This window comes from Gramella sp. MAR_2010_147 (assembly GCF_900105135.1).
Classification (GTDB): Bacteria; Bacteroidota; Bacteroidia; order Flavobacteriales; family Flavobacteriaceae; genus Christiangramia.
Genome location: NZ_LT629741.1, coordinates 2,133,841 through 2,595,213, shown reverse-complemented (window position 1 = coordinate 2,595,213; position 461,373 = coordinate 2,133,841). Strand labels below are relative to the sequence as shown.

Here is a 461,373-nt window from a genome sequence, read left to right as displayed (position 1 = left end):
AGATGCTGCCAAGGGAAATTTCAATACTTCGGTTCGTCACATTATTCAAAAACATCTTATCGTGAGAAACCAGCATTACCGATCCCGGATAATTATTCAGAAAACTTTCCAGCCAGATGATACTTTCAATATCAAGGTGATTGGTAGGCTCATCGAGCAGAAGAATATCGTTATTCTGAAGTAATAATTTTGCGAGCTCAATCCTCATTCTCCATCCCCCGGAAAATGTTTCAGTAAGCCTGTCAAAATCTTCCCTTTCAAATCCAAGTCCCTGAAGAACCTTTTCTGTTTCCCCCTCGTAATTATACCCTCCAATGATCTCATACTGGTGGGTGATCTCGCTGAGATCCTGGATTAGATCATTATATGATTCGCTTTCATAATCTGTTCTGGTGGCAAGCTGCTCATTGATCACCGCCATTTTAGCCTCGAGTTTTTTAATTTCCTCAAAAGCTTGATGGGCTTCATCAATAACCGTTCTCCCCTTCTCAAAATCCAGATCTTGCTTTAAAAAGCCAATTTTCAGCTCTTTATCTTTTGCAATTTGACCGGTGTCATACTCCTGTTCTCCAGAAATAATTTTTAGCAAAGTAGACTTTCCTGCCCCATTTTTCCCAATAAGACCAACTCTGTCCCCAGCTCCCAGCCTAAAACTAATTTCCTTAAAAAGATATTCCCCCTGAAAGGATATAGAAAGATTATGAATATTAAGCATTAACGCATATTTTTTGCAAAGATGCTTAAATTTGCATTGCAAAAAAAATAAGATGAGTCTTCTTAAAGGAACTAAAATTTACAGCATTTTTACAGGTACATGTCCTGTATGTCAGGAAGAAAGCATGTACGAAGAAAAGAACCCTTACAAGCTGCACAGGGTTTTTAAAATGCATGAACGTTGCAGTAATTGTGAAACAAAATATAAGATAGAGCCGTCTTTTTTTTATGGAGCTATGTATGTTAGCTATGCGGTAGGCATTGCCTTTTCTGTAGCTGCATTTATTATTTCATATATATTTCTAAATGCATCATTACTAACTTCATTTTTCGCAATTGTTGGGACATTAATAATTTTTATGCCAGTGATCATGAGGCTTTCCAGGAATATATGGATCAATCTATTTTTTAGTTATAAGAAAAATACCGGGCAGGTCTAATTTATTTTAAAATGCTTTTTCGTGAATCGTTGCAGGTCAATTTCGGGATGCAGTGAATTATCGCTCTCTATATTTTTTAATAAAGCTTCTGCCATATTTGGAGCTATAAGAACTCCTCTGCTGCCAAAACCATTGCAGCAATACATATTGCTAATTTCGGGGTGAGTACCCACCAGTGGCTTCCTATCTGAGACAGCTGGCCTTATTCCTGCTACCTGATCTACAACTCTAAAATCACAACGAATTAATTTCTGTAATTCTTTTACCAGTTTTTCCCTGGAACCGGCAGTTACGCCCGGTGTTTTATCCTTATTATCGTAGGTCGCTCCAACTTTATAGAGATCATTTCCCAGAGGCATTATAAAAACAGAAGCCTTAACAGCAAAATCAAGCTGAAGCTCTTCAGAATGTATCACAATATATTCCCCTTTATTTCCTCTTAGTGGTAAATAATTAAAAAATGGATTCTTCTTAAGACCAAAACCTTCACAGAAAATAATATTTTTGGCCTGAATATCGCCATACTGTATGTACCCTTGATTTAACTCTAATGTAGAATAATCAAAATGTTCATTCTCAAAATGCCCTTTCTCATTCAAATAATCCCTGTAGTTATCTAATAATTTTACAGTGTCCACATTGCCGGTTTTAAGAACCTTACCTAGAGAATATTCAGCCTTTAAGTTGGGGTTGGTATTCTTTTGAATTTCAGGATCCAGGAATGAAGATAGTTTTGGTTTATCCAAAGCAATGAACCAATCATTTTGTTCTTCCACCGAATGAAACCTGCGATAGATATTCCATTCATGAACTAGTTTTACACGTAGTTTCTGCTCCAGATTACGATAGAATGGCAGCGCAGTTTCCATTTGTTCCGCAGCATTCCATGCTGGAGTGAAACGTTTTAGGATCACCGGGTTAAAGATTCCACCGGCAACATAGGAAGAACTCTGAGAATTATCTTCAAAAACAAGAAAGCTCTTTTTCCTGTTTATTAAACCTTCTGAAATAGCGAGGCCACTAAGCCCCAATCCAACAACTATATAATCCAACATGGGATAAAGATATTAAGGCTCAAAATGAATATCAACTAAGCAGATAAAAAAAGGCGCTCCAGGAGCGCCTTGATATTTTTAAATATATTTATGGAATTAGTAACTCCACATATCCTGTTCAAAATTTCTGATCTGTTCTTTGATGCGCTGAGACTCCAGCAGCTGCATAAATGCATTGTCTGCTATATATTCGTCTATCTCACGATCTCCCTGAACGTTATCTTCTTTGTAGATAACCCCATCAAAACGCCTTGAATTCAGTAAATGATCAAAAGAAATTACCTGGGATGTATTCCCCCCAGTAAACACTTTTGCATCATGTAAAACTTCTCTTGCATCGGGGTACCAAACCCAGAATAATTCTACCAGATCTGTTTGGCCTGAATCAATAAAGTTAACATCTGGCGCTACGGGAGCAATTCCCAATAGTCGATATTTTAATTCGGCCAGACGCTTATCAAAATACCACATTCCACGAACATGATACTCGGCTATATCAGCCGCTCCAAGATCACGACGATCAATAAACTGACCATCTACCTCTTCACCAGCATTGTATTGCTCAATACCTAGATCTGTTGTATCTACCTTCGATAAAGTAGCACTGATATCTTTTAATGTACGTTTTTCAGTAAAATAAGAGTCAGCATATACGTTTTGAATCTTACCCTGTTTAATAGCACCTACAAGTACATCGTAAAGCGATCTTCTGTCTGAACCAATATTATTAGTGTCTATTGGATAATAAAGTGGAAAATTCACTCTTTCATCAAGATCTATAATCTCCCAGGTTCCTTTAGACCACAGGATATCGCGATCTCCGACATACCCATATTCCAGTGGTTTATCCTCTTCATCTACCATTGCCTGAGCTTCCGATTTTTTCCCAATATCATCGGGCTTATTGGCGTTCAGGATATTTGCCTGACCGAAAGAAGAGACACCCATCATCATCACAAAACCATATACAAAAATTTCTTTCACGCTCATTTTATTAAAATTTTAGTTCGTCAGCTCAATTAATACAGCTGCCACTTTCTTAAGCTTATAACTTGAGTTTCCTGCAAGTGAAGCATTAATATCATAGATCTGAACTGTTTCACCTCTACCTGCACGTCTTAGCGCCGCTTTAGCTCTATCGTCCAGCCTGCTTCCATTTACAATAATAGTTGGTTGTCCAGGCACCTTAAATTTAAAGCTCGAAACATTAAGATTAAGATCGAAATCGAAATCTGGAAGGTTCGCACCCACAGTTGCGATCTCAAGACTATTTCTTTGCATAGATACAGATCCGTCTTCACCACGGATTGTTCCAACCGGTCTAGGGATATCTTTTACTCTAAAGGTTTTCTTATCTGAAACAGATTTACCTCCAGGTAATGTTCCACTTACACTAATGGTTACTTCTCTAGCCTGTAGTGTGGTTACATCCATCAAGTAACTTCCTGCTCCACCAGACTGCCTTAAACCGGGAGCGTTTGCACTAACACTGCTTACTCCTGGAATAGAAATGGTCATCGGGTTCTGAACCCCGCGATAAACCACATTCATTTTATCTGCAGAAATTACCGCTGAATTAGGTAACGGGATTACGTTATAAGAATCAGATATCTCTATACTTTTTAAAGTATCGTTCTCCATATACTGCAGTTCACCAGTGATCTTTTGCTCCCCAACATTTCCTGCTGGAAAATCTAAAACTACCTGGCCTGCTTCTAGATTATCTACCTTCTTTCCGTTAATAACAACGTTCTCAAATTGCAGTGTATTATCAAAACGACCAAGAACTACCTTACCCTGGAAGTTTTCCCCGCTAAAAAAAGCTGGCTTACTTGGAATTACAATAGCCTCATAATTCTTAAGGGATACATCACTTTGAAGCTGACCTGAAAGCATAGAAGATAGAATCTCACTTTCTGTGCTCTTAATATCGGCCTGCATTTGAGTTAGCTGAGTGATAGATGCAACTAAAGGAAATCCTTCAAAGCGGTATTTCAACCACGGTACTTTAGCACCTTCCACATTCTCCTCTTCTGTTGCAAATTCTTTCTGAACATTTACTTTTTGAGCAATGGTGTTATATTCATTATCCAAAATTTCAGAAACACCATTTCTATAGGTTTCAATTTGTGCAAGGAATTCTTCTCCCTTAGGTGAAATTCTACCACTCTGAAAGAACATTTCATCCATTGCACTGGATTGATCCATCGTTTCATAATCATTAGGATCATCTACTGAAGTTTCCAATTCTTCTTTAATTCCTTCTATATACTGAGTGAAATTTGAAGATAATTCATGAATCTTATCAGCGTCTGCTTTAATGCTGGTATATTTTGCAGGTTGCTCTTCTACCTTCGTAGCAAGTCCCGCCATTAAAGCATTATTTCTTTCTTCGTAATTTGCTGTAGAAGCCGTAAGCTTCTCATTCATTAATCCAAAAGCGGTAAGAACCTCTTTGGACATATTTAGTGCCATCATAGCGATGAAAACCAGATACATTAGGTTTATCATCTTCTGCCTTGGCGATTGTTTTCCGGATGCCATGTCTAATTTGTTATTTTAAAATTAATAAAACAGCTTAATTGAAAATTCAATTAGACTCTTGGTTTTCCGTTCATTGCAGTCAACATTCCACCATAAACATTGTTTAATGACGCCATATTATTCGCAAGTGAATCCATTTGTGTTTTTAGTTTCCCGGCATTATCAGCAACCTCCTGATTAACTTCAGCTTGTTTAGCTGCAGATTCTACCTGGGCTTTATAAATATTATTCAAAGTTTCCATTTGAGCAGCGGCAACACTTAATTCTTCACTGTATTTCTTCTGAGAAGCCATAGAATCTACAGTTGGGGCTATACCTTTGGCGGCTCCTTCAAAATTTCTAATACTATCTCCTAAAGAAGACATTAGATTCGCATCTAATTTGGCCTCTTTTAGCATTGCATCCAGTTTTTTAGAAAGCATTCCTTCTGCTTCTTTCTCTTCAGCAACCACTGCGCTCCTATTTCTTCCTGGTCCTCCAGCAAGTTCAGGGTAAACCAGTGACCAGTCCAGGTCATCATCTACAGGTTCAAATGCAGAGTAAGCAAATACCAATGCTTCTACTACAAGTCCTAATATTAACATTGGGTTTCCACCAGGCCAGTGCATGATTTTAAACAGGGCACCCAGAATAACTACAGATGCTCCCAGACCATACACCATATTGGTCACTTTTTTTGTTGATCTTGAATTTGCCATAACTCTAATGTTTAGATTTTCTTAGTTGATTTATTGATAGGTTTAAGTTCAAAATTTAAATTATGGATTCTTCTGGTTAAGAGTTACGTCTGTTCCAAGATAATCCTGAACAGTTCTAAAACCTATATAACTTCTAGCTGAATCCATATACTCATAATCTCTGGAGCTTACCTGAAGGAAGTAGGCCACATCTTTCCAGGAACCTCCACGCACTACTTTTCTTCGATCTTCCGGGTTATTAACGGTAGGGTTCATTGTAGACATATATTCATACGACCCCGGATCGTAAGATGAATCCACCCATTCTGCCACATTACCTGCCATGTTATAAAGTCCATAATCATTAGGATCGTAGGACTTTGCCTCGACGGTATACAATGCCTGATCTGCTGCATAATCTCCTCGTAAAGGTTTGAAATTAGCCATAAAACATCCACGATCGTTCAGCGTATAAGGACCACCCCATGGGTAAGAAGCTCCCTGAAGGCCACCTCTGGCTGCATATTCCCACTCCCCTTCTGTCGGCAATCTATAAGTTGGAACATTCGCATCTCCCTTTTCACGTCTAAAATCATTATGATATTTTGTCCTCCACTGTGTAAAAGCCCTGGCCTGTTTCCAGGAAACCCCTACAACTGGATAATCATCAAAAGCGCTATGCCAGAAATAATCATTATGCATAGGTTCGTTATATGAATAATTGAAATCTTTGATCCAAACGGTGGTATCGGGATAGATCGCAACCTCTTCTTTTTTTATGAAATTACTTCTTTTACCCTGGGTTTTTGCTGCAGACTGAATATCCATATATGAATACATGAACTTCAGTTTTTTAACGTCTATGGTACGCTGGCCATTGTACACCTCGTCCATTGGGATATACATAGAATCCATCACCTCGGCATAATACACATCAGGATAATCCTGAGTGTCCCAGACTATATCAATATCCTTATTTAGTCTTCTGTTCGCGTAATCATCTGTAGGCCCACCCTGACCATATGTATTCAACATATATTCTTCATAAGGTGTCATTTCTCCTTCTTCAGCATCAGCAAATGCATATTCACCAATGGCATCATCACCTGGTGTAGCACCCTGCAGTTCTGCCATAATCGCAAGATTAACCCTAACTATAGAGTCTCTTACATAATCTACAAATTGTCTGTATTCAGAATTGGTTATTTCAGTTTCATCCATATAAAATGAACGTACTGTAACCGTTTTTGGTGGTGCATTTTTCTGGCCGGCTATATCATCATCAGATTTACCCATAATGAACGCTCCGCCAGGAATTAATGTCATACCATAAGGCTTTTCCGGATTCCACTTCTTTCCCTCCGCACCTACAAGCTGTCCACGATCGCCACCGCCACAGCTCGAAAGCAAGGCTAGAACAGCAATGAGCGAAATATACTTCTTCATAATTATCTTAGGTTAAGACATTTTAATTTACGGCAGTAAACCTATCTAATTATTTTTTAAAAAACAATATTTCAGATAAAAATACAGTAAATCAGAATAATGTCTGAATATAATTTTTAGACTTCGTTTTTTCTTTTGGCTTTATACCAGCGTTCCGGAATTACCTGATTGCACGCCTCAAGGTAATCTTCTTCGCTGCAAGGTAATAACGTATGCCTTTTTAATTTAGTATTTACATTTGATAAAAATGGAATTTCGATCCACCAACGCCCACTTAGAGGGCTTTTGAAAAATACCAGAACTTCATCATCGATCGGCACTTGATACTTTGTAAACTCTTTTTTTGCCGAAATAGTATTTTCATTAGTACGATAATTTGCACCTTCAATGAAATACCATATAATTTGGGAAACAAGCATATTTGCAAGATCTCCCAAATGATTTTGATATTCGTAAACTCCAAAGGAAGACACTTTATCACTAATCCCCGCATATCTGGATAGCGCACAGATTTCCCTACCGTTAAAACCGTTAGGAGAATTAAAATATTCCGAATTCATAGACGCCGAATCTATCGCTCCCAGGTCCAGCCCCACCAGGTTTGCATTTCTAAAAACAGGTTCCATCAAAGAAATATCTGATGTTACTTCACCCAACCTGTATGCTTCAAAAAACAGGCGCTCCATCAATTCAATTTCTTCCTGAGAATTAAAGTAAGTTTGATAACCTAAAGCTGAATAATTAAATAAATTATAAGGCTTATTGACTACGATTTTTCCTACATAAGAATGGTTAGAAATTGTTTTTTCGGCATCTCCCAAATCAAATTTACCATCAATATTTACAAGGTTAACCATTTGATCCAGTTTGTCATAGGCTCTATATTGAGCATAAATAAGATCCTGACTCCCACCTATGATCACAGGCACTATATCCTGTTTAATCAAACCTTCAACGAGCGTTTGCACGGCAAAGTAGGTATCTTCCACGGTATCCCCCGGTTCAATATCCCCCATATCTGCCAGTTTAAGCCTCCAGTTTCCCGGGTATAAACTATAAAACTGACTCCTTATTCCATAAAAATCGGGAGACTCTGTCTTCTTTACTGCCATTCTATTCTCCCGAACACCAAATAGTGCAATGTTCACATTTTCTAAATCAGGAACACCCGATCTTTCGGAATGCACCTTAATTTGAGCACCTATGGATTGCTGATTTAAATGGCTAATCTTGTCCAGAAGGTCTTCATGCACCGGACTAAGAAAATCGAACTCCATACTTTATTTCTTTTTGGTAGTTTTTTTTGTGGTCTTTTTTGAAGTACTTTTTTTAGCCGTACTTTTCTTTTTAGCAGGCTTCTTTTTCTTAGTATTCTTCTCAATAATTTCTTTTACCTCCTCCAGCGTCAATTCATCTGCTTTTGTAGTTTTAGGCAACTCAACCTTAGTTTTACCTTTGATCACATTGAACCTTCCCCATCTGGCTTTTTCTACCCGAATTCCTTCTTCTTCCCAGTGTTGTATCAATTTATCACGCTCTTTCTGGAGCTTATCTTCTATAAGCTGCTCAATATCATTGTCTGAAAGATTATCAAAGTCATACTTCTTGTTCACATTAATGAACATATTGTTCCATTTCAAATAAGGACCAAATCTCCCAACACCTTTCTGAACAGGCATTTCTTTATACTCATAAATTGGAGCATCTGCCTTTTCCTTCTCCTTAACCAGCTCCATCGCTCTTTCAAAATCAACATTCAGGGGATCTTCGCCTTTTTCTAGTGAAACGAATTTCTTCCCAAATCTCACATAAGGACCATATCTACCATTGTTTACTTCTACCGCCTCTCCTTTATACTCGCCTAATTTCTTTGGAAGCTGAAATAGATCCATCGCTTCTTCATAAGTTAGGGTTTCCATATTCTGGTCTGGACTTAAGCTGGCAAACCTTGGCTTCTCTTCATCTTCTACGCTACCGATTTGAACCATTGGTCCAAATTTTCCTAATCTTACACTAACCGGCTTCCCGCTTTCAGGATCCTCCCCAAGAATTCTTTCTCCAACTTCTCTTTCGGCATTTTTGGCAACGTCCTGTACATGAGGATGGAAATCTTTATAAAACTCCTTCATCATTGCCGTCCACTCCTTATTTCCTTCAGCAATATCATCAAAGCTTTCTTCAACGTTTGCCGTGAAATTATAATCGAGAATGTTCGAAAAGTGATTTACAAGAAAGTCGTTCACTACCATTCCTGTAGCAGTGGGAACCAGCTTTCCTTTATCGCTACCAACGGTTTCGGTTAATTTTTTCTCAGAAAGCTTATCATTTTTCAGTTCATATTGCACATAATCCCTCTCTGTACCATCTACTGAACCTTTTTCGATATAATTTCTACTCTGAACAGTAGAAATCGTTGGTGCATAGGTAGAAGGTCTACCAATACCCAGTTCTTCCAGTTTCTTAACCAAAGAAGCTTCAGTATATCTATAAGGTGGTCTTGTAAATCTTTCGGTTGCGGTAATATAATCGCTATTTAGCTCCTGCTGAACTTTTAGTGCGGGCAACATTCCGCTTTGCTCTTCATCTTCATCATCGCTTCCTTCCAGATACACTTTTAAGAAGCCATCAAATTTCAAAACCTCCCCATTTGCAGTAAATTGATTGTCATGCTTATCTGCTTCAATCTTAACATTGGTTCTTTCCAACTGCGCATCACTCATTTGAGAAGCAATCGCTCGTTTCCAGATAAGATCGTACAAACGTTGCTGATCCCGCTCTCCTGAAATAGAGTGCTTTTGAAATCCGGTAGGCCGTATCGCTTCGTGAGCCTCCTGGGCACCTTTAGATTTCCCTTTAAACTGACGTGTTTTTGAATACTTTTCACCGTAAGCCTTAAGAATTTCTTCTTTAGCTCCCTTTCTAGCATCTTCGGAAAGGTTAACACTATCGGTTCTCATATAGGTAATATGACCAGCTTCATATAAACGCTGCGCCAGGGTCATGGTTTTTCCTACTGAAAAATATAATTTTCTCGCTGCTTCCTGTTGAAGCGTTGATGTGGTAAATGGAGGTGCCGGATTTTTCTTTGCCGGTTTAGTGGTAAGATCGGCAACCTTAAAATTAGCACCAATATTATCTTTTAGAAACTTTTCAGCTTCTTCTTTTGTTTCAAAATTCTTAGGGATCTTAGCCTTAAAAGACTTCCCCTCTTCTGTAGAAAATTCGGCATCTATTCTATAAGAGGCCTGCGGATTAAAATCTGTAATTTCGCGTTCTCTCTCCACAATAAGCCTTACAGCTACCGATTGAACACGACCTGCTGAAAGCCCGCCTTTCACTTTTCTCCATAAAACCGGCGAAAGTTCATACCCCACCAATCTATCAAGAACTCGTCTTGCTTGCTGAGCGTTTACCAAATTATAATCTATACTCCTAGGATTTTCAATTGCACGAAGAATTGCAGATTTGGTGATCTCATGAAAAACAATACGTTTCGTCTTTTCCTTCTTTAGCTTTAGCTCCTCTGCCAAATGCCAGGCAATCGCTTCTCCCTCACGGTCTTCATCACTTGCCAGCCATACCATTTCCGCATCCTTGGCAAGTCCTTTAAGCTTCCTAACTACGTCCTTCTTATCTTTGGACACAACATATTTAGGCGTAAAATCCCCTTCGGTATCTACCCCAATTTCCTTGGTTGGTAAATCGGCTATATGTCCAAAGCTGGAAGCAACTTTATAGTCGGTTCCTAGAAATTTTTCAATAGTTTTAGCCTTCGCAGGAGACTCAACAATCACTAAATTCTTAGCCATAAATCTGTTGGTTTGTAATTGCAAAAGTATATCAAATTTTTCTTCTGCCCGTTAAACTTGAACTAAAACCGGAAGATCCAAGCTTCAAACAGCTGAAATTGATACAAGTCTGGTGAGATTTTTTTTCAAAATACGTTCAGGAACAAACCATTTATTCAGTAAAATAAAATACCGAAGAGGCTCCGGCAAGATCATATTTTAAATCTGGCGCAATATTTCCTGAAATTGAAGTAGCGTCATTAAAGGCAAGAACGCGACCTCCATTATTTAAGACCTCTGCTACAAAAATTACGTTATAAGCCGCATTGTAAACAATATTTACGGGATTTCCCAATAATGTATTTTCACCGGAAATCCTTAATTGATCTTCGGTTTTAATGAATCCACCATTGGTGGCACTGGCAAATTTAGCATCAAAATCCTGAATAATATGCAACCCGCCATCTGATGCAGATTCTGCTTCGCCTATATCAGAGAGGACCATAGTTCCATTGTCATAATCCAGCCCGTGGGTTCTGATTAATCCCTGGACACCTACAATTTTATCGGCCGTGACTATTCTGTTGCTGGGGTTTGATTCTATAAAACTCCTGTAAACCGCTACTTTATTTGTTTCATCAACTACGGCATAAAGATCTGAACCAACAAATTCGATCCCCCAGACCTTAAATTTTGTGATCAGTACATTTCTTAGCACAAATCCTGTTTCAGTTTTAGTATAAACAAAAAGTCTCCCCTCAGGTGTAGTTTCATCCTCATCAAGATCTGTATTATCTGAAACCACATAAAACTGTCCATTTACGGCAAGATCCCTGGGACTCTCGAGATCTGAGGTTCCTACAATTCCCATTTCAGGGTTTTTGATTCCGCCAGAACCAAGTGAGTCAATATCGTTATAATTTTCAAGCCGATTTGAAGATCTGGAAACAATACTGATCGCATCTACTTCCGGAGAATAATAAAAACCCTCAATATCTGTAGATGCGCTATTATATCTCGTTACAACCCCGTCATTAATATCATATCGCCTGAGCTCCCCGTTATGGGTCGTAGCATAAAGGTGTGCTGTTTCGGAAGTTTCCACACCATTATTGAGATCGTCATTGTTATTACAACCTAACAACAAACAAGCAAGTATGCCTAAGTAAAAAAATCGCGGTGCCATGAAAATGAAATTTTTTACGAATATATAACGAAGAAAACTTCATGATCGTGTAGCGGCGTTAAATATCTGTTATTTGAAACTATTTTAACGCTGATTAATGCCAATAATGATCATCTTAAAAAAGAAAAAGAATTATGATAGAAGAGAAAGTTACAGTAATTACAGGAGGATAAAATTACGATATCGAGTAGGAGAAACTAGAACCGAAAATATTGCCGATGCAGTATTTTATACAGTTTCGCAACCCGATTCTTTGAATGTAACTGAACTATTAGTAAAACCGACAGGAAAATCCTGAATTGGAAACAAGTAATTTTAAAATAGAAAATATGGGAATTGGACATATAATGAAATTAGGAAGTAAATTTTTAATAAGAGGAGTTATTTACAAATCTGGCAAGAAAGCTGCGATCAAAGGCGGGAAAGTAGGAATAGGAATATTTTCTGTTCTTTATGCCGGTTATTTAGCGTACACTCTTTATAGCCTTCGAAAAGAAAGTATAAATGAACAAAAGCAACTAGGTGTAGACAGAGGTTGGGATCGTGAAACTGTAAAAGAAAACTAATTGCGATTCACATTAAATAATGGTACATGCATATCAATTTTAAATATCTCAGTATTCAATTCACTATATTGAGAATTGAAATCCAACTGAAATGGCACTAAGACTACTGCTTTTAATTATAATAATACCTGTTTTCGGTTTCACTCAGAATACGGAGTGTGCCTGTTGCAGCACTGAATATAAAGCTTTTGATTTTTGGGTTGGCAACTGGGAGGTTTTTGATCCTGAAGGCCAAAAGATTGGCGAAAATCTCGTGAAAAAATTAGAAGACAATTGTATCCTTAATGAGAACTGGATAAGTGAAAAAGGAGGCTCAGGAAAGAGTTATAATTATTATGATCCATCAGATGATACATGGAATCAACTATGGATAAGCAACACCGGAAACATTTTGAAATTAAAAGGTCGCCCACAACCCGATAAAATGGTATTGAAAAGCGAACCCAAAGAAGGAAAAAACGGGAAATACTATAACCAGATCACCTGGACTAAAAACCCCGATGGTAATGTAACTCAAAACTGGGAGATCTACGACCTGGAAGGGAATCTTACCAGCAATGCCTTTATTGGAATTTACAAAAAGAAAGCAAACGATTAGTCGCTGTTAAAAATACTACCGGAATCCCCACCTATACTTTGCACTGAAGTGGGACTGTCATTTTTAAAACTTTCAATTCCTTTTTTTAACCAACTATAATATTCTTCTGCATCTGGCTCATAGGCTGAAGGCGCAATAAGCATCTCTTCATTATGATCAATAAGAACATAATAAGGCTGCGCATTGGCTTTATATCTGGTGATCTGAAAATCACTCCATTTATTACCAATACTTTCAATCTCTTTACCAGTAGTTTCTGAAACATACTGCTCATTTTCTGGTAATTTCCTTTTATCATCTACATACAATGAAACCAGTACAATATCATTTTTCAAGGCCTCGAGCACCTGAGGTTCACTCCAAACCCGCTCTTCCATCTTTCTACAGTTCACACATGCGTGGCCCGTAAAATCGATTAAAACAGGCATCCCTTTTTCTTTTGCATACGCCAGGCCAACTTCATAATCGTGGAATGATATAATATCGTGTGGCCCATATTCAGCTCCATCAGGTAAACCTTCAGCATTAGCTTTAAAACCAGATTTCGAGCTTCCAATTCCATCTGGTGATTCGCTATATTGAAGCGGAGGGGGAAATCCACTAATCAATTTTAGGGGTGCACCCCATAGTCCCGGAATTAAATAAATCGTAAAAATTAATGCTATAAGCCCTGTAATTAATCTACCTACAGATATATGATCTTCTTTTGAATCGTGTGGTAATCTAATTTTCCCGAAGAGATAAAGTGCCAACATCCCAAATATCGCGATCCAGATTGCCAGGAATATCTCTCTTTCTATAATATGAAGTTGTAAAACAAGATCTGCATTAGATAAAAACTTGAATGCAAGCGCCAGTTCCAGAAAACCTAAAGTTACTTTTACCGTATTTAACCAGCCACCAGATCTTGGCAATGTATTTAACCAGCCAGGGAATGCGGCAAACAGCGCAAATGGCAAAGCAATAGCCAGAGAAAAACCTAGCATCCCAACAATTGGGGCAATCCCACCTTTTGAAGCTGCTTCCACCAGTAAAGTACCTACAATAGGCCCGGTACATGAAAATGAGACAATAGCAAGTGCTAGGGCCATAAAAAATATACCAATAAGACCGCCTTTATCTGCTTTAGAGTCAATTTTTGTTCCCCAACTACTAGGCAAAACAATCTCAAAAGCTCCCATAAATGAAATGGCAAAGATCACAAGAAGCACAAAAAACAACACATTGAACCAAACATTTGTAGATAATGCATTTAACGCATCTGCTCCAAAAATCACGGTTACCAAAATACCCAACAACACATAAATTACAATAATGGAAATTCCATAAAAAATGGCATTTCTTATCCCTGCGGCTCTTGACTTACTTTGTTTGGTAAAGAAACTAACCGTCATTGGGATCATAGGAAAAACACAAGGGGTTAACAGGGCTGCAAAACCAGAAAGAAAAGCAACAATGAATATTCCCCAAAATGAGCGTTTCTCGTTAGGGTTCGCCAGTGCAATTTCTCCCTTATTATTTTCAGATTTATCACTTAGAGTGCTCGCATCCTCAAGGCCGGCAGCATTTTCATTGATAATAAATTCAAATTCTTCGGTTTTAAAAATACAGGCTTTATCATCGCAGGCCTGATATTCTACTTTCGCATTTATTTTTCCAAGACTACTGTCTTTAACCTTTATATTCTGAACAAAGTTTGCACTATTCTTAAAGTAGGTGAGATCCATCTCAAAAACACTGTCATACTCGGTAATAGATTCACTCTCCTTGGTTTTACCCAACAACTCAAATTGTTCGCCGGCACTTTTAAAAATAAATACGGTTGGCAAAGCGCCTCCTTCAGGAAGATCTTGGGAGTATAAATGCCATTTATCTTCTATAAAGGCATTCACAACAAGTTGATATTCATCTTCAGAAATCTGCTTTACTTCAGTATCCCACTGAACAGGGTCATGAATCTGAGCCTGAGTGAAAAATCCCGTGAATAATATTATAAAGAGAAGGCTTTTTTTAAGCAAATTTTCTATCATATCATTGAAATCCTGATGATCCTTAATTCCTGGATTGCGCTCAAATTTAAGGAATTTAAAGAGAAATATAATTCAAGTTATTTCTAAATTAAAGCTACTTCAGAGGAAGGCTTAGCTTAATGGTTGTACCTATATCTTTTCCAGAAATGATATCAATTTCCCCAGCCAGGTCATGTACCAATTCTACAACCAGCCTAAGCCCCAAACCAAAGCCTTTTTCGCCAGATGTACCAAGGGATGATTTTAGCTTTTTCTCACGAAAATCCTCCAGAATATCTTCTGAAACTCCCATCCCACTATCTACGATGCAAAATATAAGATGTTTTTTTCCTTCTAGATCAGCAATGTCCAGGCTAATCTTGATCCAGCCATTAGACGGTGTAAATTTTATCGCATTAGAAATAAGATTACCGAAGATTGAAAATAGCTTTCTCCTGGAAAATGTGTAATCCCTATTGTGTGGATTAGTTTTAACCTGAAGATCAATATTTTTAGATTCGGCAGGCAACCTGTATAATTCCATTAATCTATCTGCTAATTGCTTTGAATTAATGTAACTCGTTTTTACCTCATCTATTGACTTTGCATTTTGAAGAATATCGTTAGTAAGCTCAAGAATACTATTTCCAGATTCTTTAATAAGCTTAAAATACTGAAGCTTTTCTATGTCACTGGAGTCTTCAGTTTCCGCAAGTTCTGCAAGACCGGTAATACCATTTATAGGCCCCCGTACATCGTGAGCAAGCTGATTTTTAGTCTTTACCGCTTCATTTAATGAAAATATCTTTCTATCCAGCTCTTTCCTAAGTTCCAGTTTCTTTACAATTTCCGAGGCCACAAGACCAAGCATGATCTTGCTTTTCTCACTAATAGTTTTAGGCGTTTTGTCCAGCACACACAATGCTCCTATAACATCTCCAGAATCAACAATTAAAGGAATTCCAAGATAGTAACTAAAACCAGATTTTCCCTTAGAAAACTCCTGATGCTTAAATTGTTCATCTTTATCCAGGTTTAAAATTTCAAGGGGTTTGCGAGATCTTATCGTCCTGTCACAAACTGAATCTTCTCTAGGCATTTGCAATAGTTTAATGGACTTGGAAGCCACCGTCCATTGAAAATAATTGTCAATTAAATTGATAACTGAAATCTGGGTACCTGCGATCATTGCAGCCAGTTCAACAAGCGGTTCAAATTCATCCTCCAATTCACCATAATCAAGATCAAAGTCGCTAAGGCTTTTAATCCTGTGATACTCAGTCTCAATATTTTCATTTATTCCATCAGACATAGACGATTTTTAAAATTGTAAAAGTAAGTTCGACGTATATAAAATGAATATTATGAACTTTTAGAAGATGCTCCGTAACATCAAAATTCATTTTCGTTCTTATAGAGTCTGAAATTGGTCTCGAAACTAACAGGTATCATTAAGTTAGTTCGATAAAACTGAGGATCTTATTAACAAAATGTAGTTTTCTGGTGACATCTCATAGAAACCAATGAGAGGCCAACCTGATTTTATAGAAAATGCGGTATTGACTTTAAAGCTTAGCCTCTAAATTTTCGACGAGACTTAAAATGCACAATTAAAAGGTAAATTGAAATTGGAATCCCGAGAATAGCCAGAGCAACGGAAGCGAAAAGAAGAAATGCAGTCATATTATCTGTATTCAGAATAGTCTACATAGGCACCGTTTCAGATGAAAATGTTTTCCATTTATTAGAAAACAAAACTATATAATATACAGGTAGATGACTATAACAATAAATTATATTATTACCGTTTTCCCCATATCAAAACTTTAAAAAAACAAAAAAGCCTCTTCCCGTTTATACGGAAAAAAGTTTTTCATTGGTTAACCAAAATCTTCACAACATAGGGTTATAAATCGGTTAACTACACATCCCTGCTTCCAGGGATAAACAACACAACTAATCATTAGTGCCAAAAAAAGCCCCCCGTTTAGAGGAGCTTTCTGCAACTTTGCGGTCTGAAGATCCCCTCATATATTATTGAATAAAGATTATATACAGGGGCAAAAAAGGTGTATCTATACTAGTATAATAATTAGAGTTATTACAATTGCTGAAAAAGCTATGATGGTCATGCTAATTGCTAATATACTTTCCTTGGTAGCTAAGTATTCCTCTCTGAAGCCTTCGTCTTGTTTAACTAATTCTTTCATTTACATATTTGTACTATCAAATATACCCCACATCTTCTTCTTTTAAAATACCTTTTTAAAGGTATTTTGATAATTCTTAATATAGATTAATTATAGCTGGCTAAGTAAGAAAGGGAAGTAAAGCCTTCATAAGACCTAAATTTTATTGATTAATAAAATGGCTCACCTCAAAAATATTTTAGCTCACCTTTTTTCGTCAGAAAAGTCTTTAAAGGATGTAAAGTGAAGAATATATAAAAACAAAAAAGCCTCTTCCCGTTTATACGGAAAAAAGCTTTTCATTGGTTAACCAAAATCCTCACAACATAGGATTATAACTCGGTTAACTACACATCCCTGCTTCCAGGGACAAACAACACAACTAATCATTAGTGCCAAAAAAAGCCCCCCGTTTAGAGGAGCTTTTTTGCAACTTTGCGGTCTGGACGAGACTCGAACTCGCGACCCCCTGCGTGACAGGCAGGTATTCTAACCAACTGAACTACCAGACCGTTGCGTTATTGCGAGGGCAAATATACGCCCCTTTTTAGATTCACCAAACCTTTTTTTAAAAATTTTCAAACTAAAAAATAAGACGCTATCCAAACTTTTGTTTTTCAAGTAAATAAGCTGTCAGAATAGTATCAAAATTTTTATTGATATCTGCCTCTACATACTTTATACGGTACTTAGCACATTGCATTTTAAGATCAGAAAGATATTTTTGCACCTCTTTTATATAATTTTCTCTAATATTATCTGAATAAAGATCTACCTCAGCTCCTGTTTCTACATCGGTAAATCTTCTAGGAGTGTTTTCAAAATTAAAATCCAATTCTCTTTTTTCGTCCATTACATGAAAAAGAATTACTTCGTGCCTGTTATATTTTAAATGCCTCAAGGCTTCAAAAAGTCTTTCTTCATCTGCGTCTGCCTGGAACATATCGGTAAAAAGAAAAATGAGTGATCGTCGTTTTAACTTTTCCGCTATCTGGTGCAAATACGTATAAGTATCTGTATTTTTTCTCGGTACCGAAGCACTTAAAATCTCATCTAGCCTACTCAAAAGCATGTGATGATGCCGCTCACTCGACTTCTCTGGAGCATAAAACTCAAATTCATCACTATACACACTTATACCCACTGCGTCTCTCTGTCGTTTTAAGATCTCCATTAAGCAGGCTGAAGCTAAAACTGAAAATCCAATTTTATTCAGAGAATTCAAACTCTGATCTTTCAGCGCTGGATAATGCATGGAAGCGGAATTATCTAATATAAGGTGACATCTTAGATTCGTCTCTTCTTCATAGCGTCTCGTATAGAGCTTTTCTGTCTTGGCAAACAGTTTCCAGTCTATATGCCGGGTACTCTCCCCGGTATTATAGATCTTATGCTCAGCAAATTCTGCAGAGAAACCGTGAAATGGACTTTTATGAATACCCGAAATATAACCTTCTACCACCTGCTTTGCTAATAGGTCAAGATTTAAAAATCCGCCGGTATTATGAAGTTCTTTTTCAATGTTCATAAGAAATATGAAAGTACCTGTATTTTATGAATAAAAAAAGCCCCGCACATGGCGAGGCTTTAAATTATATAGATTCAGTTATTACAATAACTGATCAATTGCATCAGCATAAGTTTGTTTTGGAGCAACTCCAACCTGACGTCCTACAACTTCTCCGTTTTGAAAAACCAGCACCGTAGGAATATTTCTAACTCCATATTTAGCAGCAAATTCCTGGTTTGCATCAACATCTAACTTTCCTACAACAGCTTTCCCGTCATACTCAGTACTAATTTCATCGATAATCGGTCCAACCATTCTACAAGGTCCACACCATGCAGCCCAAAAATCTACCATTACAGGCTTATCACTTTTAAGTACCTGTTCTTCAAAATTTGCGTCAGTTATTTCAACAGCCATAATATCTTATTTTTTATGTTTCTAATTTGATTCGTAAAAGTAGTCAATAAAATAAATATTCCTTACACCTCCAATATTGCATTTGACTATGAGCATATTGGTTACTTTTATTTGGGGTCCTCCCCTCGCCCCCGCTCGGGGTCGGGCTTTCGGCGCTACACGGTAGCTTGCCTCAATCCCTGGCCCAAGCCCTGATGAGTATCCGTCAAGCTGAACTTGTTTCAGCTTCTCATTTTTAAGATCCTGAATCAAGTTCAGGATGACAACTTAAGAAGGATTTTAGTTCAACTTATACATAAATTGCTCCTTCTCTAATGCTTCTATCAATTCCTGAGAAATCCTGATCTTATGTTTCCTGCTCGGCATTCTTAATTTTACCTGCTCCTCCATTTCATAAACCACAAAATTTAAATGGCAGTCTCCCTTATGAGACATAAAAGTATCCTTTAGCCATTCGATCTTCTCATTCTTAAGATCATTGATATTCAACTGGATCGTCAACTTTTTTGCATTCTTATCCATTACATCATGTAATAGGCCAATTTCCCTGAATTGAATTCTGGGTTCGCCTTTCTTACCTGTATCTTTATTCGTCCACCCCTCTTTTACGAATATCTTCATATGAATAAAATTATTCGGAACAAAGAAATGCTTCATCCTCAAATACTCTTCCCCGAATATTTTGAACTCATAAGATTCATCATAATCTTCCACTGTAAAGATGGCCCAGCCTTTTCCATTTTTAGAAACTCTATGCTGAACATCAACCACCACGCAACCCATAGTCAACTCTCTGTTCACTACCGACTCAAGGTCTCTGCAATCTGATAATTTCCCATTACAGAAATAGCTCATCTCTATCTTAAAATCATCCAATGGATGACCAGAAATATAGATTCCCACCACTTCTTTCTCCCGGCGTAGCTTTTCCATGGTTCCCCATTCTTCACATCCCGGAACTTCCGGTTCTGGAATTTGAACATCACTCGCTTCACCAAATAAGCTTACCTGAGAAGAGTTTTGATTCTCTTGAAACTTCTGAGCATACTTCACCACTTTTTCCAGGAAGCTCATTCCGCTGCCGTCATCATGAAAATATTGTGCTCTATGAGTTTTACCAAATCCGTCAAAACCTCCTGCTAAAGCAAGATTCTCAAATGCCTTTTTATTCGCAGATCTCAAGTCTATTCTTTTAGCCATATCGAAAATAGATCGATAAGGACCTTCTTTTGTTTTTCTGTTTTCTACTATTGTTGCAACCGCTCCTGAGCCCACTCCTTTGATTGCACCCATTCCAAAACGAACGGCATTATCTTTATTTACAGAGAACTTATAGTACGATTCATTTACATCTGGCCCAAGCACATTCAATTTCATACGCTTACATTCCTCCATAAAGAAAGTAACCAATTTAATATCGTTCATATTATTAGAAAGCACTGCCGCCATATATTCTGCAGGATAATGGGCTTTTAGATAGGCAGTCTGGTAAGCGATCCAGGCATAACAGGTAGAGTGCGACTTGTTAAAAGCATAAGAAGCAAAGGCTTCCCAGTCTTTCCAGATTTTCTCCAGCACCTCTGCAGGATGTCCTTTTTCGTTTCCACCATCTATAAATTTAGGTTTTAATTGTGCCAGTAGCGCCACAAGCTTTTTACCCATCGCTTTACGAAGCATGTCGGCTTCACCCTTGCTAAAACCGGCAAGTTTCTGCGACAAAAGCATCACCTGCTCCTGGTAGACTGTAATTCCGTAGGTTTCTTCCAGGTATTCCTCCATTTCCGGTAGGTCATAAGATATCTCTTCGTCTCCGTGTTTTCGGGCGATGAAACTTGGAATATACTCCATAGGTCCCGGGCGATATAAAGCATTCATGGCAATAAGATCATCAAAAACCGTTGGTTTTAATGCCTGCATGTGCTTTTGCATCCCCGGAGATTCATATTGGAATATCCCAACTGTTTCTCCTCTCTGGAACAACTTATACGTCTCTTCATCATCCAGCGGAAAGCTATCTGGATCCAGATCTATATCATGCCTTCCTTTTACGATTTTTACGGTATCCTTAATTAAGGTCAGTGTCTTAAGACCCAGGAAATCCATTTTTAGCAGACCCGCACTTTCAACGACCGAGTTATCAAACTGGGTTACATACAAATCGGAGTCTTTTGCTACCGATACCGGCACATAATTGGTAATATCACCGGGAGTGATGATCACTCCACAGGCATGAATACCGGTATTTCGTACTGAACCTTCCAGAATTCGTGCCTGGTTCACCGTTTGAGCTTCCAGGTCATCTCCTTCAGAAATATTAAAGAGTTCATTTATTTTCTCAATTTCATCCCCACGGAATTTAGACTTTATGGTCTTATCATCCATGGCGAAAAGCTTTCCGAGTTTGGTATTTGGAATAAGCTTCGCTATCCTGTCAGAATCCATTAAGGGCAAATCCAGCACTCTTGCAGTATCACGAATGGAAGATTTTGCCGCCATCGTACCGTACGTAATGATCTGCGCCACCTGGTTGGCACCATATTTTTTGATCACATAATCCATCACCCGGCTTCGACCTTCATCATCAAAGTCGATATCAATATCGGGCATACTCACACGATCCGGATTCAGGAAACGCTCAAAAAGCAGATCGTACTTCATAGGATCGATATTCGTGATCCAGAGACAATAGGCTACCACAGATCCTGCGGCAGAACCACGCCCCGGCCCAACCGAAACTCCCATTTCCCGGGCAGCACGAATAAAATCTTCTACAATAAGGAAGTAACCGGGATATCCGGTGTTTTCAATTACCGACAATTCGAAATTAAGCCGTTCCTCAATTTCAGAAGTAATTTCAGGATATCGTTTTTTAGCGCCTTCAAAAGTGATATGTTTTAAAAAAGCATTTTCTCCTCTTTTCCCCCCATCTTTTTGATCCTCTTCGCTTAAAAATTCCTCCGGAATTTCGAAAGCCGGAAGCAATACATCCCGGGCTAGCTCAAAAGGTTCTATCTTATCTACAATCTCCTGAATATTACTAATAGCATTAGGCAAATCTTTGAAAAGCTTTTTCATCTCGCTGCCCGACTTGAAATAATATTCTTCGTTAGGAAGTCCGTAACGGTAACCTCGCCCACGACCTATTGGCGTTGCCTGTTTTTCCCCGTCTTTCACACAGAGTAGAATATCATGCGCATTGGCATCTTCCTGCTTCCAGTAATAAGTATTATTAGTAGCAATTAATTTTACGTCATGCTTTTTGGAAAATTCAACTAAAACCGGGTTCACCCTATTCTCATCTTCCTGCTCATGACGCATCATTTCAATATAAAGATCGTCACCAAATTCCTCTTTCCACCAAACCAAAGCTTCTTCGGCCTGCTTCTCCCCTAGATTTAATATTTTACTTGGAACTTCTCCATAAAGATTTCCGGTTAAGACAATGATATCTTCTTTATACTGTTTTATCACTTCCTTATCTATACGTGGCACATAATAAAAGCCTTCTGTATAAGCCTTGGAAGACATTTTAGCCAGATTGTGATAGCCATTTTTATTTTTGGCAAGCATCACTATCTGATAGCCATTGTCTTTTCGGCTTTTATCAGTATGATTCTCACAAACAAAGAATTCGCAACCAACAATTCCCTTTAATGGTTTTTTGAGGTCTTCACCATTCTCTTCGGCAGTGGCATTATGTTCTTTTACACTTTTATTATAAGTCCCAATTTCTTTTACGAAATGGAAAGCTCCCATCATATTCGCATGATCGGTAAGCGCTACCGCATTCATATCTTCTTCAGCCGCAGCGGCTACAAGATCGGGAATACTTATCGTTGATTGTAAAACTGAGAATTGTGAATGATTATGAAGATGAGCAAATGGAACCTCATCCAGTTTCTCCAGGTTCTCCTGGATCTCTTCATTGGAAATATCATCTGAAGGCTGTTGCTTTTCCAGTCTTTTTCTGATCTTATCTGAAGCTTTCTTTAAATTGATATGCTTCAGGCCGATCAGCTCAATTTTCTGTGGATTCTTTTCAGAAAAGTTTTCAAAATAATCTGAAGGAACATCCAGCTCCTCGATGGTATAGATTCTTTGCCTGATTAATTCAAGAAAGCAACGTGTAGTTGCTTCCACATCGGCGGTCGCATTATGCGCTTCCGCAAATGCTTCATCAAATAAAAATTCGTGTAATTCGGTAAGTGTGGGTAATTTAAATTTCCCTCCGCGACCACCGGGAATTTTACACAATTCGGCAGTAGTTTCGGTACAGGTATCCAAAACAGGCATTTCCTGAAGTGTATTTTCAAAATCTCTTCTGATGAATTCTGCCCCCATAATATTGAGATCAAAACCAACATTCTGCCCCACCACAAATTTTGATTTTTGCAGCGCTGTATTGAATTTCTCAAGAACTTCATCTAAAGGGATTCCCTGTTCTTGGGCGAGATCTGTAGAAATGCCATGAATACGTTCAGAATCATAGGGAATATCAAAACCTTCCGGTTTAACCAGGTAATCCTGGTTTTCAATAAGATTTCCCATCTCATCATGCACCTGCCAGGCTATCTGTATACATCGTGGCCAGTTATCAGAATCGGTTAAAGGTGCATCCCAACGCTTAGGAAGTCCGGTAGTTTCAGTATCAAAAATGAGGTACATTCAGTAATATTTTATGCCTTTTCAGAAGAAAATTAAATGATTCAGCAGACTAAATCATCCTGGCTAAAATAAGGAACTTTGTGACTGAAATAAAACATAGTTTTCAGGAATTATCAACTATAAAAATATCCTTTTCGAATACCCCATTTTTGCTAAGCTGAATTTGTTTTGGACTACTAACTATGTGAAAAATTCTTTTAAAACAGCAAATGGATTTAGAATGATAGGCTCCTGAATTCCAGAATAAATTCAAATAAAAAAGCCTCACAAAAATCTGAAAACTCAGATGATCTGTGAGGCCTGATACGAACACTAAAAACTACTACTTCAATCAAACATTGCTCGCATCTATTTTAATGTTTCAGATTAGAATTTTCAGAAAATCCTTAACATCTGAATTAGTTGGTTACGCCTGTTTTTCAAGGGTCTTTACTTCGTTTAACGAAGCCACGATCGCATTTTTCTGCTTCATCAATATGTTCTGAGTAGAAGCAGGCATTTCTTTTTCTTTCATAACATTTTCGTATTCTTCTACAGCAGATTTTTCTCCGCGGATCGCTTCTTCCAGTACAGATTCGTCTTTGTCATTAGAAAGACTTGCTTTCAGGTTCATCCAGGATCTATGAACATCTCCTTTTAAACTTGAACCTTTATCTGGATTTTCTCCAAAATTTCTAATCTCAGATTTTAACTCATGTCCAAAATCATATCTTTCCTGTGCTCTTTGAGTAAAAAAGCTTTTTAGATCCTGTCTTTTTACTTTTTCCGCTGCCAATTTGTATCCTTTCTCAGCATCATAATTCTTTTCCAATAATTCATTTAACTTATTAGAAACTTCTTTTGAATAACTCATAGCTTTAATTTTTTTGTTTTTCCTTGAGTAAATATAACACCACGAATCCTTCTCAACAACCTATTTAACAGGGTTTAGCACTAATTAACCTCTTTTAACAGCAAGCTAAATTTTTAACTAAAAATCTTCCCAACTATATAATCAACACTTAATTTCTTACACGAAAAGACACCTCTAAATAAAACCTGCAAAAACTTGAAAATTAGAAAAATGTAGTATCTTTGCACACTTATTAATAATCGGGGTCGAGAACCCCAAAATTTAATTTTTATGCCAGTAAAAATAAGATTACAAAGACACGGTAAAAAAGGAAAACCTTTTTTCTGGATTGTTGCTGCGGATACCCGCGCAAAAAGAGACGGTAAATTTTTGGACAAATTGGGAATCTACAACCCTAACACGAATCCTGCTACTATTGAATTAGATGTAGACGGAGCTGTTAAGTGGTTACAAAACGGTGCTCAACCAACAGATACCGCTCGTGCTATCCTTTCTTATAAAGGAGCACTTCTTAAGAAACACCTTGCTGTAGGAGTTTCTAAAGGAGCTTTAACTGAAGAGCAGGCTGAAGAGAAATTCAACGCCTGGATGGAAGAAAAAGAAGGAAAAGTAGATGCTAAGAAAGATTCTTTAGGAAAAGCTAAAGAAGCTGAAAAAGCAAAAGCTCTTGAAGCTGAGAAAGAAGCGAACGCTAAGCGTGAAGCTGAATTCAAAGAAGCTGAGGAAGCTGAAGCGAAAGCTGCTGCTGAGGCTGAAGCTGCTGCAACTGCAGAAGCTACAGATGAGGCTACAGTAGAAGCTGCTGAAGAAGAGGTGGAAGCTGCAACTGCAGAAGAAGCTAAAACTGAAGACAAAAAAGACGCTTAAATAGCAGCCAGCGATGACTAAGGAAGAATGTTTCTACCTCGGAAAAATCGTTGCGAAATTTAGCTTTAAGGGAGAGGTGCTCATTAAACTGGACACCGATGAACCCGAAACTTACACAGAAATGGAATCAGTGCTCGTTGAATACAACGATAATCTGGTTCCATTTTTTATTGAAAGATCTTACCTGCATAAAAGCACCTTACTCCGTGCTAAATTTGAGGACATAGAAACAGAAGAAGACGCCGAAGATATGATTGGCGCCCATGTTTACCTCCCTCTTTCCTTTCTACCTGAACTTCCGGAAGATAAATTCTACTTTCACGAAATTATTGGCTTTGATGTAGAAGATGCTACTCATGGAAACATAGGCAAAGTAGTTTCCATTAACGATTCTACTGCCCAGGCTCTTTTCGAAATTGAAAAAGACGGAAAGCAGATCCTTATCCCAATGAATGATGAATTTATTGAAAAAGTGGATAAGAAGAATAAGGTGGTAAAGGTTAAAACCCCGGAAGGCTTGGTTGATCTTTATTTAGGTTAAATCTCACTTATTTTTTCCTTTATAGTTTTCAGTATTTAAGACATGCTGAAACAAGTTCAGCATGACGACAACGATTTCCAAGACCCATATCGTCACCCTAACGCAATCAATGGTCTATCTATTCTAGGTATAATAAAAAACCGCCTCCTTTCGAAAGCGGTCATTATCAGTTTATGTAGTTCATTGGTTTACCCTACAATATTTACAATTTTACCCGGCACCACGATCACTTTCTTAGGGGTTCGACCATCCAGTTGTTTTTGAGTTCGCTCATCTGCCATCACCGTCTTTTCAATTTCATCTTTACCCATATCTAATGGAAGTTCCATAGTAAATCTCATCTTTCCATTAAAAGAAACAGGATAGTTCTTCATACTTTCTACCAGGTACTTATCTTCGAATTCGGGATATTTAGCCGTGGTAACAGATTCTGAATAACCTAACTTCTCCCAAAGTTCTTCCGCTATATGCGGAGCGTAAGGTGCGATAAGAACAGCCAAAGGTTCTAGAATTTCGCGAGAATTACATTTTTGAGCAGTTAACTCATTCACACAGATCATAAAAGTAGAGACTGATGTATTAAAGCTGAAATCTTCAATATCTTCCGTTACTTTTTTGATCGTCTTATGAAAAGTCTTTAAAGAATCTGCAGAAGCTTTATCATCGGAGACAGAGAATTCTTCTCCATTATGATATAATTTCCAAAGCTTTTTCAGAAAATTATGTACTCCGGTAATCCCGGCAGTGTTCCAGGGTTTTGCCTGTTCCAGTGGTCCGAGAAACATTTCATACATCCTCAAAGTATCTGCTCCATAATCTTCGCAGATCTCATCTGGATTTACCACATTATATTTGGATTTAGACATTTTTTCCACTTCCCTACCAACAACGTATTTACCATCTTCCGTCAGGAATTTCGCATCAGCAAATTCTGGCCTCCATTTTTTAAAACCTTCAATATCCAACTCATCAGAAGAGTTAACCAGAGATACATCAGCATGTATCGGCTGAACATTATTTCCTTTGATCTGGTTTTTGGAAACAAAAACATTCTCCCCTTCAAGTCTATAAACAAAGGCACTTGTTCCAAGGATCATCCCCTGGTTAATCAATTTTTTGAATGGCTCCTCAACCGTCAACCATCCGCGGTCATGTAAGAATTTGGTCCAGAATCTCGAATATAACAGGTGCCCGGTAGCATGCTCGCTACCACCTATATACAAGTCAACATTTTTCCAGTATTGCTGAGCTTCTTCAGAAACAAATCGATCTGGATTCCCGGCATCCATATACCTGAAAAGATACCAGCTACTTCCTGCCCAACCCGGCATGGTATTCAGCTCTAATGGAAAGACGGTTTTATCATCGATTTTATCATTCGACACAACATCATTCTTTTCAACATCCCAGGCCCAATCTGTTGCATTTCCTAATGGCGGTTCGCCGGTTTCTGTTGGAAGATATTTCTCCACTTCAGGCAACCTTAATGGAAGATGCTTCAGGTCTATCATTTTAGGCAAACCATTCACGTAATACACCGGGAACGGCTCTCCCCAATATCTTTGGCGGCTAAACACCGCATCTCTAAGTCTGTAATTTGTTTTTCCGTAACCCTGGCCAGTTTTTTCAAGTTCCAGGATCACTTTATTCAGCGCTTCTTTATATTCGAGTCCGCTTAGGAAATCTGAATTTGCGATCACCGTTCCTTCCTTCCCCGCATATGCTTTCTGGGAAACATCCACATTTTCGAAGATATTCGGAATTGGCAACTCAAAATGTCTTGCAAAATCATGATCACGCTGGTCTCCGCACGGAACGGCCATTACCGCGCCGGTTCCGTAACCTGCAAGTACATAATCTCCGATCCAGATTGGTATAGATTCTTTAGTGAAAGGATGTTCAGCATAAGCACCCGTAAATACACCACTAATGGTCTTCACATCGGCCATACGCTCACGCTCACTCCTTTTGGCACTGGCCTGAATATAAGCGTCCACTTCTTCTTTTTGTGCTGAAGTAGTTATCTCTTTTACCAGGTCATGTTCTGGTGCAAGGGTCATAAAACTAACTCCGAAAATAGTATCGGGACGGGTAGTGAAAACACCAACTTTGTGATCTGTATCTTTTATATTAAAATCCACATGAGCTCCAACAGATTTCCCGATCCAGTTACGCTGACTTTCCTTTAAACTTTCAGTCCAGTCGATATTATTAAGATCCTGAAGTAGTCTTTCCGCAAAAGCAGAAATTCTCATACTCCATTGTGTCATTTTCTTTCTAACTACGGGGTATCCTCCACGTTCAGAAACACCGTTTACGATCTCATCATTCGCAAGAACGGTTCCAAGTTGCGGACACCAGTTCACTTCGGTTTCTGCCAGATAAGTTAATCGGTATTTTAATAGAATATGCTCCTTTTCATCCTGAGAATATTTATTCCATTCTTCAGCTGAAAATTCTGATACATCATCATCACATGCGGCATTTATTCTCGAGTTACCTTCAGAAGAAAAAATGTCTTCAAGCTCAGAGATCGGGCGGGACTTTTCCGATTCCCTATCATACCAGCTTTCAAAAAGCTGAATAAAGATCCATTGCGTCCACTTATAATAATCTGGCTCGCTGGTTCTCACTTCCCGACTCCAATCGAATGAAAATCCTATTTTATCTAATTGTTCACGATAGCGAGCAATATTATTCTCTGTAGTTACCGCAGGATGCTGACCGGTTTGAATGGCGTATTGCTCCGCCGGAAGACCAAAACTATCATATCCCTGAGGATGCAATACATTAAAACCTTTATGCCTCTTAAAGCGCGCATAAATATCACTGGCTATATATCCCAGCGGATGCCCAACATGTAAACCAGCTCCCGAAGGATAAGGGAACATGTCCAGCACATAATATTTTGGTTTTTCAGAATCGTTTGAGGCTTTAAAAGTCTGGTTTTCTGCCCAGTATTTCTGCCATTTTTCCTCGATCTTATTAAAGTGGTAACTCATTTTCTGTCGCTTTCTTTTACATTTCGTCATACTGAACCTGATTCAGCATCTAAAAATAAGACCCTGAATCAAGTTCAGGGTGACGGTTTTAACCTGCCTGCAAAAATACAATTTTCAAGGACTTATGCGGAAAGTTTGGAAGTTCTATTCTTTCGATTTTCTGGCTACTGCCTCCATAGGTTTCAGGCACTCATAGATATACCTGTTAACTGGAGTCTTGACACCCAGTTTTTCCCCTTCTTTTACTATAAAGCCATTGAAATTTTCCAGTTCTGAAGGTTTACCATTCATGATATCTCTCTGAGTAGAGGAAGTAGTTCCTTCCGGTTGAGCACTGATAGTTTCAAAGACCTTTTCTAAATGCTTCTCGGAAAGTGGGATTCCTTTTGCATTTGCAACTTCTATGATCTCCTTTGCTGTATTCTGCATCATGTCATGTAAATAATCACTCTCCCGAATCTTATCGATGGAAACACGCGTCAACCCTCCAATACCGCTTACCGTAGAGATAAAAAGAAATTTCTTCCAGACCTCTAATTGAATATTTTCAGGGATTGAATTCGCAATTCCAGCTTCTTCAAATACATTTTTAAGCTTCAAAATTCTATCTGACTTTGAATTATCGATTTCTCCAAAAGTGATCTTTGGATCAAAAGCCGCATGTTTAATTTTTCCCGGTTTTTCAATATAACTAACCACAAAACAAAGTCCGGCAAGCACGTTTTTCTTCGGAAGAATTTCCTGTAATTTCTCTACATTATCTGCTCCGTTCTGCAATGGAAGCACCATGGTATCTTCACCTATGATCGGTTTTAATTCTGCAGCTACGGAAGGAATTTGCCAGGATTTGATTCCCAGCATAATAAGATCTGGTTTTGGGATTTCTGAAATATCAGAAGTGGCAACTTTAGGCTTTACCTTAAAATTCCCTTTAATGCTTTCAACCTCAAGTCCGTTTTTCTGAATTTGCTTTAAATGCTCTCCTCTGGCGATCATACTTACATTGAAACCTGCATTGGCAAGTTTTCCACCAAAATAACCTCCAACACCACCTATCCCATAAACCAGTATTTCCATAATTCGATTTTTATCAAATTTAGGAAAGATTCTATGAACGTCACCCTGAACTTGATTCAGGGTCTTTAGATGAGATGCTGAATCAAGTTCAGCATGACATCCCTGTGTTGCACTGAGCTTGTCGAAGTGCATTTCTTCAAACGCATACTTCGACAGGCTCAGCATGCCATTATGAGATAAAAAAGAAGGATTCCCAATATTTTTAAAAGTTTAAACGTTTTAAAGATTGAGAAAGCTGAACTTTCTTATTTTTACAAAAAATCTGGAGTGACTCTATGACCACATCTTTTGAAAGGTATCAGAAACGCCGACTTATATCTTCCTATTTTTCAGTAGTTATCAGTATTTCTCTGGTATTATTCCTGTTAGGAATGCTGGGCCTCTTGGTATTGAATACAAAAAAGGTTGCCGATCATTTTAAAGAGCAGATCGCACTGACGGTTTACCTGAAAGATAACGCCAAGGAAGTTGAAATCGAGCAATTAAAGAAAAGCCTGGCCATGGCCGACTATACCAAGTCTACCACGTATGTTTCCAAGGAAGATGCAGCCGAGGCACATAGTGAAGAAATTGGCGAAGATTTTATGGAATTCCTGGGGTATAATCCGCTTCAGAATTCTATAGATGTATATATGAACGCCGATTTTGTCTCTTCAGAACAGGTAGACCAGATCGCAGGAGCTCTTACTTCAAAGAATTTTGTAGACGAGGTAGTTTATGACAAACCGCTTATCGCTTTATTAAACGATAATGTGAAAAAGATCAGTTTCTGGGTTCTAGTAGCCAGCTCCGTTTTCACATTTATTGCAGTATTACTAATCAACAGTAGCATTAGATTGGCGGTATATTCAAAAAGATTTATTATTAAAACCATGCAAATGGTTGGCGCCACCAAAGGTTTTATTAGAAGACCATTTATATGGCAAAGTGTAAAACTTGGATTGATCGGGGCTATTTTAGCATTGATAGGAATGGCTGCTGTATTATATTACCTGAACAATAGTTTTACTGAACTTAATCTTTTGGGGGACGTAAAAATGCTCGTGATCCTGTTTTCAGGGATTTTCCTGATGGGAATTGTAATTACATGGATAAGTACGTATTTTGCGACCTCGCGTTTTCTAAACCTGAAAACCGACGAACTTTATTATTAGAAGATGAAAAAGGATAAAGAGATACACGATGGAGGTAGTTTTAATACCGGGTTTGTTTTCGGAAAGAAGAACTATACTTTTATGTTCATAGGTATGGCGGTGATCGCTTTAGGCTTTATTTTAATGTCTGGCGGCGGTAGCGAAGATCCTAATGAATTTAATGACGCGATCTATAATTTTCAAAGAATTCGACTTGCACCGGCTATGGTGCTGATTGGTTTTGCCATTGAGGTTTATGCCATTCTATTGAATCCCGATAAAAAATAAGAAATTTGGACGTATTAGACGCCGTGATCCTTGGGATCATCCAGGGACTTACCGAATTTTTGCCTGTATCTTCCAGTGGACATTTAGAATTAGGGAAAGCTATTTTAGGAGATACCAGTGTACCAGAAGAATCACTATTATTTACGGTAGTACTTCACTTCGCAACTGCATTAAGTACGATTGTGGTCTTCAGAAAAGATATTTTAGAAATTATAGGTGGTCTACTGAGCTTTAAATGGAATGAGGAAACTCAATTCTCTTTGAAGATCATAGTTTCCATGATCCCTGCAGTTCTCGTTGGGCTTTTGTTCGAAGAACAATTAGAGGCGCTATTTGGAGGAAATATCCTGTTTGTAGGATTTATGCTATTGATCACCGCATTACTTCTCTGGCTGGCAGATAAGGCGAAGAACACCGGAAAAAAAGTTAGCTATAGCAATGCATTCGTAATCGGTGTTTCACAGGCTATCGCCATGTTACCCGGAATCTCCCGAAGTGGAGCTACTATTTCAACTTCCGTATTACTCGGAAATGATAAAACGAAAGCAGCAAGATTCTCATTTTTAATGGTGGTGCCACTAATATTCGGAAAGATCGCAAAAGATCTTTTAAGCGGTGAATTGATGGAAAGCAATGCCGATTTCACCATTCTGGCAGTTGGATTCGTGGCAGCATTCCTGGCCGGGCTTGTTGCGTGTACCTGGATGATCGCACTGGTTAAGAAAAGTAAACTTTCATGGTTTGCCGCGTATTGTTTTGTAGTGGGACTGGCGGCTATTATTTTTGCGTATGCACAATAAGGAAATTACTCCCGAAGAATTCAAAACAGGACAGGTATTACTTTTTGATAAACCTCTTAACTGGACCTCATTTCAGCTCGTAAATAAGGTGAGATGGCTAATCAGGAAAAGTTGCAATATTAAAAAAATTAAAGTTGGTCACGCCGGAACTTTAGATCCGCTAGCCACGGGATTACTAATTATCTGCACCGGGAAATTCACCAAAACGATCCCAGAACTTCAGGGGCAAATCAAGGAATATACAGGAACATTTACTTTGGGAGCCACTACTCCATCTTTCGATTTAGAAACTGAAATTGACGAAAATTTCCCCACAGATCATATTACAGAAGAATTACTTCAGGAAACCACCAAAAAATTTATCGGCGAAATTGACCAAACTCCGCCTGTTTTCTCCGCTTTAAAGAAAGACGGAAAAAGACTTTACGAATATGCCCGGGAAGGCAAGGAAGTTGAAGTAAAATCCAGGAAGGTAGAGATTTCGGAATTTGAGATCGACTCAAAAGAATTTCCGAAGGTTCATTTCAGGGTGATTTGCAGCAAAGGAACTTACATTAGAAGTCTGGCGCACGAATTTGGTCAGGCTCTAAATAGTGGCGCACACTTATCGGAATTACGGAGAACTGCAATTGGCGATTATTCCGTAGAAAATGCCATGAATATAGAGTCTTTCGAAAAATTGCTACCTTCACGAGAGAATAATTAAGTCTACTGACTGTTAACTGTATATGAAACGTTTCGAGGATTTTTTCGATAAGCATAAAGCACTTATCCTGACTACACTTTCTTTTGCTGTCCTGATGCTGGCGCTGTATAATTTCAAGCTTGCCAATAGCAATCAAGCTACGGCTGAAATGCTGGTAGATCTCGAACAATTCAAAGTAGAAGAAAAACAAGAAACAGAACCTGACGAACAGAAAGAAACCCCACAGAAAAATCGAAGGGACGTTCAAACCCACCAGGCCTATAACCAGGATAAAGAAACTCGTGAAACCGATTTTAAGAATCAACTGGATAAGATCTTCGAAAAGAATAGTGCCGAGCAGGAACAGAATGAGAACGAAAATAATGAAGGTTCTAACGGAAATTATTCAGTAAACAGAAAAAATTCTGAAGAGAAGAATAAACGTTCAGATGGAGATGACTCTTCAGAAGAAGCTACTCAAAAATCAGCCGCTTACGATTACAGTTCCATTTCGTTTTCTTTGAAAGGAAGAAGGGCTGTGAAAATTCCAAACCCCGTGTATACATGTGATACTGCAGGAAAAGTTGTTATTAATATTACGGTAGATGCCAATGGTTATGTGTTAGATTCTTCTTTTAATAAAGGTAGTTCAACAACTTCTAATGAATGTCTAATTGATCGTGCTTTGGAATATTCGGCCGGAGCAAGATTTAGTAAGCTGGCAGGTAGAAATGCACAACCGGGAACTATCACTTATCATTTTAGATCTTAATAATTATGGCAGAAATTAAACGTTGCGGCTGGTGTGTGGGCGACCCATTATACGAGGCTTATCACGATCATGAATGGGGAGTTCCCGTTCTAGATGACGATACTTTATTTGAATTTCTGACCCTGGAAACTTTTCAGGCCGGACTAAGCTGGATCACCGTACTCCGAAAACGAAATAATTTCAGGGAAGCTTTTGATAATTTCGATTACCGGAAAATTGCTCAATATAAAGATGCTAAGGTCACTGAATTGATGCAGAATGCGGGTATTATCAGAAATCAGATGAAAATAAGGGCAGCGGTGACGAATGCCAGAGAATTTATAAAGATCCAGGATGAATTTGGCAGTTTTAGCAAATATATCTGGCAATTTGTAGAAAACCAGCCTATTCAAAATAATGTTGAAGATTATAAAGCGGCTCCGGCTACTACTGAAATTAGCGATAAACTGAGCAAAGATCTTAAAAAAAGAGGTTTCAAATTTGTTGGTTCCACGGTGATCTATGCTCATATGCAAGCAACTGGAATGGTGAATGATCATCAAACAGATTGTTTCCGTTATAAAGAAGTGAAAAAATTGGGAGAGAAAATGTAGTGACTATCAAAGCAAAAGTTATTTATTCCTTTCATATTTAAATTTTCAGTAAAAGGTAAGAGAACAATAATTAATCCCCTTCACTTAAAGATAAACTACCATCCCCATTAAATGACGTGAGAATAATGGTTACTGACCAAATTCCAGAAGTGCCGTTTTCCGTAACACCAGAAAAAGAATCTGGCTCAGTTCCACCTCTTATAGATCTATCTAAAACAAGATTATCGTTGGCATCCCTTACTTCTATTTCAAATAAACCCGTGGCTGAAGTAGTAACATCAGCATTATAATCTGCAGTATTTAATGAATTTTGCCAGAAAAAGGTTCTAGTTGCACTACCACCATTCCCGGTAAAGTCACCATCTATATCTCCATTAAAGTCATCCCCCTCATCAAAAAGTACAGTTCCATTTACAGTCACTTCAACCATTTCTGTTGGGTTATCATCGCTACTACAGCTACTTACAGCAAAACAAAATATGATTAATAGAGTGAAATTTATATTCTTTATTAAGCGTGGTTTCAACATACCAATAGATTTAGAATTAAAAGAAACTTATTTAAAAATACTATAAAAAATAAAACCGTAGAAGTTAAAATGCCTTTCCTTTACATAACTCTATATATCACCTAATAAAGAGGTGATAATTATTCTAAGTATTTAATAAACTCTTCTCTGGATATCTCTTCTGCCCCCAAACTTTCCAGATGACTTGTATAGCTCTGGCAATCTATTAACTTCACTCCTTCTTTCTCCAGTTCTTGAACCAACTTTATAAATCCAAATTTTGAAGCGTTGCTAGCCTTAGCGAACATACTTTCTCCGCAGAATACATGCTTATCTTTTAGATAAATTCCATAAAGTCCACCGACTAAATTTTCATTATCCCAAACTTCAATAGAATGTGCCAAACCTTCTTTATGAAGCTGAAGATAATTCTCTTTAATTTCCGGAGTTATCCAGGTTCCATCCTGGCCTTTTCTATCTATCTCCCCGCAATTCTCAATAACTTTTTCAAACTCCTGATTAAAAGTGACCTGAAACTTATCCTGATTTAAAAATGGTCTCATGCTTCTGGCTATTTTCAAATTCTCAGGAAAAAGAACCATTCTTGGATCTGGTGACCACCAAAGTACCGGCTGCCCTTCGCTATACCATGGGAAGATTCCTTTATAATAAGCCTCTTTTAATCTTTCAGGACTTAGATCTCTACTCACAGCAAGTAAGCCATCGCTGTCCGCGAAAGTCACCGGTGGCAATTCCTGATCTGGATAAATAAAGTACAATTGGTTTTCTTTTAGAAAATGAAAATAAAAAAGTCCGGCGAAATCTCTAACCGGACTTTGATTTTATTAGGTCAGCCTGAAGTTGATTCAGGGTCTCCACAGGTAAATTTTTATTTGTGATATTAGAACGAGATGCTGAAACAAGTTCAGCATGACCAAAATACGGTTTATCACAGACTAAAAATATTCATCTTTTTTATACCTCGAACTTCGACAAGCTCAGTTCAACAATTATTCTAGAAAGGAAGATCGTCATAATCTTCTTCATTCAAATCACTGGCAGGCTCGAACTGATCTGGTGGTGGTACATTAGAACCTCCTGACGGCTGCTGCGCCGCAAGGTTTTCAATTCTCCATCCCTGGATAGAATTAAAATACTTAGTCTCACCCTGTGGGCTTACCCATTCACGGCCTCTTAGGTTCACTCCAATTTTCACTGGCTGACCAACCTGAAATGCATCTAAAAGACTGCACTTATCCTGAACAAATTCAATCATGATATGTTGTGGATACTGCTCTTCGGTAGTTACCACCATCTCTCTTTTCTGAAATCCGTTACTACCAAATGTCTTGGTTTCTCCAATAAGTTTAATTTTTCCCTGTACTTCCATTGTCTCGTTTATTTTGCTAATAATATTTTCCAGGCATTTTCCGGCTGATCTTTCTCAAGATAAACCTGAGCCTGTTTATGAATTTTTTCTTTATTGCCGGTTCTTACAATTTCGGCTTCTTCAGTATTCGTTTTTAGAAATGCTTCAATTTCACCATTTTCAGGTAATGCCTCTACATTTCCTAATTTCCCAAGATCATTTCCGGTAAGAATAGCACTTGTTCTAATGTCTTCTGGCATGGCATCTACACCAATTCCCAAAGTTGTAAGAGGTTTTGGAACCTCAAACATCCCTGCTTTTGCACGTGTATACCAGTTACCGCCCATACGAGCCACCTGATCTATTTTATACTGATCTATAAATCCAGTGTCATCAAGTATATCTTCATTTATATGCATTTTTACCACATGACAGATCACCAGATTTCCTGCGCCTCCTTCAGTACCCGTTTCCACAACCTCCTTGATCTTGCACTCCATTTGAACCGGAGATTCAGCCACACGAAAAGGTTTTACCAGATCTGATTTCAGCATAGTTAATCCGGATTTTTCGAATTCATTCACCCCTTCGTCATATTCTGTACTGGAAAGTGACATTTGCTGAACAATATCATAATTGACAATATTGATCACCACCTCATCAACTTTTTTAGCATTCTCAAAGGTATGTTTCGTGGTATTATCTCTTCCTCTTCTTGCAGGTGAAAAGATCAATACCGGTGGATTAGCACCAAAAACATTGAAAAAACTAAAAGGCGAAAGATTTGGCTTTCCGTCTTCATCAATAGTACTTGCAAATGCAATAGGCCTTGGACCTATGGCACCCAGAAGGTATTGATGTAATTTACCAACACTTACATCTTTAGGTTCTATACTGAACATATCTCAATTTTTGCCAAAGATAAAGAAACGAACAGGGAATGAAAAGCAATGCATAAACAATAAAAATAGTTTTAAAACGCTTATATTTATTTTTGATTTAAAGCCGGAAGCATACATGAATCTACCCGACGAACGCAGCTTTAATCGCTGGTTTATCATTATTTCCTGCCTTGTGGTCATCATCCTGGTGCTCTGGAATACAAGTATATTTTTTCAGCGACTAAAAGAGGATGAACGGGCGAAAATGAATATCTGGGCACAGGCACAGGAAGAACTTAGCAATGCTCCTGAGAATGCCGATCTTAGCCTTATTCTCAAGATATTAAATAATAATACCACCATCCCGATTATTCATACAGATGAGAATGGGGAAATTGCATATACTACTAATCTTGATCCTAGCATTCTTGAAGATCCTGAAACTACAGAGGATTATCTCAGTGATCTAAAAGAAGAAAATGATCCCATTATTATTGATCTTGGAGAAGGGCAGGTACAATATCTGTATTACGGTAACTCTCCAGCACTTACTAAATTAAAATATTACCCTATAGGATTAACTTTGATAGGCTTTCTTTTTATTGGAGTGGTTTATTTCTTTTATACCACCACAAAATCCAGCGAACAGAACAAACTCTGGGCGGGAATGGCCAAGGAAACTGCGCATCAAATTGGAACTCCGTTAAGTTCTCTTATAGGTTGGACAGAAATTCTGAAAACCGAAGATATCAATCCATCTTATGTGGAAGAAATGGAAAAAGATATCGATCGCTTAAGAACCATCACTGAAAGATTCTCAAAAATTGGATCACTACCAAATTTAAAGCAAACCGACATCGTCGCGTCTACCAAAGAAAGCTTTGAGTACTTAAAAACCAGAAGTTCCAAGCTTATTGATTTCAGCATAAAAACACCGCGACAACCCATTAATGTAATGCTGAACGAGCAACTTTACAGTTGGACCATAGAGAATCTTGTTAAAAATGCGATCGATGCCATGCGCGGTAAAGGCGAATTGCTCATAGAGATCAAGCAGGATATAAAACAGGCGCATATTTATATAACCGATACCGGAAAAGGGATCGATAAAAATAAATTCAAATCTATCTTTGAACCCGGGCAAACCACAAAGAAAAGAGGCTGGGGTCTGGGCCTATCTTTAGCCAAGCGAATTATTGAAGAATATCATAAAGGAAAGATCAAGGTTGCAAAAAGCGAAATAAATAAAGGAACTACCTTTCTAATAAGTTTAAAGAAGGTTTAAAGTGCAGAGATTCTTTTTCGTAACCAGTCTGGTACAGGAAAGGTTTCATTCTTATCAAAGTCGAAACATACCACCACATCATTCCCTTCCGCACAAATTTCATCATTTTCATTCAAGATAATATGTTTCAAACCAAAACTGGTATTACCAATAAAATCAAGTTTGGTCTTAATAATTGCTCTCCCCGGGTAGTAGAGAGATTTATTAAAATCGCATTTAGTAGAAACCAACATCGTTCCCTGATTAGAGTTCTGGTAAAATTCATGAATACCAGAAGCCTCCCAGAAATTAACCCTGCCGCTTTGAAGATATCGCATATAAGAAACGTTATTCACGTGTTCATACATGTCCAGATCGCTCCAGTCTATTCTTATCTCCAGACTTAATTTAAACTCAGAAAAATTGGTCACAATTCTACATTCGCATTAATAGCCGCAGCAATATCTGTAAATTCCTGGTCGCTCATTTCCACATGATTAGAAAAATCCATTTCCTTCATGCTATTGAGCGGTATAAGATGAACATGTGTATGCGGAACTTCCAGGCCAACCACGGCCATTCCTACTCTCTTACAGGAAACTGTTTTTTCCAGAGCGACAGCGACATGTCGTGAAAAACGCATTAACTCCTGATACATATCTTCTTCCAGGTCCCAGATCTTATCAATCTCTTTTTTCGGAATACACAACACATGACCTTTCGCATTGGGCCTGATATCTAAAAAAGCTAAAAACTGGCTGTTTTCGGCTACTTTATAAGCTGGCACTTCTCCTTTAACTATCCTCGTAAACAGTGTCGACATAATTAGGTTGGTTTTTTTATTAAAATTAAAGAATCCTTTTCTCAAATCCGAAATTGCAGATGAAAGAAAAGGATTTAATTTTAACTGATTTGGGTAGAATTATTCTCTCCAGATCTCGATCACTTCGAACTTTACAGTACCGTTTGGAACTTCAATTTCTGCCGTGTCTCCTACTTCCTTGCCTAAGAGACCTTTTCCTATAGGAGAATCTACAGATATTTTCCCAGATTTAAGATCGGCCTCACTTTGGGCCACCAGCTTATATGTCATTTCAGCTCCGTTCGTTTGATTCTTGATCTTCACATGAGAATGTACCAGAACTTTAGATGTATCTAACTGCGATTCGTCAATTACTCTGGCGTTCGCCACCACTTCTTCCAGTTTAGATATCTTCATTTCCAGAAGTCCCTGAGCTTCTTTTGCCGCATCATATTCAGCATTCTCACTCAAATCTCCTTTATCTCTAGCCTCTCCTATTGCCTGAGATGCTTTTGGTCTCTCTACGTCTTTAAGATGATTAAGTTCATCTCTAAGCTTTTTTAACCCTTCAGGGGTGTAATAAGATACTTTACTCATAACTTTATCGTTTTAATATTTCGTAGCCAGTGGGGTAAACCCTCCAGAGCCGAAAAAATACCTTATAATGATTTTATTAATAATTGAATCCCAGGATGCGGGATTGCCCGGATCTATAAAGTTTTAGCTCTCCGGGTTTAAACTATTGCATCATTAACTGAAAAAATCCCATTTCTAACGGGATTTCTTTAAACAAATGTAAGAAATTTAATCTTTCGGAACAATTATATTATTTTCGTTGCAATTTAAAACTACATGAAAAAAATCTTCAGCATAATAGCAGTTTTTATAGTACTTACGGCATGTTCAGGATCTGATGATGAAATTAGAAATAACCCGAATCTTCCAGATCTGAATTTCAGATTCCAGCTTGATCTAAGCTTTCCAGAATATAATGATCTTCAATTTCCCGGGAACTCGTTTGCTACTTATAATCATGGGGTGAGAGGTGTAGTGATCTATAACATCAATAACTCTCAATATGTAGCTTTTGAGTTAAGTGATCCTAACCATCCGCCAAGCAGTTGTTCAGCAATGACGATAAACGGGGTAATTGCTACCTGTGACTGTGAAGGCAATCAATACAACGTGATCACGGGTGAAATTGTGGAGGGAGATGGCCAGTATACCATGAAACCTTATCGGGTTCAAAAATCTGGTAACAGAATAGAGGTTTTTAATTAAAAAAAGCCTCCCCTCCAAAACCCTACATTTTGAAAAGGAGGCAGCTAAAACACCTGAAGTGTTTAGAACTTCAGGGTTAATCCCAACAAAAAGTTAGTAGTGGCTTGTGGGTAATACCCGGCTCCATCTAAAGTTTGTACTCCAGAAGGGATATCTTCATTGGGTACATCAAAGGTGAAATAATAGCCATTGGACACATACTTCTCATTAAAGATGTTATTTACCAAACCTGTAAGTACAATTTCTTTAAAGACCCATGGTTGATCCCAACTATACTGAACATTAAAGTCGTTAACAAAATAGCTGTCCAGCTTCGAGTTTTCAGCTTCAATGTTACTCATAAACTGTTCTCCCACATATTTTGAAAGCAGTTTAAGCTCCAGTCCGTTTACAGGTTCATAATTGATGATATTTCCTGCAACGATCTCTGGTGAATACGAAATATCGGTATTACCATAATCTCTAAGCTCCCCGTTGAAAGTAGAAACGAAATCAACATTTTTATTCTGGCTTAAGGCAATATTAGGTCTAATTGAAACCTTATCTGAAAGTATAACTGTTGCATCTATCTCCAATCCTAATCTGTAACTATTTCCACTATTCTGGCGAATAAAAGCGCCCACATCATCAATCCCACCGGTAAGTACTAATTGATTTTGATAATCCATATAATAAAGATTCGTATTCACCTGAAGGTTTTTGGAGTTATGTCTCCATCCAAGCTCAAAATCGTTTAGTTCTTCAGGCTCAGGATCTCCATTTTCATAATCATTCCTACTGGGCTCCCTGTGAGCTCTCGCATAAGAAAAATAGAACTGATTAAACGGATTTAGCTCATAGGTTAGACCAGCTTTTGGATTAAAAAAGCTGAAATTATCATCATTTAAGAACCTTGATTGATCGTCCAGTAAACCATCGGTTTCATAATTCACGGTTCTTAGCTGAAGATCTGCGTAACCACCAAGTTTCTCTGTAATCGCAAAATTTGCCTTTGCGTAAATATTAAAATCGGTTTTATCTGCCTCATTGAAGTAATAAGGTTCGTAAGGATCGTTATTTCTGGCAAATCTCGTATACACGACTTCTCCAAAGTGATCGCCGTCATATTTATTCCAGCCTCCACCAAGGGTAGCATCCCAATTAGCATTCTGATAATTTAAACTGAAAACTGTTCCGTAGAAATGATTATCCAGCCATTTTGTACCAACAATATCAGAAGTGGTCACTTCTTCCCCTTCGGCAACAAAGTTTGGTAATCCAAATTCAGCCAGATCGGCATCCTCATTATATTCTTCATAATAACCCCTTCCGTAGGTATAATGAAAAGCAATATTAGAAGACCAGTTGGTATTATAATCCTGATTCCACAGCAGTTGATAATGATCCTGTTTGTAATTATCTGTTTGATTATCATAAAACTTTGTATTCCCGTTTTCATCGGTATAAATACCGGCAGGGTTAAAGGTACGATCGTTCTGCAATGTTTCCTTATCTATCCCATACCATGCCTGGTATGTCCTTTCACTTCCGCCAAAAGTCAATGCTTTAATAAGCGTATTATCATCTACGTAGGCTCCCTGAAGAAAATAAGATTTTAGATCACTACTTGCTCTATCTATATAACCATCACTTCTAATTTTTGAAGCTCTTCCGGTAAAAGAAAAGTGATCATTGATCAATCCTGTGCTAAATTTCACCGTATGTTTAAAAGTGTTGTAAGAACCTATACTATTGGCTATTTCTCCCTGAGCTTCTTCTTTATAAGCATCGGTTAAAATATTAAGGCTGGCACCAAAGGCCCCTGCTCCATTTGTTGAAGTTCCAACACCTCTTTGCAGCTGAAGATTTTCTACAGAAGATGCAAAATCCCCAAGATTTACCCAGAATGTTCCCTGACTTTCTGCATCGTTATAAGGAATACCGTTGATAGTAACATTTACTCTGGTAGCATCGCTTCCACGCACCCTAATTCCTGTATACCCCACACCGGCTCCGGCATCTGTAGTTGTAACTACATTGGGCATATAGCTCATCAAAACGGGGATATCCTGCCCAAGATTACGATCTTCGATTTCCTCGTTACTCAAATTACTATAAGTAATGGGTGATTTATCTCCCACCCTTACTGCTGAAAGAAAAACCTCATCCAGACTCTCTTCAGCACCAGATAGATCCACGTTCAGCACCTTATCTGAATCGATAACCACTCTTTTACTTTTTTGATTTCCAAAAACGAAAATGATAGTATACGTCCCCTCTTCCAGGTTCAGCGTATAGTTTCCTTTTTGATTGGTAAGTGTTCCTGAGCCCGAGTCCTTCACATAGACTGAAGCTTCGTTTAACGGGACTCCGTTTTCGGTTACGGTTCCCGAAAGTTTAAATTCCTGTGCATAGGCCTGTATGGAAAGCGCCAGAAGACCTACAAAAAATAATACATGTTTCATCCGTAATAAAATTTTACGAATAAAAGGGGCGATTACTCTTTCTGTTTTAAAGTTTATAAATAAAAAATCCTGAAACTGCCACTTGGCAACATCAGGAGTACATACACTGCACTTTCGTGCAATTCCCTTGGCAGCATTACCTGCCCAGGTTCATTGGGTATGATCTCAGCCCATTTGGGCACCCCTTTTGAGATTGTGGTGCAAATGTAATATGCTTTTTTAGAAATACAATACATTTGGAGAAAATTGCCATATTTGGCTTAATTTTAGATTTAAACCTGAGTTATGTTTAGTGCCAAACGCTCCATCACCGCAAAAGTAGTAACCGGATATGTAATCGTGGCCATTCTGGCCGGGCTTGCTGTTTGGTACGTTTACAACCAGGTAATCGCTTATTCTGAGATTGCGCAATCCAATACTGAAAATAACCAGCAACTTATCCTGGTTAGTGAAATAAGTACCAATCTTAATGAATCTGAAAATACCAGTAGGCGACTTATTCAAACAGGAGCTGAAGAAGAGTTAATGCTCTATAATTCCCAAATTGACACCATAAAGTCTAAAATTAACAGACTGAGCCAGTCCTATGAAAAGATTGACCTGGAAAATGAGACTGACAGTATCAATAAGCTTCTAGAGCAAAAGACTGAAAACTTAAAGGAACTCGTCGCTTTAAGGGATACCGATAGAAATACCAATTATTACTCAAAGGCCCTGAGGGAACTAAGAAATATAGATGCTTCTTTTAAAGATTATAGCTACGAGAACAGGTTTAGAAACCTTAAACCTTACCAAAAGGATATCCTTGTTAAATGGCTTGAATATTCAAAAGAAGATAATGCAGAGCGCATTACCACACAGCGGCTTGATTCGGTTGTAAAATCTGTAAAACGGGTTTTAACAGATCTTGAGTTTGCAAACAGACAATTTCAGAACGAAGTAATTCAAAAGGAGAATGAATTGCTGAATAATGACCTGATTCTTAACCAACAGCTTCAAAGCTTATTATCTGAGCTTGAATTGAAAGAACGGGAGAATGCGGTAGAACGAGCTGAAGTTTTTCAAAATATGCTCAATAAAACCTCTAATATCATCTTTCTTGGAGGCTGTATTATTTTGCTGATCATTCTCTATTTTATCATCAATATTATTGGAGATGTTACCCGTAGCCAGCGGTACAGGGTTGAGCTGGAAGAAGCTAAGGAATTTGCAGAATCACTACTTGCCAGCCGGGAACAATTTATGGCGGCGATCACGCATGACCTTCGGAGTCCGCTTACCACCGTGATGGGTTATACCGATCTTATTCAAAAAACGGAGCTGAATGAGAAACAGAAACATTACCTCACCCAAATTAAAAAATCTTCAGAATTTATCTTAAGACTGGTAAATGACCTGCTGGATCTTTCAAAATTGGAAGCCGGGAAAATGCTGGTGGAAAAACTCTCCTTCAATCCAAAAAAACTAATTAAGGATACCGTAAACAATGTGATTCCTGCTGAAAAGAAAAAAGATGTAAAAATCATTATTGAAGTTTCAGAAGAAACCAATGTTCAAATACAAAGTGACCCTTTCAGGATCAAGCAGATACTTGCAAACCTTATTTCAAACGCCTGGAAATTTACTGAAAAAGGAAGTATTCTAATTGCTGCCGAACTCCAGGAACAATCTAATAAAGACCACATTCTTGAGATCAGGGTTAAAGATTCAGGGATAGGCATTTCAAAAGAAATGCAGGCCAGTGTCTTTGAAGAATTCTCACAGGAGAACAGCAATATTGAAAAACAGTTTGGAGGTTCTGGCCTTGGTCTTGCGATCACCAAAAGACTCACCGAATTGCTCGAAGGGGAAATAAAGGTTAAAAGCGAACAGGGAGAAGGAAGTGAATTTATTATCGCTATTCCAGTAGTTAAACTTTCAGAAACCAGAGAAGAGCCGGAAAAAGAAGGGAAAAATAATGAAGTAATTGAAAAAAGCTTAAATACTGCGGGGATGAAAGCTTTGGTAGTGGATGATGAACCGGGGCAATTATCGCTTACTGTTGAAGTAGTAAGATCTATGGGTTTTGAAATCGAAACTGCAGAAAACGGGAAAGAGGCGCTGGAAAAACTAAATAAGATTAATTTCAATATCGTCCTTACAGATATACAAATGCCCATACTAGATGGCTTCCAGCTGATCAAATATATTCGGAAAGATGAAAAACTTAAAGATATGCCTGTAATTGCCCTGTCAGGAAGAACAGATCTCAAGAAAAATGTTTACACACAGGTGGGCTTTGACAACAAGTTATTAAAACCTTATAAGCCAGACGATCTAAAACAACATATCGCCCGGCTTCTAAAATTAAAGTACGAAAAAAGTGAAGCTCCAGTAGATACTGAAAATGGTAAATTGACATCTGAAGCTTACGATCTTAGCGATATTTATGAATTCTCAGGCCATGATGACGATGCGATGCAAACCATATTAAAAGCATTTCTCCAGGGCGCCGACAATAGCACACAGGAACTCGCAGTAGCCTTCGAAAACAATGATACCGACAGGATGGGGAAATTAGCTCATAGAATGCTTCCCATGCTTAGACAGATGAAAGCAAATGAAGTGATCGCAGTGTTGGTTAAAATGGAGGCTAGAGACAATGTAAGCTCTTCTGAGTTCTCTTATTTTCAGAAAAAAATAAAAGAATTAATGGCAAGCCTGGAAGAAGATATTACAGTTTAATACCGTATTGCTTAAGTTTATTATATAAGGTTTTCCTATCTATAGACAACATCCTGGCGGCTTTACTCTTGTTTCCTCCAGTCTTTTCCAAAGCATCAAGAATTAATTGCTCCTCATTCTTATTTTTAAATAACCCGTAGTCATTTTCAGTAGAACGTGAAGATGTTGCTATCTCATGTGGCAATACTTTTAAAGGTATTAGATCGTCCTTGGTTAATAGAACAGCACGCTTTACCATATTCTTTAACTCTCTAAGATTCCCAGGCCAGTTATAATTTCTAAAAGCATGAATAGCCTCGTCTGTAAATCCAAGGATATTCTTTTCAAGATCTGCATTGGCCTCATCTAGAAATTGATTTGCAAACAACATTAGATCTTCCTTTCTTTCCCTTAACGCAGGGACTTTGATAGAAAACTCATTCAATCTATGATAAAGATCCTCTCTAAAATCACCTTCTTTTACAGCTTCAGAAAGGTCTTCATTAGTCGCCGTCACCACACGAATATCAACCTGGACTTCGTTATTACTACCTACCGGCTTAATTCTACGTTCCTGCAAGGCTCTTAATAATTGCACCTGTAGCTCATAGGTAAGGTTTCCAATTTCATCCAGAAAAAGTGTTCCTCCATTGGCAGCCTCAAAGTGACCAGTTTTATCGTTTATTGCTCCTGTAAAAGAACCTTTGAGATGGCCAAAAAATTCACTGGAAGCGATCTCTTTTGGAATAGCCCCGCAATCTACCGCAATGAATGGTGCTGCATGCCTCTTACTTTGCAAATGGATACTTTTCGCTATTTGCTCTTTTCCGGTACCGCTTTCCCCTGTGATAAGAACAGACATATTTGTAGGTGCTACCAATTCTACATAGTCACTTAATCTCCTTGAGGGTTCACTTACTCCTTTAACCAGATCCAGATTCTCCGTAAGAGGTCCCCTGCTTTTCTTAACCGGTTTTGGTTTTTCGGCTGGGGGAGCAACCTCATTCGTATGAAGTGCATTTTCTATAGTTTGTAAAATAGATTCTGGTCTGAAGGGTTTTGAAACATAATCAAAAGCCCCTTCTTTCATTGCGTTCACAGCCATACTTATTTCAGCATAACTGGTCATAACAATCACCTGGGTAGAAGGATTTTCAGCCTTCACATTCTTAAGGATCTCCAAACCATCGGTATCTGGAAGCCTTACATCTGTAAGCACTAGATCAAATTTACCTGAAGATATCTTTTTAAATGCTTCCGTAGCTGAATAAACAAGGCTCACCTTATAATCCCTTTTCTCTAAAAAGGTTTTTAACATCGTACCAAATGCAACATCGTCTTCAACGACCAGAACTTTAGACATAAATCAATTTTAAAAAAGCTTAGCAAAGGTAATAATCTTTAAATCATTAGGTTTTAAAAGAAAGCATAAAAAAAAGAGAGGTTGATTACAACCTCTCTTTCCTGGCAATTTTGTGGTTATATAAATTGCCTAAACTAATTCCCATTTCACAGATTTCTCATCGTCTCGTAATGTAAACAAGCAAAAAAATGACATTTATAGTGTTAGTCTTCTGGTTGTTAGCATTCAGGTTTAAAACCTAAACACAGTCATTTTTTTGCGAGCTTACCGGGGTAGATTTACTACTTAACTTTTCATTGATCTGTGGTCCTGGAGTTGGTCTCTCCAATAAATGGACCTCTATTTATCGGTTTCTTTTAAATCATCTTTTTCAAGCCATTTTCCATCCTGATCTATATAAACTTTTTCAGTCTCGCCTGCTACATCCAGTTTGAGTTTATAAACTTTCATATCTCCTTTAACTTTCACCCAGGCTTCAGAAGCAACAGCTCCATTATAATCTGTAATTAGAGCATCTTTCACGGCTTGCGGTAGCTCCATAACATCAACTGAAGCAAATTCTTCCTGCTCCACTTCTATCTCCATTTCATCTTCGATCTCTTCCACCTCTTCTACCTGTGCCTGTAAATTTTGAGTAGCAAAGAACATTGCTCCAATGGTCATCATACTTAATGCAAACTTTTTCATAATTTATAGTTTTATTGATCTAATTGGTTTTTTGATCATATTGTTATACTAAATAGGTATAGAATAATTATGCCATTTTCATCAATTAACCCTAAACATCACTAAAACAGAGGAATATTAAGTTTTGAAATATGTTTTTCACAAAATATTATGTAGAAAAATAAGCATCGAGCAACAATGATTGTGGAATTTAATCATCACTTGAATTGATCAATTGGAATAAATGGTCTACTTGTTTGAGGCTTTAAAATAGAAAAGGCTCCATAAGGAGCCTTTTCAATCCGAAAATCTAAATTATAAAACAGAATAAATTAGTTAGTTGTCAATTTATTCTATTCCCAATACTAACCTATTTATTACATTGTAATAATCGTACCATTTATAAAAAGCTGCATAAACATAAGCTTAAATACTGAAAAACATAGATTTAACCCAAATACTTAAATAACCAGTTACAAATTTCCTCAAAATTTATGTGGATTTCTACTCACAATTGGGGATAAATTCCCCAGTATTTTACTTTAAAGGATCTTTTCTCTGAGCTTTGATTTCAGATTGTTTTTTCTTGGCTTTTAGACGTTTAATTTTTGAAGCTTTGGTGGGTTTGGTTTTCTTCCTGGGTTTTGGTCTTTTAAGAGCTTCTTTAATTTCAAAAATAAAATTCCCGGTTACAATATCTTTATTAGTATGCTGGCTTCTGGAATCTTCACTATTCATCTTTAGAATTCCTTCTTTATTAATTCTTCCTGAAAGTTTTCTTGAGATCCTCTTTTTCTCCTTATCGCTAAGAGCTTGTGAACTAGATACATTAAAACTTAGTTCAACCTTAGTAGCTGTTTTATTCGCATGCTGCCCACCTGGACCAGAGCTTCTTACTGCTTTATAGTCCAGTTCAGTTAAAATAAGCTCTTCATCCATATTATCCTGGTTGGTGCGATTCCTTAAGCAGGTCTGAAACCGTTTTCACCGGATTAAAGGTTTCAACAGGAACTTCCACAAAGACCGTATTCCATTTTGCCATGCCTCCGTTCCATAACCCCGGACGCTCCAATGCTTTTAGCGGTTTGCCATCTTTTGTTTTATCGGCAATAAAACTCATGTCTTCATCAACATAATCATGAAGATCAAAACTTTCCCCATTATGATCTTTAAGACCACACACAATATCTACAGGATTAAAATGGGTAGCTTCCCGAGCCGTTTTTGCCTGTTCAGGATTATCATTATCAATCTGAGCACCTTCAATAATTTGAAGTGAGATCACGCCATTCTTATCTTTTACCAGAAAAGGTCCTCCTCCGGGTTCTCCCTCGTTTTTAACCATCCCGCAAACTCTGAGCGGACGATGCAATTTTTCCTTCAGGTTTTCAATAAATAACTCTTGATTAGATGAACTTTTAACAAACAGTTCTTTTCTTAAAAAGTCCTGAATTTCATCTAATTTTTCTGAAGGAACATTACCCTTATCTAATATTTCTAAATAACCGAAAACTTTTTTCTGAACCTGGAAAAGTTTACCTCCAAGCATTTTTTTATGGTCTATTACATTCTGAACTTTATCTTCTGTAACCACATTATCAATATTCTTCACAAAAACAATATCTTCATCTAGTTGATTCATATTCTCGATAAGAGCGCCATGGCCACCAGGCCTGAAGAAAAGATCGTTTTCCTCCGTTTTAAACGGCTCAAAATCGTTGTCAACTGCTATAGTATCGGTTTTAGGGTTTTGGTAAGAATATTCAATTTCAAACTTCACTTTCGTTTTATCTTCCAGTCGCTCCTGAATTTCTTTCCATTCACCTTTAAATTTATCTTTATCGCCTTTAGCCACCGTAAAATGGAGTTTTGCAACATCATCAACCTCAGCATATTCAGCTGCTTCAAAAAGATGTTCTTCAAAAGCAGTAGCGGTATGCTGGTTATATTTATGAAAAGGCACCAGACCTTTTGGAAGATTGCTTAGATATAATCCGTCTGATTCCAGAATCGTTTGGACCAGAATTTTCGTCTGGGAGTCATGAGATAGATCTTCGTAATTAGATTGATTTTTTTTAGCTTTCTCAATAGCCTTATCATAAAAAGGAAGCTTCTCTATATGGTTGAAAAATCGCTGAAGATCGGCATCTCCAGAGGCATCTAAATATTCCCTTAATCCATGTCTTTCCGGATCAAAATCATCTATAAAGTTATGCAGGGCTTTGAACATTCTCGAAGCCGCCCCAGAGGCCGGAACGAATTTTAAAATACTATATTCGTCTTTTTCGGCATCATATAAATCTATTAGCTCCCTTTTTTCAGCAGAATCAATTTTGCTGATTCCGTTGCCTACCGTGGCCGCTTCAGTAATATTCACCTTAATATTTCCTCTTTTGAAAATCTCAATTTGCTCTTCTACTTCTTTCGTTGAAAGCCCTTTTTCTTCAATTTGCAGAATATCCCTTTCTCTAAATTTCACGATTCTTGCTTTTTTATTAGTTCGTCAATTTTTTTCACTGCATTTTTAAAACGCACTTCCCTGTTGCCTCTTAAAATGAAATAAGGTTTTTGATATTTCTCCAATGTATTTTGAAATTTTTGGAACATTTTCTCACGGTCGTGAGGTTTATCCCTTAAATCATCTGGTTTCCAGGGAACATCAATATACGTTAAAAAGTAGAGATCATAATTGTTGTTTAACGCATGTTTAAGAAGTTGAGGATCGCAATAGTTGTTATAATATGCTTCGGAATATACCTTCAACTCTAAAAGATTAGTATCACAAATAAGAAGGTTCTCAGCTTGTTTTGAAAGCCTGTTTTCAGCTTCCATCTGCCCCTTAGCTATTGAAATAATGTCTTTAGGTTCACAAACACGCTTTTCAGAATCCCATACCTGCTGAAGGTATTCACGCATATATTCTTTTACCAGAGGTTCATTATAATAATTGGCGAGATCTTCTGAAAGAGTCGTCTTTCCGGTAGATTCAGGTCCAAACAGGACGATTTTTATGCAGGACGCAGGTCGTTGCGCAAGTGTTTCTTCCATGCTTTATAACCATAAATTGCAATGATGGTAAATACTAAATATTGCAAACTTGTAAAAATAAGGCCTTTATAAAAATAAAGTGGTACAGAAATAATATCTCCTATAATCCAGTAGATCCAGTTCTCGATCTTACGTTTTGCCATTAGCCACATTCCAACAAAGAAAATAGCAGTGGTAATCGTATCTACATAGGCCGTCCAGTTATTCCATTTTTCAAAATATTCATAAACGCTGAATACAAAAAGAAGAGTCCCGATAAATATAAAGACCGATTGAAATTGTTCTCTTCTGGTAGTACTTGTAATGGGTGTAAAATGGTCCGGATCTATTTTTCTTGTCCAGATGTACCAGCCGTAGATACTCATTGAAAAATAGTAAGCATTGATCATCATATCCCCTAGAAGCTGCCATTGCCAAAGCAGATATACAAAAATTACGGTACTTATAATACCGGTTGGATATACCAGAATATTATTCTGCTTGGAATACCATACAGATAAAAACCCGAAGATCACGGCAATGATCTCTAGAATTATAAATAGTGTTGGGTATCCGGAATATTGATCAAAGAAAAAATCAAAAATCGGCTGCATACTCGCTACGGTCGGATTTTACGAACTTTACATACAGGAGTCCACGTTCTATAGCCTCAAAAGCATTTTTGATCTCCTTATTTAATAATGCCATGACCTCATCATAATCTCCGTAAACCTGGGTACTTAAAGGATTCTCTTTTACTGTGAGTCCAGATTCACGCATCTTTTTAATAAAATTGATGATCGCCGGTTCGTAATCATCCTGAATTGGTGTTAGGGTAAGTTCTACTGAAATGTTCATTGAAATTGATTTTTCCACCCAAAGTTAGCCAAAACAAAATGAAAATTTAGATTTAGAGGTATGAAGGTGGAAATAACGGAATATTTAAAATAGCTATTCTTTTTCAGGTCATCTTAGTGAGGAAGTGAAACTCTTTACTTAATAAATAAATTTTTACTACGTAGTAGCAACGAGTAACTCCAAAAACATCCTGGTGAAATTTTTTCAGCAGCTAGACAAACTCTATAAATGAAAGGAAAAATGATAATCATTTATGACAAAACAGCCGAGGTAATTTCATCATTTCCAGAAAGCAAAGCCTACGAAATATCTTTTTTAAATCTAATTTAGTTGAGCTTGAACAAAATGGTTTTTCTGAAAAGCGAATTACTGCATAGAATGGATCCCGATCATATTGCCTTCGGTGTCTTTTGCAAGACTTATAAAACCATATTCGCCAATAGACATTTTAGGTCTTAACAGCTCACCGCCGGCATCTTTAACTCGGGCCTCCTCTATACTACAATCTTCACTCCCAAAATAAACAATGGTGCTATTCCCACCCGCCGTCATTTCTTTCATATATACTAATGCCCCGGAAGCTTTTCCTTTAGATTCCATATCTCCGGGAAATGATAACATTTTCACGGTATCATCAGACGGATCCCCAATTTCTGTCAATTCAGTTTTAAATACTTTTTGATAAAAAGACTGGGCTCGGTTTAAGTCGTTTACATAGATTTCAAACCATACGACTGGATTCTCTATTTTCATAATTGATTGATTTACAGTTACACACCATTAAATTTAAGCTTTTTGAGCAGCTTCGGGAAAATTTTTTTCATAAACAGTTTCGCAATAAAAGTGAGATCCTGAAACCAATAATGTTCACAATTTCTAAAGACAGTGTAACAAATTAAAAAGGGTTACAGTCATTATTAAAAATAATAATGAAATTTTACATCCTGCTATTTAGCCTGTTATTTACGCTTCAAATTAATGCCCAGGAGAATAAGACAAAAGTTCTAACACTAGGCACTTTTCACTTCAATTTCCCTAATAAGGATTTTGTTCAAACCGAAGAATCAAATCAAATTGATGTACTAGAGCCTGAACATCAAGAAGAAATAATGCTAATTGTTGAAAAGCTAAAAAATTTCAATCCGTCAATTATCGTAATTGAACACCCTTCTTCAAAACAGCAGGAAGTTGATTCGTTATTTAATTCCTATTTAGCTGATGAATATGATCTGAAAAGAAATGAAAGAGATCAAATAGGGTTTAGATTAGCCAAACAAATTGGGATAAAAAAACTTTATTGTGTAGATGAATGGGGTACTTTTAACCAACAAGTTGAAAACGTACTATTTGGCAACGATAGCATAGAAAAGAAGAAATTCACTAAATACTATCAAAGCGATCTTGATTCTTCCAGGAAATATAATCCAAAAAAGATATTTAAAGAAAAAGGGATTTTGACGGAGTTGAAAAGATTAAATGATCCTGAAAACATTAAAAAAAGCCTCGGAAATTATTTAATTGGTCCATTTACCTATGAAAGTGAAACCGGAGACTTTTTTGGAGTAAACTTTGAAACCGGACGCTGGTTCAACAGGAACTTAAAGATCTTTAGGAATATTCAGAGAATTAAAGTGAGGCCTGAAGATAAGATCTTAGTTATTTACGGTGCGGGACATATGAATGTTCTCAATTTACTTTTTGAAAGTTCACCAGAATATCAATTAGTTGAAAGCAATGATTTTTTATAATGACACTGTAGGTTTAATTAAGCAATATTTGAGTTTATTCAGGATGAAAATTAGTGCTTAAAGGAATCATTTTCAAAAGCAGTTCCTATTACCACCAAATCTGCTCCCGCATTATAAGCCAAATGAAGTTGTTCTATGCTGCGAATGCCTCCACCAACGATAACTGGTATTTCCAGAACCTTTTTTACTGAACGGATAATTGCTGCAGAGACAGGAAATTGAGCACCACTGCCAGCCTCCAGATAGATCAGTTTTTTTCCGGAATATTGCCCCGCAAGTGCCGTATTCACAATTTGCTGAATATCGCTTTGAACTAATGGAACCGTATTGCTTACTTTTTGCACTGAAGTTTTTTTACCGCCTTCAATTAATATATAACCGGTTGGAATAATTTCAAGATTCGTATTCCTGATTTTTTCTACAGAACGCACCTGCTGCTCGATAAGAAATTCAGGATTTCTTCCAGAGATAAGACTCAAAAAAAGCAAGGCATCAGCGTGAGAAGAAATCTGGCTATGATCTCCCGGAAACAGGATAACTGGTAATTCACAAACATTTTTAATGGCTTTTACCACTGTAGATGTTCTGCCCTCTTCTACTTCACTTCCGCCAACAAGAACATGAGTCGTGTCTTTCGGTAATTTTTGAAAGAATTCTGAGGTTCTGGATTCATCAAATTTATCGGGATCCACAAGTACAGCCATCTGCTTTCGATTCTCATAGACCGCCTCCTGAATTTCTTCCAGATAACTTTGAATATCGATCATCAGGCGTTTGGCTTAGTATTAGAAGGCGTACCAAAAACGCAGGTAAAATTTTCAAATTCCAGGAAGTTGATATCAAACCAATCGTCAATCCCGTTAAACCTCACATGAGTGGTGGTTTTAAAATCATCAAAGTCAAAATCGGTCACATTGATATGCTGTAAAAAACCAATTCCCGGTTGGGCCAGCATTTTATAAACCGATTCTTTAGCACCCCAGACAATGGTTAATTTCCGTATCAAAGCTTCTTCGTTTGCCAGCGTATGATACTCATCCAGCGGAGTAAATTTATTGGCAATGGTAAGGATCTTGTTTCGTTGCTTTTCAATATCTATCCCAACATCCCTATTGCTAATTATGATCGCAGTAAAGTTGAAGGAATGCGTAATGGAAATATACTTATCATCTTTAAGATGGGGTTTTCCATGATCATCATAATAAAGATCGTGATCTGTATAGCCAGCTTCAGCCATCAAATGCCTGATGCTCATAAAACCCCGTCTATGAATTTCAGACTTCATTCCATCAACTCTCTTCTGGCAATGATCTGTTAATTCAACACCTTCAGATAACCACTCAAAAGATTCTTCCACCTTCCAAATGAAGACTTTAGTACGTTCATCAACTGTTATTGTTTTATAAAGAGGCATAAAATTTCTAAGCTTTTCCTTATTTTTGCATTCACAAAATTGCTAATATTCAAATATAATAATATGTCAACTAAAACAGTACCGTATACCGCCTATAAAGTAAAAGATATTGAACTTGCTGAATATGGTCGCCGTGAAATAGAACTTGCTGAAGCAGAAATGCCAGGTCTTATGGCCCTTCGTAGAGAGTATGGTGAATCTAAGCCTTTAAAAGGAGCAAGAATTGCGGGATGTTTACATATGACCATCCAGACAGCAGTATTAATCGAGACTCTTGTGGAGCTTGGTGCTGATGTTACCTGGAGCTCATGTAATATTTTCTCTACCCAGGATCACGCCGCTGCGGCAATTGCTGCTGCCGGAATCCCTGTGTATGCATGGAAAGGAATGACGGAAGAGGAATTTAACTGGTGTATCGAGCAAACACTTTTCTTTGGAGAAGAGCGTACACCTTTAAATATGATTCTTGATGATGGTGGAGATCTTACCAATATGGTGCTGGATGAATATCCTGAACTTGGTAAAGGTATCAAAGGACTTTCTGAAGAAACTACCACAGGAGTTCACAGATTATATGAGCGTATGAAAAAAGGAACACTTCCTATGCCTGCGATCAATGTAAACGATTCTGTGACCAAATCGAAATTTGACAATAAATACGGATGTCGTGAGAGTGCTGTAGATGCGATTCGTCGTGCTACCGATGTAATGCTTGCCGGGAAACGTGTAGTTGTTTGTGGATATGGAGATGTTGGTAAAGGAACCGCTCAATCTTTTAAAGGTGCCGGTTCTATTGTAACTGTTACTGAAATTGATCCTATTTGTGCGCTACAGGCCGCGATGGACGGTTTTGAAGTAAAGAAACTGGAAACAGTACTTCCAAAAGCCGATATCGTGATCACCACTACAGGAAATAAAGACATTGTTCGAGGAGAACATTTTGAAGCGATGAAAGACAAAACTATTGTTGCTAATATTGGTCACTTTGATAATGAGATCGCAGTTGCCTGGTTGAACGAAAACCACGGAAACACGAAAGTAGAGATCAAGCCTCAGGTTGATAAATATACTATCGACGGAAAGGATATTATACTTCTAGCTGAAGGTCGTTTGGTAAATCTTGGATGTGCCACTGGCCACCCAAGTTTTGTAATGAGTAACTCATTTACCAACCAAACCTTAGCACAGATAGAACTTTGGAAAAATACAGATCAGTATAAAAACGAAGTTTATATGCTTCCTAAGCATTTAGATGAAAAAGTAGCAAAACTTCACCTGGAAAGAATTGGAGTGGAGCTTACCGAGCTTAAGCAGGACCAGGCTGAATATATTGGTGTTGAAGTTGAAGGTCCATACAAACCTGAGTATTACAGATACTAAGAATAGATCTTAGACTTTAGATTTAAGATATTAGAAGAAAGCCTCGCAAATAGCGGGGCTTTTTTATTGCTGAAAATCTATTTCCGTTTTCCTTATCTTTGAGAGATCCTTTTAAAATTTAAAGATGTACAAGAAAATTTTTCTCCTTTTTATAATTGCGGGCTTGTTAAGTTGTAAAAATGATACAGCTAAAACTTCGGAACAAAATAATGAAGCTGAAGTGAGTGCTAAATTTGACTCTATTCTGAATAATTACTATGAAGATGGGTTGAAGCTGAATCCAATTTCAGCAACCACCTCAGGAGATATGCGCTATAACGATCAATTTCCTAATATGCTCTCTCAGGAATATGAAGATAGCCTGAGAAATTATTATACAAAATATCAGGAGAAAGCCAATTCTATAAGCGATGAAGATCTTACTGAGACCGAAAAAATGAGCAAGGAAATTCTGCTTTGGGAATGCGAGATGAACCTTGCCTCTATGGAATTTAAAAAATCTAAATACATGCCTATAGACCAGATGTGGTCTGTAAATCTTTTTATGGGACAACTCGCAAGTGGCGCTGGAGCCCAACCATTTAAAACTGTGGAAGATTATGAAAACTGGCTAAAACGTGTGGATGGTTTTCTTAGCTGGATGGAATCTGCTGAAAATAATATGCGGGAAGGAATGCAGCAAGGTTATGTTTTACCTGCATCGCTAATCAAAAAAGTGATCCCTCAAATGGAATCCATGACCAATGCTGATGTTGAAAACCACTTATTCTATGGACCGCTAAATAATTTACCTGATAATTTTTCTGAAGAAGAGAAACAGCGAATTACAGAAGAATATACGGCAATGATCACTGAGAAAGTGATTCCGCAGTATAAAAAGATGCATTCTTTCCTTGAGAACGAGTATTTACCAGAGGGACGAAAATCAAGCGGAATCGCAGATATTCCTGAGGGTGATACATATTACAAACACCAGATAAAGCTTTATACCACTACCAATATGACTGCAGAAGAAATTCATCAGCTAGGCCTGGACGAAGTAGCTCGAATTTCAAAAGAAATGGAAAAGGTAAAGAAAGAAGTGGGTTATGAAGGTGACCTTAAATCTTTCTTTAATCATGTACGGGAGAATAAAGATCTAATGCCTTTTGATAAGCCTGAAAAAGTGATCGCTAATTTTGAAGAAATTCATGAAACCATGAAACCACACATTAGCAAATTGTTCAGCGTTACCCCAAAAACAGCTTTTGAAGTAAGAAGAACAGAAGAATTTCGCGAAAATTCTGCCAGCGCCGAATATAATCCTGGCTCGCTGGATGGGACACGACCCGGAATTTTCTATGTTCCTATTCCAGATGCTTCTGCCTACAATATTTATAGTGATGAATCTTTATTTTTGCATGAAGCGATACCAGGACATCATTACCAGATTTCTTTAACCCAGGAAAATGAAGATTTACCAGATTTCAGAAAAACATTGTGGTATAGTGGTTACGGTGAAGGCTGGGCTTTATATTCTGAATCTTTAGGAAAGGAATTGGGATTATATACAGACCCTTATCAGTATTTCGGGACACTTGGTGCCGAAATGCATCGTGCTGTACGTCTGGTTGTGGACACTGGTCTGCATAGTAAAGGCTGGACACGCGAAGAAGCCATTCAGTATTCTTTAGAAAATGAAGCTGAACCGGAAGCTAGTGTTATATCAGAAATTGAAAGATATATGGCAAATCCAGGACAGGCACTATCTTATAAAATTGGACAGCTAAAGATCCAGGAATTAAGAAAAAAAGCAAAAACAGAGCTGGGTGACAATTTTGATATTAGAGAATATCACAAAGAAGTTCTGGAAACCGGTTGTGTACCACTTCAGTTACTGGAAAATAAAATCGATAACTGGATCGCTAAAACCAAATAAAGTTAAATAGCTGAATAAATAAACTGCAATTCAATTGCATATTAAGCATTTAGAGGATGATGAAAAGATCCTCATTTCCTTCCTGAAAACAGGTTATAAAAAATACAAAAACATCAGACTATGAAAAAAATCCTGATCATTCTGCTTTTCAAAATTTCCATATTTTCATATGCTCAGAATGACGGCTGGAATATTACCGTTGATGATAATTCTGAATATACGGGAATAGCACTGGCAAACGGAAGAATTGGAATGTTATCCTCAAAAAATCCGCTGGAGATTCAGCATGTCGTACTCAATAATGTATATGATGTTGATCCCAACTTAGAGGTGAGCCAGGTTTTACATGGAATGAATTTCGGAAATCTCGATATGTATATTGATGGAGAGAAAATCGATTCCTCAAATATTTCGAATTGGAAGCAGACCTTAAATCTCAAAGAAGCCGTTCTAACAACTTATTTTTCATTCAAAAATAAGGCTGATATATCCTATTCGGTTTATGCCCTGAGAAATCTACCATATAGCGGATATTTAGATGTAAAGGTGAATGCTAAAGAAAATATCAGCCTTAAAGTTTCAGGTAAGATCCTCACTCCGGAAGAATATCAAAAACCTAAAAACTCCTATGAAGTTCTGCGCGATGTGGAAACTACCATGCCTATATTACAATCTGTAGCAGATAGTCCCTTTGGAAAACATACTGTAAGTACTTCTGCAACTTTCATCTGGCACGATATAAATTCTTCTCGCGAGCATCAAAGACCTGAGTTGATACATGAGGTTAAATCTGATCATGAAAACACCTTAAGCTTTGAAAAAAAAATCAGCAAAGGAGAGAGTTCAGAATTTGCCTGGGCAGGCTCTATTTGCACCACGAAGAATTTTTCAGATCCGGTTTCAGAATCTGAAAGAATGGCCATATACAATCTCCTGAACTCAAAAGAAGTTTTAATAGGTCAACACACCTCAGCCTGGGAAGATCTCTGGAAAGGCGATATTATAATTGAAGGTGACCTTAAAAGTCAGCAGGATGTAAGACTGGCTTTATACCATCTTTATGCATTTGCCCGTGGAGATTCTAATTTAAGTATTGCGCCAATGGGGTTATCCTTGCAAACTCCATACAACGGGCATATTTTCTGGGATACAGAACTCTGGATGTTCCCTCCTCTTCTGCTCTTAAATCAGGATATTGCGAGGTCACTGGTTAATTACCGTTCAGACAGATTGGAACCGGCTATAAAGAGGGCAATAAATTATGGATATGATGGTGCAATGTTTCCCTGGGAAAGTGATGATACCGGAGAGGAAGCTACACCGCCATTTGCATTAACCGGCCCGTTTGAACATCATATTACTGCTGATATAGGGATTGCCTTCTGGAATTATTACCGCGTAACTCAAAATAAAGAATGGTTAAGAGAAAAAGGCTATCCTCTTATGAAGGAGGTTGCCGATTTCTGGGTAAGTAGGGTTTCGCCATATGATGACGGCTCCTATTCTATCAATAATGTTGTTGGAGCCAATGAATTCGCTCCCAATGTAAACGATAACGCTTTTACCAACGGTGCCGCCAAAACAGTGCTTGAATACGCCCGTTTGGCTGCTGAGGAACTCGATATTACTCCAAATCCAAAATGGCAGGAAGTTTCATCCGGGATAAAAATCCTGAAATTTGAAAATGGTGTAACCCGTGAGCACGCTGATTATGATGGAGAAATTATAAAACAAGCTGATGTAAATCTTCTATCTTACCCATTGAATGTGGTGAATAATAAAGAAGAGATTATAAAAGACCTGGAGTATTATGAACCAAAGCTCTCTCCTGAGGGGCCTGCTATGGGAAAGGCTATCTTTGCCATACTATATGCCCGTTTAGGAGATTCTGAAAATGCATACCGTCTTTTTAAAGAGAGTTATATTCCAAACCAGCAAGCTCCTTTTGGAGCATTATCTGAAGTGGCTACCAGTAATTTCTCTTATTTCGCCACAGGTGCCGGTGGAATGTTACAAACGGTATTATTCGGTTTTGGCGGGCTTGAAATTACTAAAAATGGAATCGAACAGAAAAATCCTATACTTCCGGAAGAATGGAAGTCTTTAACCCTGAAAGGAATCGGTCCCGATAATAAGACTTTTAAAATCGATCCATAAATAAAGGGATTATTTATTCATAACCCGGAATTCCCTTACCTAAAATAAAATCCCTTTGAATTAAGGACATATCTCCTTTCTTCTGAAGTTGGACTATACCATTACTTCCCCTGGGAGGATCTTTTTGATGATCATTGGTAAGCAATGGATCACCTTCAAAGAAATAAGCAGACAGATAGTAATATCTGCCATCAGGTTCCAGTATAAATGGATGAATATGTGCTGGATTTCGACCATCGGGATAACTGCCCGGCACCTGGGTATAGAAAGTATAATGACCGGTTTTATCAGTTTTTACCCACCCCCTTAAATAGCCATGTCGACTTGCCCAGTCCTTTTCATCACCTTTAGTTGGGTAAATTCCCTCCACATTGGTATGGTGGATATATAGAATAATATTTTCTGCAGGTGTTTTAGCATCTGATTCATAAATAGTTCCGGTGATTTTTAGCTTATTTTCTGCGGAAGCGAATTCAGGCAGTGTATCTACAGCATTAAGATCTTCATCTCCATATTCCTGTACGGCCTCGCAACCTTCACAAGGGCCGCCAACGAGCCTGAATGAACTATTCTCCTGTGATCTCATACAGGAAAACAGCAATAATGAAATACTGAAAATGACTATTCTAATCTTCATTACGAAACAGGCTTTTCTAAATTTAATAAAAATATGAATAGAATTCAAGGGTTTACATAAACTTAAAATCCATTTCCTTAATTTAAGAACAAAAGAATCAAACAGACTTACTCACTGTTTTTAAGTAAATTAGAGTATAAATTTTAAACCCACCAATATGAAATTATTAAAGATTTTACCACTTTTCGCACTGCTGTTCATTTACAGCTGTAATGATGCTGAAAAGAAAGAAACTGACGACATGGACGATATGGCAGAGCAGGCTGAAGTTCGTGATGCTACCGAAATGAATAGACAATGGATAGACTCCTGGAATAATAATGACGCCGCAAGTCTGGACAGTCTTACCTCCTCTTCTGCAGTGCTCTATATGGAAGGAAGCAGTATGACAGCTGATAGTATTCGCGCATGGTACAAAACTTCTGCTCCTATGATGAAAGGACTTAAAACACAGCCTGAGGCAAATTATTCTGGAAAAAATATCGCGTATGAGGCCGGTACGTATAGCTATCAGGTGAAGGGAGACAGTTTGAATAACACTTATAATGGCGCCTATACTCTAATTTGGAAAAAAGCCAATAAAGACTGGAAACTGGAGGTAATGAATATTACCAGTAAAGTATTAGATTCAACCACTACAGAAATGGAAGAAGAATAAGATTAAAATTATTCATTAAAAGCAAGGCTCTTTCATACTGAAGGAGCTTTTTTAGTATTTAGTTCAATGATGACTGAAAATTACGCATCATCTTATAGATACATTTAAAAACGTATTTCCGTTTTTTCATAGAAGGGTTTTTCTCAAACCGGAATTTGATAAATTTCCCTCCAGGCTCATCGCTGGAAAATTGATAATTTGTACCATCAAGAACAAATCGCGTCTTTTCAGAAAAGATAAAATCAGATACATATTTCTTTACCAACCTACGTTTACCGGAAGAGCCTTTCATATTAATTGGTTTTTGGTTAGAGCTATTAAGGTACGAAAAAATTAAGTTTGATTTGATCGACTCATATAAATTTCAAAATCTAAGGCTTTTTTTCTCAACTTTTACTTCCGAAATTTTCTCAAATTCGCGACATCTTTGTAGATAAGCAATGTAATTTAAATATTACTCGGAATCTTGATCTCTCAATTTATAAGTTTATGAAAAAATTCATCGATAAACTCGCCTATATCCACATTCAGGATAAAAAGATCCTGATGAGCCTGAGCAAAGGAAAATCTACATGGTATATTCCCGGCGGAAAACGAGAAAATAACGAATCTGATCTTACAGCTTTATCAAGAGAAGTAAAAGAAGAACTTTCTGTAGAACTTTTACCGGAAAGTATCGAGAAGTTTGGTGTTTTTGAGGCTCAGGCTCACGGCCATCCCGAGGGAACCATTGTTAGAATGACTTGTTATACCGCTAAATTTACCGGCACTCTTTCCGCTGCTTCTGAAATTAAAGAACTGGTCTTTTTCCCATACTCCAGAAAATCTGAAAGCTCATTTGTTGATCATATTATTTTTGATGATCTTAAAAATAAAGACCTGCTCTAGGTTTCAGAGATATTCTAAAAACACCTATTACTTTTTAACGTTCTCTCCACATCCCAAACCAGATTAATTTTATAATTTTGGAATATTTCCAATTAAAAGGAATTATTCCTATTTATGAAAAATACAAAGTCTATAATTCACCTGGATCTGGACACTTTTTTTGTTTCAGCAGAACGAAGAGAGCACCCGGAATTAATTGAAAAACCTGTTATTGTTGGCGGCCTGGGAGATCGAGGTGTGGTAGCAGCCTGTAGTTATGAGACCAGAACATTTGGAGTGCACTCGGGGATGCCTATGAAAGTAGCGAGGCACTTATGTCCCTCAGCCATTGTAATTAAAGGAAATGCCTCCATTTACACCAAACTCTCCCATGAAGTAACTGAAATTATTCAAAATAAAGTCCCTTCTTTTGAAAAGGCCAGTGTAGATGAATTCTATGCAGACCTTACCGGAATGGATCGCTTTTTCGGGATCCACCAGTTTGCAAAAGAACTCCAGCAAAGCATTCTTAAAGAGACAAAATTGCCTATTTCTTTCGGGCTTTCTCAAAACAAGGTGGTTTCTAAGATCGCGACCGGCGAAGGAAAACCCTACGCGCAAAAGATCATCGAACCCGGTACCGAAAGATCTTTTCTGGCTCCTCTTACGGTAAATAAAATTCCAATGGTAGGAAATAAAACTTTTCAAAAATTACTGAATCTTGGAGTTCGAAAAATAGAGACTATCCAAAAAATGCCGGTAGAAGTGCTGGAAAGTGTTCTTGGGAAGAATGGCCGTACCATTTGGAAAAGAGCTCACGGAATCGATAATCCGCCAATCATTCCTTTTCATGAGCGAAAATCTATCTCGACAGAACGCACCTTTAACCGGGATACCATCGATCTGGTTCGGCTTCATGCAACCCTGGTCGCCATGGCTGAAAGTCTTGCCTACCAGCTAAGACGTGGTAACAAGCTCACCTCTAATGTAAGTGTAAGGATTCGCTATTCAGATTTTCAAACCTACAGTAAACAGGCTAAGATCTCCTACACCAGCGCTGATCATATTCTTATTCCGAAGGTGGAAGAACTTTTCAAACAGCTTTATTCAAGACGAATGCTTATAAGACTAATTGGGGTTCGTTTTAGCGGACTCGTAGGCGGGCATTATCAGATCAATCTTTTTGATGATTCTCAAGAGATGCTCAATCTCTATAATTCGTTAGATAAAATAAAAAAACGCTTTGGAGAACATAGTGTGATGCGTGCCGTAAGTATGGATGTAAAAACCATTGGGAGAATGGGAAATCCTTTTAATGGGGAACCACCGATTGTACTTGCGCATAGGAAGCAATAATTAGACAGTAGATTTTAGACGTTAGACTTTAGATTCTGAGATTTCTCCCACTGGTCGAAATGACGAAAACAGAACGTCACCCTGAACTCGTTGCAGGGTCTCAAATAGAATACAACGTCCTCAGTTTCGACTTCGGGACCCGTAGGTGAGGGAAGCGTTAAAAAAGAATTGCTGTTTGACCGAAGGAAGTTCCATTCTTTTAGCTTCCGAGCCATAACGGGTGAACAAGAAAATGAAGACTAGATTTTTTTGTTTCTTTTTCATCAATGGAAAAAGAAAAGATAGAGAACCTACTCTCCAAGGTGGAAGTAACACACAATAGATGCTGAGATGAGGCTAGCATGACAAAAAAAAAGATGATAACTGATAATTGTTGATTGATCATTGTACTTAAACTGCCATACATATTATTCTTTACGCTACGGCACAATGCCTACAGAAGAGCTATGTGAGCTCGCTCAAAAAAATGGAATCAAACAATTTGCTGTTACCGATATTAACAATACATCAGCCTGTCTTGAGTTTTTAAAAATCGCAAAAGAGGCAAATTTTAAAGCGCTGGCAGGGATCGATTTTAGAAATGGAGCACAGCAACAATATGTGGGCATTGCTAAAAACAATGAAGGTTACAGGCAGTTAAATGAGCATCTTTCAAATTACATCCATGCTCAGAAAGATTTTCCAGCTGAAGCTCCTTTCCTGCCCGACTGCTTTATTATTTATCCGCTGGAAAAAGTGATCAGCAAGCAGAAGAACGATTATCAAAAGAATGAGTTTATTGGAGTTTCTACAGAGAGTCTTCGAAAATTAAAGTTTTCAGCATACAGAAAACTAAATGATAAACTGGTAGTTCTTCAAACCGTGAGTTTCAGGAACAAAAGAGATTATAATGCTCACCGACTACTTCGGGCAATAGATAATAACACCTTGTTGAGTAAGCTTCCGGAAAGTGAACAGGGTTCTTTTTATCATCAAATGATTCCGCCAGAAGACATTGAAAAAGAATTTGAAGATTTTTCACATATTCTTGAAAACACTCAAATTTTGATGGATGCCTGTCATGTAAATTTTGAATTTGGAAAATCCCAGAATAGAAATTTACAGGTTGCCGGAAATTCTGCCGAAGAGGATAAAGAAAGACTCATTAATCTATGCTATGAAAAACTTTCTGACAGATATCCAGAAGCGAAAGAGGAGGTACATGCAAGGCTGGAAAAAGAGCTGAGAGTAATTATAGAACTTGGGTTTGTGTCCTATTTCCTTATCAATCTCAGTATTATCGAATATGCCAAAAAGATGGATTATCCGTTTGTGGGGCGTGGTAGTGGCGCAAATTCTATCGTCGCTTATATTCTGGGAATTACCAACGTAGACCCTATTGAACTGAAACTTTATTTTGAGCGCTTTATTAATCCCAACAGAAGTTCTCCACCCGATTTTGATATCGATTTTTCCTGGAAAGACAGAAATGATGTAACCCGCTATATTTTTGAAAAGTATGAAAATACTGCCCTTATGGGAACCTATGTCACTTTTAAACGTCGTGCCGTGGCTAGAGAACTCGGCAAAGTCTTTGGACTCCCAAAAGAGAATATTGATAAGCTCTCTCAGGGATTTTTCAATTTTAAAGAATTGGATCACCTCGAAAAACTTGTGCTTAGATACAGCAGGTTAATCGATGGTTTCCCAAATTATCTAAGCGTGCATTCAGGTGGAATTCTTATACTAAATGATTCTGTTCATAATTATGCAGGAACTTTTCTCCCTCCCAAAGGTTTCAGGACTATCCAGATAGACATGAATATTGCTGAAGAAGTGGGTATTCATAAATTCGATATTCTTGCCCAGCGCGGACTCTCCAAGATCACCGATGCCATTGAAATTATAAAGCAAAATCAACCCACCGCGAAAATTGAAGATATGGAGAATATAGATGCGTTCAAGAAAGACCCGGCGATTAATGATCTACTGAAAGTTGGTGATTGTATAGGAGTTTTCTATGTAGAGTCTCCGGCAATGCGCGGACTGCTTACTAAACTCCAAACCGATAATTATAACAATCTGGTAGCCGCCAGTTCAGTAATAAGACCGGGAATTTCAAGTGCCGGAATGAAAGAGGAGTTTATTCGCAGGCATCGTGATCCCGAACGTAGAAAACAAGCTCATCCTGTGATGTTTAAAATCATGGAAGAGACTTATGGGGTAATGGTCTACCAGGAAGATGTAATGAAGGTCGCTTTTGAATTTGCCGGACTGGATTTAGATGATGCTGATGTGCTTCGTCGCGGAATGAGCGGAAAAAAGACTTCCAAAGGTCAGATGGAAAAGATTGAACAGACGTTTCGTGTGAATTGTAAGAAACGAGGACACAAAGATCAACTAGCCAATGAAGTCTGGGAACAGATCTCTTCTTTTGCCGGTTATGCTTTTCCAAAAGGTCATTCCGCTTCCTATGCGGTAGAAAGTTATCAGAGCTTATATCTCAAAAAATACTTTCCGCTGGAATTTATGGTAGCAGCAATCAATAACGGGGGAGGTTTCTATGACCTTCAAACCTATATTCAGGAAATTAGAAGATGCGGAGGTGAGATACATCCTCCCTGTATTAATAAAAGCGACCATCCCAACACAATTTATGGTAAAGACATTTACCTGGGGCTGGGGTATATTAAAGAGCTTGAAGATAAAACTATTAGACAGATCCTTGAGAACAGGCAGTTTTTTGGCATATTTAAATCTCTGGACGATTTTATAGATCGCGTACATATTTCAATAGAACAGATAAGCCTGCTACTTAAAATTAACGCATTCAGATTTACAAATTTTGACAAGCATCACCTATTATGGAAAGCCTATTTTAAACTTCAAAACAGTAAACCCACAAGCAATCAGGCATTACTTTTTAAACCAAAACACAGAGATTTCGAGCTTCCGGAATTTGAATTCTCAAAACTTATAGAAGCTTATGATCAAATGGAGCTATTAGGTTTTCCGCTATGCAGCCAGTTTGATCTCTTGAAAGAACCTGTAAGAAATTCAATAACTGCTAAAGACCTCAAAGTTCTTACTGGCAAAAATGTAGAGATCTATGGGAATCTTGTGAACTCAAAAAAAACCGGCACCTCTAATGGGAAGTATATGTATTTTGGAACTTTCTACGATATAGAAGGTAATATTTTTGACATAGTTCTCTTCCCTGCAGTTGCAATAAAACACCCGCATATTCATAAAGGTATTTATTTATGCCATGGAACAGCAACAGAAGATCTTGGGTACATCTCAATCAATGTAAAATGGATTTCCAGACAGGCAGTCCAAACAGATCCAAGACTAGTGGAATCGGGTTTTAAATTTGTTTAAAATAAAAAACGACACTTTTAAGTATCGTTTTTTATTTTAAACAAATTTTATACTATGGAGTAATGGTAATAGTCAATAAGGTAGAATCTGTGCAAAATTCACCATTTAATTCATTTGTGACAGTATAAGTTGTAGAGTGTTCTCCATATCTATTAGCTTCATTCGCATATATAAAATTAAGAATTTGTGTGATCGTAGGATCAAAAGTGCCTTCACGGCTAACACCATCTTCTAATAAATCTAAATACATCTCTTTAACGTCAGCAGATACTAACCCAAGTGTAAGTAATTGTCTATAAGAATGAGTTACCGAATTATCTGAACCTGCATCAACCTCACACACCGGCTCCTGTTGAGGTATGCAAATTGGATATTCTAAAAATTTACTGTTGTTTTTTCCAGCCATTTTATTTCCAACCCAAACTGCATAGGTTTCTCCAGATTCATCCATATATTGAATTCTAGCTGCTACAACTAAAAAAGCAGGAATTGTCTCTCCGAAACTATCCAGAGAAAAACTATCTCCCAAATAATCAATAGCAGGTGAAAACTTTTCAGAATGCTCTAACTGACTAACAATAATACCTCCGTTATTGATAGGTAAGTCATCTTCACTCACCGCTACCTCATAATTAATTTTAGAAATTTTATAGCCTTCAACAGAGGTGAAATTTAAGTATAGCTCATCCAAATCATTGGTAATAATGAATGTTCCTAATTTTTCTTCAGAATTACTATTTAAATCATAGGTTTCTGATACACATCCCTCAACATCTAATATCGAATTTGCAATTAAAAGTTGATCTTCTTCTAAATTCATTTCGCCATTATCTACGGAGCACCCCATGAATAATAACCCCAGCATAGCGTTAATAAAAAAATACTTCTTCATAATAAATGATTATCAATGTTTTCATGATAAAAGTAATTATAAGAAAATCGAAATTATTGGTATCATTAGAATACTCGATATCTTTCAAAAATATCCGTCCAAAACACTTATTATATTGATTTATAACACAATAGAATGTAAGAAACCTTTGAAAATTCCTATTTATGCATTGTTAATTTTATTATTAAAATTTGCCAAAAACACTGTGCAACCTTTAAGACTAAAAAAAAATAAATTAAATCTAACTATATGTTTTACTCTATATAAAAGATCTATTTTATATATTTCTGGATATAAAGAGGATCTCGAAACAGCCCACCTAAACAGATCCAAGACTGGTGGAATCGGGCTTTAAAATAAGAGTTGGGAATTAAACTCACAATTCAACTGTGCTCAACGTAACTCATATTTCTTTACAATCGCATCTACACAATTAATCCCATCTATTGCTGCGGAAACAATTCCTCCGGCATAACCAGCGCCCTCTCCACATGGATAGAGTCCTTTTACTTCTACATGTTCTAAAGTTTCAGCATTACGCGGAATTAATATAGGAGAGGAAGTCCTGCTTTCCGGGGCATGTAATACGGCATCATTAGTATAATAGCCTTTCAGTTTTTTACCGAATTTCATAAATGCTTTTCTTAATCGGCGCGCTATAAGATCTGGAAGAACCTTATTAAGATCCACGCTTACTATACCCGGTTGATAAGAGGTTTTCGGAAAATCTTTCGAAACCTTCCTTTCTACAAAATCTTTCATACGCTGTGCCGGAACCCTTTGAGTTCTCCCCGCAGCTTCCCAGCATTTTTTTTCCACTAATTTCTGAAAATCAAGACATACAAAAGGATCATTCGGCTTAAAGTTCGGGAGATCGGCTGGCTCAATACTTACCACTATACCTGAATTAGAATATGGATTATTGCGCTTACTTGGACTCCAGCCATTCGTTACTACCTCTTCCTGTTGTGTAGCACAGGGAGCGATAATACCTCCCGGGCACATACAAAATGAATAAACCCCCATCCCATCTACCTGCTCTACCAAAGTATAAGAAGCAGGCGGCAAATAAGGATTTTCATCATCCCCATGATATTGAATATGATCAATTAATTTTTGTTGATGTTCAATACGAACACCTAAAGCGAAAGGCTTAGCTTCTATTTTAATTTTTTTGTCATGTAACAGGTGAAATATATCTCTGGCTGAATGGCCTGTTGCCAGAATAACATCATCAAAAGAATGCCATTTCTCTGCATTGATCTCAATCGCCTCAATACTATCTTCTTTCAATTTAAGATCGGTAAGTTTGGAGTTAAAGTGTACTTCTCCTCCAACCTTTATAATGGCTTCACGCATGGCTGTAATAATCCTGGGTAATTTATTAGTGCCAATATGAGGATGCGCATCTACCAGAATATCAGGATCTGCCCCAAATTCTACGAACCACTCTAAAGCTTTTAAAACGTTACCCCGCTTTTTGGATCGTGTATACAATTTCCCATCTGAATATGTTCCAGCACCACCTTCTCCAAAACAATAATTTGATTCCGGATTTACAATTTGTTCTTTATTGATCTTAGCCAGATCGTGCCTTCTGGATCTTACATCTTTTCCCCTTTCAAAAACTATTGGTTTTAGCCCCGCTTCCACAGCGCGCAATGCTGCGTATAAACCTGCAGGTCCTGCACCAACAATAGCTATTTTTTTAGCTTCTGAAACATTTTGATACACGAATGGTGTAATCGCAGACTTTTCTTCACCATTTCTCCAAATTTCTATTTGAAGATTAAGTCTTACAGGGTTTTTACGGGCATCTATAGAACGTTTTCTAATTCGCCAGTCTCCAATATCATCTTTTCGAATATTTGATTTCCGAATCGCTCTATTTAACAATAGGTGATGATCATCCTGTTCATGTGGCAATGCCGTAATTTGTACCATTGTGCTCATAAGGCGCAAAGATAGTACGGATTTATGCTAAAATTGAAATTTAACTGCTTTCAGAAAAGTAAATCATTATTTACCTATCCCCTATAATCATATATTTGCAATAAAAAGAATGTCTCTAAAAAAGCTGCTAGAAGAAAAAGGTTACCACCGCATAAAACTAAAATATACTAAAACAAATCATCTGGAATTAGTTGCTAAGATCAACGATATTGAAGGAAATTTTATTCTGGATACTGGTGCTTCCAGTACTTGTGTGGGCATCGATGCAGTTGAACATTTTGATCTGCTGTCAGAAGATAGTGATATAAAAGCTGCAGGAGCCGGAGCTACCAATATGCTTACTCAGGTGTCTCAAAAAAATCGAATAGAAATAAAAACCTGGAAAAAGAAGAAAATAGATCTTGTTTTATTCGATCTTAAACATGTAAACGAAGCCCTTATAAATCATAAAGCTGAAAAAGTACAGGGTATTATAGGTGCAGATATTCTCAAAAAAGGAAAAGCCGTGATTGATTATAAAAACAAGGCTTTATATTTAAAATAAAGGGAAAAATCCCCTTTGACCCGAGCAGCTTAAAATTTTAAATTTGAATGATTACAATTTAAATTTTAAGACGTATCAAAACTAAAGTTTCCACACATCTAATTTTTCTTATCCTGGCCATTTCAGTTGTGGGGATCTTAGCATTGAATGTACTTCGTTTGTTAGTTTTGTTTTAATTTTTGTTAGAATAAAAAAGGGTCAGCTCCTGCTAACCCTTTTTTTATTTCCTTTCACCAAAAACTCTACAATTCCAGAGCTCTTTTTATATCATTATCCATTAATAATTCCTCTGGATTTTCTAAAGCCTCTTTAATAGCAACAAGAAATCCAACAGATTCTTTACCGTCAATGATCCTATGATCGTAAGACAAGGCAACGTACATAATAGGCCTAATCTCTACATGCCCATCGATCGCCACCGGTCTCTCAACGATATTATGCATTCCTAAAATTGCACTTTGTGGAGGGTTGATAATTGGTGTTGAAAGCATAGATCCAAAAACACCACCATTGGTAATTGTAAAGGTCCCTCCAGTCATTTCATCTACTGTGATCTTTCCATCACGAGCTCTTAAAGCAAGGCGTTTCACTTCAGCTTCCACTCCGCGGAAACTTAAGTTTTCAGCATTTCTAATTACCGGCACTGTAAGACCTTTAGGACCGGAAACCGCTATACTAATATCTTTATAATCATAACTTACCTGATAATCCCCATCTATCATGGAGTTTACTGCAGGATATTCATCTAAAGCACGAATAACCGCCAAAGTAAAGAAAGACATAAACCCTAAGCTCACCCCGTGTTTATCTTTAAATTCTTCCTTATATTTCTTTCTAAGCTCAAAAATTGGAGACATATCTACTTCGTTAAAAGTAGTTAGCATCGCCGTATCGTTTTTAGCACTTACCAGACGTTCTGCCAGTTTACGACGAAACATAGACATTTTTTTCTTCTCTTCTCCTCGCGAACCAGTTCCCGGAGATCCCATAGAAGCTTTAGCTTCAACTGCATCCTGTTTAGTAACACGACCGTCTTTACCCGAACCTTTTACCTCTTTTGGATCCATTCCTTTTTCATCCAATATCTTCTTGGCTGCAGGAGATGGACTTCCTGTAGCATAGGTATCCTGCTTCTGATTTGGAGTACTGGATTTTGAAGGAGTTTCAGTTTTAGCCTCTGCTTTATCACTATCTTTCTTGTCTTCCGTCTTTTCCTGGCGTTCTTTCTCCTCCTTTTCAGCTGATTTATCACCTGAGTCATCCTTCTTATCTCCGCCTGATTTTTCTGCTTCGGTATCAATTAGGCAAACAACCTCGCCAACCTCTACCACATCACCTTCTTCAGCCTTTAATGTAATAACACCACTCGCCTCCGCAGGAAGTTCAAGGGTTGCTTTATCACTATCTACTTCGGCAACTGCCTGATCTTTTTCAACGTAATCCCCGTCTTCTACCAGCCACTGGGCTATTTCAACTTCAGTGATGGATTCCCCGGGTGAAGGAACTTTCATTTCTAAGGCCATGATTGTTATCTATTTTGGTTCCTGAAATTCAGGAAATTGATTCTTAATTATTCTCTTCTTCGTTTAAATTCTTATCAAACACGCTGTTAATTACACGTTCGTGACGCTTTTTAAAACGAACCGAACTACCAGCTGCTGGAGATCCATAAAATTTACGGCTGCAAACCCTGAATTTTCTAGCTTCTTCAAAATGAAGTAGTAAATGGCCATAAGCCCCCATATTTCTTGGTTCTTCCTGAGCCCATACTACATCATCAGCATTCTTGTACTTCTCCATCATCTCTTTCATCTTAGAAATTGGTAATGGGAAAAGTTGTTCTATCCTTACCAGTGCCACATCATCTCTTTCATTCTCTTCTCTATGCTTCAAAAGATCGTAATAAAACTTTCCTGTACAAAATACCAGTGTTTTGATCTTCTCCACTTTAGCCTCATCATCATCTATAAGAGTCTGAAAACTTCCAGTTGCAAATTCTTCTTTAATAGAAATTACTCTTGAATGACGCAATAAACTTTTTGGCGTAAAGATGATCAATGGCTTTCTGAACTTCGCCTTCATTTGTCTTCTTAAAATATGGAACATGTTCGCAGGAGTAGAAACATCTGCCACATACATATTATCTTTTGCACAAAGCTGAAGAAAACGCTCCATTCTACCTGAAGAGTGTTCTGCTCCCTGGCCTTCATAACCATGCGGCAGTAACATTACCAGTCCGTTTTGAAGTTTCCATTTATCTTCTGCTGCAGAGATATATTGATCTATCATGATCTGCGCACCATTCACAAAATCTCCAAATTGTGCTTCCCATATGGCAAGCGTGGTTGGGCTTGCCATAGCATAACCATAATCGAAACCTACCACTCCATATTCTGATAGCAGAGAGTTATAAATGAAAAAATCTCCGTCCCTGTCTTTTATATTATTATGAAGAATGATCTCTTCTTCACTGTCTTCTACTTTCACCACGGCATGACGATGAGAGAACGTTCCACGCTCGCTATCCTGGCCGCTTATTCTAATATTATAACCTTCTGCCATCAAAGATCCATACGCCAAATGTTCAGCCATAGACCAGTCCAGCTTATTATCTTCAAAATACATTTTCTTTCTGCCGTCTATGATCTTTTTGATCTTTCTCATAAACTTTTTGCCTTCCGGCAATTCAGAGATAGCTTCAGCTACTTTATCAAGTTTCTCAAGATCGAATGTGGTATCCACATTCTTCATCATTTCATCTTCCTGAACATTTTCAAAGCCTTCCCATTCATCTTCCATAAATGGAGTGATCCTGGTAGTTTTCTCCTTTCTGGAGTCTTCCAGTTCCTCTTCCAGAGAAGCTTTATATTCTTCTTCCAGCTTTTGAAGATAGCTGTCATCTATGATATTGCTCTTTTTAAGCTTCTCTGCATAAATATCCCTGGCATTTTCATGCTTGGATATAGCTTTATACAACTTAGGCTGGGTAAACCTTGGTTCATCTCCTTCGTTATGACCGTATTTTCTATAACCTAAAAGATCAATAAATACGTCCCTCTTAAATTTCATTCTGAAATCCAGTGCAAAGAGTATTGCGTGCACTACAGCCTCAGCATCATCTGCATTTACATGCAATACCGGTGACAGCGTGACTTTCCCAACATCTGTACAGTAAGTTGAGCTTCTCGCATCAAGATAATTCGTTGTAAATCCAATCTGGTTATTTACCACAATATGAATGGTCCCGCCGGTTTCATAACCTTCCAGCTGAGCCATCTGTACAAGTTCGTAAACTATTCCCTGACCTGCAATGGCTGCATCACCATGTACAAGAATAGGAAGTACCTTAGAATTATCGCCTTCGTAACGACGATCCTGCTTTGCACGCGTAATTCCTTCTACTACGGCCCCTACGGTTTCAAGGTGTGAAGGATTTGGCGCAATATTTATATTGATCTCTTTTCCGTTATCAGTAGTTCTGCAGGAAGTCCAGCCAAGATGATATTTTACATCTCCATCAAAAATATCCTGCTCGTAGTCTTTCCCGTCAAACTCACTAAAAATGTCTTTAGCACTTTTTCCGAAGATATTGGTAAGGGTATTAAGCCTTCCACGGTGAGCCATTCCCATTACAAATTCTTTGACTCCAATTTCAGCTGCTTTCTCAACAAGCGCATCAAGCGCAGGAATCAAACTTTCCCCACCTTCCAGCGAAAAACGTTTTTGACCAACATATTTTGTGTGAAGGAAAGATTCAAAAGAAACTGCTTCGTTGAGTTTCTTTAATATCTGTTTCTTTTGGGAATCATCAAATTTTGGATGATTTTCATTAACATTCAATTTGCTTTGAATCCATTCTATCTCCTCAGGTTTTCGAATATACATATATTCAATCCCAATAGATTCACAATAGATCCTTTCAAGATGTCTAATGATCTCTTTTAAAGATGTAGGCCCAATACCCAGAATATCTCCTGCATTAAAAGTGGTATTTAGATCATTTTCATCCAGACCAAAATTGGAAATATCCAGTGTTGGCGTATACTTTCTTCGTTCTCTTACGGGGTTTGTTTTGGTAAATAAATGTCCCCTGGTTCTGTAACCGTCAATTAATCGAATTACCTGAAATTCTTTAATTACATGAGTTGGTATTTCTCCTTCGGCAAAATCTACAGGAGCCTCTCCCAATATATCTTCAGAAACGCCATCCTGTTGCATTCCAAAGTCAAATCCCTGAAAAAAAGCCCTCCAACTGGGCTCAACACTATCAGGATGTTTTAAATATTGATCGTAAAGTTCTGCGAAATATGCAGTGTGAGCAGCGTTTAGAAATGAAAATCTATCCATAAAATTGAAACAAATGTTTCTTTTGTTTTTAAAAACATCACAAAAATACAATTTTTAAAAAAAACAGCTTGCAGGCATTATGATAATTCTCTATTGGATTATAGGAATTTTAACAGTGCCTGAAAATGGATAAATTATTGCTAAGAATTTAAAGGAGCTTAGAAGAAGAATTAGACCTGTCTCTCCATCAACATTTCACCAAACTTTTGCAGTGGCTCCTTCTTATCTTCAGGCAACTGGATTTTTTCAAGAATCTTAAAAGCTTTATCTGTATATTTTTCAATCTCTTTTCTGGTAAGTTCTGCAGCGCCGCTACTTTCAAACAATGCTTTTACCGCTTCAATTTTGCCAGTGTTCTCCACAGGATTTATAGTGTACAAATGCTCAAGTTGAAGCGCCTCACTTCTATTTGCAAGCTCCAGTGTCTTAAGATATAAAAATGTCTTTTTATTTTCTATAATATCACCTCCGGGTTGCTTCCCAAAAGTTTTGGGATCACCAAAAGCATCCAGATAATCGTCCTGAAGCTGAAAAGCAATTCCCAGTAATCTGCCATATTGATAGATCGCTTCCTTGCATTCTTTAGAAGTTTGAGCTACGATAGCCCCCATTTGTAGTGAAGCACCAACCAGAACCGCCGTTTTATACTCAATCATTTTAAGGTAATCGTCAATACTTACATTATCACGAGTCTCAAAATCAATATCATATTGCTGCCCTTCACAAACCTCTATCGCTGTTTTCGTAAAAAGTTTTGAAAGCTCCTTAAAAGTATCGCCTTCATAATTTTCGAATAGCTGATATGCGTTTATAAGCATAGCATCCCCTGAAAGAATTCCGGTATTAACATCCCATTTCTCGTGAACGGTCTCTTTTCCTCTTCTAATTGGGGCATCGTCCATGATATCATCATGAACCAAAGAAAAATTATGAAAAACCTCTATAGCCAACGCTGCATCCAGAGCCTTTCTATAATCACAGTCAAAAATTTCTGAAGCCATTAGAACCAGAACAGGACGAAGTCTTTTCCCTCCCTGTTCCAATATATAAACCATTGGCTCATACAGGTTCGCAGGTTCTTTCACCTTAATTCTTTCCTGCAAATAATTGGTTATGGCTTCTCTATACTCAGAAATGGCAAGCATGCGGTCACAAATTTTTCCGCTAAAATACCATAATTGAATATAATTCAAATTTTAAGCGCATGTTAAAAAATAGTAAACTTTGGAAACTTTTATTGTTTTTAAAGTTTCCTTGTTTTATTTTTGCGCCAAATTTTAATGAAGGTGAGAGATAAAATTTTAAATACAGCCGCAGATATGTTTCTAACATATGGCTTTAAAAGTGTTACCATGGATGATATTGCTGAAGCCATGGGAATATCTAAAAAGACCATTTACACGCATTTTTCCACAAAGAACAAACTTGTATTAGCTACCAGTTTTCATGTGGTCGAAAAAATAAATTGCGGTATTGAAGAAATTAGAGAAAAAAAACAAAACCCCATAAAAGAGAATTTCGACATTAAACACTTTGTGTCGCATCATCTAAAAGGGGAAAAAACCTCCCCACATTATCAACTTCAAAAATATTACCCAAAAGCATACGAAAGCTTAAAGAGCAAACAGTTTGAACTGCTTGAAAATTGTATGGTGGGAAATATTGAAAGAGGTATTGAGGATGGTTTTTATAGAAAAGGAATCCCCGTAGATTTTATCACCAGAATTCACTTTGTTGGAATGATGGGGATTAAAGACACTGAACTTTTCCCGATTGAAGAGTATACCCATCCAAAGCTCATGGAATATTTTCTGGAATATCACCTGAGAGCTATTTGCACCTTAAAAGGAATTAAAACTCTGGAAGAACTAATAGATAGTAATGAGAAATAAGACCCTAAAAATTTTAAGCTTCCTTATACTGGCATCAACCGGAATATTCGCTCAGGAAGATAGCCTAAAAACCTATCGCTTTTCTTTACAGAAGGCGATAGAATTTGGAATAACCAATAATTATCAGTCACAAATTGCTCAAAAAGATGTTGACATTGCCCTAAAACAAAAATGGGAAATCATATCTCAGGGGCTTCCGCAAATAAGTGGATCTGTAGACTATCAAAATTATCTACAGCAACCGGTCACATTGCTTCCTGCCGAAATCACGGGTGGTGAACCAGGCACCTTTACCCCGGTTACCTTTGGAACACAGCAAAGCATGAACGCTACAGGAACATGGAATCAGCTAATTTTTGATGGTTCTTATATAGTAGGTATTCAATCTGTAAAAACTTTATTACAGATCTCCAAAAATGCCAAAACAAAGACCGATCTCGAAATTAAGAAGGCAGTGATTAGCGCTTATGGAAATGTGCTTCTGGCAGAAGAAAGCGTGGATATCCTGGAAAAGAATGTGGAAACACTTCAGAAGAATTATAACGACACCCAAAAGATCTATGAAAATGGATTAACAGAACAGGAAGATGTAGAGCAGTTAGAAATTACACTTCTTGGTCTAAAGAACAATTTAAGCCGCAATGAAAGGATGCGAGATATCGCTTATGAGATGCTGAACCTTAGCCTGGGAATCCCAGTGGATAATAATGTGACTCTAACTGATGATCTGGATGAGCTGGCGATGAAATATTATGATATTTCGCTTTTAAGGGAAGAAATTCCAGTTGAAGAAAATATCGACTATCGTATCGCGAAGAATTCAGCAGAATCAGCTCAAATTCAGGTAAGACTACAAAAGGCAAAAGCACTGCCAACACTGTCTGGGTTTGTAAACTATGGGTACCAGGGATTTAGTGAGAAATTCACATTCTTAAACAATGATCAGGAATATTTTGGTCAGTCAATTTTAGGAGTAAGTCTAAATATTCCAATTTTCAGCAGTGGGATGAGAAGTTCCAGAACCCAACAAAGAGAACTTGAATACGAGCAGGCGATGCTGGATCTTGAGCGTACCGAAAATGAAGTAAAGCGCCAGATAAATATGGCAAAGAGCGAATACGAATTCAGTCTTGAGAATTATCAAAACGCTATTCGAAATTTAGAACTGGCTGAAAGGATTGAAAATAAAAACCAGATAAAATTCTTTGAAGGTATCGCCAGCAGTTTTGAACTAAGCGAAGCTCAGCGACAGCTTTACTCCTCCCAGCAGGATTATCTACAATCTATGCTGAATGTAATTACAGCCAAGGCTGAACTTGACAATTTACTGGACACAAGAACTTACAATGATGAACAATAATTTCCCATTTATAATTAAGAATATGAAGAAGTTAATCCTAATAATTGGACTGCCTTTAATATTGATCTCCTGCGGTGAAGCAAAGAAAGATTCTACCGAAGCCATTTTAGAAAGCAATGATGTTGAAAAGATTCAGCAGAAGAGAGATGAATTAACCTCTCAGCAAGTTGAACTGGAAGCTGAAATAAAACAATTGGATGCGAAATTGAAGGAAATTAATCCGGAAAGAAACATCCCGCTGGTAACCTCCTTTGAAGTAGAATCTGAAAAATTTGATCATTTTCTTGAGCTACAGGGAAGTGTTGAGACCAAGAAAAATGTAGTATTAAATGCTGAAATGAGCGGTGTTCTTGAAAGGGTTTATGTAGAAGAAGGGCAGAAAGTTTCCAGGGGACAAAGACTTGCTTCTATTAATGATGGCGGACTAAGTCAGCAATTAGCTCAAATGCAAACTCAATTAGACCTTGCAAAAACCACTTTTGAACGTCAAAAGCGTTTATGGGATCAGAAAATTGGTAGCGAGATGCAATACCTGCAGGCAAAATCAAGCTACGAAGGTCAGGTAAATGCCGTGAACCAAATGAAAAGCCAGGTTGCTAAATCTGTAGTTACGGCTCCATTTTCAGGAGTAATAGATGATATTATTACTGAACAGGGAAATGTGGTATCACCAGGTCAAACCCCAATTCTTAGACTGGTAAACCTTGACGACATGTATATAAAGACAGACGTACCTGAAAGCTATATTTCTAATGTTACCGAAGGAAAAGCTGTAGAGGTAAGCTTTCCTGTATTAGGAGAAACCGTGGATACTAAGATAAAACAAACCGGCACCTACATTAATCCTAACAACAGGACTTTTAATGCAGAGATTGAAGTTCCAAACAAGAACAAAAATATCAAACCAAATCTTACGGCCCGTGTAAAGATCAATGATTACACAAATGAAAAGGCGATTTTGGTGCCTCAAAATATCATTTCTGAAAACGCAGAAGGACAGCAATATTTATACGTTCTTACCGAGACTAAAGGAGATACTGCTGTCGCAAAAAGAGTGATCATAGAGACAGGAAAATCTCAGGGCGACAAAATAGAGATCCTTAAGGGATTAAAAAATGGAGATATGATCATTCAGGAAGGCGCACGTAGTGTGAAGGAAGGACAAACCGTCAAACTAATTAATTACTAAGGGCAACATGGCGAAAAAGAAAACATATCTGGAAAAAGAGTTTGGGCTCTCTTCCTGGGCTATAAAGAACAAGACCACGATCTATGTGAGTATGATTCTTATTCTCTTCTTTGGTATCTCTGCATATTTTAGCATGCCAAGGGAAAGTTTCCCGGAAGTGAAAGAAACAAAGATCTATGTAAGCTCTCTTTACCCCGGAAATACTGCCGAGGATATTGAGAAGCTCCTAACCAATCCGTTGGAAGATAAACTAAAGACGGTAAGCAATGTTGTGGAGATCACTTCTACTTCTCAGGAAGATTACTCCATGATCGTAATAGAGTTTGACGAGGATATTACTGTTGAACTTGCCAAACAAAAGGTAAAGGACGAAATAGATTCAGAGACTTCAGGAGAAGATTGGCCAACCTTTAATGGCGCCAAAGTAGAACCTAATGTTTTTGAACTTAGCCTTTCTGAAGAAATGCCTATTCTTAACATCAATATCTCGGGAGACTATCCTGTTATGAAATTGAAAGAATTTGGAGAATATCTTCAGGATGAGATAGAAAATCTACCAGAGATCAAAAAGGTGGATATTCGAGGGGCTCAGGATAAAGAAATTGAAGTAGCCGTAGATATTTATAAAATGATGGCTTCCTCTGTTAGCTTTAACGACATCACCAGTGCCATAGGGAATGGAAATATGACCATGTCTGCCGGGAATTATGTCGCCAGTGGACAACGAAGGACCATTAGAATCTTAGGAGAAATTGAAAGTCCTTCAGATCTGGAAAATTTTGTTGTAAAGTCTGAAGATGGTGATAATGTATATTTAAAAGATATTGCAGATATCACTTTCAAAGCGAAGGAAAAAACCACTTACGCCAGGGAGTTTGGACATCAGGTTGTGATGCTTGATGTAAAGAAACGCTCAGGTAAAAACATGGTGGCCGCTGCCGAGAAGATCGATGAAATAGTTGAAAAAGCACAGGCAGATGTTTTTCCTTCTAATCTTGATATTTCTATTACCAACGATCAATCTTCTAAAACTATTGGTCAGGTAGATGACCTTGTAAACAACATTATTTTCGGGATTATCCTGGTGGTAACCGTATTGATGTTCTTCTTAGGATTTAAAAATGCATTGTTTGTGGGATTCGCGATCCCAATGTCCATGTTCATGTCACTGATGATCCTGAACCAATTAGGCTATACCATGAATACGATGATCCTTTTTGGTCTGATCATGGGGCTGGGAATGCTGGTGGATAACGGAATTGTGGTTGTGGAAAATGTATACCGACTCATGGACGAGGAAGGTTATTCAAGAATCGAAGCCGCCAAAGAAGGGATTGGTGAAATTGCATTTCCAATCATTATCTCAACAGCAACCACGGTTGCTGCATTTATCCCCCTTGGTTTATGGCCTGGACTCATGGGACAGTTTATGATCTACTTCCCAATCACACTATCGGTAGTGCTGGGATCATCCCTTTTTGTGGCAATTTTCTTTAACTCGGTACTGGTCTCCCAGTTCATGAGAACAGAAGATCGAAATATGCCATTAAGGACTATTATTCGAACCTCTTCGATCATTGCCGGGATTGGACTCTTAATCTTAATTTTTGGTGGAGAATATCGCGCACTTGGAACTTTAATGATTTTCACCGCGATCATGCTATGGGTTTATAGATTGTTTCTTAGAAAAATGGCCAATAAATTCCAGACCAGTGCATTGGTAAGACTTGAAAACTGGTATGAGCGAAAACTCACCTCTTCTTTCAAGAAAAAACGACCATACTGGATCGTTGGAAGTACTTTTCTGCTGCTTATCGTAGCGTTTATGGCATTTGGAGCTTCCCTTGCTTCCCAGAGAACGAAAGTTGAATTTTTTCCGGATAATAAACCTAACCAGATCATTGTCTACATTGAATATCCTGAAGGAACCGATATTGAAAAGACCAACGCGATCACCAAAGAGATTGAACAAAGAGTCTATAAGGTTCTGAACAGCGATGAATATATGGACGATGGCTATAATTTCATGGTAGAAAGTGCTGTTTCCCAGGTAGGGGAAGGTGCCGGAAACCCACAAACCGATGGAGGTTCTGCTGCGGAGATGCCTCACAAAGGTAAGATTACGGCATCCATGAGAGAGTATAAATACCGAAGAGGAAAAGACAGTGAGATTTTACGCCAGAAAGTTCAGGAAGATCTGGCTGGGATCTATCCGGGAGTTCTTATTTCAGTAGAAAAAGATCAAAATGGCCCGCCTGCAGGTTCCCCAATTAATATTGAACTGGAGGGTGAAGATTATGATGAATTGATCGCGACTGCCGAGCAGATGCGTGAATATATCAACACGAAAAATATACCTGCGATTGATGAATTAAAGATCGATGTTAATAAAGACAAACCCTCTATGCAGGTGGAAGTTGATCGTCAAAAGGCTGGAGAACTTGGAGTAAGTGCAGGACAGGTTGGTACGCAGCTTAGAAATTCAATTTTTGGTACTAAAGCGGGAGTATATAAAGAAGGCGGAGAAGATTATGATATCTATGTTCGATTTGATGAAGAAAGCCGCTACGATAATAGTGCGCTTTTTAATCAAACAATTACATTCAGAAATAATCAGGGGCGACTAAGAGAGATTCCGGTTGCAGCAGTGACTTCTAAAAGCAATAAATCTGGATTTAGCGCTATTAAGCATAGAGATACGAGAAGAGTAGTTACTATCTACTCAGCTTTATCCCCAGGTTATACCGACGCAGGAGCTGCGGTTAGCCAGATCCAGAATGAAATGCGAAATTTTCATGGGGTTCCTGAGGATATCAAGATAGATTATACCGGCCAGATAGAAGAACAGAATAAACAACAGGCTTTTCTAATGGGAGCTTTCTTCAGCGGACTTGGACTGATATTTTTAATACTAATCTTCCAGTTTAATTCAGTTTCAAAACCTTTGATTATTATGATCGCAATTTTCCTGAGTTTAATAGGAGTATTTGGAGGTATCGTAATTACGGGATCTGCTTTCGTAATTATGATGACCATGATGGGAATTATCTCCCTGGCAGGTATTGTGGTGAATAACGGGGTGGTGCTATTAGATTATGCCCAACTACTCATAGATAGAAAGAAACTAAGGCTTGGAATTCCTGAAAATGAATTTCTCTCAAAAGATGAACTTTTACTTACGATTATTAGAGCAGGTAAAGCACGTCTAAGACCGGTATTGCTAACCGCGATAACCACGATCTTAGGATTGATACCTTTAGCCATTGGTCTTAACCTTGATTTCTTCTCGTTGTTCAGCGAGTTTGATGCAAACATCTATTTTGGAGGAGATAACGTGATCTTCTGGGGTCCACTAGCATGGACAGTAATTTACGGATTAATGGTTGCAACCTTTCTTACGTTGATCATCGTTCCGATATTATTTTACATCGCGATAAGGATTAAAATGTGGGTTCATTCTATGAGAAGTAGTACAGAAGCTTCCACCAGTAAAGATCCTGAAGTGGTGGAATATGCGGAGTAACTTCGCATATGAGAAATAAAAAAAGCCCGAAGCATTGCTTCGGGCTTTTTATTTATATAATTTTTCTCTATAAGTTATTAACCAGAGAACTTTCGCTTTTCCAACTATTAATAGAGGCGATTACGCTATTTTGATAGTCAACTTCGGTAAGTTTATCTTCAGTCCAAAAAAACCATTTCCCGTCTTTCTTTCCATGCTTGTAATTCGCGATGGCTGTCTTTTCACCATCTTGGTTGTAAGAAATCCATTCTCCGTGGAGTCTACCGTCCTTGTACGTACCTTCCTGTCTAACACTTCCATCTTCATAATAAAACGTTCCTTTAATTAGATCTCCCTGCTTTTCAAATGCAGGTTCAGAGTCTTTTTCCTGTGCCATTGCAACTCCTCCTACTAGGAATACAGTTGCCATAAGTATGTTTTTTATTGTCTTCATGAGTCCTTGTCTGTTAACATTTATATCACAAATATACCAAAAGTTTACAAATTAGCAATAATCAGGTAACATTAAGTTAACATTAGAAATTTTTTTAACTGTTTTTCAGCGTATTACATTATTAATGTTTGGTAACACTGAAATAATAATCAATAATATTTAAGTACTAAAGGTTCAGTAAAAGTGTTTAACTTCTTACTTTTGTGCCCATTCTAAATTTGAAGGACAACATGTACAGAAGTCACACCTGCGGGGAACTAAACGCAGAACAAATTGGTAACAAAGTAATCCTATCTGGATGGGTTCAAAAGGTAAGAAATAAAGGATTCATGATTTGGGTAGATCTTCGTGATCGCTACGGTTTAACTCAACTAATATTTGATGAGGAACGTTCTTCAAAGAATTTAATGGATAGGGCTGGTAGTCTTGCCCGCGAATTTGTGATTCAGGTTGAAGGAACGGTGATTGAGAGGGAGTCCAAAAATCCAAATATTGCTACCGGGGAGATCGAAGTTCTTGTAGAGGATTTTAAAATTCTCAATTCTTCAAAAACTCCTCCTTTTACTATTGAAGACGAGACCGACGGCGGAGAAGATCTTAGAATGAAATATCGTTACCTGGATATTCGTAGAAATCCTGTAAAGAATAAATTGATGTTTCGCCACCAGGTAGGAATGAAAGTGAGAAATTATCTTTCCAATGAAGGTTTTATCGAAATTGAAACCCCATATTTGATAAAATCTACTCCCGAAGGTGCTCGTGATTTTGTAGTGCCAAGCAGAATGAATGAAGGCCAGTTTTATGCACTTCCGCAATCTCCTCAAACATTCAAACAACTACTGATGGTTGGTGGAATGGATAAGTACTTCCAGATCGTAAAGTGTTTTAGGGATGAAGATCTAAGAGCCGACAGACAACCTGAATTCACCCAGATAGACTGTGAAATGGCCTTTGTTGAGCAGGAAGATATTCTGAATATATTTGAAGGCCTTACCAGACATTTATTGAAAGATATTAAAGGAGTTGAAGTAGCAGAATTCCCAAGAATGACCTACGATGAGGCCATGAAAAAATATGGAAATGACAAACCGGATATCAGATTCGGGATGGAGTTTGCAGAACTCAATGACCTTGCAAAAAATAAAGGTTTTAATGTATTCGATCAGCAGGAACTCGTTGTGGGAATTGCTGTTCCGGGAGCTGCCAGCTTTACCAGAAAAGAGATAGACAAACTTATTTCCTGGGTGAAAAGACCTCAGGTGGGTGCAAACGGACTGGTTTGGGCCAAATATAACGAAGACGGAACTTTAAAGTCTTCTGTAGATAAATTCTACTCTCAGGATGATTTAAAAAACTGGGCAGAGGCAACCGAAGCAAACCCAGGTGATCTTATTTTAGTTATGGCCGGCGATGCTACCAAAACTAGAACTCAGCTAAGCGCTCTTAGAATGCATTTAGGAAATGAACTCGGTTTGAGAAAAGCTGATGAATTTGCTCCTTTATGGGTGGTAGATTTCCCTCTTTTAGAATGGGATGAAGAAACAAAAAGGTTCCATGCGATGCATCATCCTTTTACCTCTCCAAAGAAGGAAGACTTTGCACTTCTTGAAACCGAGCCGGGCAGAGTAAGAGCTAATGCATATGATCTTGTTTTAAACGGAAACGAAATTGGCGGTGGTTCCATAAGGATCCATGATAAGGAAACGCAGTCACAAATGTTCAAATATCTAGGATTTACTCCTGAAGAAGCAAAAGAGCAATTCGGGTTTTTAATGGACGCCTTTCAGTATGGAGCACCCCCACACGGTGGAATTGCTTTTGGATTTGACAGGCTGGTTGCTATTCTTGGAGGTCAGGAAAGCATCAGGGACTTCATTGCATTTCCTAAAAACAATGCGGGACGGGATGTGATGATTGATGCTCCGGCAAAAATTGATGAACAACAACTTAGCGATTTACATCTTCGTTTGAAATTATAAAAAATTGATCCCGCATATTGCGGGATTTTTTATATTCACAGACTAATCATTAAAGAGTGGCAAAATTTGGGAAATCTTTGTTGCATACGTTCCTAAACTGGAAATCCAGAAACCTTTCCCATCGCCAGTTTTTAATGATCATCAGTGCCTTGATTGGGTTTATAGCCGGTATTTGCGCTGTTACCATCAAGAACCTCACCCACTTTATTCAGGTGCTTTTAAAAGGTGAAACTGTAATAAGTTATCACAATGCCTTTTATTTTATTTTTCCGGTGATAGGACTCTTAATAGTCTATTTGATCTTTAAGTTTATCCTGCGCAAAAAAGTTGGGCAGGGCATCCCGGCTACTCTCTATGCAATCTCCCGGCAAAAAGGGATCATGAAAAAATTTCAGATGTATTCCTCTTTGATCACAGCCCCTATAACCGTAGGTTTTGGTGGTTCCGTAGGATTAGAAGCACCTACAGTAGCCACGGGTGCTTCCATTGGTTCAAACCTTTCCAGGATGTTTTTATTGAACCAAACCACAAGAACACTTCTTATTGGTTGTGCAGCCGCAGGCGCCATGTCCTCCATTTTTAATGCACCAATTGCCGCAATTATTTTTGCCATCGAAGTTTTTAGCCTGGACCTAACCCTTACCTCACTTTTACCATTGCTTATAGCATCTGTTTCAGCAGTACTTACCTCCTATTTTTTCTACGGAAGTGAGATCATCCTCCCTTTCAATCTGGAAGATGCCTTTACCATTTCTGAAGTTCCTTATTACATATTACTTGGTATTCTTGCTGCAGGTTGCTCCATCTATTTTACCAGGGTACACTTTAAGCTGATGCAATTAATGGTGAAAATCAGGTCTAAAATTGTTCGGCTTTTAACTTCCGGGCTCCTTTTAGGTCTAATCATATACTTTATTCCCCCTCTTTATGGAGAAGGCTACAGCGTGGTTAATAATCTGCTTCAGGAAAATTATCTGGAAGCACTGGGCACCAATTTATTTAATGCCTACCTCGAGAATATCTGGGTGGTGATCTTATTATTAACGGGTCTGGTATTGTTTAAGATCGTTGCAACCTCCTTAACCTTAAGTGCAGGAGGTGTTGGAGGTATTTTTGCTCCTGTAATGTTTATGGGCAGTGCCATGGGTCATGGATTTGCGCTATTACTTAATAATCTTGGAATTTTTAAACATCAAATTTCCGTGAGTAATTTTACGCTGGTTGGTATGGCCGGCCTCATGGCTGGAGTTCTACATGCCCCCTTAACCGCAATTTTCCTTATTGCTGAACTTACCCACGGCTATGAACTATTCATCCCATTAATGATCACTGCCGCCATCTCTTTTATGGTCACCACCAAATTTCAGCCACATTCAGTGTACACTATGGAGCTTGCGCAGCGTGGTGACCTGCTAACTCATGATAAAGACCAAACGGTACTTACGTTGATGAATATTTCGCAGGTAGTAGAAAAGAATTTTATTCCGCTGGAAATAGATATGAATCTGGGCGATGTAATTCATCAGGGTGTTGTAAAATCATCCAGGAATATTTTTCCGGTTATTGATGAAAATCGTAAATTCATGGGGATCATTCTGCTGGACGACATTAGGTCTATTATGTTCAATGAAAAACTGTATGTTGAAGTGAAAGTTAGGGATATCATGCAGCAGGCTCCGGAAATCATTGACCTTGAAAATGACAGGATGAAAGCCATTATGAAAAAATTCCAGGATAGTAATGCCTGGAACCTTCCGGTAGTAAAGAAAGGAAAATATGTTGGCTTTATTTCAAAATCCAAGCTTCTTACAGCTTATCGACAGAAGTTAATAGAAGTAACCGTTTAAACACCTTATAATATCTTTTTGTGATGAAATTATTTATGAAATTACTCGGAATTGCAATTTTAATAGCCATAGGCGTTGGGTTCTATTTTAGATTGACCGATAGAGTTTTAACGGGTGACAGGATCATCGGAATTTCAGTTCTTGCCAGTGCATTTATATTAATGCCGATCTTCTTAGTGATACGCTGGAGAGGAAAAAAATTGAAAGATTATACTCTCTCTGACGAGAATATGAAAAAAATGAAGGATAGGGGAATTGACTAAACCTCAACAAAAAAAATCATAAAAAATTCTGATTTTCAATCAATTCTAAAATTTTATCTATTATGTTTGTGCTTTATTAATTATTATTTTTTATGCAAGGCACAGTAAAATTTTTCAATGAATCTAAAGGTTATGGATTCATTACCAACGACGACACCAAAAGAGACATTTTTGTACACATCACCGGTTTAAACGGTGAAACTCTCCAGGAAGGGGATAGAGTTGAGTACGAAGAAACAGAAGGAAAAAAGGGAGTGAACGCTACAGAAGTACGCGTGATCGAATAATATATTTTTTTCTGATTACCAAAATGTAAAAGCCGCTTTTCAGCGGCTTTTCTTATTTTTAGTCTTGTGCTTTCAGGGTCTTCCCTACTCCTTCCAGCATGGTTGTGGTAAGTTTATCAAGATCAAACTCATGTTCCCAACCCCAATCATCTCTTGCAGTAGTATCGTCTATACTAGATGGCCAGGATTCAGCAATACTCTGTCTGAAATCTGGATCGTAAGAGATCTTAAAATCTTTGATATGCTTTTTTATCTCATTAGCCAGGACTTCCGGAGTAAAGCTCATAGCCGCAAGATTATAAGAAGATCTCACTTTAATTTTTTCTGAAGGAGCCTGCATGACGTCAACGGTTGCTTTTATAGCATCGTCCATATACATCATTGGTAATGCGACATCTTCTGCCAGAAAGCTGGTATACGTCGAGTTTTTCAAAGCTTCATGAAAGATCTCAATGGCATAATCTGTAGTTCCTCCACCAGGCAAAGTTTTATAACTTATAATTCCAGGGTATCTTATACTTCTAACATCCACACCAAATTTACGGTGGTAATATTCGCACCAGCGCTCCCCGGTTTGTTTGCTAATCCCATAAACCGTAGTTGGCTCCATCACCGTTGTTTGAGGAGTATCAACTTTTGGTGTTGTGGGACCAAATACCGCTATACTTGAAGGCCAGAATACTTTCTTTATGGTTCCTTCTTTTGCTATATTTAGAATATGAAATAAAGAATCCATGTTCAAATCCCAGGCTTTCATTGGAGCTTTTTCAGCAGTGGCGCTAAGCATGGCTGCCATAAGGTAAACCTCCTTTACATCATAATCTTTAATTACCTGCCTAATATGTGCATCATCTGTGGCATTCAAAAGTTCAAATGGGCCCGATTCCATCAATTCTTCTGCTCCCTCCCTTATATCACTGGCGACCACCTGGTCGTTCCCATGAATTTCTCTTAACTTCAGCGTAAGCTCAGTACCAATTTGTCCGCAGGCACCAATAATCAATATCCTTTCGGCCATAAATTATATTTTTTGCAAATATATTTATTTAAACAGAGGAAATCCTAATCTTAGTATTTTCTTGACGTTCTTTATTATGAATCTTTCAATGATATTTTAATAAATGTATATCGGCGAATAATGAATAACTTTGTAGTACTTTGAATTCTTTTTTTATGAAAAAACTCATCTGCTTTATATCCATTCTGGCTTTAATTTCCTGCAAAGGCGAGCAGGATGCCGAAAACGCCGGTGAAAATAAACTGGACACTACGGCATTTCAGAAAAAATTAGAAATTGCAGAATCCCAATTTACACTGGAACCCGAAGCAAAAAAGTTTGCACTTAACTGGGTTGAATATATTACGGCCCAGAATGAAATAAACCGACTTGAAAATTCAACTGTAAAAGAGGTCATGAATAGCGCCCCTGCTATTGCACAAATAATGGAATCTTTAAAAAGTTCATTGCCCGATAGTTTGAAGTCGGTAGCCGTTGAATCCAGGCTGAATGTTGTTAATACCAAGGCACAACTTTTAAAACAATATTCAGGCAAGCAGGAGCCAGATGCTGAAGATATTGCTCAAACTACACAGGAACTTCATCTGGAATTCAATAATCTAAAACTCCAGATGAACGAGATTTTCTTAAAATCACTGGAAGACTTTGAAAAGGAACTGGATGAATTTGAGCAATTAGAAAGAGAGCAAGACTCAATTTCAGCAGATTTAGATACCCTCGAAAGTTAATACTGAAAAACTTAGATCATGAAAAAATCAATTCTTATTACTTTAATACTGGCATTATTCTTTTCAGTAAATAGTGTAAACTCACAGGTTAAGAATACCGAAGAGAATATTAATGCCGTGAAAAGGCAGATCAATAAAACAATTGGCAATTGGCATAAGGCAGCAGCGGCGGCTAATTTTGAAAACTACTTTGATTTAATGACCAAGGATGCTGTATTTATTGGCACCGATGCTACAGAGAACTGGACCTTACCTAAGTTCAAAAAATTCTCAAAACCTTATTTTGATTCCGGAAAAGCCTGGAGTTTTTCCAGCCTTGAAAGAAATGTGTATGTTCACGAGAACATCATGGTGGCCTGGTTTGATGAGCTCCTGGATACACAAATGGGTATTTGTCGCGGTTCGGGGGTATTGATGAAAGAGGATGGAATATGGAAAATTCATCATTATGTACTTTCTATCGCGATTCCTAATGAAAATGTAGATGAAATCACAGCCATGAAAAAAGAATTTGACAATAAGCTGATCTCCAAACTAAAGAAGAATTGATTTCAACCTGCCAGCTTTCGAGAAATATTTTTTTACTTCACAATATGAGCTATTCTTAATTTTTCAGATCACCAGGAACTAAAATTAATAATCTGATAATAAATTCTTTATTTCTTTAGTGGATTTTTTATTTTAGCCTGCATATTCATAATTATCAATGAAAACAATGAAAAAAATAAACAGATTTCTGCTTTTGTCATTAGTAGGAGCCGGATTATTTACGGCTTGCAATGATGACGATAAAAAAGCAGAGGAAAAAGATGATGAGATCCATGGCATTAATCTTGCCTATATGGATACTACTACAACTCCAAAAGAAGATTTCTTTCGTTATGTGAATGGAACCTGGCTGGATAGCACAGAAATTCCAGATGATCGTACCCGTTGGGGAAGTTTTGATGAATTACGCCAAAGAACCGATGAGGACGCATTGGCGCTGCTTAAAAATCAAGCAGAAAGCGATAGCCTGGATGGAACTACAGATCCCGGCAAAGCTGTTTTTCTGTACAAAAGCATCATGGATACTGTAAGCAGAAATGAGCAGGGTATTGAGCCCGTAAAGCCATATTTGGCAAAAATCGATGCTATTCAATCTAAAGAAGATCTTCAGGATTTTCTGATTGAAATGAGTGAGTATGGAAGTGCTGGTTTCTTTTCATTTGGTGTTGGCGCCGATAGTAAGAATTCAGATATGAACGCTGCCTATCTTAATCCATCTGGTTTAGGTTTGCCTGAAAGGGATTATTATCTAACCCAGGATTCAGACTCTAAAGATAAAAGAGAAAAGTACAAGGCCTATATCACAGACATGCTACAGTATATAGATTATTCTGAAGAAGAAGCTTCTAAAGCTGCTGAAACCATTCTTGCTTTTGAAACCAAACTGGCAGAACCCCGTTTAGATAAAGTAGAGCGTCGTGATGCAAGAAAAACCTATAATCCAATGACTATTGCCGAGCTTCAGAAAACAGTTCCAGCAATGCAGTGGAATGCCTATTTTGAAGGTATTGGGGCTAAAGAGCTTGATACAATAATTGTATCTCAACCAAAGTACATGAAAGCGCTTCAGGGAATTCTTGCTGCAAATTCAGTTGAAGAATGGAAAACTTATTTAAAGTGGGATCTTTTCAATAGCGCTGCACCTTCTTTAACTACAGATCTTGAGCGCGAGTCGTGGGAATTCTACAGCAAAACATTAGGCGGCGCTAAAGAACAAAGACCTAGAGATGAAAGAGCCCTTGGTAGAGTAAATGGAGTTCTAGGTGAAGCCCTTGGTAAATTATATGTTGAAAAGCATTTCCCTCCTCAGGCTAAAGAAACAGCTAAGGAGATGGTAGCAAATATTATTAAAGCTTACGAAACCAGAATCAACAATCTTAGCTGGATGAGCGAGGACACGAAAAAGAAAGCTCTGGAAAAACTAAGTACTTTCAATGTTAAGATTGGCTATCCAGATGAATGGAAAGATTACAGCAAACTGGAGATCATAAGTCCTGCAGATGGCGGCTCTTATTTCCAGAATATGCTAAATGCTCAAAAATGGAGAGTTGCCGAAAATATGGCAGATCTTGGACAGCCGGTAGATAAAAGCGAGTGGTTTATGTCACCACAAACCGTAAATGCATATTACAATCCACGTTATAATGAAATTGTTTTTCCTGCTGCTATTCTTCAACCCCCATTCTATGATTATAAAGCTGACGCGGCCGTAAATTATGGTGGAATTGGAGCTGTAATTGGTCATGAAATCTCTCATGGGTTTGATGACAGTGGTGCTCGTTTTGATGCCGAAGGAAACCTGAACAACTGGTGGACTGATAAAGATCTTGAGCAGTTTGAAGGTCTTGGAAATGATCTTGCTGAACAATACAGCGCTATTGAAGTAATGGATAGTGTTTATATTAACGGTAAATTTACGCTTGGTGAGAACATTGGTGATCTTGGTGGTGTGAATGCTGCTTACGACGGACTAAAACTTCATCTTGAAGAAAATGGAGATCCTGGAAAAATTGATGGATTTTCTCCGGAGCAACGTTTCTTCCTTTCATGGGCTACCGTATGGCGTACTAAAATGCGCGAAGAGGCTTTGAGAAATAGAATAAAGACCGATTCTCATTCTCCTGGAATGTACAGAGCTTATGTGCCACTTCAGAATATTGATGCATGGTATGATGCATTTGCGATTGAAGAAGGCGATGCGATGTATGTAAAACCAGAAGACAGGGTTAGAATCTGGTAATTCTTCGAATATATTTTAAAGAAAGGCTGGTCTGTGACCGGCCTTTTTTATTTTATTAGCTTTAATTCACTAATTTTAATCATACTCTGAATAAATAAAAATGTCATGTTGAACTTGATTCAGCATCGATTACATGCCTGAAACGAGCTCAGGCTGACGCACCTAAACAGATTATTAAAATTTAATAATGAAATTATATATAATCTTTATTCTCTTCATGGTTTTTCCATTAGACTCGAATACTATAGAAATGGATTTTAGGCAAAATCCAGAAACTTTTGACTGGATAATTGGTGACTGGATCAGGACGAATGGTATGCATAAATTAACCACTACTGAACACTGGAAAAAGATTTCCTCTAATTTGTATGAAGGCACTGGTGTTACAAAAAAGAACAATGAGACCGTTTTCAGGGAAAACCTAAGAATTATCAAAAAAGAAGAAAAGTGGATTTATGAAGTTACCGGTGTTAATAAGGAAACTACTAATTTTTTGCTGACCTCAATTTCTGACAACACTTTTACCGCGGTAAATCCCGAAAATGAATTCCCTAAAAAAATAAGCTACCGTACAGAAGATAAAAAACTCATCGCGGAAATTTCAGATGACCGTAAAAAAGAAATTTTTGAATTTAGTAAAGCAAATCAGAAATAAAGAAATGCATCCTGAATATGCTCAATCCGGGTACCCGTTTTGTTCTTAATAATCGCTATAATATCAAACCTTACCTCAACATCCAGATTTCGATCTTCCACGTAAAAATTCATCGCCTTTACTAATTGCTGAATTTGCTTCCGCTTTACAAAATCCTGTGGATTTCCAAATTCCGGAGTGCTACGAGTTTTTACTTCCGCGGCGATAAGGGTATTTCCTCTTTGGGCAATGATATCAATCTCAGCCTTTTGATGACGATAGTTTAATTCAAGAATCTCGTATTCCTTTAATCGTAGATATTCCACGGCAAGCTCTTCCCCTTTTTTCCCAAGTTCGTTATGCTCTGCCATGAATTAAGTTTTTAGATAGCGTAATTAATCATTATAGAACCTACTTTAAGGTCCAGGGCTTCAATTTCTTCAGGCGTTGCTTCTATAATCTTATCACCATAAAATTTATTTAAAAGCTCATTTCCCGGTTTAAGAAAAACTCTAAGTCCGCTTTTTTCCAGTTTTCCTCCATTCCAGTCTACTGCTCCACTGTAATCCCAGCCAAAACCGTAAAAAGAAATTTTCTTTCCGTTCATTTTATTAAGATCTTCATACGTTGTTCCTATGTTTACTCCAGTTTCAGATTTCCATCTGCCATTTTGAGCATATCTTAAATCATGAATTTTAGTTCTTTCCTTATCCTGCCAGGTTATATGAAGTTCATCTGTAGTTCCGGGATATAAAATAGTAAAAGGTCTTTCCTCAGTCTCTTCTTCAAACATATCGGCACCTTCTTTCACGTTAGCATCAGGATAATTTCTTTTAATATCTTCAGCAGCCAAATCACCCAGGTTTTCTACGGTAAATTTTGAAGTATTTCCTGAAGTCCTCTTTTTTGTACTATTACATGCAGTTATTACAAGTACTGCAAGGATCATTGCTATTTTACGCATTCTAGTTTCGATTTTAGGTAAAATTAGAAAGTTATTCTTCATGGCTTTTGCCTTTTACAAGAATTTAACGCGTATTCAAACACCTTTATGTAACTTTGCTCCTCTTAAAAAGGAATTAGAATAATGAACAAAAATCCTAAGAGATTTACGATTACAGCGGCCTTACCTTATACCAACGGGCCTATTCATATTGGACATTTAGCCGGCGTTTATGTACCGGCAGATATTTATTCCCGTTTTTTGCGAATGCAGGGCCACGATGTTGCCTTTGTTTGCGGTAGTGATGAGCATGGGGTGCCTATTACCATCAAAGCAAAAAAAGAAGGGGTGACTCCACAGGATGTAGTTGATAAATACGATGGAATCATTAAAAAATCCTTTGAGGAATTTGGGGTAAGTTTTGACAATTATTCCAGAACTTCAGGAAAAACGCATCATGACACAGCTTCGTCATTTTTCAAAAAAATGTATGAAGATGGAAAATTCATTGAAGAAACTACCGAGCAATTATACGATGAAGAAGCAGGACAATTCTTAGCTGACAGATTTGTCACCGGAACCTGCCCAAAATGTGGAAATGAAGAAGCTTACGGCGATCAATGTGAAAGCTGTGGATCTTCGCTGAATGCAACAGATCTTATCAATCCAAAATCGGCAATCACAGGCGCTGTTCCTACTTTAAAGGAAACAAGACACTGGTTTCTTCCGTTAGATCAATATGAAGATTTCTTAAAAGAATGGATCCTTAAAGGTCATAAAGCCGACTGGAAATCTAATGTTTACGGTCAGGTAAAATCATGGATAGATGATGGCCTTCGTGCACGTGCAGTAACCCGTGACCTGGACTGGGGAATCCCGGTTCCTGTTGAAGGTGGTGACGGTAAAGTTCTATATGTGTGGTTTGATGCACCTATTGGATATATTTCATCTACCAAAGAATGGGCTGAGCGTGAAGGAAAAGATTGGGAACCGTACTGGAAAGATGACAATACTAAGTTGGTTCACTTTATTGGAAAGGATAACATTGTATTTCACTGTATTATTTTTCCGGTTATGTTAAAAGCACATGGAGATTATATACTTCCTGAAAATGTTCCTGCCAATGAGTTTTTAAATCTGGAAGGAAAGAAACTATCTACTTCTAAGAACTGGGCGGTTTGGTTGCATGAATATCTGGAAGATTTTCCAGATCAGCAGGATGTCTTGAGATACGTTTTAACCGCCAACGCTCCAGAAACAAAAGATAATGACTTTACCTGGAAAGATTTTCAGGCTAGAAATAATAATGAACTGGTGGCTATCTTCGGAAACTTTATTAACCGGGTGGTAGTGCTTACCAATAAATATTATGACGGAATTGTTCCTGAACCAGAAGCCTATTCAGAAGTTGACGAGAAAACGATCGCTGAGCTAAAAGCCTATCCATCTGTAATTGCAAGTTCTATCGAGAGATATCGATTTAGAGAAGCACAGGGAGAATTGATGAACCTGGCCAGAATGGGTAATAAGTACCTGGCTGATGAAGAGCCGTGGAAACTGATCAAAACTGATGAAGAAAGAGTAAAAACCATTATGTATGTAGCACTACAGATCGCTTCAGCACTATCAATTATCTCAGAACCATTTTTACCATTTACCTCAGCAAAACTTAAGAAAATGCTGAATCATGTGGATGAAAATTCAGATAACACCCCAGATTGGGATATTATAGGAACCAAAGAAGCGCTTCTTCCGGCAGGTCATCAAATTGGCAAGGCTGAATTGCTTTTCAGCAAGATCGAAGATGAACAAATGGAAAAGCAACTGGAAAAATTAGAAGCTACTAAAACTGCAAACGCCATGGAAGATCAGAAAGCCGAACCTCAGAAAGAGATCGCCACTTTTGAAGATTTCACAAAAATGGATCTTCGCGTTGGAACGATTATCGAAGCTGAAAAAATGCCTAAAACCAAAAAACTGATGGTTTTAAAAGTTGATACCGGATTAGACCAAAGAACAGTAGTTTCTGGAATTGCTGAACATTTTAAAGCCGAAGATATCATTGGCAAAAAAGTGACTGTTTTAGTGAATCTTGCTCCAAGAAAGTTACGCGGAGTAGAAAGCGAAGGCATGATCCTAATGACCGAAAATGCTGAAGGAAAACTGGTTTTTGTGAATCCTGATGAAGACGGAGTAACAAGTGGTACTACAATAAACTAATTTAGTTTTTATCATATGGAGCACAGTCAAAATATGTTGAAAAATCTTATTACTAAAATCTGTTTTAAATTATGTTCGTCAAGCTGAACTTGTTTCAGCTTCTCTTTTATACTATGAACTTCCAACAGATCCTAAAACAAGTTTAGGATGACGGTTATTGGACTTCATTTTAAATCGGTATTTCCAAATCATGCTCAAAATCGCCTTCCATCCTATATATAAGCATCCGTTGCCCGAAGGTCACCGGTTTCCAATGGAGAAGTATGATTTGCTGCCCAAGCAATTGCTTCATGAAGGGACTTGTGAGGAGAACAATTTTTTTGAGCCAGAATTTCCCGATGAATCCCATATTTTAAAAGTTCATGATCCAGATTATGTACAGCGGCTGAAAAACCTGAATTTAACAAAAAAAGAAATCAGGGTTTCCGGATTTCCTCTTTCAAAAGAATTGGTGAACAGGGAGCAAATTATCGCTGATGGAACCATAAGAGCCTGTGATTATGCTTTGGAAAATGGAATTTCCATGAATATCGCCGGGGGAACCCATCATGCTTTTTCTAACAGGGCTGAAGCCTTTTGTTTGTTCAATGATCAGGCGATTGGAGCCAGATATCTTCAGAAAAAAGAGCTTGCACATAAGATTCTTATCATAGACCTGGATGTTCACCAGGGCAACGGAACAGCAGAGATCTTTCAAAATGATGATTCCGTATTCACTTTTTCGATGCATGGAAAAGGGAATTATCCTTTCCGAAAAGAAAAGTCAGATCTGGATATAGAATTGGAAGACGGTTCCAAAGACGAAGCATATCTTAAAAAGCTAAAATCTATACTACCAGATCTTATTGAAAAAACGAGCCCAGACTTTATTTTCTATCTGTGCGGGGTGGATATTTTAGACACTGATAAACTTGGTAGGCTTTCCTGTTCTATCAGTGGTTGTAAAGAAAGAGACAGGTTCGTTCTACAAACCTGTCACGATCTTAATATCCCAGTGGAATGTAGTATGGGAGGCGGCTATTCTAAGGAGATTAAACTCATTATTGAAGCTCACGCCAACACATATCGATTAGCTCAGGAAATCTACTTTTAGAAGTTTATTTACCAAGAAGCAAAAGTTCATGACAAACCACTTCAGTGATATACCTTTTAATACCATCTTTATCTTCATAACTCCTGCTGGTTAGCTTTCCCTCTATGCCAATTTCCTTTCCTTTAGGAACATAATTCTCTACTAGCTCAGCGGTTTTTCCCCAGGCTACAATATTGTGCCATTGAGTATCTGTGATCTTTTCACCTTTCGCATTTTTATAACTTTCGTTAGTTGCTACTGAAAATTTTGCCAACTTCTTCCCCGATTCAAGGTTTACGATCTCAGGATCATTCCCTACATGCCCAATCAATTGTACTGTGTTTCTTAAAGTGCTCATAACTATAGAATTTATTGCAGCTGAAAATCATTCGTTCATTTCAACAGGACAAATATGCGATGAGCTTAAAAGCATAATCGTCTAAAAAGTATTTGTATCTGTTTACTTTCGTTTGTAAACGTTTAAAAATGATTTAAGAAAAACCTACAATGCAATTACAGACCTGATACTAAATGCAATACTTTTTTATGTTTTTATCAGATAAATCCATAAATAATTATAAACTTTAAGGTGTTTAATGTCTAGAAATATATTTTACTAACTTCTAACCATGAAAATAAAGAAAGTTTTAGTTGCTAATAGAGGAGAAATTGCAATACGTGTTTTTAGAGCCTGTGTAGAAATTGGTGTTAGAACCGTAGGAATTTATACATACGAAGACCGTTATTCATTACACCGTTATAAAGCTGACGAATCTTATCAGATCGGGGAAGATCATGAACCTTTAAAACCATATTTAAACATAGATGCCATTATTCAGGTTGCGTTAGACAATAATATTGACGCGATTCATCCTGGTTATGGATTTCTTTCTGAAAATGCTGAATTCGCTCAAAAATGTGAAGATAACGGCATTATTTTTATCGGCCCTAAAGTTTCAGTATTAAAAGCACTTGGAGATAAAATTACGGCTAAAACTGTCGCTGTAAATAATGATATTCCCATTATTCAAAGTAGCGAAAAAGATCTTGTAGATATTGATATTGCATTATCTGAAGCTAAGAAAATAGGATATCCTGTGATGCTTAAGGCCGCTTCTGGTGGCGGTGGGCGTGGGATGCGTGTTATTCGTTCTAAAGAGGAGCTCAAAAATGCTTTTAACGAATCCAGACGGGAATCGCTTAATGCTTTTGGAGACGACACTGTTTTTCTTGAAAAATATGTGGAAAACCCTAAACATATAGAAATCCAGATTGTCGCAGATGCCTATGGTGACATTGTGCATTTGTTTGAACGTGATTGCTCAGTACAGAGACGTTATCAAAAAGTTATTGAATACGCACCGTCCTTTGGACTGGAACAGAACGTAAAAGATAAACTCTATGCCTACGCTATCAAAATATGTAAGGCTGTAGATTATAATAATATTGGGACGGTAGAATTCTTACTGGATGAAGATGGTAGTATTTATTTTATAGAAGTAAACCCCAGAATCCAGGTAGAACATACAGTTACCGAAATTGTAACCAATATAGATCTGGTAAAAACCCAGATTTTTATAGCGGGTGGATACAAACTTTCTGATAAGCAGATTAAAATTCCAAATCAGGAAGCAGTTAAGGTTACCGGTTTTGCTTTACAATGTCGTATTACCACTGAAGACCCAACAAACGATTTTAAACCAGATTACGGAATAATATCAACCTATAGAAGTGCTTCAGGTTTTGGTATTCGCTTAGATGCGGGTAGTTTGTACCAGGGTGTGAATGTTTCTCCCTTTTTCGATTCCATGCTGGTAAAAGTTTCGGCCAGTAGCAGAACTTTAGATGGCGCCTGTAGAAAAATGCGTAGGGCTTTAGCCGAATTTCGTATTAGAGGAGTTAAAACAAATATCTACTTTTTAGATAATATTTTAAATCACCCTACTTTTCGTAAAGGAGAAGTGACGGTAAATTTCATCAAGAATGAGCCTTCTCTTTTCGAATTTGCAGAACCGCGAAATCGCGCCACTAAGCTGGTAGGATATTTAGCTGAAGTTATTGTAAACGGAAACCCGGATATAAAAAACAAAGAGCCAAATAAAGAATTTCTAAAACCCATAGTTCCAGCTTTTGATAAAGCTGCTAAATATCCAAAAGGCACCAAAGATCTATTAACAGAACTTGGTCCCGAAAAATTTTCAACCTGGTTAAAGGAAGAAAAGAAAATTCATTTTACCGATACGACCATGCGGGATGCGCATCAAAGCCTTTTGGCTACTCGTATGCGGACTACAGATATGCTTAAGGTCGCAGAGGGTTTTGCAAAAAATCATCCGGAAGTATTTAGTATGGAAGTTTGGGGAGGCGCCACTTTTGACGTGTGCCTTCGGTTTTTAAATGAGAATCCCTGGGAGCGATTAAGATTGCTACGAAAAGCGATGCCAAATATGTTGTTGCAAATGCTTATAAGGGGTTCCAACGGAGTAGGCTACACTGCCTATCCAGATAATTTAATTGAAAAATTTGTAGAACAATCCTGGGAAAATGGGGTCGACATCTTTAGAATATTTGATTCCTTAAACTGGATGAAATCCATAGCGCCCTGTATAGAACATGTACGAACTAAAACCGGTGGCCTGGCGGAAGGATCGATTTGTTATACCGGAGATATTTCAGACCCTAAGAAAACAAAATATGATCTGAAATACTATGTGCAATTAGCTAAAGATATAGAAAATGCAGGAGCCCATATTTTAGGTATAAAAGATATGGCAGGCCTATTAAAGCCCAATGCTGCCTTTGAACTGATTTCAGCATTAAAATCTGAAATAGATATCCCTATTCACCTCCATACACATGATACTTCATCTGTACAAGCCGCAATGTATTTAAAAGCTGCAGAGGCCGGAGTAGATGTAATAGATGTGGCTCTTGGCGGACTCTCTGGACTCACCTCACAGCCCAACTTTAATTCCATCCTTGAAATATTTCAATTTCACGAAAGAGCCAACAAAATAGACAGCAAAAAGCTTGAAGAATATTCAGATTACTGGGAACTGGTTAGAAACTATTACTATCCATTTGAATCTGGTTTAAAAGCCGGTACCGGGGCCGTTTATACCCATGAAATCCCGGGAGGCCAATATTCTAACTTAAAAGGCCAGGCAATTGCTTTAGGACTGGAAGATAAATTCCCGGAGGTTACCAAAATGTATGGCGAGGTCAATCAGCTTTTTGGAGATATTGTAAAAGTTACGCCTAGTTCTAAAGTGGTTGGTGACATGGCTCAGTACCTTATTTCCAACAACCTAAGTATACAGGATGTAATGGATAAAGGAGATACTATGTCTTTTCCGCAATCTGTAATTAGCTTTTTCAAAGGCGATCTGGGGAAACCGGTGGGAGGCTTCCCGAAAAAAATTCAGGAATTGGTATTAAAAGGAGAAAAACCATACACCGAAAAGCCTAATGCCCATTTAGAGCCTATAGATTTTGATGCAGAATTTGAAAATTTTAATCGCATTTTCTCTAAAGGTATGGGCAGAGATCTGGATATTACCGAATTTTTATCATACAATTTATACCCAAAAGTATTTACAGAATCATATAACCACCATGTGAAATACGGGAATGTGATGAATATTCCCACCAAAAATTTCTTTTATGGAATGGAAATTGGCGAAGAAATTATGGTAGAACTGGATAAAGGAAAGAATGTTTTAATATCCTTTGTTTCTATTACAGATCCTGATGATGAAGGAAATGTGGATGTTTTATTCAAGGTTAACGGGCAGCTAAGAAATGTTGTTGTAAAAGATAAGACCGTAAAGGTGGTCAAAGTTGAAAATGTTAAAGCAGAAGCCGGGAACCCAAAACAAATTGGAGCTCCCCTTCAGGGACTATTGTCCAGTGTACTTGTAAAGAAAGGACAGAAAATTAAAACGAACCAGCCCCTATTCGTAATCGAAGCTATGAAAATGGAAACCACTGTTGTGGCACCCGTTAATGGAATTATAGATAAAATTCAGCTTCAAGAAGGAGCCCTGGTAAAATCTGAAGATCTCGTTGTGAAAATGGAGTAAGAATATAAACTTTTGATTCTGGTTTTGTTCAGAAGCTTATTTTAAATGCTAATCCCAGCTAAAAATAACTGGGATTAGCTATTTTAGAAAACTGAAGTAAATATGAACCTAGGTCATTTCTTGGCTGATTATTTTTCCAGAATTTCACCTCCATTTTACTTTATCTGCTTCTGGATATAAGTACATTCTAGAAAATTTTTAAAAAAAGTGTATTTTTCGCCATCTATGGAGTTATCCTAAGCCTTATTTTACTTTTTATTTCAAGATGAGTATAGAAAAAGCATACAACCAATGGTCTTCGCAGTATGACACCAATAAAAATCGCACCCGGGACATGGATAAAAAAGTTACGCGTCATGTTCTAACAGATTTAGAATTCAATTCTGTTCTGGAACTTGGTTGCGGTACGGGAAAAAATACTGAATGGTTACAATCCAGAGCATCTAATATTTTGGCAGTAGATTTTTCAGAGGAAATGCTGAATCTCGCAAAAAGTAAGATCAGTCATTCAAAAGTAATTTTTCAGAAAGCAGATATTACGAAAATTTGGGACTGGACCTTAGAGAAATATGACCTTATTACCTGCAATTTAATTCTGGAGCATATTAAAGATCTTGAATTCATCTTTAATCAGGCATTTTCAAAATTAGAATCTGGCGGATATTTTTTTATTTCAGAATTACATCCATTTAAGCAATATAATGGCACAAAAGCCAGATTTGAGTCGGGAGATGGGTTAATTGAACTTGAAACCTTTACGCATCATATTTCAGAATATCTCAATGCCGCCCATGCCGCCGGTTTTCAACTAAAAAGATTGAACGAGTGGTTCGACGAAAATAGAAACACCTCTCCAAGATTATTAAACCTTCTTTTCCTGAAACCATGATAGCCAGTACACCAAAACCACCTTATTACGCAATAATTTTTATTTCTGAAATGAGAAATGATCATGAAGGATATTCTGAAATGGCTGAAAAAATGGAAGCTTTAGCTAAGTTACAACCGGGATATCTTGGATTTGAATCGGCCAGATCTGAAATTGGCATTAGTATATCTTACTGGCAAGACCTGGAAAGCATTAGAAAATGGAAGGAAAATACAGATCATATCATGGCGCAAAAACTAGGAAAAGATCAATGGTATAGATCATATAAAATCAGGATTTCAAAAGTAGAAAGAGATTATGATTTTAATGTTTAATGAACATAAGGACGCAACCTTTCCGGCTTAAACTCATCTACTTAGAGAAAGAGAAAATTTCATCATGAAAAATATAGTTTTATTATTACTAATATCGGTCTTCTTAATCTCCTGTAGTAAATCTGATGATCATCCCCGCAATAATCCAGATGATGCAAATTATATTGTCTACCCCGACTCTTCACTTGTATTTACCAATACCGAAAATGGTACATTTATAGAAGTTCAAAGCGGAAACAAACTCGTTTTTGAGTATCGATATTCTACAGAAGGAAGACCAGAAATTGCCGATGACGAATTTACGGAAGTGGTGTATTTTGAACTTGATCCAGCCACGGAAAATTTCACCATAAACCAGGATAGTTTTGAAAGTACCCAATCTTATCTGGGAAAATTCTGTTTTTGCGGACGAACAGGGTATTTCCCGATAACCTCAGGAGAAATTAACGGAGAAAAGACAGGCAGTTTGCAATGGAGGGTCTCGCTGGACGTAAATGCACTGATTGAAGCTGAAAATAATATTCCTGAAATGACTTTTGAGGCTAATGCTTCAGGTACCTTTAAGCCCACCAATTAGAATGTTCTCCTTAATTCGCATCTCCGCTTTTTTTAGTTATATTTCAATATGGAAAAATCTTGCCCGGAGTGCGGAGAGAAAATTATAGGCCGAACCGATAAAAAGTTTTGCAGCGACTACTGTCGAAATGCTTTCCATAATAATGCAAATAAGGATTCTAGCAAACTCATAAGAAACACCAATAACCTGCTTCGTAAAAATTACCGTATTCTGGAAGAATTAAATCCCAATGGGAAAACATCGGTTTCCAGAAACAAATTACTTACAAGGGGCTTTAATTTTGAATTTTTTACCAGTATCTATACTACAAAAACCGGGAATCAATATTTCTTTATTTATGACCAGGGTTACCTAAAATTAGAAAATGATTTTTATGCGCTGGTAAAAAGGAAATAGTAATTTTTCAGACTGCCATATGTGATTTACCTGAGATCAAGACAACATAAAACCTATTAAACCATAAATTATTTATTTTATAGCTCCTGTTGTTATTCGACCGGAAACAATACTCAAATTCTTCAATAATTCCAGGTATGACCTTTTAATTTTAAAGCTGCATTTAAAACATCCCTTTGGCTAATTTGCCCTACAAGTTTTCCATTCTCAATAATTGGAAACCTCCTAAATTTAAGTTCTGTAAATTTTCGTGCTGCCTCCAGCACATTCATATTACCATCTATCGTTTCCACAGTCGTTATCATTCTTTTACCAACAGTTAAATCTGTCATAGGCATATTGTAGTAACGGCTATCTGAAATCTCTTTCATACAGTCCCCTTCAGAAATCATTCCCAGTAATTCCATTTTTTCGTTGACCACGCAACCACCAGAAATACCATGCTTGATTAGTTTTTCCATCACATCCATGATATTTTCATTTTCTGTAAAAGTGACAAGATTTTGAGTCATATAATCCTTTACAGAAATAGGTGTTTCTGCAGGTTTTTCTGGCGCTGCCCGCCTTCCCATAAAACTTTTTATACCCATAGCATTAAGTTTTTGATTACTAATTACTTAAATATAAGGATTTTTAGTTTAGTGGCACAGGAGTTATTTTCTTGTCTAATTATAAAACTTATTTAACTTTAAGACTTCTGAACCTAAATTCATGACTAACCGATTTACTGGCTTAATCGCCTTTCTCCTGATCATCTTCACGGTATGGTTAAGTTTTAATTTTGACCAACCTGATTTTGATCCTGATACAAATGGTAATTTAACCAACTTTTCTACCTCCCGTGCTTTTGAGCATGTAGAAGCGATAGCAAAAGAACCTCATTACGTGGGTAGTCCTGCTCACAGTAAGGCGAGAAACTATATCGTAGATCAACTTCAAAAAATGGGTCTCGAAGTCCAAACCCAGGAGGCTTATCATCTTAATAAACACGGAGTCCTTGTTAAACCACAAAATATACTTGCCAGAATTGACGGCTCCAGGAATGGTGATGCACTTGTATTAATGACGCATTATGATTCTGCGATGCATTCTTCATATGGCGCAAGTGATGCCGGAAGTGGGGTAGCAACCATACTGGAAGGCATAAGAGCTTTTCTTGAAAAGAACCCAGAACATCAAAATGATATTATTCTCCTTTTTACAGATGCTGAAGAGCTGGGATTAAATGGTGCCGGACTTTTTATTAAAGATCATCCATGGGCTAAAGACGCAAAGCTTGCTTTAAATTTTGAAGCACGCGGCAGTGGAGGAAATCCTTTTATGCTCCTGGAAACTAATGGGAAAAACGCAAAATTAATTGAAGCCTTTAAAGAGGCTGATGTTGATTTCCCGGTCACTAACTCCCTGGCATATAGCATTTACAAAATGCTTCCTAACGATACAGATCTCACGGTTTTAAGGGAAGAGGGAGATATCAATGGATATAATTTTGCTTTTATAGATGACCATTTTGATTATCATACGGCAAATGATCTTCCAAAAAACCTTGATAAGGAAACGCTCGCGCACCAGGGAAGCTACCTGATGCCTCTTCTTGATTATTTTAGCAATAGGGATATAGAAAATCTTTCCAGTGACAGGGATCTTATCTATTTCAGCCTGCCTTTTGGGGAATTTGTAACCTATCCATTTAACTGGATCTCTCCAATGCTTATATTGGCAATTATCCTGTTTATAGCGCTTGTGATCTATGGCATAAGAAGAGAAAGCCTTAATATAATTGGGATCTTTAAAGGTTTTATTCCAGTAATATTAAGTTTGATCGTTTCTGGTTTACTTGTTTGGGGTTTCTGGCAATTCTGCCTTTTTATCTATCCAGAATATTCTGAAATGGAACATGGATTTACCTACAATGGCTACTGGTATATTTCTTCTTGCATATTTCTGGCACTGGCCGTTTGTTTTATGATCTATCATTTACTCAGGAGAAGTCTAAGAACAGCTTCTGTGTTTATAGCTCCATTAACTTTATGGTTAATAATATGCGGATTGATCTCTGTGTACCTTAAAGGTGCTGCTTACTTTATAATCCCGGTTTATTTTGGATTATTACAGCTTTTTGTAATGATACGCCAGGAAAAACCAAACCGAATTCTAATGGTCGTGCTCTCCAGCCCTGCGATATTTATCTTATTACCTTTTATATGGAGTCTTCCCGTTGCATTAGGACTAAAAATGTTGTTCGTTACTGCGATACTTGTAAGCCTGTTATTTTTTCTATTCCTGCCTTTATTTGGATATTTTAGACGTTTAAAATCTTTTGCGGTGCTATGTTTCCTAATATTTAATGTTCTTATTTTCGTGGCGCATTATTATTCAGATTTCAGTATAGACAAGCCAAAACCTAACAGTTTGGTATATTTGCAGGATCTGGATGAAAACACCTCTACCTGGTATTCCTATGACAGTATGGTAGATGACTGGACTTCAGAATATTTTGGGGAAAACCCTGTTAAAACCTCTCATACAGAATCTAATTTTAGCAGTAAATATGGAAGCGGTTTCACCTTTAAGGCAGAAGCTCCATATATAAATATTCCAGAACCCAAAATTATTATTGAAAACAGGGGACTGGATAGTTTGAGCAACCAGAACTATTCTTTGAAAATAGCGCCAAACAGGGTGATTAACAGGATGGAGATCTATGAGACAAAAGATGTAGATTTCAAAGAATTTAAAGTAAACGGGCTTGAAGCCGGTGAAGTATATTTAGGAGAGAATGCCTTTCATATGTTCAAGAGACGCTGGAAAGAGCGGTTATTGACATATTACGCATCCAATCAGGATACATTAAGAATAGACTTTAGCGTGGAGAAAGGAGATCTTCCGGAATTTGTGATCTATGAATCTGCTTACGATCTTATAGGGAATAAGGATCTAAATGTAAAAGAAAGACCTGAGGGCATGATCCCTAGACCTTTTATATTGAATGATGTCACCATTTTAAAGAAAACAATTAGAATTAAAAATTAAGATGAAAATAGCAATATTGGGGTGCGGATGGCTTGGAATGGAACTTGGAAAAAGACTTCGGAAAGAAAACCACGAAGTTAGAGGATCGGTTACCAGCATGGATAAAATGAGTGAAGTACGCTCTGCAGGTATTGTTCCCTACTCCATTAAACTTTTTGAAAAAGGAATTCAGGGAGATATAAGATCTTTTCTTTCCGGAACGAATCTTCTAATTGTTGATGTCCCTCCGGGATTAAGAAAAAATCCTGAAATCGATTTTGTAAAGAAAATAAGAAACCTTATTCCATATATCGAAAAATCATATCTTCAAAAAGTGATCTTTACCAGCTCCACTTCGGTCTATGAAGACACCAATGAATATACTGTTTACGATGAAACTTCAGATACAAATCAAAATGACGACACCTCTATACAACTACGTAACGTAGAATTGTTATTCCTGAACAATAAAAGTTTTAACGCTTCCATTTTAAGGTTTGGTGGTCTAATTGGAGAAAAAAGACATCCCATTAATCACTTATCAGGAAAAGATGGAGTGAAAAATCCTGATGCGCCTATTAATCTGGTTCATCAGGAAGACTGTATTTCTGCAATTTTTAAGCTAATAGATAAACCAAAAGATAATTCGATCTGGAATGTAGTGTATCCCGAACATCCTCCAAAAAAAGAATATTATACAAAAATAGCTTTAGATCGCGGAATGCCGGCACCCGAATTTGAAGATTCAGGAAACTCCAAAGGAAAAAAAATAAGCTCCGAAAAAATAAAAAGTAAGCTCAAATTTGAGTTCTCAAAATCTATCTGGTAATCTATTTTGAATAGGCTTCCGAATAAGGCGACCAAATTTCATAAATAGGATCCCCTTTGGAGCTTTTTCCCGAGTGATGCCACTCTCCATCTTTTAGTTCGTAATTAAAATCAAGACTGGCTCCTACCCGGTTACTATCCCTTGAAAAGAATTCTATATTCTCAATATATTTTCCGTTTTCTGCGGAATAGGTTCCCCCACCGGTTCCGGAAAATTCTTTGGTGGCCGAATTAAACGCTACCCATTGAAATCGTCCACCGCCCAGCATTTTGATGGTACGCCGATCTCCAGGAGTCATAGTGCTCATTTCTCCGCCTCTTTTTCTGCCGGTAATTACCCAATTCCCGTCAAGATCTTTCTTTTTGCTTGAAACTCGCTTCCAGACCTGGACAGAATTTGGTCCTTCGATTTTTATGGTTTGATCATCCACCCATGTTAAATCAAACTCTGTGGTTTGCCCGATTAATTCTGGAGATGTAGTATGAAAATCTAAAGTTACAGAGTGATCTTCGTTTGAATATTCACCTCCTTGAGCCCAGAGAAATTCATTAGAACCTGTTTTCTTAGCACCTTCAGTAAAATAATTGTCCTGATAGATCCTGATAATTTCTTTATCAGTTAACTTTTTACCATTTTCTTCTGTGAGTTTCCAGGAACCTTCGAGAGATTGTGCCGTAACGCCAAAGCTCATCGCTAAGACAACTAAAAGTATATATAACTTTTTCATAATTTATAAGTTTTTGATCCTCATAAATTTAAAAAGATACTTTCAAAATTCAGTCAAAGCTTTATTAAGCTATTCCTTTTCTTCTCCGTATTTATCATACTCAGGATATAGAAAATTGTTATAAGGAAACCTTGTTATATGAATATCTCTTACTGCCTCGTATACTTTCTTGCGGAAATCTTCCATATTTTCCTTATTTAACGCCGAAATAAAAAGGGCATTATCACCTACACGATTCATCCATGTCCTTTTCCACTCCTTTAAGGAATAATGTGCTGAAGTCTTTTCGGTAATAAGGTCGTCCTCTTCAATCTTTTCAGGTTGATAAGAGTCTATTTTATTAAAGACCATGATCGTTGGTTTTCCCAGCGTTTCAATTTCAGTGAGGATTTTATTTACTGAATCTATATGATCTTCAAAGTTAGGGTGTGAAATATCTACGACATGAAGTAAAAGATCGGCCTCCCTCACCTCATCAAGAGTCGATTTAAAGGACTCTACAAGCTGTGTAGGTAACTTCCTAATGAATCCCACCGTATCACTTAACAAGAAGGGTAAATTGCGTATAACCACTTTTCTAACGGTTGTATCCAGAGTAGCGAAAAGTTTGTTCTCTGCAAAAACATCACTTTTACTTATTACATTCATCAATGTGGATTTTCCAACATTGGTATATCCCACAAGTGCCACTCGTACTAATTGCCCCCTGTTACCCCGCTGAACCTCCATTTGTTTATCTATGGTCTTCAGTTGTTTTTTAAGAAGGGAAATTTTATCGCGAACTATCCTACGGTCGGTCTCGATCTCTGTTTCTCCGGGACCACGCATTCCAATACCTCCACGCTGTCTTTCAAGGTGTGTCCACATTCCCGCTAATCTTGGTAACAGGTACTCATATTGCGCAAGTTCTACCTGGGTTCTTGCATAGCTTGTTTTAGCTCTCTGCGCGAAAATATCAAGGATAAGACCGGTCCTGTCCAGAATTTTACACTTTAATAGCTTTTCAATATTTTTCTGTTGTGCCGGTGAAAGTTCATCATCAAAAATAACCGCCCCAATATCGTTCTCTGCGGCAAATTCTTTCACATCATTCATCTTTCCAGAACCAATAAAAGTTTTTGGATCTGGTCTATCCATTCGTTGCGAAAATCTTTTAATCACTTCCCCACCGGCGGTATAAGTAAGAAACTCTAATTCGTCCAGATACTCCTCCAGTTTTTCCTGATCCTGATCTCTGGTAACTATACCAATTAGAACAGTTCTTTCATAAGATAAATCGGTCTTTTCAATCATAAGCACAAAGGTAATCAATAGAAAGCTATCAGTTTAAAACTGAAAATACTTCAACAAAATTTTAACTGAAAAAAGCCTGTGTATTTAAAATACACAGGCCTCTTATTATTTTAAGGCTTGATTTAATTAAAATCCAAAATTGACTCCTAATCCAAAAACTTCTCTAATCTGGAACGCAGCAACAGCATTGTCATCATAAATCGCCTGGAATATTAAATTAGCCGATAGATAATCGTTAATACCCATCTCAAGATTTAGTAAATAATCTATATCTACATTTCCTGGTTTATCGAGATAATTTGAATATAATGAAAGTGAATGCTCCATATTCACATTTTCAAGTACTTCATAACTCAAAAATGCACTAAGGGCCGCACCTAATTCAAATCGCATAGATTTACCCTGATCTACTCCAAAATACTGACCATCTTCATAACCTTCAACGCTAGTAAAATCTTTATCTACAAAAATGAATCTTGCCGTGGCAGGTGCAAGGTTCAATACAAAATTGTCACCTTTTTTATACATGATACCCGGGCCTGATTGTAAATATGCAGGAGACATAAAATGAGTGGTTTCGGTACGAATAGTTTCTCCTGTTTCCGGATCCTCACCAAATTCATATCCTTTTGCAAACTGGGTTCTGAAATTCAGGAACCACGAATAATAAAAATCGGTTTCTTCAATTTGTTTACCTGCAATAGAGTTTAACTCCAGCCTGTCACTGGTCTTTCTTGCAAATTCATCTCCCTTTACCTTTGTTAGCCCGTAATTCGCAATAATTTTATTATCCCAGGTAAACTCATTCATTCTATAATTGAACTCATAGTCTACGGTTAGATTTCCGGCAACGCTGGAAGTTCCACCACCGGTCCACTCTTTATTAAATGCCGATTGATTAAAAAGCAGCTGGACATTTCCTTCTTTTTTCCAGCCATTTGGAATGGTATCGTTCTCTTCTTCTTGTGCGTAGGAAATCGTTATACTGAGCATTAATGAAAATGCAAAGAGCAAAGTTTTCTTCATTTCTATTTTTTTGATTTTTTATATAAAGGAACTGATGAGCATGCCTCACCGTACATGAGACTTTTTACAACAGGTTGTAATTTTTGTATTAGGAAAATATAGGCGTTTTTGGGTACTGGTTTATTTGAACATCCTTTCACAATCACAGCTTTATCCTTTAAATCTGCGACATCAATATTTTCTATAACCTCCTGATAAAGATGACTTTCCAGCATTTCAAGATCACCAACCACTACCTTTTTAGCATATGGCTCTAAATATGAACTTATAAGCATATAAGCCCAGGCGGGCACTATAGCATCTGTAGAACAATTTAAAGCTATGAATTGATCTTTATGCTTTGACCAATCATACTCCTTTGCCTGATTTCTAAACTCCTTTTCTCTCAATACAAAGCCCTCATACAACCACTGGCTAATATCAAAAACCAACCTTTGACCTTTTGGATAATGATCCTCAAGATTAAAGGTTATTAGTTTACTTTGAGCGACCCGATTTAATATCTCTTCCGCCATAATTCTGAATTATAAAAGTCCGAGTTCCAGCTTGGCACCTTCACTCATCAAATCCTGACTCCACGGTGGATCAAAAGTGATCTCCACTTCAGCATCTTTTACCATATCCAGAGATTTCACCTTTTCTTCCACTTCCAGGGGAAGCGTTTCAGCTACGGGACAATTTGGAGTGGTAAGCGTCATTAAGATCTTCACATCATAATCTGTACTTACCATCACATCATAAATAAGCCCAAGCTCATATATATCTACAGGGATCTCAGGATCATATATTGTTTTTAGAACAGTTACGATCTTCTCCCCTAATTCCTGTGTATTTATTTCCTGTTCCATCTTAATTTAATTGTGTTTGATATGCTATCGCATACATTTTTAATTGTTTGATCATACTTACCAGTCCGTTGGCTCTGGTTGGAGACAAATGCTCTTTTAAACCAATTTCATCAATAAATTCAGTATCGGCATCGATAATTTCTGAAGGATGTTGGTCTGAAAATACTCTAATAAGAATGGCTACAATTCCCTTTGTTATAATAGCATCACTATCTGCAGTAAAAGCCAGTTTATCACCTTCAAGTTCAGCATGAACCCATACCTTGCTCTGACAACCTTTTATGAGGTTCTCATCGATCTTATATTTCTCGTCAATAAGAGGTAATGACTTGCCCAGCTCTATCATATACTCATAGCGCTGCATCCAGTCATCAAACATTGAAAACTCATCAACTACTTCCTGTTGTTTTTCCTGAATCGTCATATTTCAATTTTATGCAAAAGTACAATAAGCAGCAGTGCTATTCAACATTTTCTGCCAATCTTAGAATAGCCTCAACTAATGGTTTCACATCTTCCGGTGGATTCCCATGATCAAAGGAATTAGTCTTATAAATAGTATCATTCTTACGCACACTCAAAATTGCATGTAAAGCAGCATCTGAAGCTCTTGAATCTGAAGGGGCTTTTAACTGACTCATCTTTGAAACATCTATAGTATTAGTAATTTCTATTAAAGCTGACCAGTCATCTGCAGCAATATTATTAGAATTTTCATCAGCATTTAAACCTGTACTTTTCACGGTAACCTTTTTCGGTGTAACAGTATACATGGTAGATGAGCCTCTTGTAAAAGTTTCATAGCTAAAAGATGCTATCAGGTCTCCTTCCTGATTAGAACAATCATTAGTAGAGAAAAACATAAGTATAATGGCTAAAAAGGAAATTTTCATATCTCTATTCTTTTTGTATTTATAGCATATTACAAAAAAAGGCACCACAAGGGTGCCTCTTTTAAATTTTATTAACTGAAAGATTAGTCAGCCATTGTCTCACGGAAACCTCCGTTAGCAAATACACTAAGCATTCTAGACTTTTGACCTTCAGTAAACATGTTCAAACATGGATCGTCAGAATAGTCCATGAAATTCATGGTCATATCTGCAGTTCCACAGTTTACAGTTGGATACGTAGGGCATCCTCTTGAAGCAGCATCAGAATCTGGAGTATCAGCTACAAAATCTGTAGCACCACATCCACCGTCACCCCAAATGTGACGTAAATTTAACCAGTGACCTACTTCGTGAGTTGCAGTTCTCCCGGTTGAATACTGAGTTGTTCCCGTAAACCTGTGGTCCATAACTACACCATCTGTAGCCCAGCTTCCTCCAGGAAATTGAGCATAACCGAGGATATTACCTCCACGGTATGGCATATTACTTACCACCCAGATGTTAAGGAATTCTTGTGGATTTACAACGTCAGACCCGTCACTGGAAGCAAATTTCATACTATCATCTGGTCTCCATTGACGTTTTTTGGTTTTAACACGAATAACGTCTTCCAGAACGAAACGAACACCTATGTTTGCTTCTACGCTCTGAAATTCTGCCGGAATAGAATTTCTTCCAGGGTTGTTCAGGCTAAAATCTTCGTTTAAGGCAGTAACCTGATCCTGAAGTTGAGAAAGTGGAATATTCTCACTTGCATCTTTATAAAGTACATGGAAAACGATTGGAATTTCAATTTTTCCATCAGCCGCAAGACGCTTTGTCCAACCGTTGCTAACAGCTTTTTGAGTATGCTCTTCTACAGCAGCCATTTTTGCAACAAGACCTGGATTCTCAGCGATCTTCTCGTCAAGAACTCCCATAGTTCCACATTGCTCTTTTGCAATTGCAAGGGTTTCCTGTGGTGCTGCCATAGATTCTTCAACACTTTCTTCTGAAGATTTCTGGCAGGATGTGAATACCAGGGTCAGGGCCGAAGCCAGTAAATAAATTCTTTTCATGTAGTAATAAGTTTTTGGTTAAAAAATTATTTCCCGTCGGTAGTTTTAAATTGTATTGGCCAAAAATGTGAAAAATACCGACTTGTTAATTGTTTGGTTCAAGTTTGATATTTTTGACACTATTTCATAGGTTTTTATGAAAAATACGAGCCGAATATAGCCAAAGTCTTAAGCAATCATTAACGGAAAGGAAAGATTCTGTTAACACAACAAGTTGTTTCGACGGTGAAACAAGGCTATTCGTCGAACGAGAAGAGATGTTAAAATTTAAAAAATCTTAGAATTTTTGGAAATAAGTTACTATTCCAGCATCGTTTTAGCTTTTTTTACCGCATCGATAAAAAGATCTATTTCATGAAATGTATTATAGAAAGAGAAAGATGCTCTTACAGTTCCAGGAATTTTAAAGAAGTCCATCACGGGTTGTGCGCAATGATGACCGGTACGAACTGCTATACCCATTTTATCCAGCAAAGTTCCTATATCGTAAGGGTGAAGGCCTTCAACATTAAATGAAATCACCGCTGTTTTCTCAGAAGCTTCCCCATAGATCTTCATTCCCTCTATTTCCTTTAGCTTCTTTGTTCCGTAGGCGAGTAATTCATGCTCATAGGCAGCGATCTCATCAAAACCTAGTGCATTCATATAATCTATAGCCGCCCCAAAAGCGATTCCACCGCAAATATTTGGCGTTCCAGCTTCAAATTTATGTGGAAGACCGGCGTAGGTAGTTTTCTCAAAAGAAACCGTGGCGATCATTTCACCACCACCCTGGTAGGGGGGAAGTTTTTCCAACCACTTCTCTTTTCCGTAAAGCACTCCTACTCCCGTTGGACCACACATTTTATGGGCAGAAACTACATAAAAGTCAACATCTAATTCCTGAACATCAGCTTTAATATGCGGTGCAGCCTGTGCTCCATCAATTAAAACCGCGGCACCCTTTTCGTGGGCTTTTTCAATAATACTTTTTATTGGATTTACGGTACCAAGCGCATTAGAAACATGATTTAAAAACACCAGTTTTGTATTGGCATTTATTAGGTTTTCAAATTCTGAATAAACAAGTTCTCCCTTAAGATCCATTGGAATCACCTTCAGTTTGGCTCCCGTCTTTTCACACAGCATTTGCCACGGAACGATATTAGAATGATGTTCCATTGCCGAAACCAGTATCTCATCTCCTTCCTTCAAAATTGAAGAAAATCCGTTAGCTACCAGGTTAATCCCGTGGGTAGTACCTGAAGTAAAAATGATCTCGTGAGCCTTTTCAGCATTAAAATGCTTCTGGATCTTAATCCTTGCTTCCTCATATTTATCGGTGGCTTCCTGAGATAAGGAGTGTACACCTCTATGAATATTGGCGTTGTAATTTGAATAATAATCAACGATCGCGTCCATAACCTGCTTAGGTGTTTGGGCAGTCGCTGCATTATCAAAATAAACCAAAGGATAGCCATTCACCTCACGGTTAAGAATTGGAAAATCCTTGCGGATCTTTTCAACCTCAAATGTCTTTGCCTGAGTTTGCTGACTCATCCTTTATAATTTTAAATAATTTCTTATTTATCTGGCGCTACTTTGTGTCTCGCCCATAGCCTTTGATATGCTCAGGCTGAAAAAAACACATTTATATTACCAGGATATTTTAACTGACTACAGGTTAAAACCTAATTCTACTTCCAGTTTAGAAGCGATCAGTTTATTGATTCTTTTCTTTACTTCCGGGATCTTTACACTCTCCAATACGTTGTTGGCGAAAGCATACATCATCAATCCACGAGCTTCCTTCCTAGGAATCCCACGAGATTGTAAATAAAATAAAGCATCTTCATCTAACTGACCAATGGTACAACCGTGACTACAGGCCACATCATCTGCAAAGATCTCTAATTGAGGTTTAGAGTTGATCGTCGCTTTATCATCTGCCAGAATATTATTGTTAGACTGGTACGCATTTGTCTTTTGAGCTTCTTTCTCTACCAGCACTTTTCCATTGAAAACACCGGTTGAACTATCACCAAAAATTCCTTTATAATCCTGGTGACTCTCACAATTTGGTTCTATATGATGAACTAGTGTATTATGATCTACGTGCTGCTTACCTTCAATGATCGTCACCCCTTTCATGGTAGAATCTATACGCTCGCCTTTCTGATAGAAATTCAGATTATTACGGGTAAGTTTTCCGCCAAATGAAAATGTATGGACTGAAACATTGCTTTCATCTTTTTGTTCTATAAAAGTATTGTCTATCAAAGAAGCAGAAGCTTTATCATTCTGGATCTTATAATAATCAACCATCGCGCGTCTATCGGCAAAGATCTCTGTTACAGAATTGGTAAGTACTGGATGATCTGTAAGACTTTGGTGCCTCTCAATAATTTGAACGTACGAATTCTCTTCTACAACTACTAAATTTCTTGGCTGAAGTAAAAGGGAAGACTCGTTTCCAGTTGCAAAATTAATGATCTGGATGGGCTTATCTGCCTGCTTGTTCTTATGAATATGAATAAATGCACCTTCTTTTGCAAATGCAGTATTCAATGAATTTAAACCAGATTTTGGCGCTACCTTACTAAAGTAGTTATCTATCACCGGCCTATATTTATCCTTAGTTAATGCAGATGACATCAAGCAAACATCGATCTTCTCATGAGTAGTTTGGGAAAGATGAGAAGAATAAATTCCATCAATAAAAACCAGGTCATAAGTATCTATATCATGAATCAAATATTTCTTGATATCACGATAATCTATCGCATCTTCTTTCTTAGGAAATACGCTATAATCATGTTTTAAAACAGCATTAAGCGAAGTATATTTCCAGTCCTCATCTTTTTTATTAGGAAAACCAAGGTTTTCGAAATCCTTGATCGCCTGATTTCTTATGGTATCCATTCCCCTATCAGGTTCCAGGCCTTCTTCAAAGGCTAAAAATGATGAGATAAGTTTATCTTTTAATTCCATTTTGTTCAATTTCAGGTTTAAAATTTAAAATTCAGAGTTTTCTTTTTCAGAAACATTGAATATTAAATCCTAAACTGTTTCCTTTTTTACCCAATCGTACCCTCTTTCTTCTAATTCGTGCGCAAGTTCCTTTCCTCCAGATTTTACGATTTTTCCGTCTACCATCACATGCACTACATCTGGGACAATATAATTCAACAATCTCTGATAGTGAGTAATAAGCAATACCGCGTTATCTTCTCTTCTCAATTTATTCACCCCATCAGCAACCACTTTTAAGGCATCGATATCCAGGCCTGAATCTGTTTCATCAAGAATAGATAATTTTGGGTCCAAAACCGCCATTTGGAAGATTTCATTACGCTTCTTCTCACCACCTGAAAATCCCTGATTAAGAGAACGTGATAAAAATTTACGGTCTATTTCCAGCATTTCAGATTTCTCACGAATCATTTTCAGCATTTCATTGGCTGGCATATCCTCTTTTCCATGAGCTTTTCTCTGGGCATTGATGGCCGTTTTAATAAAGTTGGTCACCGACACCCCCGGAATTTCCACCGGATATTGAAAAGAAAGGAAAATACCTTTGTGAGCTCTTTCTTCAGGATCCATTTCGCGAAGATCTGCTCCTTCAAAAATCATTTCTCCATCAGTCATTTCATATTCTTCCCTTCCTGCAATCACTGAAGATAACGTACTTTTTCCTGAACCGTTTGGCCCCATGATCGCATGGACCTCCCCCGGATTGATCTCAAGATTAATTCCCTTTAAGATCTCTTTATCTTCTATGCTGGCGTGTAAATTCTTTATTTTAAGCATGTCTATCAATTCTGAATCTGCCTAAGCAGATGGATTTAATTTTTTCTATTTATTAATTTATAGTGTCTAACACTTTTGCTCCTTCAGGAACTTTAATAATCTCTAAAATTTCAATTACCTCTTCCCAGCCTTCCTGCGCTGGATTAGGCTTTATTTTCGCTTTTACCGTCACAGGGATCATTTGAAAATCGTCCGATTTTAAAGGAGCTATTTTATCTGAAAGAAGCTGGGACAATGAATCCAGGGTAACTCCATAAACAAAGTTCTCACCTCTCATTACCGCAGCATCTGCGCCATATACAAATTCCCCTTTTAGAACCTGAATACTGTCTGGCACTTTTTCAACTTCCGGTTGATCCATAAGTTCCCTACGTTCTTCATCCTGACAGGAAAAAAGAAGAGAACTCAATATCAATAATCCAAATAACTTCTTCATAGCAATTATAGCGCTGGTATTATCCAACTGAACCTTCAAGTGAAATTTCGAGTAGTTTTTGCGCTTCTACTGCAAATTCCATTGGTAACTTGTTTAAGACTTCTTTACTAAAACCATTCACGATCAATGCGATCGCTTTCTCAGTATCTATACCTCTTTGGTTACAGTAAAAAATCTGATCTTCCCCAATTTTACTGGTGGTAGCTTCGTGCTCTACCTGGGCAGATTTATTTTTAACCTCGATATAAGGAAAAGTATGCGCTCCGCATTTATTACCCATTAAAAGGGAATCACACTGCGAGAAATTCCTTGCATTATGAGCTCTTCCATTGATTTGGACAAGTCCACGATACGAATTCTGAGACTGTCCTGCCGATATACCTTTTGAAATGATCGTACTCTTAGTATTCTTCCCAAGATGGATCATCTTAGTTCCGGTATCGGCTTGCTGCCAGTTATTAGTTACAGCAATAGAATAAAATTCTCCAACCGAATTATCTCCTTTCAAAATACAACTAGGATATTTCCAGGTAACAGCAGATCCTGTTTCCACCTGAGTCCAAGAGATCTTCGCGTTATTCTCACAAAGCCCTCTTTTAGTAACAAAATTGAAAACTCCTCCTTTTCCTTCCTTATTTCCAGGAAACCAGTTTTGAACTGTACTGTATTTAATTTCAGAACCATCCAGTGCTACAAGCTCTACAACAGCCGCATGCAATTGATTTTCATCACGGGAAGGAGCAGTACAACCTTCCAGGTAACTTACATAACTATCTTCATCTGCTACTACAAGTGTTCTCTCAAACTGCCCGGTTCCTGCCTGGTTGATTCTAAAGTAGGTTGAAAGTTCCATAGGACAACGAACACCCTTTGGAATATAACAGAAAGAACCATCACTAAATACTGCAGAATTCAAAGCAGCATAAAAATTGTCTTTTTTAGGCACCACGGTACCCAAATATTTCTTCACCAATTCCGGATGTTCCTTGATCGCTTCAGAAATGGAACAGAAAATAATTCCTTTCTCAGCAAGGGTCTTTTTAAAAGTGGTAGTCACAGAAACAGAGTCCATCACTACATCTACCGCAACACCTGCAAGTTTCTTCTGCTCATCCAAGGAAATACCAAGTTTTTTAAAGGTATCCAGCAATTCAGGATCTACCTCATCTAAACTTTCGTATTTAGGTTTTTTATTTGGTGCTGAATAATAAGAGATATTTTGAAAATCCGGTTTTGGGTATTTTACATTCGCCCATTCCGGTTCGATCATATCTTCCCAGGCGCGATAAGCTTCCAGGCGCCATTCAGTCATCCATTCTGGTTCTTCTTTCTTCTTAGAAATCGCTCGCACGATGTCTTCGTTCAAGCCCACAGGAAAAGTATCAGATTCTATATCTGTATAAAATCCATACTCATACTCTTTTGTTTCGAGCTCTTTCTTTAAATCGTCTTCAGTATATGCCATTATTGCTAATTCTAATTTAGATTGACGTCAACCTCGGTTAACGTTAAAAGTTTTATAGTGAAAAACTCTCACCACACCCACAGGTTCGCTGCGCATTTGGGTTATTAAAAACAAAACCCTTTCCATTTAAACCACCTGAATACTCCAGAATGGTTCCTGCCAAATACAGAACACTGCGTTTATCAACAACAATTTTCACATCATTGTCTTCAAAAATTTTATCGCCATCCACCTGACTCTTATCAAAATTCAATTCATAAGACAAGCCAGAGCAGCCACCACTCTTCACACCAACACGAACATAATCGGCTTCGGGATTGAAACCGCCTTCGGTCATCAGAGCAGAAATTTTTGTTTTTGCTTCTTCGCTAACTTTAATCATAACCTATAAAGATTAATTCTAAATTGGGCACAAATATACTACAAAGCATGTGTTTTACCATAGACTAAGCATATGTTTTAAGAATTGAATTATAGAGCCCATCAATCAAAATATCAAATTCTTAAAATACTTATTCTTAAACACTTTTTGCTCATTTTAAAGCTTTTGCTTCATTCTTCCTCAATGAATTTTATAATCGTACTTTTGCACTTTAAAATTCAATTGCATGTTTGATAATAGTCAGGAAAGCAAAACAAACCTTTCAGAATTAGGTGAATTTGGTTTAATAGATCATCTTACCGGGAACTTCAGTCCTAAGCTAGAATCAACAATTAAGGCTATTGGTGATGATGCCGCAGTACTTAATTTTGAGAATAAACAAACCATTGTTAGTACAGACCTTCTGGTGGAAGGAGTCCATTTTGACCTGGCTTACATGCCTTTAAAACATCTTGGATATAAAGCGGTAATGGTAAACCTCTCAGACATTTATGCAATGAATGCCACGGCTACCCACATCACTGTTTCTATCGCTGTTTCAAACCGTTTTCCAGTAGAAGCACTGGAAGAATTATATGCAGGAATTCAATTAGCATCAAAAATATATAATGTAGATGTCGTTGGTGGAGACACCACTTCCTCCACTTCCGGATTACTGATAAGTGTCACGGCACTTGGGGTTGCAGAAAAAGAGGATATTGTTTACCGTGATGGCGCAAAAACAAACGATCTTCTGGTAGTAACCGGGGATCTTGGAGCTGCATATATGGGATTACAAATTCTGGAACGTGAAAAAGAGGTTTTTAAAGCCAATCCAAATTCTCAACCAGATCTGGATCAATACACTTATTTAATTGAAAGACAATTGAAACCGGAAGCGAGAAAAGATATCGCCCCACTACTTAAAGATCTTGAGGTAAAACCAACTTCCATGATAGATGTTAGTGACGGACTTTCATCTGAAGTGATTCATCTTTGTAAGAATTCTAAATTGGGTGCTAATCTTTTTGAGGAAAAAATCCCGTTAGATCCAGCGGTGATATCTGTTTGTGAAGAATTTGAAATAGACAGCACTATGATCGCATTAAGCGGTGGAGAAGATTACGAGTTGCTTTTTACGATTTCTCAGGATGATTATGTTAAAATTAAAGGAAACCCGCATTTGACAGTTATAGGCCATATGACCGAGCAAAATGAAGGAATGCACCTAGTCACCCGAGCTAACCAGAAACTGCCATTAATAGCCAGAGGCTGGAATTCGATGGGAAGCAAAGAAGATTAAGAAGCCTTTGCAATAAATACCCGTCTGCGTTTTTTATGAATTTTTGCCAGATACGCATTAGTCTCCTTAAATTTGGGGGTTAGTCTTGCCAAAAGCCCATCTGCAGTGTCAGTCATCTCCATACCACAATTTTTACATTGGTACTCATGTACATGATTCGTAATGTTTTTAGACACTCTTAATTTGTGTCCGAAAATACTGCAACAAACCTTTGCAAATGAAAATGAAGTAGGGTTTGCTTTTTTCATATAAGGTTAATTTTCTGGTTTCTAGATTACTAAAGTATAAAAAAAAGTTAATGGTTCGACAAAATGCACAAATTAATCGATTAAGTGTATTATTGTTCTTAAATTGTTGATATCTTCAACCGGGGAATTATGACCGTTTTCCATGCTATAAAATTCACAATTACATTCTCCGGATATATTTTTTAAATCATTCATATCTAAAATTGAATCCTCTTTTGCGGCTGCGATGATCTTTTGTCCAGGAAAGCCTTTAAGTTCATGTAAATAATTTGTACGAATTTTCATTCCTTTTAACGAAGCCTGTATATTTTCAATCTCCATTTTCATTGCCCGGGACTTCAAATCTTCAATTTCTGAAGCAAATTTTAATCTACTTTTTTCAGAATAGAGATTCGAAATAGCCATACTTATATAAGCTTCTTTATTCTTACCTACTAATTGCACAAATCTTTCACGTATTTTTCGCTTTTCCACACTATCCTCAATAGGCGTTGAATTTATCAACACAATGCTTCTTAGTATCATAGGAAATTTTTTGAGGAATTCCAAACTCACATAACCACCCATGCTGTGTCCCGCTACGCTAATCTCTTCTATTTCAAGATGTTTCAAAACCTCCCGAACCACATCGGCCATCAGTGATATTGAATGTACCTCAGCGATTCCTTCAGATTTTCCATGACCTGGTAGATCTATGCAAATAATCTGCCGTTCCATTTGTAGCTCCTTAACAATTGGGGCCCATATTTTAGAATCTTCCAGAAATCCGTGTAAAAGCACTAAAGGAACTTTAGCTCCCTGCCCCCGACTTGTATAATGGATTTTTGCGCCTTTAAACTTTAATTCACTCATATCTTAAATTAAAAAACCGCAAATTCAAGAATGGATATTCAGGAATTTGCGGCAATTATTAACTTTTAAATTATCCTTAAGGATCTAAGAATTCATTATTTCCTCGATCTCCTCTACTTCAATAGGTATATTTCGCATTAAGTTAAAAGGCTCTCCTTTTGCCTGGATCACCACATCGTCTTCAAGCCTAATCCCGAAACCTTCATCTGGAAGATAAATTCCCGGCTCTACAGTAAATACCTGATTCGCCTGCATAGGTTCGGTTAGAATTCCATAATCATGAGTATCTAAACCAATATGATGAGAGGTGCCATGCATAAAATACTTTTTATAGGCAGGCCAGTCCGGGTCTTCATTTTGAACGTCAGCCTTATCAAGCAATCCAAGATCAAGCAATTCAGAAGTCATCATTTTTCCAACTTCTACATGATATTCTTTCCACATAGTTCCTGGAACCAGCATTTTCGTAGCGTTCTTTTTTACTTTATTTACCGCGTTGTAAACCTGCTTTTGCCTGTCTGTATACCTTCCTGACACTGGAATTGTTCTACTAAGGTCACTGGAATAATTCGCATATTCTGCTCCTGTATCCAGAAGAATAAGGTCTCCTTCCTTACACTGATGCCTGTTCTCTATATAATGTAGAACATTGGCGTTATTTCCACTTGCGATAATTGGTGTATAAGCAAAGCCTTTAGAGCGGTTTCTTATCATTTCGTGATAATATTCCGCTTCTATCTCATATTCCCACACTCCGGGTTTTACAAACTTTAATGTCCTGCGGAAAGCTTTTTCAGTAATATCACAAGCTTTCTGCATTAAATCCAGCTCAATAGGATCTTTTACGGAACGTAACCTCTGTAAAATTGGATTAGCCTTCGCCACCTGGTGCGCCGGGTACTTTTCCTTGCACCATTTTATAAAACGCTCATCTCTTGTTTCCGTTTCATGGTTCGCCCTGTAATGTTCATTTGTATTCAAATAAACAGTTTCACATTGCGTCATCACTTCAAAAAAGATCTTTTCAAAATCTTTCATCCAGTACACGGTTTTGACACCACTTACTTCAAAAGCATCATCTTTAGTAAGCTTCGCCCCTTCCCAAACTGCAATATGTTCATTGGTTTCAGTAAGAAAAAGAATTTCGCGGTGCTTTTCTTCAGGAGCATCCGGGAATAACACCAGAATACTTTCATCCTGATCTACACCACTTAGATAAAAAATATCACGGTTTTGCTGAAAAGGCATGGTACTATCGGCACCAATAGGATAAACGTCATTAGAATTAAAAACCGCCAGACTTTTTGGCTTCATCTTCTCCATGAAGTTTTTTCGGTTCTTTATAAAGAGTCTCCTATCTATTCTATCATATTTCATAAATAAATCGTTTCAATTTTTTCAAAATTAAAAGGAATTAAATGCAAAAGCTATAAAAGAGATTTAAAATTTTGTTTGAGCCTGTTTATAAGGAGATGTAAAATAGTCAGCAAGTATTTTATGGGTCCCATTTTATTCGTAAAGTCCCAATCTGTTTTTCAATTGAAGATTATCCTTTTGAAGTTTCTGTATTTGCTTTAGTAAATGATCAATAGCTTCAAGTCCCTCCAAATTGATATTTAATTCATTGTGCAGGCGCATCATTTTTTCAAAATTGGCCAGATGGTCACAGTGAACATACTCAGTCTCCTCTATTGTGATTACCTCTATGATCCCGCTATCGTACAGTGAGCTTACAAACTGACGCTCCACTTTATAGCGAACACAAATCTCTTCTGCAGGAATTAAGTCTTCTTTGTTCATATTCCCGTTTTTTTAAGTTCCTGAAATAATTCTTTCTGCCTATCGGTTAAACGCTCCGGGACTTTCACTTTATAGGTAATATAAAGATCTCCGAATTGGCCTTCTTTTTTATACTTCGGAAATCCTTTTCCTTTTAATTTAATCCTGCTATCATTTTGTGTTCCCGGCTTCACCTTCAGTTTGACCTTTCCGTTAAACGTATTTATAGCGATCTCCCCGCCCAGAACTGCAGTACTCAGATCAATTTCTTCAGTTGAGTATAAGTGTTCTTTTTCTCTGCGAAAGGAAGTATCATTCAGGATATTGAAGCTAAGAAAGAGATCGCCCCTTGGCCCACCCTGAACTCCGGGACCACCATGACCTTTAATTTTTATGGTTTGCCCATTCTCAACGCCCGCTGGTATGGAAAGCCGAATGTTTTTACCATTTACGGTAAGCGTATGTTTTTCACTTTTATAGATCTGACTAAGTCTTAACTGAAGCTCCGCATTAAAATCCTGACCTTTAAAATGTGCTCCGCGATGGGCTCCCTCTGCTCTTGCCCTACCTCCAAACATCTGTTCAAAAAAATCTGAAAAAGTATCATCATCAAAATTGCCTGAATACGAACGTGACTGACTACCTTCTCCAAAACCTCCGGAAAATCCTCCTGAAGCTGCCTGTTGTTTTCTTGCAGCTTCAAATTGATCTGCATGTTGCCAGTCTTTTCCGTATTCATCGTATTTCTTTCGTTTCTCGGGATCGCTCAACACCTCATGAGCCTCATTGATCTGCTGAAACCTTGCCTGAGCCTCTTTATCATTAGGATTGAGATCTGGATGATATTTACGAGCCAGTTTTCTATACGCTTTTTTAATATCTGCCTGGGAAGCCGATTTATTGATTTCTAAAAGTTTGTAGTAGTCTATAAAATCCATTTAAAAAACCTGCTTTTAAATTCTAAAAACACCTGAATCTATTTCTTTCTTTTTGAGCTGACTTTCGATCAAGCCAATTTGTCCAATATGATAAATATCGTGTTGAATGATCCCGTTTAATAAATGCTCAAAATTGTAATCTTTACCCTGAACTTTTTTATCCAGAAAAGAATCATCCTCTTTTTCATCTAAAAGTTCATAGATCTTACTCTGTGCTGCAACCAGTTTACGCTTTAGTTCCTCCCATTCTTTTGCAGAGTGCACTTCAATATGAGCCCAATCATCTTCAGAATCTATTTCAATGCTAAAATTTGCATTAGACTTCAACTTTTCTACGGCATAAATTTTCCAGGCAATGAGGTGCCCAACAATTTGAGCCACACTATGGGATTCTGGATTACAGGTTTTATACCCTATAACATAAGGCACGTTTTCAAGTTTTCTCATTACCGACTCGCCGTACCAGGGTAGTCCTTCAAAAATCTCTGAAAGTGATCTGACGATTTTTTTTGTTCTATTTTTCATTGTAGGGATAAATGAAATAGGAAATTACGAAAATTGCCTTTTTAGTGCAGTTAAGCTTTTGCCAAAACAATGATTATCATTCGGCATGATCACTTTAAGATTTGTTTAAAAGCCTAATCTGCAAGCCACTCTCATTCAAAGCTTCAACAAATAACAGGCTACTTTAAATTAGTTCTAAATAGTGAGTAAAAAGAACTCCAAAGTTTGTTAAAAATTAGAAGGAAGCTTATTTTTGCTCCACTTTATCTAAATAATTCAAAACATTTATGGCGAAATCTGCGCTTTTAAAGTCATCACTGGCGAAGAAATACTGGATGGCTTTCACAGGTCTTTTTTTATGCCTGTTTTTAGTAGGTCACCTTCTTGGAAATTTACAATTATTGTTACCGGTAAGCGAAGCGGCGAAAGACCAGTTTAATGAATATGCATTATTCATGACCACGAATCCTGCTGTTAAGGTATTATCCTATCTCACTTATCTAAGTATTATTTTTCACGCCATTGACGGGGTGATGCTAACAATCCATAACCGTAAAGCAAGACCTCAAGGATATGTAAGTTTTAAACCTTCTACTAACACCATGTGGTCTTCCAGAAATATGGGGATTCTTGGTACGATCATTTTAGCTTTTATTGTAATTCATATGACCATGTTCTGGGGAGAAATGAAATTTGGAGGTCTGGATGATACTGTTTATACTACAGAAAATGGAGCAAAGGTGAAAGACCTTTATACTCTTACCATTAAGACATTTCAGGATGCACAATACGGACTCATTTGGGCGATAGCTTATGGTTTAGCCATGCTTGCTATAGGTTTTCACCTGTCGCATGGTTTTGCCAGCGGATTTCAGTCACTCGGTGTTAATCATCCTAAGTACAATGGCTTTATCAGGAAATTTGGATATGCCTTTGCAGTTTTAGTTCCTCTGGCATTTGCTGTAATTCCATTTTATATTCACTTTGTACTAGAAAAAATTTAAGCTATGGGAATATTTGAATCTAATGCACCTAAAGGCCCATTGGCAGAAAAGTGGACCAATCATAAAAATTCTATAGACCTGGTTAATCCGGCCAACAAACGTAATATTGATGTTATCGTTGTTGGAACTGGACTTGCGGGAGGTAGTGCTGCGGCAACTCTTGCTGAGCTGGGTTATAACGTAAAAACATTTTGCTACCAGGATTCTCCTAGAAGAGCGCACTCTATTGCTGCTCAGGGAGGTATCAATGCAGCAAAGAACTACCAGGGAGATGGTGACTCTGTTTACCGTCTTTTCTATGACACTGTAAAAGGTGGTGATTATCGTTCCAGGGAATCCAACGTATATAGACTTGCACAGGTTTCCGGAAATATTATTGACCAATGTGTGGCTCAGGGAGTTCCATTTGCCCGAGAATACGGCGGACTTTTAGATAACCGTTCTTTTGGCGGAGTACTTGTTTCAAGAACTTTCTACGCCAAGGGACAAACGGGGCAACAGTTATTGCTTGGAGCCTATTCAGCAATGAACCGCCAGATAAACCGTGGAAAGATCAAATCTTACAACAGGCATGAAATGCTTGATATTGTAAAAGTTGACGGAAAAGCCCGTGGTATTATTGCTAGAAACCTGGTAACAGGAGAACTGGAAAGACACTCAGCACATGCTGTGGTTGTAGCTTCAGGAGGATATGGGAACGTATTTTTCCTATCTACCAATGCTATGGGAAGTAATGTAACTGCCAGCTGGAAAATACATAAAAAGGGAGCTTATTTTGCTAACCCATGTTTTACTCAAATTCACCCAACCTGTATTCCGGTTTCAGGAGATCATCAGTCTAAATTAACGCTGATGTCTGAATCACTTCGGAATGATGGTAGAATCTGGGTTCCGAAGAAGAAAGAAGATGCCGAGGCAATTAAAGCAGGCAAGAAAAAACCAACAGAGCTTTCCGAAGAAGAAAGAGATTACTACCTGGAAAGAAGATACCCGGCTTTTGGAAACCTTGTACCTCGTGATGTTGCTTCCAGAGCAGCCAAAGAACGTTGTGACGCAGGTTTTGGAGTAAATAAGACCGGAGAAGCAGTCTATCTTGATTTTAGTTCAGCCATTATGCGTTATGGTAAAGAAGCTGCAACTACTCAGAAAATAGATAATCCTTCTGATGCTGAAATAAAGAAATTAGGGAAAGAGGTTGTAGAAGCCAAATATGGTAACCTTTTCCAGATGTACGAGAAAATCGTAGATCAAAACCCATACGAAACTCCTATGATGATCTATCCTGCGGTACATTATACCATGGGTGGTGTTTGGGTTGATTATAACCTTCAAACCACCATTCCGGGATGTTACGCGATTGGAGAAGCAAACTTCTCAGATCACGGAGCTAACAGGCTTGGTGCTTCTGCCTTGATGCAGGGACTTGCTGACGGATATTTCGTATTACCATATACTATAGGAAACTATTTATCTGATGATATTAGAACCGGTGCGATCCCTACAGATTCTGCCGAATTTGATGCTGCAGAAACTGAAGTGCGTGAAAGACTGGAAAAACTGGTAAATACCAAAGGATCTAAATCTGTAGATCACTTCCATAAGATTCTTGGTAAGATCATGTGGGACAAGGTTGGTATGGCTAGAAACGCTAAAGGCCTAAAAGAAGCTATTACCGAAATCAAAGAACTTCGGGAAGAATTCTGGAGAGATGTTCGCGTTCCTGGTAATACGATGGAAATGAATGCTGAGCTTGAAAAAGCTGGTCGTGTGGCAGATTTCCTTGAGCTTGGAGAATTATTCGCCAAAGATGCATTACATAGAGAAGAATCTTGTGGTGGTCACTTTAGAGAAGAATACCAGACAGAAGAAGGGGAAGCGATGCGTGATGACGAGAACTTTATGTATGTAGCTGCCTGGGAATACACTGGCAATCCTGCAGATGCTATTCTTCATAAAGAAGATTTAGATTATGAAAATATTCAGGTAAAAACAAGGAGTTATAAATAGAATTGAGATTTGAGATTTGAGAATTGAGACAACTGTCCCGATAATTCTAAAATCTCATTTCTAAATACTCAATACTTAAAGTATGAACCTTACATTAAAAATATGGCGTCAGAAGAACGCCGATACAAAAGGAAAAATGCAAACCTACCAGGTTTCTGATATTTCCACAGATATGTCTTTTCTTGAAATGATGGATGTTCTTAATGAGCAGCTCATCGCCAAGGGAGACGAACCTGTAGCTTTTGATCATGATTGTCGTGAAGGAATCTGCGGATCGTGTAATTTACAGATCAACGGAGAGCCTCATGGACCAGATCGCGGAATTACGACCTGCCAGTTACATATGAGAAAATTTAATGACGGTGATACTATCGTTATTGAGCCTTTTAGAGCTAAAGCTTTTCCTGTAATAAAAGATCTGGTAGTAGACCGCAGTTCTTTTGACAGGATTCAGCAGGCCGGTGGGTATATTTCTGTGAATACTTCAGGAAATACCCAGGATGCAAACTCTATCCCGGTAGATAAGGAAAGTGCAGATATGTCTTTTTATGCAGCTACCTGTATTGGTTGCGGAGCTTGTGTTGCGGCCTGTAAAAATGCCAGCGCCATGTTATTTACCTCAGCCAAAGTGAGCCAGTTTGCACTTCTTCCGCAAGGAGAAGTTGAAGCAGATCGTAGAGTATTACAAATGGTAGAGCAGATGGATAAAGAAGGTTTTGGTAATTGTACCAACACCGGAGCTTGCGAAATTGAATGTCCTAAAGGAATCTCTTTAGAGAACATCGCAAGAATGAACAGAGAATATTTGAAAGCCAGCGTAAAGTAAACCGCTTTTAAAATAAATATAGATCAACCCGGACTTTGTAGTCCGGGTTTTTTTATGCATTTTAATTAAAAAATGAACTATGGCTGGAATCACTGAATACGAATCAAAACTGCCCGGTACCAAAACCAGTATTTTTTCAGTAATGAGTAAGATGGCTAATGATCATAATGCCATAAATCTGTCCCAGGGATTTCCAAATTTTAAAACCGATCAAAAACTGAAAGACCTGGTTTCCGAGGCTATGAAAGATGGATATAATCAATATCCTCCAGATTCTGGTGTACAGGTTTTAAGAGAGCAAATCGTTAAAAAGATTAAATCTCTTTATGAAAAAGAATATAATGCTGATTCTGAAATTACAGTTACCTCAGGAGCTACTGAAGCTTTGTACTGCGCCATTACAGCTTTTGTGCAGAAAGGAGATGAAGTGATCGTACTCAAACCCGCATATGACACTTATGAGCCAACCATTAAACTAAACGGTGGCAAACCGGTTCAAATTCAATTAAAAGACGATAATTATCGTGTTGACTGGGACGAAGTAAAGGATGCGATTACTTCCAGAACTAAAATGATGATCATCAACACTCCGCATAATCCTACCGGCACAATCCTTTCTGAAGATGATATGCTGAAACTGCAAAGCATTCTTTCAGCAACCAATATCATCCTCTTGAGTGATGAAGTCTATGAGCATCTTATTTTTGACAAATTAAAGCACCAAAGTGCTTCAAAGTTTCCTGAATTAGCTGAAAGATCTATAGTATGTGCATCCTTCGGTAAAACTTTTCATAATACAGGCTGGAAAACAGGATACTGTGTTGCACCGGAAAAACTGATGAAAGAAATTCGAAAAATCCATGAGCTCACTGTTTTTTCTGTCAACCATCCTATGCAACGAGCATATGCAGAATATCTAACGAATCCGGAGAACTACTTAGAACTTTCTAAATTTTATCAGACTAAAAGAGATCTTTTTCTGAATTTGATAAAAGATTCTAATTTCACATATAGCCCATCTAGTGGGACTTACTATCAACTGTTAAATTTTTCCGGGATAACCGATGAAAATGATGTAAATTTCGCTGAGAGATTAGTGAAACAACATGGATTAGCCTCAATTCCAGTATCTGTTTTTAATATTAACAAGAAAGACAAAAGTCAGCTGCGATTTTGTTTTGCGAAAACCGATGAAACTCTGGAAAAGGCGGCAGAAATACTTTGCAAATTATAGATGAATTTTAACATCAGAATTCGAAATCAGGATTTCGTTTTGCATCCTTTTGGCGCAATCTACTGGCCGGAACAGGAAGCGCTACTCATTGCTGATGTTCATCTGGGCAAGGTTTCCCATTTCAGAAAACACGGGAGTGCAGTTCCCATGCAGGCTATCGCACAGAACTTTCACAAACTTGATGAACTTAGAAAAGAATTTGACCCTGAACATATCGTATTTCTTGGTGATCTCTTTCATAGCTCATTGAATATAGAGTGGAATATGTTTGAAGAATGGATTTCAGGCATAGATAACCAGGTACATTTGATTGCCGGCAACCACGATATTATTTCACCTATTAAATATCAGGATATTGGTATCAAGATTTTTTCAGATATAAAGATCGAAGGCTTTTATTTAACCCATCATCCTCAAATTCTCGAAAATCATTTCAACATCTGTGGACATATTCACCCAGGTTTTAAGATGAGAGGTAACGGAAAACAAATATTAAGATTATCTTGTTTCTTTAAAAGTCAAGATCAGATGATATTGCCAGCCTTTGGCGAATTCACAGGAAATTATTTTATGCAACCTGAAGAAGGGGATCGTATTTTTGCAATCACCGGAAAAGAAGTAATTCCCGCTAACTAAAATCACCCCCAATGATAAAAAAACTAGCAGTTTTAAATTTTGTTTCTGTAATTCTCAATATTGCAATCAATTTTTATGCACAAACAGGCAGGTTCAACAACACCACCATAGGTGAGATGAGCGACAAATATTCAAATCTTTTTACTCCGGCAGATTATGCTTTTTCTATTTGGGGTCTTATTTTTCTAAGTCTTCTGGTCTCCTCAATTTTTATGATTCATCAGGCTTTCACCGGTGGGAAGCATACCAGATTTATTAAGAATACTTCTATCTGGTTTATTGTAGCAAATATTGGCACCGGTCTCTGGGTAATTACCTGGCTTTACGAATTTACCGGAATGTCGGTAGTTTTGATGTTCTTTGTATTAGCTAAGCTTTTAAAGCTGATCATTAATAACGATATGGAAATATGGGATGCTCCATTTAAAGTTATAGCGTTTTACTGGTGGCCTGTTTGTTTATATTCCGGCTGGATCGCTGTAGCCAGCATTGCTAATATGGCAGCGTGGCTGACTGAGATTGGTTGGGACGGCGCACTTTTTTCTGAAGTTGAATGGACGGTAATTATGATAGGCGTAGCCGTCATTATAAATCTACTCATGATTTACATTAGAAATATGAGAGAATTTGCCGCAGTTGGAGTCTGGGCCTTAATAGCAATCTATATAAGACATCAGGGCACCGAAGAATTTATTGCAGGAACAGCACTAGCAGGATCAATTCTTTTATTTCTGAATATTGCCTACCATGGTTTCAAGAACAGAAAGCAAACGCCTTTTTACAGAATGATGCACCGTGAAAGCAGTTAAACCATTGCCTTAAGATCGCTACCCCAACTAGGATAAGAAAAGATCATTCCTTTTAAGGTTTCACAGGTTAATTTACCGCACATTGCCATTACAACCATGTTGATCATTTCACCGGCATCCGGCCCCACAAGATGAGCTCCCAGGACTAAACCGCTTTCTTTATCTACCAGTGTTTTATAAGCGTAATATTCTTCATTGATTCGTTTTGCATTGAACCACTCCGGGATTAGCTTTTGTTCCAACCTGAAATCATAACCTTGTTCCTTTGCCTGTTTTTCATTCAATCCCACAGATGCCAGATTAGGCAAGGTAAATACCACAGAAGGTTGTGGAGGATAGTCGACAGTTTTTTCACGATCTTTGTCCAGAATATTTCCCGCTACAAGCCGGGCTTCCTGAGAAGACAATGGTGTTAAAGGTAAACCTTCACTGGCAGAAACATCCCCGCAGGCATAGACGCTCTTATTGGAAGGACTTTGCAAGTGTTTATTTACGGTAATTCCTTTTTTGGAAAATTCCACATTCCCTTTTTCAAGATCAAGATCATCAATAGATGGAACTCTTCCTGCAGTATTTACCACCAGTTTCGCCTTCAATTCGATCTTCTTTCCTTTTTGGTTTGCAGTTACTCTATAGTTCGTCTGAAGTTTCTCTATTCCGGTTACTTCCGAATCAAAAATGAATTTAATTCCAATTTCTTCAGAAGCCTTTTGAAGATGTTTTACCATATCTTCATCAAAATTATTGAGCGATCTGGATTCCCCCTCAATTATAGTAACCTCCACTCCACATCTTGCTGCAATATGGGCAAATTCCATCCCAATATAACCGGCTCCAATAAATATCATGCTTTCAGGCAATTCTTCCAGCTCCAGGAAGTCATCACTTGTTATAGGAAGATCCCTTCCCGGAATTGGTAATTCCAGGGGTTTGTTCCCTGTTGCGATCACTATCTTCTTTGCTTTAACGGTTTTACCCTCCACTGAAAGTGTATTTTCATCTAAAAATTTTGGAGATTGATGATACATCTTGATCCCAAGTGCTTCCATATCTTTTTCTGTTGCTGCCGGAACGGCAACTGTAAAAGTTTTTTTGAACTGCATCAAATCTTTCCAGCTAAATTCAGGTAATTTGGTGATTCCGTAACCTTTCATTTTATCAGCCCTATCCAGAATTTCCGTTAATCCAACTAGAACCTTTTTGGGGTCACAGCCACGATTAGCACAAGTACCTCCATATTCACGATTATCGGCTATTGCTACTCGCAAGCCTTCTTCAACACATTCTTTAGCAACACTTTTCCCTGCTGTTCCTGTCCCTATTACAAAGACATCAAATTCTTCAATTCCCATAATTTCTTTAGATTGTTTTTACTACTCCCCCATCTACACGCAAGGATGCTCCGTTTGTGGCAGATGATAAGGGACTGGCTACATAGGCTATCATATTCGCTACTTCCTGAGGATCTGTAAAACGTTGAATTAACGATGTAGGCCTCGCTTTCTCAAAGAATTCCTCTTCTGCTTTTTCCCTTTCCTTACTATTTTCGGCCTCTACCATTTTTTGAACCCCATCTGAAAATGTAGGTCCCGGAAGCACACTGTTTACAGTAACATTTGTGCCCTTGGTCATTTCAGCAAGTCCTCTGGAAATGGCCAGTTGGGCTGTTTTGGTCATTCCGTAGTGAATCATTTCCACCGGAATATTCAAAGCACTTTCACTTGAAATAAAGATGATTCGTCCCCAATCCTGTTTTAACATCTTCGGTAAAAATGCACGGGATAGTCTTACCCCACTCATAACATTAACTTCGTAGAATTCCAGCCATTCCTCATCTGCAATTTCACCAAAATCCTTCGGTCCAAAAATGCCGACATTATTTATTAATATATCCAGATCGCCAAGTTCCTTTATAAGCTTATTGATCTCTTCCTTATTTGAAAAATCACAGGCAAAACCGGAGATCTTAGCATCTGAAATCTCATTCTTTAATTTTTCCAGTGCTTTATCAACCGAATCTTGTGATCGCCCATTAATAATCACCTCTGCTCCTTCTTTCGCCAGGACCTTTGCAGTTGCAAATCCAATTCCTTTGGTAGAACCTGATATAAAAACTCTTTTATCCTTTAATTCTAAATCCATTTCTAAACTTTTCTATTTTCTGAATAAATAGCCATGCGCTCATTCTCCTGATAAAATAACAGAAAGAAAATGTATAAAGCATATAGCATTTGTGTTCCCACTGCACCCCAGTCTTCTTTGAAAGCACTTCCGGCAATCAAAAAGATGATAAGGATGGCTGCACCCGTTAACGTTTTTTTGGTAACTAATCCTAAGATTAAAAAAAGTCCCAGAACTAATTCCACGATAGGTATGGCATAAGCAACTGGTAATACCAGAATCTCCGGAAGCATTGTATTTTCAAATCCTTTTGCTACATCATTGGCAAAAGATTCCATTTTAGGTAACCTTACCAGACCGTGAATAAAAAAGTTGATACCCAGCGTGAGCCTGGCAAGAAAATAAGCGAGCTGTTTATTGTTCATTTTCAATTTTACGGGAAGTTAGGTATTGATAAGCTGTTCTTGTGTTATGAAAGTTATAAAATGAGCAATGCTATTTAATAGTTAAAAATCAACGAACTGGTTGTAAGGCAATTTGGATGAAATTATATTTGCAGTAATGAGTACAAGTCTTATCGCCCAGAAATTTGCACAGTCCCCGCAACAGCAGGAACTGCGAAATGCTATTGCCGTTTCCCAAAAAAATCTGTCTAATATTCATCTTAAAGGCCTTGTTGGTTCTGCCCTGTCTTTTGTAGTGGCAGATGTTTTTAAGGAATCTGACCACCCTTTCCTGATGATCTTTAATGATAAAGAGGAAGCTGCCTATTATTTAAACGATCTTGAACAGTTGGTTGGTGAGAAAAATGTGCTTTTTTATCCTGGAAGTTACAGAAGACCTTACCAAATTGAGGAAACCGACAATGCCAACGTTTTGTTGCGTGCTGAAGTTTTAAACCGAATTAATTCCAGAAAGAAACCGGCACTCATAGTCACCTACCCTGATGCACTTTTTGAAAAAGTAGTTACCAGAAAGGAATTAGATAAAAGTACCTTGAAAATCGCCATTGGTGACGAACTTTCTATAGACTTTGTAAATGAGGTGCTGTTTGAATATCAATTTAAAAGAGTTGATTTTGTGACCGAGCCGGGAGAATTTTCTGTGCGTGGAGGGATCATCGATGTTTTTTCCTTTAGCCATGATGAACCTTACAGAATTGAATTTTTTGGTGATGAAATAGACAGCATCAGGACTTTTGATGTAGAAACACAACTTTCTACAGATAAAAAGAAGAAAATCTCTGTGATGCCCAATGTGGAAAACAAACATTTGGATGAAGTTAGAGAGAGTTTTCTAAAATATATTTCAGCAAAAACCATTGTTTTTATAAAAAATCTTGACCTGCTATCAGCCCAGGCAGATAAACTTTACAAAAAAGCAGAGGAAGCATTCGAAAAACTTTCCGAAGATATAAAACATAGTGAACCCAAAGAACTTTTTTGTAATGGTGAGCTTATTAAAAAACAATTACTGGAGTATACTTCAGTAGAATTAAGCAACCAATCTTTTTTACGTCATTCTGAACTTGTTTCAGAATCTGCCAATGAAAAGACCCTGAAACGAGTTCAGGCTGACGTGACCAAAATAGAATTCCACACCAAGCCGCAACCTTCCTTTAATAAGCAATTTGATTTACTAATTGAGAATTTAGTTGAAAATCAGGAGGCAGGATATACTAATTTCATTTGTTGCGTAAGTGAACAGCAGGCGAAACGATTTCACGATATTTTTGAAGATCAGGAGAAGGAAGTAAAATACCAGACACCTGTATTTTCCATGTTTCAGGGGTTCATTGATGAAGATTCAAAAACTGTTTGTTATACAGATCACCAGATTTTTGAGCGTTATCATAAATTCCATTTAAAAAATGGATACGCCAAAAAGCAGGCGATCACCCTGAAGGAATTAACCAATCTGGAAGTTGGCGACTATGTAACCCATATAGATCATGGAATTGGAAAGTTTGGCGGACTTCAGAAGATCGATGTAGAAGGTAAAAAGCAGGAAGCCATCAAACTGATCTATGGAGAAAGGGATATTTTATACCTGAGCATACACTCTCTACACAAGATCTCTAAATTCAACGGAAAAGATGGTAAACCTCCCAAGATCTATAAACTGGGAAGTAATGCCTGGAAAAATCTGAAGAAAAAAACAAAAGCACGGGTTAAGCATATTGCTTACGACCTTATAAAATTGTATGCAAAAAGAAGATTGGAAAAAGGATTTAAATTTGATCCCGACTCCTATCTTCAACACGAACTGGAAGCTTCGTTCATGTATGAAGATACACCAGATCAAAGTTCTTCTACAGCAGCTGTAAAAGCAGACATGGAAAATGAGCGTCCTATGGATCGCCTGGTTTGTGGGGATGTTGGTTTCGGAAAAACAGAAATTGCCATCAGGGCTGCTTTTAAAGCAGTAGACAACAATAAACAGGTAGCTATCCTAGTGCCTACCACCATTCTTGCTTTTCAGCATCATCAAACCTTTACGGAACGTTTAAAAGATTTTCCTGTGCGCATTGATTATTTAAATCGATTCAGAACTGCTAAAGAGCGTAAACAAACCCTTGCTGATCTGGAAGCTGGAAAGGTTGATATTATTATTGGAACCCATCAGCTAGTAAGTAAAGCGGTAAAATTTAAAGACCTTGGCCTATTGGTGGTTGACGAAGAACAAAAATTTGGTGTCGCCGTAAAAGATAAATTAAAGACGATTAAAGAGAATGTTGATACACTTACGCTAACAGCGACGCCAATTCCAAGAACCTTACAATTTAGCCTGATGGCGGCACGTGATCTTTCTACGATCACCACTCCGCCCCCTAACCGCTATCCTATAGAAAGTCACGTGATTCGATTTTCAGAAGAGACCATTCGTGATGCTATTTCTTATGAAATCCAGCGAGGGGGACAGGTCTTCTTTATCCATAACCGGGTTGAAAATATTAAAGAAGTTGCCGGGATGATCCAACGACTGGTTCCCGATGCCAAGATTGGCGTGGGACACGGCCAGATGGAAGGTAAAAAACTGGAGAAATTAATGCTGAGCTTCATCAATGGTGAATTTGACGTGCTGGTATCTACCACGATCGTAGAAAGTGGACTTGATGTTTCGGAAGCCAATACCATCTTTATAAATAATGCCAACAATTTTGGCTTGTCTGATCTTCACCAGATGCGTGGACGTGTAGGCCGTAGTAATAAAAAAGCATTTTGTTATTTTATAACTCCGCCATATTCCGCAATGACCGAAGATGCCAGAAAGCGTATTACTGCTCTCGAACAATTTTCAGAATTGGGAAGTGGATTCAATATTGCCATGAAAGACCTGGAGATTCGGGGAGCCGGAGATTTACTGGGAGGAGAACAAAGTGGATTTATCAATGATATAGGCTTTGATACCTATCAGAAAATTCTAAACGAAGCGATAGAGGAATTAAAGGAAAATGAATTCCGTGACCTGTATGCTGAAACTGAAGATGTGGAGCAAAAGGATTTTGTCAAGGATACGCAAATAGACACAGATTTCGAACTGCTATTTCCTGATGATTACATCAATAATATTACTGAAAGACTGAATCTATATACCAAATTGAATGAACTAAAAACTGAGGAAGAACTTCAAAAATTTGAAGCTGATCTGGTGGATAGATTTGGTGAATTACCCACACAGGCCGTGGATTTATTAAACTCAGTAAGAATTAAATGGATCGCTGCGAAAATTGGTCTGGAACGGGTGATCATGAAAAAGAACAAAATGGTAGGTTATTTTATTTCTGATCAAAAATCAAGATTCTATCAAACCAACAATTTCACCCGGGTTCTCCAGTATGTCCAAACCCATCGGCAGAACTGCACCATGAAGGAGAAGGAAACCCGCGGCGGTTTAAAGCTTTTACTAACTTTTGACAGGATCACCTCTGTTGAAAAAGCGCTGAAAGTTTTACAACCACTGGATTTTAGAGAGAAGAAGGAAGAGGTTGTCACCTGATCTTTTCTTTACGAAATTACCGGGAAAAGAACCTCCAAAATTTACAATCCATAATTAAGGAGGTATGTGAATTAAAAAGAATATTTAGTTCTATTTATTCCCCGGTTACTCTAATATTATCCAGATCATAAGTAGTAGTCTTGTCAAAAGTTGAGCCCAGATATCTAAAACCTACCCATACTTTATCTTCAAGACAAGAGATATTAATTTTAGAATTTTTAAAGATGCTGGAGTTTGAACTGGAAGGCCCCAAAGGAATGTTTGCATCTAATTCTATCCATTCTGTGGTTCGTGGATCTCCGGTAAAATCCTGAGTGATATAAACCTCCAATATCAGCCCTTTGTCATAAGATGAAAGAATATCAAAACTCAAAATCTCATCCATTGAATTATTTAAATCAATTTCAGGAGTAACCAGCCAGGCTTCTAACGGGCTTTCATTCGTATTGTACGCTGAAATTCTGAGTATTCTATTGCCTGCAGATAAAGTTGGTGTAAACTTCTTTTCTCCGCCGCTTACATTTATATTAGTCCAGCCTCTTGAATTTAAAGTGGTATTGGAAGTAACTCCGTCAAAATTCTCTTCGAATAAAATTTTTGAAGCTTCCTCCTGATTACCGCCGCAATCCAGATATTCAGTATCACAACGTTCGTCATTCATTTGTAAAGCATCTGGGGTATTTACAACAATTACATAATGTTCATCATAAAAATTACGGGTAAGAATCCCCTCAACACTTCCTGAACCTCCCGGAATAAGGAGCGATTTAAAATTAGAAAACGTACTCGTACTCATCAAAACGGTTTCGCCGGTTTCACAGTTTTCTAATTGTCGCTCTCCGTCGTATTGATCTGCAGGATTTGATGCAAAGGAAAATAACTGATTTTCTTTTACTAAATTTCTATCAAACTGAACGTCCTGAATCCTAACATATAGATTCTTTAATTCGGGATTAAAGTCTGAAATTTCTATAGGTAAAGCTTCAATCTCTTTGGTAATTTCAGACCTGATAATATGATCGTCTATCAAAGAATTTGGAATGGCCACAACGTCTCCTAAATTCTGAATTCCAAGCTGCAAAACTCCATTATTATACCATAGACTCAACCCATCTAATTTCACATAAATCTTCCTTCCCAGATTGTAAGTATCAAAAAGCGAATTATTATCCAACAATAAATGTATTCCAGAAGTTGGATTTGAAGCCTTATCCTGAACAATTAATTCCTTATAAAAGTTCCCTCCCGCATCACTGGAAATCACATAGGCTTCAAACCAGGTATCGGTTTCCCGAAATGTATAAATAGCTTCTGTTTCAAAATTGAAATTCCCTTTTACAGCCGCAATACTTGTAATATTTCCTTCAATCTCTATTTCCGAAATTTCAAGATCAGGCAATTCAAAATCGTCCGTCTTCACACAACCCAACATTGTAAAAATTGCCAGTACACCCAAAATTTTAATATTCTTCATTTTCTATCGATTAAAACCTTAAATAAACATTAGCAAAGAAGGTAGTTCCCTGCCCATACCAGTATTTGTTTGAGAAAAGAGGTAAATCACGATCAAGGTCTTCCTTCAAACTTCTGAAATTTGAATTTCTGGCCTGCTCGTAACCACCACTTTTGTAAAAAGTGTCGAAAATATTGTTCAGACTTATAAAAGTCCCGAGGTATTTATCTTTAATACGCCAGGACTTACCCCCTACCATATTTGTCAAAAAATAATCCTCAAACTCTTCTTGTCTTAAGAGCTCTGATGCTATTTCAGGATTATAGTCCAGTAAAGGAAGCCCGTCATAATCCTGTTGAAAATTCACGGTTCTGGTAAGCGGGTTTATATCTACAAATCCGTTTGCGAAATAATTGAGCGTGACCCCAAACCACCAGAAATCCGGATCTCGATATTCAAACCCGATCTGTGCTGCGGTTTGTGGGCCGCCGGATAAATGATAATTTTTGAGGTTAGCTCTGCCATAATCCAGATTCCCTTGAAAAGAGGCAGAATTTAAAGATAGTTTTGGATTATTGGAATAGATATATTCTCCCAGAGCCAAAGCAGATTTCAGTTTTATCGTAGAAGTAATCTGGGATTCTGCTCCTACTTCCAGACCATAATATTTTTTATCCATCTCACTAAGTACCTCCTGAACAAATGCCGTTGTATTTTCTCTTTCCAGTCCTGAGAGCCCGTCAGCATAATAATAGGAGACTTCTGTCACATCTTTTATTTCAGAAATATATCCGGTAAGCCGAAAATTGAGAAATGAAGCTCTGTATCTATAGGAAATATCTCCAGTAAGAATTTTTTCGCTAGTGATATCATTAACTAAAAAATTATTCTGTCTTGGATTTATAAAGGCATTTCTAAAACCGGGAGCTTTCGTAAAATAGCCGGTATTCATTTCAAGATTCTGCCGACCTGAAAGTTTATAGACCGCACCAGATTTTATTCCGAAATTAAAAAAGTCGGCAATCTCACTTGAACCAAGCGAATTCTCGGGAAAAATTCCATTCTGATATTTTCCAGTTCTCTGATAATTTACCTTTTCTAAATTCCCTGCCAGATAAAGTTCTATGTGCCTGGACGTCCATTGCAACTGACTAAAAAACTCGGTTTCTACCGCACCAATTTCATAATCGTATTTATACCTGTCTCCTTCCCCAACCAATCTATTTTGATTTAATAGATCGCTTTGAGCCGCTAATCCTGAAACTACTCCTATTTCATCCTGTACAAAAACATCGATATCCAGAAATTGTTCTCCTCCTAAAAGATCTTTGATCCTGGCAAAATTTTCAGATTTCAGATTTTGGTATCTTAAAGAAGCATTCAGTTTTAAATTATTCTGAAGCTCCCAACTTAGGTTTGAATTCACCGTAAACTGTCTATCCATATTTACATCTTCAGAAAGCGCATAAATAGAATTCTGGGAGTTTATTATATTTGCCTGATACAGAGATTTCCAATCTAGCTGTCCGTTAGTAATAATATCATTCCGGGATCTATAGGCAGCTTCATAATTCTGAGCATTCTCAAACCTTAGAAAATAAGAAGGTAATTTTTGATAATAAGATGGATCTGGATTTGCCCCACCTCCAACAAAACTAAGCTGTGCATTAGCCATATTTAAGCTCGTTCCTCCATAATCTATTCTGGAATTAGAAGTTTCTCCAAACTGATAGTAAATACTACTATTCAGTTTTATTTTTTCAGAAAAATCTCCAAAATGGTTCAGCATTAAAATTGGTTCTTTGACTTCCCGCAATCTGGAATTTCGAATTTCCTCATTTTGCAAACCCCAATAGGGATTATAAGTTCGGCCTTTTAAGTCAAGTACTTCTTCAGTAATCGCGGCTGAACGTCCACGTGTATTTGGAGTATAGATTCCGCTAAAATTTAGAAAATGCTTCTCTCCCAGTTTCTTTTCTACGGAAACAAAAAATGAATTTGCATCATAGACTGTCCCGTCTATATATCCTTCCTCCGCAAATCTTCTTCCCAAAGAAACTGCATAATACCAGCCATTTTTCTCTTCCCCGGATGCATAAGTAGCCATGACCCTTCCCGTATAACTTCGATTTGAGCCGGCCAACGAAATCCTCCCTCCTTTTTGATATTTGGAAGCTCGCATCATTATATTGGTAGTACCTCCTAGCCCACCAAATTGAAAATCATTCGCTGAAATTCCATTATTAAATACCTGATTGCGCTGTACATCATTCAAACCTCCCCAATTTGCCCATTGCGGTCTGCCATCAAACATTTTATTCATTTCAAGCCCGTTTATGAGCAGCTTTCCATATTCTGACCCAAGACCTCTCGGTCGGAAAAATGTCTGACTAAAATCAAAGGCAGCAGCATTGAGAAATACATCGCGAGTAGATTGTAGAATGCCCGCAATATTATCAAACTCACTTTCATCGGAAAGCAACTCTGCATCTGAAAGGCTGATGGTATTTTGATGAATCTGTTCAAAAGCGGGATCTGGTTGTAATAGAATAATTTCCATGAGTTTATCTTCAGAAGAAATACTAATAGGAATTCGTTTAAGAAGATAACCGGATTTATCAATTTTGAGAATATATTCTCCCGGAGCAATATTATTTAACTCCAGCCGGAATTCTCCGTTAGAATTTGAAACTGTTTCTGAAAAAAGACTTTCGATTGAAACTTTTACCTGTGGTAAGGGCACTTCGGTAAAGGCATCTGCAAACTTACCTTCTAAGGTGATTTGCTGGGAATTCATGGACATGCCTGCCAGCATCGCCAGAAAAACCAAAACAACCTTTATATACATTTAATTGCCCCAAAATAAATTGTAATTATTCTATCGGTTAAATATATAATAAACTTAAATTCAGTGGTTTAAAAAAAGTGATTAATTTTAAAGATTAGATAAAATAATTTTAAATGAGATATAAGGGTTTTCTTTTGTTGAGCATTTACTTACTCTGTCAAACAGCTTTTGGTCAAGAAAAAAAGGATTATGAAATTCAAACAATCGCCTTTTATAATGTAGAAAATCTATTTGATACTGAAGATGACCCTGAGACATTCGATGACGACCGGACGGCAGGCGGAAAAGATGCCTGGAGTATTGAAAAATACAAACTGAAAATTGATCATATTAGTCAGGTGCTTTCTGAAATTGGAAAAGAAGTTACAAAAACTCCCCCGGCTATTATTGGTCTTTGCGAGATTGAAAACAAATCGGTTCTGGAAGATCTGGTAGATCATCCAAATTTAAAAGATCTTCATTATGGAATTGTTCATTTTGATTCTCCAGACGAAAGAGGGATTGACGTCGCATTGCTTTATAGAAAAGAACACTTTCAGCCCATTAATAGCAAAGCCAGAAAATTGATTATTTACGAAAGTGATAACCCAGGTAAACGAGATTATACCAGAGATCAGCTAGTTGTATCAGGCCTTTTAAATAAGGAAGAAGTTCATTTTATTGTAAATCACTGGCCCTCCCGGGGCGGTGGCGAAGCCCGTAGTGCCTATAAAAGGGAGAAAGCTGCTTATTTGAATAAAATAATTATTGATTCATTGATCAAATTAAATCCAGAGGCAAAGATCATCTCCATGGGAGATTTTAATGATGATCCCACTAATAAAAGCTTTAAAAAAGTACTGAATACAAAGCCCTCGAAAAAAGGAATATTAGCTACTGAACTTTTTAATCCTATGGAGAATATGCTAAAACAGGGAAAGGGAAGTCTGGCTTATAGGGATTCCTGGAATTTGTTCGATCAAATTTTCATGACAGGAAATCTGGTTTCGGGATCTACTTCTGGTTATCAATTTTACCAGGCAGGAATATTCAACAAACCTTATCTAATTACTACTTCTGGCCAATTTAGAGGATATCCGGCAAGAACATACGGATATGCAGGGTATGAAGGTGGTTATAGTGATCATTTTCCGGTTTATATATACCTCATAAGAGCTATCACTAATCCATAAAAAAAGCCCGGAAAGAATCCAGGCCTTTTATATTATAATTCTAGAAATTTAGAACCAGGCACTCCATGGAATTCTGGTTAAAACTACTACAAATGCAAGACCATAGAAAATGGCCAGCATCTTAAATTTTGGCCTGGATGTAAGTTTCTTTTTATGCTTTGAATATCCTAAAGTAATTAGAACAATAGCCAGGATCATCATAAGCGGGTGTTCAACCAGGTACAATCTTAAAGTAGCACTCTTCATAACTTCGCTCATACCGCCATCAAACCGGGAAAGGTTTCCTGGTGTAAGGTATAATACGATCCCAATTAATAATTGTATATGAGAAACTATAAGGGTAAAAAGAGCTATTCTAAAGTTGGTGGCTGAATATTCTTTGTTGGCTGCAAAACCAATAATTCCATTGAAACTTGCAATTAAAAGCATAAATAACACCAAATAGGCCCAATAAGAGTGTATAAACTGAACGGTTTCGTACATGTAAATTTAATTTTTGGTCTTTGCTAAAATACTAAAAGCAATTGTATTATTCCCAACGATTTTCCGCAGCATCACCACCCCAGATAAGAGTAGCAAGGAAAGGATTATCGATAAATGGATTACGATTACCCTGAGCTGCTTCTATCACATCATTTCTCTGTAATTCGAATGCTGAAACCGGATCTTCACGATTCCATTTTAAAAATAATTGAAGATTTCCAACTTCATTGAAATCATCTCCGTAACTAAGATTTACATACATAACCATTCTAGCCACATCACCCTTCCATTCATCACCAGGATACCAGCTATCTCCACCTACAAGCTTATATTCTCCGCTACCATCAATAAATGGATAATTAAGTCTTTCTGAATTAATCTCTGCATCAGCCACTCTTAATAAATGAAGATCGCTTACAGATTCTTCAGTATTTAAACGAGACTGAGGATAGATATGTTCCGTATTAAAACTTTCATCACCGTCAAGATCTCCCAGCTGGAACTCATCGTCTGGTCTTAGTTCACCAGAATAAACAAGTACTACCATAGTTTCATCATCAAGTGCAGCATCCGCATCATATAAATAATCATGACGATCTGTATAAGTCAGGCGGTTCGTGTGTTGCGCGTTTGTAAAATCTGAAAGCTCTGAATACAACAGGTCTGGATCTACAGTAAAGCTGGCGTCTGAATAGTATGCCTTCAGATCATCCGGAACATTGAATTTAACCGCTTCGACGATATTTACAGTAACAGTAGCTGTAGAACAGCTAGCATCGGCATCATCATCACAAATGGTATAAGTAAAAGTATCCTCTCCCATAAAACCGGCTTGCGGGGTATAGGTTACTGTTCCATCATTATTCAAGACGATGGTCGCGTTACTTCCAGAATCATCTACAGAAGAAATTGTAGCATCATCAATTAGATCATCATTTTCCAGAAGTTTTGTGATCACTTCTTCGGAAGTACCAGCTTCAATTACAACGGTGTCATCTGAAGCGACCGGTGAACCTTCATCTTCCACGTTCATAGTGACAGTCGCAGTAGAACAGCTAGGTGTTTCATCATCGTCACATAACGTATAGGTGAACGTGTCCTGACCAGAAAAGAATGCGTTGGGTTCATAAAGTATGCTACCATCGTTCTGAATTGTTACAGTTGCGTTGCCACTCGTACTTTCCAGGGAAGTTACTGTAGCATTATCTACGACCTGGTCATTGTCTAGATGATTGTTGATGGTATAAGCTTTACCCTCCTGAGTGGTATAACTATCATCGGTGGCTACTGGTTCACCAGCATCTCCAACAATGATCGTGACTACTGCACTGGAACATCGATCTGAATCTCCAGGAACGCAAATGGTATAGGAGAAAGTATCATTTCCTGTAAAATCATCTGCAGGCTCGTAGGTATAAGTTTGATCGCGATTGTCTGTTATGCTTCCTCCAGTTTCAGTTTCTGAATCTATACTGGTAATGATCGCGTTATCCACGATGTCATCATTTTCCAGGAGCATAGATCTATTGAACGTATAAGCTTCATTTTGAACAGCAGATAATTCATCTGCCGTTGCTACAGGATTTTCTTCTTCAACTGGTGGTGTTGGAGTTGGGATAGAATCGTCTTCACCTGAGCAACCCAGCATGAGAGCTAACAAAAAGAGTCCGGTATATTTTTTCATAATTTGTGTATTGTGGCTGCAAATATCTGACATTTTAAGCCAAATAAAAACCTCTTACCGTGAAGATAAGAGGTTTATATAAATTGAGCTTTGAACTTACTCGTTAACTACCCACTCGCCACCTTGTCTAATAAGACTTAGGCTTTCAGTAGTATTTGATCCGTTATAGATATCGAACGTTAGAACGTACTTCTGTCCTTCTTCAGCATTAGGAGCAATCTCATTCAGTAAAGACTGCATTGCAAGAAGAATATTGTCATCATTCCAGTAAGCGCTAGCTCCTGGACGACGGTCGAAGTTATTGTAACGTGCAACACTTGCAAGTTGTGTTGAAAGATCTGCATTATCAGCAAGAGCATCAGAAATGATTGAATAGTCTGCAGAAGTCAACATATAGTTGATCGTGTTGTCTGGTACCCACATTCCATCTTCAAATCCAAACTGAAGTGCATCTGAAACTACAGATGGAATAGCCTTCCAGTCACCACCTTCAAATACGAAGTTAGCGTACTCAGTTACAGTAGCTTCCCCGTTGTAGAACTGGTAACCAACCGCTTTGTACTCACCTTCAGTGGCGTAAGGAAATTCTCTTCCTAAGAAAATAGCAATTTTGGAAAGTGCTTCTTCCTCATCTCCAAAGTTGCTGAAACGCTGACCGAATTCTTCAGTATAAGAGTTTTCAGGAAGCATATAAGGCGTATCCCAGTCTCCATTCGTGTAAGCAAACACCTTAGTTTCTTCAATAGTTGAAACTGAAGCATCTTCATCGATCTCAACAGCATCTCCATTAAGTAAAAGGTTTACTACGATCGTAGCAACAGACCCATTATATACTTTGTAAGTCAGTACAAATTGATCACCATCCTGAGCTGAAGGAAATTCATTAGTAATTACAAAAGCAAAAGCTTCTAAAAGCATGTCTTCGCTCCAGTAGTTATCGCTAGTTTCTCTTACATCAAAACTTCCAAACTGAGCTGCATTCCCAGCAGGTCCAGGATAAGTGGCTGCAAACTCATCACCAATGGCGTCATAATCTGCACTTGAGATCTCGTAAGCAGTACCACCGACAGAAATATAAGTGTTTCCGTCAAATTGAACAGACATACTTCTCTCTTCCACACTACCACTATATACAAGGTAAGTCACATTATATTTCTGTCCTGCTACTGTTCCAAAATTTTCAGAAATAATAGCACCTAAAGCTTCTACGATCATATCATCGCTCCAGTAATTAGAACTGGTCTCTCTTACATCAAAACTTCCAAACTGAGCTACATTTCCAGCCGGCCCAGGGTACTGAGTCTCAAACTCATCTCCAACGAAATCGTAATCATCATCATTTAATTCATAAGATTTCTCTTCCGCAAGAATATTATAAGTAAGTCTTACGTACTCACCTTCTTCGGCCTGTGGATATTTCGCATCAAGAAAGTCTACAATCTCTCCCATTCCAGTGAAATAGTCAGTAGAAAGATCGATCATTTCGTAATCTGAACTGGATACTGAGTAGTCCTGAACTCTAAGTGGATCGAAAAGATCAAATCCAACATTGATAATAGAACCCGCACCATAAGTTGGGTAAAGGTCTGAAAGTAAAGATGGTATTAAAGTTCTTGCATCTTCTACTGAACCGAAGTTTGGAAAACTCTGTCCAAGATCTTCATAATCATCTTCAGTCAGTACATAATCTCTCTCTGCGACTGCAAGCTGGCTATCCAGTTCATTGTCGATCTCATCATGAATGTCATCCATCGGCTCACAGCTAGTTAAAGCCAGACCTACGAAAGCCATTAGTACATAAAATGTCTTTTTCATCGTGTTGTGTTTAGAAGTTAAGTTTTGCCCCTACAGTGTAAGTTCTTCCGAAACCGTACCATACAAGTGCTGTACGTGCATTATTCTGAAGACCATTCTGTGCATTCGCAATGTATTCTGTATCTGTAATGTTATAAACGTTTGCGTTCAAAGTAGCGTCAAATCCAGCTACAGAGAAGTCGTAGGTAAGTCCTACATCAAGAGTTCCGAAATCTGGAAGTTTCCATGTCTCACCAGCATCAGGGTTCGTACGACTTACAGGATCAAAGTCTGACCAAAAATCTCCGAAGTAGTTATAGTTACCTCTAATTCTCATGTCTTTAAGGAATTCGTAATCTACTCCAAGACCAGCAGTAGTTTGTGGTGTACCACCTACTTTAGTATCCTCGATAAAAAGATTGATCTCATCAATAAGATTCTGCTCTTCGTCAAAGATTTGTACACCTGTTACATCACTCTCCCATCTATAGTCTCCAAAAGATGCGAAACCTGTGATAGAAAGTTCCTCGAAAGGACGGTATTCAAAATCCAGTTCAAGACCCTGGTGAACTGCATTTACGCCTAAAATGTTTGCTACACCAAGAGATCCATCAGGATTGTTGTAAGAATAGATTAAAGATCTGTCTCTCCAGTTTGTTCTGTACACGTTTACGTTTGCTCTTAACACAGAACTTCTGAAAGTATATCCAAGCTCAGTACTAAAGATCTTTTGATTTTCAGCATCCGGGTTAAGGTCGTTTACGAAGTTTAAGAATACTGCATCGAAGAACGGTGCTCTTTCAAAGTACCCAATGTTAGCGAATACACCACTAGTTCTAGTGAAGTTATAGTTCGCACCACCTTTGATCTGATAACCGAAGAAGTTTGCGTAATCTGATTCCTGATTAGGATCTGAATCAAGGTTGTTGAAGTAATCAACACGCTTGTAAGAAGTGTTCGAAGCTGCAAGGGAAACAAAGATATCAAGATCATCTTTAGAATATTCTCCCTGAAGGAATCCACCTTCCCAAAGAACGATACCGTCGTTGTAGTAGCTAATCTTATCTCCAACCTGTGCAAGGTTAACAGGATTGTTTACGTTGGAATCATCGAAGTAGTACTGTCCACCAAGAAGATCTGTAACTTCCTGAAAGTGTTCTCCTTTGTAGTATCTTAAATCGATACCTGCAAGAAGTTCAATATTATCAGTAATATCTGTAGATAAAGTTGAAAGTGCTCCAAACCAGTTGTGGTCGTTTCTTGAAGCTCTTAGAATAGTTTCAGAACCATCAGCACCTCTTGCGATGTTTTCGTCCACAATTAGATCAAGGTTTACGGGTTGTAAATAACCATCTCTGTATTTCGAATCAAGCCCAAACTTGTTAGTTCCGGCCCATCCGCCACCGCCTCCTGTTCCAAAGGAAGCATAAAGTGCAGTAGACAATTCAGTATTTTCATTTATATCCCAGTAGTGATTCAAAGACATTTGTGGTTTATGATAGAAGTTATCTTCAATATGAGTAACCTGACCGTTTAAATAACCCCAGTCTCCGTTAAATTTGATACCTCTTTCGCTTTCTCTATAAGTTTCGATAAGGTATCTATTTTGACGCTGTCCATGTCTTTGCGGAGCACCAAAAGCAGTGAAAGAAAGTTCGTGATCTTCACCAAGTTCTTTAGCTATGTTCACGAAATAATTGTAACCAATGAACTCCGTACCGTCTACATAACCATCTCCAACTGTTCTTGAAGCAGATACGGTAGCTGCAAGTCCGTTCTCAGTTCTACCAGTTGATACAGTAGCTCCAAATTTAGTATAACCATCATTACCAGTTGCCGCGTAAATATTTCCGCCTTTTTCAGCATCTGTTGTTTTAGTTACAATATTAACCGTACCAGCAATAGAAGGAACTGCAACTTTAGCCGCACCTAAACCTCTTTGAGTTTGCATAGTTCTGGTTACATCTGAAAGACCAGCCCAGTTACTCCAGTATACACGACCATTTTCCATGTCGTTTACAGGAACACCATTAATCATTACCGCAATGTTCTCACCTTCAAAACCTCTCATACGAAGCTCAGCATCACCAAAACCACCTCCGGCTTTGTTAGCATAAACTCCAGGAGTAGATTTCAGTACTTCAGGAAATTCCTGGTTACCAATCTTAGTTTCGATCTCTGCAGCACTAATTGTAGATACAGCTACCGGCGTTTTTCTGTCGATGGCAAGAGAGAAACTTGTTACAACGATCTCATCTAAAGCGTTGTCATCTGCACCCAATACGATTTGTCCAAGATCTTGAGTACCGCCTGTAATGTTGAATTTCACTTCCTTAGAAGTGTAGCCTACAAAAGTAACTTTAATTGTACCATTAGATTCGGCAACTTCCAATGTGAAGTTTCCATCAAAATCTGTCATTGTACCATTGTTAGTACCAACTACCATCACATTAGCTCCTGGAAGTGGTCCCGATGTTTGAGAATCCATTACCACACCAGTAATAGTTCCTTGAGCAAAAATCGTAGCAGACGTTAAGAACATCGCTAAGAGTAATAATTTCCTCATTTTTTTTGTGTTTGAGTTTGATTATAAAATTCGTGGCAAAAAAAGCTAATTCCTGAACATTAAACTTTATCAGAATGTTAAGATATTTAACTTTAACATTATGCCGTCGCAAATCTATATAAAAAAACAAAGTGCCTGATATCAGGCACTTTAAAACTACGAACAGGTTTTTAACAATTTGTTCTGTATTATCTTAAATAAAATTTTAATAATTTTTTAGTAGAAGAATCGTGGTTATCCACAGCATTTGTTGAGAATTCGGCAAGAATTTTGTTAGCAAGCTGCTTACCTAATTCCACACCCCATTGATCATAACTAAATATATTCCAGATTATTCCCTGTACAAAGATCTTATGCTCATATAAAGCAATAAGTTTTCCTAAACTCTCAGGGGTTAATTTATCAATCAATATAGTATTTGTAGGCTTGTTGCCTTTAAAAACCTTAAAGGCCTTTATCCTGTCTATTTCTTTCTGGCTAATGCCTTTTCCCTTTAACTCATCTTCTACCTCCTGCTCTGTTTTACCATTCAACAAGGCTTCTGTTTGAGCAAAATAATTTGCCATTAATTTATCCTGATGAGATTTATCACCAAAAAGCGAATGTTTAAATCCAATAAAATCGGTAGGAATCAATTTTGTACCCTGGTGAATTAACTGGAAAAATGCGTGTTGAGAATTAGTTCCCGGCTCTCCCCAAATTATGGTTCCGGTTTGATAATCCACCTTTTCACCATTTCTATCTACACTTTTTCCGTTGCTTTCCATGATAGCTTGCTGAAGATATGAAGGAAATTTATCTAAATATTGGGAATAAGGGATCACTGCCTCACTTTCGGCTTCAAAGAAATTATTATACCAGATGCTAATAAGAGCTAACTGAACAGGTAAATTTTCCTCGAAAGAGGTCTCCCTAAAATGATCGTCCATTTTACGGGCACCTTCCAGTAAATATTCAAAATTATCATATCCTATAGCCAGGCTTATTGAAAGACCTACAGCGCTCCATAAAGAGAAACGACCTCCAACCCAATCCCACATGGGGAAAATATTCTGAATATCAATTCCAAAATCTTCAACCTTTTGAAGATTGGTTGAAACTGCCACAAAATGTTTAGACACCTCTTTCTGCGGTACAGACTTTAAGAACCATTCTCTTGCCGTTGTCGCGTTACTAAGTGTTTCTATAGTAGTAAAGGTTTTAGACACCACTAAGAACAAGGTGGTTTCTGGATCCAGATCTTTTAATGCTTCATGAACATGATCACCATCTACATTAGAAATAAAATGAACATTCAGATGATTTTTATAGAACTTAAGACTTTCAGTAACCATTACCGGTCCAAGATCTGAACCACCAATGCCAATATTTACAATATCTGTGAAAGCTTTCCCGGTATACCCTTTTCGTGTTCCGTTAATGATCTCGTTACTAAAATCCCTGATTCTGGCTTTTACATCCTGAACTTCCGGAACTACATTTTCATCCCGTACCTTTATATCTGCATTTTTATCGGCTCTTAAGGCAGTATGTAAAACCGGACGATTTTCGGTTTTATTGATGGCATCTCCACCAAAATAACTATCAATAGCATCTTTTAAGTGGCATTCTTCAGCCATCTGAAGTAACAAGGATCGCGTATCTTCAGTAATTCTATTCTTACTATAATCTACATAGAAATCTTCCCACTGGATCGTGAATTTCTCTGCACGTTTCTCTTCATTCATGAACATATCTTTCATATGCTCATCCTTGATCTTTTTATAATGATCTTCTAATTCCTTCCAGGCTTTGGTTGTGGTTGGATTTATATTTTTCATTTAAATGTTTTTGTAGGGAATTTGTTCCAGTTCTTCCTGTAATGGTTTTATATATGCGAAATACTCATCTTTAAGCGCTTCTTCTATATGTTTGGCAGATGGGAGATTTTGACGATAAGGATCTACCTGTCTTCCATTTACCCAGAAACGATAGCACACATGAGGTCCTGTAGCAAGACCTGTGCTTCCCACGTAACCAATCACATCACCCTGTCTCACCGTTTGACCATTCCTCACGTTTCTCTTTGTCATGTGAAGGTACTGGGTGGTATATTTAGTATTATGTCTCACTTTCACATAATTTCCATTGCCCGAGGTATAACTGGAAGCGATCACCGTTCCATTGGCAGTACTTACAATTGGAGTACCGTAGGGAGCAGCATAATCTGTTCCAAGGTGAGCCTTCCATCTTTTCTGAACTGGATGAAATCTTCTTTTAGTATATCTTGAAGATATTCTTGAATAGTTGAGTGGTGCTTTTAAAAAGAAACTTTGTAATGCTTTAGCTTCTGAATCATAAAAACTTGGCTGACCAGAAATAGTATCGGTTAAATATCTAAATGCATAATATGGTTCTTCAGAATGTTTGAAAACTGCGGCATCTACCTTCTCTATTCCAGCAAAAATAGTATCATCGATATATTTCTCCTGGTAAACCATTTTAAACTGATCTCCCTTCTGAAGTTTAAAAAAGTCTATGCTCCACTGGTAGATATTAGACAGTTCATAAACAAGTAAATTGCTTAGACCCTGAGCCTGCATAGCTTCAGACAGTGAAGAGGTGATCACCCCTGAAACTTCTCTTCTTTTAATGGTAACCGGTCTTTTTTTCTTTTCAGCATAGATACTATCTCCCAGCGCAACTACCGTATAATTGATCTTATCATTTTCGTAAATAAAATACTGCGGCGTTTTTGCTGAATCTTTCGCTTTAAGGATCATATATCGCTTGCCAGCTGTAATTCGCGCAGGATTGAAAGTATCTTTTACCTTATTGGAAATCTCAAAGACCTTCCCGTGTCCAACCCCGTTCTTATCCATGATAAAACCAAAACTATCTCCAGACTCAATAGTATCTTTTACCACCTCAAAGTCATTAAGCACAAAGCCATACTCCTTTTCAACAGGAGGCAACTTTTCCTTTTTCACTTCTTTCACAGCCTGGTCTTTCTGGTCATCGTTGCAGGCAACCAGTGCCAGCATCATCACTAACAGTAAGCTTAATTTTTTCAATTTTTGTCCTTTTATTTTTCAGTATTAAAAGTATGGTTCACCCATTGTTTACCCCAGTTTTCCTGCTCTTCTTTTGTCCACAGATTTGGGAAAAATGAGATTCTTTGAAAGCTTGGCGGCAGAAATTTTTTCCAATTGGTTCCACCCGTAGCTTTTACGGTTGTTTTGTCTTTACTAAGGTAGCGATATGCAGCACCCATATGCATTAGCAACCAATTAATGTTCACATTAACATCCAGATTTCGCATCGCCTCAATAAGAGCGTCGTTATTTCTATCATCTTCATGCATCTGGAGATAACGGTGATATAAGGTTTTTTCATATACCCCATTTGCAATACGTAAAAACCGGGGGGTATATCTTTTTTCGAATTGTCTTAAGGTGAGCGTTTTCTCTCCCGTTTCCAGGTCTATACCACCTTTTTTCCAGTAGATATTCTCGTAGAGTTCTTCCGGACTATTTTCTGCTGAAAAATCCTCTCGAATTTCAGGAGAAACCAAATGTTCTAATGGAGTAGAATACAACTCTATCATCCTGAATTGTGCAGACTGAAATCCGCTGGCAGGCAATAGAGCCATTCTAAATTTTAGAAATTGTTCTCTTTCCATTCCTTTGATCATTACATCAAAAGAATCTATAAGTATTCTAAAATAACGATTTATTCTGTTAAGCTTTTCCACGAAGAAAGACGCGGTAAGCGTTGTACTATCTATGATCTGTTTTTGCTCATGGATAATGAGCTTAAAATACAATTCTGTTATTTGATGATAGGTGATAAAGATCGTTTCATCAGGGAAATGCGTATTTGTTTTTTGAAGACTTAATAATGTATCTACTTCAATATAATCCCAATAAGATAAGTAGCGGTCGTAAAGAAGACCATCTAAATAGGACCCCATATCCTGTCCCGAATTCTTAAACTTTTCTTCCAGTTTGATAATTCGTTCCGCGATTTCGGGCTTAATTTCCATATATTTAATTCAATATAATACTAAATTGATGCTTTAAACCTTTATATGCCTCAAGGTCTGCATCCAAAGACCCCACGGCAAGATCGGCTTCAATTTTTACAGGAATTTTATTCTTATCGTCACTTATCCAGAAAGTAAGGCTCTCTTTTTCCTTAAAAACCCTTCCAGCCAGCACATAAGGTCTGAACTTTAAGGTCGCTACTTTTCCAAATTTTGTTTTGATAACTTCTCTCCCCAGGAACACCAGTTTAAAATCAAGGTTTTCATCATCGATGAACATATTTACCTTCATTTCATCACCCGGTTTGAGCTCCTTACCGTTAATTTGGTTGCGAATATAATAAAATGATGATAACATATCGTGCACATTATTGGGCACAGAATAGGATTTTTTCTCCCGGTTCTTTTTATTTAAAACATGAGCCTTGTTATTGCTATGATCAAAATCTATCTCAAGGTTTTTAGTATATCCACCCTCATTGATATTCCTGATAAATTTGTAAGGTTTCCCCGTCCTTTTATCTATATAGGTTTGATAATCATCGTCTACTTTAAAAAAAAGACCTAAAAGCCCGGTGGATTTCCCACGACCTTTAATATGATAAACTGGGGTATTATTAATCGTAGCTTCATCAACCTCTAAGGTAGCGTAGCTGGCATTGAACATACCGTAATGAATTCGAAATTTAAACCATTCACCAGAACCGAACGCCTCCTGAGAAAATGATGGAGTGGTTATGGTTAGACAAAAGAGTATAGTAATTGCAAAAAGTCTTTTCATCATAATAGGTTTCCTTGGGTTCAGTATATAAGCTTAATACGCTGATTACAATTACTATTCCAAAAGTATTAAAACAAAAAACCCCATCAAATTAATGACGGGGAATTTTATCTTATTAACCAACTAAAACTTAAATTATGAAAAAAATTTAAATAATTTCTGGTAACCACTCCAGAAATGCGGTGCAAAAGTCTTCTATTTCTACCTTCCCCGCAAACCTAAAAAAAACTTTAACTTATAAATTATGTGATTATCAAAAATTAGTTTTTAACACTTAAGTTTTCGCAGTTTTTTAGTTCTAATTTAATGTACCTCTCAAATCCTGTTCCCTCTCAATTGCCTCAAAAAGAGCTTTAAAGTTCCCTTTTCCAAAAGATTGGGCTCCTTTTCGCTGAATAATCTCGAAGAACATCGTGGGCCTGTCTAAAACTGGTTTGGTAAAGATCTGAAGAAGATAACCTTCATCATCTCTATCTACCAAAACACCCAGTTCTTTAAGTGGCTCCAAATCTTCATCTATTTCACCAACGCGATCCAGAAGATCATCATAATATGTTTCAGGTACATATAAAAATTCAACTCCTCTATCTCTAAGTTGAGTTACAGTTTCGATGATATTATCTGTAGCTAAAGCAATATGCTGTACTCCGGCTCCATTATAGAAATCTATATACTCTTCTATCTGGGATTTCTTCTTCCCTTCAGCCGGTTCGTTGATTGGAAATTTAATCCGGCCATTCCCATTACTCATTACCTTACTCATAAGAGCGGTATAATCTGTAGAGATATCTTTATCGTCAAAAGAAACCAATTGCGCGAATCCCATAACCTTACCGTAGAATTCCACCCATTTGTTCATTTCATTCCAACCAACATTCCCCACCATATGATCAATAAATTTCAGGCCGGTATCAGGAGATTTCGCTTTCGTAGCATACGCTCTGTAACCTGGTAAAAACGGACCTTCATAAGCTCCTCTTTCGATAAAAAGGTGAATGGTTTCCCCATAGGTATGAATTCCAGAGATCACAGCTTTTCCATTATCATCTTCCACTTCATAAGGCTCTACGTAAGATTTAGCACCTCTTTTAGTGGTTTCTTCATAACTTTTCCTGGCATCATCTACCCATAAAGCAACGAATTTAACCCCGTCACCATGTTTATTTATGTGCTCATTAACGTCTCCCCCCTGTTCCAGTGGTGAGGTTAGAACGATCCTTATCTTTCCCTGTTGCATTACATAAGAAACTGTATCTTTTTTCCCGGTTTCCAAACCTGCATAAGCAACTGGCTGAAATCCCCAGGCATGCTGATAGTAATATGCAGCCTGTTTCGCATTTCCCACGTAAAGTTCTACGAAATCGGTTCCCAGGATTGGAAGAAAGTCTTCGGCGTGCTGAACCACTTTTTCTAAATGTAATGATGTATTATCTGTTGACATGTTATTTTGTTTTTAGGATGATTGTTATTGTAAAAAATTGAAGGTTAATTTCAAAATATTACCACATCGCTCTATCCTGTGCTGATAAATCTTCTTTCATGTTAATGATCGTGTCCATCTTCCAACCATGACTTATGGTAGGTTTCATCGGCAATTTCCATCGCATCTTCGGTAAGCTTTAATGGCTTAAATGTATCTACCATCACCGCAAGTTCTTCAGTTTCCACCTGGCCAATACTTCGCTCTACAGCTCCGGGATGCGGACCATGAGGAATACCCGCAGGATGCAATGAAATATGGCCTGCTTCAATATCATTTCTGCTCATAAAGTCGCCATCTACATAATATAACACCTCATCGCTATCAATATTACTATGACTATAAGGTGCCGGGATACTTTCCGGATGATAATCATATTTTCTGGGGCAAAAACTACAGACCACAAAAGCATCTGTCTCAAAAGTCTGGTGCACCGGTGGTGGCTGATGTATTCTACCCGTTATAGGCTCAAAATCATGAATGGAAAATGCATAAGGATAATTATACCCGTCATACCCCACTACATCAAATGGATGCGTAGCATAGACCATATCGAAAATCTTACCCTGCTTTTTGATCTTAATTAGGAAATCTCCTTTTTCATCATTTGTTTCCAACTCGTGTGGCTGCCTAAGGTCTCTCTCACAAAAAGGTGAATGCTCCAGCAACTGACCAAACCAGTTTCGATATCTTTTTGGAGTATAGATAGGTCTTCTGGATTCTACTATAAAAAGACGATTGTCTTCATCATCGAAATCCATTTTATAAATAGTTCCCCTGGGAATCAAAAGGTAATCGCCATATTTAAAATCGATATTACCTAAATGCGTTCTCAACTTTCCTTCTCCTTTGTGGATGAAGATCAATTCATCTGCATCTGAATTTTTATAGAAATAATCATCTGTAGAACCCTGAGGAGACGCTAAGATGATATCACAATCTGAATTTGTCAACACCGGCTTACGGCTTTGCAAATAATCTGGATGCGGTGTGATTTGAAAACCTTTAAATCTATAAGATTTTAAATTATTATCTACTGCAATTTTTGGAGTTACATCATAACTACCCTTGATCTCTTTTACCTGAGTTGGGCGGTGTTCATGATAAAGATTGGAAGACATTCCGTCAAAACCAATAGTCCCAAATAATTGCTCATAATAGAGGCTGCCATCAGGTTTTCTAAAAATCGTATGGCGCTTATGTGGAATTTTACCAAGTTTATGATAAAAAGGCATAATAAGTTGTTTTTAAATCGACCTAAAATTCACGAATCTTTAAAAGATTGAGATAAAATCGACTTTATTTTTCGATTTATACAAATATCATGAAAATTAACCGAAACAATCTTAAAACTAGTCTAAAAACTAGTGTTGAAAAGATAAAATATTATGGTTAAGAAAAATACCCTAAAACCAGAAACCGAGACTAAAAAACCAGAAACTCTCTCTAATTTCCGGAGAATATGAATATTTCACCTCCAATGGCCCCATAAAAGTATCAATCCCATAACCCAGGGCATAACCTGTATAATCTGGCGTGCTAAACCAATTCCCTGATGTATAAAGCCTGTCCTCTACATTCGCAATATTGGCACTGGCGATTACATGATTCTTTCGGAAGATCTGGTAGTCCACTTCCAGGAGCGCTTTTATATAGCTATCTCCAGAAATACTTAAGAAATCATATCCATAGAAAGGTTTTATGTTATTGATAAAGTCATTCCCATATCCCCCTAGAAAAAAATCCAGCACCTCGGTGCCATCATTCCCGATTTTAAATCCGGTTTCCGTAGAAATTCGGGTAGTTAAATTATTAAAAGGTGTTACTGCATAACCAATAGCGCCTTTAGCGATAGAAAATTCCGCGAAATTATCATTAAAGTCTGAAGAGTAAAGATATAAATGAAAATCTCCGGTAAAGCTTAGACCTTTGGTTGGAAAATACTTACTATCATAAGAATCGAACCTTAAATATCCAAAAGCACTGCCGTAATGACTATTGTCAAAAATTAATTCGTTATCAACATTACTTTGATCATTAAAAGTCCTGCTGCTTAGTTTAAGATATTTATGCTCAATTCCGGCTCCAATTGAAAATACCTGCTGAAAAAGGGTTTCAGCATAAAACTGATTGGTAAAATCTTTAAAATCTACCCCTAGTTCCCTGATAGATTCAAGCCCATCCAGCCCATCATCATTACCAATCCTGGTAAGATCTATATCTTTTTCAAATGTATTGTAACGCGAATTCACCCCTACACTCCAGTAATAGCCCTTATCCAGGTAATAATTAAAATTATACCTAAGATTGTCGCCCACAATAAAGTCTATTGAAGCAACATCGTTGGTAAATAGCAGACTCTTACGTGTTAGATTTACAAGGGCGCCACTTCTATAAAGCTCGTCATAATGCAAACCAAGCCTAAGCAGCATCTTATTTTGACTTTCCTCCATTTGCATAGCCAGAATATAATTCCCTTCATCATCGTCAGGAATTAACTGATAATTGATCCTTTCAAAATTCCCGGTTGCTGAAAGGTTGTTCAATCCAATATTAAGATCATCAAAATTATACGGCTCGTCATAATCCAGTTTTAATTTCCCCTGCACATAAGCCCTGGGATACGTATTGTTCCCTTCCAGTGTAAGCGCACTAATATTGAAGGTGTCAATTTTTTTAATGCCTTTTCTTACATATTTTTCAGTCTTATCATTAGAAAGTTTTCTCAGCTCAGGTAACTTCTCCAACGCAGCCACTCTTCCTGAATCTATAATAGCGTTTCCAGCTTCAAAAGACATTACCGAAAATGGACTAATATCAGGTTTGATATAAATATCAGTTAGCGGGATTTTATCTTTCATATCGTTTATCGTGCGGAAATTGCTTATTTGAGACATGATCTCAAATACATTTTTCAATTTTTCACGTTGTACCAAACTATCCTGCACATCTACACCTATCACAATATCTGCGCCCCTTCTTTTTAGTTCTTCCACCGGGAAATTGTTAGCCACACCACCATCAGTAAGTAATTGATCATTAATTTTAACAGGGCTAAGTAGTGTTGGAATCGCTCCACTTGCAGAAATTGCTTTCGCCAGTGAGCCTTCATCGAGAATCACAGCCTCTCCGGTTTCTACATTGGCGGCCACACAAAAAAAAGGAATTGGCAGTTTGCTGAAATCATCCACATCACTTACATGGATAGTAAGCCGGGACATCAAATTATAAATATTCTGGCCCTTGAAGAGACCGGAGGGAAAAGAAATATCAAAGTTATCGAAGGGTAAGGTGATCGCGTATTTTTCAGAATCTTCCTTTTCATAAAATGTTTTGGCCCTCCTGGGAAGGTTATCCTGAATAAGGATCTCAAAATTTGTCTTTCTAAAGATCGAGTCCAAATCTTTGGCAGAATAGCCCGATGCATACAAGCCCCCAATAATGGCACCCATACTGGTGCCGCCAATATAATCTATTTTAATCCCCTCGTCTTCCAGGATTTTCAGCACTCCAATGTGTGCCAAACCTTTTGCTCCTCCTCCGCTCAAGACCAGACCAATCTTAGGTTCGGTTGCTTCCTGGCTAAAGCCAGATAACGTGAAACTTAGAAATAAAAAGGCTAGAAGTCTTTTCATCTATTCTTTATTATAAAAATTATAAACAATTCCTGCTTTTGAAGTTCCCACCACATCTGCCAATTCATTTAAGGAAGCCTCTTTAACTCTTTTAAGTGATCTAAAATGCTTCAATAATTCAATTACCGTTTTTTCACCTATCCCCTGAATAGATTCCAACTCTGTATTAAGCGCTGTCTTGCTTCTTTTATTGCGGTGAAATGTGATCCCAAATCTATGAGCTTCATTTCTTAACTGCTGAATGATCTTTAAGGTTTCCGATTTTTTATCAAGGTACAAAGGAATTGAGTCTCCCGGATAAAATATTTCTTCCAGCCTTTTCGCAATTCCAATAATCGCGATCTTACCTCGAAGACCTAAATCTTCCAAAGCCTTTACCCCACTGGATAATTGTCCTTTACCACCATCCACAATGATCAACTCTGGCAGATCTTCACCTTCATTTAACAATCTGCGGTATCTTCTAAACACCACCTCTTCCATAGAAGCAAAATCATTTGGACCTTCAACGGTCTTGATATTGAATTTACGATAATCTTTCTTACTTGGTTTCCCGTTTTTAAAAACAACACATGCCGCAACGGGATTGCTCCCCTGTATATTAGAATTGTCAAAACATTCAATATGTCTTGGTTCTTTAGTCAGCCTCAGATCTTCTTTCATTTGAGCCATTACACGGTTCACATGCCTGTCTGGCTCTACGATCTTCATCTGTTTAAATCTTTCCTGGCGGAAGTATTTTGCGTTTCGCCGGGATAATTCCACGATCTTTTTCTTATCCCCTAGTTTAGGCACCGTAATTTTCAATTCTTCCCCAACATCTACCTTAAACGGAACGTATATTTCAGTTGAAGTTGAATTAAATCTCTGCCGAATCTCTACAATAGCCAATTCCAGAAGCTCAAGGTCACTCTCGTCCAGTTTCTTTTTCATTTCTATGGTATGGGATCGAATTATGGCACCGTGTGATAATTGCAAAAAATTCACGTAACCATATCCTTCATCGCTAACAACAGAAAAAACATCTACATTACTAATCTTTGGATTTACTACAGTAGACTTAGACTGGTAATTTTCTAATACATCTATTTTATTCTTTATTCGTTGAGCATCTTCAAATTCCATCTTTTCAGCATGTGTCTTCATCTGATTTCGAAAACGCTGCAAAGAATCTTTAAAATTCCCTTTTACAATCTGGCGTATCGCCTCAATATTGCTGTTGTATTCTTCTTCCGCCTGAAATCCTTCGCAAGGTCCCAGGCAATTTCCCAAGTGATATTCAAGACAAACTTTATACTTCCCGTTCCTTATCTTATCTTCAGCCAGATCATAATTGCAGGTTCTTAATTTATACAACCCCTTAATAAGATCCAGAAGGGTATTTACCGTTTTGAAGCTTGTAAATGGACCATAATATTCACTGCCGTCTTTAATTAATTTTCTGGTAGGAAAAACTCTTGGAAACCTTTCATTTTTGATACAGATCCACGGATAGGTCTTATCATCTTTAAGCATCACATTAAAGCGTGGCTGATGCTTTTTTATAAGGTTGTTTTCCAACAGGAGGGCATCTGTTTCAGAAGCCACCACGATATGCTTAATCTCATTAATCTTCTTAACCATGACACCTATACGATGGCTGTCATGCTTTTTATTAAAATAAGAGGTAACTCTTTTTTTAAGATTTTTTGCCTTTCCAACATAAAGAATCTTCCCGTTCTTATCAAAATACTGATATACTCCCGGGCTGTTGGGCAAAGTCTTTAATTGAACTTCCAAAGCAGGTTTTTCCATTACTTCAAATTTAAAACATAATTAAGAGCCAGATAAACTTTTTTAAAAATGCTATATAAAAAACCTGCTCAGGTATGGATGAATTTAAATAAATAGATAATCTTTGCTTTACTTTGCAAGGTCTTAGGTCTTACGCCTTTTTAGTATATTGCACTATGGAGAAAATCGTAATCGGCAGGTTTGATAAAGCAGACTTTCCTGGTTTACACCTCAAAGATATCGCCGTAAAAATCGATACCGGAGCATACACTTCATCCATACACTGTGAAAATATTGTCGAAAAAGACGATGTTCTTCATTGTACTTTTCTGGATGACGAACATCCTCACTATAACAATAGGGAATTCGTATTCAAAGATTATGATGTTGTATTTGTTCGAAGCAGTAATGGGATTATCCAGAAAAGATATATGGTTCAATCCACTATTAAATTGTTCCATAAGGTATTTAAAATTTCATTGTCTCTTTCAGACCGACAGGAAATGAGATACCCGGTATTGATCGGCAGAAAATTTTTAACCAAAAAATTTATAGTAGACACAGAGTTAATAGATGTGTCTTTTAATAAAAAATTAGATGAAGATAAGAATTCTATCAAGAAACCCTAGACTATATTCAACAAGTAGACTGGTTGAGGCAGCAAAGAAAAGAAATCACGATGTTGAAGTGATAGATCCAATAAAATGTGATCTTATCATAGAAAAGAAAAAGCCTACCATATATTATAAAAATCATTTTCTTGAAGAAACAGATGCTATTATTCCAAGAATTGGTGCCTCTGTCACTTTTTTTGGTACTGCCGTGGTTAGGCAGTTTGAAATGATGGGAACTTTTACCACTACTGAATCACAGGCGCTTGTACGAAGCAGGGATAAATTGAGGAGCCTCCAGATACTATCTAGGGCCAGGCTTGGCCTACCTAAGACGGTATTTACTAATTATTCTAAAGATGTTTCAGAAATACTGGAACATGTTGGTGGTGCGCCCGTAATAATTAAATTGCTGGAAGGTACTCAGGGTCTTGGTGTGGTACTGGCAGAAACTAAAAATGCGGCAGAATCTGTAATTGAAGCTTTTAACGGTTTGCAGGCCAGAGTAATTGTACAGGAATTTATCAAAGAAGCTGGAGGAGCCGATATTCGAGCCTTTGTAGTAGATGGCCAGGTGGTTGGCGCAATGAAAAGACAGGGAAAAGAGGGAGAATTCAGATCTAACCTGCATAGAGGTGGTTCAGCTTCTGTGATCCAGTTAACCGATGAAGAGGAAAATGCCGCAATAAAAGCTGCAAAAGCAATGGCTTTGGGAGTTGCCGGTGTAGACATGCTCCAAAGTAGTCGCGGGCCCTTGATTCTGGAAGTGAATAGTTCCCCAGGATTGGAAGGTATTGAAGAAGCCACGGGAAAAGATATTGCCAAAACCATTATTAGATATATAGAAAGAAACGTCTAGCCTATGCCCCGTATAGACAAGAACAATATTCTTGAAATTTTAGGTGAGAAAGTACTTCCTGGTAAGGGTGCGACAATTAATTTCAATATGGCCAAGCTCTATACTACCACTTCTGTGGAAGTCCCGGTAATTATTGAACGTTCTAAAAAACCAGGACCTGTGGTTCTTCTAACAGCAGGTATCCATGGTGATGAAATTAACGGAGTAGAGATCGTTAGGCAGCTTATCTCCAAAGGAGTGAACAAACCAAGCATTGGGACTATTATCTGCATCCCTATTGTGAATATTTTTGGCTTTTTGAATATGGCCAGGGAGTTTCCAGATGGCAGAGACCTAAACAGGGTTTTCCCGGGAACAAAGAACGGATCCCTGGCTAGCAGATTTGCCTATCAGTTCGTAAAGAAAATACTGCCCATCGCCGACTTTTGTTTAGATTTTCATACAGGTGGAGCTTCAAGATTCAATGCTCCACAAATAAGAGTAAAAAAAGGGGATGAACAGAGTATTAAATATGCTCGCATCTTCAATGCTCCATTTACTATACACTCCAAAACAATTACAAAATCTTACAGGGAAACCTGTTCAAAATTAGGAATTCCAGTATTGCTTTTTGAGGGTGGAAAATCTCAGGACAGCAACAAGGATATCGCAAGATATGGCGTTGAAGGGGCTATGAGAATTTTAAGTCATCTGGATATGCTCAATTCAAAATTCGAGTATCCTGATGTTAAAAAGGAAACAGTGCTTATTGGTAGCAGTTCGTGGTTACGGGCTAAATACAGCGGACTTTTACATGTAAAAATACCCTGCGGGAAACATGTTGAAAAAGGCGAATATATTGCTACAATAACAGACCCTTATGGAAAATTCAGACATAAAATTAGGTCGTCCAGCGAAGGTTATGTTATTAATGTAAATGAATCGCCCATCGTCTACCAGGGTGATGCCATTTTTCATATTTCTATGCAACCAAAAACAGAGGAGCATGCACAAGAGTGACCTCAGAAAAAAGTATAAAGATCTTCGGTTTAAATTAGAAGTTGAAGAAATTGAAAAATTAAGCCTGGAAATTGCAAATAGATCACTTGAACTACCTATCTGGAACTATAGATATTATCACATCTTTTTAAGCATCGCAGAGCAGAAAGAAGTGAATACTGAATATTTATTGCATATACTAAACGGGAAAGACAAGGAAGTGATTATTCCAAAAACTGATTTTGAGAAAGGGGAAATGATAAATTTCCTTTTAACAGATCAAACACTTATAAAAAAAAATAAGTGGAATATTCCAGAGCCGCAAGATGGTATTGAAATTGACCCCAAAAAGCTTGATATTATCTTTATTCCATTACTCGCATTTGACGAAAAAGGACACAGGGTTGGCTATGGAAAGGGATTTTATGATCGGTTTTTAGCCCAATGCAAACCAGATATTATGAAGATTGGACTCTCTTTTTTTGAACCCGTAAAAGATATAGAAGATGTATTTACCAGCGACATCCCGCTAAACTACTGTGTGACACCAGATAGTATTTATAACTTCAAGGCTAAATAATTTTTGTAATCAAACAGTTTATACGTTATTTTTAACCTGAACAAATCTATTAAATGTTAACCGATCTACAGTTAAACAGTATACTGGAAGATTTTGATATTGCCTATTGGAAAATAAACCTGTTTTCTAAAGAGATATCCTGGTCTGATCATTTCAACATCCTGGTAGGAAAGCCAGAGATTGAAGAAGATAGATTTGAGTTCTTCATTAACCATATACTGCATCCCGATTACCGTTACGATTTCAGAATTCATTTTGAAAAACTCATTAAAGAAGATGAGCCTTTTAGCTTTGAAATAAAACTGAAACTGGAAAATGGCAAATACCGGTGGTTTCAATGTAAAAACCAAAATAGTAGAGTTAACAAAGAGTTTAAAGAATCTTCTGTACTGCTTTTTGTAAATATTCATCAAAGCAAAAGAGATCAATACACAATAGAAGAAAATTTCTTTTACTACCGTGAGACTGCTGAAATGACCTCTACGGGTGGCTGGTATGTGGACACCCTGAATAAGAACATTTACTGGGATGATGTTTCTAAGAAAATTATTGACTGTCCCCGCGATTTTCAACCTGCTTATGAAGACCGCATGAACTTCTATGCCGCAGAGCATCATAACAGGATGCGTAATGCGTTTGATAAATGCGAGAATTTTGGTATTCCGTTCAAACTGGAACTTAAAATGATCTCTTTTCGGAATCGCGAATTCTGGGTGAGATTAACTGGAAAACCTGTTTATAATGATGAGCAGGTAGTGATTGGCATTCGTGGCGTGCTTCAGAATATTGATGAAAACAAAAACAATGAATTAAATTTACAGAATTCACTGGATATCATTGCCACACAAAATTCAAGACTTTTCAATTTTGCCCATATAGTATCCCACCATTTAAGATCTCATAGTAGCAATTTAAGCCTCATCGTTGAGCTGTTAAGAGAGTCTAAGACCGATAGGGACAAACTGGATCTTCTGGCTAATGTGGAAGATGTGGCCGGCAACCTGGACTCAGCCATTTCAAGGTTAAATGATATCGTTAGCATCCAGACTTCCCTGCGAAAAGAAAGAGTGAAAATTAAGTTCGAAGAGGCTCTGGAGATCGTTTTAGCATCTATTTCTTCCCTTATTAATCGAGAAAATGCAAAAATCGTCGCTGAATTTCAGGATTTAAAAGAAATTCGCTATATACCTGAGTATCTTGAAAGTATTTTACTAAATTTAATCACAAATGCTATCCGGTATAGACAACCGGGGCGTAAACCAGTCATTTTTATTCAAACCTATATCGAGAACGACCAGGAGTTTCTGGAAGTTAGTGACAACGGAATGGGAATTGACCTCGACGAGTATGGTGATAAGATGTTTGGTATGTACAAAACATTTCACCAGAGTAATTCAGAGGCAAAAGGAATTGGCTTGTTCATTACAAAAAATCAGGTAGATGCACTTGGAGGAAACATATCTGTAAGTAGCACTTTAAATATAGGGACAACATTTAAAATAAAATTCTAGATCTATTTACTATGGGGCAAAAAGTAGAACTAGCGTGTATCATTGATGATGATAAGATATACGTGAATTTAGTTAAGAAGATTATCGAGATCAAAAAGCTTTCAGAAAACTTACTTATTTACAAAAATGGTAAGGAAGCTTTGGATTATTTCAAGAATATCATGGAAACCGCTACCGACGAAGACAAGCTGCCAGATATTATTTTCCTTGATCTGAATATGCCGGTAATGGATGGCTGGGAATTCTTAAATGAATTTATTAAAATAAAGAACAGCTTAAATAAGAAAATCACCTTATACGTGGTTAGTTCTTCTATAGATCCCCGAGATTTGGAAAGAGCGAAGTCTTTCAATCTTGTCACCGATTATCTAATTAAACCCATTGAATTGAAAAAATTCGAAAAAATATTCGCTAAAACTGCCGCTTAAAAACTTAAAAAGGTTTTACTACTCGTCCTACTCGTCCTACTCGTCCTGATCGCTTTTAGGAAAAGCTCTCTTATTAAACACTAAAAGCATCGCTACTCCAATGCTTATTGCTGAATCTGCAATATTGAATACCGGCTCAAAAAAGGTAAAGTATTGTCCACCCCAGAATGGAACCCACTCAGGCAAATAGCCTTTCCACAGAGGGAAATACAGCATATCTACCACCTTCCCGTGAAAAAGGGAGCTATACCCCCCGGCTTCTGGTAAAAAGCTCGCTACATGCCCGTAACTATCATCAAAGATGATCCCATAGAAGACAGAGTCGATGATATTCCCAAAAGCACCCGCAAAAATAAGAGCAATAGAGGTAATTAAGATCTTTGATCCGTTTTTACGAACAGAATCCCATAACCAGTAGCCAATTCCAACAATGGCAACAATACGAAATAGAGTTAAAGCAAGCTTCCCGTACTCCCCAGGGATCTTAGTCCCCCAGGCCATCCCTTCATTTTCCACAAAAAGAATTCTAAACCAGTCAAAAACCTCAATTTCTTCACCTATGGCAAAATTAGTTTTGATATAAATCTTGGAAACCTGATCTATTAAGAGAATCAGTACAATAAGAAATCCGGCTTTTTTAAGGGACATGAATGTATTTTAATTGAAAACGGCTCAAAAATACTAATATTATTTAGTTTTTACGCACCTTAATATCACCGTCTATACTAGTAAGTCTTAGTGGATTTCTACCGGGCATAAAATCTGGAGTTTCAACCTCTCCATTTCTTGAACTTGCATCGATAAGGCCCGAGGTAGTTTCTATCAAAATATTACCCGAATATGTATTAATAGTCGCGGCTCCAGAAAATTCTGTTAGTTTACAATACCCCTGTTTAAGATCGGCATTCACCGATTTAAACTCACCTTTAGCCTCTAAAGAAGCTATATTAGATCTTATATTTATTTCTAAGCCTTCTGGAATTTCCAGGTGAACTTCTAGAGAAAATACTTTATGAGCGCTAAGTTTATCATAGCCACCGGCAAGTTGCTTCGGATAATTTGTATCGATTAGAAGTTCATCTCCGTTTATAGAAGACTCCAGCACTATTTGCCTGAAATATTCTCCTTCTGAATAGGTTTTTATCCTGATCTTAGAGGATTTTACCGAAATAATTCTTACAAGGAAAACCTCATCGGTATTTATCTGGATACTTTTAATATGATGTGCATCGATTATTTCCTGCGTTTCCTTTTGCGAAAAAGAGTTTACAGAAAATAAAAAGACAGCCACGAATATTAAAAATTTCATCTTCATTTTAATCCTGAAACAAAAAACGTCCAGAACCGGTTTTAGGTTTGGACGTTTAAATATATAAATTCTGTTTTTTAACGCTGCATATTCTTAGCTTCGATGCTTAGTGTTGCATGCGGCACTAAAAGCAATCTTTCCTTAGCGATCAACTTTCCGGTTACTCTGCAAACCCCATAGGTCTTATTCTCAATCCTCATCAAAGCATTTTTAAGGTCTCTAATGAACTTTTCCTGACGAATAGCCAATTGAGAATTTGCTTCTTTACTCATCGTTTCACTTCCCTCTTCAAAAGCTTTGAAGGTTGGAGAAGTATCGTCGGTACCGTTATTACCATCATTCTTGTAAGCATTTTGATAATTCTCAAGCTGTTCCTGAGCTTTTTCAATCTTACTTTTGATCAGAGCTTTGAACTCTGCCAAATCAGCGTCGCTGTAACGTTCTTTTACTTCTGTAGACATGGCTTTAATGTTTTTTAATAAACAATCTGGTGGCAATATCGTCAAATTCAACCTCAGCACCTTCATCTACCACCTCTGCAAATTCGAGTGTTGCAGTTAATGTTTCGTTCTTAATATACGTTATATTATCGTTGACGGCATCCTCGATAATACCGTCCTTTTGTAGGGTTACATCAATCGTATCAGTCACTTCGTAGCCCGAATCCTTTCGGAGATTCTGGATCCTGTTTACCAGTTCCCTGGCAACACCTTCCTTCTTTAACTCCGGACTGATACTAACGTCCAGGGCTACCGTTAAGTTACCACTACTGGCAACTAACCATCCTTCAATATCCTGAGAAGAGATCTCTACCTCTTCAAGAGACAATTTAATTAAATTTTCGTTAATCGCTACTTCAATCTCGCCTTCACGCTCGATTTCCGCAATATCTTCAGCACCAAAGTTATTTATCTTATTGACAATCAATTTTATATCCTTACCAAATCTTGGACCAAGAATCCTGAAATTTGGTTTTATTTGTTTTACCAGAAGACCTGAAGCGTCGTCAATTAACTCGATATTCTTCACGTTAACTTCAGATTTAATTAGATCTTCCACCGCCTGGATTTCCTGTTTCTGAGCTTCGTCAAGTACCGGAATCATTACCCTTTGTAAAGGTTGACGCACTTTTATCATTTCCTTCTTTCTCAATGAAAGCACTAAAGAAGAGATGGTTTGAGCTTTTCCCATCTTTCTCTCTAAAGATTTATCAACAAATGCTGGTTCATAAACCGGAAAATCAGCAATATGGACAGATTCAGACTTATCTTTTCCTGTGGCCGCATTCAGATCTTTAAAAAGTCTGTCCATAAAAAATGGTGCTACCGGTGCTCCCAGTTTTGCTATTGTTTCAAGACAGGTATAAAGCGTTTGATATGCTGAAATTTTATCCTGCTCATAATCGCCTTTCCAGAATCTTCTTCTGCTTAATCTTACAAACCAGTTACTCAGGTTCTCCTGAACAAATTCTGAAATTGCCCTGGTAGCTTTTGTAGGCTCATAATCGGCATAGAATTTATCTACTTTTTCAATAAGTGTATGTAATTCTGAAAGTATCCAGCGGTCTATTTCAGGCCTTTTCTCCAAAGCAATATCTGCCTCGGTGTAACTGAATTCATCGATATTCGCATAAAGCGTAAAGAATGAATACGTATTGTATAAAGTTCCGAAGAATTTACGCTGAACTTCCCCGATCCCTTCTATATCAAATTTTAGATTATCCCATGGATTTGCATTCGCAATCATATACCAACGTGTGGCATCTGGGCCATAAATAGAAATAGTTTCAAAAGGATCGGCGGCATTCCCAAGACGCTTGGACATCTTCTGGCCGTTTTTATCTAATACAAGACCGTTAGAAACCACATTTTTATACGCAACATCATCAAAGATCATGGTCGCGATGGCATGCAGGGTATAGAACCAACCTCGTGTCTGGTCTACTCCTTCTGCTATAAAGTCTGCCTTCCGCCACTTATCTTCTACTTTTTCTTTGTTTTCGAAAGGATAATGCCATTGTGAGTAAGGCATAGAACCAGAATCGAACCAAACATCTATAAGATCGGCCTCGCGTTTCATAGGTTTTCCAGATTCTGAAACAAGAGTGATCGTATCTACAACATTCTTGTGAAGATCTACTTTATCGTAGTTCTCTTCACTCATATTTCCAGGCTCAAAACCTTCAAAAATATCCTTTTCCAGAACACCAGCTTCTACCGCTTTTGCCATTTCTTTCTTCAGCTCAGCTACAGAGCCCATCACTTTAACCTCGGTACCGTCTTCAGTTCTCCAAATAGGAAGTGGAATTCCCCAATATCTACTACGACTTAGGTTCCAGTCATTCGCATTTGCAAGCCAGTTTCCAAATCTTCCTTCACCTGTAGATTTAGGCTTCCAGTTGATCGTCTGGTTAAGCTCGTGCATTCTGTCTTTGAATTCAGTCACTTTGATAAACCAGGAATCTAACGGATAATATAAGATAGGCTTATCTGTTCTCCAGCAATTAGGATAACTGTGAACATATTTTTCAACCTTAAACGCCCTGTTTTCTTCTTTTAGCTTGATCGCTAACTCGACATCTACAGATTTCTCGGGAGCCTGGCCATCATCATAGTACTCATTCTTCACATACTTCCCGGCAAATTCACCCATTTCAGGCCTGAATTTTCCCTGGAGATCTACTAACGGAACCAGATTTCCGTTTTGATCTTTTACCAATAAGGGTGGCACTTCCGGAGTTGCCTGCTTAGCAACCAGCGCATCATCTGCACCAAATGTTGGTGAAGTATGAACGATCCCGGTACCATCTTCTGTGGTTACGAAATCTCCAGAAATTATTCTGAACGCATTTTCTGGATTATCATTTGGCAGGGCATATGGTAGCAATTGCTCATACTTTATCCCTACAAGATCTTTTCCTGAAAAGCTCTCCCCTATTAAATATGGAATTTTTTTATCTTCTTTTGCATAAGAGTTCAAATCCTCTTCAGACTCCGCTTTTCTGAACTTCTTATCAAATTGTTTTTCAGCAAGATTTTTCGCGACAACGATTGTTATCGGTTCAAAAGTATACTGGTTATAGGTCTTTACTGTAACATACTCGATCTTAGGACCAACCGTTAGAGCGGTATTAGAGGGCAACGTCCAGGGTGTGGTTGTCCACGCAATAAAGAATAAATGACCGGCCTCATTTTTAAGCCCAGCCGGGAGGCTTTCATCCTTAGCTTTAAACATAGCAGTAACCGTAGTATCGGTCACATCCTGATACGTTCCCGGTTGGTTAAGTTCATGAGAACTTAAACCAGTACCTGCTTTTGGTGAATACGGCTGAATGGTATAGCCTTTATAAATAAGATCTTTTTTATAGATCTCAGATAGCAACCACCAGACCGTTTCCATATATTTGGATTTATAGGTGATGTACGGATCTTCCATATCTACCCAGTAACCCATCTTTTTGGTAAGATCGTTCCAAACATCGGTATAACGCATTACAGCATTCTTACAGGCCTCGTTATACTTTTCTACACTAATTTTAGTACCAATATCTTCTTTGGTAATTCCAAGCTCTTTCTCCACGCCAAGTTCTATTGGAAGACCGTGAGTATCCCAACCTGCTTTTCGTTTTACCTGGTAACCTTTTTGTGTTTTATAGCGGCAAAAAATATCTTTTATAGATCGTGCCATGACGTGATGAATTCCCGGCAATCCATTAGCTGAAGGCGGGCCTTCAAAAAATATGAATGGATCCTTACCTTCACGGGTAGACACGCTTTTTTCGAAAATATCATTTTCTTCCCAATAGTTTAGGATTTCCTCTGCCACCTTGGGCATGTCAAGACCTTTATATTCCGGGAACTTTCTGCTCATTTTCTCCTTTTTTCAAATGATGTGCGAAAATAAGGATTTTTGACAAAAGAAGATATTATTCTAAGGTAAAATGCATGTGTATTTATTCTTTGCTCAAAACTTAAAAAGCTGAAAACTAATCGCTTTTAGGGAAAAGAGATTCCTCGTTATAAACAGCAAACTCCAAAAAGAATAGCAGAGAAAATAAGGCTGCTTCAGCCTATACAGTTTTTTATAGAGCATTTTTAAAAGGTGTACGAAAGTGCAATGATCAAATTCCTGCCTGCAGCAGCGATACCCGATGAATAGGTTCGATAGCGCTGATCTGTAATATTCTCTACTGAAACGGTTGCCAGCCAGTTAGCATTCATCTCATACTGCCCGGTAAGATTCAATGTATACCAGGCCGGTGAATAGGGATTGCCATTATTATCCAAGGCATATAGATATGGTTTGTCCTGTTCTCCAGGAGCAAGATCTTCAAAATCGAACTGCCCGTTATATTCAGCGAAAAGATCGAATTTAAACCTTCTTTTATTCCAGATAAGATGGGTGTTTCCAAACATTGGTGCTGCATGTCTTAAAGGGACATACTCCCCACCTTCATTTTCTTCACCATGGGTATAACTAAATTGAGATTTTAACCTCAATGCCACTGAAAAATCTATCTCCAGGCCGGCCTCTACTCCGTAAACATAGGCATTTGCAGTATTCTGGATCGCCTGCACCCTGCTAGGTTCTCCCTGGTAATCTATCTCTGTCACCCCATCCAGATCAAAATCGCGGCGCACCATCGCATCATCCAGATATGTATAATAACCCGTAAGCCCTAACCGAATATTATTAGAGAATTTAAAATCGGCTCCAAGTTCTGCATTGTAGGCGTATTCTGGTTTTAATCCAGGATTTGGAACTACTACAGATCCTGGTTCAGAATCGAAGATCTTCCCGACATCATCAATATTTGGAGCTCTGAAAGCAGTTGAAAGGCCTAATCTCCATCCCACAAAACTATTTTGTCGCCAGTTCAATCCCAGACTCCCTGTTATCGCTCCGGTACTAATATCTGCCTTCTCAAAAGGAAAATCGTAAAAACGATCATCAAAATCAGCATCTACCAGAATATGATTATATCTCACTCCTGATTGTAATGAAAGATCTTCGTTCAATTTCCACTGATAACTGGAATACACAGCCATAGATTGCCATTTCGAACCATCGGGATATCTACTTGCGGTTTCTCCGGTTTCAGCATTTTCAATATTTCTAAAACTTCCTTGAGAACTGATGTTATTAAGCACATATTCAAATCCATAAAACAATTTGCTTTCAGAAAAGTCTTTTTCAAAATCAAGATTTGCCGAATAGGCGTTCACGTTTTCTTCAGTCGTAAAAAGTACAGGATCACCAAAATTCCTGTCATTCCTGCTTTCAGCAAAGAACTGATAAGCACCCGTGAACTGCATCTTATCATACAGGTTTGAGTTACTTCTATGATTAATATTCAGATTCCCCAAAAACCATGTTTGCGGACCATAGTACCACTCTGCCGAACGCAATACTCCATCTCTTTTTCTGTAAAGACGATCAAAACGTGGGAAATCTGAAGTACCAGAATACACCAGGCCGAGATTGAAATCCCAGTCTTTCGAGGGCATATATTTTATCTTCTGGAGCAGGTTAATTTGATCATAACCTGTTGGCCTTTGCACTAACGGATCGGGATTTAAAACCATTACATCAGTCCCGTTCTGTCTTTCCACATAATCCTGTCTCAAATAATCATCAGGGCCATGCTCACCCATTCTAAGATCTCCAAAGTCTGAATATGTAACACCGGTTCTAAAAGCCCAGTTTTCCCTACCAATATTCACATCTGCATGCACCGTATTTTCATTATTAGCAGTTGAAAAACGGGTATAAATATTCCCCGAAAAAGAGGTGCCTTCGGTAAAGCTAAATTTTGGTTTAAGGGTATAAAAGTTGATCACTCCGCCAATAGCATCGCTCCCATAGACCACTGATCCAGGGCCCAAAATAACCTCAGCACTTTCCACCATCATAGGATCTACAGAAATTACATTTTGAAGATTTCCGCTCCTGAAAATAGCCGAATTCATACGCACCCCATCAACCGTTAATAAAAGTCGGTTGGTTGCAAAACCACGAATCATGGGACTTCCTCCACCCAATTGACTTTTTTGCATATAAACCTGCCCCGTGCTTTCCAGGAGATCTGCCGAGGTTTGCGGACTTGCCATTTGAATTTCGGAAGGTGAAATGGAGACTATTTTCTGGGGAATTTCATCTTTTTTCAGTTTGAAACGAGCTACAGAAAGGGTTACCTGCTCCAATTGATTTTCCAGTGAATGGAGAAGCACGATGTTATTATTGCTTAATATTTCCCTTTTTCTACGATAAGCCTCTATATGTGAGACTACCTTGAAGATAATTACTTCAGTATCGGTAAAAGGAGAAATATCTGCAATTCCAGAATTGTTCGTGATTGTGGAAATAGACTTATCCTTATTATATATTGCCACATTCGCAATGGGCTCGCCAGAATCATTATCTAAAATTGTGACCTCCTGACCAGAGGTGATTGAAGAAAAAAATAAAAAAAGAGCTAAGAATCCTAATCGCATTTAACCGAAAATTTCATTTAATACACTAAGTGATTTTGGCTTACGAAAGCCTTCAATATGCAGCTCATAATACAGCAAAAGCATATTTGAAAAATCATTCCTGGAGGTTTGATTCATCTTTATGTATTGTAAAGCATCAAAATCAGTACCTAAAAGGCTTTTCAGCAAATCTACATTTTTACCTTCTATACAGTAATCGTTTGAAGAAAAATCCTGAAAAATACCATCCAGCATATTAAAGACTGGTAAATCCTGAATTCCCATATCTGGTTGAAAGCCTAAATATCTTGTTAGATTCAAAAGGAATAGCAAGTGAAAATTGGCAAATTTCTCTGAAGAGTCAAGCACCTGAAAACTATATTCCAGATAATGAAACAATGGTTTATTACTCTCTTCTTCCCGAATAGCATTACGAAGCATTTCTGCCAGAAACATTACCATGGCTAGTTTGACCGGATGAGTGTGCAAACTTTGATAATTGCCAATTACCTTAGCTTCTTTTAAGTATTCCATTTTACCTCCCCCGCGGTGGTTAGATATAATATCAAGCTGGGTTAAGCTTTGAAACATAGAAGCTTTAAACTTTCCTTTCTTAGATTTTAAAACACCCTTTAACATATAGGTGCAAAGGCCATTAGATAGTGTATAAGCTTTGACAATAAGATCGGCTTCCCCGTATTTAAGAGCACTAATCACTATGGCTTTTGTATGAACGAGCATTTGGGAATATTTGCCGTGAATTTATAAAAAAAGCCGCTTTTTCAAGCGGCTCGATATATTTAAATAGACCTTATTTTTAAACCACGCCTTGCGCAAGCATAGCATCGGCCACTTTTACGAAACCAGCAATATTTGCACCTTTAACGTAATCTATAAAACCATCTTCTGTTGTTCCATATTCTACACAAGCCTCATGAATATCATTCATGATCTCATGCAATTTTTTATCAACTTCTTCTGAAGTCCAGCTATATCTCATGGAATTTTGAGACATTTCCAATCCAGATGTAGCAACACCTCCCGCATTAGAAGCTTTTCCTGGAGAGAAAAGAATTTTCTCTTTATGGAAAACCTCAATAGCTTCTGGTGTACACGGCATATTAGCTCCTTCACCTACACATATACAACCATTCTTCACCAATATTTTCGCATCTTCTCCTTCCAATTCATTTTGAGTTGCACAAGGAAGCGCTATATCACATTTGACACCCCACGGAGTTTTACCTTCGTGATATTCAGCTGAAGAATATTCATCAACATATTCGCTGATTCTTCCTCTTTTCTCGTTCTTCAACTCCATAATGAACTGAAGTTTTTCCGCATCAATTCCATCTTTATCATATATAAATCCTCCGGAATCTGACATGGTCACTACTTTCGCTCCTAACTGAGTAGCTTTTTCCGCAGCATACTGAGCAACGTTACCAGCTCCTGAGATCACTATCGTTTTACCAACCAGCTTTTCTCCTTTGGTTTTTAGCATATTCTGGGCGAAATAAACATTCCCGTAACCAGTAGCTTCAGGTCTAATCAAGGAACCTCCGTAAGAACGACCTTTTCCGGTTAAAATACCGGTAAACTCATTCTGGATCCTTTTATACTGACCAAATAAAAACCCGATCTCACGACCACCAACACCTATATCACCTGCAGGCACATCGCAATCTGCCCCAATATGTCTTTGAAGCTCTGTCATAAAACTCTGGCAGAATTTCATTACCTCATTATCTGATTTTCCTTTAGGATCAAAGTCTGAACCTCCTTTACCACCGCCCATTGGCAATGTTGTAAGGCTATTTTTGAAAACCTGCTCGAAAGCGAGGAATTTAAGAATACTAAGATTTACAGAAGGGTGAAAACGCAAACCACCTTTATAAGGTCCAATTGCTGAATTCATCTGAATACGAAAACCACGATTCACTTGTATATCACCATTATCATCTAACCATGGCACTCGAAACATCACCACTCTCTCAGGCTCTACCATTCGCTCAAGAAGCATTTTATTCTGGTATTTTTTATTTTTTTCTATAAAAGGAATGACCGTTTCTGCCACTTCATGAACCGCTTGCATAAACTCTGGTTCATTCTGGTTTCTGGTTGACACCTTTTCCAGGAAATTTTTGATGTTTTTTTCCATAATGACGGGCGCTATTATTAAATTATAAATTTTATGTCTAAATAATGTGGCAAATATAAATATTCTTTAATGATTAAAAGTTTCATTCTAAGATTTCATATAAAATTAACTTTTAACTTTACAAGCCGCAGTAATACTAAGATTAAATAAATATTCGTTATTGTAGTTTTGCTATATTTGCCAATACTGCAAGCCAATAAACATGATTTACACCAGGGCAATCTTTATATTAAGTTTGGTTCTCTCGCTTTGGTCGGGGAAGGCCTTTGGTCAATTAAGTATCTCAAACGAATTAGGAGTTATTACCGGCCCGGCCGGTTTTTTTACCGACTATGGCGAACGTTACAACCTGCGAAACAACATAGATAATGGGGGCTTTGGAGTAGGACTAGTGCATTATATGAATTTTGCATTTAAACCCGAGTGTAGTTGCCGCCCCACTAAATTGTGGTTCACAAGACATTTTAGAATTCGAAATGAGATAGATTACTTACAATCAAAGCTCGATCATTACGGTCCTGTGGCACAGAAAAATGATGAAGGCGGACGCCAATTGCGGGCCATGCATGGTAAAACCCGGCTAATAGAAGCCGGAACCGCCCTGGAATACCACTTTTTTGGTATAAAAGATGCTCGTGATTTTGCTGTTTTATTCGCTCCCTATATTAGTCTTGGAGTTCATTACGTACACTTCTCTCCAGAGGCTTATTCTGAATTGGGACCTTTAGATAGTCCAAAAGTATTATTCAGGACTTTTGAAGATGGTCTGTTTCTGGAAGAAGGCAGTACTTTTGCTATTCTTGGTAGTGCGGGGCTACGTTACCGCGTTGGTAGATATAATGATTTACAAATAGAGGCAAGAGCAACCTATTATGACACCGATAAGCTGGAAGGTCTTGATGTTCAGGGACCTCAGAATAAATTTAATGATTTTGTATTGTGGTTTAACATTGGCTATATCTATTATCTGGATTTCTAAAAATTTAATTCTTTATAAGACATCATATTTCCTCCTTTATCTCTTATATCCTGCTTCGCTTTTTGAAAAGCATCTTCACTTAAAGCCCTTGTAACATCTTCTAATAAAATTGAATCAAAACCTTCATCGATAGCATCCAGTATTGAAAATTTCACGCAATATTCTGCAGCAAGACCAACAAAATAAAGCTTTGTAGCTCCTTTTTCTCTCAAATACCCCGCAAGTCCCGTGGATTTTTGTTTCGCATTATCATAGAAGCCACTGTAACTATCAATCTTAATATCGGTTCCCTTTCTAAAAATCGCTTCGATATTTGAAGTATTTAGCTTAGGATGAAAGCTGGCTCCATTAGAATTCTGAACGCAATGATCTGGCCATAGAACCTGATTAATACCATCCAGATCTATAACCTCAAATTCACGTGATCCCTTGTGTGAAGAGGCGAAACTTGCATGTTTTCTAGGGTGCCAGTCCTGAGTTGCAATCACCAGATCAAACTTTTCCTGCAATTCATTTATAACAGGCACTATTTTATCTCCATCAGGAACCGCTAAAGCTCCACCCGGCATAAAATCATTCTGTACGTCTATAATTACAAGAGTTCTCATTTTAATTTTTGCTTATTAGCTTTGATCAGTTTCTCCCGTTCTTCACGCAGCAACTCGCTCATCCCGATTTTATAGATATGCGGATTATTAAAACGTTTATATTCTATAGGAAATTCTGAAAGTCGGGTGAGACTATATTCTGAAATTTCTTTCAGGCTTCTCTTATCAACAACCACCTCCCCGTTCTCCATTACTTTATGAAGAATTGCCTCCTGATGATATTTTTCCAAATTCATAGATTTGTAGGGCTCAAAAGGATGAAACATTTCTCCTATCCTATTTTCATGATAGAGACCAATTGCATCTGCCCCAATGCATTTTCCATGATCATCTTTCATCCTGAAAACCTGCTTTTTATGCGGGAGCGTTACTTTGAAAATACTTTCAGAAATCTTTATTCTCGGTTTACCATTGGAAGAGGCTAATTTATAAACGCCATCTAAAGCACCATCCGGATCACCGGTAACCAGGTTAGTTCCCACACCAAAAATATCTATGGGTGCCTGTTGTTCCAACAAACTTTTTATCACGTATTCATCGAGTTGATTGGAAGCGGCGATCTTTACATAGTTTAGACCAGCATCATCAAGTAATTTCCGGCTTTCTTTTGCAAAATAAGAAAGGTCGCCACTATCCAGGCGTATGGCCAGCAGCTGCTCTCCTCGAGATTCCATTTCGTTTGCTACTTGAATGGCATTTGGAAGTCCGCTTTTTAGAGTATTATACGTATCCACTAAAAGTACACAATCTACCGGTCTGCCCTCTGCAAAATCTCTAAAGGCCTCCAGTTCGTCATCATAACTTTGCACAAATGAGTGAGCCATAGTTCCGGAAACGGGAATATCAAAATTCTTAGCCGCTACTACATTACTGGTTCCATTAAAACCACCAATCATTGCTGCACGGGTTGCGTAATAACCTCCTGTTGCCTGGGCTCTACGAAGACCAAAATCCAATAGCCTTGCATCTCCCGACACCAATCTAATCCTGCTGGCTTTAGTAGCTACGAGGGTCTGAAAATTAAGAAGGTTTAGAAGAATGGTTTCAATGATCTGGGCTTCGATAATGGTTGCTTCAACCTGTAAAATTGGCCGGGCTGGAAAAACAATATCTCCTTCACGGGCCGCATAGATCTTTCCGGTAAATCTAAATTCTTTTAGATATTTCAAGAAATCATCTTCAAATCCCTGAGATTTTAAAAATTTAATATCATCATCATTAAAATGAAGCTTTGAGATCACCTTCAGTAAATCTTCCAGACCGGCAAATATGGCGTACCCGCCTTCAAAAGGTAATTTCCTAAAGTAATAATCAAAAATTGCATGGTGATCTTTATGGCCTTTTTTGAAATATACCTGAGCCATCGCCAACTGATACTGGTCTGTATAAGTCGCAGAGAAATTATTCATGAAATCTAAATTTGGTTAGCCAGCACTAATCTTCTTCAATTTAATATGATATAACTGAAGATCTTCAGTATTGAATACCACAAATTTAATCTTTTTGAGATTTTTGATTCGGGGCAATTCTGCTAAAACTGTATTAAAAGCCACCTCTACAGCTAAGTTTGAAGGATAGCCAAATATTCCTGTAGATATTCCCGGAAAACCGATAGAGGTGATTCCGGCTTCTTCCGCTATTCTAATACTATTGCGGTAACAATTAGCCAGAAGTTCACTTTCGGGTTTATCCCGGCCATAAACAGGACCTAAACAATGAATCACGAATTTATTTGGTAAGTTATAAGCACTGGTTAGAACAGCCTCCCCCGGTTTTATGGGTTCCAGGTGTCTACATTCTTTATATAGAACTGGACCGGCTGCTGCATGAATTGCTCCCGCAACTCCTCCCCCGGGAGCGAGCTTGGCATTAGCGGCATTCACAATAGCTTCTAATTCTGGTTGATTCGCGATATCTCCTTTTGCTATTTCAATCTCAATACTCCCTAAATTAAGTTTCACTTTTTTTTTAAATGATAATTTACGGAATAATCAAGTCTGCCAAAAACTGGATAAAGAGATTTAATTATCCAGATCATCAGAAATAGATACCTGGTAGGCTCCATTTTCCAAAGGCAATAGTTTAGCGCTTTGCAGCTCTATAGTATTTCCATTCTGGATCCACGGAATTTCTTCAGATGGATTATCTGCATCGTACCCTGTGAACCAGGCAAAATCTATGTCCTTATAATAGGAAGTAACCTTCAGCTTATACACCTCTCCTTTTTTATTCCATTCTATCAAAAATTCACTATCATTTGGAATGGGTTCGGCGGTTTCAGGATCTCCACTATCTGAAATGTAGATAGTTTTCATATCTCCAGGCTTAAACCACAAATAGGTGTTATCCCATTTTTCTCCGTAACTATCAGGGTTTACCAGTGCAATTGGATTACAACTACTAAAACCGAAAACGATCATCGTCAGAAAAAACAGTTTAAATTTAGATGTTGAAATTAAGTTCTTACAGTGTGTTGGGGTCATTGCGTATTTAGAAAATACACCTTTAATAAATATCATATAAAATGTTTCGAAACAGTAGGCTGAATCGAAGTAGAGTTATGGGGCGCCGCGAAAATATATTTATTCATTAGACTATTGAAATGAACGTCTAATACTAACGAAACTTTAATATATTTTAGAACAGTTCATCTACAAAGTTCAAGTTTAAACGATTAACGGATTTTAAAAAGAAGTTTTCCGTAAGAAGGTTTGCCAAAACCAGGTATTTGATCCTGAATTGTCCCTTAAAAATAGAAGGTATAAGGGATTTGTAGCTCATTATAATCTTCAGACTTTATTATCTGATATCTAAAAAAAAGAAAGCCACTTGAATAAAGTGGCTTTCTTTTAACTCTCCTGAAAATGCCCTTATACTTTCTTATAACTAGAATTGTATTCTTCCATCAGGTTCATAATGGCATTCATCAAATCTTTTGTTTCCAGTAACAAATTGAAATACAAAGTAGTATTCTTTGGACTTGATTCTTCTGTTCTGGTTCTTCCAACCTGTTTTTCTATTTTTTCAGAAATATTGTTTAATATTTCATCTTTGGAAGCCACAATAGCACTGATCTCTTCAAACTTCTTCTCTGTAAAGATCCTGTCTATTTTACTTAGCAAGTCACTTAACGTATCATCTATTTCTTTTAGATCTGTGATTTGATTATATCTTAACGGCTTATGATTGTTATTCACATGCTTGTAACTCTTCTTTGAAATATATTCAAGAGATTGAGCAATATCTGTTAGGTATCCAAGAATAGTAATATAAAAACTACTACCCCTCACACTAGTCTCATCAAGACTTTTAATAAAGAAGAAAATATGATCTCTCAGTTCTTCAATTTCTCCTTCCAGCTTTGCAACTCCTTTTTTACTCTTTTTCAGCTTTTTCTTATCCTGCTTGGAAAGACCAGTGAAAACATCTGAGAAGATCTTATTTGATCTTGAAACCACATTTGAGATGTTATCTGCACTTTCAGAAATAATTCCCTGAACGGTATTACTTTCAGATTTTTTGAGTCCAGATTTATCAGCCTTTTCAATAGCTTTATTTTTATGAGAAATATAGTTTCTCACAAGAAGGCCAATCGCAACAAGCAGTAAGATCGCAATAGCCGGTCCTTTACCAAGGAAAATGATATAGGTTAAGATCCCTGCGGCACTAAATGCACTAAAGGCTGTAAAAAACCATCCACCAATAACGTTCAACACCCCGGCTACCCTGTAAACTGCACTTTCTCTTCCCCATGCTTTATCGGCAAGAGAAGTACCCATAGCAACCATAAAAGTCACATAGGTTGTAGATAAAGGTAATTTGTAAGAGGTTGCAATAGAAATAAGAACACCAGCCACAGTAAGGTTGATCGCCGCTCTAATCATATCAAAAGCTGGCTGCTCTTCTGCCTTATCACCAATGAGAATGTCATCTGGCTTTTCAAAACTTTTGCTTATCCTTCTTTTGGTTCCCGCTGGAAGAATATGTCTTAGTCCTTCAGCCAATTTGGTACTTCCGGCAACTACTGCTCTGGATAACATGTTAGGATCAAACTTTTCGGTTCCATGCCCCTGTCTGGAAAGTCCTATTTCAGTATCAGCAACACTTCTTGCTTTCTTAGAGAACCATAATGTGAGTACCATGATCCCTCCTGAAATAAACAAGAGTATTGGCTCTGCCGGTACTTTTTCCCGAAGAACTTCCATAGAGAAAGTTGAAGCTGCCTGCCCTGAAGCTGCCCATGCCTCATATGAGTGATATGCCGCCATTGGCACCCCAATGAAGTTTACCAGGTCATTTCCTGAGAATGCCAGTGCCAAACCAAAGGTTCCTATGGCAATAACGATTATAAGAATACTTCTTTTAAATATTTTCATGAACAACCATGAAAACAAGGTCCAGAATACAAAACTCACTCCAACAACAAGCATCCACTGGCTGGCAAGTACGTCTTTAAAATTATCGTAATAAGGTGTTCCTTTTAAACCTTTAAAGAAGATAAAGTAACCAATGGCGGTAAGACAAAATCCTCCAAACAATGCTCCAAAATTCTTGATCTTCTTTTCATATTCAAATGAAAATACCATTCTGGAAAGCCACTGTACCAGAGCTCCTATTGTAAATGCAATGATTACCGATAGAAATATACCCGAAATAATTTCGGTTGCTTTATCGGTATTTATATATCCCGCAAGATTTGCCAGAGTTTCTGTATCTGAAGCGCTTATTTTTATTAAAGCCATCACCACAGCAGCACCTAATAGTTCGAATACGATAGATACCGTTGTAGAAGTAGGCATCCCTAGTGTATTAAAAAAGTCCAGGAGAAGAATATCAGTGATCATGACGGCCATAAAAATGTACATGATCTCATCAAAATAGAATTGCCCCGGCATAAAAATCCCTTTTCGGGCAACCTCCATCATTCCACTGGAGAAAACTGCTCCAATAAAGATACCCAGACTGGCAACGATCATTATGGTTTTAAAAGAGATCGCTTTAGAACCAATGGCTGAGTTTAAAAAGTTAACAGCATCATTACTAACTCCAACCACCAAATCGGCGATGGCAAGAACCACTAAGGCCACTAACATCAACAAATAAATATTTTCCATTTTATTTAGTTTATAAGGCGGTGCAAGTATCCAATCAAAATACGGATTTACTGTTACCTAATTGTTAATTTTTAGAAATGAAAATCGAAACCAAATCTAAAGACAATTTCATCATTAAGGTTGTTCTCTTTTGCATAATTAAGATCAGCCTGAATTTTAAGCTTATGTCCTACTACATATTTTGAGGCTCCAAGGGTATATACTTCTGCATCCGGCCTGCTACTAATCTCTTCATAATCATTTGTAGTGTACCTTGCGGCAATCTCATAGTTATTCCCCAACATATAACCCGCCTGAAAATTAAAGGCATTTCCCTCTAATACTACAAAGCCAGCCGGATCTGATTCACCCGTCTGCATAGCTACAGGATCTTTTGCCGTTCTATTGGCATACTCTGTCATTATGGAGAGCCCCTTATACTTAAATACAGCATCTGCGAAAAAAGTAGTAATATCTGTTTGGTAAAAACTACCATCATCAAGTATCATATAAGAGCCCTGACTACTCCTTGTTTTTACCGCATCGTCATTAAAATCGTAAACGACACCCATCATTAATTTTGGTGATTCCTCATTTACAAGATCTGCCTGAGAATAATCTCCTCCTTTAGTAAACTCCCCCAGAGGTAAAAACTCAAGTCTTCCGGTATATTTTAATCCGCCAATATTTCCCGTGCTAATATTTCTTCCCTCACCTTGAGATAAAGCGAATTTCTCCTTGATCACAAAATTCTCTCCTAAATTGATTTTATGATGAAGTTGTAGTCCTATATCACGATCAAGATTGAAACGGCTGTTTAAAATAGAACGATCTATAAGCTGAAGGTTACCAGAAGAAATAACTCGTTCCACATTTCCGGGTAATTTTGTCTGACCTGCCCAAAGTTCAAAATTCTCATGAAAATTCCATTTTAATACAGCATCCAGAATATAGCGAGGCGCATTATTGGTAAATACATTGGCTCCTCCAATATCATTATTAGAAAGCCCAAGTTCAATTTTATATTCAAGTTTTGGAGTAAGTGCCCATCCATCAAATTTTAACCTTGCTCTTCTAATTAGAAAGGACTGTTCCGGACTCTCATAACTTTCACCGTCATAATTCCAGGAGGTGTAAGACCTAAATTGAATTCTAGGAGCGAATTTTACGCTGAAAGAACTATCTTTTGCAGTAAAATTGATAAGGCCTTTACCAAATTTGGTATCGCTTATCTCCTGAGAGTGTAAATTAAGAGTAAAAAGCAGGCACGCGATAAATGCGTAAATAGCATTTTTCATAGATATCGTTTATAAGTTTTTGTCGGCGACAAAGAAACAACACCTATGTTAACTTAATGTTTCCAAACAGTTAAGCCTCTAGTATTTTTTATGTAGATAAAAAAGGGCCACCAGAAAGGTAGCCCTGCACACATTTTTATAAATCTAGTCGACAAAAACTAAAACGATTTTTAGTGTGCTTCTTTATTGAAACAAATAAAGGGCATCAGTTTAACCAAATTGTCAAGGGTATATTAAATTAAAATTAAAAATGGATAGTAGAATTAAAACTAAATCGGATGGCAATTAGTAAAAACAAAAAAGCCGTTCAAATTGAACGGCTTTTGTTGCTCCTCCTCTTGGGCTCGAACCAAGGACCCTCTGATTAACAGTCAGATGCTCTAACCAACTGAGCTAAGGAGGAATGCTTTGCTTTGTAAGCGGTTGCAAATATAAATCAAATTTTAAATGCTGTCAAAAGATTTTTTCGATTTTTTTCGAAGAAATTTCCGTTGATTTTGAATCTTACGGATTGTCAATAATTTAGAGCCTTCATCACTCCGGATTTTTTTTATAAGCGACATAATTCCCAAGAACTAACATATCCATTTCTGTTTTTAAAAAGCATTCTACGGCATCCTGCGGAGAACAGACTATAGGTTCATCTTTGATATTAAAACTAGTATTGATCACAATCCCATGCCCGATTTGCTCTTTTAGTTCATTCAATAAATTCCAGAAACGAGTATTCATATTCTTTGAAACTGTCTGAATTCGTGCCGTATTATCCACATGAGTTACTGCAGGAATATTAGATCGTTTCTCATTCAGTCTTTGCATAAAACTTTTTGAATCTCCTGTAGATTCATATTTTTCAATGTCTTTCACTTCTTTTACCAGAAGCATATATGGAGAAGGCCTGTCCAGCCGAAAGTAATTTGAAACATCCTCCTCGATTACACTGGGAGCAAAAGGCCTGAAACTTTCCCTGAATTTAATTTTGAGATTAATCTTTCTTTGCATTTCCGGATTTCTGGCATCTCCGAGTATGCTCCTGTTTCCTAATGCGCGCGGACCAAATTCCATTCTTCCCTGAAACCACCCAACTACCAATCCAGACTTAATTGCTTTTGCAGTTTCTTTTATAAGCCACGAATCTTCAAAAAATTGGAAATTAAGATCGGTATATTTTCTGATCATAGAGAAAATTTGTTCGTTACTATATCCAGGACCCAAATAAGAACCCTGCATAGCATCCTCAGAAATTGCCCTTCTTTCTTTATTCAACGAAATATACCAGGTAGCTAAAGCAGCGCCAAGAGCTCCTCCTGAATCTCCAGCAGCAGGCTGTATCCACATTTCATCTAAACCGGAAACATCCATGATTTTGCCGTTAGCGACGCTATTAAGCGCAACACCACCAGCAAGCACCAGATTTTTAGCACCCGTTATATCAAGTGCTGCCCGGGCAAGCTTTAAAACGATTTTTTCAAGTACTTTTTGTGCAGCGAAAGCCAAATTCGCATGCACTTGTTTGAGATCATCCCCCTTTTTCCTTCTGGATAATTCAAAAAGTCGCTTCCATTTCTGATCATTTGTCATCGTTAAATGGGTCGCAAACTGAAAATACTCCATATTCAGAAGAAAAGACCCATCCTTTCTAATATCAGTAATATTATCAAGGATCTTATTCATAAAAGCTTTGGTCTCTTCAGCTTCAGGTTCAGCATATGCTGCGAGACCCATCACCTTATATTCTCCACTATTTACCTCAAAACCTAAATAATAGGTTATAGCTGAATAAAATAAGCCCAATGAATGTGGAAACTGCTGTTCTTTTATAATCTTGATCTTGTTCCCGGAGCCATAACCAATGGTTAAATTAGCCCACTCACCTACTCCATCTATGGTTAGAATTGCCGCTTCTTGAAAAGGCGAAGGATAAAATGCACTTGCTGCATGAGAAAGATGGTGTTCCGGAAAAAGTAATTTTAACCTGGGAAAACCAATTTTCTTCAATTCAGAATTAATCATTCTTCTGAAAAAAAGCTTGTCTTTCAGCCAAACCGGCATGGCCTTCATAAAGCTTTTCAAACCAATTGGAGCAAAAGCATGATAGGTTTCCAGAAGTCTTTCAAATTTTAGTAAAGGTTTTTCGTAGAAGGCGATCTGAGTGACCTCATCTGGCCCTACTCCAGCCTCTTGCAGAACATATTTCACAGCATTTGCAGGAAAGGAAGCATCGTTTTTAATCCTGCTGAAGCGCTCTTCCTGAGCCGCTGCAATAATTTTGCCGTCTATAACCAATGCTGCGGCACTGTCATGAAAAAAGGCTGAAATTCCCAGTATTACTTCAGCCATATTAAAACGGGTTGTTTAAATTTGAAGATGTATAGGTATGATCTCGCTCCTGCATTACAGAATCAGAAGATTTTTTGAAACCTTTTAATAGTAAAGAATCCCTGCCCAGCATTTTTCTGAAAATTCCAACCGGTGTAACCAAAAAAAAGAAAAGTAACGTTAGTATAATATGAGAGGTAATAAAGCTCAGGATTTTCGCCAGTCCAAACCACAAAAATGCGATTGGTTTGAAAAGAACTGGAATAATCAAAGAAACCAGTAAGACTCCGGCCGCGATCAGGCTAAATATCCATTCCTGAACATACCATGCGTAGACAACCATAACAATTGCCAGTAAAATGCCGGTTTCCAGATATTGGCGTCGAGTTAAATGGAGCATATTTAGTTAAAAAAGAGAATAAATAAAAGGTGCTAAAGCAGAACCTGCCGTTAAGACGATTAGAAAACTAACAAATAAGAGCATCAGCAGGATTGGGATCATCCAGTATTTCTTTCTGGATCTTAAAAATAGCCAAAATTCCTTTAAGGTTTCCATAGATTCAAATTACAATTTTTTAAGCAGATTTCTGGCTTCGGCATTTTCAGGATTTATTTTTAAAAATTCGTCCAACAGCTTTTTAGATCTTTCATTCATGCCTACCTGATAATAAACTTCGGCAAGTATTAGCTTTTTATTTGATACTGAATCGACGGAGATCGAAACTAAATCTGACCTCAATTTCTTACTTATGATATCACCAGGGTCTTTTTTTTCTATAAATTCAAGATATGAAATAGCTTCTAAAAATTGATCGCTCTTTATTAAATTTACCGTGATCTTTCTTGCCACAGTCACCGAAGGTTTCAGTTTAAAAGTCTTCTTATAGATGTTAAGCGCCTTTTCTGAATCATTTATTTTCGCTGCCAGATCTCCTGCTTTTATGTAGAATTCCGGTTCGTTTGGATATTCGAGAAGTATCGCTTCAGAAATCTTTAAAGCTGCTTCAAAATCCTGGATATTATAATAGTGTCCATACAAAGATTCCATAGCCTGTTCCCAGCTAATCTTCCTCAAAGCTAACTGGCCGGCAATTTTTTCAGGAATACTAAGATTAGAACTATCAAATCTTACCTGCTCGTAATAAGGCCAGCCTTGTTTAAGCATCATAACCTCATAAGCACCCTGTAAAGAATCAAGTTCAGTAACCGGCATTTTTGATCTGAATTCTTTTAAAGTCCAGGAACTTTTCCAATCCAGATCCAGAACATTGTTGTTTTTAAGAGCTTCATAAAAATTATATCCAATCAATGAATAACCCTGTAAATTGGGATGCACATGCTCTACCAGCAATTCATTTCCTATGCTTAAATGAGGTGAATTTTCAGTAAAAATCACTTCTGAATCTACCAGATATACATTCTCATTTGTTTCAAAAGACCTTATGATCTCGTTAATTTCAGAAGGTGCCCTGAATCGCAGCATATCCAGGTTTTTTGCTTTTATAAAATTTTGTTTTGCCTGCTGGTAATTCGCTTTCTCGTAATCATCTTTAGCCGTTAAAAAATAATCATTTGCGGATTTTCCCATGGAGGTACTATCGCTAATAAAAGGCCTGATATCTTTCTCATTACTCGCGATCGTACTTAGAAAAACGGGAATATCGTTTTGATTTAAATTCTCCAATAGTTCCTGAAAATTATATCTGAATTGCTCGATACCATCTCTGTAAGTTTCAGAGCCAAATGAAATTGATTGCTCTGCCACCATTTTCTTCATCAGGGTTTCCTCTTTTTGATTTTTAGCTTTGAATAACGACTGAATTTTCCCAATTCCGCCAGATATCAATTGCACCAAACGATATTCTCGTAATTGAAGCGCAATATTCACCAAAGCAGGATAGCCGCCAAGCGAATTCACCGCACCTACCCCCAATGCACCATAATATTCGTTATGACCTGCATAGATAAGAACTGCATCTGGATGATAGGCCGAAAGTTTTTTGGCAAAATCTTTCAGGGTATATGAGTTGATCGCTGTTAAGGATAAATTGATAACTTCAATATTCTGCTCGGGGAAATTTTCATTCATCGCATATTGAAGCCATCTGTGAAAAGACCCGTTTTTAAGATACGGATAGCCTATGCCGGTGGATGCCCCAAGCACAAAGATTCGTTTAGTTTCACTGTCTTTCTCAGCTTTAAAAAGTTCACGATATCCCGCAGTGGCATTATTGGTTCCAAAGAAATACTTATTTGAAACATTGGGATTCATATAAAGATAACCGGGCTTATTTTCAGCTTCTATAAAAAGTGGGAAATCTGAACCATAACCAGTAAATCTTAAGATCATTTCCAGCAAAACAATAAACATCAATGCAAGAAAAACCGCCGAAATTTTAAAAATTAGAAGCTTTTTCCGGCTGAAGTTGCCGGTATCTTTCATTTTAGATCTTTGTTTTCCTTCCGCTTTCATTTTACCTATATCAAATCGATCTAAATATCGATTCTTTTTTAAAGTGAGCCAAATCACCTGGCTTAAAATAATGTTCTAAAAACAAAAAGCAGCGCAATTGCGCTGCTTTGGTTATATATTTATCTAAAATTTAATCGAATATAGCCCGATAAATATCATTCCCGTTGGCATAGAGCACCAGGGCGATCAATAAAAAGAAGCCTACCATTTGTGCAACTTCCATAAATTTATCGTTAGGTTTTCTCCCCGTAATCATTTCATATAATAAGAACATTACGTGCCCTCCGTCTAATGCCGGGATTGGTAAAATATTCATGAATGCCAGGATGATAGAAAGCAATGCCGTAGTATTCCAGAAACCATACCAGTTCCAGGTGTCAGGAAATAGTCCGCCAATTGCTCCAAAGCCTCCTAGTTGAGAAGCACCTTTCTTGGTGAAAACATATTTGAACTGATACACATAATCTCTTAAGGTCCAGTAACCATAATCAAAGCCCTTACTAATACTTTGCACCAAACCAAATTTCTTTCTCTGAACATCAAAGTCATAGTTTTTAATAAAACCTATTTTCCCTTCCTCATCGGGTGTGATTTTAGTGCTTTTTATCTCGCCGTTTCTCTCGTAAACAAGCTCAACTTCCTTATTTTTATTTTCCGAAGTTACAGGAGCAATCTCATGCCAGTAACCAATTTCCTTATTATTAATAGAAAGGATCTTGTCATTCTTTTTTAGTCCGGCGTTTTCAGCTGCCAGGCCAGTAGGCACTGAATCTAGTACGGGAGCCATAATTGGCACAAATGGCTGCATAATTCCCTGTTCAAACATTTGCGTCCCAATTTCCTCTGGGATAGCAATAGTTTCTTCAGAACCGTTTTCATGAAGTACAGTGATATTCTGAACATCTCGCATAAACAGATGTTTATTGATATCCAGGCTGTTTTCAAACTCTTTTCCATTTACCTCAAGAATCCTGTCGCCATCTTCAAAACCATATTCTTCAAAAGAATCAACCACCGCAAAACCTTCCGGCATTTCTTCTGGACCTACATAAGCAGTTCCCCAAACGAACATGATCATCATATATATAAGGAAACCAAGCACCAGATTTACAGTAACTCCGCCCAGCATGATGATTAATCGCTGCCATGCCGGCTTGCTCCGGAATTCCCAATCTTTTGGTTCCTGGGCCATCTGCTCCTTGTCCATGCTTTCATCTATCATCCCCGAGATCTTCACATAGCCTCCAAGAGGTAACCAGCCAATTCCGTATACAGTGTCCCCGATCTTTTTCTTAAAAAGAGCAAATTTCACATCGAAGAACAGGAAGAATTTTTCTACCCTGGTCTTAAAAAGTTTTGCCGGTACAAAGTGACCTAATTCATGAAGAACGATCAAAAAGGAAAGGCTTAATATTAATTGTATGGCTTTTACTATAAATGGATCCATCAGCTAACTTCAAATTTAAAATCGCACAAAAGTAAGTTTTTAAAAGCTCCTACAAAAGTTTAAGTTTCAAGGGATTTCTTTCGAATAAAAATTTCACATCCAGAATTCGACTATTTAAGCCACAGGCTATAACTTTGCAGAAATTTAAGGTATGCTTCAGTTTTTTGCTCGATATAAAACCTTTGCCATCGTTTTCTTTATTCTTTCGGCAATTATCGTTTTCTGTATTTATACATTACTGAAACCAGATGAACGTCTTCCTGTTTTTCAACCCGATATGGTAAATGCTGAACTTGTTGATTCTACCGTACAATATGTTAGAAAATATCATAAGATCGCCGATTTCAGCCTGATAAATCAAAACGGTGAGACGATTACCGAAGAATTCTATAAAGACAAGATCTATATAGCCGATTTCTTCTTTACCACCTGCCTGACCATTTGCCCGATTATGACAGATCATATGGTAGAAATTCAGGAAAAAATTAAAGATGATAAAAATGTTTATCTATTGTCCCATACTGTTTTTCCAGTATCAGACAGTATTCCGGTTTTAAAAAAATATGCCGAAGAAAAAGGAGTGATCGATGAAAAATGGAATCTGGTCACAGGAGATAAAAAAGAGATCTATGAACTTGCCCGTAAATCCTATCTCGCTACTAAATCTCAGGGTGATGGCGGTCCTTACGATATGATACATACAGAGAATTTTGTTCTTGTTGATAAGAACAGGCAAATTCGTGGCTTTTATGACGGGACAGATCCTGAAGCCATTGAAACCCTTATGCACGACCTCAAAATACTCAAGACTGAGTACCGCCAATAATTTCCCGTCTTTAACTTTTGTATTGGTCTAAATTCCATTACTTTTGCCTTGTTTAAAATCAATCTAAATAAAAAGTGAAGGTAACTGTTGCTAATTTAAAAAGGGGCAGCGGGGAATTATTAAAGAATTCTCGGCAGATATGGTTCCTTTAAAGCTTCTGGAAATGGGTTGCCTTCCCGGAAACGAAGTAGAGCTGGTTCAAACTGCGCCATTCCATGACCCTATGTACCTTAATATTAACGGGAGTCACCTGGCCATTAGAAAAGAAACCGCACTGCTAATAGAAATTGAATTAATAGGCTAATATGGGTAAGCAAATTAATGTTGCTTTAATTGGAAATCCCAACACCGGCAAGACATCTGTATTTAATCAGTTAACAGGCCTTAACCAAAAGGTTGGTAACTACCCTGGTATTACCGTAGAAAAGAAAGAGGGGATTTGCAAACTTCCCCGCGGATTAAAAGCCCACATTCTGGATCTTCCGGGAACTTATAGCCTCAATGCCTCATCTTTTGACGAGAATGTGGTTATTGAATTGCTTCTCAATAAAAATGACAAAGACTTTCCTGACGTTGCAGTAGTAGTTAGCGATGTTGAAAATCTGAAACGAAACCTCCTTCTTTTTACCCAGATAAAAGATCTTGGGATTCCCACCATACTTGTAGTCAACATGGCAGACAGGATGGATCGTAAAGGGATCAAACTGGATGTAGAACTTTTAGAAGAACGTCTTAAGACTAAGATTGCCCTGGTAAGTGCCCGTAAGAGGATGGGAATAGATTACCTGAAGGAACTTATTATAAATTACCGACATCTTCCTGTTGAACCTTGCGTAAATGCTTCGGTAATAGATCCTGAATATTTCGGAAACCTTAGAAAGGCTTTTCCTAATCAGTCTCTATATAAATTATGGCTGGTGATCACACAGGATGTCAACTTCGGAAATATTAACAGGGGCGAACTAAAAAATAATTCTGATTTCCATACCAAATCGGTGAGCGATCTTAAACGTCTCCAGCAAAAGGAAACGATTTTAAGATATCAGTTTATAAATGGTATTCTGCGTGAGACCCTCGTTGTAGATAAAAATGCAGCCACCGATCTAAGATCCAGGTTAGACAGTATTTTGACCCATAAAGTTTGGGGATATTTTATTTTCTTCGGAATCTTATTATTGATCTTTCAGGCAATTTACAGCTGGTCCAGCTATCCTATGGATATGATCGATGCTGCCTTCGCTTCATTGAGCGAGTGGACCAAGGACACCTTACCCAGTGGAGCGTTCACTAATCTTATTTCTGAAGGTATTGTGCCGGGACTTGGCGGAATCGTCATATTTATACCACAAATCGCCTTTCTTTTCCTTTTTATCTCCATTCTGGAAGAATCGGGATATATGAGTAGAGTGGTGTTCTTAATGGACCGAATTATGCGTCGGTTTGGACTTAGCGGCAAAAGTGTGGTACCTTTAGTTTCCGGTACCGCCTGCGCAATTCCAGCAGTAATGGCCACCAGAAATATCGAGCACTGGAAAGAACGCCTAATCACTATTCTGGTTGTGCCTTTTACCACCTGTTCAGCCCGTTTACCAGTGTACCTTATCATTATCGCTCTGGTAATCCCAGACCAGACCTACCTGGGTCTTAATTTGCAGGGAATTACCCTTATGATCCTTTATCTTTTAGGATTTGGTATGGCGATTTTTTCGGCATGGCTACTTCATAAAATTATGAAGTCCCAGACCAAAAGTTACTTTGTGATTGAAATGCCAAATTACAAGCTACCAATGATAAAGAACGTAGCGATAAATGTAGTTGAAAAGACAAAATCGTTTGTTTTTGGCGCCGGAAAGATCATCCTGGCGATATCTGTGATTTTATGGGTATTAGCAAGTTATGGTCCTGGCGATAATTTTGATAATGCCAAAGAAATCATTTCATCTAAATATGATGCCGAAAGCAATATCACTCAAAATGAACTGGATGAAGAGATAGCTTCCTTCAAACTGAAAAACTCTTACATAGGGATCATGGGTAGAGGGATTGAACCTGCCGTAGCTCCTTTAGGATATGACTGGAAAATAGGAATTGCGATCATTAGTTCATTTGCAGCAAGGGAAGTTTTTGTGGGTACATTAGCCACGATCTATAGCGTAGGTAGTGACGAAGAAGAAACTATTAAAAATAGAATGGCCGCTGAAACCAATCCTGTACTTGGCGGTCCCTTATTCACATTTGCCAGCGGAGTAAGCTTATTGTTATTCTATGCTTTCGCTATGCAATGTATGAGTACACTCGCCATTGTTAAGAAAGAAACGAATACCTGGAAATGGCCTTTATTGCAACTCATTATTATGAGTGCATTTGCATACGTGGTTGCACTAATAGCATTTCAATTATTAAAATAGTAAGGAACTTTATTCAAAACGACTGAAAGAACATGGAACTTTTACAAGAAATACTGGTCTTTATAACTTTTCTAACCGCGGTAGGTTATATTATTACAAAATTTGTATGGAAACCTGCATTTTTAGGAGGTAAAAAGAAAGCAGGGTCTTGCGGAGTTTCAGAATGTGGTTGTGGTGACTAATTCGCTTCTACCTTTTCTGAAATTTTGAGGTTTAAGCTATATTCTTCAGGAGATATTTTTACTCTGCCCCGGGGATATGGTAATACTTTTACACCACTAATACTAAGATCACTCACTTTAGAAAATTCTGAAAGGGAAATAGCAGCACTAGCTAAAATCTCTGTTTCGCCCATTAATCTATTAGTTCCTGCTACCACTTTTTCACCTTTTAACTTTCCATCTTCATAGAACTCGACTAAGACGGTTACCTCGCCAGCCCATATGCAGGTGACAGCATCTCCCGCGGGACATCTGGAATCTGAAATTACTTTTTTGAACTTAATTTCCTTATCACCAAATCTCATAGTATCTCCGGCACAAAGTGTGGCGCTATGATAATTATATTTTGATGACTTTGTATCCTGATTAAATACCAGTATCGAATTAAATATTACAAGAAAGAGCATTGTCATCTTCATAAAGGTCTTTATTATAAAGACGACACACAGCTATAATCGTTGCAAATATTTTATCCAAGACCTACATCCAGGGTCATCATGATCATAAACCCGCCAATGAAGCCCATGGTAGAAATATCGGTAAAGTTACCTTGTTGTGCTTCGGGAACCACTTCTTCTACCACTACAAAGATCATCGCACCAGCAGCAAAACATAAGGCGTAAGGTAGGATGGGTTCGAAAGTAAGGACAGCCCAGGCACCTAACACGGCTGCTGCCGGCTCCACGATTGCAGAAAGTTGTCCATAGTTAAAGCACTTCCATTTACTTAAACCCTGCCTTCTTAGTGGCATCGCCACCGCAAAACCTTCAGGAAAATTCTGAAGTCCGATTCCCATAGCTAAGGCTACCGCACCACCAATGGTAGCACCGTCAAATCCAGCAGCTACACCACCAAATAAAACACCTACGGCGAGACCTTCAGGAATGTTATGTAAAGTAATAGCCAGGGTCAATAGAACAGATTTATGCCAGGGAGTTTTGATTCCTTCAGATTCACTCATCTTAAAGTTTACATGTAAATGAGGTAAGACCTTGTCCAGTCCAAATATAAAGAGTGCTCCAAGGCCAAATCCAACTAAGGCTGGAACTACTTTTTCAAATCCTTCTCCCGGGCTCATTTCTATTCCTGGCGCAAGCAAACTCCAGAAACTGGCAGCCACCATAACCCCACCTGTGAACCCAAGCATTCCATCAAAAAAGGCTCTATTCATCCCTTTAAACAGGAATACCAGTGACGCACCTAAAGCTGTAAGTCCCCACGTAAAAAGTGTCGCAAGAAAGGCTGCATATACTGGATCTAGTGATTCAAAATAGTCTATTATAATGTTCATTCTATAGTGTTTTAATAAATAGGTTCGTTGATATTTGATTAGATATCCTCAATTCATTGCCATTCATTTCAATCAACATGGACTTATCAAAATCTTCTTTCTCTAGTATTCTGATCTCTTTTCCAAGAGATATTTGGTTTTTATCCAGGTATTGTAAAAACTCTGCTGAAGAATCTTTTACCCCAACGCAAATTCCTATCTCACCTTTTTTAAGGTCAGATAAAAGCATACGGTTGGCTACCGTAAAATTTCCCTGGGCATCAGGAATTGGATCTCCATGCGGATCTCTTTTAGGGTATTCCAGGAATTTATCAAGCTCATTGGTTAATTTTTCAGACTTGATATGCTCAAGTTGCTCTGCTATTTCATGAACTTCATCCCAGTTAAAACCAAGCTTCTCCACCAGAAAAACCTCCCAGAGACGATGTTTTCTAATGACCTCTATAGCGGCATTTCTACCGGCCTCGCTTAATTTAACTCCCTGGTATTTTTTATAATTCACCAGATCCTTATCTGAAAGTCGTTTAACCATATCTGTTACAGAAGATGCTTTGGTTTGCATTTCTTCTGCCAGAGCGTTTGTACTTACACCACTTTTATAAGCTGTTTCAAGATGAAAAATGGCTTTTAAATAGTTTTCTTCGGATAAGCTGAACATCAAATAAATTTTAATTAGGCCAAAAATACATTTTTTAATTTAATTAATCAATTTTTTAGATGAGACTAAAATATTTTTATAACTTTGCATAAAATTAATTTAATGAATAACCTAATAAGAATCATATTTAGTCTTTTGTGTTCTACAGTTGTCGCTCAAAATATTGAGGTGAACGGGACTGTAACCAACAGCGAAAGGCCTATACCATTTGCAAATGTTTTGGTTTCAGGAACAAATAAAGGTACCAGCGCTGATCTTCAGGGGAAATTTTCTATTCAACTGGATGAACAGAAAGTAAACCTTACCATTCAGGCAATTGGTTTTAAAACCCAATACATATCTATAGATCCTCAGAATTTTTCAGATAAATTACTGCAAATTGAAATGGAAGAAGATGCATTGGGCTTAGATCAGGTAGTGATTAGTGCCACTAGAAACAGGATAAATCTAAAGGACGCTCCTGTGATTGTGAATGTATTGAATTCAAAACTATTCAATGCCACACAATCGGTTTCGGTAGCGGAAACCTTAAACTTTCAACCCGGAGTAAGAGTTGAAACAAATTGCCAGAATTGCGGCTTTACTCAGGTACGCTTAAATGGCCTTGATGGTAGTTATACCCAGGTTCTCATTAATAGCCGCTCGGTATTTAGTGCCTTGAACAGCGTTTACGGACTGGAACAAATACCAACCTCCATATTAGATCGTGTAGAAGTGGTACGTAGTGGAGGTTCCGCTTTATTTGGCTCCAACGCCATTGCCGGAACGGTGAACATAATTACAAAAGAACCCGTTTTAAATACCTGGAGCATTAATAACAATATCTCCTTAATAGATGGTAAAATACCGGATCGCACCTTAAATCTGGCCGGCTCTGTGGTATCTGAAGATCTTAACAGCGGAGTTACTATCTACGGGATGAATCGAGACAGATCTGCATACGATGCAAACGGTGATGGATTTACAGAAATTACCGAGCTTACTAATAATACCCTTGGAGCCAAAGCATTTTTAAAACCTTCAGAGACCAGTAAAATCACCCTGGATCTAACCGCTCTTAAAGAATATAGAAGAGGTGGAGATCGCCTGGAGCTGGCTCCCCATTTAACCGATATCACCGAGCAGCTGGATCACAACACTTTTATTGGGGGACTTACCTATGATTTTGCAAATACAGATTTGAGCAATAACTATTCGGTATATATTTCAGGGCAACATACAGATAGAAAAAGTTATTACGGAGGCCTGGGAGGTGGGCGCACTGCACAGGATAGCATTTCAGCATCCAATGCCTACGGAAATACAAATGATGTAGCTCTATTAGGAGGCTTTCAGTACACAAGGAATTTTAAAAACCAGGATGTACTCACCACAGGTGTTGAATATAATCATAGCAATACAGAAGATGATATAGCGGGTTATCAAAGAGATATAGATCAGGAAGTGAACTCTTATGCGGCATTTGCCCAGTATGAATGGAAACCGCTGGATGATTTCACAGCTCTTTTAGGTGCAAGATTAGACCATATTGATGTTTCCGGGAATTATGCCGTGGAAAATATTCAGCGAAAATCTGAAATTGCAGAAACCGTCTTAAGTCCTAGATTAACTGTCTTATATGATATCACCGAAGAATTACAGTTTAGGGGTGGCTATGCAAGAGGTTTTAGGGCACCACAGGCTTTTAATGAAGATCTTCACATATCTTCGGTAGGTGGAGAACCGCAATTTGTGATCCTTTCTGATGATCTTGAGACAGAATACTCCAATGCTTATACTGCTTCTTTCAATTATTCCAAAAGCATCAATAAATTACAAACCGATTTTCTTTTAGAGGGTTTTTATACTGAATTAAAAGATCCTTTTACCACTGTGAGTACAGGAGCAAGTTTGCCTAATGGTTCTATCTTGAAAGAAGTTAGAAACGGAAGCGGCGCTTATGTTACCGGTACAAATTTTGAAATCGGTGTTTCCCCTTCTTCAGACCTTACATTTCAGGTAGGTGGAACATTCCAGCAGTCTATTTACAAAGAAGATCAGATTCTATATGAAGCCGATCCTACCTCAACAACAGAAGAGGATATCATTATCACTGAATTTGTAAGGAATCCTGATTTCTACGGCTATTTAAATGTTAATACTTCGCCGTTCGAAGATTTTTCACTGGATCTAACAGGAACTTATACTGGTAAAATGACCATCCCAAAGGTGATCAACGCCAATGGATTTTTAGAGCTTAGAGAGTCCCCTGCTTTTTGGGATATGAACTTAAAATTAGGTCAGCATATAGATATAACAGAGAACTTTCATGTTAATCTAAGTACGGGTGTCCAGAATGTGTTCAATGCATATCAGGATGATTTTGACTCCGGCCCTACACGGGATTCAGATTACATCTATGGACCTTCCAGACCCCGTACTTTTTTCTTCGGAATTAAATTTGGAAACCTCCATAACTAATCTATAGAATGATGAAAAAACTCATTATAATACTACTAATTCTAGGCTTTCAGTCTATAAATGCTCAGAATGAAATAAAATGGATTGGATTTGAAGAACTCGAAGACTCCTTAAAATCTGAGATCAAACCTGTAGTGATCTATTTCTATACAGACTGGTGCGTGTATTGCAAAAAAATGGATAGAAATGCTTTTAAAGATCAGGAGATCATTTCTTCAATAAATGAAAAATATTATGCAGTTAAGATGAATGCTGAAAGCACGAAAACTATAAATTTCGAAGGACAAACATTTACCAATGAGCAAAGTAAGACAAAACGTAACGGAATTCATCAAATCCCGTTAATGTTAGCAAGCCGAAAAGATAAGCCTGTTTCATTTCCGGTGGTGATGGTTCTGGATACCGATTTTAGAGTAAGAAAAAAAAGTCACGAATATCTTACTTCAGAAAAAATGAAACTATTAATAAAAGGCTAATAGAGCGTTTTTACGCTCCTGGGTTTTTTCATAATTAGCCTTGGTTGGAAGACCCCTCGATTTTTTTCGGGGGGCTTTTCTTTATAATCCCCTCTCCTTTTGGATCTGTTCGTAAGCTTCCTGAACTTTAGTGAATTTCTCCTGAGCACCTTTTCTATAAGCCTCATCCATATGGCCCAGTTTATCGGGATGGTATTTTTTAGCCATTTTTCGGTAAGCTTTTTTCACTTCGGCATCACTGGCAGATTTTTCAATTTCCAGGATCGTATAGGCACTGTCTGTACTTTTGAAAAACATCGCTTTAATACTCTCAAAATCTCTGGCCCCAATTTGAAGATATCCAGCAATATCTCTAATTATCTTAGCTTCCGCTTCACTAACCCGACCATCTGCCTGGGCAATTCCGAATAAAAAATGGATAATCTGCAGCCTAGTAGGATATTTAGTTCTTGCAGCAAGATATCTGGCAACATTTGAAGCAGAAACCTGCCTGTTCTTTACCACTTCATTAAAGGTTCTAAACGTAGCATTTGCCCGTTCCTTTCCATAAGCCTGAATAAAATAGGATCTTACATAATCCAGTTCCTGCTGTGAGACATTCCCATCAGCCTTAATAACAATGGAGCTCAGGGAGAGAAGGTTTAATTCAAAATCCCCTGGAGAAACACTTTGCTTTTGTCCACCAAGCATTGAATTAAAAATACCCCCGGAAGACCGGATATAATTATCCAGTAATGAACCTATAATAAATCCTATAATAGCACCGGGAAACCTAAAGTATATATATCCCAGCACTGCGGCAAGCCATTTGATCATTGGGCAATTTTCTTTGGCCGCTAAGATAACATTTTCAATATTTAATTTGTTATCTAAGCCAATCTGTTATGCCTGCATCCTATAAATTGAACCTATTAGCACATAGTAATTTGAGATATGCAAGCTGAACTTAATTTGGTATCTTTGTACTTCATTAAAGTTTAATACAAAAAAAACAAAAATATATGTATCCAGCAGATTTAGTAAAACCAATGAGAGAAGATCTTACCAGTATTGGTTTTCAGGAATTGCACACGGTAGAAGATGTGGAAAAGGCAATGGAACTTAAAGGAACAACTTTAGTAGTGGTAAATTCAGTTTGTGGTTGCGCCGCCGCTAATGCAAGACCGGGAGCCAGAATGTCTTTACAGAATGCTAAAAAACCAGACAATCTTGTAACCGTATTTGCCGGAGTAGATAAGGAAGCTACTGAAAAAGCAAGGGATCTAATGGTACCATTCCCTCCTTCTTCCCCTTCTATGGCACTTTTTAAAGATGGTGAATTGGTTCATATGTTAGAGCGTCACCATATTGAAGGGCGTCCTGCAGATATGATCGCAGAGAACCTTATTGGTGCCTACAACGAATTTTGCTAATTCGTGTTCCATAAAATATAGAAAGCCACGCTGCAAGCGTGGTTTTTTTATGCCCGTAAATTGAAATGCTTATTTTTGTAGTTTTAAATTAAGATGAAAAGATTTTTCTCCTACCCCTTATCGGTCATTTTCTATATTTTCTTTTTTCTTAATCTGTTGCTCTTTCATCCCATTCAATGGCTTTGCCTTAAACTTGGAGGTTACGAAGCACACAAAACGAGTGTTGATGTCTTCAATTTTATGCTAATGAAATGCCTTAATATTCTAGGCACTACTTTTAACATAGAAAACGAGTTTGACATTCCAGTAGATAAGCCCTGCATTTTCGTGGCAAATCACCAGGGAATGTATGATATCCCTCCCATCATCTGGTACTTTAGAAAACACCATCCTAAATTTGTGAGTAAGAAAGAACTGGGCAAAGGAATTCCAAGTATCTCTTATAATTTAAGGCATGGAGGCTCTGTTTTAATTGACAGAAAAAACCGAAGGGAATCACTCATAAAGATGAGTCAGTTTGGAGATTATTTAAAAAGAACAAGAAGGTCTGCCGTGATTTTTCCGGAAGGAACACGAAGCAGAACTGGAGCCGCTAAAGAATTTCGTAAAAATGGAATGATGATGCTTTTTAAAAAACTTCCGGAGGCAATAGTAGTTCCCATTACCATTAATAATTCCTGGAAACTTTTTAAGCATGGTAATTTCCCTATGGATCTTGGTGTAAATGTTCGATTAAAAACGCATAAACCAATAGAAATAGGATCTCAGGATCCCGAAGCCCTTGCCGCCGAAATTGAAAGAACCATTATTGCAGATATTAGATAATCTAACTTTTCTATGCCGAAAAATAACCTGATCGAGAATACGATCCAATTTGTAAAAACAACACTTGAAGGAGCCGAAGGCGGGCATGACTGGTTTCATATTGAAAGAGTTTTAAATAACTCCAGGCTCATTGCCAGGGGGGAAGAAGCAGATCGTGAAATTGTTGAATTGGGAGCTTTATTACATGATATCGCAGATTCCAAATTTCACAACGGAGATGAAACAGTTGGCCCTAAGGTTGCTTCAGAGTTTTTGAGAACACAAAATGTTTCGGAAGAGACAGTCGATCATGTGGTGAAGATCATAGAGAACATCTCTTTTAAAGGAGGAAATACAGATCAAAAATTCACTTCAGCTGAACTGGACATCGTTCAGGATGCAGACCGGCTGGATGCTATTGGAGCGATGGGAATTGCCAGATGTTTCAATTACGGCGGATTTAAAGGTAGAGCCTTATATGATCCTGCAATTGAGCCAAATCTCAAAATGACTAAGGAAGAATATAAAGCTTCCAATGCGCCTACCATCAACCATTTTTATGAAAAGCTCTTGCTGCTTAAAGACAGAATGAATACCGAAACCGGAAGAAGGATCGCTGCAGACAGGCATGCGTTTATGGTAAGCTATCTAGACCAATTTTATAAAGAATGGAAAGGACAGGCTTAGAAAAGCTTCATCTGTCCATCTTTGTATTCTTCATGTAACTTACAATTCAATTTAGGTCTTTCTCTGTCATTTAAATAAAGTTTTCTGGCAATTTTAAATTGCTGTTTAACCTGATCTGCAAATTCACCTTCACCTTTCATGCGGGTTCCAAAACGACTGTCATTTAAACTTCCACCATGAATATGCTCAATTTGATGCAACACCTTTTCAGCCCTGTCTGGCATTGCTTTTCTAATCCAATCTGTAAATATTTGCCCTATCGATCCATTTAGCCTCACAATGGTATACCCTACTCCCAGTGCCCCTCTTTCTGAAATTTCTTTTACCAGGGGCATTATTTCATGACTGTTAATAGATGGTATTATGGGTGCCATCATCACACTTACCGGGATATTTGCACCTGAAAGTTTCTCTACGGTCTCCAGCCTTTTCCTGATAGTAGCGGTTCTTGGTTCCAAAATTCTTCGGGTTTCTTCTTTAAGGGAAGTTATAGATAAACTAACATGTATAAGATTATCCTGTGCCAGCTCCTTTAAAATATCAATATCTCTTTGGATCAGGCTATTTTTTGTGATCATTCCAACAGGATGACGATATTTTAAAAAAGTTTGAAGAAGACTTCTGGTGATCTTCAATTTCTTTTCAACTGGCTGGTAACAATCGGTATTTCCAGATAGAACTATGGGTTTTGCCTCCCAGCTCTTACTTTTCAGTTTTTGTTCCAGCAGTTCTACAGCATTTCTTTTTACCAGAATCTTTTGTTCAAAATCAAGGCCTGCACTATACCCCCAATATTCGTGAGAATTGCGTGCATAACAATAAATACATCCATGTTCACAACCCTGGTAAGGGTTTAGCGAATACTCCATTCCAACATCCGGACTAGTCACCTTATTTACGATTGTCTTTGGAAAAGTTTCTATGATCGTAGTTTTAGATTCCCTGGAGTCGTCCCCTTCCGCAGCACAATAATTTAGAAAATCATCTCTCATTTCATGACTATGTTCATGAAACCTATTAGCAACATCTAATTGTGCTCCTCTTCCTTTTATAAAATCTTCTGAAGACATAACACAAAAATATGGAATTTTTCCTTTTTATAGGAACTTATCCATATTAAATGACATATAAAAAGAGGCAATTAAAAATTTTCTCCGGTCATCCTGAACTTCTTTCAGGATCTCATTTTGATTTCACACCTGGAAACTAAAACGAATTCATTTTGACGAAAACCTAAAATTAATTACCTCTTTTATGTCTTTTATTTCCCAGGGAAATTTGCTTTTCTCTTTCCTAAAAATGCAGATGTCCCTTCTTTAAAATCTTCGGTTCCAAAAGAACGTCCAAATTCATTGATTTCAGTTTCAAAACCATTCACACCATCTTCAAAATTCGCATTTATTGCCTTGATCGCGGCGGCAACTGCCACGGTAGAATTTTTCATGATCTTAGCTGCAATTTTTTCAGCAAACTCCAGCAATTGATCTATTTCTACCACGTGGTTCACAAGACTGTATTGCAGAGCCTGATTAGCATCTATCATCCCGGCGGTCATAATCATTTCCATTGCTCGTCCTTTACCTACTAATTGCGACAAACGCTGAGTTCCACCATAACCAGGGATCACTCCCAGAGAAACTTCCGGTAGACCCATTTTTGCATTCTCAGCAGCTATCCTAAAATGTGCCGCCATAGCAAGCTCAAGTCCGCCACCTAAGGCAAATCCGTTAATAGCCGCGATCACCGGTTTAGGAAAGTTCGCCACGTAGTTAAACAATTTCTCCTGCCCGTCTGCAGCCAGCTTTTTGCCTTCTTTTGGAGAATAATCAGCAAATTCACTAATATCTGCCCCTGCAACAAAAGCTTTTTCTCCGCTTCCTGTGATAATTATAACTTTTACCTCTTCATCATTTTTAGCTTCTTTAAAAGCCTCATGAAGTTCCTGTATGGTTTCACGGTTTAAAGCATTAAGTTTCTTTGGTCTGTCAATAGTGATGGTAAGTATATTATCATCAATAGATTCTAAAATATTATTATAACTCATAAATTTGATTTTGGAAATCGCACATTAAATATAGTGCCTTTATTTTGTTTGGAAACAAAACTAATGTTTCCATTATAGGTCTCCACAATATTTTTTACCATGGCCAGCCCAAGACCCATCCCACTGGATTTTGTGGTAAATTTAGGCTCAAAGACCTTATCCTTATTTTCTTCAGAAATTCCCGAACCATTATCTGATACCGAAACAAGAACCATCTCTTCTTCCTCTTCTACCATTACCAGAATATGTGGATCTTCAATATCTTTTAAGGCCTGGGTTGCATTCTTTACCAAATTGGTTACCACTCTTATTAACTGCGTCCTGTCAAATTTGGCAAGAATTTCCTCCTTCTCACATTTGAATTCTATATACTTCTCGTTAAAAATATCCAGAGCCAGTTTTACAATTTTTGGAACATTTAAGGTTTCATTTTGCTGGGCCGGCATCTTGGCAAAATTTGAAAATGCAGAAGCGATAGAACTCATGGTATCTATCTGGTTAATAAGCGTGTTGCTGTATTCATCTACTTTATGCTGAATATCGGGATCATTTTTGTCAAAATTTCGTTGGAAACTTTGCACGCTCAATCTCATGGGAGTCAATGGATTTTTGATCTCGTGGGCCACCTGCTTGGCCATCTCTCTCCAGGCCTGTTCGCGCTCCCCGGTAGCCAGCTTTACCGCACTTTCCTCCAGCTCATCGATCATGCTGTTATATGCAGAAACCAGTGAATAGATCTCTTCGGTAGCATTTGAAAGTTCGATCTTTTGATTCCGTTTATCAAGCCTGGTTTGATTGATCTTTTCAGAAATGATCTTAAGGGATTTGGTAATATATTTAGAGAGGAAAAACGAAAGAATGATTGCAATAAGAAGCATAAAAAGATAGACCTCAGCCATTCTTACCAGGAAATTATTCAAATCACGATTAAGCAGACTATCATCCTGAAGATAAGGCAAATATAATATCGCCAGGGGTTTAAATTTGTGATCGGTTATATAGCTGTAGGATGATTGATATTTCTGGCCATTAACCTCGGTTTTCTTCAAATACCTCTTATCTGAAGATGCGTCCAGTTTTTCCAGGATTTCATTTGCGATCCTAACTTCAGTAGTGTCTTTAAAAAATGATTCGTCAGACTTGATTACCAGATTTCCCTCCAGATCATAGATATGGATCTGCATCTCGTGAACCTCGGCCATTTCATCAATTTTATGGCGTTCGGTAAAAATAGGCTCAAGATTCTCTGTATCAATCACATAAGTTGTGCTTGCCAGAACAAATTTTATGTTTTCAAGAATTGCTTTTTGCTTTCTTTCAAGACGTTCTTTATGATAATTTTCGGCCTCCTGCTTATATTGATAGACTGTTACCCCGAATATTAAAATTGATGCGCCCAGCACCAGTAATATCATGGAGATAAAAATCCGGGTTCGTAAGGATAATTTAAGCAGTTTCATAGTTGCTGGCTTGCTTCCATTGTAACAATTATCACACCATTTCAGGCTTCTGGGTTCTTTGCCCTAATTCTTTTATATAATTTTATTCCCAACATTAAGATGATCGCCAGTAGAAATATTCCAACCACCCCATAGATCCAGTTGATCGCATCCCTAACAATTACAAGAAAAATTACTGAAAACAGGATAAGAGTCGAACCTTCATTCCAAATACGCATTTGGTTAGAAGTCCATTTTACTACATCCTTTTGAAGCTGCTTAAAGATCAGGTGACATTTTATGTGATATGCATAAAGCAGGACTACAAACCCAAGTTTTATATGCATCCAGGGCTGTTGAAGCCATTCCGGAATCATAAAAAGCAACGTAAATGCAAAAATACTGGCCAGAATTGCCGAGGGCCAAGTAATGATAAACCAAAGTCTTTTGGTCATTAATTTCAACTGCTTTACAAGAATTGATCTTTCTGGCTCTTCTTTTTGAGATGCTTCAATGTGATATACAAAAAGTCTGGGGATATAGAATAAGCCTGCAAACCAGGTGATCACAAAGATGAGATGCAGCGCTTTTATGTAATTATAATATTCCATTATTCTTCAGCCTCTACAAAAAGATAATTTAGATCGAGTGCATTGAACTGCTTATTAAATTCTTTAATCTCATTCTCCAATAAACTATCAAACTTATCGAGTTGTGCATTGATCTTTGTAGTTAGCTGCTCTTTTACCTGGATATCCTGAGTGGTTGGCGGGAAATCGTCCATCCCTACCAGGCTGTTTAAATGGGCCAGTTTATTGGTAAGTTTTATCGGGAAATTCAGAGGATCCTGATTACTCTTATTTTTTGTCTGGTAAAGTGCATTTTCAATTTCAGAAAGCTGCTCACTTAATTTTTCAGCTTTTTCCAGTAAAGATTTTACTTCCTCATTCCCTTTATATTGTTTCTGAAAATCTTTTAACTGAACATCAACTTTTCTCATTTTAGCAATGGATTTATGAGCCTTATCAACAGTTTTATTTACACTATTGATAAAATCATATTGCTTTTGCATCCCGGCAACGTCTGCTTCAGAATTTCCATCGGGTAAAATTTTGAATTTTTCGGTGAGTACCTCATCACCTATTTCAAGAACTACTTTATAATCTCCCGGCACTGCTTGTGGAGCATCTGTACTTGCCCACCATAAGATCATTCCGTCAAGTTCTTTAGCACCTTTGCCTCGCATGTTCCAGGTATGCATATTGGCTCCCTCGCTCACTTTTAGTTTGTTCTTTTCATCTTCAGTGCTAAAACTTTGAATGGTATCATTTGAAGAACTTAGGTAGCTAATCTTTACTTTCCTGTCTTTTGGATCTTTCACATAGAAATATGTATTAACGCCTGCAGGATGATTGGTTCCGGCGGTCAAAGATGTAGAAGAACGGCCATCCATTCTATAGCTGTCTTTTGGTTTGAAAAGAATATTTGAATCTTTGCCAGTTTTAGATAATTGATGGATTAATGACAAATCATCAATGATCCAAAGACTTCTTCCCTGGGTAGCCACAATAAGATTACTGTTCTTGATAGTGAGATCTGTAATAGGCACTATTGGCAAGTTTAACTGGAAAGTTTGCCAGTTCGCCCCGTCATCAAAAGAAACATACATTCCGGTTTCAGTTCCTGCATATAAAAGTCCTTGTTGCTCGGGATCTTCCCTCAATACACGCGTAAAATGTTCAGAAGCGATCCCGTTAGTGATTTTTTTCCAGGACTTACCATAATCTGAAGTCTTATACAAATAAGGCGCAAAGTCTCCCAGTTTATAACGTGTACCGGCCACATAAGCAGTAGCCTCATCAAAAGAAGAAGGCTCCATACTGTTTATCATCATCCATTCTGGCATTCCTTTAGGAGTAACATTTTCCCAGTTTTCTCCTCCGTCTCTGGAAATATGGATCAACCCATCATCACTTCCTGTCCATAAAATTCCGGGAGTTACAGGAGATTCAGCTGCAGCGAAAATTGTGCTGTAATATTCTACCGAAGTATTATCCTGGGTAATAGGCCCTCCAGAAGATTTTTGTTTTGACTTATCGTTTCTCGTTAGATCCGGACTCAATTCTTCCCAGCTCTCTCCTTCATTCGTAGTAACATGAAGGTGATTAGAGGCAGTGTAGAGTTTATCTGGATCGTGCGGAGAGAAAAATATCGGGAAATTCCACTGGAACCTGTATTTGAGATCTTCCGCACCGTGTCCCATGGGATTATCTGGCCAAACGCTTACACTTCTTACTGTTCCGGTCTCATGATTATAACGAGTTAAAAAACCGTCATAGCTACCTCCGTAAACAATTTCACTATTTTCAGGATCTACGGCAATATGGGCACTTTCTCCACCAGCGGTAGATTCCCAGTCGCTTTCACTAATACTTCCACCTTCTGTTCTGTGCTTTATGCGCACGGTTGAATTATCCTGCTGTGCGGCATAAATTCTATAAGGAAAAGCATTATCTGTGGTTACACGATAAAATTGTGCGGTTGGCTGATTGTGATACGTACTCCAGGTCTCTCCTCCATCGTAAGTAACCTGTGCACCACCATCGTCTCCCATGATCATGCGTTGTGGATCATTAGGAGCTATCCAAAGATCATGATGATCCCCATGCGGAGCCCTGTCTGATTTAAAAGTTTTTCCACCATCGGTACTTTTATGATAACTCACATTAAGCACATACATGATGTCTTCATCTTTAGGATCGGCATAAAGTCTGGTATAATACCAGGCTCGTTGTCTCAGGCTTCGGTCATCATTTATATGCTCCCAGGTTTCTCCCCCATCATCACTTCTATAAATCCCTCCCTTTTCTTTATTTTCAACAATGGCCCAAATGCGCTCGCTATTTGCAGGAGAAACAGTAACCCCAATAATTCCCAGGGTATCTTTTGCAAAACCTTTATTATTCGAAATCTCTTTCCAGGTTTCCCCGCTATCGGTACTTTTCCATAAAGCTGAACCTTCTCCTCCACTACTTAGACTATAAGGTGTTCTTTGAACATTCCATGTAGAAGCATATAAGATCCTTGGATTATTAGGATCCATAATAAGGTCTACCGCACCAGATTGCGCATTAGAAAACAGTACTTGTTTCCAGTTCTTTCCACCATCGGTAGATTTATAAATTCCGCGTTCTTCGGTTGGCTTATAAATATTACCTAAAACTGCCGCATAAACGGTGTTATAATCATTAGGATGGGTTACAATTCTCGGCACATGCCTGCTTTTTTCCAGACCTGCTTTTTTCCATGTTGTTCCTGCATCTTCTGTCTTCCAAACTCCATAACCCGAAGACACATTTCCTCTTACCGTTTTTTCACCCCCCCAACATAGATCACATTAGGGTCATTTTTTGCAACTTCAATGGCACCTATAGAGCCTCCAAAAAATCCATCAGAAATATTTTCCCAGCTTCTTCCTCCGTTTTCTGTTTTCCAAACACCGCCTCCGGCAGCTCCAAAATAATAAAGGTTTGGCTCGTCTGGCACGCCGGTAACCGCAGCACTTCTTCCGCCACGAAAGGGTCCGATTAATCGGTATTCCAGCGCATCATATAATTTCTCATCGTAGTTCTGGGCTGAAAGGTTTTCAGTGAAAATTCCGCTGAATAGTAAGCAAAGACAAATGCTTAACTGAAGTATTTGTTTGTTCATTGAGTTTTGGTTAGATAGATTTTAAAGATAAGGATTTAAGTCAATTTCCAAATTTTCTATTTCAGGGTCTTAACAATCTCGCGATTCAGAAAATATGCTGTTACAATTGTACTTAACACATCTGCTATGGGAAATGAGATCCAAACCCCTATTTCACCATAATAAACAGGCAATATTAATATTAATGGAATAAAAATGAAACCCTGCCTGGACAGGGTGAGCAAAAATGCTGGCACAGCCTTTCCGATCGCCTGAAAATAAGCTGCCCCTATTAACTGGACAGCGACCATTGGAATTGCAGCAAAGACCCAGCGCATCGCAGAAGGAGTTTGCTCTATAATAGAGGTTTCCTGAGTAAAGATCTTTACAATACTGGGAGCAAAAAACATAATTCCCAGAAATATCAATAAGCCCATAGTGCAGGCATACAGAATAGCCGTATTGATGCTTTTTCGCACCCGTGAATAATTTCCAGCTCCATAATTAAATCCTGCAATGGGCAGAAAACCCTGAGTAACACCCAGAACCGGAAAAAGCGCAAACATGAGCATTCTGGCAATGATCGCATATACGGTTACCGACTCTTCACCTCCCAGATCAAAAAGTATATTATTCATCAAAAGGTAGGTAACACTTACCACCGCCTGCCTGGCCAGAGTGACTGCACCAAGCGAAGACATTTCCTTTAAAATTGGAAGATCAAGCCGAAAATGTGCAAAACTGATCTTTAATTCTGAATTCTTCGAAAGGAAGAACCAGACGATATACCCCAGACAGAATAAGTAAGAAGCGGTAGTGGCCCAGGCAGCACCCTCCATACCCATATCCAGCCTGTTAATAAGAATATAATCTAAAATAAGGTTGGCTATGGAAGGTATGATCATTGCCGTCATGGCAAAACGTGGTTTCCCTTCAGCTCTAATCACATTATTTCCCATCATGGCCAAAGCCAGAAATGGAACTCCGCACAATACAATAATATAATAGATTTTAGCGGGATCAAAGATCTCCCCTTTCCCTCCAAAAGCAGGAATCAAATCGTTAACAAAAACAAGTCCCGGAATCACCAGGCCTATTGCCAGCAATATGGTAAGGGTGATCTGGTTTCCGAAAGTTTTTAGGGCTTTGGACTGATCTTCAGCACCAAGAGCTCTGGAAATGATGGAAGAACCTCCAATCCCTATGGCCATTCCCAGCGCAGCAATAAAAAATGAAACAGGAAGCACTACGTTTATAGCAGCAATGGCTATTGGCCCTATCCAGTTACCAACAAAGATCGTATCTATAAGGATATTAAGGGACATTACAAGAATCCCTACAGAAGCAGGTAGCGCCTGCTGAATTAACAGTTTCCCAATGGGTTTTTTACCCAATTCTTTGGAGTTTCTAACGGCCATTAAGCTTCAACAGGCTTTTGATGAGCCCATTCATCTATCCAGCGGGAAAGTACTTTCACCCAGTCTTCCCTGTCATTTAAACAAGGAACTACTGAAAATTTTTCACCACCAACTTCATGAAATATTTCTTCACCTTCCATCGCAATTTCTTCCAGAGTTTCAAGACAATCTGAAACAAAGGCCGGAGTAACTACAGCAAGTTTTTTCATACCCTGCTTTCCAAATCTTTCAATAGTTCTATCTGTATAGGGTTTTAACCATGGATCAAATCCCAATCTCGACTGAAAAGAAACACTGTAAGTATTTTGCTTTAATTCTAAATATTCAGCAACCAGTCTCGTGGTTTCAAAACATTGATGGCGGTAACAAAACTGGTGTGCAGAAGAAGGAGACTGGCAACAGGAGCCATCTATTTTACAGTGAGAATTGGTCACATCACTTTTTCTTATATGCCTTTCAGGAACTCCGTGATAAGAAAACAGAATATGTTCATATTCCTTATCTTTCAAATATTCAGCAATACTATTCCCCAGTGTCCTTATATAATCTGGGTGATTATAAAAAGGCGGAACTGTGGTAAAACTCATATCTGGAAAATACTCTTTACGAAGTTCTTCTGCCAGAACCAGAATAGTTTCTGTAGTCGCCATCGCAAATTGGGGGTATAAAGGAAAAAGCAAGACTTCATCTACTCCCTGATCGTATAATTCCTGCATTCCCTGCTTAATACCAGGTGTTCCATAACGCATTGCTAGAGATATTGGAACAGAAGTTTGATCATTTACCTTGGATTGCAGTCTTTCTGAAAGTACAATTAAAGGAGAACCTTCATCCCACCAGATCTTTTGATAGGCTTCTGCAGATTTTTTAGGTCTTGTGTTCAGAACAATTCCCTTTACTAAAAGCGTTCGTGCCCAGTAAGGAACATCTATTACACGTTCATCCATTAAAAATTCGCCAAGATATTTTTTAACATCTTTAGGATCGGTACTATCGGGAGACCCCAGGTTGACCAGCAGTACACCTTTACTCATAATTTTTCTTTTTCAGCTCAAAATTAATATTCTGCATCATTCTACCTCGCCTTTTTCTATCGGAGTTTTCTATGATTAGATAATGGAATATCTGGTTATTATAATAGTTAACTCGTCACCCTAACCTTGCCGCCATCTAAATTGCTAGTCTTTGCGATTCTAAAACAAGTTCAGAATAACGCCATCTGGCAGTTTACAGACCATCAATTAGATAACGCAAATTCTATACAACCACTTAAATGTTTCAGAAAATCAGGTTCAGAATAAGATTCTGAGGTATGCCCGCCACCTGTATAAATTGAAATTCCTCCGCCACTATAATTCTGAAACCAGGCAATGGGATGAAAATCCCTGTTTTCACCACCTTCATAACTTGTTTCATCTAACGTCATTAAAACATTTAAACCCTTTGCAATATCTTTATAATTATACCATTCATCTGTTCTTTTCCAGGTATTATCACGTAAATGATCTACCGTGATATGCTGAGGCATTTTTATATTGATCACAGCTTCCTGAACTTCAGGATGTCCTTTAAAATAGGCTCTCACTAGATCTCCATACCATTTCCAGTCATATTCTGTATCTGCCGCAGCGTGGATCCCGAAGAAGTTCCCGCCATTTTCCATATAATTCTGGAAAGCCGTCTGCTCCTCCATATTCAAAATATCACCGGTGGTGTTTAAAAAGATTATAAGGTCTATCTGGCCCAGATCATTTTCAGTAAAGAACCGGCTATCCTGACTTGTGATACTTTTAAAATTAATTTCGTTTCCTATATCTTGAATTGCCTGGATGCCATTTTCAATAGAATTATGCCGGAAGCCTTCAGTTTCTGAAAATATCAAAACCTGTTTCTGCGGGGCCTGAAAATTTAAGCTTATAAATAGAATGAGGATGAAAATTTTATAACGCATATCTAGATTAATTTACTGATAATGTATATTTCTTAGGGGTAGTTCCAAATTTCTTCTTAAAACCTGCGATAAAATGACTGGCCGTACTATAGCCAACTTTTAAACCCACTTCATTCACATTATATTCCCCTGTTTCCAGGAGCTTTCTTGCATATTCCATCTTATAATCAAACAGGAAACTATAGACCGAATCTCCATAGATCTGTTTGAAGCCTTCTTTAAGTTTTTTCAGGCTTAAACCAATTTCATCTGATAGCTCCTGAAGCGATGGTGGTTCAGCCATTCGAGCAATTACAATGTCTTTTGCACGCCTTATCTTTTTAATATTCTCCTCATCACTCAAAAAAGGGCATTGCTCCAGATCTGGATTTTCAGCTTTGTTAAAATACAAACTTAAAAGCTCATATGCCTTGGCCTTAAAATAGAGATTTTTAATACTGGGCGTTAGATTAAAATTCATTAACTGATTTAAAACCACTGCCATAGATGGTGAAACCGCGGCATCTTTATAGTATTTTTTATCCTTGTTATCTGCACTTAAAAATGTGATATAATCGGCTTCCTGAGAAAATAGCGCATGAAATTTCTTGATAGAGATCACCAGGGAAACCAGCCAGGATTCAGATTCCATAAATACATTTAGTGGAAGATCCCTTTGAGGATTATACAGCAACAGAGAATTCTCTTCCTGAAGCGGTAATTCGTAATTCCCATTATTAAAAAGAAACTTGCTGCTTCCTTTCACATTAAAATGGAACTGGATAAAGCTATTATCTATAGCCCTGGACATTAACTTGGTATCTGCCGTGTCATTCTGAAATTTCAGAATAAAAAAACCATCTTCGATCTTCATTTCTTCAGAGATACTTACAGCGTTATTTTTTAAGTGGTCTTCCATAAGACAAAATTTTTATTTATTTAGAATCAATCTAAACTAATAGCTCCAAACAAGCTATCATTACTACAAAAGTATGGCATTTTGAAGTTTTCAGTCTTAATTTCATGATAATTATCACCTATCGACACATTTAGTGCCTCCAGCGTTATTTTTTGATTTAGCCTTGTCCTATTTTTGCAAGCGTATCCACCTAAACCGATACATGGAAGATTATCACATTTCTAGAGGAAAGCATTTTTACACGATAGGTTTAAGTTACAAAAAAGCCGATGCGGAGATCAGGGGTCATTTTAGCCTTGATGAAGCTTCTAAACAAAGGCTTCTTGAACAGGCCAAAGACGAAGGTATTGACGGTATTTTAGCAACTTCCACCTGTAACCGTACTGAAATTTACGGTTTTGCCCAGCATCCATTTCAGCTTATCAAATTACTTTGTGAACATACTCACGGTACCGTTGAAGAGTTTGAAAAAGTTGCCTACGTTTATAAAAACAAACAGGCAATTTCTCATATTTTCAAGGTAGGTACCGGGCTGGATAGCCAGATTCTGGGAGATTTCGAAATTATTAGTCAGCTTAAGATCGCATTTGTTAGATCTAAAAAGCTTGGTTTGGTCAATGCATTCTTAGAGCGCCTGGTTAATGCAGTAATCCAGGCAAGTAAACGCATAAAGAACGAAACGGAGATCTCCAGCGGAGCGACTTCAGTTTCATTTGCTTCTGTACAGTATATACTTAAGCATATAGAAAATGTTTCAGAAAAAAACATTTTGCTCTTCGGGACCGGGAAAATTGGCAGAAATACCTGTGAAAACCTGGTAAAACACACTCGCAATAATCATATCACACTTATTAACCGAACTAAAGACAAAGCTGAAAAGATCGCTGGAAAGTTCAATCTTATTGTAAAGGATTATGCAGATTTACAGGCAGAAATAAGAAACAGTGATATTTTAATTGTCGCTACAGGTGCTCAAAATCCCACCATCTCCAAAGAGCTTATCTATCCAAAAAAAGAATTACTGGTGCTGGATCTGTCAATTCCTAAAAATGTTTCAGATGATGTTGATGAACTGGAAAATGTAAAACTCATTCATTTAGATCATCTTTCACAGATGACCGATGAAACCCTGGAAAGACGCAAACAGTTCATCCCACAGGCAAAGGAAATTATTACAGAAGTTGAAAACGACTTCAACCAGTGGCTGGAAACCAGGAAATTTGCCCCCACCATTAAAGCTTTAAAGAAGAAGCTGAAGATGATGAAAGATGATGAACTCGATTTTCAGCGCAGGAAAATAACCGATTTCAACGATGAACAGGCAGAAATTGTGAGCAACAGGATCATTCAAAAGATCATGAAGCACTTTGCCAATCATCTAAAAGGAGATACGGAAACTACCGATGAAAGCCTTGAACTTATTCAAAAAGTCTTTCAACTTGAAGAAGTTAGAAAATGAGCAAAGTAATTAGAATTGGTACGCGAGACAGCGAATTGGCACTATGGCAAGCGAAAACCGTTCAAAAAGCTCTTGAAAAAACCGGACATCAAACCGAACTGGTTCCTGTAAAATCTACTGGCGATCTTAATCTGGACCAGCCTTTATATGAAATGGGCATTACGGGAATATTTACCAAAACTCTGGATGTCGCTATGATAAAAGGTGAGGTGGATATCGCAGTTCATTCTATGAAAGATGTCCCAACAGCACTTCCAAAAGGAATTGTAGAGGGTGCTGTGATGAAAAGAGCCAGCAATAAAGATATTTTAGTTCATAAGGGAGTAGAAATCCTCGAATCTGAAACCGGGACTATTGCCACCGGAAGCCTTCGACGAAAAGCCCAATGGCTTCATAAATATTCAAACCATAAAGTAGTGGATCTTCGGGGGAATGTAAATACCCGTATGCAGAAACTCCATGATAATACCTGGAATGGAGCTATTTTCGCCGCTGCCGGACTGGAAAGAATTGAAATAAAACCTGAAAATTTTATTGATCTAAACTGGATGATTCCTGCTCCCGCACAAGGTGCCATGCTCATTGTAGCTATGGAAGAAGATTCTTACTGCCGGGAAGCCCTTTCTTTGCTAAATCATAAAGAATCCCAGATTTGTGTGCACATAGAACGTGAATTTTTGAAAACTTTGGAAGGTGGATGCACAGCCCCCATTGGAGCACTGGCCAGGAAAGTTAATAACCATATTCATTTTCACGGAGCACTTTTTAGTCTTGATGGGAAAAAGAAAATTGAAGTAGAAAGAGCTCTTCCCGTAGATGAAATTAAAAATATGGGGAAAGAATGTGCACAGGAAATTCTAAATAATGGCGGTAGTGATTTGATGAAAACAATCAAATCAATTCTAAATAATTGATCTATGCCTACTGTGCTTTCCACAAAAAAGCTGGCTGTTAACCAAAAGGAGTTATTGTTGAATAGCGGAATTGGATTCGTAGAATATGACGCTATTTCCATAAAATTCATTGATTTCGATCTAAAAAAAGAAGCTGTTGAGAATGCTATTTTCACCAGTAAGAATTCGGTAAAGGCAATTGCTGAAAAACCTTTTGAAATAAAGAATTGTTTCTGCGTTGGAGATAAAACCTCAGTACTACTTGAAGAAAAAGGCTATTTGGTAGTAGAAAGGGCCGAAAATTCAAGAGATCTGGCGCAAAAAATAATTCAGAAGCATAACAATAAGCAATTCCATTTTTTCTGCGGAAATATGCGAAGAGAAGAATTGCCTCAGTTATTAAACAAGAATGGCATTCAGCTTTCTGAAACTATGGTGTACGAAACATCCATGAATTCTAAGAGGTTTGAATCTGATTTTGACGGAATCCTGTTTTTTAGTCCGAGTGCTGTTCAAAGTTTTACAAAAGAAAATAAAATAAATTCCATTGCCTTTTGCATTGGAGAAACCACGGCTAATGAAGTAATGAAACATTCAGAAAATATCATTATAGCTTCAAAACCAACGATAGAGAATGTGATCGTAAAAGTGGTCTCAAATTTAAAGAATAAATAAAAATTCCTCAGGAAATGATAAAGAACGACCTGTTATTAAAAGCATTAAAAGGAGAATCTGTAGAACGTCCACCGGTTTGGATGATGAGACAGGCAGGTAGATACTTGCCAGATTTCATGAAATTAAAGGAGAAATACGATTTCTTCACCCGTTGTAGAACTCCAGAGCTGGCTACAGAAATTACCGTAATGCCTATAAGACAGGTTGGCCCCGACGCTGCAATCCTTTTTAGTGATATCCTGGTAGTGCCGCAGGCGATGAATATCGAGGTGGAAATGAAACCGGGTGTTGGACCATGGTTGCCAAACCCGATAGATTCTGCCAAAAAAGTAGAGCAGGTCATTGTACCAGATGTAAATGAGGAATTAGGCTATGTTTTTGACGCGATAAAACTCACCAAACAAGAACTGAATGATGAAGTTCCTTTAATTGGTTTCGCTGGTTCCCCCTGGACCATTTTATGCTACTGTGTACAGGGTCAGGGTTCAAAAACCTTTGATAAGGCGAAAAGATTATGTTTTATGGAGCCTATTGCTGCCCATACCCTGCTTCAAAAAATCACCGATACTACTATTGCCTATCTAAAGGAAAAAGTAAAAGCGGGAGTAGATGCTGTACAGCTATTTGACTCATGGGGTGGTTTGTTAGAACCTAAAGATTATCAGGAATTTTCCTGGAAATATATGCAACAGATCATTGATGCTTTAAAAGATGAAGTTCCGGTAATCGCTTATGGAAAAGGATGCTGGTTTGCTTTGGACAAAATGGCAAAATCTGGTGCTGCCGCGCTGGGTGTAGACTGGACCTGTGAAGCAAGAAATGCCAGGTATTTAAGTGGCGGACAGATAACGCTTCAGGGGAATTTTGATCCCGCAAGATTATATTCTAAACCTATTGAAATAAAGTATATGGTGAACGATATGATCAAGGCCTTTGGTAAAGACAGATATATCGCGAATCTTGGTCACGGAATTTTACCTGATATTCCCGTTGATAATGCCAAAGCATTCGTAGATGCGGTTAAAGAATACAAGGAGTAAGTGATCATACAAAGGCTAAAAAGTTTATCATACAAGAATCTGTTCATTTTAGTGAGTGCATTCATCTTAAAGCCTTTATACATACTCCCCACTTATAAAGCGACCAGAACCACAATTAAGATCTGTAATAACTTTTTCGGAAATAGACATCATGGAGATACCAGAGCTAATGCTTTTAGACATGCGTTATGGAATTATCTAATTTGTGAAAATTGCTACAGATCCTCAAATTCGATGGAAAATGCGATTAACTGGAGTAAAAAAATAACCGATTTACATGAAGATCTTTCGTTAAATTTAAAACTGGCAAAGGCCATGGATCTTCATAATAATAGAATAGGCCGGGAACTATTTTCAGGAAATATTCAATTCGAGGATGATGCAATTGAAAAATTAAGACAAATGGCCAAAGCCTCGATAAAAATTTCTTCTAGACAAGATATGAATTCCTTCAAAAATGAGTTGGTCTATATAGAAGATTGAAGTTTGAAAAAATGAAAGAGAAGTTTTACCAATATATACGGGAATTACAGGAGAACATTACTTCCAAACTTGAAGAAGTAGATGGAAAGGCGAAGTTTCAGGAAGATATCTGGAATCGTGAAGAAGGTGGCGGTGGAAGAACCCGCATTATTGAAAATGGTGCCGTTTTTGAAAAAGGTGGTGTAAATATTTCAGCTGTTTTTGGACCCCTCGCTCCTGCAATGCAACAATATTTTAAAGTTGGAGATGTAGATTTTTTTGCCTGCGGACTTAGTCTGGTATTGCATCCCAAAAATCCAATGGTGCCAACCGTACATGCCAATTGGAGATATTTTGAAATGTACGATAAAGATGGAACCATAATAGACCAGTGGTTTGGCGGCGGCCAGGATCTTACTCCTTATTATCTTTTTGAAGAAGATGCGCGACACTTTCACAGGATTTCCAAAAATGCCTGTACGCCACATGGCTTTTCATTATATACAGATTATAAACAAAAGTGTGATGAATACTTCTGGAATTCCCATCGTGATGAGGCCCGTGGAATTGGTGGGCTTTTCTTCGATTATTTGAAAGGCGACAGCCACATGAAAATTGATGACTGGTATCATTTTGTTACCGACGTAGGGAATTCTTTCCTTGATGCCTACATTCCAATTGTAGAAAAAAGAAAGAGCCATTCTTATACTGAAAAGAACAGGAACTGGCAGGAAATAAGACGTGGCCGTTATGTAGAATTTAACCTGGTTCATGACAAAGGAACTTTATTCGGATTAAAGACCAATGGAAGAATTGAAAGTATTCTTATGAGTCTGCCGCCACATGTACAATGGGTCTATGATCATCATCCTGATCCGGGAAGTGAAGAAGAAAAACTTCTCAAAGTCCTCAAAAACCCTGTAAATTGGGTTTAATTATAACAAAACTTAAAGAGTATGTATCCATTACGCCGCAATAGAAGACTTAGAACTAACGAGAGCATTAGATCAATGGTAAGGGAAACCATAATTTCTCCGAACGATTTTATCGTTCCCTTATTTATTGTAGAAGGAAAAAATGTAAAGGAAGAGATTGCTTCCATGCCCGGATACTTCAGATATAGTCTTGATCTTATTGAAAAAGAGATCAAAGAGCTCTGGAACATGGGTCTCAAATCTGTTTTGCTTTTTGTAAAAGTTTCTGAAGAGCTTAAGGATAATGCAGGAAAAGAGGCTATTAACTCTGGAGGCCTGATGCAACGCGCGGTGAAAACTGTAAAAAATGCCGCTCCCGAAATGATCGTGATGACCGATGTGGCTCTCGATCCTTATTCGGCGTATGGTCATGACGGAATTATTGCTGACGGTAAAATCCTAAATGATGATACCACCGCTATTCTCTCTGAAATGGCTCTTTCCCATGCAAAATCTGGAGCCGATTTTGTTGCGCCTAGCGACATGATGGATGGCAGAATTTTTGAAATTAGAAGTTTATTGGAAGATGAAGGTTTTCATGATACTGGAATCATGAGCTATTCTGCGAAATATGCTTCCGCATTTTACGGTCCGTTTAGAGATGCTTTGGATTCTGCCCCGGTAGATGCTGAGAATATTCCTAAAGATAAAAAGACCTACCAGATGGATCCTTCCAATAGAGATGAAGCCATTAGGGAAACTCTTATGGATGTTGAGGAAGGAGCAGATATCGTAATGGTAAAACCTGGATTATGTTATCTGGATATTGTTAGGGATATAAAGAACGTGGTAAATGTCCCCGTAGCTGTATATCAGGTGAGTGGTGAATATGCGATGATCAAGGCGGCTTCAGAAAAGGGCTGGTTAGATCATGATGCTGTGGTGCTGGAACAGTTAACAGCTATTAAACGCGCAGGAGCCAATATGATCGCTTCTTATTTTGCTAAGGAAGCGGTAAAATTAATTTCCTGATATTCTGAAAAATATAACTAAATTTTTCAGCTGCCAGTTTGTTTTCTCAGTACGTTTGTGATGTGAAAACAAGAAACCATTTCCTTTTCGGTTTTTTCTTGCTGCAAGTATTATTTCTAACTTCAGCCACCAGCACTTTCGCCTATCCTCAAGCTCCCTTAGATCTTGACTCCAGGCAGGGAGAATTTTTGAAGACAGATCTAAACAAAAAAGCGGTGATTATAGAGGAGCGCTTATCTGAAGCCTCTTTTCAATTTTCTGCTGAAGATGAAACTAACACTTTTTACTCATTTTCAGACTTACTATCAGCAACTGATCAGCTATCAACTTATTCTGAAAACAAATTGTCTTCAGAATATAAGCTTAACATCAGAAATCTCCTTAAAACTCAGCTTTTTCCATTCCATTCTTTCTGGTAATTAAATAGATTTTCAGCTTTTACAAGCAAAAAATAATCCTCAGCACTACTGCAACAGGAACTCTATTCGATTACCTTAAATAATTACAAAATGGATAAATCATCATTAATGATAGGAATGTTGCTACTGATAGTTTTTATGTTCCCGATACTTTACGTGATACTAAAACAAAAAGCGACAGAAAGTAAAATTAAAAAAGAACTGGACAAAATAGCTCTGAAAAACGGACTTAAATTAGATAAATTTGAAACTTTTGGTCATCTAAGCCTTGGTCTGGACAGTTCACAAAAAAAGCTTGTGATCATAGATCCCAAAGCCATTATAGATCATGAAGTTATAGATCTTAAAAAAGTAAGCCAGGTTCGTTTGGCTAAAAAGATCTTAAAACAAGAATTTTCTAAAGAAAGAATCATTCACTTAGGACTTGAGATAGTTGAAAAAAATTCATCTAAGATCACTGAAATTATTTTTTACGACGAAGATGATTATGAGAGTATAGATGCTGAGATTCGTTTACACAACGCTAAAGAATGGGATGATCTTCTTCAAAAAAGCCTTGCGTTTTAATGTTTAGTGAATCAGTTTTAGAAAGCCTTCATTTAAAATAGAAGGCTTTTTAATTCCCTTTTATCATTTCTTTGTAAAAAAATGCTTTAAGAATATATAAATTAGCCAGTCTAACAGTCAATTAAGCATATGGGCTTATTAATTATTTTTGCCGTATTATCAATATTCTTTTCTTTTATGTGCTCCATTCTGGAAGCCGCATTATTGAGTATCACCCCCTCATATATAAAGATCAAAAAGAAAGAGGGCAAAGCATTTGCAAATGAACTTGCGCACTTAAAGCAGGATATAGACAAACCTTTAATAGCCATCCTCACCATTAACACAATTGCGCATACCGTAGGAGCAATTCTAGTAGGGGTGCAGGCTGAAAAAACATTTGGGGATGGCGGAAATTCTGTTGGAATCGTTTCAGCCTTGATGACGCTTGCCATATTGGTACTTTCAGAAATTATTCCGAAAACAATTGGTGCTACCTACTGGCAATCCCTGGGAAATTTCACTGCCAAGGCTTTAAATATGATGATTTTCCCATTAAAATATACCGGGATTCTCTGGCTATTGATGCTTACAACAAAGCTGATTGGAAAATCTGCCCATGTAAGCACTATGAGTAAAGAGGAGTTTGCAGCCATTACTGATGCTGCCGAGGAAGATGGTGTTTTCGAGGAAAGTGAAACGACTGTTATTAAGAATCTACTTGTATTCAAATCTGTAGAAGCTAAAGATGTGATGACGCCATTTTCAGTAGCAATTACTGAAGATGAAAGTATGTCTCTGGAAGATTTTCATCAAAACCACAGGAATTTGAAATTTTCAAGGATCCCTGTGTACAAAGACAAATCTAATAATGTATCAGGATTTATTTTAAAAGATGATGTTCTCGAGGAGATGATCGATGAAAAGGGACAACAGCCTTTAAGCAGCATCAAAAGAGACATTCTTGTTACCAAAGACAACACACCAATCCCTGAACTTTTTGAAATTTTTGTTCAGAAAAGAGCTCATATTTCTATGATTGTAGATGAATTTGGGAACGTGACCGGGATAGTCACCATGGAAGATATCATTGAGACATTACTGGGCCTCGAAATCATGGATGAGAGCGACAGCGTGGAAGATATGCAGATGCTGGCACGGAAAAACTGGGAAAGACGTGCAAAACGCCTTGGATTGATCCAGAGAAAACAGGATCAGGAAACCGAAACTATTCCAGAGAAAGAAGAAAACACAAATGAAGAAAGCAAGAATTAAAACACCTCTTGGAATTGCCGAACTATGTGGGGATGAAAATGGACTTGCTTCAGTAAAAGTTTTGGACAAAGGCAGTATTTCATCAGAAATTCCTGCTGAATTAAAATTGGCAACTCAACAGCTCCAGGGATTCTTCAACAGAGCATTGAAAGATTTTGATCTTAAACTTAATCCTCAGGGAACCGATTTTCAGAAAAGAGTCTGGAAAGAACTTTTAGAGATCCCTTATGGAACTACCACTTCTTATCTAGAATTATCACGAAAACTTGGGGATGAAAAAGCAATTCGAGCTGTAGCAGCCGCAAATGGAAAAAACCCTTTATGGATCATCGTTCCCTGCCACAGGGTAATAGGAAGTGATGGTTCTTTAACGGGTTATGCCGGAGGTTTACACCGCAAAAAGTGGTTGCTCGATCTTGAAAATCCACCAAAACAGCAGAGTCTGTTCTAAAAATAAGTATTTTAATCAGATGAAAAAGCTATTAAAAGCCATTTTATTTTTTATCGGATTTCTAATTTTTGCCTCGCTCATATTATATATTTTGGGCTTTGGTTATATTTTTAAGGCTGTTAATACCACCTATCTCACAGGGCACAAAACTGCCTTTATAGATGACCATCCATATTTTGACAATCATGTTATACAGAATTCAGAAAATATACAGGAATGGGCTTTTGCAGAAGCTTATAACCAAACCGAAGCGACCTCTACATTAGACAGTTTACACAACGAACTTGAAACCGCCGCTTTTTTAATAATCAAGAAAGACAGTATCTGGTTTGAGAAGTATTATAATGGGTATAATGAGAAATCAAAGACAAATTCCTTCTCAATGGCAAAAAGTTTGGTCACTGCTTTGATGTTTAAAGCTATTCAGGATGGACATCTGGAAAATATAAATCAGCCGGTAGGAGATTTCTTCCCTCAGTTTGACAAAGAACTAACAATTGGTGATCTAGCATCCATGTCATCTGGTCTAAACTGGAACGAAAATTATTACAATCCGTTTGCTTCTACCGCCAGGGCATATTTCGACGAAAATATCAGGGAACAGATCCTGGAATTAGAAGTGATCGAAAAGCCAGGAAAAGAATTTAAATATCTCAGTGGGAATACACAGTTACTGGGAATGGTACTGGAAAAAGCGACTGGAAAAAGTCTAAGTAACTATTTGAGCGAGAGTTTCTGGAAGCCTCTGGGAATGAATGATGATGCCTTATGGCAACTGGACAGCGAAGCTTCGGGCATGGAAAAAGCATATTGCTGTATTTCCAGTAACGCGAGAAATTTCGCGAAATTCGGTAAGCTATTTATCAATAATGGAACATGGAATGGGAAACAGCTCCTTGATTCAGCTTATATCGCCAAAGCATCTATACCCAGGTTTAAAACCACCCCGTATTATGGATATGGTTTTTGGTTAAGTGATCATCTGGATAAGGAAATCTTCTACATGCGTGGTGTTTTAGGCCAATACGTTATTATAGTTCCTGAAGATGACCTGGTAATAGTGAGACTTGGCAGAAAACTTATTAGGAGCACCAATGGTGATAAACACTACAAAGACTTTTATATGTATATTGATGAGGCTTATAAAATGTTAGACGATGCTTCATAAACTTCACCTGGAAAATGTCCTTTTTCTGGACATAGAGACCGTTCCTGAATTCAGGAATTTTTCTGAATTAGACGATGAAAAGAAACTCCTCTGGGAAGAGAAGTCAAGATATCAACGTAAAGAGGATTATACGGCCGAAGAATTCTACGAAAGAGCAGGGATCTGGAGCGAATTTGGTAAAATCGTTTGTATTTCGGTAGGGTTTTTCAGTTTTAGAAATGATAAAAGAAGCTTCCGGCTTACCAGTTTTAAAGGCGAAGAAGAAAAACTGCTAAGGGATTTTACGGCTTTACTTGAAGAATATTTTTTTCAGCCAAATCATCTCCTCTGTGCGCACAATGGGAAAGAATTTGATTTTCCATATATCGCCCGGCGGATTCTCATTCACAATATGCGCTTACCTTCTAAACTAAATTTATTCGGAAAAAAACCCTGGGAAGTACCTCATCTTGATACGTTGGAATTATGGAAATTTGGCGATTACAAACATTATACTTCTCTCAAGCTATTAACTCACGTTCTGGGAATCCCTTCACCTAAAGAGGATATAGACGGTTCTATGGTTAGAACGGTCTATTACGAAAAAGGAGAAATAGACCGAATTGTGGAATATTGCGAACGGGATGTCCTCGCCATTGCGCAGGTAATATTAAGATTACGGCAGGAAGATTTGCTCAACGAATCTGAAATAATTTCAGTAGAATAAGACTCCCCGTACATATTTTTTAAGTGGCTCTACTCCCTTCTATTAGAACCTGGGGATGTGATTTCCTAACTTTCATTCCTATCCTTTAACATAAGCTTAACTAGCGCAACAGAACCAACCTCTAGCCTGAAGCGTAAATAGAATACAAAAGAAAACTAAATAAAAGTTTTCAAATTTAAATTTACAGATCTTATGAAAAAAATTAAACTTTTTACCGCGCTGGGAGTAGCTATTGCAGCAGTGATTTTTATTGCGGCAGACCACGTTGATGCTCCAGGGGTTGCAGGCTCTTCGGCAGATATTGCCGATTTTTATGCCTTTGAACCCACTACAGGCTCGGACAACACGGTCTTTATCGTTGACGTTCAATCTAACGTGTTACCAGATCTTACATATGGCTCTTTTGACGAGGATGTTCTTGTTGAGATTAACATAGACCTTGATGGGGATCTAGTCGAAGACCAGGTGATACAAGCTATTCCAAGAGACGGAATGATGTATTTCTTTGGTCCGTTTAGTCCTTCTTCAACAGGCCTAAGCAGCGAAGTGAATGTTGATGCTGCCTTAGGAAGTGTTGAAATCTCCTCAAATTCAGCAATTACAGAAACTACCTCAAATGGTGTATCTCTATTTGCTGGACCAAGACAGGATGCTTTTTACTTTGACTTTGTTAGGTTTAATGAAGTTGTAGCTCCATCTGCAGAAGATAATTCTGGATTTAATGTTCCGGGAACAGATACGTTTGATGGTGCCAACACACTATCTATTGTTGTTGAAATACCAAACTCTTTACTTGGAACTCCAACCGCTCAAAATGTAATTGGAGTACCGGTTTATAAAACATGGGTGACAACAAATAGAAAACAATAATCTGAACAATAAAATAAATTATATAATTATGAAAATACGCAATATAAATATCCTCTTCGCTGGTTTATTCCTTAGTATACTCACTGTAGGATGTAGTGACGACGATGATTTTATGACTACCACTCCCCCAATTTCTACAGAAATAGATTTTAGTGGTAATTACAGCCAGGTAGACCATATAGGAAGACCCGGGATAAATACTGTATTGAGTAGCAGTGCTGAAATAAAGAATATGCATAACACTACTATCCCTTCCCAAATGCAGTCTGCTTTCCAGGCTTCATTTGAAACTCAACTAGAAGGTTTACATGATGCATATGCTATAGCTCTTGGCGCAGATCCTGCAGATATCAATTTTGAACCAAATATTCTTGGTGATATCCTAAACGGACCTGAACCTACTTCAATGGATAATCCCAATCCTGTTTCTGCGACTGTTTTAACTACAGTACTTGCATCAGATGTTTTAGAAGTAGCTCCAGATGCACCAACGACCTATTTTAACCCGGGCAGCGGTGCTCCATCTTTTGAAGGTGCTATCGGTTTTACAGGTAGAACCTTACAGGATGATGTTATAGATATTTCGCTTATCCTATTATTCGGTGGGGAAACAGGAGCTCGTTTTAACGGTGAGGGTGGATTACCCCAACTGGTAACCGATGGTGTAGCTTTAACTGCAGATAATATTTCTTCAGACTTTCCATATATTGGAGCACCTGAATAATTACTGAAACAATATAAAAAAGCCCTGTAAAAAGGGCTTTTTTGTACCCAATACTCAAATTATGAAAATCAATATTTCCTTACTTATCCTTTTGCTTGTCATTGTAGGGTGTTCCAATAATTCCTCTACCGAAACAAAGGTTTCCAATCCTGAAGATTACAATACTTATCTGGCTAATTATGAGGTGAAAACTACCTCTCCTTATTTTGAGTTGTGGAATTCAAAAATCACAGAAGACAGCATACAATTACCAAGTTTTACTGCTGTTGCAGGGCAATATAATCTCTTCTTTGAATCTACAGGGGAAATAGAGTATCTGAAAAAAGCTGAAAAATCATTGGAAAAGGCAGTTGAAATCGCCAATATAGATAACGAGAAATATTATAGCTCGCTTGCAAGAAACTACATTTCTCAACATAGGTTTAAAGAGGCTAAAAAGTTTGCTGATTCTGCAATAGCTATGGGTCACGAAATCACTGCCTATCAACATTTACTTTTTGATGTATATATGGAACTTGGAAATTACAAGGAAGCCGATAGCATCCTTAAACTCTTTGCCGATCCTTATGATTTTGGTTATATGATAAGAGCCGCAAAATGGAATGACTACGACGGAAAACTTGATCGTACGATCATGTTCATGGAAAAAGCTAAAGAAAAAGCAGAAGCCAGTAAGAATCGTGATTTATTACTTTGGGTATATTCCAATCTCGCTGATTATTACGGACATGCAGGCAGGATCGAGGATAGTTACAATCACTATCTCAAAACCCTTGAAATAGAGCCTTCAAATGCCTATGCTAAAAAGGGAATTGCCTGGATTATTTATTCTCATGAAGATAATCCCAAGGAGGCACAACGTATTCTGGATTCAATATTAAAAGGGCACAATTCACCTGACATACATCTTCTGAAGGCTGAAATAGCTGAATACAATAATAATGAAGAGTTAAAGAAAGAATCGATGGATAATTTCTGGAAACTTGCAGATAAAGACCAGTACGGGGCAATGTATAATACCTACAAGATAGAGCTATATTCTAATGATTCTAAAAATACAGGTAAAGCATTGGAGCTAGCTGAGAATGAGGTGAAGAATCGCGCAACTCCAGAAACCTATCAGTTGCTTGCCTTAGTAAATTTAAAGGCCGGAAATAAAGAAAAAGCACTCGAAATTATAAATACCAGGGTTGTAAATAAGACCTATGAACCGGCAGCCATTTTTACCACAGCTAAAATCTACAAGGCTAATAATATGCAGGATAAAGTAAATAGCCTTAAGAAAGAATTAATGGATGCGGGATATGAATTGGGACCAGTAACACTTGCCGAAATCCGGTCACTATAGGCAGATAAATAAATATTTAAAATCCGTACTGCATTCTATTCCAGTCAACTTATAAGGAAATATTAAGATTTTCTTCTATTTTGTGTATTACCTTTAAGTGATAAAAACAGTTTTTTAATCAAAAAAATCGACAATATGTATTTATATATTGAAATGTGGAACGTCACTACAAAATGGATGAAACTCGGAAAAGAAGAAAGAAGGAAGTTGATGAGTGATATGCAAAACCGGGTAAAAAACATGAAAGCCAGTGGCGTGGAAAATATAGGATGGGCCAGAAATGACGAACATACCCCTTACCGTAGTGATTATCGCTATATGGCAGTTTGGAAAATGCCTTCAATAGAAGAGGTTAAAGTACTCGAAGCGAACTTAAAAAATGTGGGATGGTACGAATATTTTTCACAGGCCAACTCCAGAGGAGAAATGATCTTACAGGAAGATGCGATCGATTTTCTGGTAGATATTGAAGAAAATTCGACTTCGATGTCATAATATAATAAAAAGAGGACTGAAAAGTCGTGAACATTGTCATTTCGAGGAAAGAAGCAATCTTTAAGCAATTGAGCTATTAAAAGAGATTACTTCACTCCTCGTAATGACTTTTAAATTAGACTTTATAGTCCTCTTTCTTTTAATTCAATTTCATTTCAGGAATTTCGCCCTCCACAATTAACTTTCCTTCCGTAGCATTTTGTATTTCCTCTACACTCACGCCGGGAGCTCGTTCCATTAATTTAAAACCGTCTTCAGTAACTTCCAGTACTGCAAGATTGGAAACAATTTTAGTTACACATCCCACTCCGGTTAAAGGTAGCGAACACCGCTTAAGAAGTTTAGAATCTCCAGCCTTATTGGTATGCATCATAGCCACAATGATATTCTCGGCGGAAGCCACCAGATCCATCGCCCCTCCCATACCTTTTACCATTTTTCCTGGAATTTTCCAGTTTGCGATATCTCCGTTCTCAGCTACTTCCATTGCTCCAAGAATGGTAAGGTCTACATGCTGACCTCTAATCATTCCAAAACTCATGGCTGAATCAAAGAAACTAGCTCCCGGCAACGCTGTTATTGTTTGCTTACCCGCATTAATAAGATCGGCGTCCTCTTCACCATCAAATGGAAATGGACCCATACCCAGAATTCCATTTTCACTCTGAAATTCTACCTGTATATCATCACGAACAAAATTGGCCACCAGGGTAGGAATTCCAATTCCAAGATTTACGTAATATCCATCCTTTACTTCTTTGGCTATACGTTGTGCTATTCCATTCTTGTCTAATGCCATAATTATGCTTTTTGTCTTACTGTACGTTGCTCAATTCTTTTTTCATAGTTCTTACCTTCAAAGATCCTTTGTACAAAGATTCCCGGAATGTGAATTTGATTTGGATCTAATTCACCGGGTTCTACAAGTTCTTCAACCTCAGCCACAGTGATCTTTGCTGCACCACACATTACCGGGTTAAAGTTTCTCGCTGTTCCCTTGAATATTAGATTACCGGCTTTATCTCCTTTCCAGGCTTTTACAAAAGCAAAATCGGCTTTGAAAGCTTTTTCCAAAACATACATCTTACCATCAAATTCTCTTGTTTCTTTTCCTTCCGCGACTTCAGTACCATACCCTGCAGGTGTATATATGGCAGGAAAACCCTGCTGTGCGGCCTGGCATCTCGCTGCTAAAGTACCCTGCGGAATAAGCTCTACATCAAGCTCTTCGCTTAACATTTGTTTTTCAAAAATGGCATTCTCGCCTACATAGGAGGAAACCATTTTATCAATTTGTTTCTTATGGAGTAATTGCCCGAGACCAAAATCGTCTACCCCGGCATTATTAGAAATACAGGTAAGATTCTTTGCGTTAAGTCGAACAAGTTCAGAAATCGCATTTTCAGGAATTCCGCTTAAACCGAAACCTCCAAGCATAAAGGTCATTCCGTCATTAACGCCTTCTAAAGCCTCCTGTACATTATTAACCGTTTTTATGATCATTTTTTCAGAATTTTACCCGAAAATACGAAAATAAAAATGTGGTTACAACGAAAGATGTTCGCGAATTAAAGAATAGATAAAATTAAAGCTTGTTTTTTGTGAATAACTTAAAAGTCCAGCTCATCAGGGACTGAATCATTAGTATTTTGATTCACCTTATAATTTCTGCAATCTACTTCAATACTTAGGTTTTCAGGTCGTTCAAAAACGTCCTTAGAAACCTTAAGGTCTTCGTTCTTATAGACGTCTTTCATATACATTCCCCAGATAGGTAATGCCATAGTTGCTCCCTGTCCATAGGTGATCCCGGGAAAGTGAACCGCACGATCTTCTGCTCCTACCCAAACTCCGGTAGCAAGGTTTGGAACCATCCCAATAAACCAACCATCACTCTGGTTTTGTGTAGTACCTGTTTTACCAGCAATAGGATTTTTAAAATCGTATGGATAGCCTGTAACCGCTCTCTCATAATCTAGTCTGCCCTTTGCCCAGACTCCCCTTAAGCGCACACCAGAACCGGTTTGTGTAACGCCTTCTAATAAATTAGTGGTCACATAGGCCGCTTCCTTACTTAAGACATCCCGGGTTTCCGGTACATGCTGATAAAGAACTGTTCCGTTTTTATCTTCAATACGATTCACTAAAACAGGCTTCACATATACACCCTGATTTGCAAAAGTGCTAAACGCCGAAACCATTTCGAAAAGACTGAGATCTGCTGTTCCTAATGCAATAGAAGGCACCTTTGGGATATTGGATACATCCACTCCAAGTTTTTGTGCCAGATCAATCACAGGTCCCGGACCTGTTTTATCAATCAGTCTTGCAGTAACGGTATTGACAGATTTTGCCAGTGCCTCTTTTAAAGAGATCATTCCTTCATAACCATCATTCCCGGCATTTTTAGGAGACCAGTCTTTTTGGTTTCCATGCTTCCCGGCTTCGATGGTAAATCTTGCTCTTGGTAAAGTATCACAAGGAGAAAACTTCAGCTGATCTATGGCAGTAGCATAAACAAATGGCTTAAATGTAGATCCAACCTGTCTTTTTCCCTGCTTTACGTGGTCATATTTAAAATGTTTGAAATTAGTCCCCCCAACCCAGGCTTTTACCTCGCCGGTTTGTGGCACCATAGACATCATCCCTGCCTGTAGAAAAGATTTATAGTATAAAATAGAATCTCTTGGAGTCATCACGGTATCAATGGTTCCCTTCCAGCTAAATACACGCATCTCTGCATCTTCATTGAAAGATTGCCTGATTTCTTTATCAGATTTTCCCTGAGCCTCCATTTTTTTCCACCTGGCTGAACGCTTCATCGCACTTTCTACAAGACTCTCCACCTCACTTTTATCAATATCACGGAATGGTGCCGTAGCGTTATTTTCATTTTGACGATCAAACTCTTTCTGAATATGAGAAATATGCTTTGTCACTGCATCTTCAGCATATTCCTGCATTTTAGAATCTATACTGGTATAAATTTTAAGTCCGTCTCTAAAAAGACTGTATTCAGTTCCATCTGGCTTGGGGTTTTCCTCGATCCATTCTCTCATGAACTTCTGAAGATAAGCCCTGAAATAAGTTGCCATCCCTTCATCATGACCTTCAGGAGTAAACTCGATCTTCATGGGCAATTTTTGTAGGGAATCCATTTCCTGTTCAGATAGGAATCCGTTGCGGTTCATCTGTTCAAAAACCTGATTTCTTCTGGATTTTACCAGTTCTGGTCTTCGCATGGGATTATATAAAGCTGAATTCTTAAGCATCCCTACCAATACAGCCGACTCCTCAATCTTTAGATCCCTTGGCTCTTTATCAAAATAAATTTTAGAGGCTGAACGTATTCCTACCGCCTGGTAAATAAAATCATATTTATTGAAATACATGGTGATGATCTCCTCCTTGGTGTACTGCCTTTCTAACCTGGTAGAGATCACCCATTCTTTTACTTTCTGAAAAACCCTTTCTACGTTGTTCTGAGCGACATCCTCTGTGAAAAGCTGTTTGGCCAATTGCTGCGTGATGGTACTTGCCCCTCCCCTGGTTCCCAGGTAAACTGCAGCTCTCAAAGTTCCTTTGGCATCTATTCCAGCATGCTGGTAGAAACGTTCATCTTCTGTTGCCACCAATGCCTGCACCAAATGATCTGGAAGATCTTCGTATTTTATGGGTGTTCTGTTTTCACTGTAATATTTCCCTAAGGTCTCACCATCTGAAGAAAATATTTCTGTGGCAAGATTAGTTTCGGGATTTTCAAGCTCATCAAAAGTGGGCATTTTACCAAATGCTCCCCATCCTGCGAGTAGAAATATAAAAATTGCTACAAGAATTCCTATTCCAAAAAGTGTCCAGAATCCAAGAATATACCTGCTATTACTTTCAGCAGGTTTTTTAGTTTTTTTGGGTGTGCGGGCCATTTATATCACGAAAATTAATTGTCTCTTTTTTCAATTCTGAATCCAACATCTGTGATTCCTTGCAGTTCCTGGATTCCGTTTACTTCACCATTCTTACGCATTGCCTGCTGAATGCTTACTTCGTATCTACCAGATTCCTCAAATCTTACATTCTCCTTATACCAAAGTTTGTTCTCCTTAACATCCCCAAAACCTGTACCAAGCCATTCCCCGTTTGGTTTGGACATATCGTATTCCAGAGTATCGCTTATCACCTTTCCCTGAGGGAATTTAATCTCTGTAATTAAAAAAAGGTTACTGTACTGGTAATCATTATTATTCCTAATATTTATAAATAAATTATAGGTCTTTAAAGAGTCTATATTTTTCAGTTCAAAATTAACAAGTGAATCTTTATGCCATCCTTGTATAGACTCATACTCATCAAAAACCCTGTTTTTATCACAGGATGAAAACAGGACAATTGTTAAAATCAAAGAAGAAACAGAAAAAACACTACGCATTTTTAGACTTTGAAGTATTCCCTTTATGTTTTTTTCTTTTTTTATTCTTATTTCTACGCTTGCGCTGCTGTTTAGGTCTGTCAAACCTGGTTAGACTATCCTCACTAACCGAGTTATTAAAACCTTTTTTATCGGTTTCGTCCAATTGCAGGTCTAACGCATATTCCTCTAAACTGCCAACCACTTCGTCCTTCCTGTTCTTAGCAACAATCTTGTTTGCCTGTTCCGGGGTTAATGTATGCCAGTTCATCCATTCACCTTCGTATGCGTACCAAAGAAAACCTTTAAAAATGTCAATTTTCTGACATACTGCGGTACCTTTCTTTGTCTTTAATTTAACGTCGGTTTTCGGAAAAGATTTCAAAGCTTCCAGATAAGTATCTAATTCGTAGTTTAGACAGCATTTCAACTTTCCGCATTGTCCCGCCAATTTCTGCGGATTTAAAGACAATTGCTGATATCTCGCCGCTGATGTACTTACAGATCTAAAATCGGTTAACCACGTAGAACAACAAAGTTCACGCCCGCAGGAACCAATTCCTCCCAATCTTGCAGCTTCTTGGCGCAGACCTATCTGCTTCATTTCTATACGCGTATTGAATTCTCGCGCAAATTCCTTGATTAATTGTCTGAAATCTACACGGTCTTCCGCAGTATAATAAAAAGTAGCTTTGGATGCATCTCCCTGAAACTCGATATCGCTAATTTTCATGCTTAATTTAAGCCTGATAGCGATCTGTCTCGAACGCTGCTGGATCTTTTCTTCCCTGTCACGGGCTTCCTGCCAAACATCGATATCTTTCTGGGATGCCTTCCTATAGACCTTAAGAAACTCTCCTGATGCGGGATCTTCCTTTTTCTTTTTCATCTGAACCCTTACCAGTTCACCGGTAAGACTTACAATTCCAACATCGTGACCTGGACTGGCTTCTGTAGCCACCACATCACCGATACTCAGACTTAAATTTTCAGTGTTTTTAAAGAAGTGTTTACGCCCGTTTTTAAAACGGACCTCAACAAAATCGAAAGGTTCTGTACCTCCCGGAAGAGACATATTAGAAAGCCAGTCGAAAACGGTAAGTTTATTACATCCGTCTGTTCCACAGGTTCCATTGTTCTTACATCCTTTAGGCTGACCGTCTTTCCCGGTCGAGCAACTTGTGCAAGCCATATATTATATAGATTGAGGAAGTCGCTTTTGTGCTTTCATTATACATCATTCTGTCCTGCCTTTGAGGCAATAATTGCAGAATCTCCTTCATCTTCACTGGCATTTTCAGCCGATAGCACATTTTTAAAGCACCTCCTTGAGGTTCATAAAAATTTTCAACAGTAAATATACCAATTATTAATTGGCTCTGCCATTTTAGAAAAGAAACCTATTGTTTAAACCGTAAAACCTCAGACCTCCCTTTTTTAAAGATCTTGTTGCTTGCACCTTTACCTTTTCTAAGCGCTTTTTGCTCCTCATAAGGCAATGCTGCAATTTCTTTACAGTTTTTTGAACAACAATCATTCATTTTCTCAGCGCACTCTTTACACTGAATAAACAATAAATGACATGCTTCATTCGCACAATTTACATGCGTGTCACAAGGTTTTCCGCATTGGTGACAATGTGCGATCACATCTTCAGAAATTCTTTCAGAACGACGATGATCAAACACAAAATTCTTTCCAATAAATTTATTTTCCAGCTTTTGGTTATCTACCTGGCGGGTATATTCAATAATTCCACCTTCCAGCTGATACACATTCTTAAATCCGCGATGCTTGTAATAAGCACTGGCTTTTTCACAACGAATTCCGCCGGTACAATACATCACCAGGTTCTTATCTTCCTTATGCTCCTTAAGATCTTCTTCAATGATATCCAGAGAATCTCTAAACGTATCCACATCTGGTGTAATGGCGCCCTGAAAATGACCAATTTCACTTTCATAATGATTTCTCATATCCACCAAAATTGTATTGGGATCATTGATGAGTTCGTTAAATTTTGAAGCATCTACGTGAATTCCTTTATTGGTAACGTCAAAAGTTTCATCATTCAGTCCATCTGCAACGATCTTGGTTCTAACCTTTACTTTTAGTTTCAGGAAAGACTTAATATCATGTTCTATGGCGATATTTAAACGAACATTTTCCAGAAAATAGATCTCATCGATAAATGCTTTAAATTCAGCAAACCTTTTTGCGGGTACTGAAAGTTGCGCATTAATACCTTCATGAGCCACATAAATTCTACCAAGAACATCCATCTGGTCCCAGGCAATGAATAAATGATTTCTGAATAATTCGGGGTTTCCGATCTTTGCGTAAGCATAGAAAGAGAGCGTAAGCCTGTCTTCTCCGGCTTCTTCTAAAAGGGCCTCTCTTTCTTTAGCGCTCAATTTATTGTACAGTTGCATGCTATACTAATACTTTAAGTGTTAAAGAAAATTTTTGCAAAGATAAAAAAGAAATTAAACCGCCGCGCTGGATAAAATAAAAATTAGTTTCGCTGGAATTTACTGATAATACCCTCAAAATATCAATATTCCAAAATTTTGGAATATTTCCATAAATCATCCATAATAATTATTGTATTGCAGAAAAAGTTATACTATTTTAGCAGTCCTTAATTTCACAAAAATAAACACATTCATGAGCAACGATAAAGAAAAAGAAGCGAAACTAAAGGCATTAAAGCTTACCCTGGATAAAATGGATAAAACCTATGGAAAGGGTACTGTAATGAAAATGAGTGACCAGGCGGTGGCAGATGTTGATGCTATTTCCACGGGTTCCTTAGGGCTTGATCTGGCTTTAGGTGTTGGCGGTTATCCAAGAGGAAGGGTTATTGAAATTTATGGTCCTGAATCTTCGGGTAAAACAACCCTCACACTGCATGCTATTGCTGAAGCTCAGAAAAAAGGAGGTATCGCTGCATTTATCGATGCAGAACATGCTTTTGACAGATTCTATGCTGAAAAACTGGATGTGGATATTGATAACCTGATAATTTCTCAGCCAGATAATGGTGAGCAGGCGCTGGAAATTACCGATAATCTTATTCGTTCAGGTGCTATTGATATCATTGTGATTGACTCTGTTGCCGCGCTTACACCAAAAAGTGAGATCGAAGGAGAAATGGGAGATTCTAAAATGGGGCTTCATGCCCGTTTAATGTCCCAGGCACTTAGAAAACTTACCTCTTCTATCAGCAAGACTAACTGTACGGTAATTTTCATTAACCAGTTAAGAGAAAAGATCGGGGTCATGTTTGGAAACCCTGAGACTACCACTGGTGGTAATGCTCTAAAATTTTACGCTTCGGTTAGACTGGATATTAGAAGATCTACGCAAATAAAAGACAGTTCTAATAATGTGATGGGTAACAAAACCCGTGTGAAAGTGGTAAAAAATAAGGTTGCTCCTCCATTTAAAATGGCTGAATTTGATATTATGTATGGGGAAGGAGTTTCTAAGATTGGAGAGATCATTGATATTGGAGTAGATTATGAGATCGTAAAGAAAAGCGGTTCATGGTTTAGTTATGAAGACACAAAACTAGGACAAGGACGTGACGCTGTTAAGATACTTCTAAAAGACAATCCAGACCTAATGGAAGAGCTCGAAGAAAAGATCAAAAACGCGATTAAAGCCGCTAAAGAATAACTTAAGAATCCCCGGAAGGGGATTTTTTTTTGTTTATACGCAACCTTTTCACTTCTAACGCATCTATACTACAAATGCTGATATTATATGAAAAGATTGCTATTTGCCATGATGGCTTTGCTGATGCTAGGGAGTTGTTCTGTAGATAATGACACACCAAACACAAAGTTTGAATTAGCTGAAATTACAGGAAATGATCTGCCCGATAGCTTTAGATTTGGAGAGAGTTATTCTATTAATATAGATTATGTACTTCCTTCAGAATGCAACTCTTTTGCAGGCGTAGACGCGAGAAGAGCTGGCACATCTCAAGAAGAAAGGACACAAATATATATTGGAGTAGTTACCAGAGTAAATAACAGCACTAATTGCGACGCAGGTGATACAGATATCCAGGGTTCAAGTAATTTTTCCATTTCAATCGATGCAACTGAAGATTATACTTTTTACTTTTGGACAGGAACCGATGGAAACGACCAGCCAGTATATACAGAAATAGTAGTTCCAGTAATTGAAAGAGGGGCTGGGAGTTAATCTTTTATTGAAATAATAAATAACAATTTTTTGTGGGTTTAAAAGACCTCATTCGCCGGTGCAAAAATCAAGATAGGGGTGCACAGGAAGAGCTTTATCGCTTATACGCGGCAAAGCTTTTTGGTCTATGCCTCAAATATTCTGAAAATTACCAACAGGGCCAGGATAATCTTCAGGATGGGTTTGTTACCATTTTTGAGAAAATAAACCAGTACAATAACAAAGGCTCTTTTGAAGGTTGGATGAAACGTATCATCATAAATACGGCGCTTCAAAAACATCGACAACAAAAAGTGTATGATATTACCAATGAAGATAATATTCAGGATGAAGAAGTTGAAGTAGAAACAGATAAATTATCTGTAGAATTTCTTCTGGAATGTGTACAAAGTCTTCCAGACAGGTATAGGCAGGTATTTAATATGTATGTAATGGATGATTATTCACACAGGGAAATATCAGAAATACTAAAAATTTCAGAGGGAACCTCAAAGTCGAATCTTGCCAGAGCGAGAATGGCTTTACGGGAAAAAATAGAAAAAAAAGAACATCTTAAAAATTCGGCTCAATCAACATGAAAGAAAAGAAAAACATAGACCGGATCTTTCAGGAGAAATTCAAGGATTTTGAAAAGGAACCTGGGGAAAAAGCCTGGGAAAATATTGCTTCAAAACTTGATAAAAAAGATAGGAAAAGACCGCTTATTTTACCTTTATGGTTAAAGATTGGAGGAGTTGCAGCAGTTATGGCTTTAATTCTCGCTGGTTTACTTTTTACCGACAGTCAAAATACTATAACCGGTGAACCAGAAGTAGTTTTTGAAGATCCTGAAAATGCAACCAGTAAAGAAGATAATCCCGCTAAAGATTCAACAAAAAAAACGAATGAAATTGTGGATACTGAAGATCAATTTTCTTCCGAAGAAGAAAATCTGAATTCTGAAACTGATCAAATGAATAAGGCTTCCAATAACAGATCTTCACCTAATACTGCCATATCCAGCAACAAAAACAATTCAGTTTCAAAAAAATCTACCGAAAATAGTACCCTGTCAAAGAAACAGCATAAAACCGAATCTGCTATCGTTGATAATGATGAAACTTCGAGTCATCAATACAAAGCTGATAGGAAGGAGTTTATTGAACCCTCAGAGGTTTTAGGGAAAAATTCTTCCAGCACAATTGCCGCATCAGAAGCTATTGAAACCGACTCTCTTAATACAGAATCGATTTTAAAAGAAGAAAATGCGCTGGCCCAGGTAGAAGATGAACTGAAAAAAGGCAAAGATGAAGAGGAGAATATTGCCGAGGTTGATTCTAAAAAAATGAGACTCTCTACTTTCGCTGCTCCTATCTTTTATAAAAATATTGGAAGCGGAAATGAGCTTTCCAATCAACTGGCTAATAATTCAAACTCCTCTGAAGTAACATTATCCTACGGTGTTAAAATAGCCTATAAAATTTCTAACCGACTTAAAATAAGAACGGGAATAAGTAAAATTGACATTAACAAAAATGTGAGAGATATCTCATATTCTCCCTCTGCAATGTCTGCGAGTTTTGAAAATATCAGTCCGCTGGAAGATAATATTGCGATCACAGATAACTCACCCTCAGATAGTGGCTTGCCCATGGGCGGAATGGAAAATAATAATTCACTCACAACAGCTGTAGTTACTCCTGGAGAACTAAATCAGCAATTTGGGTATATTGAAATACCGCTTGAAATGGAGTACAGCCTGATAGATAAGAAATTTGGACTAAATATTATTGGGGGTGGAAGCAGCCTTTTTCTGGACAATAATAGAGTTCAGTTAATTTCCGGTGAAATAAAAACGGACCTTGGAGAAGCGACCAATATCAATAGTACCAGTTTTAGCACTAATATTGGTTTGGGAATGGATTATAAACTCACCGATAAATTTAGCATAAGCGTTGAACCTATCTTTAAATACCAAATTAATACGTTTGACAGGGTAAACGATGTACAACCGGTAAACTTTGGTGTGTACTCCGGGCTCAACTTTAGGTTCTAACAAGTGCCAGGATCTGTAAGCTCACGAAGAATGATCTTATAGGTTTGATCTTTTAGTTGCTTTCTTTGAGTAGCTTCCAGGCCTTCAGTACAAATAAAATGATGAATTTTCACTCTTAAAGTGCCGGGTCCTCCAGCAAATAATTTATAGGGAAAGCGTTTCTTATTGTCATGGAAAGTAATAGGCACAATTGGAATTTGATGTTCAATGGCCAGTCTGAAAGCGCCATCTTTAAATTGATCTAAAATAATAGATTGATCCCCGGGTACTCCTCCTTCCGGAAAAATACAAATACTATTCCCCTGTTTAAGTCTTCTTTGAGCTTCTTCAAATGCTCCCAATCTGCTTTTTTGGTTATTTCTATCTACAAGAATACAGGTACGACGATAGAAAAAGCCGAAAATTGGGATTTTACCCAGCTCCTTTTTACCTATAAATACAAAAGGTTGTTTTACTATAGAAAGCATCAGCATAATATCTACCATCGAAGTGTGGTTCGCCACCAGCATATAGCTTTTATGTTTCTTCGGAACCTGATCTGCTTTGGTTTTAACTCTAAAACCCATTCCAAAAAGAATGATTTTCGCCCAGATACGCGCGCAAACAAAAAACTGCGGATAAAATTTTTCAGAAGAAGTAAATACAATGAGAAAAGGCAACATAATGAGAATGGGCACGATCATCAAAACATAGAACCATATTCGCCATAATAAGATTAGTGCCGATTTAATAAAACTCATATTCCCAAAAGTAGTAAAATGAACTGAGTGAATTATATAAAAAAAGTACCTTTGCAAGAAAATTCAAGAAGTCAATGTCTAGAATACTTACAGGAGTACAAAGTACCGGAACCCCTCACCTTGGAAATCTTTTAGGAGCTATTATCCCGGCAATAGAAATGGCGAATCTACCTGATAATGATTCTTTTATTTTTATTGCAGATATGCATTCGCTTACTCAAATAAAGGATGCTGAAATACTTAGGCAAAACACCTATTCTGTTGCGGCAACCTGGTTAGCCTGTGGTCTTGACATTGAAAGAAGCGTTTTTTATCGCCAGAGTGATATCCCTCAGGTTACTGAACTTTCATGGTATTTAAGCTGTTTTTTTCCATACCAAAGACTCACGTTAGCTCATTCTTTTAAGGATAAGGCAGACAGGCTTGAAGATGTAAATAGTGGTTTGTTCTCCTACCCCATGTTAATGGCTGCAGATATTCTATTGTATGATGCTGAAATAGTTCCAGTTGGAAAAGATCAGCTACAGCATATTGAAATGACCAGGGATGTAGCTTCCAGGTTCCACGCAAAAATGGGAGAAGTATTTGTATTGCCTGAAGCGAAGGTGCAGAAAGATACGATGTATGTACCTGGAACCGATGGTGCAAAAATGAGTAAATCTAAAGACAATACAATTAATATTTTCCAGACCGATAAAAAACTGAGAAAACAAATAATGAGTATTGATACAGACAGTACTCCCCTGGAAGAACCTAAAAATCCCAACACCTGTAATGTTTTTGCCCTTTATCAATTAATGGCGACAACAGAACAAACTGCTGAAATGCGCAAGAACTATGAAGCTGGTGGCTATGGCTACGGACATGCAAAACAGGCACTTTTTGACCTCGTTAAGGATAAATTTGAGCAACCCCGTGAAAAATACGAGTATTATATTAACAACCTTGAAGAGGTTGATAAGGCTTTAAAAATTGGAGCTGAAAAAGCCAGGATGGTTGCAAATAAAGTCCTGAAAAAAGTAAGAAAAAAAGCTGGCTACTAGATCACTTCAAAGAGTTTCCCCGGTAATGGTCTTATAACGCCTTTTAATTCCATATTCAGTAATAAGGAAGCCGTTTTAAAAGTTGGGAAATTACAGTTGAGCGCTACCTGGTCTAATTCTGTTTTACCTTGTAGTTTAAGGAATTCATAGAGTCTTTGCTCATCTTTCTCCAGCTCTATGAATAGTTGTTTCTGAACAGGTTCTTGTTTTTCTTCAATTTCCCAGTTTAAAATATAGGCAAGATCTACTGCAGAGGTTAGAACATGGGCCTGCTGAGCTTTTATTAAATTATTACAACCCAGACTAAATTTATCTGTAGGTCTTCCCGGCACCGCAAAAACTTCCCGGTCATAAGAATTCGCAATATCTGCCGTGACCAAAGCTCCCCCTTTTTCAGCGCTTTCAATCACCACTGTTGCTTCGCTTAGCCCCCCAATAATACGGTTACGCTTCAAAAAATTATTCCTGTCAAAATTATCTGTACTCCAGAAATCGGTAAAGAAACCTCCATTTTCTTCAATATCATACATGTATCTTTTGTGGGATTTTGGATATATCTGGTTCAGACCATGCGCTAGACAGCCAATAGTTTGAAGATTGTGCTTTACCGCAGCTCGTTGGGCTGTAATATCCACCCCATAAGCAAACCCTGAGATAATCACCGGATTCAGCACTGCGAGATCCTCAATCAGTTTTTCACAAAAGGAAATGCCATGAGGGGTAATTTGCCTTGTTCCCACAATACTTATGATCCTTCTCTTGTACAGATCTATATTCCCTCGAGAGAATAATAAAATTGGTCCATCTAAACAGTGTTTCAATTTTTCGGGATACTCGTCATCTTTAAAATAATGGGTTTGAATATTATGTTGTTCAATGAATTTTAATTCGTTTTCTGCTGCTCGTATATGTTCAGAATTATGTAATTCCTGAATTCTAATCTGGCCAATTCCATCAATTTTAAGAAGATTTGATTTTTTTTCTTTGAAGATATTTTCAGCATTCCCAAACTGCCTTATCAATTTTTTTGCAGTAGTATCTCCCAGATTTGGAATATGTTGCAGTGCAAGGGTATAAATTAAGTCTTCAGAATTCATTCAGGAGAATTTGATTAAAATTACAGAAAAAAACATTTGTTAATAAAATATCTTTGGGTAACTTTATAGCACTGCCAATAACCTATATTTTTGCGATCAATGAATATTTCCAACCACATCCAGGATCTGCTTTACAGATACGAATGCGTAGTATTGCCCGGTTTCGGTGCTTTCCTTTCGCAAAAGCAGTCAGCATACATAGACGAACAATCCAATGAGTTCTATCCTCCTAATAAGGTGATTTCCTTTAACAGGCAGTTGATCAAGAATGACGGATTGCTTGCCAATTATATTGCAGAAGCAGAAGCTGTAACCTATAATTCAGCAAACAACATGATCCAGGAATTCGTGTATGACCTGGAAAATTCCTTGCAGAACGAAGCTAAAGCAGAATTGGGAAATATTGGAAAATTCTATCTGGATGCTGAAGATAAGCTCCAATTTGAACCTTTTACAGAGATTAATTTCCTAGCGCAGTCGTTCGGGTTGAATTCCTATAAAACAATTCCTGTTCAGCGTGAAGTTTATAAAAAACAGGTGGAGGAAATCGAGGAAAAAGCTCCTCTTCTATTTACCCCGGAAAAAAGAAAATCTTCTTTACTCAAGTATGCAGCCATTGGACTTATAGCTCTTGGCGTTTCCAGCTTTGCCGGTTTAAATATTTACAGCAGTCAGGTTTCCAAACACAATATCGCTGAGCAACAGGAGGCTGAAAGCCAGCTTCAGGAACAGATCCAGCAGGCTACTTTTGTGATTGACAACCCTTTACCAGCGGTTACTTTCGAAGTGGAAAAGCAGTCAGGCAATTATCATATTGTGGCCGGTGCCTTCAGAGTTGAAGAAAACGCTCAGAAAAAGGTTGATGAATTAAGAGAAGGTGGCCATAAAGCCAGGCTTATTGGAGCCAATAAATATGGACTTCACCAGGTTGTATATTCCAGCCATCAAGGAAGAAGGGAAGCCATCAATAAACTTTACGAAGTGAAAAGAACGAATGAAGCGGCCTGGCTATTGGTTCAGGAACTTTAATACTTTCTTAACGGCATAACCTCTATAATCCTTCTTACTTTTGCAAAAAAATTGATATGGAGGCCAAATCACCAAGCGAATCACGTACTACGTTAACCGATCTTGTTTTACCTAGTGAAACCAATCCCCTGAACAACCTGTTTGGAGGTGAATTGCTTGCTCGTATGGATCGGGCTGCCAGTATCGCTGCAAGAAGGCATAGCCGAAGAATTGTGGTGACAGCCTCTGTGAATCATGTCGCTTTCAATAAGTCTATTCCATTGGGAAGTGTGGTAACTGTTGAAGCTGTTGTTTCCAGAGCTTTTAAGAGCTCCATGGAGATCTACATAGATGTTTGGGTAGAAGATCGTGAAAGTGGTCGTAGAACCAAAGCTAACGAAGCTATTTATACCTTTGTTGCTGTGGATGAAACCGGGACACCTATTCAAATTCCTGCTCTCAAACCAGAAACCGATCTGGAAAAGGAACGCTATGAAGCTGCTTTAAGAAGAAAACAATTGAGTTTAGTGCTTGCGGGCAAAATGAAGCCGAAAGATGCTACTGAGCTAAAAGCTCTTTTCGAAGAATAAATCCTTTAATTATTTAAGATTTCACATTCTATAGATCCAATCTGCAGGATCCATTTTTTGATCATTCCTGTAAAGTAAAAAGTGTAGGGTGGTCTTCCCTGTGGTCCTGCTGGTGGCAATTTCTCCAATTTCCTGCTCCGTAGTTACGGTATCCCCTCTCTTGACGTAAACTTCTTCAAGGTTATTATAAATGGTTATATAATCTCCATGTCTCACCATTACCGCCTGATTGGCTCCTTTTACTGCCTGCACTTCACTAACCGTTCCGTTGAAAACCGCACGAGCTTTCCCACCCTTATCGGTATCTATTCTAACCCCATTGTTGTTTACCATTACAGATCGTACCACCGGGTGTGGCTGTTTACCAAATCGCATGGTAACCACCCCAGATTTAACGGGCCATGGCAATTTCCCCTTATTATTATTAAAATCGGCTGCAAGCGCCTTCGCTGCCGGAGTCAATTCAAAAGTACTTCTGGAAGTTGAACCGCTGCCGCTTTCCTTATTCGCTTTTGCTATAGACTCCCTGATCATTTTATCTATCGCACGGTCTATCTCATCGATCTCACTTTGCTTTTTTCTAATTTGGGTGGCAAATTCTCCCTCACGCTTTCTAATAGTCGCCATAAGCGTTTGCTGGGATTTCCTGTTTTCCTCAAGCTGTGCCCTGGTTTTCCGGTTTTCGGCGATAAGCTTCTCCTTTTCTTCTTTCTGCTGAACAAGTCTCGCATTAAGCTCCTGTAATTCCTTTGTATTTGCCTTTATTTCTTCTCCCTGCTGCTTTCGGTAGTTCGTATACTGTTTCATATACTGAAGACGCTTATATGCCTGCAAAAAGTTCTTAGACGATAACAGGAACATCACCCTGCTTTGCTGGGATTTACTTTTATATGACTTTTCAATCATCCGGGCATAATCCTCTTTAAGCTTTTCAAGTTCTTTTCTTAACTGCCCAATCTTATTAGTATTGGTATTGATCTCCCTGTTTAGAAGATTCGCCTGCTGATTGGTAAGTTTAATAAGATCCTCTGTGCTTTTGATCTGCTGATTCAAATCTTCCACCTGACCCAGCACTGACCGCTGTTTCTTCTGATTTGAAATTCGAAGTTCATTGATTCGGCTTATTTCATTCCGCAACTCAATCCTTCGTTTTTCGAGATCTTCACGATTGGTCTGGGCATTAGACAAATTATAGCCGAAAAATAAAAACAACAAGAAAAATAGTGATCTTGAAAACTTTAGTTCAATCATTTTAAACTGATTTCTTCGTAACCGGATGGGATATCAAAAGGGAAACTAACTTCCTCATTAAATGAAATATTTCTATACGTAAGGTGAATATTCGTACTTGAACCTCCTTCATTGGCGATGATCTTAATATTCTCTGGAAATATCAAACCGTCTACCTCCTGGTAATCTGAATACGTCACCGTTAATCCACGATTTTCATCATCCTGAATTAATTGTTGGGCTTCAGCCTTATAATTAGAGAAGTTCAGCAGAAACATTTTTTTCATCATCGTTTTTTCATCTTTTACAAATTGAAAACCACGTGGCGACTGCATAAAATCATATTCCTCTTCACGCAGATCGTAAATCGCCTGCCCTATCAATAAATTCTGAAGTTTTTGAAAATCCAGGGGAGTGCCCAGAAAATCACTAACAAGCCTGAAGTCTCCGTCAAAATAAGTTTGGGTCACCTTTTCATAATAACTTACACTGGTGGGTGTGATATAGGCCTTGGCCACTGGAAACCCAAGAATACTGGCACTCATCCAGATTGCCTTATCTTTTTCCATCCTGAAACTAAGGTTTACAGACTGTGTTTTTTCGTCATCCTTATAAACTGCACGTAGCTTTCCAGATGCTGTTTTAAAATTAGTTTCAGAAGTATAATGCTTTTTAATTACAGAAACTGCTTCTGCATTTTTTGTAGCGATTTTTCCTGCAGATCTCCTGCTGCCACAGGAGATTACAAAAGTTGAAAGTAGGATAAGGGCAACTATTCTCTTTAACATCAGTTAATTTCTTTTTTTATATTTTCTGCCTTCTGGCGATATTCTCCAGCTTTATCTGCATTTTTCATACCACTGTAACTTATGGCAAGCTGGGAATAGAAATCAATCTCCATAAGCCTGTCGTCAATTAAATAATCCAGCCCGTCCAGTAAACTTTCTTCAGCGGCTTCGTATTGCATTAATTTATTGAGAGCCACCGCCTGAAAAAGGTAAAGCATTGGCTGAGAAGGAAAACCTTCCAAGGCTTCATTGCTCAAATCTTTGGCTGCCTCAAAATTGCCAAATTCCAATTGCAAAAGAAGCGTATTCTTTGTTAATTCAAAGTTTTCAGGATTCTCTTTTAATCCTAATTCAAAAAACTTTAGCGCATCTTCCCTATTATTTTTTTTCAGATAATAGCTTCCAAGCTGTTCGTATAATTTAGGAGCGTTTTCCCATTCTGAAAGTTTCCCGGCTACCTCAATAAGGTCTTCTTCATATTCTGGATTTTGCTGAACAAAATTTAGAAAATCATTCAACACCTTAAATTTTGATTCCGGATCTATTTCTTCACTTTCAAAAACGATCTTCATAGAAGCCACTGCAGCTTTTGTATTGCCTTTATCCAGATAAAACTTATAAAGTGCCAGGTGAGCAAGCGTAGAACCGGGATTGGTCTCTAAAAGCTCCTGGGCGACTTTGAAAGCCTCTTCATTATCACCGTTTTCGCTATAGATATAAATTAGATTGAGATAATTTTGCTCAACATCGGGATTGTTGGAAATTCCCTGCTGTAGATTTTCTATTTGCGCACCTGTGTTTTTTGTGCGAGCAAAGATTTGACGTCTTAATGAGTTTCGGTAAGAATTAGCTCCTAGTTTTGTATCAAGCTCATCTAACAAGTTCAAAGCTTCATCGTAATTTTCATTCAGCAAATAAACATTGGCAAGATCTTCTTTATAAGACTCATCAATCGGGATAAGTTTTTTTAAAGTGGCTATTGCCCCTTCAAAATCCTCGTTCATTCCATAGGTCTGGAAAAGATAAACCAGAATAGACTCTTTTTGAGGTTCCAATTCACTTGCCTTTTTGAAATTGCTAATAGCATTATCAAACTGTTCTAGTTCCTGATAGTTTTTGCCTAATTCAAAATAGACCACCGATTTTTCTGTATCCAGCTTAAGGCATTTTTCTAAAGCAATGATCGCTTTTTCATAATTTTCAATGCCTTTCTGCTTTAGAGCCTCAAAGAATAATTCCTGAAACTCATCACTCACATTTCCAAGATCATCCTGGCTAACATCCTGAAAAAGCTGAGGCAATTCCTGTGAATTAGCAGGAAGTGCCAGCATGGCCATTATCAGGATGATAAACAGGTTCTTCATCATTATGTTTTTACTCTAAAACCGAATAGTCTCCAATGCTAATTTGAGTGAATTCCCCATCGAATTTAGCATGGTTTCCAATCATGGCATTATCCAGCTTTGCGTTCTTTACATCTGCAAATGTCTGGATAAGACTATTCTTAATCGTCGAATTCTCAACTTTAGTCCCATCACCTATAGAAACATTAGGTCCGATTTTCGCATTGATCAGCTCCACATTTTCACCGATATAGCAAGGCTCTGTAATTTCAGAGTCTTTGATCTTTACTGAATCTGAAATTAGTTTCTCGCCATCTTTATGGAGGAAATTAAGCATTCTGCCGTTGGTCTCTACAGTTACATTCTTGTTTCCGCAGTCCATCCATTCATCTACCTTACCGGGTACAAATCTTAAGCCGTTCTTACGCATTGCCTCAATTCCGTCATTTATCTGGTATTCTCCTCCACGAGTTAATTTTGCATCCAATACGTTTTGAAGTTCATTTTTCAAGACTTCCACATCTTTGAAATAATAGATCCCGATAACTGCCAGATCTGAAACAAATTCTTCAGGCTTCTCCACCAGATCTGTGATCTCATTATTTTGATTGAGTTTCACTACTCCAAAAGCAGAAGGATTCTCTACCTTTTTAACCCACATCACGGCATCTGCTTCTTTGTCAAGATTAAAATCGGCCTTAAAAAGAGTATCAGCATAAGCAACCACTGCTGGTCCGCTAAGCGATTCCTTTGCACACATAATGGCATGACCGGTTCCCAGGGGTTTATCCTGATAATAGATCGTACCTTTAGCACCAAGACTGTTGGCGATCTTCATAAGGTCTTTTTCTACCTGCTCACCAAAGTCTTCGCCAATTATAAAAGCAACTTCATCAATCTTTTCATCTAACACCTTTGCGATATCTTCTACTAAACGATGCACAATTGGCTTACCGGCTATAGGAATTAACGGTTTTGGTACGGTTAAAGTATGTGGACGCAGTCGTGAGCCACGACCGGCCATTGGTACGATAATTTTCATTTCAATTTTTTAAATTAATTTTTATTTGTGCCCTGTACTTCCAAATCCGCCAGCTCCACGTGTAGTTTCACCAAGGATTTCTACTTCTTCCCAGGAAATATGTTCATGTTTTGCAATGACCATCTGGGCAACTCTTTCGCCATTATTCACTACAAAATCTTCATTAGACAAATTTACAAGGATCACTCCTATTTCTCCGCGATAATCGGCATCAATTGTGCCAGGTGCGTTTAGAACGGTGATTCCTTTTTTAGCAGCCAGGCCGCTTCGTGGTCTTACCTGCGCTTCAAAACCTAACGGCAATTCCATAAAAAGTCCGGTTTTAACGATGGCTCTTTCCAAAGGTTTTAAGGTAATAGGTTCTTCAATATTAGCGCGAAGGTCCATTCCTGCTGAAAAATCGGTTTCGTAATGCGGCAGTTTATGTGCCGACTTGTTTATAATTTTTATATCCATGAACTAAGATTGTATGATTTCGAGAATTTGTTTTTTTTCTGAGAAATAGACTATCCCGATAAATAGTAATAATAACGGTATTCCAACAAAATAATTTCCGCGGAATATATAAAATGATAGAGCCGAAATAAATATAGACAGGGAAAGATATCCTCCTATTTTTTTAAGGTCATATGGAATTGGATAATACTTCTGACCAAAATAAAATGAGAGTAGCATCATTAATCCGTATGCTGCCAGTGTTGCAATCGCAGATCCGGTATAGCTTATTAAAGGAATAAGCAATAAGTTTAATGCAATGGTAAGTATTGCACCGGCAACGGAGATATAGCCTCCAAATTTCGTGCGATCTGTAATCTTGTACCACACCGAAAGGTTGTGATATATTCCTAAAAACAAATTTGCCAGAAGAATTAACGGAACGATCTCCATTGCCTCCCAGTATGTTTCATCCTGAATTAGAACTAATTTCAAAAGATCTATAAATACAATGACCCCTACCAAAATTAAGCTTCCAAAGACAACAAAATAATTGGTAATCTGAGCATAAGTTTGAGCTGCATTCTTCGATTCTGCATGGCTAAAAAAGAAAGGTTCTATGCCAAGCCTGAAAGCTGTTGCGAAAAGGGTCATGAACAGTGCCAGTTTATAACAGGCAGAATAGGCTCCAATTTCAGACCTGGCAATATCGGCTGGTAATAAATAATCCAGCATAAGTCTGTCAAAAACTTCATTGATGGAAAAAGCTATTCCGGCAATAAGCACAGGAAAAGCATATCTCATCATTGATTTCCATAAAGCTGAATTAAATTTAAAATCAATCTTTATATAGAACGGGAACATCAATAATAAAGTAAGTGCACTTGCGATTAAATTGGCAATGAAAACATAGCTAATCTCGAAATCTGGTATATATATGGTTTCAAAAATTTCTGATCCCTCAGCCAGACCTTTGAGGTACAGCAGAAAGAAAACATTCAACCCTAAATTCACTGCAACATTCAATATCTTAATAATTGCATATCGCATGGGTTTTTCTGAAGCTCTCAACCATGCAAAGGGGATAATCACTAAAGCATCGAGTAATAAAATCCAGATGGCAAGTTGAATATACTGCAATGGAATTCCCGAAATTGACGAGATCCAACCCTGAGAAATGAATGCGATTGAAAAGAAAATTATTGAAGATACAACCAGAGATATCCCAGAGGTACTTAAAACTTCAGACTTACTGGAATGTTTACTGTAAAATCGAAAAAAAGCGGTTTCCATTCCATAAGCCAGAATAACATTGAACAGAACGAAATAGGCAAAAATCACCGAAATTTCACCGTATTGTTCTTTCGGTAAAATTTCGGTGTATAATGGAACTAATAAGAAACTGAGCATTCTTGGCAACACCGTTGCCAAACCATAGATAAAAGTTTGCTGAAAGAGTTTCTTAAAAGTACTCAACAGGAGTAGGTTGGTTTAATACAAATATCTGAATAAATAAGCAGTATAAAAGTTTTAGTCTTATTCCTTTTCTACAATTCCTGTTAGTTTAAAATATTTAACCTTATCATTTTGAGTAAATACAAGAATAGCTTCATCATCTTCAATTGAAAAAGGACTTTCTTCTGGCATTTGAGGCGGTTTGTTTCCATATTCCTTCTTTGGATCTTCATGCATTACCATATCTTCTGTTCCCATATGGAAATTTGCCACATATAAATTCGATTTTTCTTTGCTCTTATTTAATTTAGATTTCATCCCATGAAAATATACTGCTTCCATGTTTATTCTTTCGTCCTGAATTGCGGCAACAGGGATATTTAACTGTAAACCATCTGAATTGTAAGTATAATAAACATCATTAAACTGAGCGGGCGCCCGTTCCTGAAGATCTTTATTGCTTCCGCAGGAAGCAAAGAGAGTAAGAACAAAGATTCCTGCCATTAAGTGTAGTGCATTTTTCATATCGTTTGATTTTAAGATTTGAAGTTATAAAAACAAAAGGCATACCAAATAAAAAAACCCTCAAAAATGAGGGCTTTATTATTTGGTATGTCATCCTGAACTTGTTTCAGGATCTAAGAGATGCTGAAATAAATTCAGCATGACGGAATATATTATCCATTCAATGCTTCAGCACCACCAACGATCTCCAGGATCTCATTAGTAATAGAAGCCTGTCTTGCTTTGTTATAAGAAAGTTTAAGATCATCTCGAAGCTCTGTAGCATTCTCTGTCGCTTTGTGCATGGCCGTCATACGTGCACCATGTTCTGAAGCAAAAGAATCTCTAAGCGCTTTAAATAATTGCATTTTTAGCGACTTCGGGATTAGGTCTTTAACAATCTCTAATTTTGAAGGTTCAAAGATATAGTCCAGTTGTTTGTTCTCTTCAGAATCAAACTGTTCGATAGGCAAAAACTGTTCATGCTGAACTATTTGTGTCGCGGCATTTTTAAACTGATTGTACACCAAAACGATCTTATCGTACTTCTCATCAAGGAACAATTGCATCAAATCTTCAGCGATTGCTGAAGCATTTTCAAAGCTTAGATCGTCATATATCTCATTGTTATTCCTATAAACATCATATTCCTTCTTCAGTATATCATTGGCCTTTTTCCCAAGGGTATAGACATCTATATTTTTAGCTTTGTAATCATTCTTAGCCTTGTACTTAACTCCTTTTATAATATTGGTATTAAAAGCACCGGCCAGTCCCTTGTTTGATGAAATAGCAACGATCAAAACATTGTTCACTTCGCGCTCCTCGGCATATTTACTACCCGCATCATCATCTAATGTAGCACTTAAATCTTGTAGCAACTGGGTCAGCTTTTCAGAATAGGGACGCATTTGGGTAATTGCATCCTGAGCCTTGTTCAATTTTGCAGCCGACACCATTTTCATGGCTTTGGTAATCTGCATCGTTGAAGAGACCGAAGTAATCCTGCTACGTAATTCTTTTAAGTTTGCCATTTTTATTTAGTATTGAGTATTGAGTAATTAGTTGTTTTAAATTACTCAATACTTTTATAATTTTCATTTGTAAATACAATAATCCAAGATCTAATATCTCAAATCTGAGTACTCAATACTATTGCTTGTATTTAGCTGAAAGTTCTTTAGCAGCCTGAGTTAAAGTGTCTATCACTTCATCAGTTAATTTTCCTGCTTTCAGAGTATCCAGCGTATCTCTATGTTTTGTATCAAGATATGCGAGATATTCTCTTTCAAATTCTCTTACTTTCTCTACCGGCACATCTCTTAACAAGTTCTTAGAACCTGCATAGATGATCGCGATCTGATTTTCTACCGGGTAAGGATCGTTTTGTCCCTGTTTAAGGATCTCCACGTTACGCTGACCTTTTGAGATCACATTCATCGTCGCCGCATCAAGGTCTGATCCAAACTTGGCAAATGCTTCTAGTTCACGATACTGAGCCTGGTCAAGTTTTAGTGTACCTGCAACTTTCTTCATCGACTTTATCTGAGCAGAACCACCAACACGAGATACAGAAATACCTACATCAATTGCAGGACGAACTCCCGAGTTAAACAAGTCTGACGTTAAGAAGATCTGCCCGTCTGTAATCGAAATTACGTTAGTAGGAATATACGCTGAAACGTCACCCGCCTGAGTTTCGATAATTGGAAGAGCAGTAAGTGATCCGCCACCTTTTACCTTGTCTTTAAGACTTTCTGGAAGGTCATTCATTTGTTTTGCGATAGCATCATCGGCAATTACTTTAGCCGAACGCTCCAATAATCTTGAGTGAAGGAAGAATACATCCCCTGGGTATGCTTCACGTCCCGGTGGACGACGAAGTAAAAGGGACACCTCACGATACGCAACCGCCTGCTTGGAAAGATCATCATAAACGATCAATGCAGGACGACCTGTATCTCTAAAGTATTCTCCAATCGCTGCACCAGCAAATGGAGCATAAACCTGCATTGGAGCAGGATCTGATGCATTTGCAGCAACAATAGTAGTATAAGCTAAAGCTCCTTTATCTTCTAATGTCTTAGCGATTGCCGCAACAGTTGAGGCCTTTTGACCAATAGCTACATATATACAGAATACCGGCTCACCGGCATCATAAAATTCTTTCTGGTTAAGAATGGTATCGATACAAACAGTAGTTTTACCTGTTTGACGGTCACCAATTACCAACTCACGTTGCCCTCTTCCTACCGGTACCATCGCATCGATAGACTTAATACCTGTTTGAAGCGGTTCAGTTACCGGCTGACGGAAGATTACCCCGGGAGCCTTACGCTCTAGTGGCATCTCAAAAGTCTCACCTTCAATGGCACCTTTACCATCAATTGGAGCACCAAGTGTATCTACTACACGACCAACAATACCTTCCCCAACTTTGATAGAGGCAATACGTTGGGTTCTTTTTACATTAGAACCTTCTTTTATCTCCTTTGCAGGACCTAAAAGCACTACCCCAATATTGTCTTCTTCAAGGTTAAGAACGATCCCTTCAAGACCGCTATCAAATTGTACTAATTCCCCATATTGAGCATTAGCCAATCCATAAACGTTAGCAATACCGTCACCTACGGTTAGAACGGTACCTACTTCGTCTAGAGAGGCCTTGGATTCAAAACCTGATAATTGTTGTTTTAATATTGCTGATACTTCAGCAGGATTTACTTCTGCCATAATTATTCAAGATAAAATGGTACGCCTTGACGTACCGGTTTTAATTAAATTTTTGAAACGTATGTGTTATCTTTTAATTCTCTTTTTAGTCTTGTAAGGTTACGGGAAACACTTGCATCGTATTGCAAGTCTCCAACCCTTAATACAAAACCACCGATAATATCCTCATCTACGATGCTTTTGAGACTGGCTTTTGAACCTGTTAATTCTTTCACCTTAGCGAGAATTACAGTTTCAAGTTCGTTATCTAAAGGTACTGCAGTGGTAACAACCGCTTGCCTTACATTATTTAATTCGTTAAACTGAACGATATACTGTCTGGCTACAATGTGGAGGATATTAATCCTTCCATTCTCTAGCAAGATATCTATAGCGCCTTTGGAAATTGTATTAAGATCCTTGAATATTTCAAGCAAGGCACTTTTCTTAATACTATCTTTTACTACAGGACTGGTAAGCATATTTTCAAGGTCCCTACTGTTAAGTACAGTTTTGGAAATTGAGATCATATCCTCATTTACAGCTTCCGCTGAATTCTTATCCTTTGCTAAAGAAAGGATCGCCTTTGCATATCGTTGTGCAGCTCTGGTTCCTCTCATAACTTAGTTTAGCTTAGCATCACCAATCATCTTCTCGATCATCTGGTGTTGTTCATTCTTTCCTGAGAGTTCTTTACGAACAATTTTCTCAGCGATCTCCACTGAAAGTTCAGCTACATGATTTTTCAATTCTGTCATTGCCGATTGCTTTTCAAGCTCAATGCTTCTTTTAGCATCTGCAACGATCTTATCAGCTTTTACTTTAGCTTCTTCAGAAGCATCTGTAATCACTTTTTCTTTTAACTCACGGGCTTCTTTAAGAATCGCATCTCTTTCAGCACGAGCTTCTTTCATAAGCTGCTCATTGTCTGATTGTAGATTCTGCATTTCCTTACGTGCATTTTCTGCTGAAGCCAATGCATCGTTAATAGATTGTTCTCTATTCTTTATTGAACCAAGAATAGGTTTCCAGGCAAATTTCGCCATAAGGAAAAGCAATACTAAAAAAACGATGGTTTGCCAGAAGAACAAGCCAATTTCGGGAGTTATTAAATCCATAGTTTTAAATAATAATAGTTAAAAACATCATTTAAAGAAGTCCTTTCGCAACCAACCGTTACGAAAGGGACTCTTTGAAATTAATTATCTTAATACACCTAGTAAAGAAGCAACTACTCCAAAAAGAGCAACACCTTCTACAAGTGCAGCAGCGATAATCATAGCTGTCTGGATTTTCCCAGAAGCTTCTGGCTGACGTGCGATAGCATCCATGGCAGAACCACCGATTTTACCAACACCTACTCCGGCTCCTAGAACCGCTAGTCCAGCTCCTAAAGCTGCAAGACCTACATACAATAATTCCATAATAGAAAAATTTAAAAATTAAAATTAATGATGTTCATGTTCCTCAACTGCCATCCCGATGAACAGGGCAGACAGAATCGTAAAAATAAACGCTTGAAGGAATGCTACTAACAATTCCAGTACTGTTATGAATAAGGCAAACGGAACCGAAACCCCGGCAATACCTGCATTTTCTAAAATAAATATCAGCCCGATCAAACTCAGAATGATAATGTGACCCGCTGTAATGTTCGCAAACAAACGAATCATCAATGCCGCAGGCTTAATAAGCAACCCAAGTCCCTCAACAACTGCAAGGATTGGCTTTACCCAGGTTGGGATACCCGGCATCCAGAAGGTATGCTTGTAAAAATCTTTATTCCCATTGAAGATCATGATCAACATGGTAAAAAGACCTAAAGAAACAGTAACAGCTATATTCCCTGTTACGTTAGCTGCACCCGGTAAAAGTCCCATTAAATTCGTTATCCAGATAAAAAAGAATACCGATAAAAGAAACGGCATAAATTTCATATACTTCTTTTCTCCAATTTGTGGTATCGCGATATCATCTCTAACAAACAAGACTAAACTTTCAAGAGCATTATTAAAACCTGATGGTGCATGCTTATGCTTCTTGTGATGTCTCGCAAGACTGGTAAAGAAAAGTAGCATTAAGATCACTGTTAAGAACATAGCAGCTACGTTCTTTGTAATAGAAAGATCCCATGGCTTAGATGCGTTTAAAGGATGATGTTCTGCATCAAACTCAACGGCTTCAGCACCTGCATCCAGTTTATAAATATCTTCGTGTAGATTAACGAAACGCATTCCGTCTTTTTCAACCACATGATGCCCTTCTGTATCATGATGAAACTCACTGGACATGAAAGTTACAAACCCACCTTCAGTGTAAAGAATTACAGGTAATGGAAGTGTAACTGAGCTGTCTCCTGCTCCAAAGAAATGCCATTCATGAGCATCCCCGATATGGTGCATAATCATCTCGGTCGCGTTAAACTCTTCTTCAGCCTCCTGAAGTGACTTATGCTCCTGCTCGTGCTCCTGAGCAAAGGTAAACAAAGGGAAAATGGCAAATGCTAATGCAAAGTACAAGCTAATCACTAAAGATTTCCGTGCTGTCATAGTACCTGTTCTACTTAAAAATTATGGGCTCTAAATTTCCGTGCAAAGGTATACTTTTAATTTTTATCTGAAAGCCCGCCGTATATTTTTTTAGGTGTTTCGGTAATTTTAACGATTTTACTGAAAGACAGTTCGTTATTTTAAATTTAAAAGTTTTACAGCGTAAATAGTTTCAAAAATCAGGAACAAAAAATACGGGATAAAAAAGGCGATTAAATCCTGAAATGGATTAGGCACATCGTTCAGCATCATTGGTAACAGGAAAAGTACTGCTGCCAGCATTTTTAAAAGACTGCAGGCCATAAATGCAAATCCTGTCTTATCACTAAAAGATTTATTTACAAAAACCAGAAACAGATAAATGAGGAATGTTGCAATAACATGAAATGAATAAACTGCAACAGTAGAATAGTAAAATTCTATTTTTAAACTATAGTTTACTATTAAATATTGAATGGCAAAAAGTAAGATCGAAAACGGTAGGAACAGTTTAAGAAATGGAAATAATTTAGCTTGCATTTATTCGTCTTCATTCAAATTTTTAACCGAACGATACACCTGGTAGAGCGCTATAAAAACACCTAGCAAGGATAGAGAGATCGTATAGGCCGAATATTTATTTGGGAATTTTTCGTCCAGCCAGATTCCAAGAAATACTCCGGCAGCTATAATAATGCCCATTTGAAGCGCAATATTAACAAATCCCAGATATTTATTACGCTGATCTTTTTTCATTGTCTTTTTTAAGAGGTTTTACCCCGCCGGTCATTTCGCATGTTGCATTGAAGACCGCCCCGGGTTCTACAGCAAGCTTTCCTGCCACCACTTCACCCTCAATATTTGCAGCTCCTCTTAAACTAAGTACTTCTTTCACTAATAACTTACCTTTAAAATTCCCTTCAATATCGGCATTCTCGCATTCCAGGGTTCCATTAATCAAACCTCCTTTGCTTATTACTACTTTTCCCGGTGTTTTTAAACTTCCTTCCAGTGTTCCTTCAATCCTGAAACAGCCTTTTCCTGAAATTTCTCCGGTAATAAGTGTCCCGGCAGCTATTCTATTTTGTTCGTTTTGATTGGTTGTAGATTTCGTCTTTTTGCTTTCAGAAAACATAGTTTGTAGGGATTAGTTATTATCTAAATAACTTCTTAAATTTTTCTTAATTTGTACAATTCTATAATTTTCTGCCGACATTACAAAGGCTTCCCTGGCTATTTTGTAGTTTTTGTTCTCCTGTAACAATTCCTGGAAGCCCAGTGACTTCGATTTTGACTCCAATCCATGAACTACAACAAAACTTTGTTCAACGTCATAAACATCTAGCGATACACTAAGTTTTTTATAGCCTAATTCTGATAAAGCTTTTTCAATGGTCTCTTTCAGTTTAACAGTATCTTCTTTATCATCAGACTTTACAGGATAAATTATCTTAAAATTGGTTTGAAGGCTATCTGGAGAGAATTCAAGTTTCTTTAGATCTGAAATTGATCTATTTATGATATCCTGAGCTTTCTGTCCCTCCTGAGATTGTGGATAGGTTACAGATACATAATTTAGTGCCTTTTCGTAAGCATCAACGCCAAGTATTCTTGCCGTAGCCCTGGCCTTTAAAAGTTCAAATTTAGGCACCATAGGGTCTCCGGTAAACCGGGACACATATTCATTGGATTTTTTAATTACCTCATCTAATTCCTGATTTTCATACTGACGGAATAACTGGTTATAAAGAACTTCAGGACTATTTTCATCTCTTTGTATACTCTGGGGATTTCTTATAAAGGCTGCATACCTGGAATCTGAATAATTCTGAAGAATATCATTCTTCAATAATTCCTGATCTCTTAACCTGCCCTGGGCTCCATAGATCTTATAAAGATTATATTTTGCCGGAAGTACCAATCGCTCCTGAGGATTGTTATTCAATAAAAATTCGAGCCTTTTAGCAGCGAGATTATATTCCCCGTAATTTTCGTTATAAATGATTCCTAACTGGTAATAGGCCAAATTTTGCTGTGTCGCAAGACTATCTAGAACCAATTGCTCTCCAGGAATCTGATTTACGTAGGTCATAGGATCGTAAAGAGGATCGTTATCCAGGTTGATATCTGTTAATCTTGCCTGTGGATTAATGGAACTTTGATTTAATGCGGAAGAACCCCAGCGCCAGTTATCTGCCAGCTCCCGGCTTCCCCAGGTTCGCAAAAATTCCTGGGCACCTCTCGAGATTCGAATAGGATTATAAAAATAAAAAGAGTTTCCTGTATTAGCAGGGCCCGACGGAGGTAAATTTGCAGAAGGAAAATTATTCTCAGAGCCAATGCTGGCAGTATAAACCGGCAGTTCTCCTGCTTCAATATCTTTAATAGCTTTAGCTCTTAAAGAATCTGTATATTCAGTAAAATAAATGATACGCTCCTCTTCAGATAAACCTGCCAACCTCAAAATACTATCGGTTTCCTCTGCGATTTGCTCATATTTAATGACATCATCCAGATTCGTCCTTTTCTTTTTAATTGCCCTAAACTCTAATATTTCCGGAGACATATAGGTAAGGGTACTATCATAATATTTTCCTGCGTCCTGATACTTTGCACGATCAAAATTGATGTTGGCCAGTATCTCGTAATTGATAGATTTCAAATAAATATCACTGGATGGTGACCTTAGCGATTTATTATAATATTCCAGGGCTATTTCAGTAGAATCTAATCTGCTGTAATATTCTCCAAGCTGAAAATATATTTTATCCAGATAGGGTCTGTTTTCTCTATCCTGCTCCAGTTCGGTTAACAGGTCTAATAAATATTGATTATTTCCAGAATTGAAATCAAAATTTCGTGCTTTCTGTACCTGGGCATTCACGTAATAAATACGCGGAGACTTGCGATGAAGATCAATCACCTCATCAAACGCAGCATTTGCGGTAGCTGTCTCTCCCAAACGATTATGGAGTTGGCCAAGGATATAAAAATAGCGACCTTTCTCCTCATTATTATCTGTATAATCTGCAGCATCATATAAGGGTGCTGCTGCGCTGTCTATATGTCTTAAGTTTATATATGCCTGGGCAATACTTGCACTTGCATCGGCAATATCCTGATCTTCCAGCTTATCTGATTTCAGAATCTTTTTAAGGTTTTTTATCGCAAGCTTCTCATTTCCTATTCTAATATTCGTCTTCTCACGCCAAATCCGGGCATGATTAATATTGTCGCTTGCAGGATAACGATAGAGTATATAATTGAACGCATCCAGCGCCGGGATAAAACGCTGATCAAAATATCTCGCTTTTCCCAGTAAAAGATAAGCTTCATCCATTTGCGGATTTCTCTCTTTCCCGCCAATTTGCATGGAATGCTTTTGAATGGCTTTTACGGCCTTTTCTTCTGCCCTACCAAAATTCTGATTTCTCACACTATCTGGAAGCAAAATTTTCTCGTCTACCGCAAGCCTCTCCACCGGGAGAATATCCCAGTAATTATCTGCATAGTTCTGATTGATCTCTTTTCTACCCTGCTCTATTGCTAACTGGCCGTTGTACAGCGTATTATATTCAGAAGTTACCGCGTGATAATTTCTGTTAATAAAAGAATCTTTCTTTCTTGAACAGCTGAAGATTGCTGCAGAAAGCAGGAGAATGATAGTAAATCGAGTAAACGTATTCAAAATGAACCAATTGTGGGTACCATGAATAACTTTGATACAACTAGTTTAGTATGTAAAAGTAAACTTCTTTTTCTAAAGTCCAATAGGAGTCGAATTAGCCCTCTGCGATTTCTCTTGAAAAGTATTCTTCAAGTTCATTGAGGGTAGCTTCTGAAGTTTCTAAATCACGAACTATAACACCTTTATCCAACACTACGATACGTTCACAAACTTCAGTGACATGAATAAGATCATGACTGGAAATAAGCACCGTAGTGCCTGTAGTTTTTGAAAGTTCTTTCAGTAATTTCTTTAACCTAATTTGAGTGGTTGGATCCAGATTTGCAAAAGGTTCATCCAGGATCACTACATCAGGATCGCCAATTAGAGCGGCAACGATGCCTACTTTCTTCTGATTCCCTTTAGAAAGATCTCTCAGATATTTTTTCCGCCCAATAATTTCACCATTAAAGAGATCTTCAAACTGGTTAAGAAAAGTGTCAATATCAGCTTTATTTCTGTTTCTAAGCTCCCCGATGAAATAGAAATACTCTTCTGGAGTTAAATATCCAATTAAAAAGCTCTCATCGATGAAAGAAGAAGTAAAAGGCTTCCAGTCTTCACTTTGACTTACAGTGATCTCATTGTTGAAAATATTACCCGTTGTAGGCTGAATTAGATCCAGCAACAAGCTAAAAAAAGTTGTTTTTCCTGCACCATTATTCCCTACCAGGCCAAAATTTTGTCCTGAAGGAATATCCAGATGTTCTATATCTAAAACCTTAGTTCCGTTATATATTTTTGAAAGATTTGTTGCTGTAATCATTTTTTGAAATTTTTAATCTCCTTTTTGTTTAAAGCCCTGTATCATCACATATTTTCTTTTGCGATATCTTTGAGCCAGGAATGTTAGCAAAATTGGTCTTAAGATAAGACCCAACCCACCCAGAATAGCCAGAAAACCAACAGCTATTTCATAATTAATAAATTTATTGATGATCCAGAAGAAGAAAATTGGAATCAATAATAAAGGTAAACCAACCAACCACTGGGAGGCACCCGTACCCTGATAATTCATAAACGGACTCTTATCCAGGTCTATGGCTTTTTTATTGAACGAACCGGCATATAATAAAAGTGGTGCATTTACACCCATGTTATACAGGGCGCAAGCAAAATTCAGGATTAAAATATCCCATCCAAAATAAACATAAGGTGTAGATAATATAAATAATACAACCACGCTAAATGTGATCAAGCCAATTTTTGATGCCAGGTACTGTCTCATCGGAATATTCTGAGCCATGATCATTGGGTAATAAGATGAATCCCAGGAGGGAACGAACTGCCCGAAATTGATCATAAAAATCCCGGTTATAAAAATTCCTACAAAAACAAAGAATGCCGGCATTTCCTGATAAGTATCATTTGGATAGAAAATCAGTCCGTATCCAAGCAGAAGAAGCGACATATAAATAGTCGTTTTAGGCCTTTTGTTTCTCCATATTAGTTTAATGTCCTGCTGAAGGAATGGTGCTATACTGCCAAATCGTTTTGTCCAGCCAAATTCCCTGGTATTCACAGTTCTGTTTTTTCCTTTCAATCCTGCGTCTAAATAGAATTTTCCTAAAAGATTTTTATAGTTCCATAGATATAGAAGGATCAACAATAAAACAGGGACTACAGCCAAATACGGATTGATATATACATATTCAATCAACCTCGCAAAATAAGCGCTTATCTGAAAAATCGACAAATAGTCAAGTAGTGCCAAAATTAACCCGAGTACCAATACGGGGATGAGTGCTTTCAAATTTTCAGTAAAGCGTTTCTTAATAATAAAATTGAAATAGTTAACGCATAAGGTGATAATGTACATCGTGATCATCCATCCCAGCATATTTGCCACAGGATAACCTTCTTTCAAAATACAATAAAGCCCGAAAGGCACCACCAGCAATAATGGAAGAAAATTATAAAAAGAATACAGTGATTTAACTAATATAAAATTCACCACTTTCCATTTTTTGAATGGTAAGATCATCAGTGGTTTAATATCTATTACCGGCAAGGTTTGTAATAAAAACCTAAAAAGCAGCTCGAAAGAGAAGTAAGCAAGAGCAAAGGTGTTTACCACTCTTAAAGGATCTTCCTTTGGATATATCTCTTTTAACATTGGAAATAGTGCAATTCCCAGAATTAAAAACATTGCAGAAAAGTACAAAGCAAGAAAAGCCATCAGGATCTTTAAACCCAAACTTTTTCCAAAACTGGCAGATCTTAGAAAGGATTTCCACTCCAGCCAGACGAATTTCTTAAACATAAAAATCGCTATTTAATCAATTGGTACAGAAATTTAAACTTTTGTTACATTTCTAAAACCGAACTACTTTGTATTTTTGCGCACAAATAAAAAATAATGAGTCAGTTCTATCCGCTAAAAATAAAGGAAATAATTCGCGAAACATCACAAGCGGTGAGTTTATCTTTTGAGATCCCGGAAAAACTAAAAGAGGAGTTTACTTTCTCTGCGGGACAATATATTACTATTAAAACCCAAATTGACGGCGACGAATTAAGAAGAGCTTATTCTTTATGCTCTGCACCAAATTCAGGTGAATTTAAGGTAACGGTTAAGGAGGTTGAAGGCGGTAAATTTTCGGTAATTGCCAATAATAAACTAAGTGCAGGTGATGTACTTGACGTACACCCGCCTGAAGGTAAATTTATTTTTAAACCTGGAGAGAAAGCAAATAATTACGCAGCCTTTGCGGCAGGTAGTGGAATTACACCGGTACTTTCTATTATAAAAACGGTACTTCGTGATGAACCACATAGTAGGTTTGTACTTACTTACGGAAATAAATCTGTAGACGATACCATTTTTTTTAAAGAACTCCTTAAACTACAAGCAGAATTTCCACATAGATTATTTGTAGAGTTTGTTTACAGTAGAACCAGGGAAGAAAACTCGCATTTTGGTCGTATAGAAACCAGTACAGTAAATTACGTGGTAAAAAATAAATTCAAGGATCATCCTTTTAATAGGTTTTACCTATGCGGCCCTGAAGAGATGATAAACCATGTTTCTGAAGTATTAAAAACTAACGGAGTAAACGAAGATCAAATTCTTTTTGAACTTTTTACAACAACTGCTGAAGAAAAAGAAATTGTAGGGGATACTGATGGCCAAACTGCTGTGACTATTACGGTAGATGATGAAGAATTCACTTTTGCAATGGAGAGAACAGCTGTAGTGCTGGACGTAGCTCTGGAAAATGATATAGATGTTCCTTACTCCTGCCAGGGAGGTATTTGTAGTAGCTGTATGGCCAGAATTACTGAAGGCAAAGCTGAAATGAGCAAGAATCAGATCTTAACAGAAGATGAAATCAATGAAGGATTTATTTTAACCTGCCAGGCGCATCCAACAACTCCAACTCTTAAAGTGGATTTTGACGACGTTTAAAATTTAAAGATTTTCTAAAATTTTCTGAATAACTTTTCCCGGAGGAATGCTGCGCATTACCTCTTCGTAGCCCTCCGGAACATGATCTCCATACACAGATGTTGGTATTTTAGGGTATAGTTCCAGATCTGGTAAAATACAGTTTTCTATTGGCTGGTTCAGCGCTTTAAAGCCCGTATAAGGGTGCGTTATTCCCCAAAGACTAATTACAGGAATCCCATAGATAGCAGCCAGATGCGCATTTCCACTATCCATAGAAAGCATTACATCAAGATTGGAGATAAGGCTTAATTCTTCAGTAAACCTAAGTTTGCCTACCACGCTAACGGTATTGTTATATTTCTGCTCCCAGTTCGCCAGTTTTTCTCTTTCAGATTTTCCCCCACCAAAGAGAATAATTTTTATATCTCTTCTAGAAGAAAGACCTTCAATTACTTTTTCCATAAGATCCTCAGGATAGCATTTAGATTCATGCTGTGCAAATGGGGCAATTCCCAGCCATTTTTGAGACTGCTTACCAATGATTTCATAAACTTTTGAAAGCAATTTCCTTTTTGGGGGAGGCGTATATTCCGAAATGTCTACCGGAAAACCTAATTCTTTAAAAACATCAGCATATCGCTGGTGCGTAGATTTTAGCTGTTTTAATACTTTATTATTTTCACGGGTTATTGCTTTCTTTTCAGCACGTCCCTTATCAATCTGTTTGAATTTAATTCCGTAGAAATAAAACAAAGACCTAAGAACATTGGTACGCAATACGTCATGAAGATCTGCCACGGCATCGATCTCCTCATCACGAAGTTCAGTGGCCAAAGTTCCCAGACCAAGGACCCCACTATGCACGCCTTTGAGATCGGCTTCGTAAATTGTAACGTTTGGTATATGACTAAATAATGGTCTGAAAAATTGCTTAGTAAGTACTGTAATATGTAATTCCGGATATTTATTTACCAGAACACTAATCACAGGAACAGTCATAGCAACGTCTCCCATGGCTGAAAAACGTATCACTAAAATATGCTGCGCTTTCCCGCTATTATTAGCCGAATGACGTTCCGGGTCACTCATAATGTCTATTTATTACCTCTAAGTACCGGGTTTAGCTCCTCATCGTTATACATCTTCATCTGCTTATAAACCTTCATATATTTTTCACCCTTCGAGATCGCTTCCAGTAACTGGTTGATCGCTGTTGAAAGATCTACTCTTTGCTCCAGTAATACATCCAGTTTCGCCTTGCATTTCATTTGATGTTCCTGAGAAGCATCTTTTCTATTTGCCTCATCAGCCATATGATAGATCTTAAGTGCAAGAATTGAGAGACGATCTATCGCCCATGCGGGACTTTCAGAATTGATCGTCGCATCTGTATTTGGCTCAACATCCCTGTATTTTTTAAGGAAGTAGCTGTCTATATATTCAACCGTATCTGTTCTATCCTGGTTAGAGGCATCTATCTGCCTTTTAAGTGTAAGCGCCGCAACAGGATCTATACTTTGATCACGAATAATATCCTCGTAATGCCATTGAACCGTATCTATCCAGCATTTTCTATAAAGCAGGTGCTCCAAAAGATCTTTTTCTGGATCATAAGGGTTTTTAAACTCCTGATCTACATGATCTTTTTCGTGATATTTTTCAATTACTTCTTTAAAAATCTTATTGGCTTTATCTGAAAACATATCTAATTATTTCTACTGATTCTTGATTTACTGGCTACAGAAATACTTATAACCACAGCGACTACAAAGATATTATTTTTAAAAAGAGTACAGGTTCAAACTCTTATTAAACATTGGGGTCTACACGAAAAATGCCACTACAAAAGGCATAACAAGTAAAGTTATGAGAATAATCTCCTTTAATATTTTATCTTTTTTACTGTCAAAATAGTTTGAAGATATAATACTCAAAGGCACAAAAAAGAAAATAAGTTCACTTCCATTTTTTGTAGGAGAAAATAAGCTAACCGCAGCAGCAACCAATAAACTGAATATTATCATGGTTAATACCGGTCTCCTGGTGATACTGGCTTTTTGAATGGAAGAAAAATACTGAAAAAGTGTCCAGATGAGCAATCCCAGAATAATGCTTAGTGGAATTAATAATTCGAGATCTCCGTATCTAGTGAAATCAAAATTGCTGGCCTGGAACCAGTCTGAAAACGTGTAGAATTGATCATATGCAATTAAATGAAAACAAATGGTAAGGGAAAATACCGCCATAAAAGCTACAAATGGCACGAGCCAGTTCTTAAAATTTGATGCAAAATTCAGGATTGCAAAGAATACGATAAGAAAAAACAAAGCAGACCAAAAATGATAAAGTGTAGCTATACTAATCCAGAATGTTGCATCAAAAATCTTTTTCTGAACAAATTTATGAGACCTGAGACTTATAATTCTTCTCATTGCGAACAACACACATAAATTGGAAATTATTGCTGGTTCATTTCTTAAAAGACTGCTGAAAGAGATACAGAATAAAGCAAAAAGCAATGTTTTATAGGCGCTTCGCTTTGTAAGTTCATTTTTCTTAGCAATAAAATTAAGAACCAGTAAACTGAGGATTAGTAATAACAACCCGCCCAGTTTTTCAATAAGCTCCAGCCAGCCGAAGCCATTTTCCCAGTTAGTAAAATTAGCTCCAATATAAAAAATACAGAGCAACACAATGACCATAGAGAGGTTTATGGGTTTTGATTTACTAAAAAAGCTTGTTAGCATTCGGGTTTTTTATATTTTTGTACTCACATTCAAAGACTATACAATGAAAGATTTATTTGAAGGAATAGCAGCACTTGTTGAATTTACCCTTCTAGACCCTCTCGATGCGTTGAGATCGCTTGAGTTAGATTCCTGGTTTCTTGCTAATATCCTTAACTGGGTTTTCATGATCGTTGGTTTTCTTGCTTTTCTATACTGGATGAAGCAACTTAAAACCTTCAACGATAATAATGAAGAGAACAGAGAATCTACATCTCACTCTTTCTTAGGATAAATCAAAACCTATATCCTTTCTAAAATACATCTTATCAAATTGTAGTTTTTCTGCACTTTGGTAAGATTTTTTTAGTGCCATTTTGTAATCTTCTCCAAAGGACGTTAAGGCTATTACCCTACCGCCACTCGTTACTATATCATTACCTTCCTGTTTAGTTCCTGCATGAAAAACGATAGAATCTTCAATTTCTTTTATTCCTGAAATCACTTTCCCTTTTTCATAAGACTCGGGATAACCGCCAGAAACCATCATTACCGTTGTTGCCGATCTTGGATCTATTTCCAATTGAGCTTTATCCAGAGTTACATTCCAGGTCTTCTCCAGTAATTCAACCAAATCTGATTTTATTCTTGGTAGCACCACCTCCGTTTCTGGATCGCCCATTCTCACATTGTATTCTATCACGTAAGGCTCCTTATTTACCATGATAAGACCGATAAAAACAAAGCCCTTATAATCGATCTCCTCTCTCATTAATCCATTAACCGTGGGTTTAACAATACGCTCTTCAATTTTACTCATTAGCGTTTCATCTGCAAAAGGAACCGGGGAGACAGCTCCCATTCCACCGGTATTCAAACCGGTATCAGCTTCACCAATTCTTTTATAGTCCTTGGCAGTTGGTAAAATTTTATAGTTCTTCCCATCAGTTAAGACAAAAACGCTTAATTCGATTCCATCTAAAAATTCTTCTATAACAACCTTTTTACTTGCGGCACCAAATTTACCTGAAAGCATATTTTCAAGTTCTTTCTTAGCCTCCTTCAGGTCTTCAATAATTAAAACTCCTTTCCCGGCAGCAAGGCCATCAGCCTTTAATACATAAGGAGGTTTCAGTGTTTCCAGAAAATTTTTCCCAGCATCCAGGCTTTCAAAGCTGAAACTTTCATAAGCAGCAGTAGGAATTCCATGCATGGCCATAAACTCTTTAGCGCGCTCTTTGCTTCCTTCCAAAAGTGCACCGCGACTGGAAGGACCAATAATCTGAATATTTTTAAGCCTTTCATCATTGGCAAAATAATCTACGATTCCTTTTACCAGAGGATCTTCAGGCCCTACCACGATCATTTCTATTTCTTTATCCAGGGCAGTATTGGCAACTGCTGCAAAATCTATAGGATTAAGCGACAGGTTCTCTGCAATCTCAGCAGTTCCAGCATTCCCGGGTGCAACATACAGCTTACTGCATTTGCTACTTTGCACAATTTGATATGCAAAGGCATGCTCTCTCCCACCGGAGCCAAGGATAAGAATATTCATATGATTGTTATTTTAAATATTGCATCAAAAATAATTGTTTGTAAATTGAAGCACCAATAAATTCGTTAAAAAAGCTCTTCTGCCTTTGGATTGGTTTAAACTTTCGTTACAGCTTAATAAATTCCCGATTAAAAGGGCACAAAAAACTCTGGAAGAAATTCAACATATTCCTGAAAAGGACTATGCTACGTACCAGAAAAAACGAAAAAATACGATTATAGATTATCACATTCAGCACAATGATTTCTACCGGGAATTCTTTAAATGGGAGGGTTTTGACAATTGGAAGAATGTACCGATCATGAAAAAATCTGATCTGCAACAACCCTTAAAAGAACGACTAAGCACTACATATAACACGAGAACGGCCTATATTGGTAAAACCTCAGGTAGTAGCGGGCATCCTTTTATATTCGCTAAAAACAGGTTTGCCCATGCTTTGAGCTGGGCGGGATTTCAGGATCGTTATCGCTGGTATCACATAGACCTCAACAAATCGTTACAAGCCAGGTTTTATGGCATTCCGCTGGATTTCTACGGAAATGTTCAGGAAAGATTAAAGGATAGAATTAGCCTTAGAAGAAGGTTCAATATTTTTGACCTCAGCGAGAAGAAGATGGAAATCTTCCTGGAACGATTTAAAAAATCTGATTTTAATTATCTGAATGGTTATACCAGTGCCATTGTACTTTTCGCTCGTTTTTTAAAGGATAAGGAGTTGGTTCTAAAAGAGCTTTGTCCCAGCCTGAATATTTGTATTGTTACTTCTGAGAGGCTCTTTGAAAAAGATAAACAGCTTATTGAAAGTGCCCTGGGCGTACCGGTGATCAATGAATATGGTGCCAGTGAAGTTGGTTTGATCGCTTTTGAAAATTCTAACAATCAATGGATCGTTAATTCAGAAGATCTTTATGTGGAGATTCTTGATGAGAATGATCAAATTTTACCCTATGGAGAAGAGGGCCGTGTGGTGATCACATCCCTTTATAATAAGGCACATCCCATGATTCGCTATGATATTGGTGATATTGGATGCCTCTCTGTAAATAGCACATTAAAAAAACCTATTCTCGAAAAACTTATTGGAAGAACCAATGATATTGCCCATTTACCAGATGGCAAGATCGTCCCGGGACTTACATTTTATTATGTTACCAAGACAATTATTGAAGATAATGGGCACATCAAAGAATTTGTGATCACCCAAACCAAAATAGATGAATTTAGGATAGAATATGTTAGTGGCAAAGAATTTTCACAGGTGCAGCGTGGTAAAATACTGGAGGCTATTGGAATCTATGTTGGAGAAAATTTAAAAATTTCTTTTGAAAGAAAGGATATTCTAAAACGCAGCAGAAGCGGTAAATTGAAACAATTTACTTCTCTTTTGAAATAGTTTTTACCTGTTTTGATTTTACAAAGAACTGCTCATTTAAGAAAATAAGCATACGCCAGATACTCTCTAAAAATCCAAATTTTAAGATGTCATAGTAAACCTTAAAATTATACCGGAGCATCTCAAATTTGTTGTTTGAAATAGAATTCTTTCTCTGCCTATATAAGGCCAGCGATTCCTGTATCCCTTCAATGGGACCACCGTCTTCAATTACTTTAAGCCATAAAGCCCAATCCTGACGCTTTGAAATTTCAGGACAGTAGATCTTACCAAGGATATTTACATTATAGATCCCGGTTAGATTTCCTACGTAATTTGCTTTTAGTAACTTGTTATAATGTAATATCGGTAAGGCCTGGATTTGCTTGTTAAGATGCTCTCCTTCTTCATTAATTAGCTCATAACTGGAAAAGCAGGCTGCCACATTTGGCTTTGAAAGTACATTTAGCTGTTTTGTAAGCTTTTCAGGCTTCCACTGGTCATCTGCATCAAGAAATGCAATAAAATCTCCTGAAGCAGCTTTAATACCTTTGTTACGGCTTATATGAGTGCCAGAATTAACAGGGTTCTTTAGGAGATGTATACGTGTATCTTCAGAAGAAAATTTTTTTATAATCTCTCGGGTGGCATCTGTAGAAGCATCGTCAATAATCAGAAGTTCCCAGTTTTCATAGGTTTGAAAAATTACAGACCGAATAGATTCAGTAATAAATGCCTCAGAGTTATATGCAGGCATAATTACTGAAACCAGTCCATTACTTTTCATTTTATCGTCTAATGTGTTTTGAAAAATCTTTATGCTCCCTTTTTTCTAATTCTTCTTTACTTAATCCTTTAAAATAGTCATACGTGATCTTCATCCCTTCAGCCCTGGAAACCTTTGGCTCCCAATTAAGAATTTTCCTTGCCCTTGCAATATCTGGTTGTCTCTGCATAGGATCATCTTTCGGAAGTTCTTCAAAAACGATCTTTTGATCTGTTCCTGTAAGTTTAATGATCTCATCGGCAAAATCCAAAATACTTATTTCATCGGGGTTTCCAATGTTCACTGGATCTGAATAATCGCTCAAAAGCAACCTGTAAATACCTTCCACCTGATCGTCTACAAAGCAAAAAGACCTTGTTTGTGAACCATCACCAAATACAGTAAGATCTTCACCTCTTAGCGCCTGCCCGATAAATGCAGGTATCACACGACCATCATTCAATCTCATTCTTGGCCCATAAGTATTAAAAATCCGCGCAATTCTAGTTTCCAGACCATGAAAACTATGATAAGCCATAGTAATTGATTCCTGAAAACGCTTTGCTTCATCATAGACCCCGCGCGGCCCAACAGCATTTACATTTCCATAGTATTCTTCATTCTGGGGGTGAACCAGTGGGTCTCCATAAACTTCTGAAGTGGATGCGATAAGGATTCTTGCATTTTTTTCTTTTGCCAGTCCAAGGCAATGCAAGGTTCCCACAGACCCCACTTTTAAGGTTTGAATGGGGATCTTTAAATAATCTATAGGGCTTGCCGGCGAGGCAAAGTGCAGAATGTAATCCAGGTCACCGGCTACATGAACAAATTTGGTAATATCGTGATGATAGAATTCAAAATTTTCTGAATTCATCAAATGCTCTATATTCTTAAGGTCGCCGGTAATAAGATTATCCATTCCTATTACCTGAAAACCTTCTTTTAAGAATCGGTCGCAAAGATGTGAGCCCAGAAAACCCGCTGCTCCTGTAATTAGTATTCGCTTAGCCATCTATATTTAATAATTAATCTATAGCATCAATAAGATCGTGAAGACTTTTCTTCCAGTCTTTTACAGTCCAAAATGTGTTGGTGAACTTTTCTTTTGAAAGCACACTATACTCAGGTCTTACAGCCAAGGTCTTAAAAAATCCTGTCTTATTCAATGTAACCTGCTCCATTTTTCCTGAATATTCTAATATTTCTTTTGCAAAATCAAACCAGGTTGCCTCCCCTTCATTGCTAAAATGGTATAGGCCAAAGTCTTTTGAACCAGATTCAATTATTTTGAATACATAGTCTGCAAGGTCATTTGCATTGGTAGGAGTTCCAGTTTGGGTAGTGGTTATATTCAAAGTAGAGTGTTCATCGGCCTTTCTTTGGATGGTTCGGAAGAAATTATGACCAAATTCAGAATATAACCATGAAGTCCTGAAAATAAAATATCGGTTTAAAACCGACTGAATTTCCCTCTCCCCCTTCAGCTTTGAGGACCCATAAATATTTATAGGATCTACCTCATCTGTCTCCTTATAAGGTTTTCCAGATTGGCCGTTGAAGACATAATCCGTTGAAAAATGGAACAAAACCGAGTCCTGCTTTTTGCAAGCTTCCGCAATATTTTTTGCTCCTTCAGCATTTACTAAATAAGCCTGTTCGTTCTCTTTTTCGGCCTGTTCCACGTTGGTATAAGCAGCCGTATTTATACAAAAATCAATTTGATGAGCATTAAAAAACTCCTTTAACGCTGGCTTGGAGGTAATATCTAATTCTTTTGAAGAGCAGTAAAGTATTTTAAAATCTGGATATTTCTTTGACTGTTTCTGAAAACATCGTCCTAACTGACCATTAGCGCCTGTTATTAAAATTGTTTTCATTGAAACGTTTGCTTAAATGTTGGTAAAACCCTGTCTTTTTCAGATAAAATTATCTCCCTTTCTGGAAAATTCCAGTTGATGTTTAAATCAGGATCGTTAAAAATTATTCCAGCTTCAGAACCTGGCGTATAATATTGATCACATTTATAGGCAAACACAGATTTTTCAGAAAGCGTTAGAAATCCGTGTCCAAAACCTTTTGGGACGTATAGCTGGTTTAAATTTTGATCGTCAAGAATGGTTGAAAAAGTCTTTTTAAAGCTTGGTGATTCGGGTCTTAGATCTACCACTACATCCAATACTTTTCCATAAATCACCCTTACAATCTTTGTTTGAGCAAATTCTCCTTTTTGATAATGTATCCCCCTTAAAACTCCATACCTGGACACCGATTGGTTGTCCTGAACAAACTCTTCATCGATACCAGAAAGTTCAGCAAAACGCTTACGTTGATAGGTTTCAAGGAAAATCCCTCTGCTATCTTCAAAAATTCTAGGTTTTATAAGAAAACAATCTTTTAAAGGTGTTTCTTCTACCTGCATTCGATTATATTTTGATTGTTCGTAGTGTGTTAAAACTGCTAAACCGAGCTATCCTTAATTTGTTTAAGAATTAAATATCTGCTCCAGGATCTTTTCAGTAATTAAATAGGTTGGCTTTACACCCGAGGTTCCAAGACCTCCTGAAGCCAGTGTACTTCCCGTCTCTAACGGATTATCTGAAGCATAATAAGCATATCTCACCTTAACATCTTCATCGATACTTTCCCTTAATCTCGAAGCGGCCTGAATAGCTTTTTGATAATGCGCCCCTTCCATTTCAAGCCCACATACATTCCAGGTAGAATCATGGAAAAATCTCAAAATATCTTTATTTTGAAGCGAAGTGCCCAGTACGGTGATCATTGCACCATCTACTACTTTAATCCCATGCCCCTCGAGATCTGATTTTTTCAACTGATTTTCAAACGGGTAATTATCTGCTGTTCCTTCAAATAGATGAGCATCCGGGATCATAATATCTCCTTTTCCGCCTTCCAGAATACCAGCTTTTCCCATGATTGAAATAGACTTCACATTTATTTTTACTTCCTTCTCTTCATGAACAAAAGGTTTTAATAGTTCATCCATGGTTTCGTATGCCTGCTCGCCAAATGCATAATCCATTACAATAATTACGGGTTTTTCCTCAGGCTTAAGGTCGTTGAACTTCGTTCCGGAAAATCCGTCCTCCAGTTTTGCCGTATCAAAAATTTGAACATCTATATTGGTACCGCTCTTATCTTCAAGAAAAAACATTCCTTTATCCAGCGCAGTTTTGGTTACTTTATTTCTCAAAGATCCATTTCCGCTATCACTAAGCTCTTCATAAATATCCAGCGCTTTCTTTTTCTTTAATTCAGTTTTAAGGGCGCAGGGTGTATATAATGTATTCATCACACTATGCATATTCGCGCTTATAATATGAATAGGTCTGGTCATCAGCTTATTTTCAATAAGTTTCAGTTTTATATCATTAGACCAGATCTCCCCGTGAATATGATGCCCTAAGCGTTCTCTTAAAACAGGGCTGAAAGTGATGATCCTTTTCTCATTTTTTATAGCTTCCCTAATGGCCATTTTTCCAAGCGACCAAACAACATTAAGAAAACGGTCTGGATTCTCCGGAGTAGAAAATTTTGGATAAAGTTTACTAATCTCATGAAAAGTTCTTCCCAAAATACTGGCGGTATGCGTAAGAGCTACTTCCCGTTGCGCCTGAGTAAGATCTTCGGTTTGTGTAACTGCAGTTTCCAATTTTTCCCAATCCCTATTTACGCTACCATCTTCATCTATCAAAACCCTTTTCATGATCTTATGAGATTCTATAAAAAGAAAAGTAAGATGTGTAAGAATATCATAGATCTCAGATCTGCCTCGAGTGATCTCAATATTCATCTGCTCCTCGTCAATTCTATAGCAATTTCTTCTTCTTTTAGGAGGGATGATCGGCTTAAAATGTGAGTTCCCATAACCTTCATCGCTGGTAAGGTTAATGAATCTGCACTCCTCTATACCGTGAGGCAGCCTGTCTATTACATACAGTAAACCTTCAAGCTCTGCCTTTTCATTCGCAATAGATCCATAAATTTCAGGTCTTAAAGTAAGTAATGATTCTCTAAGCGTTTCTCCTGAAACACCCATTGGTTTATAGAAACCCCTGTTAAAAAGGTGTCTCATGGTGATATACATTCGCTCAATAGCACCAGAACTTTCCTGTGCTCTTGTTCTGCCCTGTAATTTTAATATAGACATAGTAGTTCTTTAAATAATCTCTTTTAATTTATCGGCAATTTTACGGTCGTTAGAAAGCCTCGGAAGCTTATTTTGCCCTCCAAGCTTACCAATAGACCTCATATAATCCTGAAAAGCATTCTGCGGAACTCTGGTTATTTTAAGTTGCTGAAGAATATTCCCTTCAATAAGATCAAGATAGTAGGAATTTTGCTTCTGTAAAGACCTGTCGATAATTTCAGCAAATTTATTCAAATCTTCCGGTTCCTGCTCAAATTCAACAAACCATTCATGAAAGGGTAGTTCCTCTTCTTCCGGATTTATTTGTGGCGCAACCGTAAATTCACTTATGGCTGCTCCGGTTTCAGCAATTGCCTGCTGCATTGCTTCTTCAACTTCTTTGGCAATCACGTGTTCTCCGAAGGCCGATATAAAATGTTTTATTCTACCCGAAACCATGACTCTATAAGGTTTTACCGAAGTAAACTGAATAGTATCCCCAATATTATAACCCCAAAGCCCGGCGGTAGAAGAAATGATCATTACATAATTTATTCCTATCTCAACATCTTTCAATAATAACCTTTTTGGATCATTATCATAGAATTTATCAGCTTCAATAAACTCGTAAAACATCCCTGAATCCAGCTGAAGCAGCATTCCATTTTCATCCTGTTTATCCTGAAAAGCGAAAAATCCTTCAGAAGCCGGATATAATTCTATACTATCCACTTTTCGACCAATAAGGCTTTCAAATTTAGAGCGATAGGGTTCATAATTTACCCCGCCGTAAATGAAAAGGTTGAAATTCGGGAAAATATCACCTACTTTTTTCCCTGTCTCCTCTATAAGTCTCTCAAAATACATCTGTACCCAGGAAGGAATCCCGCTGATTACAGACATATCTTCTTTTACAGTTTCATCTACAATAGCGTCTACTTTTGCTTCCCAATCTTCTATACAGTTGGTTTCCCAGCTGGGCATTCTGTTTTTCTGAAGATAGCCAGGAACATAATGAGCTACAATCCCTGATAATCTTCCAAGTTTCACCCCGTTTTTCTCATCGAGTTCCGGACTTCCCTGAAGAAAGATCATTTTTCCATCTACAAAATTTGTATTTCCGGTGTCTTCAATATAGCAAAGAATCGCATTTCTCGCCGCATTAATGTGCGTAGGCATTGATTCCTTTGTTAATGGGATATATTTAGCGCCGCTGGTAGTTCCCGAAGTTTTAGCATAATACAATGGTTTTCCAGGCCACAGAATATCTTCCTGCCCTTCTACCATCAAATCTACATAAGGCTTCAGTTCTTCGTAATCCCTTATGGGCACATTCTGAATAAAATCTAAATGAGTGTTGATTTTATCAAAATTGTGTTCTTTACCAAACTTTGTATTTCTTGCTTTTTGAATAAGATCCTGAAAAACTTTATCCTGAATTTCATGTGGATTTGAAGCCCAACGATCTATCTTTTTTCTTATGTAAGATGCAAATATTTTGGCTGCGAAAGATTTTATAGACATAGGTTAGTTGAAATCAATATATTCTGAAGGATCTACCGGGTTTCCTTCGTTCCATAGTTCAAAATGAAGATGTGGTCCCGTTGTTAATTCACCTGTGTTACCCGCAGTAGCGATCACTTCCCCACCAAGTACCACATCTCCCTGAGATTTTGTAAGGGAGGCATTATGCTTGTAAGCAGACAACAGTCCGTAGCTATGCTCAATAATGATCACATAACCTGTTTCCGCGGTCCATTCAGCAAAAATCACCCTGCCATCGGCTACAGATTTAATCGGGGAGTTCCTTGTGGTCACCACATCAACGGCGTAATGTTTATTCTCAATACTATATGGATCTGAAATTGATCCTTTTACCGGCGGAAAAAGGGAGAAGTTAATATTGTCTGTTGCAGTAGGTAAGATATTATATTTATCCTCCTGTGCTACTTCCTCTCTTAATAATGAATCTGCTTTTATCCTATTAATTTCTTCATATTCTATATCTGTGATAGGCTCGCTTAATATAGAATCCCGGTTTAACTGATCAAGATCAAGATCACCGGTTAATGCATTCTTAATGGAATTCAAATATTGATCATTGATGCGAATCACATTTTGAAGGGAATCTGAGGTATATGCCAAATTAGCCGCTTTTTCTTTTAACTGAGCCGAGGAATAACCAGGAATATACTCACGTAAAGGCGTAAATGCGATTAATACTGTGGTTGCGGCAATTAGAAATATCGCAGATAAACCTACTGCTACAAATACATTAAGCCTTGTTAATCTAAATGAAAATCGTTCTTCAAACGTATCTTCATTAAGAACCACCATTCTATACTTATGAAGCAGTTTTTTAGTAAACTTCTTCTTTTCTTTCTTATTATGAGCCATAGCCGTAATTAAGTATTACAAAGATAAATTAAATAATTAGCTGCCCTATAGGCCTAAATAACTTATTCGTGATGGTGTGAATCATTAGCAATTTATTGTCTTCTTAACGTTTAGATTGCTGAATTCTTGTTAAGTTTGTAGAACTAAATTAAAAGACATGAACGCATTTATTTTGCCTTTAGTTATAGGAGCACCACAAATTATACTCATTGTTGTTATAATCCTGCTGCTATTTGGTGGACGTAAAATCCCTGAATTAATGAGAGGCCTTGGTAGTGGAATTAAAGAATTTAAGGACGCTTCTAAGGATGAAGATAAGGGTGAAAATCCAGAAGACAACAAAAAAGTTCCTGAAGACAGTAAGTAATTTTGGAACTAATTTAAAAAATAAAAAAGCCCAACTTTTCAGTTGGGCTTTTTTATTTAGTCAATCTTAGCAGACTGCAAAATTGCGTCCAGTTCAAAGATATTATCTCGCTTTCCACGTGATGGCGAAAATACAAAGCCTTCCAGGATCACAAAACGCTCATTTTTCTCATCTTTTATAGCATAGTTCACAAACGGGCCAGCCATAAAATCATTCTGCACTTCCCATGTCCCACGTGTTTCATAAGCAAATTTCCCATCAATTGTAGTTTCAAATAAATAAGGTGCATAAGCTTTTTCAGTGATCATATAAGAGCCTTCAAGCCGTCCTGGAATTTGTGCTTCTCCAATAGAATCTCTCATTTTAATGATATTCGCTATGACGCTAGAATCATTTTCAATCTTATTTAAAGGAACTTCATACACCAGAATTTCCATACTTCCCTTTGGGATCTCTTTTCTTATCCAGGAAAAATGTTCTTCTTCTTTGGCATATCTGTAGGCAGAAGGAAATTTTAGGTTCACCCCAAATTTTTCACTTAAGGCATCATCTTTCTTCAAGGATTTTCTAATCCTGCGTTGCTTTTCTGTAAGTTCAGTCCTTTTTAGGATTTTAACAATAGAATCAGATTCTTTATTAATTACTTCAATTATTTCTTCGGAATCACTTCCCTGAATCACAAAACCCGTTTGAGGTCTTGCAAATTCATCTTTAAAAAGGTCCATTCCTTTGTTTCCTCCTTCTTCAATCTTTAAAAAGATACGGCTGTTTCTAACAAAACCTGTAAAGGTTTCTGGTGGTATTTGACTTAAACTGAATAAAGGCTCTTCCTGAGGCAGCCCATCTACAGGAGCGGCAAAATTAGATCTAATAGCCTCTCCAATTTCCCCTTCCCAGAGTGTATTATCTATCACAACTGTAAGTTGATTGATATTCCCGGAGGAGTCAGACAGTATTCTGTCATTTTTAGCTGAAGATTTTTCGTCGTTTTTACAGGAAATTAAAAGGAAAATACTGGCTAGCAGGATTAGGCTACGTTTCATTTTTTCGGTTTTGATTAATAGCTTTTAACCTTTGGAAAGTTTCAATTTCATCCCTGGTTTCAGGCTACTGGTGTTCATATCATTCCATGACCTCAAATTTTGTACCGTAACGCCTGGAAACTTTTTTGAAATGCTCCAGAGGGAATCCCCGTTCTTTACAGTATAAATTCTTGGATTAGAATTTTCATTTGAACCAGATGAATTAGAACTGGATGCAACCCCAACTGGTTTTCTAGGATAAATAGTTAGATATTGACCCACCCTAAGGTTGTTACTTCTCATATTATTCCATCGCTTAATACTGCTAATTCCCACCCCATACTTTTTAGCGATCTTACCTAAGTAATCTCCACTTCTTACTTTATAACGAATGCGGTCTTCGGTCTCTACATATTGAGGAAGATCTTTTTTCTTCTCTTCTGTCTGATTTTTTGCGAAATCATAAATAGCGCTCTCATTGGCTACAAACCTGCCTGTAGCCGGTTTTGGAAGTCTTAGACTGTATTTTTCATCCTCCACAAAAGGAATAATATCAAGCTTATAACTTGGGTTTAGGAATTGCAGCATCTCCTTTTCCACACCAGATACTTTAGAGATCTGATCAAAGGATAATAACTGCTTTACCTGGATGGTATCTGTTTCAAAATAGACCACATCAGGATTTGGAGGCTGAAATTTATGTTCATCGGCATATTCAAAAAGATAAAGGGTGGCTAAAAACGCTGGAACATAACCTGCTGTTTCACGTGGAAGGAATCTTCTTAAATGCCAGTAATCTGTAGATCCTCCACTCCTTCTAATCGCTTTAGAAACATTACCAGGACCTGAATTATAAGATGCCAGGACCAGGTCCCAGTCACCAAAGACCTTATAAAGACTTGCTAAATACTGCGCGGCAGCTTCAGTTGATCTTTCAGGATCCATACGCTCATCAACGTATGAGCTTACATCTAATCCATGCATTTTTCCAGTAGCGAACATAAATTGCCAGAGACCGGTTGCCCCTACTCTGGACTTCGCTCTTGGATTAAGGGCAGATTCTACAATGGCCAGATATTTTATCTCCAGGGGAATATCATACTTATCAAGTTCCTGTTCAAACATTGGAAAGTAATACCTACTCAAAGCCATTAGACGTTCCATGCCATGCTTATTCCTTTTTAAATAAGACTTTATAACACTTTCCAGAATGGGATTATACTCCACATTAAAAGGAGTTCGTGCATTTAATTTTGCGAGCCGTGCCTTAAGAGTATCTGTGGGTAAGTCTTTATAAACTACATCCTCATAATCCTGTTCTCTTATGCTTTCTTGCATGCTTTCGAACAAATCTGAATTTGTAAGCTCACGTTTCCACAGGGAATCAATGGTTTTAGCACGAGGAAGGTCTTTTAATTCTACTTTAGAAGAATCTCTTATAGCCGCCGAAATTGGCAATTTATCTCTGAATTCAGGATCTGGCTGTACGAGTTTAATTTCAGTATCATCACTTTTTTGAAATATCTGAACCCGAAAATTGGCTTTCTCAACCTGTTCCTTATTTTTCTTGTCCTGGGCATGGATAGAAAAGCCTGCCAGAAGCAACATCATTAAAAATTTTCGTTTCAGCATATATTCATTTTACATTAACAAACGAAAAGTTATCAAACTTCGTACCTCTTTAATTGTTAATTGCTTCAATTCCTGGTAAGGATTTTCCTTCCAACATTTCAAGCATCGCACCACCACCGGTAGAAACATAGCTCACTTTATCATCTAAACCGAATTTTTTCACTGCAGCTACAGAATCTCCTCCTCCAACGAGTGAAAAAGTGCCATTTTTAGTCGCTTCTGCAATAGCTTCTCCTAACTGAATAGTGCCATTTGCAAAGGTTTCCATTTCAAAAACGCCCAACGGTCCATTCCATAAAACAATCTTGGAGTCGTGGATCACACTAGAAAAATTTCTTATCGTCTCAGGGCCAATATCCAGTCCCATCCAGCCATCAGGAATATTATCCACACTTTCAGTTTGCGTGCTTGCCTGCTCTGAAAAACTATCGGCAATTATGGAATCTACCGGAAGATGTACTTCCACTCCTTTTTCTTTGGCCTTCTTAAGTATTTCAAGGGCAAGCTCCTGTTTATCGTCTTCAACAAGAGAGTTACCAATATGCCCGCCCTGTGCTTTTATAAATGTATACGTCATCCCTCCACCAATGATAAGATGATCAATTTTATCCAGTATATTTTCAATAACTGTTATTTTTGAAGATACTTTCGCACCTCCAAGAACTGCTGTCACGGGTTTTTCGTTACTATTTAGAACTTTATCCAGGCTTTCAATTTCTTTAGCCAGCAGGTAACCAAAACACTTTTCTTCAAAGAACTTGGCAACTACAGTAGTGGAAGCGTGTGCTCTATGAGCGGTACCAAAGGCATCATTTACATAAATATCGCCCAGTTTTGAAAGGTTTCTGGCAAAATCTTCATCGCCCTTTGTTTCTTCTTCATAAAAACGAAGGTTCTCCAACAAGAGAATCTCTCCAGATTCAAGATTTTTAGCGGCATCTTCAACTTCCTCGCCAATACAATCCTCCATAAATTTCACTTCTACCCCAATAACCTCAGAAACTCTATTACTGATATGCTGAAGAGAGTATTTACTTTCCTTTCCTTTTGGTCTTCCCAGGTGAGACATTAAAACAACACTACCTCCATCTTCCAGTATTTTAATTATGGTTGGTTTCGCAGCTTCAATTCGATTTGCATCGGTTACTTCCATATCTTCATTTAATGGAACATTGAAATCTACTCTTATAAGTGCTCTTTTATTATTAAAGTTATAGTCGTCTACCGTTTTCATCTTTTTCTAGTTATTTTTTATTCCTCAGAGGTCATTCTACTAATTATTCTGGATAATTTAGAAAATGCATTCTGCCTCATTTCAAAGTATCGCTTTCTTACAAATATAATTTTTTCCGAAGATAATAAAGCTTATATAATTTTATATTTGCGTATGCTTTTTAACGATGTAATTGGACTTCCGCATATAAAAAATCACCTGACAACTACCGCAGACAGGAATAGAATTCCACATGCGCAACTTTTTACTGGAAAACCTGGTAGCGGCGCCCTGCCTATGGCTATAGCTTACGCCCAGTATATTCTTTGTAAAAATACCAATGGAGAAAATGATGATGAAACAGCGGCAAACTGTAATTTGAAATTTAACAACCTATCACATCCAGATCTCCATTTCGCCTTTCCGGTTGCCGCCAATGATAAGGTTAAAAGCAAACCTGTTTCCTCCCATTTTCTGGATGAATGGAGAGCTTTTTTAAAAACCAACTCCTATGGTAGCCTGTACGACTGGTATCAATGTCTGGGCGTAGAAAACAAACAGGGAAGAATAGGGGTTGATGAAGCTCAGAATATCGTAAAATCACTTTCATTGAAGGCATATGAAGGCGGATTTAAAGTGATGATTATCTGGATGGCTGAAAAGATGAACACGGAAGCGGCAAATAAATTGCTGAAATTGATCGAAGAACCCCCAAATAATACTGTTTTCATTCTAATAGCAGAAGACGAAGAACAAATTATACAAACGATACGTTCCAGATGTCAAAGTTTGCATTTTCCTCCTCTAAGTGAATTGGACATTGCTCTCACCCTGGAGAAAAATGAGAATTGTAGCCACGCAGTTGCAAAAAAGATCGCGCACCAGGCAAATGGCGATTACACCAAAGCCATTCATATACTCAAAAAGAATTCAGGCGATGAGCAATTTGAAGCCTGGTTTATAAGCTGGATACGAAGTGCTTTTAAAGCAAAAGGAAACAAATCTACCGTACTTGAACTTGTGTCCTGGAGTGAAGAAATTGCCGCCCTTGGACGTGAGACACAAAAAAGCTTCTTGCTCTATTGTATAGATTTTTTCCGACAGTCGCTTTTAATGAACTATAAAGCGAAGACTCTGGTCTATTTAGAACCTTCTGCTGAGAAGTTTAAACTTGAAAACTTTGCTCCCTATGTTCACGGGAATAACATTCAGGAAATTACAGAAGCACTGGAAACCGCAATTTATCATATTGAACGAAATGGTAACGCAAAAATAATTCTAACAGATCTATCTATTAAACTAACCAGATTTTTACATAAAAAAGCAGCTTAACATGAACAATTTGATGACAAACCTAACTGAAATTCTAATTCTAGTTTTTATCCTTATTACTTTCCTACAATCTGGAATTGACAAGGCCACAGACTGGAAAGGAAATACGGGATGGCTAAAAGGGCATTTTTCTGAAACCATGCTTTCAGGCATAGTCCCTTTAATGGTAGGTATAATAATGATTATTGAGATTATTACCGGAATCCTGGCAATTGCAGGAATCTTTCAACTTATAGCCAACAACGATCCTTCATTTGCATTGTATACTTGCGCATTGGCCTGCATTACTTTATTAATGTTACTTTTTGGTCAAAGAGTCGCTAAAGATTATGCCGGTGCATTTACGCTTACAGGCTATTTTATCGTTTCAATTTTTGGAGTTTATATTCTAAGTTAAATTAAAAACGAAATATTAAAAAAGGCTTCAGATAAAATCTGAAGCCTTTTTTATTTCATCAAGTGAGAGGAAATTACATTTCGTCTTCCACTTCTTCTTTTTCGGTTTCTTCTACTCCACCATATTCCTCATTCAACTCGCTTAAGATTTCCTGAGTAATATCCAGACCATCTTCAGCGTACATAATATTAGCGCTTTCGTTAGATCCAAAAATATAGGTGTAGTTATTCTCTTTACCATAATCTTTTACGTAATCCTTGATCTTGGTAACCAATGAATCCATTACCGTATTACTTTGCTCTCTAAGTTTGTTCCCAACCATTTGCTGTTGCTGTTGAAGCATTTGTTGCTTCTGCATTAGCTCCTGCTCTTTTTCCTTTCTTTGAGCTTCAGACATAGAGTTCATTTGCGACTGGTAAGCCTGAACTTCCTGTTGAAAAACTTTAGCTACAGAATCAAGCTGCTTTCTTACAGAATCAGATTTTGAAGTAAGCTCTGCTTCTACATCTTTCATCTCTTTGTATTCCTTAACTAAAACTGTGGTATCCACATAAGCAGTTTTTTGCTCGTTACATGAAACCATCATAATTGCAACTGCTGCAATTCCAATAAATCTTCTGATCATAATTTTTGTTTTGAATGGCAAATGTATAAAAGTATTTTTTGTACAAAAACAGAAATTCTATTATATATAAACAATTACGATGGTTATAAATTTATAAATAGATTTTTACTATGAATAATAAGTGATTCTATTTAATTATAAGAGCAGAACGCTATTTTCAAAAGGTAAACCCTCATCAAAAGCCATATAATGCTATTAAAACGGCTTAAATTAAGTTTCAGCCTCTTTTTTAAAGAAATATGCGATGGAAGAATACTCCCCGGAGTGCTTTGCCTTCATATTAGAAGATAAGCCTCTATAAAAAGCGTTCAGTAAATTTGAACCTCTATTTTTATTTTTTTCACTTAACAAGCTTACATAATAAGAATCGAATTTGAGAGGTTTTTCGCTCATTAACTTAAAACCATGCTCAGAAAGTTTTTTTGAAATTCCCATTCTTGAAAAATGCCAAAGATGCCTGGGTACATCCCAAGCGGCCCAGTGCTCTTTATAATATTTAGCATCATAAGAATTATAATTAGGAACAGCGATAATCAAAAACCCGTTATCGTCTAAAAGGTCTTTAAATTTAGATAGCTTCGTTTCAAAATCTGGGATATGCTCTAAAACATGCCAAAGACTAATAACGTCATAACTATCATTTTCTAATTCTAAAAGCTCCGAGTGTATTTTAAGTCCTTTTGAAATCCCCAAATTTCTTGCAGATGTACTTGGCTCAATTCCTTCAACATTCCATCCCAGGGTGTTCATTTTATTAAGGAACTCTCCGGTACCTGCTCCATAATCTAAAATATGTCCCTTATTAATATATTTTTTTATCCATTTTGCTTTCTTGGAAAGCATATAAGATTTTACGAGATGATAAACTTTTTCCTGTAAATTTTCTTTGGAATCACTATGAGAAATGTAATCTTCACTTTCGTAATACTTCGATAAATTTTCAGGAACAGGAAAAGTTTTTAGGATACCATTTTCATATTCCCTGATTTCGAAATTCTCATTACTAACCAGGTAATCCTTGCAAATAAGTTTGGTCTCAGATATTGCCTCAGAATTATATTTTGTCTCAGTGTTTTTCAATTACGAACTTTATTTGTTCCACGTGGAACATCGAGTTTTATCTACCCATATATACCAATAACACAGAAATGTCGTTAGGACTAACCCCACTAATTCTGGAAGCCTGAGAAACCGTAGCCGGTTGAACTTTTCTTAATTTTTCACGGGCTTCATAAGACATCGATTTAATATTGGAATAGTCGAAGTTTTGCGGAATTTTTATATTCTCTAAACGATTAAGTTTATCGGCATTATTCTTTTCCTTTTGAATATATCCTGAATATTTCACCTGTATTTCAGTTTGCTCGATCATTTCTTCATCGAGGTCATTTTCAGAAATAAACTCTTCTACCCCAGTGAAATTCTTTACGTCGTCCATAGTAATTTGTGGACGCGAAAAAACCTTAAAAACCTTATCACTTTGTTTCATGGGAGATGACTTTCTTTTTTCAAGAACAGGATTTGCTTCTTCGGGAACCACGCTTAGATTTTTTAAAAATTCTACAAATTTAAAAGACTTTTCCTTCTTTTGTTCCATTTTACGCATACGATCGTCAGATGCCAGACCAAGATTATAAGACCGTTCAGTCAATCTAAAATCGGCATTATCCTGTCTTAACAAAGTACGATATTCAGCACGAGAAGTAAACATTCTATAAGGCTCCTCTGTTCCCTTTGTAATAAGATCATCAATTAAAACTCCAATATAAGCTTCATTACGTTGCAGGATAAACTCGTCCTTTTCCTGAACTTTTAAAGCCGCATTTATACCTGCCATCATTCCCTGGCAGGCTGCTTCTTCATACCCTGTAGTACCATTAATTTGTCCGGCAAAATATAAGCCTTCCACAAGTTTAGTTTCTAAAGTATGCTTTAGCTGTGTTGGAGGGAAATAATCATATTCTATGGCGTAACCGGGACGAAAAAATTTCACATTCTCGAATCCCGCTACAGAACTTAAGGCTTTAAACTGAACATCCTCCGGGAGCGATGTAGAGAAGCCATTCACATACACCTCTACGGTATTCCAGCCTTCTGGTTCTACAAAAAGCTGATGACGATCTTTATCTGCGAATCGATTAATTTTATCTTCTATTGAAGGACAATATCTAGGGCCTATACTTTGAATTCTTCCATTAAACATAGGAGATCTATCGAAACCTTCTTTTAGAATTTCATGCACCTCATTGGAGGTATAGGTCATGTGACAGGAACGTTGCTTGGAAAGTGGTTTGGTTTCATCTGAGAATGAAAATTTACCGGGAATATCGTCTCCAGGTTGTTCCGTCATTTTAGAATAATCTAACGATCTACCATCTACTCTTGGCGGAGTTCCAGTTTTCATCCTGCCAGCTTCAAAACCTACATCGATGAGATCCTTAGTGATTCCTGTAGCCGCCCTTTCTCCTGCTCTACCACCACCAAATTGTTTATCCCCAATATGAATGAGTCCGTTTAGAAAGGTCCCATTAGTACAAACCACGCTTTTCCCGAAAACTTCTAAACCTAAAGATGTTCTAACTCCAACCACTTTATCTTTTTCTATGATAAGCCCGGCAACCATTTCTTGATAAAAATCAAGATTAGGGGTTTGTTCCAGCTTCAATCTCCAGTCTTCCGCGAACCTCATTCTATCACTCTGCACTCTCGGGCTCCACATTGCAGGTCCTTTGGATTTATTCAGCATCTTGAACTGGATAGCACTGGAATCACTTACAATACCACTATAACCTCCCATAGCATCAATCTCTCTAACTATCTGCCCTTTTGCGATCCCACCCATTGCAGGATTACAACTCATTTGGGCAATATTTTGAAGGTTCATGGTAATAAGAAGCGTTTTGCTACCCATATTAGCGGCGGCAGCGGCGGCCTCACTTCCGGCATGCCCAGCTCCAACTACAATAACATCATACTGCTTTTCGAACATATCCTAAATTATATTTTATCATTGTTCCACGTGGAACAATTCTATTTTTTCTTCTTCCTTGCGTCGCATTAACTCGCTTTCCCTTTCAGTTTTATCTTTAAAACCACAAAAATGTAAAATACCATGAATCAAGACTCTTTTTAATTCCTCGGTAAATTCAACATTAAAGTTTTTAGCATTTTCCCTTACTCTTTCAGTACTTATAAAAATATCACCCTGTATGGTATTCCCTAAAGTATTATCAAAGCTTATAATATCGGTGTACGTATCATGGGAAAGATATTCAAGATTAATCTTATGAAGATATTCATCATCGCAGAAAATAAAACTGATGTCTCCAGTAAATTTATTTTCTGAAATGATAACGGCCTCGATCCATTTCCGGTAATCCTGTTCATTTTCAAGAACAAAACCATTTTCGCTAAAAAAATTAATCTCTCCCTTTTCCAAAATAATCTTTAACTTTCTCTCTGTAAATTTGCCGCAAAGGTAAGATTTGTCTATTTAAAATTTCAGTAGAATTAAAATATTCTTTAGCGCTATTAATCTGATTCTGAAGACTGTTCTCATAATCTATTCTATTGGTTTCAGATTGTCTTTGGTCATCGGTTCCCTGTAACTGAAAAGCCTTCTCAAATTTCAACAATTCATATTGCAATTGTTGCATTCTCTTTACTGTTTCTGGATCAAATCCCTTATCCAGTAACTGCTCTTCGATCTTCTTCATTTGGTTAGTAGAATTATTCCCCGGCTCATTTCCATTTTTTTCCAAAATCTTCTCCATCTGCATCCTAAGCATTTGCTGTTCCTTATATATTTCATAAAGTTCACCAGAGCTACCCTCGCCTTCTCCTTCCTGTGTCTTACCATTCTGGTCTGGTTTAGGTTTCCCTTCAATTCCTTCTTGCATTTGCTGCATTAAATCCTGTTGCTTTTTAATAATATCCTGTAACTGGAACTCCTCTCCACCTTTTCCATTTCCCATCTGGGGATTAGCCATCATCTGCTGCATAGAACCAAGGATCTGATCCAGTAAATTTGCGAGGTCATTTGCGCCTGTAACAACATACTGCTGACTAGCGGTTCCCTGTGGAATCTCATTATCAGAAAGGCGTTCGATAGATTTTTCCAAATCAAATTCTACATTGGTTAATTTATCTGTGATTACTTCATTAATCATAGGATTACGCATGGCCAGCATGTAAAGGCTATCGTCTATATGCCTGAAATTTTCCCTTAAATTGCTTTGTTCCTTAAGTTTTCCCGCATACTTTGGATTGCTTTGCTGAATATTTTTAAAAGCTTCCAGGAGATCTTCCTGCTCAAATGAAAAAACAATTAAATTATCCAGGATCTGTCTTAAAGTTTCAGCATCTGCCTCTAATTGTTCAGCACCCTGCATCATAGCAGATTGTTGCATTTGATCACTCATTTGCTTCATTTTTTTTGAAGCATCCTTCTGTTTCTTCTCAGCATCAGGTTTATTATTTTCTTCAAGCTTTTCTTTCGCATCCTTCTGATCTTCTTCAATACTCTTCTCGTCCTCTTCTTCCCTGCCCACGTCCTGAGGTTGCTTTAATGCTTCATTTTCCTTTTCTAAATCATCCATTTCCTGCTGAAAATCACGAAATTCTTTGTTAATTTCTTCCTGATTCTCCGGCGTATTATTTTCCTTCTTATCAAAAATTTCTTGCTGCTTGTCTGACAATTCTTCCAAATCTCTAGCAAGTTTTTGCTTTTTCTCTTCTACATAGTACCTTTTTGTAAGCTCTAATAATTGCTCTAAATTACGCTTGTTACTTTTATTTTGTTTAGACAGTTTATCCAGTTTTTTTCCAAGATCTTCCTTTTGAATCTTTTCAGAATACTTTTCCAATTCTTCTAAAAGTGCTTCATTCTCCTGCAAACGCTTTTCATTATTTTCGAGGCGCTTACTTAACTCTTTTTCCGTAGAAGAATCTTCTTCCATTTGATTCTCTTCAAAAGTTTTTTCAAGTTTTTTTGAATAAGATTTCATCATCTCATTCTGCTTTTTTTGTCTTTTTAAGAACTCCTCCAGCTTTTTCCTTTCACTATAATTTAATTGATCCTTCTCTTTCTCAAGTCTGGAAATTTCTTCCAGAGCTTTCTCTGATTTCTTGAAATCTTCCAGCTCTTTTCCAATCTTTCCCAAAGCATCTTTTTGTTCCTGAAGCTTTTCATTTTCCTGTTCTTCCCGCGTTTTTTTTCTGTAAGAAAAAGTTGTCGATCTTACAGATTTTGCTCCATTTACCGCATCATTATCATATATCCTGAAATAATAATCATAACCTTTTCCTTCTTCCAGCTCAATATTTCCGGGAAAACTAAAGTGAAACACATCAAAACTTTCGTTTGACACAGGAATAGCCACTTTTCTAGAATCTTCTTTGTTTTCCTGGTCATAATAAACCAATTCGAGTCTGCTTAAGCCGTAATCATCGGAAACATCCCCCTTAAAATATTGTATACCAGTATTTAACGAATCCGTCGCAGTAATCACCGTTATCTCAGGATACTCATCCTTAATCACCTTAACGGCATAGTTCAGCTCTTCATAATCTTTAATCATCCCATTAGATGTACTAATGGAATATGATAAATTAGAAGATAAAGTTTTTCTAAATTCTGCCTTATTAGCCACCGATGTAATTTCAACCAAAGAATCTGGGAATATAAATTGGATTTTATCGGTATTTCGGGTACTAAGCATCCAATTAATTTGAGTCCCTTCAGGTACCGTAATATTTCCTGTACCAGATAAATTTTTATCACTTAAGCCCGTATATGCCGGGTAATTCAGGAACATTTCAAAATTTAATAATTTCGGAACCTTTTTTATCTCAAGAGTATATTTCTCAGAAATTACTTCATTAGACTGTACTTGAAATTGTACTTTCTCCTTAATATCTGTAAAAGAATACTCAAAAGTTCCGGGACCGGTTGGTTTCATAAAGCTTTCAACTCCGTTGAAATTTAACCTTACACTTTCCGGATTATAATCTCCAACAGTTTTAATTTCTAACTTAAAGTCCTCCCCTTCCCTGGCCGATAAATCATTATTCAGAATAATAAATTTAAAAGGAGCCGGTCTTAAATAAACTTTTTCATAATCTGAAATCCTTCCAAAACTATTAGTGATCACATCAGCTTTTCCGGCAGCAATTAGACCAATAATGATTAAAAGTGGTAATATCACATATCTTAGATAGCTTTTGTTCTTTCGAAGATCGATAGCTCGTGTAAATGGAATTGGTGTAAGTTCTTTTGATCTTTGGTCTATACTTGCGAGCAAAAGATCAGACTGTTCGGAATTATGTTTTAACTGAAGGAGGTTTTTTAATTTATCATTCACTTCCGGGAAATGGTTTCCTATAATTTCAGAAGCCTGAAATTCATCAATTCCATTGGAGATTTTGAATAATTTGAATAAAGGAAGTCCGACAAATTTAAAAAGAAGGCCAATTTCAACTGTAATGAACAACCAGAATAAAATCGTACGCCCAACAGTGGAAAGCCAGAAAAAATATTCAAGGCTAACGATAATAAGAAAATAGCACAGTCCTGCTGCAAGGAACAACAAGCTCCCTTTTAGTATTAAATTGATATAATACTTTTTAATAAAAGCCTCCAGCTTTTCCTGCACCAGTCCGAAATTCTCCATTTTTTAGGCAATCTTTCCTTAAAAATACAATAAAAATAGGTCTTATACAGGATGCCTTCCCCTGTGTTTAGGATTGGATTAATAAGGTTGTATCTTTGCCAGCAAAAATCAGAAAAATATGTCTTCTAAAGTAAGAGTAAGATTTGCTCCAAGCCCTACCGGACCATTACATATTGGTGGTGTAAGAACAGCCTTATATAACTATTTATTTGCTAAAAAGCACGGAGGCGATTTTGTATTGAGAATCGAAGATACAGATCAAAACCGGTATGTAGAAGGAGCTGAAGATTATATTAAAGATGCTCTAGATTGGTGCGGAATCCCTTATGACGAGGGTCCCGGTAAAGAAAAAGGATTTGGACCTTACAGACAAAGTGAGCGTAAAGATAAGTATCGTGAATTTGCCGAAAACCTGATAGCCTCCGGAAATGCTTATTATGCATTTGACACTTCAGATGAACTGGATGCCCATAGGAAAGATCATGAAGCGAAAGGGAAAACTTTTATTTACAACTGGCATAACCGTCAAAAATTGAAAAATTCTTTATCCCTTTCAGAAGCAGAAGTTCAGAAAAAAATTGAAGCGGAAGAAGACTATGTGATCCGGTTTAAATCTCCTCAGGATGAAACATTGCATTTAAAAGATGTGATTCGTGGAGATATGGAAATAGATACCAACATCCTTGACGATAAGGTGCTTTTTAAAAGCGATGGGATGCCTACCTATCATTTAGCAAATATTGTTGATGATCATCTTATGGAGATCACTCATGTAATACGTGGTGAAGAATGGTTGCCCTCCCTTGCACTACATTATATGCTTTACAGAGCTTTTGGATGGAAAGCACCAGAATTTGCCCATCTTCCATTAATTCTTAAGCCTCAGGGTAAAGGGAAACTTAGTAAAAGAGATGGTGAAAAAATGGGGTTCCCGGTTTTTCCATTGGAATGGAAAGACCCTAATTCCGGTGAAATTTCAGCAGGTTATAAAGAAGAAGGTTATTTTCCAGAAGCTGTGGTTAACATGCTGGCATTTTTAGGCTGGAATCCTGGGACGGAAGAGGAATTCTTTGAATTAGAAGAATTAGTGAAGGCTTTTGAACTGCAAAGGGTTCATAAAGGAGGAGCTAAGTTTGACCCGGAAAAGACCAAATGGTTCCAACAGCATTATATTCAGCTGGCTGACAATGATTTTTTAGCTGATGAATTTGAAAAACATCTTGCTGAAAAAGAATTAAAAGCTGAAAAAAAATATATTTCTGAAGTAGTTGCTCTCATCAAAGAAAGAGTGGTGTTTGTCGAAGATTTCTGGGATCAGGGATATTTTTTCTTCATTGCTCCTACTTCTTTTGATCCAAAAGACTCAAAAAAAGCCTGGAAAGAAGATACCAGTGATTTAATGAAAGAATTAAGTGAATTCTTAAAATCTGTAGACAATTTTCAGGCGGCGCATTTACAGGAAACTGTAAAATCCTGGATTAAAAGCAAAGAAATAGGTTTTGGAAAAGTGATGATGCCATTAAGAATTGCTCTTGTTGGTGCTTTACAAGGCCCAGATCTTTATAAGATCGCAGAGTTTATTGGTAAAGAAGAAAGTTTAAAACGTATTCAAAATGCGATTGAGACTTTAAAATAAAGATTTTATTAAAGCATTTTCAAACCGGTTTCTATCTCTAAGAAACCGGTTTTTTATTTTTATAAGGATTCAAGCTTTTATTCTTAAATTGAAGCATTCATAATTTAATAATTATTACATGCTTAATTTAGTGCTCATACCTATATTGGTAGTGTTTACACTACTCATTATTTTTTCGGGAATTTTTATAGTAAAACAGCAAACTTCAGCAGTTATAGAGCGATTTGGAAAGTTTACAAGTATTAGAAGTTCCGGACTTCAGTTAAAAATTCCATTGATAGACCAGGTAGCTGGCAGGATCAACTTAAAAGTCCAGCAACTGGATGTACTTGTGGAAACAAAAACAAAGGACAATGTATTTGTTAAACTAAAAATATCTGTCCAGTTCCAGGTTCGAAAAGATAATGTATATGATGCCTTTTATAAGCTTGAAAGTCCTCATGACCAGATTACGGCTTATGTTTTTGACGTAGTGCGCGCAGAAGTGCCTAAAATGAAGCTAGATGATGTTTTTGAACGTAAAGATGACATCGCCATTGCTGTAAATCGTGAATTGAATGAAGCTATGCAGTCTTATGGGTATGATATCATTAAAACCCTGGTGACCGATATTGACCCTGACGTCCAGGTAAAAGCTGCAATGAACCGTATTAATGCCGCTGAACGTGAAAAGGTAGCTGCCGAATATGATGCGGAAGCAGATAGAATTAAGATCGTAGCAAAAGCAAGAGCTGAAGCTGAAAGTAAACGATTACAAGGACAGGGTATTGCAGATCAAAGGAGAGAAATTGCCCGTGGCCTTGAAGAAAGTGTGGACGTTTTAAACAATGTTGGAATCAACTCCCAGGAAGCTTCAGCATTAATTGTGGTAACTCAACATTATGATACACTGCAGGCAATTGGTGAGGAAACCAATAGTAATTTAATATTGCTTCCTAACTCTCCACAGGCGGGTAGCGACATGTTGAATAATATGGTCGCTTCCTTTACAGCATCTAATCAAATTGGGGAAGCAATGAAAGAACATAATAAAAAGACGAAAAATAAACCCGATAACAAGAAAGAGTAAAGAAAAAAGCCTCCAAATTGGAGGCTTTTATTTTATATCTAAATATCTCTATTTACTTCTATTAGAGGTAATAATGTTTTTAACTCCCATGATTTTAGACACCGCTTTAAGCACTAAAGCTTTTTGCGCCAAAGACCCCATCATATTACTAAACAGAGACTTTGCACTTAAACTTTCTTTAGTTTGATCTAAGCTAAGTTTAATTTCCTCTTTGTCAATCTCCGTTTGCAATTTCAAGATCTTAAGATCTTTGTCTATTTCCTGAAAAGATGAATATACTCTCATTCGTCATCATTTGGATTAAAAACAGATTTTGAGAACTTTCTAAGTACAAGCTTTTCAATAGGTTCTTTTCCAAAGATAAAGATCAGAACAAAAACTATCATATAAAATCCTCCAACTATAAAATAACCGGAGCTTGGAACACCTATCGCCTGACTAATTACTATAGCTATTGCAAATGAAAGCATTATTCCAGCCGTACTCAAAAGAAAACCCATAACAAGAAAACGAACCAGAGCGGTTGCTCCCTTCATTCCCTGTCTAAAGGCCCTAAGCCTATAATATTCAGAATTACTTTGAATGTAAGACTGAATATTATTATTTAAATCTTGAACACTGTTGGATAGTTTTTCAAATGCCATATAAAGATTATACTACAGCTTTGTCTGGTGAATTTCCAGTAGACTTGCCTTGTTTATCTTTTTGCAATTTAGCATTTTGTTTTCTTAATTCCTCAAGTTTATTTTCCATTGCAGATAAAATATCATCTGCTTTATGACTTGCTGAAGATAAAGTTTCTTCAAGTCTTACCTCAAAATCCATTCTTGCTTTCTTAGCTTTCTCACTTAGGTTTGAACTTGTTTCGTGGTAACGTTTGTTTAGGTTATCCTGAGCCTTTTGAGCATCCTTTTTTAGTTTCTTTCTTGTTTTTTCGCCGCTATCCGGAGCATAAAGTAATCCAACTCCGGCACCGATCGCCGCTCCTGTTATTAATGCTAAAAGTGTATTTCCTGTACTTGCCATAAGTTTTTGAATTTTAAATTATTATTCACTCAAAGATAACGGATAGACCTACCTAAGCTTGTTAATAACCGGTTAATATGTTAAAAATGCTATGCTAAATTATTCTTAAATAAATTTAGTTCTTGATCTTAGCCCAGGAATCACGTAAGCTAACGGTTCTGTTGAAAACTGGTTTCGCCGCTGTAGAATCCCTATCTACACAAAAATATCCAATGCGTTGGAATTGTACTTTATCTCCTTCCATGGCATCTTTTAAGCTAGGTTCAAGGTAGCCGGTAACAACTTTAAGGGATTCGGGGTTTACAAAATCAAGATAATCCCTATCCTTTACTCCATCTGGCGCTTCTTCAGTAAAAAGCCTGTCGTAGAGCCTTATTTCTGCTTCAATGGCATGTTTAACAGAAACCCAGTGAAGTGTTCCCTTGACCTTTCTTAAGGATTCTTCTGTACCGCTTCCACTCTTACTTTCTGGATCATAGGTACAATGAATTTCAGTAATATTACCTTCATCATCCTTCACCACATCCTCACCTTTGATGATATAGGCATTTTTAAGACGTACTTCCTTTCCAAGGGTTAACCTAAAAAACTTTCTGTTCGCACTTTCTTTAAAATCTTCTCTTTCAATATATAATTCCCGTGAAAAAGGAACATTTCTGCTACCTGCAGATTCATCTTCCGGGTTATTTTCGGCATCTAACCACTCTTCTTCCCCTTCAGGATAATTAGTGATTACCAGTTTAACCGGATCCAGAACACCCATTACACGTGATGCTTTTTTATTAAGGTCTTCCCTTACACAGAATTCGAGATGGGAAACATCAATCATATTTTCCCTCTTTCCAACTCCAATGGAGTCTGCAAATTTTCTAATTGAATCCGGAGTATACCCTCTTCTTCTTAAACCTGAAATAGTTGGCATTCTTGGATCATCCCAGGAATCTACAAAGCCTTTTTCAACCAATTGAAGTAGTTTTCTCTTACTTACAATGGTATGACTAAGATTTCTTCTTGCAAATTCTCGCTGTTTCGGTTCAAAATCTCCGGGTTTACTTACTTTCTTTATAAACCAGTTATAAAGTTCACGATGTGGTAAAAATTCAAGAGTACAAAATGAGTGTGACACCTGTTCAATAAAATCACTTTCTCCATGAGCCCAGTCATACATTGGGTAAATCTTCCAGTCATTGCCCGTACGATGATGACTTTTATGAAGACATCTATACATCACGGGATCTCTCATAAGCATATTGCCTGCACCCATGCTAATTTTAGCTCTTAGAACATCCCCTTTTTCCGGAGTATCCCCATTCTTCATCTTTTCAAAAAGATCAAGATTTTCTTCTACAGAACGATTTCTATAAGGACTCTCCGTTCCAGGTTGGGTTGGAGTACCTTTTTGTTCAGCTATTTCTTCTGAAGTCTGGCTGTCTACATAGGCATCTCCATTTTTAATCATTTCAACCGCCCAGTCATAAAGCTGCTGAAAATAATCTGAAGCATAACATTCTTCTGCCCATTTAAAGCCAAGCCATTCAATATCTTTTTTAATGGCATCTACATATTCCTGCTCCTCTTTTGCCGGATTTGTATCATCAAAACGAAGATTTACCGGGGCGTTATAAGTCTCTCCAAGTCCGAAATTTAAACAAATTGAAGATGCATGCCCAATATGAAGATATCCATTTGGCTCCGGCGGAAACCTGAATTTCAGGTCTTCTTTTTTATAATTATTACTTAGATCCTCCTCTATGATTTGCTCAATAAAATTGAGCGACTTTTTTTCTTCGGCCATAACTTATTTAAAATAAAAGGCAAATTTATCAAAATTTAAATCGAAAGCAGTGGTTACAATAGAATACTATTTCCTAAAAGCACTATCAATAATTGAAAACTTCAAATTGTGAGCTTATATTTGTAAAAAATAATTTGTGGGAGTAATAAAACTTAAGAATATTAAGGTCTTTTCGTATCACGGATGCCTTGATGAAGAAAGTAAAATAGGAAGTGAATACCGCGTAGATCTTAAAGTTCATGGAGATTTATCCCATTCAGCTAAAACAGATAAATTAGGAGATACCATAGATTATGTGCATTTAAACAAGATCGTTAAAGAAGAAATGGCAATTAGATCAAAATTACTCGAGACAGTTGCCGAAAGAATTTTGAGTAGGGTGATGCACGAACTCATTATGGTTCAGAAAGCTAAGGTGGAAGTTTCTAAAATTAATCCTCCAATTGGTGGAAATGTGGCAATGGTCACAGTAAGCAGGACGAAATCCCGTTAGATTTTAGTTTTGAAACTTAAAATTTTTATTACATTTGCCAACCCTATACCGGGCATCGTGGCCGAGTGGCTAGGCAGAGGTCTGCAAAACCTTGTACAGCGGTTCGAATCCGCTCGATGCCTCAACAAAGCTTCCTTTAACTGGGAAGCTTTTTTTATTTGTTTGCATTCTTAACTTCTAGATCTCCGAGATTTCCAATTAAAGAATCATTAGGTGTAATTTCCTCAATTTGATCTTTTATCTCTTCTATCTGACTGGGAAAGGCTCCCTGAAATATTAAAACGCCACCAAACAGAATTAAAATTAGGCTTATAGCCTTTTTCATTATATAAATTCTATGCGGGGTAAGTTTTCTATTGAGTTTTTTGGCAAGAAGAATTTTAATTATATCAACTATAAGATATGTAACCAGTACACTGGTAAGAAATACCGAGATCCTATTGATCTCCATTTCCATTTTAGGGCCAAATACAATGATTACTCCCAACCAGAAACCCAGAACACCAATATTGATAAAATTAAGCAGGAAACCCTTTGCAAAGAGTCCAAAATAATCGCTTTTTCCCAGTTTTCGTATTTCCGGCGTTTCATCATCGGTATGAAGGCTCTTTTTGGTCTGCAAAAAGCTCATTACCCCATAAGTCGCCAATATCATCCCGCCAAAAATAAACAATGCGGGGTCATCCTTAAGACTTTGTAATAGCTTTGTGGTACTAAAATATGCGATCGCAATAAAAACCACATCAGCCAGGATAACTCCTAAATCTAAAGAAAAAGCCGCTCTAAATCCCTTTATAGCAGCGGTTTCCAGTAAAACAAAAAATACCGGACCAAATAGAAAAGCTAAAAATAAACCTAATGGTAAAGCAGCTAAAACATCCTGTAACATACAGTTAAGTTGTTTTGCAAATGTAAACCTTTTGTTCTTTTATGGTAATTATGTGCTGTTAAACCCTAAAAGCTAAATTTTAGATGTCTTCCACTAATATTAATTTGCTTCTACCTCTTCTCTATTTCCAAGTAGTGTAAAATCTAAGTGTCGTTTAATAAGATCTGCATTCTTCACTTTTACATACACTTCATCACCCAGTGTGTATGTTTGTCCCGTTCTTTTTCCAACTACCGAGAATTCATCAGCATTAAACTCATAATGATCATCGTTCATATCGCGCAAGCGAATCATTCCTTCGCATTTGTTCTCCACGATCTCTACAAAGATCCCCCATTCCGTCACTCCTGAAATAACCCCGAGAAATTCTTCATTTTCATGATCCTGCATAAATTTCACCTGCATATATTTAATGGAATCTCTTTCGGCGTTAGTAGCCAGGTTTTCCATTTCACTGCTATGGTGGCATTTTGTTTCATATTCTTCCTCGTTCGCTGATTTGGCTCCATCAAGATAATGCTGAAGTAATCTATGCACCATGACATCTGGATATCTACGAATAGGCGAAGTAAAATGAGTATAATAATCGAATGCTAAACCATAGTGCCCAATACTTTCAGTACCGTAATACGCCTTACTCATGGTTCTAATAGCAAGGGTATCTACCATATTCTGCTCTTTTCTTCCCTGAACATCCTCTAATAATTTATTCAGTGAAGAGGTGGTAGAGCTTCTATCTTTAAGATTAAGTTTATGACCAAACCTGCCCACAATTGTTTGAAGAGAAGCTAATTTTTGATCGTCTGGTTCATCGTGATTTCTATATACGAAAGTTTTCTTAGGACTCTGTTTTCCAATATATTCAGCGACTTTTCTATTGGCCAGTAACATGAATTCCTCGATAAGTTTATTCGCATCTTTTGCAGTTTTAAAGAAAACTCCAACCGGGTTATTTTCTTCATTAAGATTGAATTTTACTTCAACCTTATCAAAAGAAATGGCACCATCCCTCATTCTTCTGGATCGCATTTTCTTAGCAAGCCTGTTTAATGTAACCACGGCCTCCACCAGGGCCCCTCTTACAGAATATGCATGATTTCTAATAGAGACATCTTCAGGAATTGTTCCAGTTCCTGTCTCAAGAATATGCTGTGCTTCCTCATATGCAAAACGTTCATCTGAATAGGTCACTGTTCTACCAAACCACTGATTCTTAACGTTTGCGTTATCATCTATTTCAAAAACTGCTGAAAAAGTAAATTTCTCCTCTTTTGGTCTTAAAGAACAGGCGTTATTAGAAAGAATTTCAGGTAACATAGGGACCACTCTATCTACTAAATAAACAGAGGTTGCCCTTTCATAGGCTTCTTCATCCAGAATCGTTCCCGGTTGTAAATAATGGGAGACATCGGCAATATGGATTCCAATTTCAAAGTTTCCATTTTCTAGTTTTTGAAAACTTAACGCATCATCAAAGTCTTTCGCATCTTTAGGATCTATTGTGAATGTGAGCACATCGCGCATATCGCGCCTTTTGCTAATTTCTTTTTCATTGATAGAAGTATCTATCTTATTAGCATACTCTTCAACTTCTTCAGGAAAATCGTGAGGTAATCCATATTGAGCGAGTATAGAATGAATTTCTGTATGATGTTCTCCAGGAGTTCCTAAAACCCGGGTTATTTTACCAGTTGGAGAATCCCCTTTTTTTGGCCATTCTTCGAATTCAACAACCACTTTATCACCATTTTTGGCTCCATTTAAATTATTCCCAGAGACAAAAAAGTCGGTATACATAGATTTATCATCGATCACCACAAAACCGAAATCTTTTTTTTGTTGCAGTGTTCCAACAAATTCGGTCCTTTTTCTTTTTAATATATTGGTAATTTCACCTTCAGAGCGCTTTCTTCTTCTACGGTTATAAACATAAATTTCTACCGTATCTCCATCAAAGGCGGCATTCAGGTCTTTATTGGCTATAAAAATATCGTCAACAAATTCTTCCACCATTACATAACCATAACCTTTGGTGGTAAGATCTAAGACACCGGTATAGTAATTTTTATTTCCTTCTATTTTAAATTTACCGCGTTCTTCTTCCAGAATCTCTTTTTTTGCAGCTAATTGAGCCAGCTTTTTAATAATCTGATTTCTGCTACTCGCATCATTCACTCCCAAAATAGAAGCTATCTGTTTATAATTGTAAGTTTTTCCGGAGTTGTTTCGAAGTATATCAATGATACTTCTGGAAAGATTGCCTTGTATTTTTGTATTGGTTTTCTTCTTTTTATTCATTATCACTTAGTATACGATAAAATTACATGATAAATATAAGACTGGAACTTTTTCAATTTAAAGTTTTGTTAAGTCGTCCAAATTCCAAAAACCACTGGTAATCAAATTGTTCTAATAAAGTTTTTTTTTAATCTTTTTAACACAGGAATATTTTATTTCTTAATTTTTTCTTAATTTAGATTTAACTTTCCCCAAGAGTATCCTACCTAATTTTACAGTATAATTATGAAAATTAGTAAGTCAACTAAATACTCGGCCCTTTTCTTCCTCATATTTCTATTTGGGCTCATTTTCTTCGTTGCAAGTATTCATAAATCACTAAATAAACAAACTGATATTTTTTTAGAATCTAAGGAAAATTCAGGCAAAAGTGTTGCTTCAAGTTTTCGGCATTAAATCTTATCTTTAGTAAGGTTTATTATTTATTATGAAACATTATAGATGCCTAGCAACCTTTACTTATCATCATGAATTTATCGTGCTAAAAATAAATTTAGAAAACGCCGGTATACGCCATTATTTCCAGAACGAAACGCTAGTAGGCCTTCTACCTTTATCCTCATTTGCGTTTGGTGGAATACGTCTTATGGTACATCCTTTAGATATTTCTAAAGCAAAGGAAATTATAGATTCTTTAAATGACAAATCTTCTAATCTTAGAATCGTTTAATCTATCATAGTTATAAACATTATATATCATATATATCTTTTCTTCTTTTATAAAAAAATTAAATGATGGTATATGATAGTGTGTTAATTTGTAGAACAATTTTTCTGAATATTATTTGGTATTTGAGTTGTGAGTATTTGATAACAGTTTATCAACATAGATAACTATTCTTAAGTAATTGATAACCTTAGTGTTTTAAGATTTACTTAACAAAAGTTCATAAAATACTTTTAAAATGAAATATTGAAAAGTTAGAAGTTAACAATTGTCAATAACGTGTTTTTATATGCTCATAACTATCTAAAAATTTCCATACTTATAATTTGATTTATTCAATCATATGCCTGTATTGTTATTATTTTCTTTAAAAGCAAATTTCTTTATAAGTAATTCATCAGATGTTTTTCACAATTAGGTGTCAATTTTAAAAGCCTGAAAATTAAGATATTCTATAAAGTAATTAACAATGAAAATTAAGCTGGTTAACAGTGGCTTTTTTTAACTTTGCATCAAACAACATAACTATGAAAATATCTATTGGAAATGATCATGCCGGTACCGGTTATAAAGAGATGATCAAAGAAAAGCTGGAATCTCTGGGGTATACGGTGACCAATTATGGAACAAATTCTGAAGACAGCGTAGATTATCCAGATTTTGTACATCCTGTGGCAGAAGATGTGGAAAACAAGAAAGCCGATCTTGGTATTATTATATGTGGTAGCGGAAATGGAGCAAATATGACAGCTAATAAGCACCAGGGTGTTAGATCTGCGCTTTGCTGGAATGTAGAGATCGCAAAACTGGCGCGTGAACATAACGATGCGAATATCTTGAGCATACCTGCAAGATTTGTTTCTGAAGAACTTGCTACTGAAATGATGGAAGCATTTGTTAATACCAAATTTGAAGGCGGTCGACATCAGCGTAGAGTAGATAAGATCCCTGCAAAAAAGTACTGTTCATAACCTATGAATTTAAGGATAGAAGTAAAAAAGTTCAATGAGTTAAACCTTGTCGAACTTTATAGTATCTTACAATTAAGATCTGAGGTCTTTGTAGTGGAACAGAATTGTGTTTACCAGGATATAGATGGTAAAGATGACAAAGCACTACATATAATTGGATTTAAGAACGATAAGATCGTGGCTTATACCCGTTGTTTTCAACCTGGATTCTACTTTAATGAAGCTGCGATAGGTCGTGTAGTTGTAAAAGATTCTGAAAGGAAGTTTGGATATGGGCATGATATAATGAAAGCATCAGATAAAGCGATACTGGACTTTTATAAAACATCAAACATCAAATTATCTGCCCAACAATATCTTATTAAATTTTATAAAACCCACGGTTATCAAACTACTGGAGACGGATATCTCGAAGATGGGATTCCTCACATTGCCATGGTTAAAGATTAATTTTTTGTCTTGATAGATTTGTTAAAGGGTATTCCCAACTGATAACTAATATTATCTGATGTATTATCGTTTACAATATCAATTCCGTAGCGAATATTTTGAGGCTTATCGTATACAAAAGTTCCAAAAACCCTGTCCCAGATACTTAGCATATTTCCGTAGTTAGTATCTGTCCATGGAAGTTGATAATGATGATGAAATTTATGCATATTGGGAGTTACTATAATATAACTTAAAGCTTTATCAAGGCTTAATGGAAGACTAATATTAGCGTGTGTAAAATAAGTGAAGAACACACTCAGAATTCGGTAGAATAAATAGAAGGCTACCGGCATTCCCATGATGATAACAGCAATAATGGCAAAACTTTCACGAATCATAAAATCAAATGGATGATGTCTTGTTCCTGTAGTAGCATCCACATGCGTATCTGTATGATGAACTAGGTGTAATCTCCACATCCATTTGACCTTGTGAAGTAGAAAATGAACAAAATATTGCGCCATTAAATCCAGAACCATCAGCGCCAGGAGCAATTCTAGCCAAATTGGTAATTCTATTAGTTGTAAAAGTCCAAATTGTGAATCATCCAGCCATAAGAATACTCCTGCGGTAAGAACTCCGAAAACAAGATTTATCATGATTACAAATCCCAATAGAAGAAAATTAGTTCTGGCATGTTTCCATTTATCATATTTGAATTTTATCAAAGCGTAATAACCTTCCAGGATCCAGAATATTCCAAGTACCAGGATGATCCAGACCAGCTTTTGCCAGTTAGGCATATTTTCAAAAAACAACAGAAAACTTTCCAAAATCTGGTTTCTAATTTAAAATTTTAGAATATTCAGGAGGATTATTAAGCAGTGACTGGGCTTGATTTATCTCAGGATTATGGGCTGTATAATACTCATACAAGCCTTCTTTATAAAAATATCTTTTAATGATCTCATCAGTCAGTAAACTAAAGATCTCCGGCTTTTTATTTTCTAATTCCTGTTTTTTAAATGAAGAAATCTGTGATCTTATCTTATTTACTTCACCAGCTATTTTTGTTCGTAAATCTTCTTCCTCTGCCTTATCCATCATTTCATTCAGTTCCATTTCAGTGGCAGTTCGATATTTAAAATCTGATAATTCCAGATATTTCTTAAAATCATTAAAATCCTCATCAGTAAAGCTAAATTCATTAGGATTGGCCAATTCATGAGAATAATAATATTTGGTAGCGTAATCAAAAATAGCATCCTGCAGAAGTAATGAATTGGTAATGTCGCTAAACTTTGATGTTTCCAGTTGAATATCAGGTAAGATGCCACCGCCATCAAAAACTTTTCTACCGTTACGGGTGGTAAATTCGTTATAATCTTCCACTTTGGTTCTCACGGCTTTTCCTTCTTCATTTCTGGTTCTGTAATCCAATGCCTGTATACATCTTCCGCTAGGTGTATAATATCTGGAAATAGTAATTTTTAACTGTGTTCCATAAGCCAGTTCTTTAGGTCTTTGTACCAATCCCTTTCCAAAACTCCTGGCGCCCACAATAACACCGCGATCGAGATCCTGAATAGCACCGGCAACAATTTCACTGGCAGATGCACTCCTGCCGTTAACAAGCACTACTAATGGAATTTTGGTATCTATTGGTTCTTTTTGAGTAAAATATTCCCGGTTATACTTTTCAATGACAGATTTGGTGGTGACGATTAACTCTCCTTTCGGAATAAAGATGTTGCTTACATTAATAGCTTCATTTAATAGACCTCCCAGGTTACCTCTAAGGTCTAAGATCACCTTATCTGCACCTTTATTCTTTAATTCTTTAAAAGCCTGCGCCACCTGGGTAGAGGCCTTGGCATTGAATTTAGAGAGTACGATATATGCCGAATTATCATCGAGTAATTTATAAAAGGGCACCGCATCCAGTTCTACAGAACTACGCTGTAAACTGGTGGTTCTGATCTCTCCCTGCCTACGATACGTGATATTAATATTACTATCTGGAGAGCCATTAAGCAATTCTCCCGCATCTTCTTTAAAATCGGTCACATTGATATTACCTATCTTAATAATCTCATCTCCGGCTTTTAAACCGGCTTTATCGGCTGGATAATCCTTGTAAATTTCCATGACCGTAAGAGCTTCCTGTCCGGTTTTTACCAATGCACCAATACCTGTGTATTCTCCGGCACTATTAATCCTGGCTGCTTCCACATCCTGTTCATTCCAGTAATTTGTATAGGGATCAAGATCTGTGAGCATAGATTTAATGGCAGTATCCATTAAATCTGCAGGATTGGTTTCATCTACATAATTCATATTGATCTCTTTGAAAAGAGTCGTGAAGATCTCGATCTGCTTGGCAATTTCGAAGAAGTCTGATTTAAAACTTACGGTTCCTATAAATATCCCAATAAGAACTACAGGAAGTATGATAATTCTACTGATTCGCTTTTTCATCTGTTCCAATTTTTTCTATGAAACTCTCCAAAATTTTCTTCATGCTTCGGTCTAGCTTTTCATAGGTCATCTCTTCGCGGGAAATATGGATGAACATGAAGGCATAAGAAGAGAGTAAATGATCGTTAACAAGGTACTTATTTTTTCTGAAAACCTCTCGCATCATCCGCTTTATTCTGTTGCGTTTCACCGCGGTCTTCACCAGTTTTTTTGGAACCGAAACTCCCGTTTTTAATTCAGGGTTCTCAGAATTTCCAATTGGAACATACACCAGTTTTAGAGGATAAGATTTAAGATGCTTTCCTTCTGCAAAAAGCTGGTCTATGAGCTTTTTGCTTTTCAGTTTTTGTGATTTTCCAAAACTTTCGTTCATGTCTCAAAAGTAAGCATCTTGAAAATAAAAAACCCTTCCGGTTAAGAAAGGGTTTTCAATATAGTTGAGAACTAAATACTAGTTTCCAGAATTGGTATTTTCATTTTCAGAGGTCCCCCAGGTATTGTTGCTTCTATCAATATCTGCCATTAACTTTGAAGAATCAATTTCTATGGAAGTGATTTTATCTTCTGAAGCGGGAATCTCAAGCTCGTAAGTAGGGAATCCCCAGGCCCAGTCTTTTTTAACTGTTCGTTTGGTGCCTTCTTCAGCAGGTTTTTCCCAACGCATCATTTGCAATGGGATATAAAACGTTTCTTTTGAACCATCAGTATAAGTTACGTCAACATCTACAGGCATTGGCATCAATCCGCTTCTCTGCAAATTCACTTTAGTAGTTTCTCCTTCGCTTTCAACTGAATTGATCGCGTAATCTATTGTATTCGTAGTTTGAGTCCAGTCCTGCAGATACCAGTCCAGTTCAGCTCCAGAAACTTTTTCAGCAATTCTTATAAAGTCATTTGGAGTTGGATGTTTGAATTTCCACTCGTCATAATAACGTTTCAGGGTTTTAGCTAAATTTTCTTTCCCAATTACATATCCAAGCTGAGCAAGAAATACCGCTCCTTTTGAATAAGCAGAAGCTCCATAAAGACCATTCATCGCATAACGATCTGCATGCGTAGTTTGTGGCTGTTCTTTACCTGAATTGGCAAGATATCCATAACCTCTATAAGAGCCAGTATGAGGATTTTCAGCATTTTTCCCCATCACTACATTTTCAGCTTCCGAAGAAATATAGGAAGTAAAACCTTCATCCATCCACTCGTGAATGCTTTCATTGGTGGCCATTAGATGCTGAAACCAGGCATGAGCCATCTCATGCGCAGTGACACCTACAAGGCTCCCAAAAGAACGTTCCCCGGTAATAAGAGTAAGCATTGCGTACTCCATACCACCATCACCACCTTGCACCACAGAATATTGGTCCCATGGATATGGTCCTATATGTTCATTGAAATAAGTAAGTAATTCAGCAGTTTTTGGCTGGAGATTTTTCCAGTTTTCCTTGATTTCATCATTGTCCTTATAAAGAAAATGAAGTACCGTACCATCTTCAGCTATCACTGTATCGTGGATATATTCTGGATCTGCCGCCCAGGTAAAATCATGAACTTTTGGAGCTTTAAAATGCCAGGTAAGCTTATCACCTTTGGTCTTTTTGACTTTAGTTCCTTCTTCTTCATAGCCATGACCTATTTCCTGCGGATTCTGAAGATATCCTGTACTTCCAACAGTATAATCTTTATCAATTGAAATTTTCACATCAAAATCTCCCCATACTCCCTGGAATTCACGAGCGATGTAAGAATCTGCATGCCATCCCTGGAAATCATATTCAGCTAATTTAGGATACCACTGGCTCATGGAAAGTGCCACTCCTTCTGCACTATTTCTACCAGATCTCCTAATTTGTTCCGGTACCTGACCTTCAAATTCCATATTGAAAGTTGTTTTCTCACCAGGTAAGATTGGATTTGTAAGCTCTACTTCCAGTACGGTTCCCACTTCTTCATATTGAAGTTCAGTTCCATTTTGAGTTAAAGAGTTCACTCTTAAATAACCAATTTGATCTTCTGAAAGGCCTGTAATTCTACTCACTATTTCAGGATTCTCCTTGGTTCCTTTATTCATGGTCATTCTGCCATCTGGATCTGGAACACTTTCTAAGCGCGCATTCATTTCGCTACCCGGCTGAAATGCGTTGAAATATAGGTGATAAAATACTCTGTCTAAGGTATCAGGTGAATTATTGGTATAAATCAGTTCCTGAGTTCCTGTATACTTAAAATTCTCAACATTCATGTCTACATCCATCGTGTAGTCTACATGTTGTTGCCAGTAAGAAGTACTGTTCTGGGCTTGCAAGAAGCCTGTTGTAATTAATAGAAAGCTTAAAAATATTTTCTTCATTTTATTTATTTTTCGAGATTTGGTCAGCTAAAATTAGTGCGTTATAAAGGTTTGCCATTTTTCCTGAAATAGACAAATTATCAAATTTTTTAGTATTGTTAGTATCCCCACCTACGATTACCGTCGCTTTGGTTGTTAGACCACTGTCCATTATCACTTGTTTTACCTGTGCTGCGGAAAGCTGTGGATAATAACCTCTGATGATGGCTGCGATCCCGGCAACTGCCGGTGAAGCCATAGAAGTTCCTTGTAAATACTCATAAGTATTATTTGGAGTGGTAGACCATATTTTGGTTCCAGGTGCAAAAACATCTACGTTAGATTTTCCATAATTTGAGAAATCTGCAACCAGACCTGATCCATATTCGTAATTCAGTGCTCCAACGGTTAGGAAATTATCTGCTATTTCATTGGAGTTTGAAGGATCCTGATCGTTTGGGTACACTCTGTTTGTGTCAAGATCAATTCCCTCATTTCCTGCAGCATTCACAATAAGGACGTCGTTATCAGCAGCATATTTAATCGCATCTATAACCCATTCCGGGTTCGGAGAAAAATATTTACCAAAACTGGTATTGATCACTTTTGCTCCATTATCTACGGCATATCTAATTCCTAAGGCAATATCCTTGTCATACTCATCTCCATCTGGAACTGCCCTCACCACAAGAATTTTTGCGTTACCCGAAACTCCTTTAAAACCGATATTATTAGATCGATCTGCTGCGATGATCCCTGCAACGTGAGTACCATGTTTTACATTCTCCTTATCTGCTTCTGGCCCCTGAACTTCGTTGTTTCCATAATTGGTATCAGTGATATCGTAAGGATCGTCTCCTACTTTAGCACGCCCGTCCAGATCCATATTAAAATGGGTTGCAAGACGATCTTTATAATAATCTATGGCTTCTTCAAGCTCTGTGAGGGCCTCCGGAATATTCTCGTTTACGTTATACTGAATTTGAGTAAGTATAGATTTATACTGAGTCATTTGCTGGGACTGAGGTTTAAAATCTGAAAGTTGCTCTTTTGTATAATCTTCAGTACCTAATTCTTTTGAAACAGCATTATGCGCCGCAGTGATCTGACTTTGAATCTGAAGATACTGTTCCCTGGTATCTACCGCTTCAGCATATTCTTTATCATATTCAGCTTTTGCCGCTTTATAAGTATTGAATTCTTCACGATCTGCCGTGCTGATACTACTTTCAGATTTACCTTCATATTTAGGCTTCAATCTTTTATAAATACGGGTATACTCCATATTCTCTGCGACTGCATCCCCTAAAAAATTCCATCCATGAATATCATCTATATAACCATTATTATCATCGTCTTTCCCGTTCCCAGGAATTTCATCAGCATTTGTCCAAAGCACCCCTTTAAGGTCTTCATGATCTATATCTACACCGCTGTCTATTACCCCTACAATTACTGGGGAAGGTCTATTATTTTTAATAATTTCAGCATAAGCTTTATTTACACTCATTCCTGGAATAGTATCCGTAATAAGATCGGCATTTGTCCAGTCTTTTAGCTGGGCGTCTGATAGATCCTGAACTTTTAGAGGAATAGAATCTATGTTACTAACCGGTGTAGAAACTACACTAGGGGCTGTACTGCTACAACCAGTAATAATACCTGCTGCAAGTAGAGATAGAAATGATTTAAAATAGGGAATCTTCATATGTTTGTTTAGTTAAATAATTCGTTGAAGGTATGCGTTTTATCCAGCCTAACACCTTTCTCTGTGTTTTTTAGGGTTATAATTTCATTATGAGCATCATGTTCCATAAACAGATAATAATTTTCATCTGCTGCCGTTTCCAAAAATTTCTTTTTCTCTGGCAAAGTGAGCAAAGGCCTGGTGTCATACCCCATAACGAATGGTAGAGGAATATGCCCGGCAGTTGGCAGTAGATCTGCCATAAAAACAAGCTTTTTTCCTTTATATTCAATATGTGGGATCATTTGCTTATCTGTATGTCCATCTACAAATAATACGCCAAAACCAAGATTTTCGTAATGCTGAAAATCTTTATCCTCCTCTTTTTCAATAAAATGGAGTTTACCACTTTGTTCCATGGGAATGATATTTTCCTTAAGGAAAGAAGCTTTTTCCCGATCATTGGGTTGGGTTGCCCATAACCAGTGGTCTTTATTGCTCCAAAAACGGGCATTTTTGAAAGCTGGTTCATAGCCTGTTCGGTCTTTATTCCATTGAATACTCCCTCCACAATGGTCAAAATGAAGATGTGTCATAAAAATATCGGTAATATCATCCCGGTGAAAACCGTATTTTTTTAATGATTTATCTATACTATGATCTCCCCACCGATAGTAATAACCAAAGAATTTTTCACTTTGCTTATCGCCCATTCCGGTATCTATCAGCATAAGTCTGTCACCATCTTCAATAAGTAAACAGCGCGCTGCAATGTCTATCATATTATTAGAGTCTGCCGGATTTGTTCTTGTCCAGAGGCTTTTGGGTACGACACCAAACATCGCTCCACCGTCAAGTTTGAAATTTCCAGCTTCAATAGGATATAGTTTCATTGCATGATTTTTAAAAATTATCTGCAAAATAGAAAATCTTGTAGCCTTTTCGAATTATTTTCATTTCATTTAACAGGATCAATTTTATGAAAGCCTTGAGATAATAAGCTTTCAGAGTTAAACATTTTTAATATTTTTAGCTTCTATTAGTAAACGAGGAACTTATGATTGAATTAGCGGGAATAGTGATTTTGGGTATTTTGGCTCAGTGGTTGGCATGGCGGTTTAAAATTCCTGCAATTCTACCACTTATACTTATTGGACTTTCAGTTGGACCTCTCTCTACCTTCTTTACCGTAGACGGTTCTAAATTAATCGAACCTATTTGGGATGGAACCTCAGGTCTGTTTCCGGGAAAGGGGCTTTTCTATTTTGTTTCGCTGGCCATAGGTATCATTCTTTTTGAAGGAGGATTAACTCTTAGAAAGGGAGAAATCCTTAATGTTGGACCTGTAATATTAAAACTAATTACCATCGCCGTAATTGTTACTTTTTTTGGTGCAGGGGTGGCCGCCCACTTTATCTTTGATCTCAGCTGGCAGATTAGCTTTTTATTCGCGGCTCTAATTATAGTAACAGGACCTACAGTAATTACTCCTATTCTTCGGAATATTCCGTTGAAAAAGGATGTTTCAGCGATCTTAAAATGGGAAGGGATTCTTATTGATCCCATTGGTGCTTTAGTAGCCGTATTAATGTTTGAATTTATTAGTGCAGGTACCGGAACCGAGTTTACCGAAACCGCATTATTAGAGTTTGGTAAGATTGTACTTTTTGGTTTTACTTTCGGATTTACTTTTGCACATGCACTAGCCTTCGCCATTAAGAAGAATGTAATTCCTCACTATCTTTTAAATGTACTTACACTCGCCACCGTGCTTGGTGTTTTTGTACTGGCCGATATGTTTGCTCATGAAAGCGGACTATTAGCCGTGGTGGTCATGGGTATGGTGATGGGAAATATCAATTTACCAAACCTGAAAGAATTGCTTTATTTCAAAGAATCTCTTAGCGTTCTTTTAATCTCTATCCTCTTTATACTCCTTGCGGCTAATATTAATATGGAAGACCTTATGCTGGTTTATGATATTAAAGCACTCATACTATTTGCCACCGTTGTACTAGTAGTGAGACCCCTGGGTGTATTTGTGAGTAGTATTGGCTCTTCTTTAAAGACCAATGAAAAATTATTTATAAGCTGGGTAGGTCCTCGTGGTATTGTAGCTGCCGGTATCGCTTCACTTTTTGGTATTGAACTCGCAAACCAGGGAGTTCCCGGGGCTGAATATATCACTCCACTGGTATTTATGATCGTGCTTGGTACTGTATTATTGAATGCAACCACCGCAAGACTATTTGCGCAACTGGTAGGTGTTTTTCTGAAAAATTCTCAGGGAATATTGATCATTGGTGCTTCAACTATTTCCAGATTAATTGGAGCTTACCTGAAAAAGAATAAGAGACATGTGGTACTTATAGACAGTAATGGTTCAAATATCAAAAAAGCAAGAGAACTTGGCCTGGATGCGATTCAGGAAAATGTATATTCAGATGATCTTATCAACAATATAGAATTAAGTGATGTGGGCTATTTAATGGCTCTAACAGGGAATTCTGAAGTGAATACCAATGCTATTGAAAAATTCAGAAAACATTTTGGAGAAAATGGTTCTTTTAGAGTCGTTTCTTCCGATGAAATGGATGATCCTGAGAATAATCCAAAAGAAGGTTTATTTTCTCAAACAGATGATTATATAAAACTTACGAATCTTGCCCGTAAATATCCTTCTATTCATGAGATGGATCTCAACTCCAAAGAACATTATGAAGGCTTGATAGAGATTAGTAAGACAGATTCTGACATTATTCCGCTATTTGTCAAGAATAACGAAGGAGAATTGAGTATTATCCCTTCTAATAGTATGGACGTTGAGATTGAGGAAGGTTTTATGCTGGTTTACTTAGGAAAGCAAATTGAGCAGGGAGATAGCGAAGAAAAAGAAAATATAAAAGAAAATATCAAGCAGGATTAATCCTCCTGCTTTTCCATTTCCTCAATTAAGTCATCGGTGATTTCAAGATTATGATAAACATTCTGAACGTCATCATCATCTTCGAACTTTTCTACCAGATTCAGGATTTTAATAGCATCATCTACAGGTAATTCAACGGTATTTATCGGAATTCGCTGTACTTCAGAATTTTTTGGCTCCAGTTCAAGCTCCTCCAACTTTGAGGACATCAGTCCAAAGTCTGTAAATTCAGTATAAACAGTCAAGAATTCATCTTCTTTCTCAAATTTACTGGCACCACCTTCAATTAACTCCAGCTCTAACTCGTCGAGATCTTTTTCAATACTTTCTTTTTCGAGGGTAAACACACCTTTTTTATCGAAAAGAAATTCGAGAGAACCATTGGTTCCAAGACTACCAGCATTCTTTGAAAATATAGATCTTACCGAAGCCACTGTTCTATTGGTATTATCTGTAGTACATTCTACGAAAATTGCAATTCCGTTTGGACCATAGCCTTCAAAAGTGACCGTTTCATAATTATCGGCATCTGCACCACTCGCCTTCTTTATAGCTCTTTCAATAGTATCTTTGGGCATATTCACACCCTTGGCATTTTGAACAGCATTTCTCAGTGAGGGATTTGTTTCCGGATCTGGACCTCCACCCTCTTTTACAGCTACCGTGATCTCTTTGATCGCCCTGGTAAATTGTTTCGCCCGTTTCTTATCCTGTGCTCCTTTCCTATGCTTTATATTCGCCCATTTACTATGTCCGGCCATTTCTTGTCTGTAGTTTTCTAGTTCGTAGTTCGTGGTTTTTATTTCTGAGGTTTAATCCTTTTAATTTACAAAAATAAAAACTTCCTAAAAATGATTAAACGCTAGTGGTAATTGAGTTGAATTAGAATAATATTATCTTCAGACTTATGAAATTCAAATTTGAAGAATTAGAGGTATATCAAAAATCAATAGTGTTTACAGATTATATTTATAACATCACAAAGGATTTTCCAAAGGAAGAAACCTATGGTTTAATTTCCCAATTTAGGAGAGCGGCAGTTTCAATATCATTGAATATTGCTGAAGGCTCTGGTGGTTCCAAAAGAGAATTTGCCAGATATCTGGGAATAGCTTCCAGTTCTCTGAAAGAATATATAGTATGTACTACTATAGCTGAAAGACAGAAATATATAAGTTCGCATCACCAAATAACAATGCGTACAAGCTTGACTGAAATATCAAAGATGATATCTCCGGGTTAAAACAATATTTATTGAAAGACGGATAACAACACCGAACTCTGAACTGAAAGCTCCGAACTAATACTAGTCGTTCAACTTAAGTACTGCCATAAACGCTTCCTGAGGAATTTCCACATTACCTACCTGGCGCATACGTTTTTTACCTTTTTTCTGCTTTTCAAGAAGTTTCCTTTTACGGGAAATATCACCACCGTAACATTTTGCGGTAACATCCTTACGAAGAGCTTTTACAGTCTCCCTGGCAATGATCTTTGCGCCGATGGCTGCCTGAATTGGAATATCAAATTGTTGTCTCGGGATCAATTCTTTTAGCTTCTCACACATTTTCTTTCCTATATCGTAGGCATTGTCCACATGTAATAATGCTGAGAGTGCATCCACTATATTCGCATTTAGGAGCATATCTACTTTTACCAGTTTAGACTGCCTTAATCCAATTGGAGCATAATCAAAAGATGCATAACCTCTTGAAACGGTCTTTAAGCGATCGTAAAAATCAAAAACGATCTCTGCTAATGGCATATCAAAAGTTAGTTCAACTCGCTCGGTAGTCAAATAGGTCTGATTAGTGATCTCTCCCCTTTTTTCAATACAAAGTGACATCACATTCCCTACATAATCTGCTTTGGTAATGATCGTAGCCTTAATAAAAGGCTCTTCTACCCTATTTAAACTTGAAGGTTCGGGAAGATCTGATGGATTATTTACCAAAATCACATCATCGGGATTTTTGTTCGTATAAGCGTGATAAGACACGTTAGGAACCGTGGTGATCACGGTCATGTCAAATTCACGTTCGAGTCTTTCCTGAATAATTTCAAGATGGAGCATCCCAAGGAATCCACATCTGAAACCAAATCCAAGAGCAGCAGAACTTTCAGGTGTAAACACCAGCGAAGCATCATTTAGCTGCAATTTTTCCATAGAAGCTCTAAGCTCCTCATAATCTTCAGTATCTACCGGATAGATTCCGGCGAATACCATTGGTTTTACATCTTCAAAACCAGCTACAGCTTCTGTTGTAGGATTCGCAGCGCTGGTAATAGTATCTCCTACCTTTACCTCACGAGCGTCCTTAATTCCAGTGATTAGGTAACCTACATCTCCGGTTTTTATCTCTTTTCGAGGAAATTGTTTTAAACGAAGCGTTCCTACCTCATCTGCATCATAGGTCTTATCTGTAGCAACAAATTTAATTTTTTCTCCTTTCCTGATTGAACCATTGATCACCCTGAAATAAGTTTCCACACCTCTGAAAGGGTTATAAACCGAGTCAAATATCAAGGCTCTTAAAGGCGCATCCACTTTCCCGCTGGGTGCAGGAATACGATTGATGATGGCATCCAGAATTTCCTTGATTCCAAGTCCGGTTTTTGCACTGGCAGGAATCACTTCAGAAGGATCGCAACCTAAAAGATCTACGATATCATCGGTCACTTCTTCAGGATTTGCACTTGGAAGATCTACTTTATTTAAAACCGGAATAATTTCCAGGTCATTTTCTAAAGCCAGATATAAATTCGAAATTGTTTGTGCCTGTATACTCTGAGCGGCATCTACTACTAATAAAGCTCCTTCGCAGGCCGCGATAGATCTCGAAACTTCGTAAGAGAAATCTACGTGACCAGGAGTATCGATAAGGTTTAATACGAATTCTTCGCCTTCATGAACATAATCCATCTGGATTGCGTGAGATTTGATCGTGATCCCTCGTTCGCGTTCAAGGTCCATGCTATCCAGGAGTTGTTCCTGTTTTTCCCTTTCGGTTACAGCTCCCGTAAAATCCAATAAACGATCGGCCAGGGTACTTTTCCCGTGATCTATATGTGCAATGATGCAAAAATTTCGAATGTTCTTCATCTTCAGTTTTTCTGGTTAATTAATAGAAAAATAATTAACAGATTTAAGTTTGCAAATATAGTTTATTTGTATCTCTTGAGAGAATAATTCTGGATTGACAATCTTTTCTGTTAACATTGTATAATAATCCGCTATTCTAAATAACTTTTATAAAAATTTTATAAAAGAATTTGTTTATATTATAAATTTATACATAATTTGTCGTTGCTCATTTGTTATTTTTAATAAAAAAGCCTTGATGATTTCTGTCAAAATGCAGTAAATGAAAAAGAAAATACTTGGTATTGATATAGGTGGAACCAAAATACAACTCGGGATTGTTCAGGAATCAAAAGTTATTCATGAAAAAACGTTTCCCACACTTTCAGGCTCATCCAAAGAAGATATCGTTCTAAATATTATTAAAGAGATAGAAGCTTTAGGTAAACATGATTTTGAAGGTATAGGGATTGGCGTTCCTGGTTTGGTGGACGAAAAAGAAGGCGTTGTCTATGATCTTTTAAATATTTCCTCCTGGAAAGAAGTTCACCTTAAAAAGCATCTGGAAAAACATTTTAAAATCCCTGTAAAAATTACCAACGATGCGAACGTTTTTGCTCTTGGGGAAAAAACTCTGGGAGAAGGTAAAAAATATACTAATATGGTAGGGATCACCATGGGGACTGGATTTGGTACGGGAATCATCGCTAACAATCAGCTTTATTCCGGCAGTTTTTCCAGTGCAGGAGAACTTGGAAGCCTACCTTATCTGGATAAAACTATTGAAGATTACTGCAGTGGTAAATTCTTCAGAAGAGAATATGATGTGAAAGGAACAGATTTATATCTAAAAGCTGAAAAAGGCGACGAGGAAGCCTTGAGGATTTTAGAAGAATTTGGAATCCATTTAGGAAATGCGATCAAAACGATACTTTTTATCCTTTCCCCTGAAGCGATCTTTCTTGGCGGCTCGGTGAGTAAATCTTTTAAATTCTTTGAAGCTCAGCTTAAAAGAACCATCAGTGATTTTCCGTTTAAAAAAGTACTGGATCAGCTGGTGATCAAACCTTCTGATATGGAGAATACCGCGCTTCTGGGGGCCGCGTCTCTCATTATTAGTAAAAGGGAAACTTCAGAAATTCAACAATCAATATTACCTTAAACTTCATTCATCGTAGATATGGCAAATTCCGTAGCAAAAGAAAAGGCTAATTTTTCTCAATCTGGAGGAGGAACCACGCGTTCTATAATTATAATAGGAGCCTTATTTTTCATTTTTGGATTTGTAACCTGGTTAAACTCACTGTTAATCCCGTATCTTGAAATCGCCTGTGAACTCACCAAATTCCAATCGTTCTTTGTAACCTTTGCTTTCTATATTGCCTATGTGGTAATGGCGCCCATTTCTACCCGTACTCTCAATAAATTAGGTTTTAAAAAAGGAATGTCGGTCGCACTTTTAATCATGGCATTTGGCGCACTTCTCTTTATACCTGCGGCCATTACAAGAACGTACCTATTATTTCTATCAGGATTATTCATAATGGGTAGCGGACTTGCAATTTTGCAAACAGCTTCCAATCCTTATGTAACTATCGTTGGACCTGCTGAAAGTGCTGCGAAGCGTATCAGTATTATGGGGATTTGCAATAAGCTGGCGGGTGCTATAGCACCCATTCTTATCGGTTTCTTCTTACAACTGGAAAAGGCAGATGAACTCCAATCTGAAGTAGCAAACTTAACTGCTGCTGAAAGGATCAATGAACTTAATGAAATGGCCTTAAGGGTCATTCCGCCTTATATAGGAATTATAATCGTGCTTTTACTGCTAGCATTCTGGGTATATAAATCAAGCCTGCCAGAAGTGGATACCGATGAAGAAGACGAAAATTTATCTACAAGTAACGCAGGGAAAAACAGTGTTTTTGATTTTCCGCATGTGATATTGGGAGTGATCACCTTATTTCTATATGTTGGGGTGGAAGTGATTGCGGCAGATAGTATTATTAGTTATGGAGCATCACAGGGAATTGCACTTACTACCGCTAAATATTTTGCCACTGGAACCATGGTAGCTATGGTTGTAGGGTATATCATTGGGATTATTACCATTCCAAAATTCATCAAACAGGAAAATGCCTTAAAGCTTTCAGCAGTATTTGGAATCGTATTTTCTATACTGGCTATTTTTACTGAAGGTTATGTATCACTGGCGTTTATTGCATTATTAGGTCTTGCCAATTCTTTAATGTGGCCGGCGATCTGGCCTCTAGCACTTGCAGATGTAGGAAGATTTACTAAGGCAGCATCCTCTTTACTGGTGATGGGAATCGCAGGGGGAGCAATTGTACCTTTAGCGTATGGAGCACTTGCTGAAAGTTGGAATCCGCAAGAAGCTTACTGGGTAATGGTACCTTGTTACTTATTCATATTATACTTCGCAGTTTCAGGCTTTAAAATCAGGAAATAATGAGACCTTATATTTTATCTGAAAGTAAATGGAAAGCAATAAAAGAAGAGGATACAGAGGTAGCTGTATTAACATGGGGCGCTACAGAAGCTCATAATTATCACCTTCCTTATGGAACAGATAATTACCAGATTGAAGCACTCGCTGCTGAAGCAGGTAGGATTGCATGGGAAAAAGGAGTGAAATTAAAAGTTTTGCCAAATATACCTTTTGGAGTAAATACGGGCCAGGCAAATATAAAACTGGATATGAATCTCTATCCCAGCACTCAACTCGCCATATTATCAGATATCATTGAAGTTTTAAACCGCCAGGATATATATATACTAATACTGCTGAATGGTCACGGAGGAAATAATTTCAAACCCATTTTAAGAGAATTAGGATTAAAATATCCAAAAATGCTTTTGGTTTCTACAAATTTCTTTGACGTGGTTGATAAATCGGAATTCTTTGAGAAGGAAGGAGATCATGCAGATGAAATGGAAACCAGCCTGATGTTACATTTGAAACCAGAACTGGTTTCAGATCTTAAAGAAGCCGGGGACGGGAAAGAAAAAAAATCCAGAATCACAGGAATTAGAGAAGGCTGGGCCTGGTCAGAAAGACAATGGTCTATGGTTACTCAGGATACCGGAATTGGTAATCCAAAGAAGGCCAATAAAGAAAAGGGTGAAAAATTCTTCAAAACTGTCACCCAAAAACTAGCAAACCTCATTATCGAAATTTCCGAAGTTGATATCGCTGACAGGTATCAATAAATTCATAAATATTAATATCCATAAGTATGAATTCAAAAGTCTATAAATCCTCAGCAGTATTTTTAATTCTTATGATGTTAAGTATTCCCTGTTTTTCAATGCAGGATATTTCAGGATTAGACTCAGAAAATTTTCCGGCGATCATTCCTGCACCACAACATTTAGTATGGGGAGAGAAGTTTTTTAGTATCCCAAAGAAAAATACCATCTGCTATGATATTGAAAGCGAAAAATCAGTTTCATGGATAAAAAAATTACTGGCCGCGAAAAAATATGATATAGCATTACAGGAAGGTGATAATTGCGGAAACTGGAACCTTCAAATTAACAAAAATTTGCATGGAGACCTGGGCGATGAAGGTTATAAACTACAGGTCAATGCGGCGGGGGTCCATATTATCAGCGCCACTAAGACTGGAATGTTTTATGGAATTCAGACATTAAGACAAATATTTCCTGCAGAAGTGGAAGCGGGAAACTTAGATTCAGAAATTAGACTGCGGTTTGTTGAAATTGTAGATAAACCAAAATTTTCATGGCGAGGAAGCATGCTGGATATCGCGAGAAGTTTTCTTTCTAAAGAATATATCAAGGCACATATAGATAGAATGGCTCTTTACAAACTCAATCGTTTGCATCTTCATTTAAGTGATGATCAGGGCTGGCGAATTGAAATAAAACAATATCCAAAACTAACCGAAATAGGTGGAAAGAGTGCGGTTAAAAATGGTCGTTCAGGGTATTTAACCCAGCAGGAATTTAAAACTTTACAGGAATATGCTGAAAATCGAAATATCGTGATCATTCCTGAGATCGATATGCCAGGTCATATTTATGCAGCATTAACCGCGTACCCGGAATTGAATTGTGAGGATAATAAGAATATTGAACCAAAAAGAGCTTTACCCCCAGATCTTTATGATGGTTATAAAGTAGGATGGTCCAGGTTTTGTCTTAAAGATCCCGCGACCTACAAATTTGTTGATGATATTATTAAAGAACTTTCAGAGATCACAACGGGAAAATGGATACATATTGGCGGTGATGAGATAGAAGATCCATTATATAAGGAGTTTATTGGGAAAGCTGATGCTATAGTTAATACATACGGAAAGATGACAATTGGCTGGGAAGAGAGTGCGAAGGCAGATCTTGATGAAGATTTTATAGTTCAACGTTGGAATGGTCAAACTAAAATTGGGGAAAACCAGAAGATCATCGATTCCTTTTGCAAATTCTTCTACTTAGATCACGGAAATGTTCGCGATCAGGAAAATACTTATAAATGGTGTAGTGCGGAAGGTTTAAGCCTGGAGAAGGTATACAGTTATAGAACCGATGATACTCGTGTGATAGGTATTGAAGCTCCGGTTTGGAGTGAATTGGTAATAAGTGATGACAGGGCCGATGACCGATTATGGCCGCGGAGCATTGCAGTTGCAGAAATAGGCTGGACTCATGATTCTAAAAGGAATTTTGAAAATTTCACAAAAAGGCTCGCCAGGCACGGTAGAAGATTAAATGAACTTGGGATCAACTATTTTAAAAGTCCTGAAGTAAAATGGGAGGTTGGTACTCAAAAGGGAATTTTTTCAGAAGAATTAATTAAAGACCACTAAAATGAATAAAAAGAATCCTGATACAGAGAGAACTTCAAATTATGATCATCTGGAAAAGATGAGCACAATTGAATTATTATCTAATATTAATAAGGAAGACCAAACCGTTGCTGAAAACGTAAAAAAGGAAATTACGTCTATTGAAAAACTGGTAGATCAAATCGTACCAAAGATAGAAGCAGGAGGCAGGTTATTCTATATAGGAGCCGGGACAAGCGGTCGCCTGGGTGTTTTAGATGCGTCTGAATGTCCACCAACTTTTGGAGTTAGCGCAGAAATTGTGGTAGGACTTATCGCCGGCGGAGATACAGCCTTAAGAAATGCTGTAGAAAATGCTGAAGACGATACCCAGCAGGCATGGAAAGATCTTCAGGAATATAATATTTCTGAAAAGGATGTTCTCGTTGGTATCGCAGCTTCTGGTACCACACCTTATGTGATTGGGGGTATTAAGGAAGCAAGAAAAAATGGAATTATTACCGGTTGTATTGCCTGTAGTGCGGGTAGCCCACTTGGAGAAGCTTCAGAATTTCCCATAGAAGTAAGAACAGGACCTGAGTTTGTTACGGGAAGTACTCGTATGAAAGCAGGCACCGCTCAAAAACTTGTCTTAAATATGATCTCTACTTCCGTAATGATCAAATTAGGAAGAATTAAAGGGAATAAGATGGTAGATATGCAATTGTCTAATAGTAAGCTTGTGGGGCGTGGAGTACGTATGATTATGGAAGAACTTGGTGTTGAAAAAGAAGAGGCAGAAAAGCTTTTAAAAGCGCACGGAAGTGTAAGAAAAGCTTTAAAAAGATAATAATATGTAATTGAGTTAATTAAAAAATTCGATTAAGTATATTTTATTATTAAAAAAAATCTCTAAAAGTTTTTTTATTTTCCATTATATTATATATTTAACAATAATTTAAATATTATTTTAATTTATTGTAAAACTTCACTAATGAAACGCTAACTATGGGAAAAAATCGACAATTTTTTGTTCTTCTATTTTGCCTTTTTACTGTAAGTCTCTGGGCTCAGCAAAAAGAAATTACGGGAGACGTTTTTGATGAAGATGGTCTACCACTTCCGGGAGTAACCGTAATGGTTCAAAATACTTCTAATGGAACAGTAACAGATTTTGATGGTCATTTTGAATTATCTGTTCCAGATGCAGGTGAAACGATACTTGTTTTTTCTTCTCTTGGGTTCCAGACACAAGAAGTAAAACTGGGAAATCAATCTCAGTTTCAAATCACCCTTCAAACAGATACTGAAAGTTTAGATGAAGTTGTGGTGGTGGGATATGGTAATCAGAAAAGAAAAGACCTTACTGGTGCAGTATCTACAATTGATACAGAAGTATTGGAATCCAGACCCATAACCGATGTAGGTCGTGGACTTCAGGGTACCAGCCCGGGTCTTACAATTACGAGTCCTACAGGTCAAATTGGTGAAAATCCAACCATAAAATTAAGAGGATCTGTAGGGACTTTGGGAACTGGAGGAGGAGCAGAGCCTCTTATTCTGGTAGATAACGTTGAGGTGTCCAACCTTCAAGCTATAAACCCTCAGGATATTGAAAGTATTTCAGTACTTAAGGATGCAGCTTCTACCTCTATATATGGAGCTAGAGGTGCCTGGGGTGTAATTTTGATTACTACTAAAAATGGTAGCAAGAACAGAGTACCTTCAGTTACATATTCTAATAACTTCGCATGGTCTACGCCAACTGAAGTTCCCAAAGTAGCTCCGGCAGCAGAGGGGGCAGAAATGGCTTTTGCTGCTGTGAATAGGCGTATACCTTCTTTAGACGCCTTTGGTATTGTAGGAATGTATATAGACCAGACGGCTATTGACAAAATGAGAGACTGGGAGGCGCAATATGGCGGCCAGGATCTTGGAATGGAAATGGTTGAAGGCAGAGATTACGAAGTTAGAGACGGGAGATTATTTTTCTACCGCTCCTGGGATCCCCGGGAATTATTCATTAAGGAATGGGCAGCACAGCAAAAACACGATTTATCTGTTACTGGTGGATCTGAAAAGACGAGCTACTACCTTGGCTTAGGATATTTAAATCAGGGTGGCGTTTACAAGACAAATGCAGATAAATTTGAGCGATACAACCTAAACTTAAGTATAAATACTGAAGTTACAGACTGGTTGGATGTGAGGGCAAAAGTTCTAAATAGTAACAGCTTGACTACAGAGCCATTTAAATTTGGTTCTAATACCTATGATGCCTGGTATTATACTACAAGATGGCCTGCATACTACCCTTACGGTACGGTAGATGGAAAACCTTTCAGAAATCATATTTCTGAGGTAGAACAGGCTAATATGAATGAAATTACAAATTCATTATCCAGGGTTAACTTAGGTACTACAATAACGCCAACAAAAGATCTGGAGATTAACTTTGATTATACGCACGATAGAGTAGAGGGTCATGAACACCAAACAGGCGGGACATTATATGCTTATAATTTCTGGGCACAGGGTGCAGATTTTTCTTATGTTCCTTATAGCAGTTCTGCATACGATCGTGTTCAGTATAGCTCAAACTGGAGTAGAAGAAATACGGCTAAAGCTTTTGGGATCTATACTAAAGAACTGGGAGATCACGATTTTAAACTTACATTGGGTGGTGATCTTGAAGAATTTGAATACTGGGATCACTACTCTCAAAGACGAAACCTGTTAAATCCAGATCAGGGTGAATTAGATCTTGCTACAGGTGATCAATTTGTTGGAGGTAATAGAAACCGCTGGACTACTTTAGGTGCTTTCGGAAGAATAAATTATGCTTATAACGACAAATTTTTACTGGAACTGAACGGAAGATATGATGGTGCTTCCAGACTTTCTCCTGATAAAAAATGGGCTTTCTTTCCGTCAATGTCTCTAGGTTATGTGCTTACTGAAGAGGATTTTATGGAAAACCTCAAGGCAGTATCTTTCTTTAAAGTAAGAGGGTCTTATGGATCTGTAGGAAATCAGGATGCAAGGATCAGCAATATTTATCGCACAATGTCATCATACGGTTCCAATTGGGTAATAGACGGGCAGGAGCAGGTAACTGTAGGTACACCAGGGGCCTTGCCCAACTCTTTAACCTGGGAAACGGTGACTACCCTGGATATAGGGCTTGATGCAAGATTTTTGGAGAACCGACTTGGACTTACTTTTGACTGGTATGAAAGAACGGTTTCAGATATGCACAGTAGTGGTGTAACACTTCCTAGCTCATTTGGAACAACGGCTCCAAGAAGAAATTATGGTGAATTGCAAACCAAAGGATGGGAACTTGCAATAGACTTTAAGCATGAGTTTAGCAATGGCCTAAAATTTAATGCGGTAGGAACTTTATCAGATTTTAAAGAGAAAGTTACCAAGTATGCAAATTCTACCATGGGAATACCAAATCCCATAGCAGCTATTAATAACACCTATTATGAGGGGATGACCTTAGGAGAAATATGGGGTTATGAAACTGATGGGTTCTTTACAGAAGACGATTTTAACGAGGATGGTTCTTATGCCGATGGCGTGGCTTCACAGGATATATTTGAAACAAATGGCTGGTTTCAGTATGGACCGGGAGATGTCAAGTATAAAGATATTAATGGTGATGGGGTAATTGACTATGGTTCAAGAACAGTAGGTGATTCAGGAGATTTGAAAAAAATTGGAAACTCTACTCCAAGATATCAATATGGAATACAGCTTGGTGCTAACTGGAAAGGATTCGACTTAAATCTTTTCATGCAAGGGGTAGGAAAACGTGATTTCTGGGCTAACGGACCAGTATTTATCCCTGGATATAGATACGCTGAAGGTTGGTATGAGCATCAGTTAGATTACTGGACACCAGAAAATCCTGATGCATTTTATCCTAGACCAAACGACCAGCAACAATCTAATAATGCAATGAACTTCTTACCTCAAACCAAATATTTACTGGATCTGTCTTATTTAAGAATGAAAAATATCAATCTTGGATATACAATTCCCGCAGGTCTTTCAGAAAGATTTAATGTTGATAGATTTAGAATATACGTAAGTGGTGAGAACCTGTTTGAATTTACTAATGGGAACCTACCTATAGACCCTGAAGTAGATTATACCCAGGCAGGATTAAATGACACGAACACATTTGGACGTGTGTACCCATTCAGAAGATCTCTTTCTGCAGGAGTTCAGATAACTTTATAAAAATTAAGAGAAGATGAAATCAATTTATAAAATAGCAGTGTATTTTCTTTTTGCTTTTGTAATTACAGGATGTGAAAAGGACTTTTTAGAAGTTCCGCCTCAGGATGAACTGGTGGATGAAACTTACTGGACTAGTGAACAGAATGTGAAAACCTTCGCTTATGGCTTTTATACCGGGTATTTTGTTGGATATGGGTCTGGTTATTCATGGGGAGATTATTTCTCAGGTCAGTCATTAAATGATGATTTTGCACCCTCTAATCCACCATTATTTACCCAACAGGTACCAACCTCTGGAGGAGGATGGGGTTTTGGCTGGGTTAGAAAAGCGAATATCTTTATAGACCGTGTTCAAACGGTTCCAATGGAAGAGGAAGCCATCGCTCACTGGACCGGAATTGGAAGATTTTTCAGAGCTATGGAGTATCATGACCTTGTAAAGCGTTTTGGTGATGTACCTTATTACGATGCAGAAGTAGTGGAAGGTGATACAGAGCAATTATATAGAAAACGTGACGATCGCACTTTTGTAATGGATAAAGTACTGGAAGACTTTCAATATGCTGCGGAAAATGTAAGGGATGATGTAGACAATGAAGGGCAGGAAGTAGACCGTAGTGTGGTACTTGCATTCATGTCCAGAGTTTTCCTTTACGAAGGGACCTGGCAGAAATATCACGAAAACGATTCTCAAAAAGCAGCTGAATATCTTGAAGCTTCCAAATGGGCTGCAGAACAGGTAATAAATTCAGGAAAGTTCTCTTTAGGGAACTATCGTGAGGTTTTTAATTCATTAAGCCTTTCCTCAAATCCTGAAGTGATCTTATACCGTGAGTACGAAGAAGGAGTGTTAACACATGCTCTTAACAGTTATAATAATAAAGAGCCTCAAACAGGTCCATCAAAAGATGCGATTGAATCATATCTGGCTGAAGACGGTTTACCAATTGGAATCTCTCCGGAATATCAGGGAGATAAAGGTATTGAGAATGTAATGGCCAACAGAGATCCTAGAATTTATGAAACTTTTGTTTCTGATGAATTAAGGATTAACGGGATAGATTCAGATTATTCCACTACGGCGTATGCTACTCATAAATTCCTTAATGAAGAGATCAAGGATGATCCAATAGGAAGCTCTAACTTAAACCCTACAGATGCACCAGTGATTCGTTACGGTGAAGTACTGGTAAATTATGCTGAAGCTGCTGCTGAACTCGCTAGCGTTGGAGGGCCGGCATTTACCCAGGCAGATTTGGATAAATCAATCAATGTACTACGTGACCGTCAGGGAATAATGCTACCTCATCTTCAATTAAACGGAGCAGAACCCGCAGTGAATGGAGTTACATATGATGATCCTCAAAGAGATCCAGCTGTGAGCGCAATTATATGGGAAATAAGACGAGAGCGAAGAATTGAATTAATGATGGAAGGTTTCAGACTTGATGATCTTAAGCGCTGGAAAAAACTAAATTATGTAGATATGGTAGAATATCCTGATATCAACAGAGGGGCATGGATAGTAAAATCAGATTACCCCGATGCAAATCTTGAGAACTTAGTATTAACTGAAGGTGATCAGGGTTATATCATCCCGGCATCAGCTCAGGAGTCCTTAAGAACATTCGATAATCCTAGAGTTTATCTGTCTCCTTTACCACTTGATCAAATTACACTTTATAGAAATAATAACGTGGAACTTGAACAGAACCCTGGGTGGTAGTGTTAAATTAGGAATTAGTCCGGATGAGTCCTTAAGTTATTCTTAAGGACTTTTCTATACATAACTTATTTACTTTTGCTAAATACCTAACTCTATGATATCACGTTATAAAATATTTACGCTACTCTTTGTATTGGTGTTACTGAACTCTTGTAAAACCACTAAAACTACTCAGGAAAAATCTACTTCTGAAAAAATCATCGAAAAAGAAATAGATAGTGCCTCCAGCGAAACAGCTTCCGTGCCTGAAGTTCCTATGGAGAAAGTCGAGACCCCTAAAAGAAACAGAGTGAACCCGCCCCTAAATATTGAAGAGTTCAGAGCGGCCTGGGTTGCTACGGTAGCGAATATCAACTGGCCAAGTAAATCTGGCCTTTCGACGATGCAGCAGCAAAAGGAAGCATTGAAACTCCTTGACTTTCTCCAAACTCATAATTTTAATGCGGTAATTTTTCAGGTGAGGCCTCAGGCCGATGCTTTATATGAGAGCGAGATCGAACCATGGTCATATTTTCTAACAGGGGAACAGGGAAAAGCTCCTGAACCTTATTATGATCCGCTTGATTTCTGGATCAGGGAAGCTCATAAAAGAGGACTGGAATTACATGTGTGGCTAAACCCTTATCGTGCTCATCATACTACCGGAGGAGATGTTACCAATACATCTATTATCAGGCAAAAACCTGAACTTGCTGTAGAACTTGCCAACGGAATGTGGTGGCTGGATCCCGCAAAAAAGGAAACTCAGGATCACTCCGCAGCAGTGGTAATGGATATTGTAGAAAGATATGATATTGATGGGGTTCATTTTGATGACTATTTTTATCCCTACGATTCCTATAATAATGGAAAAGACTTTCCAGATGAAAAGACCTTTGCTTCTTATAAGAGTAATAATGGAGAACTTTCAAAAGGAGACTGGAGAAGGGATCATGTGAACAGGTTCATCAAAAGGATCTATGAAGAGATAAAAGCTGAAAAACCTCATGTAAAATTCGGTTTAAGTCCATTCGGGATATGGAGACCAGGTTACCCGCAATCTGTAACCGGTTATGATCAATATGATAAACTTTATGCCGATGCTAAATTGTGGCTGAATGAAGGCTGGATAGACTATTTTACTCCTCAATTGTACTGGCAGATTAATAAACCCGGACAGAGCTTTCCGGAATTACTGGGGTGGTGGGAATCAGAAAATACTAAAAACAGGCATTTATGGCCGGGCATTAATGTAGGTCTTGGCGGTGATGAAAAAAATGTAGATGAAACCATCAACCAGATCATGATCACTCGCGGGATGTTGCCCGAGAGTAAGGGAACGGTTCACTGGAGTATTGGCCCACTTCTGAAACACGAAAATCTTGCAAAAGCTTTACAGGAAGGTCCATATAGAAAGAAAGCGCTCGTGCCTCCAAGTCCGTGGCTTGATGAAAATGCTCCGGAAACCCCGGTTCTTACTTCCAGGATCGAAAATGATCGGGTTCTGTTGAATTGGGAGGCTGCTAATTCAGAAGAAATTACCAGATATGTGCTTTGGTTTAAATATGATCAGGGAGGCTGGGATTATAAGATCCTCGATGGAAATACGTCTTCTTACAGTCTGCAGTATATAGTAGGGGAAAAGAAGAGTAAGATAGAAAAATTAGGTCTTACTGCAGTAGACAGGGTTGGTAATCAAAGTGAATTCAAAGAAATCAATTTAAAGAGATCATAGATGACGCCCTTACTGGTATTTGGAGTTATAGCTGTCTATTTTTTGGTGTTATTGGGAATTAGCCATTTAACCTCAAAAAAAGCTGATAATAACACCTTTTTCACAGCTAATAAGCAATCTCCCTGGTTCCTGGTAGCTTATGGAATGGTTGGAGCCTCACTTTCAGGAGTTACTTTTATTTCGGTACCGGGTGAAGTGGGAAATTCCAACTGGACCTACTTACAGTTCGTAATGGGGAATATGGTAGGTTATGCGGTCATCGCATTTATACTTATTCCATTATTTTATAAACTAAAGCTGGTATCTATTTATGAGTATTTAAAAAATCGTTTTGGGCAAAATTCTTATTACACAGGCTCTGTCTTCTTTCTAATTTCGCAAACCATTGGGGCATCTTTCAGGCTTTTCCTGGCAGCATTGGTACTGCAGATCGCTTTTTTTGATGCCTTTGGAATTCCTTTTTTCGTTACGGTACTTTCAACGATAATACTCATTTGGTTATATACGTTTCGAGGAGGGATTAAAACTATTGTCTGGACAGATACACTTCAAACAACTTTTCTTCTTCTGGCAGTGGTAATAAGTATCAAAATGATCGTAGATCATATGGGACTTGGTTTTTCGGAAGTAATAGCTACTGTTTCTGATAGTAAGATGTCAACGATATTTGACTGGGATTGGCGGTCTGACCGAAATTTTTATAAGACCTTCCTTGCAGGTATTTTTATTACCATCGCAATGAATGGATTGGATCAGAATGTAATGCAGAAAAATCTTACTTGTAAGAATCAAAAAGATGCGCAAAAGAATATTTTCTGGTTCTCCATCACATTTTTTGTTTCTACAGTTCTATTCCTTTCGCTGGGAGTTTTACTATATAAGTTCGCAATAGATCAGAATATCGCAATTCCAGAAAGAACAGACGATCTATATCCATTATTGGCTTTGAATCATTTTGGTATTCTGGCCGGAATAGTCTTTTTACTGGGAATCATTGCCGCGGCTTTCTCTAGTGCCGATTCTGCTTTAACAGCCTTAACAACTTCTTTCTGTGTAGATATTCTGGATTTACCTAATAAGAAGTCTAACCAGAAAAGAACAAGATTATGGGTTCATATAGGTTTTACGTTTTTAATGTTTGTGGTAATTATAATTTTTAATAGCTTGAATGATTCTAGCGTGGTAAGTGCTGTTTTTAAAGTAGCTGGATTTACTTATGGACCATTATTGGGCCTCTTTGCCTTCGGATTATTAAACAGAAGGTTTGTGAAAGACAGGTTGGTCCCGGTGGTATGCATCCTTGCACCCATAATTTCTGTAATTCTTGATCAATATTCTGAAACCTGGTTCAACGGGTATCAGTTCGGATTTGAAATATTGCTGGTAAATGCAGCGCTTACATTTATTGGACTCTGGCTTTTATATGACAAAAAACCCGGATCTCTTTAAATACGTGTTTATACTTAAAATCTAGGAAATGCAAATACAATACAAATCATTTAACCTGGAACTAAAGAATACCTTTACCATTAATCATGGTTCAAGGGATTTTCAGCCTACACTTATTATAATTTTATCTGATGGCGAGTTTACAGGGTATGGCGAGGCAGCGGCTACAGTCTATTACGGAGTAACGGTCGAGAAGATGATCACTTCCATTAAAGAAGTAGAACCTATAATTGCAAACAATATTCATCGTTCTCCTGAAGAATTATGGGAACTTACTTTCCCACATTTAAAAGAAAATCCTTTTGCCCAGTGTGCTTTAGATATGGCAATGCATGATCTCCACGGAAAGAGAAATTCTATGCCATTGTATAAGATGTGGGGACTGGATATTAAAGACGTTCCTCTTACCAATTATACAATTGGGATGGATACAGTAGATACAATGATTAGGAAGATCAAAGAATTTCACTGGCCTTTGTATAAAATAAAACTGGGAACCAAAGACGATATTGCCATAGTAAAGGAATTGCGAAAGCATACCAATTCGGTTTTCAGACTGGATGCCAATGCGGCATGGACTCTCGAGCAGGCGATAGAAAATAGTCATGCCATGAAAGATCTGAATGTGGAGTTTCTTGAGCAGCCTTTAAAGCCAGAGGATGTGGAAGGCATGAAAGCGCTTTATAATAGATCTGAACTTCCACTAATCGCAGATGAAAGTTGTATCGTGGAAGGTGACGTTGAAAAATGTGCTCCTTATTTTCACGGAGTGAATATAAAATTAACTAAATGTGCAGGGATCACACCAGGCAAAAGAATGATTGAAAAGGCCCGATCACTAAATTTAAAAGTTATGGTGGGTTGCATGACCGAATCTACTGTATCCATGTCGGCGATAGGACAATTGCTGCCTTTGCTGGATTATGTAGATATGGACGGTAGCCTGTTAATTAGGAATGATATTGCAGAGGGCATAAAAATGGATCATGGAAAAGTTCATTTTCCAGACAGGAATGGAACCGGGGTAAAATTGTTTAATTTTGAGTAAATATTTGAAAATCATGAAAATCAAATCAATTTATATAGCGTTGCTAACGGTACTGGTTCTTGTTTCCTGTGGAAAAACTACGGAAAAAGAAGAAGTAAATAAGGCAGAAGATATCATTGCTCAGGTAGATGAGCAGTATGCTCCAGATAACCGGGTAGCGTTGTTTGATATTGAAAGTCATCAAAACGGGGATACTTATGTATTAAAAGGGGAGTCTAATCTTCCCGAAGCAGTGCAGGAACTTAAATCGAAAATGGAATCCCAGGATCTTAAGTTTACAGATAGCATTCAGTTGTTACCTGATGATAAAACACTTGAAGGAAAAACTTTGGGAGTGGTAAAGATCTCTGTGGCGAACCTTCGGGACAAACCTAAACATTCAGCACAACTGGTCACCCAGGCCACCTTAGGGATGCCTTTAAACGTATTTAAGAAAGACGGTGGCTGGTATTATGTACAGACACCTGATGGATATTTGGGCTGGGTAGATTACGGCGGAATAGCAAATAAAACTAAAGAGGAATTTTCTGAATGGAAATCAGCCGAAAAACTTATTTATTTAGAAGCCTTCGGAAATTCTTTCCAGGAAGCCAGAAGTGATTCACAAAGCATTTCAGATTTGGTAGCAGGAGACATTCTAGAGCTTTTAAGCGAACAAAATGGATTTTATAAGGTCAAGTATCCTGACGGGAGGGAAGCCTTTATTTCAAAGGCTGAAGCACAACCATATCAAGATTGGCTTACTTCTTTAGATATGGAAAAAGAAGACCTGGTGGAAACTTCAAAAAAATTAATGGGACTTCCATATTTATGGGGAGGAACCTCACCTAAAGGAGTAGACTGTAGCGGTTTTACCAAGACGGTATATTTTCTTAATGGGATGGTGCTGCCAAGGGACGCATCACAACAGGTTCATACCGGAAAATTAATAGATACTACCAGAAATTTTGAAAAACTGATCCCCGGAGACCTTCTTTTCTTTGGAAGACCGGCGACCGATTCTACTTCAGAAAGGGTAGTGCATGTGGGAATGTGGATTGGAGACAATCAATTTATTCATTCCATGGGAGATGTTCATATTAGTACCATGGATACTACTTCTTCAGATTTTGATGAGTATAATTATGATCGATACCTGCGTAGTAAAAGAGTATTCAATGAAGAAGACAAAAACTTACTTTACCTGAAACAACAAAACATTTTTACGGACGCCAGAACCTCTCAAAAAGTTTCAGAATAGACGTCTTATAGTTTAGTTTAAATACGTAAAAGGTCCCCTTGAATTAGCGGGACCTTTTTTTATGGCTTCCACTCGAGAAGAACAATTTTTCCATCCATTGTCGCTGCAACGAGCTGATGATCATTAATAACATTCACGGTATTAATCATAGAGTTATCTATTTTATAAGACCATTTTTGCTTGCATGATTTGGGATCTACACTAAATACAATACCGTTTCTGCCTCCAAAATATAGAGTTTTATTTTTTTCTATGATCATGGATGGCACATGATCATATCCATAATTCATATCTAATTTCCAGGCAATTTCCGGAGATTTTCTGGTGGTTTTAAAAGCAACCAGGGTATCATTCATTGTTTTGGCATACAAAAACTCTTTATCATTTGAAATTCCAAGCGATTCCCTTACCGTGGCTTCATTACTTCGCCAAAGTGTTTTTCCGTTTTCTGCATTAATTGCTGAAATATACCTGTCTGGAGCTACGATATAAATAGCATCATTGGCAGCAACAGGAATCACCATCGCAGGAGAAAACATGCGATTAGGAGAATCATTAGACCATTTCCATTCCAGTCTCCCTGTATTTTTATTGAGCGCATATAAGAATTTATCCCAGGCTCCAAAGATCACCTTAGAGTCATAAATTAAAGCTTTGCTAACTACAGGTCCTTTTAGACCTTCAAATTTCCATAGTTCTTTTCCTGTTGCGGCGTTTAATGCTCTAAAATTACCATCGCTGCCACCAATGTAAACAATATCATTTTCTATAATTGGCGAACCAAGAACCGAAGCGCCCGTTTTTGTTTTCCATAGAAGCTTGCCATTTTCAGAATTCAGACTATAAATATTTCCATCTCCTGAAGCCAGGATAACAGAGTTTCTATAGGCGGCTGGAGATGAGAAAATTCCTCCTTTTGTGGAATACTCCCATAATTTCTCTCCTGTATCTTTTGATAAAGCCTCTACAGTTCCTGTACTGTTTCCAAATACTATTACATTTTGAATGCTGGAAGGAGTAGAGATCACATTTGCATTCGAGTGATAGCTCCATTTTTTGCTAACCTGTGGAAATGAATCATTGATTTTATAAGAAGGTCTTTTAAAATCTTCTTTCTCCATATCGTAAGATCTTTTACCAAGATATATATTCCTCCAGGCTTCAAGAGTTTTTACACCCGGGATTCTCTCATTAAAAAGAGCTTTGTCCTTGGTGACAGAAATAATACTATAACCCCCAATAGAATCCTTAGCTCTCAAATTAGAACGTCCCATAGAGGCCGGAATTCCTTCAAAATTCATCGATTTATTTCTGTGTCCGTGGCCACATATTGCAAACTGAGTATTGTACTGTTTCAACCTCTCGGTTACTTCATACCAGTTATCAAAGCTATTATCTATAGGATAATGATTTGCAAAAATGATTCGCTGGTCTTTGGATGTGGAAGTAAGGACACTGTCCAGCCAGACTATGGCGTCTCTGGGAATATGACCGTCAGACATTCTAACATAAGGCCCCGAAGCACATCCTATGATCTTATAACCTTCATGTTCAAATACAAATTTGTCATAGCCAAATTCTTTAATAAATGATACTCCGCCAGATTCAGACCAGCCGGTATCATGATTCCCGGGAACGACGTAGTACGGAATTTCTATTTTTGACAGGATTTCTTTTGCCAATGCCAGTTCGTCATCGGTTCCCATTTCAGTAATATCCCCCGTCACGATTACAAAATCAAGGTCTTGCGTATTGATATCTTCCACGGTTCTTTCCAGATCTTCTTTAGCCGTTTCTGTACCAATATGTGTATCTGTGATCTGTGCAAATTTGAAATTCTGGGCACTAAGTGTTGAAAGGGAAAAGATTATAAAAAGCAGTGCGGATGTATAAGAAGTTTTCATGATAAGACTTTTTAATTAGTAGCGCAGGTAGGTTTTTCTTTTTGCCTCAAAATGCTCTAAAGATTTATTCCATTTTTCTATAATTTCTTTGGGTGTTTTACCCTGTTCCAGCATTTCCCTCACTGTAGAAGTTTTAAGAAGATGATCAATCCTTGTCTTGTTCCATTCAAATTCTTTGGGGTATTGACTTTTAAGGGTGTAGAGAATATAAATTCCCAATTCCATAGGTTTCAATTGGTCACGGTTGGTAATCACTATCTTCACTCCCGGAATCTTCTGGCTCATAAATTTTGGAGGGTAGATCTTAATGCCGTCTACAGTGTTTTCTGGCTGAAATGTGATCGGTTGAAAATTTACTCCGGGTAGATCAAAAGAATTGAGATCTTCTGAAAGCTTATCAGAATTTATCCAGGGAGCCCCGATGTATTCAAATGGATGTAATGTTCCCCGCCCTTCAGAAAAATTTGTTCCTTCCAGAAGACAGGTTGCGGGATACAGCAAGGCCGTGGTGAGGTTAAGCATATTGGGAGATGGTTTCACCCAGGGCAATCCGGTTTCATCATAAAAAAGTGTTCTGGAGTAATTTTGCAAGGGTACTACTATGAGTTGAGCTTTAGATTTTCCGGCTTTCCTCCGCTCCTCATTAAACATCTCAGCAAGTTCGCCAATGGTCATATCATGAATTACAGGAAGTGATTCAATATTCTCAACATATCCTAAAGAATCACCTATTGGTCCTGCCGGATTCAGCCCGGAGATAGGATTTGGACGATCCAGTACTATGAAATCCACCTTGTTTTCAGCGGCGGCTTGCATAGAGAAGAGCATAGTCCTTATATAGGTATAATACCTGGCTCCAATATCCTGAATATCGAATATTAAAACATCAGTATTTTTCAACATCTCTGGAGTAGGTTTCTGGATCTTTCCGTAAAGAGAAACCACCTGAAGCCCGGTTTTTTTATCCCTGGAGTTTGCAACATGACTGTCTTCTTCTCCGCGAATTCCATGTTCCGGACCAAAAAGAATAGATAGTTCAGTATCGGGATGCTGGTGTAAGAGATCTACCAGGTGTTCTCCATTTGGTAGCACGCCGGTATGATTAGTAATAAGACCTATGCGCTTATTTTCTAAATGCTTAAAAAATTGAGGTTCCAGCAATCGTTCAGCTCCAACAACAACCCGTGGATCATTCCTAAGACCAGGCAGTTCCTGGTAAAGATCCTGGCCGGGGCAACTTGTTTCAGCCTGATCTTTATGTCCTGTAATTGTGGAAAGGGGGATGTTATATTCAGAAGAAACATAAGAAACCAGCTTTTTTAGACTTTCCCTTTGCGCAGGTAATAGTTCTTCTTTATTGAAGTCTCCTTCTACTACAATAAGAACGTGGCCGTTTAGATCATAATCTGTATTGGAATCCCCCTGAAAATTGATATTCCTGCCTTCTGCAATTTCACCCGAGGTTGTGATATAAAAATGATAAGGAACATCTGCCCAGGCTTTTTTAATGCTTCCATCCGCCATTTTTGAATCTTTCTGAGAAAAATTCTGAAGCCCCTTCAGTTTTTTCTCAATACTCAATTCTGGTTTTTGTGGCATTCCGGTATGGTGAATGGTAATGAATCTGGGCGTATGCGCCGTCATTTTCATCACTGGATCGTTTGCTTCCCAGGCTTCCCGACTTATAATTTCCGAAGAAATTTGCTGTGTTTGTGCTAAGGATTTAAAAAGGAAAAGATTAACAAGACAGAAGAGAAGAACGGAGCGGAACATATATATTTTTTAGAGATATTTCTGGTATAGGTTATAAAGTACCTTCAGGTCTTCTTTTCTTAATACCGGATTTTCATAATCCTCCTGAATAAAGTGAAGTTTGAAAGCTTTAATTGCTGAAGCAAGGTTGGAGATGTCGTATCCAATAACTTTAAGAGCGACTTCATAATTAAAGTCGGCAGGGATTACATCAGGAAAAATATACTTGTTTAAGAAGGGAAGGCTTTGGCAATCGGGTTGTAATTCAAAACCGGTAGGGAAAGGCCCAAAAAAGTCTGATGACAATTTAAGGTTCTCAAGTTTTTCTTCGTCATACCAAAGCCCGTATCCTTCTTTTGCAAGTATTTTCCATGGAAAATTAGCGTTGGGATCGACTTTTCTGCCCGGAGCAATATCTGAATGTCCAATGAAATTTTTTGCGGGAATATTGAATTTATCTTTCAGCTTCTTTAATACATCCAACAAACTATTAATTTGCTCTTGGCTAAAATCTTCATAACCATTATTGTCTAATTCAATACCTATGGAAGAAGAGTTAAGATCGGTATTATTACCCCACATTCCCACACCTCCATGCCAGCCGCGGAAATAATCATTGAGCATATGATAAATATCCCCATTCCTGGAAATCACATAGTGTGCGCTTACCTGCGTTCTTTGCAGGGTGAATGTTTTCAATGTTTGTTCAACTGAATCCTGTGCAGTATGATGAATAACCACATAATTTGGTTTTCTCAGGTTGAAATTTGTAGTTCCAACAGCATATTCTCCGTACTGAAGTGTATCTGATTCCCGATCTTTTTCAGGGGTGAATTCAGATAATTCTTTTCCATACTCCTTCGCACGTTTCTTATAAAACTTGTTTGATTTTGAATAAGGATTTGAAGCACAGGAACAAATAAATGCTGCAGTAATAACATAACCTAATAAACCGGACCGCTTCATAGTTATAATTTTAAAACTCCCAGCGAACAAAGGCTTCCATGGCCTCGTAATTTGCCAGTCCTAATTTGTGGTAATTAACTGCGGTTTCACGATTTCTTTCTTCGGCTCTAATCCAGAATTCCCTTTCATCATCGCCGGGAAAAACCGGCCTGTCTTTTTGAGATTGATGCTGGAAAATGGCATGTCGCTTTCTTATTACTTCCTGTGGTGATAATGGAACGGCCATTTCAATCTCATGTACCTGAAACTCCTGCCATGCACCTCTATATAACCACAACCAACAGTCTTTTATCCAGTCTTCCGTTTCTTTGAGTCGTTTTAGTGCTTCAATAATAATTCTGAAACAAACAATATGGGTACCGTGAGGATCGGCAAAATCACCTGCAGCAAATACCTGATGAGGTTTGATCTTTTTGAGCAGCTCCATTGTAAGTTTTATATCTACCTCGGTAACCGGGTTTTTCTTTCTTTTACCGGTTTCATAGAATGGCAATTCCATAAAATGGATCTGGTCATCCTTAAGGCCGGCATAGCGTGCTCCCGCGATCGCTTCTGTTTTTCTAATAAAGCCTTTAACTTCCTGGATCTCTTCGAGATCTATGTCATTAGGTTGTTTTGTTTTGAGAAAGCTTCTCATCTTCTCATAAATAGAAGTGAACTGAGATACGTCTTCGCCAATGCTTTTTTTGAAATCTATGGCAAATTCCATATACCGTAACACGTCGGTATCCCAAACCGCTGTATTTCCTGAAGTTTGGTAGGCTACATGTACATCGTGTCCCTGATCTACCAGTCGAATAAATGTACCCCCCATGGAAATCACATCATCATCAGGGTGCGGACTAAAAATAAGCGAATTTTTATGAGATGGCTCTTTTCTTTCCGGTCTTTGGGAATCATCGGCATTCGGCTTTCCTCCCGGCCAGCCGGTAATACTATGCTGAAGTTGATTAAATACATTAATGTTAATGTCGTAAGCAGGCCCCTGTTCAGTGGCCAGTTGTGCCATTCCGTTAGAATTATAATCTTCTTCAGTTAATTTTAAAATGGGTTTATTTACCGTTCTGGATAACCAGATAACTGCTTTTTTTACAAGCTGAGGTGTCCAGTTACAATCTTTAACGAGCCATGGTGTATCAAACCTTGTAAGCTCTGATGCTGCATCTTTATCCAGTATAAATTCTACATTATCAGATAATTGTAAAAATGTAGCGGGAACGCTGGAGGAGATATCTCCTTCTACCGCCTTTCTAATAATAGGAGCTTTTTTCTTACTCCAGGCCATCAGGATAATTTCCTTTGCCTTAAAAATGGTCCCTATTCCCATGGTAATTGCCTTGGTAGGAACATTTTCTTTACCACCAAAATCCCTGGAAGCATCCCTTCGGGTAAGATCATCAAGAGTAACCAGCCTTGTTCCTGAATTTGGCGCGGAACCTGGTTCGTTAAAACCTATATGTCCTGTTCTACCAATTCCTAGTACTTGAAGATCCAGCCCTCCAACTTCTGTGATCTTTTTTTCATAGTTAAGACAGTAATCGGCAATATTTTCCTTTTTCAATGTCCCATCCGGAACATGAATATGCTCTCTTTTTATATCAATATGGTTAAAGAGCTGCTCATCCATAAAGCGGACATAGCTTTGTTTCGCTTCCGGCTGCATGGGGTAATATTCATCCAGATTAAAGGTGATCACATTTTGAAAACTTAAGCCTTCTTCTTTGTGCATTCTCGCCAGTTCTGTATATACCTCAACGGGAGTTGCCCCGGTTGCCAGGCCAAGAACCGCATTTTCGCCGTTTTTTTGTTTTGCAATAATGATATCAGCAATTCTGCGTGCCACCTTTTTAGATGCAATGTGTTCATCTGGAAATACACTTACCGCTAATTTTTCAAATCGGGTTTCTTCTAATAGGTTTAGTCTTGGCATAATTCTGTACTATGTTAATCTTTTGGTCTAATTCAGATTCGATTTAAGTATGTCTACCTGTTCTTTGAATATATTATCCATTACAGCGATCGTACCACCAAACAAACTGGAGTTAGAACCTAGGGTTGACAGTTCTATACTTGTTTTTTCCTTAAGCTGCATCATACAGTAAGTGTTGGTGGATTGCTGAATAGGAGTGGTAATAAATTGTTTTGCCTGTGCGATCTCTCCTTCAAGAATAATTAATTCAGGATTGAAGATCTGGATGAGTACGGCAATTCCTTTACCCAGGTTTATTCCTATTTCAGATAAAATGTTAATGGCGAACTGGTCTCCTTTGTTGGCTGCAGAAATAATCACACTAGGATCCATTTTTTCAAAATCTTCAGCATTAAGATTGTTAAGAATAGAAGTCTCTCCTTTTTTAAGACCTTCCTTTGCTTTGCGAACAAGCGCAAGGCCTGAAGCTTCAGTTTCCAGACAACCTCTTTTTCCACAGTGACACAATAAGCCATCTTCGGTCATTGGTATATGGCCAAATTCTCCGGCAAATCCAGAATGGCCGGTATGCATCTTCCCGCCCATTATAATTCCCAGGCCTATACCCCAGTCCATAGAAATTACCAGTACATTTTCTTTTTCTTTTGCTATCCCGAATCTGTATTCGGCAAGACAGGCACTTTTAGTGTCATTTAATATTACTACCGGTCTTTTAAATTTTTTCTCGAATTTCTCTTTCAGAGATTCCGGTTCCTGCTCGGTGAGATAATAAGTAAAGTTCTTTCCTTCCGTAGAAGATACCAGTCCTGGCATGCCTATCCCGATTCCCAGAAGTTTCTCTGTATCTATTCCTGATCGTTCTATCACATTCTCAGCGGTTTCGTGCAGCAGATCCACAATGTTGGAATTTGGAGAAATTTCAGTCGCAATGGTTTCTTCGGTAATTATTGAATGATTATTGTCTGTAACCGCGATTTTGATCTTGAATCGCTTAATGTGTATGCTTAATACGAAAAAGGATAATTCCTTCAATCCGTATAAATCGGGCTTTCTGCCACCTTCAGATTTTCCCTGACCTGATTTTACTACAATACCGCGATCCATTAACTGATTTACGAGCGCCATGGAAGTGGGAAGGCTGATGCTAAATTTTTCGCATATTTCAGCATTAGATGTACTGCCGTTTAAAAACAGGTGCTTGATGATTTTGATCTTCTGAAGAAACTTTTTCCTTTCGATATTACTAATGTCAGCTACCAGCTCTTTAGTGATAAGGAAATCCTGTAAACTTTTAGTCATATAGAGATTTGAAATTTATTATTCAGCTCAAAATACTTTAATTATTTAAATCTCCTTAAGCTGAATTTAAAATTATAAAAAAAAATCATTTTTTAAAACAATTAAATAAAAATTTTATGAAAGATTATTTAATTAATAAAAATTTATACTTTTATATATTATTGATATAGATATATAAATAAAGTAGCGGCTTTCAAGTTTCTTATACGTATGGAAAAGACAGTGAAATCTACCTCCAGACAACGATATTTTGCCCTGGATGTTCTTAGGGGAATGACTATTGCTCTCATGATCCTGGTGAATACCCCAGGCAGCTGGTCTACCATATACGCACCATTTAAACATGCTTACTGGCATGGATTCACGTTAACAGATCTCGTTTTCCCTACATTTCTATTTGTAATAGGGAACGCGGCAAGTTTCAGCTTGGGTAAATATGAACAACAATCAGAAGCAGTTTTTTTAAGAAAAATCTTCAAACGCAGCATACTTATATTTTTAATTGGGTTATTCCTGAGCGCTTTTCCATTTGTATACCGAGAAGCCGGTGAGCTGGTTCTTAAAGATCTTAGCAAAATTAGAATTATGGGAGTATTGCAGCGAATTGCGCTTTGCTATTTCTTCGGTTCTCTTATTTTGCACTACTTCAGGCTAAGATTCGCTTTGATATTCAGTGCTTTCCTGTTACTGGCCTATTGGTTTATTTTATGGTATTTTGGTTCTCACCCAGATCCTTATAGTATTGAGAATAACGCTGCATTAAAGTTCGATCTACTAATTTTTCCAAAAGAAAACCTATGGAAAGGTTTTGGTATTCCCTTTGATCCGGAGGGTTTTTTAAGCACGATCCCGGCCATTGTAAATGTAATTGCAGGTTATGCAGCCGGAAAATTTATTCAGGTTTTCGGTAACAATAAAAATACGGTCGTCAAACTAATAACAGCAGGATTGGTATTCCTGGGAATTGGTCTGGTATGGTCTCTCTATTTTCCTATTAATAAAGGAATCTGGACAAGTTCCTTTGTATTATATAGCACAGGTTGGGACCTTCTCATTCTTGCAGTGTTAATTTTGATCATAGAAATATTAGGTTTTAAAAGATGGACTGCTTTTTTCGAATCTTTCGGGAAAAACCCGTTATTCGTTTTTATAATGTCAGGAGTGGTGGTAATGCTAATGGCGATAATATACATAGACGGTCAACCCCTTAAAAGCTGGCTTTATACTAATTTTTACCTGAGCTGGATAAGCGATTACAATGCATCTCTTGCTTTTGCCGTTACCTATATACTATTAATGTGGTTAATAGGATATCTGCTGAAGAGAAAAAATATTTATATAAAAGTTTGAAATTATACCTATGCGATTAAATAAGACATTTCTTTTGGTCATCACCGGAATATTTTTCGGATTGAACCTTACGGCACAGAATTCCGGTCCTGAAAAACCCGAATTTCTTCAGTATACCAATAGTAAGTGGGTAGATTCTGTAATGACAGAACTTTCTGTAGATGAAAGAATTGCGCAATTATTGATGATACCGGCATTTTCCAATAAAGATGCAGATCATAAGCAGGAAATCTTAAGACATATAAAGGAGTATAAGATTGGCGGACTCATTTTTATGCAGGGAAATCCTAAAGCTCAACTGGAACTAATGAACGATTATCAACTCGCCTCGGAGGTCCCTTTATTAGGAGCAATAGATGGGGAATGGGGACTTGGGATGAGACTGGATAATACAATAAGTTACCCTTACCAAATGGCTCTTGGGGCAATTCAGGGAGAGGAATTAATCTATGATATGGGGGTGGAAATAGCACGGCAAATTAAGCGTACCGGCCTTCATGTGAATTTTGGGCCGGTGGTAGATGTGAATAATAACCCGCAGAACCCGGTGATCAATTACCGTTCATTTGGAGAAGATAAACTGAATGTTTCTAAGAAGGGAATCGCCTATATGAAAGGAATGCAAAGTCAGAATTTGCTGGCTACGGCAAAACATTTTCCCGGGCATGGAGATACCGATACCGATTCGCACTATGCTTTACCCCAGATCAATCATCCTTTTGAAAGACTTGATGATTTAGAGATGTATCCATTTAAAGAATTGATAAATGCCGGAATAGGCGGGGTTATGGTGGCGCATTTAGATATTCCTGCACTGGATTCAACTGGAACTCCTTCTACATTATCGAAGCCAATCATTACCGGAATTCTAAAAGAACGTCTTGGTTTTGAAGGTTTGATCGTAACCGACGCTATGAATATGAAAGGAGTAGCAGAAGGTAATGAGCCTGGAGAAGTAGACAAAAAAGCGATACTTGCCGGAAATGACCTGCTTGAATTTTCAGAAGATATCCCGAAAGCGATTGCTGAAATTAGAAACGCCATTCGTAGCGGACTCATTTCACAAGCTGAAATTGATAGTCGCTGTAGAAAAATACTGGCCGTAAAGCAATGGGTAGGTTTAAATAATTACAAACCACTTTCAGTAAAAAATATAGAGAAAGAGATCAATAGTGGTGGTGCTGAATGGTTAAACCGAAGGTTGGTTGAAGCTTCCCTAACCTTGCTGAAGAACGAAACATCTCTGGTGCCGTTACAAAGACTGGATACATTGAAAATTGCGTCAATTTCTATTGGTGCTAAGAAAACAACCAATTTTCAGAAATCGCTGAACCTGTATATGAAAGTCAAAAATTTTCAGCTGGACCGTAAAGCGAATGCTTCAGAAGTAAATGATCTTAAAGAGGATTTAAAAGATTATAACCTGGTTATTGTTGGGCTACATGATTTTAGTATACGTCCCAGAAATGAAATAGACCTTTCTGAGGAGGTGAAAACATTAATTTCAGAACTTTCACAAGAAAGGAATAGCATTTTTAGTCTCTTTAAGAATCCTTATGTCATCGATAAACTTGAAAATATTGAAAAATCTGATGTTTTAATTGAAGCCTATCAGGATTCTGAACTTACTCAGGAACTTTCAGCGCAATTAATATTTGGAGGAGTGGGAGCTTGGGGGAAACTTCCTGTCACTGTAGGTGAGAAATTTAAAGCAGGGGATGGTCTGGATCTTAAAGCAGGCAATCGTTTTAAATACAGTACACCCGAAGATGCAGGGATGAATTCAGAAGAATTAAGAACAGGAATAGATTCACTTATGAATGAAGCGATGGCGGCAAAAGCTATTCCAGGAGGAGTGGTACTGGTAGCCAAAGATCAAAAAGTAGTTTTTCACAAAGCCTATGGCCTTCATAAATACAGCGATACTATAAAGGTAAAAAGATCTGATATCTATGATCTGGCTTCGGTTAGTAAGATATCTACCGCTCTGCCGGCAATAATGAAATTATATGATGAAGGTAAGTTTGATCTTGAAGCTGGTATAGAGGAATATCTGCCGTATTTTAAAAATTCAAATAAAGAAGGAATCGCATTTAGGCAAATCTTTGCTCACCAGGCACGTTTTAAGCCGTGGATCCCCTACTGGAAAAATACATTAAGGGATAATGGAAGTTTTAAATGGAACACTTTCAAAAAAGATTCCTCGGCCAGGTATCCGGTAAAAGTTAGTGAAGAGCTGTGGTTGCATAAAAATTATAAACATAAAATATTTAAAGCGATTAAAAAGTCTCCTTTGGAGGACAAAGCAGAATATAAATATTCAGGACTTGTTTTCTACTTATTGCCTACAGTGGTAGAACGTATCACCAAAGAAGATTTTGAAACCTATATCAACCAGAACTTCTATGAAAAATTAGGAGCTACAACCGTTAATTATAATCCTTCTGAAAAATTTCCTATGAATAGAATTGTACCTACCGAAAGCGATTTCAATTTTAGACATGAAGAAATCCATGGAAATGTACATGATGAAGGAGCTATTATGATGGGTGGTATTTCAGCCAATGCGGGGCTTTTCGCTAATGCGAATGATCTGGCAAAATTGATGCAAATGTATTTGAATATGGGTGAATATGGTGGTGTAAGATATATAGAGGAAGCTACTGTGCAGGAATTTACAAAAACTCAATTTCCTGAAAATGATAATCACAGGGCTATCGCTTTTGATAAACCATACCTTGATTACAGGGGTGAAGACAGTAATACTGCAAAAGATGTTAGCTCAGATAGTTTTGGTCATACGGGATTCACGGGTATCATGGTATGGATGGACCCAAAGGAAGATCTATTGTATATTTTTCTGTCTAACAGGGTGCTTCCAACCCGGGAAAACACCCGTCTTTATAAGTTAAATACAAGAACTAAAATCCAGCAGATACTTTACGGTTCCCTTGAAAAGTAGACTTATTTAAATCGCATTAATTTTTAAAATATTTATAGATTTCTCGAGAGACTTATTAAAAATATGTTGAAGTGTTTAATAAATTTTATATTTGTCGATATTTTATTTAAGATTACGTCAACCTACTTATGTCAAAAGTTAAGTTCGCTCCCCTTTTTATTCTACTAATTCCATATGTTTTCTTTTCTCAGAATTCACTTTCCGGAAATATTCAAAATCAGGATAAAACACCTGTGGCCTTTGCTAATGTGATCCTTTTAAATGCAGCAGACTCTACAAGTGTATATAAAGGAACAATCTCTGAAGATGATGGAAGTTTTTTAATCGAGAACGTTAAGGATAGCACCTATATATTAAAGGTTTCTTTTGTAGGATACACAGAACTTCTTCAGGAAGTCAGCGTAAAAGGTCCTACAAAACTTAAACCGATTACTTTAGAAGAGTCTTCAGATAATCTGGATGAGGTGGTAGTGAATGCCCGTAGGCCTAAGATCAGCAGAAAAGTTGACCGATTGGTTTTTGACGTTGAAAACTCCAGTTTGTCTACCGGCAATACATTTGATATTTTAAAGCGTACTCCCGGTGTTATTGTAAGTCAGGGAAATTTACTGGTAAAGAACAGGCCTGCGACGGTTTATATTAATGACAGGAAAGTTTATTTAAGCTCACAGGAACTTCAACAGTTGCTTGAAGGATTTTCTGCAGGAAATGTAAAAACGGTGGAAGTGATCACAAATCCTCCTGCAAAATACGATGCTGAAGGCGGAGTTATTCTAAATATCACAACCTCAAAAAATATTTCTATAGGCTATAAAGGAAGTATTAATGCCTCCAATACTATTGCTGTTGTTCCTAAATACAATATTGGAACCAATCAGTATTACAAGAATGACTGGCTTAATTTTTACGCCAGTTATAATTACAATCAAAGGGATCTCTACAAAAACGATGAGAGTTACATAGAATTTTATGCACCTAATTCTGAAGTAGAATCGCGCTGGATCACAGATTTTAAAAAGAATACTTATATGTATTCTCACAGCCTTAATACGATTCTCGATTTTACGCTTGGCGAGGCAAGCACATTAAGTTTAAGTGCCAATATTCAAATAACGCCAGATTCAGATAGTGATATTAATGGTTTAACGAATATCTATGACAATACGAATGCTCTGGATTCTTTGTTTACTACAGACACTCGCTTACACAGCAACACAGACAATATACTTCTGGCCGGTACGTATAATACCAGTCTGGGTGAAAATGGAAGCCTATCTGCGATTGGAAATTATATAAACTATGATAACAGCCAGTTTCAGCATATCATGACAAATTACTTTGAAGAAAATGGAAGTTTTATAAGAGATAATTCTTTTACTACAGAAGCAAAGCAAAATAGTGAGATCTATACAGGGCAGATTGATATTTCTACTCCATTAGGTTCTACAGATTTTGAAACCGGTGTAAAATATTCAGGCTTGAATACAGAAAGTGGACAGGACTATTATAATACAAATGATGGTTTACGTAGCTTTGATCCTGCGTTATCTGATGGCCTTGTATATGATGAAAATATTTATGCGGCCTATGTGAGTCTCTCTAAAGACTGGGAAAAATGGGCAATGCAGCTTGGGCTTCGTGGTGAGTATACAGATGTGCAGGGAGATTCCAGAACTTTTGGAACCGTGAATACCCAGGAGTATTTTGAACTTTTCCCCACCTTTTATGTTTCATATTCACCTGAAGAGGACCATTCATTTGGACTTGATTATAGCCGCCGAATTTCAAGACCAAGATTTCAAAGCCTGAATTCTTATCGTTATTTCATAAATGAAAATAATTTTCAGGAAGGTAATCCTAATTTAATGCCTTCAATTTCAAATAAGATCACCTTTAATTATAATTATAAGAATACATGGTTCTTTGATCTATATTGGGACAGAGCAGAGAATTCCATAGCACTATTACCTTTTCAGGATAATGAAAACAGAAATTTGAGAAGCGTGAACCTGAATATGAATTACGAACAGCAATTTAGTTTTGATGTAACGTATTACTCATATTTAAATGACTGGTGGGTGCTTTCTACCTATGCTTCCTTTTTCTATATGGAAAATGAATTCCCGGCTCTTGAAAGTGGCGGACAGCTTGTGAAAAATGATGTTTTAAGCACTTATATTCAGGCGTATAATTATTTCATCCTGGGCAAAGACGGTAGTTTTTCAGCAGAAGTTATAGGGACTTATTTACCAACCTTTATTGCAGGATCTTATGTATTTGATGAACCACAATATGGATTAACTTTGGGGCTTAAAAAGACCTTTTTTGATTCCAGGCTTACCGCAACCGTGAATCTTGAAGATGCTTTTAATTCTATGAATATTCCGTTAAAATCTCAATACCTCAATCAGAATAACGGGTTTTTTGCCAAACCGGAATCCAGGATGCTTAGACTTGGGCTCATCTACAAATTTGGTAATTTTAAACTGAATGATAACAGCAGGGCGATTAATGCTGAAGAGAGTGAGCGTTTAAAAGAACAATCGGTGCTGGATTAGTACTTTATCTCAGTATTTTTAATCAATTCATTTTATTTAGTAATTTTGCCAACTGAAATACAGTAGTTTTGGCAAAAATTGGAAATATAGATGTAGGAGACTTTCCGTTGCTTCTGGCACCGATGGAAGATGTGAGTGACCCGCCATTTCGTGCGCTTTGTAAGGAGCAGGGAGCAGATGTGGTGTATACTGAATTTATCTCTTCTGAAGGGCTTATTCGGGATGCAGCTAAGAGCACCATGAAACTTGATATTTACGAAAAAGAACGCCCGGTTGGTATACAGATCTTTGGAGCTAACCTGGAATCCATGCTTCAGTCTGTTGAAATTGTTGAAAAATCAGGTCCTGATATTATTGATATTAACTTTGGATGTCCAGTAAAAAAGGTGGTTTCAAAAGGTGCCGGTGCGGGTATTCTAAAAGATGTGGATCTAATGGTTTCTTTGACAGAAGCTATGGTAAAACATACTAAATTGCCAGTAACGGTAAAGACAAGATTAGGCTGGGATCACGATTCTATCAAGATCATAGAGGTTGCTGAAAGACTTCAGGATGTAGGCTGCCAGGCAATTTCTATTCACGGCAGAACCAGGGCACAGATGTATAAAGGGGAAGCCGACTGGGCTCCAATTGCTGAGGTAAAAAATAATCCCAGGATGCATATTCCGGTTTTCGGAAACGGAGATGTAGATTCACCTGAAAGAGCGGTGGAGATGCGTGATAAATTTGGATTGGATGGTGCGATGATAGGTCGTGCAAGTATTGGTTATCCCTGGTTCTTTAGAGAGGTTAAGCATTACTTTAAAACCGGCGAACATATGGCTCCGCCAACGCTTGAAGAAAGAGTAGATGCGGCCAGGAGACATCTTCAAATGTCGATCGACTGGAAAGGAGAACGCCTAGGTGTTTTTGAAACCAGACGCCATTATACAAATTATTTCAAAGGTATTCCTCACTTTAAGGAATACCGAATGAAAATGGTGACCAGTGATCATTCTATAGATGTTTTTAAAGCATTTGATGAAGTGGAGAGAGAATTTGCAGGATATGAATTTGCTTAGCTGAGTGCTTTCTTACTTCTTCCTGCTGCAATATACGAGGCAATGAGTCCAAGTGTGAAAATGGTAATTAGAACAATAAAGATATTTTCAACCTCCATTGCTACAGGATAAGGTAAATTAGGGGTGATCATGACAAGGTCATAATTCATCTGAAGTATAATTAGAATTACTGCAACAGCTAGCCCAATAATTCCGCCTAAACCTGTCATTAGCATCCCCTGTAAAAAGAAAATATTCTTGATTTGATTTGGAGTAGCACCCAGGCTATGAAGCGTTTTGATGTTTTCTCGTTTGTCCAGGATCATTACAATAATAGATCCTACCACATTAAATAATGCAATGGTAAGTACAAGTGTAAATATGAGATAAACGAACAGGTTTTCAGAATTTAGCATTTTGTTTAATGCGTCATTTAATTCTGCACGTGTTTTAATGCTTGCATTACCATCAAATACTTTTTTGATTTCTTCAGTCACCTGATCTGTAGAAATTTCAGGATGTAGTTTGAACTCAATCGCAGAATATTCGTTTTCATCAAGATTCAGAAGATCTTTCGCGAAATTAAGGTGGGTAAACACATATTTATCATCCAGTTCCTCATTTACGCTGTAAATTCCGCTCACAATTGTTTGCCGGGCACTAAAAGCATCCTGAAGATTGGTCATAGTAATGGCAGCTTTCCCGGGTTTGGGCACCATGATCTTAAGGAGGTTTTGATAATTGAATGTTCCAACATCCAGCAACCTTGAGAGTCCGTTTCCAATCACCACCTGTGGTTCACTGTTAGTAAGCCAGGTTCCAAATACAATGGCACTATCAATTTGATTCACCCTTCTGTATTCTTCATCCACACCTTTAATATAGGCTGGCTGCTCTTTAGATTTATAGGTAAGAATAACCCTTTCTTCAATGATCTTGCTGAAACTTTCAACACCTTCAATTTGCTGAAGCCGAATGATTTGTTCTTCAGAAATCCTGATCACCTTACCTTCTTTCGGAAAAGCTTTAAGGTCTGGATCAAATTCATTGGAAAAGGAAAGACTGAAATCTCTTAGTCCTGAAAATCCGCTAAGCACTACAAATAAAGAAAATGCACCTGCAAATACTCCAATCGCCGCGATAATGGTAATAATATTAATGGCATTGCTTTTACTTTTTGTAAAAAGATACCTTTTGGCGATATATAGAGGAAATTTCAATTTAAGATTTTTTCCGCTTATCTAATAGATCTGGGTTGGCCACAGGATCTTCTTTTCCCTTAATAGATTTTTCAATACCATCTATATATTCAAGCGAATCATCTATATAAAAACTGAGATCGGGCATTTTCCTTAACTGATGCCTCGTGCGCTGAGCCATCTCATGTTTGATCTGCGATTTATTTTCGTTTATTTCTTCAATTACTTCCTGCTGGTGCTTAGAAGGAAAAATGCTTACATATGCCTTGGCGATCGAAAGATCTGTAGTTACCCGAACCTTGGAAACAGAAACCAAAATTCCTGTCCTGCCGCTTTCTCTTAGAGAATTCTGTAAGATATCTGCCAGGTCCTTCTGCAACAATCCACCTATCTTTTTTTGTCTGTTCGTTTCTTCCATACTACAAAAGTAAAATTTTTAACTGTGATTTATCTTCATATGAATGAATTTGAATCATATAACATTAATTATTGATATTTGTTTCATCAAAAATTGAATTATGAAGAGAATAGAACATATAGGAATAGCCGTCAAAGATCTGGATGCAGCCAATAAAACTTATGAAGCCGTGTTGGGTGCAGAGCATTATAAAACTGAAGTGGTAGAAAGTGAGGGTGTCTCTACTTCTTTTTTTGAAATTGGTGAAAGTAAAATTGAATTGCTGGCAGCTACCGATCCTGAAAGCCCTGTTGCGAAATTTATAGAAAAAAGGGGTGAGGGAATTCATCATATTGCTTTTTATGTGGACGATATTCATGCTGAAATTAAAAGGCTCAAAGGTGAAGGGTTCAGACTATTAAATGAAAATCCAAAGCCGGGAGCAGATAATAAGCTGGTTGCTTTTATGCATCCGAAAGATGCCAATGGAGTGTTGGTAGAGTTGTGTCAGGAAAGACCCTCCCCAGCACTCCCCGATGTAGAAGGAGCATAGAAGACTTCCATTATATATTTATTTAAAAATGTTTTGTTCGCTACAAAGCAATTATCTAAATTTGCGCTCGCGATACAAATACGTATCCGGTCCCATAGCTCAGTTGGTTAGAGCACCTGACTCATAATCAGGTGGTCCTTGGTTCGAGCCCAAGTGGGACCACTTTTACAACTTGATAGACCCTATAAACACTACAGTTTATAGGGTTTTTTTATTTTAGGGGACGAATGAGGGGACGAATCATCCGGTTAAAATTACTGGAAAACCCTACCTATATAATTTAGGGAAACTAAATAATTTTATTAATTACTGTTACACACTTAGTTTATGATTCAAGATTATTCCTATATCTTTCGAGCAATAATACTGGGCCTCTCGGTTGTGTTAGCGGTTTATATAGTGTATAAATTTGTAGCCTAAATGTTTTAATTTTAAGGTTAGCAAAAGGATGATATTATTCCCCTCGGAATGTCATCCTTTTATTATGCAAAAATTGAAATTAATAGGATAGTTAATACTGATACTGAAAGAAGCACAATACTAATTACAAATTCCTCTTTTTCTTGCCTCATTGGTAGGGTTTAACTTAAATATAGAAAATAATTATCAATCTCATTTTAATCATCGTACGATTTTGTGTAATCGGTTTGCGGTTATCACCAGTTGCGGGAGTAGGGATGCGGACTTGTCGGATTAACCATCTTTTTCTTGGTTTCTAAAAATACACTTTTTCTACAATTCCCGTAATTTGAGATGAACCGCTGTTGTACAAGGTGCATTTATCCAGACTTTACTATTATTTGATAAAAAGTTGTAATATTGTCTGATAGATAACGTTTTAGCTTTAACTCTTAAAATCTTACTTATGTTCAAAATCAAATTTTTTAAGCCTGCTTTAATTATTTTATTTGCGACTTTTCTTGCATTTAATGTTAGTTGTAGTTCCGAGGATGATAGTTCAACTCAATCTGTGGAGTTAACTGTTAATGGAACGGTTCTTTTTGATGATGGGGATGATTTTATCGGTGATGTTGATGGTGATTTCACTGGTAATGGAGGAAGTGCTGAAAAAACTTTTTTATGGCAAAATTCGTTAAATACAGCGGATTATAATGCTGATATCACTTCTTCTAGTAATGGGGTATTTGAAATGGAAGTTAAGGATGCAGAAGGAAATGTTGTTCTAAATAAAACTTTACAAGGCGATGTAGAACCAGATTCATTTTCTGGTGTAACTCAGAATGGAACTTCCGGACTTTGGTCAGTTACTATTACTCTTTCTAATTTTAATGGGGATGGAAGTTTTTCCTTAAGCGAAGGAGATTAGTCAGTTAATTGTAGAGTTTTAAATAACTCAATTGTCAATTTTTCAGTCACCTAGATCAATCTTTGCATTTTGCACAACTGGATATAATATAATAGTTTGTATCGCTAAATTGAATTATGAGATATACTTTCGAGGTAAGTATCTTTCGGGTATTATCTCAATTGTATCAAAGTCTAATTCAGGTGTAACTAAATATTGCATTTTTTTCTTCTATTTACTGCAATTGTAATAATTGAGAATAAATAGATGATATATTGTTCTCATCTTTAGATTTTATAGAATAATATTTTTTTCAATTTTAGGAATTTCTTATTGGTAGTGTAATATAAACCCTTTGCGAGCTTAATATTATAATTATATTCTGCTATGTTTATATCGCAATCGGGTAATTTAGTATACATAAATTAAATCGTTTTATTTTTTTCGTCTAATCGTTTGTAAAGTGGTAATGTTTGTCTGTTCAGGTCAATCATTTTAATATTTAGAAAAGGTCTCTCTATGTGATCTTTAACCTCAAATTCTTTCAGTACTGCATTTAAACGTTTGAAGTTATCCACGAACTCCGTTGTTGTATAAAAGTCGGTATAAAGCTCTGAAATACGCTTAGAACAGTTCCAAACCTGACATTTGAACTTTGCATTATTCTTCGTAACATATTTTGTTACATAGGAAGCGATTGATCTAATATTGCTAGAGTTTAATTGCTTTACATCAAAAGCTGATGATGGCTTATAGTCTTTTTGCCTGGGTTTAATTCCGTTTTTTAATTGCAGGTCTATCCAATAATTCCACCACTTTTCAATCTTCCAATATTTATTAGTGATCATGTGAAAATGAACGTTCCCTTTAAAAGCGTCATTTTTAGTTTGCCTTTCAGCTACCCAGACATATTGAAAATCTTCATTTCGCTTTTTAGCATTATCTAGAAACTTTCTAAGAATATTTACTGCTTCCTCGTCAGTAACTTTATTTAAAAAAGTGAGAGTAACGAAGCTTAATCTTTTATAACATCTGGCGAAGCAGGTGATCTTCTTTCTGATCTTTTGTTTCGATCTTTTAGAGAGAGACCGAAGTTTAATTTCTTTCTTCTTGTCTCCCTCTTTTTTGATCTTCTTAGGTCTTTTATCTGGATCAGGTTTTTTGCGTTGAAGTGCTGAACCTGAAAATTCCTCTTTAGGTACTACCCCGAATTGTCTTGTTGAAAATGCAACACTAATTCCGTAAGTATTCTTTACTATCATAATCTGAATCGTTGCACATTAATAAATACCATATAAAGGTTTTTAACCAAGGGTAGATATTAAGGGCGTTGTATTAAAGGTTAAAAAAAAAGACGCTACGCTTGAATGAATGGAGGGATGAAGCTATCTCTATAAAAGCGACGCATAAAAGCTTTAGTTCTGCGATTATAGACGTTCATATACTGCCAATTAGGATAATCCTTATTCATGAACATTTTAAACCCATTGAGTTTATGTACATAAGTCCATTTCTTAGGTGTAGTGCCATCCTCAAAGTGAACTATAACCGAATAATCATTTTTCTTTTTTAACATGATAGCCCCCTTCCTGTATTGATTTGGTTAAGTGCTTGCTTAACTTCATCAAGTTTATAGAGAACTCTATTACCTATACGGTGAGCTTTTACAGTTCCGTTTTTTGTCCAATCGTGGAGAGTAGGCATAGAAATACAAAGCAATTGTGCTGTATCCTTACGTGATAATAGTTTAAGAGAATCCTGTTCTCTAGGAATAAAGGATTTTAGTTTTCTTTCTAGAACTTCTTCAACGACTTTTTGAATGTCGGATAGTTCAAATGTGTGTAGCATTAGTTTTGCCATTATTTTACTTTATTTTGTTTAACAATGGCGCAAATATGTGGAGAGACCTACCGTGTGGTAGTTAGTGTGGTTACCACTAAGTTATTTAGATATCTTTTCTAAATCAGATTTTATAGTGTTAGAAATTTCATCAAAACCCTGTGATTCAAATAGGTTGAGTGTCTTTTTTAAGGTTTTAGGAGTTCGAACATCATTTTTTCTATTTGCTGAAAGATAGGAGAGATATCTTCTAGTATTTTCTTCGCTATGTCCTATAATTTCAGAAATGATCTTCGCTGTTTTTTTATTATCGAATTTGCTTAAATCTAATCCTAAGTAATGTAGAGCCAGAAGTTTTTCTTTATGATCTAAAGATGACTTTTTAAGATTTTTCTGCGGTGTATTTTTTAATTCATTTAGCCATTTGTAATACTCAACGAATTCTGAAGCCTGCTTTATAATATCCTGCTTTATTTCAAAAGCTTGTATTGGTTCGTAATAATTTTTTTCAATATTAAATTCTCCTGTAATAAGAATAGAATTAAATGCTTCTGCAAAAAACCTCCTTTGTACCTGGGGAATATCTAATTCAAAAATTTCAGTTCCTTTTGTATCGGGATGATACTTTGTATAATATTTATTTTGAACTTTTACTATTGGAAGATTATTAATGAAATTGTTTATTTCTCGTAATTCATTTTCGATTATGAATTGTTTTTCTGTAGAGTGTTCAGTTTTAGAGTTGAAAGATTTTTTTAACTCCAAATGAGTGGTGAATTTCATGTATTAGAGAAAATTGGAAATTATAGCAATAACTAAAATAATTAAGGAAGCTATACAAAGAACGATAGCTGTCTTTAAAAGTCTTCTATTATCCTTATTACTGAACATTAGTTTAAATTAGATTAAAAAAAAACCTAAAAATAAAACTTTTCAATTAAAAAACGGATGGTTCAATAATTTGTCAGCATTTTGCTCTTGAGTAACACGAATATATTGCAAAAATGATCTTTCAGATTTATGTCCTGTAATTTTCATTATTGAGATAGTTGGAACGTCAGCAAGATACAAGTTAGTGGCAAAGCTTCTTCTAGCCGTATGAGTAGAAACGAGATCAAATTTTGAATTAGTTTCTTTTTCCATTTTTCCAGCTCTTGTAATAGTTGTTTCAACTTTCTCTTTCAATCCAGATAAAGAAGCGACCTCTTTTAAATATCTATTCATCACTTGATTAGAATATGCTTTTGGTAGTTTGTTATCATATTTGGATAATATATTTCTAACCGTTTTATGAAGTGGAATGGAAACTCTTTCACCAGTTTTTTGAGTTCTTATTTGAATCATGTTTTTATCGGTGATAATATTCTCAGGTTTTATCTGGATGAAGTCTGAAAACCTTAATCCAGTAAAGCATCCAACTAAAAACAAATCCCTTACTTTCTCTAAACGGGGACTAGCAGAGAGATTTAGTTTTTCAAACTTTTTTAATTCATCTACCGACAGATAAATAGAATCTGATTCTTCTCTTATAGTTTTAAATTTTCTCTTTTTAAAATCTAGGTTTGTATTATGACCTCGATCTGTAGCTTCATTTAGGAATGATTTTATTGTTTTTATATGCTTACCAACTGTATTAGCAGATAGATTATTTTCTACAGAAAGATATGCGATGTACTGATTGTAAAATTCAAGGTTTATTGAATCGAAGTCTAAATCTTTTTTCAATTTCTCTGAATATGACTTTAGGTATTTTTGAGTAGTCTTGTATACTTTAACCGTTCCCTCTTTTTTGTGGAGTTTACTTTCTTCTATATACTTTTCAACGAAATCTAAAAATGTGATCTTTCTAGGCTGTAGAATATTACCAGATAATTCAGCTTCAAAAACCTCTTTTAGTAATTTATTATTTGGTTGAATGCCATCATTTAGTAATCTACGGAATGCAGAATTTATAGCAGTGTCGAATTTTGCCAGTCTGGTATTAAATTCAGGATGCTGAGGAAATTGTTTTGTTTCCTTTACTCTCTGTTTATCTTCATTCCAGAATTTAGGAAGTATTTTTTCTCCAGTAGAATATTTAAATCTTTTGTACTGATACCTGAACAGCATATAGATTAAAGTCTCTTCTTTAGACTTTGGTTCTTTAAGTATAAACTTTGCATTTGCCATGCCGTAAATATATTCTAAAAACACTCAGGGGACGACAGAGGGGACGAATAAATTTAATTTCATCTTATTGTCGGCTATTTTATGTTATTTTAAAAGTGAGTGAATATATGGGTTAAAGCCTTATAAATTGGTAAGATAGAGTAAAATTCAGTAAAAATTAGGAGTGTCCAAGTGGGACCACTTTTATAACTTGAGAGACCCTATAGACATTACAGTTTATAGGGTTTTTTTATTTCAGGGGATGAGTAGTTAAATTTGAAGTCACTTTCTAGATAAATTGATATTCAATAAATTGTTTAGTTGCAAATACTTTATAATCAAACATAAACGCAGAAAGACTGCTAATGTTACTAGAGTTTAATTGCTTTACATCAAGCTTATCAGGAGCTGGAGCATTATTTTTAAATCAGTTTCATGATCAATGAAAAAAGGGTCAGACTTTAAATAGTCCAACCCCTATTATTTAAACTTTACACACTTTGCGGGATAGTCGTTTTTTATTTGACTTATCAAAGCTTTATTGATTAGCAGTATTTGTGCTATCCAGTTTCGTCATGATAGATTCATGTTCTTTTTCCATCATGCGATGTTCTTCTTCCATAGCTTGATGCTCTTCCATCAACTGATTATGTGTGGAAATCATTTCATCAATTTGTGCTCTTTTTTCTGTATCAGATTTTTCCTCAAAGCTTGCTTCCATTTCTTTATGCCTTTCAATAATTTCATCGTGACTTTTAATGATAGCATCATGCTGTTCTAATAGAGTGCTGTGCTTTGCTATATCATCGAATACCGTAGAATCTTGTATCTCCATAGATTCCAGGTTCTGATTAAAATCCTGAAACTTTTGTAACATCTCATCGTGGGTGTTCTTAAATTTAGAATGTACCTGGGAAATACTATCCCGTTGTTGTTCCAGCTTATCGAACTCTTCAGTAAGATCATTATTTTGATTTTGGCATCCTGCTATTAAAAACAGAATCGCAAACAAATTGATTAGTTTTTGCATATCGTTATCTTAGATTTGTTTAAAATTACTAAAATGCTATTAGATTAAGTATTAAAGGATTTGTAAAATATTTAATCCATTTATATAACAGGAAAAGTGAATTCCTTATTTAATTTTACTTAGTTAAATGGAACAACGTAAGGTTTTCTCCAAAAGCTGTATATGATATTCCTATTTTGATTAGAAGTTAAAACTAGCAGGAATTCACTGCGCTTTTTAGTATAAGAAATTTTTAAGATCAAAAAATCGTATTTTTGCATAATCCAAAAGAGGGACAAGAAAAATTATTTTAATTCAATATTTTAAAATTTAATTTTGAAGTATTGAATTGAACTTACTATTATTTACATTTGATAAGTAACTGTTTATTAGAACTGTAATTTGAAAATGATTTAAAAACTATTTCGATAACCCCAATTTTTTTAAAACTTTAGATAGTTTTTTTACGTAATTATTATATAGATAAGATTTTGGTTGCTTATTTAGAAATTATGAAAATTAAGCGCATAACGGAAAATTCTTACCTTAGTCGTAGAATTGTTGATAGAAAATTGAATGTGAAAGCGTTCACCGAAAATACTAACTGAACATCGATGGGGCAAATTAGATGCATATTGCTGGTTTTGACTCTTTTAATAGGGGTTTCTATTGCATCTTATGCTCAAAAAGAAGGTCCGCCAGCGCCTACAGAAAAACGTCACAAAGGACCTCCATGTGACCCCGGTAACGGCAACGGAAATGGTGGAGGACCCTCCGTTCCTCCGGGCTTATGTTTGCCTATAGATGATTACGTGTATGTTTTAATGGCCGTTGGAGTAATGTACGGTTGTTATAAATTGCGCAATTTTGAACCGGCTTAAGAAAATTCGCTGATTCTTTTTACGTATTTCCCAATTACATCAAATTCAAGATTCACTCTATCTCCCACAACGAGATTTTTGAAAGTCGTATGGTTATAAGTATAAGGTATAATTGCTACGCTAAACTCGTTCTTTTTTGAGTTCACCACCGTCAAACTTACGCCGTTAACTGTAATAGATCCTTTTTCTATAGTGATATTACCAATTTCAGGATCATATTCAAACGTGAATTCCCAGCTTCCGTCTTTCTCTTTAATTTCTTTACAGGTTGCGGTTTGATCTACATGTCCCTGTACAATATGTCCATCTAACCGGTCTCCCAATCTCATTCCTCTTTCAAGATTTACAGGGTCACTTGCCCTGAGATTCCCAAGATTGGTCTTTTCAAGCGTTTCCTGTACTGCAGTTACTTTATAATCATCATCATTAATTGAAACAACCGTTAGGCAAATACCATTATGAGAAATGCTTTGATCTATTTTTAGTTCAGCGGTCATTTTTGCATTGATGAAAATATCAAGGTTGCTGCCAGATTTTTTGATGCTGCTAACTTTTCCTACTTCTTCTACGATCCCTGTGAACATTGTTTTCTATAATAATGGTTACATTTGTGTGTAAAATTAAAATATTATATCGGGAAAGTTTATGAAACAAAGCGAAATGATCAAATTGGGAATTAGCATTGGGGATTTGAATGGGATTGGAAGTGAAATTGTGCTTAAGACCTTTGATGATTCCAGGATGCTGGATTTTTGCACCCCGATTATCTTTGCATCTTCAAAAATCCTCAATTTTTTAAAGAAACACTATAAGCTCTCTATTCATTTTCAGGGAATAGACCATCCATCTAATGCAATTGCCGGAAAGGTAAATGTTGTAAATGTTTGGAAAGAAAATGTCAATATAAATTTTGGAGAAGAAGATACCAAAATAGGGGATTACGCATTCAGATCTCTGGAGGCAGCGACAAATGCCTTAAAGAAAGATGAGATCGATGTCCTGGTGACAGCACCAATCAATAAGGCAACAATACAATCTGAAAAATTCAATTTTCCCGGGCATACAGATTATCTAGCTAACGAATTAGGAGGAGAAAGTCTCATGTTCATGATTACAGATAATCTCAAAATTGGATTATTAACAGATCATGTGGCTTTAAAAGATATTGCTGCTGTGATTACCCCTGAATTAATTGAGAAGAAAATTAAAACCATTCAGCAAACTTTGAAGCAGGATTTTAGAGTGCAGAAGCCAAGAATTGCTGTTTTAGGGATCAATCCGCATAGCGGGGATAATGGAGTGATAGGAAAGGAAGACGAAGAGACCTTGAAGCCAACTATTCAAAAGATCAGGGATAAAGGAGATCTTGTTTTTGGCCCATATTCAGCAGATAGCTTTTTTGGTTCCAAGAACTATAAGAATTTTGATGCGGTGGTTGCATCTTACCACGACCAGGGGCTTATTCCATTTAAAACATTATCGTTTGGAATGGGGGTGAATTTTACAGCCGGACTAAGAAAAGTAAGAACTTCACCAGATCATGGAACTGCTTTTGAAATCGCCGGCAAGAACGAAGCAAATATCAATTCATTTAAAGAAGCGGTTTTTAAAGGAATTGAGATCTTTAAAGCCCGCGAAGAATATAAGGTTTTGACTGAAAATCCTTTAAAGAAACAGGGCAGGAAGATATAAACAAAAATTTGTTTATAAACAGTACATAATTGATTAATTTTTATATCTTTGCACCCGCCTTAACGGAAACGTTGGGCACTCAAAACTGAGGAGAGATGAGGAATTTAGCGGAGTTTACAATCCCTTTCAAGGGATTAAAACTTGGGAAACACCAGTTTGAGTATGAGTTAGATAACAGGTTCTTTGAACATTTTGAGTACGAGGAATTCAATAGCACCGATGTAAAGATCGATTTGTTGTTCGAGAAGAAAAGTACCATGATGGAGCTTACTTTTAGAGCAACCGGTACAGTAAATGTGAACTGCGATCTTACTAATGAACCTTATGATCAGGCAATAGACAATGAGCTGTTTCTGGTGATAAAGTTTGGAGATGAATTCAACAATGAAGATGAAGATCTGCTTATATTACCACATGGTGAATATGAAGTGAATATTCAGCAATACGTGTATGAACTGGTTGTACTTTCAGTACCGCCAAAAAGAATTCATCCGGGAGTTGAAGACGGGACTTTAAAATCTGACGTACTTGATAGGCTAGAAGAGCTTAGTTTGAAAAATCAGAAAAAGAAAAATGAGGACGATATAGATCCTCGCTGGGACAAATTAAAAAATTTACTAAACGAATAATTAACAGGAAGCCATGGCACATCCAAAGAGAAAAATCTCGAAAACCAGAAGAGATAAGAGAAGAACACATTATAAAGCTTCAGCTCCAAAAGTGGCTGTAGATTCTGTAACAGGTGAAGCACACTTGTATCACAGAGCTCACTGGCACGAAGGTAAACTTTATTACCGCGGTCAGGTATTAATTGATAATACTGAAGAAGTAGAGGCTTAGTAAAGGATAAAGAGCTTCAAAAAATACAGAAACTCTCACATGGTGGGAGTTTTTTGTTTTTAGTTGAATAAGTCCTAAAAAGACCTTAATTTGCACGCCGGTTCTAATTAAATTTAGTACTTTTCTAGGAATGTAGAAATTTTATTTAGACCGGTGAAGGGTGAATTAAATCCAATTTTATGAATAAAATCACAGCAGCAATTACGGCTGTAGGTGGCTATGTGCCTGAAGATGTTTTGACCAACGAAATGTTGGAAGAAATGGTGGAGACAACAGATGAGTGGATCACCAGCAGGACAGGAATTAAAGAAAGGCGCATTCTTAAAGACCCTGAAAAGGGAACTTCATATTTAGCAATCCAGGCTGCGAAGGAAATTCTTCGAAAAACCAATCTGGATCCCAAAGAAATTGATCTTATAATTTTAGGAACTGTAAGTCCCGATATGCCGGTAGCAGCTACTGGTGTTCACGTCGCAACAGAAATTGGAGCAACAAATGCATTTTCTTATGATTTGCAGGCAGCCTGTTCCAGCTTTCTATACGGGATGTCTACTGCTTCAGCTTATATTGAGTCTGGACGATACAAAAAAGTTCTCGTAATTGGCGCAGATAAAATGTCTTCTATCATCGATTACAAAGATCGTACTACCTGTATTATCTTTGGAGATGGTGCTGGTGCAGTACTTATGGAGCCTAATACAGAAGGATTAGGGCTTCAAGATGAAATTTTACGTAGTGACTCCATTGGAAGAAATTCTTTAAAAATTGCTGCCGGAGGATCTTTAATGCCTCCAACCGCAGAAACAGTTGCAGAGAAACTTCATTATGTAAGGCAGGATGGAAAAACGGTATTCAAATTTGCTGTTTCGAATATGGCCGAAGTTAGTGCCCAGATCATGGAAAGAAATAATCTCACCAATGAAGATGTGAACTGGCTGGTAGCACATCAGGCTAATAAGCGTATTATTGATGCAACTGCCAATAGGATGAACCTCAATGATGAAAGTAAGGTTTTAATGAACATACAGAGGTATGGAAATACTACTGCCGCAACTTTACCATTATTATTAAGCGATTACGAAAAACAATTAAAAAAAGGAGATAATTTAATATTTGCCTCTTTTGGGGGTGGCTTCACTTGGGGAGCTTCTTACCTTAAATGGGCTTATAACTCATAAAAACCAACACCAATTATTATGGATTTAAAAGAAATTCAGAATCTAATAAAATTTGTAGCTAAATCTGGCGCAAGTGAGGTAAAACTGGAAACTGGAGATGTAAAAATCACCATTAGAACAGGTTCAGACGAAAAAGAGACTACCATAGTACAGCAAATGCCGGCTGGGGCACAGATGCCTCAAATGCAAGCACAACAACCTCAGCAACCTCAGCAACAGGCTCCCGCACCACAGGAAACTGCAGCTCCGCAAAAGGAAAATAAAGATTCTGCTGGAGACGATTCAAAATATATCACTGTAAAATCTCCAATTATTGGTACTTTTTACAGAAAGCCATCTCCAGACAAGCCTACTTTTGCTGAAGTTGGTGATAGCATTAAAGAAGGTGATGTACTTTGTATCATTGAAGCAATGAAACTTTTCAATGAAATTGAAAGTGAAGTTTCAGGAAAAATCGTCAAAGTATTGGTAGATGATTCTTCTCCGGTTGAATTTGATCAGCCTTTATTTTTAGTAGATCCATCATAAATTACTGCCCGTTTTAACAACTGCAAGCCCTTTTTCGGGGCTTCAGAACTTTAAAAGCAACTAGGTATGTTTAAAAAAATATTGATTGCCAACAGAGGGGAAATCGCGTTGCGCGTGATTCGTACCTGCAAAGAAATGGGAATTAAAACGGTAGCGGTTTATTCTACTGCTGACGCTGAAAGTCTTCACGTTAGATTTGCCGATGAAGCCGTTTGTATTGGTCCTGCGCCAAGTAACCTTTCTTATCTTAAAATTTCAAATATCATCGCTGCGGCAGAAATCACCAATGCTGATGCTATACATCCGGGATACGGATTTCTTTCTGAAAATGCTAAGTTTTCAAAGATATGTGAAGAACACGAGATCAAATTCATTGGAGCTTCTCCAGATATGATCGCGAAAATGGGAGATAAAGCAACTGCCAAAGCTACCATGAGAGCAGCAGGAGTTCCTTGTGTTCCTGGCTCTGAAGGAATCCTTAAAGATTTCAAAGAATGTTCTAAACTGGCAAAAGAGATCGGATTTCCGGTAATGCTAAAAGCTACCGCCGGTGGTGGTGGAAAAGGAATGCGTGCCGTTTGGAAAGAAGAAGAACTTGAACCAGCCTGGGAGTCTGCCAGAAAAGAAGCAGACGCATCTTTCGGAAATGATGGGATGTATATGGAAAAGCTTATTGAAGAGCCTCGCCATATTGAGATCCAGATCGTTGGAGACAGCAGTGGTAAAGCCTGTCACCTTTCTGAAAGAGATTGTTCGGTACAACGACGTCATCAAAAATTGACTGAAGAAACACCATCTCCATTTATGACGGATACACTCCGTAAGAAAATGGGTGATGCGGCTGTAAAAGCAGCTGAATATATCAAATATGAAGGAGCCGGAACGGTGGAGTTTCTTGTAGACAAGCATAGAAATTTCTACTTTATGGAAATGAATACTCGAATTCAGGTGGAACATCCTATTACCGAACAGGTAATAGATTACGACCTGATTAGAGAGCAAATTTTAGTGGCATCAGGAGTGCCAATCTCAGGAAAGAATTATTTCCCACAACTACACTCTATAGAATGTAGAATTAATGCGGAAGATCCTTATCATAATTTCAGGCCATCTCCAGGGAAGATCACGAATCTTCATGCGCCGGGAGGACATGGAGTGCGTATAGATACACATGTATACAGTGGATATATCATTCCACCAAATTACGATTCTATGATCGCAAAGTTGATAACGACTGCTCAAACAAGGGAAGAAGCAATCAATAAAATGAAGCGAGCTTTAGATGAATTTGTGATTGAAGGGGTAAAAACTACCATTCCTTTCCATCGTCAGTTGATGGATCATCCAGATTATGTAGAAGGAAATTACACTACAAAATTCATGGAGGATTTTAAGATGAAACCTCAGGAAGAGGAATAATATAAGCCCCGGTTTTGCCGGGGTTTTTTTATACCTAATATTTTGTAATTTCAGCCTTAGAAAACCCAACCTATGAATTTTTCTTTTTGGGAAACCGATTCCTGGTTCTCAGATATTGATTATTGTATTATTGGCAGCGGAATCACTGGTTTAAATTGTGCTTTAAAACTAAAAGAAGCCGAACCTGATTCAAAAGTAATTATTCTTGAAAAAGGAATCCTGCCAGAGGGAGCCAGTACTAATAATGCTGGTTTTGCCTGTTTTGGCAGTATATCAGAGATTCTGGACGATCTAAATACACATTCCAAGGAAGAAGTTCTTCAGCTTGTTGAAAAACGTAAGAACGGCCTGGATTTACTTCGGAATAATTTGGGGGATAACATTATAGACTTCAAAAATCTGGGCGGCTATGAATTATTTACGGAAGAGGATAAAGATTTATACCACGAATGTCTGGAAAAAATTCCTGAAATAAATGCCTTATTGAAACCGGTCTTTTCTGAAGATGTATTTGAGGTTTCCACGAATAAATTCGGCTTCAAAAAAATTCAAAAAGATCTTATCTATAATAAGTTTGAAGGCCAGATTGATACCGGTAAAATGATGACAGCACTTGTGAAAAGGGCTATGGTTGAAGGTATTCGTATATTGAATGGAGTAGAAGTTGAATCATTTTCAGAAGCAGAAGATGAAATTTTAATAAAAACAACAAAATTCAATCTTCAATCAAAAAAACTAATGATCGCAACCAATGGCTTTGCTTCCAGGCTGGGAATTGATGAGGTGAAACCTGCAAGAGCACAGGTGCTTATCACAAAGCCGATCAAAAATATTCCGTTTCTAGGAACTTTTCATCTGGATAAAGGCTATTATTATTTCCGTAATATTGGCGACAGGGTTTTATTTGGTGGAGGTCGAAATATGGATTTTGAAACCGAAGAAACCGATGAATCTGGATTGACAGAGATCATTCAGAATAAATTAAAGGAACTTTTGAAAACCTGTGTATTACCTGAAACGGACTTTGAAATTCAACAATCCTGGAGCGGAATTATGGGTGTTGGAGATCAAAAAAAGCCAATTATCAAAGAAGTTTCAAATAATGTTTACTGTGGTGTGCGTCTTGGTGGAATGGGAATCGCCATAGGAGCTATCGTAGGTAAAGAATTAGCAGATCTAGCATTAAAATCATGATAAAGAGATTCTTCAAATTTATTTTTAAAGTGCTGTTGGGGCTTTTTCTTTTCAGTATCCTGATCGTAGTCATTTATAAATTTGTACCCGTACCATTTACACCTTTAATGGCTATACGATATTTTGAAAATCCGGAAGAGCCTTTGGAACACGATTGGGTACCTATAGAGGATATTTCAAGGCATCTTCAACTAGCTGTTATTGCTAGTGAAGACCAGAATTTTGCTAATCATAGTGGTTTCGATTTTAAGGCTATAGAAAAAGCCATGGAAGATAACCGCTCTGGTAGGAAGATTCGTGGGGCGTCTACAATTTCACAACAAACCGCAAAAAATGTTTTCCTATGGCCCGGGAGAACCTGGTTTAGGAAAGGAATGGAAGCTTATTTCACTTTTCTTATTGAAATAATCTGGAGTAAAGAGCGAATCCTGGAGGTTTATCTTAATAGTATAGAGATGGGAAAAGGTATTTACGGAGCTCAGGCAGCCTCACAACATTGGTTTAAAAAGGATGCTATAACGCTTAGTCCTTATGAAGCGGCTGCTATTGCGGCGGTATTACCCAATCCAAGACAATACAGGGCAAATCCGGCTTCAGGTTTTATCCAGGGAAGAAAGAACTGGATCGTGAGGCAGATGCAGAATTACGGTAAATTTATGTTGGATTAATGGAGAAATTAGATCGCATTAAACTAATTCAGGCATGCCAGGAGTATCTGAACAAACGAATTGCTGTGGTTAAAAAAGCGATAGATGGTCTCAAAGAGGATCTTGAAAATGAGTCCAAAAGCAGTGCCGGGGATAAATATGAAACCGGCCGGGAAATGATCAATATTGAATGGAATAAATTAACTATTCAATTAAATGAATATGATCGCCTGGCACAAATCCTGGTTCGGATCAAAGATCATAAAACCGGGGATAAAGTTGTTTTGGGAAGCCTCGTTTGTACAGATGCGGCGAATTACTTTATTTCTATCCCGGCAGGTGAAATCAAGTCAGAAAATCAGAAATATTACGCGGTTGGTATTAAAGCACCAATTTCTCAGCAGCTTCTTGGAAAGGAAGCAGGAGATTATTTCACAATGAATGGGAAAGAATTCAGAATATTGAATATTATCTAAGACGTTTTTTAATTAGATCTTCTGAAACTTTTAAGTTGATATTTTTCCCCTGAGCTATATCTTTTCTATGGTTTACAAGAATTTTTTCTCCGTTTAAATTTGCTTCAATAAGATAATCCTCACCTTTGAAATAAGATTTTACAACTTCGGCTTTAATATCTGACGAGGTAGTTATTTTAATTTCATGGGGATATAGAAGTATACGTTTTCTACTCGATTCATTCTGGCGAAGATTTTTCAGCATTACATGGTTTACGTCTCCAAAGAGAGAGGCAACATATTTATTAGGAGGATTTTTATACAATTCTTCAGGGCTGCCATCTGCATATATTTGCGCATTTTTTAGAACGAAAGTACGGTCTGCAAAAGACAATGCATCGGTACTGTCGTGCGTGGCGATCATACAGGTTATATTTTTCTCTTTTAAATAAGAAAATAATCTTCTGCGTAAATTATTTTTTCTGAAATGATCTATATGGCTAAAAGGTTCATCCAGTAGAATTAATTCTGGTTTCTTAGCCAACGCCCTTGCAAGTGCAATCCGTTGTTGCTGGCCACCACTTAATAATTTTGCTTTTTTATCAGCCAGATCTTCCATTTCCACCACCTCAAGCAATTCCTTGATTCTACGTTTCTTTTTGATAGGGTAAAAATTACTAAGGTGTTTTCCCACATTTTCAGCAGCAGTTAAGGGAAGCATTAGATCGAAATCTTGCGCCAGATATTTTATAAAAGGCTCACCTGGAACTAGGTTATAATTAGGTCCCAGCAATTCATTATCCTCCCAGTAAATTTTACCTTCGGTATGAAGTAGCCCATAAATTAGTTTCAAGAGCGTGCTTTTTCCGCACCCACTCTGGCCAATAATGGAAACATTCTGACCTTTTTCCAACGTAAAGCTAATATTCTTTAAAACAAGGTCTTTATCGTAAGCGAAGTTTACATTTTCAAGTTTCAGCATAGTTATCCGAAAGTTAGAATAAAAAAAGCGCGGATCATAATCCGCGCTTTAACTTATAAGGATCTTAGAAGATTAGCCTTTTATGTTTTTATCAAGTTCATTTGGCAGAGACTCAAAACCCATATTGTAAAGGGTGAAACCAAAAATATCTGCATACTCCTCGATGATCATGCTCGTAGGTTTCCCTGCTCCGTGCCCTGCTTTTGTTTCAATTCTAATTAAGACAGGTTCATTTCCAGCATGCTTTTCCTGAAGTTCAGCAGCAAATTTAAATGAATGTGCTGGTACTACACGATCATCATGATCCCCGGTAGTCACCATAGTAGCAGGGTATTCAACACCTTTTTCAATATTGTGTACCGGAGAATATCCATATAGATATTTGAACATTTCCTCGTTGTCTTCAGCAGTTCCATAATCATACGCCCAACCTGCGCCAGCGGTGAAAGTATGATATCTAAGCATATCCATAACCCCAACAGCCGGTAAAGCAACCTTCATAAGATCTGGACGCTGCGTCATGGTGGCTCCTACTAGCAATCCGCCGTTAGAACCTCCTCTAACAGCCAGGTAATCACTGGAAGTGTATTTGTTTTCAATCAGGTATTCTGCAGCCGCGATAAAGTCATCAAAAACATTTTGTTTTTTAAGCTTCGTTCCGGCGTTATGCCATTCTTTTCCATATTCTCCACCTCCACGAAGATTTGGAACCGCATATACACCGCCTTGTTCCAGCCATACGCTCATAGCGGTACTGAATCCTGGAGTTAGGCTGATATTGAATCCCCCATAACCATATAAGATTGTTGGGTTCTTACCGTTTAATTCAGTTCCTTTTTTATAAGTGATGATCATTGGAACTTTAGTTCCATCTTTTGAATTATAAAAAACCTGCTCGCTGGTATAGTCATCAGGATTAAAATCGATATTTGGTTTATTGTAAACTTCAGAAGTTCCTTCTTCAATATCATATTTATAGATAGTTCCCGGAGTCACATAATTAGTAAATGAATAATATAAAACATCTTCCTCTTCTTTAGCTCCAAAACCTCCGGCTGAACCAATTCCTGGTAATTCCACTTCACGAATCAGTTTTCCCTCAGCATCATATTGCTTTACTTTAGAAATGGCATCTACCATATATTCAGCAAAAAAATCACCTCCCGCCGTAGAAGGACTCAAAACATTTTCTGTTTCCGGAATAAAATCTTCCCAGTTTTCGGGAGTAGGGTTAGAAGCATCCACGCTTACGATTTTCTTATTCGGAGCATCAAGGTTGGTTACGATAAAAAGTTTGCTGCCCTCATTTTTGATCACATAAGTATCAGTATCCTCATTATCCAGAATGGTCACCAATTCAGGATTATCTTTAGTTAGATCCATCAGGAATAATTTTCCTCCGGAAGTGGAATTACGTGCAGAAATGGTAAGATAACTATCATCTTCAGTAACTCCTCCGCCTACATATCTATGCTTTTGATCTGCAGTTGCACCAAAGATCACTTTATCTTCAGATTGCGGAGTACCAAGCTTGTGATAATATAATTTATGCTGATCTGTTTTTGCTGAAAGTTCGCTTCCGTCAGGCTTATCGTAGCTGGAATAGTAAAATCCGTCATTACCCTTCCAGGACATCCCGCTAAATTTCACATCTTTAATAGTATCTCCCAGAATCTCCTGATTCTCGGCGTTCATGATGATAATCTTTCTCCAGTCACTTCCACCTTCTGAAATCGCATAAGCGAATTTTTTACCATCTTTGGAAAAACTCAAACCGCCAAGAGAGGTGGTTCCGTCTTCACTGAATTTATTAGGATCAAGAAAAATTTCAGCTTCACTATCTTCTCCTTTTTTGCGATACATCACGCTCTGGTTCTGTAATCCATCATTTTTAAAGAAGTAAATATAATCACCTTCGGTAAATGGAGCACTTAATTTTTCGTAGTCCCAGAGTTTTGTCAATCTTTCCTTTAGTTTATTGCGATAAGGAATATTTTCGAGATAGTTGAAAGTCACCTTATTTTGAGCTTCCACCCAGTTTTCGGTTTCCTCACTACGATCGTCCTCGAGCCATCTGTATGGATCTTTTACTTCAGTTCCAAAATAATTGGTTACGGTATCTACTTTTTTAGTTTCTGGATAATTCAAGGCAGTAGTTTCATTTTTTTTATTGTCTTCACTACAGGAGGCTAATATTCCTGTAGCAATGACCATGGTAAGAATTTTTTTCATGGTTTAGGTTTCAATTATGCATAAAATAAGTATAAAAAAAGGCCTGAAAGTTACATTCTTTCAGGCCTTTAAGATATTGAAATATTTAATTTCTTATACCAGCTTATTTTTTAAAAGATATTCAGCAATCTGAACAGCGTTGGTTGCAGCGCCTTTTCTAAGATTATCGGCAACTATCCACATGTTTACTGTATTTGGCTGAGAGTAATCTCTTCGTATTCTTCCCACAAATACATCATCTTTTCCTTCGGCATAAATAGGCATAGGATAGGTGTTTACCGCTGGATTATCCTGAACGGTAATCCCTGAAAAATCGCTAAGTATTTTTCTAACATCAGCCTCCTCAAAATCTTTTTGGAATTCAATATTTACAGATTCTGAATGTCCTCCTACAACAGGAATCCGTATCGCAGTTGCCGTTACATTTACTGAATCGTCTCCAAGAATTTTCTTGGTTTCATTGCTCAGTTTCATCTCTTCCTTGGTATAGCCGTTTTCCTGAAAAACGTCACAATGCGGCAATGCATTTTTATGAATTGGATATGGATAGGCCATTTCTCCCTTTTCGCCTGAATACTCATTTTCCAGCTGCTGAACTGCTTTTACACCAGTACCCGTAATAGACTGATATGTTGAAACCACGACACGCTTAATTCCATAAGTATCATGTAGTGGCTTTAAAGCCATTAAGAGTTGAATCGTGGAACAGTTTGGGTTGGCGATGATCTTATCTGTTTTTGAGAGAAGATTAGCGTTGATCTCCGGGATCACCAGTTTATTATCGGGATTCATTCTCCAGGCTGAAGAATTATCGATTACTGTGGTACCAGCTTCCGCAAATTTTGGAGCCCATTCCAGGGAGGTATCTCCTCCTGCTGAAAAGATAGCGATCTCCGGTTTCATAGAAACAGCTGTTTCTAAACTCACAATTTCATATTCCTTATTTGCGAATTTCACCTTCTTACCTACAGATCTTTCAGAGGCTACAGGGATTAACTCCGTTAACGGAAAATTTCTTTCTTCAAGGACTTTCAGCATTACGCTTCCTACCATTCCGGTGGCTCCAACAACAGCTACTTTCATATTACAGGTGCTTTATTAAAATTTTGATTGCAAAGGTATTAGTTGCACTTAAACCTAATGTGTTTAGAAACAAAAAATTGCTTAAGACATAAAAATTTGTACGTATTTGCTCATATTGTTAAAAAAAGACCCCGATTTTCATCGGGGTTTATTATTAAAAATGAATAGTGTAGCGGTAAGCGTACGTCATTATGAATTTTGCTTTCTTAGTTCGTCTCTTATTTCTAAAAGTATTTGTTCCTGAGTAGGACCTTTTGGAGCATCTGCACCCTCCACATCCTCTTTTTCTTTCGTTTTTTCATAAGCCCTTAACACGAGAAATATGAAAAGACCAATAATAATAAAATATATAATGGCCTGAATTAAATTACCATAAGTTAGCACAGCTGCTTCAGCCTCTTTTGCGGCTTCCAGATTGGCATACTGCCGGCCATCCAATGCAATGAATTTTTGCGAAAAATCAATCCCACCAGTAATAATCCCGATAATTGGCATGATAATATCGTCTACTACTGAAGAGACGATCTTATTGAATGCTGCCCCAATTACCACAGCTGTTGCCAGCATGATAATGTCTTTCTTGAAAAGAAATTTTTTGAAATCTGCGAAAAAGCCCATAAAAAATTGGTTAGAAGTTAGTTTGAGCTAATTTATACAAAAAAATCAATTCTTATTCAGGAATGATCTTTCGGGTAACTCTACGCTGAATGCCAGTTATTAGTTCATAGGAAATGGTCCCTCCGGCCTGAGCAAAATCTACAGGATGTTGATGAGGTCCGCCAAAAATGATCACTTCATCTCCTTCTTCACAATCTATTCCGGTAACATCTATCATGATGATATCCATACAAACATTTCCAACTATTGGAGCGTATTTACCCTTTACAAATACCCCGGCTTTTTGCTTTCCATAAATACGGTTAATACCATCAGCATGACCTATAGGAAGGGTTGCAATGTGCGAAGGCTTATTGATTTTATGGGCCCGGTTATAACCCACAGTTGCGCCTTCTTCAAGTTTCCTGATTTGCGAAATAATGGTTTTTAAGGTGCCTACAGGTTTTAATTGGGGATCCACTGTTTTATCATTTCCGTAGCCATAAAGCCCGATACCCGTTCTCACCATACTAAAAGTGGCTTTGGGGTAATTTATGACTCCGGAAGTATTACAAATATGAAGTAATGGTTCATAGCCGAGATTTTCTATAAGTTGCCACGTCATTTTTCTAAAAAGATCTATCTGATCTAACGTAAATTCCCGTTCCTGCCAGTCTTCACTTGCTGCCAAATGGGAAAAGACTGATGAGATCTTTATAGAAGGTGTGTTTGAAATTAATTCCTGAACCATTGAAATTTCAGCCTTATCAAAACCAAGACGGTTCAGGCCGGTATTAAGCTTAATGTGAACGGGATAATTTTTCTGGTTGAGCCTTTCAGCTGTAGAAATGAAAGATCTCAATGTTTTCTCACTGTAAAGATTAGGTTCGAGGCAGTTTTCTATGATCTCTTCAAAATGGGTGAATTGAGGGTGTAATACGAGAATTGGTTTGATAATTCCATTTTCCCTTAACCGAATCCCTTCTTCTACATAGGCTACCGCAAAATAATCGGTTCCTAATTCTTCCAGTTTTTTTGCAATTTCTACTGAATCACTTCCGTAGGCATGGGCTTTTACTACTGAAAGAAATTTTACATCCTTGCCTATTTTAGATCTTAAAAAGCGATAATTATGAGCCAGGTTTCCAAGATTAATTTCCAGAACGGTTTCTTTGGCTTCACGCATTTTCTTCTTTAGGTTTTTGATTTAATTCTTCGGCATCCTTCACCTCCAGTTTTTTAAGCCTCTCTCTAAGCATTGCTTTGTAGTAAGCAGCACGGCTCAGTGGCTCATATTCTTCGTTTTCTCCAAGGAATACCAGGTCATCATTAATAGCTTTTCGGTAACTAAACTGGGCAAGATTTCCGGTTCTGGTGCAAACTGCATGTACTTTAGTAACATACTCGGCAGTTGCCATTAAATTAGGCATTGGACCAAAAGGGTTTCCTTTAAAATCCATATCCAGGCCTGCTACAATTACACGAACGCCTCTATTTGCCAGATCATTACAAACAGTGACGATCTCGTCATCAAAAAACTGGGCTTCATCAATTCCTACCACATCGCATCCATCAGCTAAAAGACGAATATTAGAAGCAGATGGCACGGGTGTTGATCGTATCTCATTAGAATCATGCGATACCACCATTTCTTCGTCATAACGAGTGTCTATGGCAGGTTTAAAGATCTCTACGTTCTGTTTAGCGAATTTCGCACGTTTGAGCCTACGGATGAGTTCTTCCGTTTTTCCGGAAAACATTGAGCCGCAAATTACCTCAATCCAGCCAAATTGCTCTTCGTGATTTACTGTATTTTCGAGAAACATTTTGTATTTTTCAAATCGAAACGGGGAAATACCTCTTTCGCATAAAGGTGGAACAAATTTATTAAAAATACAACCCGGTTAAAGGGCGAATCTTTAAAGTTATGAAATGAACCATAACGAAATTTAACTGCCAGCTAAAATGATTATTTGCGAATCGCATCTGACCGATAAAAAACAAATAAAAATAAACAGATGAAAAAGAAAATTGAGACTGATCTCATTCGAATTGCTGAAAATATCATTCAGAATAAAGGCAAATTGGATGCGAATGGATTGAAGGAAAAAGCAAAGGATCTTTACGAAAAACTTACGGTATTGGCTTTCACGGAAAAGCATCTTGAAGAAGATAAAAGTGAGAAAGTAGCTGAAAAGCCTGTTCAGAAAAAAGCTAATAAAGTTTCTTATGACGAGTTTTATCCGGACGGAACTGAATATAATGAAGATTCTGACGCCATAACAGAACCAAATACTGAAAAAATTAAAGATATCGTTGCACAAATGCCTCCGGAAACTGAAAAGATAGATTCTATGATGAGTCAGATAAATGCTGCTCCAGAACCATCAAGATCATCTGATAGAGGACAGGAGAAAAGGGATTTTAGAAATATTGGGGTAGATTATGATAATCTTCCAGATTTTGAGCCGGTAAATCACGTAGAAAAAACCAGTAAGCCAAGATCTTTAAATGACCGACTCAAAAAAGGAATTAATATAGGTCTTAACCAACGCCTTTCATACATAAAACATCTTTTTGGAGGAGATACAGCCGATTATAACCGGGTACTTTCCCAGTTAAACACTTTCACCAGCCTGGAAGAAGCCAGGAAATTTATTGATAAGGTCGTAAAACCAGATTATAACAACTGGGAAGGAAAAGTGGAATATGAAGAGCGTTTTATGGCGCATATAGAGAATAAATTCAGCAATTAGTTCAAACTGATTTATGGGAAAACTGTTTCTGGTTCCAACGCCTATTGGAAACCTGGAGGATATTACTTTTAGAGCTATAAGAGTTTTAAAGGAAGCCGATCTTATTTTAGCTGAAGATACTCGAAACAGTGGTAAACTACTGAAGCATTTCGAAATTCAAACCCAGATGCACAGCCACCATATGCATAATGAGCATAAGACGGTTGAAGGAATAGTTTCCCGAATCCAGTCTGGAGAAACGATTGCACTTATAAGCGATGCCGGTACACCCGCCATTTCAGATCCCGGATTTCTTTTAACCAGAGCCTGTGTGGAAGCCGGAGTTGAGGTAGATTGTTTACCCGGTGCCACTGCTTTTGTTCCAGCCTTGGTCAACAGTGGATTACCAAACGATAAATTTGTTTTCGAAGGCTTTCTCCCGGTTAAAAAGGGCAGGCAAACCAGATTAAAAATTCTTGCTGAAGAAACCAGGACCATGATCTTTTACGAATCTCCTCATAAACTGATCAAAACCTTAGGTCATTTTACGGAATATTTTGGCGAGGATAGACGAGTTTCTGTTTCCAGAGAGATTACGAAATTACATGAAGAGACCATTCGAGGTACGGTTACAGAAGTACTTACCCATTATACCAATAAACCTCCCAAAGGGGAAATTGTTGTAATAGTAGAAGGGAAATCCTGATATTTTGGAAGATCTTCTGTGTACCATAAGAGATTGCAAGGTTTGTAAAGATCATCTTCCGCTGGGACCAAGGCCTATCATTGAGGCCAGTAAGAATTCTAAAATTGTATTGATTAGTCAGGCGCCCGGAAGAATTGTTCATGAATCTGGAATTGCCTGGAACGATCAAAGTGGTAAAAAGCTAAGGGAATGGCTGGGAGTAGATAAAGATACTTTTTATAAGGTAGATAACTTTGCTATTCTCCCGATGGGTTTTTGCTATCCCGGAAAAGCTAAAACCGGTGATTTGCCTCCCCGAAAAGAATGTGCTCCTTTATGGCATGAATCGGTGTGGAAAGAAATGAAAAATGTTCAGCTGAAAATTATTATTGGCTCTTATGCCGCAAATTACTACCTGGGTAAAAAGGAAAATCTTACTCAAAAGGTTCAGAATTATAAAGAGTATTTACCTGAATTCTGGACAATTCCGCATCCGTCGCCTGTAAACCGATTCTGGCGGATGAAAAACCCCTGGTTTGAAGCTGAAGTGGTACCCAAACTTCAGAATAAAATTACTGAAATATTAGGCTAAGTATTTATTTCGTATACCTTGTTTTTTACTAATTTCGATATTCTTTCAATTTCTAAAAATTATGCGCTGGACCTTAAAACCCAAACCCGATTCTATGACTGTAAATTCTTTAGCAGAGAAGTTGGGGATTGGGATACCAGTCGCTAAACTCCTGGTGCAACGAGGAATCACGTCTTTTGCGGAGGCAAAGAAATTTTTCCGACCTGATCTTAAAGATCTTTATGATCCATTTCTAATGAAAGACATGGATAAGGCTGTAGAACGTATTGAACGGGCTATAGAAAACGGAGAGAACATCATGGTCTATGGAGATTATGATGTAGATGGAACTACCAGTGTTGCATTAATGTCTTCATTTTTGAAATTCCGTTATCCTAATGCGACCACTTATATTCCAGATCGTTATGAGGAAGGATATGGGGTTTCTTATCAAGGAATAGACTATGCCGAAGATAATGAGGTAAGCCTGATTATCGCGTTGGATTGTGGAATTAAAGCTATTGAAAAAGTAGCCTACGCAAAAAATAAAGGGATTGATTTTGTGATTTGTGATCACCATCGCCCGGGGAATGAAATTCCCGATGCCGTTGCAGTTTTAGATCCAAAACGTGAGGATTGTAACTATCCTTATGATGAGCTATGTGGATGCGGAGTTGGTTTTAAGCTTATCCAGGCGATCACTCAAAAAAACAAGGAGCCAGAGGAAACTTTATTGCCATATCTCGATTTAGTTGCCACAGCGATAGGAGCTGATATTGTTCCCATCACCGGGGAAAACAGGATTCTGGCTTATCACGGTTTGCATGTGATTAATGTAGCACCGCGAAAGGGTATCAGAAGCCTATTAGGAGATCGAAAAAATGTGAGTATTACTGATGTGGTTTTTATCGTGGCACCACGTATAAATGCCGCGGGGAGAATGAAACATGGTTTACATGCGGTTAATCTGCTAACGGAAGAGAATGAAACTATTTCCGGAAATTACGCTGAAGAAATTGAAACCTATAATACAGATAGGCGAAGTGCCGATAAAAGTATTACCGAAGAAGCTAAACAGCAAGTCATAACTCAAAAGGAAGAAAACCGATTTACCACTGTAGTTTATAATGAAAACTGGCATAAAGGAGTCATAGGAATCGTTGCTTCCAGGCTAACCGAAACCTGGTACAGGCCAACCCTGGTATTTACCAAGAGTGGCGACAGGCTTGCAGCTTCAGCAAGGTCGGTTAAAGGTTTTGATGTGTATGAAGCTTTGGAAAGCTGTAAAGAATATATTGAGCAATTTGGCGGACATAAATATGCAGCCGGACTTACCCTTTTGGAATCTGATTATCTGAATTTCAAGCAAAAATTTGAGGAAGTGGTCTCGGGAAGTATAGACAAAAACCTATTAACTCCAGAAATAAGTATAGATGCAGAATTGGATCTAAAAGATATTACGGCTAAGTTTTACCGAATTTTGAAACAGTTTGCACCTTTTGGTCCCGGGAATATGTCACCGGTCTTTTTGAGTAAAGGATTGACAGATACAGGTTTTGGGAAATGTGTGGGTGAAGATAAGACCCATTTGAAATGCCAGGTAAAACAGGAAGATTCCAAAGCAAGTTTTGATGTAATAGGTTTTAACCTGGGAGAAAAGTTGGATTTAATAAAAGAAGGTAAAAAATTTGATGCGGTATATAGCCTGGATGAAAATACCTGGAACGGGAATACTAAAATTCAGTTGAAATTAAAGGATATACGAGAAAGTATTTAAGAATCGAGTTTTTTCAACTCTAATAATTCCCCATCAAAAACCGCGTAGGTGTAATGGCTTATCCAATCTCCGGTATTGATGTAGGTAGATTTTCCGTTGAGGTCTATTTCTAAAGGCAAATGTCGATGGCCAAATAGGAAATAATCATAGTGTTTGGTTTCCAGTTTTCTTCTGCAATACTGAATGAGCCATTCTTCGTCCTCGCCAAGAAAAGTCTGATCTTCATCTCCCGAGATCATTTTGTTCTTTACGGAGAAATACTGCGCTAAAGGCACTCCTAAATCTGGATGTAGCCATCTATAAAGCCATTTAGAAAGCGGATTGGTAAAGACTTTTTTCATTCTTTTATAGCCTTTGTCGCCTGGACCAAGGCCATCCCCATGTCCTACCAAAAAAGTTTTATTATTGAATTCAAATTCTTTTGGACGATGATATACCGGAATGTTTAATTCACTTTCAAAATAATCGTTCATCCACAGGTCGTGATTTCCCACAAAAAAATAGATGGGGATACCACTGTCTTTAATTTCAGCAAGCTTTCCAAGGGTACGCACAAATCCTTTTGGAACCACATGTTTATATTCAAACCAGAAATCGAACAGATCACCCAGGAGAAATATTGCGGCAGCATCCTCTTTAATCTCATCCAGCCATTTTACAAAAACAGCTTCTCGCTTTCGGCTTTCTTCCATAGTGGGAGCGCCAAGATGATTATCGCTGGAAAAATATACTTTTTTGCCTTGAGGGATATTCATAAATACTTAATTCGGGGGTAAAGATAGGAGATTTCTCCCTCTGGTCGAAATCACAGTCTTGGTTGAACAATTTTGTTTATGAAATTTATTCATCCTGAACTTGTTTCAGTTAGATGTGATTCCAGCATAGCTCTATTAATCTGTCATCTCGACCAACGGGAAAGATCTCATGGAAGTTTGAACTAATCCAGCGATGTCTCCTTTGCTAAGCTTTTTCGAAATGACACTTATAATTAGAAATATAGAATTCGCGCAAGGGATAGAAGCGGTTAGCTCCCGATAGCATTTTAGCGATCGGGACTAAAAGCGGATAGCCCGACCCGTAAGGGTTGCGCCCTAAATATTATCACTAGCATACCACTCTGCAAACGAAGTTTCAGTTTCCTGAAGTTTCAGGGAGTGTAAACTAATATGTCCTGGAAGATGTTTCTTTATTTTCTTAGCGAAATCTATTACCATATTTTCACTTGTAGGCTGGTATTCTACCAGGATCACGTGATGCCCGCGATCTTTCAATTCGTTGGCAAGTTCCAGATGTGGGGTATTCTTATTGAAAACTGTAGCATGATCAAACTGATCTACGATCTCAGACTTTACGATTTTTTTGAGGTCTCCGAAATCTATTACCATTCCAAATTTCACATTTTCGTTATCACTAATAGGTTCTCCAACAACAGTTACGCTCAGTTTGTAACTATGACCATGTACATTTCGACATTTCCCATCGTAGCCATAAAGGGCGTGCCCGGTCTCAAATGAAAATTGTTTGGTAATTCTAATGTTGCTCATTTTAGCATATTTTGTTACAAAGATAAATGATTTTTTGAGGCTTAATTTTAACAGTTTTCAATTTAATATCTAAAGTATATTTGCGAAATTTTTGAAATGATGCTTTCAACCGATCAGGAACTTTTTGAACAAATTGAATTTCAGGAGAATCCGCTTTATGAGCGAATTATCCAGGATATTCTAGAGAGAAAATACAGTATTGTAGATGATTTCTTTAATGCTGATGAGGTTGCGATTCTCCGGAAACAACTAATTAATAAATATGAAGAGGATAATTTTAAAAAAGCAGCGATTGGAAACAGGACCAGTGAGGTAATTGAAAAGTCTATTCGCGGTGATTTTATTCTCTGGATCAATGAAGCGGAAGCGGGAGAAGCAGAAAAAACTTATTTCAACAAGATTAATTCCTTAGTGGAGTATTTAAACAGGACCTGTTTTATGGGAATTCTTACCAAAGAGTTTCATTATGCGGTTTATCCTGAAGGTACGTTTTACAAGAGGCATCTGGATACCTTTCAAAATGATGGGAGGAGAAAGTTATCTATGGTCTGTTATCTGAACACGGAAGACTGGAAACCTGAGAATGGAGGTGAACTTGCGATCTATACCCAGGAAAACGGACAGGAAAAACAACTGAATATCTACCCGTTTCCGGGACGAGTGGTGATTTTCGAAAGTCAGGAGCTGGAACATGAGGTGAAACCTGTAAAAGTTCCCCGACTGAGTATCACCGGTTGGCTAAAAACAAGGTAATTATTTTCTGAATTTCTTATAAATAAAGACTCCGATTAGTACCAGTGCTAAAACCAGCCATAATCCCATCCCACTTAAAAAGCTGAAAAATTCCCAGGTGTCCTGATCCATTAATTCTTATATTTTCGTGAATTTCTAACATTCCAACGGTGACGAGCGAAAAAGAAAAGGCCGAGCAGTATTAGAATAGCCAGTAAATACCAGAAATTTTCAATTACAAATTCCTGAATGGTCCATCCCCACTCCTGTACTTCATTGGGATCCTTATCTTTTGGTAAATGTTCCTGCATCACGGTTTAGTTTTAAAAGTTTTTCTCATCACAATGGCCACTATAATTCCAATGATAAGACCCAGGATTAGAAATAGGTTATCTCCAATAAAACTGCCTAAATCATAACCCATCTGGTAAGCTCTGTCACCATCAGAGATCTGTAAGAATTGTAGCATGTCTATTACTTAATTTTATCACATTTAAAATTACGTCATTCTGAAGTTTTTTCAGAGTTTTTAGTTCTTCGAATAATACAAAATCTGTCTGAACTAAATTCAGGATGACCAGATCACTATTTTTTAAATTTAGCCAGGGCTTTTTTAGTGAAATCTGAAAGTACCAATTCCCCTGAAACTGCCGCTCTTTCTTCCAGTAACTGTGTCCAGTTTTCCGTATTCTTCCAAAGGATTTTTTTCATTTCCAACAGAGCCTGCGGATTGTAGGAAGCCAGCTTTTCAGTAAATAATTCAATTTCCAGATCCAGATCCTTAATCGATTCAAAAATCTTGGCATATAATCCTTTTTCTTTGGCCCAATAGGCATTTTTCCATTCATGAGCTCCAAGAGTTAATTCTGCCAGAGAATCCACGCCCATTTTCCTTTCTACAGCGGGAGCGATCACAAAAGGACCTATACCAATACTTAACTCAGAAAGTTTGATTGCAGCGGCATCGGTTGCCATGGCATAATCGCAGGCGGCTACCAATCCTACACCACCTCCAACGGTTTTACCCTGAACACGTCCCACTATGAGTTTTTTACATTGACGCATGGCGTTGATGACCTTAGCAAAACCTGAGAAAAATTGCTTTCCTGTTTCCAGGTCATCTATTTCTATCAACTCATTAAAAGAAGCGCCGGCACAAAAGGCCTTTTCTCCTTCAGATTTAAGAAGAATAATATTTACATCATCATTTTGTGAAAGATCGTTGATCTCTTTTGCCAATCGGTCTAAAAGTACAGATGGAAGTGAATTACTGGCGGGATGCCCGAATTCTACTGTTGCAATCTTATTTTCAATATTTGTGTATAAACTCCCGTTTTCGCGGTTGGTCGTCATAAATAGTCTATTTTTATCAAAGTTAATGATATTGCAGGAAAGCAAATAGCTCCTTAACAGAATCTAAACTTCCTTCTGGAGGTATTTTCTTCGGAAATAAATAACCAGGGTGCTACTTCTAATAAGCATCCAGACGAAAAATGCAATCCAGATTCCGTATAATTTCAATCCGAAATAATCTGAAATGAGAAGTGCCGGGGTAAATCCTAAAAAGGTAGCCACCAAAAGTACATTCCGTAGATATTTTGCTTCTCCCAGACCTTTGAAAATTCCGTCGAACATAAAAGCGATCGCGTTAACGGGTTGCATGAGAAGTACGATCCAGAATACTGAAGAGAATAAAGCCAGCACGCTGGTTTCTTTATTGAACAGCAGACCGATTTCATCATAGAACAGGGCGCAAATTCCCATTAATATCAGAGCAATAAAAACTGCATACTTGCTTATCTTCTTACTAAGTTCCCATAAATTCCGATAGTCCATGGCTCCCAGCAATTTTCCACCAATGGCGTTTCCTGCGTTTGCATATCCATCAATAAAAAAGCTAAAAAAGAGCCAGATATTCATCAGGATACTTTGCGCTGCAATAAAATTTTTACCATAATCTGTAGCATAGGCGTTGGCAAGATAAATGGCAAAATTCAAGGCAGCCGTTCGTACAAAAAGGTTGGCAGCCATAAGGAGAAGTCCTTTCATACGTGGATTGATATTGAAACTCAGTTTTAAATGAAAAGGGGTCTTTTTGAAGAAGAACCACAAGGCCATGATGAGCATAGTTCCCTGAGCAGCTAAACTGGCATATGCGGCTCCTTTTAGATGAAGTGGAGGTATTATGCCGTCAATTCCATAAACAAGCAGATAATCCAGCGCAACGTTGACAACAGCTCCGGTCAAACTGCATTTCATAGCCCAAAGTGTATTCTGCAGACCTCTAAAAACGCCAAATATCGCAAAAGTCACCAGTGTCAAGGGATAACCTAAAGCCCGAATTTGATAATAATCTTCAGAATATTGAAGTATTAAACCTTCTGCATTATAGGCGCCAAATATGGCTTCTGCAAAGAATGCGGTTAACCCATAAATTAGCAAGCTAAAAAGAAAATTGAAAAATATAGCTTGCGGGATGAGTGTTTTTACCGCATGCAGGCGATTTGCACCTAAATGCTGAGAAACGATAGCAGAGATCGCAGTTTTTGTCTGGGCTACGATCCAGATGATGGCTGATAGAAAAGAACCTACAATTCCGGCTGCCGCCAGTGCTTCAATAGAATTATTATCTACATTTCCAATTACGGCAATATCGGTAAGGGAGATAAGGGGTTCTGCAATTCCTGCAATGATCGCCGGAATGGCAATTTTATTGATATTTTTAAAACTAACTGAATTTTCCAAAGGTCAATTTCCTGAAAGGCAAATATAGAATGCGCTACATTAAATAAGCAATTCATAACAATAAAATGGATGTTCACTTTGCTTAGGAAAGTAAATATTATCTAATCTTTGATAACCTCTGGCTTCATAAAAACGCTGGTTACGGTCGTTCTTACTGAATGTGTCCAGTCTTACCGATTCAAAATCATTTTTCCTGGCAAAATTTTCAGCAAAATCCATGAGTTTTTGAGCGTATCCCTGTCCCCAGAAATCGGGATGCGTGGCGAGTCGATGTATATAGATATTATTGTTTGTCTTGCTTAGCCATTCTACTGGAATATATTCTTCGTCCATGACTTCAGTAATAACAATGATTCCAATAATTTCGGAGCTACTAACGCATACATATAGTTCTTCTTTTAGAATATCATTGCGCAGTTTTTCCAGGGATGGATAATGTTCATTCCACTGAAAAATTTGCAATTTTATCATTGCCTGGGCGCAAGCTTCTGTGAGTTTTTTTATTTCCTCAAGTTCATTTATTTGTGCTTTCCTGATCATTTTCTGGATAAAAAATAAAGATTTCTATATTTAGGAAAAATTGTTACATTTGCTCCCAGCCGGGGGATTAGCTCAGCTGGCTAGAGCGTTTGGCTGGCAGCCAAAAGGTCATCGGTTCGACTCCGATATTCTCCACAAAAAAACCACTGTTTTTGCAGTGGTTTTTTTATTTCTAATCGTCATCAGATTCTCCATACTCATCCCAAAGTGTTTTGGAATCTGTTTTTAGAAAGTCCAAACTCTTTTTAATCACATGTTTAAATTCCTTAGTTAATTCATCCTTTTCCCAGGGATGCTCAATTCCAAAAACATGGTCGGCATTTTCTACCAATAAAAGTTTTGGAGCCGGGCTCCATTCAAATAAATTTCCTGCTTCTCCAATAGAAACGCTGGTATCACTACTACCGTGGGCAATTAAGTGTGGAATTTCAAGCTTTTTCGCCGCCTTTTTAATATTAAGACGTTCTTTATTCTCTTTGAAATTTTTGTAAAACTGGTAATGATGAGGTAATTGCTGGCCTGTTCTGGTATTCTTAATATACCGAACACCTTTTTTTTCCCATTTTTCCAGGTTTTTACCCTCTGGAAAACGCGAGCTGAAATCTGAGACAGAAGCCAATGTGATAAGTTTGGTGATCCTTTTATCTTCTGCAGCTTTTAATACTACAATACCACCTCCTCGCGAATGCCCAATGAGGTTGATATTATCTGGTTTAATCTGTTTAGAGAAATTAAAGCTTGGTAAAAGTATCCAGTCGATCACCTTTTGAAGGTCATCTAGTTCAATAACATAGTTATTATCCCCAAAAGCCTCAATATCCATAAATTCAGTCAGATTTTCAGGATTGGTACCATTATGACTGAAATTGAATTTCACAAAAAAGAAACCTTCAGAGGCAATTTGCTCTCCCATTTTATCCCAGGCTCCCCAATCTTTAAAGCCTTTATAGCCGTGACAAAATATTACAACGGGTTTAGGCTTACCGTCATCTTTAAAAATAATATCTGCTACAATGGGCTTATTATGTTTTCCCTCTATAACAATATTTTCCTTTTTAGAAACTTCCATATTTCTTTTTAATTTCCTTTTCTATAAATGGAATCTCCGGATTGCAGATCTCCATAATTAATTTCTTTAATTCACCCTGAAACAGTTCTAAAGTTTCTTCAGTTATAAGAGAATCTTTTTGTTTTGAACCTGCTTCTTTCTTTTCAAACTTTAAAAATCCAGATTTTAAATTTTTAAAGGATATAATTCCGGCTTCGGCCGGGAATTTAAGACCTTTCTCTAGCGCAATCAAGGACGCATAAGTTAAAACCTGAAAACTTTTAGAGTAATTGTCATAATCTTTTGTTATTTCCTGCCAATCAGTAACGTTAAGATGTTTTGACTCCACTTTCCCAGTCTTGTAATCTATAATTCTGGGGATTCCATTGGTGCTTTCCAAACGGTCAACCTTGCCGCGAAGATAAACTGAAAAAGGCAATTTTTCGAGAGGAAATTTTACTTTAAGGTCTTTTTCTATTTGTACTATTTTAATTTCTTGCCCAGCTTTAATTCTCTTTAACTCAAATCTCAGGAAATTGTGTAAATAACGTTTAGCTACTTCAAAAATGAGCAGATTTTTTCCTTTTTCCAGAGGTATTTTACTGTAGGTCTCGTAGAATTCATTTATAATTTCCCTATCTGCTTTTTTTATGAAATCCTGAATGATCTCTTCGGTAATAAATTTGCCTTCAAGTGGTTTATAAAGATTTTCAAGTGCATTATGAACCACCGTTCCCAGGGTATTGAATGCCACAGTCTCTTCAACTTCTTCCTGATCTTTTACGCCTAAAACATATTGGTGATAGAAATCCACTGGATTTCGAATATAGGTGGTAAGTGCTGAAGGTGAAAAGCCGGAATTAGCCAGAGACCGTAATTTTTCCATCATTTGAGGAGTCTTTTTTATTTCTTTCAGGTTTTTTTTGGTTACACTAACTTCGGGGCTTATCAGTAATTTTCTAAGGCTATGCGATTTGAGGTTTTCAATTTCTAATTGTGTAATAAACCTGCTTTTCTCACCTGAATTTAATCCGTCAGCTTCGGTATTATAAAGAAGGAATACGTTTTTTGCTCTTTGTAGCAGTCTATAAAAGTGGTATGTATAAACTGCGTCTTTTTCGCGATAAGTAGGTAGTTTATATTCCTGTTTAAGATCGTAAGGAATAAAGGAGTTATCAGATTTTCCTGCAGGTAAAACACCTTCATTTAGAGAGGTTATGATCACCGTATCAAAATCCAGGGCACGAGATTCAAGCATTCCCATAAGTTGAAGCCCTTGAAATGGGCGTCCCTGAAAATCGAGAGTTTCGGTGCTAACCAACTCTCGGTAAAAACCATAAAGCGATTTAATGGTTTTTAGGTGAGGATAAGATTCGTTGAGGTTCTGAAGTTTGTTAAATAATACATGAAAATGATATAAAAATTCCAGTCCTATTTTATCCTCCTCCTGTTTCAAATAAATTTTTAGTTCCTGAATGATGATTTGAATATCTGCAATAAATGATGAAACTGAATCTTCCTTTGGGATGAAACAGGCAGAAATCAATTTTTCAATTTCCTTGGGAAAATGACTGGCAATACTTTTCGCTTCCAGATAAACCAAGTTTTCTGAATTGATCCTGATCATTAACTCATCTGCAGAATTTTTCAGAACAGGATTAAGCACCGGATGATTGATGATTGAAATTACATCTTTGTAATAATATGTGCCTGTTTTATTGATATGCATTTGAAAAAGACTTTCAAAAAGCGAATTTACAGGCGCATTTTTCACCGGAAATCCCATGGTGATATTCAGATCTTTGATTTCTTCTGGTAAGGAATTTAATACAGGTAAAAGCAACTCTTCTTCCCCAAGAACGATGGCTGTATTTTCTAATTCACCGGCTGAAAGATCGGTTAAAATTTCTCCCAGATATTTTGCCTGACCTATATTTTTTGGAACTCCAATGAGCTCAATATTTTTTCCATTTTTAAAATTACTCGTAAAATCATTTGGTTCATTATCCTGGTAATATTGCCAGTTTTTTAAATAATCTCGTATAAAAATGGATGCCCCGTGATCTGGATCAGTAAAGAATGTTTTGTCTAAGTCCCAATAAACTTCTGCGAGATCTGCCTGCAGTAATTTCTGAATAATTAATTGTTCAGAAGCATTTAAGGCATTGAAACCAATGAATACATGTTTTTGGTTTTTAGTGGCAGCATAGTCTTTTATATTTTCTGCGGCTCTTCTGTAAATGAGTCCCTGATAAGCCTGCCCCCTGGAAAGTAGTCGGTTGGATAGTGCCTGGTAATAGTTTGGAAGATTTTTCCAGAACTCCAGGTATCTTTTAATAAGATCTGTTTTTTCTTCTTTTAAATACCAATGGTTAATGTCCTGAATTCCGGAGAGGTAATTGAAAAATGGCTTGTAATCTATTAGATAGCGATCTATTTCATTAAAATCATGAATAAGGCTTTGTGCCCATGTGATAAAGGTTTCAAAATCTTCCTGATTATCTTTTGGAGTAAGATCTTTGTAAACCTCATAAAATTCAAATAAACTAATCGTATTATCTATAGTATCCAGATTAGCTATTACTTCTGTAAACTCTTCAATGCTATAAATGGTTGGAGAAAAGATGTTCTTATCTGAAATGGAAGAAAGCTCTTTTAAAAGGTAAGAGCCCGCTCGCTTACTGGGAAGTATAAAGCAAATTTCAGATAGCGGAGTATTGGTGTTTTTAAGTTTCTGTAAAACTTCGCGTATAAAAGATTCCATACGCCTAAAATAAAAAACGCCCCGCAATGCGGAGCGTTTTCTTTTGTGATTTATTCAGAAATATTAGTTCATTTCTTCTTCACCAGACTTGTCTTTCATCTCTTTGTCTTTATCAAGAGAGATCTCTACACGTCTGTTATCCTGTCTTCCTTGGGCAGTACTGTTAGTAGCAATTGGCTGAGTTTCACCATAACCTTCAGAAGTTAATCTGTTTGCAGGAATTCCGTTTTGTTCTAACCAGTTCTTTACAGAAGCTGCTCTTTCTTTTGAAAGCTTCATGTTATAAGCATCACTACCTGAACTATCTGTATGTCCTTCAATGTGGAAGATAGTAGTAGAATATTCATGCATGATATCGTGGATTGACTGAAGAGCTTCTTCAGATTCTGATCTGATTGTAGCTTTATTAAGGTCAAAAAGTACAGTCTTAGAGTATTCATTCAATTCAGAAATAACCTCTGCAGTTGGTTCTGGACATCCATTAGATGCAGCAGGACCAGCTTCTTCAGGACACTCATCATCTTTATCTAGGATTCCGTCACCATCAGTATCAGGCCATGGGCATCCATCATTTTCAGCAGGACCAGCTTCTTCAGGACAGTTATCTTCATCATCTCTTACTCCATCACCGTCAGCATCAGGACAACCGTTCATTTCAGCAAGACCAGCAACTTCAGGACATTCATCATCAGGATCGGCTACACCATCACCATCAGAATCTGGACATCCGTCAAATTCAGCAAGACCAGCTTCGTTTGGACATTTATCCTGACGATCTTCGATTCCGTCACCGTCAGTATCAGGACAACCATTGAATTCTTCAAGACCTGGTTGTTCTGGACATTCGTCATCTTTATCATAGATTCCGTCACCATCAGTATCAGTTCCTCCAAAGACAAACTTGATTCCTGCAGCGTGCTGGAAATGAGAACCAGTTTCAGATTCTAATACATGCTTATATTTAGATTCTAAAGTCAAAGCTAGATTATCAGAAAACCAGAAATTTAACCCGGCTTTTCCGTTAAGAGTAGCGGCATCAAGGTTTTCGATATCAGATCCATCTTGATCACCAATCCAAGTGTAACCACCACCAACACCTAGAACTGGATCAATCCATCCATCATTTAATAGTGCTCTAAGGCTGTAGTCTAATCCAAGATCTACCGCATAGTAAGAAAGATCTCCAACAGATCTATCTCCATACTTGTCAATTTGGTTGATAGAACCACTTAGTTCTCCAACGAATCCACCACCTATATACCTTGATACAGATAATTTAGATACTGCCGGTAAAATGTTCCAGTGATCTCCAGTGTTGAAGTATTCATCGAACATACCACCAAGAGGCGCATCTTCCCCTGTAGGATAAAAATCAACTGCATTGGTACCAATACCAATTGCCCATGGGTTGTCAGCATCCTGTGCCTTAACCGAAGTAAAGCCAAATATCAGTAATGTGGCCAGTACAATTTTGCTAAGATGTTTCATATTTAATAGTTTAGTTTTAAGTGTTAATTGTAAGCAAAAGTATATTCTTAATGCATATTAACAAAAGTAAAAATAATAAAGTTTTCTTAATTACAGCGCGTTTCCAAGCGATTTGTAGGGTTTTTATTAACTGATTATCAACCGTTTTGATAATAAACTGCCAAGTTTAAAAAAGAAATTTTTTTATTATATCACCTTTAGTTCCTTACCAACTTTTTTAAATGCATTTATAGCTTTATCTAAATGTGCTTGATCATGAGCTGCAGAAAGTTGCACTCTAATTCTTGCTTTTCCTTTAGGTACCACCGGATAAAAGAACCCAATTACATAAATACCTTCTTCCAGTAATTTATCGGCCATATCTTGTGATAATTTGGCATCATGAAGCATTACCGGAACAATTGCTGCTTCGCCATCAATAATTTCAAATCCGGCATCTTTAATTCCTTTTTTAAAGTATGCTGTATTCTCTTTTAATTTTTTACGAAGACTGTCATCGGTTTTGAGCATATCAAATACTTTGATGGAAGCTCCAACAATTGCCGGTGCCAGAGAATTTGAAAACAAATAAGGTCTGGATCTCTGTCTTAATATCTCAATAATCTCCTTTTTTGCCGTAGTATAACCACCCATTGCGCCACCAAGTGCTTTTCCCAGCGTACCGGTGATAATATCTACACGGTCTAAAACTCCTTTCTCTTCAAGGGTGCCTATTCCGTTTTCTCCTATAAATCCTGTTGCATGACACTCATCAATCATTACAAGCGCGTCATATTTATCTGCCAGGTCACAAATTTTATCAAGTGGGGCAACAAGCCCGTCCATAGAGAATACGCCATCAGTCACGATTAATTTAAATCTGGCCCCTTTTTCATTTGCATCTTGCAATTGCTTTTCCAGGTCTTCCATATTTCCATTCTCATATCGGTATCTGGCGGCTTTGCATAAGCGTACACCGTCAATGATAGAAGCATGATTAAGTGAATCTGAGATAATTGCGTCATCTTTGGTTAAAAGTGGTTCAAAGATTCCACCGTTGGCGTCAAAGCAGGCAGCGTATAAAATGGTATCTTCAGTTCCGTAGAAATCAGAGATCTTTTCTTCTAACTCTTTGTGAATGTCCTGAGTTCCACAAATAAAGCGTACACTGGACATCCCAAATCCGTGAGTATCCATGGTATCCTTTGCAGCCTGGATAACTTCAGGGTGTGAAGATAGTCCAAGGTAATTGTTCGCACAGAAATTGATCACTTCCTGTCCCGTTGAAATTTTTATAACGGCATCCTGAGCCCCGGTAATGATCCTTTCTCTTTTGTAAAGACCATCATTTTTGATCTCCTCAATTTCTCTTTCTAAATGTTCTTTTATCTTTCCGTACATATTCGTTTGTTTTACTTCTAAATATTTTATTTCACAACCATATGATAACATAAGTTATATATTGGATGGTAGTGGCAAATTTAAATTTCTTTTACACATTTTTTATAATAATGGGATTATTGGTATAAATAAGTAAGGATCTATCAATTTCATATCCCATTTTTTCCAGTGCTTTCGCATAATTTGAAACCTGTTTTTTATGTGTATCCACAAATCCCCCGGTTTTATAATCTATAATGGTTATTAGCCCTCCATTAATATTGATCCTATCTGGTCTTAATCTCTGTCCATCTGTTGTAATGATTTCCTTCTCATTAAAATTCTTTACCTCCTTGGAGTAATATTGTTTTAATTCTGGATGTTCAATAATTCCTGAAATTAGTTTCGTAATTTCTTCTTTCGAATCTATCGTGATCATACCTGAATTAATCGCCCAGGTCACGGCTTCGTTAAGATCTTCCCGGCTATTAATTCGTGCTAAGATCTCATGGGCAATTTCTCCCTTTTCAATCGCATCCTGTTGTTTAGAATCCCATAAAGAGCCAGATCTGGTTACGATATGAACAGCTTTATTTTTAGTGGAAGAAGAATAAAAACGACGGTTTGAAACACTGGCATTTTCAGTACTTTTTGAATCAATAATAGTATTTGGGTCTCCAAATTCATATTCTAATTGATCATTCCATTTTCCTGCTGATCTTAAATAATCGGTTAATAGATCTGAAATATTAGGAGAACTTTTAGCTTTTTTGTGGTAATTAGATAAGATATAGAGCTGTTGAGCTGCCCGGGTGCATGCTACATACAAGACATTCAGGGTGTCTAATTCATTCTTATATATAAGTTCATTATAAGCCTGAGCGGTATCTTCATTCCAGTTCAACATTTTTTTGGAAGCGCTCACATAGGCCACCGGAATATCCTCACTGTTAATATCCAGCCATAAATTATCATTTCGGGTATCCTGAAGTTCTGAATTTGCAAAAGGATAAATCACTACAGGAAACTCCAATCCCTTAGATTTATGGATGGTCATGATCTGAACTGCATTGTCAGTTTCTGGAACTACAATACTTAATTTGTCTTTTTTCTGTTCCCATTTCTCGAGAAAATCATTTAGACTATTAGATGTTTTTTGAGCGGTTTCAAATACGAAATCCAGGAAGAATTGAATGTGGGCATCAGACTTTTCAACTAAACTGAAACTTCTAATTATATATTCTACAGCTTCATATAAGGAGAGTCTTTTAAGCTCTTCCAATTTAAATTCAATACCTAGCACTGAAAGCCACTTAAAAAAATCAGTACCATTCTCAGGCAAATTTTGAACTAGAACTTTATGAGCTTCTTCTGGCGGTAAATAATTTTCAGATAAAAAGTCAAATAGCTGAAGTTTCAATTTATTGTCTTCAGGATACATAGAGAAAGCAAGCATATTTACAATAAACTGAACTTTGCGGGATTGAGAAATCAGGAGCGTTTCCGAGGAAATTACAGGAACAGAATGCTCACCCAGGAATTCAGCTATGGCAATACCTTCGTTTTTTCTTCTGGTTAGAATGCAAATATCCTTTCTATGAAAGCCTTTTGAATCGAGATCTTCAATGATCTCGAGGATCTTTTCAGGATATATTTCAAATTCTTCCTCTCGATTATCAGCCTCCACGAAATTTAATTTCACATAACCAAAATCTCCTTTTTTTGGTTTTTGAGCTGACGCTTTGAAGAGCTCAGTATATTCTGGAAAGCTTAAAATAGAAGCGGCGTATTGAAAGAAATTGTTGTTAAAATTTACAATGCCAGAACCGCTTCTGTAATTATCTGGCAAATTTACCACTTCCTGTTCTATTTGAAAGGGATGAGTTGTTTGATTGCTTAAATCTATGAACTGTTCAGCGCGCCCTCCTCGCCAGCGATAAATACTTTGCTTGGCATCTCCAACAAGGCTAAGACTGGAATTTTTCTCAGAGGTAGAAAGGTTGTGACCAATAAGCGGAATTAGATTTTCCCATTGCATTGTAGAAGTATCCTGAAACTCGTCTATAAAATAATGCTGATACCGCTCTCCAAGCCGTTCATATATAAAAGGAGCCGGTTGATCTTTCACCTGTTCGCTAATCTTTGGGTTAAATTCAGAAATTAAAACCAGGTTTCTATCCTTTTTAATTTCTTCAACTTCGCGATTAATCTCATTTAAAAGTGAAAGCTGAACAAGATTTTTTCTTATTTCAGTTAAAAATTCAATTTGAAAATAAGCTTTCTTGGTAGTAGCAAATAAAGCTGCAATTTCCGGTTGGAGCCTATCCATCAAACTCTTCGAAGAATCGTCTAAAGATTTATTATATAATGCAGCTGAATCAATATTTGCCGCCCATGCGGTAATATAATTGATAATAGCTCCTTCTTTTTTTATCTTCCGGAAATAACCCGGGATGGATCCACGACTAAACCATTTTTCATCAATTCCATTATCCTGAATGAATTCGAAAAAATAATCTGAGGACGTATTAAGAGTTTCATTTGCTGTTTTTATATCAGCTCGTAACTTTTTTCCGAATTTTTCGAAATCCTCTAAGTTTTTATCTTTTAGTAACTGAATAGGTTTTTGGTGATTCTCATTAATTAAAAGCTTTGAAATATTGAAAAGATCGCGACTAATATCCCAGCTCTTATCATCATCGGTTTTAGATAGAGTATAGTTAACAAGAACTTTTGTGAGTTTCTCATCAGAGCCCGCACGATCTATAAGGCTGTCAACGGCTTCCATCAAAACCTCATCTGCACTTAATTCAACTTCAAAATTCATTGGAATTCCCAGGTCCCTTGCGAATGTTCTAAGCACCCTATGGGTAAAGCCATCGATCGTTGAGATTTCAAAAGCCGCGTAATTATGGATGATACTCTTTAGAATTTCGGTAGATTTTTTTCGAATGAGCTCTGGCGGAAGTTGCGTTTCTTCAGCTATAACTTTTAGTAAAGGGTTGTTCTCAGGATTTACCTCGGTTTTTGAAAATTCAGCCAGGCTTTCAATGATCCTGGACTTCATTTCACCTACAGCTTTATTAGTAAATGTAATTGCCAGGATATTTTTATACCGGTCTTGCTTTGGTGAAGTAAAGAGAATACTAAGATATTCCTTTACCAGGGTAAAGGTTTTTCCCGAGCCAGCCGAGGCATTATAAATTTTAAAGGAATTTTTCAAGAAGGATGGGATTATATAATTAGGTGACAGCCATAAAACTTTAAATTTAAAATAAAAATGACATTTAAAACGCAGCTGCTTTTAAGTATTTTATAACACTAAATAATTTCCATTAAATACCTGAATAGCTAAATTTGGGAGAATTAAAGTACTAATCACTAAAAAATCAGATAATTATGTCTTTTGAGTTACCAAAATTAAAATATGCTTTTGACGCATTGGAGCCACATATAGATGCAAAAACTATGGAAATTCACCATGGTAAGCACCATGCTGGGTACACAAAAAAACTGAATGCCGCTATTGAAGGAACCGATATGGATGGAAAAAATATCGAGAACATTTTAAAGAATCTCGATAAGTCTAATAAAGCGGTTCGTAATAACGGAGGTGGTTTTTATAATCACAGTTTATTCTGGGAAATCATGTCTCCAGATGGAGGAGGAAAGCCAGAGGGTGAATTAGCCAGTGCAATTGATGCCGCTTATGGGTCTTTTGAAGCTTTTAAAGAAGAATTTTCAAAAGCTGCAGCTGGACAGTTTGGTTCTGGTTGGGCCTGGCTTTGTGTTCACGATGGCGGGAAAGTTGAGGTTTGTTCTACACCAAACCAGGATAATCCAATTATGCCGGAAGTAGGATGTGGAGGAACTCCAATTTTAGGTCTTGATGTTTGGGAGCATGCCTATTATTTAAACTATCAAAACAAACGTCCGGAATATATTGATGCGTTTTTTAACGTAATAGATTGGCAGGAAGTTTCAAGTCGTTATGCGAAAGCAAAATAAAAATAACGAGTACTAGTAATAAATAGATATGAAAAAGGTCGCTATATGCGGCCTTTTTTATGCCTGAACCTGAGTTTACTCCATAAAAAAAGGCGGAATGAATTCCACCTTTTTTTGCCCCAAATCTACCATGAACTTAACCTACTTATGCTATGGTATAGTAAATATATACCGAATTATTCTTTAAATTTTACTTTTTAGATGAAATACCCAAAAATTAGTTAAAGGGCTATAATTCAGTTTTTTGAGCAGTTTATCGATAAATTATTCATTTGAGAATGAATATTGTTCATCTATTATATTCATAAAAAAAGGCGGAATAAAAATTCCACCTTTTTTTGCCCCAAATCTACCATGAACTTAACCTACTTATGCTATGGTAGTTTAAAGATAGAAAGAAACTTTCTATGTTTTTATTTTTTTAGACGAAGTGCCTAAAAACTAGTTAAATAGCTGTAAATCAAAAAAATGTATAGGAGTTAGAAGAAACTTTTCTACAATCTAGAAGCGGGTAGAAATAAAAAAAGGCGGAATGAATTCCACCTTTTTTTGCCCCAAATCTACCATGAACTTAACCTACTTATGTTATGGCAAGTCTAAATGTAGATATAAAAGCACGGTGTAAAAAAAATAATAGACAAAGTGCAATTATACTAGTTAAAAGGTATTTTTTTAATAGGCACGGTCTTTTTTCCCTTCGAAAAAGTTCATAAAGGCTCTATTTACTACCCTGTTCCCACCAGCTGTTGGATAATCTCCTGTGAAGTACCAATCTCCCAGATTCTTAGGGCATGCTTTATGCAGGTTTTCTACCGTTTGATATATGACTTTTACTTCGGCGTTTACATCTTTATCACATAATAGTTCAGAAATTTTATTAGAAATTTCTTCATCGGTAAACGGATCGTAAATCTCTTTTACAAAGTTTTGAACTTCTTTATCGTCCAGGTCAACCTGCTCCTTACATTTATTATAAACCTGTTCTACAATCGCATACTTACCGTTTTGGTTTAATAATTCCAGCGCCGCCCTAAAAGCTACAAGATCTTCCAGTCTGGCCATGTCTATTCCATAACAATCTGGATATCTAATTTGGGGAGCAGAGGAAACCACAACGATTTTTTTAGGTTTTAATCTGTCCATCATTTTAATGATGCTCTTTTTCAGGGTTGTTCCCCGTACAATACTATCATCAATGATTACGAGGTTATCTTCCGGTTTTACAACTCCATAAGTAACATCATAGACATGGGCAACAAGATCATCACGACTGCTATCTTCTGTAATGAAAGTTCTAAGCTTTACATCTTTAATAGCAATTTTTTCTGTCCTTAATCTATGAGATAGAATTTCCTGAAGCCTGGCATCTGTCAATGTTTCTTTTTCTTCAAGAATTGCCTCGTTCTTTTGTTTATTTAATTCATCCTGAGCAGCTTCTACCATCCCATAGAAAGAAGTTTCCGCAGTATTCGGGATAAAAGAAAACACAGTTTTGAGGGTGTCGTGATTTATAGACTTCAAAACTTCTGGCATTAAAAGCCTACCGAGCATTTTTCGCTCTTCATAGATCTCAGCATCACTACCTCTTGAAAAATAGATGCGCTCAAAAGAACATGCTTTCCGTTCTAAGGGCTCAAGGATCTCAGTTATTGAAACCTCGCCGTTCTTTTTAGTAATAATGGCATTCCCCGGAGGTAATTCATGAACATCATCAAAATCTACATTAAACACGGTTTGTATCACCGGTCTTTCAGATGCCACCACTACCACTTCATCATCTTTATAATAGTAAGCGGGTCTTATTCCTGCAGGATCACGAAGCACAAAAGAATCACCATGCCCAATTAATCCGGCCATGGCATAACCACCATCCCAGTTTTTTGAAGATTTTCTAAGGATCTTGGCGACATTCAGCTTTTCTGCGATTACAGGGGAGGCTTCCACTTTTGAAAAACCTTCTTTTTTTAATTTCTTATATAGTTTGCGAACCTCATCATCCAGGAAATGACCAATTTTTTCCATCACGGTAACAGTGTCTGCTCTCTCTTTTGGGTGCTGGCCAAGTTCCACAAGATTATTGAAAAGCTTGTTAACATTGGTCATATTAAAATTGCCCGCAACGATAAGATTACGGTGCATCCAGTTATTCTGCCTAAGAAATGGATGAACATTTTCAATACTGTTCTTTCCAAAAGTGCCATATCTCACATGTCCTAAAAACACCTCTCCTAAATAGGGAATAAACCTTTTTTGCAGCTCTGTGTCATCGGCATATTCTGGATTAGCTTTTATTTCTTCATTAATCCGTTCGTTGATCTGTGCAAAAATATCCTGTATTGGCTGAGCCTGATTAGAACGAACCCTACTGATGTAGCGTTCTCCAGGAATAGTATTAAGTTTAATGCTCGCAAAACCAGCGCCATCCTGGCCACGGTTATGTTGCTTCTCCATCATCAGGTACATTTTATTTACGCCGTAAAATGCTGTACCGTATTTTTTCTTGTAGTAATCAAGAGGTTTTAAAAGCCTTATATGTGCAATTCCGCATTCGTGTTTTAAAGCATCACTCATATCTTAGTTTCCTTTAGGAATTTGTTGTGTTTGGTGTTTGTCACAAAAAAAGCCCTGAAATTACAGGGCGTTATTTTTAATCTAATTGTGTTTCAAATTGTGTTAGCTTCCTGAACTGATCAAGCCTTTTGTTCATTTCATCTCCTGTTAGGGATTGCATTCTCTCTGTTCCAAATTTTTCTACGCAAAAGGAGGCAAGATTGGAACCATAGATAATTGCGCTCTTCATATTTTCAAAAGAAATATCTCCGGTTTTGGCCAGATAACCAATAAATCCACCAGCAAAGGTATCTCCCGCACCAGTTGGGTCAAAAACTTCTTCTAAAGGTAAAGCCGGCGCAAAGAATATCTGATCTTTATGAAAAAGTAAAGCACCATGCTCACCTTTTTTAATTACCACATATTTTGGCCCCATTTCTTCAATTTTCCTGGCCGCTTTTACCAATGAATATTCTCCTGAAAGTTGTCTTGCTTCTTCATCATTAATAGTAATAACATCAACTTTAGCAATCACCTTCATCAAATCTTCCAGACTATTATCCATCCAGAAATTCATAGTGTCTAAAACTACGAGCTTCGGCGATTTTACCTGCTCCAGGACACTTAACTGAACTAAAGGATGCAAATTTCCAAGCATTACAAATTCTGAATCCTTATGTGTTTCAGGAACCACAGGATCAAAATCAGCAAGAACATTCAGCTGAGTATCCAGTGTGTCTCTAGTGTTTAGATCGTTATGATATCTACCGCTCCAAAAGAAGGTTTTACCGCCTTTTACAACTTCAACACCTTTTATGTCTATATTATTTTCTTTAAGCAGATCTAAATATTCCTGGGGGAAATCGTCGCCAACTACTGAAACTACAGCACTGTTTATATCAAAATTTGAGGCAGATAGCCCAATATAAGTGGCAGCACCACCTAAAATTTTATCGGTTTTTCCAAATGGAGTTTCAATGGCATCGAACGCAACGGTTCCTACAATAAGTAATTTACTCATAACGGGGTTTAAAATGACGCTGCAAATATACAGTTTGTTTTTCAAGCTGTAAACCTGAAAGCAGTTGCAAAATGTTAAGCTTTGTAACCGGTATCTTCTAAAAGATCTTTTCCCTTGGAAGCCATTACCGCTAATGCGTCACAGCGTTCATTCTGGGGATGATCGTTATGACCCTTGATCCATTGAAATTGAACTTCATGTCTTCGGAAGACTTTTAAAAATGCTTTCCATAGATCAGTATTCTTGCGATTGACAAAATTCTTTTTTTCCCAATTAAATACCCAGCCTTTATTCACCGCATCAGCCACATATTTTGAATCGGTGAAAACTTTTGCAGGTGTCCCGGGATTTTTAAGTTTACTAATGGCAACGATAACCGCCATCAACTCCATCCGGTTATTGGTGGTAAGTTTAAAACCCTGAGCATATTCTTTTTTATAGGGTTTGCCTACCCATTCCATCACCACCCCAAAACCGCCTGGTCCGGGATTGCCTCGAGCAGCCCCATCAGTGTATATATGAACTTTGGGAGTTTGCATTAGTTAGATTCTTCTAATACTTGCTGAATTATTTCAGGGAAGTGTTTATATTCGAGCTCATGAATTTTTTCAGCTAGGCTTTCAGCTGTATCATGATTTTCTATATGTACAGAAGCCTGAAAAATGGTGTTGCCTTCATCATATTTTTCATTTACATAATGAATGGTAATGCCGCTTTTTACTTCTTTTTCTGCAATGACCGTTTCGTGAACTTTAGATCCATACATTCCCTTCCCACCATATTTAGGTAATAATGCAGGGTGGATATTGATAATTTTATCAGGAAATTCATGGATGATATTTGATGGAAATAACCAAAGAAACCCGGCAAGAACAATAAGATCGGGGTCTATATCTTTTAAAATGTTCAATACGTCATTGGTGCCATAAAACGCTTCCTTATCAAATAACAGCGCTTTTACATTTAGATCGTGGGCTCGTTTTAAAACTCCGGCCGATCTTCGGTTAGAAAGAACTGCAGCTACCTGGATATTTTTGGATTTCTGGAAGTATTTTATGATATTTTCGGCATTGGTACCGGAACCGGAAGCAAAAATTACAATCTTTTTTGTGTTCGTACTTTCTTTATCACTCAAAATAAGCTTGTTAACATTTATTAGGATGTAAAATTAATTGCTTTCAATGAATTTATGTAAATTACCATCACATTTTTAGAGGAAAAATCGGTTTTAAAATAAAGTTTTTTATTTTTGCCACCTAATCAAAATTAAAATAAAAAATTATGTCAGACATTGCATCAAGAGTAAAAGCTATTATCGTTGACAAATTGGGAGTTGACGAGAATGAAGTTGTAAACGAAGCCAGCTTCACCAACGACTTGGGTGCTGATTCACTAGACACAGTAGAATTGATCATGGAATTTGAGAAGGAATTTGACATCCAGATCCCAGACGATCAGGCAGAGAATATTGCTACTGTAGGTCAGGCAATTTCATATATCGAAGACGCTAAGAAATAAAATCAACACACCATATGGAGTTAAAGCGAGTAGTAGTTACAGGCCTTGGTGCCTTAACCCCAATAGGTAACAACTTAGAGGAATATTGGGAGGGACTTGTAAACGGTAAAAGTGGTAGCGCGCCTATCACTTATTTTGATACCGAAAAGTTCAAGACTAAATTCGCTTGCGAACTCAAAAACTTTAATCCGCTAGATCATTTTGATCGAAAGGAGGCGAGAAAACTTGACAGGTTCGCTCAGTATGCCATGGTTTCTGCAGATGAAGCCATTCAGGATTCAGGAATCGATCTAAATACTGTAGACAAATATCGGGTTGGCGTAATTTGGGGAGCAGGGATAGGTGGTCTTGAAACTTTCCAGAATGAAATGATCAATTTTGCAGAAGGTGATGGTTCTCCAAGATTCAACCCTTTCTTTATTCCGAAGATGATCGCAGATATTGCCCCTGGTAATATTTCTATCAAACACGGATTCATGGGGGCCAATTATACCACAGTATCGGCATGTGCATCTTCAGCAAATGCGATGATAGATGCACTGAACAATATTCGTTTAGGTCATAGTGATATCATTGTTTCAGGAGGATCTGAAGCAGCAGTTACCATAGCGGGAATGGGCGGATTTAACGCAATGCATGCCCTTTCCACAAGAAACGAAAATCCCGAAACAGCATCGAGACCTTTTGATGCTACAAGAGACGGATTCGTTCTTGGTGAAGGTGGTGGTGCGCTTATATTAGAAGAGTATGAGCACGCGAAAGCCAGAGGAGCTAAGATCTATGCCGAGGTAATGGGTGGAGGATTATCTTCAGACGCCTATCATATGACGGCACCTCATCCTGAAGGTGACGGAGTAGTAGCGGTAATGAAGAATTGCCTGAAAAATGCCGGATTAAAACCGGAAGATGTAGATGCGATTAACACGCATGGTACTTCAACGCCTCTTGGGGATGTTGCTGAATTGAAAGCAATTACCAAGGTTTTTGGAGAGCATGCAAAAACAATGAACATCAATTCTACCAAGTCAATGACGGGTCATTTATTAGGAGCAGCGGGAGCGATTGAAGCGATTGCAGCAATTCTTTCTATGAAACATGGAATTGTACCTCCAACTATTAATCATGAGCATAACGATGAAAACATTGATCCTGAATTGAACCTTACATTAAATAAGGCTCAAAAGAGAGATGTTGAGGTTGTAATGAGCAATACATTTGGTTTTGGCGGCCATAACGCCTGTGTGGTGTTTAAGAAACTGGACGAATAACCGATGAGCGTTATTCGTAACATACTAAATTCCCGTTCTTCAAAAGGCGGGAATTTTTTTAATATACTTACTAAAATACTCGGATTTAAACCTAAGTCCATATCCCCTTACAAAAAAGCCTTTACGCATCGCTCTTTAAACCGAAAAGATGAAGCAGGGAATGCCATTAATTTTGAACGCCTGGAATTCCTCGGAGATGCCATGTTGAGTGCGGTGGTAGCGTCTCATTTATTTAAAGCAGTTCCTGGGGGAAATGAAGGTTATCTAACTAAGATGAGGTCTAAAGTGGTGAGTAGAAAGCATCTCAATGAGCTTGGAAAAGACCTGATGCTCATCAAGCATATCCAAACAAATATTCCTACAGATCAGTTCGGGGTAAATATTCATGGTAATTTATTTGAAGCGCTGGTCGGAGCGATTTACCTGGATAGGGGTTATAAATACTGTAAAAGATTTATTTATGAGCGCGTAATAGATCCTTATGTAGATATTGAACAGTTAGAAGGGAAAGTGATTAGTTATAAAAGCCTGGTCATTGAATGGTGTCAAAAAGAAAAGAAAGAATTCGATTTTAATGTGTATGAAGATACCGGCAATAATGAACTCAAGCATTTTGCGGTAAAACTTAGATTAGATGGCCGGGTTGTGGCCAAGGCACGAGCAACTTCCAAGAAAAAAGCAGAAGAGAAAGCCTCAAAAAGAGCTTATTATGCGCTCCAGAATAAAATAGATTGAATTTTAATGATTTCACGTAAACTAAAACGTTTTCGTAAAAAATTATGAATTTTAGGGCCTTAATATCTTCATTTTGTTAATCATATAGTATCTTTAACCTTAAAGTATAAGTTTATGCAATCGCATAAAATGCTTCTGGAAGTTGAAGATGAGCATTTTAATTTAATTGCCATTTATTCCTCACTTGAGGGATATAAAATGGCATATTTTCTAAATAAGTATCTTAAAGTTAATCTGGAACGGGAACGAAAGGATATAGATTTTAATCATACAGATTATGATGCTTTTTATGCTCTGTTTTCACATAAAGAACCAAATTCATATTATAGCCTAGATCTAGTCGCTAACAAGTTTAAGGGAGAGGCGAAAAAAATTCTTAGTTCCGGGTCGCTATTTGAAGAGGAAGAATTGAGTCCTCAGGAAGTAAATTTGATCCCTGAATATAATAAGGTTGATTTTTTTTTAAAAATCAGTGAAGAGATTCGACCAAAAGAATTTAACAGGGTGCTCAACAAAATAGGACAGATACCTGGAGTTCAGGCTGTATATGCCGTTGATGTTGATAATCTAAAATCCAAACAAAATCTAATATTCGAATAATGCCTACCAACAAAAAAACAAAAATAGTAGCAACACTGGGCCCTGCAACCAGTAGTAAGGATGTATTAAGAAAAATGCTGCAGGAGGGTGTGAATGTTTTTCGTATTAATTTTTCCCACGCCAATTATGACGATGTAAGGGAAAGGATTAAAATGATCAGGGAATTGAATGATGAGGACGGATTTAACGCTGCCATTTTAGGGGATCTTCAGGGTCCAAAACTTAGAGTTGGCGTGATGAAGGAGGAAGTGGTGGTAAATGAAGGCGATCATATAGTTTTCGCTACAGGAAAAGAATTCAAAGGAACTGCAGAAAGGGTTTATATGAATTATGACTCTTTTCCAAGGGATGTTAAAGCAGGAGAAAGAATTTTGCTGGATGATGGTAAACTTATCTTTGAAGTGGTGAAAACCAATAAAAAGGATGAAGTAAAAACCAAAGTGATCCAGGGAGGTCCATTGAAGTCTAAGAAAGGGGTTAACCTTCCAAATACTAATATTTCATTGCCCGCGCTTACTGAAAAAGATGTAAAAGATGCAAAATTTGCCTGTGAAATAGGAGTAGACTGGATGGCGCTTTCTTTTGTGAGACATGCTGAAGATCTTATGGAGCTTCAGGAACTTATCAAAAAACACTCAAAATATAAAATTCCAATTGTTGCCAAGATCGAAAAACCCGAAGGAGTAGCAAATATTGATAAAATAGTTGCCTATTGTGATGGTCTAATGGTAGCCCGTGGAGATCTTGGTGTAGAAATTCCGGCTCAGGAAGTTCCTCTAATTCAGAAGAAACTGGTGCTTACGGCAAAAAAGGCTAGAATTCCTGTCATTATCGCTACACAAATGATGGAAACCATGATCACGAGCCTAACTCCAACAAGAGCTGAGGTAAACGATGTTGCAAACTCTGTGATGGATGGTGCCGATGCGGTAATGCTTAGTGGGGAGACTTCTGTAGGACAATACCCGGTACAGGTAATTCAGAAAATGTCTCAGATTCTTCAGAGTGTTGAGAATTCCCCTTTGATTAAGGTTCCACATGAGCCGCCCCATGTAAGAACAAAAAGATATATCACTAAAGCGGTGTGTTATCATGCAGCCCATATGGCCAATGAGATCAAGGCTAAAGCTATTTGTACTCTTACCAATAGTGGCTATACTGCCTTTCAGATCTCTGCATGGAGACCAGAAGCACATATCCTGGTTTTTACGTCCAATAGAAGAATTCTTAATCAGTTAAGTTTACTATGGGGTGTAAAAGCCTTCTACTATGATAAATTTGTAAGTACAGATGAAACCATAGAAGATATTAGTGATATGGCTAAAAAGACAAAATTTGTAGAAACTGGTGATTTTACTATTAATCTTGCGGCAATGCCTATAACCGCAAAAGGAATGGTGAATACATTAAGAGTATCTGAAATAGAATAAGTTTTATTTAAAATATAAAGCCACGAGTACATCATGTATTCGTGGCTTTTTTTATGCCTTAATAAGTTTAATACGGAATGGCTAAAACTTAAATTTTAACTGAACAAAAATTTCTTTTTTTTCATCTTCTGAATCTTCTTTTTCGGTATTCAGGTTAGAAAGGGAAATACCCAGCAGACGTACAGAATTCTTCATCTTTTCCTGATATAAAAGTTCCCTGGCGATCTCCAGAATTAATTCTTTGTTCGAGATATAGTAACTAATCGTTTTACTACGGGTTTGCTGGGTAAAATCACTGTATTTAATCTTCAGAGTAATCGTTTTACCGGCTACTTTGCTTTTCGTCAATCGGCGTTCTATTTCTTCGGCAATATTCTCCAGTCTTTCCAGCATAAAAATTTCAGAAGAGATATTCTCGTTAAAGGTTCTTTCCGCTCCCAGTGATTTTCTTATTCGGTGGGGCTTTACCTCGCTAAGATGAATACCGCGAACTACCTTATAAAAATGAGTGCCGCTTTTACCAAAATGCTCGGTAAGGTATTCTTCAGATTTCAGTTTTAGATCGTTCCCGGTAAAAATTCCCAAACGATACATTTTTTCGGCAGTAACTTTTCCTACTCCGTAAAATTTTCGAATATCGAGTTCTTCCAGGAAACCTAGGACTTCTTCGGGCTGTACCGTTTTTTGTCCGTTGGGCTTGTTGATGTCACTGGCTATCTTCGCAATGAATTTATTGATAGAGATTCCTGCGGACGCATTTAACCCCGTTTTCTCTTTAATTCTATCCCTAATTTCTTTGGCTATTAAGGTAGCGCTGGGATTTCCTTTTTTATTTTCGGTCACATCCAGGTAGGCTTCATCTAATGAGAGGGGCTCCACCAGCTCTGTATATTCAAAGAAAATTTCTCGAATTTGACCTGAAATCTCCTTGTATCTCTCAAATCTTGGTTTTACAAAGATGAGGTCTGGGCAATTGCGTTTGGCAATAACACTACTCATGGCACTTCGTACTCCAAACTTCCGGGCTTCGTAACTTGCGGCGCTAACCACACCTCTTTGAGAACTGCCACCTACGGCTACCGGTTTTCCGCGAAGTTCGGGATCATCCAGTTGTTCTACCGAAGCATAAAAAGCATCCATATCTATATGGATAATTTTACGAAGTCTTTCCACATTACAAATTTAGTGAAACTTCATTTCCGAAGCCATAAGCACAACGTAAATGATTAGTTTCCCTACTTCTAACGAAGAAATCTTTTTATAAAAAATGGCGTTGTTTCCATAATTTCTGAATGACTAAAGTGCAACGCTGTTACAATTCAAATATTTAATTCTAAAACATTAAACTTATCTTTGATAGTGTATTAGTATAAATAATGAAACAAAAAACTGCTATAATACTAGGTGCTACCGGCCTAACCGGGAGTATTTTGCTGGAAAAGCTCTTAAATGATGATCGTTATCGAAAGATTAAGGTATTTGCCAGAAATCATGTTCAGCAAAAGCATGAGAAAATTGAAGAATATCTTATCAACCTTTTTGAACTGGAAAAGTTTGCTGATCTTTTCACTGCAGATGAGGTTTATTGCTGTATTGGTAGTACCCAGAAGAAAACACCAGACAACGATACTTACAGGATGGTAGACTTTGGAATACCGGCGACAGCGGCAAAACTTTGTAACAGGAATCAAATTGGTACTTTCCAGGTAATATCGGCGATGGGAGCCGATGAGAAGAGCACTTTTTTTTATAATCGAATAAAAGGTGAGATGGAAGGTGCCGTTCTAGAGCAGCAAATTTCTAATACCTATATCCTCCAGCCGTCTTTAATTGGTGGAAAAAGAGAAGAGAGCCGTCCTTTTGAATTTATCTGGAAAAAGATAATGAGTGTTGGAGATAGCTTACTCATAGGGAGTCTTAAAAAGTACAGAAGCATTCATCCTGAAATCATTGTGGATGCTATGATATATCTTGCTAACAACGATTATAGAAGTGGTAAAATACCTTCAGATGAAATTAAAAAAATTGCTGAAAAGAATTAACTGAAATGCAGGAAATTGAACGAAAATTTTTAGTGACTTCAAATAAGTTTAAGGAACAGGCTTCAAAAAAGACACTGTTTGTTCAAGCCTATTTAAATACGCATCCTGAAAGGACCATAAGAATAAGAATAAGCGGGGATCAGGCTTTTATGACCATTAAAGGAAAGTCTTCTGAAAATGGATTGTCAAGGTTTGAATGGGAAAAGCAACTTACTGTAAATGAAGCACGCGAATTACTGAAATTATGCGAGCCAGGGAAAATTGAAAAATACAGATATCTTATCCCGTTTGGAGCTCATACCTATGAAGTGGATGAATTCCTTGAAGATAATGAAGGTCTTGTACTTGCTGAAGTGGAACTGCAAAGCGAAGAAGAGGAATTTAAGAAGCCAGATTGGCTGGGTGAAGAGGTAACTGGAAACCTGGATTATTACAATTCAAATTTAATAGCAAAACCTTATAGAAACTGGAAACGATGAGAACTATTTTATATTTAATGATTCTTGGACTTGGGATGTCTTGCAGCAATACCTCGAAAAAAAATGATGGGATCGAGATGGATTCGGAAATAAAAGATACCGTAACTACGGAGTCTTTAAGCACATCCCGAATGGAAGCCGACCTTAAAAAGAAAGGATACCAAACTTTTAGTTATAAAGCGGGGGACACCACCTATTTAATGCAACAGTACTATATGGTATTTTTAAAGTCCGGTCCCGAACGTAGTCAGGATTCTACCGAAGCAGCTGAACTTCAGAAGCAACATTTAGCACATTTAACCAGACTTTATGAGGAAGGTTATACCAGTTTAACCGGGCCCATGGGGGATGATGGCGACTTACGCGGGATTGTGGTTTTCAATACCGCTACTCAAAAGGAAGCCGATAGCCTTGCCAATTTAGACCCAATGGTGAAAGCAGGAAGATTGGTCGTTGAAGTTCACCCTTGGTGGGTGGCCAAAGGCGGTAAACTGAAATAATATTATGGAACTTTCCAATGAATTACCTGGACTAAAATATGTAGGCAATGAACAAAAAAAGCAAACACTGCATTTGTTCTTTCAGATCTTAGGAAAGATTAGAATGTGTTTTGCACCCAGAAAAAACCATTGGTGGTATATCACATTATATGTTTACGAGAAGGGTTTCACCACAGGACCAATCCCTACAAATAACGGTTTTGATTCTTTTTCGCTTAATTTAAATATACTTCAGAGCAAACTTGAGATCACAAATAGCAGCGGGGAAACCAAAGAATTTGATTTATACAAAGGACTTAGCGTTGCTGCATTTTACAATAATCTCATCAATTTTTTGAGTGATCTTAACATTCAGGTAAAGATTAAAGGGAAGCCATATGATTTGAATATTGATAAGGAATTTTCAGAAATAACCGATATTCATGATTACGATATGAAGTATAGCACTTCTTTGTGGAAAAGCTTTCACTGGGTAGATTCAGTTTTTAAGGAATTTAGTGGAAGATTCTACGGAAAAACTTGTCCCGTCCATTTGTACTGGCATTCGATGGATCTGGCTGTAACCCGTTTCTCTGGAAAAAAAGCACCGCCAATGCCTAAAGAAACAAGAATTTCTGACAGGGACGCCTATAGCCATGAATGTATAAGTTTTGGGTTTTGGGCTGGAGATGAAAATGTTCAGGAACCAGCGTTTTATTCCTATACCTATCCGGCACCAGAGAATATGGATTTACAAGAACTTCATCCTAAAAGTGCCAACTGGGTGATGAATAATGGTAGCCATATGGCAGTCTTAACCTATGCCGATCTCAAAAAAGAAGATAATCCTCGAAATACACTACTTAGTTTCATGGAGTCGGCTTATCATGCCGGAGCCCAATTAGCCGGTTGGGAAATTGAAGATTTTACGGTGCCACCGCTTAAAGAACTTTAGTTAGACCGCGGTTATTTTATCCTTGATCTCATGTTTGGGCAGCACACCAGATTGTCTCCATACCTGCTCTCCATTTTTAAATAAAATCATAGTAGGCACTCCACGTACCTGATATTTGGAGGCAAGCGACTGATTTTTATCAACATCTATTTTGATGATCTTTACGTTATCCCCTAATTCTTCCTTTACTTCTTCAAGAATTGGGGCAAGACTTTTACAGGGACCGCACCAATCTGCAAAGAAATCTACAAGTACTGGTGTCTCACCTTTTATAATTTCACTAAAACTACTTTTCATAATAGAATATTTATCTTCTGAAATTATTAAATACTGCGGAGAAATAGCATTAAGAATAGGTTAAAAAGTACCTACCAATCCAACTCTTCCCAACCCAACATGCATCTTCCAGGAAATACCATTCTTATCAGGTTTTCCGTAATCCCTTTCATTATTAAGGTATTTATCGATACTGTCTACTACAGCAACACTGAGGGCAAGACTTAAACCAACATCGGTAAGCCAATGCGCGCCAGACCATAATCTTGTAACAGGAGAGATGAGGCCAACGCCTATGAGTCCGGTTTTTACAAACGGATTCTCAAATTGCTTGGAAAGCGCATACATAGTGGTAAAAGATAATATCGTATGCCCAGATGGAAATGAATGGTATGCCCCTTCACTACTAAAAGGATCAAAGCTGTTTTTCCCTTCTTCAGTAGAAGGTCTGGCCCGTCCTACCACAGTTTTGGAGATGGATTGAATAATTCCTGAAGCACTGGCTGCAGAAATCATGAGCACCCCCGTTTTTCTTATTTTTTCATTCTTTGTAAATAATCCAACAAGATAAACGGCTCCTGTAAGACCATAGTTATTTTGAGGACTTCCAAAATACCATCCAATATCTTTAACCAATTCTGGTGCGTCTTCTCCCTGTTCCCGAAAATAATCGCTGGTTTCTTCATCAAAAATATAAAGAGCGGCAGTCCCGGCAACCACGGCTCCTGCCGTAATATAATCATCCTTTTGCCAGCTTAACGGAGCAGTATAAGCTTTTTTCAACCCACCAAAAGCGCTTACACCATCATACTTCATTAGTTCCCAGGTAGCGGGAAGACTGTCATTTTCTTCTAATTCCTGGCCAATAGCCCCGGTTTTCAGAAGACAGATAAATAATAACGAAAGAATCATTTTTTTCATAAAACATATAATTTTGAAAACTGGCCTCAACTTCTTATGTTCGAGGCGAGGCCAAATTCAACCAAACAACTAAAATTTAATTATTTCCAAGCTCCACCAGGGGTTTCAATTTGTCAACTCTAACCTGGGCGGCATTCAAATTGGCTTTTGCAACCTCAGTATCCTAATTTAGGGACTGAGTTTCCAGTTTGAACAGCCGTTGTCCTTTCTTCACCATCATACCTTCATCTATAAGCACATCGGTAATATAGCCTGTAACCTTTGCTCTCACCTCACTATTAACAATTCCTTCGATGCTTACAGGATACGAAGTATATCCAGTTAAGGTCTTTTTGGGTACTTCGGTGACTGGGCAAGGCATTACCTGGTTGCCAGAGGCGGCGGCCTGGACTTGAGAATTTTGATTACCTCCGCAGGAAATAAAACTACCAGCCAGGGCAATCTGTGCGATATATTTAAATACTATTTTCATAATTCTAGAATAGATTTTCCAGATGCGGTATCTAGAGAGAAAGCTCATTCATTTTTTCAATAGTATGCTCCAGGTTTTCTTTTTGAGCGATCAGGTGTTCTTTATACAAAATGACCACACTACCAGTCTTTTCAAATTTTTCTGTATTATATGATGCGTTAAATGAATGTATCTTTTCTGTAAGCCTTATATCTTGCTTGATTTGGTCAAGGTTTTCTTTCAGCGTATTCTTCAAATAGGTTTTACTGGCTCTGAAATATCTTTTACGGTCGCCCGGCTTGGTGAAATACTCCACCTTGTTCATTTGTAAGAGCAAGTTCAATTGGGTAGATACAGAGCTTTTACTTGCCTGGATAATTTTAATAATTTCATCGAAAGTATGGCCGTCGTTGGGTGAGAGAATCATGATCACATAGATTCTGGCAGCAAGCGGAGCAAGATTATGAACCTTTTCAAAATGAACCCCAATCTCTTCTATTAGTTTTTTCTTTTCTGGTGAGCAACAATCCATAGGTTATCTTCAAATTTGAAATGCGAAAATATATTTAGTTCGGTAATAACCGAACTAAACAAACTTAAATCTTCGTTAAATAAATTTTGAAATGCAAAAACCCGGAGTGAATGTCCGGGTTTAAAAGCTATATTCAATGAATTGGGAAAGAAAGGGAAAATTTCGTCCTAACTCTTATTTTGAATAAATTTTAAAGATTATTCCTTATAAATACCAATGCTCATCTCTCCGTTTGAATTCATACTGGCCCGATACATCCCTGCGGTATTAAATTCCATAGAAACATTTCCATCATGATCAATAGCTATAATTCCACCAGTTCCACCCAGTTCTCCCAGTTTATTCTGAATTACTTCATGGGTGGCCTCTTTTAAAGAAACTCCTTTGTACTCCATCATAGCTGAAATATCATAAGCCACAACACCGCGAATGAAGTATTCACCCCAGCCGGTACTCGAAATTGCAGCAGTTTTGTTGTTGGCATAAGTTCCAGCTCCAATGATGGGAGCATCGCCAATTCTGTTATACTTTTTATTAGACATTCCACCTGTAGAGGTCCCGGCAGCAAGGTTTCCATTTTTATCCAACGCAGCACAGCCAACGGTTCCAAATTTTTCATCTTTTATAAAAGGATCATAAAAAGCAGTCTTATTGCTCTTTTGTTTTTCCCGCTCCCGGGCTCTTTCCATCGCTTTAAACCTGTTTTCAGTATAGAAATATTCAGGATCAACAATTTCAAGTCCCTGTTCTTTGGCAAAGTCCTCTGCTCCTTTTCCTGAAAGTAGCACGTGTTCTGAATTTTCCATCACTTCATAGGCCAGATTGATTGGGTTCTTCACATTGGTAACTCCAGCAATTGCACCGGCATTCAGGGTTTTTCCATCCATTATGGAAGCGTCCAGTTCATTTTTACCTTCATTAGTGAACACCGCTCCTTTTGCTGAATTGAACAACGGACTGTCTTCCATGACATTGATGGTTTTTTGAACGGCTTCAATCGCTGTTCCGCCGTTTGCTAAAATTTCGTGTCCGGTTTTAATAGCTTCTTCCAGTTTATCTTTATAAGCCTGTTCCAATGAATCGCTTATATTTTCTTTTAGAATAGTTCCCGCACCTCCGTGAATTACAATTCCGAAGTTCTGGACACTGTCATTTTCTGTGGTTTTTTCAGATTCAGACTTATTTTGCTTTTGTTTTTCCTGGTTTGCATCGTTGCAGGATACAAAACAGATAAGACTAAAAAGTAAGAGTAGATTTTTCATAAGAATTCTTTTGTACCGAAAGTTAGTCAAAATATATATGGCTATAAAAATGAATTCAAAAATTAATAATCCCAAAACTACCTAGTTTGCTGCGTATTCAGTAATTTTAATTAAAATAATTGTTATGCCAGTAGAAGGACCATTCAACTTAAATAAATGGATAGAACAGAATAGGGAGAGCCTAAAACCACCTGTTGGGAACCGAAATCTTTACAAAGAATCTGGAGATTATATTGTGATGATCGTGGCAGGACCAAATGCTCGTAAAGATTATCATTATAATGAAACCGAAGAGCTATTCTATCAGCTTGAAGGGAATATAGAAGTACATATTCAGGAGGACGGCAAGAAAAAGACCATGAAATTAGGTCCGGGTGATATGTATCTACACCCCCCAAAGGTTCCGCATTCACCGGTTAGGCATGATGGCTCTATTGGATTAGTGGTAGAACGCAAAAGATTAAATGAAGATGGAAAAGACGGACTTATCTGGTACTGCGATAACTGTAACAACAAACTTCACGAGGTTTACTTTCCGCTACAGGATATAGAAACAGATTTTTTGAAACATTTTAGAAGTTTCTACAATAGTAAAGAGCTTAGAACCTGCAACAATTGCGGGGAAGTAATGCCTGTTGACGAACGATTTACGGTTGCTGAGGATTAGCGGTTTATTTTTACTATTTTCGCAACAACTACACAAATTAATCGATAAAAACGCAAATTAATGAGCAAAATCGCTGAAGAATTCGGGATAAAACAAGCCCTGAAAGATTTAGGTTTAAACGACATCAATAACGGAACCTCAACCGGAAACGACTGGTTTAGTAACGGAGATATCATAGAATCTTATTCTCCTGTTGATGGAGCACTTATAGGAAAAGTAAAGGCAACCACTAAAGAAGATTACGAAAAAGTGGTGACTACAGCTGAAAAAGGCTTTAAAGAGTGGAGAACATGGCCTGCGCCGCAACGTGGTGAGGTGGTTCGTCAGTTTAATGACGAATTAAGAAGATTAAAAGAACCTTTAGGGAAGCTTGTTTCTTATGAAATGGGAAAATCTTATCAGGAAGGACTGGGAGAAGTTCAGGAAATGATAGATATCTGTGATTTTGCTGTTGGATTGTCACGTCAGCTTCATGGATTAACCATGCATAGTGAGCGCCCGGGACATAGAATGTACGAGCAATATCATCCGCTTGGAGTAGTTGGGATTATTTCAGCTTTTAATTTCCCTGTGGCAGTATGGTCTTGGAATACGGCGTTAGCATGGGTTTGTGGTGATGCCTGTATCTGGAAAGGTTCAGAAAAGACTCCATTAACATCAGTGGCTTGTCAGAACATCGCGGCAAGGGTTTTTGAAGAAAACAAGGTGCCTGCAGGAATTTCCAGTTTAATCACTGGTGATTATAAAGTAGGTGAAATGATGACTAAGGATGATCGTGTGCCATTAATTTCGGCTACGGGATCTATCAAAATGGGTAAAATTGTTGCTCAGGCAGTAGCAGCAAGACTTGGAAAATCCCTTCTGGAATTAGGAGGAAATAACGCCATTATCGTTACTCCAGATGCTAATATTAAGAATACGGTAATAGGAGCTGTGTTTGGAGCTGTGGGAACCTGTGGTCAGCGCTGTACTTCCACCAGAAGACTTATCGTACATGAAGATGTTTATGACAAGGTGAAAGATGCTGTGGTAAAAGCTTACAAACAAATCAGGATTGGAAATCCACTGGATGAGAATAATCACGTTGGACCGCTTATTGACAAAGATGCGGTTAAGAATTATCAGGCTGCTTTGGATAAAGTGGTAGAAGAAGGTGGAAATATTCTTGTTGAAGGCGGAGTTTTAGAAGGCGAAGGTTATGAAAGCGGATGTTACGTAAAACCTGCTATTGCTGAAGCTGAAAATCATTTTGAGATCGTGCAGCATGAAACTTTTGGTCCGGTACTTTATATTATGAAGTACAAAGGAGATGTAAGCGATGCCCTTAAACTACAGAATGGCGTGAAACAAGGGCTTTCTTCGGCAATTATGACCAATAATTTAAGAGAGGCCGAGAGATTCCTTTCTACTGAAGGATCAGATTGTGGAATTGCCAATGTGAATATTGGAACTTCAGGAGCCGAAATTGGTGGAGCCTTTGGTGGTGAAAAAGAAACCGGTGGAGGCCGCGAATCTGGATCTGATGCCTGGAAAGTTTATATGAGAAGACAAACAAATACGATCAATTATACAACTGAGTTACCACTTGCGCAAGGGATAAAATTCGATCTATAGTTTATTTTTAAGTGTGATTAAAGCCTGTTTTATTGTAAAACAGGCTTTTTTATTTTCTGACAATTGGTCTTTTGAGTTATCGTAAATTATCATTCATAGTTAAATCAAACTTAAATAGAAGACAATTTTTGCCTTCGAGACGAATAATCTTTAATTTCGATTTCTACTAAATTTAAAAGTTTATGAGCACATTTTCAGAGGAGAAAGCGAAAGAAGAGCATTCAAAAAGGGCGGAGGAGTTTGAAAAAGAAGATGTTGAAAAGGTTATAAACAAGGAAGAAAAGATACTGGATAAATTTGAAAATAAAGGCAAACTAAAGCGTTATATGGATGACGCTAAATTGTTATTTTCCCTGGTAAGAGATTATGCCAGTGGTGATTACAGGGAAATTCCTTTCAATATTATTGCGGCGGCGGGTGCAGCATTATTATATGTGTTATCTCCAATAGATCTGATTCCAGACTTTATTCCTGTGTTAGGTTATCTTGATGATGCCGCAGTGATTGCATTTTGTCTCAATTTAATGGAAAAAGACTTAGCCGTTTATAAAGTATGGAAAGATACTTTCACTAAAACTTCGTAAGAAAAATTTAAAGCAATTCAATAAAAACCCCTTCATAAGGAAGCGGTTTTTTTATCTAAAATCTATATCCAATATTAAAACCAGCGTTAAATTCAATCGCAGAGAATCTGTCTTTTACTTCCTCACTAAAATTTCTTCCTACGTTTATAAATGGTCCCAATACAAAGGTATCGTTGAAATTCCATTTATAGCCCGAGCCTATTCCTATGATTAAAGAATTCATATCTGTAACAATTTCTGGCGCTTCTACATCTCTATCTTCTTCACTAAACTCTCCGGTTCTATATTTAAGGAATGGATTTACATAAAGGCCTGATGCCGTATAATCTTCTCCAAAATAATAGTTATAACCAAGTTTGAAACTGTTGGTTTGAAAATCTCTGGAACCACTTTCAGAATGATAATTTATACGATCGTTGATCAATATCACTCCTTCAATGGACTGATGGTAGTCCAGGAAGCGTTCATATCCAAATTCTACCGACGCTATTGCTATAGTATTGGCAATGTTCAATTTTATTTCGTTTTGCTTTTCGGCATTTTGAGAATAACCCATATTAACTCCTGATATAAGAATCAGGCACAATAAAATCTTCTTCATAACTGGTATTTAGATCATTGATTTATAAAAAGAATGTACATAAAAAACCCTGCTAATATATCGCAGGGTTTATAATTTTAATAACAAGATGGTTAACGGCCACTTAAACCATTCCGTTAGCTTCCACCCATTTGAATTTATGCTGATCCTGTGGAACAGCAATTCTATCGGCGATTCTTGTCATTCTATCTGGTAATGCCATTAAATAATCTCTGGCTTTTTCAGCTTCATCGGTAAGAGATCTCATCTTGTCTATCTCCCAGTATCCATTTAATTTCTTTAGAATATCAATATAATCGTAGGTGGTATAAACACCCAGTCTTTGCGCTGCATTGGAGAAATTTTCAAAAGCCTCCGCAATTCCCTGGCCAGATTCTCTAATGAACTGTGCGGGCATTACGATCTTTTTCTTCATCATATCTACATACGCGAGCATCATTTCACTTGGATCATGTTCAAAAATGGTCTTTACAAATTCTCTGTAAGCCATATAATGTCTCATTTCGTCTCCCGCAATGATATTACACATTTTACCAAGCATCTTGTTCCCTTTCTTCTTAGCTAATTGTCCTACACGTTTATGTGATATATTAGTAGCTAGTTCCTGAAAACTCGTATAAACAAAATTTCTATAAGGATCACGACCGGTACCGATATCAAAACCATCATTGATAAGGTGCTGGGTTGTTTTTTCAACTTCCTTCATATCTACCCTTCCAGATAGATATAAATACTTATTTAAGGTATCCCCGTGACGGTTCTCTTCACCAGTCCAGTGTCTTACCCATTTAGCCCAAGCATTCTGTTCACCTCTTTGTGCTCCATGCTGTTCTACTCCTTCCATATCCATTAACCAGGATTCGTAAGTTGGAAGAGCTTCTTCAGTAACCATATCAGCAACAAGAACTACCCAGAAATCATATCCTAATTCTTTGGCTTCTTCTCTTATTTGATGAACTTCATCAAAACCTTTGTCATCCTGTAAATTTGGAAGCATATCTGTTGGTTGCCATATTTCATCAACAGGAATAAGATATTGATCGATAAAACCTTGAACAGATTTCTCGACCGTTTGCATAACTTCCAAGCGTATATTGTCTAATGCCATTTTTTTAATCTTTACTAAAACAATTATAAGCCAAATATTTAGGGCCTTTTACTTATAATATCTGCAATAACTATGCAGCTTTTCAAATCCATAAAAATCCTGCTAATTCCAGGATGGAAAAGATTGGACTTCAAATATATGAATATGCTGTTAGAAGCTGTAATAAAAAAAGCCTAATTTCTTCCCTGTTCATCGGGATAGAAGGTGTGAACCGGATCACTTTGATAAACTTCTTTAGAATCTACATCAATTGCTGAAATAGATCCTTTAAAAGCCGCTCCTGTATCTACATTCCAGATATTAGCTTTTTTTACAGGTTTGCTTTCACCAATGCGGGTAACCGGAGTGTGACCAATATATATTTCTTTAAAATGCTGAAGTCTTTTAGGGTAAAAATCATTTTCTGGTTTAAGGTCTTCTTTCATTGATAACGCCATTTCCCAGAGGGTGCGATCCCAATAAAATCCTGTGTCATAATATTCAAAATCAGGACCGTGAAGGTTCGTAAAGCCTGCGTGAACAAATAAACGCTCCTCGTCATCTTTATAAAAATTGAACATTTCCCTAAAGAATTTTATATGCGCTTTTTTTTCATCTTCACTAAAATTCCTGTAGGCGTCTATACTTGATTGACCGCCATGTTCCAGCCATTTTTGATTCATCTCATCGGTTTCCAGCCATTTGTGAGCAAGGTCATCATGATTCCCTCTAATGAAAATGCAGGAATTCTGTTTTGCCAGTTCTATAAGGTACGTAACAGTATTTGCAGAATCACTCCAGCCATCTACATAATCCCCAAGAAAAATAAGTTGATCTTTGGGCGAAAGGTCTATTTTTTCAAGGAGCTGAATCAAAGCTTTCAAGCCTCCATGTAAATCTCCAATCACTAATTTTCTTGACATATTAATTGTATTTCACTTTCCTTAGAATGCGCATGCTTTCTTTATAAGAGTGATAGGCATCTTTATCATAGGCCTTAAGGTAAGGCTTGGCTTCTTCAAGTTTGGTTAAAGCTTCTGTAAAATTATTTAAATAGCATATTAAATAGGTAGAAGGAAGATTTTTTAGATCTTTTCTATCTCCTGTGTTGAGATCGTAGCCTTTTTCCAATTTCTTTATTAATGCCTGATTGGTATTGTAAATATGAAAAAGCGTTTTTTTGTCAAATCTTGGAGGTTCAAATAGTAATTTACTGTCTATATCGTAGCTTCCATTATTTCGAAAACTGATGGTGACTTCCTCGAGGGGATAATATTTAAACTGATCGTGCAATCCCAGATGAACATATTCTATAATTTTGAATGCATCGTTATCCTGAACAATACTTACCTCATCCAGATCTGAATAAAAAAGTTTTACCTGTTCATTAATAAGTTCAATATCTACCCTGGAAAAATACATTTCACCCTTGATCTTTTTCATCTTTCCTGCCCAACATACTACAAAATATTCCTTAAATACTTTATAAGTTGGATTGTAATCCCTTCTCTTTTTCATAAAATCGAAGACGCCATCCAGCGTATATTCAAGGTGATTGTGGGAATGATTTTCAATAGACGCAACCTGTGCCGAGTTTACATCTTTTATCTCAATATCAAAGACCTTTGGCATGCTTATACTGCCATCTCTTAAGAAAACAGATCCTCCATAATATTTCCAGATGTTTTTTCTGAAAGAACAAATTTTACCGTGATTCGGTCTAATGCTTACAAGGCCAACTACTAAATGATCTGGCAAATGTGGGAATGGAATATTTTCATAAGAGATAATAGGTGGATTGCTGAGGTAGGCATTAATGAGATTCTGAATCTTACTATCATCAAAAAAATCGATTCCAACAATTTTGCTATCCTCATCTTCCACACCAATCACGATATATGAATTGTTCTTGGGGTTTGAATTAGATAATGCGCATATGTGCTTTAAAAATTTCGCCTTGCCTTCTTTTTCACCAATATTTAGCTGCCGCTTCTTATCATAAAAGCTATTCTCATCATTATGAGCAAGCAGGTTTTTTATAAGAAGACGTTTGTTGATCATATTTTAGTAGCGTTAAGCGAATAGCTTAAAAATTTATGCTTTTTTGTTTACAAGTGTACTGGAAGCCTGTGCTGTGGGCATTACCGTAAGATCTGCGATATTTACATGATAAGGCCTGGTAACTACAAAATGGATGATATCGGCAATATCTTCTGGCTGCAATGCTTTAAATCCCTGATAGACCTTTTTAGCTTTATCTATATCTCCCTTAAACCTTACATCACTAAATTCTGTTTCGGTTAAACCTGGATTTACGGCTCCTACGCGAATTCCATTTCCATTAAGATCTATTCTCATTCCCTGGTTTATGGCATCAACAGCATATTTGCTGGCACAGTATACATTCCCGTTAGGATAAACTTCTTTCCCCGCTGTAGAACCTATATTAATGATATGCCCGGCCTGTCTCTCCAGCATTCCGGGAATAATTGCCTTGCTTATATATAAAAGTCCTTTTACATTAATATCAAGCATAGCATCCCAATCTTCTATGTTTCCATCCTGAATGGGGTCCAGGCCATGTGCATTACCCGCATTATTTACCAGGATATCTACCTGGCGAAACTCTTCAGGAAGGGAGGCTATTTTTTCGAAAACCTCAATTTTGTTCCTCACATCAAAATTGAGGATGTGTACCGATGTTTCTACAGATAGTTCAGATTTTAATTGCTCTAAACGGTCAGAACGTCTTCCGCATAGAATGAGTTTAAAACCTTCAACAGCGAAACGAATGGCTGTAGATTTTCCAATACCACTCGTGGAGCCAGTGATGAGGGCTGTCTTCATACTTTAAATTTTATTTCTAATGTAAGAAAGTATTATGTATCAAACGGGAAAGTGCTATTAAAGCATGGTTAAGATCCGTTAAAAAAAGTTAAATCTTAGTGTCCCGGGAAAATCTTGCATAAAGCTTGTCGTTATCCTGCCAGAACTAATAAAATCTACATATGAGATATTTGAAAAATGGAACTTTAAAGAGTTTAATGATCGCAACATTCATTTCGTTGGGATTGGCAAGTTGCAGTGAGGATGATTCAAGTGAAGCAACCACCGGGGGAACTGCAAATATGACGGTAAGAATGACCGATGCTCCTGGAGATTATGATGAAGTAAATATTGACGTCCAGGATGTACAGATTAAAGTGGAAGCTGATGCAGATGCTGAAGTTGATGCTGATGGATGGGTAAGCCTTAGTGGAGTACAAACCGGAGTTTATGATTTACTGGAACTAACCGGAGGGATTTCTCAACTTTTAGCTGATTCTGAAGTACCTGCAGGATATGTTAGCCAGATGAGACTGGTATTGGGTACTGAAAATACGGTAGTGGTAAATGGTGAATCAAAGCCCTTGAATACTCCTAGTGCGCAACAATCTGGTTTAAAATTGCAATTAAATAAGGAATTAGAAGCAGGTGAAAACTATGCTTTTCTTCTTGATTTTGATGTGGAAGAATCTATCGTAGCTCAGGGAAATGGTGGATATAATCTAAAACCAGTGATTAGATTAAGCGCTGAAGCCGATGCTGGAATGGTAATAGGTAGCGTTGTAATTCCTGCAACTATTGAAACTAATGTTCAGAGTCTTGTGAAGTTGAGTGACGGAAGTGTTACTATTTCTGCTTACACTAATACAGAAGGTGATTTTGCACTAAACGGTGTACCTGCAGGAACCTATGATCTACAGGTGATTCCTGAAGCTTCTTCTGGTCTTACTGTTTTCGCCCTGACCGATATTGAGGTGAAACCAAACGAGACAACAGATCTTGGAGAACTGGAACTTTAGGAAAATTAATTAAAATATTTTGTGGTAAAGGCAGTGTTTCAAAGCACTGCCTTTTTATTTTAACCTAAATTTAACTACCCTAAATCCAATAAATTTTCAATTTGCGACGCTTACTACAAGTACGTATATTCACGACATCAAAATCTGAAAATCATGATGGAAAACGATTCATCTGTTGATATTACCAGTATTAACGAAAAAATTGAAAAAGAGAGTGCTTTTGTAGACCTGCTCACCCGCGAAATGAATAAGGTGATCGTTGGTCAGAAACATATGGTAGAACGCCTGCTAATAGGGCTTCTTGGTCAGGGTCATATCTTGCTGGAAGGTGTGCCGGGACTTGCAAAAACCCTTGCTATTAATACGCTTTCACAGGCCGTTCACGGTAGTTTTAGCAGAATTCAGTTCACCCCAGATCTATTGCCGGCAGATGTTGTTGGTACTTTAATATATAATATGAAAGTGAGCGATTTCAGTATCAAAAAAGGACCGATTTTCGCCAATTTCGTATTAGCAGATGAGATTAACCGTGCTCCTGCCAAGGTGCAATCAGCATTATTGGAGGCAATGCAGGAAAAGCAGGTGACCATTGGCGATGAAACCTTTAAACTGGACAGGCCTTTCTTGGTAATGGCCACTCAAAACCCGGTAGAGCAGGAAGGAACTTATCCTCTGCCAGAAGCGCAGGTAGACCGTTTTATGCTGAAAACAGTGATTAAATATCCTCAAATGGCCGAGGAACAGCTTATCATCAGGGCGAATCTTAAAGGTGGGTTTGAAAAAGTGAATCCGGTGGTAGATCTTGAGCAAATTCTTCGAGCACAAGCTGCCGTTCGGGAAGTGTATATGGATGAAAAGATCGAAAAATATATTCTGGATCTGGTTTTTGCTACTCGTACCCCGGAAAAATATAATCTGGAAGATATTAAACCATTAATTAGTTTTGGCGCTTCCCCAAGGGGAAGTATCAACCTTGCTATCGCTTCAAAATGCTATGCTTTTATAAAACGCCGTGGATATGTAGTGCCTGAAGATGTTAGAGCCGTAGTTCACGATGTACTGCGCCATAGAATTGGTATTACCTACGAAGCCGAAGCCGAAAATATCACTTCAGAAGATCTTATCAATAAGATCGTAAACGAGATTGAAGTACCGTAACAATTAACAATTATTGGTTAACAATGATCTGGTTAGCGAATGTTAATTGATTATTGAGAATTGTTTATTGAAAAAGATGGATACAAAAGAACTCCTTAAGAAAGTTAGAAAGATAGAAATTAAAACTCGCAGACTGAGCGATCACGTCTTTGGCGGGGAATATCATTCTACATTTAAAGGGAGGGGGATGACCTTTAGTGAAGTTCGTGCTTATCAATTTGGAGATGATGTGAGAAGTATAGACTGGAATGTCACTGCCCGTTATAATGAACCTTTTGTAAAGGTTTTTGAGGAAGAAAGAGAGCTCACCATGATGTTGATGGTAGATGTTTCTGGTTCGGAAATGTTCGGGACACAGCAGCAGCTAAAAAAAGAAGTCATTACTGAGATCGCTGCTACCCTGGCGTTTTCAGCGACGAATAACAACGATAAGATTGGATTGATGCTGTTTACAGATCAGATAGAACTATATATTCCGCCGAAAAAGGGAAGATCTCACGTATTAAGAATTATCAGAGAATTACTGGAATTTAAGCCGGTGAATAAAAATACAGATATTAAAGCCGCATTAAAATACCTATCTAATGTTATGAAGAAAAAAGCGATCGTCTTTTTGCTTTCAGATTTTATGGCAGACGAATATCAACATACCCTCAAGATCGCTGCGGGTAAACATGATGTGACCGGGATAAGGGTTTTTGATAAAATGGAAGAAACTATTCCAAATCTGGGGATGGTTCAAATGCTGGATGAAGAGACCGGAGAATATATGATGGTAAATACCGGTTCAAAGTCTGTGAGAAGATCTTATTCAAAGTATTATAATGACCGGTTAAATTACTTTCACCAGAGTTTTTCGCTAAGCGGTGCCGGAGTGATTAATAATCGCACCGATGAGAGTTATGTAAAAAAATTACTGGGCTATTTTAAAAGAAGAGCTTAAAAGAAAATGTATAGAATTTACGATAGAACATACTTAAAATTCAATATCTCAGGAGGCCTGGGATTTCTGTTTTTTATGTGCCTGCTATTTTCTTTTTCCGAAGTTTCAGGACAATCCAGAGTGTCTGCTTCCATAGATTCTACTACAATAAAAATTGGCGAGCAGATAAAATATAAGATAGAAGTGCAAACAGATCCTGGGGACCTGGTGGTTTTTCCTGAAGGAGAAACTTTTTCCCCTCTGGAAATGGTAGAATCCCTGGAGCCGGATACAATAAGAAAAAACGGTAATTACAGATTGCTTAAGGAATATTTTCTAACCCAGTTCGATTCAGGAAAATATGTGATTCCAGGTCAGGAAATCTTAATAAAAAACAGTTCTTATTTCACAGATTCTATTGCCATTGAGGTAAATGATGTAGTAGTAGATACTACAAAACAGAAACTTTATCCTATCAAAGCCTCTGTAGAGGTGGATGCCGGTTTTAGTATTCCAGATTGGGTTTGGTGGCTGCTTGGGATCTTTTTGATTGCCGGAATTGTCGCTTTTTTAATTATAAGAAAAAAGAAAAAAGATACTCAGGAACCAGAATTACCTCCTTATGAAGAGGCCATGGCTGAACTCCAGAAGTTAGATAACTCGCACCTGCTTGAAAACAGGGAGATTAAAGAATATTATTCTCAACTGAGTTTTGCTGTTAGGAAATACCTGGATAGAAAAATATACGATCATGGTCTTGAAAGAACCACGAATGAGCTGATTCTTTATTTGCGCGCCCAGAAAGATGCAGGTAAATTAAAACTGACCGATGGAACCATCAGTGATTTTGAAAGAATTTTACAAAGAGCCGATCTTGCCAAGTTTGCCAGATCGAAACCAGATGTGATCACTGCCAAGGAAGATCGTTCCAGAACAAAACATATTATTGATGATCTTCGGGCTTCTGTCCCTGAACCTACACGGGAAGAATTACTTCAGGATGAAGCTTTTCTTCAGGAACAGGCCAGAAAGCGAAAAAAGAAACGCATCATCATTGGAATTGTAGCCGGGATTGTGGTCATAGTGCTGGGAATTACTGCTCTTATTGCCACAAAAGGCTATACCTATGTAAAAGATACTTATTTAGGCCATCCTACAAAAGAATTGCTGGAAGGCGAATGGATTAGAAGTGAATATGGAAATCCTAGTGTTGCGGTTACGACCCCAAGAGTACTTAAACGTGGAGAAATTGAAATGCCGCAGGAAGTACAACAGATGATGGTAGGATCTGAAACTTTTATCTATGGAAGCTTATTAAGTAATTATTACACCACCCTGAGTACGATCAAGTTTAAAGGAGAGGTACAATTCGACCTTAAAAAAGCGGTAGATGGTATTTATACCAGTCTGGAGGGGCAGGGAGCGAGAAATATTGTAATGAAACAGGAAGATTTCACTACGCTTAATGGAGCTAAAGGTTTAAAAGTTTTTGGAACTCTGGATGCAGAAAATCCTGTGACCGGAGAATCTATTCCTAATGAATATGTAATTCTGAATTTCGCCGAGAAAGGTGGTTTTGAGCAGATCATGGTAATATTTAATGAAAATGATCAATATGCAAAAGAGATTTCAGAGCGGATCATCAACTCGGTAGAAATAAATAATTTGAACGAATAATGTTTGCAAATTTTACATTTGAAAACCCGGAATTCTTCTGGCTATTTTTGCTGCTTCCGCTGGCAATAGCCTGGTATTTCTGGAAACGAAACAAGCAAACACCAGAATTAAAGATCTCAAGTACTAAAGGCTTTAAAACAAAACCTGGGATTCTTCCAAAACTAAGACCTTTACTGTTCCTGCTAAGGTTGCTAACGCTTTCATTAATAATAACGGCGATGACGAGACCAAGGACAGTAGATGTTTCAACACAAACCAGTAGTACGCAGGGAATAGATATTGTGATGGCGATAGATGTTTCTGCAAGTATGCTTGCGCGGGATCTGCAACCAAATCGTCTTGATGCCACAAAGAATGTAGCTGAAGAGTTTATTCAGGATCGGCCCGGAGACCGGATTGGATTAGTGGTTTACGCCGGAGAAAGCTTTACCAAAACACCAATTACAAGTGACAAAGCGATAGTTCTGGATGCTCTGGAAGATATCGAGTACAATAATGTCCTTGAAAACGGTACTGCTATAGGCTCCGGACTTGCAACGGCAGTAAATAGAATTAAAGATAGCGAGGCAGAGAGCAAGGTGATCATACTGCTTACAGACGGGGTAAATAATGCCGGATTTATAGATCCAAATACGGCGAGTGAACTTGCGGTTGAATTTGGCATAAAAGTGTATACCATTGGAGTGGGAAGTAATGGAATGGCTTTGTCTCCAGTTAGGGTTACCCCAACTGGAAGGATTCAGTTCGGGAACGTTCAGGTGGAAATAGATGAAGATTTGCTAAAGGAAATTGCTGCGGCTACCGGAGGGAAATACTTCAGGGCTACCAATAATGAAAAGCTGGAAGAAATTTATTCTGAAATTGATTCGCTTGAAAAAACGGAGATTGAAGAATTCAGATATTACAATTACGATGAGAAATACCGCCCGTTAGTTCTACTGGCCGGTGGTCTATTATTGTTCGAAGTGCTTTTAAGACTCACAATTTTTAGAGGATTTATATAAATGTTTGTATTAGAAGAAAAAATATGGTTTTGGTTATTACTGGTAATTCCAGTGATCGCCCTGTTATTTCTGATCTTTATTTTCTGGCAGAATAGTACCAGGAAAAAGTTTGCAGACAATAAGTTACTTAAGTTTCTTGCGCCAAACAGATCAAGATCAAAACCTGTTATAAAGATAGTGCTTGTTCTTCTTGCGTTAGCCAGTCTGGTAATTGCGCTGGTAAATCCCAAGATGGGAACTAAAATGGAAACGGTAAAGCGTGAAGGTGTAGATATTGTTTTTGCCATAGACGTTTCAAAGAGTATGGATGCTGAAGATATTGCTCCTAATCGCCTGGAGAAATCTAAGCAATTGGTAAGTCAGATCCTCAACTCTTTAGGAAGTGACCGGGTTGGTATTATTGCTTATGCAGGAGGAGCCTATCCTCAATTGCCGATAACTACAGATTTTTCAGCAGCAAAAATGTTTCTGCAGGCATTGAATACCGATATGATCTCTTCACAGGGAACAGCGATAAGTGATGCCATAGAACTGGCAACCACTTATTACGATGACGATAAGCAGACTAATAGAGTGTTGTTTATTCTAAGTGACGGGGAAGATCATGAAGGAAATGTAGAAGACATTGCAGAGCAGGCAGCTGAAAAAGGAATTCGTATTTTTACCATTGGAGTAGGTACCGAAAAAGGAGGGCCTATTCCTATTAAGAGGAACGGTGTCGTTCAGAATTATAAGAAAGACAGGCAGGGAGAAACGGTGATCACAAAATTGAATCCGGCAACGCTGCAGGAGATCGCAAATGTTACCGATGGGAGTTATATTGAAGGAAATGTGACCGGCAACGTGGTAGATCGTGTGAATGAAGAATTACTGAACATTGAAAAGACTGAATTTGAAGCAAAGCAGTTTGCCGACTTTAAATCTCATTTTCAATGGTTTCTGGCATTAGGTTTGGCATTATTATTTCTTGATATTTTTATACTGGAGCGAAGCACCGCCTGGTTAAAAAGACTGAACCTGTTCAACGAAAGAAAAAGAAAAGGAACGAAAGCAGATGAAGATTAAGAAACGATACATTCTATTTTCAGGGATTCTTATCCTTTTTGGGGTAAGTGCTGTTACTGCCCAGGAAAAACCTGAAAAGCTCAAAAGAGAGGCAGATAAATATATTGCAGAGGCCCAGGAGTCTTTAGCTGAAAATGATTTCGCGAGCGCCGAAGCCTCTTATAGAAAAGCAATTTCAAAGGATCCTTCAAACCTGAATGCGAAGTATAATATGGGAAACCTCTATTATACCAAAGAGAAATCTTTGAACGCTGAGCAACGTTTAAAAGAAGCTGCAGAGATCGGTACTACAAAAGAAGAAAAACATCGTATTTTTCATAATCTCGGGAATTCCTATATGCAGCAAGAAAATTATCAGGAAGCTGTGAATGCTTTTAAGGAAGCACTTCGTAATGACCCTACTGATGAGGAGACCAGGTATAATCTTGCTTTGGCCAAGAAAATGCTGGAGAAGGAGAAGCAAGATCAGGATCAAAATAAAGACCAGAACAAGCAGGACGACGAGAAAAAGGACGAAAATAAAGATCAGCAGGATAAAGACAAGAAGGACGGTGAAGGCGGAGAAGATGACAAACAGGATCAAAAGCCCCAGGATGAAGGAGAGAATGAAAAAGATAAAAAAGAGGGTGATCAAAATGAGGATAAGCAAAAAGATAAGGGAGATGAAAAGAAGGAGAATGAAGGAAAAGGCGATAAAGAAAAACAACAGCAGCCAAAACCTGCTCAGGGACAGCTTTCTCCTCAGCAAATTCAAAGTCTGCTAGAGGCTATGAATAATGAAGAAAAGAAGGTTCAGGATAAAATAAATGCTGAAAAAGCAAAAGGAGTAAAAGTAAAATCTGAAAAAGATTGGTAACATTTAAAGGTTTTTTTCGACAAAATGTGTCGATTCTATAGGAGGAAAAAGATGAAATTGAGGTATTTAATTTTAAGTTTTTTATTGTTTGCTTCCGGGCTTATTCAGGCCCAGGTAAGGTTTGAAGCAAAGGTGAGCAGAGAAAAGCTGGGAATTAATGAACGGCTTAGGGTAGATTTTGAAATGAATGAAGATGGGGACAACTTCAATCCGCCGTCATTTAATGATTTTACCGTTGTTGGTGGACCCAATCAGAAAATAAGCACCAGCATTCTTAACGGGAAAATGGCGTATTCAAAAACCTACAGTTTTTATCTTCAGCCTAAGAAAAGGGGTAGGCTCACCATAGGACAGGCAGAGATCGTTATCGATGATAAAACATATAAAACTTCGCCACTTTCTGTAGAAATTACAGCTGCGGTAGATAAACCTACCGATGGTGATAGCAGCGAGATGATCGCAGAAGATAATTTGCATCTGGTAGCCGAGGTTTCCAAGGCCAGTCCCTATTTAAATGAGGCGCTTACCGTTGTGTATAAGCTGTATGTGAGCCCGCGTGTGAGTGTAAGTAACTGGAGAGAATTAGACAGTCCTAAATACAATGATTTCTGGAGCCAGAGTATCGATATTCAACAGCTAAGGGTAGAAAACGGCGAATACAGGGGGGAACCTTATCGCTATGTCATTCTTAGAAAAACGATCCTCTATCCGCAGAAAACAGGCGAACTAAATATTGAACCACTTACACTTTCTATCGCCGTAGATGTGCCTAGTGAGCGAAGGGATATTTTTGGGAGCCGAATTTATAAAACGGTTAATAAGACCGTAGCTGCCGACAATAAAAAGATCAATGTAAAACCACTTCCAGCTGGAAAGCCTGCTAATTTTACGGGTGCTGTGGGAAAATTTGATTTTAATGTTACGGCGGATAAGGATGATTTGAATGCTGGTGAAAGTCTTCAGGCAAAAGTGGAAGTTCGTGGAAACGGAAATCTTAAGTTGTTTGATCTCCCTGAACTTACAGCGCCATCTTCTCTTGAAATGTATGATCCGGAAAGACAGGAGAACGTAAATACAAATCTGAACGGAATGCAGGGGAGTATTGCTGAAACCTATACCATTGTTCCCACACGAAAAGGTAAATATCCAATACCGGCTTTATCATTTTCTTATTTTGATCCTTCTACCGAGTCATACAAAACTCATGCATCAGGGGAGCTTGTGATCAATGTTGAAAAAGGACCGCTGGCAGGAAATGAGCCTTCGGGATTTTCAGGGTCCAATAAACAAAGCCTGGCTATTGACGGGAATCAGTTTAGGTTTATAAAATTAAAAACCAGTTTAAAACCCGTAAACAGTGATAGTTTCCTGGGGTCTTTAGGTTTCTGGAGCGCTTTAATCCTTCCACTTGCAGCAATCCCGCTTTTTATTATGTTTGGAAAAAAGCGAGAGCAAAGGGCTAATGATGTAAAGGGTAACAGAATTAGAAGAGCCGATAAACTCGCCAGAAGATACCTTTCAGAAGCGAAAAAGAACCTTGGTGATCAAAAAGAATTTTATCTCGCTTTAGAGCGTTCCATGCATAATTATTTAAAAGCGAAGTTAAGGATCCAGACCGGTGAAATGAGTAAAGAGCGAATTTCAGGTTTGCTACATGAAAAGGGGGTGAGCGATCAGACAAGCTCAGATTTTATTTCGTTGCTGGAAAGTTGTGAGTTTGCCAGATATACACCGGCATCTTCAGATGCCATGCAGCAGGATTATAACCAGGCAGTTCTTGTAATTTCAACACTTGATAAACAGTTATAGGAATGAAAAAGTTGATATTATTTTGTTTTATAATGTTGAGCTTCTTTGGGTTCTCTCAAAATACAGAATTGTTTGATGAAGCAAACTCAGCCTACCAGAAAGGTGATTATGAAGTGGCTATTTCGAAATATGAAATGATTTTAGAAGAGGGAGAAACTTCGGCCGAGCTCTATTTTAATCTGGGGAATGCACACTATAAACTGAATCATGTGGCGCCCAGTATCTACTATTATGAAAAAGCACTTCAGTTAGACCCCGGAGATGAAGATATAGAGAATAATATTGAATTTGCCCGAAATATGGTAATTGATGATATTGAAAAGATTGAGCAAACCGGCTTTTCCATGTGGTTTAATAATTTTGTTTCAACTTTTTCCTATACAACCTGGGCGGTAATGGCAATAATATATTCGGTATTCTTTGTAATTCTTTTTCTTCTCTATTATTATGCAAGTAGATCCCTATATAAAAGAGTATTCTTTACCGGAGCGATGATTTGCGTTGTTTGTTGTGTGATCTCAGTCACTTTTGCGTTTCAGCAGCAGTCCTATGTTCAGGATAATCAATATGCCATTATTTTTGAAGAAGAGGTTGAGGTTCGTGATGAACCTACTTTACGTGGTGAAGCTAGTTTTCAGCTCCATGAGGGAACCAAAGCGAAGATCCTGGAAGATTACCAGGAATGGTCCAGGATCGAACTTTCTAATGGCGCTCAGGGCTGGGTGAATTCAGACAAAATAAAAATGCTATAAGATTTTTTGATAATAGTTTAACTATTCGATATGATTAAACTTATTGGTATTTGTTAAAATTGCCTATTTTTGCCGCCGTGAAGCTGTTTGCCTATATACTGGGATTTATATTTGTTACATTTTTATTCGCTCCAACGGTAATTTCGTTGATCGATAGAAATGTAGATATCTCTATTGCATTCAATGTAAATGAAGAGGAGAGTTCTTCCAAGAATCAAATTAATTTAGAATATACAATTGAAGAAACTGTCTCTAATTATGATAGTATTCATTTTCTTCAAATTATGAAGATAGACGGTCATTTTTATAAAGAGAACCGGTACAAAGTCTTCCTTTCTATTTCTTCCCCTCCACCAAAAATAGTATAATATTCTTCTAATTCTTACATGCCATTACTAAGGCATTTGAGGGAATCTTTAGGCTCCCTTATCATTTTATTTTGTAAAAATTCAACAGGTTTTTAGACCTGTTTAAAACAAGTATGTTATGTTTAAAAATCTTAATAAAGATTTTCCGGCAAGTGTTGTCGTATTTTTCGTTGCTATTCCATTATGTTTAGGGATCGCCCTGGCTAGTGGTGCGCCGCTATTTTCCGGTTTAATTGCCGGTATTGTTGGCGGTATTGTAGTTGGTTCTATAAGTGGAGCCAGTTTAGGAGTAAGTGGTCCTGCTGCAGGTCTTGCCGCGATTGTTTTGGTAGCCATTTCCAGTTTGGGAGGTTATGAAAATTTCCTGTTGGCTGTGGTACTTGCCGGAGTGATTCAGATTCTATTTGGATTTCTAAAAGCGGGAATTATTGGATATTATTTTCCAAATAGTGTGATTAAGGGAATGCTTACCGGTATCGGTATTATCATAGTTCTGAAACAAATTCCTCACTTTTTTGGATATGATGATGATCCTCAGGGAGACTGGGCTTTTTTCCAGGTAGATGGACAGAATACTTTTTCCGAAATAATAAACTCTGTTAATAATATTAGTCCTGGAGCTACCCTGATTGCGATTATAGGGATGGCCATTTTAATACTTTGGGAAGCAGTACTGTCAAAAAAAGGAAAATTTTTCAAATTAGTTCAGGGACCCTTAGTTGCGGTGGTGGTAGGTATCGTTTATTACCTTGTAACCCGTGATTCTGAAACCATGGGAATTTCTGCAGATCACCTGGTAAATGTGCCGGTGCCAGACAGTTTTGATTCATTCATGGGCCAGTTTACTACCCCATCATTTAAAATGATAGGAAATCCACAAATTTGGATCACAGCTTTTACCATTGCATTGGTAGCAAGTTTAGAAACCCTGTTATCTGTAGAGGCGATAGATAAACTGGATCCCCATAAAAGAACAACTCCAACCAACAGAGAGCTTTTTGCTCAGGGAACTGGTAATATGGTGTCAGGACTAATTGGAGGATTGCCTGTAACCCAGGTAATTGTTAGGAGTTCTGCAAATGTTCAATCTGGAGGACAAACAAAAATGTCTGCGATCATACACGGGTTCTTATTACTGATCTCTGTAGTGATTATTCCAAATATTCTAAATTATATTCCACTTTCAGTATTGGCAGCTATTTTATTCCTGGTTGGTTATAAACTGGCAAAACCATCTTTATTTATAAATATGTATAAAGCGGGATGGAAACAATTTGTACCTTTTATAGTTACCATAGTGGGAATCATTTTTGGAGATCTATTAATAGGGATTAGCTTAGGTCTTGTCGTGGGTGTTTTTGTGATCTTAATAAAAAGTTACCAGAACTCTTATTTTCTTCATATCGAAAATGTTGAAAACGGAAGTAAAACAGTAAAAATGAGACTTGCTGAAGAGGTTACTTTTATCAATAAAGGAGCTATTCTTAAGGAGCTAAATAACCTTGATGAAAATTCTTATCTAGTGATGGATGTAAGCAAAACCAGATATCTGGACAGTGATATTATTGAAATTCTTGATGACTTTAAAATTAAGGCTGAGGAAAAAAATATAAATATCAAGATCGTTTCAGAAAGAGGAACCGTTGAAAATCCTGATAGTTACCAGCAATTTTTTAATTTAGATAAAAAGCCAGCTTAAGCATAGATTTCACTATGTCTTATGCATTCTTAAGTAGAATTAATAAAAAATAACATTATGATTACTGAAATAATAAATAAAGAAAAACAATCACAATTAAGTCCTGATGCTGTTCTAAAAGATTTGATGGATGGAAATAAGAGATTCACTGAAAATAAAATGCATCAGAGAAACTATGGTTCTCAAATAGAAAAAACTACTGGAGGGCAATGGCCACAGGCAGTAATTCTTGGCTGTATAGATTCACGTGTTCCTGTTGAAACTGTTTTTGACCAGGGTGTAGGAGATGTTTTTGCTGCAAGAGTAGCAGGTAATTTTGAAAATACCGATATTCTTGGGAGCATGGAATATTCCTGCAAGGTAGCTGGAAGTAAGCTTGTACTCGTACTGGGTCATGAAGGATGTGGTGCTGTAAAAGCGGCTTGTGATGACGTTGAATTAGGTAATATTACTCATTTACTAAGTAATATAAAACCAGCCGTAGAGACAACAGAAACCGATGGGGATAGAAACTCTAAAAACGATTCTTTTGTTGCAGATGTTGTGGAAAACAATGTAAAGCTCACCATGGACAGAATTAGGGGTAAGAGTCCTATTTTAAAAGAAATGGAAGAGAATGGAGAGATTAAGATCGTTGGAGGGGTTTACTCGATTTCCAGCGGAAAAGTTACTTTATTGTAATTCATCTAATCGGCCAGAATAGGCTATGAAAAGTAAGAGAAATCCGGAGCATACTATGTTCCGGATTTTTTAATATTTTAAAGCCTGGCTACATCATCGTCATCATTCAACAGATCTCGTTCCTGTACCTGTTTGATGATAGATGGTAAAATAATGGGGGCGATCCCTTCAACGGGTTCATAAAGTATAGATTCTTCCAGTGTTCTATCTTCAATGATCTCTATACGTTCATTGGTAGCTTTAAAGAACATAATGATCACACTGGTAACGAAAGCTGATTTTATAAGTCCAAAGACTCCACCAAGAAGCTTGTTAACAATTCCAAGAGCTGCAAAAGCAGCGATCTTCGTAAGCATTTTTCCTATTAAGGAAACCAGAAATACGATAAGGATAAAGGTGATCGCAAAACTAATAAGATTAATATATTGAACTTCCCAATCTACATGATTAACCAGGATATTACCTAAAAAATGTGAAAAATGAATGGCGCCGTAAATTCCGGCAACAATTCCTATAAGGGAAGCAAGCTCGGTAAGCAATCCTCTGAAAAAGCCACGTACTAATCCGTATAAAAGTACCAGGCTTAAAATAATATCCACCGTATTCATAAACCAAATATAATAATTATTAAATCTAGATGGTATCTTTGCAATATGGCAAGAGATGAACAACTAAAAGATAGATGGGAGAGAGTTCAAAAGAAACTTTCAGATCAATTTGCAGATGGGGATTTAATGGAACTGGATGCTATTATTTATCTAATTGGAGTACAGGAGTTAGGGCAGCCCCATAAGCGATATAAAAAAGATCATAAAATAGATTTAATGCATATAGCCATTTGCACTTTACTGGAGCCGTATGGTTATTATGAATTCGATTTTTATGATGAAGATGGCTGGCCACATTTTAAAATAAAAGAGGAATTACCTACGTTAAAGGCCGGTGAGCAATCAGTTTTAATGAAGGAAGCCATCGTACAATATTTTATGGAAAAAGAGTATATTTCCTAAATGAATCTGGGACTTTCTCTACTTTCTTTTCCGCAGGATAGCGGGCCTATTTACCAGGAAACTTTAGCGGGAAGGTTGCCCGTAGAGCCTTTTAATACATACAGCAATATTTTCTTCTTACTTATAATCATCTATTTTTCATTGAGAGTTTATAGAGATTATAAAAATCACCGATTCCTGGCGTGGAGCATCCCTGTTCTTTTTACAGGGTTTATTGGAGGTACTGTGTATCATGCTACTCGTAGTCATGATATTTGGATGTATATGGACTGGCTACCAATAGTGGTGCTATGTCTTGCAGTTTCTATCTATTATACGATAAAACTAAAGGCAACCTGGCAAAAAAGGCTAATACTTATTTTATTGGTTTTATTCCTTGTCTTTGGCGTTCAATTACTGCCGTTACCCCAACATTTAAATACTTCGGTAGGATATATCGCTACAGCTATAGGTTTGCTGTCACCCATTATCCTTTATTTCTATACTACCAGGTTACACCATTGGTGGCTCATTTTACTGGCTTTTTTGAGTTTTGGATGTGCAATAAGCTTTAGGATCCTTGATAATTTTGTCTATATCTTCCCGATGGGAACTCACTGGTTATGGCATACTTTCGGGGCTTTATCTGTGTTTTTTCTGATGAATTATATTTATAAAGACAAATTGACCCCACTTAGGGCCGCTTCGGAAAAATCAAAAACTGAATAAGGCCTTAAAAGCTGAAGTTTAGGTTTAAATTTTATTAAATTTGCGCTTCCGAAACGAAATCACCTATGATCGATAAAATTAAAGGACATATCACTGATGTTGAAAGCTTTAGTGCGAAGACAAAAGACGAAATCGAAGCATTCCGAATAAAATATCTGGGAAAAAAGGGAATGCTTAATGAGTTTTTTGCGGAGTTTAAGAATGTTCCTAATGAAGAGAAAAAAGAATTTGGTCAGGTAATTAATGAACTGAAAACGGCTGCTCAGGCCAAAGTGAATTCTTTAAAGGAAGAGCTCGAGAATACCCAGGAAGAAAAAGGTGTTTATGGAGATCTTTCCAGACCTGCGGAGCCTGTTGAGATTGGTTCCAGACATCCTATATCTATCGTTAAGAACCAAATCACAGAGATCTTTTCTAATATTGGTTTTAATGTATCTGAAGGGCCTGAGATGGAGGACGACTGGCATAATTTCACGGCTTTGAACCTTCCGGAATATCATCCTGCCAGAGATATGCAGGATACGTTCTTTATTCAAACAGATCCTGATATTTTATTGAGAACCCATACTTCATCGGTTCAGGTAAGATATATGGAAGAAAACAAACCACCAATAAGAACTATTTCTCCTGGAAGGGTTTTTAGGAACGAAGCAATTTCAGCAAGGTCGCACTGCATTTTTCACCAGGTGGAGGGCTTATATATAGATAAGGATGTTTCGTTTGCAGATATGAAGCAAACCATCTTATACTTTACAAAGCAATTATTCGGAAAATCGAAAATAAGGTTGAGACCTTCTTACTTCCCGTTTACCGAGCCAAGTGCAGAGGTGGATGTTTACTGGGGGCTGGAAACCGAAACTGATTACCGAATTACCAAAGGTACCGGCTGGCTGGAAATTATGGGCTGCGGAATGGTTGACCCGAATGTTTTAAGAAATTGCAATATAGATCCTCAGGAATATTCAGGTTTTGCTTTTGGAATGGGAATAGAAAGAATTGCAATGCTACTATATCAAATAGAAGATATTAGAATGTTCTATGAAAACGATCTTCGATTCCTGGAACAATTTAAGTCAGCACTTTAATGAAAAAATACAGCTTCCTGGTTTTAGCAGTTGTGATATTGGGTATAATAATTTATATCACGTTCGTAATTGCTTTGATAAAGATCACTTTAGGCCTTATTTTATTAGCTGTTGCGGTTATTTTTTTATGGTTGCTCTGGCAAAAAATTAAAGAGAAAGCGAAAGAAAAGTTTTGAAAAAGGATATCGAAATACCTGAAGTTAAAGATGTTCATGTAGCCGCGGTTAAAGTCTTCAACGAAGAATTTGAGGCATATGAATGGAATGTGTATTTGGTTAATAACACCAATGAACCCATAGAAATGGTTCTTATTGTTTCTAAAGGTTTTGATAAGAAAAGAGAGACTTCTCTAATGCGGCATAAAATTGAAGTGTTGCCTTCAAAGAATTTCGCAAAGGTGGAGTATTTACAGGATGAGGTTCTTAAACTGAACAATGAATTCAAAGTCACTTATTTTGCCGGAACGCAGATGATGGAAAAGACTTTTCTTTTTAAGCCAAATACTATTAAAGAAAGTACTGCGGTAAAAATACCTGTTATTCCTGAAAAAGGGATTTTAGCAAAATAGACATGCCTTCATAAACTAAAAATAAAAAAGCCTCCGCAAAAATGGAGGCTTCTTCTTTCAACGTCGTTTTAACCTAAACTAATTGAATTTATTATTTAGATCTTCAAAATTACCCAGTACTTTACCCCCGCTATTGATTTTAACGTCTCCTGAAACGTAGATCCTGGAATCTTCTCCAATAAATTCCAATGTCCCTTCACTTTGAATATGTAGATCTCCATGAATTTCAACCAGGCCTTCAATTTTAAAGCTACTGTTGGAACTTATTACAAGATTTTCTGAAGATTTCTTGTTTCCAAGTTTAAAGTTTCCAGACACGTTAAGCACTGATTCACTACTTAAGTTGGCGCTTTTCTCAATAAGCATTTCTCCACAGAAGTTCAAGGTACCATTTACATTAAGATGCTTTAGGTTCATTAAACCATTATAGGAAGCCATGGAATTTGATGGGATAGTGAGGTTTTTGCCTCCGGTATATAAGTCAAATTCTGAGCAGGTAAGAAAGTTACCTGTTTCTATATCTGTTTGTGGAGTGATAATTTTCAGGATCTTCAATCCGGTTCCAGTTGCCAAATAGATATATTCTCCTTTAGCCTGAACAAAATTTGCACTTCCTTCAATTTCAGCAACACCTTCAGCAATGGGATTCAGTTGCTCATTTAATTTTATAATGTCAAGTCCCGCTCCGCCATTGGCCATATAAATAAAATTACCGTCTGTAGAAATGGCATTCGTTACCTTATCTTCAGTATTTATGCTGGAAGCATCAGGATGTATCCTCAATGGTAATGTCATCACTTTCTGACCTGCGTCAAAGTTATATATTCCTGCTCCTTCAATTCCTTCAGAAACTAAGACGTTGTTGCCATACCATGCGATTGTTCTCTTTGATTCTGGCGTTAATGTAGCAGTTCCTATGGCATGGTTCTCTATAAATTCTTCGTTTAAACTAAACTCTAAAAGTCCATCCTCACCACTTAAAACAGCGAGTTTATTATCATTGCCTGCAGCATATCTCAAATCGCCAAGGCCAATCTCAGCTCCAGAAGTGAACGCACTGTTAGCACCTGAAAGCTTATAGCTTCCTGCAATTCCTGAATTGCCACTAATTAAGATTGTATTTCCATTAAAGTCTAATACATGTACACCTGTATGACCTGCAAGCGCATAATCCAGTTCAAAATCTGAGGAAAACTGTCCGTTCTGGGTTGAGACATATCCCAAAAGGCTGTGATTTCCTCCTTCGCCATTGATGGAAGCTCCTGTAAAAACGATATTGTTATTAGTGTCTATATAAAGAGAATTAATATCTGCGATATTAGATTTCATTCTACTTACAAGCACTGGATTATATTTATCACTAACATCTACAATATCTATCGCACCAAGGTATATTGCACCCTCTTTATTATAAGATACATAGGCGAAATTCCCTTTTACATCAACGTGAGTAGCACGAAGCGTTTCACCGTTCAATTTTGGTGGTTCAAGGTAAGCGATTTGCTCGATCCCGAAGATCCAGGCAGGTTCCTGGTTTCTAGTATCATTATTTATTCGTGATATTCCAATGACCCCGGTTTCTTCTAAATTTATAGCTGCCTGTAATTCTGAAGTCTCTGTAGAGATATTGAAGTTTGATTGCTGCTCTACCAGATCGTTATTTGATTTTTCATCCTTTTGACAGGAGATAAATATTAAAGCAAAAGAAAGGCTAAGTAAGAATAATCTTTGAGTCATAAAATAAGTTAGGTTTTTGTATTTGGGCAAGTAAAAATAGCAATTAAACCGAGCAAAAAAATAGAAACTCTTTGAATAGCAGGACTATTCGATAAAACGTAAGAAAAAACCGATAAGAAAATTCTTTCCAATAAAAAAGGCTGGTTTTTTAACCAGCCTTTATAAATATTCTAATTTGGAATTTACTTTATTTTTTGCGAGACATCTTCAAATTCACCTTCTATAAGTGCTTTCTTTGAGATCTTTGCTTTTCCAAGAACTTCTATAGAACTATTATTTCCAAGGAACCTTAGAATGGTATTGTTATGTAACACCAGATCTCCTTTAATAATAACATTGCCTTCTACAACCAGATGACCTCCATAATTCACTTTTACATCACCTTCAGTGATCATCTCTCCACCAAGATTAAAGGTGCCTCCCTGATTAACTTTTACGCTTTCACGAATGTTTAGGGTGCCACAAATATTTAATTGGTCGCTGATAACGATATTTTCAACGTCAATTTCGCCATGGTATGATTGTGGCGCATCATAAACGGCCAGTAGTTCTCCTTTTCCATCATAGTGGCCATACGTATCACAATTTGCCAGCGCTCCCTCAAAAGCTCCAGGATCGTGTAAATTCTTTCCTGATTCACCATCTAGATAATAAGGACCGTCATGCCACTTATTAACGTCATGTTTTTTTTCTTTCTGACTATTTTGAATTTCATTGATCTCTTCCGGATTTTCTGAAGAAACATCAGACTGACAGGATGTAATAGCCAGGGCTGCAATTAAGCAGAAGCTCGCGAATTTTGTGTTCATGATAATTTGATTATTAGGGGTTTGGGATAGTAAAGGTAATATTTATTTCGATGAATCATGTAAGATTGTCGTCGAAATGTCATTATCTCAACAACTATATTAATATAAAGTAAGAAAAATCTTAGGATTTAATCCAGTTTATCTACTAATTTATTGAAGACCTTCTTTGGGTTTTTCCCCTCGTAGAGTATCGCATATACTGCATTGATAATGGGGGTTTTCGCCTTTTTTGCCTTATTGATTTTATAAGCGCTTTCAGTAGCATAATAGCCTTCTGCCACCATACTCATCTCCATCTGGGCGCTTTTTACTGTATAACCCTTACCAATCATATTTCCAAACATTCGGTTACGACTAAAAATAGAATATCCGGTCACAAGAAGATCACCTAAGTAAGCAGAATCATTGATATTCCGCTTCATCTTATGCACTTTTTTAATGAATTTCTTCATTTCTCTAATCGCATTGCTCATAAGAACACTCTGGAAGTTATCTCCATATCCCAAACCATGCGCAATTCCTGCGGCAATCGCATAAATATTCTTCAATACGGCCGCATATTCTGTTCCTATAACGTCGTCACTAATTTTACAAGTGATATAGTCGCTTCCAAGATATCCGGCTACGATCTCCGCTTTTTTTTCATCCTGGCACGCTACGGTTAAATAAGAAAGTCTTTCCAGGGCTACTTCCTCGGCATGGCAGGGACCTGTAAGAATTCCAATATTTTCGAAAGGAACCTCAAAATATTCATTGAAATGTTCTCCTACAATTAAACTTGTTTCTGGAACGATACCTTTTATAGCTGAAAATACGATCTTATCTGTCAATGGAACCTTTAAAGCATCTAATTCGCGTTTTAGGAATGCAGATGGAATAGCGAAAATTATATAGTCTGAGGCGGCAACAGTTTCATTAATGTCATTGCTTAAATTAAGCTGGTTTACATCAAACTCAACAGAACTTAGGTAGTTAGGGTTGTGATCCTGCTTTTTTATGTGTTCAATAGCGTACACGCTACGCATATACCAGTTTACCTGTTCCAGGTTTTCACATAACATCTTTACAATTGCAGTGGCCCAGCTACCACCTCCAATAACACCAAAACTCGGAGCTTTATCCATATATTTACATTCTCTTTTCCAAAAATAGTCAAATTTCGAAGTATTTAAAGTTTTTCGCTTTGAATCCTACTGTTTATTGAGAATATTTCAAAAAGACTCGTTTTTAAACTTTAACAATTTATGGAATCTTTAAATGCAATCTCATAAGAACTGAACCGTTATAAACCTGTTCTTCCTGTACATCTTTTTCAAGAAGAACGCTCTTAGTTTTTTTGGTTGGTTATTTAGTTGAAAAGACCGTTTCATAAGAAGCGGTCTTTTTAATTTCTAAATAATTTTTTGGAAAACTTTAGGATTGCGAAAAGGTCCAGACTTGATTGTCTTTTGTACATTTAGTTAACTAACTATAAATCATAAAAATGGGTATATTTTCTTTTATTAAAGACGCGGGCAAGAAGATTTTTGGAATAGACAAACCTAAGTCAAAAGAGACCGGAACGAATGATGACCTAAGAGAGAATGAAAAAGCAGCTAGAAAGCTTGAAGAAACCATTAAAGACCTGAATCTAAAAGTTGAAAATTTAAAAATTCATATAGAGAATGACATGGCGGTTGTTTCAGGAAAAGCTCTGGACCAGGCCAACCGGGAAAAAATTATTTTGGTTGTTGGAAACTCTGAAGGGATCTCACAGGTTGATGATAAGATGGATGTTGAAAATACAGAGCCAGAAGCTGTATTTCATACTGTAGAAAGAGGTGATACTTTAAGTAAAATATCAAAAGAACATTATGGAGATCCTAATCAATATCCATTGATATTTGAAGCCAACAAACCAATGTTGCAGGATCCAGATAAAATTTATCCAGGACAGGTGCTAAGAATACCACCTATGGAAGCAAAAAGATAATATAAAACAAAAAAGACTGTTTAGAAATTTTGAGAATGTTACACTGAGAGCAGTCGACGTTCTAAAGCTTGTAGTTCCACAATGAAAAAAGTAGGATCAATCAGCTAAATTGAAGATTCAAAATAGGTTTTTAAACAGTCTTTTACCTATCTATAAAAGTTCATTTCATCAATATAATTCCAAACCTTTTCATCCAGAAGAGGGCGTACATTCTTTAATTCCATAATAGATTTTCTTATAAAAGTGGAAGAGATTTCAACAATAGGGGCATTTACCCTGGTGATTCTGGGATGATCCTGGTATTCTTCTGATACTGCACCAGGAGCAATCCTTGGGTACACATAGATCTCATGGTTTTCTAAAATCACGTCAGAATTTTTCCATTTATGAAAACTTTTGAGGTTGTCTTCACCCATAATAAGACAAAACTCATTAGTAGGAAATTTTTCCTGAAGGTGTACCAGTGTCTTTACGGTATAATTAGGTTGTGGAAGGTCAAATTCAATATTGCTGGGCTTTAGTTTTTCATAGTTCTCACAAGCCCTGTGCACCATCTCCAATCGATGATGATTATCAAGTAAGCTGCTTTTCTTTTTAAGTGGATTATGAGGCGTAACCACTAGCCAGATTTCTTCAAGATCTGAATATTCAGCCATATGATTTGCAATGATCAAATGGCCGGTGTGAATAGGATTAAAAGTTCCAAAGAACAAACCTACCTTTCTATTCATTCTTCCGGTTTTTCAGCACCTACATAATTTGAAACCAAATTATAAGCTTCTTTTAAAGCCGTGCCTAAATGATTATTTTCAATAATAAAATCAAACTGAGGAGCGGTTGCTAATTCTATAGAAGCCTTTGCAACCCTCATGCTAATCTTATCGTCACTTTCCGTCTTTCTTTTCTTCAGCCGGATCTTTAACTCTTCAATACTTGGTGGCTTTACAAAAACCGCCAGGGTCCTTTCGGGATAAATATTCTTTATATCTAAGCCCCCAACCACATCGATATCAAAGATCACATGCTTGCCTTTTTTCCAGATACGTTCTACTTCACTTTTTAAAGTTCCGTAGAAATTGTCCCGGTATACCTCTTCCCATTCAAGAAACTCATCATTTTTGATCTTCTGTTTAAAATCATGCAGGGAAAGGAAATAATAATCCTGGCCATGAGTTTCATTTCCTCTGGGTTCACGGGAAGTTGCCGAAATTGAAAAATCCAGCTTTAATTCCTGGTGCTTTAATAAGTGACGTACTATCGTGGTTTTTCCAGATCCCGACGGGGCAGAAAATACGATAAGTTTCCCTTCGCTCATTTAGAGTACGTTTAGAATTTGTTCTTTTATTTTTTCCAGTTCGTCCTTCATTTGCACCACTAATTGCTGCATCGGGGCGTAATTTGATTTGCTACCAATGGTGTTAATTTCACGCCCTATCTCCTGAGAAATAAAGGCCAGTTTTCTACCATTGGAATCTTTGGAGTTTAAAGTTTTTTGAAAGTAATCCAGATGATTGTCAAGTCTTACTTTTTCTTCGGTAATGTCAAATTTCTCGATATAATAAACGATCTCCTGCTCAAATCGATTTTCATCTGCTTGTTCCTTGATCTCCTCGATCCCTTTACGAAGTCTTTCACGTACGGCATCAACCCTGTCCGGATCAATTTTAATGACTTCTTTCAGTAGATCCTGAATATTTGTAATTCTTAATTTAAGGTCTTTTTCAAGGGCTTTCCCTTCATCATTTCTGAAGTTATTGATCTCTTTTAGCGCATCTTTAACAGCAGTTTCAATTGCGTTGAATTCTTCATCATCAATCTCATCTCTTTCGGTTTTAAGAGAATCTGGCATTTTAACGGCCATTTTCAGTAATTCAACCTCGCTGGCATTTACGATATCCCTCAACTGGTCCATGTAATTCTTTACAACCTCAGTATTTACATTTGTAGAGGTTTGCTCTCCCGTATATTCAACATATATAGAAAGATCCACTTTTCCGCGGCCAAGTGAATTTGAAATGATATTCCGAAGATCGAGTTCCTTTTCACGATATTGGGAAGGAATGCGCGCATTCAGGTCAAAATTCTTACTGTTTAGAGATTTCAGCTCTACAGTGATTTTTTTATTGGGAATTTGAGTAAGACTTTTCCCGAAGCCCGTCATAGATTGAATCATGCCTGAATTTTAAAAGCTTGCGCAAAGATAATCAATTCTATAGCATCTCCAATTGATTACGTATTTGATAGTCTCACACTTAACTTAAAGTGATTCAATAAATTCTATGGCTCGTTTTTCATGGTAAAAGTTGTTTGATTTGGTGACAAACCCAACGTGCCCACCATAGGAAGGGACTTCCAGGTGAATATATTCTGAATTTTCGGCAATTTCATAAGGATAACATTGGGGAGAAAGAAAACTGTCATTCTTAGCGTTTAAAATAAGAACAGGTTTCTTAATTCCTTTGAGAAAACCCAAAGCACTGGTTTTTTTATAATAATCTGATGCATCCTTATATCCATGGGCTTTGGAGGTGTAAAGATCATCAATATCCCTTAATGAACTACAGGCTGAAATATTATTTTTCTGAATATACTCTGGAAATTTTTCAGCCCTGGCATAGAGATGTTTTTTTAAGTTTAGTTCAAAGCGTTTTGCATAGACAAAATTCCTCATTCTATTGATAGCTCCTAGAGAACCTGCAAGATCAAAGGGTACAGAAACTCCTACACCGCCAATAATCTCCTTGGGTAAGCTCCTGTTTTCGCCCATGTATTTCATGAGCATATTCGCTCCCAGGCTAAAACCTACCAGGGCAATTTTCGAATATTTCTTTAGGGAGAGTATATGAGTTATTACTTCGGCAAGATCGTCGCTGGCACCGGCATGATAACTTCTGAAAAAACGGTTTAGTTCTTCACTACAACCCCTGAAATTCATAGCAGCAGCATCCCAGTTTTGATGGTTAAAGGTGCGGGCCATTCCGCGCATGTACGGCCGGCTGGTATTTCCTGCGAGTCCGTGCAATAGTATTACCAGTTTATCGGTTTCGCTGGAAGCATTACTCCAATCTAAATCTATAAAATCACCATCGCTTAATTCTATTCTCTCCCGCTCATATACCGGCATTTCTACCTTTCGTAGAGTAGCAGCAAAGATCGTGGAAGCATCTGAATTTTTAAAAATCCCTGGCGGAATATAGTTTCCAGTTATGATTGGCATGCTTTTCAATTTTAATATAAACTTAGGTAAAATTAGCTATGCATGCATAATATTTATTGGTAGTTTTGAATAAATTGAAGATTATGTATAGCAAAAAATTTGAAATAAGATGGAGTGATCTGGATGCCAACAGACATTTGGCCAATTCAGCATTTATAAATTTTATGAGCCATACCCGTATGGGTTTCCTTATGGAAAATGGATTTGGGCACAAGCAGCTCTCTCATTATAATCTGGGGCCCATTGTCTTCTACGAGCATATCTATTATTTCAAAGAAATATTTGCTGGGGAACCGGTAACAGTAACGCTGGAATTAAGCGGACTTTCTGAAGATGGGATGTACTTTGAATTTACCCATAAGATCTATGACCATAATGGTAAGAATTGCGCCACTTGTGAAATGATGGGATCCTGGATAGACCTTGAGAAAAGAAAGCTTACTACGCTGTCTGATGAACTTTTTAAGCAGCTGGATAATACTCCAAAATCAAAAGATTTTAGAATCCTTACTAAAGAAGATACCCGTAAATATGGAAAACGACCTCAGGATCTTACTCAGGATGAATTGAACGATCTATAATTTTTATGGAGGAAACAATTAAAGAGATCTGGTATGCCTGTTATGGCTCCAATATTAGAAAGGAGCGTTTCATGTGTTATATTAATGGTGGAACTCCTCCTGGTGCCCTAAAAAATTTCAAAGGTTGCGTAGATAAATCTGAACCCAGGGACAGCAGAACCATCACCATAGATCATGAAATGTATTTTGCCAAAAAATCCGCTACCTGGAATGGTGGCGGAATTTGTTTTTTAAAAGCAAAAAAAGATTCTTCTGCGAATACATTGGGAAGGACTTATTTAATCAATTCCGGTCAGTTTATAGATCTGGTTAGGCAGGAACTCAAGTTTGAAGGAGAGATCGTAATAGATTTTAAAGAGTTGATTAAGAATGGATTTTATAATTGCATGAGCGATGGCCGTTATGGTTTATTATTGTATTTGGGTGAAATTGAAGGAAAGCCTGTAGTGACCTTTACCAGTGAAGTCTTTTTGGAAAATGAAATTAATAAACCCGATGAGCAGTATCTGCTAACTATAATCCGCGGTCTAAAAGACATTTATCAAATTACTGATCTCGAAATTCTTAAATATCTTCAAAGCAAGAAAGGAGTTGAGAATTTATTTTCGTCTAGCCAACTTCAGAAAATAATACGTAAGGTCTGATTGATTTTAAATAACTGAAAATCAGTAAATTTACTTTGTAATCTGTCATTCTAAAAACCTACTTGTCTTGAAGTCTTAAATTCAGGAAGATGAGAAGTTTTAAAATCACTCTAAGAGCATATGCAAGGTACTTGTCGGTATTAATTATTTTCCAAAGTTGTAGTATTTATTATTCGGGCAATATCAGTCTTGAAAAAGCTTCTGAAACAAATCGAAAAGTCCGGGTGACTACAAATTCTGGAGAAAAGCTTCGTTTTAAATGGATAGAAGCTGTGGGTGAGAATTACTACGGTTTCACAAGGGAAAATTCAGGTTCTTTTAAAAGTTTACAAAAATTGGGTGTGACTGGAAGAGATTCTGGCAAGTTTTATAGGTTTGGATTAGAGACCTTGCAAATTGATAAAATTCAGGCTAAAAATTACTCGGCTTCTACAATTGCTACCGTTGTTATTTCAATTGTAGGTTTATTGGCTGTCTTAGTTACAATTGCTGCGGCAACGTGGAATGTTGGCTTTGCTGCCTGGTAACATAGTAAAATTACCAGGAACGTAAGATGTTTTATAAGAACTTAAAAAAACCGTGGGCTTGTTATTGTGATTCCCTAAAACCATTCTGGAGGTGTCATTGAATAATCAGGGCAAAATGCTGCCATTTAGCTGGATTAAAGGTGGTTAAATATACATTACTTAACTTAGGGATCATTTAAAAAGCATATTATGAAAATAATAAATTCCCGCCTCCACGGTATCATCGATTACCTGGTAGTGCTATTCTTAGTAATTTCACCCACTGTTTTTAATTTACCCGAATTAGCCGCAATGGTGGCATATCTTCTGGCTGGAGTGCATCTACTGCTTACGATTTTTACATCTTTTGAATTTGGAGTGATAAAACTAATTCCGTTTAAGCTACATGGGGTGATAGAGCTTATAGTCTCGTTTGCTTTGGTGGGACTGGCGTTTTACCTGGGTGTTGAAGAAGGAGTTTTAGCCAGAAACTTCTACCTAGGCTTTGCAATCGCGGTGTTCCTTACCTGGTTGTTTACAAATTACAGGTCCGCTTAATTTTTGATCTTAGTTTTTCTTACACTAACCATATACACGCCAATAAATACAAGAGCAGCGGCTAATCCTTTGATCCACGTCAATTTATCGGCTCCAACAGAAATTGCAAAGGTGATCGCGATCAATGGCTGAAGATAAATAAAAGCGCTAATTGTAGAAGCAGATAGTTGTTTAAGCGCATAAATATTCAGCAGATAGGTCATAAAGGTGGTTCCTAAGACCACAAAACCCATTTTCCAGACAGCGTCCAAAGGCAGGCTGGTCCATTCTACAGCAACAAATTCAGTATAAGTAACCGGTAGATTGATGAAGATTGCGATGAAGAATAACCATTTCATCAGGGTAATTGCGTGATATTTTTTAGTGAGCGGTTTTACTAAGATCAGGTAAAGACCATAGGAGAAAGCATTCACTATAAATAACATATTTCCCAGGGGAACATTGGGAGCATTAAAATTCTCTCCTGAACTAAAAAGAATTAAAACCAGTGCCCCGCCCATTCCAATGATGATTCCAAGAGTCTTTAGCAGAGTAATTTTTTCTTTGATAAGGATAGACGCAAGAATAAGAACCATTACCGGAGACAGGGTAATTATTACGGAAGAATTAATTGGAGTAGACAAACTTAAGCCCTTGAAAAAGAAAAGCATATTAATGACCATTCCAAAAATAGCGCAACCTAGAATTCTAGGCCAGTCTGAATTATCGATCTTTTCTTTTGGAGCAAAAAGACTTATGATCCAGAAAAGTATTGCTGCTCCGGTTACTCTTAGCAGAATAAATCCAAAAGGCTCTATATAAAGAGGCATTAGACCTTTTGCAATCGTATGATTTACACCATATATGGCACTTGCTGCAAATGCAGCCAGAATGGCCAGAAGACGGCTGTTATCCATGAATAGATTCTTTAGCTTCAGCTACCGTTTTCTTGGAATTGCCAATAAAAATCTTGTCGTTATTAATTATTACCGGTCTTTTTAAGAAAGTATAATGTTCAAGTATGAGATTTTTAAATCTACCTTCATCCAGATCTTCATTTTTAAGGTCTCTTTCTTTATACAATCTGGCTCTTTTGCTAAAAAGTGATTCATAGCTACCAGATAGTTGACGCATTTCATCTAATTGTTCTTCTGTAATTTTTTCAGATTTAATATCCTGAAGAATAAAAGAATCTGGCACTTCGAGTTCCTTTAAAATTCTCTTACAGGTATCGCAGGTAGAAAGATGATATATTTTTTTCATAGCCAGAAATTTATAAATGCAAAGAACGGAATTTTCAAATAAAGAAGAGCTGACTTTTCTATGCTTTTGGTGCTGCTATCTTCAAATTAAAGAACTGTTCAATCTTGTTTCTTGAATAGGTTAGAATAAAATTACCTGCAGCATAAGGTGCAATTTCATAGGCATTGTAATGTAATATCACCTTTTCGTTTGTAATCCCGATATTTTGTGGAAGATGAAACCTGTCGTTTTCGAAAAATAGACCCGTGCTATTAATGTTTTCATTCAAAGGGATTCCTTTTTTATTCCTGAAATCTTTTTCTACAAAATCAATAAATTCTGAAGTAAATAAATCTTCGGGTTTTAAGATCTTTCCTGTTTCGGAATCAAAATTCAAATACCGGGTGCTTCTATATCCATGTGCACCACCGGTAAACATATCTGTATTGAATTTAAGAGATATTAAATTAGGCGTGTGATATGCGACCTTGCCGTTGATCGTGGCTTCCCAAGGCAATTCATATTCAGGAAACTCCCGTGCTGTTTCCTGGTAGTTCTTAATAAAGTTCTCTGCTAATTCTTCGGGTTTTTCTACCCCACCATCTTCTTGATAATCTATAGTGTTCAGAAGGAAATTCTCAATTTCTTTATTGATTTTTTCAGCTTCTCCGGTTCCATTTTCAGCAACGGGGAACACAAGACTTATAAAGGTACAATCGCCTTCTTCAGGATTACAGGCTTCCAGTCTTTTTTCTATGGTTTTAGATGAAAAACTAAGTTCCTTTTCGGTCTTGTTTTCAGATTCTTTTTTCTCATCGGCACAGGATATACTCAATAATGCCAATAGCAGCGGCAACAATATTCTCTTCACAATACAGGTGTTAAATAACATGATAAAGGTAAAGGCAATTTTGTGATTGCCCAACTGGGTCACTACATTTGTTTTTCAACTTTTTTAAGGTAGAAAGTTTATACAGAGAAGAAATTGTTTTTCCCACTTCTTCATTCGAAAATTAATGCCTTATAATCATTTCATAACATGAAATTCAATACTAAGACTATACATGGAGGTCAGGATAATATAGATCCGGCCTACAATTCAGTGATGCCTCCAATTTATCAAACAAGTACCTACTCACAAAGTACACCGGGTGGTCACAAAGGTTTTGAATATTCCAGAAGCGCCAATCCTACAAGAACTGCTTTGGAGAAGTCTCTGGCAAGTATTGAAAATGGAGAATTTGGACTTGCGTTTGGATCTGGGCTTGCTGCGATTGATGCCGTACTCAAATTATTCAAACCTGGAGATGAAATTATTTCCACCAATGATCTTTATGGAGGTTCCTATAGATTATTCACCAGGATCTTTGAAGGACTTGGTATTAAGTTTCATTTTGTAGGAATGCAGGACTTATCTGGCATAGAAGAATATATTAACGATAATACGAAACTCATTTGGGTAGAAACTCCAACCAACCCCACTATGAGTATTATCGATATTGAAGCTGTCTCGAAGATTGCAAAAAAACACTCTTTATTGATGGCAGTAGATAATACGTTCGCGACACCCTATCTTCAACGCCCTTTAGACCTGGGAGCCGATATTGTTATGCACAGTGCCACTAAATATCTTGGTGGACATAGCGATGTGGTCATGGGAAATCTGGTGGTTAGAGATAAAGAGCTGGCAGATAAGCTATACTTTATACAAAAGGCCAGTGGTGCTATTTGTGGGCCGCAGGATAGTTTTTTGGTGCTTCGGGGGATAAAGACGCTTCATTTAAGAATGCAGCGACACTGTGAAAATGGGGAGGCGGTTGCGAGATTTCTTAGATCTGATCCTAAAATAGATAAAGTTTACTGGCCGGGTTTTGAAGACCATCCAAATCATGATATTGCGAAGAAACAAATGTCTGGTTTTGGGGGGATGATCTCTTTTACCACCAGGGAAAATACGCTGGAGAGTGCTACCAAAATTGTTGAAAAGCTTAAAGTCTTTACGCTTGCGGAATCACTTGGCGGCGTGGAATCCTTAGCCGGGCATCCTGCAAGTATGACACACGCCTCAATTCCTAAAGAAGAAAGGGAAAAAACGGGCGTTGTAGATTCGTTAATTCGATTAAGTGTAGGTGTAGAGGATGAAGAAGACCTTATAGCCGATCTTAAGCAAGCGATAGGATAATTATTAAAATATATTTACTGAAATTTACCGCCTATAATGCAATTACTCAGGCAGGCTTTATTTATTAAAAAACCATTTATGAAAAAATTCTTATTACTTACATTGTTCCTGGTAGGAGCGACTCACTTTTCTGTCGCCCAAAATTTTCAGTCACCAGATGGAAATCTGAAAATGAATTTTTCTTTACAGGACGATGGAACTCCGAATTATAAATTATCCTTTAATGGAGAGGATGTTATTAAAACCAGTAAACTCGGCCTTAATTTGAAAGAGCAGGAAGATTTGCTTGCAAATTTCAGTATAGAAAGTACAAAAGAGTCAGGTTTTGATAATACCTGGATGCCGGTTTGGGGAGAATCAAAAGAGATAAGGAACAATTATAACGAGCTTGAAGTAAATCTTGTTCAGAAAGAAACCGGGAGAAAATTAATTGTTCGTTTCAGGCTTTTTAATGAAGGTCTTGGATTTAGATATGAATTTCCAGAGCAGGAAAATCTGGTGTATTTCATAATTGAAGAAGAGCGTACGCAATTTGCAATGACGGGAGATCATACTGCATTCTGGATTCCTGGTGACTATGATTCCCAGGAATATGATTATACTGAATCTAAACTTTCTGAAATTAGGGAAAAGTTTGATGGAGCAGTTCAGCCAAATGCTTCCCAGGAGCAGTTTTCTAAAACAGGGGTGCAAACTTCCCTGATGATGAAAACTGAGGATGGTTTGTATATCAATTTACATGAAGCAGCTTTAGTTGATTATTCATTGATGAATCTTAATCTTGATGATAAGAATATGGTCTTTGAATCCTGGTTAACACCAGATGCGGTTGAAAATAAAGGATATTTGCAAACACCTGCTGTTTCTCCGTGGAGAACTATTACGGTAAGCGATGATGCCCGTGATATACTGGCTTCTAATATGAATCTGAATCTTAACGAACCAAATAAACTGGAAGATACTTCATGGATCAAACCAGTTAAATATATTGGAGTTTGGTGGGAGATGATTACAGGTAAAAGTTCCTGGGCGTATACAGATGAGCTGGCTTCTATAAAATTAGGAGAAACCGATTACTCTAAAACTGAACCTAACGGAAAACATGCTGCAAATACAGAGCACGTAAAAGAATATATAGATTTTGCTGCAGAGCATGGTTTTGATGCCGTACTGGTTGAAGGTTGGAATCAGGGCTGGGAAGACTGGTTTGGGAAATCCAAAGATTATGTTTTTGATTTTGTAACTCCTTATCCAGATTTTGATGTGGAAGAAATACATGAATATGCTAAAAGTAAAGGAGTTAAAATGATGATGCATCATGAAACTTCGGGTGCCATTAGAAATTATGAACGTCATTTGGATACTGCTTATCAGTTTATGAATAAGTATGATTATCCTGCGGTAAAAAGTGGATATGTAGGTGATATTATTCCGCGAGGAGAACATCATTACGCACAATGGGCCATAAATCATTATCTATTTGCCGTTAAAAAAGCTGCAGATTATAAAGTGATGGTGAATGCGCATGAAGCGGTTAGACCAACAGGATTGAGGAGAACCTACCCCAATCTTATAGGAAATGAATCAGCCCGTGGAACCGAATTCCAGGCCTTTGGTGGTTCTAAACCAAATCATGTCACAATTCTTCCATTTACCAGATTGATAGGTGGCCCAATGGATTATACTCCGGGGATTTTTGAAATGGACATCAGTAAACTGAATCCAGATAATAATTCCCATGTGAACAGCACCATAGCCAATCAATTGGCATTGTATGTTACCATGTATAGTCCGTTGCAGATGGCGGCAGACCTACCAGAAAATTATATGAGATTCCCTGATGCCTTTCAGTTTATTAAAGATGTAGCTTTAGACTGGGATGAGAGCATCTACCTGGAAGCAGAACCGGGAGATTATATCACCGTTGCCAGAAAGAAGAAAGGAAGTAGTAACTGGTTTGTTGGAAATGTCAATGGAAATGAAGCAAGAACTTCTAAGATCGAATTTGATTTCCTTGAAAAAGGGAAGAATTATATAGCGACGATTTATTCAGATGCGTCTGATGCTCATTATAAGACCAACCCGCAGGCTTATGAGATCAAAAAATACAGAGTGAACAGTAAATCTGAACTTTCCCAGAAATCTGTTCCAGGAGGTGGTTATGCTATTAGTATCATGGAAGCTGAAAAAACTGAACTGAAAGATTTGAAGAAACTATAAAAGAATAATTTCGAGGTTGTCTGAAAAAGTTAACGCCAACCAGAACCAGGTTCTGCTTGGCGTTAAAAAAAATCTCTCAGGCGGCCTTTATTTTTAAAATATCTGCTTAAAAATACCAACAAGTTTATTTACTTCCTGAAGGGTGTTGTAGTGGACAAGACTTACTCTAACCACTCCATTCTTTGCCTGAAGGTCTAATGCCTTAATGAGCTTTTTGGCATAGAAATCGCCAAATCTTATTCCAATTCTATGAGCGTCAACTTTTTCAACGATCTCATCACTTCTTAAGCCTTTATGAATAAACGAAATCGTAGGAACGCGCACTAAAGCGTCTGGTCTAGTGCTCCCAATTATCTTTACATCGGGGACATCATTTAAATACTCCAGAAGTATCGTCGCCAATTTCTCTTCATGAGAAGCAATGGTTTCAAAGGTTTCGGTGAGTTTTTCTGAAAAACTGATTGATTTGGAATTAAAATGATGGCGGTAAAATTCCTCGTAATACTCAATAATTCCTAGCGTGCTGTAAGTTAATTCAAAATTGAAATTTCCCGGCTGGAGCTTATAAGGCACCTCTTTTTTTCCAATAAAATAATGGTTAAGGCTTTCCAGTTTTACTAGCTTATTATACTTTCCGTACATCACAGCCAGATGGGGTCCGTAGGTTTTATACCAGCTAAAAGTATAGAAATCTGCATCAAGTTCCTGAACATCTACTTTTCTATGTGGGGCATAGGCAACACCATCAACGCAAATAAGTGCTCCGGCTTTATGAACTTCTTTTGAAATTTTTTTGATTGGATTTATAGTTCCAAGAACATTAGAAGCATGGGTTACCGCAACAAGTTTTGTGCGACTGTTCATCAACTTCCTTAGATCTGAAATTTCCAGTTCCAAAGTCTCAGGATTCACTTTCCATATTCTTACTTCAATGCCCTTTTCCTTAAGATCCATCCAGGGAGAGACATTAGCCTCGTGATCTGTATTGGTTACGATCACTTCATCTCCCTTTTTCCATTGTTTGCTAATGCTGATAGATAAAATACGCATGAGCATGGTGGTAGATGAGCCTATGACTATTTCTTCATCTCTGGAAGCGTTTACCAATTCTGCAATTCTGGAGGTTGCATATTTCAGTTTTTTGCCCGCTTCTTCTGAAACTTTATAAGAAGCTCCCAACTGTACGTTATGATGAAGAAGATAGCCGCTAATTCTTTCGGCCACCTTACTTAAAACCTGAGAGCCACCGGCGTTATCCATAAAAATAAAATCTCTTTCCAGCGCAGGAAACTGATTTCTTACAAATTCAATATCTATCATTTAGCTAATAAACTTTCATTAAATAATTTCAGAATTCTTCTGTATTCATCGGTCCAGCTGCCTGGTTCAATAAAACCATGTCCTTCAACAGGATAGACCGCCATTTCCCAGTCTTCTTTGCCCAGTTCTATGAGCCGCTGTGATAATCTTACAACATCCTGAAAGTGCACATTGGTATCTACCATTCCATGAGCTATTAAAAGATCTCCTTCTAAACCTTCCGCAAAATAAATAGGTGATGATCTGCGATACGCTTTAGGGTCTTTAGAAGGCTCATTTAAAATATTGGAGGTATACCCATGATTATAATGTGCCCAGTCTGTAACCGATCTTAAAGCGGCTCCTGCCTTAAAAGTATCTGCTTCTGTGAACATGGCCATTAGTGTAATAAAACCGCCATAACTGCCGCCATAGATGCCTACTTTTTCAGGGTCAATATCGTGATTTTCGAGTAAGTATTTCACACCGTCAACCTGGTCGCTAAGGTCTTTTCCGCCCATGTGGCGATAGATACCAGTTCTCCAGTCCCGTCCATAACCGGCACTTCCGCGATAATCTATGTCAATTACCGTGTAGCCCAGATCGGTTAGAAGATTATGAAACATATATTCTCTAAAATAACTGGACCACCATTTATGGGCATTTTGAAGGTATCCTGCTCCATGTACAAATACAATGGCAGCCTTATTTTTTGTAGATTCTTCTGGAACAAAAAGTCTGGCCGGCACCATTGCACCGTCGCTGGCCTTAAATTTTATCAATTCCGGCTCTCTCCAATTATAGTTTGAAAACTCTTCAGATTGTCCACTTGTAAGCTGCTGCGGTTCCTCCTCAGAACCTGTTTCTTTCAGGTATAATTCTTCAGGTTCGTTAATATAAGAAAAGGTGATCGCCATGTATTTCTCGTCAGGAGAAAGTTTTACCTCGTTATTCCCCGTCATACTGGTTAGCATTTCCATCTTTCCGCCCATCAGTGGCATTCTGTAGAAATGTCGCTCTCCTGCATGCACTTTTGAAGAGGTGAAATACCAGTGCTTTTTATCATTGGAAATAGATGGATCAAAAACCTCATAATTTCCTAATGTAAGATCTTTTTTCTTTCCGTTTTCAACATTCAGAATATATAAATGTGAATATCCGGTTTCTTCGCTTTGAAAGTAGATATGTTTATTGTTTGGTAACCAGCCTAATTCCTCATAACCATAATAGGTGTAGCCAATTCCAGGCCCTGCAAGCCAGGCTTCATCACGTTGGTGTTCTATAGATTTTAGCGTTCCTTTTTGAAGGTCAATGAGGGCGATCCATCTATCTTTATTATCGGTAGATCGTAGGTTAACCACCGCTTTTTCACCATCTTCAGAAAAATGAACATTAGACGGGATCACCTCTCTGGGTTCCTCTTCCCAATCTTTATCAGGATAGTCTTTGGTATAATCTGGAAGTTTGGAGATCCCTGGTAGTCCCGACACATCAATTATAAATACCGTATCTTTTTCAAAATTATAAAGAGCAAGTTCTGCGGTATATTCCATATTACCTACCTTACTTCTAGCTGAGATATCTTTGGTATAACCACTTTCATCTACATAATTAGGAACTTCGGTACTTTCACCGCGTTCTCTGTTTATAATGCTAAAACCTGCATATTTCCCATTTGGAGATACTTCCAGGTTTCCAAGTTCTTTGTCTTTCAAATAAAAAACAAAATCAGCTTTCTTTTGAAGAGATTCTCTGTAAGCTTTTGAGTTCTCATCGTCCTTCTTGCGTTGATTTACTACTTCCAGTAGTTCGAGGTTTTCCTCTTCTAACCATGCAGCTTTATCTGAAGATTTTTTATCAGATTTCACCGATTCTGATCCAGTTTCTATATGGGTAAGCTGTTGAATACTACCCTGCTGAAGGTCATAAATAAAAACATTGTTTTCCGCCTTAAACGCTATCTTATTATTGTCCAGCAGGAATTCAGGGTCGTTAATAGGGAAAGGAAGATCGAGTAGTTCTTTCCTTTTTCTGGAATTTACGTCATAGACTATAAGATCCCCCTCTTCAGTAAAAACCTTTCTGGTTTTTGCCTGGTTAAAATCACCACTTGTTGGAATTAGCTGCTGTTGCTCTTTTCCTGAAACTTTTATGATCTTATTCAGATTATTGATCTCTACTCTGTATAGGGAATCGGCGGGGTTTCTATCTGGATTGTATTTAAAATAGATGTTTTCTCCATGTATTCCCCATTGTACTGAATTTGGGAAAGTTCCCATCCAGTCTGGATCCTGCATAATTTTTTCTACACTCAGAGGTGAGGTTTGTGAAAATGACAGAAAGCTGCCTAAAAAGAAAAATATAAGAACGTTAAAGCTTTTATGCATAAGAACTCAATTAAATTTAAGGTTTGCCAATATAACTAAAATTTGATTCCTCTTTAAACCTTAAGCGTGGACAACAGTCTAAAATCAAAGCTTTACAAAAAATAGCGATATTGTAAATTCAAAATTCACCAAAAAAATACACTTTATGATCAAAAAACTCAGCCTTGTATGCTTACTTCTTATTAGCGTTTCACTGGTTTCTGCGCAATCTCAGCAGGAAATGGTGGAGAAAATTGTAAAAGAAGCTGAAGAAAATTCACAATTAGAAAAACTGGCTCATGAACTACTGGATGTTGTTGGCCCCAGACTGGTTGGAACGCCACAAATGAAAAATGCTCATGACTGGGCGGTAAACAGGTATTCTAATTGGGATATTTCTGCCAGAAATGAAGAATGGGGAAAATGGAAAGGCTGGGAAAGAGGGATCACACATATAGATATGATCTCTCCACGAATTCAAAACCTGGAGGGTAGACAACTTGCATGGAGTCCTTCAACAGGGAAAAAAGGGATTACCGCTGAGGTTGTAATTATACCTGAAGCAAAAGACTCTCTTGATTTTCTTGAAAAAATAAAATCGGTCAAAGGAAAATTCGTGATGATTTCTATGCCGCAACCTACAGGCAGGCCAGATGATAACTGGGAAGAATGGGCTACGAAACAATCTTTCGAAAAAATGAAGACAGAGCGAGATTCTTTAGAAGATCTTTGGGATGAAAGACTGGAAAAAACGGGACTTTCCAGAAGAGAATTACCAAAAGTGCTGGAAGATGCCGGCGCAGCAGGAATCATTAGTTCTTACTGGTCAAGAGGATTTGGCGTGAATAAAATATTTTCAGCATCAACAGAAGAGATACCAAGCCTTGATATTTCTCTTGAAGATTATGGTTTATTATACCGATTAGCTAAATATGGAGATAAACCGGAAATAAAAGTAACGGCGGAGTCTACTGAAATGGGGGAAGTCCCAACTTTTAATACTATTGCTGAAATTAAAGGAAGTGAAAAACCAGAAGAATATGTTATCCTTTCTGCGCATTTTGATAGTTGGGATGGTGCAACGGGAGCAACCGATAATGGTACCGGAACTATTGTAATGATGGAAGCTATGAGGATCCTGAAAAAGCTGTATCCAAATCCGAAAAGAACTATTCTTGTGGGGCATTGGGGGAGTGAAGAGCAGGGTTTGAATGGATCCAGGGCTTTTGTGAAAGATCATCCTGAAATTGTTAAGAATGTGCAGGTATTATTTAATCAGGATAATGGAACCGGAAGAGTAGTAAATATTTCGGGTAACGGATTCTTAAATGCCTACGATTATCTTGGTAGCTGGCTTTACGAAGTTCCCGATAACGTAACAGAGCATATTGAGACGAATTTCCCTGGAACTCCTGGCAGAGGAGGATCAGACTACGCAGCATTTGTTGCTGCTGGCGCACCAGCTTTTAACCTGAGTTCATTGAGCTGGGATTACTGGAATTACACCTGGCATACCAACAGGGATACTTATGATAAGATCGTTTTTGATGATGTGAGGAACAATGTGATTCTTACTGCAGTATTAGCGTATATGGCCAGTGAAGATCCTGAAAAAACTTCAAGGGAAAAGATCAAATTACCCATGAGTAAAAGAACTGGAGAGCAAATGACCTGGCCAGAGGCACGAGATGCGAATAGAAGAGGAGGCTTAGATTAATAAAAACAGGCAGTTAATCCTGAAATTTCAATTTCAACTGATTGGCTGCCTTTGTATATCCCCCATCACCACCATCTATAAAATGAATGTGTTGATCTGTACTCATATCTTTTACATAACAAGACATAATGCTATGTTCACTAACATGAAAGCCGTATTTGACCATATTCGATTTTTCAAGCTCATCCAGATAGGCAATGAGCTTTTTACGTTGATTTTTAGTCCCTGTGATCACAGTATTAATTCTACCATCCAGCGTGAGATTATCTGAAAGCTCTACTAATTTTTGAAGATAGCTTTTCCCGGCATCGGTATTTCGAAGATAAAATTCACCAAAATTTGAAACCATAAAACTTCTTATAAAAGCTGGAAAACTCCATCTTCCAAGTTTTATCATCATTTCATCTTTGATCCTTTGCAAGCCAGCTTTGATTTTTAGCCTTCTAACCGATATTGGCTTTCTTCGTCCAATAGAGCCGTATATTTTATCTATGTTAGACATAATACTGGAATAAACACTGGAAAAATCGGTATCTCCACATCCAGCAATAATTAGACTTACAACTTCCTGATTTTCTTTTGGAGGTTTTATGCGATCCCATTTACACTCCATTCCCGTCATATTTAGTGGAGTTTCATCAGGGAAAATTTTTTCTGATAATTGATCATCTTTGATCATGTTTTCAGCATAATGAAGTCCGTTCCCTAGAATCACAGGAATATTAAGTGTTTCATTAGCCTTTACTCTTGAAATCTTAAGATCAATTTCTTTTTTATATAATTCATTAATCGCTAAAGATCCTACTGCAAGGCTAAAGCCGAAGTTTTTCTGTGTATTCTTATTATGTTTTTCGAGGACTGAAAGTGATTTGTCCTTGATCTTTTCAGGAATAAGAAATGTAGCCCCGTCACCTCCAAAAAAGAATGGAACCGAGACATCGTTGGCTTCAGCAAGATTCAATATGGCAATGACACAACCAGTGGCAACCAGATTTACCTGGTGATGATTTCCGTTTAGAACTGCCTGGGTAGAATTGCGAATATCAGCAACCAAAATATGCCAGTCTTCCGGTAGATTTGAAAATTTGGTCTTGTCTCCAATAAGCTTACTTATAGAAGAATCATAGACCGGAAGATCCCGATAGAAATTAGTGGTAATACCTTTCATAAAGTTTAGGTCGCAACAGTAGCTGGATAATTTCTATGAGCCTCCATTAAACTCAATCACTTAATTGAGTTCGCCACCAACAGGAACTGAACAATCGTGGCCTGGTTCGCCGTGTGGAGGATTAATTTTTGGAGTAGCACTTTGCAGTCTAACCGGTGAACCGTTCATTTGTTGCGGAGTATTAGAGACATTTGCCTTGTCTAGAGGCGCCCCAACAGGGAGGTCACATCTATGACCCTCCACTCCATGTGCAGGATTATACTCTGTATCTGCACTTTTAGACATACCATCTTTCATTTCTTCTGAAGAAGGTTTTTCAGCGATCACTTCTTCTTTTTCTGCCGTCTTTTCTTCATCCTTACACGAAAAAACAAGCCCTGAAATTAAACAAAGAAGTATAATGGAAATTTTATTCAATCTTTTCATAACTAATGATTTAGTCTTATAAATATATTTAAATTATTCGGTAATTTCCTGGAGTTCGGCTTCAGAAATTGTTAGAATACCAGAAGCTGGAAGTCTGGTGATCATTTCTTTCCAGTTTGCATCAGCTTCAAAAACTGTTTTAAAAATAGGTTTAGCTTCATCAATTCTTCCGCTATTGGCTAGCGCAACTGCTTTCCAGAATTTCATTTCTAGGTTGTCAGGAAACATTTTTCCTGCTGTACCATATTCTTTCAGCGCTTTTTCCATATCCCCGGCTTCCACCGCGAGATCTCCCTTGTTCATATGCTCATAAGCTCTTGCGACCTTTAAAAGTCTGGATAATTCTTCTAGCGGATCTTGATGGTCATCTACTTTAAGATCTATTTTTTTGTCTTCCCAGCTTTGACTCGTTTTTTCAGGTCCTACTACTACCAGCGCAGCCGACTGTTTTCCCCGAATATCGCCGCCAGCTTCCTGAGCAGCTTTAAGTGCTTCTACCACCCTTTCAGCCAGCGGATAGTCTGAAAATCTCACAAATGCCTCGGCCATGGCAGGAACTACCTTATCATTCAACATCATATTAGCCTGTACAGAGAAGTTCTTTCCTTGAAGATCTTCTGCGGCTTCCACGCATTTTTCACCGGTAAAAGCAGAAACATTGCCATTGGCATCTAAAAAAGCAACCTGTCTAAATGCTCTTCCCTGATCCTTTTCAACCATTTGAGTTAAAGCCTGTTCGGCAGAGATACCACTAGCCATTAATTCCAGGCCTTCCGGACCATATGCCGGATTTACAAAAGATTGTGTAGCAACCACACCAACACCAGCTTTTCCCCAGGATACAATTGATCCTACAGAGAACCAGTGACTTTGAACGCCTACGGCCATTTCACCGGTAACAGTATCTCTGGCAACAATAGAAAAGGTATGTGCAAATGCATCTTTAGCAACGCCCTCTGGATTCTGAGACATTAATTGAAGACTGCCTAAGAGGCAAAAAAACAGCGTGATCTTTTTCATAAAATTGATTATCTATAATGTCTAAAGATACTAAAAGCCTTCAGATATTAGAAGCTGTGGTGCAGGCTTAGTTGAATTTGTCCCTTACTAAGGCTATTTGATGTTTGCTCCATATATCCAGCCTGGACTTTTAGGTTATCTTTAATAGCATAACCCAGTGCTCCATAAAGCCTGTTACGATCAAAAAGTTCTACACGGCGGCCATCTCCTATATCTTTCTGCCCATTGATAAATAGCTCATTGTAAAAAGCCAGATAAATCGAGTTTTTATTTAAATTAGGTTGGTTCAGGGGAATGTTCAGAAATATATTATAGCGATACCTGGTCCTGAAATCCTGATCTTCTACCCATCTTTGCTCATATCTAAATCTATGTTTAAGATAAATTCTTTCAGAAATTTTATGTGGGAGGAGCGCCTCCTGATAGATCCTGCTTTCAGTTGAAGTGTCGTTTGAATCTCCAAACACCCCTGAGGTAATATTCCCGTATCCCAGTGTAAATTTCACATTATCTGATGGGCTATAAGTAATACCCGCTCTTAATAAAAGTTGTTCCAGATCACCAATTACATCCCAGTTTCTGTATTGCACATCTCCCTGAAGGCCGAATTTTGAATCGCTGAACTCTGTATTCCAAAAATACATATACCAACCACCATGTTGATCTTCATCTACCTGGGCATTGGAATTCACAGTAAAAAATAATGAGATGAGGAGTAAACTAAATAATTTTTTCAAAACTTAAATTTTTACCGGCAAATATAAAATTAGGGAGGGGTAAATACAAGTTTTAAAAGGTAACTGGCTATTTATTAACTTTTGTAACTAGTAGGTAAACAGGTCCACCGTCAACCGGATATCCTTCTATAAGTGTAGCAGTGATCTCAACTTCCTGATCCTCGTAATTTTCAAGATTTATCTTGTCACTTTTAAGGGCGTACACCTTTTGTTGGGTTTCCAGCCTGTGGGTACCGTATTGGTAGGTAGTGATCCCGGCAGGTTTGATGATGCCGGTGTACTGTTCTTCATCATTAGCATTGTCAGAATTACAACCGTTTTGGACAAGTAAGAACAAGCTTGCCATTATTGTGAAAATAAACTTCATAGATCTCATTTTTAAATACCTAATTAATATAAAATTAAATCTAAATCTATGAAATTTGAAGTTTTGAAAAAGTATTTTTATTTTCTGAGAATTCGTTTTTTTGTTCAAAATTGGCCTCATAGTTCAATGGATAGAATAGAAGTTTCCTAAACTTTAGATCCAGGTTCGATTCCTGGTGAGGCTACAACAAACCTTTCGTTATTAAACGAAAGGTTTTTCATTTCTACGTAAAAATCTTTTCTGTGGGATTAAGAATAAATAATATATAGCCTGTTTTCAATTGTTAATAGTTTGGTTGAAAACTATTTAAGGGAATTTTAAATGGAAGGAGACCTATTCTTAACTTGCAAAAGCCCCACGTACTTTACATATAAAATATGAATTATCTACGGTAATGTTATTGCCCTAAATCATACTATATGAAAACTCTGCTGTATCGTGTAAGATTGTTTGATGGAGACGATCTGGATTTCCCTGTTTTATTTCTTAGCTACCTTTGCAAAGCGCTAATGATCGTCGCTATTTCGTTTCTGGTATTTTTACTTACATCTAAAAATTACCATAACTCTTCTTTTGGAAATAATGAGGTGATTACATCGCAAGAAACAACCGCACATCCGCCATCTCCATTCTAAAATTGAGTTTTAAGCTTTAAGTTTTGCGGCTTGCAATACTATGCAGCACATTGTATCTATTATCGTATATCCAGCTACTTATTAGATGCATTCTTTTCTTGTTCAATTAGTAAACTAATCAGATTATTTAAAAAATTAGATGGCGTCTGGTATTTCCATAAGCTTTGCTATTTTAGTTGAACTATGAAAAATAAGATCGAAACACTAATTTTTGATGTAAACGAAACATTACTGGACCTGGAGCCTCTTAAAAAAAGCATCGATGAAGCGCTGGGAAATGATCATGCATCCCAGGTATGGTTTGCTGAACTGCTTCAATATTCACTGGTAGAATCTCTAACGGACTCTTATCATGACTTTAGCGAGCTTGCTTCGGCTATATTTAAAATGAATGCTAAGAAGTATCACAAAGATTTTTCTGATAATGAAATTAAGAAAATCCTAAGTCCAATAAATAAACTGGAACCTTACCCTGACGTAGTACCCGGTTTAAAACAGCTGAAAAATTCGGGATTTCAATTAGTTGCTTTTAGTAATGGAAAGCCTTCTGTTTTAAAGGAGCAACTGGAGTTTGCGCGTCTATCAGAATATTTTGATAAGATTTTAAGCATTGATTCTATCAAAAAATACAAACCACATTCAGCATCTTATAAATATGCTTTAAAGGAGGCAAATTCTAATTCAGAAAACTCCATGATGGTTGCTGCCCACGGATGGGATATAACAGGAGCCATGAGAGCTGGATTGCAAACAGCTTTTATACAACGTCCCGGGAAGTTTGTTTTTCCTTTATCTGAGAAACCAACTATAGAAACCACAACCATTCAATCTTTAGCTGACAAATTGGACTAGAAAAAGACAATAAAAAACCGCGATCATCATTGATGGCGTGGTTTCTTTTCATTTTATAGCCTCGATTTAGAAGTCAAAATTGAAAGTGAAATTCAGTCTTCCTCCTTCATCACCCACATAGTATCCTATATTACCTGTAAAGGCTTTAAAGGCATTGATAAAGATAGAACCACCATAGTTGGTATGCCAGTCATTACTGTTATCATCATCTACCCAAACTCTACCATAATCAAAACCTAAACTTGCCCCCATTCTAATTGGGATAAAGTCGGTTCTAAACTGAGTGATACCACTTCTAATATCAATATTCTGATAAAAAGCATATTTACCGTTGAAACGTTCATTTCTATATCCTCGAAGACTATTCCTGTTTCCTCCTCCAAGTTTGGCGGCATGATAAAATTCATAATTATCTCCAAGAATTGCCTCACCACCAATTTTGGTCGCTATTGCAGCAAAACCACTTTCATGCAGAGGGTAATCTATCGCAAGCATTGGTCTTACATAGGCAAACTTATTGTCGTGATCATCGATGTTTGTCTTATATCCCGCGGTTAGATCCAGTTCCATTCCTCTTGATGGGAAGGCAACACGATCCTTATTAAAGTAGTTGTAATTAAGCTCCCCTCCAGCGTACATCTGGCTTTCAAATACATCATTGGTTGGTTCAAAGGTATCGGCAACGAATCTACCTTCATCATAGGCGATTTCCATAGATTCCACCAGCGGCTTAATATAAAAGCTTACATTATTATTTTTTCTATAGATCAGCGAAGGTGCAAATCTCCATTGCTCTATTTTAACACGGTTATAATCTTTCGCGATATCATCAGGATCATATTCAGTATCGTTTCCTGTTCCAAAATAATTGATCACAAAATTAGGACTGGAATAATACGCGTCCAGACCAAAGTTCCAATTGTGAAATATATGGGCGAACTCTCCTGAATATCCTACATCAAAACCTTTAGTAGCAAAATAATAGTTAGCGGTTACATTATGCCTTGCAGTGAAAGGATTTCTAACCAGCCCCTTTATGGTATATGTATTATTTACACCCAGACTGAATCCCTGGTCTGAGTTAAAATCGGCAGCAGGTAGAAAAGTATATTGTCTGATTTTCTTCTTGTTTGGATCGTAATTGTTAATCTCATAAGAGTCTACCAGCATTTTACGAGCACCGGGAGTTTTTATTGTATTATCCTTACTCTTATAATCATAGAGTTTCGCTCTTCGTTTATTTTGAAAATCATAAATATCGTTTTCTTCCCCGCCAATCACTTTTAACGGGACAAGATCAGAGCCTTTTCCAACGATCTGAAATTCGTCATCTCCATCCAGCCCGTAAATCCAAACTTCTCTGGTAACATCTGAACTATATGATTTTTCAGCAAGGATCTCGTCATTTTCATTTTTCAATATTACGCTGGTAATTCCATTTGGCTTTCTTGTGATCAAAAATTTATCATCTTCCTCTGTACCGGTAAACATGTCAAATTCAGCCAGATGTTGATAATACTCTTTCGCTATCTTGTCCAGGTTGCCTCTTCGCGCTTTCATAATTTCTTTAATCTCTGCAACATAAGGATCCTGAGCCAGATCCTGAGGTAACACTGCAAATGCTTCCTGAATTACATCATCGGTAATATTATTTTGAATATAATCAACCTGAGCTTCCCAATCTTCCCATTGAGCATTTCTTATAAAAGCTTTATCTAAAGGATACCCGGCTATATTAAACCATTTTGGACTTTTAACCATTGGGCTGTATTCTTCCATCGCTCTAAATGGAGGGAAACCCATTCTTAGAAGAGAAAGTGCTAATCCGTCCATTCTAGGGAATACCTGATCACGGTCTTTTGCGATTGGTAAATACCTCTTTTTGCCTTCTTCATCTTCAAATTCAGCCCATTCATACTGGCCTTCATGTCTGTCCCAGTCTCCCAGTAACATATCCAGTAATCTTGCTCTTATGAACATATCTTCATCTACATATGCATCTTTACTTTTTCTCATATCCAGTAAAAGATCAGACGTATTTAAAATATCATCTGCATTTCCGAAGATCTCAAGGTTTTTATTCTCCCCTCCAACATGAGCTTCGAACATATATAGTTCATCTCCATATTCTTCATTATAAACTCCCAAAGCCTCCTGTTTTGGAACATAATAAAGATTGGAGTTGGGATGGTAAATGTCTAATTCGTCCATAAACCTTCCTGCTGGAAAGGTTCCGTAAGGAAAGGCTGTGGTATAAAAGTCCTGTACATATCTTTCGGCTACCGTGTTTTCAAGATATTCTTTTACGTAATGAGTAGTAACTACGGTACTTTGAAGAAATTGGAGCGCACTTTTTTTAAGAGCTCTCATGGTGTATTCATGATCGTCTTCATCCTTAAAACCTAAGGATCTTGACTGGTGCCCGCCACCTGCACCAAGAACTTCAAGGTTCCCAGGTATGGTATCCAGGTAAAGCACAGGAAATTCAAAATCTCTGCTATATAAGGGACGATAGTGTTCACCCCAAATGGCTCTAAAAAGCCCGTCTTTATCTGTTTCTTCATCTGTATAGACAGAAGCCATAGTAGTATTTCCAATTCTGGTATCAGGCCATTCTACTTCATCCAGGGTTGGACGTTCACGAGAAATTTGTTTATTGAATATCTTTTCTGAACCAGATTCCAATACCTTAAAAATCTCAACATTTGAACTTCCATCCTTATATATATTCAGCCTGGCGTAACCAAGCTCGTACGCTGCAAAATCGCCATTATCTTTATCTGGCCTTGCTTTTTTAGGATTTTCAGTAACTCCGGCAATGATCTGTTCTACATCATCGTCCTGTACATATTGTAAATTTTGATCTTTTCCAGATAAGAAGATCACATCGTTATACTGTCTTGCCAGGGCTTCAAGGGTCCCCATTAATTCTTTTAACTGCGGATTTCTTTCCGTTTGAGTTCCTGCACCGATGATTTTTTCAAAAAAACCGATCTTAGATTGAGTCATTATTGGATGATGTACAGCTACAAGCACTGTTTTACGCTGATTATCTTCTAATTCATCATTGAATTCCTCACGAAATTGAGCTCTGGTTTTGATCTCACACTTATTGTTGATATAAGGATGCTTGTCCCAGTCTTCTATAAACCATTGTGAATCTACCATAATCAACTGGACATCGTCACTAAGACTTTCAGATTCTATAGCACAGCCATCGTTAGGCCAGAATTTTGCGCTGGAATTATCCTGAAGAAAAGACTCCAGGTCGTCAATATTATCTGGTGCGTCTGCCTGCCATTCATTGTAGCCAGGGGTAAAAACAATATTACCTTTAAAATCACTGATCTTATCCAGCAAATTTTTCTGAAGATCCTGTTCTACTTTATCACGACCGTTGTCTTTATCTGGAAAACCTTCTTTTGGAACCAGGTTACCAATAATCACTAAACTGGAAGAATCCCCTTTTTTGGAGGCCTCTACAATCTGTTTTAAAATTTTCTGGTTGGATTCATTGCTTCGCAACCCCGTGTTTGAAGTGATATAAACCGAATGTACTATGCCTTTGTCTTTAGAAGAACTCTCCTGAGCCTGTAGTGAAAAAACTGAAAATAGTAGGGATAAGGTTAAAAAACTGAAATTTTTTGAAATCTTATTATTGTGTAGTCTTTCTATAATGCCCATATAAGCTTAATTGTTTGATTGAAATTGGCTTTGTAGTTTACAATGTAGTATTTATAGTATATGTAACTTCCAAAAAAATCTATAATTCTTAGGATGTCATAGCTCTTTATAATACTTTAACATCCATGCCTAAAAATTTTACTAATAAAATATGGTCGGAATAATTGAAAATTTTATTGTTTTGAAGATGATTGCGGAATTTTAGAATATAATTTGGAATATCCTTTTGAATATTAAGCTCACTATAGTATTTCTTCTTTTTACTTTCCTGGGAAGCTTCGCACAGGAATTGCCTCCTGTGGTTAATTTTGGCCCTAATCAATACTCTGCAGGGAACCAGAACTGGATGATCGCACAGGATGAGGATAAGAATTTTTATTTTGCAAATAGTACCGGATTACTGGAATATAATGGTGAAAACTGGAATCTTTATCCGGTACCGAATAATACCATCGTTAGATCACTAAAAGTTGTAGGAGATAGGATTTATACCGGTGCTTACATGGAAGCCGGATATTGGGAGCGGGATGATTTCGGAAAATTAAAATATACGAGTCTGGTGCCTAAGTTCTCTAATACCATTAATGATGGCGAGCAATTTTGGGATATCGAGTTTTTGGACGATCTCGTGATATTTAGAAGTTTCGCAGGAATTTATTTTTTTAATCCCCTGCAAGATGAGTTAACAAAAATGGAAAATCCCCTGGGAAAACCTGTTTCCGGGATTTTTAAACTGGATAACGAACTTTATTTTCAACTTGTTGGAGCAGGTCTTTTTAAATTTAGTAATGGAATTCCTGAAGCTATAATTCCATTCGATCAAATTGGTGAAAGGGCCATCATGCATCTCTATAAAAAAGATAAAGAGCTTGGTGTGATTTCAGGTAGGTCTGAATTTTTTACATGGAATGGAACCAGGCTTATTAAAGAGGATCAACAATTTAACAGGGAACTTGGAAACCCTAATATTCTGGATGTAGTAGATCTCGAAAATGGGGGAATTGTAATGGGTACCGTTGGCAAAGGTGTGGTTCAATTAGATGCCAACGGTGCAATAGTCAATATATTTAACCAGGAAAATATTTTGATGAATAATACGGTTCTAGATCTTTTTTTAGATGATTCTGGAAAAGTTTGGGCCGGCCTGGATTACGGTATTAGCAGTATAGATCTAAATTCAACATTTCGGTCTTTTCAGGATAACCGGGGGGAAATAGGTTCTGTTTATGCTTCATTTGAAATAAATGGGAATCTTTATCTGGGAACTAATCAGGGATTATACCTTAGAAAAGAAGGACGAAATAATTTTCAGCTTATTAAGGGGACCGAGGGACAGGTATGGTTCATTGATAGTGTTGGCCAGAATATTCTTTGTGGACATAATAATGGTACATTTTTAATTAATGAAGGGCGTGCTACAAAAATTTGTGACCGCCTGGGAACCTGGATAGTGAAAGAATATAAAGACGGAGTTTTTATTCAGGGACATTATAACGGAATTAGTTTTCTAAGACAAACTAATGAAAACCTGGAAGCTACCCCGATGCTTGAAAATTTCCCGCATTCTTCAAAATTTATTGAAATTAATAATGATGGCAATATTTGGATAAGCAATGAGCATAAAGGCGTTTTTAAATTACAGATCAATGATAGCCTTTCTCAAATAGCAAATGTCGAGAATTATACTTTTTCCAAAGAATCTGGTATAACGTCCAGTTTATTTCATTTTAATGATACCCTCTACTACAGTTCCAGAGAAACGATCTATAAGTATTTGAATGATTTAAACAAATTTTCGAAAGAGAATCGTCTAAATACTGTCATTTCCGGGATTAATAGGGTGTCCGGAAAAATGATAAGTGAAGGTAGAGAACAGAAATTATGGGGCTTTGGAGACGAGGGCATATTTTATATTGAGCCCGCAAAACTGAGTAAGAATTACAATCTTACTTCGGTATTTATAGAGCAGGATTTTAGAAATATTGCCATAGGATATGAGAATATTTCAAAATTTGAAGACTCTCAATACTTACTGGGTATAGCCAATGGGTATATAAAATTTAAAGATCCAAATGCTGGTCCCCGGGATATATCCGTTAGACTGAATAAGATTGAGGTAAGTGCACTCGATGCCATAGCCCAAAGGGTAAGAATAAGTGAATACACAGAATTTGATTTTAAACATAATAACATTGCTTTTCATTTTAGTGCCCCGGTACATGAAAAATATCAGGAATCACTTTATAGTTATAGACTCATAGGTTTAAGCCCTAATTGGAGTACATGGAGTGAATCACCTGAGGCAAATTTCAAGAACCTGGATTTTGGAGATTATACTTTTGAGGTAAAAGCAAAAATTGGCGATTATGAGACACCAATTGCAAACTATAAATTTGCCATAGACAGGCCCTTCTATTTGAGGACGTTCGCGCTGATTGGGTATTTAATAATATTCTTACTTATTCTACTACTGGTACATATTTTAAATAAAAGACACCATCTAAAAAATGTTGCTGAGAATGAACGTGCCCTCAAAATGAAAAATCTGGAAGCAGAACAGGAGATCATTAAGTTGAAAAATGAGAAGCTGGAACAGGACATGGCAAATAAGAATCGGGAGCTTGCTGTTTCTACGATGAGTCTTATTAAAAAGAACGAGTTTCTCACCAGTATTAAAGACAAGTTAAAGGAGTCTGAAGATTCTACCAAGATCCATTCAGTAATTAAAACTATAGATAAGGACATTAGCGAAGAGGATAACTGGAAATTTTTTAAAAAAGCATTTAGTAATGCCGATAAAGATTTTTTCAGAAAAATTAAAAGCAAGCATCCAGGGCTTACTTCAAACGATCTAAAATTATGCGCGTATTTACGTCTAAATTTATCTTCAAAAGAGATCGCACCCTTATTAAATATTTCTGTGAAAAGTGTCGAAATTAAACGATATCGATTGCGTAAAAAGATGGATTTAGACCGGGAAACAAATTTAACCGACTATATTCTCGATCTCTAAACTATACAGGAGCTTTAATTAACTCTACATTACCTCTACAAGAACATATTTTATTGATTTGTAATAAATTAATTCCAGGTTTTCATATCCTCTCTAAACTCCTTGCAATATTGTAATATCCTTAGATTTAGTGCATTATTGTTAGTATATCTATAATTGTAGATTTTTTGTAAAGGTCATTTTCTGTACGACTGGTCAATATGTTAATATATTGATAAAGCAAATTTTAATAATAAACACATGAGGAAATTTACCTGTCTTTTGATTGTTTTTCTAAGCGGGTTTTTTGGGGCTTATGCGCAATCATTTTCGGTTAGCGGATCTGTATCTGATGAAAACAACATGCCTTTACTGGGAGTTAATGTAATAGTAAAAGGAGAATCACGAGGTACCACTACCGATTTTGACGGTAACTACACCGTAAATGATATCTCAATCGGAGACGTGTTACAATTCAGTTACTTAGGCTTTCAG

At 37.4% G+C, this 461,373-nt stretch carries 418 protein-coding genes, 6 tRNA genes, 2 pseudogenes and 1 riboswitch (2 of these 427 cut by a window edge); of the genes and pseudogenes, 183 read left to right on the top strand and 243 right to left on the bottom strand.

The features are described from left to right. Positions 1-715: the 5' end (the start) of an ABC-F family ATP-binding cassette domain-containing protein gene (locus BLT95_RS11780; RefSeq protein WP_089666373.1), read on the bottom strand. 1,202 nt of this gene lie to the left of the window's left edge; 715 of the gene's 1,917 nt are visible here — the first part of the coding sequence; the start codon lies at positions 713-715; its stop codon lies beyond the left edge, outside the window. A gap of 52 nt (positions 716-767) precedes the next feature. Here BLT95_RS11780 and BLT95_RS11775 point away from each other — a divergent pair, with 52 nt between their 5' ends. Beyond that, positions 768-1,154, top strand: a complete 387-nt coding sequence (locus tag BLT95_RS11775; protein ID WP_089666372.1) for a DUF983 domain-containing protein — start codon at positions 768-770, stop codon at positions 1,152-1,154. Here the strand turns inward: BLT95_RS11775 and BLT95_RS11770 are convergent. The 8 genes from BLT95_RS11770 to BLT95_RS11735 form a co-directional block, all read right to left on the bottom strand. Then, entirely contained in the window at positions 1,151-2,209 is a 1,059-nt protein-coding gene (locus BLT95_RS11770; RefSeq protein ID WP_089666371.1) for an FAD-dependent oxidoreductase, read from the bottom strand. The two genes, BLT95_RS11775 and BLT95_RS11770, sit on opposite strands and share 4 nt — an antisense overlap. Before the next feature lie 96 nt (positions 2,210-2,305). Beyond that, positions 2,306-3,199 carry a gliding motility protein GldN gene (gldN, locus tag BLT95_RS11765; protein WP_089666370.1) on the bottom strand — a complete coding sequence of 298 codons (894 nt, stop codon included), beginning with the start codon at positions 3,197-3,199 and terminating at the stop codon, positions 2,306-2,308. Between the two features lie 12 nt (positions 3,200-3,211). Further along, a complete protein-coding gene (gene gldM / locus BLT95_RS11760) occupies positions 3,212-4,753 on the bottom strand; it encodes a gliding motility protein GldM (RefSeq protein WP_089666369.1) in 1,542 nt (513 codons plus the stop codon). 50 nt (positions 4,754-4,803) lie between these two features. Continuing rightward, positions 4,804-5,451 (bottom strand): gliding motility protein GldL, encoded by a 648-nt coding sequence (gldL, locus tag BLT95_RS11755; RefSeq protein ID WP_089666368.1) that lies wholly within the window; start codon positions 5,449-5,451, stop codon positions 4,804-4,806. A 60-nt stretch (positions 5,452-5,511) separates the two neighbouring features. Further along, on the bottom strand, positions 5,512-6,876 hold the full coding sequence (gldK, locus tag BLT95_RS11750; RefSeq protein WP_089666367.1) for a gliding motility lipoprotein GldK: 1,365 nt from the start codon (positions 6,874-6,876) through the stop codon (positions 5,512-5,514). Positions 6,877-6,992: 116 nt separating this feature from the next. Further along, positions 6,993-8,153, bottom strand: a complete 1,161-nt coding sequence (locus BLT95_RS11745) for a formimidoylglutamase (RefSeq protein ID WP_089666366.1) — start codon at positions 8,151-8,153, stop codon at positions 6,993-6,995. Between the two features lie 3 nt (positions 8,154-8,156). Beyond that, on the bottom strand, positions 8,157-10,685 hold the full coding sequence (gene topA, locus BLT95_RS11740) for a type I DNA topoisomerase (protein WP_089666365.1): 2,529 nt from the start codon (positions 10,683-10,685) through the stop codon (positions 8,157-8,159). Positions 10,686-10,836: 151 nt separating this feature from the next. Continuing rightward, on the bottom strand, positions 10,837-11,850 hold the full coding sequence (locus tag BLT95_RS11735; RefSeq protein ID WP_231896362.1) for a hypothetical protein: 1,014 nt from the start codon (positions 11,848-11,850) through the stop codon (positions 10,837-10,839). A 329-nt stretch (positions 11,851-12,179) separates the two neighbouring features. Here BLT95_RS11735 and BLT95_RS11725 point away from each other — a divergent pair, with 329 nt between their 5' ends. Then, positions 12,180-12,416, top strand: coding sequence for a hypothetical protein (locus BLT95_RS11725; protein ID WP_089666362.1), 237 nt, complete (start codon positions 12,180-12,182; stop codon positions 12,414-12,416). Positions 12,417-12,507: 91 nt separating this feature from the next. Continuing rightward, complete coding sequence (locus tag BLT95_RS11720) at positions 12,508-13,014, top strand: hypothetical protein (protein ID WP_089666361.1); 507 nt, start codon at positions 12,508-12,510, stop codon at positions 13,012-13,014. Here BLT95_RS11720 and BLT95_RS11715 read toward each other — a convergent pair. From BLT95_RS11715 to BLT95_RS11680, 7 genes are all read right to left on the bottom strand, one after another. Continuing rightward, a complete protein-coding gene (locus BLT95_RS11715) occupies positions 13,011-15,044 on the bottom strand; it encodes a thioredoxin family protein (protein ID WP_089666360.1) in 2,034 nt (677 codons plus the stop codon). The two genes, BLT95_RS11720 and BLT95_RS11715, sit on opposite strands and share 4 nt — an antisense overlap. A 94-nt stretch (positions 15,045-15,138) precedes the next feature. Next, on the bottom strand, positions 15,139-16,335 hold the full coding sequence (locus BLT95_RS11710) for a GAF domain-containing sensor histidine kinase (protein ID WP_089666359.1): 1,197 nt from the start codon (positions 16,333-16,335) through the stop codon (positions 15,139-15,141). 1,315 nt (positions 16,336-17,650) lie between these two features. Further along, positions 17,651-17,724 (bottom strand) — tRNA-Asp (locus BLT95_RS11705). Between the two features lie 86 nt (positions 17,725-17,810). Then, positions 17,811-18,740, bottom strand: a complete 930-nt coding sequence (locus BLT95_RS11700) for a DUF58 domain-containing protein (RefSeq protein ID WP_089666358.1) — start codon at positions 18,738-18,740, stop codon at positions 17,811-17,813. 81 nt (positions 18,741-18,821) lie between these two features. Continuing rightward, positions 18,822-19,139, bottom strand: a complete 318-nt coding sequence (gene trxA / locus BLT95_RS11695; RefSeq protein ID WP_089666357.1) for a thioredoxin — start codon at positions 19,137-19,139, stop codon at positions 18,822-18,824. A 279-nt stretch (positions 19,140-19,418) separates the two neighbouring features. After that, positions 19,419-23,804, bottom strand: coding sequence for a DNA polymerase III subunit alpha (gene dnaE / locus BLT95_RS11685; protein WP_089666355.1), 4,386 nt, complete (start codon positions 23,802-23,804; stop codon positions 19,419-19,421). 406 nt (positions 23,805-24,210) lie between these two features. Beyond that, positions 24,211-24,657, bottom strand: coding sequence for a PA2169 family four-helix-bundle protein (locus BLT95_RS11680; protein WP_089666354.1), 447 nt, complete (start codon positions 24,655-24,657; stop codon positions 24,211-24,213). A 270-nt stretch (positions 24,658-24,927) separates the two neighbouring features. On the opposite strand from BLT95_RS11680, the gene BLT95_RS11675 reads away from it, so the two are divergent. Together BLT95_RS11675 and rimM are read left to right on the top strand one after the other, a co-directional pair. Then, the gene (locus tag BLT95_RS11675) at positions 24,928-25,524 is read left to right on the top strand and encodes a 30S ribosomal protein S16 (protein ID WP_089666353.1); all 597 of its coding nucleotides are present in this window, start codon (positions 24,928-24,930) and stop codon (positions 25,522-25,524) included. 13 nt (positions 25,525-25,537) lie between these two features. Beyond that, complete coding sequence (rimM, locus tag BLT95_RS11670; protein ID WP_089666352.1) at positions 25,538-26,065, top strand: ribosome maturation factor RimM; 528 nt, start codon at positions 25,538-25,540, stop codon at positions 26,063-26,065. 188 nt (positions 26,066-26,253) lie between these two features. On the opposite strand, the gene leuS is transcribed toward rimM, so the two are convergent. Together leuS and BLT95_RS11660 are read right to left on the bottom strand one after the other, a co-directional pair. Further along, the gene (gene leuS, locus BLT95_RS11665; RefSeq protein ID WP_089666914.1) at positions 26,254-29,067 is read right to left on the bottom strand and encodes a leucine--tRNA ligase; all 2,814 of its coding nucleotides are present in this window, start codon (positions 29,065-29,067) and stop codon (positions 26,254-26,256) included. Between the two features lie 144 nt (positions 29,068-29,211). Continuing rightward, positions 29,212-30,276, bottom strand: coding sequence for a 2-dehydropantoate 2-reductase (locus tag BLT95_RS11660; RefSeq protein ID WP_347584292.1), 1,065 nt, complete (start codon positions 30,274-30,276; stop codon positions 29,212-29,214). Positions 30,277-30,419: 143 nt separating this feature from the next. Between BLT95_RS11660 and BLT95_RS11655 the strand changes: the two genes are divergently transcribed. The 6 genes from BLT95_RS11655 to BLT95_RS11630 are packed head-to-tail and all read left to right on the top strand — an operon-like array spanning position 30,420 to position 34,415. After that, positions 30,420-31,298: a permease-like cell division protein FtsX gene (locus tag BLT95_RS11655; protein ID WP_089666351.1), complete on the top strand. Its 879-nt coding sequence runs from the start codon at positions 30,420-30,422 to the stop codon at positions 31,296-31,298. Positions 31,299-31,301: 3 nt separating this feature from the next. Then, positions 31,302-31,565, top strand: a complete 264-nt coding sequence (locus BLT95_RS11650) for a DUF3098 domain-containing protein (protein ID WP_089666350.1) — start codon at positions 31,302-31,304, stop codon at positions 31,563-31,565. 5 nt (positions 31,566-31,570) lie between these two features. Beyond that, entirely contained in the window at positions 31,571-32,365 is a 795-nt protein-coding gene (locus BLT95_RS11645) for an undecaprenyl-diphosphate phosphatase (protein WP_089666349.1), read from the top strand. Next, complete coding sequence (gene truB, locus BLT95_RS11640; protein WP_089666348.1) at positions 32,355-33,071, top strand: tRNA pseudouridine(55) synthase TruB; 717 nt, start codon at positions 32,355-32,357, stop codon at positions 33,069-33,071. The genes BLT95_RS11645 and truB overlap by 11 nt, the downstream gene beginning before the upstream one ends. 22 nt (positions 33,072-33,093) lie before the next feature. Then, positions 33,094-33,822, top strand: a complete 729-nt coding sequence (locus BLT95_RS11635) for a hypothetical protein (RefSeq protein WP_089666347.1) — start codon at positions 33,094-33,096, stop codon at positions 33,820-33,822. Positions 33,823-33,827: 5 nt separating this feature from the next. Beyond that, on the top strand, positions 33,828-34,415 hold the full coding sequence (locus tag BLT95_RS11630; RefSeq protein WP_089666346.1) for a DNA-3-methyladenine glycosylase I: 588 nt from the start codon (positions 33,828-33,830) through the stop codon (positions 34,413-34,415). A 70-nt stretch (positions 34,416-34,485) separates the two neighbouring features. On the opposite strand, the gene BLT95_RS11625 is transcribed toward BLT95_RS11630, so the two are convergent. The 4 genes from BLT95_RS11625 to BLT95_RS11610 all read right to left on the bottom strand — a co-directional run bounded on the left by BLT95_RS11625 (position 34,486) and on the right by BLT95_RS11610 (position 37,194). Continuing rightward, positions 34,486-34,944 carry a hypothetical protein gene (locus tag BLT95_RS11625; protein ID WP_231896361.1) on the bottom strand — a complete coding sequence of 153 codons (459 nt, stop codon included), beginning with the start codon at positions 34,942-34,944 and terminating at the stop codon, positions 34,486-34,488. 119 nt (positions 34,945-35,063) lie between these two features. Beyond that, positions 35,064-35,702, bottom strand: coding sequence for a leucyl/phenylalanyl-tRNA--protein transferase (aat, locus tag BLT95_RS11620; protein WP_089666345.1), 639 nt, complete (start codon positions 35,700-35,702; stop codon positions 35,064-35,066). 236 nt (positions 35,703-35,938) lie between these two features. Continuing rightward, entirely contained in the window at positions 35,939-36,313 is a 375-nt protein-coding gene (locus tag BLT95_RS11615) for a DUF3127 domain-containing protein (protein WP_011710888.1), read from the bottom strand. Positions 36,314-36,321: 8 nt separating this feature from the next. Further along, positions 36,322-37,194 (bottom strand): flavin reductase family protein, encoded by an 873-nt coding sequence (locus tag BLT95_RS11610; RefSeq protein WP_089666344.1) that lies wholly within the window; start codon positions 37,192-37,194, stop codon positions 36,322-36,324. A gap of 115 nt (positions 37,195-37,309) precedes the next feature. Between BLT95_RS11610 and BLT95_RS11605 the strand changes: the two genes are divergently transcribed. Next, positions 37,310-38,458 (top strand): HAMP domain-containing sensor histidine kinase, encoded by a 1,149-nt coding sequence (locus BLT95_RS11605; RefSeq protein WP_089666911.1) that lies wholly within the window; start codon positions 37,310-37,312, stop codon positions 38,456-38,458. Here BLT95_RS11605 and BLT95_RS11600 read toward each other — a convergent pair. From BLT95_RS11600 to greA, 3 genes are all read right to left on the bottom strand, one after another. Continuing rightward, positions 38,455-38,868: an acyl-CoA thioesterase gene (locus BLT95_RS11600; RefSeq protein WP_089666343.1), complete on the bottom strand. Its 414-nt coding sequence runs from the start codon at positions 38,866-38,868 to the stop codon at positions 38,455-38,457. The two genes, BLT95_RS11605 and BLT95_RS11600, sit on opposite strands and share 4 nt — an antisense overlap. Continuing rightward, positions 38,865-39,260 (bottom strand): HIT family protein, encoded by a 396-nt coding sequence (locus BLT95_RS11595; RefSeq protein WP_089666342.1) that lies wholly within the window; start codon positions 39,258-39,260, stop codon positions 38,865-38,867. Before BLT95_RS11595 ends, BLT95_RS11600 begins: the two co-directional genes overlap by 4 nt. Positions 39,261-39,359: 99 nt before the next feature. After that, the gene (greA, locus tag BLT95_RS11590; RefSeq protein WP_089666341.1) at positions 39,360-39,836 is read right to left on the bottom strand and encodes a transcription elongation factor GreA; all 477 of its coding nucleotides are present in this window, start codon (positions 39,834-39,836) and stop codon (positions 39,360-39,362) included. A 255-nt stretch (positions 39,837-40,091) separates the two neighbouring features. On the opposite strand from greA, the gene BLT95_RS11585 reads away from it, so the two are divergent. After that, a complete protein-coding gene (locus tag BLT95_RS11585) occupies positions 40,092-40,520 on the top strand; it encodes a hypothetical protein (protein WP_089666340.1) in 429 nt (142 codons plus the stop codon). A 62-nt stretch (positions 40,521-40,582) separates the two neighbouring features. On the opposite strand, the gene BLT95_RS11580 is transcribed toward BLT95_RS11585, so the two are convergent. Beyond that, positions 40,583-42,964 carry a TonB-dependent receptor gene (locus tag BLT95_RS11580; RefSeq protein WP_089666339.1) on the bottom strand — a complete coding sequence of 794 codons (2,382 nt, stop codon included), beginning with the start codon at positions 42,962-42,964 and terminating at the stop codon, positions 40,583-40,585. Between the two features lie 106 nt (positions 42,965-43,070). After that, a riboswitch (TPP riboswitch) is annotated at positions 43,071-43,160 on the bottom strand. Between the two features lie 89 nt (positions 43,161-43,249). Here BLT95_RS11580 and BLT95_RS11575 point away from each other — a divergent pair. Then, the gene (locus BLT95_RS11575; RefSeq protein ID WP_089666338.1) at positions 43,250-45,688 is read left to right on the top strand and encodes an ATP-binding protein; all 2,439 of its coding nucleotides are present in this window, start codon (positions 43,250-43,252) and stop codon (positions 45,686-45,688) included. Here the strand turns inward: BLT95_RS11575 and BLT95_RS11570 are convergent. The 8 genes from BLT95_RS11570 to BLT95_RS11535 all read right to left on the bottom strand — a co-directional run bounded on the left by BLT95_RS11570 (position 45,678) and on the right by BLT95_RS11535 (position 52,334). After that, a complete protein-coding gene (locus BLT95_RS11570; protein WP_089666337.1) occupies positions 45,678-47,030 on the bottom strand; it encodes a sigma-54 dependent transcriptional regulator in 1,353 nt (450 codons plus the stop codon). The two genes, BLT95_RS11575 and BLT95_RS11570, sit on opposite strands and share 11 nt — an antisense overlap. 339 nt (positions 47,031-47,369) lie before the next feature. After that, a complete protein-coding gene (locus BLT95_RS11565) occupies positions 47,370-47,717 on the bottom strand; it encodes a hypothetical protein (RefSeq protein ID WP_157718054.1) in 348 nt (115 codons plus the stop codon). Positions 47,718-48,233: 516 nt separating this feature from the next. Further along, positions 48,234-48,635: an alternative ribosome rescue aminoacyl-tRNA hydrolase ArfB gene (arfB, locus tag BLT95_RS11560; protein ID WP_089666335.1), complete on the bottom strand. Its 402-nt coding sequence runs from the start codon at positions 48,633-48,635 to the stop codon at positions 48,234-48,236. 1 nt (position 48,636) lies between these two features. Further along, on the bottom strand, positions 48,637-50,175 hold the full coding sequence (locus BLT95_RS11555) for a DUF4301 family protein (protein ID WP_089666334.1): 1,539 nt from the start codon (positions 50,173-50,175) through the stop codon (positions 48,637-48,639). Next, positions 50,172-50,744, bottom strand: coding sequence for an ATP-binding protein (locus BLT95_RS11550; protein WP_089666333.1), 573 nt, complete (start codon positions 50,742-50,744; stop codon positions 50,172-50,174). The genes BLT95_RS11555 and BLT95_RS11550 overlap by 4 nt, the downstream gene beginning before the upstream one ends. Further along, positions 50,705-51,337 carry a nicotinamide riboside transporter PnuC gene (gene pnuC / locus BLT95_RS11545; protein WP_089666332.1) on the bottom strand — a complete coding sequence of 211 codons (633 nt, stop codon included), beginning with the start codon at positions 51,335-51,337 and terminating at the stop codon, positions 50,705-50,707. The genes BLT95_RS11550 and pnuC overlap by 40 nt, the downstream gene beginning before the upstream one ends. Continuing rightward, positions 51,321-51,581, bottom strand: a complete 261-nt coding sequence (locus BLT95_RS11540) for a YkoF family thiamine/hydroxymethylpyrimidine-binding protein (protein WP_089666331.1) — start codon at positions 51,579-51,581, stop codon at positions 51,321-51,323. Before BLT95_RS11540 ends, pnuC begins: the two co-directional genes overlap by 17 nt. A 366-nt stretch (positions 51,582-51,947) precedes the next feature. After that, the gene (locus BLT95_RS11535; protein ID WP_172822590.1) at positions 51,948-52,334 is read right to left on the bottom strand and encodes a VOC family protein; all 387 of its coding nucleotides are present in this window, start codon (positions 52,332-52,334) and stop codon (positions 51,948-51,950) included. A 176-nt stretch (positions 52,335-52,510) separates the two neighbouring features. On the opposite strand from BLT95_RS11535, the gene BLT95_RS11530 reads away from it, so the two are divergent. Then, positions 52,511-53,329, top strand: coding sequence for a DUF5694 domain-containing protein (locus tag BLT95_RS11530; protein WP_089666330.1), 819 nt, complete (start codon positions 52,511-52,513; stop codon positions 53,327-53,329). Between the two features lie 50 nt (positions 53,330-53,379). Here BLT95_RS11530 and BLT95_RS11525 read toward each other — a convergent pair whose 3' ends face one another. Beyond that, positions 53,380-54,096, bottom strand: a complete 717-nt coding sequence (locus tag BLT95_RS11525; protein WP_089666329.1) for a geranylgeranylglyceryl/heptaprenylglyceryl phosphate synthase — start codon at positions 54,094-54,096, stop codon at positions 53,380-53,382. After that, a complete protein-coding gene (locus BLT95_RS11520) occupies positions 54,096-54,743 on the bottom strand; it encodes a 4'-phosphopantetheinyl transferase superfamily protein (protein ID WP_089666328.1) in 648 nt (215 codons plus the stop codon). The genes BLT95_RS11525 and BLT95_RS11520 overlap by 1 nt, the downstream gene beginning before the upstream one ends. A gap of 63 nt (positions 54,744-54,806) precedes the next feature. On the opposite strand from BLT95_RS11520, the gene ahcY reads away from it, so the two are divergent. The 3 genes from ahcY to BLT95_RS11505 all read left to right on the top strand — a co-directional run bounded on the left by ahcY (position 54,807) and on the right by BLT95_RS11505 (position 60,198). Further along, complete coding sequence (gene ahcY / locus BLT95_RS11515; RefSeq protein WP_089666327.1) at positions 54,807-56,123, top strand: adenosylhomocysteinase; 1,317 nt, start codon at positions 54,807-54,809, stop codon at positions 56,121-56,123. Positions 56,124-56,247: 124 nt separating this feature from the next. Continuing rightward, positions 56,248-58,041: a DUF885 domain-containing protein gene (locus BLT95_RS11510; protein WP_089666326.1), complete on the top strand. Its 1,794-nt coding sequence runs from the start codon at positions 56,248-56,250 to the stop codon at positions 58,039-58,041. A gap of 120 nt (positions 58,042-58,161) precedes the next feature. Then, complete coding sequence (locus tag BLT95_RS11505) at positions 58,162-60,198, top strand: glycoside hydrolase family 65 protein (protein WP_089666325.1); 2,037 nt, start codon at positions 58,162-58,164, stop codon at positions 60,196-60,198. Positions 60,199-60,211: 13 nt separating this feature from the next. Here the strand turns inward: BLT95_RS11505 and BLT95_RS11500 are convergent, their stop codons facing one another. After that, positions 60,212-60,835 carry an intradiol ring-cleavage dioxygenase gene (locus BLT95_RS11500; RefSeq protein WP_089666909.1) on the bottom strand — a complete coding sequence of 208 codons (624 nt, stop codon included), beginning with the start codon at positions 60,833-60,835 and terminating at the stop codon, positions 60,212-60,214. Positions 60,836-60,992: 157 nt separating this feature from the next. Between BLT95_RS11500 and BLT95_RS11495 the strand changes: the two genes are divergently transcribed. After that, entirely contained in the window at positions 60,993-61,493 is a 501-nt protein-coding gene (locus BLT95_RS11495) for a nuclear transport factor 2 family protein (RefSeq protein ID WP_089666324.1), read from the top strand. 58 nt (positions 61,494-61,551) lie between these two features. Here the strand turns inward: BLT95_RS11495 and BLT95_RS11490 are convergent, their stop codons facing one another. Beyond that, positions 61,552-61,785, bottom strand: a complete 234-nt coding sequence (locus BLT95_RS11490) for a hypothetical protein (protein WP_089666323.1) — start codon at positions 61,783-61,785, stop codon at positions 61,552-61,554. A 197-nt stretch (positions 61,786-61,982) separates the two neighbouring features. Here BLT95_RS11490 and BLT95_RS11485 point away from each other — a divergent pair, with 197 nt between their 5' ends. The 3 genes from BLT95_RS11485 to dnaE (BLT95_RS11475) all read left to right on the top strand — a co-directional run bounded on the left by BLT95_RS11485 (position 61,983) and on the right by dnaE (BLT95_RS11475) (position 67,076). Continuing rightward, positions 61,983-62,381, top strand: a complete 399-nt coding sequence (locus BLT95_RS11485; protein ID WP_089666322.1) for an NUDIX domain-containing protein — start codon at positions 61,983-61,985, stop codon at positions 62,379-62,381. A gap of 114 nt (positions 62,382-62,495) precedes the next feature. After that, positions 62,496-63,716 carry a DNA polymerase IV gene (gene dinB / locus BLT95_RS11480; RefSeq protein WP_089666321.1) on the top strand — a complete coding sequence of 407 codons (1,221 nt, stop codon included), beginning with the start codon at positions 62,496-62,498 and terminating at the stop codon, positions 63,714-63,716. Positions 63,717-64,100: 384 nt separating this feature from the next. Next, entirely contained in the window at positions 64,101-67,076 is a 2,976-nt protein-coding gene (gene dnaE, locus BLT95_RS11475) for a DNA polymerase III subunit alpha (RefSeq protein ID WP_089666320.1), read from the top strand. A gap of 52 nt (positions 67,077-67,128) precedes the next feature. Here dnaE (BLT95_RS11475) and BLT95_RS11470 read toward each other — a convergent pair whose 3' ends face one another. Both BLT95_RS11470 and BLT95_RS11460 read right to left on the bottom strand, forming a co-directional pair. Continuing rightward, positions 67,129-67,968, bottom strand: coding sequence for a hypothetical protein (locus BLT95_RS11470; RefSeq protein ID WP_157718053.1), 840 nt, complete (start codon positions 67,966-67,968; stop codon positions 67,129-67,131). Between the two features lie 393 nt (positions 67,969-68,361). Next, positions 68,362-69,921: an FAD-dependent protein gene (locus tag BLT95_RS11460; RefSeq protein WP_089666317.1), complete on the bottom strand. Its 1,560-nt coding sequence runs from the start codon at positions 69,919-69,921 to the stop codon at positions 68,362-68,364. 109 nt (positions 69,922-70,030) lie between these two features. Here BLT95_RS11460 and BLT95_RS11455 point away from each other — a divergent pair, with 109 nt between their 5' ends. After that, complete coding sequence (locus tag BLT95_RS11455; protein WP_089666316.1) at positions 70,031-70,465, top strand: retropepsin-like aspartic protease; 435 nt, start codon at positions 70,031-70,033, stop codon at positions 70,463-70,465. Between the two features lie 242 nt (positions 70,466-70,707). On the opposite strand, the gene odhB is transcribed toward BLT95_RS11455, so the two are convergent. From odhB to BLT95_RS11440, 3 genes are all read right to left on the bottom strand, one after another. Beyond that, positions 70,708-71,988, bottom strand: coding sequence for a 2-oxoglutarate dehydrogenase complex dihydrolipoyllysine-residue succinyltransferase (odhB, locus tag BLT95_RS11450; RefSeq protein ID WP_089666315.1), 1,281 nt, complete (start codon positions 71,986-71,988; stop codon positions 70,708-70,710). A gap of 43 nt (positions 71,989-72,031) precedes the next feature. Then, a complete protein-coding gene (locus BLT95_RS11445) occupies positions 72,032-74,812 on the bottom strand; it encodes a 2-oxoglutarate dehydrogenase E1 component (protein ID WP_089666314.1) in 2,781 nt (926 codons plus the stop codon). 170 nt (positions 74,813-74,982) lie between these two features. Continuing rightward, a complete protein-coding gene (locus BLT95_RS11440) occupies positions 74,983-75,957 on the bottom strand; it encodes a polyprenyl synthetase family protein (RefSeq protein WP_089666313.1) in 975 nt (324 codons plus the stop codon). A 141-nt stretch (positions 75,958-76,098) separates the two neighbouring features. On the opposite strand from BLT95_RS11440, the gene BLT95_RS11435 reads away from it, so the two are divergent. Genes BLT95_RS11435 through BLT95_RS11420 form a run of 4 tightly spaced genes read left to right on the top strand, consistent with a single transcriptional unit; the run spans position 76,099 to position 82,776 of the window. Then, on the top strand, positions 76,099-76,704 hold the full coding sequence (locus BLT95_RS11435; protein ID WP_089666908.1) for a TetR/AcrR family transcriptional regulator: 606 nt from the start codon (positions 76,099-76,101) through the stop codon (positions 76,702-76,704). Further along, complete coding sequence (locus BLT95_RS11430) at positions 76,694-78,064, top strand: TolC family protein (protein ID WP_089666312.1); 1,371 nt, start codon at positions 76,694-76,696, stop codon at positions 78,062-78,064. The genes BLT95_RS11435 and BLT95_RS11430 overlap by 11 nt, the downstream gene beginning before the upstream one ends. Positions 78,065-78,086: 22 nt before the next feature. Beyond that, positions 78,087-79,253: an efflux RND transporter periplasmic adaptor subunit gene (locus BLT95_RS11425; RefSeq protein WP_089666907.1), complete on the top strand. Its 1,167-nt coding sequence runs from the start codon at positions 78,087-78,089 to the stop codon at positions 79,251-79,253. 7 nt (positions 79,254-79,260) lie between these two features. Beyond that, a complete protein-coding gene (locus tag BLT95_RS11420; RefSeq protein ID WP_089666311.1) occupies positions 79,261-82,776 on the top strand; it encodes an efflux RND transporter permease subunit in 3,516 nt (1,171 codons plus the stop codon). A gap of 67 nt (positions 82,777-82,843) precedes the next feature. Here the strand turns inward: BLT95_RS11420 and BLT95_RS11415 are convergent, their stop codons facing one another. After that, positions 82,844-83,185 (bottom strand): nicotinic acid mononucleotide adenyltransferase, encoded by a 342-nt coding sequence (locus BLT95_RS11415; RefSeq protein WP_231896359.1) that lies wholly within the window; start codon positions 83,183-83,185, stop codon positions 82,844-82,846. Positions 83,186-83,439: 254 nt separating this feature from the next. Between BLT95_RS11415 and aspS the strand changes: the two genes are divergently transcribed. From aspS to BLT95_RS11395, 4 genes are all read left to right on the top strand, one after another. Then, positions 83,440-85,188 carry an aspartate--tRNA ligase gene (aspS, locus tag BLT95_RS11410; protein ID WP_089666309.1) on the top strand — a complete coding sequence of 583 codons (1,749 nt, stop codon included), beginning with the start codon at positions 83,440-83,442 and terminating at the stop codon, positions 85,186-85,188. 56 nt (positions 85,189-85,244) lie between these two features. After that, positions 85,245-87,035 (top strand): chloride channel protein, encoded by a 1,791-nt coding sequence (locus BLT95_RS11405; RefSeq protein WP_089666308.1) that lies wholly within the window; start codon positions 85,245-85,247, stop codon positions 87,033-87,035. Between the two features lie 35 nt (positions 87,036-87,070). Further along, positions 87,071-87,298 (top strand): hypothetical protein, encoded by a 228-nt coding sequence (locus BLT95_RS11400; RefSeq protein ID WP_231896358.1) that lies wholly within the window; start codon positions 87,071-87,073, stop codon positions 87,296-87,298. 92 nt (positions 87,299-87,390) lie between these two features. Beyond that, entirely contained in the window at positions 87,391-87,585 is a 195-nt protein-coding gene (locus tag BLT95_RS11395; RefSeq protein WP_011710938.1) for a cold shock domain-containing protein, read from the top strand. A 58-nt stretch (positions 87,586-87,643) separates the two neighbouring features. Here BLT95_RS11395 and BLT95_RS11390 read toward each other — a convergent pair whose 3' ends face one another. Beyond that, on the bottom strand, positions 87,644-88,603 hold the full coding sequence (locus BLT95_RS11390; RefSeq protein ID WP_089666306.1) for an NAD-dependent epimerase/dehydratase family protein: 960 nt from the start codon (positions 88,601-88,603) through the stop codon (positions 87,644-87,646). Positions 88,604-88,758: 155 nt separating this feature from the next. On the opposite strand from BLT95_RS11390, the gene BLT95_RS11385 reads away from it, so the two are divergent. The 4 genes from BLT95_RS11385 to BLT95_RS11370 all read left to right on the top strand — a co-directional run bounded on the left by BLT95_RS11385 (position 88,759) and on the right by BLT95_RS11370 (position 92,774). Next, positions 88,759-89,331: a hypothetical protein gene (locus BLT95_RS11385; RefSeq protein WP_089666305.1), complete on the top strand. Its 573-nt coding sequence runs from the start codon at positions 88,759-88,761 to the stop codon at positions 89,329-89,331. A gap of 18 nt (positions 89,332-89,349) precedes the next feature. Next, entirely contained in the window at positions 89,350-89,880 is a 531-nt protein-coding gene (locus tag BLT95_RS11380; protein ID WP_089666304.1) for a nuclear transport factor 2 family protein, read from the top strand. A gap of 166 nt (positions 89,881-90,046) precedes the next feature. After that, positions 90,047-92,119, top strand: coding sequence for a M13 family metallopeptidase (locus BLT95_RS11375; protein WP_089666906.1), 2,073 nt, complete (start codon positions 90,047-90,049; stop codon positions 92,117-92,119). Between the two features lie 187 nt (positions 92,120-92,306). Further along, on the top strand, positions 92,307-92,774 hold the full coding sequence (locus tag BLT95_RS11370) for a DUF6265 family protein (protein WP_157718052.1): 468 nt from the start codon (positions 92,307-92,309) through the stop codon (positions 92,772-92,774). On the opposite strand, the gene BLT95_RS11365 is transcribed toward BLT95_RS11370, so the two are convergent. After that, the gene (locus BLT95_RS11365) at positions 92,765-93,124 is read right to left on the bottom strand and encodes a YraN family protein (protein ID WP_089666302.1); all 360 of its coding nucleotides are present in this window, start codon (positions 93,122-93,124) and stop codon (positions 92,765-92,767) included. The two genes, BLT95_RS11370 and BLT95_RS11365, sit on opposite strands and share 10 nt — an antisense overlap. An 11-nt stretch (positions 93,125-93,135) precedes the next feature. Continuing rightward, complete coding sequence (locus BLT95_RS11360) at positions 93,136-93,717, bottom strand: hypothetical protein (protein WP_089666905.1); 582 nt, start codon at positions 93,715-93,717, stop codon at positions 93,136-93,138. A gap of 123 nt (positions 93,718-93,840) precedes the next feature. Between BLT95_RS11360 and metG the strand changes: the two genes are divergently transcribed. Beyond that, positions 93,841-95,916 carry a methionine--tRNA ligase gene (gene metG / locus BLT95_RS11355; RefSeq protein ID WP_089666301.1) on the top strand — a complete coding sequence of 692 codons (2,076 nt, stop codon included), beginning with the start codon at positions 93,841-93,843 and terminating at the stop codon, positions 95,914-95,916. 190 nt (positions 95,917-96,106) lie between these two features. After that, the gene (locus BLT95_RS11350; protein ID WP_089666300.1) at positions 96,107-97,009 is read left to right on the top strand and encodes a histone deacetylase; all 903 of its coding nucleotides are present in this window, start codon (positions 96,107-96,109) and stop codon (positions 97,007-97,009) included. Between the two features lie 4 nt (positions 97,010-97,013). Here BLT95_RS11350 and ssb read toward each other — a convergent pair whose 3' ends face one another. Further along, positions 97,014-97,346, bottom strand: a complete 333-nt coding sequence (gene ssb / locus BLT95_RS11345) for a single-stranded DNA-binding protein (RefSeq protein WP_089666299.1) — start codon at positions 97,344-97,346, stop codon at positions 97,014-97,016. Positions 97,347-97,617: 271 nt separating this feature from the next. Between ssb and BLT95_RS11340 the strand changes: the two genes are divergently transcribed. The 5 genes from BLT95_RS11340 (at position 97,618) to BLT95_RS11320 (ending at position 103,246) form a co-directional block, all read left to right on the top strand. Continuing rightward, a complete protein-coding gene (locus BLT95_RS11340; RefSeq protein ID WP_089666298.1) occupies positions 97,618-101,070 on the top strand; it encodes a pyruvate carboxylase in 3,453 nt (1,150 codons plus the stop codon). Positions 101,071-101,335: 265 nt separating this feature from the next. Continuing rightward, on the top strand, positions 101,336-101,959 hold the full coding sequence (locus BLT95_RS11335; protein WP_089666297.1) for a class I SAM-dependent methyltransferase: 624 nt from the start codon (positions 101,336-101,338) through the stop codon (positions 101,957-101,959). Further along, positions 101,956-102,273 carry an antibiotic biosynthesis monooxygenase gene (locus tag BLT95_RS11330; RefSeq protein WP_089666296.1) on the top strand — a complete coding sequence of 106 codons (318 nt, stop codon included), beginning with the start codon at positions 101,956-101,958 and terminating at the stop codon, positions 102,271-102,273. Before BLT95_RS11335 ends, BLT95_RS11330 begins: the two co-directional genes overlap by 4 nt. Positions 102,274-102,337: 64 nt before the next feature. Continuing rightward, positions 102,338-102,850, top strand: a complete 513-nt coding sequence (locus BLT95_RS11325; protein WP_089666295.1) for a hypothetical protein — start codon at positions 102,338-102,340, stop codon at positions 102,848-102,850. A 48-nt stretch (positions 102,851-102,898) separates the two neighbouring features. Next, positions 102,899-103,246, top strand: coding sequence for a hypothetical protein (locus tag BLT95_RS11320; protein ID WP_089666294.1), 348 nt, complete (start codon positions 102,899-102,901; stop codon positions 103,244-103,246). Positions 103,247-103,368: 122 nt separating this feature from the next. Here BLT95_RS11320 and BLT95_RS11315 read toward each other — a convergent pair whose 3' ends face one another. Further along, positions 103,369-103,836 carry a CBS domain-containing protein gene (locus tag BLT95_RS11315; RefSeq protein WP_089666293.1) on the bottom strand — a complete coding sequence of 156 codons (468 nt, stop codon included), beginning with the start codon at positions 103,834-103,836 and terminating at the stop codon, positions 103,369-103,371. Between the two features lie 121 nt (positions 103,837-103,957). On the opposite strand from BLT95_RS11315, the gene BLT95_RS11310 reads away from it, so the two are divergent. Next, on the top strand, positions 103,958-106,279 hold the full coding sequence (locus BLT95_RS11310) for a M20/M25/M40 family metallo-hydrolase (protein WP_089666292.1): 2,322 nt from the start codon (positions 103,958-103,960) through the stop codon (positions 106,277-106,279). A 1-nt stretch (position 106,280) separates the two neighbouring features. Then, positions 106,281-107,087 carry an NAD(P)-dependent oxidoreductase gene (locus BLT95_RS11305; RefSeq protein WP_089666291.1) on the top strand — a complete coding sequence of 269 codons (807 nt, stop codon included), beginning with the start codon at positions 106,281-106,283 and terminating at the stop codon, positions 107,085-107,087. Position 107,088: 1 nt separating this feature from the next. On the opposite strand, the gene BLT95_RS11300 is transcribed toward BLT95_RS11305, so the two are convergent. The 14 genes from BLT95_RS11300 to BLT95_RS11235 all read right to left on the bottom strand — a co-directional run bounded on the left by BLT95_RS11300 (position 107,089) and on the right by BLT95_RS11235 (position 119,004). Continuing rightward, positions 107,089-107,814 (bottom strand): hypothetical protein, encoded by a 726-nt coding sequence (locus BLT95_RS11300; protein WP_089666290.1) that lies wholly within the window; start codon positions 107,812-107,814, stop codon positions 107,089-107,091. Between the two features lie 69 nt (positions 107,815-107,883). Next, positions 107,884-109,107 (bottom strand): GTPase HflX, encoded by a 1,224-nt coding sequence (gene hflX / locus BLT95_RS11295; RefSeq protein WP_089666289.1) that lies wholly within the window; start codon positions 109,105-109,107, stop codon positions 107,884-107,886. A gap of 126 nt (positions 109,108-109,233) precedes the next feature. Then, entirely contained in the window at positions 109,234-110,133 is a 900-nt protein-coding gene (locus BLT95_RS11290) for a DUF3078 domain-containing protein (RefSeq protein WP_089666288.1), read from the bottom strand. Between the two features lie 2 nt (positions 110,134-110,135). Next, complete coding sequence (locus BLT95_RS11285) at positions 110,136-110,648, bottom strand: DUF2480 family protein (RefSeq protein ID WP_089666287.1); 513 nt, start codon at positions 110,646-110,648, stop codon at positions 110,136-110,138. Positions 110,649-110,657: 9 nt separating this feature from the next. Further along, a complete protein-coding gene (locus BLT95_RS11280; RefSeq protein ID WP_026914726.1) occupies positions 110,658-110,981 on the bottom strand; it encodes an iron-sulfur cluster assembly protein in 324 nt (107 codons plus the stop codon). Between the two features lies 1 nt (position 110,982). Then, the gene (locus tag BLT95_RS11275) at positions 110,983-111,405 is read right to left on the bottom strand and encodes a SufE family protein (protein WP_089666286.1); all 423 of its coding nucleotides are present in this window, start codon (positions 111,403-111,405) and stop codon (positions 110,983-110,985) included. A gap of 37 nt (positions 111,406-111,442) precedes the next feature. Then, positions 111,443-111,874 (bottom strand): hypothetical protein, encoded by a 432-nt coding sequence (locus BLT95_RS11270; RefSeq protein ID WP_089666285.1) that lies wholly within the window; start codon positions 111,872-111,874, stop codon positions 111,443-111,445. Between the two features lie 83 nt (positions 111,875-111,957). Beyond that, positions 111,958-112,932, bottom strand: coding sequence for a zinc metalloprotease (locus BLT95_RS11265; protein ID WP_089666284.1), 975 nt, complete (start codon positions 112,930-112,932; stop codon positions 111,958-111,960). A gap of 300 nt (positions 112,933-113,232) precedes the next feature. Next, positions 113,233-114,471 carry a cysteine desulfurase gene (locus tag BLT95_RS11260; RefSeq protein WP_089666283.1) on the bottom strand — a complete coding sequence of 413 codons (1,239 nt, stop codon included), beginning with the start codon at positions 114,469-114,471 and terminating at the stop codon, positions 113,233-113,235. A gap of 117 nt (positions 114,472-114,588) precedes the next feature. Further along, a complete protein-coding gene (gene sufD, locus BLT95_RS11255) occupies positions 114,589-115,902 on the bottom strand; it encodes a Fe-S cluster assembly protein SufD (RefSeq protein WP_089666282.1) in 1,314 nt (437 codons plus the stop codon). Between the two features lie 69 nt (positions 115,903-115,971). Next, complete coding sequence (gene sufC, locus BLT95_RS11250; protein WP_089666281.1) at positions 115,972-116,721, bottom strand: Fe-S cluster assembly ATPase SufC; 750 nt, start codon at positions 116,719-116,721, stop codon at positions 115,972-115,974. Between the two features lie 52 nt (positions 116,722-116,773). After that, positions 116,774-117,157 (bottom strand): hypothetical protein, encoded by a 384-nt coding sequence (locus BLT95_RS11245; protein WP_157718051.1) that lies wholly within the window; start codon positions 117,155-117,157, stop codon positions 116,774-116,776. A gap of 19 nt (positions 117,158-117,176) precedes the next feature. Then, entirely contained in the window at positions 117,177-118,622 is a 1,446-nt protein-coding gene (sufB, locus tag BLT95_RS11240) for a Fe-S cluster assembly protein SufB (RefSeq protein WP_089666279.1), read from the bottom strand. Positions 118,623-118,674: 52 nt separating this feature from the next. Beyond that, a complete protein-coding gene (locus BLT95_RS11235; protein ID WP_089666278.1) occupies positions 118,675-119,004 on the bottom strand; it encodes an iron-sulfur cluster assembly accessory protein in 330 nt (109 codons plus the stop codon). Positions 119,005-119,230: 226 nt separating this feature from the next. Between BLT95_RS11235 and thiL the strand changes: the two genes are divergently transcribed. After that, positions 119,231-120,286 carry a thiamine-phosphate kinase gene (thiL, locus tag BLT95_RS11230; RefSeq protein ID WP_089666277.1) on the top strand — a complete coding sequence of 352 codons (1,056 nt, stop codon included), beginning with the start codon at positions 119,231-119,233 and terminating at the stop codon, positions 120,284-120,286. Here thiL and BLT95_RS14555 read toward each other — a convergent pair. From BLT95_RS14555 to BLT95_RS11200, 6 genes are all read right to left on the bottom strand, one after another. Further along, a complete protein-coding gene (locus BLT95_RS14555) occupies positions 120,283-120,408 on the bottom strand; it encodes a hypothetical protein (RefSeq protein ID WP_262490116.1) in 126 nt (41 codons plus the stop codon). The two genes, thiL and BLT95_RS14555, sit on opposite strands and share 4 nt — an antisense overlap. A 198-nt stretch (positions 120,409-120,606) precedes the next feature. Next, complete coding sequence (locus BLT95_RS11220; RefSeq protein WP_089666275.1) at positions 120,607-121,386, bottom strand: alpha/beta fold hydrolase; 780 nt, start codon at positions 121,384-121,386, stop codon at positions 120,607-120,609. 84 nt (positions 121,387-121,470) lie between these two features. Next, positions 121,471-122,763, bottom strand: coding sequence for an aminopeptidase P family protein (locus BLT95_RS11215; protein WP_089666273.1), 1,293 nt, complete (start codon positions 122,761-122,763; stop codon positions 121,471-121,473). A 132-nt stretch (positions 122,764-122,895) separates the two neighbouring features. After that, entirely contained in the window at positions 122,896-123,186 is a 291-nt protein-coding gene (locus BLT95_RS11210) for a chaperone modulator CbpM (protein ID WP_089666272.1), read from the bottom strand. Beyond that, on the bottom strand, positions 123,183-124,103 hold the full coding sequence (locus BLT95_RS11205; RefSeq protein ID WP_089666271.1) for a J domain-containing protein: 921 nt from the start codon (positions 124,101-124,103) through the stop codon (positions 123,183-123,185). Before BLT95_RS11205 ends, BLT95_RS11210 begins: the two co-directional genes overlap by 4 nt. A 15-nt stretch (positions 124,104-124,118) precedes the next feature. Beyond that, entirely contained in the window at positions 124,119-124,628 is a 510-nt protein-coding gene (locus BLT95_RS11200) for a DinB family protein (RefSeq protein WP_089666269.1), read from the bottom strand. Positions 124,629-124,894: 266 nt separating this feature from the next. Here BLT95_RS11200 and BLT95_RS11195 point away from each other — a divergent pair, with 266 nt between their 5' ends. From BLT95_RS11195 to BLT95_RS11170, 6 genes are all read left to right on the top strand, one after another. Beyond that, a complete protein-coding gene (locus BLT95_RS11195) occupies positions 124,895-125,611 on the top strand; it encodes a succinate dehydrogenase cytochrome b subunit (RefSeq protein ID WP_089666267.1) in 717 nt (238 codons plus the stop codon). Between the two features lie 3 nt (positions 125,612-125,614). Beyond that, entirely contained in the window at positions 125,615-127,618 is a 2,004-nt protein-coding gene (locus BLT95_RS11190) for a fumarate reductase/succinate dehydrogenase flavoprotein subunit (RefSeq protein WP_089666265.1), read from the top strand. Between the two features lie 82 nt (positions 127,619-127,700). Next, positions 127,701-128,444: a succinate dehydrogenase/fumarate reductase iron-sulfur subunit gene (locus BLT95_RS11185; RefSeq protein WP_089666263.1), complete on the top strand. Its 744-nt coding sequence runs from the start codon at positions 127,701-127,703 to the stop codon at positions 128,442-128,444. A 79-nt stretch (positions 128,445-128,523) separates the two neighbouring features. Next, complete coding sequence (locus tag BLT95_RS11180; RefSeq protein ID WP_089666261.1) at positions 128,524-129,678, top strand: methionine aminotransferase; 1,155 nt, start codon at positions 128,524-128,526, stop codon at positions 129,676-129,678. Next, positions 129,679-130,314 (top strand): ligase-associated DNA damage response endonuclease PdeM, encoded by a 636-nt coding sequence (gene pdeM / locus BLT95_RS11175; protein WP_089666259.1) that lies wholly within the window; start codon positions 129,679-129,681, stop codon positions 130,312-130,314. 11 nt (positions 130,315-130,325) lie between these two features. Next, positions 130,326-131,123 (top strand): hypothetical protein, encoded by a 798-nt coding sequence (locus tag BLT95_RS11170; protein ID WP_089666257.1) that lies wholly within the window; start codon positions 130,326-130,328, stop codon positions 131,121-131,123. Here the strand turns inward: BLT95_RS11170 and BLT95_RS11165 are convergent. Genes BLT95_RS11165 through BLT95_RS11155 form a run of 3 tightly spaced genes read right to left on the bottom strand, consistent with a single transcriptional unit; the run spans position 131,120 to position 133,669 of the window. Continuing rightward, a complete protein-coding gene (locus BLT95_RS11165) occupies positions 131,120-132,475 on the bottom strand; it encodes an NAD(P)/FAD-dependent oxidoreductase (protein ID WP_089666255.1) in 1,356 nt (451 codons plus the stop codon). The two genes, BLT95_RS11170 and BLT95_RS11165, sit on opposite strands and share 4 nt — an antisense overlap. A gap of 7 nt (positions 132,476-132,482) precedes the next feature. After that, positions 132,483-133,265: an SDR family oxidoreductase gene (locus BLT95_RS11160; protein WP_089666253.1), complete on the bottom strand. Its 783-nt coding sequence runs from the start codon at positions 133,263-133,265 to the stop codon at positions 132,483-132,485. Positions 133,266-133,267: 2 nt separating this feature from the next. After that, the gene (locus BLT95_RS11155; RefSeq protein WP_089666251.1) at positions 133,268-133,669 is read right to left on the bottom strand and encodes a DoxX family protein; all 402 of its coding nucleotides are present in this window, start codon (positions 133,667-133,669) and stop codon (positions 133,268-133,270) included. Between the two features lie 136 nt (positions 133,670-133,805). On the opposite strand from BLT95_RS11155, the gene mfd reads away from it, so the two are divergent. Further along, complete coding sequence (mfd, locus tag BLT95_RS11150; protein ID WP_089666249.1) at positions 133,806-137,243, top strand: transcription-repair coupling factor; 3,438 nt, start codon at positions 133,806-133,808, stop codon at positions 137,241-137,243. Positions 137,244-137,337: 94 nt separating this feature from the next. On the opposite strand, the gene BLT95_RS11145 is transcribed toward mfd, so the two are convergent. After that, the gene (locus tag BLT95_RS11145; RefSeq protein ID WP_089666247.1) at positions 137,338-138,717 is read right to left on the bottom strand and encodes a DUF5689 domain-containing protein; all 1,380 of its coding nucleotides are present in this window, start codon (positions 138,715-138,717) and stop codon (positions 137,338-137,340) included. A gap of 10 nt (positions 138,718-138,727) precedes the next feature. Continuing rightward, complete coding sequence (locus tag BLT95_RS11140) at positions 138,728-141,544, bottom strand: TonB-dependent receptor (protein WP_089666245.1); 2,817 nt, start codon at positions 141,542-141,544, stop codon at positions 138,728-138,730. A gap of 113 nt (positions 141,545-141,657) precedes the next feature. On the opposite strand from BLT95_RS11140, the gene BLT95_RS11135 reads away from it, so the two are divergent. Further along, entirely contained in the window at positions 141,658-142,716 is a 1,059-nt protein-coding gene (locus BLT95_RS11135; protein WP_089666243.1) for an endonuclease, read from the top strand. 48 nt (positions 142,717-142,764) lie between these two features. Here BLT95_RS11135 and BLT95_RS11130 read toward each other — a convergent pair whose 3' ends face one another. From BLT95_RS11130 to uvrC, 12 genes are all read right to left on the bottom strand, one after another. After that, entirely contained in the window at positions 142,765-143,199 is a 435-nt protein-coding gene (locus BLT95_RS11130) for a hypothetical protein (RefSeq protein ID WP_089666241.1), read from the bottom strand. 46 nt (positions 143,200-143,245) lie between these two features. Next, the gene (locus tag BLT95_RS11125; protein ID WP_089666239.1) at positions 143,246-144,883 is read right to left on the bottom strand and encodes an Ig-like domain-containing protein; all 1,638 of its coding nucleotides are present in this window, start codon (positions 144,881-144,883) and stop codon (positions 143,246-143,248) included. A 96-nt stretch (positions 144,884-144,979) separates the two neighbouring features. After that, the gene (locus BLT95_RS11120) at positions 144,980-146,698 is read right to left on the bottom strand and encodes a hypothetical protein (RefSeq protein WP_089666237.1); all 1,719 of its coding nucleotides are present in this window, start codon (positions 146,696-146,698) and stop codon (positions 144,980-144,982) included. Between the two features lie 10 nt (positions 146,699-146,708). Continuing rightward, positions 146,709-149,243 carry a TonB-dependent receptor gene (locus BLT95_RS11115; protein ID WP_089666235.1) on the bottom strand — a complete coding sequence of 845 codons (2,535 nt, stop codon included), beginning with the start codon at positions 149,241-149,243 and terminating at the stop codon, positions 146,709-146,711. A 188-nt stretch (positions 149,244-149,431) separates the two neighbouring features. Next, a complete protein-coding gene (gene pgi, locus BLT95_RS11110; protein WP_089666233.1) occupies positions 149,432-151,063 on the bottom strand; it encodes a glucose-6-phosphate isomerase in 1,632 nt (543 codons plus the stop codon). Next, positions 151,064-152,296: a peptidoglycan DD-metalloendopeptidase family protein gene (locus tag BLT95_RS11105; RefSeq protein WP_172822589.1), complete on the bottom strand. Its 1,233-nt coding sequence runs from the start codon at positions 152,294-152,296 to the stop codon at positions 151,064-151,066. An 11-nt stretch (positions 152,297-152,307) separates the two neighbouring features. Then, positions 152,308-153,267 (bottom strand): tryptophan 2,3-dioxygenase family protein, encoded by a 960-nt coding sequence (locus BLT95_RS11100; protein WP_089666231.1) that lies wholly within the window; start codon positions 153,265-153,267, stop codon positions 152,308-152,310. A gap of 4 nt (positions 153,268-153,271) precedes the next feature. After that, positions 153,272-154,048 (bottom strand): DUF3108 domain-containing protein, encoded by a 777-nt coding sequence (locus BLT95_RS11095; RefSeq protein ID WP_089666903.1) that lies wholly within the window; start codon positions 154,046-154,048, stop codon positions 153,272-153,274. 298 nt (positions 154,049-154,346) lie between these two features. Continuing rightward, the gene (gene hppD, locus BLT95_RS11090; RefSeq protein ID WP_089666229.1) at positions 154,347-155,489 is read right to left on the bottom strand and encodes a 4-hydroxyphenylpyruvate dioxygenase; all 1,143 of its coding nucleotides are present in this window, start codon (positions 155,487-155,489) and stop codon (positions 154,347-154,349) included. Positions 155,490-155,590: 101 nt separating this feature from the next. Further along, positions 155,591-156,763, bottom strand: a complete 1,173-nt coding sequence (locus BLT95_RS11085) for a homogentisate 1,2-dioxygenase (RefSeq protein WP_089666227.1) — start codon at positions 156,761-156,763, stop codon at positions 155,591-155,593. 171 nt (positions 156,764-156,934) lie between these two features. Then, positions 156,935-159,163, bottom strand: a complete 2,229-nt coding sequence (locus BLT95_RS11080) for a patatin-like phospholipase family protein (RefSeq protein ID WP_089666226.1) — start codon at positions 159,161-159,163, stop codon at positions 156,935-156,937. After that, entirely contained in the window at positions 159,164-160,957 is a 1,794-nt protein-coding gene (uvrC, locus tag BLT95_RS11075; protein ID WP_089666224.1) for an excinuclease ABC subunit UvrC, read from the bottom strand. A gap of 155 nt (positions 160,958-161,112) precedes the next feature. Between uvrC and BLT95_RS11070 the strand changes: the two genes are divergently transcribed. From BLT95_RS11070 to BLT95_RS11045, 6 genes are read left to right on the top strand one after another with little or no spacing between them, the layout of a single operon-like run. Further along, positions 161,113-161,565, top strand: a complete 453-nt coding sequence (locus BLT95_RS11070) for a RimK/LysX family protein (protein ID WP_089666222.1) — start codon at positions 161,113-161,115, stop codon at positions 161,563-161,565. After that, positions 161,534-162,406: a 30S ribosomal protein S6--L-glutamate ligase gene (gene rimK, locus BLT95_RS11065; protein ID WP_089666220.1), complete on the top strand. Its 873-nt coding sequence runs from the start codon at positions 161,534-161,536 to the stop codon at positions 162,404-162,406. The genes BLT95_RS11070 and rimK overlap by 32 nt, the downstream gene beginning before the upstream one ends. Before the next feature lie 3 nt (positions 162,407-162,409). Further along, positions 162,410-163,405, top strand: coding sequence for a succinylglutamate desuccinylase/aspartoacylase family protein (locus tag BLT95_RS11060; protein WP_089666218.1), 996 nt, complete (start codon positions 162,410-162,412; stop codon positions 163,403-163,405). Then, positions 163,392-163,964 (top strand): 5-formyltetrahydrofolate cyclo-ligase, encoded by a 573-nt coding sequence (locus BLT95_RS11055; RefSeq protein ID WP_089666216.1) that lies wholly within the window; start codon positions 163,392-163,394, stop codon positions 163,962-163,964. Before BLT95_RS11060 ends, BLT95_RS11055 begins: the two co-directional genes overlap by 14 nt. A gap of 53 nt (positions 163,965-164,017) precedes the next feature. Beyond that, a complete protein-coding gene (locus tag BLT95_RS11050; RefSeq protein WP_089666213.1) occupies positions 164,018-165,475 on the top strand; it encodes a PAS domain-containing protein in 1,458 nt (485 codons plus the stop codon). A gap of 11 nt (positions 165,476-165,486) precedes the next feature. Next, positions 165,487-165,903 carry a response regulator gene (locus tag BLT95_RS11045; RefSeq protein WP_089666211.1) on the top strand — a complete coding sequence of 139 codons (417 nt, stop codon included), beginning with the start codon at positions 165,487-165,489 and terminating at the stop codon, positions 165,901-165,903. 36 nt (positions 165,904-165,939) lie between these two features. Here the strand turns inward: BLT95_RS11045 and BLT95_RS11040 are convergent, their stop codons facing one another. The 7 genes from BLT95_RS11040 to gdhA form a co-directional block, all read right to left on the bottom strand. Beyond that, positions 165,940-166,551 carry a lipoprotein signal peptidase gene (locus BLT95_RS11040; RefSeq protein ID WP_089666209.1) on the bottom strand — a complete coding sequence of 204 codons (612 nt, stop codon included), beginning with the start codon at positions 166,549-166,551 and terminating at the stop codon, positions 165,940-165,942. A gap of 43 nt (positions 166,552-166,594) precedes the next feature. Continuing rightward, complete coding sequence (locus tag BLT95_RS11035) at positions 166,595-167,212, bottom strand: hypothetical protein (protein WP_089666208.1); 618 nt, start codon at positions 167,210-167,212, stop codon at positions 166,595-166,597. Between the two features lie 77 nt (positions 167,213-167,289). Then, entirely contained in the window at positions 167,290-167,673 is a 384-nt protein-coding gene (locus BLT95_RS11030) for a TraR/DksA C4-type zinc finger protein (RefSeq protein ID WP_089666902.1), read from the bottom strand. A 4-nt stretch (positions 167,674-167,677) separates the two neighbouring features. Then, on the bottom strand, positions 167,678-171,082 hold the full coding sequence (ileS, locus tag BLT95_RS11025; protein WP_089666206.1) for an isoleucine--tRNA ligase: 3,405 nt from the start codon (positions 171,080-171,082) through the stop codon (positions 167,678-167,680). A gap of 224 nt (positions 171,083-171,306) precedes the next feature. Then, entirely contained in the window at positions 171,307-173,706 is a 2,400-nt protein-coding gene (locus BLT95_RS11020; protein WP_089666204.1) for a TonB-dependent receptor, read from the bottom strand. Next, positions 173,707-174,426, bottom strand: coding sequence for a DNA repair protein RecO (recO, locus tag BLT95_RS11015; protein WP_089666203.1), 720 nt, complete (start codon positions 174,424-174,426; stop codon positions 173,707-173,709). 76 nt (positions 174,427-174,502) lie between these two features. Then, on the bottom strand, positions 174,503-175,846 hold the full coding sequence (gene gdhA / locus BLT95_RS11010) for an NADP-specific glutamate dehydrogenase (RefSeq protein WP_089666200.1): 1,344 nt from the start codon (positions 175,844-175,846) through the stop codon (positions 174,503-174,505). Positions 175,847-176,048: 202 nt separating this feature from the next. Between gdhA and BLT95_RS11005 the strand changes: the two genes are divergently transcribed. Next, on the top strand, positions 176,049-176,825 hold the full coding sequence (locus BLT95_RS11005; RefSeq protein ID WP_089666198.1) for a glutamate dehydrogenase: 777 nt from the start codon (positions 176,049-176,051) through the stop codon (positions 176,823-176,825). Here BLT95_RS11005 and pncA read toward each other — a convergent pair. The 12 genes from pncA to rseP form a co-directional block, all read right to left on the bottom strand. After that, positions 176,822-177,433, bottom strand: a complete 612-nt coding sequence (gene pncA / locus BLT95_RS11000) for a bifunctional nicotinamidase/pyrazinamidase (RefSeq protein WP_089666196.1) — start codon at positions 177,431-177,433, stop codon at positions 176,822-176,824. The genes BLT95_RS11005 and pncA overlap by 4 nt on opposite strands. Continuing rightward, complete coding sequence (locus BLT95_RS10995) at positions 177,430-178,842, bottom strand: nicotinate phosphoribosyltransferase (RefSeq protein WP_089666194.1); 1,413 nt, start codon at positions 178,840-178,842, stop codon at positions 177,430-177,432. The genes pncA and BLT95_RS10995 overlap by 4 nt, the downstream gene beginning before the upstream one ends. Positions 178,843-178,857: 15 nt before the next feature. Further along, positions 178,858-179,394, bottom strand: coding sequence for a macro domain-containing protein (locus BLT95_RS10990; RefSeq protein ID WP_089666192.1), 537 nt, complete (start codon positions 179,392-179,394; stop codon positions 178,858-178,860). 60 nt (positions 179,395-179,454) lie between these two features. Continuing rightward, entirely contained in the window at positions 179,455-179,952 is a 498-nt protein-coding gene (locus BLT95_RS10985) for a hypothetical protein (protein WP_157718050.1), read from the bottom strand. Between the two features lie 351 nt (positions 179,953-180,303). Next, complete coding sequence (locus tag BLT95_RS10980; RefSeq protein WP_089666189.1) at positions 180,304-182,547, bottom strand: inorganic phosphate transporter; 2,244 nt, start codon at positions 182,545-182,547, stop codon at positions 180,304-180,306. Between the two features lie 71 nt (positions 182,548-182,618). Then, positions 182,619-183,824: a porin gene (locus BLT95_RS10975; RefSeq protein ID WP_089666186.1), complete on the bottom strand. Its 1,206-nt coding sequence runs from the start codon at positions 183,822-183,824 to the stop codon at positions 182,619-182,621. A 329-nt stretch (positions 183,825-184,153) separates the two neighbouring features. Further along, a tRNA-Asn gene (locus BLT95_RS10970) sits at positions 184,154-184,227 on the bottom strand. Between the two features lie 131 nt (positions 184,228-184,358). Further along, a complete protein-coding gene (locus tag BLT95_RS10965) occupies positions 184,359-186,164 on the bottom strand; it encodes a carbamoyltransferase (protein ID WP_089666184.1) in 1,806 nt (601 codons plus the stop codon). A 1-nt stretch (position 186,165) separates the two neighbouring features. Next, positions 186,166-186,543, bottom strand: a complete 378-nt coding sequence (locus BLT95_RS10960) for a hypothetical protein (RefSeq protein ID WP_089666181.1) — start codon at positions 186,541-186,543, stop codon at positions 186,166-186,168. 6 nt (positions 186,544-186,549) lie between these two features. Then, on the bottom strand, positions 186,550-186,699 hold the full coding sequence (locus BLT95_RS14550) for a DUF5989 family protein (RefSeq protein WP_262490114.1): 150 nt from the start codon (positions 186,697-186,699) through the stop codon (positions 186,550-186,552). A gap of 9 nt (positions 186,700-186,708) precedes the next feature. Then, positions 186,709-188,616 (bottom strand): hypothetical protein, encoded by a 1,908-nt coding sequence (locus tag BLT95_RS10955; protein ID WP_089666179.1) that lies wholly within the window; start codon positions 188,614-188,616, stop codon positions 186,709-186,711. A gap of 130 nt (positions 188,617-188,746) precedes the next feature. After that, complete coding sequence (rseP, locus tag BLT95_RS10950) at positions 188,747-190,063, bottom strand: RIP metalloprotease RseP (protein ID WP_089666177.1); 1,317 nt, start codon at positions 190,061-190,063, stop codon at positions 188,747-188,749. A gap of 151 nt (positions 190,064-190,214) precedes the next feature. On the opposite strand from rseP, the gene BLT95_RS10945 reads away from it, so the two are divergent. The 4 genes from BLT95_RS10945 (at position 190,215) to BLT95_RS14405 (ending at position 193,479) form a co-directional block, all read left to right on the top strand. Then, a complete protein-coding gene (locus BLT95_RS10945) occupies positions 190,215-190,889 on the top strand; it encodes an SCO family protein (protein ID WP_089666175.1) in 675 nt (224 codons plus the stop codon). Positions 190,890-191,028: 139 nt separating this feature from the next. Beyond that, positions 191,029-191,193: a FeoA family protein gene (locus BLT95_RS10940; RefSeq protein ID WP_231896357.1), complete on the top strand. Its 165-nt coding sequence runs from the start codon at positions 191,029-191,031 to the stop codon at positions 191,191-191,193. Position 191,194: 1 nt separating this feature from the next. Further along, positions 191,195-193,297, top strand: a complete 2,103-nt coding sequence (gene feoB / locus BLT95_RS10935) for a ferrous iron transport protein B (RefSeq protein WP_089666174.1) — start codon at positions 191,195-191,197, stop codon at positions 193,295-193,297. A 32-nt stretch (positions 193,298-193,329) separates the two neighbouring features. Then, positions 193,330-193,479, top strand: a complete 150-nt coding sequence (locus BLT95_RS14405; RefSeq protein WP_172822588.1) for a hypothetical protein — start codon at positions 193,330-193,332, stop codon at positions 193,477-193,479. Here BLT95_RS14405 and BLT95_RS10930 read toward each other — a convergent pair. From BLT95_RS10930 to BLT95_RS10920, 3 genes are read right to left on the bottom strand one after another with little or no spacing between them, the layout of a single operon-like run. Further along, positions 193,476-193,937, bottom strand: coding sequence for a hypothetical protein (locus BLT95_RS10930; protein ID WP_157718049.1), 462 nt, complete (start codon positions 193,935-193,937; stop codon positions 193,476-193,478). The genes BLT95_RS14405 and BLT95_RS10930 overlap by 4 nt on opposite strands. Before the next feature lie 50 nt (positions 193,938-193,987). Then, a complete protein-coding gene (locus tag BLT95_RS10925) occupies positions 193,988-194,809 on the bottom strand; it encodes a ZIP family metal transporter (protein WP_089666171.1) in 822 nt (273 codons plus the stop codon). Position 194,810: 1 nt separating this feature from the next. After that, a complete protein-coding gene (locus tag BLT95_RS10920; RefSeq protein WP_089666169.1) occupies positions 194,811-195,467 on the bottom strand; it encodes a metal-dependent transcriptional regulator in 657 nt (218 codons plus the stop codon). Between the two features lie 102 nt (positions 195,468-195,569). On the opposite strand from BLT95_RS10920, the gene BLT95_RS10915 reads away from it, so the two are divergent. Next, on the top strand, positions 195,570-197,927 hold the full coding sequence (locus tag BLT95_RS10915; protein WP_089666167.1) for a TonB-dependent receptor: 2,358 nt from the start codon (positions 195,570-195,572) through the stop codon (positions 197,925-197,927). A gap of 8 nt (positions 197,928-197,935) precedes the next feature. Then, positions 197,936-198,403, top strand: a complete 468-nt coding sequence (locus tag BLT95_RS10910; protein WP_231896356.1) for a thioredoxin fold domain-containing protein — start codon at positions 197,936-197,938, stop codon at positions 198,401-198,403. 81 nt (positions 198,404-198,484) lie between these two features. Here the strand turns inward: BLT95_RS10910 and BLT95_RS10905 are convergent, their stop codons facing one another. Next, a complete protein-coding gene (locus BLT95_RS10905; protein WP_089666165.1) occupies positions 198,485-199,219 on the bottom strand; it encodes a TerB family tellurite resistance protein in 735 nt (244 codons plus the stop codon). Positions 199,220-199,404: 185 nt separating this feature from the next. On the opposite strand from BLT95_RS10905, the gene BLT95_RS10900 reads away from it, so the two are divergent. The 3 genes from BLT95_RS10900 to BLT95_RS10890 all read left to right on the top strand — a co-directional run bounded on the left by BLT95_RS10900 (position 199,405) and on the right by BLT95_RS10890 (position 201,306). Beyond that, positions 199,405-199,815, top strand: coding sequence for a BrxA/BrxB family bacilliredoxin (locus BLT95_RS10900; RefSeq protein ID WP_089666164.1), 411 nt, complete (start codon positions 199,405-199,407; stop codon positions 199,813-199,815). A 93-nt stretch (positions 199,816-199,908) separates the two neighbouring features. Further along, positions 199,909-200,640 carry a lysophospholipid acyltransferase family protein gene (locus BLT95_RS10895; RefSeq protein ID WP_089666162.1) on the top strand — a complete coding sequence of 244 codons (732 nt, stop codon included), beginning with the start codon at positions 199,909-199,911 and terminating at the stop codon, positions 200,638-200,640. Between the two features lie 12 nt (positions 200,641-200,652). Then, positions 200,653-201,306 (top strand): HD domain-containing protein, encoded by a 654-nt coding sequence (locus BLT95_RS10890; protein WP_089666161.1) that lies wholly within the window; start codon positions 200,653-200,655, stop codon positions 201,304-201,306. Here the strand turns inward: BLT95_RS10890 and BLT95_RS10885 are convergent. The 9 genes and pseudogenes from BLT95_RS10885 to BLT95_RS10845 form a co-directional block, all read right to left on the bottom strand. After that, positions 201,303-202,376, bottom strand: a complete 1,074-nt coding sequence (locus BLT95_RS10885; RefSeq protein ID WP_089666159.1) for a PA0069 family radical SAM protein — start codon at positions 202,374-202,376, stop codon at positions 201,303-201,305. The genes BLT95_RS10890 and BLT95_RS10885 overlap by 4 nt on opposite strands. A 191-nt stretch (positions 202,377-202,567) precedes the next feature. Next, positions 202,568-203,350, bottom strand: a complete 783-nt coding sequence (locus tag BLT95_RS10880) for an enoyl-CoA hydratase-related protein (RefSeq protein WP_089666157.1) — start codon at positions 203,348-203,350, stop codon at positions 202,568-202,570. After that, on the bottom strand, positions 203,347-204,810 hold the full coding sequence (locus BLT95_RS10875; protein ID WP_089666156.1) for an ATP-binding protein: 1,464 nt from the start codon (positions 204,808-204,810) through the stop codon (positions 203,347-203,349). The genes BLT95_RS10880 and BLT95_RS10875 overlap by 4 nt, the downstream gene beginning before the upstream one ends. Before the next feature lie 41 nt (positions 204,811-204,851). Continuing rightward, positions 204,852-205,400, bottom strand: coding sequence for a CopD family protein (locus BLT95_RS10870; protein WP_089666154.1), 549 nt, complete (start codon positions 205,398-205,400; stop codon positions 204,852-204,854). After that, positions 205,400-208,500, bottom strand: a pseudogene (locus BLT95_RS10865) (glycosyl hydrolase). Before BLT95_RS10865 ends, BLT95_RS10870 begins: the two are co-directional and overlap by 1 nt. Before the next feature lie 56 nt (positions 208,501-208,556). Next, a complete protein-coding gene (locus BLT95_RS10860; protein ID WP_089666152.1) occupies positions 208,557-209,897 on the bottom strand; it encodes an MATE family efflux transporter in 1,341 nt (446 codons plus the stop codon). Continuing rightward, positions 209,897-210,931 (bottom strand): ferrochelatase, encoded by a 1,035-nt coding sequence (gene hemH / locus BLT95_RS10855; RefSeq protein ID WP_089666150.1) that lies wholly within the window; start codon positions 210,929-210,931, stop codon positions 209,897-209,899. Before hemH ends, BLT95_RS10860 begins: the two co-directional genes overlap by 1 nt. Before the next feature lie 203 nt (positions 210,932-211,134). Continuing rightward, a complete protein-coding gene (locus BLT95_RS10850) occupies positions 211,135-211,848 on the bottom strand; it encodes a ThuA domain-containing protein (RefSeq protein ID WP_089666148.1) in 714 nt (237 codons plus the stop codon). A gap of 7 nt (positions 211,849-211,855) precedes the next feature. Then, positions 211,856-212,746 (bottom strand): AraC family transcriptional regulator, encoded by an 891-nt coding sequence (locus tag BLT95_RS10845; RefSeq protein ID WP_089666146.1) that lies wholly within the window; start codon positions 212,744-212,746, stop codon positions 211,856-211,858. A 202-nt stretch (positions 212,747-212,948) separates the two neighbouring features. Between BLT95_RS10845 and hemA the strand changes: the two genes are divergently transcribed. From hemA to BLT95_RS10760, 17 genes are all read left to right on the top strand, one after another. Continuing rightward, on the top strand, positions 212,949-214,205 hold the full coding sequence (hemA, locus tag BLT95_RS10840; RefSeq protein WP_089666144.1) for a glutamyl-tRNA reductase: 1,257 nt from the start codon (positions 212,949-212,951) through the stop codon (positions 214,203-214,205). Continuing rightward, positions 214,202-215,119: a hydroxymethylbilane synthase gene (hemC, locus tag BLT95_RS10835; RefSeq protein ID WP_089666142.1), complete on the top strand. Its 918-nt coding sequence runs from the start codon at positions 214,202-214,204 to the stop codon at positions 215,117-215,119. Before hemA ends, hemC begins: the two co-directional genes overlap by 4 nt. A gap of 3 nt (positions 215,120-215,122) precedes the next feature. Then, the gene (locus BLT95_RS10830; RefSeq protein WP_089666140.1) at positions 215,123-215,773 is read left to right on the top strand and encodes a uroporphyrinogen-III synthase; all 651 of its coding nucleotides are present in this window, start codon (positions 215,123-215,125) and stop codon (positions 215,771-215,773) included. 14 nt (positions 215,774-215,787) lie between these two features. Beyond that, positions 215,788-216,813, top strand: a complete 1,026-nt coding sequence (hemE, locus tag BLT95_RS10825; protein WP_089666138.1) for a uroporphyrinogen decarboxylase — start codon at positions 215,788-215,790, stop codon at positions 216,811-216,813. Between the two features lie 51 nt (positions 216,814-216,864). Beyond that, positions 216,865-217,296, top strand: coding sequence for a hypothetical protein (locus tag BLT95_RS14335; RefSeq protein WP_157718048.1), 432 nt, complete (start codon positions 216,865-216,867; stop codon positions 217,294-217,296). Positions 217,297-217,307: 11 nt separating this feature from the next. Further along, entirely contained in the window at positions 217,308-218,210 is a 903-nt protein-coding gene (gene hemF, locus BLT95_RS10815; RefSeq protein ID WP_089666135.1) for an oxygen-dependent coproporphyrinogen oxidase, read from the top strand. Between the two features lie 21 nt (positions 218,211-218,231). Continuing rightward, positions 218,232-219,221: a porphobilinogen synthase gene (hemB, locus tag BLT95_RS10810; RefSeq protein WP_089666133.1), complete on the top strand. Its 990-nt coding sequence runs from the start codon at positions 218,232-218,234 to the stop codon at positions 219,219-219,221. A gap of 62 nt (positions 219,222-219,283) precedes the next feature. Beyond that, a complete protein-coding gene (locus tag BLT95_RS10805; RefSeq protein ID WP_089666131.1) occupies positions 219,284-219,640 on the top strand; it encodes a hypothetical protein in 357 nt (118 codons plus the stop codon). A 90-nt stretch (positions 219,641-219,730) separates the two neighbouring features. Beyond that, positions 219,731-220,207: a hypothetical protein gene (locus BLT95_RS10800; RefSeq protein ID WP_157718047.1), complete on the top strand. Its 477-nt coding sequence runs from the start codon at positions 219,731-219,733 to the stop codon at positions 220,205-220,207. Positions 220,208-220,336: 129 nt separating this feature from the next. Next, positions 220,337-221,461 (top strand): CNNM domain-containing protein, encoded by a 1,125-nt coding sequence (locus tag BLT95_RS10795; RefSeq protein ID WP_089666127.1) that lies wholly within the window; start codon positions 220,337-220,339, stop codon positions 221,459-221,461. Further along, entirely contained in the window at positions 221,442-221,912 is a 471-nt protein-coding gene (locus tag BLT95_RS10790) for a methylated-DNA--[protein]-cysteine S-methyltransferase (RefSeq protein WP_089666126.1), read from the top strand. Before BLT95_RS10795 ends, BLT95_RS10790 begins: the two co-directional genes overlap by 20 nt. Before the next feature lie 19 nt (positions 221,913-221,931). Further along, complete coding sequence (locus tag BLT95_RS10785; protein ID WP_089666124.1) at positions 221,932-223,080, top strand: serine hydrolase; 1,149 nt, start codon at positions 221,932-221,934, stop codon at positions 223,078-223,080. Further along, a complete protein-coding gene (locus tag BLT95_RS10780; RefSeq protein WP_089666123.1) occupies positions 223,070-223,786 on the top strand; it encodes a 3'-5' exonuclease in 717 nt (238 codons plus the stop codon). Before BLT95_RS10785 ends, BLT95_RS10780 begins: the two co-directional genes overlap by 11 nt. Before the next feature lie 192 nt (positions 223,787-223,978). Beyond that, positions 223,979-224,656: a DUF4331 family protein gene (locus BLT95_RS10775; protein WP_089666121.1), complete on the top strand. Its 678-nt coding sequence runs from the start codon at positions 223,979-223,981 to the stop codon at positions 224,654-224,656. A 28-nt stretch (positions 224,657-224,684) separates the two neighbouring features. Continuing rightward, positions 224,685-225,380 carry a DUF4331 family protein gene (locus tag BLT95_RS10770; protein ID WP_089666119.1) on the top strand — a complete coding sequence of 232 codons (696 nt, stop codon included), beginning with the start codon at positions 224,685-224,687 and terminating at the stop codon, positions 225,378-225,380. Between the two features lie 61 nt (positions 225,381-225,441). Next, positions 225,442-226,728 carry a hypothetical protein gene (locus tag BLT95_RS10765; protein WP_089666117.1) on the top strand — a complete coding sequence of 429 codons (1,287 nt, stop codon included), beginning with the start codon at positions 225,442-225,444 and terminating at the stop codon, positions 226,726-226,728. A 135-nt stretch (positions 226,729-226,863) separates the two neighbouring features. Further along, entirely contained in the window at positions 226,864-227,223 is a 360-nt protein-coding gene (locus tag BLT95_RS10760) for a DUF6616 family protein (RefSeq protein WP_089666115.1), read from the top strand. 139 nt (positions 227,224-227,362) lie between these two features. On the opposite strand, the gene BLT95_RS10755 is transcribed toward BLT95_RS10760, so the two are convergent. From BLT95_RS10755 to BLT95_RS10730, 6 genes are all read right to left on the bottom strand, one after another. Next, positions 227,363-228,022 (bottom strand): CoA transferase subunit B, encoded by a 660-nt coding sequence (locus tag BLT95_RS10755; protein ID WP_089666113.1) that lies wholly within the window; start codon positions 228,020-228,022, stop codon positions 227,363-227,365. A gap of 2 nt (positions 228,023-228,024) precedes the next feature. Next, on the bottom strand, positions 228,025-228,726 hold the full coding sequence (locus BLT95_RS10750; protein ID WP_089666111.1) for a CoA transferase subunit A: 702 nt from the start codon (positions 228,724-228,726) through the stop codon (positions 228,025-228,027). 107 nt (positions 228,727-228,833) lie between these two features. Continuing rightward, a complete protein-coding gene (locus BLT95_RS10745; RefSeq protein ID WP_089666109.1) occupies positions 228,834-231,146 on the bottom strand; it encodes a transglycosylase domain-containing protein in 2,313 nt (770 codons plus the stop codon). 14 nt (positions 231,147-231,160) lie between these two features. Continuing rightward, a complete protein-coding gene (locus BLT95_RS10740; RefSeq protein ID WP_089666108.1) occupies positions 231,161-231,649 on the bottom strand; it encodes a gliding motility lipoprotein GldH in 489 nt (162 codons plus the stop codon). Next, complete coding sequence (ricT, locus tag BLT95_RS10735) at positions 231,642-232,820, bottom strand: regulatory iron-sulfur-containing complex subunit RicT (protein WP_089666106.1); 1,179 nt, start codon at positions 232,818-232,820, stop codon at positions 231,642-231,644. Before ricT ends, BLT95_RS10740 begins: the two co-directional genes overlap by 8 nt. Positions 232,821-233,028: 208 nt before the next feature. Further along, positions 233,029-234,060: a rhodanese-related sulfurtransferase gene (locus tag BLT95_RS10730; protein WP_089666105.1), complete on the bottom strand. Its 1,032-nt coding sequence runs from the start codon at positions 234,058-234,060 to the stop codon at positions 233,029-233,031. 235 nt (positions 234,061-234,295) lie between these two features. Between BLT95_RS10730 and recA the strand changes: the two genes are divergently transcribed. The 4 genes from recA to BLT95_RS10710 all read left to right on the top strand — a co-directional run bounded on the left by recA (position 234,296) and on the right by BLT95_RS10710 (position 237,878). Next, on the top strand, positions 234,296-235,309 hold the full coding sequence (recA, locus tag BLT95_RS10725; protein WP_089666103.1) for a recombinase RecA: 1,014 nt from the start codon (positions 234,296-234,298) through the stop codon (positions 235,307-235,309). Between the two features lie 87 nt (positions 235,310-235,396). Next, complete coding sequence (locus BLT95_RS10720) at positions 235,397-235,843, top strand: hypothetical protein (RefSeq protein WP_157718046.1); 447 nt, start codon at positions 235,397-235,399, stop codon at positions 235,841-235,843. 32 nt (positions 235,844-235,875) lie between these two features. Continuing rightward, positions 235,876-236,421, top strand: a complete 546-nt coding sequence (locus BLT95_RS10715) for an RNA polymerase sigma factor (RefSeq protein ID WP_089666099.1) — start codon at positions 235,876-235,878, stop codon at positions 236,419-236,421. Then, positions 236,418-237,878 carry a hypothetical protein gene (locus tag BLT95_RS10710; protein ID WP_089666096.1) on the top strand — a complete coding sequence of 487 codons (1,461 nt, stop codon included), beginning with the start codon at positions 236,418-236,420 and terminating at the stop codon, positions 237,876-237,878. Before BLT95_RS10715 ends, BLT95_RS10710 begins: the two co-directional genes overlap by 4 nt. Here the strand turns inward: BLT95_RS10710 and BLT95_RS10705 are convergent. After that, positions 237,875-238,618 carry a lysophospholipid acyltransferase family protein gene (locus BLT95_RS10705; protein ID WP_089666093.1) on the bottom strand — a complete coding sequence of 248 codons (744 nt, stop codon included), beginning with the start codon at positions 238,616-238,618 and terminating at the stop codon, positions 237,875-237,877. The two genes, BLT95_RS10710 and BLT95_RS10705, sit on opposite strands and share 4 nt — an antisense overlap. A 74-nt stretch (positions 238,619-238,692) precedes the next feature. On the opposite strand from BLT95_RS10705, the gene trpS reads away from it, so the two are divergent. Then, on the top strand, positions 238,693-239,661 hold the full coding sequence (gene trpS, locus BLT95_RS10700; protein WP_089666090.1) for a tryptophan--tRNA ligase: 969 nt from the start codon (positions 238,693-238,695) through the stop codon (positions 239,659-239,661). Here trpS and dprA read toward each other — a convergent pair. Then, positions 239,658-240,758 (bottom strand): DNA-processing protein DprA, encoded by a 1,101-nt coding sequence (dprA, locus tag BLT95_RS10695; RefSeq protein ID WP_089666088.1) that lies wholly within the window; start codon positions 240,756-240,758, stop codon positions 239,658-239,660. The two genes, trpS and dprA, sit on opposite strands and share 4 nt — an antisense overlap. 99 nt (positions 240,759-240,857) lie before the next feature. On the opposite strand from dprA, the gene BLT95_RS10690 reads away from it, so the two are divergent. Further along, positions 240,858-241,787 carry an SPOR domain-containing protein gene (locus BLT95_RS10690; RefSeq protein ID WP_172822587.1) on the top strand — a complete coding sequence of 310 codons (930 nt, stop codon included), beginning with the start codon at positions 240,858-240,860 and terminating at the stop codon, positions 241,785-241,787. 56 nt (positions 241,788-241,843) lie between these two features. After that, positions 241,844-242,356 (top strand): acyl-CoA thioesterase, encoded by a 513-nt coding sequence (locus BLT95_RS10685; RefSeq protein ID WP_089666086.1) that lies wholly within the window; start codon positions 241,844-241,846, stop codon positions 242,354-242,356. 21 nt (positions 242,357-242,377) lie between these two features. On the opposite strand, the gene BLT95_RS10680 is transcribed toward BLT95_RS10685, so the two are convergent. From BLT95_RS10680 to BLT95_RS10590, 19 genes are all read right to left on the bottom strand, one after another. Beyond that, entirely contained in the window at positions 242,378-243,607 is a 1,230-nt protein-coding gene (locus BLT95_RS10680) for a peptidoglycan DD-metalloendopeptidase family protein (RefSeq protein WP_089666085.1), read from the bottom strand. Further along, positions 243,604-244,374 carry a DUF4292 domain-containing protein gene (locus BLT95_RS10675; RefSeq protein WP_089666083.1) on the bottom strand — a complete coding sequence of 257 codons (771 nt, stop codon included), beginning with the start codon at positions 244,372-244,374 and terminating at the stop codon, positions 243,604-243,606. The genes BLT95_RS10680 and BLT95_RS10675 overlap by 4 nt, the downstream gene beginning before the upstream one ends. Continuing rightward, the gene (locus tag BLT95_RS10670; RefSeq protein WP_231896355.1) at positions 244,374-245,741 is read right to left on the bottom strand and encodes a tetratricopeptide repeat protein; all 1,368 of its coding nucleotides are present in this window, start codon (positions 245,739-245,741) and stop codon (positions 244,374-244,376) included. The genes BLT95_RS10675 and BLT95_RS10670 overlap by 1 nt, the downstream gene beginning before the upstream one ends. A gap of 7 nt (positions 245,742-245,748) precedes the next feature. Continuing rightward, complete coding sequence (locus BLT95_RS10665; protein WP_089666081.1) at positions 245,749-246,759, bottom strand: sugar phosphate nucleotidyltransferase; 1,011 nt, start codon at positions 246,757-246,759, stop codon at positions 245,749-245,751. A gap of 21 nt (positions 246,760-246,780) precedes the next feature. Further along, a complete protein-coding gene (dut, locus tag BLT95_RS10660) occupies positions 246,781-247,215 on the bottom strand; it encodes a dUTP diphosphatase (RefSeq protein WP_089666079.1) in 435 nt (144 codons plus the stop codon). A gap of 3 nt (positions 247,216-247,218) precedes the next feature. Continuing rightward, positions 247,219-248,670 carry an oligosaccharide flippase family protein gene (locus BLT95_RS10655; protein ID WP_172822586.1) on the bottom strand — a complete coding sequence of 484 codons (1,452 nt, stop codon included), beginning with the start codon at positions 248,668-248,670 and terminating at the stop codon, positions 247,219-247,221. A 60-nt stretch (positions 248,671-248,730) separates the two neighbouring features. Further along, positions 248,731-249,174 carry a hypothetical protein gene (locus BLT95_RS10650; protein ID WP_089666076.1) on the bottom strand — a complete coding sequence of 148 codons (444 nt, stop codon included), beginning with the start codon at positions 249,172-249,174 and terminating at the stop codon, positions 248,731-248,733. Between the two features lie 152 nt (positions 249,175-249,326). Beyond that, complete coding sequence (gene atpG / locus BLT95_RS10645; RefSeq protein WP_089666075.1) at positions 249,327-250,187, bottom strand: ATP synthase F1 subunit gamma; 861 nt, start codon at positions 250,185-250,187, stop codon at positions 249,327-249,329. Positions 250,188-250,305: 118 nt separating this feature from the next. Next, positions 250,306-251,886, bottom strand: a complete 1,581-nt coding sequence (atpA, locus tag BLT95_RS10640) for a F0F1 ATP synthase subunit alpha (RefSeq protein WP_089666074.1) — start codon at positions 251,884-251,886, stop codon at positions 250,306-250,308. Positions 251,887-251,930: 44 nt separating this feature from the next. After that, entirely contained in the window at positions 251,931-252,485 is a 555-nt protein-coding gene (atpH, locus tag BLT95_RS10635) for an ATP synthase F1 subunit delta (protein WP_089666072.1), read from the bottom strand. A gap of 3 nt (positions 252,486-252,488) precedes the next feature. Continuing rightward, positions 252,489-252,983, bottom strand: a complete 495-nt coding sequence (locus BLT95_RS10630; protein WP_089666071.1) for a F0F1 ATP synthase subunit B — start codon at positions 252,981-252,983, stop codon at positions 252,489-252,491. 84 nt (positions 252,984-253,067) lie between these two features. Beyond that, on the bottom strand, positions 253,068-253,289 hold the full coding sequence (atpE, locus tag BLT95_RS10625) for an ATP synthase F0 subunit C (RefSeq protein WP_011711113.1): 222 nt from the start codon (positions 253,287-253,289) through the stop codon (positions 253,068-253,070). Positions 253,290-253,313: 24 nt separating this feature from the next. Next, positions 253,314-254,414, bottom strand: coding sequence for a F0F1 ATP synthase subunit A (gene atpB / locus BLT95_RS10620; protein ID WP_089666069.1), 1,101 nt, complete (start codon positions 254,412-254,414; stop codon positions 253,314-253,316). A 135-nt stretch (positions 254,415-254,549) separates the two neighbouring features. Then, positions 254,550-254,933 carry a hypothetical protein gene (locus BLT95_RS10615; RefSeq protein ID WP_089666067.1) on the bottom strand — a complete coding sequence of 128 codons (384 nt, stop codon included), beginning with the start codon at positions 254,931-254,933 and terminating at the stop codon, positions 254,550-254,552. Further along, the gene (locus tag BLT95_RS10610; RefSeq protein WP_089666065.1) at positions 254,934-255,149 is read right to left on the bottom strand and encodes an AtpZ/AtpI family protein; all 216 of its coding nucleotides are present in this window, start codon (positions 255,147-255,149) and stop codon (positions 254,934-254,936) included. It lies immediately after the preceding gene. Continuing rightward, positions 255,130-255,528: a polymer-forming cytoskeletal protein gene (locus BLT95_RS10605; protein ID WP_089666063.1), complete on the bottom strand. Its 399-nt coding sequence runs from the start codon at positions 255,526-255,528 to the stop codon at positions 255,130-255,132. The genes BLT95_RS10610 and BLT95_RS10605 overlap by 20 nt, the downstream gene beginning before the upstream one ends. Before the next feature lie 12 nt (positions 255,529-255,540). Further along, positions 255,541-258,081, bottom strand: coding sequence for a hypothetical protein (locus BLT95_RS10600; protein ID WP_089666062.1), 2,541 nt, complete (start codon positions 258,079-258,081; stop codon positions 255,541-255,543). A gap of 94 nt (positions 258,082-258,175) precedes the next feature. Further along, a complete protein-coding gene (locus tag BLT95_RS10595) occupies positions 258,176-258,886 on the bottom strand; it encodes an ABC transporter ATP-binding protein (protein ID WP_089666061.1) in 711 nt (236 codons plus the stop codon). 12 nt (positions 258,887-258,898) lie between these two features. Continuing rightward, complete coding sequence (locus tag BLT95_RS10590; protein ID WP_089666060.1) at positions 258,899-260,383, bottom strand: DUF5687 family protein; 1,485 nt, start codon at positions 260,381-260,383, stop codon at positions 258,899-258,901. 96 nt (positions 260,384-260,479) lie between these two features. Here BLT95_RS10590 and BLT95_RS10585 point away from each other — a divergent pair, with 96 nt between their 5' ends. Then, complete coding sequence (locus BLT95_RS10585) at positions 260,480-261,529, top strand: ferredoxin--NADP reductase (protein WP_089666059.1); 1,050 nt, start codon at positions 260,480-260,482, stop codon at positions 261,527-261,529. 3 nt (positions 261,530-261,532) lie between these two features. Here the strand turns inward: BLT95_RS10585 and BLT95_RS10580 are convergent, their stop codons facing one another. The 3 genes from BLT95_RS10580 to BLT95_RS10570 form a co-directional block, all read right to left on the bottom strand. Beyond that, positions 261,533-262,600 carry a glycosyltransferase family 9 protein gene (locus tag BLT95_RS10580; RefSeq protein WP_089666058.1) on the bottom strand — a complete coding sequence of 356 codons (1,068 nt, stop codon included), beginning with the start codon at positions 262,598-262,600 and terminating at the stop codon, positions 261,533-261,535. A 5-nt stretch (positions 262,601-262,605) separates the two neighbouring features. Further along, positions 262,606-263,214, bottom strand: coding sequence for a DUF4254 domain-containing protein (locus tag BLT95_RS10575; protein ID WP_089666057.1), 609 nt, complete (start codon positions 263,212-263,214; stop codon positions 262,606-262,608). Between the two features lie 120 nt (positions 263,215-263,334). After that, entirely contained in the window at positions 263,335-264,258 is a 924-nt protein-coding gene (locus BLT95_RS10570) for a DUF6427 family protein (RefSeq protein ID WP_089666056.1), read from the bottom strand. 43 nt (positions 264,259-264,301) lie between these two features. On the opposite strand from BLT95_RS10570, the gene BLT95_RS10565 reads away from it, so the two are divergent. Further along, a complete protein-coding gene (locus BLT95_RS10565) occupies positions 264,302-264,532 on the top strand; it encodes a uracil phosphoribosyltransferase (RefSeq protein WP_089666055.1) in 231 nt (76 codons plus the stop codon). On the opposite strand, the gene purD is transcribed toward BLT95_RS10565, so the two are convergent. Then, positions 264,524-265,795 (bottom strand): phosphoribosylamine--glycine ligase, encoded by a 1,272-nt coding sequence (gene purD / locus BLT95_RS10560; RefSeq protein ID WP_089666054.1) that lies wholly within the window; start codon positions 265,793-265,795, stop codon positions 264,524-264,526. The genes BLT95_RS10565 and purD overlap by 9 nt on opposite strands. 85 nt (positions 265,796-265,880) lie before the next feature. Between purD and BLT95_RS10555 the strand changes: the two genes are divergently transcribed. Next, on the top strand, positions 265,881-267,191 hold the full coding sequence (locus BLT95_RS10555) for a phenylacetate--CoA ligase family protein (protein ID WP_089666053.1): 1,311 nt from the start codon (positions 265,881-265,883) through the stop codon (positions 267,189-267,191). On the opposite strand, the gene BLT95_RS10550 is transcribed toward BLT95_RS10555, so the two are convergent. From BLT95_RS10550 to BLT95_RS10520, 7 genes are all read right to left on the bottom strand, one after another. Continuing rightward, positions 267,172-267,957 (bottom strand): glycosyltransferase family 2 protein, encoded by a 786-nt coding sequence (locus BLT95_RS10550; protein ID WP_089666052.1) that lies wholly within the window; start codon positions 267,955-267,957, stop codon positions 267,172-267,174. The genes BLT95_RS10555 and BLT95_RS10550 overlap by 20 nt on opposite strands. 1 nt (position 267,958) lies before the next feature. Next, positions 267,959-268,948, bottom strand: a complete 990-nt coding sequence (locus BLT95_RS10545; RefSeq protein WP_089666051.1) for a UDP-glucuronic acid decarboxylase family protein — start codon at positions 268,946-268,948, stop codon at positions 267,959-267,961. Between the two features lie 13 nt (positions 268,949-268,961). Next, the gene (gene rfbD / locus BLT95_RS10540) at positions 268,962-269,813 is read right to left on the bottom strand and encodes a dTDP-4-dehydrorhamnose reductase (RefSeq protein ID WP_089666050.1); all 852 of its coding nucleotides are present in this window, start codon (positions 269,811-269,813) and stop codon (positions 268,962-268,964) included. Next, the gene (rfbC, locus tag BLT95_RS10535) at positions 269,810-270,355 is read right to left on the bottom strand and encodes a dTDP-4-dehydrorhamnose 3,5-epimerase (protein WP_089666049.1); all 546 of its coding nucleotides are present in this window, start codon (positions 270,353-270,355) and stop codon (positions 269,810-269,812) included. Before rfbC ends, rfbD begins: the two co-directional genes overlap by 4 nt. A gap of 63 nt (positions 270,356-270,418) precedes the next feature. Next, the gene (locus tag BLT95_RS10530) at positions 270,419-272,107 is read right to left on the bottom strand and encodes a hypothetical protein (RefSeq protein ID WP_089666048.1); all 1,689 of its coding nucleotides are present in this window, start codon (positions 272,105-272,107) and stop codon (positions 270,419-270,421) included. 9 nt (positions 272,108-272,116) lie between these two features. Next, on the bottom strand, positions 272,117-273,610 hold the full coding sequence (locus tag BLT95_RS10525) for a GH3 auxin-responsive promoter family protein (protein WP_089666047.1): 1,494 nt from the start codon (positions 273,608-273,610) through the stop codon (positions 272,117-272,119). A 3-nt stretch (positions 273,611-273,613) separates the two neighbouring features. Then, positions 273,614-274,483: a M23 family metallopeptidase gene (locus BLT95_RS10520; RefSeq protein ID WP_089666046.1), complete on the bottom strand. Its 870-nt coding sequence runs from the start codon at positions 274,481-274,483 to the stop codon at positions 273,614-273,616. 157 nt (positions 274,484-274,640) lie between these two features. On the opposite strand from BLT95_RS10520, the gene tatA reads away from it, so the two are divergent. Continuing rightward, positions 274,641-274,850: a twin-arginine translocase TatA/TatE family subunit gene (tatA, locus tag BLT95_RS10515; RefSeq protein ID WP_089666045.1), complete on the top strand. Its 210-nt coding sequence runs from the start codon at positions 274,641-274,643 to the stop codon at positions 274,848-274,850. A 56-nt stretch (positions 274,851-274,906) separates the two neighbouring features. Here the strand turns inward: tatA and BLT95_RS10510 are convergent, their stop codons facing one another. From BLT95_RS10510 to BLT95_RS10500, 3 genes are read right to left on the bottom strand one after another with little or no spacing between them, the layout of a single operon-like run. Further along, positions 274,907-275,893 carry a DUF4837 family protein gene (locus tag BLT95_RS10510; RefSeq protein WP_089666044.1) on the bottom strand — a complete coding sequence of 329 codons (987 nt, stop codon included), beginning with the start codon at positions 275,891-275,893 and terminating at the stop codon, positions 274,907-274,909. A 24-nt stretch (positions 275,894-275,917) separates the two neighbouring features. Next, complete coding sequence (locus tag BLT95_RS10505; protein WP_089666043.1) at positions 275,918-277,504, bottom strand: lytic transglycosylase domain-containing protein; 1,587 nt, start codon at positions 277,502-277,504, stop codon at positions 275,918-275,920. Between the two features lie 49 nt (positions 277,505-277,553). Next, the gene (locus tag BLT95_RS10500; protein WP_089666042.1) at positions 277,554-278,738 is read right to left on the bottom strand and encodes a phosphoglycerate kinase; all 1,185 of its coding nucleotides are present in this window, start codon (positions 278,736-278,738) and stop codon (positions 277,554-277,556) included. Positions 278,739-278,891: 153 nt separating this feature from the next. Here BLT95_RS10500 and BLT95_RS10495 point away from each other — a divergent pair, with 153 nt between their 5' ends. Further along, a complete protein-coding gene (locus BLT95_RS10495; RefSeq protein ID WP_089666041.1) occupies positions 278,892-280,049 on the top strand; it encodes a DNA polymerase III subunit delta' in 1,158 nt (385 codons plus the stop codon). Between the two features lies 1 nt (position 280,050). Next, positions 280,051-280,446, top strand: a complete 396-nt coding sequence (locus BLT95_RS10490; RefSeq protein WP_089666040.1) for a DoxX family protein — start codon at positions 280,051-280,053, stop codon at positions 280,444-280,446. Between the two features lie 73 nt (positions 280,447-280,519). On the opposite strand, the gene BLT95_RS10485 is transcribed toward BLT95_RS10490, so the two are convergent. The 5 genes from BLT95_RS10485 to BLT95_RS10465 form a co-directional block, all read right to left on the bottom strand. Continuing rightward, positions 280,520-281,071, bottom strand: coding sequence for an OmpH family outer membrane protein (locus tag BLT95_RS10485; protein ID WP_089666039.1), 552 nt, complete (start codon positions 281,069-281,071; stop codon positions 280,520-280,522). 210 nt (positions 281,072-281,281) lie between these two features. Next, positions 281,282-282,151 (bottom strand): class I SAM-dependent methyltransferase, encoded by an 870-nt coding sequence (locus BLT95_RS10480; protein WP_089666038.1) that lies wholly within the window; start codon positions 282,149-282,151, stop codon positions 281,282-281,284. A 37-nt stretch (positions 282,152-282,188) separates the two neighbouring features. Next, positions 282,189-284,060, bottom strand: coding sequence for a tRNA uridine-5-carboxymethylaminomethyl(34) synthesis enzyme MnmG (mnmG, locus tag BLT95_RS10475; protein ID WP_089666037.1), 1,872 nt, complete (start codon positions 284,058-284,060; stop codon positions 282,189-282,191). Positions 284,061-284,078: 18 nt separating this feature from the next. Continuing rightward, the gene (gene ybeY, locus BLT95_RS10470; RefSeq protein WP_089666036.1) at positions 284,079-284,510 is read right to left on the bottom strand and encodes an rRNA maturation RNase YbeY; all 432 of its coding nucleotides are present in this window, start codon (positions 284,508-284,510) and stop codon (positions 284,079-284,081) included. Then, entirely contained in the window at positions 284,491-287,742 is a 3,252-nt protein-coding gene (locus BLT95_RS10465; RefSeq protein ID WP_089666035.1) for a DUF4175 family protein, read from the bottom strand. The genes ybeY and BLT95_RS10465 overlap by 20 nt, the downstream gene beginning before the upstream one ends. A gap of 118 nt (positions 287,743-287,860) precedes the next feature. On the opposite strand from BLT95_RS10465, the gene gltX reads away from it, so the two are divergent. Next, positions 287,861-289,378 carry a glutamate--tRNA ligase gene (gene gltX / locus BLT95_RS10460; RefSeq protein WP_089666034.1) on the top strand — a complete coding sequence of 506 codons (1,518 nt, stop codon included), beginning with the start codon at positions 287,861-287,863 and terminating at the stop codon, positions 289,376-289,378. A 118-nt stretch (positions 289,379-289,496) separates the two neighbouring features. Beyond that, positions 289,497-290,447 carry an SPFH domain-containing protein gene (locus tag BLT95_RS10455; RefSeq protein WP_089666033.1) on the top strand — a complete coding sequence of 317 codons (951 nt, stop codon included), beginning with the start codon at positions 289,497-289,499 and terminating at the stop codon, positions 290,445-290,447. A gap of 48 nt (positions 290,448-290,495) precedes the next feature. Here BLT95_RS10455 and BLT95_RS10450 read toward each other — a convergent pair whose 3' ends face one another. From BLT95_RS10450 to BLT95_RS10435, 4 genes are all read right to left on the bottom strand, one after another. Then, a complete protein-coding gene (locus BLT95_RS10450) occupies positions 290,496-290,732 on the bottom strand; it encodes a DUF6327 family protein (protein WP_089666032.1) in 237 nt (78 codons plus the stop codon). Then, the gene (locus BLT95_RS10445; RefSeq protein WP_089666031.1) at positions 290,729-291,091 is read right to left on the bottom strand and encodes a phage holin family protein; all 363 of its coding nucleotides are present in this window, start codon (positions 291,089-291,091) and stop codon (positions 290,729-290,731) included. Before BLT95_RS10445 ends, BLT95_RS10450 begins: the two co-directional genes overlap by 4 nt. Positions 291,092-291,098: 7 nt before the next feature. Next, positions 291,099-291,473: a YtxH domain-containing protein gene (locus BLT95_RS10440; protein WP_089666030.1), complete on the bottom strand. Its 375-nt coding sequence runs from the start codon at positions 291,471-291,473 to the stop codon at positions 291,099-291,101. A gap of 115 nt (positions 291,474-291,588) precedes the next feature. After that, a complete protein-coding gene (locus BLT95_RS10435) occupies positions 291,589-293,268 on the bottom strand; it encodes a glutamine--tRNA ligase/YqeY domain fusion protein (protein ID WP_089666029.1) in 1,680 nt (559 codons plus the stop codon). 136 nt (positions 293,269-293,404) lie between these two features. On the opposite strand from BLT95_RS10435, the gene folB reads away from it, so the two are divergent. Further along, on the top strand, positions 293,405-293,761 hold the full coding sequence (gene folB / locus BLT95_RS10430) for a dihydroneopterin aldolase (protein ID WP_089666028.1): 357 nt from the start codon (positions 293,405-293,407) through the stop codon (positions 293,759-293,761). Positions 293,762-293,812: 51 nt separating this feature from the next. Continuing rightward, positions 293,813-293,883, top strand: a tRNA-Cys gene (locus BLT95_RS10425). Positions 293,884-293,915: 32 nt separating this feature from the next. On the opposite strand, the gene BLT95_RS10420 is transcribed toward BLT95_RS10425, so the two are convergent. Further along, positions 293,916-294,650: a LysE family transporter gene (locus BLT95_RS10420; RefSeq protein WP_089666027.1), complete on the bottom strand. Its 735-nt coding sequence runs from the start codon at positions 294,648-294,650 to the stop codon at positions 293,916-293,918. Between the two features lie 99 nt (positions 294,651-294,749). Further along, on the bottom strand, positions 294,750-296,948 hold the full coding sequence (gene rnr / locus BLT95_RS10415; RefSeq protein WP_089666026.1) for a ribonuclease R: 2,199 nt from the start codon (positions 296,946-296,948) through the stop codon (positions 294,750-294,752). A gap of 1,194 nt (positions 296,949-298,142) precedes the next feature. Between rnr and rpiB the strand changes: the two genes are divergently transcribed. Further along, positions 298,143-298,586, top strand: coding sequence for a ribose 5-phosphate isomerase B (rpiB, locus tag BLT95_RS10405; RefSeq protein WP_089666024.1), 444 nt, complete (start codon positions 298,143-298,145; stop codon positions 298,584-298,586). A 3-nt stretch (positions 298,587-298,589) separates the two neighbouring features. Continuing rightward, positions 298,590-299,036, top strand: a complete 447-nt coding sequence (locus BLT95_RS10400) for a GNAT family N-acetyltransferase (RefSeq protein ID WP_089666023.1) — start codon at positions 298,590-298,592, stop codon at positions 299,034-299,036. Here the strand turns inward: BLT95_RS10400 and BLT95_RS10395 are convergent. The 6 genes from BLT95_RS10395 to BLT95_RS10370 all read right to left on the bottom strand — a co-directional run bounded on the left by BLT95_RS10395 (position 299,033) and on the right by BLT95_RS10370 (position 306,402). After that, the gene (locus BLT95_RS10395; RefSeq protein WP_089666022.1) at positions 299,033-299,851 is read right to left on the bottom strand and encodes a sterol desaturase family protein; all 819 of its coding nucleotides are present in this window, start codon (positions 299,849-299,851) and stop codon (positions 299,033-299,035) included. The genes BLT95_RS10400 and BLT95_RS10395 overlap by 4 nt on opposite strands. Positions 299,852-299,861: 10 nt before the next feature. Further along, positions 299,862-301,496, bottom strand: coding sequence for a S41 family peptidase (locus BLT95_RS10390; protein ID WP_089666021.1), 1,635 nt, complete (start codon positions 301,494-301,496; stop codon positions 299,862-299,864). Then, the gene (gene rnpA / locus BLT95_RS10385; RefSeq protein WP_089666020.1) at positions 301,477-301,869 is read right to left on the bottom strand and encodes a ribonuclease P protein component; all 393 of its coding nucleotides are present in this window, start codon (positions 301,867-301,869) and stop codon (positions 301,477-301,479) included. The genes BLT95_RS10390 and rnpA overlap by 20 nt, the downstream gene beginning before the upstream one ends. Positions 301,870-301,947: 78 nt before the next feature. Beyond that, positions 301,948-303,843: a M1 family metallopeptidase gene (locus BLT95_RS10380; protein ID WP_089666019.1), complete on the bottom strand. Its 1,896-nt coding sequence runs from the start codon at positions 303,841-303,843 to the stop codon at positions 301,948-301,950. 1 nt (position 303,844) lies between these two features. Further along, positions 303,845-305,530 (bottom strand): S8 family peptidase, encoded by a 1,686-nt coding sequence (locus BLT95_RS10375; protein ID WP_089666018.1) that lies wholly within the window; start codon positions 305,528-305,530, stop codon positions 303,845-303,847. An 8-nt stretch (positions 305,531-305,538) separates the two neighbouring features. Beyond that, the gene (locus tag BLT95_RS10370) at positions 305,539-306,402 is read right to left on the bottom strand and encodes an MBL fold metallo-hydrolase (RefSeq protein WP_089666017.1); all 864 of its coding nucleotides are present in this window, start codon (positions 306,400-306,402) and stop codon (positions 305,539-305,541) included. A gap of 164 nt (positions 306,403-306,566) precedes the next feature. Between BLT95_RS10370 and BLT95_RS10365 the strand changes: the two genes are divergently transcribed. Further along, entirely contained in the window at positions 306,567-308,435 is a 1,869-nt protein-coding gene (locus BLT95_RS10365) for a sodium:proton antiporter (protein WP_089666016.1), read from the top strand. On the opposite strand, the gene BLT95_RS10360 is transcribed toward BLT95_RS10365, so the two are convergent. Then, positions 308,432-309,196, bottom strand: coding sequence for a YebC/PmpR family DNA-binding transcriptional regulator (locus tag BLT95_RS10360; protein WP_089666015.1), 765 nt, complete (start codon positions 309,194-309,196; stop codon positions 308,432-308,434). The genes BLT95_RS10365 and BLT95_RS10360 overlap by 4 nt on opposite strands. Before the next feature lie 146 nt (positions 309,197-309,342). Here BLT95_RS10360 and BLT95_RS10355 point away from each other — a divergent pair, with 146 nt between their 5' ends. After that, positions 309,343-309,678, top strand: coding sequence for a four helix bundle protein (locus tag BLT95_RS10355; protein WP_231896354.1), 336 nt, complete (start codon positions 309,343-309,345; stop codon positions 309,676-309,678). 63 nt (positions 309,679-309,741) lie between these two features. On the opposite strand, the gene lepA is transcribed toward BLT95_RS10355, so the two are convergent. Continuing rightward, complete coding sequence (lepA, locus tag BLT95_RS10350) at positions 309,742-311,538, bottom strand: translation elongation factor 4 (RefSeq protein ID WP_089666014.1); 1,797 nt, start codon at positions 311,536-311,538, stop codon at positions 309,742-309,744. 262 nt (positions 311,539-311,800) lie between these two features. On the opposite strand from lepA, the gene BLT95_RS10345 reads away from it, so the two are divergent. The 11 genes from BLT95_RS10345 (at position 311,801) to BLT95_RS10295 (ending at position 327,753) form a co-directional block, all read left to right on the top strand. Next, entirely contained in the window at positions 311,801-312,679 is an 879-nt protein-coding gene (locus BLT95_RS10345) for an ROK family protein (RefSeq protein ID WP_089666013.1), read from the top strand. An 18-nt stretch (positions 312,680-312,697) separates the two neighbouring features. After that, positions 312,698-313,987 (top strand): sugar MFS transporter, encoded by a 1,290-nt coding sequence (locus BLT95_RS10340; RefSeq protein WP_089666012.1) that lies wholly within the window; start codon positions 312,698-312,700, stop codon positions 313,985-313,987. Next, entirely contained in the window at positions 313,987-314,748 is a 762-nt protein-coding gene (locus BLT95_RS10335) for a creatininase family protein (RefSeq protein ID WP_089666011.1), read from the top strand. The genes BLT95_RS10340 and BLT95_RS10335 overlap by 1 nt, the downstream gene beginning before the upstream one ends. A gap of 26 nt (positions 314,749-314,774) precedes the next feature. Beyond that, positions 314,775-316,367 carry a beta-N-acetylhexosaminidase gene (locus BLT95_RS10330; RefSeq protein ID WP_089666010.1) on the top strand — a complete coding sequence of 531 codons (1,593 nt, stop codon included), beginning with the start codon at positions 314,775-314,777 and terminating at the stop codon, positions 316,365-316,367. 1 nt (position 316,368) lies between these two features. Next, entirely contained in the window at positions 316,369-317,175 is an 807-nt protein-coding gene (murQ, locus tag BLT95_RS10325) for an N-acetylmuramic acid 6-phosphate etherase (RefSeq protein WP_089666009.1), read from the top strand. Positions 317,176-317,333: 158 nt separating this feature from the next. Next, the gene (locus tag BLT95_RS10320) at positions 317,334-320,576 is read left to right on the top strand and encodes a TonB-dependent receptor (RefSeq protein ID WP_089666008.1); all 3,243 of its coding nucleotides are present in this window, start codon (positions 317,334-317,336) and stop codon (positions 320,574-320,576) included. Positions 320,577-320,589: 13 nt separating this feature from the next. Further along, entirely contained in the window at positions 320,590-322,302 is a 1,713-nt protein-coding gene (locus BLT95_RS10315; RefSeq protein WP_089666007.1) for a RagB/SusD family nutrient uptake outer membrane protein, read from the top strand. 94 nt (positions 322,303-322,396) lie between these two features. Beyond that, positions 322,397-324,016 carry a family 10 glycosylhydrolase gene (locus BLT95_RS10310; protein WP_089666006.1) on the top strand — a complete coding sequence of 540 codons (1,620 nt, stop codon included), beginning with the start codon at positions 322,397-322,399 and terminating at the stop codon, positions 324,014-324,016. Next, entirely contained in the window at positions 324,017-325,465 is a 1,449-nt protein-coding gene (locus BLT95_RS10305; protein WP_089666005.1) for a sodium:solute symporter, read from the top strand. It abuts the gene before it with no gap. Positions 325,466-325,493: 28 nt separating this feature from the next. Further along, the gene (locus tag BLT95_RS10300) at positions 325,494-326,513 is read left to right on the top strand and encodes a dipeptide epimerase (RefSeq protein ID WP_089666004.1); all 1,020 of its coding nucleotides are present in this window, start codon (positions 325,494-325,496) and stop codon (positions 326,511-326,513) included. A gap of 13 nt (positions 326,514-326,526) precedes the next feature. Continuing rightward, positions 326,527-327,753 (top strand): SH3 domain-containing protein, encoded by a 1,227-nt coding sequence (locus BLT95_RS10295; protein WP_089666003.1) that lies wholly within the window; start codon positions 326,527-326,529, stop codon positions 327,751-327,753. A gap of 59 nt (positions 327,754-327,812) precedes the next feature. Here BLT95_RS10295 and BLT95_RS10290 read toward each other — a convergent pair whose 3' ends face one another. Genes BLT95_RS10290 through BLT95_RS10270 form a run of 5 tightly spaced genes read right to left on the bottom strand, consistent with a single transcriptional unit; the run spans position 327,813 to position 335,604 of the window. After that, positions 327,813-329,657: a PQQ-binding-like beta-propeller repeat protein gene (locus BLT95_RS10290; RefSeq protein WP_089666002.1), complete on the bottom strand. Its 1,845-nt coding sequence runs from the start codon at positions 329,655-329,657 to the stop codon at positions 327,813-327,815. 15 nt (positions 329,658-329,672) lie between these two features. Continuing rightward, positions 329,673-331,430, bottom strand: a complete 1,758-nt coding sequence (locus BLT95_RS10285) for an exo-beta-N-acetylmuramidase NamZ domain-containing protein (RefSeq protein ID WP_089666001.1) — start codon at positions 331,428-331,430, stop codon at positions 329,673-329,675. Positions 331,431-331,439: 9 nt separating this feature from the next. Then, positions 331,440-332,375 (bottom strand): N-acetylmuramoyl-L-alanine amidase, encoded by a 936-nt coding sequence (locus BLT95_RS10280; protein ID WP_089666000.1) that lies wholly within the window; start codon positions 332,373-332,375, stop codon positions 331,440-331,442. A gap of 10 nt (positions 332,376-332,385) precedes the next feature. Then, entirely contained in the window at positions 332,386-334,305 is a 1,920-nt protein-coding gene (gene nagB / locus BLT95_RS10275) for a glucosamine-6-phosphate deaminase (RefSeq protein WP_089665999.1), read from the bottom strand. Positions 334,306-334,332: 27 nt separating this feature from the next. Further along, positions 334,333-335,604 carry an ROK family transcriptional regulator gene (locus tag BLT95_RS10270; RefSeq protein ID WP_089665998.1) on the bottom strand — a complete coding sequence of 424 codons (1,272 nt, stop codon included), beginning with the start codon at positions 335,602-335,604 and terminating at the stop codon, positions 334,333-334,335. A gap of 210 nt (positions 335,605-335,814) precedes the next feature. Between BLT95_RS10270 and BLT95_RS10265 the strand changes: the two genes are divergently transcribed. The 4 genes from BLT95_RS10265 (at position 335,815) to dusB (ending at position 343,535) form a co-directional block, all read left to right on the top strand. Next, positions 335,815-336,954: a DUF5009 domain-containing protein gene (locus BLT95_RS10265; protein ID WP_089665997.1), complete on the top strand. Its 1,140-nt coding sequence runs from the start codon at positions 335,815-335,817 to the stop codon at positions 336,952-336,954. Positions 336,955-336,964: 10 nt separating this feature from the next. Continuing rightward, positions 336,965-339,916, top strand: coding sequence for a glycoside hydrolase family 3 N-terminal domain-containing protein (locus tag BLT95_RS10260; protein ID WP_089665996.1), 2,952 nt, complete (start codon positions 336,965-336,967; stop codon positions 339,914-339,916). Between the two features lie 128 nt (positions 339,917-340,044). After that, on the top strand, positions 340,045-342,474 hold the full coding sequence (locus tag BLT95_RS10255) for a TonB-dependent receptor (RefSeq protein WP_089665995.1): 2,430 nt from the start codon (positions 340,045-340,047) through the stop codon (positions 342,472-342,474). Positions 342,475-342,542: 68 nt separating this feature from the next. Beyond that, a complete protein-coding gene (gene dusB, locus BLT95_RS10250; protein ID WP_089665994.1) occupies positions 342,543-343,535 on the top strand; it encodes a tRNA dihydrouridine synthase DusB in 993 nt (330 codons plus the stop codon). Here dusB and BLT95_RS10245 read toward each other — a convergent pair. Then, positions 343,532-344,734, bottom strand: a complete 1,203-nt coding sequence (locus BLT95_RS10245) for an FtsX-like permease family protein (protein WP_089665993.1) — start codon at positions 344,732-344,734, stop codon at positions 343,532-343,534. The genes dusB and BLT95_RS10245 overlap by 4 nt on opposite strands. 1 nt (position 344,735) lies before the next feature. Next, positions 344,736-345,131 (bottom strand): 30S ribosome-binding factor RbfA, encoded by a 396-nt coding sequence (gene rbfA / locus BLT95_RS10240; protein ID WP_089665992.1) that lies wholly within the window; start codon positions 345,129-345,131, stop codon positions 344,736-344,738. A gap of 100 nt (positions 345,132-345,231) precedes the next feature. Between rbfA and mce the strand changes: the two genes are divergently transcribed. From mce to BLT95_RS10225, 3 genes are all read left to right on the top strand, one after another. Further along, positions 345,232-345,663 carry a methylmalonyl-CoA epimerase gene (gene mce / locus BLT95_RS10235; protein WP_089665991.1) on the top strand — a complete coding sequence of 144 codons (432 nt, stop codon included), beginning with the start codon at positions 345,232-345,234 and terminating at the stop codon, positions 345,661-345,663. Between the two features lie 88 nt (positions 345,664-345,751). After that, positions 345,752-345,825, top strand: a tRNA-Ile gene (locus BLT95_RS10230). A 703-nt stretch (positions 345,826-346,528) separates the two neighbouring features. After that, positions 346,529-346,990: a hypothetical protein gene (locus BLT95_RS10225; RefSeq protein WP_089665990.1), complete on the top strand. Its 462-nt coding sequence runs from the start codon at positions 346,529-346,531 to the stop codon at positions 346,988-346,990. A 404-nt stretch (positions 346,991-347,394) separates the two neighbouring features. Here the strand turns inward: BLT95_RS10225 and BLT95_RS10220 are convergent, their stop codons facing one another. The 5 genes from BLT95_RS10220 to BLT95_RS10195 form a co-directional block, all read right to left on the bottom strand. Then, entirely contained in the window at positions 347,395-348,231 is an 837-nt protein-coding gene (locus BLT95_RS10220) for a hypothetical protein (protein ID WP_089665989.1), read from the bottom strand. Between the two features lie 307 nt (positions 348,232-348,538). Continuing rightward, positions 348,539-348,829 carry a helix-turn-helix domain-containing protein gene (locus tag BLT95_RS10210; RefSeq protein WP_089665987.1) on the bottom strand — a complete coding sequence of 97 codons (291 nt, stop codon included), beginning with the start codon at positions 348,827-348,829 and terminating at the stop codon, positions 348,539-348,541. Positions 348,830-348,910: 81 nt separating this feature from the next. Then, positions 348,911-349,573 carry a hypothetical protein gene (locus BLT95_RS10205; RefSeq protein ID WP_157718045.1) on the bottom strand — a complete coding sequence of 221 codons (663 nt, stop codon included), beginning with the start codon at positions 349,571-349,573 and terminating at the stop codon, positions 348,911-348,913. A gap of 168 nt (positions 349,574-349,741) precedes the next feature. Next, on the bottom strand, positions 349,742-351,001 hold the full coding sequence (locus BLT95_RS10200; RefSeq protein WP_157718044.1) for a site-specific integrase: 1,260 nt from the start codon (positions 350,999-351,001) through the stop codon (positions 349,742-349,744). A gap of 493 nt (positions 351,002-351,494) precedes the next feature. Then, on the bottom strand, positions 351,495-351,986 hold the full coding sequence (locus BLT95_RS10195; RefSeq protein ID WP_089665984.1) for a hypothetical protein: 492 nt from the start codon (positions 351,984-351,986) through the stop codon (positions 351,495-351,497). 593 nt (positions 351,987-352,579) lie between these two features. On the opposite strand from BLT95_RS10195, the gene BLT95_RS10190 reads away from it, so the two are divergent. After that, positions 352,580-352,846: a hypothetical protein gene (locus BLT95_RS10190; protein ID WP_089665983.1), complete on the top strand. Its 267-nt coding sequence runs from the start codon at positions 352,580-352,582 to the stop codon at positions 352,844-352,846. Here BLT95_RS10190 and BLT95_RS10185 read toward each other — a convergent pair. Next, the gene (locus BLT95_RS10185; protein WP_089665982.1) at positions 352,843-353,430 is read right to left on the bottom strand and encodes a riboflavin synthase; all 588 of its coding nucleotides are present in this window, start codon (positions 353,428-353,430) and stop codon (positions 352,843-352,845) included. The two genes, BLT95_RS10190 and BLT95_RS10185, sit on opposite strands and share 4 nt — an antisense overlap. A 61-nt stretch (positions 353,431-353,491) precedes the next feature. Here BLT95_RS10185 and pdxA point away from each other — a divergent pair, with 61 nt between their 5' ends. The 9 genes from pdxA (at position 353,492) to BLT95_RS10140 (ending at position 360,820) form a co-directional block, all read left to right on the top strand. Continuing rightward, positions 353,492-354,538, top strand: a complete 1,047-nt coding sequence (gene pdxA / locus BLT95_RS10180; protein WP_089665981.1) for a 4-hydroxythreonine-4-phosphate dehydrogenase PdxA — start codon at positions 353,492-353,494, stop codon at positions 354,536-354,538. A gap of 95 nt (positions 354,539-354,633) precedes the next feature. After that, positions 354,634-355,167, top strand: coding sequence for a DUF177 domain-containing protein (locus BLT95_RS10175; RefSeq protein WP_089665980.1), 534 nt, complete (start codon positions 354,634-354,636; stop codon positions 355,165-355,167). Between the two features lie 13 nt (positions 355,168-355,180). After that, the gene (gene rpmF / locus BLT95_RS10170; protein WP_026932948.1) at positions 355,181-355,378 is read left to right on the top strand and encodes a 50S ribosomal protein L32; all 198 of its coding nucleotides are present in this window, start codon (positions 355,181-355,183) and stop codon (positions 355,376-355,378) included. Between the two features lie 179 nt (positions 355,379-355,557). Then, on the top strand, positions 355,558-356,556 hold the full coding sequence (locus BLT95_RS10165) for a beta-ketoacyl-ACP synthase III (RefSeq protein ID WP_089665979.1): 999 nt from the start codon (positions 355,558-355,560) through the stop codon (positions 356,554-356,556). Positions 356,557-356,574: 18 nt separating this feature from the next. Further along, complete coding sequence (gene accB, locus BLT95_RS10160) at positions 356,575-357,084, top strand: acetyl-CoA carboxylase biotin carboxyl carrier protein (protein ID WP_089665978.1); 510 nt, start codon at positions 356,575-356,577, stop codon at positions 357,082-357,084. A gap of 66 nt (positions 357,085-357,150) precedes the next feature. Then, positions 357,151-358,503 (top strand): acetyl-CoA carboxylase biotin carboxylase subunit, encoded by a 1,353-nt coding sequence (accC, locus tag BLT95_RS10155; RefSeq protein ID WP_089665977.1) that lies wholly within the window; start codon positions 357,151-357,153, stop codon positions 358,501-358,503. Between the two features lie 72 nt (positions 358,504-358,575). Continuing rightward, entirely contained in the window at positions 358,576-359,697 is a 1,122-nt protein-coding gene (locus BLT95_RS10150; protein WP_089665976.1) for an FAD-dependent oxidoreductase, read from the top strand. Next, positions 359,694-360,365: a monofunctional biosynthetic peptidoglycan transglycosylase gene (gene mtgA, locus BLT95_RS10145; protein WP_089665975.1), complete on the top strand. Its 672-nt coding sequence runs from the start codon at positions 359,694-359,696 to the stop codon at positions 360,363-360,365. Before BLT95_RS10150 ends, mtgA begins: the two co-directional genes overlap by 4 nt. Beyond that, positions 360,365-360,820: a transcription elongation factor gene (locus tag BLT95_RS10140; RefSeq protein WP_089665974.1), complete on the top strand. Its 456-nt coding sequence runs from the start codon at positions 360,365-360,367 to the stop codon at positions 360,818-360,820. The genes mtgA and BLT95_RS10140 overlap by 1 nt, the downstream gene beginning before the upstream one ends. Here BLT95_RS10140 and BLT95_RS10135 read toward each other — a convergent pair. From BLT95_RS10135 to BLT95_RS10110, 6 genes are all read right to left on the bottom strand, one after another. Further along, positions 360,813-361,781: an ABC transporter ATP-binding protein gene (locus BLT95_RS10135; protein WP_089665973.1), complete on the bottom strand. Its 969-nt coding sequence runs from the start codon at positions 361,779-361,781 to the stop codon at positions 360,813-360,815. The genes BLT95_RS10140 and BLT95_RS10135 overlap by 8 nt on opposite strands. 72 nt (positions 361,782-361,853) lie before the next feature. Next, positions 361,854-364,013: a prolyl oligopeptidase family serine peptidase gene (locus tag BLT95_RS10130; RefSeq protein WP_089665972.1), complete on the bottom strand. Its 2,160-nt coding sequence runs from the start codon at positions 364,011-364,013 to the stop codon at positions 361,854-361,856. 93 nt (positions 364,014-364,106) lie between these two features. Next, positions 364,107-365,096 carry an aspartate-semialdehyde dehydrogenase gene (locus tag BLT95_RS10125; protein WP_089665971.1) on the bottom strand — a complete coding sequence of 330 codons (990 nt, stop codon included), beginning with the start codon at positions 365,094-365,096 and terminating at the stop codon, positions 364,107-364,109. Positions 365,097-365,285: 189 nt separating this feature from the next. Beyond that, the gene (gene mscL, locus BLT95_RS10120) at positions 365,286-365,714 is read right to left on the bottom strand and encodes a large conductance mechanosensitive channel protein MscL (protein WP_089665970.1); all 429 of its coding nucleotides are present in this window, start codon (positions 365,712-365,714) and stop codon (positions 365,286-365,288) included. A gap of 52 nt (positions 365,715-365,766) precedes the next feature. Beyond that, on the bottom strand, positions 365,767-366,879 hold the full coding sequence (alr, locus tag BLT95_RS10115; protein ID WP_089665969.1) for an alanine racemase: 1,113 nt from the start codon (positions 366,877-366,879) through the stop codon (positions 365,767-365,769). Continuing rightward, positions 366,872-367,519: a thymidine kinase gene (locus BLT95_RS10110; RefSeq protein ID WP_089665968.1), complete on the bottom strand. Its 648-nt coding sequence runs from the start codon at positions 367,517-367,519 to the stop codon at positions 366,872-366,874. The genes alr and BLT95_RS10110 overlap by 8 nt, the downstream gene beginning before the upstream one ends. Positions 367,520-367,711: 192 nt before the next feature. Between BLT95_RS10110 and BLT95_RS10105 the strand changes: the two genes are divergently transcribed. The 4 genes from BLT95_RS10105 to recJ all read left to right on the top strand — a co-directional run bounded on the left by BLT95_RS10105 (position 367,712) and on the right by recJ (position 371,461). Continuing rightward, positions 367,712-368,449 (top strand): hypothetical protein, encoded by a 738-nt coding sequence (locus BLT95_RS10105; RefSeq protein ID WP_089665967.1) that lies wholly within the window; start codon positions 367,712-367,714, stop codon positions 368,447-368,449. A gap of 13 nt (positions 368,450-368,462) precedes the next feature. After that, positions 368,463-369,134 (top strand): 16S rRNA (cytidine(1402)-2'-O)-methyltransferase, encoded by a 672-nt coding sequence (gene rsmI / locus BLT95_RS10100; RefSeq protein ID WP_089665966.1) that lies wholly within the window; start codon positions 368,463-368,465, stop codon positions 369,132-369,134. A gap of 4 nt (positions 369,135-369,138) precedes the next feature. Next, positions 369,139-369,705: a uracil-DNA glycosylase family protein gene (locus BLT95_RS10095; RefSeq protein WP_089665965.1), complete on the top strand. Its 567-nt coding sequence runs from the start codon at positions 369,139-369,141 to the stop codon at positions 369,703-369,705. Between the two features lie 61 nt (positions 369,706-369,766). Next, positions 369,767-371,461 carry a single-stranded-DNA-specific exonuclease RecJ gene (recJ, locus tag BLT95_RS10090; RefSeq protein WP_089665964.1) on the top strand — a complete coding sequence of 565 codons (1,695 nt, stop codon included), beginning with the start codon at positions 369,767-369,769 and terminating at the stop codon, positions 371,459-371,461. Here the strand turns inward: recJ and BLT95_RS10085 are convergent. Both BLT95_RS10085 and BLT95_RS10080 read right to left on the bottom strand, forming a co-directional pair. Beyond that, on the bottom strand, positions 371,458-372,216 hold the full coding sequence (locus BLT95_RS10085) for a UDP-2,3-diacylglucosamine diphosphatase (protein ID WP_089665963.1): 759 nt from the start codon (positions 372,214-372,216) through the stop codon (positions 371,458-371,460). The two genes, recJ and BLT95_RS10085, sit on opposite strands and share 4 nt — an antisense overlap. 336 nt (positions 372,217-372,552) lie before the next feature. After that, complete coding sequence (locus BLT95_RS10080; protein WP_089665962.1) at positions 372,553-373,005, bottom strand: 6-carboxytetrahydropterin synthase; 453 nt, start codon at positions 373,003-373,005, stop codon at positions 372,553-372,555. A gap of 99 nt (positions 373,006-373,104) precedes the next feature. Here BLT95_RS10080 and BLT95_RS10075 point away from each other — a divergent pair, with 99 nt between their 5' ends. Beyond that, positions 373,105-373,758, top strand: coding sequence for a 2OG-Fe(II) oxygenase (locus BLT95_RS10075; RefSeq protein WP_089666900.1), 654 nt, complete (start codon positions 373,105-373,107; stop codon positions 373,756-373,758). Positions 373,759-373,868: 110 nt separating this feature from the next. Here BLT95_RS10075 and BLT95_RS10070 read toward each other — a convergent pair whose 3' ends face one another. From BLT95_RS10070 to BLT95_RS10055, 5 genes are all read right to left on the bottom strand, one after another. Next, complete coding sequence (locus BLT95_RS10070) at positions 373,869-374,048, bottom strand: hypothetical protein (protein ID WP_231896353.1); 180 nt, start codon at positions 374,046-374,048, stop codon at positions 373,869-373,871. Next, positions 374,048-374,206: a hypothetical protein gene (locus BLT95_RS14330; RefSeq protein WP_157718043.1), complete on the bottom strand. Its 159-nt coding sequence runs from the start codon at positions 374,204-374,206 to the stop codon at positions 374,048-374,050. Before BLT95_RS14330 ends, BLT95_RS10070 begins: the two co-directional genes overlap by 1 nt. A gap of 116 nt (positions 374,207-374,322) precedes the next feature. Next, positions 374,323-375,090 (bottom strand): enoyl-CoA hydratase/isomerase family protein, encoded by a 768-nt coding sequence (locus BLT95_RS10065; protein ID WP_089665960.1) that lies wholly within the window; start codon positions 375,088-375,090, stop codon positions 374,323-374,325. A gap of 63 nt (positions 375,091-375,153) precedes the next feature. Then, a complete protein-coding gene (locus tag BLT95_RS10060) occupies positions 375,154-376,482 on the bottom strand; it encodes an MATE family efflux transporter (RefSeq protein WP_089665959.1) in 1,329 nt (442 codons plus the stop codon). 39 nt (positions 376,483-376,521) lie between these two features. Further along, entirely contained in the window at positions 376,522-377,022 is a 501-nt protein-coding gene (locus BLT95_RS10055; RefSeq protein ID WP_089665958.1) for a GNAT family N-acetyltransferase, read from the bottom strand. Positions 377,023-377,083: 61 nt separating this feature from the next. Here BLT95_RS10055 and BLT95_RS10050 point away from each other — a divergent pair. Next, positions 377,084-377,157: transfer RNA gene (locus BLT95_RS10050), tRNA-Ala, on the top strand. 37 nt (positions 377,158-377,194) lie between these two features. Here the strand turns inward: BLT95_RS10050 and BLT95_RS10045 are convergent. The 5 genes from BLT95_RS10045 to BLT95_RS10025 all read right to left on the bottom strand — a co-directional run bounded on the left by BLT95_RS10045 (position 377,195) and on the right by BLT95_RS10025 (position 386,904). Continuing rightward, the gene (locus BLT95_RS10045) at positions 377,195-378,091 is read right to left on the bottom strand and encodes an alpha/beta fold hydrolase (protein WP_089665957.1); all 897 of its coding nucleotides are present in this window, start codon (positions 378,089-378,091) and stop codon (positions 377,195-377,197) included. Further along, positions 378,078-380,834: a PD-(D/E)XK nuclease family protein gene (locus BLT95_RS10040; protein WP_172822585.1), complete on the bottom strand. Its 2,757-nt coding sequence runs from the start codon at positions 380,832-380,834 to the stop codon at positions 378,078-378,080. The genes BLT95_RS10045 and BLT95_RS10040 overlap by 14 nt, the downstream gene beginning before the upstream one ends. Positions 380,835-380,897: 63 nt before the next feature. Next, positions 380,898-382,322: an OmpA family protein gene (locus BLT95_RS10035; RefSeq protein WP_089665955.1), complete on the bottom strand. Its 1,425-nt coding sequence runs from the start codon at positions 382,320-382,322 to the stop codon at positions 380,898-380,900. A 186-nt stretch (positions 382,323-382,508) separates the two neighbouring features. Further along, the gene (gene kbl, locus BLT95_RS10030) at positions 382,509-383,702 is read right to left on the bottom strand and encodes a glycine C-acetyltransferase (RefSeq protein ID WP_089666899.1); all 1,194 of its coding nucleotides are present in this window, start codon (positions 383,700-383,702) and stop codon (positions 382,509-382,511) included. Between the two features lie 91 nt (positions 383,703-383,793). Then, positions 383,794-386,904 (bottom strand): UvrD-helicase domain-containing protein, encoded by a 3,111-nt coding sequence (locus BLT95_RS10025; RefSeq protein WP_089665954.1) that lies wholly within the window; start codon positions 386,902-386,904, stop codon positions 383,794-383,796. A 176-nt stretch (positions 386,905-387,080) separates the two neighbouring features. On the opposite strand from BLT95_RS10025, the gene BLT95_RS10020 reads away from it, so the two are divergent. After that, the gene (locus BLT95_RS10020) at positions 387,081-387,689 is read left to right on the top strand and encodes a superoxide dismutase (protein ID WP_089665953.1); all 609 of its coding nucleotides are present in this window, start codon (positions 387,081-387,083) and stop codon (positions 387,687-387,689) included. A 672-nt stretch (positions 387,690-388,361) separates the two neighbouring features. Here the strand turns inward: BLT95_RS10020 and BLT95_RS10015 are convergent. From BLT95_RS10015 to BLT95_RS10000, 4 genes are all read right to left on the bottom strand, one after another. Further along, entirely contained in the window at positions 388,362-390,260 is a 1,899-nt protein-coding gene (locus BLT95_RS10015) for an amidophosphoribosyltransferase (RefSeq protein WP_089665952.1), read from the bottom strand. Between the two features lie 76 nt (positions 390,261-390,336). Next, positions 390,337-391,260 (bottom strand): PfkB family carbohydrate kinase, encoded by a 924-nt coding sequence (locus tag BLT95_RS10010; protein ID WP_089665951.1) that lies wholly within the window; start codon positions 391,258-391,260, stop codon positions 390,337-390,339. A 74-nt stretch (positions 391,261-391,334) separates the two neighbouring features. Further along, the gene (rnhA, locus tag BLT95_RS10005) at positions 391,335-391,799 is read right to left on the bottom strand and encodes a ribonuclease HI (protein ID WP_011711221.1); all 465 of its coding nucleotides are present in this window, start codon (positions 391,797-391,799) and stop codon (positions 391,335-391,337) included. Then, positions 391,799-392,395, bottom strand: a complete 597-nt coding sequence (locus BLT95_RS10000) for a phosphoribosylglycinamide formyltransferase (protein ID WP_089665950.1) — start codon at positions 392,393-392,395, stop codon at positions 391,799-391,801. The genes rnhA and BLT95_RS10000 overlap by 1 nt, the downstream gene beginning before the upstream one ends. A 146-nt stretch (positions 392,396-392,541) precedes the next feature. Here BLT95_RS10000 and BLT95_RS09995 point away from each other — a divergent pair, with 146 nt between their 5' ends. The 5 genes from BLT95_RS09995 to pyk all read left to right on the top strand — a co-directional run bounded on the left by BLT95_RS09995 (position 392,542) and on the right by pyk (position 396,811). After that, positions 392,542-392,778: an acyl carrier protein gene (locus tag BLT95_RS09995; protein ID WP_013069791.1), complete on the top strand. Its 237-nt coding sequence runs from the start codon at positions 392,542-392,544 to the stop codon at positions 392,776-392,778. A gap of 14 nt (positions 392,779-392,792) precedes the next feature. After that, a complete protein-coding gene (fabF, locus tag BLT95_RS09990) occupies positions 392,793-394,046 on the top strand; it encodes a beta-ketoacyl-ACP synthase II (protein WP_089665949.1) in 1,254 nt (417 codons plus the stop codon). A 3-nt stretch (positions 394,047-394,049) separates the two neighbouring features. Beyond that, on the top strand, positions 394,050-394,781 hold the full coding sequence (locus tag BLT95_RS09985; RefSeq protein ID WP_089665948.1) for a ribonuclease III domain-containing protein: 732 nt from the start codon (positions 394,050-394,052) through the stop codon (positions 394,779-394,781). 114 nt (positions 394,782-394,895) lie between these two features. Beyond that, entirely contained in the window at positions 394,896-395,381 is a 486-nt protein-coding gene (locus tag BLT95_RS09980; RefSeq protein ID WP_089665947.1) for an IPExxxVDY family protein, read from the top strand. After that, the gene (pyk, locus tag BLT95_RS09975; protein WP_089665946.1) at positions 395,381-396,811 is read left to right on the top strand and encodes a pyruvate kinase; all 1,431 of its coding nucleotides are present in this window, start codon (positions 395,381-395,383) and stop codon (positions 396,809-396,811) included. Before BLT95_RS09980 ends, pyk begins: the two co-directional genes overlap by 1 nt. Before the next feature lie 81 nt (positions 396,812-396,892). Here the strand turns inward: pyk and dinB (BLT95_RS09970) are convergent, their stop codons facing one another. Next, complete coding sequence (gene dinB / locus BLT95_RS09970) at positions 396,893-397,984, bottom strand: DNA polymerase IV (protein WP_089665945.1); 1,092 nt, start codon at positions 397,982-397,984, stop codon at positions 396,893-396,895. Positions 397,985-398,187: 203 nt separating this feature from the next. On the opposite strand from dinB (BLT95_RS09970), the gene BLT95_RS09965 reads away from it, so the two are divergent. From BLT95_RS09965 to BLT95_RS09950, 4 genes are read left to right on the top strand one after another with little or no spacing between them, the layout of a single operon-like run. Further along, on the top strand, positions 398,188-398,853 hold the full coding sequence (locus BLT95_RS09965) for an NAD(P)H-binding protein (RefSeq protein ID WP_089665944.1): 666 nt from the start codon (positions 398,188-398,190) through the stop codon (positions 398,851-398,853). A gap of 5 nt (positions 398,854-398,858) precedes the next feature. Further along, complete coding sequence (locus BLT95_RS09960) at positions 398,859-399,332, top strand: CYTH domain-containing protein (RefSeq protein WP_089665943.1); 474 nt, start codon at positions 398,859-398,861, stop codon at positions 399,330-399,332. Next, the gene (locus BLT95_RS09955) at positions 399,329-399,832 is read left to right on the top strand and encodes a YciI family protein (protein ID WP_089665942.1); all 504 of its coding nucleotides are present in this window, start codon (positions 399,329-399,331) and stop codon (positions 399,830-399,832) included. Before BLT95_RS09960 ends, BLT95_RS09955 begins: the two co-directional genes overlap by 4 nt. A 4-nt stretch (positions 399,833-399,836) precedes the next feature. Further along, a complete protein-coding gene (locus BLT95_RS09950) occupies positions 399,837-400,766 on the top strand; it encodes a DUF5996 family protein (protein WP_089665941.1) in 930 nt (309 codons plus the stop codon). Here the strand turns inward: BLT95_RS09950 and trxA (BLT95_RS09945) are convergent, their stop codons facing one another. The 5 genes and pseudogenes from trxA (BLT95_RS09945) to BLT95_RS09925 all read right to left on the bottom strand — a co-directional run bounded on the left by trxA (BLT95_RS09945) (position 400,767) and on the right by BLT95_RS09925 (position 404,208). Further along, complete coding sequence (gene trxA / locus BLT95_RS09945; RefSeq protein ID WP_089665940.1) at positions 400,767-401,063, bottom strand: thioredoxin; 297 nt, start codon at positions 401,061-401,063, stop codon at positions 400,767-400,769. A 60-nt stretch (positions 401,064-401,123) separates the two neighbouring features. Further along, entirely contained in the window at positions 401,124-401,963 is an 840-nt protein-coding gene (locus tag BLT95_RS09940) for a phosphatase PAP2 family protein (RefSeq protein ID WP_089665939.1), read from the bottom strand. A gap of 91 nt (positions 401,964-402,054) precedes the next feature. After that, positions 402,055-402,435, bottom strand: a pseudogene (locus tag BLT95_RS09935) (biotin/lipoyl-binding protein); the annotation flags it as partial. Positions 402,436-402,466: 31 nt separating this feature from the next. Next, on the bottom strand, positions 402,467-402,946 hold the full coding sequence (locus BLT95_RS09930; RefSeq protein WP_089665938.1) for a transcriptional regulator: 480 nt from the start codon (positions 402,944-402,946) through the stop codon (positions 402,467-402,469). A gap of 197 nt (positions 402,947-403,143) precedes the next feature. Then, a complete protein-coding gene (locus BLT95_RS09925; protein ID WP_089665937.1) occupies positions 403,144-404,208 on the bottom strand; it encodes an isoaspartyl peptidase/L-asparaginase in 1,065 nt (354 codons plus the stop codon). A 124-nt stretch (positions 404,209-404,332) separates the two neighbouring features. On the opposite strand from BLT95_RS09925, the gene BLT95_RS09920 reads away from it, so the two are divergent. The 3 genes from BLT95_RS09920 (at position 404,333) to BLT95_RS09910 (ending at position 407,073) form a co-directional block, all read left to right on the top strand. After that, complete coding sequence (locus tag BLT95_RS09920; protein ID WP_089665936.1) at positions 404,333-404,875, top strand: 3-hydroxyanthranilate 3,4-dioxygenase; 543 nt, start codon at positions 404,333-404,335, stop codon at positions 404,873-404,875. Positions 404,876-404,935: 60 nt separating this feature from the next. Continuing rightward, the gene (locus BLT95_RS09915) at positions 404,936-406,489 is read left to right on the top strand and encodes an aldehyde dehydrogenase family protein (RefSeq protein WP_089665935.1); all 1,554 of its coding nucleotides are present in this window, start codon (positions 404,936-404,938) and stop codon (positions 406,487-406,489) included. 182 nt (positions 406,490-406,671) lie between these two features. Further along, positions 406,672-407,073: a YkvA family protein gene (locus tag BLT95_RS09910; protein WP_089665934.1), complete on the top strand. Its 402-nt coding sequence runs from the start codon at positions 406,672-406,674 to the stop codon at positions 407,071-407,073. Positions 407,074-407,128: 55 nt separating this feature from the next. Here BLT95_RS09910 and BLT95_RS09905 read toward each other — a convergent pair whose 3' ends face one another. The 5 genes from BLT95_RS09905 to BLT95_RS09885 form a co-directional block, all read right to left on the bottom strand. After that, the gene (locus BLT95_RS09905; RefSeq protein ID WP_089665933.1) at positions 407,129-407,674 is read right to left on the bottom strand and encodes a DUF3575 domain-containing protein; all 546 of its coding nucleotides are present in this window, start codon (positions 407,672-407,674) and stop codon (positions 407,129-407,131) included. Between the two features lie 103 nt (positions 407,675-407,777). Beyond that, a complete protein-coding gene (locus BLT95_RS09900) occupies positions 407,778-408,782 on the bottom strand; it encodes an acyl-ACP desaturase (protein WP_089665932.1) in 1,005 nt (334 codons plus the stop codon). A gap of 173 nt (positions 408,783-408,955) precedes the next feature. After that, positions 408,956-409,684 (bottom strand): metallophosphoesterase family protein, encoded by a 729-nt coding sequence (locus BLT95_RS09895; RefSeq protein ID WP_089665931.1) that lies wholly within the window; start codon positions 409,682-409,684, stop codon positions 408,956-408,958. 1 nt (position 409,685) lies between these two features. Then, entirely contained in the window at positions 409,686-410,822 is a 1,137-nt protein-coding gene (locus tag BLT95_RS09890; RefSeq protein ID WP_089665930.1) for an ATP-binding protein, read from the bottom strand. 33 nt (positions 410,823-410,855) lie between these two features. After that, positions 410,856-411,608, bottom strand: a complete 753-nt coding sequence (locus tag BLT95_RS09885; protein ID WP_089665929.1) for an SDR family NAD(P)-dependent oxidoreductase — start codon at positions 411,606-411,608, stop codon at positions 410,856-410,858. A 161-nt stretch (positions 411,609-411,769) separates the two neighbouring features. On the opposite strand from BLT95_RS09885, the gene BLT95_RS09880 reads away from it, so the two are divergent. The 12 genes from BLT95_RS09880 to BLT95_RS09825 all read left to right on the top strand — a co-directional run bounded on the left by BLT95_RS09880 (position 411,770) and on the right by BLT95_RS09825 (position 424,597). Next, complete coding sequence (locus BLT95_RS09880) at positions 411,770-412,606, top strand: DUF4382 domain-containing protein (protein WP_089665928.1); 837 nt, start codon at positions 411,770-411,772, stop codon at positions 412,604-412,606. A 153-nt stretch (positions 412,607-412,759) separates the two neighbouring features. Next, positions 412,760-413,764, top strand: coding sequence for a MoxR family ATPase (locus BLT95_RS09875; protein WP_089665927.1), 1,005 nt, complete (start codon positions 412,760-412,762; stop codon positions 413,762-413,764). Positions 413,765-413,840: 76 nt separating this feature from the next. Beyond that, positions 413,841-414,707, top strand: coding sequence for a DUF58 domain-containing protein (locus BLT95_RS09870; RefSeq protein ID WP_089665926.1), 867 nt, complete (start codon positions 413,841-413,843; stop codon positions 414,705-414,707). Between the two features lie 6 nt (positions 414,708-414,713). Beyond that, positions 414,714-416,363, top strand: a complete 1,650-nt coding sequence (locus BLT95_RS09865) for a BatD family protein (protein WP_089665925.1) — start codon at positions 414,714-414,716, stop codon at positions 416,361-416,363. Beyond that, positions 416,363-417,367, top strand: coding sequence for a VWA domain-containing protein (locus BLT95_RS09860; protein WP_089665924.1), 1,005 nt, complete (start codon positions 416,363-416,365; stop codon positions 417,365-417,367). The genes BLT95_RS09865 and BLT95_RS09860 overlap by 1 nt, the downstream gene beginning before the upstream one ends. After that, positions 417,368-418,432 (top strand): VWA domain-containing protein, encoded by a 1,065-nt coding sequence (locus BLT95_RS09855; protein WP_089665923.1) that lies wholly within the window; start codon positions 417,368-417,370, stop codon positions 418,430-418,432. Beyond that, positions 418,422-419,288, top strand: a complete 867-nt coding sequence (locus BLT95_RS09850) for a tetratricopeptide repeat protein (protein ID WP_089665922.1) — start codon at positions 418,422-418,424, stop codon at positions 419,286-419,288. The genes BLT95_RS09855 and BLT95_RS09850 overlap by 11 nt, the downstream gene beginning before the upstream one ends. Before the next feature lie 51 nt (positions 419,289-419,339). Beyond that, positions 419,340-421,097 (top strand): BatD family protein, encoded by a 1,758-nt coding sequence (locus tag BLT95_RS09845; protein WP_089665921.1) that lies wholly within the window; start codon positions 419,340-419,342, stop codon positions 421,095-421,097. A 2-nt stretch (positions 421,098-421,099) separates the two neighbouring features. Then, positions 421,100-421,849, top strand: coding sequence for a tetratricopeptide repeat protein (locus BLT95_RS09840; protein WP_089665920.1), 750 nt, complete (start codon positions 421,100-421,102; stop codon positions 421,847-421,849). 50 nt (positions 421,850-421,899) lie between these two features. After that, positions 421,900-422,217 (top strand): hypothetical protein, encoded by a 318-nt coding sequence (locus BLT95_RS09835; protein WP_089665919.1) that lies wholly within the window; start codon positions 421,900-421,902, stop codon positions 422,215-422,217. 118 nt (positions 422,218-422,335) lie between these two features. Beyond that, complete coding sequence (locus BLT95_RS09830) at positions 422,336-423,916, top strand: SulP family inorganic anion transporter (protein WP_089665918.1); 1,581 nt, start codon at positions 422,336-422,338, stop codon at positions 423,914-423,916. 57 nt (positions 423,917-423,973) lie between these two features. Beyond that, positions 423,974-424,597: a carbonic anhydrase family protein gene (locus BLT95_RS09825; protein WP_089665917.1), complete on the top strand. Its 624-nt coding sequence runs from the start codon at positions 423,974-423,976 to the stop codon at positions 424,595-424,597. Positions 424,598-424,674: 77 nt separating this feature from the next. On the opposite strand, the gene BLT95_RS09820 is transcribed toward BLT95_RS09825, so the two are convergent. Further along, positions 424,675-425,205 (bottom strand): CvpA family protein, encoded by a 531-nt coding sequence (locus BLT95_RS09820; RefSeq protein ID WP_089665916.1) that lies wholly within the window; start codon positions 425,203-425,205, stop codon positions 424,675-424,677. A 45-nt stretch (positions 425,206-425,250) separates the two neighbouring features. Between BLT95_RS09820 and BLT95_RS09815 the strand changes: the two genes are divergently transcribed. The 4 genes from BLT95_RS09815 to BLT95_RS09800 all read left to right on the top strand — a co-directional run bounded on the left by BLT95_RS09815 (position 425,251) and on the right by BLT95_RS09800 (position 427,968). Beyond that, on the top strand, positions 425,251-425,607 hold the full coding sequence (locus BLT95_RS09815; RefSeq protein WP_089665915.1) for a hypothetical protein: 357 nt from the start codon (positions 425,251-425,253) through the stop codon (positions 425,605-425,607). After that, a complete protein-coding gene (locus tag BLT95_RS09810; protein WP_089665914.1) occupies positions 425,608-426,315 on the top strand; it encodes a hypothetical protein in 708 nt (235 codons plus the stop codon). It begins immediately after the preceding gene. 65 nt (positions 426,316-426,380) lie between these two features. Beyond that, positions 426,381-427,400 (top strand): phenylalanine--tRNA ligase subunit alpha, encoded by a 1,020-nt coding sequence (gene pheS, locus BLT95_RS09805; protein WP_089665913.1) that lies wholly within the window; start codon positions 426,381-426,383, stop codon positions 427,398-427,400. Positions 427,401-427,572: 172 nt separating this feature from the next. Further along, entirely contained in the window at positions 427,573-427,968 is a 396-nt protein-coding gene (locus BLT95_RS09800; protein WP_089665912.1) for a hypothetical protein, read from the top strand. 78 nt (positions 427,969-428,046) lie between these two features. Here BLT95_RS09800 and BLT95_RS09795 read toward each other — a convergent pair whose 3' ends face one another. From BLT95_RS09795 to BLT95_RS09785, 3 genes are all read right to left on the bottom strand, one after another. Continuing rightward, complete coding sequence (locus BLT95_RS09795; protein WP_089665911.1) at positions 428,047-429,705, bottom strand: hypothetical protein; 1,659 nt, start codon at positions 429,703-429,705, stop codon at positions 428,047-428,049. A gap of 182 nt (positions 429,706-429,887) precedes the next feature. Then, positions 429,888-430,514, bottom strand: coding sequence for a hypothetical protein (locus BLT95_RS09790; protein ID WP_089665910.1), 627 nt, complete (start codon positions 430,512-430,514; stop codon positions 429,888-429,890). A 128-nt stretch (positions 430,515-430,642) separates the two neighbouring features. Continuing rightward, complete coding sequence (locus BLT95_RS09785) at positions 430,643-431,638, bottom strand: NAD(P)H-dependent glycerol-3-phosphate dehydrogenase (protein ID WP_089665909.1); 996 nt, start codon at positions 431,636-431,638, stop codon at positions 430,643-430,645. A 359-nt stretch (positions 431,639-431,997) separates the two neighbouring features. Between BLT95_RS09785 and lysM the strand changes: the two genes are divergently transcribed. Next, the gene (gene lysM, locus BLT95_RS09780; protein ID WP_089665908.1) at positions 431,998-432,486 is read left to right on the top strand and encodes a peptidoglycan-binding protein LysM; all 489 of its coding nucleotides are present in this window, start codon (positions 431,998-432,000) and stop codon (positions 432,484-432,486) included. A 146-nt stretch (positions 432,487-432,632) separates the two neighbouring features. Here lysM and nadD read toward each other — a convergent pair whose 3' ends face one another. The 4 genes from nadD to BLT95_RS09760 form a co-directional block, all read right to left on the bottom strand. Further along, positions 432,633-433,217 (bottom strand): nicotinate (nicotinamide) nucleotide adenylyltransferase, encoded by a 585-nt coding sequence (gene nadD, locus BLT95_RS09775; protein ID WP_089665907.1) that lies wholly within the window; start codon positions 433,215-433,217, stop codon positions 432,633-432,635. After that, positions 433,214-433,801, bottom strand: a complete 588-nt coding sequence (gene gmk / locus BLT95_RS09770; RefSeq protein ID WP_089665906.1) for a guanylate kinase — start codon at positions 433,799-433,801, stop codon at positions 433,214-433,216. The genes nadD and gmk overlap by 4 nt, the downstream gene beginning before the upstream one ends. Beyond that, entirely contained in the window at positions 433,802-434,659 is an 858-nt protein-coding gene (locus BLT95_RS09765; protein ID WP_089665905.1) for a YicC/YloC family endoribonuclease, read from the bottom strand. Positions 434,660-434,743: 84 nt separating this feature from the next. Then, positions 434,744-435,703, bottom strand: a complete 960-nt coding sequence (locus tag BLT95_RS09760) for an alpha/beta fold hydrolase (protein ID WP_089665904.1) — start codon at positions 435,701-435,703, stop codon at positions 434,744-434,746. 83 nt (positions 435,704-435,786) lie between these two features. Between BLT95_RS09760 and BLT95_RS09755 the strand changes: the two genes are divergently transcribed. The 4 genes from BLT95_RS09755 to BLT95_RS09740 all read left to right on the top strand — a co-directional run bounded on the left by BLT95_RS09755 (position 435,787) and on the right by BLT95_RS09740 (position 437,992). Further along, positions 435,787-436,284, top strand: a complete 498-nt coding sequence (locus BLT95_RS09755) for a thioesterase family protein (protein ID WP_089665903.1) — start codon at positions 435,787-435,789, stop codon at positions 436,282-436,284. A 5-nt stretch (positions 436,285-436,289) separates the two neighbouring features. After that, positions 436,290-436,928, top strand: a complete 639-nt coding sequence (locus BLT95_RS09750) for a hypothetical protein (protein ID WP_089665902.1) — start codon at positions 436,290-436,292, stop codon at positions 436,926-436,928. Between the two features lie 89 nt (positions 436,929-437,017). After that, positions 437,018-437,455, top strand: a complete 438-nt coding sequence (locus BLT95_RS09745; protein WP_157718042.1) for a hypothetical protein — start codon at positions 437,018-437,020, stop codon at positions 437,453-437,455. A gap of 291 nt (positions 437,456-437,746) precedes the next feature. After that, a complete protein-coding gene (locus BLT95_RS09740; protein ID WP_231896352.1) occupies positions 437,747-437,992 on the top strand; it encodes a hypothetical protein in 246 nt (81 codons plus the stop codon). Here the strand turns inward: BLT95_RS09740 and BLT95_RS09735 are convergent. From BLT95_RS09735 to BLT95_RS09725, 3 genes are read right to left on the bottom strand one after another with little or no spacing between them, the layout of a single operon-like run. Next, complete coding sequence (locus tag BLT95_RS09735) at positions 437,989-438,888, bottom strand: DMT family transporter (RefSeq protein ID WP_089665899.1); 900 nt, start codon at positions 438,886-438,888, stop codon at positions 437,989-437,991. The genes BLT95_RS09740 and BLT95_RS09735 overlap by 4 nt on opposite strands. Further along, entirely contained in the window at positions 438,881-439,234 is a 354-nt protein-coding gene (locus BLT95_RS09730) for an ArsC/Spx/MgsR family protein (RefSeq protein WP_089665898.1), read from the bottom strand. Before BLT95_RS09730 ends, BLT95_RS09735 begins: the two co-directional genes overlap by 8 nt. 58 nt (positions 439,235-439,292) lie before the next feature. Next, a complete protein-coding gene (locus BLT95_RS09725) occupies positions 439,293-440,084 on the bottom strand; it encodes a DUF3298 and DUF4163 domain-containing protein (protein ID WP_172822584.1) in 792 nt (263 codons plus the stop codon). A gap of 168 nt (positions 440,085-440,252) precedes the next feature. Here BLT95_RS09725 and BLT95_RS09720 point away from each other — a divergent pair, with 168 nt between their 5' ends. Both BLT95_RS09720 and BLT95_RS09715 read left to right on the top strand, forming a co-directional pair. Then, positions 440,253-441,395: a cystathionine gamma-synthase gene (locus BLT95_RS09720; RefSeq protein ID WP_089665896.1), complete on the top strand. Its 1,143-nt coding sequence runs from the start codon at positions 440,253-440,255 to the stop codon at positions 441,393-441,395. Between the two features lie 78 nt (positions 441,396-441,473). Beyond that, positions 441,474-443,615 (top strand): glycoside hydrolase family 97 protein, encoded by a 2,142-nt coding sequence (locus tag BLT95_RS09715; RefSeq protein WP_089666898.1) that lies wholly within the window; start codon positions 441,474-441,476, stop codon positions 443,613-443,615. A gap of 93 nt (positions 443,616-443,708) precedes the next feature. On the opposite strand, the gene BLT95_RS09710 is transcribed toward BLT95_RS09715, so the two are convergent. Both BLT95_RS09710 and BLT95_RS09705 read right to left on the bottom strand, forming a co-directional pair. Further along, positions 443,709-444,935, bottom strand: a complete 1,227-nt coding sequence (locus tag BLT95_RS09710; protein ID WP_089665895.1) for a cysteine desulfurase-like protein — start codon at positions 444,933-444,935, stop codon at positions 443,709-443,711. Then, positions 444,932-447,301, bottom strand: a complete 2,370-nt coding sequence (locus BLT95_RS09705) for a S9 family peptidase (protein WP_089665894.1) — start codon at positions 447,299-447,301, stop codon at positions 444,932-444,934. The genes BLT95_RS09710 and BLT95_RS09705 overlap by 4 nt, the downstream gene beginning before the upstream one ends. 145 nt (positions 447,302-447,446) lie before the next feature. On the opposite strand from BLT95_RS09705, the gene BLT95_RS09700 reads away from it, so the two are divergent. Next, entirely contained in the window at positions 447,447-448,997 is a 1,551-nt protein-coding gene (locus BLT95_RS09700) for a M20/M25/M40 family metallo-hydrolase (RefSeq protein WP_089665893.1), read from the top strand. Positions 448,998-449,010: 13 nt separating this feature from the next. Here BLT95_RS09700 and BLT95_RS09695 read toward each other — a convergent pair whose 3' ends face one another. The 5 genes from BLT95_RS09695 to BLT95_RS09675 all read right to left on the bottom strand — a co-directional run bounded on the left by BLT95_RS09695 (position 449,011) and on the right by BLT95_RS09675 (position 452,715). Next, positions 449,011-450,165, bottom strand: a complete 1,155-nt coding sequence (locus BLT95_RS09695; RefSeq protein ID WP_089665892.1) for a DUF3095 family protein — start codon at positions 450,163-450,165, stop codon at positions 449,011-449,013. Positions 450,166-450,225: 60 nt separating this feature from the next. Next, a complete protein-coding gene (locus tag BLT95_RS09690) occupies positions 450,226-450,591 on the bottom strand; it encodes a hypothetical protein (RefSeq protein WP_089665891.1) in 366 nt (121 codons plus the stop codon). Between the two features lie 33 nt (positions 450,592-450,624). Beyond that, entirely contained in the window at positions 450,625-451,611 is a 987-nt protein-coding gene (locus tag BLT95_RS09685) for a DUF1028 domain-containing protein (RefSeq protein WP_089665890.1), read from the bottom strand. A 47-nt stretch (positions 451,612-451,658) separates the two neighbouring features. Continuing rightward, a complete protein-coding gene (locus BLT95_RS09680; protein WP_089665889.1) occupies positions 451,659-452,348 on the bottom strand; it encodes a DUF2490 domain-containing protein in 690 nt (229 codons plus the stop codon). Between the two features lie 67 nt (positions 452,349-452,415). Then, the gene (locus BLT95_RS09675) at positions 452,416-452,715 is read right to left on the bottom strand and encodes a hypothetical protein (protein ID WP_157718040.1); all 300 of its coding nucleotides are present in this window, start codon (positions 452,713-452,715) and stop codon (positions 452,416-452,418) included. Positions 452,716-452,827: 112 nt separating this feature from the next. Here BLT95_RS09675 and BLT95_RS09670 point away from each other — a divergent pair. From BLT95_RS09670 to BLT95_RS09665, 3 genes are all read left to right on the top strand, one after another. After that, a tRNA-Arg gene (locus BLT95_RS09670) sits at positions 452,828-452,899 on the top strand. Positions 452,900-453,134: 235 nt separating this feature from the next. Beyond that, positions 453,135-453,350: a hypothetical protein gene (locus tag BLT95_RS14325; protein ID WP_157718039.1), complete on the top strand. Its 216-nt coding sequence runs from the start codon at positions 453,135-453,137 to the stop codon at positions 453,348-453,350. Between the two features lie 183 nt (positions 453,351-453,533). Next, positions 453,534-454,202: a haloacid dehalogenase type II gene (locus BLT95_RS09665; protein WP_089665887.1), complete on the top strand. Its 669-nt coding sequence runs from the start codon at positions 453,534-453,536 to the stop codon at positions 454,200-454,202. A gap of 66 nt (positions 454,203-454,268) precedes the next feature. On the opposite strand, the gene BLT95_RS09660 is transcribed toward BLT95_RS09665, so the two are convergent. Continuing rightward, a complete protein-coding gene (locus BLT95_RS09660) occupies positions 454,269-457,886 on the bottom strand; it encodes a metallophosphatase (RefSeq protein WP_089665886.1) in 3,618 nt (1,205 codons plus the stop codon). A 226-nt stretch (positions 457,887-458,112) separates the two neighbouring features. Between BLT95_RS09660 and BLT95_RS09655 the strand changes: the two genes are divergently transcribed. Both BLT95_RS09655 and BLT95_RS09650 read left to right on the top strand, forming a co-directional pair. After that, positions 458,113-460,899: a triple tyrosine motif-containing protein gene (locus BLT95_RS09655; protein ID WP_089665885.1), complete on the top strand. Its 2,787-nt coding sequence runs from the start codon at positions 458,113-458,115 to the stop codon at positions 460,897-460,899. Positions 460,900-461,139: 240 nt separating this feature from the next. Beyond that, on the top strand, positions 461,140-461,373 hold the 5' end (the start) of the coding sequence (locus BLT95_RS09650; RefSeq protein WP_089665884.1) for a TonB-dependent receptor. 2,790 nt of this gene lie beyond the right edge of the window; 234 of the gene's 3,024 nt are visible here — the first part of the coding sequence; its start codon is at positions 461,140-461,142; the stop codon falls past the right edge of the window.

What these genes read in the sequence shown, in the direction of transcription:
- BLT95_RS11325 (WP_089666295.1), top strand. Translation starts at nt 102,338, where the DNA reads ATGAAAAATATAGTTTTATTATTACTAATATCGGTCTTCTTAATCTCC.
- BLT95_RS10830 (WP_089666140.1), top strand. Translation starts at nt 215,123, where the DNA reads ATGCCTACTGTGCTTTCCACAAAAAAGCTGGCTGTTAACCAAAAGGAG.
- mnmG (WP_089666037.1), bottom strand. Translation starts at nt 284,060, where the DNA reads ATGTTCGAAAAGCAGTATGATGTTATTGTAGTTGGAGCTGGGCATGCC.
- BLT95_RS10210 (WP_089665987.1), bottom strand. Translation starts at nt 348,829, where the DNA reads ATGGCAAAACTAATGCTACACACATTTGAACTATCCGACATTCAAAAA.
- gldK (WP_089666367.1), bottom strand. Translation starts at nt 6,876, where the DNA reads ATGAAGAAGTATATTTCGCTCATTGCTGTTCTAGCCTTGCTTTCGAGC.
- BLT95_RS09850 (WP_089665922.1), top strand. Translation starts at nt 418,422, where the DNA reads ATGAAGATTAAGAAACGATACATTCTATTTTCAGGGATTCTTATCCTT.
- BLT95_RS10790 (WP_089666126.1), top strand. Translation starts at nt 221,442, where the DNA reads ATGAAGAAAGCAAGAATTAAAACACCTCTTGGAATTGCCGAACTATGT.
- BLT95_RS11100 (WP_089666231.1), bottom strand. Translation starts at nt 153,267, where the DNA reads ATGGAAATTAAGCCCGAAATCGCGGAACGAATTATCAAACTGGAAGAA.
- BLT95_RS10365 (WP_089666016.1), top strand. Translation starts at nt 306,567, where the DNA reads ATGATTGAATTAGCGGGAATAGTGATTTTGGGTATTTTGGCTCAGTGG.
- BLT95_RS09745 (WP_157718042.1), top strand. Translation starts at nt 437,018, where the DNA reads ATGAGAAGTTTTAAAATCACTCTAAGAGCATATGCAAGGTACTTGTCG.
- BLT95_RS10190 (WP_089665983.1), top strand. Translation starts at nt 352,580, where the DNA reads ATGGGGCAAATTAGATGCATATTGCTGGTTTTGACTCTTTTAATAGGG.
- BLT95_RS11200 (WP_089666269.1), bottom strand. Translation starts at nt 124,628, where the DNA reads ATGAAAAATAGAACAAAAAAAATCGTCAGATCACTTTCAGAGATTTTT.
- BLT95_RS10955 (WP_089666179.1), bottom strand. Translation starts at nt 188,616, where the DNA reads ATGAAAGCGGAAGGAAAACAAAGATCTAAAATGAAAGATACCGGCAAC.
- BLT95_RS11530 (WP_089666330.1), top strand. Translation starts at nt 52,511, where the DNA reads ATGAAATTTTACATCCTGCTATTTAGCCTGTTATTTACGCTTCAAATT.
- aspS (WP_089666309.1), top strand. Translation starts at nt 83,440, where the DNA reads ATGTACAGAAGTCACACCTGCGGGGAACTAAACGCAGAACAAATTGGT.
- BLT95_RS10530 (WP_089666048.1), bottom strand. Translation starts at nt 272,107, where the DNA reads ATGTCTATATTAAAATTACAGGGCAGAACAAGAGCACAGGAAAGTTCT.
- BLT95_RS11505 (WP_089666325.1), top strand. Translation starts at nt 58,162, where the DNA reads ATGAAAAAAATCCTGATCATTCTGCTTTTCAAAATTTCCATATTTTCA.
- BLT95_RS10500 (WP_089666042.1), bottom strand. Translation starts at nt 278,738, where the DNA reads ATGAAAACGGTAGACGACTATAACTTTAATAATAAAAGAGCACTTATA.
- BLT95_RS11650 (WP_089666350.1), top strand. Translation starts at nt 31,302, where the DNA reads ATGAAAAAGGATAAAGAGATACACGATGGAGGTAGTTTTAATACCGGG.
- pncA (WP_089666196.1), bottom strand. Translation starts at nt 177,433, where the DNA reads ATGAGAACTCTTGTAATTATAGACGTACAGAATGATTTTATGCCGGGT.
- atpE (WP_011711113.1), bottom strand. Translation starts at nt 253,289, where the DNA reads ATGGAATTATTGTATGTAGGTCTTGCAGCTTTAGGAGCTGGACTAGCG.
- topA (WP_089666365.1), bottom strand. Translation starts at nt 10,685, where the DNA reads ATGGCTAAGAATTTAGTGATTGTTGAGTCTCCTGCGAAGGCTAAAACT.
- BLT95_RS11315 (WP_089666293.1), bottom strand. Translation starts at nt 103,836, where the DNA reads ATGGGTATAAAAAGTTTTATGGGAAGGCGGGCAGCGCCAGAAAAACCT.
- BLT95_RS10575 (WP_089666057.1), bottom strand. Translation starts at nt 263,214, where the DNA reads ATGTTTTCAGATAAAGCCAATAAGATTTTTAAAGAAGTAATTGAAAAA.
- BLT95_RS11630 (WP_089666346.1), top strand. Translation starts at nt 33,828, where the DNA reads ATGGCAGAAATTAAACGTTGCGGCTGGTGTGTGGGCGACCCATTATAC.
- BLT95_RS09950 (WP_089665941.1), top strand. Translation starts at nt 399,837, where the DNA reads ATGGAACTTTCCAATGAATTACCTGGACTAAAATATGTAGGCAATGAA.
- BLT95_RS10340 (WP_089666012.1), top strand. Translation starts at nt 312,698, where the DNA reads ATGGCAAATTCCGTAGCAAAAGAAAAGGCTAATTTTTCTCAATCTGGA.
- gltX (WP_089666034.1), top strand. Translation starts at nt 287,861, where the DNA reads ATGTCTTCTAAAGTAAGAGTAAGATTTGCTCCAAGCCCTACCGGACCA.
- BLT95_RS10185 (WP_089665982.1), bottom strand. Translation starts at nt 353,430, where the DNA reads ATGTTCACAGGGATCGTAGAAGAAGTAGGAAAAGTTAGCAGCATCAAA.
- BLT95_RS10375 (WP_089666018.1), bottom strand. Translation starts at nt 305,530, where the DNA reads ATGAAGATTCCCTATTTTAAATCATTTCTATCTCTACTTGCAGCAGGT.
- BLT95_RS10440 (WP_089666030.1), bottom strand. Translation starts at nt 291,473, where the DNA reads ATGGCAAGTACAGGAAATACACTTTTAGCATTAATAACAGGAGCGGCG.
- BLT95_RS11130 (WP_089666241.1), bottom strand. Translation starts at nt 143,199, where the DNA reads ATGTACGAAACCGTTCAGTTTATACACTCTTATTGGGCCTATTTGGTG.
- BLT95_RS09740 (WP_231896352.1), top strand. Translation starts at nt 437,747, where the DNA reads ATGGTGGCATATCTTCTGGCTGGAGTGCATCTACTGCTTACGATTTTT.
- BLT95_RS09925 (WP_089665937.1), bottom strand. Translation starts at nt 404,208, where the DNA reads ATGAAAAATCTACTCTTACTTTTTAGTCTTATCTGTTTTGTATCCTGC.
- BLT95_RS11710 (WP_089666359.1), bottom strand. Translation starts at nt 16,335, where the DNA reads ATGTCTGATGGAATAAATGAAAATATTGAGACTGAGTATCACAGGATT.
- rsmI (WP_089665966.1), top strand. Translation starts at nt 368,463, where the DNA reads ATGGGAAAACTGTTTCTGGTTCCAACGCCTATTGGAAACCTGGAGGAT.
- BLT95_RS10710 (WP_089666096.1), top strand. Translation starts at nt 236,418, where the DNA reads ATGAAAGAAAAGAAAAACATAGACCGGATCTTTCAGGAGAAATTCAAG.
- atpH (WP_089666072.1), bottom strand. Translation starts at nt 252,485, where the DNA reads ATGAGAGGAACCAGAGCTGCACAACGATATGCAAAGGCGATCCTTTCT.
- BLT95_RS11525 (WP_089666329.1), bottom strand. Translation starts at nt 54,096, where the DNA reads ATGATCGATATTCAAAGTTATCTGGAAGAAATTCAGGAGGCGGTCTAT.
- BLT95_RS09825 (WP_089665917.1), top strand. Translation starts at nt 423,974, where the DNA reads ATGATTACTGAAATAATAAATAAAGAAAAACAATCACAATTAAGTCCT.
- BLT95_RS10035 (WP_089665955.1), bottom strand. Translation starts at nt 382,322, where the DNA reads ATGAAACATCTTAGCAAAATTGTACTGGCCACATTACTGATATTTGGC.
- mfd (WP_089666249.1), top strand. Translation starts at nt 133,806, where the DNA reads ATGAGTACAAGTCTTATCGCCCAGAAATTTGCACAGTCCCCGCAACAG.
- BLT95_RS10015 (WP_089665952.1), bottom strand. Translation starts at nt 390,260, where the DNA reads ATGAGTGATGCTTTAAAACACGAATGCGGAATTGCACATATAAGGCTT.
- nagB (WP_089665999.1), bottom strand. Translation starts at nt 334,305, where the DNA reads ATGCCAAGACTAAACCTATTAGAAGAAACCCGATTTGAAAAATTAGCG.
- BLT95_RS09915 (WP_089665935.1), top strand. Translation starts at nt 404,936, where the DNA reads ATGAGCAAAATCGCTGAAGAATTCGGGATAAAACAAGCCCTGAAAGAT.
- atpB (WP_089666069.1), bottom strand. Translation starts at nt 254,414, where the DNA reads ATGACAGCACGGAAATCTTTAGTGATTAGCTTGTACTTTGCATTAGCA.
- hemA (WP_089666144.1), top strand. Translation starts at nt 212,949, where the DNA reads ATGGAAGATTATCACATTTCTAGAGGAAAGCATTTTTACACGATAGGT.
- BLT95_RS10420 (WP_089666027.1), bottom strand. Translation starts at nt 294,650, where the DNA reads ATGTTACAGGATGTTTTAGCTGCTTTACCATTAGGTTTATTTTTAGCT.
- BLT95_RS10220 (WP_089665989.1), bottom strand. Translation starts at nt 348,231, where the DNA reads ATGATAGTAAAGAATACTTACGGAATTAGTGTTGCATTTTCAACAAGA.
- BLT95_RS09785 (WP_089665909.1), bottom strand. Translation starts at nt 431,638, where the DNA reads ATGGATAAAGCTCCGAGTTTTGGTGTTATTGGAGGTGGTAGCTGGGCC.
- BLT95_RS11370 (WP_157718052.1), top strand. Translation starts at nt 92,307, where the DNA reads ATGAAATTATATATAATCTTTATTCTCTTCATGGTTTTTCCATTAGAC.
- BLT95_RS10630 (WP_089666071.1), bottom strand. Translation starts at nt 252,983, where the DNA reads ATGGATTTAATAACTCCCGAAATTGGCTTGTTCTTCTGGCAAACCATC.
- BLT95_RS11300 (WP_089666290.1), bottom strand. Translation starts at nt 107,814, where the DNA reads ATGAAAAAGTTATATATACTTTTAGTTGTCTTAGCGATGAGCTTTGGC.
- BLT95_RS11160 (WP_089666253.1), bottom strand. Translation starts at nt 133,265, where the DNA reads ATGGATTTAGAATTAAAGGATAAAAGAGTTTTTATATCAGGTTCTACC.
- gldM (WP_089666369.1), bottom strand. Translation starts at nt 4,753, where the DNA reads ATGGCATCCGGAAAACAATCGCCAAGGCAGAAGATGATAAACCTAATG.
- BLT95_RS10290 (WP_089666002.1), bottom strand. Translation starts at nt 329,657, where the DNA reads ATGAAAACTTCTTATACATCCGCACTGCTTTTTATAATCTTTTCCCTT.
- BLT95_RS10940 (WP_231896357.1), top strand. Translation starts at nt 191,029, where the DNA reads ATGGTTCCTTTAAAGCTTCTGGAAATGGGTTGCCTTCCCGGAAACGAA.
- odhB (WP_089666315.1), bottom strand. Translation starts at nt 71,988, where the DNA reads ATGGCCTTAGAAATGAAAGTTCCTTCACCCGGGGAATCCATCACTGAA.
- BLT95_RS10130 (WP_089665972.1), bottom strand. Translation starts at nt 364,013, where the DNA reads ATGAAAAAAATTCTTACCATGGTCATTGCTACAGGAATATTAGCCTCC.
- BLT95_RS10045 (WP_089665957.1), bottom strand. Translation starts at nt 378,091, where the DNA reads ATGGAAGTTTCTAAAAAGGAAAATATTGTTATAGAGGGAAAACATAAT.
- BLT95_RS09765 (WP_089665905.1), bottom strand. Translation starts at nt 434,659, where the DNA reads ATGATTCAATCTATGACGGGCTTCGGGAAAAGTCTTACTCAAATTCCC.
- BLT95_RS10685 (WP_089666086.1), top strand. Translation starts at nt 241,844, where the DNA reads ATGGAGGCCAAATCACCAAGCGAATCACGTACTACGTTAACCGATCTT.
- BLT95_RS11720 (WP_089666361.1), top strand. Translation starts at nt 12,508, where the DNA reads ATGGCACTAAGACTACTGCTTTTAATTATAATAATACCTGTTTTCGGT.
- BLT95_RS10110 (WP_089665968.1), bottom strand. Translation starts at nt 367,519, where the DNA reads ATGTTTCTCGAAAATACAGTAAATCACGAAGAGCAATTTGGCTGGATT.
- BLT95_RS11470 (WP_157718053.1), bottom strand. Translation starts at nt 67,968, where the DNA reads ATGAAGAAGTATTTTTTTATTAACGCTATGCTGGGGTTATTATTCATG.
- BLT95_RS09905 (WP_089665933.1), bottom strand. Translation starts at nt 407,674, where the DNA reads ATGAAGAAGATTTTATTGTGCCTGATTCTTATATCAGGAGTTAATATG.
- gdhA (WP_089666200.1), bottom strand. Translation starts at nt 175,846, where the DNA reads ATGGAAAAAAACATCAAAAATTTCCTGGAAAAGGTGTCAACCAGAAAC.
- BLT95_RS10870 (WP_089666154.1), bottom strand. Translation starts at nt 205,400, where the DNA reads ATGGAATATTATAATTACATAAAAGCGCTGCATCTCATCTTTGTGATC.
- BLT95_RS10390 (WP_089666021.1), bottom strand. Translation starts at nt 301,496, where the DNA reads ATGAAAAAGCGAATCAGTAGAATTATCATACTTCCTGTAGTTCTTATT.
- BLT95_RS11045 (WP_089666211.1), top strand. Translation starts at nt 165,487, where the DNA reads ATGGGGCAAAAAGTAGAACTAGCGTGTATCATTGATGATGATAAGATA.
- BLT95_RS10595 (WP_089666061.1), bottom strand. Translation starts at nt 258,886, where the DNA reads ATGATTACAGCAACAAATCTTTCAAAAATATATAACGGAACTAAGGTT.
- BLT95_RS11030 (WP_089666902.1), bottom strand. Translation starts at nt 167,673, where the DNA reads ATGTCTACAGAAGTAAAAGAACGTTACAGCGACGCTGATTTGGCAGAG.
- BLT95_RS11455 (WP_089666316.1), top strand. Translation starts at nt 70,031, where the DNA reads ATGTCTCTAAAAAAGCTGCTAGAAGAAAAAGGTTACCACCGCATAAAA.
- BLT95_RS09900 (WP_089665932.1), bottom strand. Translation starts at nt 408,782, where the DNA reads ATGGCATTAGACAATATACGCTTGGAAGTTATGCAAACGGTCGAGAAA.
- BLT95_RS11310 (WP_089666292.1), top strand. Translation starts at nt 103,958, where the DNA reads ATGACTAACCGATTTACTGGCTTAATCGCCTTTCTCCTGATCATCTTC.
- ahcY (WP_089666327.1), top strand. Translation starts at nt 54,807, where the DNA reads ATGTCAACTAAAACAGTACCGTATACCGCCTATAAAGTAAAAGATATT.
- BLT95_RS11490 (WP_089666323.1), bottom strand. Translation starts at nt 61,785, where the DNA reads ATGAAAGGCTCTTCCGGTAAACGTAGGTTGGTAAAGAAATATGTATCT.
- accB (WP_089665978.1), top strand. Translation starts at nt 356,575, where the DNA reads ATGGATTTAAAAGAAATTCAGAATCTAATAAAATTTGTAGCTAAATCT.
- BLT95_RS09930 (WP_089665938.1), bottom strand. Translation starts at nt 402,946, where the DNA reads ATGGATTGTTGCTCACCAGAAAAGAAAAAACTAATAGAAGAGATTGGG.
- BLT95_RS10755 (WP_089666113.1), bottom strand. Translation starts at nt 228,022, where the DNA reads ATGGCATTAGACAAGAATGGAATAGCACAACGTATAGCCAAAGAAGTA.
- BLT95_RS09690 (WP_089665891.1), bottom strand. Translation starts at nt 450,591, where the DNA reads ATGAAAAGATTGAATAAAATTTCCATTATACTTCTTTGTTTAATTTCA.
- BLT95_RS09675 (WP_157718040.1), bottom strand. Translation starts at nt 452,715, where the DNA reads ATGAAGTTTATTTTCACAATAATGGCAAGCTTGTTCTTACTTGTCCAA.
- BLT95_RS10665 (WP_089666081.1), bottom strand. Translation starts at nt 246,759, where the DNA reads ATGAAAATTATCGTACCAATGGCCGGTCGTGGCTCACGACTGCGTCCA.
- BLT95_RS10070 (WP_231896353.1), bottom strand. Translation starts at nt 374,048, where the DNA reads ATGCAGGAACATTTACCAAAAGATAAGGATCCCAATGAAGTACAGGAG.
- accC (WP_089665977.1), top strand. Translation starts at nt 357,151, where the DNA reads ATGTTTAAAAAAATATTGATTGCCAACAGAGGGGAAATCGCGTTGCGC.
- BLT95_RS11535 (WP_172822590.1), bottom strand. Translation starts at nt 52,334, where the DNA reads ATGAAAATAGAGAATCCAGTCGTATGGTTTGAAATCTATGTAAACGAC.
- BLT95_RS11400 (WP_231896358.1), top strand. Translation starts at nt 87,071, where the DNA reads ATGAAATTACTCGGAATTGCAATTTTAATAGCCATAGGCGTTGGGTTC.
- BLT95_RS11215 (WP_089666273.1), bottom strand. Translation starts at nt 122,763, where the DNA reads ATGAAATATGATAGAATAGATAGGAGACTCTTTATAAAGAACCGAAAA.
- BLT95_RS10485 (WP_089666039.1), bottom strand. Translation starts at nt 281,071, where the DNA reads ATGATCAGAAGATTTATTGGAATTGCAGCAGTTGCAATTATGATGGTT.
- BLT95_RS10965 (WP_089666184.1), bottom strand. Translation starts at nt 186,164, where the DNA reads ATGGCTGAAGTAATACTGGGAATTTCAGCCTTTTTTCATGACAGTGCC.
- BLT95_RS10910 (WP_231896356.1), top strand. Translation starts at nt 197,936, where the DNA reads ATGATGAAAAAACTCATTATAATACTACTAATTCTAGGCTTTCAGTCT.
- BLT95_RS09880 (WP_089665928.1), top strand. Translation starts at nt 411,770, where the DNA reads ATGAGATATTTGAAAAATGGAACTTTAAAGAGTTTAATGATCGCAACA.
- BLT95_RS09890 (WP_089665930.1), bottom strand. Translation starts at nt 410,822, where the DNA reads ATGATCAACAAACGTCTTCTTATAAAAAACCTGCTTGCTCATAATGAT.
- BLT95_RS11050 (WP_089666213.1), top strand. Translation starts at nt 164,018, where the DNA reads ATGTTAACCGATCTACAGTTAAACAGTATACTGGAAGATTTTGATATT.
- BLT95_RS11195 (WP_089666267.1), top strand. Translation starts at nt 124,895, where the DNA reads ATGGCGAAATCTGCGCTTTTAAAGTCATCACTGGCGAAGAAATACTGG.
- BLT95_RS10585 (WP_089666059.1), top strand. Translation starts at nt 260,480, where the DNA reads ATGAGTCAGTTCTATCCGCTAAAAATAAAGGAAATAATTCGCGAAACA.
- BLT95_RS11335 (WP_089666297.1), top strand. Translation starts at nt 101,336, where the DNA reads ATGAGTATAGAAAAAGCATACAACCAATGGTCTTCGCAGTATGACACC.
- fabF (WP_089665949.1), top strand. Translation starts at nt 392,793, where the DNA reads ATGGAGTTAAAGCGAGTAGTAGTTACAGGCCTTGGTGCCTTAACCCCA.
- BLT95_RS11585 (WP_089666340.1), top strand. Translation starts at nt 40,092, where the DNA reads ATGAAAAAAATCTTCAGCATAATAGCAGTTTTTATAGTACTTACGGCA.
- BLT95_RS11775 (WP_089666372.1), top strand. Translation starts at nt 768, where the DNA reads ATGAGTCTTCTTAAAGGAACTAAAATTTACAGCATTTTTACAGGTACA.
- BLT95_RS10980 (WP_089666189.1), bottom strand. Translation starts at nt 182,547, where the DNA reads ATGGAAAATATTTATTTGTTGATGTTAGTGGCCTTAGTGGTTCTTGCC.
- BLT95_RS11595 (WP_089666342.1), bottom strand. Translation starts at nt 39,260, where the DNA reads ATGTCGACACTGTTTACGAGGATAGTTAAAGGAGAAGTGCCAGCTTAT.
- BLT95_RS10920 (WP_089666169.1), bottom strand. Translation starts at nt 195,467, where the DNA reads ATGTTCAGCTTATCCGAAGAAAACTATTTAAAAGCCATTTTTCATCTT.
- BLT95_RS10740 (WP_089666108.1), bottom strand. Translation starts at nt 231,649, where the DNA reads ATGCGTAGTGTTTTTTCTGTTTCTTCTTTGATTTTAACAATTGTCCTG.
- BLT95_RS10650 (WP_089666076.1), bottom strand. Translation starts at nt 249,174, where the DNA reads ATGAAAAATGCACTACACTTAATGGCAGGAATCTTTGTTCTTACTCTC.
- BLT95_RS11655 (WP_089666351.1), top strand. Translation starts at nt 30,420, where the DNA reads ATGACCACATCTTTTGAAAGGTATCAGAAACGCCGACTTATATCTTCC.
- dprA (WP_089666088.1), bottom strand. Translation starts at nt 240,758, where the DNA reads ATGAATTCTGAAGACTTAATTTATACCCTTGCACTGCAACATATTCCA.
- BLT95_RS11285 (WP_089666287.1), bottom strand. Translation starts at nt 110,648, where the DNA reads ATGGCGGAAGAGATATTAAATCGGGTCGCTCAAAGTAAACTAATAACC.
- BLT95_RS11770 (WP_089666371.1), bottom strand. Translation starts at nt 2,209, where the DNA reads ATGTTGGATTATATAGTTGTTGGATTGGGGCTTAGTGGCCTCGCTATT.
- BLT95_RS11440 (WP_089666313.1), bottom strand. Translation starts at nt 75,957, where the DNA reads ATGCTTGCCATTTCTGAGTATAGAGAAGCCATAACCAATTATTTGCAG.
- trxA (WP_089666357.1), bottom strand. Translation starts at nt 19,139, where the DNA reads ATGGCTGTTGAAATAACTGACGCAAATTTTGAAGAACAGGTACTTAAA.
- BLT95_RS09795 (WP_089665911.1), bottom strand. Translation starts at nt 429,705, where the DNA reads ATGACTCAAAGATTATTCTTACTTAGCCTTTCTTTTGCTTTAATATTT.
- truB (WP_089666348.1), top strand. Translation starts at nt 32,355, where the DNA reads ATGCACAATAAGGAAATTACTCCCGAAGAATTCAAAACAGGACAGGTA.
- BLT95_RS10165 (WP_089665979.1), top strand. Translation starts at nt 355,558, where the DNA reads ATGAATAAAATCACAGCAGCAATTACGGCTGTAGGTGGCTATGTGCCT.
- BLT95_RS09980 (WP_089665947.1), top strand. Translation starts at nt 394,896, where the DNA reads ATGCAATCGCATAAAATGCTTCTGGAAGTTGAAGATGAGCATTTTAAT.
- BLT95_RS11510 (WP_089666326.1), top strand. Translation starts at nt 56,248, where the DNA reads ATGTACAAGAAAATTTTTCTCCTTTTTATAATTGCGGGCTTGTTAAGT.
- BLT95_RS10265 (WP_089665997.1), top strand. Translation starts at nt 335,815, where the DNA reads ATGGAAAAGACAGTGAAATCTACCTCCAGACAACGATATTTTGCCCTG.
- BLT95_RS14555 (WP_262490116.1), bottom strand. Translation starts at nt 120,408, where the DNA reads ATGGAGATGACTGACACTGCAGATGGGCTTTTGGCAAGACTAACCCCC.
- BLT95_RS11495 (WP_089666324.1), top strand. Translation starts at nt 60,993, where the DNA reads ATGAAATTATTAAAGATTTTACCACTTTTCGCACTGCTGTTCATTTAC.
- BLT95_RS09760 (WP_089665904.1), bottom strand. Translation starts at nt 435,703, where the DNA reads ATGCCAATCATAACTGGAAACTATATTCCGCCAGGGATTTTTAAAAAT.
- BLT95_RS10995 (WP_089666194.1), bottom strand. Translation starts at nt 178,842, where the DNA reads ATGAATAATTTCTCTGCGACTTATACAGACCAGTATCAGTTGGCGATG.
- BLT95_RS09700 (WP_089665893.1), top strand. Translation starts at nt 447,447, where the DNA reads ATGATCAAAAAACTCAGCCTTGTATGCTTACTTCTTATTAGCGTTTCA.
- BLT95_RS11735 (WP_231896362.1), bottom strand. Translation starts at nt 11,850, where the DNA reads ATGGCACCGCGATTTTTTTACTTAGGCATACTTGCTTGTTTGTTGTTA.
- BLT95_RS11430 (WP_089666312.1), top strand. Translation starts at nt 76,694, where the DNA reads ATGAGAAATAAGACCCTAAAAATTTTAAGCTTCCTTATACTGGCATCA.
- BLT95_RS10335 (WP_089666011.1), top strand. Translation starts at nt 313,987, where the DNA reads ATGAGACCTTATATTTTATCTGAAAGTAAATGGAAAGCAATAAAAGAA.
- BLT95_RS11305 (WP_089666291.1), top strand. Translation starts at nt 106,281, where the DNA reads ATGAAAATAGCAATATTGGGGTGCGGATGGCTTGGAATGGAACTTGGA.
- BLT95_RS10565 (WP_089666055.1), top strand. Translation starts at nt 264,302, where the DNA reads ATGAAAGATTTATTTGAAGGAATAGCAGCACTTGTTGAATTTACCCTT.
- BLT95_RS10605 (WP_089666063.1), bottom strand. Translation starts at nt 255,528, where the DNA reads ATGTTTTCTGAAAGCAAAAAGACGAAATCTACAACCAATCAAAACGAA.
- BLT95_RS11610 (WP_089666344.1), bottom strand. Translation starts at nt 37,194, where the DNA reads ATGTTCAGTATAGAACCTAAAGATGTAAGTGTTGGTAAATTACATCAA.
- BLT95_RS11445 (WP_089666314.1), bottom strand. Translation starts at nt 74,812, where the DNA reads ATGGATAGATTTTCATTTCTAAACGCTGCTCACACTGCATATTTCGCA.
- BLT95_RS10890 (WP_089666161.1), top strand. Translation starts at nt 200,653, where the DNA reads ATGCCGAAAAATAACCTGATCGAGAATACGATCCAATTTGTAAAAACA.
- BLT95_RS09660 (WP_089665886.1), bottom strand. Translation starts at nt 457,886, where the DNA reads ATGGGCATTATAGAAAGACTACACAATAATAAGATTTCAAAAAATTTC.
- BLT95_RS11265 (WP_089666284.1), bottom strand. Translation starts at nt 112,932, where the DNA reads ATGAAAAGAATTTATTTACTGGCTTCGGCCCTGACCCTGGTATTCACA.
- rnr (WP_089666026.1), bottom strand. Translation starts at nt 296,948, where the DNA reads ATGAATAAAAAGAAGAAAACCAATACAAAAATACAAGGCAATCTTTCC.
- BLT95_RS11235 (WP_089666278.1), bottom strand. Translation starts at nt 119,004, where the DNA reads ATGATTAAAGTTAGCGAAGAAGCAAAAACAAAAATTTCTGCTCTGATG.
- BLT95_RS09845 (WP_089665921.1), top strand. Translation starts at nt 419,340, where the DNA reads ATGAAATTGAGGTATTTAATTTTAAGTTTTTTATTGTTTGCTTCCGGG.
- BLT95_RS09790 (WP_089665910.1), bottom strand. Translation starts at nt 430,514, where the DNA reads ATGAACACAAAATTCGCGAGCTTCTGCTTAATTGCAGCCCTGGCTATT.
- BLT95_RS10255 (WP_089665995.1), top strand. Translation starts at nt 340,045, where the DNA reads ATGTCAAAAGTTAAGTTCGCTCCCCTTTTTATTCTACTAATTCCATAT.
- leuS (WP_089666914.1), bottom strand. Translation starts at nt 29,067, where the DNA reads ATGAGTTACCACTTTAATAAGATCGAGGAAAAATGGCAGAAATACTGG.
- BLT95_RS10270 (WP_089665998.1), bottom strand. Translation starts at nt 335,604, where the DNA reads ATGACTAAAAGTTTACAGGATTTCCTTATCACTAAAGAGCTGGTAGCT.
- purD (WP_089666054.1), bottom strand. Translation starts at nt 265,795, where the DNA reads ATGAATATTCTTATCCTTGGCTCCGGTGGGAGAGAGCATGCCTTTGCA.
- BLT95_RS10675 (WP_089666083.1), bottom strand. Translation starts at nt 244,374, where the DNA reads ATGTTAAAGAGAATAGTTGCCCTTATCCTACTTTCAACTTTTGTAATC.
- BLT95_RS10750 (WP_089666111.1), bottom strand. Translation starts at nt 228,726, where the DNA reads ATGATCATAAAAACGGTTAATAATGTACAGGAGGCTTTAGAAGGCGTT.
- BLT95_RS10900 (WP_089666164.1), top strand. Translation starts at nt 199,405, where the DNA reads ATGTATCCAGCAGATTTAGTAAAACCAATGAGAGAAGATCTTACCAGT.
- BLT95_RS10445 (WP_089666031.1), bottom strand. Translation starts at nt 291,091, where the DNA reads ATGGCATTTGAAAAACTATCCAACAGTGTTCAAGATTTAAATAATAAT.
- BLT95_RS11745 (WP_089666366.1), bottom strand. Translation starts at nt 8,153, where the DNA reads ATGGAGTTCGATTTTCTTAGTCCGGTGCATGAAGACCTTCTGGACAAG.
- BLT95_RS11350 (WP_089666300.1), top strand. Translation starts at nt 96,107, where the DNA reads ATGCTCAAAATCGCCTTCCATCCTATATATAAGCATCCGTTGCCCGAA.
- rseP (WP_089666177.1), bottom strand. Translation starts at nt 190,063, where the DNA reads ATGGATCCATTTATAGTAAAAGCCATACAATTAATATTAAGCCTTTCC.
- kbl (WP_089666899.1), bottom strand. Translation starts at nt 383,702, where the DNA reads ATGTACGGAAAGATAAAAGAACATTTAGAAAGAGAAATTGAGGAGATC.
- mce (WP_089665991.1), top strand. Translation starts at nt 345,232, where the DNA reads ATGAAGAGAATAGAACATATAGGAATAGCCGTCAAAGATCTGGATGCA.
- BLT95_RS10040 (WP_172822585.1), bottom strand. Translation starts at nt 380,834, where the DNA reads ATGGAATCTTTTATACGCGAAGTTTTACAGAAACTTAAAAACACCAAT.
- BLT95_RS11605 (WP_089666911.1), top strand. Translation starts at nt 37,310, where the DNA reads ATGAATCTACCCGACGAACGCAGCTTTAATCGCTGGTTTATCATTATT.
- BLT95_RS10905 (WP_089666165.1), bottom strand. Translation starts at nt 199,219, where the DNA reads ATGATCAAATGGCTTGCCGCAGTGCTGGGATATATATACTTTAGGTTT.
- BLT95_RS11165 (WP_089666255.1), bottom strand. Translation starts at nt 132,475, where the DNA reads ATGGGAATTGAAGAATTTGATGTCTTTGTAATAGGGACAGGAACAGCA.
- ricT (WP_089666106.1), bottom strand. Translation starts at nt 232,820, where the DNA reads ATGGCTTGCACAAGTTGCTCGACCGGGAAAGACGGTCAGCCTAAAGGA.
- gmk (WP_089665906.1), bottom strand. Translation starts at nt 433,801, where the DNA reads ATGAGCGAAGGGAAACTTATCGTATTTTCTGCCCCGTCGGGATCTGGA.
- BLT95_RS10140 (WP_089665974.1), top strand. Translation starts at nt 360,365, where the DNA reads ATGGAGAAATTAGATCGCATTAAACTAATTCAGGCATGCCAGGAGTAT.
- BLT95_RS09955 (WP_089665942.1), top strand. Translation starts at nt 399,329, where the DNA reads ATGAGAACTATTTTATATTTAATGATTCTTGGACTTGGGATGTCTTGC.
- BLT95_RS09735 (WP_089665899.1), bottom strand. Translation starts at nt 438,888, where the DNA reads ATGGATAACAGCCGTCTTCTGGCCATTCTGGCTGCATTTGCAGCAAGT.
- BLT95_RS11145 (WP_089666247.1), bottom strand. Translation starts at nt 138,717, where the DNA reads ATGAAGAATATTAAAATTTTGGGTGTACTGGCAATTTTTACAATGTTG.
- BLT95_RS09685 (WP_089665890.1), bottom strand. Translation starts at nt 451,611, where the DNA reads ATGAAAAAGATCACGCTGTTTTTTTGCCTCTTAGGCAGTCTTCAATTA.
- rnhA (WP_011711221.1), bottom strand. Translation starts at nt 391,799, where the DNA reads ATGCAAACTCCCAAAGTTCATATATACACTGATGGGGCTGCTCGAGGC.
- BLT95_RS10860 (WP_089666152.1), bottom strand. Translation starts at nt 209,897, where the DNA reads ATGGCCGTTAGAAACTCCAAAGAATTGGGTAAAAAACCCATTGGGAAA.
- BLT95_RS09705 (WP_089665894.1), bottom strand. Translation starts at nt 447,301, where the DNA reads ATGCATAAAAGCTTTAACGTTCTTATATTTTTCTTTTTAGGCAGCTTT.
- BLT95_RS11080 (WP_089666226.1), bottom strand. Translation starts at nt 159,163, where the DNA reads ATGAAAAGACTTCTAGCCTTTTTATTTCTAAGTTTCACGTTATCTGGC.
- BLT95_RS11420 (WP_089666311.1), top strand. Translation starts at nt 79,261, where the DNA reads ATGGCGAAAAAGAAAACATATCTGGAAAAAGAGTTTGGGCTCTCTTCC.
- BLT95_RS10465 (WP_089666035.1), bottom strand. Translation starts at nt 287,742, where the DNA reads ATGGAGAATTTCGGACTGGTGCAGGAAAAGCTGGAGGCTTTTATTAAA.
- BLT95_RS11415 (WP_231896359.1), bottom strand. Translation starts at nt 83,185, where the DNA reads ATGGCAACTGTATTCCTAGTAGGAGGAGTTGCAATGGCACAGGAAAAA.
- BLT95_RS10225 (WP_089665990.1), top strand. Translation starts at nt 346,529, where the DNA reads ATGTTCAAAATCAAATTTTTTAAGCCTGCTTTAATTATTTTATTTGCG.
- BLT95_RS10320 (WP_089666008.1), top strand. Translation starts at nt 317,334, where the DNA reads ATGGGAAAAAATCGACAATTTTTTGTTCTTCTATTTTGCCTTTTTACT.
- BLT95_RS11005 (WP_089666198.1), top strand. Translation starts at nt 176,049, where the DNA reads ATGATTTACACCAGGGCAATCTTTATATTAAGTTTGGTTCTCTCGCTT.
- BLT95_RS09920 (WP_089665936.1), top strand. Translation starts at nt 404,333, where the DNA reads ATGCCAGTAGAAGGACCATTCAACTTAAATAAATGGATAGAACAGAAT.
- BLT95_RS09830 (WP_089665918.1), top strand. Translation starts at nt 422,336, where the DNA reads ATGTTTAAAAATCTTAATAAAGATTTTCCGGCAAGTGTTGTCGTATTT.
- atpG (WP_089666075.1), bottom strand. Translation starts at nt 250,187, where the DNA reads ATGGCAAACTTAAAAGAATTACGTAGCAGGATTACTTCGGTCTCTTCA.
- BLT95_RS11140 (WP_089666245.1), bottom strand. Translation starts at nt 141,544, where the DNA reads ATGTATATAAAGGTTGTTTTGGTTTTTCTGGCGATGCTGGCAGGCATG.
- BLT95_RS11580 (WP_089666339.1), bottom strand. Translation starts at nt 42,964, where the DNA reads ATGAAACATGTATTATTTTTTGTAGGTCTTCTGGCGCTTTCCATACAG.
- sufD (WP_089666282.1), bottom strand. Translation starts at nt 115,902, where the DNA reads ATGGAATTAAAAGATAAACTTATCTCATCATTTTTAGCCTTTGAAGAA.
- BLT95_RS11485 (WP_089666322.1), top strand. Translation starts at nt 61,983, where the DNA reads ATGAAAAAATTCATCGATAAACTCGCCTATATCCACATTCAGGATAAA.
- BLT95_RS09910 (WP_089665934.1), top strand. Translation starts at nt 406,672, where the DNA reads ATGAGCACATTTTCAGAGGAGAAAGCGAAAGAAGAGCATTCAAAAAGG.
- BLT95_RS11675 (WP_089666353.1), top strand. Translation starts at nt 24,928, where the DNA reads ATGCCAGTAAAAATAAGATTACAAAGACACGGTAAAAAAGGAAAACCT.
- BLT95_RS10925 (WP_089666171.1), bottom strand. Translation starts at nt 194,809, where the DNA reads ATGAACATTATAATAGACTATTTTGAATCACTAGATCCAGTATATGCA.
- hppD (WP_089666229.1), bottom strand. Translation starts at nt 155,489, where the DNA reads ATGTCAACAGATAATACATCATTACATTTAGAAAAAGTGGTTCAGCAC.
- BLT95_RS14330 (WP_157718043.1), bottom strand. Translation starts at nt 374,206, where the DNA reads ATGCTACAATTCTTACAGATCTCTGATGGTGACAGAGCTTACCAGATG.
- ssb (WP_089666299.1), bottom strand. Translation starts at nt 97,346, where the DNA reads ATGAGCACTTTAAGAAACACAGTACAATTGATTGGGCATGTAGGGAAT.
- tatA (WP_089666045.1), top strand. Translation starts at nt 274,641, where the DNA reads ATGAACGCATTTATTTTGCCTTTAGTTATAGGAGCACCACAAATTATA.
- BLT95_RS11035 (WP_089666208.1), bottom strand. Translation starts at nt 167,212, where the DNA reads ATGAAATTTTTAATATTCGTGGCTGTCTTTTTATTTTCTGTAAACTCT.
- dut (WP_089666079.1), bottom strand. Translation starts at nt 247,215, where the DNA reads ATGGATATAAAAATTATAAACAAGTCGGCACATAAACTGCCGCATTAC.
- BLT95_RS10545 (WP_089666051.1), bottom strand. Translation starts at nt 268,948, where the DNA reads ATGGCTAAGCGAATACTAATTACAGGAGCAGCGGGTTTTCTGGGCTCA.
- BLT95_RS09865 (WP_089665925.1), top strand. Translation starts at nt 414,714, where the DNA reads ATGTATAGAATTTACGATAGAACATACTTAAAATTCAATATCTCAGGA.
- BLT95_RS11210 (WP_089666272.1), bottom strand. Translation starts at nt 123,186, where the DNA reads ATGAACAAAGAAGACTTAATTCCTGCAGAAGAGATTTGTGTTCGCTAT.
- BLT95_RS09985 (WP_089665948.1), top strand. Translation starts at nt 394,050, where the DNA reads ATGAGCGTTATTCGTAACATACTAAATTCCCGTTCTTCAAAAGGCGGG.
- BLT95_RS14325 (WP_157718039.1), top strand. Translation starts at nt 453,135, where the DNA reads ATGAAAACTCTGCTGTATCGTGTAAGATTGTTTGATGGAGACGATCTG.
- BLT95_RS11570 (WP_089666337.1), bottom strand. Translation starts at nt 47,030, where the DNA reads ATGTCTAAAGTTCTGGTCGTTGAAGACGATGTTGCATTTGGTACGATG.
- BLT95_RS10580 (WP_089666058.1), bottom strand. Translation starts at nt 262,600, where the DNA reads ATGAGTGACCCGGAACGTCATTCGGCTAATAATAGCGGGAAAGCGCAG.
- BLT95_RS11550 (WP_089666333.1), bottom strand. Translation starts at nt 50,744, where the DNA reads ATGGAAGAAACACTTGCGCAACGACCTGCGTCCTGCATAAAAATCGTC.
- BLT95_RS11120 (WP_089666237.1), bottom strand. Translation starts at nt 146,698, where the DNA reads ATGAAAAAGACATTTTATGTACTAATGGCTTTCGTAGGTCTGGCTTTA.
- BLT95_RS10150 (WP_089665976.1), top strand. Translation starts at nt 358,576, where the DNA reads ATGAATTTTTCTTTTTGGGAAACCGATTCCTGGTTCTCAGATATTGAT.
- BLT95_RS10400 (WP_089666023.1), top strand. Translation starts at nt 298,590, where the DNA reads ATGAATTTAAGGATAGAAGTAAAAAAGTTCAATGAGTTAAACCTTGTC.
- BLT95_RS11270 (WP_089666285.1), bottom strand. Translation starts at nt 111,874, where the DNA reads ATGAAAATTTCCTTTTTAGCCATTATACTTATGTTTTTCTCTACTAAT.
- BLT95_RS11085 (WP_089666227.1), bottom strand. Translation starts at nt 156,763, where the DNA reads ATGCCTTTTTATCATAAACTTGGTAAAATTCCACATAAGCGCCATACG.
- BLT95_RS10370 (WP_089666017.1), bottom strand. Translation starts at nt 306,402, where the DNA reads ATGAAACTATATCCTATTGAAGCTGGAAATTTCAAACTTGACGGTGGA.
- BLT95_RS10065 (WP_089665960.1), bottom strand. Translation starts at nt 375,090, where the DNA reads ATGACGACCAACCGCGAAAACGGGAGTTTATACACAAATATTGAAAAT.
- BLT95_RS10670 (WP_231896355.1), bottom strand. Translation starts at nt 245,741, where the DNA reads ATGATGAAGAACCTGTTTATCATCCTGATAATGGCCATGCTGGCACTT.
- BLT95_RS10680 (WP_089666085.1), bottom strand. Translation starts at nt 243,607, where the DNA reads ATGATTGAACTAAAGTTTTCAAGATCACTATTTTTCTTGTTGTTTTTA.
- BLT95_RS11625 (WP_231896361.1), bottom strand. Translation starts at nt 34,944, where the DNA reads ATGTTGAAACCACGCTTAATAAAGAATATAAATTTCACTCTATTAATC.
- BLT95_RS10845 (WP_089666146.1), bottom strand. Translation starts at nt 212,746, where the DNA reads ATGGAAGACCACTTAAAAAATAACGCTGTAAGTATCTCTGAAGAAATG.
- BLT95_RS11395 (WP_011710938.1), top strand. Translation starts at nt 87,391, where the DNA reads ATGCAAGGCACAGTAAAATTTTTCAATGAATCTAAAGGTTATGGATTC.
- metG (WP_089666301.1), top strand. Translation starts at nt 93,841, where the DNA reads ATGAACAAAAATCCTAAGAGATTTACGATTACAGCGGCCTTACCTTAT.
- BLT95_RS09965 (WP_089665944.1), top strand. Translation starts at nt 398,188, where the DNA reads ATGAAACAAAAAACTGCTATAATACTAGGTGCTACCGGCCTAACCGGG.
- BLT95_RS10300 (WP_089666004.1), top strand. Translation starts at nt 325,494, where the DNA reads ATGCAAATACAATACAAATCATTTAACCTGGAACTAAAGAATACCTTT.
- BLT95_RS11155 (WP_089666251.1), bottom strand. Translation starts at nt 133,669, where the DNA reads ATGAACAATAAACAGCTCGCTTATTTTCTTGCCAGGCTCACGCTGGGT.
- BLT95_RS09755 (WP_089665903.1), top strand. Translation starts at nt 435,787, where the DNA reads ATGTATAGCAAAAAATTTGAAATAAGATGGAGTGATCTGGATGCCAAC.
- greA (WP_089666341.1), bottom strand. Translation starts at nt 39,836, where the DNA reads ATGAGTAAAGTATCTTATTACACCCCTGAAGGGTTAAAAAAGCTTAGA.
- atpA (WP_089666074.1), bottom strand. Translation starts at nt 251,886, where the DNA reads ATGGCAGAAGTAAATCCTGCTGAAGTATCAGCAATATTAAAACAACAA.
- lepA (WP_089666014.1), bottom strand. Translation starts at nt 311,538, where the DNA reads ATGAAGAACATTCGAAATTTTTGCATCATTGCACATATAGATCACGGG.
- BLT95_RS10930 (WP_157718049.1), bottom strand. Translation starts at nt 193,937, where the DNA reads ATGAAGATGACAATGCTCTTTCTTGTAATATTTAATTCGATACTGGTA.
- thiL (WP_089666277.1), top strand. Translation starts at nt 119,231, where the DNA reads ATGTTTGATAATAGTCAGGAAAGCAAAACAAACCTTTCAGAATTAGGT.
- BLT95_RS09720 (WP_089665896.1), top strand. Translation starts at nt 440,253, where the DNA reads ATGAAATTCAATACTAAGACTATACATGGAGGTCAGGATAATATAGAT.
- dnaE (WP_089666355.1), bottom strand. Translation starts at nt 23,804, where the DNA reads ATGTACCTCATTTTTGATACTGAAACTACCGGACTTCCTAAGCGTTGG.
- hemB (WP_089666133.1), top strand. Translation starts at nt 218,232, where the DNA reads ATGTATCCATTACGCCGCAATAGAAGACTTAGAACTAACGAGAGCATT.
- BLT95_RS11425 (WP_089666907.1), top strand. Translation starts at nt 78,087, where the DNA reads ATGAAGAAGTTAATCCTAATAATTGGACTGCCTTTAATATTGATCTCC.
- BLT95_RS11615 (WP_011710888.1), bottom strand. Translation starts at nt 36,313, where the DNA reads ATGGAAGTACAGGGAAAAATTAAACTTATTGGAGAAACCAAGACATTT.
- BLT95_RS10770 (WP_089666119.1), top strand. Translation starts at nt 224,685, where the DNA reads ATGAAAATACGCAATATAAATATCCTCTTCGCTGGTTTATTCCTTAGT.
- BLT95_RS11540 (WP_089666331.1), bottom strand. Translation starts at nt 51,581, where the DNA reads ATGAACATTTCAGTAGAACTTACCCTAACACCAATTCAGGATGATTAC.
- BLT95_RS10915 (WP_089666167.1), top strand. Translation starts at nt 195,570, where the DNA reads ATGAATAACCTAATAAGAATCATATTTAGTCTTTTGTGTTCTACAGTT.
- BLT95_RS09715 (WP_089666898.1), top strand. Translation starts at nt 441,474, where the DNA reads ATGAAAAAATTCTTATTACTTACATTGTTCCTGGTAGGAGCGACTCAC.
- BLT95_RS10315 (WP_089666007.1), top strand. Translation starts at nt 320,590, where the DNA reads ATGAAATCAATTTATAAAATAGCAGTGTATTTTCTTTTTGCTTTTGTA.
- BLT95_RS11680 (WP_089666354.1), bottom strand. Translation starts at nt 24,657, where the DNA reads ATGAGTTATTCAAAAGAAGTTTCTAATAAGTTAAATGAATTATTGGAA.
- BLT95_RS09820 (WP_089665916.1), bottom strand. Translation starts at nt 425,205, where the DNA reads ATGAATACGGTGGATATTATTTTAAGCCTGGTACTTTTATACGGATTA.
- BLT95_RS10175 (WP_089665980.1), top strand. Translation starts at nt 354,634, where the DNA reads ATGAGGAATTTAGCGGAGTTTACAATCCCTTTCAAGGGATTAAAACTT.
- BLT95_RS11460 (WP_089666317.1), bottom strand. Translation starts at nt 69,921, where the DNA reads ATGAGCACAATGGTACAAATTACGGCATTGCCACATGAACAGGATGAT.
- BLT95_RS11020 (WP_089666204.1), bottom strand. Translation starts at nt 173,706, where the DNA reads ATGCGATTAGGATTCTTAGCTCTTTTTTTATTTTTTTCTTCAATCACC.
- BLT95_RS14405 (WP_172822588.1), top strand. Translation starts at nt 193,330, where the DNA reads ATGGAACTTTTACAAGAAATACTGGTCTTTATAACTTTTCTAACCGCG.
- BLT95_RS10610 (WP_089666065.1), bottom strand. Translation starts at nt 255,149, where the DNA reads ATGAAAAAAGATCAGCGTAATAAATATCTGGGATTTGTTAATATTGCG.
- BLT95_RS10765 (WP_089666117.1), top strand. Translation starts at nt 225,442, where the DNA reads ATGAAAATCAATATTTCCTTACTTATCCTTTTGCTTGTCATTGTAGGG.
- mtgA (WP_089665975.1), top strand. Translation starts at nt 359,694, where the DNA reads ATGATAAAGAGATTCTTCAAATTTATTTTTAAAGTGCTGTTGGGGCTT.
- pheS (WP_089665913.1), top strand. Translation starts at nt 426,381, where the DNA reads ATGATCGATAAAATTAAAGGACATATCACTGATGTTGAAAGCTTTAGT.
- BLT95_RS09875 (WP_089665927.1), top strand. Translation starts at nt 412,760, where the DNA reads ATGATGGAAAACGATTCATCTGTTGATATTACCAGTATTAACGAAAAA.
- BLT95_RS10525 (WP_089666047.1), bottom strand. Translation starts at nt 273,610, where the DNA reads ATGTCTATAAAATCTTTCGCAGCCAAAATATTTGCATCTTACATAAGA.
- BLT95_RS11725 (WP_089666362.1), top strand. Translation starts at nt 12,180, where the DNA reads ATGGGAATTGGACATATAATGAAATTAGGAAGTAAATTTTTAATAAGA.
- gldN (WP_089666370.1), bottom strand. Translation starts at nt 3,199, where the DNA reads ATGAGCGTGAAAGAAATTTTTGTATATGGTTTTGTGATGATGATGGGT.
- nadD (WP_089665907.1), bottom strand. Translation starts at nt 433,217, where the DNA reads ATGAATAGAAAGGTAGGTTTGTTCTTTGGAACTTTTAATCCTATTCAC.
- BLT95_RS11390 (WP_089666306.1), bottom strand. Translation starts at nt 88,603, where the DNA reads ATGGCCGAAAGGATATTGATTATTGGTGCCTGCGGACAAATTGGTACT.
- BLT95_RS10305 (WP_089666005.1), top strand. Translation starts at nt 324,017, where the DNA reads ATGACGCCCTTACTGGTATTTGGAGTTATAGCTGTCTATTTTTTGGTG.
- BLT95_RS10505 (WP_089666043.1), bottom strand. Translation starts at nt 277,504, where the DNA reads ATGCTGAAACGAAAATTTTTAATGATGTTGCTTCTGGCAGGCTTTTCT.
- BLT95_RS10020 (WP_089665953.1), top strand. Translation starts at nt 387,081, where the DNA reads ATGTCTTTTGAGTTACCAAAATTAAAATATGCTTTTGACGCATTGGAG.
- sufB (WP_089666279.1), bottom strand. Translation starts at nt 118,622, where the DNA reads ATGGCATATACTGAAGACGATTTAAAGAAAGAGCTCGAAACAAAAGAG.
- BLT95_RS11375 (WP_089666906.1), top strand. Translation starts at nt 90,047, where the DNA reads ATGAAAAAAATAAACAGATTTCTGCTTTTGTCATTAGTAGGAGCCGGA.
- BLT95_RS11700 (WP_089666358.1), bottom strand. Translation starts at nt 18,740, where the DNA reads ATGAACATTGAAAAAGAACTTCATAATACCGGCGGATTTTTAAATCTT.
- BLT95_RS09710 (WP_089665895.1), bottom strand. Translation starts at nt 444,935, where the DNA reads ATGATAGATATTGAATTTGTAAGAAATCAGTTTCCTGCGCTGGAAAGA.
- BLT95_RS11135 (WP_089666243.1), top strand. Translation starts at nt 141,658, where the DNA reads ATGAGATATAAGGGTTTTCTTTTGTTGAGCATTTACTTACTCTGTCAA.
- rpiB (WP_089666024.1), top strand. Translation starts at nt 298,143, where the DNA reads ATGAAAATATCTATTGGAAATGATCATGCCGGTACCGGTTATAAAGAG.
- BLT95_RS11260 (WP_089666283.1), bottom strand. Translation starts at nt 114,471, where the DNA reads ATGAGTCAGCAAACTCAGGCAAAGACATTTGAGGTTGAAAAGATCCGC.
- BLT95_RS10720 (WP_157718046.1), top strand. Translation starts at nt 235,397, where the DNA reads ATGAAAAGATTGCTATTTGCCATGATGGCTTTGCTGATGCTAGGGAGT.
- BLT95_RS11180 (WP_089666261.1), top strand. Translation starts at nt 128,524, where the DNA reads ATGGCTGGAATCACTGAATACGAATCAAAACTGCCCGGTACCAAAACC.
- mscL (WP_089665970.1), bottom strand. Translation starts at nt 365,714, where the DNA reads ATGGGCTTTTTCGCAGATTTCAAAAAATTTCTTTTCAAGAAAGACATT.
- pnuC (WP_089666332.1), bottom strand. Translation starts at nt 51,337, where the DNA reads ATGCAGCCGATTTTTGATTTTTTCTTTGATCAATATTCCGGATACCCA.
- hflX (WP_089666289.1), bottom strand. Translation starts at nt 109,107, where the DNA reads ATGATTGAAAAGACCGATTTATCTTATGAAAGAACTGTTCTAATTGGT.
- BLT95_RS10360 (WP_089666015.1), bottom strand. Translation starts at nt 309,196, where the DNA reads ATGGCCGGACATAGTAAATGGGCGAATATAAAGCATAGGAAAGGAGCA.
- BLT95_RS11170 (WP_089666257.1), top strand. Translation starts at nt 130,326, where the DNA reads ATGATAAAAAAACTAGCAGTTTTAAATTTTGTTTCTGTAATTCTCAAT.
- BLT95_RS11275 (WP_089666286.1), bottom strand. Translation starts at nt 111,405, where the DNA reads ATGACGATTCAGGAAAAACAACAGGAAGTAGTTGATGAGTTTTCAATG.
- recO (WP_089666203.1), bottom strand. Translation starts at nt 174,426, where the DNA reads ATGCTCGTTCATACAAAAGCCATAGTGATTAGTGCTCTTAAATACGGG.
- recJ (WP_089665964.1), top strand. Translation starts at nt 369,767, where the DNA reads ATGCGCTGGACCTTAAAACCCAAACCCGATTCTATGACTGTAAATTCT.
- BLT95_RS11380 (WP_089666304.1), top strand. Translation starts at nt 89,350, where the DNA reads ATGAAAAAATCAATTCTTATTACTTTAATACTGGCATTATTCTTTTCA.
- BLT95_RS11245 (WP_157718051.1), bottom strand. Translation starts at nt 117,157, where the DNA reads ATGAAGAAGTTATTTGGATTATTGATATTGAGTTCTCTTCTTTTTTCC.
- BLT95_RS10380 (WP_089666019.1), bottom strand. Translation starts at nt 303,843, where the DNA reads ATGAAGAAAATATTTTTAAGCTTTCTATTAATTACAACAGGCTTCTTG.
- BLT95_RS10795 (WP_089666127.1), top strand. Translation starts at nt 220,337, where the DNA reads ATGGGCTTATTAATTATTTTTGCCGTATTATCAATATTCTTTTCTTTT.
- recA (WP_089666103.1), top strand. Translation starts at nt 234,296, where the DNA reads ATGAGCAACGATAAAGAAAAAGAAGCGAAACTAAAGGCATTAAAGCTT.
- pdxA (WP_089665981.1), top strand. Translation starts at nt 353,492, where the DNA reads ATGAAACAAAGCGAAATGATCAAATTGGGAATTAGCATTGGGGATTTG.
- BLT95_RS09885 (WP_089665929.1), bottom strand. Translation starts at nt 411,608, where the DNA reads ATGAAGACAGCCCTCATCACTGGCTCCACGAGTGGTATTGGAAAATCT.
- BLT95_RS11040 (WP_089666209.1), bottom strand. Translation starts at nt 166,551, where the DNA reads ATGTCCCTTAAAAAAGCCGGATTTCTTATTGTACTGATTCTCTTAATA.
- BLT95_RS10125 (WP_089665971.1), bottom strand. Translation starts at nt 365,096, where the DNA reads ATGAAAGTAGCTGTTGTTGGAGCCACCGGAATGGTAGGAAGCGTAATG.
- trpS (WP_089666090.1), top strand. Translation starts at nt 238,693, where the DNA reads ATGTCTAGAATACTTACAGGAGTACAAAGTACCGGAACCCCTCACCTT.
- BLT95_RS10705 (WP_089666093.1), bottom strand. Translation starts at nt 238,618, where the DNA reads ATGAGTTTTATTAAATCGGCACTAATCTTATTATGGCGAATATGGTTC.
- BLT95_RS10880 (WP_089666157.1), bottom strand. Translation starts at nt 203,350, where the DNA reads ATGAGTTATAATAATATTTTAGAATCTATTGATGATAATATACTTACC.
- BLT95_RS09730 (WP_089665898.1), bottom strand. Translation starts at nt 439,234, where the DNA reads ATGAAAAAAATATATCATCTTTCTACCTGCGATACCTGTAAGAGAATT.
- BLT95_RS10570 (WP_089666056.1), bottom strand. Translation starts at nt 264,258, where the DNA reads ATGCTAACAAGCTTTTTTAGTAAATCAAAACCCATAAACCTCTCTATG.
- BLT95_RS11125 (WP_089666239.1), bottom strand. Translation starts at nt 144,883, where the DNA reads ATGAAAAAATATACCGGACTCTTTTTGTTAGCTCTCATGCTGGGTTGC.
- hemC (WP_089666142.1), top strand. Translation starts at nt 214,202, where the DNA reads ATGAGCAAAGTAATTAGAATTGGTACGCGAGACAGCGAATTGGCACTA.
- BLT95_RS11520 (WP_089666328.1), bottom strand. Translation starts at nt 54,743, where the DNA reads ATGCCTCTTTATAAAACAATAACAGTTGATGAACGTACTAAAGTCTTC.
- BLT95_RS09750 (WP_089665902.1), top strand. Translation starts at nt 436,290, where the DNA reads ATGGAGGAAACAATTAAAGAGATCTGGTATGCCTGTTATGGCTCCAAT.
- BLT95_RS10775 (WP_089666121.1), top strand. Translation starts at nt 223,979, where the DNA reads ATGAAAAAAATTAAACTTTTTACCGCGCTGGGAGTAGCTATTGCAGCA.
- lysM (WP_089665908.1), top strand. Translation starts at nt 431,998, where the DNA reads ATGGGTATATTTTCTTTTATTAAAGACGCGGGCAAGAAGATTTTTGGA.
- BLT95_RS10760 (WP_089666115.1), top strand. Translation starts at nt 226,864, where the DNA reads ATGTATTTATATATTGAAATGTGGAACGTCACTACAAAATGGATGAAA.
- BLT95_RS10945 (WP_089666175.1), top strand. Translation starts at nt 190,215, where the DNA reads ATGCTTCAGTTTTTTGCTCGATATAAAACCTTTGCCATCGTTTTCTTT.
- BLT95_RS09995 (WP_013069791.1), top strand. Translation starts at nt 392,542, where the DNA reads ATGTCAGACATTGCATCAAGAGTAAAAGCTATTATCGTTGACAAATTG.
- BLT95_RS11320 (WP_089666294.1), top strand. Translation starts at nt 102,899, where the DNA reads ATGGAAAAATCTTGCCCGGAGTGCGGAGAGAAAATTATAGGCCGAACC.
- arfB (WP_089666335.1), bottom strand. Translation starts at nt 48,635, where the DNA reads ATGGATGAAGAGCTTATTTTAACTGAACTGGACTATAAAGCAGTAAGA.
- BLT95_RS10690 (WP_172822587.1), top strand. Translation starts at nt 240,858, where the DNA reads ATGAATATTTCCAACCACATCCAGGATCTGCTTTACAGATACGAATGC.
- BLT95_RS11190 (WP_089666265.1), top strand. Translation starts at nt 125,615, where the DNA reads ATGGGAATATTTGAATCTAATGCACCTAAAGGCCCATTGGCAGAAAAG.
- rfbC (WP_089666049.1), bottom strand. Translation starts at nt 270,355, where the DNA reads ATGCAGGTAGAAGAAACACCTTTAAAAGATTGTTTTCTTATAAAACCT.
- hemE (WP_089666138.1), top strand. Translation starts at nt 215,788, where the DNA reads ATGATAAAGAACGACCTGTTATTAAAAGCATTAAAAGGAGAATCTGTA.
- BLT95_RS10310 (WP_089666006.1), top strand. Translation starts at nt 322,397, where the DNA reads ATGATATCACGTTATAAAATATTTACGCTACTCTTTGTATTGGTGTTA.
- BLT95_RS10520 (WP_089666046.1), bottom strand. Translation starts at nt 274,483, where the DNA reads ATGGCTCATAATAAGAAAGAAAAGAAGAAGTTTACTAAAAAACTGCTT.
- BLT95_RS09665 (WP_089665887.1), top strand. Translation starts at nt 453,534, where the DNA reads ATGAAAAATAAGATCGAAACACTAATTTTTGATGTAAACGAAACATTA.
- BLT95_RS09855 (WP_089665923.1), top strand. Translation starts at nt 417,368, where the DNA reads ATGTTTGTATTAGAAGAAAAAATATGGTTTTGGTTATTACTGGTAATT.
- sufC (WP_089666281.1), bottom strand. Translation starts at nt 116,721, where the DNA reads ATGCTTAAAATAAAGAATTTACACGCCAGCATAGAAGATAAAGAGATC.
- BLT95_RS10590 (WP_089666060.1), bottom strand. Translation starts at nt 260,383, where the DNA reads ATGTTTAAGAAATTCGTCTGGCTGGAGTGGAAATCCTTTCTAAGATCT.
- BLT95_RS10895 (WP_089666162.1), top strand. Translation starts at nt 199,909, where the DNA reads ATGAAAAGATTTTTCTCCTACCCCTTATCGGTCATTTTCTATATTTTC.
- BLT95_RS11060 (WP_089666218.1), top strand. Translation starts at nt 162,410, where the DNA reads ATGCCCCGTATAGACAAGAACAATATTCTTGAAATTTTAGGTGAGAAA.
- BLT95_RS10550 (WP_089666052.1), bottom strand. Translation starts at nt 267,957, where the DNA reads ATGAAAAGTAATGGACTGGTTTCAGTAATTATGCCTGCATATAACTCT.
- BLT95_RS11070 (WP_089666222.1), top strand. Translation starts at nt 161,113, where the DNA reads ATGGAGAAAATCGTAATCGGCAGGTTTGATAAAGCAGACTTTCCTGGT.
- BLT95_RS11220 (WP_089666275.1), bottom strand. Translation starts at nt 121,386, where the DNA reads ATGAGTGAATTAAAGTTTAAAGGCGCAAAAATCCATTATACAAGTCGG.
- BLT95_RS10085 (WP_089665963.1), bottom strand. Translation starts at nt 372,216, where the DNA reads ATGAATATCCCTCAAGGCAAAAAAGTATATTTTTCCAGCGATAATCAT.
- BLT95_RS09815 (WP_089665915.1), top strand. Translation starts at nt 425,251, where the DNA reads ATGGCAAGAGATGAACAACTAAAAGATAGATGGGAGAGAGTTCAAAAG.
- BLT95_RS10080 (WP_089665962.1), bottom strand. Translation starts at nt 373,005, where the DNA reads ATGAGCAACATTAGAATTACCAAACAATTTTCATTTGAGACCGGGCAC.
- BLT95_RS10615 (WP_089666067.1), bottom strand. Translation starts at nt 254,933, where the DNA reads ATGCAAGCTAAATTATTTCCATTTCTTAAACTGTTCCTACCGTTTTCG.
- ileS (WP_089666206.1), bottom strand. Translation starts at nt 171,082, where the DNA reads ATGAGCAGAAAGTTCCCGGAATATAAAGGTCTTGACATGCCCAAGGTG.
- BLT95_RS11365 (WP_089666302.1), bottom strand. Translation starts at nt 93,124, where the DNA reads ATGGCAGAGCATAACGAACTTGGGAAAAAAGGGGAAGAGCTTGCCGTG.
- BLT95_RS10785 (WP_089666124.1), top strand. Translation starts at nt 221,932, where the DNA reads ATGAAAAAGCTATTAAAAGCCATTTTATTTTTTATCGGATTTCTAATT.
- BLT95_RS11055 (WP_089666216.1), top strand. Translation starts at nt 163,392, where the DNA reads ATGCACAAGAGTGACCTCAGAAAAAAGTATAAAGATCTTCGGTTTAAA.
- BLT95_RS14550 (WP_262490114.1), bottom strand. Translation starts at nt 186,699, where the DNA reads ATGGAAACCTTAAAGGAATTTTGGCTATTTTTAAGATCCAGAAAGAAA.
- uvrC (WP_089666224.1), bottom strand. Translation starts at nt 160,957, where the DNA reads ATGGAAAAACCTGCTTTGGAAGTTCAATTAAAGACTTTGCCCAACAGC.
- rbfA (WP_089665992.1), bottom strand. Translation starts at nt 345,131, where the DNA reads ATGGAAGAAACGAACAGACAAAAAAAGATAGGTGGATTGTTGCAGAAG.
- BLT95_RS11500 (WP_089666909.1), bottom strand. Translation starts at nt 60,835, where the DNA reads ATGAAGATTAGAATAGTCATTTTCAGTATTTCATTATTGCTGTTTTCC.
- BLT95_RS09940 (WP_089665939.1), bottom strand. Translation starts at nt 401,963, where the DNA reads ATGAAAAAAATGATTCTTTCGTTATTATTTATCTGTCTTCTGAAAACC.
- gldL (WP_089666368.1), bottom strand. Translation starts at nt 5,451, where the DNA reads ATGGCAAATTCAAGATCAACAAAAAAAGTGACCAATATGGTGTATGGT.
- BLT95_RS11385 (WP_089666305.1), top strand. Translation starts at nt 88,759, where the DNA reads ATGAAAAAACTCATCTGCTTTATATCCATTCTGGCTTTAATTTCCTGC.
- pdeM (WP_089666259.1), top strand. Translation starts at nt 129,679, where the DNA reads ATGAATTTTAACATCAGAATTCGAAATCAGGATTTCGTTTTGCATCCT.
- feoB (WP_089666174.1), top strand. Translation starts at nt 191,195, where the DNA reads ATGGGTAAGCAAATTAATGTTGCTTTAATTGGAAATCCCAACACCGGC.
- BLT95_RS10330 (WP_089666010.1), top strand. Translation starts at nt 314,775, where the DNA reads ATGAATTCAAAAGTCTATAAATCCTCAGCAGTATTTTTAATTCTTATG.
- rfbD (WP_089666050.1), bottom strand. Translation starts at nt 269,813, where the DNA reads ATGAAAACAATTTTAATAACAGGCGCTAATGGTCAGTTAGGACGATGT.
- hemH (WP_089666150.1), bottom strand. Translation starts at nt 210,931, where the DNA reads ATGAGTAAAGGTGTACTGCTGGTCAACCTGGGGTCTCCCGATAGTACC.
- BLT95_RS10850 (WP_089666148.1), bottom strand. Translation starts at nt 211,848, where the DNA reads ATGCGTTATAAAATTTTCATCCTCATTCTATTTATAAGCTTAAATTTT.
- BLT95_RS10450 (WP_089666032.1), bottom strand. Translation starts at nt 290,732, where the DNA reads ATGAGAGTATATTCATCTTTTCAGGAAATAGACAAAGATCTTAAGATC.
- BLT95_RS11360 (WP_089666905.1), bottom strand. Translation starts at nt 93,717, where the DNA reads ATGCGTAAAATAGCAATGATCCTTGCAGTACTTGTAATAACTGCATGT.
- BLT95_RS11340 (WP_089666298.1), top strand. Translation starts at nt 97,618, where the DNA reads ATGAAAATAAAGAAAGTTTTAGTTGCTAATAGAGGAGAAATTGCAATA.
- BLT95_RS10985 (WP_157718050.1), bottom strand. Translation starts at nt 179,952, where the DNA reads ATGATATTTATTAAAGGTGTATTTTCTAAATACGCAATGACCCCAACA.
- BLT95_RS10075 (WP_089666900.1), top strand. Translation starts at nt 373,105, where the DNA reads ATGCTTTCAACCGATCAGGAACTTTTTGAACAAATTGAATTTCAGGAG.
- trxA (WP_089665940.1), bottom strand. Translation starts at nt 401,063, where the DNA reads ATGAAAAGTAGTTTTAGTGAAATTATAAAAGGTGAGACACCAGTACTT.
- BLT95_RS11280 (WP_026914726.1), bottom strand. Translation starts at nt 110,981, where the DNA reads ATGGAACAGGAAATAAATACACAGGAATTAGGGGAGAAGATCGTAACT.
- BLT95_RS11185 (WP_089666263.1), top strand. Translation starts at nt 127,701, where the DNA reads ATGAACCTTACATTAAAAATATGGCGTCAGAAGAACGCCGATACAAAA.
- BLT95_RS09810 (WP_089665914.1), top strand. Translation starts at nt 425,608, where the DNA reads ATGAATCTGGGACTTTCTCTACTTTCTTTTCCGCAGGATAGCGGGCCT.
- alr (WP_089665969.1), bottom strand. Translation starts at nt 366,879, where the DNA reads ATGCGTGAAGCCAAAGAAACCGTTCTGGAAATTAATCTTGGAAACCTG.
- BLT95_RS10800 (WP_157718047.1), top strand. Translation starts at nt 219,731, where the DNA reads ATGGATAAATCATCATTAATGATAGGAATGTTGCTACTGATAGTTTTT.
- BLT95_RS10455 (WP_089666033.1), top strand. Translation starts at nt 289,497, where the DNA reads ATGCTTAATTTAGTGCTCATACCTATATTGGTAGTGTTTACACTACTC.
- BLT95_RS10285 (WP_089666001.1), bottom strand. Translation starts at nt 331,430, where the DNA reads ATGTTCCGCTCCGTTCTTCTCTTCTGTCTTGTTAATCTTTTCCTTTTT.
- BLT95_RS10975 (WP_089666186.1), bottom strand. Translation starts at nt 183,824, where the DNA reads ATGAAAAATGCTATTTACGCATTTATCGCGTGCCTGCTTTTTACTCTT.
- BLT95_RS09870 (WP_089665926.1), top strand. Translation starts at nt 413,841, where the DNA reads ATGGATACAAAAGAACTCCTTAAGAAAGTTAGAAAGATAGAAATTAAA.
- BLT95_RS10490 (WP_089666040.1), top strand. Translation starts at nt 280,051, where the DNA reads ATGAACAATTTGATGACAAACCTAACTGAAATTCTAATTCTAGTTTTT.
- BLT95_RS10105 (WP_089665967.1), top strand. Translation starts at nt 367,712, where the DNA reads ATGAAAAAGAAAATTGAGACTGATCTCATTCGAATTGCTGAAAATATC.
- BLT95_RS10745 (WP_089666109.1), bottom strand. Translation starts at nt 231,146, where the DNA reads ATGGCCCGCACACCCAAAAAAACTAAAAAACCTGCTGAAAGTAATAGC.
- BLT95_RS10875 (WP_089666156.1), bottom strand. Translation starts at nt 204,810, where the DNA reads ATGAAACTGCTTAAATTATCCTTACGAACCCGGATTTTTATCTCCATG.
- BLT95_RS10260 (WP_089665996.1), top strand. Translation starts at nt 336,965, where the DNA reads ATGCGATTAAATAAGACATTTCTTTTGGTCATCACCGGAATATTTTTC.
- BLT95_RS10780 (WP_089666123.1), top strand. Translation starts at nt 223,070, where the DNA reads ATGCTTCATAAACTTCACCTGGAAAATGTCCTTTTTCTGGACATAGAG.
- BLT95_RS09695 (WP_089665892.1), bottom strand. Translation starts at nt 450,165, where the DNA reads ATGAAAGGTATTACCACTAATTTCTATCGGGATCTTCCGGTCTATGAT.
- BLT95_RS09840 (WP_089665920.1), top strand. Translation starts at nt 421,100, where the DNA reads ATGAAAAAGTTGATATTATTTTGTTTTATAATGTTGAGCTTCTTTGGG.
- BLT95_RS11635 (WP_089666347.1), top strand. Translation starts at nt 33,094, where the DNA reads ATGAAACGTTTCGAGGATTTTTTCGATAAGCATAAAGCACTTATCCTG.
- BLT95_RS10435 (WP_089666029.1), bottom strand. Translation starts at nt 293,268, where the DNA reads ATGGCCGAAGAAAAAAAGTCGCTCAATTTTATTGAGCAAATCATAGAG.
- BLT95_RS10195 (WP_089665984.1), bottom strand. Translation starts at nt 351,986, where the DNA reads ATGCAAAAACTAATCAATTTGTTTGCGATTCTGTTTTTAATAGCAGGA.
- pyk (WP_089665946.1), top strand. Translation starts at nt 395,381, where the DNA reads ATGCCTACCAACAAAAAAACAAAAATAGTAGCAACACTGGGCCCTGCA.
- pgi (WP_089666233.1), bottom strand. Translation starts at nt 151,063, where the DNA reads ATGAAAAATATAAATCCAACCACAACCAAAGCCTGGAAGGAATTAGAA.
- BLT95_RS11575 (WP_089666338.1), top strand. Translation starts at nt 43,250, where the DNA reads ATGTTTAGTGCCAAACGCTCCATCACCGCAAAAGTAGTAACCGGATAT.
- BLT95_RS09960 (WP_089665943.1), top strand. Translation starts at nt 398,859, where the DNA reads ATGCAGGAAATTGAACGAAAATTTTTAGTGACTTCAAATAAGTTTAAG.
- BLT95_RS09895 (WP_089665931.1), bottom strand. Translation starts at nt 409,684, where the DNA reads ATGTCAAGAAAATTAGTGATTGGAGATTTACATGGAGGCTTGAAAGCT.
- BLT95_RS11565 (WP_157718054.1), bottom strand. Translation starts at nt 47,717, where the DNA reads ATGAAAAAGTTTGCATTAAGTATGATGACCATTGGAGCAATGTTCTTT.
- BLT95_RS11290 (WP_089666288.1), bottom strand. Translation starts at nt 110,133, where the DNA reads ATGAAGAAAACTTTGCTCTTTGCATTTTCATTAATGCTCAGTATAACG.
- BLT95_RS11205 (WP_089666271.1), bottom strand. Translation starts at nt 124,103, where the DNA reads ATGGATTTTATAGACTACTACAAACTTTTAGAAATCAATAAATCGGCT.
- rnpA (WP_089666020.1), bottom strand. Translation starts at nt 301,869, where the DNA reads ATGAACGAAAGTTTTGGAAAATCACAAAAACTGAAAAGCAAAAAGCTC.
- BLT95_RS10510 (WP_089666044.1), bottom strand. Translation starts at nt 275,893, where the DNA reads ATGAAACGTAGCCTAATCCTGCTAGCCAGTATTTTCCTTTTAATTTCC.
- rimK (WP_089666220.1), top strand. Translation starts at nt 161,534, where the DNA reads ATGAAGATAAGAATTCTATCAAGAAACCCTAGACTATATTCAACAAGT.
- rimM (WP_089666352.1), top strand. Translation starts at nt 25,538, where the DNA reads ATGACTAAGGAAGAATGTTTCTACCTCGGAAAAATCGTTGCGAAATTT.
- BLT95_RS10885 (WP_089666159.1), bottom strand. Translation starts at nt 202,376, where the DNA reads ATGTCTTCAGAAGATTTTATAAAAGGAAGAGGAGCACAATTAGATGTT.
- BLT95_RS10355 (WP_231896354.1), top strand. Translation starts at nt 309,343, where the DNA reads ATGAAATTCAAATTTGAAGAATTAGAGGTATATCAAAAATCAATAGTG.
- BLT95_RS10280 (WP_089666000.1), bottom strand. Translation starts at nt 332,375, where the DNA reads ATGAAGCGGTCCGGTTTATTAGGTTATGTTATTACTGCAGCATTTATT.
- BLT95_RS10055 (WP_089665958.1), bottom strand. Translation starts at nt 377,022, where the DNA reads ATGATCAGGAAAGCACAAATAAATGAACTTGAGGAAATAAAAAAACTC.
- BLT95_RS11330 (WP_089666296.1), top strand. Translation starts at nt 101,956, where the DNA reads ATGATAGCCAGTACACCAAAACCACCTTATTACGCAATAATTTTTATT.
- dinB (WP_089666321.1), top strand. Translation starts at nt 62,496, where the DNA reads ATGAAAAATACAAAGTCTATAATTCACCTGGATCTGGACACTTTTTTT.
- BLT95_RS10295 (WP_089666003.1), top strand. Translation starts at nt 326,527, where the DNA reads ATGAAAATCAAATCAATTTATATAGCGTTGCTAACGGTACTGGTTCTT.
- BLT95_RS11095 (WP_089666903.1), bottom strand. Translation starts at nt 154,048, where the DNA reads ATGAAAAGACTTTTTGCAATTACTATACTCTTTTGTCTAACCATAACC.
- BLT95_RS11715 (WP_089666360.1), bottom strand. Translation starts at nt 15,044, where the DNA reads ATGATAGAAAATTTGCTTAAAAAAAGCCTTCTCTTTATAATATTATTC.
- murQ (WP_089666009.1), top strand. Translation starts at nt 316,369, where the DNA reads ATGAATAAAAAGAATCCTGATACAGAGAGAACTTCAAATTATGATCAT.
- BLT95_RS10345 (WP_089666013.1), top strand. Translation starts at nt 311,801, where the DNA reads ATGAAAAAGAAAATACTTGGTATTGATATAGGTGGAACCAAAATACAA.
- BLT95_RS09860 (WP_089665924.1), top strand. Translation starts at nt 416,363, where the DNA reads ATGTTTGCAAATTTTACATTTGAAAACCCGGAATTCTTCTGGCTATTT.
- BLT95_RS10495 (WP_089666041.1), top strand. Translation starts at nt 278,892, where the DNA reads ATGCTTTTTAACGATGTAATTGGACTTCCGCATATAAAAAATCACCTG.
- hemF (WP_089666135.1), top strand. Translation starts at nt 217,308, where the DNA reads ATGAAAGAGAAGTTTTACCAATATATACGGGAATTACAGGAGAACATT.
- rpmF (WP_026932948.1), top strand. Translation starts at nt 355,181, where the DNA reads ATGGCACATCCAAAGAGAAAAATCTCGAAAACCAGAAGAGATAAGAGA.
- BLT95_RS10010 (WP_089665951.1), bottom strand. Translation starts at nt 391,260, where the DNA reads ATGAGTAAATTACTTATTGTAGGAACCGTTGCGTTCGATGCCATTGAA.
- BLT95_RS11660 (WP_347584292.1), bottom strand. Translation starts at nt 30,276, where the DNA reads ATGCACTTCGACAAGCTCAGTGCAACACAGGGATGTCATGCTGAACTT.
- BLT95_RS11115 (WP_089666235.1), bottom strand. Translation starts at nt 149,243, where the DNA reads ATGAGGAAATTATTACTCTTAGCGATGTTCTTAACGTCTGCTACGATT.
- BLT95_RS10135 (WP_089665973.1), bottom strand. Translation starts at nt 361,781, where the DNA reads ATGCTGAAACTTGAAAATGTAAACTTCGCTTACGATAAAGACCTTGTT.
- BLT95_RS10730 (WP_089666105.1), bottom strand. Translation starts at nt 234,060, where the DNA reads ATGCAACTGTACAATAAATTGAGCGCTAAAGAAAGAGAGGCCCTTTTA.
- BLT95_RS10960 (WP_089666181.1), bottom strand. Translation starts at nt 186,543, where the DNA reads ATGCTCCATTTAACTCGACGCCAATATCTGGAAACCGGCATTTTACTG.